Genomic DNA, 461,373 nt, shown 5'->3' on the forward strand with positions numbered 1-461,373 from the left:
ATGGGTGGTTTTATGATCGCGCTCGCCATGGAAAGATGGAATTTGCATAGACGTATCGCATTGACCATTATCTCTATTATTGGTACAAGCATCAGTCGAATTATTCTTGGCTTTATGGTTGCGACGGGATTTTTATCGATGTGGATTTCCAATTCCGCAACAGCAATGATGATGGTTCCAATAGGCCTTGCAATTATCTATCAAGTATCAGATGCACTAAAAGATGATCCATCTGTTGATACATCCAAAGAGAATTTCGCATTTGGCAAAGCAATGATGTTAAGTATTGCTTATTCTGCTTCGATTGGGGGAATTGCAACGATTATCGGAACACCTCCGAACACGTTATTAGCCGGAGCAATAAATGAAATCTATGGCATCGAATTATCTTTCGCAACCTGGATGCTCTTTGGTATCCCGCTAGCCTGGGTATTTATTTTCATTGTATGGTTTTATTTAGTGAAGGTTGCTTTCCCACTAAAAATAAAAGAATTACCAGGTGGAAAAGCCGTTATTCAATCCGAGAAAAAGAAACTCGGTGCAGCGACGTATGAAGAAAAGGCAGTATTTATCGTTTTTATCTTAGCAGCTTTAGCCTGGGTTACACGTACATTTGTGTTAAATGAATATGTTAATGGAAATATCAATGATGCCATTATAGCGATAACTGCTGCGTTAATTCTATTTATCATTCCTGCTAAAAAGGAAAAAGGCGGGCATCTACTTAACTGGGATACTGCTATTAAATTACCATGGGGGATCCTATTACTCTTCGGTGGTGGACTTGCCATTGCAGCAGGATTTACAGAATCGGGACTTTCGGAATGGATTGGCGGACAATTGCAGGGACTGCAGGGGATCCACATTTTCCTTGTCATTCTCCTCGTAACAGCACTTGTGATTTTCTTAACCGAAATAACATCCAATACCGCAACTGCATCGATGATGTTCCCTATCATGGCTTCGTTAGCTGCAGCATTACATATTCATCCATACAGTGTAATGATAGCAGCTGCAGTAGCTGCATCGAGTGCATTCATGCTTCCTGTTGCTACACCGCCAAACGCTGTCGTATTTGGATCAGGTTACTTACGAATACCAGATATGGCAAAAGCAGGATTTTCCTTGAATTTAACTGGTATCATTCTCGTTACTGTTGGAATATATTTCTTCGTACCAATTGTATGGGGAATTGATTTAACCGTACTACCGGATGTTTTTAAATAACGATAGAAGAAGACTACTACACCATTAATGGCTGTTTTCTATGGGATTGTTGTTTTGAGACAACAATCATTAGAAAGAGAGACTCGTTGTGGAAGGAAATTTTCACTACGTCGCAGTTGATATCAACCGCACAGACTCACGGAAAGAATCTAATGAGGAGTCTCCTTTCTTTTATTCCCACTTCGAATGAAAATCACATAAGTAACAGGCAATATTCCTGTAAATAGCACTATACCTATCCATCCTGCAACATCCCATAACGGCCCAAGTGCAGAGCCACCGAGTGCTACTCCAATATAATATGCTACTAGATATAGGCTTGCAGCACTTCCTTTATGATGTGTTGCTTGCTCCCCTACATTTGTTGTAGTTAAAGAATGAGCAGTAAAAAACCCTAGACACGAAACACATAACCCGATAATAATGACAACAAGAGAGGTGCTTAACGTTAATAATATACCAATCGTTAAAATGATAACCCCAATAACGCGAATGTTTCGCAAGCCAAATTTTCCTGCAAACCATCCAGCTAGCGGCGAACCAATAACACCGAGACCATAAGCAAAAAAGGTATAGGAAATAGTCTGTAAAGATAACGAAAAAGGGTCTCCCTGTAAATGAAACGGCAAATACGTCCACATACCTGTAAAAGCGAATTGCAACACAATCCCAAGTCCAAAGACAAGTAATAGAGCGGAATTTTTAAAATGAAACAGAAAACCTTCGATATCCTTGCGAAAAGTTAAATCACTGGAATGAAAAAAACGTGATTTCGGAAGCATTAGATACACAGATGCAAGTACCAGCAGACCTACTACTGCCAGAACCAAAAATGCCACTTGCCATGAAAAATGGTCTGTAATATACCCAGTCAACACTCTTCCAACCATACCACCAAGCGCATTACTGGAAATATAAAGCCCTGTTGCAACACCAACACTTCTGGAATCAATTTCCTCATTTAGGTATGCAATCGACGCTGCCGGCAGCCCTGCCAACGCAAAGCCTTGAATAAAGCGTAGAACAACAATAACATAAAAGGAATCAACCATTGGAATAACCAGAAAAGGGATGATGGAGCCAATTAAAGAAAGTTTAATAAATATCGTACGACCAATACGATCCGAATAAAATCCGAGCACAATTAAACCAATAATTAAACCAATAATGGTTAATGAAAATGCCAAACTGGATGCAGAAACAGAAACACCGAATTCTTCCACAAATACTGGAAGAAGTGGCTGAACAGCATACATGCAAGCAAAAATAAAAAATGATGCCAATGCTAAGCCCCATGAAATTTTCCAGAAGTGCGCATCGCGAATAGTATATTTTCTTTGTTCCATCATCTCACTCCTATTTCACCTATTCCTTCTGTCCCCGTTCCCAACGTCATGACCAAAATTGCAACATTGATCAATGTGAATAATGGAACTGTCCAAACCTGCGTTGCACCGTAAATAACCAATAAACATCGTATCGACGGCGGCTAAAACATATTCCATCGACTGCGTCATTCCGGACAATTCTGCAACCTGACTGGCATTTCTTACATACATACTAAAAGAATGCCGATGTACACTCAATCGTTACAACTCCTCCGTAACCACTATAGCATACTGCATTTTAATAGAGAAAAAGATGACTCCTGGTGAAATATTTAGTAACGATACAGCCCCTTTTTTGTTTTCAAAACCTGGTTTTATGGTATACTATAGGTAGAATGATGCATATACTGAAAAAGACCACAGCTGTAACTGTGGCCCAGTGATAAGCGGTTCCCTTTAGGGGGGTTCGGCTATCCTTTACGAATAGACCTCTCCGAACAATGACTGTTAAGGGTTAATAGAGAGGTCTATTTTTTATTGATCATTCGATACACAAGTGTCAGCAATGCTATCAAAAAGGTGCCAAATCCAAACAGCACCATAAACACTTCATAAGTGCTCAAGTGACATCACCCCCTTCTAACTGTAGAAGGGTTAGCCGGCCTATCCCTAAAAGAACATTATCTGGTTATTAGTATATCATAAATTTGGTGAAAATAACCATGAAAAGGGAACATTTGTTTTACTTATTTTTAAATACTCCTCGAGCTGATACATCTATCATCGTTATACTATTTTGTGAATACCCTTCCCCTTTTTCCGGTTTTCTTTGATTTACAATATACTACAAGCCTCTAGTGCTTGTATAATTTAGTATATGCTACCGTTTTTTTGATTCGTAATGCAAATGACGGGAGAAAAGTAGAATCTTGGCAAATGGCAGGGTTTTAGTCAGTGTAGTATTCTTGTTTTGCTTGGTTTTCCCTATATCGAGCCCATGAAATGAATGTTTATACCAACTTTCTATCAATGTATACATAGAAGCTTGTAGATTTATGTGTTTTAAACTGCCTGTGCTTACGTAGGGAGGTCGTCTATCTGTCATACTTCTTGCTGTTTCTAAAATGAGGAAGTAACGAAGAAATGACAGATTGGGAACACAGAAACTTGATACATAACCAACTCCTTATTCGCTTGACCATTGGAACACATTCCTGCTATTCTAAGTCCATCATGAACGGAATACTGCTTGTAAAGCTTTTACCATTAATGACGCTGCGCTTCCTTGGAGGTTTGTGTTTTGAACGCTATCCTAAATAAATTAAAAAACATGACACCGATACAAATTGGGTTTTATATTGTCCTTGTCATTTGCTTTGTGGTATCGATTATTTTTGTAACACATAATCATGCACACTATGACTCTCCAATTGCTAAAGTCACCGAAGCTAATCTAGTCAATACGGAAGAAGTGACAGATATAAATGACAATCAGGATAAACGGTTTATGCAAGATATTATGGCGGAATTACAAAATGGACAGGCTAAAGGACAGCAAATCCATTTAGAAAACGAGTATTCATCATCTGGAGCATATGACCAGGAATATGAAGTTGGAGACGAACTGTTTGTTTCGATCGATGAAAACAAAGAAGATAACAATCTAACCGGCAGCATAACGGATGTAAAACGAGATAAATACATTGTGTTTGTTGCTTGGATTTTTATTTTTGTCTTGCTCATCGTTGGGAAAAAGCAGGGGTTATTTTCAATCATCAGTTTAGCCGTTAATGCTACGCTGTTAACCTATGCTTTGGATGTTTATGTGAATACGGAGAGCATGCGTTTATTGTGGGTATGTGGGATAAGCGCTGTTTTATTCACCGTGATTTCGTTGTTAATCGTGAACGGTTTTAATGAAAAAACCTATACAGCCATTATTTCAACGCTACTTGGTACGTTTCTATGTCTTGCCATCACTTACTTTGTTCTATGGATTACTTCCGAAAACGGACTCCGATATGAAGAAATGGAATTTCTGACCAGGCCTTATAAAGCTGTTTTCTTGGCCGGATTATTACTCGGATCGTTGGGGGGCGTTATGGATATCGCCATCACCATTGCCTCCTCCATTTTTGGGTTGTATGAATCAAATCATCAGATATCTATTCGCGAACTGAAAACATCAGGAATGAATATTGGCAAAGATATTATGGGAACAATCACCAATATTTTATTTTTCGTCTATATCAGTGGCTCCATCCCAATGCTTATTTTATATTTTAATAACGGTTCTCCCGTGGTATTTTCTCTTTCTATGAACCTTTCATTGGAATTAGCCAGAGCTTTGGCGGGTGGAATTGGTATCGTGTTAACCATTCCAATCGGTGTATACACAGCAATATTTTTCGTAAAACGAAAGAAGGCGAAATCATGAATGTACTAGTTGTTCTCGCAATTATATTATTCGTATTAATGGCTCTGATCGGCGGGGGGAAAGGAATAAGATCCTTCGTGGCACTTTTCCTAAATTTTGGTGTGCTCCTGCTTACCATCATTATCATGAGCATTCCAACCATTAATCCGCTTATTCCGACACTCATGGCATGTACGGTGATCAGCTGTATCAATCTGTTTTACATTAATGAAGTAAACCGTAAAACAAAAACAGCCTTTCTTTCTACTATGATCACGATAGTCCTGTTGCTCTTTTTTATTATTATGGTGACAGAAAAAGCAAAAATCCAAGGATTCGGAGAAGAAGAAACGGAAGAAATCAGCGCATTTTCCCTTTATGTCGGAGTCGATTTTGTAAAAGTTGCTGCTTGTATGATCATTATGAGTGCAATCGGCTCGATTATAGATGTTGCTATTTCGATAGCCTCGCCGATCAACGAAATATATCGCCATAATCCATCCATTAGTAGGAAAGCATTATTCACTTCCGGATTGAAGATTGGTCGTGACATTTTGGGAACCGATACGAATACATTGTTTTTCGCCTTTTTTGGGAGTTATCTCGGGCTATTGATATGGTTTAAAGATTTATCTTATACATTTGGTGAAATTATCAATTCCAACGTATTTAGTGCGGAAATAATCAATATTCTTTGTGCTGGTATTGGTGTAGCATTAATTATACCAATTACAGCCTGGATTACGTCGTACTCATTGGTAAAACAAGAGAGAAAAAGTAAGGGGATACGTAAATAGGATGCATGATCTCGGTATAACATAAGAACCGCTATTCATGATTATAAAATGTAAACGGATCACCTGCTAAATGAGATGGTCCGCTTACATAAGATATTTTAAGTTTGTTACTTTTGACACGAAAAATATAAACTGCGACGTAATGTGCAATTCTCATCGCCATTTGGTGTTAATTGCGAATATAATTTAACGCCAGAAACCGAAATACTAGCAGAGGAAATACATGGATACGCCTGTGGGAAACGATTAGCCTAGGCGAGACCCCTCAGCGCGAGGAGGCTCATCAGCCGCCTTTTGGTGCGCAAAAAATGCCTCAATGAATATTTCAGGTTATTATTTTACTTAGGATGGCATTCCGAGTACAGACTTAACTTCTAAATACTCGTCGATACCGTAATCTCCCCATTCGCGGCCAACGCCTGATTCTTTATAGCCTCCAAATGGAGCAGAGAAATCTGCTTTGGCATTATTGATGGTAATTCTTCCAGCTCGCAGACGTGAAGCTACTTTTTTGAGTTTCTCCTCATCCTCGCCGAATACATACCCAGCTAGTCCGTATACCGTATCATTGGCTATTTCAATGGCTTCATCGAGGTCCTCATATGTGATAATTGACATGACAGGTCCAAAAATCTCTTCCTGGGCAATTACCATATCATTTCTCACATCGGTGAAGACAGTCGGTTTCACATAATAACCTTCCTCCAGGCCTTCAGGTTTTCCGGTACCGCCTGCAACGAGAGTAGCTCCCTCATCCATACCTTTTTCAATATAGCTCTGGACACGATCCCATTGTTTCTTGGATACAAGTGGACCAACAACACTATTTTCATCATTTGGATCCCCAACTAAGAATGTAGGTAATGTTTCTTTGACTGCTTCTATAAAATTATCATGCATCGAACGTGGAATCAGGGTACGCGTCGCGGCTGTACAAACCTGACCAGTATTCATCAGAACATTAGAGACAGCTGTTTTTGCAGCCTTCTTCACATCGGCATCTTCAAGGATAACAAGTGGTGATTTCCCGCCAAGCTCAAGCGCAACTTTCTTAATCGTCTTGGCAGCATTTTCCGATACCTTTTGTCCAACTGCCCCAGAGCCGGTAAATGATACAAGATCAATCCCGGGATGAGAGCTGATGCCATTGCCAATTGTTTCTCCTGTACCATTCACAAGATTAAAAACCCCTTTTGGTACACCAGCCGTTTCAAAGATTTCTGCTAGAAGAATAGCAGCATATGGGGTAAGCTCTGCGGGCTTCAGAACAACCGTGTTTCCAGCTGCCAATGCACCGGCCAATTTCGTAGAGGTTTGGTTTGTTGGGAAATTCCATGGTGTAATCAAACCACTGACCCCAACTGGTTCTTTTGCAACCAGTGAATCTCCACGCTTTTCTGTGAATTCAAAATCTCTTAGCAGTTTTGCTGTTTCCCTAAAATGCTGCAACCCCATGTTATAGTGAACTTTTTCAGTCATAGAGACTGGAGAACCTAGCTCCTCCTTGATGACCTCAATCAACTCATCTTTGCGATTCTCATATTCCCTTGCAATACGTTCAAGCAATTCTGCTCGGTATTCCTTCGTTGTTGTTGAAAATGAAGGAAAAGCATCCCTTGCTGCTTTTACCGCACGATCCAGATCTTCTTTCGTTCCGAGGCTAATACGTCCAGTTACTTCCTCCGTGGCTGGGTTAATTACCTCTTCCGTCTCAGAACCTGTGGACTCCATCCATTTACCATTAATATAGTGTCTTGTATAATCACGCATGTGATCTCCCCCTTTTTAAGGATGTAAAGTTCGTTTATAGAGGACATTTCCCTGATTGGTCTAGTCCTAAACAAAATGACTCCAGCAACGATGCCAGAGTCATTTTGTTTATTAAAGATGTCTATTTTCAAGAATACCGTTCAAATTTATCAGCACCCTTGAATTACGATTCATCTTCTTCCTCTTCTTCATTTCCCCCGTAGAAATAATCATTATGATCTACAGGTTCCCAATCCTCATTCGGCGTGTAGAAACGTAATAGATCTCCATACATTACTTCATCTGACAATTCCAACTCTCGAACTGCAGTTTCACGCTGTTCCTTCATCTCTTCTGTTGGTTCCTCGATCTCTTCTTTCGTTTCATTATCATAATACACACCGTTAACGTAACTGTATTCTTCTGTCATAAAGTCACCATTTCGAAATGGAACAAAATCCTTGTGGTCCTCCGAGAACAAGTCTGTACCAAACTGAATATAATCTTCGGAATCAATACCCAAAAGATGTAATAACGTCGGCACAACATCCACCATACCAGCATATTCATGATTTGTGCCTTGTCCTTCAACACCCGGCACACGAATCATATATGGGACGCGTTGTAATTCTGCATTCTTAAGTGGCGTGATCTCTTCATCCATGATTTCACCCATTGCTCGATTATGGTTATCTGAAATACCATAATGATCCCCGTAAAGCATAATGATGGAATCCTCATACAATCCCGCTTCTTTCAAGTCATCAAAGAATTGTTCCAAAGCTTCATCCATATAGCGTGCGGTTTGGAAATAACGGTCAACCGAACCATCACCCGTTTCTGCTGGATCAATTGTAGCTTCCTCTTCATCAATTAAATAGGGGTGATGATGAGTTAATGTCATCATATGCGCATAAAACGGCTCATCCATATCTTCAAGTAAAGGAATTGATTCCTCCAAGAATGGCTTATCTTTTAGCCCATAGTTAATGACGTTATCTTCACTCATATCATAGTAACTAGAATCATAGAACTCATCAATTCCTAGATATTTGTAAACTTCATCCCGATTCCAAAATGATTTATCATCTCCGTGGAAAACAGCACTTGTATAATCCTGTTGCTGATTCATAATAGCAGGCAAGGATTGATACGTATTGCTTCCTTTGGTTACAAACGCAGCACCTTGAGGTAACCCATACTGCGACGTATCCATAATTAATTCCGCATCCGCAGTTTTTCCTTGTTCCGTCTGATGGAAGAAATTATCAAAATACGTAAAGTCCTGGCTCTCATCATTGACCAATGAATTTAAGAATGGCGTTACTTCCTCTCCATGTAGCTCATAATTGATTAAAAAGGACTGAAATGACTCCAGGTGTATTTTAATGACATTTTTGCCTTCCCCTTCTCCAAAATAATCCGGATTTGGTTCTGCATATTTACTATCCGTATAATTTTCAACTTCTGTTAGATCACTGCTATCAGCTAAAACACGTCTTGTGGAGGTTTCAGCACTTTGAATAGCGTCATGAATTAAGAAATTATAGACACCAAGATATTTCACTACATAATTACGGTCAAACGTACGTTCCAATAATTGTGGACGGTCTGCTTCTGCCAAACCAAGGTTCACCGTAAAAACCACAACACCCGCCATTAATACCATAACCGGTTTACGGATCTGCATACGTGTTGGTGACCAATTTGTACGCATCTTTACAAATAATACGATCAAAATAATTAAATCTACGGTATACAACAGGTCATGTATCATTGCTAAATCTGCAATACTACTACCCAAACTACCGAAATTACTTGTTTGAAATAGCGTCGGTATGGTAATAAAATCACTATTAGCACGATTGAAAACCACATTTGCATACAGTATAAACGTTAATATCGTGTCAATAATAATAACCCATATTCCCGCTCTTCTGCCTTTAACAAACAATGCCAATCCCAGAAAAATCAATCCGGAACTGAGTGGATTAAAGAATAATAGAAATTCCTGTATCCCATTGCTTACACCTAAACTAAATTCTACTGAATATATAATATACGTTTTTATCCAAAAAAGCACTACAGCGATCGCAAAGAACCCCATCTTCGTAGATAAAAATTTCTTCACTTTCTCCACCTCATAATTAATTATATTTTAATTTAATGCTTCATATTCGAATAAATTTTTATTATACGCCCAACGACGTAAAAAGGCAACATGAAATTTTTGGTGGTTTGTCTCCTCATTAGCGCCACCATGCGAAAATGGTGAGGTACCCTATAAAAATTCATCTATGATCCTTTTAAATGAAAAAACGTATTCTCCATTAGCTTGCACAAATTCCCCTTCGCTACTAGATCGATAAACGATTCCAACAATAATTAGCGCAGCATACCCCGTAAATAAAACATAATAAATACTATGTGCGTTTAACGCAACAAGTTCACACCATATTCCATAAATAGTACTGCAATAATAATGGCTAATCACATCGGAAAGCATCTGAAAGAAAAAGCAAATGTTCCAATACATTGAGTCTGCTTTCATGCAAAACCACATATAGCCTCGTTAAGAGAGGATTTATAATGACATTTTTCAGAAAGAATAACTTTTCATTTTTTCATAAGTTTTCATTTCGTATAAAGCTTATCTCATTTTATGTTAGCAGTTCTAGAGGTATGAAACAAGTAAAAAGGATTTTTAGGAACAAAGGCGCATGGCGCCCGGTTAGCAACGTACAAACTGGAACACTTCGCAGTGAGATTAGATGAACTTGACTTATCACTAGTAGTGGTGAAAGCCAAAGTGAATCTTATGCTTGGAAAGCGAAAAGGAAACACGGCGAGGTACGAGCCGATGTTGACTTATCGTAATGGAGAATTGTGAAGTTTGCTAGTTGCTGGGCGCTGGAGCCGGATGTGGCTACTTTTGGAAATCAAATTATCCACAAGCAAATAATTTTATAATTTCCTAGGTAGTAAAAAAAATAAGCCTGCTATATGCACGCTTTCTTAACTAACACTACGTATTATTTGTCTTTTTACCTTTGTTCTCATTAATGATTCTACTAAAATAAATTTCTGATCCAATTTCCGAAGGTTTTGCTGTAATCCAGATAAATCCGTTTCTATTTCGTTTACCCGATTTTCTGTTTTTAAAATAAGTTGATTCACATGATTGCCATTTTCCCTTATATCTTGCATTTCCTCCATCATCCCCGTAAAGCGTTCCAGCAATTCCTCCAACATTTCTCTGGTCAATACATACATCCTCCTTTGCAATACATAAAGATTAGCATTGGCTAAGGAAACACTACAAGAGTATTTCGAATTATCTTCGTGTCTGAAATAGGTCAAATTATCCTTAATTCATATGAAAATGAGTTCATAGTGAAACAACTGAAACCTATAAATAGGAATTCAGCGAGTTTTATTGATCATCCATTATAACATTTCATTTCTTTACTGATTCAGGGATACGGCTTGTTTAACATCATGTATAACAGGCCCAAAGGATTCTAAATCACTTTGGATATTTTCATTACTTCATTTTGTTTTTCTATGTTTGTGTCAATGGAGGAAAATGTGAAATAGTAATGGAAAAAATCAGCCCGCAAGAATGCACGTTTCAATTGGCTTCTTCCTGAAGAATTGTAATTTCTGCTCTTGCTTGTAGTAGATCATCCGAAAGCACGGTAACTTTTTTATCCAGGATATGGATATCATGTCTCATTTCTTTCATTTCCGTTTCCATATTTTCTACTCTTGTTTCTATATTTTCTACTCTTGTTTCTATATTACCAACCCTTGTCTCTATGGTCCCTACTGTCTCTTTAACCTCATTTAAACTTTCTCCTAATTCTTTCATCATTAAAAATAAATCCCTATTTGAAATATCAGCCATACATTCTCACTCCTCTCATTTGTTTATTAAGTGTAGCACCACTTCTATATCCAAACAACCGAACAAAAGGTGAAATTTCGACAGAAAGGGACAGGCAAAATGCCATTTCCTCCTAGGAGAAAATGGCATTTTAGCGTAGTTTTACGCCTATAAAACGCAATATTAACCATATTACAATTTTCTTCATTATTCCATAAGAAAACCGCTCCCGATCAAGGAAACGGCTCTGTCATTTTATTCGTTCTGTTTCCGTAACATGTTTCCGGCCAATGCATAAAGCACAGCATAGGTAACAAAATGCGAGGAGTTATCATTTATGTCTTGTTGTGGATAAACTTCCACATAATCCATTCCACGGATACCGAGTTTGGCAAATTCATGAACAAGTTCAAGCAGTTCAAAGGAGGTTATCCCGTTTCCATCAACCGGTCCCCCTGGATTAAAAGCAAAATCAAGCACATCACTGCAAATACTTAAATAGACAGCTTCTGTTCCTTCACTTGCAATATCATATGCTTGTCGTGCTAACGCTGGCAAATCATTTTCATTGCCGGATTTACGGACATCCCTTACGGAAATCGTTGCTGCACCAACCTCTTTTGCATATTTTCCCGTTTCAGGTTTATTACGTGGTCCATGAATGCCCATATGGACAATACTTTCATTGCGCACACTTTCGCTTTCATAAATGCGGTGAAAAGGCGTGCTGCGCGCATATAAATCACCTTCATAATCGGGATGGTTATCATAGTGCGCATCCAAATGAATGATCCCCACCTGTCCATCAATCTCTTCACTTAAGGCCTTTACAATCGGGTATGTTATCCCATGATCCCCACCAAATGCAACAGGGAATGTATTCGTTTTCCAAACATCACTTGCAACATTTTCAATACGGCGCATTGTTTCAATCGTATCTGCAGGAACCACATCGACATCACCTAAGTCACCTACAGCATAATGTGCTAATACATTGATATCATTTAATTCGGGCAGGTATCCTGAATAACGAGCCGAATTCAATCGAATCACTTTTGGGCCCAATTCAGCGCCTGTATAGTCCCCCCATGTGACAGAGCCTTCCCAAGGGACTCCGTATATCAACACATCTCTATCATTCGTACTATCATCCTTCAAATTAACTTTTCTACCACCTAAAAAACAAGGTGTATTGCCATAAATTCTTTCTTGACTCAATGTGGTATCACTCCTTATTTATATCGAATGTGTGAAAAATGACTTTTACTTGGATATGTCGACGTAAAACATTTTCATCTGCTTCGTTTTTACAGTTCCGGTTCAATCACATATCTTAACGTTTATACCCTTTTTTTCACTTTTAAAACATTTTCTGAAGGATAACTGCTGGCTCCACTGAAAACGATAACGACCCTTTGAAGGGGACTTCTGATATGACGACCGACATCAAAAGCGACACCTAAAATGATGTCGCCTTTAACCTTATCCCTTAATCGCTCCTTCCGTCATTCCCTTCGCAATCCGCCGCTGGAAAATTGCATAAAGAACAATCACAGGAACAATCGCTATAATAAGACTTGCGAATAATGTCCCCCAAGCATTGGTATACTGCGCCTCACTGCTAATAAAATCAATCGCTAGTGCCAGTGTATAATTCTCACTGCTCTGCAGAAAAATCAATGCCATGAAGTATTCGTTCCAGAACTGAATCGTATTCATAATCGTTACCGTAATAATTCCTGACATACTCAAAGGAGTAATGATTTTTACCAATATACCATACGGTGACATTCCATCAATGGCTGCAGCTTCTTCCAGCGATTTCGGAATCGTGCTCAAAAAGCTGGTTAGAACGAATATCGTGAATGGCAACTGACTAACAGCATATACAATTGCCAGCCCAAATATATTATCAAGCAAATTAAATTCCATTAATAAGAAGAATAACGGAATCCATCCAAGCACCATCGGAATCATCATGGCGGAAACATATAAAATAAATAAAAAATTACTCCCGCGAAACTTCAATCGTTCAATGGCATATGCCGTTGGTATCGCGAGCGCTAATGTTAAAATTGCACCAACTGCCGTCACAATGAAACTATTAAAAACGCTTGTGTCAATATTATAATTTGTCCATGCATCAGCAAAATTTTGCCAGTTCAATGATTCAGGGATCCCCCAAGGATTTCTGTAGATCTCTGCATTTGATTTGAAAGACCCGAGAAACATCCAGAAAATCGGATATAATACTGCTATTGTCCAGAGGATGAGCGGAATCCGTATCCCTGTTTTTCCCAGGATTTCACCTACACTACGCTTCACGATTTTCCCCTCCTTTTTTCCATTTTCATTACATAGAGCATCCTAATACTCTACTTTGTCTCTTCGCATGAGCAATTGTAAAAGGAGTACAGTAATTAATGAAAGGGCTAAAATCATCACACCAATTGTCGCTCCATAACCGAAGTTATATTGTACAAATGCCTGCTGATAAAGGTAAGATCCCATCACATGGGTAGAATTATTTGGTCCACCACCAGTCATCACTTGCACCAGAATAAAAGAGCCATTTAATGTTGTGATAACGATATAAAGCACAGAAATTTTTACCTGGGGCCATACTAAAGGCAACGTCACCTTCCAAAATTGCTGCCATTGCGAGGCACCATCTATTTCAGCTGCTTCATAATAACTTTTGGATATATTGGCAATTCCCCCCATAAGCATCAAAAGGAATAATCCGATACCGGCCCATATGGATGGCAAAACAAGACTCGGTAGTGCCCATGTCTCGCTCCCCAGCCAAGGCCTTGCTACAGATTCAAGTCCCAGAAATTCCAGAGCCGAATTAACCAATCCCAAATCCGGGTTATACACAAACGTCCAAAGGATCCCAATAACGACAACAGACATAATATTCGGGAAGAAGAATACAATTCGATAAAATGGTGCTTCCTTTATTTTTAATTGTGTTAAAGCAACAGCAAAGAACATGGCCATAATCATAATTCCAATAACCTTTGTAACCACAAGGAAATAATCATGAATAATGGTATTCGGAATGATTGCATCATTTATTAATTGTATGTAGTTATCTAATCCAATGAATTCCATGTTCTGTGACGATCCTGAAAAATCAAAGAAGGAATAGTACAAACCACTAAACAAAGGATAAAGTGTAAAAATAACAAACATTATAAAAGTAGGCACCAAACAAAAAGCTAGAAAGGTATATTTTTGTTTTTTAGACTGTACCATCCAAATCACTCTTTTCTATACATAACTAGTATGGAATGTAAGGATGGAGAAAAAATCCTTAACATCCCATACTGTCTCCACTTCCTCCAGTATGATTAACGGTAATTAGCTGCAGCAGCTTCCGCTTCTTCCACAAATTCTTCCGCTGTCATGTTCCCTAACATGAGAGACATTAAAGCATCTCCAATTGGCGTTTCCAAATCCGCACTCATTGGATGTGGCTTTTCGTATATTTGCACTTGTTCCGGATCGTTAATCATCTCATTTGCATCTATTAAATAGGAAGGTACATTTTCATTTTCTGTTAAGTCAACGTCGGAAACATTCATAATTGCCCCCGTATGTTCAGAAAATGACATCGCATATTCTCTTGAAAATACAAATTCTACAAAAGCCTTAGCAGCCTCTGGATTTTCTGCCTCTTCTGCAATGGCTAAAGGACGTAAATCCGGAACAATTGCATAGGCTTCGCCAGCATCCTGCATTGGCGACGGGATAAAACCATATTCATAACCTTCAGGCACATCACTTTCCATTTCATTTGGCAACCAGAATCCAACCGGTATAAAAGCATTATCTCCAAGCAAGAAATTCATTTGCGATTGTGTATGATTTAACGCGCCCAAGCCTGAATCAAACATCCCCTCCTGTTGCATCTGTTCCACCTTTTTCATTGTCTCCAGCACTACGTCACTCGACCAGGCACCTTCTGCACCTGTAATCAGATCTGCCAGCAACTCATCGCCGCCAGCCGCACCAAATGCAGGATAAAGCATACCTCGCAGGAAGTAATAAGGATGTTCTCCACTTGTTACAAATGGGTCAACTCCTTCTACTTCTTTAACTTCTTCCATTGAACGCATGAAACTATCAAAATCTGTTGGAACCTCATATTCATTTTCTTCAAATAATGCTTTATCGTACCATGTACCCCAAGCATCAAACACTAAAGGAAGCGAATATATTTCTCCATCAAATTTCCCAGGTTCTACAATAAAACTATCTAATAGAGCATCGCCATTTTCAAGTTCAATACCTTCAGCCCATTCCGTTAGATTCATCAATTGACCATCTTCTACCATTTGTGTTTCACTTGATCCTGCCCCGTCAATATATACAACATCTGGTGGATCTCCAGAAACCCAGCGCGTACGCATTTCATCATTAATATTTGGACCTGCATATTCCGTAATGCTTACATCCGGATATTCCTCTTGGAAATCAGCAATCACTTCTTTCCACCAGGAATCGCCATAGCCCCCAACGAAATATTGTATTTCGAGTTCACCTGAAATTTCCCCGTCTCCTTCAGAAGCTTCTCCTGCTTCATTGGTTTCCCCTGTAACTGAAGTCTCTTCATCATCCGATGAACAGGCTGCCATTAAAACGAGCAGTAAAACAGCCATCAATAGAAACAGTGCACGTCCTTTGAATCGTTTTTTCACATTATTTGCCCCCTTTGAATAATATATATGAAACGCATTAATAGTTAGGAAACTATGAATGCGATTTCGAATACATCTCGAACGATTAACTGAAATAATCAATCGCTTCTCGCACATAGCCTTTGCTTATCGCAATCGCCTTTTTTGCTTCTTGATAGGTAACTCCCGCTTCCATCATAACAATGGCAGGCTTTACTTCATGATTCGTCTGTGTTAGCACCTTCGAAGTCTCCTCATAGGTTGCATTTGTAATCTCCATTACGATCCGCTTTGCTCGCTCCATTAATTTATAATTACTTGCATGAACATCGACCATTAAGTTTTCATAAACCTTTCCAAGCTTAACCATCACGGTTGTACTAATCATGTTCAATATCATTTTATGCGAGCTAGCTGCTTTCATACGTGTGGATCCAGTTAAAACTTCTGAACCGACGATGACTTCAATCGCACAATCTGCTAATTTGCTAATTAATGAATTTTCATTACATGCTAGGGAAATGGTACATGCTCCCAATTCACGCGCGTATGTCAATGCTCCAATTGGATATGGCGTTCTGCCACTTGCTGTAATTCCTATAACAGCATCATGAACGGTAATGTCTTTCTCTTTTAAATCCGCTTTTCCTTGCTCTTCTTTATCTTCTACTCCTTCAACGGCAGTGAAGAATGCATCATTACCACCTGCTATCACAGTTTGCACCAGTGATGGTGGTGTCATGAAAGTAGGCGGCATTTCCGAAGCATCTATCACACCTAACCTTCCACTTGTGCCCGCACCTACATAGAATAGTCTTCCACCATTCGTAAGTGACTTATAAATCTTTTCTACAGCAATTTCAACTTGCGGTAATACCGACTCGATAGCATAAGCAACTTTTTTATCTTCCTCATTAATCGTTTGTAGCATTTCCGATGTAGGCATCTGATCAAAATTCATACTATTTTGATTTCTTTTCTCAGTAATTAGTTGAGACAACTCCATGTTTATGCCGATCCCTTCGCTTGTATTTTTCAAAGTCTTTTATATTAACAGTATATTAAACCGTTTACAATTAATGCTTAATACCTAGATATAATTTATTATAGTATAAGGTTAGTGAATTATTTTGTCAATAACAATTTTCATAAATGTAATATTATTTTATTTTTTCGGTCATAACACCATTTTTTCACGTACATATTTTCTTTTAGGTATCAAAATACAGGTCTTTCGGTTAACCATGTATAAATCACCCCTTGCAATCTACTTAGGTCGGTACTGTTATCATAACAGTATGATCACCTTTAAAAAGCATAAGCAAGAAGGAAAACATTTCCCTTCTTGCTTATTACTACTGTTCCGGGCGTAATCCATCATAGATTAATTTTATAAGTTGTGTCACTTCCTGCTCAGTTATGTTGCGATTTAATAGCAATGCAGGCAAGGCCGTACTGAAGATATTGGTAAAAATAAAATACATCATTCGTGTTGGAGCGATATCCTTTACCTCTCCCCGTTTGATATATGCGACTAATATCGGCTGAAAAACTTTGCTTATTTGTTCTGGGATAACATCCTTTATCATTGTTTTAAAATCTTCGCGAAACACGATTTCTCTTGCGAATAAAATAACCGCCTCTTTATTTTGCAGGGCAAAGTCCAAGCGGTTCCGAACTACTTTCTCTAATAATTCATAGAAGGGTTGTTCGTCTTCGGTCTGGATCGACTGATAGAGTTCTTTGAGGACAACCGGAAAAATAAATTCCTTATAGAGAGGCAACAATACCCCTAATAATAAATTTTCCTTATTGTGAAAATGCTTATATACCGTACCCTCGGACACCTGCGCATGGCTTGCAATATCTTTTGTAGATGTCTGATGAAAGCCTTTTTCGCTAAACAGCTTTAACGCCGATTGTGCGACCGCCTGCTGTTTATCAGATAGTTCATCAATATGGGGCAATTCTTCTTCCAACATTTTAAAAATAGATTTCAATTTTCTCACCTAGACCTTTCGATACCGTCTCATACCAAAGATATTAAGGATTGCGAATAATACAATCAATAAGAACAAAATAGATAGCGGCAATAACAAATCCTGAAATCCAGCGCCTTTGAGCACAACATCAATCATGGAATTTCCTGCGTGATAGAGGGGCATGATTGGCGCTATCCACTGTAGCCAGGGTTCCATGCTCTCCACCTTCAGCATACCCGAAAAAAAGATTTGAGGAATAATAATTAATGGGATAAACTGCATCATTTGAAATTCACTTTTAACAAAGGTAGATAAAAGCAAGCCAAGTCCTAAGGCTACGAAGCTTAGTAGAATATTGATCATAAACATCGTAACCAACGATCCCGCGATGTCCATATCCAAGATATAGACAGAAAACAAGATGATCACAGCTGTCTGTAGCACCGCGAAAATGCCATAACCGAATAAATAACCACATATAATATCAGATTTTTTAATCGGAGTGGACAATAATTTGTCTAATGTCCCGCTACTTCTTTCCTTTAACATTGCCATTCCTGAAATAAGAAAGACGAAGAAGAAAACAAAGAAACTAACCAACACGGGATTAATAATATCAAAAAAACGATGGTTGTCATCGCCATAAATATAGTTCACGCTCAGAGCCTCATTGTCCATATCGATGGTTGTATCGAATTCCGTATCCAACATCATCTCCGAGTCCATATTTTCTTGGACTTCTGGCGGCATTTGTTCGATAGCTTGAGATATCCCCTGCATGTTATCAATCAATTCTTCTATGTTATCAGCCAAATGAGTGATGTTGCTTTCCATCACTGCTTGCGAGCTGCTTTGAATAGTGGATCCTTCATCGATTGGATTATCATTAAGAATGGTCAGCGTCCATTCTTCTCCTTTTTCTTCGAGAACGCCATTGGCATGGCCTTCTTGCAAATAGGTTTCAGCATCAATATCTTGTTCTTCTTTTACATAAACTTGCTCATCCTCTAAAATATCAATAATATCGGCATCTACATTGACAGCTGCAATTGTTATTTCATCATCTGGATCGGGAAAGATATAATTGAGTAAGGCAATGACCAAGATCGGTGCAATAAACAATAAGGCAAGCGTTCGCTTGTCACGGAGTACCTGTTTACCAATACGTTTCATCAAGAATAAGATTTTCATTCTTCTTCCTCCAATTTTAAGAAGACCTGATCGATATTATCTACTTTAAAGTTATCTAAAATTTGCTGAGGTGTGCCACGGACCGCGATGCCTTGATTTTTCATTAATAGTAGCTGATCACACTTCATTGCCTCGTCCATGATATGGGTGGTAATCAAGATTGTGCTTTCCTCCTTTAATACATGGAGTTGTTCCCAAATATCCAGCTTTAATACCGGGTCAATCCCTACGGTAGGTTCATCAAGTATCAAAAATTGCGGGCGATTAATAAGGGCAATCGCAAGCGAAAGTCGGCGTTTCATCCCCCCTGAATAATGTTCCACCAGCTTGTGTTGTTCTTTTTCAAGTTGCACGAGACTCAATATTTCTCTTATCCGTCTTTTAGCTATTTTTCTTCTGTACATATGTGCGAAGAATTGGATATTCTCTATCCCGGTCAAATCATGATATAAGGAATCGCTTTGTGCCATATATCCGATTTGATTAAGCAACTTACGGTTAGGCACCTGTATATTATTCATCGAGATCGAACCTGTGTCAGAATGTTCCATTCCCATGATGCATTTAATCAATGTGGTTTTCCCAGCTCCGGATGGTCCAATTAAACCAGTAATATGGCGGTCGTATATCGGAACAGTAACATGGTTTAATACGGATTGCTTTCCATAATGCTTGGAAACATGTTGGACTTGTATCACGTAATTTCCTCTTTTCTTTATAATGAGTGAGTGCTTACTCACTATTGTAAGTTATTTATTTGTAAAACGCAACAACGACTAGAAACATGCCGGTTGAAAAACGTAGAGATTCAGATTTAGTCCAAAGTAAAGGAAACACACCACACCTTATACTTTCTATCTTCACGAAAAACCCACGTTCCAAACCAAACGTGGGTTTTTCAAATAATAATTTTAGCTAACTCCTTTGCGCATTCCTATTAATGCATTAAATCAACAACGATTTGTGAGGAATAATCAGGAATTTCATATTCAAGTTCATCTACCTTCAGGTTAAGTTCTGCTACAAACATGTTATTTTCAAGATAATAATCAATGCTTGAAATGACAGGACTATTATCGATGGGAATCGATCCACCTTCCTCATGTAAATCTCCTTCTATTTCCCCGAAAGGAATACGGAGAATCAATTGTTCATCCGTTTCTTCCATTTCATAATTTGTTACTGTTTTATTCAGATCAAATACAATTCTAGAATAATCAGCATGGATACCACTTCGAATATCCTCTACATAAGGTGATGAAATGTCTACTTCACGAGAAGCCGTAAGACCATTATATTCGGCTGTTAACTCTCCCTTCCCTTCATTCTCAGCATAAAAGACACCATCTTCTACATAACCAATATTATTGGACACTTCCCACTGAACTGCTGAAGCGTCAATTTCTATTTTCTCTCCATTCTCATCATATCCTTTGATGGTTAAATCAACACTTTCTCCTGGTGCGGCATTCAAATCCAAAGGTAAGATTCCTATGGATGCTTGTTCTTCATACGGATCAACATCATTTGGGTATGGACCATAACGTAAATAAGGGTTACGAATCTCATCCACCCATGTATTTAATTCACCTTCCCAGGATTCGATTATCTCATCAACGGGAGTATCATTCATAATCATTTCTGGAACGTCCGTATCACCTATCAACTCTGCATAGCTTTCATCCATCGTAAAGTCTTCTGGGTTCTGATCACGCATCCCGTCCACCAATTGTAATCCTAATTCAACTAAATCAATGGTAGTAGGATCCTCCATATGAATCTGGACGCCACCAACTAATTCTCCCTCATATTTTCCAGATGTCGGCCTGTAGTAAGTCGATCCAAAGGTGACCCCTTCTATATTACGACTATTCATCTCTTGTGCTAATGCTTCCCCGTCTATCCCCGGTGCACCAACCAATTCAAATGGTTGTGTGGTTCCAAGTCCAGTAGATAAACTTGTATTCTCAAGTAATTCTGTCCCCGCATACAAGTACGCACTTTCTTCTGTCGGTATATTGGGAGAAGTCATCACCCATGGAAGACCTGTATCCTCGAAATGCATCGTCCTTTCCCAGCCCTCCATTTTGGCCACTTTTACATTCACCCCCATGCTGTATTCATGATTCCACATGGTGGCTAGTTCACCAATGGTTAAACCATGACGAACAGGCAATAAAAACCTGCCCATAAAACTAACCGTTTCCTCGGAACGAAGTGGTCCTTCCACTTTTGTTCCACCAATTGGATTCGGACGGTCTAACACAATAACTTCTTTATCATATTCAGCTGCTGCTTCCATCACAAATCCGAGCGTATAAATATAGGTATATACATTGGAACCAATATCTTGAATATCAAATAGTAATACATCCACGTCTTCCAGCATCTCTTCCGTTGGTTTCCAAGTGGGGCCGTATAAACTATATACAGGTAGCCCTGTTCGCTCATCAGTATAAGACTCTACATATTCTCCAGCTTCCTGGTTACCTCGGATACCATGTTCAGGGCCAAATAATGCTGTTAAATGAACATTCGGATGTTGAAACAATAAATCAATGTCATCTGTTACCACATTACTAGCTACGCCAGTCGGATTTGTTATTAACCCAACTTTTTTCCCTTTAACCCAATCCAAGTGGTCACTCAAAAAAACTTCAATGCCAGGCCTAACTCCATCTGTATCGTCAACAACATTATCCTTTTCTGTTGCACTGGAAGTAATCAATGAGAATAGCAGAACGAATAATAGAAATACAGCAATGATAAAAAATCTATTCATTTTCATATTGCTCTTTCTCCCTCCATCTATCAATCAGATACTCCGTATCCGATTGTAATAGGCTATATGCATCTTCAGAAATCATTTCATTTTTCTTCAAAGCATCTAATAACACACTTAATTTATCAAGATGTTTCAACACTTTAGCCGCATTATGCTCACGTTCATAATAACTTACGGTAGTTATATTAATTTCCAATGCACGGACTGTATGCTCTCCAGCAAATTCTCCCTTTTCATCAAATAATTCAACAAGCATACGCATTCCCTCTGCCAAGAGCGAATGATTACCACGCACCACTGTAACGTCAGCTGTGACTGGAAGATGATCCGACGCTTGGGAATGATGTAGTTGTGCATTATTTACATGCATTCTCGGCGACGACAATATATAATCAATTCTTCTATCTGGTGCGTCTGTTGGAAACGTATATCCAGAGGTCCCCTTTGTCACATCCCAAGCATCATCAAACCAATGAAAAAGTGGGTTCAATTCATCAGCATCTGGCCTTGCGTTCATATCTCCAACTAATATATTGTATTGATGTTCAGCCATAATTTCATGCATATCATTAATTTGCATTTGTCGAACCGTTGGATCTGATTGACTGTCCAAATGAGTAACATAAAACCATACATTTACTCCATCAACACGTATTTGTGCTTCCAAAAAGCCTGGAGCTGGCTTTGGTGTAGGGTTAGGTTCCTGACTAGATAGCCTTGTTATCTCATGATTATTTGCCTCTACAATTGGATATTTGCTTAGAATGCCAACCCCGTATTGTCTTCTTGGATCCCCGTTTTCTACTGGTTCCAGATCATAGATTGGTGCAAAGAAATAATACATATCCAGTTTCTCGGCAAGTATTGCTAACGTATCTTCGTATTGGCTCCTACTTCCCCAATGGACATCAACTTCCTGTAATCCTATAATATCCGCTCCACTTTCGCGAATCGTAGTTGCTATTCGATCCAGATCATATTTTCCATCCATTCCTGATCCTGCTTGTATATTATAAGTTGCAATACGGGTATTCACCTCACTGCTATGCTGTAAATTATGTTGCCAGTTCATTTCTATTTCTTCGCTCGCACTATGCTTAGCTGCTACGGCAGTCAAAGGTGATAATAATAGAAGCAATGTTAAAATTGATACACACCATTTTTGCACATTATTTCCTCCTCGTATCAAACACAGGAATCGTCTATTGCCATTTTCCGATCAAATAATTAGCATTTTGCTTAAGCCTATGATAGATTTCTTCGGACATCAGACCATTCTCTTGTTGATGATTTAACAAGTTTTTAAAACCTTCTAAGTGCTTGGTGACTTTTTCAACTGATTCTTGTTGTTCATACTGGCTAACAGCGGTAAGATGTACGTTTAAAGTGCGAGCGGCTTCATCCGGTATATCTCCCTTTTCTTCCAAATTCGCTACAAGTTCTTTGATCGTATTTGCACTCCATGCGTTTATGGCATCTGCTGTCTTTTCAGCAACTTCCTGACGAATCGGATTCGTCGATGGTGTTTGATCTATCGGATGAACCCGGTTGGTTAATAGGATCGTTATCGATTCGCTTGTTGGGCTAATAACCACTGAGGTTCCAGTGAATCCGGTATGACCAATAGTTGTAGTTTCAGCCAATGTACCCATATACCATTCCTGATTCAACTCCCATCCTAGGCCATGATCGTCGCCGGGAAATTCTGGCGTATGATTTTGTGTTATCAGTTCCACCGTTTCCTCTTTTAGAATACGTGTGTCATTATACGTGCCCTCATTTAACATCATTTGTGAAAACACGGCTAAATCAAAAGCGGTTGAGAATACACCAGCATGCCCTGCAACACCATCAAGTACAAACGCATTGCCATCATGTACATCTCCATGCACCATCCCTCTTCCTGGCACATATGCAGTCGCGGCTATACGATCGATTAACGTCTCTGGTGGGTTGTACATCGTATCTGTCATCCCAAGTGGTTCTGTAATATGTTCACTCACATATTCATCAAGACGCATTCCTGACCATTCTTCAACAAGCGCTCCCAATGTAATCATATTTAAATCACTGTATTCATAATGATCCCCGGGCTCATTTTCCAGTGGGTAACCAAATACGATTTGAAACGCCTCTTCCCGATTCTCTGCCATATTTTCAAGTGGGATCCAGGCAGTAAATCCTGAAGTATGTGTCATTAGCTGACGAATCGTTACATCCGATTTATCATTTTCCGCAAATGCCGGTATATGTTTTGCTACCGGATCATCTAGTTCAAATTCGCCTTCTTCATACAATTGCATCGCAGCTGTGACAGTAAACAATTTACTAATGGAGGCAAGATCAAATATCGTATCATTTTCCATGTCTACAGGGTTTTCTACTTCGGTAAATTCATCATCTACATAGCGCAATGCGTGACCGTAATTGGATTGTTTAACAATTTTCCCTTCTCTTGCAACGAAAGCAACTGCTCCTGGCATTTCTTTATCTTGTATGGATTGTAAAATGGAAGCATCCATTTCATTTAACGGTGCATCCAGCATATGGACACTTTCCGGTTCTCCAGGTAGCAATTCCGATGAAGCAGCAAAGCTCACTCTGTTTTGAATTGTAAATATTGTTACAAAAGCCAGACAAATCAGTATAACGAATAGCCATTTATTTTTCATTTACTCCCCTCATTTCTGAGCTTCAGGAATTTAGAAATTTACCATATATGAAACTATCATTTGAATCAGACATATTGTTTCGTTAGAAGACCCTGTATGATCCTCAACTCTTATCACACAGGATCTTCGTAAATCAAATCTATCTCTTTATTCCCATTGGTCAATCAGAATATCTGAGGCCGATTGAAGTGTTTCATACGCATTTTCCGAAATGAGTTCATTATCTTTCTGTTGATCAAGCAATAGTTTAAAACTATTCATGTGATTAATGACTTTTTCTGCGGCTTCCTGATTTTCAAAGCGTTCCACTGCCGTTAAATGCATATTTAAAGAATGTGCAGCATTATCACTTGTAAATTCTCCCGCTTCCTCAAAATCTTCCACAAGTACTTTTATATCTGCGGCACTTTCAACATCTTTATCAGACTCCGAATAAAGGAGATAGTTATCACGAACCGTATTAAAATCCTCCAAATCAGCCGTCCAGGTATTAACAATCTCTTCTACGGATGTTCCTTGTTCAATTTGTTCACGTACCCATCCATTTCCAATCAAATTATCAAAAAATGATACACCTTCATTATCTTCATCGCGAAATTCAAAATCCTCCGGATAAAGATCATGAATTGTTTTTACAATGGTGAGTCCTGTTTCAACAGACTGATAGGTTTCCCTATCCGTTACATAAATTTCAATACCACCTGAAAGCTCACCCGCATGTTTGGAAAACTGTGGTGTAAAATAGGCCGCCCTGAAACTCACACCAGGTAATTCCAGATCATTCAACTCCTCAGCAAGATCCGCACCATCAATGAACGGTGCTCCGATTAATTGAAATGGTTTTGTGGTACCTCGTCCTTCGGAGACATTTGTTCCTTCAATTAAAGCAGATCCCGGATAAACAAGAGCCGAATCCAGTGTTGGCATGTTCGGAGACGGTCCTACCCAGGATAGCGTCGTGTCATCATAATACATGGAACGATCCCACCCGCTCATCTCGACCACATCAAGATTAGCTCCAATATCGAACTCATCATTGAATAATAATGCCAGCTCACCAACGGTCATACCATGACGCAACGGAATCGGATACATGCCAACAAAAGAGGAATATTCCGAATCGAGTACAGGCCCCTCTACGTTTGAACCTCCAATCGGATTTGGCCGATCCAGGACAATGATTTCAATATCGTTTTCCGCAGCAGCTTCCATTGCATACGCCATCGTATAGATATACGTATAAAATCTCGTTCCAACATCTTGGATATCAAAGACGAGCACATCCACCCCTTCTAACATTTCCGGTGTCGGCTTTCTCGTCTCTCCGTATAAACTATAAACTGGAAGCCCAGTTTTTTCATCAATATAAAATTCAACATAATCCCCGGCCTGTGCATCGCCTCGAACTCCATGTTCAGGTCCATAAAGGGATACAAGATTAAACTCAGAATGGGTATGGAACAAATCAACGATACTGTTTAGGTTCTGATCAACACCAGTTGGATTTGTAATCAGGCCTACATTTTTACCTTGAATCTTTTCTATCTCTTCATCTAATAATACGTCTATACCAAGTTGCAATTCCTCTTGATTTGCATCTTGCTGATCCGCTGTTCCTTTACTTGCTGCTACTAACAGCAAGGTCGAAAACAGAAGAAGTACGATAACACTGCTAAAATAGATTTTCTTCATTTTATCGCCTCCATTATTGATAATGGTGCATATCTTGTCATTTCCTATATAACGAAATGACTAACGCTCCCCTATCATTGTTATATATCCCTGTAACAAGACAGATTTGTCACAGGGATATCTTTGTTAATGATCTGCGTTTTGTTCCATCAACCTATTTGTCCTCAGCTGCAGATGGTTAAAAGCCTTATCCGTGATTTGCTCATCTAGTTTCTGTTGATCAAGTAATAGTTGAAACCCTTCCATATGTTTGACAACTTTTTCCGTAGCTCCCGTTTGTTCGTAATGACTTACGGCAGTCAAATGCATATTCAAAGACTGAGCAGCTTCGCTATTTGCGAATTCCCCATCCGCTTCCAATTGTTCAACAAGTGATTTCATCGTACTCGCGCTAAGTGGCTCCTCTGTATAACTTAATCCATGTCCATATTCATACATGTCCGGAATAGTAACTGGAAGCTCTCCGGTTGGATTGACTTCACCAGTTAATACGTTTGATAATGCTAATGCAGACACATCCTGATAACCGTATGCCCCCGCATAAGCATCTACTTCAGGAAACGCTATGATATCGTATGGATTATGAAGCGCTGTTACGATAATCGGTTTATCTATATCCTCTAGTTGACTGATCAATTGTTGCTGTGCTTGATTGGTATTAGCTATATAGGACGTAACAACAACGGCATCAGCTTCTTCAGCCATATCCACTGCCTCAGCTATTTCTTCATCTGTTGGATTCGTACCTGTTTCAAAACTACTTGCTTCGATTCCTTTTTCGCTTAAGGAACTAGCGAGTAAATCGGCTTTCGCTTCTGAAGGCCCAGTGACAAGAACATTATCGGTCGTATGCAGTGGAAGTAAATCGTTTTCATTTTTAACAAGGGTAATACTCTTGTTTGCGATTTCCTCAGCAGTATTTATGTGTTCCGGAGCACCAATGTTTTCAACACGGTCTGAATCTGTATAAGGATCGTCGAACAAACCATTTTCCATTTTTGCTTGTAAAATCCGGTAAACAGACTCATCTAATCTTGCCTCACTGATTTCTCCATTCTCAACAGCTTCTAACACGCCATTGTACGCCGTTTCTACATCTGGCGGGTTTAAAAGAATATCAACCCCTGCCTTGAAAGCCTCAGCTGAAACACGTTCTGGTTCAACGACATTCGCTCCTGACATTCCAAGACTATCCGTAATAATAAGCCCTTCATAACCCAACTCTTCTCGTAATAAATCGGTAATTATCGGTTTTGATAAAGTCGCAGGCAGCTCTGAATCATCAAGAGCAGGAACCACAATATGTCCGGTCATAATCGATTCAACCCCCGCATCTATAGCTTCCTTAAAGGGTTTTAAGTCTACTTCATGCAGTGTCTCAAGGTCATGATCAATAATCGGCAGGCCGTAATGGGAATCTACATCCGTATCACCGTGGCCTGGAAAATGTTTCACAGAAGACATGACATTTTCATCCTTATATCCCATAACTTGAGCGACACCTAAGTCCGAAACGAGATCGGGGTCTTCACCAAATGAGCGAACACCGATAACAGGATTTTCCGGATTCATGTTAACATCAACGGAAGGGGCAAAATTCATATTAATTCCCAAGCTGCTTAGTTCGTTACCTAGAATTGCTGCTGAATCCCTGGCGTAACCTTCAGATCTAGTTGCTCCAATGGCCATATTACCGGGGAAAACAGTCCCGGGCTCTGTCACTCTCTGAACAATCCCACCTTCTTGGTCAGTCGATACAAAGAGAGGTATCGAATTCGGTTGGTCCATCGCTATTTCCTGCAATTCGTTCGATAATGCATTAACTTGCGGTGCGTCAAGTGGCATGCCAATATTATCGGACCAATTAAAATAGATTACCCCGCCAATATGATATTTTTCAATAATCTCTTTAAAGTTTTTTCCTCCACGATCATTTTCTAAATTCGTATCTTCATAATCCGGGTCTGTCGCTGTCTTACCGTATGCGTGAACAACAAACAGCTGACCGACTTTTTCCTCTAAAGTCATTTGTTCCATTTTAGCTTCAATCTCGTCTATATCATCCTGCTTATCTAAGCCGTCATAGCCATAGAGAGGCAGTAATAAAACAAACACCAAAAATAAGAGAAACATTTTCCTCAAGCTTATTATTTTCAATATAAATCCCTCCTTTACATGATGGAAAACGAATACAAAAATTTAAAATAGTTTCTATATTAAAGTGCTCTACGACACCTCCTCCGCAGAAAAATTGATATTATGAAACAAAATTTGATGGTAGGTGTAGAATCCTAGATGTTAATGTAAGTATAATAGATTTTATCGTGTTTCGGTGTCGAAATTTGTCGATATAAATTCTAATTATCAAAATTGGTATATTAGTAGTATTTTTTCGTTATTTTGTTCATAGGCTATATACCCATTTTTCTATTTCACTTCTTATGAATTAGTGATAGACAGTGCCTTTGAGCGTTATTAGAATTTCGTCTTCCTTTTAAAAGATGAATAAATAGATCTATGTATCATGCAAGTGCACATATATTTTTTCGTTATCAAGGAAAATACAAGTCCTTCTCCCCAGTTTTATCGACAATGTATAATCCATTATTCATAGAAATGATACGCTTTAACCAATAACGCATACGTAAGACCTATAAGTCAAAAAGTCATCATGGACACACCAATATATATCTATAAAAAGAAACGCTCAAATCTGATTTAAATTCAGATATGGGCGTTTCCATTTCCACTATACCTTCTTTTATTTTTTTACGTTTTAAGGCTATACTAAATACCATAAATATAATTGTCTCATATCGTTTCATTTATCCTGCAAAAAAGCAATAGCCTCCCTCGTTTCATCCAAATACTTAATCGTTTCGTCATACTCTATGGATGCTAGACACATGAATAAGATATCAATGACATGTAGCTGTGCAATCCGTGAAGATGTTGCCCCACTTCTAAAGGTTGCTTCTCTAGCTGCAGAAGTATACAACGGGATATCCGAAATCTGGTTGACTTGAGAATTCCCATATTTCGTAATACTGATGGTTGTAGCGTTTTTATGCTTGGCAAGCTGTAATAGTTTTACCGCCTCCTGTGTATTACCTGAAAAGGAAATCCCAACTACAACATCATCAGGTCCCTTATTTGCGATAGAGGTTGCAGCCATATGCACATCCGAAAATGAAAATACATGTTTATTGATCCGCATAAACTTCTGCTCTGCGTCCCTGGCAGCAATATAAGATGCCCCAAATCCAATAAATATAATTGATTTTGCATTTGTTAAAGCAGTAACTGCTTGTTCCAGATTTTTTTCATTCATAATATCTACGGTTTCTTTCAATGTTTGAATCGTATTTGATGTAACCTTGTCGATAATATTGGTATAATCTTCATTCGATTCAATATCACGGAACGTTTCAACCGTTTCACCCCGGAGATCACCAGCAACGCGTATTTTCAATTCCTGAAAACCATTGAAGCCTAGCGATTTACACAAACGAATGACAGCTGCACTGCTTGTTTGACTCTTTTCCCCTAGACTTAATGCCGTTAATAAAATGGATTCCTCAGGATTATTCAAAATATAGGTAGCTATCTTCTTTTCAGAAGGGGCTAGACTATTGATCATTTCTTTCAGAATAACAAGCCCGCCTTTTGTAGGAGACATGTATATCACTTCTTCCTGTTTATTGTTTTACAAATCGTATGAATTGCTGCTTCATTTACAGCGATGCCCTGCATTAAATAGGCTCCTATGATTGATCCACCAACCGGAGGCATCTCTGGTAACACCACATGTATTGCAGGATGCACGCGCAAGTCTTCTTGAATTAATCGGGGCAGGATTTCTTTTTCCTGAAAAATACCACCACATAGAACAACTTCTACACTTTCTTCCACTTGAAAACACTTCTCATATAGTGTCTTTATACTTAGTGTTGTTTCTTTTACGGCCGCAGCTATGATTTCTTCAGCTATGGGATCATCATCTTTGTAGGCCTGAAAGACAATTTCAGCAACTGGTGAAATTTTACTTTTCGGGGTAGGTGATGCGTAAATTTCCCGAATCAAGTCTTGCGCATTAATAACGTTAAAGTGAGCATATATCATTGGAAGGAGCATTGTCTCAGAAGCGCGCCCATCAACAGATTGTAACGCTGCCATGATCCCTTTTCTTCCTATGTCATATCCACTGCCTTCATCACCAAATAAATAACCCCAACCTCCAACCCGGTCATGCTTCAAATTGCTATTCATTCCATATGTAATGGATCCCGTACCCGCAATATGCACCATTCCCGGTGATCCATATGTTCCGGAATATAGCGCATTAATGGCATCTGGCTCAATCTGAACGGATACGTTATCCGGTACCAAGGACTCGATTAACGCTTGTACCGTTTTTTTATTTTTCGTGTTACCTGCACCAGATATCCCGGCAAATATGGATGAAATATCACGACATCGAAATCCTTCTTGCTGTCTGAAGGAATGAAGTAACGTTTCAAATGTGTCTTTAAGGTCTTTTTGGGAAACAACATTTGGATTGGTTGGCCCACCTGTATCCTGAGCTACTACTTTCCCATTCATATCTGCAATAACAGCTTTTGTTTTTGTTCCACCACCGTCAATTCCCATTACATAGTTCATTTTATGAATCACCCTTTGGAATTAGTTGGTCATATTAGCTACTCTCTACAATATATAATTTTATGTTAAGAAACAACTGTTTTCTTAAAATTAAATTTTATTTTCAAATAAAATTGTATGATTAACCAGTATCATCTTCAACACCTCTCCCGATCATTGAAACGCTGATCCCTCCTCTATTCACTCAGCACCAATGATCCCTTTTTCACTCCCCTTTTTTCATGTAATTATAAATATGTATCAACAATTATACCAGCTTATAAAATAAGACCATCTCCATAAAATGAAGACAGCCTTATATGTTAATCTATCTATTTGCGAAAAATTCTTCGGCCTTTTCTAGGAAAACTTCCTGATCAGGTGTTAAATCGTATTCTTCCTCAATCGCATCAACCGGGCATACCGCCTTACATGCCGCACAATCAATGCAAACATCAGGATCTATGTAAAACTGATCCTCGCCTTCTTCGATACAGTCAACCGGACACACACTGACACATTCAGCAGACTTCTCCGGTCCACATGGATCTAAAATTACAAAAGCCATCTATATTAACCTCCCTTATATCCTTTACCAAAAATGAACAAAAGATCCTACTTCTATTTAATGATACATGACTGAAGTATTGCAAGTAAACAGCTTGCTCACCTTTTTTGAAAATATAAATGATAGTGCATAGCACAACCGGGATTAAATGAAGCTTGACAGGAAGGACAACTATTATCACTCGCTAAATATTCATTGATCGTTAAATCTGATCCGCATGCTCCGCATAAAATAGCTTTCTGATCAAAACACTCTCGTGGCCAAACTTGAATGGTTCCACAGCCATATTCCCTATGACATTGATAGCATGAGAAATAGTCCTGGCAACAATAAAACTTAATTGCGATCCGATCATTGGCCTGATGATAGTGCCTACAGCGTGTTTCCCTATCAACTGCACCTTTTACCCATTTCCTATTCATCTCCATTTTTGCCAATCCCCCTCATATTATAAGCTTTTAATTTTCAACCTCAGGAGAGACCTTCAAGCCAGAACTCCCTTATAAATAGGAATGGAAAAAATAAAAACTCGTTGAAAAGAGCTGTTGTCATTTGAAATTGGTTATCGATTTATTGCCTTCCAAGTTTTGCAAATACTATTCTACTCTTAGTTTACACTTGCGAAATGAAAACTACCATTATTTCTTATCCAAAGTCTTTTTGATTTGCCGGGAAAGTCAAAAGGACATGGTTTTAATGAACCATGTCCTACGATATTATAAATACCTTTTATAACGTAATTACCGTTATTTCCCTCATATGATCATTTTTCTAAACACAGAAAACTTCCCTATTTTTAAAAAACCCGGTACAGAAAAATATTATCAAGTTTCCGTATGTTTCTAGAGTTCACTAGTCTTCTTCAGGATCTTGAGCGATTCCGTTCAGAATCGTTTGCAGATTGTGCTTCAGATAATCAACATAGGTTTCAGCTGTACCCAAATCACCAGAGTACAACGTACCGGCAACAGGGACCCCGGTTTCATTTGATACAGTCTCCATTGGTCGCTTATCACCATTGTATTCGTCAAACAGCGCTTTCGGTTCATTTTCATTCACAAATTCGATAGCCGCTTTAACTTGATCCGGTGTTCCTTCGTCGTTGCCGTCAATTTCCCATATAAATCCTTCTTCCAACCCGTAGTCTTCAGCTACATATTGAAAAGCTCTTTCGCTTGTGACAATGATACGATCTTCTTCCGGAATGTCGCCGATTTTTTCTTCATATTGCTGGTCAATATCTTCTAATTCCTCCAAGTAATCGTTCGTGTTTTCTTCATAAACATCCTGATTGTCCGGATCCATTTCGACAAAAGCATCGCGAGCATTTTCTGCCATCTCTATACCCGCTTTCGGGCTAATAAAAGCATGGGGATTGACTGTCCCTTCATTTTCTTGCAAGCCTCCAAGTTCTTTCTGTTCCAATCCATCCGATAGTGCAAAAACGTTGTCATCATCTTGATCTTTGTCTGCCGCATTCAGCAGCTTATAAACCCAGTTTTCTTGCTCACCTTCAATACCTTCCAAGTTCCATCCAAAGTAAAAGAAAGCATCCGCATCTGCTGTATTTTTCGTGTCATCCGGGGAAGGATCCCACTCATGAGGCTCCTCGCCGGCTGGTATAATGTTATAAACGTCTACCTGATCTCCACCTACTTGTTTAACAATATCCGATAAGATGCTGAAGTCACCAACTACCTGAAGTTTCTCATCATCTCCGGAGGAATCACCTTGATTATCACTAGCATCTTCCTCCCCACAAGCTATTAGTAAAAAAACTGCCATACCACTAATGATAAGTGAAATTAGTACTTTTTTCATTCTCTCCATCTCCTTTTCTTTTTTTATCTATTTATAGCTATTTGCTTCCGTTTTGATCTGATCATACGCCATAGTAATCCTTGCTTGGGTGAAAAGAAAAAAACGAGGGCAAACATAATAAATGATGTAATCACAATCACCGCACCAGATTCCAGGTCATGTGCAAAGCTGAAGTACAACCCAACAAGTGAGGCAAGCACCCCAAATAACGAAGATAAGACAAGCATAACCCACATTCGATTGGTTAACAGATAGGCCGTGGATGCAGGCGTTACCAGCATCGCCACAACCAGAATAACACCGACAGTCTGCATCGATGCGACAGTTACCAATGTTAAAAGAATCATCAGCACATAATGAATCAAGCGCGTTGGCAAGCCATAAGCGGCCGCCATAATCGGATCAAATGTAGACACTAGCAATTCCTTATAAAAAAGAATGACAACTAGCAACACAATTGCACCGACAATCAACGTCAACCACATATCCGAGGTCTGAACAGCTGTCAAACTGCCGAATAAAATACTATCCAGACTAACACCACTTTGGGCGTGCCGAATCAAAAGGACCCCTAAAGCCAAAAAGGCCGTAAAAACAATCCCAATCGATGAATCACTCTTGATACGGCTGTTTTGATTGACATAACCGATGCCCAGAGCAGCTAAAATACCAGCAGCCACCGAGCCGTAAAAGAAATTAATATCAAGCATAAAAGATACAGCAACTCCCGGAAGCACCGCATGGGAAATCGCATCACCCATTAGTGCTAACCCTCGCAGAACAATAAAACAACCAACTATACCACATATGATGCCAACCATGACCGATGTGAATAATGCTTTTTGCATAAAACCATACTGCATAATATCCGATATAAATTCCATTAACGATCAGCTCCCATCGTTTGTAAAAATGGAAACTGCGTTTGATAAGCCTTTGTAATCGTCTCTGGATTTAGAACCGTTTTTGTCGGTCCAGATTCAATTAGTTCCACATTAATCAATACCAGATCATCAAAGTAGTCCTCCGCCTTTGAAAGGTCATGATGGATAACAATGACTGTGTTTCCATTATCACGTAATTCCTTGAGAACACGAATAATCGTCTCCTCACTGGAAGCATCAATTCCCACAAAAGGTTCATCAAGGAAAAACAACTGAGCCTCTTGGGCTAAAGCACGTGCCAGAAAGACACGCTGTTGTTGTCCGCCTGATAATTCCCCGATTTGACGCTTTTTATAGTCACCAAGTCCAACTTGCTCCAAACTCTCAGATGCCCTTTTTCGATCCGCTTTTTTGGGACGGTGAAAAACCCCAAGCTTTGGATAAGTTCCCAGTAACACAGTATCCAGTACGTTAATTGGGAAATCCCAATCGATATTATTACGCTGCGGTACATATGCGACCTTTTTACGCATGTGATTGGCGGGCTTGCCATAAATTTCTACGCTCCCGCTATCTTTTGATATTAGACCAAGCGCTGCTTTCATTAACGTAGATTTACCTGCGCCATTCGGACCAATCACACCAGTCAACCTTCCTTGCTGAATGTGAAAGTTGATGTTGTTAAGTGCGGTGTGATCCCCATAAGAAACCGTTAAATGTTGAACTGATAATGCCGCTTCCGTATTACCCATCTTCATCCCTTCTTTTCTATATCATTATCATTTCTAATTGTGTAAAATTCTAACAATTTGTGTACATGCAGTTAATTTGAACTAACTATATTGTGTAGTATAAAAGACATTTAATTAGATGTCAACAATTAAATTGCCTAAAGGCAACTTTGTACACACGTTATAGTTTACTCTTCTGAATGTGATGTTTGTCGATTTGAAAAAGAGGATATTCTATTATCGTAATACCCTTTTTCGCGTTCTAACACGCTTATGCTGCTCGTTATTATATGTTGTTTTTATTGAAACATACGGCTGTTAAACTTATTCCAAGTCAACCGTGCATTCATCAAGATGTCCGATATGTTTAACCAACTTGGCCTATGGGAAAAAAGTAATATATCGCTGAAAAGGAGTTTTTGAAGTTGAAAAAATATAGTGTAACACCAAATGCGGATGTGTCTGGGTGGTTTATAAAATTGGAGGATGTTGCAGCAGAAGAAGAATATTTCTCCAAGGATGATGCCATCCAAGCTGCTGAAAAAATGGCACAGGAAAATAGTCCAAGTAAACTGGAAATATTGGACAAGTATCATACTGTTATCGAAGAAAAAACGTATTAAGCAAAAATCCCAAAAGCGGCTTTTGGGATTTTTTTTGAACTATTTATTTTTTAATTTTGCCAACTGTTCTGCCATTGCATTATTCTTAAAACCATCATCCTGGTTGTTCAAATATTTATTGACATCTTTTTTCGATACTTTGTGCTTTTTCTCTTGCTGTTTGCGCGCCTCAAAGGTAGAAAGTTTCTCACGATGTCCACATTTACACATGAACATTTGCCCTTGTCCTTCGCCACGTAATTCCATGCGTTTATGACAGTTCGGACAGCGTGCATTCGTTTGTTTGGCAATATTTTTCTTGTATCCACAGGAGCGATCCTGGCAAACAAGCATGCGCCCTTTTTTATTGTTGATTTCCAGCATAAGCTTTCCACAATCCGGACATTTGGTTCCAGTCATGTTATCATGCTTGAAGTTCTCATCACTATTTTTGATTTCCTGCACAACATCTCGTGCATAGGTCTTCATTTCGGAAATAAAACGGTTCTTATCTAGCTTTCCTTCTGCAATAGAGCTGAGCTTATCTTCCCATTCTGCTGTTAATGCAGGGGATCTTAGGTCTTCCGGTACAAGATGAAGCAATTGACGACCTTTGGATGTTAGGAAAATATGCTTCCCCTTCATTTCCATGTACATCCCATTGAACAGTTTTTCAATAATATCAGCACGCGTTGCAACGGTTCCAAGCCCGCCGGTTTTATTGATAGTACCGGCCAGATGCTTTTCATCCGAGCTCATATAGCGTACGGGATTTTCCATTGCTTGAAGTAATGCCCCTTCTGTAAAACGCTCCGGTGGTTTTGTTTCCCCACTCGTTATAGTCATGCGTAAATGAGAAAATGTGTCGCCTTTCTTGACAGTTGGCAGAGCCTGATCTTCCTCCCCATCCTCATCTTCATCGCGATTATTGTAGATTTCTTTCCATCCTTGCTTTTTAACGGTTTTTCCTTTCGCAACAAAGTGTTCCTTTTCTATTTGGGCTGTAATTTGGGTCTGTTCATATTCATATGGATCAGACAATACAGCCAGGAAACGCTTCACAACAAGGTCATATATTTTTCTTTCTTGATCATTCAATTTACTTAAAATAACATGCTGCTCTGTGGGGATAATCGCATGGTGATCAGAAACTTTCGTATCATCTACCACGGATTTTGGCAACTTGAGATCCTTTTTCATTATTTTCCCTGATGTCTTTGCGTATTGATCCACTCCACATGCTTTCACACGATCCTTCAATGTCGGTACCACATCTGTAGAAATCACCCGTGAATCCGTTCGTGGATAGGTTAGCACCTTATGCTGTTCATATAATTTTTGCATAAGAGATAAGGTTTGCTTTCCTGAATAACCGAAAATTCGGTTTGCATCCCGCTGTAGTTCTGTCAAATCATAGAGTTGCGGGGCATGTTTCTTCTTAAAGGATTTTTGCACATCAACAACTTCCGCATGCTTATTCTTCAGTTGTCCCAGAAGACACTCTGCCCTCTCCTTGGAAAATAGACGGCTATTCTTTTTTCCGTCTTGCCAAGTAAACGTAAACCCTTGATCCGTCTTCGCTTGGATTCCATAAAATTGTTGTGGTTTAAACTCCTTAATTTCCTTTTCCCGCTTAGCAATCATGGCAAGTGTTGGTGTTTGCACTCTCCCTGTTGATAGCTGTGCGTTAAATTTCGTTGTCAATGCACGGGTTGCGTTCAAACCAACATACCAATCCGCTTCGGAGCGAGCAACTGCAGAAGCATATAAATCTTCATATTTTTTACCTGGCTTTAGCTGCTTAAATCCATCACGGATCGCTTTATCGGTAACGGATGAAATCCATAAACGCTTCACTGGTTTATGATTGCGAGCCTTTTCTAAAATCCAACGCGCAACCAGCTCCCCTTCACGCCCGGCATCTGTTGCAATCACAACTTCGCCCACATCCTTACGATTAAGCTGTGCTTTTACAGCATTAAACTGTTTGCTGGTTTTCTTTATAACAACCAGATTCAACGGATCCGGTAACATCGGCAAGTCATCCAATTTCCATGTTTTATATTTTTCATCATAGACTTCAGGATCAGCTAATGTAACTAAATGTCCGAGCGCCCATGTCACAATATAGTTTGTCCCTTCCATATAACCATTGCCTTTTTGATTGCATTTTAAAACGCGGGCAATATCACGGCCAACAGAAGGCTTTTCTGCTAATACGACTGTTTTACTCATCTTCGAAAATCCTTTCTCTTCTTAGAAAACATCTATTCCTACTTTACCATAAATAACGTCACATTGCAGATTAGGTGCGGCTATGTCCACGCACAACCAATTAGGCCTATTGCATACAATGTATCTAGAAATATAGCAAAGGAATTGGTAGTATGATTTTTTATATGGGATTAGTTTTCCTCGTTATTGCTGTTAGCCTGGATGGGTTCGGGGTAGGTGTCACATATGGCATGCGAAAAATTCGCGTACCGCTTCTTGGCTTATTTATTATAATGCTATGTTCCGGTGTCATCGTCCTATTAGCAATGACGACCGGAAATATACTTCGTTCGTTTATCTCGCCGGGGGGTGCACAAGTGCTTGGAGGCGCCATCTTAATATTGTTAGGATGCTTTTCTTTATATAATAGTATTCGTCCAAAACAAGCGGAATCGACCACAACATCACGCTTAAATATTAAAAAACCAAATATTTTTACGACTATTCTTAAGCTACCGGATCAAGCGGACCTTGATCAATCCGGTATAATTTCCCCAAATGAAGCACTCTTGCTTGGTGTTGCACTTGCACTGGATGCATTCGGAGCCGGAATTGGTGCATCAATGCTTGGTTATTCGCCAATTCTCACTGCTTTTCTTATTGCATTGATGAGCGGATTATTTGTTTTCTTTGGTATTCAAACAGGTATGCTTTTAGCTAAAAATAAATATATGCAGCGTCTGACCTATGTGCCGCCGCTCTTGCTAATCGCGCTTGGGATTTTTAATATTTTATAATGTTTTAACGTACTTCCGAAAGAAGTCTCCCCCTTCTGAAGGTCGTAGCTTAGGCGGTAAGGGGGGAGATGAATTTCGGGTGGGCGACGGCCCAAAGGCTTTTTCTTTTGTCTTTTTTCTCAATGTGTTATAATCAGTATTATAGAGATTAGGGACTGATATAGAAATGAAATTGGACAGTAATAATCATTCGGTATTCTTGATGTATTACCATCTTGTGTTAGTTGTGAAATATCGAAGGAAAGTGATAGATGATACCATTTCAGGCTATGCCCATGATAAATTTGTGTCGTTGAGTGAAAAATATAATATTACATTGGTGGAATGGAATCACGATATGGACCATATTCATATTTTGTTCAAAGCACAACCTAACAGTGAGTTATCGAAATTCATCAATGCCTATAAAAGTGCTAGTTCAAGAATTATTAAGAAGGATTTTCCTCATGTTCGTAAAAAGTTATGGAAAGAAATGTTTTGGTCAAGAAGCTTCTGTTTGTTGACGACTGGCGGCTCACCTATTGAAGTGATAAAAGAGTATATTGAAAATCAAGGGGTAAAGTGAGGTGAGTTGATATGGTTAAACAACACAAAGCGTATAAGTTTCGATTATACCCAACAAAAGAACAGGCATTAGTAATACGCAAAACCTTTGGTTGTGTTCGCTTTGTCTATAACAAAATGTTATCTGAACGAAAAGAAACATATGAAAGCCTAAAAGATGATAAAGAAGCACGAAAAAAGGTGAAACATCCAACTCCCGCAACATACAAAAAAGAATACGAATGGCTAAAAGAAGTAGATTCTTTAGCATTGGCGAACGCACAACTAAATGTAGATAAGGCTTATAAAGCCTTCTTCAAGGGGGATGCCAAATTCCCAAAATTCAAAAGTAAACGACATAAGCAGAGCTACACAACCAATGTTGTCAATGAAAATACTCAGTTGTTGGATGGTCACATCAAATTACCTAAATTGAAAATGATCAAAATCAAGCAACATCGAGCAATCCCTTCGGAGCACAAAATCAAATCCTGTACCTTGTCTATGACTGCATCAGGAAAATACTTTATTTCGATTCTTACAGCGTGCGAGAAGGAGATTGAAAGTAAAGAAATTAAAAACGTAGTTGGTTTAGATTTTGCGATGGACGGGTTATTTGTAGATAGCGAGGGTAAGAAAGCCAATTATCCGAAGTTTTATCGACAAATGCTTGAAAAATTAGCACAAGAACAACGTAACCTTTCTCGTAAAAAGAAAGGCTCTTCAAATTGGAATAAACAACGCATTCGAGTGGCAAAAGTTAACGAAAAAGTTGCAAATCAACGCAAGAACTTTCTTCACCATAAATCAAAAGAATTCGTAACAAACTATGATGCTGTTGTGGTTGAAGATTTAGATATGAAAGGGATGTCACAAGCGCTAAAGTTTGGTAAAAGTGTCGCTGGTAATGGATGGGGAATGTTTACTTCTTTCTTACAGTACAAACTAAAAGAACAAGGAAAACAACTAAAAAAAAAGATAAATGGTTTCCATCTACAAAAACCTGTTCGAAATGTGGTTCCGTTAAAGAAGTAGCATTATCAGAACGTACCTACCACTGTACTTGTGGACTAACACTAGATCGAGACTACAATGCAGCACTCAATATAAAAAGAGAAGGTATTCGCTTATTAGCAACTGCCTAAAGGTCATACAAACTCTTGGAACAAGAGGGTTAGCTTGGTCCATTTCGTCAGCTACTAAAAGTGACGATTACCCAAGAAGCCCCCCACTTCAAGCAACCCGTAGGGGTAGTAAGTGGTGGGAGTAGTTCACCCAGTTCATATCAACAATCCATAACTGTCCTGTTATATAATGTTCAATAAAATTGTGATAGATACAATGCTCACGAGTGTTGCGACAAATGTAATACTTGATACCAGCTCCGGTTCTGTATCAAATTCAATGGCATACATGGTGGTCGTTGCCGCAGTTGGCATGGCTGAAATAATAACAATAACCGCTCCAATAACCGGATCCATATCAACGAAATAGATAAAGCCAAACGCTATCAGTGGGGAAATTACCATTTTCAAAACCACAGAAGAAGTAATAACCTGCCAATTGAGATTTATCGCTGTAATGGATGCCAGTTGCATACCAAGCATGATCATCATAACTGGGATTGCTGCATCCCCAACCATTGCTATCGTAGAATGAATAGACGCAGGCAACGGCCCCCATGAAAAAAACTGAAAAATAAACGCCAATAGCGCTGCATAGGTCGTTGGCATTTTCATCACATTTGTAAACGCACGTTTCATGCCACTTGTACTTCGGGATGCATAATAGATTCCAAAAAAATTATTCATTAATGATTGCATAATCATAATAAATACAGCATAAGGCAACGCAGCATTCCCTACACTAAACAACACAACTGGAAGCCCGTAATTTCCTGAGTTCATAAAACCTGTCGACAAAATCGCTGCACTTTCGATGGAAGGTTGCCAGTTTAATAATTTAGCAAGTATCTTATTAAGTAAAACCATGAGAAAAAATAAAACAAACATAAAAATAACAATAATCATGTAGCCTCTGTCAAAATCAGCATCATACAGCGAAGAAAAAACAAGTGCAGGACTTAATATGTATAACGTTACAGTCGAAACAGACTTTATATCCATAATTCGGATCCGTTGTAATATAAACCCGGCAGCAAATACTGCGATAATCGGTAAAATAACATTTAAAAATAAACTCATGAGGTCATCTCCATTAATTCATGCTAAAATAATCTTCTTGGAACATACACATAATCACTGCATGATGATATGTTCCGTTCACAAAGTACTCATCCTTTAGCTGGGCTTCAATCTGAAATCCAGCCTTTTTATAAATATGGATGGCTTTTTCGTTTATTTGATCAACAATCAAATAAAGTTTATGCAAATTTAATGTGGAGAAGGCATAATCCATTGCCAAACATGTAGCTTTGCTTGCGTAACCGTTCCCTTGATACGTCGGATCAATCATAATCGTAAACTCTGCTTTTCGATGAATCGGATCAATGGCAACTAATTCTACCAAGCCAAGTTTTTTATTTCCTTTCTTCAAAATGAAGTGTCTTACATGTGGATTGGACATGTTTTTATCATATTGATCCTTAAGTGTTGCCATGGATTTATAGGCTTCCTCAAACCAATAAGACATGATGTCTGCATTATTATGTAATGTATGAATAAATTCCAAGTCTTCCTTTTCCAATGTGCGTAACCCTATCTCTTCATCCATTGATAGAACCTCCTAACGTTTCTGTATTATCATAGCACAATCTGACAATATTCCTCAAAACAACAATTCGTGTAAAGACAGCTTTTCTCATGGAAAAGGTAAAGAAACTTGACAAAGCCTTGTTTGTATGAGAAGATATTCACGTTAACAAGTGAAGTAGCAAATAAGTATAGCTGGCATTCTACGTAATGTTTTCAATATGCTTATTCACACTGGCGCGACTAAAGGGTCGCAAGGACGTAAGAGCAGGTTAGGGCTTACGTTGCTTAAGTTAGAAGTCATAGCTCCTTTCGTTGCTGACTATGACTTGTGGAATATGTACCGCGGTAAAGTGAAATTCGATAATGAAATTTCCCACCCGAAAGAATTCGGGATTAAAATTAAAATAAACTTATGTGTTACTTTCAATCAAAGGGGTACTCTTATCACTAGGGTACCCCTTTTCCAATACATACGCTGCGTTAGAAAGAAGGTTAAATAATGACTCAATTACCACTTGGAACGATCCAGACTATGCGTGTTTTGCGCAAGATGGACACAGGCTATGTTTTGACAAAAAATACAAATGAAGCGCTCTTACACTATAATGAAACGGAACATGAACTTGCAGTTGAACAGGACGTTGACGTTTTTTTGTATCATGATAAAAAAGGTCGCGTCATTGCAACAACGAGATTACCGAACATTGTAATGGACACGTACGGATGGGCAGAAGTGACAGAGGTTATCCCAAAGTTAGGCGCGTTCGTTGCGATTGGAATTGCAAAGGATATGCTCGTATCTGTGGATGATCTTCCATTATTTGAAACTGTATGGCCAAAGCCTGGCGATCAGCTTTTCATCACACTGGGGGAAGATCGAAAAGGACGCCTACTTGCGATTCCTGCAACGGAAGGAATTATACAAAGAGAAATCGATCTAGCGCCGCAAGAATTGCTGAATCAACCGATTCGTGGAACCATTTATCATACAAGCAGGGAAGGCGCAGCGATAATAACTGAAGATGGGTATCGCGGGTTTATTCATCATACCGAGCGAAAAGAAGAACCCCGCCTGGGGGAATTCGTACATGGACGCGTAATCGAAGTTAAAGAAAACGGAACATTGAATGTTTCTCTGCGGCCGCTTAAGCGGTACAGTAGGAGCGAAGATGCAGATGCCATATTGGCTCATCTCGAGGCAAGTCAGGGGCAGATTCCTTTTGATGATAAAAGCGACCCTGAAGATATTCGTGGAACATTTCATATCAGTAAAGCAGCATTCAAACGTGCACTTGGTAAACTAATGAAAGAAGGTAAAGTAGAGCAACGTGATGGGAGCACTTTTTTAAAATAGCATTTGAAAAGCCACAGCACTAGTGCTGTGGCTTTTTCCGTTCTTTTTAGGCTTTTGAATCCTGTGCATAAGCATCCATCATAGATGTGATAACAAATCCGATAGCTGCCGCAAATAGGGAAGCAATTCCCCATCCACCAAGACCTGCTCCCATCATTTCTACTTTTCCAATGATCGAAGCCATTAAAATAAGCAAGATACCCACTACAGCTAAATAAGTGCTTGGGTAGTAGCGCACTTGCGATTCCTTTTTAGAGGCATTTGCTATAAATATGCTAACGAGAATCACTACCGCTGTTAAAATGCCACCAATTGCAAAAACTGATTGTATCATCATTTTCACCTCGTCATTTATATGTATTCTTTCCTATATTCTACAATTGTATGTGTTTAAAGTCAATTTATACTGCGATCATCTGCACGTATCTTTTTATTTGATAAAATGTTGGAATCTTCAAACTCCTGTATGAATAGGCTAATGATACAACCATCGAAAGGAGGTAAAATGACCATGAAAAAGAATTTTATTTGGCAAATAGTGGGCGCCTTTATTCTCGCTATTATCGTTGGTTTGATTTTGGGAGAACGAGCAGACTATGTTCAACCACTTGGAGATTTATTTTTACGTCTTATTCAGTTCATCATTGTGCCCTTAATCCTGTCAACCATTATTGTTGGAATTACAAGTGCCGGCGATATTAAAAAGCTGAGTCGTTTGGGTGGAAAAACCATTTCCTATTATTTAGTAACAAGTTTCATCGCCATTTCTATCGGTTTGGCAGCAGGTTTTGTCTTCCAACCAGGTACCGGAGTTGATGTCACGATGCAGGAAGGAGCAGCCGCACCCAATGAAACAGAAGGCGTTGTTCAAACATTACTAAATATAATCCCGACCAATCCAATCGAAGCTTTATCAACTGCGAATGTATTACAAATCATTTTCTTTGCCATCTTCTTAGGTATCGGTATCACCTTGGTTGGAGAAAAAGCTGCACCTCTACAGCGTTTTTTTGATGGATTGGCCGAAGTTATGTATAAAATCACCGGTATCATTATGTTACTTGTTCCAATTGGAATCTTCGGGCTACTCGCGCCAATCGTCGGAGAGTATGGACTGTCCGTTTTATTGCCGCTTATAAAGGTGATTATCGCAGTGCTCGTCGCGTGTATCATTCATGCCGTAATCGTTTATTCATCAGCAGTTAAAACGTTTGATAAAATGAGTCCACTTACATTTTTCAAAGGGATTTTCCCTGCAACGGTCGTGGCATTCAGTACGAGTAGCAGCTCCGGAACCCTACCAGTTACGATGAAAAATACGCAGGAAAATTTAGGTGTATCCAAAGCAACAAGTAGCTTTGGCCTTCCCTTAGGATCCACAATAAACATGGATGGTACTGCCATTTATTTGGGTGTTGCTGTTTTATTTATCGCCCAATATTTCAACACTGAGCTCTCATTTGCGCAAATTTTAACAGTCGCATTGCTCGCAACCCTTGCTTCCATCGGAACAGCAGGTGTACCTGGTGCAGGATTAATTATGCTAACAATGGTTCTAGGTGCAGTGAATTTACCACTAGAAGGTATTGCGCTCATCGCCGGGATCGATCGAATCCTTGACATGATGCGAACCGCTGTGAATGTTACAGGTGATGCTTCTGCAGCTGTAGTTGTTGATGCATCCGAAAGAAAGCGGGAAGAACTGGTTTCATAGAACTGTTTGTTCATACGAAGTATCCTCAGATGGAGGCTATTTCGTATGAACCCTCCCTGACTATTCCATGGGTTGTCTTACCTGTTCGTTGATCCCGTTTTAAAACAACGTCTACTTCTAATCCGTGATAAATATTGGCGCGATATCTTCCATCAACAGCCATGATACATCTCCTTCATTCCATATTTTAGCAAGTAAAAAGTTTCTTATCTTTATATTGCGTACTTTGACTTTACTATAAATACTCGGCAAAGCTCTAGTCTTTTAATATTTCATATAAATCATCAAGCTTTTCCGTCATATATGAACGACTATCTTCAACTCCCTTATTATAAAACAATGGCGCTATTTCTTCGATGAAAAAATCAAGCATCAACATGGCAGCCAACTCGCCGATTTGCTCCCCACGCTCCCTTTCAAAGTATCCTTGAATAATCCCAACGAGTGTCTCCTTTTCAGGCTTCGTTAACTCAATTTTTGGTTTCATGAAATCCTCCTATTCGATTCATTATTTTATTATAGCATTTTCAATATGATCAAAAATGGTATTATCGATAATTTCTACTGTTATTCATCCAGAATAATTCCCATCTCCATAAAATATAGTACAAGTACACGCTTGTATTTAAGGGGGCTATTTATTTGATGATGTACAAATTATTTCCGGGATTAAAACACCTTGTCCACTACAATACATCTGATTTAACAGATGACCTCACCGCCGGGATGACGGTGGCCGTTTTGCTAATTCCCCAAAGTATGGCTTATGCCATCATAGCGGGAGTACCAGTAACGCTTGGTTTATTTGCCGCCACCTTCCCATTACTTATTTATGCATTCGTTGGCGGATCAAAATATTTATCTGTGGGTCCTGTATCCATTGTCTCGCTTTTAGCGTTTTCCGGTATAACCAGTATTGTACAAGCTGATTCCACCCAATTTATAGAGCTAATCATGATACTTGCTTTACTTACTGGAGTGATTCAATTACTATTAGGATTTATAAAAATAGGCTCTTTTTTCAACTTTATACCTTATGCTGTGATTCATGGTTTTATATCTGCGGCCGCAATCATTATCGCTTTAAATCAAGTGAAGTCCATCATGGGGGTATCCTTACCCAAATATGACAACCTTATTTCGTATGGACAAGAAATAATAATTCACCTCCCCGAAGCAAATCTCTATACAGTTGGAATTGCTTCAGGCAGCATTTTTCTTTTATTACTACTAAAGAAAACATCTCCCGCAATTCCGGGAGCATTTATTGTTATTTTTGCATCCGTTCTTATTGTAGATTATTTTGATTTAAACGAAAAGGGGGTGGCTATCGTAGGAAGTATTCCCCAGGCTTTACCAAATCTTTCTTTTCATACCCCTACGTTTGATCTCATTATCTCATTATTACCGATCGCATTAATGATTGCGTTTATATCCTTTGTTGAATCCTATGCTGTTGCCAAACAGTTAGCGAATAAAGATAACGAGCCGCTTGACCCGAATCAGGAATTACGCGGATTAGGACTAGCAAATATCACTAGTTCGTTTGTTGGATCAATTCCGGTTGCCGGAGCTATTTCAAGAACAGCCGTCAACCAACAATCAGGGGCAAAAACAAACTTATCCTTGCTTGTAACAGCAATATTCATGCTGCTAGCTATCCTGTATTTAACCCCATTATTCTATTATTTACCGAAAGTAACACTTGCAGCTATTATCATTATCGCTGTATCAGGGCTGACTAATTTTAAACAACTGAGCTATTATTTTAAAAACAACATTTCCGATGCCATCATTTTTCTTGCTACCTTTACAGCTACATTACTGATTGATATCTTTCTAGGACTAATGATCGGTATCTCACTTTCTATTATTATTGGGCTAATGCAAAAACAGTGACAGGCTCGCCCTGCATTTTATCGAACTCTAGTACAAGCAGGATTTTTTCTTTTGATGGCGAATAATATGTGTATGAGGGAGGATTGGATATGAAAACATTCGAGGAGTTTATATACGAGCGACCGGATATGGAAGAAGAGAAGCATAAATTCGACCTATTATTGGACAATTTTACCGGTGCTAAGTCACCTGAGGAAGCAAAAAATGCGGTCAACGCCATTAACGTATTTCGCCAGCGACTATCAACACTGTTTGAACTGGTTTTTATTCGTGCATCCATTGACACCAATGATACATTTTACCAAGAGGAACGTGATTTCACCGATGAAATGGAACCTGAGTTAACTGCAATGGATACCGCGTTTTATGAGGAATTAATAACATCTCCTTATCGTAAGCAGCTAGAAAAACAATATGGAACACAACTTTTTCAAATTGCTGATTTCCAGATAAAAGAATTTTCTCCAAAGATCATTCAGCTTCTACAAAAAGAAAACAGGCTGATGACCGAATACTCAAAACTAGTGGCATCAGCAGAAGTGGAATTCGAGGGGGAAACCTATACACTTGCTCAAATTGAGCCCTTCATGCAAGATACAGATCGTGACCGGCGGAAGCAAGCTGTTCAAGCAAGCACTGGGTTTTTTGAGAAAAATGCAACTACATTTGATGATATCTATGATCAATTAGTAAAGGTGCGCCATGATATGGCAACAACACTGGGGTATAAAAATTTTGTAGAACTCGGGTATATACGAATGCAGCGTTTTGACTATAATCCCGACATGGTTGCCGTTTTTCGCAAACAGGTGCGCGACATCATTGTGCCTGTTGCCTCGAAATTATATCAAAAGCAGGCAGAACGCATTGGTGTAAATGCTTTAAAATTTCACGACGAAAATGTTGTGTTTAAAAACGGGAATGCAAAACCAAAAGGATCCTCTACATGGATTATCGAAAACGGTATAAAAATGTACGAAGCATTATCAGAAGAAACAAAGGAATTTTTCCATTATATGCTTGACCATAATTTAATGGATCTAAAAGCAAAAAAGGGAAAAGAAGCAGGTGGCTATTGCACCTATTTGGAAGACTATCAATCTCCATTCATTTTCGCAAATTTTAATGGAACATCTGGAGATGTCGATGTATTAACGCATGAAGCAGGACACGCGTTCCAGAATTATGCTAGCCGAGATATTGGAGTTCCGGAATACCTGCATCCAACACATGAAGCGGCTGAAATTCACTCGATGAGCATGGAATTTTTCACATGGCCCTGGATGAAGTTATTCTTCAACGAAGATACGGATAAATATAAGTATGCACACCTGGCTGGCGGCCTCACATTTATCCCTTATGGTGTTGCTGTGGATGAATTTCAACATCTTGTCTATGAAAATCCGGAATGGACACCGGATGAGCGCAAGCAAGCCTGGAAAAAGTTAGAACAAATCTACCTACCACATCGTGATTATGACGGGAATGCTTACCTGGAGGCAGGTGCTTTCTGGCAGCGTCAAGGACATATTTACGAAGATCCTTTTTATTATATTGATTACACATTAGCACAAATTTGTGCCTTCCAATTCTGGAAACGATCACGTAAAAATCAAGCTGCTGCTTGGAATGACTACGTAAACCTAAGTAAATTAGGTGGATCGAAATCTTTCTTGGAACTTGTAGAAACAGCAAATCTTCACTCCCCATTTGAACCAGGCACGTTGGAATCCGTTGTCAACACGATTGAAGAGTGGCTTCATTCGGTCAATGATAAAGCATTATGAACTTGTAGTTTCTCAAATTTAAATTTCCATAAAAAGGAACCGCACTCGCAGATAACTAAAGGGCGGTTCCTTTTCTATCTTCAACCATCACTCAGCCACGTTCTCCACTATCTTCTTCCCCCACACCCGATTTAATATATACGCAAAAGCAAATAACGACACCATACCAATCACTAATGACGCTACGCCGGACTCTGTGATTCCTGCAACAAGGAAGGAAATAATGCCACTAATCCCGGCAGTGATCGCATAAGGCAGTTGTGTATTTACATGATCAATCAAATCGCTGGACGATCCTGCTGACGAAAGAATCGTTGTATCTGATATCGGTGAACAATGATCCCCAAACACGCCTCCACTAAGTACTGCAGCAATTGCCAAATATATTGATAGATCCATCGAGGCTGCAAGTGGCATCGCTATTGGAATCAAGATCGCAAATGTTCCATACGACGTTCCTGTTGTGAATGCTACAATAGCCCCCACAACAAAAAGCAAGAACGGGATAAACGCTGGTGACGCATTTTGCTCAGCGAAATCAACAATATAGGCAGCTGTTCCAAGTTCCGATGTTACACTTCCAATCGACCATGCCAAAGCCAAAATAATATACACTAACATCATGCTTTTGAACCCATTCACATAGATGACCATTGCCTCTTTAAAATGAAACTGTTTTTGCTTCATCCCCATACCTAGACCGACAACTCCTGCAACAAAAGCTGCAATCAAAATGGATAGTCCTCCATCCGATTCTCCAATTGCTGTAACAAAGCCATTTTCCGGAAATCCCCCCGTCCATAAAAACAATGGTGGAATCAACCCGATAAGCACAACAATCGGAACAATCATATTCCGCATTTTCGGTACTGTATTTTCGTCCATTTTCACATCAGTCATTGAATCATCTGCAGGCGGTTCTGCACCATCACGCAATAATTTCCCAGTCGTTCGCGCACGATATTCTGCTTGTGCCATTGGTCCGAAATCCCATTTCATGAAAATAATAATCGCTACAAGCACTATAGCCAGAATCGAGTAGAAATTAAATGGTATCGTGAAAATATACGCCATATACGCTGAACCGGAAATACCAAGCTCCGCAGACTGTGCGCCAATCAGCCCCATTACAAAAACCACCCATGTGGAAACAGGTACCAATAAACACATCGGCGCAGAAGTGGAGTCAACAATATACGCCAGTTTTTCCCTGGAAACTCGCATTTTATCCGTAACCGAACGCATCACACTTCCTACTGTTAATGCATTAAAATAATCATCAAAAAAATTAATAATACCAAAAAGCATCGTTGAGCTCTGCGCACCTCTAGGTGATTTCACCTTACCTGCAATTGCAGTTGCAATCGCATGAGCTCCACCTGTTTTTTGTAAAACAGTAATAAGTACACCAAATAATCCACAATAAATTAAAACCGTCGCACTCCACTCATCACCAACGTTCGGGAGGATGAAATCATTAAATACAGCATATAATCCCATCAGCGGATTCCATCCATGAAGCATAGTAGCGCCCAACCAAACACCTGCAAACAGTGCCGGGATAACATTTCGGGTCAAAAGGGCCAACACAATCGCTATTACTGGCGGTAATAATGAAAGAATTCCAAATTCCATGCGATTCTACCTCCTTTTTTCAAGCTATTTTCAAATGTCGGTTCCCCCTCTCATTGTTATTTTATAGAACTTTTCCACTATAACAAATATACGAATAAGGCTATTAAATTATGTTCCTATACAGAAAATTTCCTACTGATGATTCACTTCTGATTTTCATCGCCCTTTATGATAAAATATATACACAACACATATATAAAGGAGCACAACATGACCTACAAAGTACTATTTCTCGATATTGATGGAACCATTCTAAAACCTGACCATACGTATACGGATTCAACTAAGAATGCTATTTTACAGGCCCAACGCCAGAACATGGAAGTTTTTATATGTACAGGAAGACCGCTTCATGAAGTAGAAAACCTTGCTAAAGAGCTAAACGTAGAATCACTCATTGGCTATAACGGGGCATATGCCGTTTATCAAAATGAGGCCATTATTCATGAACCGTTAGACATAAACCTAGTTCATCAATTTATACAAATCGCAAATGAACACGGGTCTGAAATCGTGCTGTATACCAGTAACAAAAATTACTTTACATCCTTAGACAGCTCGGCGGTCCAACAGTTCAATAAGGTATTTCAGTTAACAAAAAATGATGTATACACAAGTAACGTAGCAGATCCAATTATCGGTGCTACCGTGATAAATGTTGATACTGAAGAAGCCACGCTGTATAAATTGGAGCCATATCTCAGGCTTTCAGAAGTGAATATTGAGGGAGCACCTCAGTCTTATGATATCATCCGGGAAAATGTGAACAAGGGGGAAGCGGTGAAAACGATCCTTAAACGGCTGAACATCTCGAAAGAACAAGCTATTGCCTTCGGAGACGGTATGAATGACAAAGAAATGCTGCAGGCTGTCGGTGAAGGTTTTGCAATGGAAAATGCACATCCAGACCTTTTTACCTATGCCAACCACACAACAACTTCTGTAGCTGATTCTGGGATCTATAATGGGTTAAAGAAGTTAGGGGTGGTTGACTAATGGATTAAAAAAAAGCTAAGCCACTTTAAGCAGTGCTTAGCTTTTTTACATAGACCCTTTTCGTAAGTTTTTTAGATAGTGCTACTTTTATCCTTCGCTAGAATAACAAACGTATACCAGTCCGTCTATCTGTATTGCTCTTATAAATGGGGGCGGTGGGACGAACTTTAATACAGCTTATACGTTACTAATCGGACGCCCTGAGCCTTTGTGCTTACCCAATTTTTTTAGAAAATATCCTTCATTTTAGATACCTTAAGTCCGCTATAGAAGAAGGCCACCATAGATAAATGCCCCAATAATCACAAATGCCGGATGCAATTTCACGCGTTCCAACAATAAATAACTTGCAACAATGATAATTCCCGTTTGCCAGAATCCAATATCAACGTAGGATTCCTTAAAAAAATTCCATGCCATCACACCGAGTAATATAGCTATCACCGGGCGGACATATAACGTCAGTCGCTTTACTTTTGGGGACTCCTTATATTTCAATAGAAAACCAAATAATAAAATCATAATAATGAGCGAAGGAGCAACTGCCGCAAAAACACCAACAAACGCACCGAACACGCCGCCTACGTCATAGCCAATATAGCCGGCCATTTTCGTTGCAATGGGACCTGGTAATGAATTCCCAAGAGCCAAAACCTCACTGAATTCTTGTACTGTCATCCAACCATACCGATCGACAACTTCATTCTCTACCAGTGGAATCGATGCTGGACCGCCGCCATAACCAAGTATTCCGGGAACAAAAAACGCGACAAAAATCTCCCAATATATCATCATGGTGAATCACCTTCTCTGCTTCCATCATCATGCTTGGATTTATCTTTTTGAACCAGGGCAAAGACAAGCAGCACCCCAATTACGATCCCAGGGTGAACATTCAGAAACTGAAGGAGTGCAAAAATAATCACACTCATTATTCCTGTCTTGATCCAGCCCATCCCGCCAATAGCTTTTTCAATAAATTGCCATGTCAGTACTGCCAACATAACACCAACAACTGGGATAACAGCAGCAGTCATCCCTTGCACCCAATCGAAATCTTTAACGGACGATAAAGACGTTAGTAGCACAATCATTAAAATTACTGTCGGTACAATTGTTGCCAGAACAGCATTTATCATTCCCCATATGCCTCTCACACGGTAACCGACATAGCCGGGTAATTTCGTAGCGATAGGACCTGGTAACGTATTTCCCAGGGCTAATAAATCACCAAATTCATCCGCCGTCATCCATTTATATTTGTCTACAACTTCCTTATGAATTAATGGAATCGAACCTGGCCCTCCGCCATAACCAAGCATTCCTACCCGAAAGAAAGCTATAAAAATATTCCAGTGTGTTCGCATATCCTCACAAATCCTTTACGTAAATAATTACCATGACGCAATTGCACCATCTGTGCGAGATTCCGTACCACCTACTAATACACCAGTATCAGGGTCACGCCAAATGATTTGCCCACGACCAAAACCAGTCGAGTCCAGTTGTATTTTAATATCATGCCCTTTATCTGCTAGTTCTTGTGCAATATGATGAGGGAATCGATGTTCTAATTCGACAGTTTTATCCTTATCCCATCGCCAGCGCGGTGCATCCAATGTAGCTTGAGGGTTTAAACCAAAATCGATTGTATTCATCACAATTTGCAGATGTCCTTGTGGATGCATTAATCCTCCCATAACACTGAACGGACCGATAGGTTCCTCTCCTTTTGTCAAAAACCCAGGGATAATCGTATGAAATGTTCGCTTTCCACCGTCTAATGCATTAACATGATTCGGATCCAACGAAAAATCATGCCCCCGATTTTGCATGGCTATTCCGGTTCCCGGAATCACGATACCAGAACCGAATCCCATGTAATTACTCTGTTTAAATGAAACCATATTTCCTTCATTATCCGCGGTAGCTAAATAAACTGTACCACTATCTGATGGATCACCCGCCTCAGGGGTTAGAGCTTCCTCAGTAATAAGCGCTCTTCGCTTTTCTGCATAGGCGTCGCTTAACATTTGCTTTGATGTATATTTCATGTGTTGCTCTTCTGTCACATACTTGAATCCATCAACAAATGCCAATTTCATAGCTTCGATTTGTTTATGATATGTATCTGTTGATTCTTTTTCTTTAAAATCGAATCCTCGCAGAATATTTAGTGCTTGTAATGCAACAATCCCTTGTCCATTTGGAGGAATTTCCCATACATCATAGCCACGGTAATTAACCTTAATCGGCTTAACCCATTCTGCCTTATGCTCCGCTAAATCTTCCTTTGTTAAAAATCCGCCATTTTCCTGGGAATAAGCAGCGATTTTCTCCGCCAGATCCCCACGATAAAAAGACTCTGCTCCCGTATCAGCAATGGATTGCAATGTTTTTGCATGATCGGGTGATGTCCAAATCTCTCCAACTCTTGGAGCTCGGCCATTCGGCGTAAACGTTTGGAACCAACTTTCGAAAACCTTATCAGTTAGATTCACTTTAAATTTTTGATATGCCTTCTTCCAAAGTTTCCCTAAAGTAGGGGATACCGGAAACCCTTCAGATGCGTAATCAATTGCTGGCTGCAACACTTCCTGTAATGATAGTTTACCAAATTCATTTGATAACGCTGCCCACGCACTGGGTGCGCCAGGAACAGTTACTGGAAACCAGCCGTATGTCGGCATTTTATCGTGTCCAGCTTCTTTTATGGCATCAATGGAAATGTTTTTAGGTGATCTACCGCTAGCATTCAGTCCATGCAACTTGCCCTTTGTCCATACCAGAGCAAATGCATCACTACCGATACCATTTCCAGTCGGCTCCACTACTGTCAGACAAGCAGCAGTAGCAATCGCCGCGTCAATGGCATTTCCACCTTTTTTCAAAATATCCAGCCCTGCCTGTGCAGCAAGTGGCTGCGATGTTGCAACCATCCCATTCTTCGCATATGTAGCATTTCTTGTAGCTGGATAAGGATGAGTTTGATTAGTAAAACTGTTCATACATTGACACTCCTATGCTATAAAATAGTTCAGAAATATATAATATATTACGGAATAATAATGGGTTTGTCAATACAAAAATAAAGAATAGATATTATTACACTTTCACTTTATAAAGGAATTTCTATAAATACCGTTATATTGTATTACTCTATATAAAAACGCATTCTGATAAGAATTAAAAATGCTGCTGATCACGAAGCATTCTACATACCCGTCATTCAGCAGCACTCCTTATGGGGAAATGCTTCATCTATAACTCTATTTACTTACACCATACCGATCCCAATGAAATAAATTTTCCAATAGAAGCGCCAGCGTAACTCCCACGATTAATCCATTACTAAATAGTGGACGAATAATACTAGGGATCGTTTCAAAATAACTTGCAGGCATTGTCATAATAATTAATCCTGTAAAAAGTGGCACTGCGGAACGATAGACATTTATTGTATTAAAGTTAACTTGGTTAAAGAAGTTCAAGGAGGAATTCAGTAACATTACGTATGAAACAAACAACACGGCGCTACCAACGCTCAATGGTAATTGAGAGAAAAAATTCCCTAAAGGTGGGATAAGTCCGATTACCAAAAACATAAAACCACCTAAAATAAAGGGCATTCTTTTGATAATGCCAGTTTGATTAAGAAATCCAATCGATGACACATAAGGTGAATATGGAACGAGTCCAAGAAACCCTGAAATGCCGGTTATAATACCTGTAATCGTAAAGGACGCACGATACTGCTTATTAGTTGTTACCATGTTATATATACTGTCCGTTCCTCTTAAAGCTCCAAACGTATTAGCAGTATTTAATAACCCAGTAAGAACAATGGTTATAATTATTCCGATATTCCAGAAAGGCTCCCCTAAAGGAAATAATTGTATGCTTAAAGTAGCACGGCCTCCAGTTGAAGGACTGGCTCCAAATATCAATACATAAGCAATCCAACCAATGATAATACCGATAAGCAAACTATATTGCCGAATGCTCGGTTTCGCTTTAACACTAATGATAATGACACCAATGACAATAATAATGGACAACATGGATTCGGCAATATCAATGCTCCCATCCTGGGCAGCATTTCCAAAAGGAATCCCGAGCATCCCTTTCATAAAAATTCCAACCAATTGAGCACCGAATAAAAACATAAATACGCCCATAACAGCTGGATTAAATAATTTTGCAAGATGTGGCCCAAGTCCAGTTAACCCAATGAGGACGGTAATAATTCCTGAAATGATGATACCTACAGTTATACTGCCTCCTAGTTCTGATAACGGCATACCTTGTGCAATAGCTGTATTTACAAGAGTTAAAATAACCCCCCACCACAGACCGGATTGGCCTTCCAAGAGCGCACGTTGATGTCCTATTAACGCCTGGATCATGCATGCAATCCCAGTTAAAATAAATGAAAGTTGAAGCAATGCCACAATTCTTTCCTGCGGCAGTTCAAATGCAGCTCCAACTGTAATAGGAATAACAACAATGTTTGTAAAAATAAAAAAGAGCCATTGTAAGCCCGATAACCAGTTACTTGATTTTAATAATTCTTTCATTGTTCCACCAGCCTTTTATAGTTCCAATCCATGTCTATTTTACAACATTAATCACATAAAAAGGGTTCGTAAATTACTGCTTTTATTCCCAACAACATACCAAGCAGTGTATCTGTACCAGATGTATGTCCAAACCCGGCTACCTTCTCCAACGCCGTTATAAAATTACTATTTTCTAAATCAAGCAGCTGTTGGCTTAACTGTTTAATATGCGAATGAAAATTGTTCCTAGTTGCATACAGCAAATACTCATATCCAATTTGTGTGGTTCGCTGCTTTCCTTTTCGTAATAAGTAAAACTCCAACTGAGTAAGAAAAGATTTATTTATCCCACCAAGATTTGATAGAATAGCACATACTCCAATTATCATATCATCTCCACTCGGAGTTAGGCCACGCCCTCTTCCAACCCAATAATCAAACACAGAATCAGTGTCCATGGATCCGTTTCCTTGAACTAAAGCTACTACATTTTTCATGTTCGTTAAAATAGGTTGGTTACTGTAGACTATCGATGAAGATGACAAATAGTCCCTCAGTATATCTTTCTCCTCATGAGATTGCGCCAATCCTGTTTGCCACGCTTTTCGTTCTAGAAACGATACAATATATTCAGCATTCGTTTTTAGAATGGAAAGTTTAAATGGAGAACTAATGAGCTTATTGTCTGATACTTGAGCCTGCTCCAATTTAAGCGACATTGCACTGGTAAAGAAAAATAGCCGATTATCACACCTATTCCAATGCACGTACTGCCCTAAACTTATTTGTTGTATCAATTGTCGTACATCGAACCGATCCACCCCTATACCAAAAGGGGCTATCCCATTTTCAAGTGCTCCAATATGCACAATCTTATCACCAAATAGTAAATTAAAACTATTGGTAAAGATACTGTGGGTTATGCCTTTAGGATTTTCACGGAGAATACGATCCACTTCGATACCTAAAAGACTAGCTGTCCCCATATTCCACCTCTTACCACGAAGAATCTTTTAAAGAAGACGCCTATTCATCGAATAGTGCATACAACCTAAAACCAGGTTATTCCATCACCATACCATTATTTTAATAGGCCGACTGTATAAAGTCATTGTTTAAAATGAATAAAATTAGCAATATTTTTTGTTTACTTTTCACTTGAAACATATTATAGTAAAAATAAGCCTTTCCGTATAACTGCTAATACTTATACAAACGAGGGATATGTATGAAGACATTAAACAATTTATTTATCATAGAAGGTATGAAAGATTGTACTGTTCTCGCGGGCCATAGAGGTTTAACCCGCAATGTTGAATCTGTTAACATATCAGACGCCCCTGACATCATCCAGTTCTTAGAGAAAAACCATCTACTGCTTACAACTGGGTACGGTTTTAAAGATGATATACAAAAGTTTTGTGAACTAATTGAACAAATGCATGCCCTTAATTGTACAGGAATTGTCATTAAAATAGACCGATTTTTGCAAACTTTGCCGGAAGATGTAAAGTTACTTGCCGATGAATTAGCTTTTCCAATTATTGATTTACCTATAGAACACGCACTAGGCAATGTCTCTCGTTATATCTTAAATTATTTAAATGATCATGAAGCGGAGCAGTTATATTACGCGCTACATGTTCAAAAAGAGTTTTCAGAGATGATGATTAAAGATTATAGTTTGCCTGCACTTATACAACAATTAGGTTATTTTGTTGATCGGCCAGCCATTTTATTAAATCATAGAGGAGAAAGTATTGCCCGTAGTCATGATTTTCGTAAAGATTCTATGAAAATAGTAGAGCAGGAGATTAGACAAAAGGTGAAAGAAGATCTTAAAAACGCACGTGCCGGAGCCACTTTTACAATTCCGTCGAAAGTATATCAGTCTACTACAACTTTTCCTGTTAAAACGAAACGGCAATATCCCAGCATGCTCGTTATCCTAGATTCTTTAACCTTACCCTACCCCTCTTCACAGATGGCTATTGAGCAAGCAGGCAACGTTATATCATTTACCATGATTAAACAGCAAGCTATTGATGAAAATTCGAGATTATTAAAAAATAACTTTTTTGCTGATTTAATTGAAAATAGAATTCATTCGGAGGAGGAAATTTTAAGCCGCGGAAATTATTATGGGCTAAAAACAGATGTGGATAATACCTGTATTATTTGCTCGCTGGACACAACAGGGGATAATTATGAAACACTGCAATTACGTGAAAAAAAATTCGGAGAACAACATAATACAATCTATGATCAATTAGAAGATGAAATCATAAACGAGGATATGGACGCAATCTTATTTACAAAAGAAAAATACTTTGTCATATTGTTACCCTCTTATAATGATTATGACAACGAAATTAAAAGGATTACCCGATTTCTCGAAAGCACGCAGAAAAAAATTCAAGGAGATTTTTCCGTTTCGTTTGGCATAAGTAACCCTATCCACACATTTTCAGATATTCCAACAGCCTATCAAGAAGCTGTAGAAGCAATAATGACTGGGTATGCAGCAAACAAGTCCGGGTTTATTAATTTTTATAAATCAAAAGAAGTGGAAGAGTTATTGAAAACGCTCCCTGAAAAGGATTTAAAATCATTATACGAAGATACGCTTAAATCCCTTGCCTACCCTAAAACAAAAGAAGATGTGGAATTAATAAAAACAATAGAGGTATACTTAGAATGCCAATGTGAAATAACAGAAACATCTAGAAGATTATACGTTCATAGAAATACGGTCAAATACCGAATTAAAAAATTAGAAGAAATGCTAAGCTGCTCATTTCGTGATCCTACAGATTCCCTAAGAATTCGTGTTGCTTTAGTAATTGGGTCTATTCTTGAAGAAAATAAGTAAAAAACGATTACACTGTCTGCTTCAGATAGTATAATCGTTTTATTTATTCGTTCCAACTCGACCTGTGGATTGTCTAACTACATAATTATTTCGCTGCACTCCCCTCTTTAAGCATATAAATATGATCAAAAGGTGGTAAGGTACTATGAAAAATATAAAAAATCAATTACATCGTGCATTTGAATTCGTGAATAATGGCTATTTAAAGCAAGCTGAGATTCTATATTTGGAATGTTTGGATGAGATAGATGACCAACAGTCTCATTTTTATAAACAGGCAATACATGGTCTTGGCCTGGTAAAGAGCGAATTAAATCAGTTTAAAGAAGCATATCAACTGTACACAGAAGTTTTACACATAACTAGGAATGATAAAGATGTACAAGGTGAGGCGGTTGCTTATCATCAGCTTGGTATGGTTGAGCGTTCGAGTGAAAATTTCAAGAAGGCACTCTACTTTTTTGCAAAGGAATATGAAATCTACGATACCATGTTTCCAAAGTTTCACTTGGGGTTTGCAGCTAATTTGTATGAGAGAGGGAAAACTTACCTGCTGCAGAACAAGCTCAAAGAGGCTAAGAATATGATGGAAGTTTCCCTAAATCATGGGGATCAAACAGAAGATGTTATTGTCGTTGGTTATGCCCGTCGAGATCTAGGGTATATTTTTCAACAGCTTGGTGAGAAGCAAAAGGCAATGACCCATTATACGTATGCACTTGATGCGTTTCAAAAAGCGGATGACAGTCAGACCATTAACGATATAGAAAAGAAAATAGCAAATCTATAATTTTATACATGTGGGTAAAAATTTACGATTTGCCATTTTATATTAGACTTAATACTAAAGAAAAGTTTTTACCGACTAGAAACCTCCGGATATTATAAAGAGTCCATTATGCTAAGGAACCAAATATTTTTTCTTTCAACAACTGCCCTGTTGGCGTAGCAGCTAAACCACCTTCACCAGTCTCTCTTAAAGTAGATGGCATCGTTTTACCGATACGATACATCGCACCAATAACTTCATCACATGGAATACGACTCGTAACCCCTGCTAACGCCATATCAGCTGATACAATAGCGAGAGAAGCACCTCCTGCATTACGTTTAACACATGGAACTTCCACTAGCCCTGCCACAGGATCACAAACAAGTCCAAGCATATTTTTTAATGTCATTGCAAAGGCATCTGCTGAGGCTTGAGATGTTCCCCCGGCCATTTCCACAATGGCAGCTGCAGCCATACCAGCTGCAGAACCAACTTCTGCTTGACAACCTCCTGCAGCACCCGAGATAAAGGCGTTGTTGGCAACTACAAATCCAAAAGCACCAGCTGTAAACAAATAACGTACCATCTGTTTACGTGTCGGGTTTAGCTGATTTTTCACTGCAAATAATGTTCCTGGAACAACGCCTGCGCTACCCGCTGTTGGAGTTGCACAAATCGTCCCCATGGCTGCATTTACTTCATTTGTGCCCATTGCTTTACTTACTGCATCCAAAAGTACGTTGCCGGCTAATGGGGTATTGTTTTTCATATATTCCTGAATTAAAACAGCATCTCCACCAGTTAAACCAGTTACAGAGTTTACCCCTTTTAGGCTATCTTCAACTGCATTTTCCATCACGTCAAGATTTCTTTCCATTTCAGACAATATGGCTTCTCTTGTTTTTTCTTTAGCATCCATCTCTTGACGGATCATCACCTCAGAAATCAATATGTTTTCTTTTTCTGCTAACTCTACTAATTCTGCTACTGTTCGAAACATATGATACCTCCTTTAACTAACAATCATCGACACATGAAGAATATTTTGCATTTTCATTAATTCTTGCAGAACAAGTTCTTCAACATTTTGATCTGTTTCAATCACCATTAATGCTTCCTCACCAAGGTCTTTCCGATTTACTTCCATATGCCCGATATTTATTTTGTGTTTAGCCAAGATGGCCGTAACAGAGGCTATAGCACCAAAATGGTCATTATGTGTGACAAGAATCGCTGGATGATTTCCGGACAAACGCAGTTCAAAGCCATTTAGTTCGCTGATTTCAACTTTTCCACCACCAATAGATACTCCTACTAACTCTACTTGATCTCGAGCATTGCCAATAATTAAACGGGCTGTGTTTGGGTGGCTTACTGCGCTTGTGTCTTCAATAAATTCAATCCTTAATCCACGCGCTTTTGCAAGTTCAAGTGCTTTATTCATTCTTGGATCATCCGTTTCAAAGCCTAATAATCCTCCAGCAAGGGCAAAGTCCGTCCCATGACCTTTGTATGTTTTAGCAAAGGACTCATATAAATGGATCTTTGCCCAATGCGGTTCACTCCCTAATAAATTTCGTGCAGCTTTCCCAATTCTCGCCGCTCCTGCTGTATGGGAACTTGATGGTCCAATCATTAATGGACCGATAATGTCAAACACTGAATTATATTTCATATATACCACCGCCTTTATAATAAAGTGAAGCTTCATTCCGTAAGCGGTCTCTTCCTTCTCCCCGCTATTGAATGATGATCCAATATAAACAAAAGAACAAATTTTTAAAAATATTGATATATAAAATGTTACGCAAATTCAATTGTTTTATTGCCACAAATAATAATCTAAATTAGAGGAAAATATTTGCATGTATCCTGCAAGTACAACAAAGTCTACCTTTCCTTTCAACTATTCTACTGCTTTTTCGTTCAGCATCTTGTTTCGATATTGCCAGATCTAAGCATGAATCTCCATACCATCTACTGCTAATGCTGCTTCACCAATTGCTTCAGATAGTGTTGGATGAGGGTGAATGGTGTGAGCAATGTCCATAGCTGTAGCATTTAATACTTGGGCTAGACCCGCTTCTGTGATCATATCCGTGGCATGTGGCCCTACCATATGTGCTCCTAACAGCTTATTCGACGCTTCTTCAACAACAAATTTGACAAAACCGTCCGATTTACCGAATACAAGAGACTTCCCAATTGCGCGAAATGGGAATTTACCTATTTTCACCTGATAACCTTTCTCCTTTGCCTCAGCCTCTGTAAAACCAACACTTGCTGCTTCCGGATTGCTGTAGATACACCTTGAAACAAGTGGATAATCAAGTGATGCAGGTTTTTTACCAGCTATATGTTCGACTGCGATCAACCCTTCATGTGATGCAACATGAGCAAGTTGTAAGCTGTCTATCACATCACCAATAGCATAGATACTTCGTTCGTTTGTTTGGTAGTATTGATTTGTAGTAATAAAGCCACGTTCCATTTCAATCGTCGTATTTTCGAGACCAAGTCCTTCTGTATTCGGTAAACGACCGACAGAAACAAATAATTTATCTGCAGAAAATAGCGTTTCTTTTCCTTTATGTTCTACTTTAATGGAAACACCGTCGCTCTTTTCTAATGTTTCAGAAAGCACCTTTGCGCCTGTTATAACTTTAACACCTTTTTTCTTCATTAACCTTTGTACTTCTTTTGAAATATCTTTATCTTCCATCGGTAAAATCCTATTCGCATATTCTATCACTGTTACTTTTAGTCCGAAGTCAACAAACATCGATGCCCATTCAATTCCAATTACACCCCCGCCCACAATGATAATGGAATCCGGTAACTCTTCTAATTTCAAGGCTTCTTCAGACGTCATCACATACTGTCCATCTACTTCCAGTCCGGGGAGCGTTTTTGGGCGGGAACCTGTAGCAATGATACTATTTTTGGATTTTAATATTTGCTCTTCATTATTCTTTTTTACTAGTACATCTTTTGATTCTAAAATACTTCCAGTCCCCTCATAAACATCAATTTTCCCTTTTGTCATTAAATGTTGAATCCCCTTAAATAAGTGCGTCACGATTTCCTCTTTTCGGGATTGCACCTTTGAAAAATCAAGCCCAACCTCGGAAGCTATAACACCATATGTTTCTCCATTTTTTGTATCAGCATATACTTCCGCACATCTTAAGAATGCTTTGCTTGGGATACAACCAGCATGGAGGCATGTTCCACCTAGCTTCTCCTTTTCCACTATCGCTGTTTTTAAGCCTAACTGGGTTGCACGAATAGCTGTAACATATCCTCCTGGTCCACCGCCAATAATAGTAACATCATATTCTTCTTCCATTAGAAACCCTCTCCCTCTATTTTCCCTTTGAACAATTGCTCTTTCTGATCCTGTTAATCCAGTTCAATTGCACATGCACTTGATATAAAACTCGTTCCAATTAGGAACCCTTGCTCAATGTTATAATCAATTTGCGTTTCTTCATCTAAATAACGCTTCGAAAAACGGTCTATACGTATTTGAATTCCCTCATATTCTATAACTGAATCCTTTCGGCGCACCCCATCGAAAACAAGCTTGAGTTTCACAGATATTCCACAGCCACCAGCCATCTCAGCATCAATCCGAGGATACCGCTCTTCTTTTATTTCTGTAGTCTTAAGCTGATCGAGCGCTGAATCTGTTAAAGTAATAGTCAATTAGCTGCCCCCTTTCGCTGTCAAATTCTGAAACACTTTCCGTTTTATTGCTTGGACTTACACTTGGATAGGTAATAGTCATACATGCCAGCTCCGTGTCCAGCAAATACCAATAGGTGCTAGCCAATTTATTCCCCACCTTCATTAATAAACGCCTGGTAACTTTCTTCATTTAATAGTGTTTCCAATTCCTCAGGATTAGATAATTCTACTTCTACTAACCAACCTGACTCATATGGTTCTTCATTTATCAATTCCGGGCTATCATCTAACACCTCATTTGCTTGAACAACCACTCCTGATACTGGAGAATAAAGATCTGAAACCGCCTTAACTGACTCAATGGTGCCCATTAATTCGTTTGCCGTGACTTCATCATCTTCTACCGGATTTTCTACAAAGACGATATCCCCTAATTCTTCTTGTGCATAATTTGAGATCCCGATTCGTACATTATTCTCGTCTAAACGTAAAACCCATTCATGTTCCTTGCTATACAGCAACTCATTCATCATTTACTGTTTTCCTCCCGAACGTATTTTTTAACATCCTGAGTCCATCTTATTCTTTTATAAAATGATGTTGGGGCTACAACCACATCATTTTTTACGAATTTGCATTTTAAGTGGTGCCCCAACTTCCTTATTGTCAACACAGCGCCGTAAGCTAAGTGTAGGCCAAACCCACCTTCCCCGATGTAACCTGTGCAAGAAATTAGAACATCTTCTACTCCACCGAAGTTCACATATTACGCAAAATGGAAAAGGTTAGTTTTACATCAATCTGTATCTATTCATTTTTGCAAATTTGTTTCGGGCTTCTTTAAAGACTTTACCTTAGTTTGCTGCATGAATCACTTGATTATTTTTGACCTTCGTTACATCGTTTGTTTCTTATACTTCCACTGGATTTTGATATAGCTGAAATGCATCACAAATTTCTTTCGTTGTTTGTTTTGCTTTCTCCAGTACTTCCTTATCTTCTTTATTATTCAAAACGGAAGCAATGACTTTTCCGATTTTCTCCATCTCTTCTTGCTTCATACCTCGTGTTGTTAAGGCAGCTGTACCCATACGAATTCCACTTGTAACAAATGGACTTTCTGGATCATATGGGATCGTATTTTTATTTGCAGTAATTCCTACATCTTCTAATATCTTTTCTGCATCTTTACCTGTTAATTTCCACGGACGTACATCTAAAAGAACAATATGATTATCTGTTCCCCCCGATACAAGTGTTGCACCTTCATTTTTTAATGTTTTACTAAGAACTTTTGCATTTTGAACAATTTGTTTGGCGTACTCTGTAAAACTTGGCTGTAATGCTTCATTGAAAGCAACGGCCTTAGCAGCAATAATATGCATTAATGGTCCACCCTGAATTCCCGGGAAAACAGCCTTATTAACCTTCTTCATAACCTCCTCGTCATTCGTTAAAATAATTCCTCCACGCGGTCCTCTTAATGTTTTATGTGTCGTACTAGTCACAACATCTGCATACGGGATCGGTGATGGATGAACTCCAGTTGCTACAAGTCCTGCGATATGAGCCATATCTACCATCAGTTTTGCTCCAACTTGATCCGCAATTTCCTTAAAGCGTGCAAAATCAATCGTCCTTGCGTAAGCACTTCCTCCTGCAATAATCACGTTAGGTTTTTCTTTTTCGGCTATCGCTTCTAATTCATCGTAATCGATCAATTGCGTGTCTTTATTCACTTCATAAGATACGACATCAAACCATTTTCCAGAAATATTGACAGGGCTTCCATGAGTCAAGTGCCCCCCATGTGAAAGATTCATTCCCATTATTTTATCACCAGGCTGTAGTAATGCATAAAAAACGGCAAAGTTTGCTTGTGCACCTGAATGTGACTGTACATTCGCATATTTGGCATTAAATAATTTAGTTAGGCGTTCAATAGCAGTTGTTTCAGCTATATCGACATATTCACATCCGCCATAATAACGTTTCCCAGGATAACCTTCTGCATATTTATTTGTCATCACACTCCCCATTGCCTCTAATACATCTTCACTAACAAAGTTCTCGGATGCAATTAACTCCAGTGTGTCATGTTGACGCTCATGTTCCTTTTTAATCGCTTCAAAAATAATGGAATCATTTTGTTGTAAACTCATTGTTTACTCCTCCTTTTTAATTTGTACGCCTGACCCATAACCCTAAGTCTTTCATTATATCGGGTTACCTACCTTGAAAGTAATGGGATGATTCTTTAACCCTTTTATATACGTCAAAAAAGGACAGAGAAGGGTATCATGCATTTGCTACCCTTCTCTGTCCTTTTTACCTGAGAGATTAACTCCTTCTTAGAGCTTTCCCCTTTGGTGGCGTTTATATACGCTCTCTCCAGAGGTGCGTCCTGTTGTGGTTTCATCTACCTGAGAGATTTATTCCAAGGGTATTTTTGGAACTTGCTCCTTCGGTGAACATACACTTTCCCACGACAATCATCCGCCGATATTAAATTTCTATTCCTTTCATAATAACTATACTAACGAATATAACTTTCCATTTTTTCCATAATTAAGGGATGAAGTTTATCTGAACAACACATTAGTATTCAACACTTTTTAGGAACCGCTTTCAAAGCCTCAAAATTAAAAAACGATTTGTCAATAAAAAGGACAGAGGAAAATAGGTGTTTTCTATTTTCCTCTGTCCTTTTACCTGAGAGTTTAACTCCGTTGGTGGCCTGTGGCTCTCTCCAGAGACGCGTCTTATTGTGATCCTTTAACCTGAGAGATTAACACCCAATTTTGGGTACTTGCTCCTTCGGTGCTAAGTTAAAACTTTACTTAGTCTCTCCCACAATTTTCAACCGCAACTATTTATTTATATTTTATAATAATGTGAAATCGGACTTTTGTCAACCATATTTTTAGTTTTGTACTTTCACCAAATTATAAATCAATATGGAGCAATTTAAAGGGCCTGCCTTTCTTCTCATGAATACTATTCTACAAACGCTTCTTTTTTACATGTTTGAAGAATAGTATTAAGGTAGAAAAAATAGAAACAAAGGTTGGACACTTAAGTAGTTCTATTATCGATATAAACTCTATTAACAATAATAAGGATATGGAATCTGGTACAAAATCGTAAATAAACCAAAGCTATCATTCCTGTCTATTCATGGTAGCAATTAACTTTTCTAGGCTTTTAAAACGGCCCCCAATTTATCACAACAGCAATGGATAAGAATATGATAGCAAGCACAGTCCATATTGCAACAAGTGGTAAGATAAATTTTATCCACTTTATCCAAGAAACGCCGGCAACTGCTAAACAAGCCATTAACGTTCCTGAAGCAGGTGTTATTACATTTGTAAATCCATCACCAAGCTTATAGGCTAGTACAGCCACTTGTCTGGGAATTTCCATTATATCAGCCAATGGAGTCATTAGTGGCATAACAATAGCAGCCTGGGCACTTCCAGAAGAGACAAATAAATTGAAAAGGGCATTCATTACAAACATAGCGATTGCTCCTGTATAAGACGATAATGGAGAGATTGCTGCGGATAAGCCATGAACTATTGTATCTAAAACCTGCTGGTTTTCTAATAAAATTATAATAGATCGAGCCAACCCTATAATCAAAGCTCCATAAGCCAATTGCTGTGTTCCTTTTGTAAATACTTTCACCAATTTATTAGGTGTTAATCTAGCAATGACAGCGGTACCAATTGCTACAACAATAAATATGGCTGCCATATGACTTGTTGTCCAATCATAATTAAAAACACCGAAAATATAAAAACCCATGCATAACGCTAACAATGTGAGAACTAGTTTATGCGTACCTGTAAATTGAACTTCTTCATTTTCACTGACCGAACTATCATACGTCGGAAAACGTTCTTTCCCCATATAACTTTTTTCTGGATTGTCCTTCACCTTTTTTGTATAATAACAGATGTACAAAATAGTTGCTGCTAATATAAATAAAGTTAATACAAGCCGTAAAGTAACACCTGAAAACAAGGGTAATTCAGCTATGTTTTGGGCTAAGCCTGTACTTATTGGGTCTAATGAAGCTACTGAATGGCCGGCATCAGCCCCTAATTTAATGAGAGCTACTCCAATAATTGCATCAAGTCCTAATGACCGTGCTAAAATAATGCCGATTGGAATAAATGCAATTTGTGCATTTGTTAAAATACCAAGAGCACCAAAAACGGAGAAAACGATACATACTACTGCAATTAATAAATATTCTTTATTTTTGGTTTTGGCAATGGAACTTTTAATTAAAGCGTTAATAGTTCCGGTAGATTCAATTACTGCAAATGCCCCTCCAATAATAAGAACAAGGAAGATCAATTCAGCTGTTTCCACCATGCCATTTTGAATGGACAAAGGTATGTCCATAAACCCTAATGGTTCAGATTCTGTGGTTTGATAACTATCTGGAACAACTCTTGTAACACCATCGACTGTTTCCCTACTATACTCGCCCGATGGAAGGATTAATGTGGCAATAGCTGCTATTAATAAAATAGAGAATATAATCACATATGCATCCGGCATAGTAAAGCGGAACTTTTTTTTGTTTTCATTCTCATATACTTCTTTTTGTTTAATAGCCATTAGTAAACTAAACCTCCTGTATTGTAAGAAAAAAAGGGAGTTTATTTTCTGTTGTTCTTAACTCCCTCGTTTAACTATATTATTTATTGTTATATTTTTTATAAAAGGTAATCTTTTTATATGCCAATTAGTTAATCAATTTCTTCAAAAGTTATTTTTTGAGCACCTTCGTGACGAACTTTTTTACCGAACTCTGGTAATTGCTCTTCTCCTTCTATAATATGCAAGAATGGGTTGCCAGCAAGCTGTCCTCTAGGACACGCAAAACAATTGCCACCGTAAGGAATATAGATTTCACCACTATTCCCCTTTTCATCACCAGGATAAAATACAACTTGACTTGGTAATGGATAACTTGTAGCCTTTTCAAAAGGTACATCATAACCGATCCAATTCAAATCCGAAAATACTGCTGGTCCGCTCCAAGCTGCTTGTATTACAGAAATTTCCATTGGAAGCTGTTTAAGAAACCACTTACTAGTTTCAGGAGTCCCTTCTTCATCCAATTCTGCAACAAAAATATAATCGCCACTAGTAATCTTCATTTTTTTCATATTTATTCCTCCATGTATGATATATTTCAAGAACAAAAAATTGCTCTTTGATAATGAAATCATCGTGTTACTTTAAGTTTCTATTTTGAAATCTCCATGCTTCCGTTTACACCCTTATCATAGAATGATCACCTGTTTTACAAAGAATAGTTCTTCCTCATTCCTTTCTTCAAAGAGTTAGGAAACCATGTGAAGATTGCAACTAAGATAAAGACAGTGTATTTGTCCCCGTTTCAATTACTCCAATACCATCTCTCGATTGTATATTTGTACCAAATGGTGAGGAGAGTTCCCGAAGTTCATTTAAAATTCTTTCCCCAGCCTCTTTGGAAGCTAATTCGGGAGTGCCACGCCCAGGACGGCGCTTCTCAAACCCAAGCGTTATAGGGTGGATGGTAATATTTTGTACACATCCTTCAATGAGATTAAAATTACCAATGAATGATTCATACGTCTTCGGGTTGGTCTCATTATTCATTTTCCCTTCATTTTTTATCCGAAAGTCATACCCATCCGATGTAACATATCCAGGACCAAATTCACCATATTTGTCATAAAATTCTGCCGGCTGCTTTTCAATAAGTTCAGCCTGGTAAAAGAAATCACCAAGTCCATGAAAAATCGGACGCTCTTTATAAATTTCAATCCCTCTTATGACATGAGGACCATGCCCGATATATGCGTTAGCTCCAGCATCAATACACATATGGGCAAACTCCTGTTGGAAATCTGCCAATTGACTCTTGTCTGTTCCTTTCATTTCATGAGAATGATTGCTGACAAGGACGATATCAGCCATACGAATAGCTTCTTGTATTGACTTCTTGATTTGGTTTGCATCCTTTTTATCCATTGTTGTATACGTACCAGGTTCACCAACTTCAAACAGATAGTCTCCAAATTGAAAAATCTCTTCTTTATCATTGTTTACTCGTTTATTGATTTCTGTTTGTCGTGCGACAGTCTTAAGACTTTCTAAATCATCTTTTCTGACTCTATGGATAGTAGCAAAGTGAAGGGGATTGATTCCCGGTCTTCCTATAAAGTCGGATCGTTGTTCCCCTGCTGGATGCCAATCCCGAAATGTCGTGTTAACTGCTATGATAGCCACTCTTCCTTTAGGGGTCTCCAAATATTTTGGGCGACTGGCTTCAGCCAAATTCATGCCAACACCTGCATATACGATACCTTCCCGTTCTAGGTTTTCAATGGTCTTCACAAGTCCGTTATGAGACCAATCCATACTATGATTATTCGGTGCAGACATAATGTTAAATCCCAACCACCTCAAGTCAGACAAAATACCAGGTGAAGCCGCTATCCAATCTCCGCCACTATGTCGTGATGGGTATACATCATTTTCATAATTGTGTATGGAGGTTTCCAAATTGGTGAATCGGACATCCGATTTCATTAAAAGTCCATGTATATCCAAAAGTCTTTGATCATTTTTAGGCATTCTTTGTGTGACCAGTGCATCTCCTGTAATCGAAAAGGATATTTTGTTCAATCCATTCACACCACCCTGTCCCTATTATTTGATTCACTTGCAAAGAGGCGATCTAACTCTTTTTATATAGTAAGAAATATTCAAGTAATACCTTATTCAATTCTATTTAAAGTAGGCATATATTGTTTTATATCGTTTTTTCTTATCACAGGTCCTGCTTTCATAGAGTTATGATTTCGCCTCCCGTCCGCTTACATTGCCCATTTACTTTATTCTACTTTTTCGAATGCTATTTCCTGAGCGCCTTCCCATCGAACTTTACGACCAAATACTTCCAACTGCTCCACACCTTCAGTAATAATTAGGAAGGGGTTTCCCGCCAATTGGCCTCTAGGACAGGCAAAACAGTTACCACCATAAGGGATATAAATTTCCCCGCTGTTCCCTCTTTCATCGCCAGGGTACATGATAACTTGACCGGGGAGAGGGTAACTGGTTGCCTTTTCAAAAGGAACATCAAATCCAATCCAGTTCAAATCTGTAAAAAATGCCGGCCCACTCCAAGCTGCTTGAATTACCGAGATCTTAAACGGGAGCTGTTTAAGAAACCATTTACTGGTTTCAGGTGTCCCTTCTTCATCCAGTCTAGCTGTAAACGTGAAATCGCCACTCTTCATCTTAATATGTGTCATTTCTATTCCTCCCACTATCTTTCATTCTTACATCATTTCTTTTCGTCATTTAAACTTAAAAAATAAACGTCTGTTTTGAGCAATATCGATACTAAGAGTTGATTCCCATAATTACAGGATTTCACCTTTTTAAGTAACTAAAAGGGTTACTTGATACAGAAAAGTATTGCGTTTTATGCGCAAATAGTTAACCATTTAATTACTACAAACCGCCAGTTTTCTTTTCTGCAATTTGCTCTCTTATTTGATGCCTGTTTTCATTTGACAAAGTCCAACGGGCTTGGTCAATATCAAACATTTTTTCCCATCGAGCAACAATAATTGTTGCCACAATATTACCAACCAAATTGGTCGTTGTACGCATTGCTCCCATAAATCTATCAGGAGCAAGCATAAGGGCCACGGCAGCAACAGGAATGAATCCAGTGGCAGCAGCAGTTGCAGAAAGGGCCACAAAGGCTGATCCTGGTACTCCTGCCATTCCATTAGAGGTGAGTAAGAGAATCCCCAAAATAATCAATTGATCTACAAAGCTCATATTTGCACCTGTCACCTGTGCAAGGAACACTATTGAAACAGCAAGGTAGATTGAAGCACCATCTAGATTAAATGAATATCCGGTTGGCACTACAAGACCAACCACTGCTCGTTCGCACCCAATATCCTCCAACTTTTTTATTGTTCTCGGCATTACTGCTTCCGATGATCCAGTAGCAAATGCCAATACAATCTCTTCTCGAAAGTACAGTATGAGTTTTACAAGATTGACACCCCCAAAAATACGCAAGATTATACTAATGATAACCAGAAAAACAATAGTAGCCACTGCCGCTGCACCGATGAGCTTTGCGAAAGATACTAGTGTTTCCAGTCCGTATTCCCCAACGCTAAAGGCAATAGCTCCAAACGTAGCAGGTACAGCCAATTTCATAATGAAGCCAACAATTTTAAAAATAACTTCGTTAAATTGTTCTAGTGCATCCAAAAGCATCGTTTCCTGCTTTTCATTAACTAACAAAAGAGCAAATCCAAACATTAATGAAAATAAAAGAACCTGCAAGAGAGAATTATCAGCAAATGCACTAAAGACACTTTCAGGAATTATATTCATGATAAATTCCACACCACCCGGCATTTCAGCACCACCGGTTTCACTATTGAGTTCGTCTTGGCTCAACGTTGAAACATCAATGGCCATTCCTGAGCCAGGGGATATAAGGTTTGCCGCGACCATGCCCACTATCAAAGCCAAGGTTGTAATAATTTCAAAATATACAATTGTTTTAAGTCCAATTCTACCAACAGACTTTACATCACCGACTTTTGCTATCCCTACAACAATGACACCGAAGATAAGTGGTGAGATAATCATTTTAATTAACTTAATAAATCCCGTAGCAAGAGGCTGAAGTGCTGCGCCAAAGTTAGGCCATAAGTATCCTATTAAAATACCTGCAACAATAGCCATGATAATCTGAAAAAATAACCCCTTATAAAAAGGTTGTTTCTTTTTGATATCTTCATCATTGTTTAAAGGAGTAGACATGTCTTTTACCTCCATATTCAATATGCTCTTGGTACTATTTGATTCTTGAATCTGAAAATAGTTAATAAACAGTTAATTTAGTGAATTACTGCCTATTCGATTTGTACAGGCACAGCCAAGTCTAATATTGTATGATACAAAACTTCTGTTCCATCAGCACAGTCTTCCATAGAGCTCCATTCCGCTGGGTTATGACTGATACCATCCTTGGAACGGATGAAGATCATTCCCATTCCCTGCTCACAAAAGTCTACAAAATTTCCAGAATCATGACCTGCTCCACTAGACAGGCTGAGAGCGTCTATATCTAATTTTTCACAAGAATTATTAATAACCTTTTGCACATAATTAGAACATGGCTTTGGTATATTTTTACGCCAAACATCTATTTTCATTTCAATTCCATTTTTATGGCAAATTTCCTTCGCTTGTTTTAAAACCTTTTTTTCCACCTCATCGCGAATTTCCCTACTTAAGTCACGCAGGTCGATCGAAAATTCCACCATCCCAGGAATAACGTTGGCCCCTCCTGGGTGCACTTTCAATCTTCCTACCGTACCCACTGTGGTTCCCGTAGAATTAGCTTCTTTTTGAATTACCTGTATGATTTCAGCTGCAGATACAAGTGGATCATGCCTGATATCCATGGGCGTCGTGCCGGCATGGCCTGCTTCCCCAACCAACTTAACTCTAAGCCTTGAAGAACAACATATTCCAGTGACAACTCCAACTGAGCAATTCTTACCTTCCAGTACTTTGCCCTGTTCGATGTGAAGCTCAATATGAGCTTTCGCAGAACCTTCCTTACGGGCAGCTTCGTTAATCCGCTGCGGATCCAGCCCCTCGATCTCTAAAGCCTCAGCAACAGTTACTCCTTGATCATCCACATAATTGAGGACTTCGGGCCTAAAGTTTCCAACAGTTGCAGCTGCTCCCGAAAATCCGCCGGAAAAACGCACTCCTTCTTCATCCCTGTAGGCAACGACCTCAATCGGATGTTCAGTCACAATCCCCTGTTCTGCTATTGACTGGGTAGCCTCAATAGCGCCTATAACTCCCAAAGCTCCATCATAGACTCCCCCTTCATAGACAGTGTCGCTGTGCGAGCCTGTGATGACAACCGAAGCATTCGGATTCTGCCCCTCTTTCCGTCCAATAAGGTTTCCTGCAGCATCTTGACGAACTTCCAATCCGGCTTCTTTCATATAGGAAGAGATAAGCTCCAGTCCCTCTCTGTCTTCTTTTGAAAAAGCCAAACGGGTAACGCCGCCCGATGTCTGCTTACCAATTTCTCCAAGTTGTAATAAACGTTTTTTTAGCCTTTCTTTGTTGATGATATGGTTTTCCGTATTAATCATCAAATTCCTCCATTTGAAAAGTTATTTTCTTCAATCTATCTTCCCCGTATCCGGATGTATAGGTAGCACCTGCATACGCCTTTTTTACCACTTTCTTTTTACTATTAGTTAATATTAAACAAGAACCAGGCCAACACACCTATGAAACGTCGAATTTTATTTTTAATTATTCCGAATTTTATTTTTCATGTATGCTTTATAATTTTTTTTGTAAATCTTTTGCGTATTTACCCTTGGCTAGAAACCTTTCCTCATCGTTTAGTTTGTTTTTATAATGTAGTATTTTTCATTCCATTCACGATAATTGATTTATCTTCCGGGTTTATTATTCATTCACTTGGTTTCATTTATCTAGCTTATGGCAACACTATCATTCCATTATTACTCTAACTGATTAATAGGTAAATTTTTATAGATCAACCCCTTCTGATATCAATCAACATACCATTCAGATTTCAGCAAATTATAATTCAAATTATAATTCAAAAATGTAAACCCTTACTTGTAAGAGTAAAGCAATAAAAAGGTGATGTCACTGTCTCCTATAAATAAAAACAATGATTCAAATTGTCTCATTTCAACAATCGACTTTTAAATTTAACTGTTTTGAACAATAATATATACACATTGACTATACTTCATCAGCATGTTTGTACATTTCTCTATTTCCGTATCGCCTATATATATACGCCTATCATCGCCTGTGATTTGACTGTTTCTGTCAAATAATAATCTAGATATATAAATAAAAAAATCTCCCCTCTTGAATCCAGAAGGAAGAATCTTTACTAATACATCTATTATTTTATTTCATCTACTAGCTTATCACCTTCATGGATCCCAAATCCGATGAATGAACAACTCCAATATCATTACTACAGCTGTCTATAAATCATTAATCCTTTTCTTCGTCTCGAAGTGGAGGAGCTCACGTTGCAATCGTTAGATCTTATTTATTTGCCTGCAGAAATTAACTTCCCTTTAGGCCTTCCAATGATACCTTCATCTACATCGAAAACGATATTTCCTCGAACAATCGTCTTCGTCACACGACAATCAATTTTTCTGCCTTCGTATGCACTATGTTTATTTTTATAGTATAGATCTTCTCTTTTCAACGTATAAGAGTTATTAGGATCCACCAGTATAATATCCGCATCTTTAGAAACTGCAATTTCTCCTTTATTTGGCAGGTTAAACCGCTCGGCTGGAGTTGTTGCAATTAAATCAACAAATTTACTTACAGGCACCCCCCGTTGTTTTACTGCTAAATCAAACATAAGGTCAACATTATTTTGTGCCCCGCTTATACCGCCCCATGCTTCAAAAATATTACCTTCTTTCAGGTCTTCTGTACAAGGCGAGTGGTCCGATGCTAACCAATCAATATTGCCTGCTAATAATTCACCCCATAGTCTTTCTTGATCTTCTTTCTTTCTTAGAGGCGGTTGACATTTCGCTCTAGGACCTATTTCCTCTAAGTCTTCCACACTCAACGCTAAATAGTGAGGACATGATTCAAGTGTCACATTCACACCTTCTGCACGAGCTCTCAAAATGACTTGAATAGCTTCAGATGTACTAATATGCACCAAGTGTAATTTACAACCTGTCTCTTTGGCAAACAACAACGCACGTTGCACAGCTTCCACTTCTGTAAATATAGGACGTGAATTGACATAATCCACTGCAGTCGTTTTACCTTCGCTTTCCATTTCCTCCGCAAGCTTATCTGGAATGGTCGAATTCTCGGCATGGATACACAGTAATTGATCAAGTTCTGCTAACGTTTGCATCCCTTTATATAGGGTATAATCATCAACATTGGTAAAATCGCCTTGAATATCACTGCCACAATTAGAAATAAAACATTTAAAGGCAAGCACTCCTGCATCAGCCATTTCTTTCAAATTATCAAGATTATCCGGAACAAGCCCACCGTAGAAAGCATAATCCACATAGTTTTTATCTTTTCCTGCTTCCAATTTAAGATCAAGTGCTTCCTTATTGGTCGTTGCCGGCAAAGCATTAAGCGGCATTTCGACATAACTAGTCGTTCCTCCTGCTGCCAACGCCCTTGATCCTGTTTCAAAGCCTTCCCATTCGGTGCGGCCTGGTTCTGAGATGTGAACATGGGTATCAACCATTCCAGGCATAACGTACTGACCACTTGCATCAATGATCTCTCCTACATCTCCGGAAAGATCCTGGGCAATAGCAGCAATTTTTTCATCTTTAATTCCAATATCCACGCTACGTATACCGTCATGAAAAACAACATTTCCACCCGTAATTATTAAATCATATGTCATGTGAAATCCCTCCTTCAGCTGGAATAATACTACCTGTGACGTTCCCCGTTATTGTATCGTTAAACAGAATCATATTACTGTTCACTTTCATCTATTATTTTCCATAAGCTGTAGTTTTTAGCTTGGTTATTTATCGTAACGTTACAGCTTATTTAGGAAACCGCTAGCTAATTTTTTCTCTAAATTGAATTGCTTTTTTCGTAAGTTCCCGCAATGCTGTTTTATCTATTGTCTTTTTTGCATCGACGAGTGAACCACCGACACCTGCTGCTACCGCTCCATTTTGGAAGTATTCTCGAATATTATCAAGATCTACCCCACCTGTTGGCATCAGTGGAATATGGGGTAGAGGACCATGTAAATCTTTTACATATTTCGGTCCCAACACTCCTGCTGGAAAAATCTTAATAATATCCGCACCATATTCATAAGCCGTCAAAATTTCCGTCGGAGTCATAGCACCGGGAATGCTGACTACCCCGTATCGTTTTGCCATTTGAATTGTCTCTACGTTTACCGTAGGCGCGAAAATAAATTTTGCACCAGCCATGATCACATTTCGCGCCGTTTCCGAGTCTAACACACTACCCGCGCCAACGGTTACTTCATTACCAAATTCATAGGATACACGCTTGAGTAATGATAATACACTCGGTGTTTCTGCTGTGATTTCCAATATATTCACTCCGCCCTCATGGAGAGCTTTAGCAATAGGGATAATTTCTTCTTCTGTAGCACCACGAATCACTGCGACTAACTTGTTTTTATAAATAGACTGTAATGTGTGCATACCCATCCTTATCGATTGACACCCTCTCTATGTTTTCCTTCAATAAAAGCATTCAACCGGGATCGATCTGGTAACCCCTCAACATCTCCCTTAACCATTGTCACTAAAGCCCCCACAGCAGCAGCTCGTTCAACTGCTTTTTCAAGAGAAAGACTATCCAACAGGCCTGACAACAATCCTGCAGCAAATCCATCACCGGCACCAACCGGATCGACTACCCGATGTACAGGAAATCCTGCAACACGCCCTTGTTCTTTATCTGAATAATAATACGCTCCTTCAGCTCCCAATTTTAATACAACAAGCGATGGCCCATGTTCAAAAAAATGTCTTGCCGTTGTTTCAGCATCAAGATCCCCAAAAAGGAATTGCCCTTCATCTAAACCGGGCAATACAATATCCGCCTTTGCCGCAATTTCAAGCAACACTTCTTGTGCATGGTCTTCTGGCCACAATTTCCGTCGTAAATTTGGATCAAATACAACGGTCACTCCAGAGCTTGTCGCTATCTCAATGGCTTTCATCACTGTTTCATAACAACTTTCACTTAGGGCTGGTGTGATACCGGTAAGATGTAAATATTTTGCGTTCTTAATATGCGTTTCATGCAAGTCGGAAGGTTTCATGCGACTTGCGGCCGAATCCTTTCGATAATACTGAACTCGAACCTCATCATCTGTTATCATTTCCTTAAAGTAAAGCCCTGTTGATGCCGAGGGACTATAGGATACCCTACTAACATCAACACCTTCACCACGGATAAATGATAAAATCTTCTTACCAAACTCATCATCCCCAAGTCGACTAACCCAGGAAGAATTGTGCCCAAGTCGTGCAAGTCCAATGGCAAGATTTGATTCTGCACCTGCCACTTTTGTAGAAAAATTACCAGCATATCTCATATAACCCGAAATCTCTGGTGTAAACAGCACCATCGTTTCACCCAGTGTGACAACATCCATGAATTATTCTCCTTATCAGACACCTTTTAATTAGCTAGGTTTTTTCTCGTTTTATTATGTTTTATAGCCTGAAGTCATTCATAAAATACCAGACTAACTTTTTTGTCCTTTTCATTGTTAATTCAACTTTCTCAGAAAACTCCGAGCTAATCAAATCGTATGATTCGACTATTGAATCATTCTTATGGTCGTACGTAAGTGCCGTCACGTCCTCTGGATAATGTCCATGCAGAGAATTCCGTTGAACAAGGATACTTAGCAGCTTCTTCCTCATTAATATCGATTCCCAATCCCGGCTGATCATTGGGATACACATAACCTTTCTTAATACTTGGACAGCCCGGAAATACCTCTTCTAGTTGTTCTGATAATCCATACCACTCCTGAACTCCAAAGTTTGAACTGCAAATATTTAGATGTAAGTGTGCCATATGCCCGATAGGTGACAGATCGCCAGGGCCATGAAACGCTGTTCTCACACTAAACATTTCACAAAAGGTCGCCAATTTCTTTGCTGGAGTTATCCCGCCTATTTGACTAATGTGAACACGAATAAAATCGATTAGCCCTTCCGTAATAAGCGGTAACCATTCACGTGGATTATTAAAAAGCTCTCCCATTGCAATAGGTGTTGAACTTTGGTTTCGTATCATTCGAAACCACTCCAACTGTTCAGGTGCCAACGGATCCTCGAGAAAATAGAGACCATAAGGCTCTAATTGCTTAGATAAATGTACAGCATCGATAGGTGACAGTCGTTCATGAACGTCAACTAAAAGTTCTATATCAAAACCAACCTTATTACGGATTTCCTCAAACATACGAGGAATGCTTCGCACATACGCTCTCGGGTCAAAATAAGCTCCTGTAAGGGCACCTTCTGGAGGTACGATCTTCCCGTGATCACCGTAATCACCCATTTGACAGCGAATATAATGATAGCCCTCTTCCATATAACGTTGTACGGATTCTTCTAACGACAAAATATCATTACCATAAGCGTGTCGATAAACGGCTGCTCCTTCGCGACACTTTCCTCCTAATAATTCATAAACTGGCATGCCTGCTATTTTTCCTTTTATATCCCATAGTGCCATATCTACCCCGGAAAGAGCATTATTTAAAACTGGCCCGTTTCTCCAATAAGAATTACCCATTGCAGATTGCCAAATATCCTCAATACGAGAGGGATCTTTCCCTATTAAAAATGGTTTTAAATATTCATCTATTGCTGTCTTTACAGCTAAATGACGTTGAGTGAAGGTCGCACAACCTAGACCATAGAGATTTGGTTCTGAAGTTTCCACTTTAACAATAACAAGGTTAAATCCTTGCGGAGCTGTAAGAATTGTTTTGACGTTATTAATGATTAAATTAGACATGTTTTTTCCTCCCAATATATAAATTTATTATTATCACCTGAATCTGCAATGAGAATGCTGAATCAATTAGTCAATGTACGTGTGTGCTATAACTTCAAAATCTGCTAATCGATCTGAATTCTCTTGCAAATTCAGGATATAATTATTTTAATTACTCTATTTCACCGATCCTCCTGTAAGACCACTAATGAAGTATTTTTGTAGAAATAAAAAGACAATCAATAATGGAATCGTCGCAACTAATGAAGCTGCCATCAAATCAGGCCACATGACTTTATACTCACCAATCAATTCTCCAATACCAACTGGTACCGTTTTCAAAGCTTCATCATTTATAAGCACTAATGCAAACATGTATTCATTCCACCCTACGATGAAACAATAAATGGCCGTTGCGACAACGCCAGGAAGACTAAGTGGGAGAACTATCTGTATAAAGGTTCGCAGCTTCCCACATCCATCAATAGCCGCTGCATCATCTATTTCCTTAGGAATAGAATTAAAATATCCCATCAGCATCCATGAGCAAAGCGGAAGCGTAAATGTAATGTATGTTAAAATTAACCCAATATGAGTGTTAACAATACCCAGTGTTCCAAAAATCTTATAAAAGGGAATAAGCAACATTATTGATGGGAACATCTGCGTGAGTAATAAGAAGATTAAGAAAGATCCTTTACCACGAAAAGAAAAGCGGGATGCTCCAAAACCTGCTAATGCTGAAAAAAGTAAAGAAATAACGGTTGCCACAGAAACTACCAAAAAACTATTTATAAAATAATATACAAACGGGTAGTCCGTCCACATACGTACAAAAGCTTCCCAGGTTATTTCATTCGGAATCCATTTCGGTGGAGTCGTAAATACCTCCGTCATTGGTTTGACTGCTGTTGACAACATCCATAACACTGGAATAATGACAAACATGGAAAATACAAATAAGACAATGTAAATCATCAATCTATTAATATTTTTTGTGTTTCTACTGCTCATCAGCCATCACCTTCCTATAAATAAAGCTTATAAAAAGACAAACAAACAATACTAGCACGGAAAAGGCTGCAGCTCGTCCAAATTGAAAGTCTTCAAATGCCCTCTGGTAAATATCTATACTTACGACACTTGTTGTATCAACTGGACCTCCGGCTGTTAATAACCAAATAATGGTAAAGTGCTTAAACCACCACACAGTTTCAAGAATTAATGCCACTAAAAGGACTGGTTTTAATCCTGGTAAAGTGATGTGTCTGAAAGATTGCAATTTGTTACTTCCATCGAGTTCTGCTGCTTCATATAGTTCCTTTGGAATAGACTGGAGACCCGCCGATGCTAAAACCATAATTAGTGGATACCCTTTCCAAATACAAGCTATAGCAACAGCGATTAAAGCAACTTTTGGATCTGCCAACCAAGAAATGGGTTCAGAAATCAAATGAAGCTTCAGAAGTATATGATTGAACAATCCATACATCGGATCATATAACCACTTCCAAAGTAGTGCAACTACAACTTCTGGGAACAACCATGGAAAAATTAAAATAGCTCGAAAAAAACCTCGCCCTTTTATTTTCGTATTTAACACGACAGCTAATAACGTTCCTATAACCATATTTCCTGCAACTACAATAGCGGTAAACTTTAATGTTGTATACACCTTTCCGATAAATTCAGGAGTTGAAAATGCCTCGATGTAATACTTAAACCCAACAAAATCCCACCGATTGGTTAAATTTGTATCAAAAAAGCTAATATAGGCCCCATAAATGAGTGGATATACAATTAATGCAATCAGCATTATTGCAGAAGGTAAGATAAACCAATATCCACTCCATCTAGATCGGGTTAGATTTCCATTCATTTATTATCTACCTCCGAATTGTTACCCTTTATGGGAAAGACATTAAACTATCTTTCCCATAAAGATTCTATTTATTTTGTTGAATTTCTTGGCGCACTTTTTCAGCTGCCGCCTTAGCCGCTTCTTCTACAGTTTCCTGACCACCAATAATAGATTGATAGGCCTCACCCACTATATTCTGTACAGTAGAATTATAGGTAACAGTTGGAACAGGATAAGTATAATTAAGTGATTCAATATATCCACCTAGAACAGGGTCATCAATAATATCAGGATCTTCTCCTACCTCTTGTACTACAGGTAGACGATATGTTTTTTCAGTCCATTTTTTTTGATTTTCCTTACTTACAAGAAATTCTAAATATTTAGCTGCTTCTTCTTTATTTTCACTATTATTAGAAATAGAATATCCAAGCAAACTCTGTGTAGTAGTATGTTCAGCTTTTTTAGGGACAGGAACACCACCAAATTTTCCTTCCAATTCAGGGTTCTGATCTAAAATCATGGATACAGTATGGGGACCTGTAAGCATCATCCCTGCTTTTTCACTCGCCATCATACTTATTGCTTCTGAAAAGCCTGTTTGTATGATACCAGGAGGTACTACTTCGTGTTTTGTCTCTAGCTCTGTGAAAAACTTAAAAGCTTCTACTGCTTCGGGAGAATCAAGCTCGGTAAGCCATTCGCCGTCTTGCTCTATAAGTTCTGCAGCACCAAACGATCGTAAGATTTGAATGAATCGTCCAGCACCAGACTGATTTTTTTCACCTATCATCGCAAACCCATATCTGTCCACTTCCCCGTCATTATCCGTATCCTTCGTAAATGAACGTGCAGCATCGAGAGCTTCCTCCCATGTTTCTGGTGGTTTTAAACCTTCCTCCTCAAACCAGTCTGTCCGATAAAGTAATCCATATGGCATTGTCTCCCAAGGCATAAATACTTGGTGTCCATCTACATTGGACTCCTCTATAGCATTTGAGTAAAATCGATCAAAATAATCTTCACTGAATAACTCTGTTAGATCAGCTGCAATACCCATATCATGATATTGAAGGTAATATTCCGGCGTATTCAAAAAAATATCCGGTAAGTCTCCACCTGTTGCCATAGTTGTAATTTTTGTGTTCATTTCATTCGCTGGTACAGCTATAAACTCTATTTTTATATTTGGATTCTGTTGCATGAATTCCTCTGCAATTTCCCTTTCAACTTCCCCATTAGGTTCCTCAGTCTGTGATGCTGATAAAACCTTTAATGTAACGACATTATCAGATTGATTATTAGAATTAGAACTATTGGAACATCCGACTAAAATCAAACTGATTGATAAAATAATACATACTGATAAAAGGCTCCTTTTTCTCATAAAATTAACCTCCATTATTTTTCAAGGCTTGTATTTAACTGCTTTTCTCCCAATGCATTAACCAATAAACCAGGATTCAAACTATCAGCTGTTTTATATTGATCTCTATAATCGATACTAGCAAACATAATAAGCATAGAGACGCAACATAAAACGCATCTATTTTTCTCAAATTAAGTCCCTTTCTTCCCCGTTATTTGCTGGTTGTATTTACGATTAATAATCAAAAAGTAATTGTAAACATCTATTTACATTCCCTTCTTAAAATTTTACTTCTCTAACATGAGGTGCGGACTATTAATTCGGCTTTAAATCTATGAATTTTTGGATCTGTGTTAATATCTTTATTAATTCTTTGTAATAAAAACTTCGAAGCCTCCTTTCCGATAGAAAACGCGGGCTGTGCAACTGTTGTTAGTGTTGGGTCGTATATATTAGCAAATGAAACATCATCGATACTTATCAGTGCAAAGTCATCAGGAATCTTCATATTATTTTCTTTTGTAAAATTTAACACCTCCATTAAAGTAAGATCATTTCCAGTAAATAACGCTGTCGGTGGATCTTCTAGAGAAAAGATTTCTTCCAGGCCTTTTTTTATTTCATGAACTTCAAGGCCTTTAATATATTCTTTAACAGGTTGGATTCCGTGAGCCTTTAACGCCTTCTTGTAACCTTCTATTCTTTCGACCCTTGGGGTCACGTTGTGAATTAAAGACGATGTTATCATTCCAATACGACTATGCCCGCTTTTAATAAAATAATCCACAGCCATCTTAGAAGCATTTTCGTTGTCTAAAAGAAATGTATCTACTTGAAGATCCTCAACCTTACGGTCAATAAAAACCAAAGGAAATTCCTCATCTACCATTTTCTTATACAAATCAACATTTCCATCGGTGGGAAATACAATAAGGCCATCCACTTGCTTTGCTCTCAACATATCAATGTATTTCTTCTCTTTGATTGGGTCATCATCCGCATTACAGACAATGACATGTATGTCTTGTTCATTGCATTCATCTTCAATAGCCCGTATCACTCGTGTTGAAAATGAATGCAGAATATTGGCAACTATTACGCCGATGGTGAATGTTCTTTTTTGTTTTAGACTTCTCGCCAAATAATTGGATTGGTAGCCTAATTCATTTATTGCTTCTTCAATTCGCTTTTTGGTTTTCTCTCCCATGTAATCATATCTCCTGTTAAGATACTGAGAGACTGTACTCTTTGAAACGTTTGCAAGTTGTGCGACATCATTCATGGTTGCTCTTTTCAATTTTTTTCTTCCTTTCAATAACCTAATTTAACTGAAACGGTTTCAGATAAACCGATTTACTAAACCGTTTTAGTAAATCGGTTTAGTTAAATATATAATACAATGTAAGCGTTTGTCAATATTATTTTGAAGATTTTTTAGAATTTTTTGTTGGATCTAAAAGTTATAAGAAAGGCAAGTTTTTACTTCCCAACATGTCTGTTTCTATTCTATTTCCAAAAATCTAAAGGGGACAACCAAAGTACACTAATGATGATTGATCTCGTTTTTTTAGATGGCCAATGAAATCCCTCTCTTTGTAACCGATTACTTTATAACACTAGTTCATTTTGATAAGGACTATGTCGTAGCAGAAACAGTAATTCCAATTGTTGGGAGTTTTCCTATGAAAATAAAGCGTTTATCATGAAGCGTGGTTATGGTACTCGGTCACATTCCATGTATCCGGGATCAAGTCGAGAAATACGAACACATCAGCCGCAATGGCTGCATGATTTTTGATTAAGCAGACTTTAGCTAATTTCGTTTTTATCAAATTGTTTATAGTCTTGTTTTGTAATCGCACTTCAGAATACCTTGAACTTTTTATCATATGTACTTACGCATTAAAAAAATGGTAAAAGCGCAAAGTACTTTTACCATTCTCATCACTACTTATAAAGAAGCGTCGCGATTGCAGTCTTTCGAATAAACATAGCTTAATTTTTCTCTGCCTACTGCATAAGCAGCTTGTAAGCAATAGGTACCCATAAAGATATAGTCGTCTTTCTTCACTGGAATCCATTCGTTATCCAAATTGTACATCCCTTCTCCAGACAAAAGATAAGCCCCATGTTGCTGATAGTGCGTTTCTACAAACGGGTGACTTGCTGCTGGGTCAAAGGTGAGAATATGGAAATTCATATCAAAAGCAATATCTGTTGGTAGCAGATCCTGAATATGCACATTTTCCATATCATCATAAATAACTTCTTCATTGTCGTTTGAATTTCCTGCATGGATCCATGGGGTATGTCCTTCTAGAGGTTTATGCTTTTGTTTGTATAAGAATAATCTAGAATCCGTGCCTTGCAAGTTTTCTAAGTACATAACTACAGATGGAGGACAGTATAAATATCCTCCTTCTTCAAGAATGAATTCTTCCTCGTTAGCACTGGCTTTTACTCTACCTTCTAAAACATACACAAAAGTTTCAATATCATTCTGGCCTCCAAAACCTTTTTCGTTTTTTCCCCCTTTATGAAGGGTAACAATATAATCAACAAAGCTAGCACCTGTTTTCGGGGATGAAAGAATACTCATCGACGTATTTTCAAAACCAGGAATAACATTATTGACTAGACCTTCCGGTGGTAAAACAGCAAATTTACCAGGCTTTACTACTGCTCTGCTTGTTAAAATATCATTTGGATAACCCATTATTCATTTCCCCTCTCATTACGTATAACTTCATAGTACCATATTATCGGAAATCAACACTCTATTTTGGTAACTTACGTTTTACACTCTGAAAAGCAAATAAAAACCATTCTTTAAAAATGGAAGAAGAACATATAAAAACCGCATGAACACTAAGCCTTTGGTATAATTAAGATATCAATCCAAACCAACAAAAGGGACGTGTTATCATGCGATAAAAAGTTAAAGAAAACGAAAATGTATTTCAATCTCCTGGATTTTCAATTGACTCCACATATACAAAAGGGGATGAAGAATTTAACTTCTGCTCGCTTGTTCATGAGGTTGGATTTAAAAAGAAACTGGGAATTTTCATGTTTATGCTTTTGTTTCCACTTATGCTCATCAATCGTGTTAATCATCTTTATAAAAGCAATTTCAACACCATGAAAAAAGGTATTTTACGAGTTAGAAAACCTGATGATGAGACTTTTGAAACTAACAAAATCACAAGTAACCTAAGCATACTTCATGCAAATTATGTACTGGTAAGCAGCTGGTTCCAAGCAAGGTTTTCATATCGACTGTTAGGGACAAGGGAATCCAATGTATTTTATGCCTACGGACTCCTAAGTTTCGGAGTACGACACTTAAGCTGTAATTATTGTGCCACTTTTGCCTTGGACAGCCATATCAACTTTCTCTAGTGAACAAATAATCGACGTTTCCCTTTTTCTAGCGAAGGCCAATGCAGCTTCGACTTTGGGCCCCATGCTTCCTTTACTAAATTGACCTTCTTCTACATAGTCTTCCATTTCTTTCACCGTGATGTTTTCTAAAGCCTTTTGTTCCGGTTTACCGAAATTAACAAAGACATTTTCAACATCCGTTAAAACCATAAAAATATCGGCATTTACTTCTACTGCCAGCATATGACCGCTGCGGTCCTTATCAATGACAGCCTCGATTCCATCATAACTTCCCTCTTCATTACTGATTACAGGAATTCCTCCACCACCACAGGCAACAACAACATTCCCAGCTTCGGCAAGATCTTTTATGGCTTTTGCTTCTAAAATGGCTTTCGGTTGTGGAGACGGAACAACTCGGCGCCATCCACGATTTGCGTCCGCCTTCATATTCCATTTTCTCTCAGTCATTAATACTTTAGCTTCTTCTTCTGAATAGAAAGCACCGATTGGTTTAGAAGGATCATTGAAATCCTCATCATCCTTGGACACTTCAACACGTGTTAGCAAGTTTACAACATTTGTGCTTAACCCAAGCGCTTTCAGTTCAGCTTGAATAGATTGAACCATCATATAACCAATAAATCCTTGGGACTCTCCGTTTAAAACATCTAATGGCATTGGTGGAACAACACTTGCTGCTTCTTCATTCTGACGGAGAATGTTTCCCACTTGAGGACCGTTTCCATGTGTTATCACAAGTTTGTGTCCATCTTTAATTAACTTTGCCAGAAATTTACTACTTTTTCTTACATTATTTAGTTGTTTTTCGTATGTTGCCTCTTGCTTCGCTTGTAAAATTGCGTTACCACCAAGTGCAACAACAATTATTTTTCCCATTCTCCTACCCCCCAGAATTAGATACTTTAATGATCGAGCACTGGATACGCCAGTACTCGAGTACTTAAGTAGTCACGTTAATTTTATCCAACTTCTACACCATATTTTTCAGCAAGTGCCTCCAGCGCTTTCTCGAAGCATCCTAATGGTACACGAACAGTTCCTGCTCCGATTTGGCCAATTCCTGCTACTTTATGTGCGATGCCGGTATTAATAACTGGAGTAATGCCAGTTTCTACAACTTTGCGGATATCAATACCTAAGCAAGCACCCTGAAAATCCCATGTAGGAATTTGCAGATTTTGGTTATTCGCTACACAAATTTCACGCATTTCATCACTCGTAGTCAGCGCATCATTAAACCCTCCGGTACCAACAAAGCGAACAACACCTGGTGCAGCAATCATAGCCATTCCGCCTACACCATAGGCTTCTGTGATTGCACTGTCACCCATATCCGGTGTTGCGTCTTGTGAACTATATCCACTGAAATATAATCCATCCGGCGTATTTACTGGTGCCGTAAACCACTGATCGCCAAGTCCACTGACTTTAATACCGAATTGATCGCCATTACGTGAAAGAGCTGTAACGACACTTCCTTCTTCAGTTGTAGCAGCTGTATCCATAACTGCTTTTCCTGTAGCCATCATAATATTCAGGAAGAACTGATCATTATCTGCCAGGAATTTCGTTACAGACTGTAAATCTTCATCTGAAAGTCCAGCAGTGATCAAATAAGGAACAATTTCTTTTAAAAATAGGGCGGATGCCGCAATATTTCTTTGATGGAACTCATCTCCCATGGTAATTGCTTTTGCCACAAGGACATTCACGTTCATACCGCCATCGATTTGTTTCAATGCTTTTGATAAAGCAGGACCTAATACATTTTGCATCCAATTTAACCGATTAATTACTTCACTGTTATATGCGCCAAAACGCAGTACAGCACCAATACCTTCATTTAAATTACAATATGCGCGTTTATTTCCTGTCTTGTTCTCAACTACTACTACCGGCATATTAGCGGATGTAATCCCACCCATTGGTCCTACTGCGTTAACAGAGTGACAAGGAAGGAACGTAATTTCTCCACCTTCAAGCATTTTCTTCGCATCATCTTCGTTATCAGCCCAACCTTCAAACAAGGCAGCGCCAATACTTGAACCCTGCATCGGATGAGGCATTTTATCCCATGTTGTTGGTGGGCCTGAATGCAGGAGCACTTTCCCGTTTAACTCTGAGATCACATCTTTTGCTGGAACAACATCAAGTAAAAATGGTTGTGATTCGATTACATGTTGAATGACTGCCTCATTGGCTTCTGCTATTGGTTGATTTGCCATGATAATCCTCCTAGTCGTAAAAATTATTTAAGTTTTTCCAAAATTCCCGCTAAACGTTTATTTCCCCCGGCGATCGGTGCCCATTGATATTGCACAACCTGTCCGCCGTGTTCCAGAATTGCTTCAGCAAAGCTGCTTAATCCGACATTAATGACGCGTGGTTTACTTGAAAGTAATTCCGAAACAGCATCTTTTTCCACTTTTGAGTTTTTAACTGTTTTTGCTTCTGTTTTTTCTGTACCTAAATAATTTATAATTTCTGTTGCAAGTTTTGTAGCTTGTGCGTTACTCTCTGCAACGATGACGCCTGCATCCTCTAATTTATCTACTTGATCCTGAAATACTTGCGGATCATCTGCAGTACCGGTTACAGAAGCAATTACTATTAACGACCGCTCTTCTTTAGCAGCTTCTCTTTTTGCATCTTCTACAACTGGTGCAACTACGCCTGCCATATCTTCATGCGCCCCATAACCAATGACATTATCAAGTAAAATAATGGCTGTTTCCGGATTTTTAGCAGCTTCTTTCACTTTCTCAATGCGGTAGGTTGGGTCAATCATTGGGTGTGCGCGACCTACTGTGTAAGCATCGTCACCGAGGTCGATAACTTCATGACCTTCAGATGCAAGCATCATCCCTTCAGATTGTTTAGTAGACGCATCAATGGTGAATGTCTCTTTCATAATCGTTGCAGATTCCAGTGCTAATGTACCTCCACAGAAATAGCCTTTAATACACCGTTGATTTTTATGTTGTTTCATTTTCTCAACATCTTGATTATCTCGAACGATGTTCTTGATCGATCTTTTACTTATTTTTGCTAATTCCAATGCTTTGTTTGCCGTATCCTCAAGCGTCCAGGCATAATGCACATTATCATGTTGCTCTGCCGGTTTATCACCCATGAAAACAGCTACTACTGGTTTGCTTAATGTTTTGAAAACCTCTACTACCTTCTTGCGAACTTCCGGTGCTGGTGGCTTGGAAATAAACACAATAACGTCCGTTTCCAGGTCGGCATCCAGGACTTGTAATCCTTTGATCGTGGTTAGTGCGCCGATATCTGCTGACAAGTCACGGCCACCTGTGCCGATCGCCTGGGATATGCCTCCACCATGTTTACCGATGAGTGTAGTTACCTCCTGAATGCCTGTACCTGAAGCACCAACAACGCCAATGTTCCCCTTTTCTACAACGTTGGCAAATGCTATTGGAACTTCTTCTAAGATACCAGTGCCACAGTCAGGGCCCATGACGATTAAACCTTCGTTAATTGCTCTTTCTTTTAACTGAAGCTCATCTCGGGCACTTACATTATCACTAAATAAAAACACGTTTAATTTGCGGTCCAGTGCTTTGTTCGCCTCTGCCACCGCATACTCACCGGCAATTGAAATTAAAGCTAAATTAGCATTCGGTAATTTATTTTCCGCCATTTCCCATGTACGGACGATGGAAATGGCGCTCTTTTGTGATTCCGAAGTTTGATTCGTTAAGTAATTATCAACTTCTTCTACAACGTGTTGAACTTTACTTTCATTCGCAGCATCAACGACAATACAAAGATCATTGGGACTTGCTTCTTCTAATTCATCCGTGTATAAACTCGAAACTTTAAAAATATCTTTGTTAGCTGGTGTCCCCATCATGACCTGAATTTGGTTTACACCATCTAGTGAAGAAATATGATTTGTTAATAACATCAGACTAACTGAGTCCTGATATAAGTTTTTCTTAATCACTGTGTGCAGCACTTTTTTCACTCCCAGTATTATGAATTCCCTTATTAAAAATCCTATTATTCTTTATAACCTAATTCATACAGTGTTCCAATTAAGGTATGCAAGCCTTCCCCTAAGTCTTTTGTCTCTGTATATTCACTCGGACTATGACTGATACCATTATGACTTGGTACAAAAATCATGGCTGTAGGTACAACGGGGGCAATAATTTGCGCATCATGTCCAGCACCACTATGCATCATTTTGTAATTCAAATTGCTTTTGTGACACTGCTCTTCAATCGTCTTCACAATAGTTTTATCCATAGTAACAGGCTCTGCATCCATATACATGTCAATGTCGACTTCAACCCCGAGAAGTTTAGCAATTTCATTAATCTCAGCCTTTATTTCATTTGTGAATTTCACTAACGCATCTTTATTGGTATGTCTCACATCAAGGGAGAAAATTGCTTTCCCTGGAATAACATTAGGGGTATTAGGTTCGAGCGCAATGCTTCCAACAGTAGCTATCAATGGATCCCCGTAGGCCAAGGCTAAATCATTTATAGCATAGCTCATACGTGAAACAGCGTTCATCGCATCCTTACGATAACCCATTGGCGTTGTCCCAGCATGATTGGCTTGCCCATTCACAGTGATCGTAAATCTACGTTGACCAACGATATACTGTACAACACCTACAGCCTTTCCTTCCGTTTCCAGAACATTTCCCTGTTCAACATGAACTTCAATAAACGACTTTATGTCTTCCCGAGCTGCTTCCGGATTTTTTTTGTAATCAAAACCTGCTGCACGAATCGCTTCATCAAATGAAACACTATCAGCATCCTTCAACGCGCTTACATCTTCTGTCTTTGCTAGCCCGACAATGTTTTTTGAACCCCAACATGTATAAGAGAAACGGCTCCCCTCTTCTTCAGCCATAGATACTACTTCTATGTTACGAAGTGGTGGACCATAATTTTCCTGTAAATATTTAAGCGCAAAGTAGCCGGTGATTACGCCATATTGGCCGTCATAAATTCCTCCATTTATAACGGAATCAATATGCGAACCTGTGAGGACGGTTTCATCCTTATACTTAGTTCCTTCTAATCTTCCAAACAAGTTTCCAACCTCATCGTAACCTGTTGAAAAACCTTCTTCTTCAAACAGCTGTTTTAGCACCCTTTGCGTCTCAGCCCACTCGGGACTATACAACAATCTTGAAATTCCGCCCTTAGGATCTGCAGCGATTTTTCCCAGCCATTGAAGTTTATCCTCAATAGCTTCACCTGCATTTGAATTTGTACTAGAAACCATCATTTATCTTCCTTTCAGCTAACATAAGTAAAACATGATATAATTTACATAAACATCTAAGGTAGATAGAAATTTCTCCCTTTTATGTAAGCGCTTTTTAAACTATTTGAGGAGTAGGATCATCACTTTCCCTTTTTATTATATCTAATTGCAATTGGAAAGTAATTAGATATTTTAAACAAATTCATCCATGCCTTTTGAATATTTTAGACAATGTATGATGATATATAGTTATTAGATAGCGTTTCTAGTAGCACCAACATGTGATGTAAATAGAATCCAGAAAAAGAGGAGCACACAACCATGCAAACAACATTCGTATATAAAAAAATCCATAATTGTGAAATCAAGGGGGACTTTTACCCCGTTGATGAAAAACATGCACCCCTTATCGTCTATATCCATGGGGGAGGCTTAATCTGGGGAACAAGGACCGACATCCATAATGATCAGATAACACGCTATAGTCAGGCCGGTTTTAATGTCTGCTCTATTGCGTACAGACTGGCTCCAGAGACGAAATTACCGGAAATTAAAGCGGACATCCAGGATGCGCTTGTCTGGTTAAAAGAAACGGGAAAAGAACAATTTCATTTCGACCCGGAAAAAATTGCTGTAATAGGAAGTTCCGCAGGAGGGTATCTTGCATTATTATCGGGAACGTTCAGCGTCAAACCTAAATTGATCGTTTCCCTTTATGGTTATGGAAATATCCTAGGGGATTGGTACTTGAAACCTTCTACTCATTTCAACAAAATGACCAAGGTTCCGGAAGTACTCATGCGCCAATTAATTCAAAAGAAAACAATTGCAGAAGCTCCTATCGAAAAGCGTTATGCCATTTATTTATATAGTAGACAACAGGGAAAATGGCTGGATTTTGTAACAGACTGGGGGCTTGCAACACATGCAGACAAGCTAAGAGAATATTGTCCGATAGAATATATCGATGCCGATTATCCGGCAACCCTTCTACTGCATGGAGATGAAGATGAGGACGTACCGTATACAGAGTCTGTGCATATGAATAAAGCTATTAACAACGCTGGTGGACATTCCCAATTATTTATCGTCCCTAAAGGCAAACATTCCTTTGATCAAAATATGGAGGACCCAGTAGTCATAGAAGCGTTTGATGAGATTATTTCGTTTTTGAAGGTACATTTATCTGAGGAAAATGATAGCTAATTGTAAAGAACAAAAAGTGGATGTCCACGTATGCAGACATCCACTTTTTTCATCATCTAGGATTTATAAAATTGTTTGCTTGAGTATAACTATTGATAGATAAATGCAGGCGCTCCTGCGCTTGATGCTTCAACTATTTACTTAGCGAACGGATCCTTATCATCATAGGCATTATTGTGAATAACATCTGAGGCAAGATAGGCATAAATATCATCTACAATTTCAATTCCATTTTCCTCATGTTTCTTTTCTTTCCACGCACTTCGTTGTCCAGGATACGAAACCTGATCATAGCCTTTAGCCGGTTTAATATGATTTAAGTCATTCATCGTTTGCGTTATGTTTCGCTTAAACGCACGTAAATCTGTAAAGAATTCGGGATTAATTACAATGTGAAGCTGGCCAAGGTTTCTGCTTTCACTTAGATCATGATACATGGATGAGGTTTTGTTTCCAAAAGGAAGTCCCAATAAAACGCCTGACAAAATATCAACCATCATCATTAAACCATAGCCTTTTGGACCTGCAATTGGCAACAGGGCATGAACATTGAATGGATCCGTCGTCGTTTCTCCATTCTCATCTACTGCCCAGCCTTCAGGAATAGACGCATTTTTAGAACGGGCATGTAGAATTTTCCCCCACGCTTGAACAGTTGTGGCCATATCAAATGTGATATGCTCTCCATCTTCACCGGGCGCAGCAAATGCAATGGGGTTTGTCCCGTAATAGGCTTCTGCCCCTCCGAATGGAACGACCATTGGATCCGATTGGCAGACGGAAATCGCAATCATGTTTTTACGAGCTGCCTGCTGAACAAAATAAGAAAGAGATCCACTGTGACTAATCCGTCTTACTCCTACTGTTGCTACACCACTTTCCTTAGCCATCTTGATCGCTTCATCCATTGCTTCTTTTGCAGCCACATGGCCGGCCCCATTGTCTCCATCAAATACAGCTGTAGACGGTCCGGTCTTTTCAAAGGTGAACGTCGGGTTGACATTTATCCCACCCTTCGCAATTCTCTCAGCATAGTATTCCACACGCATTGCTCCATGGGAATGAATACCTCTTAAATCTGCATGAAGCAGTACATCTGCCACACCCTCAGCATGTTTTTCCTGTAAACCAGCTGCCTGTAATTTTTTCTTCATTAAAATCTTTAAATCCTGTTTCAATACCAGCAAGAACGATACCTCCCTTTTATTAAACTTAATTATATATTGTACGTGAACGTTTGAGTATATGTTATACTAAAAATAAATTAAGTTTAGGAGTTATTCATATGAAATTTGACGAAATCGATCAAAAATTAATAGAAATACTAGCAGATGACGGTAGAATTTCCTACGTGGAATTAGCTGAGAAAATAGGCTTATCCCGAGTTGCTGTAAAAGATAGAATCAAAAATTTGCAGGAAAAAGGTGTCATCGAGAAATTTACCGTTGTTATTAACTCCGAAAAAGTTGGAAAAAAAGTGTCTGCTTTCTTTGAAGTAGATGTTGAGCCAAAGCAACTACAGCAGGTAGCACAAAACCTAGCGGATAATCCAAATGTTGCCAGTATTTATCAAATGACCGGACCTAGTACACTGCATATGCACGTGCTGGTCGAGGATTTCCAAATGCTAGAAATCTTTATTAATAATGAACTATACGCGGTAGAAGGCATTACCCGTGTAGAAAGCTCAATCATTTTGAAACGCTTTAAAAGTCGAACCGGGTATAAGCTATGAATTTTTGCTGTTTGCTGCGTGCACGTCCATTTAGCAAGACTGCCACTACCTTATTACATGCTTATGGACTTATCCAAATCAGCATAATATGCTAAAGCCGCTTGCGTAGCGTCCCCACTATTTACATTAGCACCATGATACGTAAGCGTAGATTCTAATGCTCCAAGAACGCGAAGAATATTATTCTTTCTACTGCTAAAGCCCATGGAACCAATTCTCCATACTTTACCTTTTAAGGGACCAAACGCCCCTGCAATTTCAATGCCGAATTCGTTAAGCATTGTTTGACGGACTGCGGACTCACTAACGCCTTTTGGTACCTTTACAATAGTAACAACCGGCAATTTGTTTTCTTCCTCACCAAACAACTCCACTCCCATTGCTTGCAATCCTGCAACTAATGCTTTCCCGTGTGCTGTATGACGCTCAATGCGGTTTTCAATTCCTTCTTCTTTAATAACACGCAAACCTTCACGTAGTGCATATAGCATAGAAGTAGATTCTGTGTGATGATTCAAACGATCCGGAGACCAGTAATCCTGGATTTGACTTAAATCAAAATAGTTACTTTGAATTTTCCTATCATTTTTATCATCCAATGATAAACCACGCTCTATCTTTTTACGCGCTTGCAGGGTTTCCTCAATACGGGCATTATACGTAAGCGGGGCCATACCGGTTGGAGCAGCAAGGCATTTTTGTGTACCGGTGATGACTGCATCCACATTCCACGCTTCCGGCTTAAATTCAACGCCTCCAAGTGTAGCGACAGCATCAACCACTAGTAAAATATCATTTTCCCTGCAAAATTTGCCCACTTCTTCAATTGGTTGCAAACGACCTGTTGACGTTTCACCATGAACCATAACCACTACTTTCGGATCCACCCTTTTAATTTCCGCAATAATATCCTGTGGATCAAACACATTCCCCCATTCCGTTTCTATCATATGTGTTTCTCCGCCGGAACGATCTACAATTTCTGTGAGTAAATAACCAAACCGTCCGAAAACAGGAACAACTACTTTATCCCCAGGTTCAATAATGCTTGCTAGTACAGCCTCAATGCCAGAGCGGGAAGTCCCATCTACCGGAAACGCACGTTGATTCTCTGTTTGAAAGACATAACGCAATAAATCCGAGGTTTCATCCATCAAATTTAAAAATTGCGGATCAAACTGTCCGATGATCGGGGTGGACATTGCTCTTAATACACGTGGATCTGCTTCTACCGGTCCCGGCGTCATAATTGTACGTGAAGCTACATTTAAATCTTTATATTCCATATAAATTTCCTCCTTTGGATATACAAATACATATCATATATGAGTTTATTACAAACATGTTCAATCCAGCAGATGCTGTTTACCCTTTAATGATAATGACTCTTCCGCAAGTCTGTATGAATCATCATACGAGCTTCCGCGTTAAATTTACTTTGCCTAATTGTATGATGTTTAGGTCTTATCACCAACTTAATCGTAGAATAGTTATTCAAACGGCGTGTAATAGTTTCCAATTTTCTATATCATCTTCATTAGAGTATAAGTGGTAAATAATTACTTGTCATTGTCTCAATTAAACAAAATTTTTCATGGCATTTGTTTAATTGAGACTAGCATGACATGAACCAAAGATTTCCTATGTAAATGAAGAAATTGGAGGCTAACATAACGATAATAAGAATTTGTTCCATCACTGACTTTTCCCCCTTTTAAATGAGGGGAAAAGGTCTACTTCCATTTTTCAAAACTTCGAAGATGCTTGGCAGTCAAAGGGTTAGATAGGTACCAACTTTTTGGCTAATACGTGTTATAATTGGATTAGATATTATATCTTTGAAGGTAAGGTCATGTTCAAACCAGACAAAAAAGATGTTCAAAAAACACGAAAGGGGGTACGAAACTCCTTAAAAAGATGACTGCGGTCAGCGCATAGGTGATAGAATAGTCTCTTTGTATAAAAGTAAGCTATATTGTCCGATGATAAACTTCATTCCAATACCTACAGAGATTAGCCGCAGCAAAGTGATAACCCTAGTTTCGTGTGCTAATTTGGAGATTAATATCTATTGACATTTTCTTAATATTTCTATATCTTTAAAAGTAATTTAAAGGAGGGATATGGTGTTAGACTCGCTGGAAAACATAAGTGGACAAATTAGCGATTTTGTCTGGGGTTTACCGTTAATTATTTTATTAGTTGGAACGGGTTTATACTTAACAATACGATTAATGTTCTTTACGTTTCGCATGCTACCTTATGCGCTGAAAATCACTTTTAAGAAACATGATCAAGATTCCAAAGGAGATATATCTCATTTCCAGGCGCTCATGACTTCCTTGGCTGCCACTGTTGGTACGGGAAATGTCGTTGGTGTAGCAACAGCTGTCGTCGCAGGTGGTCCTGGTGCTGTTTTTTGGATGTGGATTACGGCACTTGTCGGAATGGCAACAAAATATTCAGAAGCCATTCTCGGTGTAAAATACCGACAGGAAAATGCTAAAGGAGAAATGTCCGGGGGACCGATGTATTATCTTGAAAAAGGTATTGGACAAAAATGGCTTGCTGTACTGTTTGCCATATTTGCCGTCTTTGCAGCGATCTTCGGAATTGGCAATATGATCCAGGCGAATGCTGCGTCAGATGTTGCCAATGACGTTTTCAATATTCCACTTTGGGTCACTGGTCTAGTGTTCGCAATCCTCGTTGGATTGGTAATTATCGGTGGCGTTAAAAGCATCGGAAAAGTGACTAGTATTATTGTACCGGTCATGATTATCTTTTATATTCTTGCAGGTTTTGTCATCATTTTTATTAATTTCAGTGAAGTTCCTGCTGCTTTTGGAATGATTTTCTCGGATGCGTTTACAGGGCAAGCTGTTACTGGTGGAGCGATTGGAACGGTCATCCAAATGGGAGTTGCCCGTGGACTGTTTTCCAATGAAGCCGGCCTTGGTACAGGTGGTATTGCCGCTGCTGCTGCTCGTACGGATATTCCTGCACGTCAAGCGCTCATATCCATGACACAAGTATTCATTGATACGATTATCGTCTGTACAATTACAGGTCTTACCCTTACCATGGCAGATTTATATACATCAGGGGCTGAAGGTGCTGCACTCACTGCACAATCTTTTGAAGCATTACTCCCCGCGGGCGGTAACATCGTCGTTGCAGTGACACTATTATTCTTTATATTCTCTACCATTTTAGGTTGGGCCTATTTTGGGGAAAAATGCTTTACGTATCTGGTTGGTGATAATCTCACCATAACTTATCGAGTTATCTTCGTATTAGCAATCATACCTGGGGCTACACTGTCTTTGGACACGGTATGGAACTTTGGCGACCTTTTCAACGGATTAATGGCGATTCCGAACCTAGTCGGTTTATTACTATTATCCGGGGTTGTTGTAAAAGAAACGAAGCGGTTTAATGAGTTACGCATGTATGAGAAACAGAGGGGATAAAAAAATATGAAGCGTCTCCCACCCCACAAAGGGGTGGAACGCTTGCTATTCTTATGACTTCGTTCATGCCGAATGGTGTAATTTCTCAGCAAGCCGCTGGATCTTTGGTAAATTTCCAATATCCATATTCCCACCGCTGACGATAACACCACAATGACGTGACGTTATTTGCTTATGATGTGCAAATAGCGCGCCTAAAGATGCGGCGCCTGCACCTTCCATTAGTGTCTTATTCCGCTCAAGCATATAAACGATGGCAGATGCAATCTCCTCATCCGTAACTGTTATAATATCATCAACGTACTCACGAATCAATGGCAACGTATGTTGACCCGGCTGTTTTACAGCGATACCTTCAGCGATCGTAGAAACGGATTTCGAATGTTTGACATTATGACTATGATAACTATCATGCATAGCAGATGCCCCACTTGCTTGAACACCAATAATTTTTATAGCAGGGTTTACATGTTTGGCAGCAACGGCTGCCCCACTAATCAGCCCTCCTCCACCAATGGGTATCACAATCGTATCAAGACGGTCTTCCTGATGCATCATTTCCATGGCAATTGTACCCTGGCCTGCCATGACATCATAATCGTCAAACGGATGAATATAAACAGCTCCCGTTTGCATTTGTCTTTTCATGGAGGCTTCATAAGCTTCCTGAAACGACTCTCCGGTAAGTACAACACTAGCGCCATAGTTCCGGGTTGCATGAACTTTTGCGAGTGGTGTCTTCTCAGGCATGAATATCGTTGCATGCGCTCCTAATTTTGCTGCAGCAAGGGCAACTCCTTGAGCATGATTCCCTGCTGAGGCCGTGATAACTCCTGTTTTTAATTGCTCCTCTGTTAGCTGCATTAATTTGAAACTAGCGCCTCTAAATTTAAATGCGCCCGTTTTTTGTTGGTTCTCCATTTTAAAATAAACATTTTTTTCGAGTAATTTGTTGGTTGTATTTGATGTTAGTAAAGGTGTGCGATGGACGATAGGTGTTAATTTTTCCATCGCTACACGAACCTTTTCACCTGTTAAGCAATCCCCAATGGTTTCACTCTCCTCATTATCTTCCTAAAGCTTTTTCATATGCTTCGATTTCATCTTCGAGTTTCAAGGTTAAGGCTATTTCATCCAACCCATTGATTAATTTTTCTTTATGAAATGCCGGAATGTCAAAGTGTTCCTCATGTTGGTTCCCATCGATGATCCGCTGCTCCTCCAAATCTACATCTAAAATCAATGTAGTTCTTTGAGCCCGACGCATCCATTGATTTATCGTTGATTCATCCATTTGAATAGGAATAATCCCATTTTTCAAGGCATTATTATAAAAAATATCTGCAAAGCTTGGAGCAATAATAACACGAAAACCGTAATCCAACAACGCCCAGGGTGCATGCTCTCTGGAAGAGCCGCAGCCAAAGTTCTCCCCGGTTAATAAAATCGATGCACCTTGGTATGCCGGCTTATTCAATCCGAAGTCGGGACGCTCATTCCCATCATCATCAAATCGCCAATGGTAAAAAAGAAATTGACCAAACCCGGTTCGTTCGATTCGTTTTAAAAATTGCTTCGGTATAATTTGGTCCGTATCAACATTTGTTCGATTTAAAGGGTAAACCAACCCCTTATGTTCCTGAATTGCTTCCATCATATACACCTCCTAGTTAGGTACACTTGCAAATGTACGAACATCCACAAAATGACCTTCTATTGCTGCTGCTGCCGCCATTTCAGGGCTTACCAAATGAGTACGAGCCCCATTCCCCTGTCTTCCTTCAAAATTCCGGTTTGATGTCGATGCACATCTTCCTTCCGGTGGGACGATGTCATCATTCATCCCTAAGCACATACTACAACCAGACTCACGCCACTCAAATCCTGCTTGTTTAAAAATCGTATCCAGTCCTTGCTTTTCCGCTTCCAGTTTCACACTAAATGAACCTGGTACAACAATGGCTCTCACTTCCGGTTTAACCTGTTTTCCTTCAACAATTGCAGCTGCTTTCTTAAGATCACCAATGCGTGAATTAGTGCATGAACCAATAAATACATGATCAATGGTAATCGATGTTATCGGCTGATTTTCTTCCAAGCCCATATACTCTAAAGCTCGCTCGACATCTTCCCTATGCTCGACATCATCTAAACTTGGCGTTGCCCCACTAACAGGTACACACATGCCCGGATTTGTTCCCCATGAGACTTGTGGTTCTATCTCTGCTGCATTGATTGTTACGGTCTTATCATAAACAGCACCTTCATCAGTTGCCATGTTTAGCCACGACTCGGCCAATTGGGCAAAAGCCTCCCCATCAGGCACATATTCTTTTCCTTCTAAATAATCAATTGTTTTTTGATCAGGGCTGATTAAACCTGCTCTGGCACCTGCCTCAATGGACATATTGCATACCGTCATGCGACCTTCCATCGATAAATTTCGAATCGCATCTCCTGTATATTCCATGACATAGCCAGTTCCAAATCGCACCCCGAATTTCCCAATGATTGCCAGGATTAAATCCTTAGCAGTTACTCCAGGTCCAAGATCGCCTTCTACATGTACGTTCAATGTTTTGGGCTGTTCCTGCTGCAAAGTCTGGGTTGCTAATACATGCTCAACCTCACTTGTGCCGATGCCAAAAGCGAGGGCACCAAATGCTCCATGTGTGGATGTATGGCTATCGCCACAGACAATCGTTTTTCCCGGTTGGGTCAAGCCTAGCTGCGGGCCGATCACATGAACAATGCCTTGATCCGGATGCGCCATATCTGCTAATGGAATTTGATGATCCCTGCAATTTTTCCTTAATGTTTCCATTTGCTTTTTGGAAATTTGATCTTTAATCACGTCCCTATTTTTGGTTGGAACATTATGGTCCATGGTAGCATAGGTTAAATCCGGTCGGCGTACCTTTCGATTGTTCAAACGCAGACCTTCAAAAGCTTGAGGCGAGGTTACCTCATGAATTAAATGCAGATCAATGTACATTAAATCCGGTTTTCCAGCCTCTTCATGCACGACATGTTTATTCCAAATTTTGGAAATAATTGTTTCCGGTTTTGCCATTTCTGAAAACCTCCTCTGCATTATTGGATTATTCCTGATACTCTGCCTATTTATCAGGCATACATATTACTAATACGATTGCAAACACTTTTCGTCGTCAGATTTTCCAGTACCATATCCGTCATCTCTTTTGTACTTACCTGCGTACCATCTTTTATTCGCAAATCAGGCGTATGATAACCTTGTTCCAGACATTCATTAACAGCTTCTTCTATTTCCACTGCTTCCTGTTGGAGCCCAAATGAGTGCCTTAGCATGAGTGCAACGGAGAGAATCATTCCTAATGGATTCACTACTCCCTTACCGGCAATGTCAGGCGCTGAACCATGAACAGGCTCATATAGTCCAACACCATCGGAGCGTATACTCGCAGAAGGCAGCATTCCAAGAGATCCTGTTAAAACAGACGCCTCGTCACTTAAAATATCACCAAATAAATTTTCCGTAACGATAGTATCAAAACGATCCGGCTGTGTAATAAGTTTCATTGCCGCAGCATCAACGAGCAGATGCTCTACGGTTACATCCGGATAATCCTTGCTTTTTTCCTCTACGATCTCACGCCACATACGGCTGGATTCCAAGACATTTGCTTTATCAACAGAAGTTAGGTGGTTCCTTCTTAAGCGTGCACTTTGAAACCCTTTATCAATAATTCGCTCCATTTCATCACGATGATAATGAAGGGTATCGACAACTACCTCTCCATCTGCGCGGCGTTCACTTGGATTTCCAAAATAAAGCCCACCTGTCAGTTCCCGAATGATCAAAATATCACTACCTTTGATCACATCTTCTTTTAATGGAGAAGCTTGCAGTAAAGGAGCGAATCCTTTCACTGGACGGAGGTTAGCGAATAAATCCAGCGTCTTTCGGATCCCCAGTAATCCTTTTTCAGGTCTCAGATGCGCTGGAAGAGTGTCCCATTTTTCTCCTCCAACAGCACCAAGTAAAATCGCATCCGCCTCTTGACACGCCGTTATCGTATTATCCGGCAACGGTACTCCGTGATAATCAATCGCATCCCCACCGATCTTCTGCTGTTGGAATGTGAACGTATGGCCATACTCACTGGCAATTGTATTTAATACCTTTTCCGCAGCTTCCATAATTTCTTTGCCAACGCCATCGCCCGGAAGCAGAATAATTTGTTTATTCATAATAAGGGCCCCTCCTCCTATTTATTTTTTAAAGGAAATCGGCTATTATTTCACCGATTCCCACCAATCTAAACTCTAACCGCTATTTCACAACTTCTTTTTTCAAGGTTGTATTCTGTCCTACAATATAACGATTCACACCGTTTAAAAATGCAGTTGCAGATGCTTCTATCACGTCTTGAGCAGCTCCTCTGCCATTCACCTTTTCTCCATTGACCTCAAGCTGTACATGAGCTTCGGCAAGGGCATCTTTTCCGCCGCCAACAGAGTTCAGCTGATAATCCACTAATTTCAAGTCCTCTTCAATTAAGGCATCAAGCGTTTTATACAATGCTTCTACACTTCCTGTACCTGTACAAGCAGTTTCAACCGCATTTCCAGCTGGTGTTTTCAAACGTACTGTAGCTGTCGGTATATTCGCCGTTCCATATTGAACCTGGAACATTTCCAACTGGTATTTGTCTACTTTCGTCATATCGGTTTGTACTTCCATTAAGATGGTAAACAAGTCTTCATCGGTTACATCTTTTTTACGATCTGTCAGTAATTTAAACTCATTAAACGCTTCTTGAAGCTTTTCCTCTGATAAATCATAACCCAACTTTTTCACATTATCTTGAAAAGCATGACGACCCGAGTGTTTTCCAAGGAAAAGTGTGTTGGAACGAACACCGACCATTTCTGGAGTTATAATTTCATACGTAGATGGATTTTTCAGTACACCATCTTGGTGAATACCAGATTCGTGGGAAAAAGCATTACGACCAACAATCGCCTTATTCGACTGCACATACATTCCCGTCAACTTAGCCACTAAATCACTTGTACGTTTTGTTTCATCTAATTGGATCCCGGTCGTGTGCTTATAAGCATCAGCACGTACTTTCAGGGCAACGGCTACTTCTTCTATTGATACATTCCCGGCTCGTTCCCCGATTCCATTAATAGCGCCTTCTATTTGCGTTGCACCATTTTCAACTGCAGCAATGGAATTTGCAACAGCCATCCCCAAATCATTATGACAGTGACAAGATAGTCGTGCACGGTCTATATTTGGTACGTTTTCTTTCATATAGCGGAACATGTACCCATATTCTTGTGGTGTTGCATAACCGACCGTATCCGGAAGATTAATAACAGTTGCCCCAGCATCGATAACTTTTTCAATGATCCTGGCTAGAAAATCTAAATCAGATCGCGATGCATCTTCTGCCGACCATTCAATTTGGGAAAAGTTTTGACTGGCATAAGAAACCATTTCTACGGACGTATTCAGAACTTCCTCCGGTGTTTGTTTTAATTTATATTTCATATGAATCGGTGATGTTGCTATGACGATATGCACACAGGGTTCCTTTGTATTCTTCAACGCACCCCAACATGCATCAATATCTGATTTCACCGCACGTGCAAGTCCGGTAACAGATGTGCTTTTTAACGTTTCCGCAATCGTCTTCACAGCGTTGAAATCGCCCTCGGAAGTGGCAGGAAATCCTGCCTCTATCCGATCAACGCCATACCTTTCTAGCTGTTTCGCGATTTCCAGTTTTTCTAACTTGTTCAGATTGACACCGGGGGATTGCTCTCCATCCCGCAATGTTGTATCAAAAATTTTAATTTGTGACATGGTTATTCACATCCTTTTGCTTTTGTTGGATTGGCTGTTTCACAAAAGGCATTAACTCCCGTAACTCCCTTCCAACAGATGTAATGAGATGGTTGTTCTCCTGTCGATTAATCGCATTGAACATTGGTCGGTTTGTTTGATTTTCCTGGATCCATCCTTTGGCAAATTCACCTGATTGAATATCATTAAGCACTTCTTTCATTCGTCCTTTTGTTTCCTCATTAATCACTCGTGGTCCGGAAACATAGTCGCCCCATTCCGCCGTATCCGAGCACGAATAGCGCATATTTTCAAATCCGCCTTCATAGATCAGATCAACGATTAGTTTCACTTCATGACAACATTCAAAGTAAGCAACTTCCGGCTGATAACCTGCCTCAACCAATGTTTCGAATCCAGCCTTAATGAGGTGCGTCAAGCCACCCATCAAGACAGATTGTTCACCGAATAGATCGGTCTCGGTTTCTTCTTGAAAAGTGGTTCCCAGAATACCAGCTCTAGCTGCTCCAATTCCGTCTGCATATGCAAGAGCAATTTGTTTGGCATTTCCAGTTACGTCTTGCTCAACCGCGTAAAGTGCCGGTACACCTGCACCATCTTCATATGTCCTACGTACCAAGTGTCCCGGTCCTTTTGGTGCTATCATGAACACATCCACATCCGATGGTGGAACCACTTGACGGAAATGGATATTAAACCCATGGGCGAATGCAATCGCACTACCAGGTTTTAAATTATCTCTAATGCTTTCCTGATAAACATATGGCTGAAGTTCATCTGGTAAAAGTACCATGACAACATCTGCCTCACGCGTTGCTTCCGCTACCGGTAAAACGGTGAACCCATCTTCCTCTGCCTTAACTTGTGACTTACCAGGTCTTAGACCTACAACAACATCATGACCACTCTCACGGAGATTTTGTGCATGTGCATGCCCTTGTGAGCCATAACCTACCACCACAATTTTCTTTCCTTGCAATACCTCTTTTTGAACATCTTTTTCATAAAGTACCTTTGACATTTGTAATCTCCCTTTCTATTTTTAATGTTTTATACGGAAAATGAATTAATCTCTGTTACCTGCTTTGCTGGTTGCTGACCTCTCAAAAATGCAGTGACACCTGTTTTTGTCAGTTCTTTGATTCCATAAGGTCTTAATAATGTAATTAAAGCTTCGACTTTATCCGGTTTACCTGTAACCTGTATGGTTAAGCTATCTTTACTCACATCAATGACAGAAGCTCGAAATGGTGTAATAATGCCTTGAATCTCCGCTCGTAATGAGCCGCTGCCACCAACTTTTATAAGTGCGAGTTCCCTTGCGACCATTGCCTTATCGGTAATATCCGATACTTTTATGACATCAATTTGTTTATTTAATTGCTTTGTCAATTGCTCCAGCTTCTGGGGATCACTAACATCAACGACGAATGTCATTTTGGCTATGCCTTCCGTTTCGGAGCTCCCCACGGATATACTGTCAATATTGAATTGCCTTTTATTCAACATTCCGGTAACTCGGTTGAGAACTCCACTTTGATTTTGAACGGTTGCTATGATAATTCGCTTCATTTCGTCACCCCTATCATTTGGTGAATTCCTTTACCTGGGGCAATCATGGGATAAACGCATTCTTTTGGTTCAACCCGGCAATCAACAACTACCGGACCACTATAGGCGAATACATCTTCAAGCATACGTTCAACATCATCCTCTTTCTCTACTTTCATTCCGCGAATCCCGTAGCTCTCAGCTAGTTTTACGAAGTCCGGACTTGGAATGATGGATTCCGAATAACGTTCTTCATAAAAGCTCTCCTGCCACTGTCTAACCATTCCAAGTACTTCGTTATTGACGATAATGACTTTAACAGGGAGATTTCTTTCTTTCAGAACGGAAAGCTCCTGTAGTGTCATTTGAAATCCGCCATCACCTACCAGTGCAACAACCAAATCATCCGGAGCACCCAGTTGAGCACCAATTGCTGCCGGAAAGCCAAATCCCATCGTGCCAAGTCCCCCTGAAGTAACCCAACGATTCGGTTTATCAAAAGGGTAATATTGGGCTGCCCACATTTGATGCTGCCCTACGTCAGTTGTAACAATTGCCTTTCCCTGTGAAGCCAGATAGACTTGCTCTGTCAACCATTGCGGGGAAATAACCTCATCTGATCGTTCATACCACAACGGATAATTTACTTTGTTATTTTGTAACCTTTCCTTCCAAGCTTGATGATCGGGTTGATCAATTGCACTGTGTAATAAAGCCTTTAGCGCTTCTTTTGCATCTCCGACAACAGGAATAGAAGTCGGAACATTTTTTCCTATTTCCGCCGGATCAATATCAATATGGGCAACCTTAGCGTGTGGTGCAAAATGCTCTAAATTACCAGTTAAACGGTCATCAAATCTTGCTCCAATATTAATTAATAAATCAGCTTCGTACATTCCCATGTTTGCCGCGTATGTCCCATGCATGCCTGCCATCCCTAAAGAAAGTTCGCTGGATCCGGGAAAACCACCTAGTCCGAGTAAAGTATTTGCTACCGGAAGCTGATATTTTTCCGCGAAAACTTTTAATTCTTCGGAAGCTTTTGCAGTTACGACACCGGCACCTGTCAGCAATAATGGCTTTTTAGAACGACTCAAGGCATCTGCGAGCTTCTTGATCTGTAATGGATTCGCCCGTTCGGTCGGTTGATAACCCGGCAAATAAAAGTCATTGTTGAAATTAGCTGACGTGGGTTCTTCGGATATATTTTTGGGAACATCAATGACAACCGGCCCCGGACGTCCTGTTGAAGCAATATGAAAAGCCTCTTTTACGATTCTTGGCAATTCTGACAGCTTACTGACTTGATAGTTATACTTCGTAATCGGAGTTGTAATCCCCATCACATCTGATTCTTGGAACGCATCTGTACCAATAACTCCTTTTGCTACCTGACCGGTAAAAATAACCAATGGCAAGGAATCCATCATTGCATCTGAAATTCCGGTAATCAGGTTTGTGGCACCAGGCCCGGAAGTTGCCAGTACGACTCCAGGTCTTCCGGTAACACGGGCATATCCTTCAGCTGCATGAATGGAGCCTTGCTCATGCCGTGAGAGGATATGCTTGAATGGCGCTTTGCTTCGATACAGCGCATCATAAATCGGCAGTACCGCCCCACCGGGATAACCGAATATTGTATCCACACCGGCATCAACCAATGATTCAATTAATAAATCAGCACCAGTTACCATTTCCTCCGTTCGTTCCACCTCTTGTTTTACCTCAGCCTTCACAACGACATGCCTCCTTATTGATTTAATAAAAAAGACTCTTCTCTCCACATGGAAATCTGCATAATGTCAGAATTTCAGGGGAGAAAAGAGTCATTTTCACGGTACCACCCAGGTTTATAGCACTCTCACGAATACTACCTTACAAGGCTGATGGTCAGCCTACTTTTGATAACAGGTACATGTAAATGCACCTGTCTGGGCCTAATAGGAATCCGTTCAGCTCAGCACTCAGAGAAGATGTCAGAACAAGATGTATTTCTGGGCTTCCAGCAACCCCAGCTCTCTGTGAATACATGTTACTTGTTCCTTTGTTCCCGTCATCGCGTTTGTTTTATTTGCTTGTTATAAGATTGTGACAACTTGATTTGTTCGTTTACTATTTGAATAATAGTTGAATAATTGATATTGCGAACTATCATATAACGGATTTGAAAAAAGGTCAACAGCTTTTGGGAAAGTTTTTTGATACTTTCGATAAGTAAAATAAATTGTATCCGCTTACACTACCTGCATCATAATAACCTAATTTTTTAAAAAATAAATATTACATTTTGATTACAAAAAGAGCCTCCGTTTAGAACGGGGGCTCTTTTTGTCTGTTTTGCCCGCAATTAATATAAACTGCGACGTAGTGACAATTCCTTTGCAAACGTTTATTGAGAGTAGGAATTCGCTCCGGAAACACATTCCGCTTTCCGCGGGCAGCTGGTGAGCCCCCTTGTGCTCGTCGTGTTGCATGCAAGTGATTTCGAGGGGAAAGCACTCCTCGCAAAAAAGATTGCTACGCACTTCGGGGTCTCACCTATGCCTTTCCTCCCGCTGGAGTCTTCATGTGTTTCCTCCGCTAATATTCTGGTTACTACCGCTAAATTGCATTCGTAATCAATATTCAAAATGCGGATGCTTTCCGCCCAGGAGACTGAAGCCGTGCCCTAAGGATGCGCATCCGTCCTTCGCTCACCCGAACGGCGATTATAGCAAATACTTATAGCAGACAGTAATTATGTCGTCTTTTATGTCAAATCTTCATCAATCCCTATTTAGATAATCTGTCACGGCTCCCTTGGCGGAACTGGTAACATTATGTGCATATTTACCAAGTGCCCCTTTTTTATAAAGCGGTGGTGCAATCCAGGCCGAACGACGACGTTCTAATTCTGTTTCTGATACATCCATGGAAATTTCTTTTTTATCCGAGTCAATGGTAACCTGGTCCCCTTCTTTTAGGAATGCAATTGCACCGCCATTTTGTGCCTCAGGCGCGATGTGACCTACAACTAGACCATGTGTACCACCGGAGAACCTTCCATCCGTTAACAAAGCAACTTTCTCTCCGAGTCCTTTTCCAACCAGGATGGAAGAAATGGACAGCATCTCCGGCATTCCGGGTGCGCCTTTTGGCCCTACATAACGAATGACTAGTACATCCCCTTCGTTAATCTGATTATCCATCACTGCAGCCGTTGCCTCTTTTTCCGTATCAAATACACGAGCAGGCCCCGTATGACGGCTGACTTGCACCCCGGATACTTTCGCTACAGCTCCCTCAGGAGATAGATTCCCTTTTAAAACAATTAATGGACCGTCTTCGCGTTTTGGATTAGATAGTGGCATGATGACCTCTTGATCTTCATCAAGATAGGAAACTTCTGCTAGATTTTCAGCCACGGTTTTGCCTGTTACTGTTAAACAGTCTCCATGGAGATAGCCTTCCTCATAAAGAAGCTTCATTACACCTTTTACGCCTCCAACACGATGCAAATCTTGCATGACAAATTTTCCACTAGGTTTTAAATCAGCAAGATGTGGGACATGCTCTTGCATTCTATTAAAATCGTCAATTGTCAAATCTACTTCCAGCGCATGGGCAATCGACAATAAATGCAGAATGGCATTTGTTGACCCTCCAAGCGCCATAACGACCGTAATGGCGTTTTCAAATGCTTCTTTTGTCATAATATCTTTTGGATAAATTCCTTTTTCAAGTAATTGATAGACTGCATTTCCAGCAGCTTCGCAATCAACACCTTTTTCTTCTGACTCTGCTGGATTTGAAGAGCTACCAGGAAGGCTCATTCCCATCGCTTCAACAGCGGATGCCATCGTATTTGCCGTATACATCCCGCCACATGCGCCAGCTCCAGGACATGCACTGCATTCGATATCCTTTAATTCCTCGTCATTTATATCCCCATTATTATGTTTACCTACACCTTCAAATACAGATACGAGATCGACATCTTGTCCCTTATTGGATCCTGGTGCAATAGTTCCGCCATACGCAAATATAGCCGGAACGTCTGCATTCGCAATAGCAATCATACAGCCCGGAATATTTTTATCACAAGCTCCAATCGCTACAAATGCATCCAAATTCTCTGCGCCTACAACGGCCTCAATCGAATCGGCAATAAGATCACGGCTCGGCAGGGAATAACGCATTCCTTGCGTTCCCATGGAAATCCCATCAGAAACTGTTATCGTATTGAACATCAAGGGAAATCCCCCTGCTTGTCTAGCTCCTTCTTTTGCCCGCGCAGCCAAATCATTAATATGTATATTACATGGAGTTACTTCTGCCCATGTACTAGCTACACCGATCATTGGCTTTTTAAAATCTTCATCTGTAACACCTACAGCCCGGAGCATGGCACGGTTCGGTGCCCGCATGGCACCATCAAACACGTTACTTTTAACACGTAAATCTTTTCCCATTTTAGAATTCCACCTTTCTTTCGAATCATTATAAGCCTAATTTTTAAATTGTTCAATGAAATTATTTTTTTGCAATAATGGTTAGCTGACTTTTTGATTACGAACGGAATCCGTATTTTCACTCCTTTTTCCCCACCATGTTGCCAAAATTGGGCCAGAGATATTGTGCCACACACTAAATAGCGCGCTAGGAACAGCTGCTACCGGTGAAAAATGAGCAGATGCAAGTCCTGCAGCAAGCCCTGAGTTTTGCATGCCTACCTCAATAGAAACAGCCTTTTGATCCGAAAAGTCGAGCCGCAACAATTTGGCAAATACAAATCCAAGCAGGAGTCCGAGAACATTATGCAATACAACGATACTGAAAATTAGCAGACCTGTTGTGACAATCGCTTCGGTATTGGTTGATACAACTGCTACAGTTACACCGACAATGCCGACAACCGATACCAACGGTAATGCGGCAACGCTCTTTTCCACTTGCTTAGGAAATAGTAAGCGAATTCCGATTCCTAACACAATTGGGATCAACACAATTTGGACGATAGACATGAACATATTACTTGCAGAAACGGGAAGCCATTGACTTGCAAACAGCAATGTCAACATTGGAGTCAGAATTGGTGCTAATAATGTTGATACTGCAGTAACCGACACCGATAAAGCCGTATTTCCTTTCGCTAAAAAAGTCATCACATTGGATGCCGTACCGCCCGGACAACAGCCTACCAGGATAACGCCAACAGCTACTTCTGGTGGGAGCTGAAAGGCAAGTGCAAGTCCCAATGCAATCAGAGGCATAATTGTAAATTGCGCCACTACTGCAATAAGGACACTTTTTGGTGTTTGAAATACATGTTTGAAGTCATTCACAGAAAGTGTAAGCCCCATTCCAAACATAATAATCCCTAGTAGCAGCGACATGAATGGTTCAAGCCATGTAAATCCAGCCGGGAAAAAGAAGCTAAGCCCCGCAAATAAGATAACCCAGATTGCAAACGTACTTCCTGCAAAATTACTAATTTTTTCCAACGTTTTCACTTCCTATTCTCCTTCCTTTTTGAACTATTTGAATTTCTAATAATTTAGTTAAAAATTCTACCACAATTAAAATAAGAAGGATAGAATAATTTTTTGTTTGTTTTTAAATTTTTCCTGTAAAAAGTGCAATTACCTATTGAATAAAAGATGAAAATGGATTATTATAGTTAGAATACTTTAACAACAAGGGGATGTTGACATGGAGGCACAACATATTCAAGTAAATCATTGTGCTGTTAAGAAAGATAAACCAAATACAGATCAATTGGCATTCGGGAGAGTATTCACAGACCATATGTTTATCATGGATTATTCTGAAGATTCCGGTTGGCATGATCCGCGTATTGTGCCATATGAGCCGCTTACAATCGATCCATCCGCTATGGTATTTCATTACGGGCAATCCGTATTCGAAGGGATGAAGGCATATCTCACCGCTGATGGAGATGCACAATTATTTCGTCCGGAAAAAAACATGAAGCGCTTAAATCATTCCAATGATCGACTTTGTATTCCACCGATTGACGAGGATTTTGTCATTGAGGCAATAAAAAAATTGATCTCTGTAGATGAAGACTGGATTCCGAAGGCAGAAGGAACCTCTCTGTATATTCGACCATTCATCATTTCCACCGAACCCTATATAGGTGTGGCACCATCACTCCATTATCAGCTAATCGTGATCCTCTCACCTGTTGGGGAATATTACAAAGAAGGGATCAACCCAGTGAAAATCGCTGTGGAAAGCGAGTTTGTCCGTACTGTAAAAGGTGGAACCGGAGAGGCAAAAACCGGCGGCAACTATGCTGCAAGTCTTAAAGCCCAAGAGGTTGCTGGAAATAAAGGATTTGCTCAAGTCCTATGGTTGGATGGGGTTGAAAAGAAATATATCGAAGAAGTTGGAAGCATGAATATCTTCTTTAAAATAAACGGAGAAGTGGTTACACCAGCCTTAAACGGCAGTATTCTTGAAGGAGTAACAAGAAACTCGGTTATTCAGCTTCTGAAACATTGGAATATACCAGTGGTAGAGCGAAAAATCTCGATGGAAGAATTACGTCTTGCCTATGAAGATGGGTTACTTGAAGAGGCATTTGGTGCAGGAACGGCAGCAGTCATTTCTCCAATCGGTCAAATAACCTGGAATAATAATGATTTTCTTATTAATGATGAAAAAACAGGAGAAATCGCCAAAAAGTTATATGATACGCTAACCGGCATTCAATATGGAAGAGAAAAGGACCTATTTGGCTGGGTTTCGAAAGTAAATGATCAGGTAAGTAAAATAGCACAGTAGAATACGGACATCCCACGGCATAAGGCAAAACTCCCCCTAAGCATATATATATTCAGGGGGGAGTTCTGTTGATTGTATCTATACGTGATAGATGTGTTTAAAACCACTCATGCTTTTTAACGCATTTTCGATTAAAATGCCTTAACCACAGCATCATGAACTTCCTGCACGGTTTTTCCCATACCTGATTCCACAGCTGCTGTATAGGCACCTTCGACCAATGGCGCCTCCACTAACTGAATGGTGTCTAAATCAGCCATTTCCATTGCCATTTCCGCATTCATTTTCGCACTCCCTATATCATAAAAAAGCAGCACACCTTCGCCATTGTCTGCAATCTTTATGGCGTCCTGAATTTTGTCAATACTCGTCCCAATAGCATTTTCTTCGGTTCCCCCAGCTGTTTCGATGGGAACTTCTGTTACAACCTGTGTGATTAAATCTTTAATACCTTCAGCTATTTTCGAACTATGGGAAATTAAGACAATACCTGCATACGCCATGATTATTTTCCTCCTTCCATAACTTCGGCAAGTGCTTCGAAGATATAATAGGACGAAGCAGAACCAGGATCGATATGGCCAATTGATTTTTCTTTAAAATAAGCTGCCCGGCCTTTTGTAGCAAGCATATCTTTCGTATTTTCCATCGCTGTTTTGGCCGTTTCTACTATTTTATCTGCTTGAAATTCATCTTCCTGTTTGAAATGTTCAACAACCGGTGACCATACATCGACAAGCGTCTTCTCACCCGTTGTTGCTTTTCCACGCTGCATCACGCCATTCAGCGCTTCTTCAAGTCCGTTTGTGAATGCATGATAATCGACGGGATCCATCCCTTTAAACGTTGTCGATAACTTCAGAAATAATGTTCCGAATAATGGCCCGGAAGCACCACCAACCTTGGACATAAGTGTCATTGCAACATCTTTTAAAACATCTGAAGCAGTGTCATATGTCCCTCCTGAAATTTTATTCACCGTTTCTTGAAACCCGCGGGACATATTAATTCCATGATCACTGTCCCCGATTACCTGGTCCAGTGATGTAAGATATTCCTTGTTTCGTTGCATTTTTTCATTAATTTTTTCAATCCATTGAATCGTATCTTGTGCTTGAAATTCCATGATTACTCTCCTTTTCTACGAACGAAATCGAGCTGGATGGGTAGGTGCATCAAGCAGGGTTTTGTGTGCATCATCCAATTTCAGAAGACTCACAGAACATCCGGTCATTTCCAGTGCGGTCATGAATTCGCCGACAAATGTTTTATGAACATGTACACCCTTTTCAGCTAAAATTTCCTGAACTTTACGGTTGACGATATAAAGCTCCATTTCCGGTGTGGAACCTAACCCGTTTATCATGACAGCCACCTCGTCACCACTTGAAAACGCCATGTCCTCAAAAATTTTGTCGGTTAGCTCTGTTGCAATGTCATCTGCACTTGCCATTTGTTTTCGTTCAATCCCGGATTCTCCATGAATTCCGATCCCGATTTCCATCTCATTTTCTTCCAACTCAAAGCTCGGCTTTCCTGCAGCTGGTACTGTGCAAGGAGTAAGGGCCATCCCGATGGAGCGGACATTTGCCACTACTTTTTCTGCGGCAGCTTTAACCTCTTTTAATGTTCCACCTTGTTCAGCCATGGCGCCGGCAATCTTATGAACGAGCACCGTTCCGGCTATTCCTCTTCTACCTGTTGTTGCGTCACTGTCTTCAACAGCTACATCATCATTTACAATAACACTCTCCACTTGGATTCCTTCCGCTTCTGCTAATTCGGCAGCCATCTCAAAATTCAGCACGTCACCAGTATAATTTTTAATAATTAAAAACACGCCAGATCCGCTATCAACTGCCTTAATTGCTTCCAACAGCTGATCAGGCGTTGGTGATGTAAAAACTTCCCCGGCTACAGCAGCGTCAAGCATCCCTTTTCCTACATATCCGGAATGTGCAGGTTCATGTCCGCTCCCGCCGCCGCTGACAAGTCCAACTTTATCTTTCACGGGAGCATCGTTTCTGACAATTGCCATTGTTCCCGGGATCTGCCTCAATTCCTCGGGGTACGCTGCGACTATTCCCTTAATCATATCTTGTACAACTTGGTTCGGATCATTAATAATTTTTTTCAAGTAGATACACTCCTTTACATGTTATTTTAAAAAGCAGCCTCTGCAAAAAAGGAGGCCAACTTTAAGATAATCTCGTTGGCCTCCTCAGCAGTTATTTAAAAGTTCTTGTAGACGCCACTGCTTTTTTCCAACCTTCATACAGCTCATTACGTTTTTCCTCATCAAACGTATTGGTAAACGTCTTTTCATTTTTCCACTGTCTTGCAATTTCATTCCTATCTTTCCAATAATCAACTGCCAGACCGGCTAGATATGCTGCCCCAAGTGCTGTCGTCTCTTGAATAACCGGACGCTCAACAGATACACCGAGGATATCACTTTGAAACTGCATAAGGAAATCGTTTTTAACTGCACCGCCATCTACACGCAATGTTTTTAGATCAATTTCTGAATCACTAATCATCGCATCCACTACATCTTTCGATTGATAAGCAAGTGACTCCAGGGTTGCGCGAATAAAATGCTCCTTCGTTGTCCCGCGTGTTAATCCAAATACCGCGCCTCTGGCATCACTATCCCAATATGGAGAGCCAAGCCCTACAAACGCCGGCACCATGTATACACCGTCCGTTGAATCTACCCTGGAAGCATAGGTCTCTGATTCGGGGGCATTATTTACAAGTTGAAGTCCATCCCGCAGCCATTGAATGGCGGACCCAGTTACAAAAATACTGCCTTCAAGCGCATATTCTACCTTCCCATCTACGCCCCAGCCTAGGGTTGTAAGTAAACCATGTTCTGATTTTATAGGTTTTTCTCCTGTATTCATCAATACAAAGTTTCCCGTACCATACGTGTTTTTCACCATTCCTTCTTCAAAACATGCCTGTCCAAACAATGCTGCTTGTTGGTCACCTGCAATTCCAGCAATTGGAACCTCATGGCCAAAGAAGTGATAATCAACCGTATGGGCATAAATCTCAGAGGATTGACGAACTTCCGGAAGCATATCCTTAGGAACATTTAAAATTTCGAGTAATTCATCATCCCACTTCAGATCATAAATATTGAACATCAATGTTCTGGCCGCATTGGAGTAATCCGTAATATGTGTTTTTCCACCGGATAACTTATAAACAAGCCAGGAATCCATAGTACCGAATAATAAATCTCCATTATCCGCTTTCTCCCTTGCACCTTCCACGTTATCCAGAATCCATTTCACCTTCGTACCGGAAAAGTAAGGGTCGATTAATAGTCCCGTTTTATCCCGGATCACATCACTATATCCCTGCTCATCCAATTCTCTGCAAATATATTCCGTTTGACGAGATTGCCACACAACTGCTTTATATATTGGTTTTCCAGTATGTTTATCCCAAAGGACCGTCGTTTCTCTCTGATTTGTAATACCGATTCCGGCAATTTGACTAGGGTCTGTGTCCGCCTTTCGTAAAACTTCTGAAATACAAGCAAGTATAGATGTCCAAATTTCATTGGCATCATGCTCTACCCAACCCGGCTTTTGAAAAAATTGTTCAAACTCCTTTTGGGCTGTTTCCACAATCTCCCCGTTATGATTAAATAGGACGGCCCGAGAACTTGTTGTACCTTGATCTAATGATAGAATAAATTTTTCACTCATATGAAACTCCTCCTATTGAACATTTTCCTAATTTTTACCTGATTGGATTTTTCCTTTTTTCAACTCCGTACTAGCAGCTCCTATTAAAATAATAGCAACGACAACGCTTATAATCCAGAATAACGGAGAAAATTCGCCTAAAAACATAGCCTGATAAAATACAGCTCCATAAGCACCACCAAGTAATGGTCCTACAATTGGCACCCAGGCATAATTCCAATCGGATGTCCCTTTTCCGGGAATCGGTAGCAAGGCATGCGCAATCCTTGGACCAAGATCACGAGCCGGATTGATTGCATAACCCGTTGTACCTCCGAGTGACATTCCGATACCAATAATTAAAGTTCCAACAATTAGAGGATTTAATCCTTCTGCTAGTTCATTGGCACCAATAAACATAAGACCCATCACAAGGACGAATGTACCGATTACTTCACTGGCCAAGTTTGAAAATGGGCTACGAATAGCCGGCGTTGTTGAAAATGCATCCCTTTTGGCAATTTTATCTTTCGTTTCCTTCCAATGTGGCAAGTAATTGAAAAAAACCAGTACCGCACCAATAAACGCCCCAATCACTTGGGCAGTCATATACATAGGAACCTTTGCCCATGGGAAATCACCTGCAATCGCAAATCCAAACGTTACAGCAGGATTAATATGTGCGTCTGTAAAATTACCAGCTGCATATACGCCCATCGTAACACCTATACCCCAGGCAAGTGTGATCAGTATCCACCCGGTTCCTTCTGCTTTCGACTTTTTTAACAAAACGCCGGCGACAACACCACCCCCAAATATAATGAGGACCATTGTACCGATCAGTTCAGCTAGAAATTCCGACATGTTTAACCCTCCTTCTTATTAAATCGAGTTAACTATTTATAGTACAGAAAAAGACCCATACTAAAATAGACATACCTCTGCCCGGGAAGTACTATTAAAGTATGGGTCTCCATATCTCCACCACATCATTAACTTGTTTTAATAGAATATCATCTGCTGTAATCGCTGTCAATTCGTATGGGGAATATTTTTCGTTTCCTTAATTTCCCACCAACCCATGCGGGTCAATCACGAATTTCTTAGAGGCCCCACCATCAAATTCCCGATACCCAGCAGGTGCTTCCTCAAGGGAAATTAGCGTTGCATTTACTGCTTTTGCAATTTGTGCCTTACCGCTTAAAATAGACTGCATTAAATCACGGTGATATTTCATGACCGGAGTCTGTCCGGTAACAAACGTATGTGCCTTTGCAAATCCCAAGCCAAAGCGGATTTTTAATGTTCCTTCCTGTGCATCTTTATCCTCAGCACCGGGGTCACCAGTTACATACAAGCCAGGAATCCCTAATCGTCCTCCTGCTCGCGTTATACCCATCACTGAATTCAACACAGTAGCAGGTGCTTCTCCGGCCCCTTCTCCATGACCGCTTGCCTCAAAACCAACTGCATCAATCGCACAATCTACTTCCGGCTCTCCTAATATTTGCGCTATTTGATCCTCCAAATTCGCATGCTCTTTTAAATTTACCGTTTCGCAGCCAAAGCTTCTGGCCTGTTGCAGCCTTTCTTCGATTAAATCACCAACAATTACAACAGAAGCTCCCAGTAATTGTGCCGAGTGAGCAGCAGCTAAACCAACAGGACCAGCCCCTGCTACATAAACAGTCGAACCAGGTTTTACGCCCGCACTAATCGCTCCGTGATATCCAGTTGGAAAAATATCCGAAAGCATGGTTAAATCAAGAATTTTTTCCATGGCCTGATCTTTATCCGGAAATTTTAAGAGCTGGAAATCGGCATATGGTACCATCACGTATTCGGATTGACCACCAACCCATCCGCCCATATCGACATAGCCATATGCTGAACCTGGGCGATCCGGATTTACATTTTCACAGATATGTGTATCTTGTTGTTTACAATTCCTGCAACGTCCACAGGCAATATTAAACGGAACGGATACAAGATCCCCCTTCTTCATAAATTCAACATCACTACCCACTTCCACAATCTCACCTGTGATTTCATGACCGAGAACCAATCCACTTGGTGCGGTTGTCCTCCCTCTAACCATGTGCTGGTCACTACCACAAATATTCGTTGTCACAACCTTTACAATAACACCATGATTACATTTTCTGCCGACGTTCAAGGGATTGACGCCCGGCCCGTCCCTCAAAATCAATTCCGGATATGAAATATCTTGTATTTCCACTTCTCCTGGCTTGACATAAACTACTCCGCGATTACTTGCCAAACGAACCACTCCTTTAATGTAATAAGTTAAAAGATGCGTTTCATGGAAGCGCTACCATCTAAACAGAATTATATCATTATATTTAAAAAAGTTCAACAATTAATCAAAATAAGCAGGTAGAAGGAAACCATCCGAGATATTTCCTGGAAAACTCCCGAATGGTACCTGCGCGCCCCGAAATGGTCGAATAAAAAATACGATCTCCTTCATTAAGAAGAACGTACTACTTCCATTTCTTCATGCTTAGACTTTCTAGCGATTATCTATCTTTTCCGGATACATATCATGATTCATCATACGATGTTCCGCCATTTGTTCATACTTCGTTTCAGGCTTCCCGTAATTGCAGTATGGATCAATGGAAATACCGCCCCGTGGTGTGAATTTCCCCCATACTTCTATATAACGTGGGTCCATCGCATCGATTAAATCATTCATAATTATATTCATACTATCTTCATGAAAATCACCATGATTTCGAAAACTAAATAAATAAAGCTTCAACGACTTGCTTTCTACTATTTTCAGATCCGGAATATAACTAATATATACTGTGGCAAAATCAGGCTGGCCCGTGATCGGACATAGTGTCGTAAATTCCGGACAGTTAAATTTCACAAAGAAATCCCTGTTTTGGTGATTGTTATCTACCGTTTCCAATACTTCCGGGGCATAATCAAAATTATATTTCACATCCTGACTTCCCAGTAATGTCAATGCTGAAAAATCTTGCTCCTTCATATACAAAACCTCCTTCATTCATGAAAAAGCCATGCAGCCTAAGACCACATGGCATATTAATTGCATCACATGACTTCGTTTTTTATAGAGGATTGAAAAGCTAAAGCTAAGAACCTCTCCTCCATCACATTATACAGCACCGGAAAGTGCCTGTCACTCCCTGAATTTTGTCATATATGTTCGAAAGATTTACGCGCTTTTTCCTACCCTATAAAAATAAAATAGGATACAACAAAGTAACCAATCACTGTTATCATGGAAGGTATACTATAGGACCACGTCGACATGGAGCGATTCCGCAACAATGCCCAAATGAGGATAACTGATAACACGGAAACCCCAATCGCGGTATATAGATGAGAACTGGATACATCTGCTAAAACAGAACCGTCCTGATAAACCGCATCAGATACGGCTAAGATCACCATATTAAACATATTGCTTCCTAGAATAGATCCAACCGCTAAATTCGGGTTTTTTAAACGAAATGCTGCGAACACAGACACTGCCTCCGGCAACGAAGTCGTTGCTGCAATAAGAATACTTCCAACAAAACTCGAGCCCAGACCCGTTATGACTGCAATTCGATCACCAGTAATGGAAAGCACACTTCCAACAATCATGATAACGACAGCAGCAATGATGAAACCAACGATAGCCCTTTTTACGGAAACCGATTTTTTCTTCACCGGTGCTTCCTGTTGCTTATCCTCTTTAACCGCTTTTTCGTCTGCAGGTGGAGGCGATATTTTACTAATTATAATCATCCCAATGATGTACACAACCAGAATCAATAGCGAGTCTACACCAATTCCTATCACTGTATAATCAATCTTCAGAAACAGTGCCAAGGTAACCATCAGCATTAAAAACAGTCCAAGAATAGCGGAATAAATATGGTTCTTGCCCACTAAAAGATATAATCGCTTTCTTCTAAAAAACAGGTCAAAACCCGCGAGAATTAATAAATTAAATAAATTCGAACCAAGCATATTCCCAATTGCGATATCCACATTACCTATAATAACCGCCGAAAAACTCGTCGTAACCTCAGGAAGTGATGTTGCCCCTGCCAGTAGAATTGTCCCAACAAGCATGCCGCCCATAGCGGTTTTATTACTAATTACATCCGCAAATTGCGATAATTTCATTGCTGTATAAACTGTCACCACAGCTGCTAAAATAAAAATAACAAATACCAAAAGTTACCACTCCTATTCTTGTACCTATACCATAATATACCCATTCAGGCATTTATTAAAAGAAAAAATAGTCATACACCTCAAATATAGCTGTTAGAAAACATCAAATAAACAAATGCAACCGTGTACGTTTTCCCCAAAACGTATCACATGCTTTTCTTCCATTATTTTATCGTGATGGAGAAGCGTGACGTTTGGGACTGCGCTGAAGCTCGTCCCATCAAAAGAGTTACTAGTTACTGGGTGCTGGAACCGGATGTGACTACTTTCGGCAATTAAGTTATTTACAAGCAAATCATTTTATAATTCCTATGCAACAAAAAAGCATCGCGAGACACGATGCAATTTGTAGGTAGTTATTTCTTTATCAGCTAACTATTTACCCCTTCGAAACAATTTCTATTTTATCTCTCTTTCCAACAATAACCTTGTCCGCCATTCCAATAAACAAACCTGTTTCCACAACGCCAACCTGTGATTTCAATTCCTTATGTATTTTTTCAGGATCAGAAATTTTACCAAAGGGACAATCTAAAATATAATTTCCGTTATCTGTGACAAATACTTCCCCGTCTTTTTGCCTTAATTTAGGCGCACACCCTAATGTTGAAATAGTATTTGCAGTCACTTCCCACCCAAAAGGAGTAACCTCAACCGGTAAAGGAAATGCCCCTAAAGTAGATACCCTTTTGGAACTATCTGCAATAATGATAAACTCTTTTGCCGCCGAAGCAACGATCTTCTCTCTCAAGAGAGCTCCTCCGCCCCCTTAATAAGGTGTATGTTTTCATCAACCTCATCTGCCCCATCAATTGTCACGTCAAGCTGATTTATTTGTGAAAAATCTGTTAAAGGGACACCGAATTCCTTCGCCCATTGTGCTGTTGTTTGCGATGTAGGTATACCGGTTACATTCAACCCTTGCACAACATGTTCACCAAGTTTTTTTATCATCCAGTACACCGTGGACCCTGAACCTAGGCCTACTTTCATTCCATCTTCCACATATTTTACCGCTTCTTCACCAACTCGCTTTTTTGCGTTATCCATTTCACTCATTATGTATATCCTCCTTATGTAAATCCTCCATTCATTATACCTGATCCATGGACAGATCTCCATGTTCTAAGAGGTGACATAGACTCATCAACAAAGTTTAACTTACAGCAACTTTATATTGGTACTTGTTGAACGTAAAAAACCCCCAAATTAGTGTGTAATTTGAGGTTTTTACGTTATCACCATTTTTTTACCTTCTATTCGTTTTCGGGTCAAAGGCATCCTTTAAGCCCTCTCCAATAAAATTAATCGATAGGATTGTTAGCGTAATACAAACGGCTGGTGGAACCCATACCCATGGTTGATTTTGCAAAACTTCGGTTTGTCTTGCTTCCATAAGCATATTACCCCAACTTGGAATTTCGGGTGGCACCCCCACTCCTATGAAGCTCAATCCTGCTTCAGCAACAATATAGGACGCTAATAATAAGGTAGCCTGCACAATAACCGTTGTCATCACATTTGGAAATAAGTGTTTCGTAATAACTTTTGATGGTTTACCACCGATGGAAGTGGCCGCTAAAACATATTCATTCTCTTTTTCAGCAAGAATTTTACTCCGCACAATTCTTGCAACACCACCCCAACCTAGTAAGCTAAAAACAATTATTAAACTCCACATCCCTGTTACTCTATCAAAGCCTATTAGAATTGCATTTAATACAATCACAAACACATAAAACGGTAGCGTTAATATAAAATCTGTAAAGCGCATCAATAAGTTATCAACCCAACCACCATAATACCCTGCGATTGATCCAAGGATCGAACCTATTAACGTCACACAGACCATCGAGGTTAAGCCGATCGTTAGTGATACCCTTCCACCATAAAGCGTCCTTTCGAATACATCTCTCCCATTTCTATCCGTTCCTAACCAATATTCACTGGAAGGTTCCTCATTGATTTCAGCCAAATTAATCCGGGTAACATCCGATGTTATAATATACGGTGCTAAAAATGACACAATTATCATGAATAGAAGAAAAAATAAGCTTATCATCGCTAGTTTTCGTTTCACAAACTTCTTACGTGCGATTGTCCAAGTAGAATCAAACTTTTGCTTGTTACTGACATTTGTTGAAGGTGCGTTCATTGATGGTTCCACTTACGACTCCCCCCTTAATAACGAATCCTAGGATCAACGACCCCATATAGTAAATCTGCCACAAGGTTACCCACTAACGTCAATAACGAAAATAATAATGTCAAAGACATGACTACGGGATAATCCCTCGTATTAACCGAATCAATAAATAGCATACCAATGCCCGGGTATGTAAATATTGTTTCAGTTATAATGGCACCTCCAATTAATGTCGCTAAATCGAATCCAAAAAACGTTACAAGCGGTATGATTGAATTTCTTAGAATATGCTTGTTGTAAATAAGCGATTCTTTTGTCCCCCTCGCTCTAGCACTGCGCACATAATCTTGTTCACTATTTTGCACAATATCATTACGTAGAAACTGTGTGTAAGAAGCGGTAGAAAATAAACCTAATGTAATGGCAGGCATAATAACATGATAGATTCGATCACTCCAGAACTCCCATGTACCTTGTTCAAGTCCAGAAGTCATCGAACCACTTGATGGTAACCAACCAAGTTGAAAAGCAAAAAAATAGATCGCAACAATAGCGATAATATACTGTGGAATAGCTATACCTGTGTAATTAAATGTTGCTATTAAATTATCCCCTACCGTGTATGGTTTTCTCCCAGAGTACATCCCCATGGCAAATGCTAGAATATAGGTGATTAGTAGTGCAGAAATCGCTAAGAATATTGTATTTGGTAACCGCTCAACGATAACCTCTATAACCGGCTTTTTATACGTCGTTGATTTCCCTAAATCTCCTTGTACAAGATTTGTAACCCATCGTTGATATTGAACAGGGATCGGATCATTATACCCGAGTTCTTCTCGCTGTTCCTCAATATATTCTACGTTTGTATTATTCGGGTCAATCTCCCCCGTAAAGGGGTCCCCTGGCATTAATTTTGCCAGGGAAAATACAACAATGGAGACAAGGATTAACAATGGTATCATCGATAGTAATCTGCGTAATGTGTAGGATAACATGTTCATTTCCCCTTATCTGCAATTTATCACTTGTATCTGTTATGCTACTTATTCTTCGGTAACATACCACTCATGAAAATCACGCAACCCTACTGCATCAATGGTTACACCTTCTAATTGATTATTAATACCATACAAATCAACATTTTCCCAAAGTGGCAGTCCAGGAAGTTCATCGTTGAATAGTTTTTGCCATTCAGCATAGACATCTGCACGATAATCCTCATCAAAGGATGCTTCGCTTAATCCCTCATCAAGTAGTTCATCGGATTCCTCGTTTACCCAACGTCCATAGTTCCACTCCGCTGTGCTATGCCACAAACCAGATGGGTCAGGATCATCACCTACACTCCAGGATCCAAAGAATACTTCAATATTATCGTCATCATTTTCTTTCATGTCATTGAACGTATTAAATTCAATTAACTGGCCTGTTACTAATTCGGTCTTCAAACCTACATCTTCCCATGCTTGCATGAGGGCTTGAGCGCGTCCCTCAAATGCGGAAGAACCTGCAAAGTGGCTAAAGTTCACAACAAATTCATTACCGTCCGGATCTTCCCTATATCCATCATCATTCGTATCTACATACCCAGCTTCTTCCAGTAATTGTTCTGCTCTTTCCGGGTCATAATCATATTGCGTTAATTCGGATTCATCCGCAACAATCCAGTGAACAGATGGAACTGGTGTATTAACAATATTTGCCGTCCCAGCTAAATAAGAATCAATAATGGATTGTCGATCAATCGCATGAAACATTGCTTGACGCAATTCTTTGCTGTCATATTTGTCATAATCATCTACTGCGCTTCCTTCATCTTCATCATAATGCCCCATGCGGAAGCCAATATACGAATACCCTAAGCCTGCTTGCTCTTCCACGCGAACATGATCTAATCCTTCCAGTTCTGCAATATCATCCGGACGAATTTCCATAATGTCGACTTCCCCATTCTGTAATGCTCCAAGATTTAAAGAAGGATCAATGATGCGAATCTGCATCTCCGCTAACTTTGGCTTTCCTTCCCAATAATCGTCAAAGCGTTCCAATGTAATGGATTCTCCTTCGACAATGTCCGTTACTTGAAATGGTCCAAGACCTACCGGATTCTCACGTACTTCCGGGGCTTCTTCCATATCCCCAACAGGAATGTCTTCCAATTCTGCTTTTGGCATTGGTGTTGTCCAAACATTTTCCAAGTTATTTACCTTTGGTTCATTAAAGGTAATCACGGCGGTGTAATCGTCCACCACTTCAAAACCGGAAACCTCATCGGCTTCACCGTCACGATATTCCTCGGCCCCTTCAATGTCCTGTACGTAGTTGAAACGTGGACCTTCATAATCAGGATCGGCAATGACTTCAATGGCAAATTCCCAATCTTCCATGGTTAATTCTTCCCCATTATGCCAATGCACCCCTTCTTCAAGCGTAAAGGTAAATTCCTGGTTATCATCTGTTTCCCAGTCAGCAAGATTTGGTATATACTCCATCTCTTCATTTGTAGTAACCATATCAACATGGATAATGTCATTTATCTTGCTATCAATGGCACTCCCTGCAAACCCATCGATGAATAATCCTTCAGGTGCCTGATCAATAGCATATGTAATGGAAGCATCTTCACCTGCATCCCCTGTTTCTGCTGAATCAGCATCACCACTGTCAGCATCTTCTGAAGTGCTATCAGAACAAGCAGCTAATATGAAAACCAATGACAAAACGAACATTAATAAAAACAATAATTTCTTATTCACTTAACGACTCCCCCTTTATTATTTTTGCTTATTCCTCTTCATATAAAAGGCATGCGACCTCCCGATTCGGCCTCACCTCCTTCAATTGGGGAACAATTTCCTGACATTTTGGCATTGCCACCGGGCACCTTGTGTGAAAGACGCAACCTGAAGGTGGATTTTGCGGACTAGGAACATCCCCTTCCAAGATAATTCGTTCCTTTTTGTTCAATGGATTTGGATCCGGTATGGCTGATGTTAAAGCTTGTGTATAAGGATGTAATGGTTCCTCATAAATCTCATCTTTCTCACTAACCTCTACTAAATTTCCAAGATACATTACACCGATTCGGTCACTCATGTGTTTTACAACACTCAAATCATGTGCAATAAACAAATAGGTTAAATCAAATTCATCTTGTAGCTCCTGCAACAAATTAAGAACTTGTGATTGAATCGATACATCTAATGCACTTACAGGCTCATCCGCTACAATTAATTTGGGGTTCAAAGCTAATGCCCGAGCAATACCGATTCTTTGCCGCTGCCCACCTGAAAATTCATGAGGATATTTATAGTAATCTTCTTCACGTAAACCGACACGTTTTAAAAGTTGTTTTATTTCCAGTATCAATTCTTTATGAGACTTCTTCGTGAAATTTCGTTTTGGTTCATCGACGATATGTCCTACCATCATTTTTGAATTCAAGGAGGCGTATGGATCTTGGAAAACCATTTGAAAATTTTTACGTGTTTCTCGCAATTTCGCCCCAGATATATGTGTAATATCTTTTCCGTCAAAAATAATCTGTCCTTCTGTTGGATCTGTCAGACGTAAAATTGTTTTTCCCGCTGTTGATTTCCCACAACCTGATTCTCCAACGAGTCCGAATGTTTCACCTCTTTTAAGTGTTAATGATATATCGTCTACCGCTTTAATATCTCCTATTTTTCGCTTAAAGACTCCAGCAGTGACTGGATAATATTTTTTTAAATTTTTTATCTCAAGTAATGTCTCTTTTTCTTTCGTTTCCTTCTCTTGAGTTAGATCGATTGTCACAGTATGTCGACTCATAAACGAACCTCCTCCTTTTCCTTTACATGCTCATCCGGATAACAAGCATCGTAAAGGAGACATCTAGCTGCATGTCCATTATCCACTTCGGCAAGACGTGGTGTAACTCTTGTACAATCACCAAAAGCTTTTGGACACCGATCAGCAAAGCGACAACCTACTTGTGGCATGTTTTTTAATGATGGAACAATACCTCCTATTGTATTTAATGTTTCCGCTTTCTTATCCATTCGTGGTATACTACTTAGTAATGCTTCTGTATATGGATGTTTAGGCTTTGTAAATAATGCCACCACATTTGCTGTTTCTACTACTTGACCGGCATACATCACAATAACCTTATCTGCCATTTCTGCCACTACACCTAAATCATGTGTGATGAGCATAATAGCCATATCTTCTTTTTCTTGTATGTCTTTCAAAAGTTCTAAAATTTGTGCCTGCACCGTAACATCCAGCGCTGTTGTTGGTTCATCAGCTATTAATAACTTAGGATGTAAAGCGATAGAGATTGCGATCATCACACGCTGCCTCATTCCACCAGATAATTGATGTGGATACTCGTCAATTATCTTATCAGCCCTTGGGATGCCCACCTGTCTCAACAATTCAATTCCTTTTTCTCTAGCTTCACTTTTAGAAACGTTTGTATGATTAAAAAACACCTCTCGTAATTGGGAGCCTACTGTAAAAACTGGATTTAATGCCGTCATCGGCTCTTGAAAAATCATAGCTATATCTTTTCCACGAACTTTATTCATCTCTTTTTCTGTTTTTTTGTTAAATCCTCACCTTTAAATACTATTTCGCCGGCAGATATTTTCGAATTAATCTTTGGTAACAACTGCATAATAGAGAGAGACATTACACTTTTTCCGCACCCTGATTCCCCTACCACACAAACCACTTCTTTAGACTTAACTCCAAAACTCACACCTGAAACGGCATGATGTAATTCCCCATCTACCGTAAATCCAGTATGTAAATTGTTTATCTCGAGTAGTTCTTTCTCTTGTTGATTATTCATCAATAATTATTCTCCCCTTCGATCAATATAGCTTTATATAAGCACAATAAAGCAAAAAATATCTGAAACCTATTTCTCTAATAACTCCATGTATTAATAATAGTAGTCATCAAGAGAACCTTCAGATAATTAATCTTAAAAAATCGACGACCAATACTATTATCGCCTTTCAATTTCACATTGATGTTGCGTATAACCTATAGTGAACTAAAGTTATTTCATGTATATTAGACATTGTTTTTTATGAACCAGTATTTTCTACCTTTCAGCGTATGATAAGTTCTGAAATCAAATCGTAACAAAAACTTCATATATTACTGTGATTATATGTGAATATTTTCAAAAAAGCAATACGTTTTTAAAAATTTCTAGGTACTTTTTTCTATTAATTTTCGCTTTATGTCATACTAAAGTCATCCTAAGAAATAACATATATTACTCGCACTATTGTATACGCTTTCATAGATATGGTAACATATTGCAAATTGATTCGCTACATGAAATAATGAAAGATATAATCCCAACTATTTTTATCGGAAAAAAAGGAGGAAATTACCTATGAAATTGACAGACTATAAAACGATAGAAGAGCGAAAAAAGGCGTTGGAAGACAAGGTGCATATCTTTTTCGAACGAGCAAAAGAACACGACGAGGAAGCTACATTTCCATTTGATAATTTTAATGATCTAAAGGAAATCGATTATCCTGCCCTAACAGTTCCGCAAAAATATGGTGGTTTAGGTATTTCGCTTTATGAGTTGCTCACTTATCAGGAAACGATTGCTAAAGCAGACGGATCCACAGCACTTTCGATTGGCTGGCATATGGGGCTTAATAAACATTTAGGAGAGAATGGTAGTTGGGACGAAGAAAAATACGCCGCGTTTGCGCGAAACGTGGTTGAAACGGGAGCATTGCTAAATAACGCTGCCTCCGAACCAGCAACCGGAAGTCCAACACGAGGAGGCAAACCGGAAACCGTAGCGAAAAAAGAGGGTTCCGGTTGGGTCATTAATGGAAGAAAAACATTTACAACGATGGCTCCTATTCTTGATTACTTTGTTGTCAGTGCTTCGATTGACGGAACGGAGAATGTCGGGAATTTCCTAATTAAACGAGAAAGAAATGGTGTTTCTGTTGATGAGACTTGGGATTCAATCGCAATGCGGGGATCTGGAAGCCATGATCTCGTTTTAGAAAATGTCCATGTGGACGATGATGACCTTGTTGAATACGCGGGAAGTAAAGGCGCCGCTGGATGGTTATTACATATTCCAGCATGCTATCTCGGGATTGCTCGTGCGGCACAAAGCGTTGCAGTTCATTTCGCTGCTACTTATTCGCCAAACAGCATTAAGGGAACCATTTCTGAACTACCGAATGTAAAACAAAAACTTGGTGAAATGGAACTACTCCTTATGGAAAGTGAGCATTTTCTGTATGGTACTGCCCAAAAATGGGATGAAGGTGATGAAGAAACTCGTCAGACAATGAAACCGGAGCTAGGGGCAGTAAAATTATCTGTTGTGAATAAAGCGGTGGAAGTCGTTGACCTCGCTATGCGTGTAGCTGGTGCTCGAAGTTTGTCCAAGCAAAATCCATTGCAGCGTTATTATCGCGACGTCCGGGCCGGATTGCATAACCCGCCAATGGATGATATGACAGTGATGCAGCTGGCCGACAAAAGCGTCGCTGAGCGGGACTAAGTTAATTATGTGATTGGAAATGTGAAATCTTGAGTCCCGGGCTAACTTGTTTAGTTCGGGGCTTTATCGTTCGATCGTAGCTATTCTAATGAACAACTTTTTTCTCCATAAAAGTAAAAAAGCCATCTTATTTTTATCCACTTGCACAAAACTTTTAACTATCTCCATATCAATCCCATTTTTATATAAGTTATCTACCTGCACTTTACGCACCATTTTAACTTGATCCATTAGAATCATCACACTTCTCAAAAGTAAAAAAACAAAATTCAATCTCCCGCTGAAGTTTGTTCGTTGAAAATGAATTTCCCTTAGGATGAAAACACAAAATGAACCCTTTCCCCGTTTGACCTATTTCGGGTGGTGCCAGGTCCTGTTCGTTCCCCTCCTTTTTACATTCCTGCCACAAACTTGAAATGGAAATGTAAGATTACATCCTTCATAAAAGTGGTATATAAATATAGGTATGTACTATAATTAAAATACATGAAGACTGTTCGACAAACTTCGGGTGGTGCCAGGCACCATCCCGACCTAAGAGGTGGGTTATATGAAGGGTATTATTTTGGCTGGTGGTAGTGGATCGAGATTGGCTCCGAGTACGGATGGGATGAATAAGCATTTGCTGCCTATTTATGATAAGCCGATGGTTTATTATCCATTATCTGTGCTAATACTAGGCGGTATACGTGAGATTATGATTATTAGCACACCGGAAGATCGCCCACGATTTGAAAAAATATTAGGAGATGGCTCAGATCTGGGTATTTCGCTCAACTATCGTGAGCAAACCGATCCAAATGGAATTCCGGAAGCTTTGACGATCTCCGAAGATTTTATTGGTGGAGATAATGTCACATTAATCCTTGCTGACAACATTTTTTACGGCCAAGGGTTCACCACACTACTCAGAAATGCCATCAAAAATCATCAACATGCAACCGTCTTCGGATATCGTGTTAAAGATCCAAAAAGGTTTGGTGTTGTGGAATTCGACCATCGTCAAAAAGTCATTTCGTTAGAAGAAAAACCGGAGGATCCAAAATCGGATTTCGCCGTAACTGGACTGTATATCTATGACCACCAAGCGGTTAGAATGGCGAAAAAACTTAGATACTCAACCAGAGGTGAGCTGGAAATCACAGACCTGAATAAAGCATACTTGAAAAAAGGGCAATTGGATGTTGAATTGCTGGGAAGAGGATTTGCCTGGATGGATGCCGGAACACATGAAGCCTTATTCGAAGCATCCGAATTTGTGAAGATCACCCAGCAGCGTCAAGGCTTTAAGCTCGCATGTTTGGAAGAAATCGCCTATTATTTAGGATATATAAGTAAAGAAGCATTATTTAAAAAGGGAAAATCAATGGAAAAGAACGATTATGGACAATATCTCATGGACATAGCCGACAGAAAACACACGCAGCAATATTGGGATTCCATCGATCATCATCCAATGTTAGGACTGGTAGAAAATGAATAAGCGACAACCAACCCTTCTCGTCACGGGCGGTGCAGGGTTTATCGGATCAAATTTTATTCACTATTATTTAAAAAAATATCCGAACGCACGTTTACTTAATATTGATAAACTAACCTATGCTGGTTCAACAGACAATTTAACCGAAGTGGAAACTCTAGAAAATTATCATTTTATACAAGGCGATATCACAGATGAAGTGCTTATAGAAACCATTTTTGCAGACTATGATATTACTGGGGTCATCCATTTTGCAGCTGAATCACATGTAGACAGATCCATACAGGATGCAAAAGCATTTGTAGCCTCAAATGTGTTTGGTACACTAACCCTTCTGCAAGCAGCGAGAAAAGACTGGGAAAATAAAGGCGTGCTATCCGAAAGGCGCTTCCATCACATTTCAACAGATGAAGTATACGGATCCTTAGGCGAGAAAGGGAAATTTTCGGAAAGTACACCATATGACCCACGTAATCCATACAGTGCCTCCAAAGCAAGTGCCAATATGTTTGTTAAAAGCTTTGGACATACGTATGGCATGAATATTGTGATTTCCTCAAGCTCAAACAATTATGGACCGAGACAGCACAAGGAAAAACTTATCCCGACTATCATCCGAAAGGCCCTAGCAGGGGAGTCAATTCCTATTTACGGAGACGGGAAAAACATAAGAGACTGGCTCTATGTTACGGATCATTGCCGTGCGCTGGACACGATCTATCATCATGGAAATCCACTTGAAACCTATAATGTCGGTGGGGGTAATGAAAAAGCAAACATTGAAATGGCAAGAGAAATTTGCTCGAGTTTGGATGAGCTAGTTCCACAATACAAAACGACCGAAAGCTTTAAAGATTTAATTACCTTTACTACAGATCGTAAAGGACATGATAGAAGGTATGCTGTTGATGATCGCAAATTACGAAAAGCATTGGGCTGGAAACCAACCGAAGACTTCCATTCAGGACTCCGGAAAACGGTAGAATGGTATGTGAATCAATGGAAAACGCATCCCGTCCATTAATATCCGTTGTCGTCCCTGTTTACGGCTGTGAAACCTGCCTGAAGGAGCTTTGCAGTCGCATAACAGAAACCGTCACAAATATTCCAGCCCACTACGAAATAATTTTAGTGAACGATAGCAGCCCGGATGACGCTTGGACAATAATCAAACAACTAAGCAAGCAGGATGAAAACATTAAGGGAATTAATTTTGCCCGAAATTTTGGCCAGCATCATGCAATTACTGCTGGTCTTGATTATACGAACGGGGACTGGATTGTCGTGATGGATTGCGACCTCCAGGACCAGCCTGAAGAAATCGTGACATTATATCAAAAAGCACGAGAAGGGTATGACGTTGTTTTCGGCAAGCGAACGTTACGCCAGGATAATTGGTTCAAACGTAAATCATCGCAAGCCTTTTACCGTGTATACGATTATTTCAGCGGACAGGCAACCGACCATTCCATAGCCAATTTCAGTATAAACGCTAAGAAAGTGGTCATGGGGTTTAGACGTATGCGCGAGCAAAACCGCTTTTTCCCTTTATTTATCAAGTGGATGGGGTATAAAACGACAAGTGTCACTGTAGAACACAACGCACGAAAGGAAGGAAAATCTTCATATAATATTAAAAAACTAATTACCCTTGCGACAGATGCCATCATATCTCAATCGAATAAACCATTGAGGCTATCGATTCAATTAGGTTTTCTGATCGCATCGGCCTCTTTCATCTATGCCGTATATTTATTCGGCAGGTATTTTTTCCTTGATGAAACGGTACAGGGGTGGACTAGTGTCATGGTATCGATTTTCTTTATCAGTGGTTTGATGTTCTTCAATTTAGGTGTACTAGGTCTATACATTGGGAAGATTTTCAACGAAACAAAAGGCCGACCGCTTTATTTGATTAGGGAAACAACAGATGATTATATTGATGACTACGAGGAATGGAGCTGATAATATGACAGATTTTTTGGAACCAACCCCATGGGATAGACGAAATTTTCATGTGGACACCTATCAGCTAACCTCAACGACGATCGAGGCGCTGAAGCAAACCAGCGAAGTTGAAGGACATTTCACGGTAAAGGTGGCTCCACTTGAAAATAAGGAGAAGCTCATTAAATATGGATTTTATTATGTGGACACATTAATTGAACCTGTGTGCAGACAAGAAAACCTGCAAACTGTTGAGCAGGAAGGCATCTATTTTTCCCGGGATTACAATCAAGAAACAATCCTGGAAATCGCAAGAGAAGCATTCGGTAACGGACGCTTTCACCGTGATTTTAACATTCCGGACTTTATGGCAGATAGACGGTATATGAACTGGGTGAAGGACCTCATAGAAAAAGATCTGATACTTGCACTTAACCTTCAAGATAGAACTGCGGGATTTTTTGCATACGAAGGGGATAAAATACTCTTGCTCGGCATACATAAAGATTTTCGCGGCAAGGGATTTGCCAAAGCATTCGCAAGTCACTGCGTAGAGGAACAATTCAAGCTAACCGGTTATGACACATTAAAAACATCTATTTCACCAGCGAATCTGGCTTCATTGAATGTATTTATTTCACTTGGGTTCCGATTGAAAGACAGTGTTGACGTGTATCATAAATTAAATGGTTCGCTTCCGGTTGGAGGCTGACGTATGGGATATGCTTATATTTTCTCAACAATCTTTTTCACGGTGTACGGTCAATTGATTTTAAAATGGAAAATAAATCAATTTGGAAGCCTGCCTGAAGCATGGATAGATAAATTTGGTTTCTTGTTTCAAATTCTATTTAACCCATGGATTCTATCAGGCTTTCTTGCGGCATTTTTAGCGGCATTAAGCTGGATGGCAGCGATGACGAAATTCGATATCAGCTATGCCTATCCATTTATGAGCTTATCCTTTGTGCTTGTTTTTATTCTTTCCGTCGCCTTATTTGGTGAACCGATCAGTACACAAAAAGTAGTTGGATTTTCTCTAATTATACTTGGCATTATCGTAATGAGGTGATCATGTGATTCCATTTAATAAACCATGTAATACTGGAAAAGAAGCAACGGCCATACAAGAAGCCATGGAGCAAAATAAGCTCGCAGGCAATGGCCCATTTGGAAAAAAATGCGTCTCCTGGCTGGAGGACCACCTTGGATGTGAGAAAGCCATCCTTACCCCTCCTGTACAGCTGCGCTTGAAATGACCGCACTATTAACGGAAGTTGGTGAGGGGGATGAAGTGATCATGCCCGCTTATACTTTTGTTTCGACCGCAAATGCCTATGCATTAAGGAAAGCGCAGATTCGGTTTGTCGATGTTGATCCAGACACGATGAATGTAGACCCGGAGCGAATAGAAGCAGCAGTTACGGATCGAACAAAGGTCATCGTCGTTGTTCATTATGCCGGCGTGAGCTGTGACATGGAACAGATTTCAGACATTGCAAACAAGCACGGTTTATGGATCGTTGAAGATGCTGCACAAGGTATGATGAGCAGCTATAACGAAAAACCACTCGGTGCAATCGGGCATCTGGGCACATTCAGTTTTCATGAAACAAAAAATTATACATCCGGCGGTGAAGGCGGCGCACTGATAGTAAATGATCCTACGCTTACAGAACGAGCGGAAATTCTACAAGAAAAAGGGACGGATCGCTCCTTATTTATGCAAGGTATGGTCGATAAATATACCTGGCGCGATGTCGGCTCTTCCTATTTATTAAGCGAACTGAACGCTGCCTACTTATCCGTTCAACTCGAATATGCGGATCAGATTAATGCAGAACGACTACATACTTGGGCCGGGTATTATGAAGGGTTGCTTCCACTCATGCATGCTGGGAAAATCGCCCTCCCGCATGTTCCTGAAAATTGTAGGCATAATGCGCATATGTTTTATATAAAAACACGCGATAAGCAAGAGCGTTCGGACCTTATCGATTACCTAAAGGAAAATAACGTTACAGCAGTAACGCATTATGTGCCATTGCATTCCGCCTATGCCGGTCAAATATACGGCAAATTCATTGGCAAGGATAAATACACAACAATCGAAAGCGAACGACTTTTACGCTTACCACTTTATTATGGTATAGAAAAAGAGGATGTGGCACATGGAATCAAGATTATTACAGATTTTTATCAAAAATAAATTTATCTGGATAGCATGCATCATCCTCATCGCCTACCTTCTTCCGTATTACATACTCGGTGAGGATATGCACATCCGCGTACATGACAACTTGGATTCAAACATTGTTTGGTACAAATTACTCGCAGAAAGTGGACAAATTTTTACGCTATCGGATGTCACCTTGCCTCAAGTTATTGATGGGCTCCCAAGAAGCGCATTGCCTTCAGCCTTTGATGCTGTCGTGTGGCTATACGTGCTTTTTGAGCCAATGACAGCATATACCATTAGTCAAACAATCATGCGATTTGCCGCACTTTTCGGCATGTATTTGTTGCTGACAAGGCATGTGTTTCATGAAGTGAAATCACCATGGATTACCGTCGGTGCCTCGCTAGCTTTTGCGATGCTTCCGTATTGGCCATCTGGTGCTTTATCCATTGCTGGCCTTCCGCTGGCATTGCATCTGTTCCTGACAATTCGAAAATTTGGCTGGAAAACACCGAAATACAACTGGGTCCTTTTATTTGTGATTCCATTTTTCTCGAATTTTATTTTGACTTTCGTGTTCTTCCTTGCGCTTATGGGGCTATTCTGGCTGATTGACTGGTTCCGTTTCAAAAAATCAAATTGGCCGTTTTTTACAGCCGTTGCCTCGATGACGGGGATTTACTTGGTGAAAGAGTATTTGGTCATCACTTCTATGTTTTTTGACGGTGGATTTGCGTCACACCGGGATGAACTAAATCTGGGGCATAATACATTTGAACGCAGTGTGGAGCTTGCTTGGGAAAATTTCCTATACGGGCATACGCATGATGAAGCCCATCAGGTATTGATTATTATTCCAGTCATATTTACTGCTTTGCTCGTTGCTGCTTACAGTAATGTGAAACCGAAAAAGCTAATAACCCTATTCCTGTTTAACTTTTGTCTTTCTGTATGGTATGCCTTCTGGTATTGGGAAGGCTGGCGTATAGTGAAGGACAATGTCATGATCGCCAATACATTTAATTTTGCCCGGATCCATTTTTTCGATCCAGCTGTCTGGTATATATGTTTTGCATTGGCACTCGCATTGTTATGGAAACATCTGAAATTCGGGAAAGTACTTGCTGTCGTATTGGTTATTTTGCAATGCTGTCTCGTTTTTGAATTAAATGAGGAGAACAAATATAGCTCGTTTGATACACCAACATTTGCAGAGTTCTACTCTGAGGATTTATTCGACGAAATTGAGGCTTATATTGGCGAGGACCAGTCCGATTACCGTGTTGTTAGCATCGGTATGCATCCAACGATCGCACAATACAATGGGTTTTATACGTTGGATACGTATAATAACAGTATTCCACTAACATATAAGCATGATTTTCGGGAAGTCATCGAGGGCGAACTCGATAAAAGTCCATCACTGAAAAACTATTTTGATACATGGGGCGGTCGCCTGTACATGTATATCGCAGAACACGGCGAAAATTATCTATATACGAAAGATCACAATGATCCGATTGAACAACTTGATATTAATACAGAAGCACTACAAGAATTAGGCGGCGACTACATTCTCTCAGCCGTCCCAATCGAAAACTATGAGGAACTAGGGCTCGAACAAGAGGAAGTTTTTGAAAACAGTAAATCCCCGTGGCAAATTTGGCTGTACAGGGTGTAACCTTGAACAGCCAAACAGTGCCTTGATGCCTTTGTTAATCTGGGATTTCATGAACACTTTTGCTGTTATTCATCTCCTGATTTTCCCAATCAATAGATTTCCTTGGACGAACACGCAAAGCTTCTGCATTCCCTCCAGCTTTATCTGCTGCGTCTGCTACACCATTTATAATTCCTTTCGAAGTCATTGTAGCTCCAGAAATAACATCAATCATTAGTGTTTGCCCATCTATGATTTCTTGAGGAAGTCGATGAAATGCAGGATCTGAAACACCCGGAGATTCCCCGCTATTATCAATATCTATAGACAAAACTTCTTTCTCAGAAAAGGTTACATTCATCTCAAACTGATCATTATGTCCTTCAGCAAATACTTGATAAGTGCCTGGATTAAAGGAGATTTCTATATTTTGTAATTTTTTTAGACGTTCATATTTTTCTTTTTCTGCTTGTACATCCACTACTAAAGATTCCATTACATCCCATAAAGGAGATGGAATATGAAGCACATCCTGCTCACTAATATCGGCGAATTCTCTAATTTCTTCATTGTTTTTTACTTTAGCAACCCAGTTTGGCTCAATGAGAAATTTTTTACCAATTGAAATTAAATCATAACCGGCTTCGAAAGCCTCTTTCGCATCATGATATTGATTTATATTTCCTACCCCCATAACCGGGATTTGGGCAAGTTGTTCAGAACGCTGCGCCAAATATTTATCAATCAATGGTTCTGGATCTCCTGCATCAACAATGGACGTACGTTTCCAATTATTCATGGAGAAATGGAAATAATCTGGTTGTAATTGTGCTAAATGATTTAATAAAAACATCGTATCCCCAAAGCGAATACCTGGCTCTTCAATTTCTTCAGGAGAGAAACGGTAACCGATGATAAATTCTCTTGCATCTTGCTCGTTAACTTCAGCTTGAACAGCCTTCAAAACTTCTTCAGGGAATCGAACTCGTTCTTCCATGCCTCGCCCCCATCGATCTTCACGGCGATTCGAGTGAGTGGAGAAAAATTGTTGGACTAAGTACGTATTTGCTCCATGAATCTCTACTCCGTCAAAACCTGCTTTAATGGCACGACGGGTAGCATCTTTAAATTTCTGAATCATTTGATCAATATCAGCCGGCATCATTTGACGAGGCGGAACAGCTCCTATACGAGGAGCAGCTATTGGACTTGCGGAAATTGGGTAAGATCCACCGTTATATTCTGGATTTGCCATACGGCCAGCATGGTAAATTTGTAAAATAGCTTTTGAACCTTTGTCCTGAATAACTTGAGCTAATTGGCTTAAACCTCGAATCTGTGAATCCTTATTCACTCCTAATGCGCCAGGGAAACCACGACCTTTGTCATCGACAAAGGCACTTTCTACAATAATCGCTGCGGCTTCACCCGCACGATAAGCATAGTAATCTATTATTTCTTCCGTCACTGTCCCATCGAAATAAGCAGCTTGTGTCGTCATAGGTGCCATACATATATGATTTTTTAACGTTGCACCAGAATGTAATTGAAATTCTTCAAATAAGTCCTTCGACATATGAACGTTCCTTTCAGTAGAATAATAAAAAAACAGATGTGAATATTTCTACTGATAACGAAAGCGTATCATATTTATTTAAACGTGTCATGGTTATGTGAAATAGTTAACAAATTTTTCATAAATACTAGAAGTATCAACCGTCCCTTCCATCATCCTTCCAGATGAATGAGATAACTTAAAATCAGGACGACGTATTAAATAATGCGACATAAGGTTTGATATCTTTTGTTAGTAAAATATCTTTTTCTTTGGTTATGATAATTGCATCCATATGAGGCAGTGATTCTATATACTGTATCGCTTCTTGAGGTGACATTTTAAATAAAACAGTTGTAAAAAGCTCTCCATGAATAGACTCATTGGAGACAATGGTTACACTTGCCAAATTATTTTCAATCGGATATCCAGTTGCTGAATCAAATATATGATGGTATTTCTTCCCATTCATTTCAAAAAATCTTTCATATATTCCAGATGTTACCACAGATTTATTTTTTACTAAAACAGCTCCAACTAATGCTCCACGATTTATAGAAGGTTGCTGAATACCAACACGCCAAAATCCATCCGCATGTTTTGGACTTTCACCGATCGTTAGGACATTTCCACCTAAATCAATCAATCCATTCTTAACACCTTTTTTCATAAAAAATTGCTTCAGACGATCTGCAAAATAGCCTTTAGCTAAAGCGCCAAGGTCGATCTCCATTCCTTTCTTATTTAAATAGACGGATTGAGATTCTGGATTCAGTTCAATATTATTGGGGTTAATTAATTCCAATCTTTCATCAATATCCACTTGTCGAGGAATCTGGGCACCATCAAAGCCAATTTTCCACAGCTTAACTAATGGTCCAATTGCAATATTTAAACTTCCATTGAACGATAAGCTATATTGTTTTCCCATTTGAATTAGTTCAAATAAATCCGAATCAACATGTACGGAATCTATTCCCGATTGATCATTGATCGTCATTAAGTCACTGTTTGGATGATTGGCACTGAATCGCTTTTCATAATCCTCAAGGATACGATCCGCTTGTTCAAGTAATATTTCGGATTCCACGTGTTCAATATTTAGCACAATTTGCGTTCCCATTCGTTCCATTGTCTTATGTTTCAATAACAAAACTCCCATATATGTTTATTCGTAACATCACTAGATAGAAAAAGAAAAGTGCACTTCCTTTAACCATTATAACTTGAAACATTTATTTTAACATAAAAATAAACAAGCCGTGATACAGCTCACTGCTTTGTTAAACCTTCCGTATTATAATGAGACTGTGAATATTTCTACTGGGAATACGTATATCTTTTAGGAGGATACACATGAGTCAATATAACCCTGGGACTTATAAAGGTAGATCTACAGGATATCATGATTATATTACTGTTGAAGTAAGCGTAGACGAAAATGAAATTTTGGAAATTGACTATCAAGAAAACGAAACACCGAATAAAGGTGGCGTTGCTGTTCAAAAAATGGTTGAGGCCATTAAAAATGAGAAAACATTAGAAGTCGATACCGTTTCTGGAGCAACGTATGCCTCTGAAGGGACTATTCGTGCAGTTCATGAAGCCTTAGAAGTCGCTCAAGGAAAACGAGCACCCATTGATGGAGAATACAGTGAAGAAACGGAAACAATGGAACACAACTTTACTCCTGGAACCTATAGTGGTATAGGGGATGGATATAAAGGTGAAATGGAGTTAAATGTTACCGTAAGTGAAAAGAAAATAGAAAAAATAGATTATAGCGGTAAAGAAACAGCTGACGTCGGTGGAGAAGCCATGAACCATATTATTGCTGATGTATTGCGTACACAATCTTCTCAAATTGATGCTGTTTCTGGAGCAACTTTTACCTCTCGTGGAGCTCAAGAAGCACTCGATTATGCATTAGATGTTGCTCGTGGTGAAATCGATCCAAATGCTGAACCTAAACTAGAAGATGTAGAACCACGCATTCAGTTTAGGGGAGGTAGTTTAACACTTGAACAAGTGGAAGCTATATTGAATGCTATTCCACTAGAAATCACGTTTGTAGGTCCAGATTTAAGATTCCAATATTTTAATGATAATCACCAAGAGTTCCACCGGGCCAAAGCTAGCTTAGGAAGCCATTTTATTGATTGTCATCCACCACACCTGCGTGACTTTGTTGGAAAGCTAGCCGGAGAATTAGCGGATGGTACGCGTAAAAGCGAAACACATTGGTTTACCCGTTCAAGCGGGGACCGCAAAATTTTTGTAACTTACGTTCCTTTATTTAATAAAAAAGGACAGAATGTAGGGTTTATGGAATATGTTCAAAACGGAACACCGTTCATTGATACAATGGATGAACCAAACCGACGCGGAGAATTAAGTGATCCAAACGAACCTAACCCATTTGCAAGGGAAAATTGGGACGAATAAAAAATGGTATAATTGGATGTCAACGATTGGAGTGGACAGCTGATTGTCCGCTCCTTTATGATCTGAATTAACTGTTCATATGTTTCTAGTCCTCATAAAAAGGCAACTTCTATTTCACTTCGCTCGCTGCTCCAGCAGTCATTCATTAGCTAACACCATGGCAAGGCTGTACAAACGATAACCCTTAACAGCTTCATAGTGCTCGGCTCGTACGCTCAAATTCTATCTATGATCTGGGTATCTTTACTTATTCTCCATAATCCCACAACACCCGCCACTCTTCCTCAACCATGGTTACATAGACGTCTTGCACAATCGTGAAATTCCCATACTTACTGTTAAAATGCTGCGATACTTGCACATGATAAACAACATCAATCGGTTCTGCAGTTGCTTCCATTTTCCAATCATTCACTTTTTGTGCATCTGTTATCGAATATGTAAATGTCGCAACATCAAAATGATTCATAAACACATGTGGACGATCTTCCAAATAATGAACTTTATTAAATTTTTCTTGCATCAATGGATGAAACATCTCCCATGCATCGGAAAACGCCCCTTCTTGTTCATATGTATAAAACGTCTCAACTGCCTTTTCTGCTTGACGCTCCGGGGAAGTAATACGAAGAATATAAACCGTGACGATAATAGCTATGATAATCATCAGCAAAAACACAAATAATAAACCCTTTCCCCGACCATTCTTCATGATAGAGTCCCCCTTCCCTATTTTATTCGAGAGTTGGGGATTTATTATTAACGAAACTGTTGCATCTTCGGAAGCAGCGCTGTGCTCTGTGAAACGATAGAAACGTAGCTTAAAGCTACGTGGTTTTTTCATTTATTTTCCATTTAACTGTCAAAATTTGTTCAAAATTGATAGACTTTAATACCAAAATGTAGTATTATGTAGCTATATTTTTAAATCATTAACAAGGATGTGAATAAATGTCAGTATCAAGAATTTTAAAGTGGGTCACTGGTGGTTTTGAAGCACTACTAGGTATCCCCATTTTGGGAGCTTCTATTATAGTAGGACTTTGGTGGACTCCCCTGGTAGTTATGTTGATCATGCATATTATAACTTTAGTAATGACTAAAAAGGATGGCGGTCCAAGCGTAGGCAGTATTTTAGGTATCGTAACTTCTTGTGTAGGCTGGATCCCTGGGGTAGGAATAATTATGCACATACTTTCTGCAATATTCCTTATGGTTAATGCATCTACTCCTGATAATCAAGCAGTTACCAATGATACAACCATCGCATAATGCAATTATTTATTTCATCGAAGTCTCATCCATTAGCGGATGAGGCTTTTTATTGAATTGATCATGAAATCCTAAATATCGGATTCACGCTTTTCAACATTTTCCCGTAAAAAGTATAAACCTTCTTCATTGGAGTAGGCACGCAGCTTTTTTCTTGTCGAATGAATCGGTTGAATATTGTCGTGATCAGAGGAGATTTCTATCACTTCCTGGTTATCACCCTTTACATATAAGTGCACCTTAAATTCTTCCTCGACTATTTGCAGAAGATCCATTAACTCAATATGTCTTTTTCCTTTCAACTTCTTGTAAAGCTTCCCTTTTGTTATAAATTCCACTTTATTCACCTCACATTTTCCTATGTGAAATCAGGAAGATATATGCTTCTATGAATCAAATAATAGCATACGATCAAACTAGGCACAATTACCTAAAAACGACCATCCTACCCCCAAATTCACATTTTACATCCTTCCATGATGCAAAAGCGCTGTTTTTCATCCGTCTATTATAATTTTATCCCTTATAAAATAAGCGAAATTGAATTTTAATAAAGACATCATAAATTTTAACACCACCGAACAGTGACAGACACTATTCGATGGTGTTAAAATAGAACAGTTAATGTAAAAATAATGGCTTTAAGTGAAAGGAATCGTTGGATATGAATAAACAGAACCGTGTTATCATCGAATATTTCCAAGTTATTATTGGAGCTACGCTTGTAGGATTGGCCTATAATCTATTTTTACTGCCATCCAAGCTTGCTGCAGGTGGGATTTCAGGAGTTAGCACTATTTTATTTGAATTATATGAATTAAGCCCTGCTTACTCACAATTTCTCATCAACCTCCCCATTTTTATTATTGGCTGGATCGCAATGGGGAAAAATTTTAGCTGGAAGACATTGGTCGGGACGTTCTGGGTTCCATTTATCATATGGCTATCCGCTAACTTCCCATATACCGTTGATAACCCTGTACTTGGAGCCATTTATGGCGGAATTATTCTTGGTGCCGGACTTGGAATTGTCTACAAAGGAAACGGATCAACAGGAGGCACAGCAGCAATAGCCCAAATCGTGAAGAAATTCACTGGCCTATCAAGTGGTTATTCGCAGTTAATCGTAGACGGTGTTGTTGTTATATCTTCTATTATTGTATTCAATTTGGAATTGACATTATTTGCGCTCATGTGTATTTATATTACAAGTAAAACAATAGATATCGTACAATTACGAACATCGGCGTCCAAACTTATTCTGATCATTACAGAGGATGAAGAAAAAATTCAAGCGCTCATCCGTGATAAGATCGATCGGGGATTGACAAAAGTGCGTTCTGTTGGGGGCTACTCCAACGAGGATAAAACCATGATACTGTGTGTCACAGAACAACAGGAGGCAGTACAACTGAAAAAAATTCTCCAAAAAGAAGAACCCTCCTCTTTTATCATTTATATCGATGCATCAGAAATACAGGGAAGAGGGTTCTCCTTGGATAAATATTATGGTCAAAAATTATAATCGCATCATGAAGCCCGTCTGCAACATACAGCGGGCTTTTCTTCCTTCTATTTTTATTCATCAAAACTATCCGGATTCGAACCAGTTCGTTCATTTTTATTTAAACGATTGATTTTTTCCATTTCTTCCTCCGTTAATGAAAAGTCAAAGACATCCGCATTCTCGATAATACGATGTTCTGTGACAGATTTCGGAATGGTAACCACGTGATTTTGCAGGTCCCATCGTAAAATGACTTGTGCCGGCGACTTAGCATACTTCTCTGCGATTTCTACGATTGTTGGCACATCGAATATTCTTCCTTTTTTAAGTGGAGACCATGCCTCCAGCTGTATGTTTTCTTTCCTGCAAAATTCATGCAGCTCCATCTGAGTTAAATGTGGATGATACTCCACTTGGTTAATAACCGGTTTCACCTCACAATCCGAAAGCAAATCTTGCAAGTGATGCACATGAAAATTACTTACACCAATAGCACGGACTTTCCCATCTTTATACAATTTTTCCATTGCCTTCCAGGTTTCCTTGTAAAGGCCTTTCACCGGCCAATGAATTAAATACAAGTCCAGGTATTCTAAATCCAGTTTCTTCAAGCTCGCTTCAAATGCCTGTAACGTCTGCTCATACCCTTGATCATCATTCCACACTTTCGACGTGATAAATAAATCCTCTCTTGGCACACCGCATTCGTTAATGGCTTTTCCTACTCCTGTTTCATTATCATAAAAGGCTGCCGTATCAATACTTCTATACCCATGTCTAATCGCTGCGCCTACGGCATTTTCTACAGCGTCCCCATTCTCAACCTTATAAACGCCCAATCCAAAACCAGGCATCTTCACGCCATTATTCAGTGTGATCGTGTCTTGTAAATGATCGATCATAATTAGCCTCCTATTTATAGGTCCATTTATATAGCATTGTATCATTGGAAAAACAGCCAACACAGGCTCCAGTTTCTTCGTTTAGTGGTGATGGTGTCCACCTTTTGACGTATTCGTAATTTCAAACCCTCGGTTGTCCACATAAAAATACTTAATCCAAACACCGTCTAAGAAATCTTCTTTTGTATCAAGCAGGATATCAATACCCTTATCTGTTTTTACAATTTCATCATCTTCGGTTGGAGTATCAAGCTTTAGATCAAAATGGGCATGATCCCCATGATTTTCCGTAACGTAAACACGAATCATCTTCCCTTCGGCTTCTTCCATGTCCAACATCTTTTTCAATTCTTTCGCAGCATTGCGGTTAATTTTACATTGCATAGCTATATCTCCCATCTTTCGTAAGTCTTTTTTTTATTATCTCATGTTTATCGTTAAAAATAAAAAATCCAGTCCGTTAGTCCAGAATTTCTTTATGATATGTATCATTGGAAAGTTCTTCATAATCCGCTACAAAATAATAACCATCTGATTGCATCGTCCACAATGCTACTGTTTCATCATCAAGTCTCGCTGCAATCAGATACCAGTTCTCATCGTATTTCTCATCCAAATGTTCAATCAAATCATCCTGTAGTTGCCTGTTACGTAATTCTCTAATGCCCATATTTTTGGTGCCCTGCATATCCTCAACCTCAGTTGCCAACTGTTCCATTATTTCGCTTAAATGTTCATCAACATCTGCATCATTTTCTGCAAAAACGGCACGGACATAATCCTCATCGCCCTTCAACGCTGCATTGTAAATATCCTCAACAACTTTCGCAGACGCCTGGTTCAAGCATCCGCTTAAAAGTGAACTAAAAATGACAATGAATATAGCTACCTTTTTCATCATACTTCCCTCGTTTCATGCACTGCTATGTAGAAATATTATATCATAGACCGCGCCCCACTATTATTCAATTATTTCAAAGCTGCTTTTCCCCATTTTCTAAACAAATCGGTTCTAAAAAAGAAGATCCAACCATAGGCTAAACAGTTGATAATTAACAAAAGGAGGCGATCCAATGCCAAGCGGAATGCATCAAATAGAGCTGGACATTCCCATTGAAAATGTCTGGTCTTTTGTAAGTGATATGGATAAATGGGCTCCCCTAGTACCTGGTTACGTGGATCACAAAATGATAAGCCATAAACAATCCACCTGGACTTTCAAAGGAAATATCGGAGTCATGGAAAAAGTCGTCAGTCTAAAAATAGACATTATCGAGTGGCAGGCACCTACAAGGGTCACCTTTCATTTAACCGGGGTAAATGAAAATGTCACAGGCGATGGCTATTTCGAAGCAAGCACTGTAAAAGGAAGGCGAACTAAAATGACTGGCTATCTTGATATCACTGCCAAAGGCATGATGAGCCCAATGATTAATCCTGTTTTAAAAACATTAGTGCCGAAAAAAGGAAAACAATTAACAGAGGCAATTGGAAGACGGATGTACGCGATGAAAACGGTAGCTACATAAAGCATGGAATATCAGAAAACACGGATCTCTGCGTTTTTTAGAAATCCGTGTTTTTATCAGGTGATACTGTTATTATTTACTCAACTGATCAACAGCAAGAATAGCTGTAGCGACATCATCAGCTGTGATGTCCGGTGAGAGATTTCCCATTGTCTCACCTTCCTGCGTAGCAGCCTTACCAACTTTAAGCAATTCATCGTAAGAAAATTCATCTAAATGCATTTCCTTTAACGTTGTTGGCATGCCCAATTTCTTATAAAAATCAACATATTTAAGAAGCTCATCTTTCGGATGCAGTTCCAACATTAGATGGACAAGTGTACCATAAGCTACTTTCTCACCATGAGAAAGATGATGAATATCGCCTTCCAGCACAGTCAATCCATTATGAATCGCATGCGCACCAGCCAAGCCTCCACTTTCAAATCCTAAACCGGACAGTAACGTATTTGCTTCAACGACTGCTTCTACATGCTTTGTAACAAGCCCTTCCTGTACTGCTTGATATGCTGCTTCGCCATAATCAAAGATGGTTTTCTCGCAAGCCTTGGCAATTGCTTCGGCTGCAATGCTTGTTTTACCACCTGCCATGGCATCTCCATTGCTTTTAATCGTAGCTCTGGCTTCTACCCATGTAGCCATCGCGTCGGCAATACCTGCAGCGAATAATGCTGCCGGAGCTCCAGCTATAACTTTTGTATCAACTAATACCAAATCCGGATTTTTATCATAAAACTTATAGGACTCAAACACGCCCGCTTCACTATAAATCACAGATAGAGCACTGGTTGGAGCATCTGTAGAAGCAGTGCTTGGAACAATAACAACAGGAACCTCAAGTCCGTCAGCGATACCTTTTGCAGTATCAAGTGTTTTACCTCCACCGACACCAACTACGACATCAACCGAATTCTCTTTTCCTTCTTTTGTTACCCGATCCATTTCAGTAAGCGAAGCCTCGCCATTAAATTCAACATAATGATAATCCATATTTGCTGATTTCATGCTTTTTTCAATGATCTCTCCAGTAATTCCCCAGACGATTTCATCCGAAAGAATCAGCGGCTTCTTCCCAATATCCTTAACATATTCGCCAATATTCCTTAAAGCACCTTTACCTTGAATATACTTGCTTGGTGAGGTGAAAATAATCTCTGACATGTCATCCACTCCTTTTCATTGTAAACACTCATATATGTGATAGACTTCACAAACTCACGCTCGTCTACGCACAGCTTTCTTCTAAGTTTCCATTTTATCTATACCCTTTTTTAAAGATATAAAACATCCGTAAATAAATAGCGATATCCTCTCCCTTAGGAATGTCTCCCGCTATGGATTGTTTCTTCTACTTCCGTCTCAGACTTCGTATGGTCATGGATATCACAATAATACACAACTGTTTTTATTCTTTGGTAAATCTTACAGGTACGAGTCTCCCGAATAAAATTTTTCCAATATGTATATTCATGCGAACCGGTCTGAATCGTATTGTAATCCGTGCTGTATTCTTGCCAGTTGTGTTGCTCGTTATCCGCTTCTGTATCCTGCTCCATTACCTCAGCCCCTGCTTCTGGCAAGTCAATTGGAAAGGAAATCATAAACGCGAGACCAATTACTAAAAAAAGTTTTTTCACATCAATCACCACTTTTGATCGGTTTCATCTTTCTTTAGCTAAGTTCCCCTGTTTTTGTAAAAATATACCGATGATCCCATTATCCAAAAAGCGACTCACCGGTCCCTGCAAAAATATCCATTATATTTACGGCATTTTTCGCTTGATGAAACATGAAAAAAGTAGTATTATTTTTATTGGTTGCTGAGAAAGTTTTAAGGTTTTCATCCTAATAAGATGGCATTACAAGGTTTGTAGGAAAGCAACGAACGCTTTTGCAAGTCCCCATTTTTATAATATTTCGCTGGTGTAGCACAATTGGTAGTGCGCATCACTCGTAATGATGAGGTTGGAGGTTCAAGTCCTCTCACCAGCACCATGTTATAATGGAGAAGTACCCAAGTCCGGTTGAAGGGGATGCACTCGAAATGCATTAGGGCGGACAACCGTCGCGTGGGTTCGAATCCCACCTTCTCCTTTTACATATGTTTCGGCTTCGTCCAAAGAAGGGAAAATTCCCTTCTTTTTTTTATCTATTAAAACGACGAATATAGGAATGCGTAAAAGAGCCATGGATCATTAATTTTCAACATCGAATCTATTTTTTATCCGAATAACAATAAAACGTATCAATAAGAATACAATGCCAATAGGAGCAACAAATAAACTAACATGGAATAAAATAAAGTCGAACATAAATAGGAATTGTTCAAGAGGATATGTAAACCCTTTTTGCTTATCTATTCGATGTCTTAACTTAAATCCGAACAACCAATCCATTAACACTTTCGCAAAAGGATATAGAAGGAAGCTTACGATAATGTAAAATAAATAATTGCCATTTTTACTAATAAGTAAATAAAAGAATACAAACGAGAGCGCAAATATGAAAAAGCCATACCCGTAAGATTTCAAAAAGTATGAACGATTGATAGATCGATCGACCCGCGGTTTTGGGTCATATTTTTCCATAAAGTCCGTTTCTTCATTTTGTTTTTGCGCCGTTTCCATGATGGAAGGTCCGTTGTTTTGTTTTTGTTGCATAATGCGATCTAACGCCTCTACTAATGCAGAGCGGTCTTGCTTTCGAACGGCTTTTGTGTTCATGGTAAATAGAGAAAAACCAGTTACGCGATTCATGCATAATCTCACTTTATTATGAAAGGACAAATGATTAAAATAACCCCCTCGTTATATAAAACAATTTCGATGAGGCTTTGAAATGAAACTTCAGATACCTTTATGTATGCAATATCCGCCAAATAAATGGTTGCTTCACTTTTCGTAAACGAATCTAATTGAAGATATTCATCCGTTATCGTGATATAAGGATAACCTCGGACCATTTTCAATATATTCGCAACGGCAAAGAAACTAAATAATACCATAATAAACAATGCCAAAGCGATAAATAGTATAGATTCTGCTATATATGCGAGACGCACCATTAGAGCGCCAAAAGCGACAAATAATAATGAAAAAATGATTCCGGGAAAAAGCTTCCCTTTTGAATGATAAAACTCCATTTTATTTTCGATCAAATGAAAAACTCCTTACAATTAGAAATACAGACAGGAGAATTTTCTGTGAACTAATCCCACCACTTGCCAGCTTTTCGCCTGAGCTTCACCCTTCACATGGTTGAAGAGGGAGACTTCTTTCAGACATACTCTGGTTATGATTTGTGGAACTCCTATTCCATAAGATGGTTCCATTGTATGGTATGTACACAATCGTTTATTACCCTTTTGGGGGATTGAATAAACTAATGACAAACTTCCCCTCATGCAGGTTAACATTCACCCCTAGGTCTGAGCCAATCATGAAACCTATTGACTCTCTATCTCATAATAGCAAGTTCTATCTGCCCCATTTCCGTTCCAAAAGTAGTGTCAAATAGAATACCAATATACCCCGTCCTGTACTTCTCTTTCACACTCCCCTTCATACCTAAAATATTCCAGATGCGCTAACGTCTCCCCAATAGCAAACCGGGTCTCATGAATGGTGAGTTCCTTTTTGAAGAGCTTCTGACAAGCTTCGTAAACCGTATCTCCACCACTAATAGCATCGAGCGCTTGCACAAGTCGTTCGTTATGGTGGGATTTTATCTCATCAATCCGCTCATTCGCCCCGTAAAATGGCTCCCCGTGCGAAGGAATTACAAAATCGGCATCCCTCTTCCTTATCTTTTCCAATGAATCTAAATAATTCTTGAGTGGATTTGGCTCGCCATGAAACCAATACGAAATATTCGGCGTAATCTTCGGCAAAATATGATCCGTTGAGAGCAGCGTATTTGTTTCTTCATTATAAAAATTAACCATGCCATCAGCATGACCTGGCGTGAAAATCACCTCATATTCATATTTGCCAATCGGGATCCTTTCCCCTTCCTCAAAATAGTGTTCCACGTTTGGATATGGTGTGACTAGGGGATGAAATCACTTGTATTATTGATCATTTGTGTGGCAATCTTATTCGGAATTCCGGCTAATGCATAGTGATCCTGGAGCTGATTAATAGAATTCTCCTGCCATTGTACCATCGCGGTCTCCGCATCCACCTTGGTCATGGATACACGTGCACCCGTTAATTCCTGCAGTGCACCTACATAACCAAAATGATCCGGGTGGTAATGCGTCACTAAAATATCAGTCACCTTTTTTCCCGTAAGCTCCTCTGTCCATCTGTTTATCGTATCTTTATTATGTAGTCCTGCATCAATCACTTTCCAACCATATTCTCCTTCCGCAAGAAAACAGTTCACATGGTTAAGGCGAAATGGGAGATCAAGTTTTATGAGCTTTAATCCGTATTGTTCCAACAAATCAATCACATCCTCACTTTCTTTATAACCTAGTATCTTTCTTCTTTATCTGAAAGACGAAAAAACACAATCAATAATAGGGTATTTTAGGAAAACAGCTGCATTTTTCTTCCCCTAAAATCTATTATTCCCTTTTTATTATATCTTCCTTTTCACTACCTGCCAATTGACTTTTCACATCGTTATAGGAATATGCAAGCCCCTCTACAATTTCAGCTACGGATTGCACCTTGTGAATCGTTCCGATCCCTTGACCAGCCCCCCATATATCTTTCCAAGCCTTGGCATTTGGCTTGGCTAATTTCGAAAAATCTATGCCCGCTTTCTCTTCAAGCTTATGAGGATCCAACCCTGCCTTTTCGATACTTGGAATAAGGTAATTAGCGTTCACTCCACTAAAGGCATCCGTATAAATAATATCATCCATCGTTGAGTCGGTAATCATCTCCTTATAGGCATCTTCCGCTGAGCTCTCTGTCGATGGAATAAACCGTGAGCCCATGTAAACCAAATCTGCCCCTAAAATTTCAGCTGCCAAAATATCTTCACCTTTTGACATACCACCAGCCAAAACAAGTGGTCCATCCCAGAATTCCCTTACTTCATGCAAAAATGCAATCGGATTTAACACCCCAGCATGCCCACCTGCACCGCTGGCAACCAGGATTAAGCCATCTGTTCCCTTTTCAATTGCCTTCTTAGCAAATGTCGTATTAATAACATCGGAGAAAACAATCCCGTCATATTCATGTACCATTTTCACAACAGGGCTCGGATCACCCAGCGATGTAATGACTATAGGCGGCTGATATTTTTCGATTAGTTTCAGATCCGCGTCAAATCTTTTATTCGTCCGATGGCTGATAAAATTAATGGCCCATGGAGCTATTTTTTTCTCCGGATTTTCTTGTTTGATGTCCGCTAATTGTGTGGTAATTTGTTCCATCCATCCTTCTAAAATAGCATTTGTACGTGCATTCAAAGCTGGAAAGGATCCAATAATACCGGACGCGCAAGCATTAATTACCATATTGGGATTAGAGACTAAAACATGGGTGCCATCATGATAGGTAGTTGAAGAGATTCCTTTATTCGTTGAAGTGCTGATTTTTGCATGTTATCTAGTTCCTTTCGTTATTGGCATGGAAAAAAAGCTGATCTCTTTAAGAAAACGTGCATTCATCCCTCTCTCCTCCTTGGGAATCTGCTTCAATATTTGATTTCATCCGTTCGGGTATTACTGTCGGTTTCTGTTTGCGCACATCAAAATAAACAACCGTTGCTTCCCCTTTAGCGATCATATCTCCCGATTCCTTCTCAACCATTTCCGTGCTCAATGTGACGCTCGTCCTCCCTATTTTTACCACCTTCGTATCAACCTCCAGGGTCTGTCCGAAATACCCTTGCCTGATAAAATCACATTTCGCAGAAGCTAGAATAAATGTAAATTGGCCACTTCGAAAATCTGCACCCCATGTTTGTAAAAATTCAATCCGTGTTTCCTCCATATATTTGAAATAGCTTGTGTTATTGATATGGCCTAACATATCTGTCTCTCCAAACCGTACTTTTATGTCCATATTTGGCTCCTCCTCACCTAATCAACTGCATGATCCCTGTCAAAATCACAGCTGCACATTTGTTAAACCCTTCAGAAAGCTTTTTACCGAACCCATATTTCTCCTTAAAATGTAATAATGATTCGCGAAGATTCTCCTTTAGCCAATTTATCAAATCCTTCATTAATTTCATCCAGTGTGATCTTTTCCGTCACTAATTGATCTACTTGTAGACGATTCCGTTTAAATAGGCTAATAAACCGCGGGATATCCCTAGCCGGAACACAACTCCCGACATAAGATCCTTTTAAAGATTTTTCTTCCGCTGTTAAACTCACATACGGAAAAGAAAAGTGATGTTTCGGGTCAGGTAATCCTGTTGTTACCGTCGTTCCTCCACGCTTTGTTATCGCGTAGGCAACTTCCATAGCCGGTACGGCACCAGCTGTTTCAAATACATAATCAAGTCCACCACCGGTTGCTTCACGGATTTGATCACTACTATTTTCGTCACTGGAGTTAAATGTATCGGTTGCTCCAAGCTCTTTGGCTTGCTTTCGTTTCTTTTCGTTAAGGTCAACCGCTACAATTCTACTCGCACCAGCTGAAACAGCACCAATCAGTGAACTCAAACCAACGCCTCCAAGGCCAACGATGGCAACTGTATTTCCTAATTTTATATTGGCCGTATTCACAACCGCACCGACACCAGTAATCACAGCGCAGCCAAACAAAGCCGCTTGATCGAAAGCGATATCTTGGTCCACTTTGACTACCGAATTTTGTGCTACCACAGCATACTCCGAAAAAGCAGAAACACCTAAATGATGATTAATAACTTCATTTCCCGCATGCAATCGATTCCCACCACTGATTAATGTTCCTGCATTATTCGTCTCGGCACCTGTTTCACACAAAGCAGGTCGCCCTTCTTTACACGGCAGACAATGGCCGCAGCTTGGAACAAATACACATACAATATGGTCGCCCGGTTCTAGGTTGGTAACACCCTCCCCCGTTTCCACTACGACACCCGATGCTTCATGACCCAACGCCATCGGAAGGGGTCGTGGTCTGCTGCCATTAATGACAGATAAATCAGAATGACAGAGGCTTGCTGCTTTTATTTGAATAAGAACTTCGCCTTGTTGCGGTGCATCTAATTCTAATGTTTCGATTTGAATTGGTTGGCTTTTCGCGTATGGAGTATCAAGTCCTGATTCACGTAAGACAGCTGATTTTACTTGCATGTAATCTCTCCTTGTTCAAATTTTCTTTTCTATCAACCTTGTTCCCTATTTTTGCTTTGAAATACCATATTCTATGAAAATTCTTCCATATATTTTCAGAACTTCATTCGACAATATATGATAAAATCCGGGTGTTGCCTGTCACTGAGAGGTCAATCCAGTCGCTCAATAATCGTTGCGTTCGCCATGCCGTTTCCCTCACACATCGTCTGCAAACCGTAACGTTTTCCAGTTCGCTCCATCTCGTGCAACATCGTTACCATTAATCGCCCACCGCTTGCACCAAGAGGATGACCAAGTGCAATCGCACCACCATTTGGATTTAGTTTTTTCGGATCAGCTCCGGTTTCCTTTAGCCAAGCAAGCGGTACCGAAGCAAATGCTTCATTTACTTCAAAAATATCCATATCTTCCATGGAGAGTCCTGCTTTTCGCAATACGTTTTCAGTTGCAGGAATGGGTCCTGTCAGCATTAATGTCGGATCAGATCCAATGACGGAACGAGCGATAACGCGAAACCGAGGTTTCAACCCAAGTTCCTCAGCCTTTTCCCGTGACATCATCAAAATGCTAACAGCACCGTCACTGATCTGACTGGAGTTTCCTGCCGTAATTTTCCCATTTTCAACAAATGCCGGTTTCAGTGTGCCAAGCTTTTCTACAGAGGAGTTTTCCCTAGGCCCTTCATCATCCTTCATTACGGTCTCCGTCCCGTCCGGAAGCGCTACTTTAAGCGGCATGATTTCTTTTGCAAAACGTCCATCTTTCTGAGCAGCCACTGCCTTCTGATGACTTTCCAGAGAAAATTCATCCATTTGTTCTCGGCTAAGCCCCCACTTATCTGCAATTCGGTCTGCAGATATTCCCTGATTGATGATTTCATACTTTGCTGTCAATCGACGGCTTAGCTCAACATCTTGCATATTCGATCCAATTGGGACGCGTGACATATTCTCAATACCGCCGGCAATGACAACATCCATATCTCCGCTCATAATCGCCTGGGAGGCAAAATGCACAGCCTGTTGACTGGATCCACACTGGCGATCAATCGTCGTTCCAGGAACTTCTACAGGATAATCTGCAATCAACGCTGCCTGTCTCGCAATATCAAACGCTTGCTCACCAACTTGGGAAACACATCCCATAATGACGTCTTCTACCAATTCTGATGAAATACCTGCTCTTTTTATCACTTCCTTAAGCGGTTTCGCCGCAAGTTCCTCAGCTCGAACGCCGCTCAGTAATCCATTACGTTTTCCTACAGGTGTTCTGACTGCCTCTACAATGACTGCTTCACGCAGACGCATGTAATCTTCCTCCCTTATTTATCTCGATTTCTTGCTCAGGTCTAGTTTTCAGAAGCACTTATCCAGCACTCACATGCCTACAGCTATCCTCCCATAATCCTGTTCATCATTTCATTCCCCACAGCATATATCTTCCCTATACGCATTTTTGACAACGGTTACATAACTTTCAACATTTATGAAGGCTATATCTTTTTCTTTAGTAAAATATGCAACAAGTAATACGCAATATCTTCGGCGATCTCCGTTTTATCTTGTCTTCCATCGTCCGAATACCATTGCGTTACCCAGTTCATCGCCCCTAAAATAATATTTCGCACGATTTTCACGTCAACCGATTCAAAAATATCTGCCTCGATCCCTTCCAGGATAAGCTGATCAAAGCATTTCCCGTAATCATCCCGCAGCTTAAAAATCGTCTCTATCTGCGGCTCGGAAAAATAGCGTTCCGGTTTAATCATCATTTCAAAGCCACTTCGCTCCACTATAATATATTCGATATGTACAACCATAGCCTGTCGAAGCCTCTCTTGTACGGCCAAGTTCTGACACCGAACGCTTTCTACGTTTTCCATACTACGCTCCAGTAACATGATATGGCTTTGATACAACAGATTTTGCTTATCTTGAAAATAGTAGTAAACAGACCCTTTTGTCATCAGAAGTTTGGCAGCAATCTCTTCCATGGTTGTACCGTCATATCCTTTTTCTGATAAAACGCTTATAGCCATGCGTAATATATCTTCTTTCTTTTTAGCAATCTTCTGTTCGCGTAAAGACATTGGTGCTCACTTCCTCCAGACTATCTTATTTATTATTCTAATAGGTTGTTTTTTGAATGTCAAGTTAATTTTCTGATAACTCGATAAAAAGGGATGAACTTTTGGTTTGCAAAGCCCTATTTTGTGATGAATGATACACAGAAATACAAATGCTTCATCAAATACGAAAGACCGAAGATGCGCCAATATCGTCGGTCAATAATGAATCGCTCCCCGTTAATGAAGAAAAGGGGCAGTGTAAATTAATTTCATAGCCCCCCCTTCTTTCTACTCAGCCAACCGTCGCTTAATCTGATTCACAATTGATTCCACCCATTCCCTCGGAAAAATCAGGCTAGAAAATATTTTTTGTTTGCAACCCACAATTTTGTGGTATACTGTACATAGAAATAAAAGTTCCTCATAAACTAATAAAGACCGAAGATACGTCAATATCTTCGGTCAGCAATGAATCGCTCCCCTTTAAGAGGGGGCAGCACAAGTTAAATCGAATGGACCTCACTCGGCTGGTAACCTAAGGGAGGTCTATTTTTTCTGGTCTATGATTATCACAACAAGTGTTGCGAATGAAATCATTAAAACCATTGTCTCGAAAACAGACATAGGCAACACCCCCTTCCGTCATAGCGTATCGCATGGCACTACAACCGACAGGAATGCGCCGACCCCCCCCTAGAGAAAAACACGATTATTGCCTATTTTAATTATATCACTATCCCTTTTCTTTTGTAAGTTTCAAATAAATTTTTATTTTTTGATTTAATTAAGTATATGTAGCCGTGTTTGTTAGAGCCCTAATGTAAAAAAACTCATTCACAAAAAAGGTTCTCTGTCAAATGTTGGGGTGAGCGTATGCTCACTCCTTATTATTATGCCACCCGAATATCCAGCTTTTTATATTGATGATGCAGTAATACCTTCGCCCGAAAGCGATCAAATCGTTTAAAGCCAAATGCATTACGCTTAAGAACCTTGGTTTGGTTATTAATCCCCTCAATATAGCCGTTATGCAGTTCAAAACCAAACGTATTCATAATTTCCTTCTGCCAATTCTGCAGGGTCCCGATAGCCTGTTCAAATTCCGTAACACCCGATTCTCGAACTAGGTCATAGAATTCATAAAGATGCGCTTTCGTTGCACCCAAGTGTTTCGAGCCATTCTCTTTAGCTGTCTCAAACCATAATCGATAAGCCTCTTTAAGTTGGTAAGCCCGTTTCAAATAGGCGGATTTTTGTAAGTATCGTTCCAGATACCAGGCTTGTTTGTCTGTTAATGTCTCCGGCTGTTTATAAAATACATGTTTCATCCGTTTACATTTTTTGCGATCATAATCATCAAAAGCATTTTGTTCCTGTCTTCTGACCCTTTCTAAAGCCCAATAGATATACCGACAAAAATGGAAGCGATCCGCGATGATAATAGGATGCCCCAAAGCTTGATCAACAGCGGCCTTAAACGAATGGCTCATATCCATCACGACCATCTTTACGCGTTCACCATGTTTCCGTAAATAATTCTTTACCGTTTCTTTCCTACGGTCTGCCAGTATTTCCAACGGTTTTCTATTTACGGGATCGGCAATAATCGTCTGATATGTTTCTCCACCGGCATCCCCTTTGTATTCATCAATGGCAATCACATCCGGTAATGTTTGTGTTTCATCCAACAGCGGGGCCGTAATATAATCGAACCGTCGAATAACGGTGGTTGGGGATGTATCAAATCGATGAGCAACATCCCTGAAACTTTTTCCGTGAATAAGCTCCATCGCTACGGCCTGTTTCATCTCCATGGACTGTCGCTGATAACGCTCCACTAAGGGTTATCCTCATAAAAACGCTTCCCGCAACCGGATCGGCAAACATAGCGTCGCTTACGATAGAAAACATAAACCTGTCTGCCAAATATACGGGTATGTTGAATCTTTTGTACCCGGTAATCATGGACATTTGATGTATAAGCACCACAAGCCGGACAACGATGGTTTTTTACTTCCCTATCAACATGAAGATAATAGATGCCGTCAACTTCTTCTGACTTTTGGATCGTAAAGGCTTCAAATCCTGGTAAATGAATGTTAGAATTCAATTGCACGCACTCCTTTTGTATCTGTTTTTTCGCTAACTTCAGTTTAACAAATAAGGAGCTCGCGTGCTTTATATTATTCAGAAAATGATTCACACCCCAACATATATTGTAGAACCACAAACAGCTCAAAAAGGGTAGTCCCTCTTGAGCTGTCTTTTCACCTATTTAAAATTCACATACATAACCCTACTCCAACACGGTCTTCGCAATATCCTTATCCAATTCCTCAAAGTCGTCTAACGCTATGGTTTCATACAGTTCTTTCCGCGTTTGCATATCAGAAAGCCCTTCCTCCTGGGTTCCCTGTTCTTTGATTAGCTCAAAAATCCGTTCATAGGCTTTGGCTGCTACTCTTAAGGAGGTGACCGGATAAATCACCATATCAAATCCCATGTCCTGAAAGGATTTCGCTGTAAAATACGGCGTTTTCCCGAACTCCGTCATATTCGCAAGCAATGGAACATCTATTTTCGCTGCAAATAAACGAAACTCTTCCTCGGTTTGAAGCGCTTCTGGGAAAATGGCATCCGCGCCAGCTTCCATATACGCGTGTGCTCTTTCTACAGCAGCATCCACGCCTTCTACCGCTTTCGCATCTGTTCGAGCTACGACGACTAAGGTTGGAGCTACTTCTTTGATCGCTTGAATCTTTTGCGCCATTTCTTCTTTCGTTACAAGTTGTTTGCCATTTAAATGCCCACATTTTTTAGGTAACTGTTGGTCTTCGATTTGCACTGCCGCAACATTCGCCTCTACCATTTCTCGGGCAGTACGAGCCACATTGAGCACGCCTCCAAATCCCGTATCAATATCGACTAGCACCGGTAAATTCGTAGCTCGCACAAGATCCCGTGCGCGATCTGCCATTTCCGAAGACGTGACAATGCCAAGGTCAGGCAACCCTCGACTAGCTGTGTACGCTCCACCGGATAAATAAAGCGCTGAAAAACCCGTATTTTTGGCAACTAGGGCAGCCATTGCATCATGTGCCCCCGGCATCTGTAAAATATCCTCTGCTTGAATATGTTTTTTAAATTGGGTTGCTAATTCTTCTTGTGTGACTTGTTGACCTACTATCCATGCCATAGATGTATCCTCCTTACGTGTTGATAAATAATTCTACAAACGCATTGGCATTCATAGAAATAAGCGTTTGGTAATCACTACTTATTGCTTCAATTTTCTTTCGTTGTTTTTCTGGATACTGTGTAGCAAGATTTGCTGCATATTTATCCAAAATTTTAGGGATTGCTTCTTCTCTTCGAAATCTGTGCCCCAATGGATATTCGCATGCTATGTTTTCAGACGCAGTACCATCTTTAAAATGTACTTGAACGGCATTTGCGATGGACCGCTTCTGTGGATCAAGATAATCCTTGGTATATGCTTTGTTTTCTGTGATAACCATTTTGTCACGTAATTCGTCGATGATCGGATCAGCAGCCACATCATCCTCATAATCTTCTGCTTTTATATCCCCTTTTAACAGTCCTATTGCGGTAATATATTGGATACAGTGGTCTCGGTCGGCCGGATTATATAACGGCCCTTTTTTATCAATAATTCGTATTGCGGATTCATGCGTTGTGATCGTTATCTGATCAATGTCATCCAAGCGATTTTTCACTTCCGGATGAAGTTGAACCGAAGCCTCTGCAGCGGTTTGAGCATGAAATTCGGCAGGATAAGCTACTTTAAATAATACATTTTCCATCACGTAACTATCAAGTGGCTGGCTCAAAACGAGCTCCTGCTTATGAAATAAAACATCTTCAAAGCCCCATCCTGGCGCACTTAATGGAGTTGCGTATCCCATTTCCCCTTTTACAGCCATCATTGCGAGGCGAACGCCTCTACTCGTAGCATCTCCGGCAGCCCAGGACTTCCTGGAACCTGTATTTGGTGCATGACGATACGTACGCAGACTGGAATTATCGATCCAAGCATGCGACAAAGCATTGGATATTTCCGCGTGTCCCCCGCCCAGCATCTTCGTTACCACAGCTGTTGTAGCTATTTTGACATATAATACATGGTCGAGGCCGACACGATTCAAACTATTTTCCAGTGCAAGCACCCCTTGTATCTCATGTGCTTTAATCATTGCTTCCAACACTTCCTGAACCGTCATCGGATCCTCGCCTTTAGCAAGACGCTGCTGACTGACATAATCAGCTACGGCAAGAATCCCACCGAGATTATCAGACGGGTGCCCCCACTCTGCCGCAAGCCATGTATCATTATAATCTAACCAGCGGATCATTGCACCGATATCAAAGGCCCCCTGAACAGGATCGAGCACATGAGGCGTTCCGGGAACCCGTGTCCCATTTGGAACAACCGTACCAGGTACAACCGGCCCAAGCAGTTTTGTACATTCCGGATAATTCAAAGCTAAAATGCCACACCCAAGCGTATCGATTAGCACATAGTGTGCAGTCGAATACGCTTCCTCACTTGTTATTTCCTTATTTAATACATAATCTGTAATTTCCTCTATGATTGCGTCTGTCGTCTTTTTTTCTTCTAATTTTACCATTGCGAACTTCCTTTCATACGTATAATCATCTCACACTCAAATCCATAAGCGCTAATATTTATCATCTATACATCTCGTTCACCAATATACTTAACCCTTGGTCTGAAAAGTCGATTGTTTTCATGTTGCTCCATAATATGTGCACATAACCCTGCAGTTCTAGAACTGAAAAAGATTGGTGTATATAATGGAATCGGAATGCCCAACATCCAATAAACAGGTGCAGCATAATAATCCAGATTTGGATACAATCCCTTCTCTTCCAGCATTATTTTTTCGCCTGCCTCACACATGTCAAGTAGCAAAGAATCACCTTTGATGTCACATAATTGCTTCAAGGACTCCTTCATAATCAGTGCCCTTGGATCCATTTTCTTCATATAGACGCGATGCCCGAATCCCATAATTTTCTCTTTGTTCTGTAATTTATTTTTCATGATTTCTTCAAATTCATGAACAGACGCTGCTTGCTTCAACATATACATCACAGCCTCATTCGCACCACCATGTAAACTCCCTTTTAATGATGCAACTGCACCAGTAAGTGCCCCGTACATGTCCGATTGGGTGGATGCAATAACCCTCGCCGTAAATGTTGAATTCGGCATCTCATGCTCACTATATAGGAGAAGAGATCGGTCAAAGATTTCCGCTTCCAGCTCAGAAGGTTTTTTGCCTGTAATCATGTATAAAAAATTAGCACTATAGGCTAAATCCTGATCTGGCTCAACAGGGTTTTGATTATTCAATATCCGGTAACTATTCACAGTAATGGCAGGAAGCTGCCCCAAAAGTTCATAGGCTCTATTCTTATTTACAGCAACAGACCGGTCATCGATTGATTCATCAAACCCAGCAAGCACGGATATTCCTGTCCGTTGTCCATCCATCGGGTGTGTCTGTTTAGGAAGCAAATGAATGATATCGGTTACAATTTGCGGAATTTCATAATTTGACTTAAGTTTTTCCTCGACGGCTATCTTTTCAGCAGATGAAGGAAGTGCTCCTTCCAATAAAAGATATACCATATCCGCATACGTTTTTCTTGTCGATAATTCAATCAGGTCATGGCCTTTAATAATAATTTTTTCCAATTCTGTATCCAGCAGAGAAATCTCTGTCTCTGCTGCTATAATACCTTCCAATCCAGGGGCATACGTTTCTTTTGTCTTCATTAAAAATCCTCCTCATCGTTTGAGTGATTTTGCTATCTTAGCGAGTCATTTCGCTAATTTCGTATTTTTTCTATAATTCTATTATACCGTTGATTCGATAATTAAAAAAATATATAATATTTATTACTAGTCATAGATTTTTTTAATACCGTAATCGCTTTCAAGCACTAAGCCTAAAAGGGGGATAAAGATGAACTATCACGATTGGGAAATGCTGTCTACATTGCATGCCACAGAGAATATTACACAAGCGGCACAACTATTGTTTGTATCACAACCTACATTGACATCACGTATAAAAAAATTAGAACACCATTACGATGCACCGTTGATCATGCGAAAGCAAAAAGGAATCACGTTCACCCCTGAGGGCGAAAAATTAGCTCAACATGCTGAAGCGATGTTAAATGAACAACGGAAAATTGAAGAAAGCATTAATAATATGAAAAGCCGTGTAGCAGGTACCCTACGAGTAGGAGCTTCCAATTTCTTTGCCTTAAATAAAATGCCCAAATTACTGCGCCTATTCAAACAACAGTATCCGGATGTTGAATTTGAGGTCGTAACAGGATGGAGCAGTGAAATGCATCGATTAATTCTAAATCATGATGTCCATATCAGCTTTATCAAAGGAGATTATACATGGAAAGAGAAAAAGGAACTGCTTTACGAAGAAGAAATCTCCGTAGCATCTCCATGGGAATTTACATGGGGGAGCTACCAACGTTACCACGAATCGACTATTACACCGATGAAAACATGAGAAACATTGTGGACCATTGGTGGTATAGAAACTATAATCAAAGACCCCATATCAACATTCAAGTGAACCAAGTGGAAACATGTAAAGAAATGGTTATTAATGGACTGGGATATGCTATTTTAGCGAATTTGGTTGTTCGTCCTTATCCGGAACTTGTGGTTAAACCCCTCCTCCATCCTTCTGGTGAACCTATTACTCGGAAGACGTGGATGTATTATCATAGCGATTCCATGCAGATGAATATCGTGCGAGCGTTTGTAGATTTCATTCGAGGTGTAGATGTGAAAGGGGTATGAGGGTCTCCAATTTTAAAATGATGCAAATAATATTAGATAGAGACAGAAGCTAAGCTCATAAATTACGCCTACATGGATCTGTGAGAAGGGAATACCATGCATGAAGGAAAATTGCCCTTCTCCATGATCCAACATAAAAGGAATTAAGGTTCTTTGAAAAACGCATCAACGAATTCCTTGGAAACATCAGCTAACCGTTTATATTTATATTGTTGGTTTTTTTCTTTATCAATGAGTACGGATCGAATACCTTCAAAAAAGTCATCATGTCGTATAAAGTTATTTGCTAGTATGGAATCCGTTTGCAGGCATTCTGCTAGTGTTTTCTCTTCACCTCTGATTAATTGCTCTAAGGTAACCTTCAATGAAACAGGCGACTTCGATACCATTGTTTCTCTTGTTTGTACCGCAAAATCACTTGTGTCACTTGCTAGTGATGCTATGATTTTTTCTACTGTATCGTACGAAAAATGCCGATCAATTTTTGCTTGTACATTTGCTAATTCTCCATTTTCTTCCGGATGACTCGTATACTTATCCAGGAGGTGCTGAAGTTTTTCCCCCGTATTTTCCGTATGCCAATTTATTTTTTCAAGTTCCTTCAATAAGTCTTCTAAACGATTACTTGGAATAAAACGATCAGCACCGTTTATATATAGCACATCAGCCGCACGCAGGATAGATGCTGTTAATGCAAGATAACGACCTGTGTAGCCTGGTGCCTTGTTTAAAAAGTATGCAGCACCAACATCCGGGAAGAAACCAATGTTCATTTCCGGCATGGACCACTTTGTGCGTTCGGTTATGATGCGATGACTGGCGCCATAAGACAGCCCTACACCACCTCCCATTACAACTCCATCCAAGCAGGCAATGATCGGTTTTGAAAATTGTGAAATAAGGAGATCTGTTTTATATTCCTCTGCAAAGAACTGTTCTGCCGCCTGTAATGCATCCTGTTGCTGCTTTCTTGCTTGATACAATGTTTTAATATCCCCACCAGCACAAAAACCTTTGGAACCAGCTCCTTGAAGAATAACGATACGAACGGTATCGTCCTGATCCCATGTCATAAGCTTTTGTCTAATGGGTACGAGCATATGGTAGGTTAAGGCATTTATCGCCTTTGGTTGATTCAATGTAATAGTAGCAATGCCATTTTCACTCGTAGAGAATAATACGTCATCCATGTTGGTATACACTCCTTTATTTTCCTACCGTTACGGGAACGATTAAATAAGTAAGACTAAGATTTACCCGACAAGTTCTCCGCTGAGACGTAGTCCACTTTAAGAATGGTTGAACTGAGGCTTTCTCTTTTCGACGAAAGCTTGAACCCCCTCTTTTGCATCGGTCGTCAGAAAAAGGTCGGCAAACTGGTTACGTTCTCTTTCTAAGCCATCTTCAAGGGGTTCTTTAGATCCTTTTACAACACATTCAATGACTCGTTTCACCCCGGTCATACTTTTTCCATCTACAAATGATGTTGCAACCGTTACTGTTGTAGAAATAAGATCTTCTTCCGGTACGGTGACTTGGACGATATCCAGATCCTGAGCTTCTTTACTCGTTAGTTGTTTACCTGTAAGGATAATATCCAATGCTGTTGCTGTATTGGTAATTCTACTCAATCGCTGTGTTCCTCCGAAAGATGGGAGCAGGCCCAGTTTCAATTCAGGGAGACCAAATACAGCACCTTCCGAGGCAATTCGATAATGACATGCCATCGCTAATTCCATACCACCACCTAATGCTGGACCGTTAATGGCTGCAATGACTGGTTTCTGTAAGCCTTCAATTTCATTACAAAGGGACTGACCTGCTTTGGATAGTTCTAACCCTTTCTGCGTATCACCAAGAGCAGGAACAAACTCCTTGATATCCGCGCCAGCTGAAAAGAAGCGTCCTCCCCCCGTAATGATAAGTCCGTGTATATCCTCTCTGGTTGCTACATCCTGGATAGTTGCCCGTAACTCTGAAATACATTTTGTAGATAACGTATTGGCAGGTGGCGCATTTATTTCCACGATTGCTATATTGCTTTCATATGTTAAATTTAAAAACTGGTACTCCATATAATTTCCTCCTTTTTGACCCTTATGGACCGTCATTCAAACATTATGTCTAGAGCCCGTTCCTCTCAGTCCATAACCTCAAAATTTTATAATTTCCTATGCAATGACCAAGGGGAAGAATTGACTTTCCCCTTTCATTAAATAAAATAGCCTTGATTATTGATGACTTCCATTGCTATTTTCCTTTTCTTTGCAAACACGTTGGCATAAGCGGGTACAGGTAATGCGTTGATTTCATCAAGTGATGCTTGCTTAGATTGATCATCTGAAGCCATTGAAGCAATGATCGATACTGCTGCTGCTTCTATTTTGCGGTAACCTTCTTCACATAAGACTTCCGTAATCAGTTGTTGCATGGAATAATTGTTGGTGGCTTTCACTTGACGTAAAAGCGCCGCTTTCATCACATATAATTCTTGAATAACGTTTGCTAATAGACGAAAACATTCCTGTTCTTTCTCAAGTGTTGCTCTATCTTTATGAGATAGCGTTTTCATAACAATCGATAATAGGTCTTCCGACAAACGGACAAAGGATGGACTCTCCTCTTGTTGATCATATTGTACCCTTTTCTCCATCATCGAAGGATCTTTTTCATATTGCTTTAAAAAAGACTTTGTAATCGTTAAACGATTAATTTCATTTGTCCCTTCAAAAATTCGGTTTATTCGCGCATCGCGATACAAACGTTCTACTTCATAATCTTGCATATAACCGTAGCCACCATGAATTTGTAATGCTTCATCTACAACCTGATCCAGCGTTTCTGATGCGTACACTTTGTTAATTGCGCAATCCATTGCATAACGGGAGAATTTCTTTACAACATCTTCTCCATCTTCAAAATTGGAGTCTATTTGGTCTAATAAACTAGCTGTATAGTAAGCAGCGCTTTCTGCACCATAAATTGCGAGAGTCATATTGGCAAGCTTCTCCTGAATCATTGTAAAGTTCGTAATGGATTGTTGAAATTGTTTACGTTCATTTCCATAATTAGCTGCCAACGCTAAGGATTGTTTTGCGGTACCAATATTCGCAAAAGCTAGTTTCAATCTAGCCAAATTCATAATATTAAGCGCAATACGATGTCCTTTTCCATCCTCCCCCATTACATTTTCTTTCGGAACGCGTACATCTTCTAGAATCAATGTCGCAGTAGAAGAGCCCTTAATTCCTAATTTATCCTCTTCTGGTCCAACCGAAACACCTAACATCTCTCGTTCAACGATAAATGCAGTCATACCTGCTTCTGTTTTCGCAAACACAACATAAACATCTGCAACATGCGCATTCGTAATCCATTGTTTTTCACCATTTAAAACCCATTCACCAGATTCTGTATCCAGTACAGCTGTTGTATTGGCGGCTAAAGCATCTGAACCAGAACCGGGCTCTGTTAAAGCATAAGCGGCGATCCATTCCCCTGAAGCAAGCTTACCAACATAAGTTGCTTTCTGTTCTTTTGTACCAAAATATACATATGGTAATGTGCCAGCACCCGTATGAATATTAAAAGCAACACTAAACGATCCACCAAATCCCATTTTTTCGGCAATTAAACCGGCTGTCTTTTTGCCCATTGCCAAACCACCATAGTCTTCCGGAACATCCGCACCAAGCAGCCCTAGTTCACCAGCCTGGGAAAATAAATGTTTCGTAGCCTGATAATCATGAGCTTCTAAATTTTTAATTTGCGGTACCACTTGATTTTCAACAAACTTTTCGATTGTTTTTGCAATAAGTGTTTCCTCTTCACTCCGTTCCATAAAACCAGATGAAGTCTTTAATGAATCATCATTGGGAAAAATAGATATACCATTAGAAAGTGACTGTACGTTATCCATTACCTTCCTCCTCACCTATTCATTTTCTTTAGCTGTCGTTGTTGCTATTCGTTTGTTTCTTTATTTTCTATAATTCCTATTATAAAGCTGAAACGCGAATTTAAAAAATATATAATATCTATAACTAGGTATAGGTTTCATCAATATCATAGATAATTTTAACTAACACCGAAAGTTGCCAGTATAATAACTGGAATTAATGATATTAATGGAATGAGAATCCCAACGATAGCAATATCGCTATAGGATTCCTTATGAGTCATACCAGTTACAATTAATATCGTTAAAATGGCTCCGTTATGAGGTAATGCATCTAATCCGCCGGACGAAATAGAAGCAATACGATGGAAAGCTTCAGGATCTATTCCTCTAGACATAGCAATCTCATAATATTCCTTACCTAATGCTTCCATCGTAATTCCTAACCCTCCAGAGGCAGAACCCGTTGAACCAGCTAAAACATTAGTAGAAACGGTCAATGAAACAAAAGGATTCGTATCAACTCCCATAATGATATCTGTTAATCGTTGAAAACCTGGGACTGCCTGTACAACCGTTCCGAAGCCAACGGCAGCACTAGTATTAATCATTGCCATAACGGAGTCCCCTGCCCCTTTATTTAAAGATGGAATAAGTTCTTTATAATTTTTCATGGAAACAACCATGATTATTAGGATTCCCGTTAAAAGGGCTATAACAATATCCCATTTAAATACATTAAGTGTAACAACAACTGCAGTAAGTGGCAGTATAGACAAAATAAAATTTGGTGGATGATCCACGGTTTTTTGTTCTTTATCCTTCTCGGTATCTATAAAATACTCTCCATTCGCTTGCAATCTCTTCTGTCTCCATTTCAAATAAATAATGGATCCACCTGCCATGAAAATCGTTGCAACAAAACCCAAAATGGGAGCAGCTGCTGCCGTCGTTTGGAAGTATTCGACCGGAATTAAATTTTGAATTTGCGGCGTTCCGGGAAGTGCTGTCATTGCGAATGTCATCATACCTGCTATGATCACCGCCGGCATGAGTCTCCTAGGTATATTAGCTTCCTTAAACATGCTAACACCTATAGGATAGACGGCAAAAACAACTACAAATACACTGACTCCGCCATAAGCCAAAACAGCTGCAGCTAACACTATTCCGATGATAGCCTGGTTCTTTCCTAATAGCTTTGTAAACCATCTGGCAACCGAATGCGCCATACCGGAAAATTCCATTAATTTCCCGAAAATTGCACCTAACATAAATACTGGAAACCACTCTTTTGTAAAGTCCACAAACCCCTGCATATATGTATCTGTGTAAGCATCCAGTAGATCCAGACCACCGAATAATGCAACCACACCTGCACATATGGGTGCAATCCAGATGATTGACCAGCCAAAGTATGCAAGGACCATTAAAAGCACTAGCCCTATAAAAATCCCTACCACCCGAATCCCCCCTCTTATAAAATTTGTACCATAAGCTCTATCATTGCTTTAAATTAATTACCATATTTGTAAACAATTACCATAAAAAAGAAACCTTTTGAAAGGAATCTACTCATTATGGATGTCTGTTTGAGATTGGAGGGAAGACAAAGAGCCACCAGAGCATTTTCCTCAAACCTTGTAAGCAGAACTTATATGCTTATGTAACAGGGTTTAAAGTCTATTTTATAAGTGAGAAAACAGGGCCAAATTCGGCCCTGTTTGTTGAATCAATCACTGCTGGGAAAATTAAAGTTCGTCGTGCTGGTCATATCTCCATCATCAAACCATCTTTCCGATACGGTTTTCACTTTAGTGAAAAACCTTGCTGTATCTGGTCCAAACATCTGACCTTCTCCAAACCTTGATCCTTTCCAACCTCCAAAATTGTGATACGCAACTGGAATCGGGATAGGTACATTAACGCCTACCATTCCTACTTCTATTTCCTGCGTGAACTTTCTCGCTGCCACGCCACTATTCGTGAATATGGAAACACCATTACCATATTCATGTTCGTTAATCGCATCTATAGCCTCCTCGAGACTTTCTACAGCGACTATCTCACGGGAAGGACCAAACACTTCCTTCTTATATACATCCATATCCGGCGTAACGTCTCCCAGTAAAGTTGCACCTAGATAAAATCCATCCTCATTTTCCACGTTAGGCTTTCTGCCATCAACGATTACTTGAGCTCCTTCGTCTACAGCTTCATCTATCGCCTTTAAGACATTTTGTTTTGCCTCATTACTAATGACGGCACCAAAGTCAGCATTATTATCGTCAAATGCTCCTGGCTTCAAATCCTTCACTTTTGCCTTTAACTTTTCTGTAAATGCTTTAGCCGTCTGTTCCCCAACCGGCATAGCAACCGAAATAGCCATACACCTTTGAGATGCGGAGCCATATGCAGCACCTATAAAAGCGTCTACTGCCTTATCCAGATTAACATCCGGCATGATAACCATATGGTTCTTTCCACCGCCAAATGCTTGCACCCTTTTATGATGTTTGGTGCCTGTTTCATAGATTGCCTCAGCCACTTTGGTTGAACCTACGAAACTAATTGCTTGCACATCTTTGTGTGTAATAATGGCATCTACTGTGTCTTTATCCCCATTCACAACATTCCATACTCCATCCGGTAATCCAGCCTCTTTCCACAATTCAGACATTCGTATAGCTGATTGGGGTACTTTCTCAGATGGTTTTAAAATCATAGCATTTCCAACTGCTACAGCCATGGTACTCATTGCGAGGGGCACCATTACTGGAAAATTAAATGGAGATATGCATGTAACTACACCTAAAGGCTGCTTTATCGAATATGCATTAATATCTCCTCCGACATTGGTTGAATGCTCTCCTTTTACTATTTGCGCTACACCCATAGCTAAATCTACCGATTCTATTCCTCTACTTATTTCACCTTTTGCATCTGAAATGGTTTTTCCATTTTCTTTACCGATTAATCGAGCCAATTCTTCGGTATGCTGTGTAAGCAATTCACTAAACCGTTGAACCACTTTAGCCCTTTTTCCTAAAGAAGTGCTTGCCCATTCCTTTTGAGCTTGTTTAGCAGATTTAACTGTTTCATCCACTTCTTCAGCTGAAGCATATGGTACAGTAGCGATTTGCTGCCCGGTCGAAGGGCTGTATACATAACCATATTTGTTGTTTTTTCCTTTTACTTTTTCTCCATTTATAAAATGAGTAACTTCATCCTTTGTTATCGTTTTCATTTTTATTCCAAACCCTCCTGCGTAAATTTACTATCATTTAAATTCACGTAATTAATCCCTTTTTGCTGCTATGAGCAGCTTTTGCCTCTTCCTCTTTTAACATTAAGTATGTGGAAGACATGTCTTTATCTAAATATCCTTCGATACTGGAGTCTAAATAGTTAATAAGGGTTTCACCTATAGGTAATTTCACATTTTCTTCATTTAGTGCATGTTGTGCAAGTTTCAAATCTTTGAGTAAGAGAGCGGTTGTAAAAGCACCTTTGATGTATTCATCTTTGGAAATGAAATCATTGTAATTACGCGTAAATGCTGTACTTTGACCACTACTGACTTTTACAATATCATAAACGAGATCACGATCCACACCTTTGATGTCTGCCATATGCAGTCCCTCTGCTACTGCTTGTGTGTTAATCCCTAAAATTAGATTGTTAATTAATTTTACAACCGTTCCAAGATCATGGTCTTCACCAACATGAAATACATTCTTCCCGATTGCTTTCAAATAGGGAAGTGCTATCGTATATATATCCTTATCGCCGCCTACCATGATAGTTAGTGTGGCATTTTCTGCTCCAGATACACTTCCACTGACAGGAGCTGCCAAATATTGAACATTTTGTTCCACAGCGGATTCTGCGATTTTTCTGTTTAATTCTGGAGAAACCGTGCTCACATCGATTAACGTTAACGGCGCTTTACTATTGGCAATAAGCCCATTTTCGCCCAAATAAACACTTTCTACGATTTGTTCTGTAGGCAAACTAGTGAATACAAAATCCACTTCATCTGATATTGTTGATGGTGTGTACCCTATATGTCCACCTATTTCAGCGAACTGTTTCTCCGCATTATCATTTACGTCTGATCCATATACGCCATAGCCATTTTCCATTAAGTTTCTCGCCATGGGAAACCCCATGTTGCCTAATCCAATAAAGCCTACTTTTCTCGCTTTCATATAACTACCTCCTTCAACGTTAAATTGAAATCGCTATCATAATTTAACTTTAATAATAATATAGTCATTTGTAAAATAAGAATATTTTATAATTAGACATAGCCTAATTCTATGTCTAAGTGAGTAGCATAAGCTTTAAATAGTGTCCATTTCAATGATATGTGCTTTTACGGTCTAGATACGCGATCAAATGATAAAATTGTACACCGGCATGTCTTTTCAGTTGAAATAACCCCATTGAAAAAACTGTTGATTATTAATTGTAAAAGGAATATTAACTTTTAATGAGATAACTTCACGTGATATCATTTATAAATTAATGGCTCAAATGAATTATTCCGATATATTTCTTTCCCTTGGAAAAATGTCATAAGCACTTTGACCTTGTTAATTTCCTTCACTGGAATTTCAAAAAGATTTTTATCGAGAATGATGAGGTCTGCCATTTTCCCTATCTCAATAGAACCAGTAATACTTTCTATAAAGTTCGCATAAGCACCATTAATGGTAAAACTGGAGATCATATCTTCGAGATTTACACGTTCCTCTCGCCACAAGATGTCTGCGGGGTCGTTTGGGTCTAATTTATCCCTTGAAATACCAGCCTGAATACCAATAAGAGGATTGCAGGGGTGTACATCATGTAAAATCGGATAATCACTCGCGGAAGCCATAACTACACCGGCATCAATAAAACTTTTCATTGGAAACTCTCGTTCAGCCCTTTCCTGACCAAGGTTAGCCAGACTAATAGAATAATAGGGAAATTTAATAAACCAATAGGGTTGAGGAATCCCAATCACCCCAAGTTCATAAAATCGTTTGATGTCTTTAGAATCTACTAATTGCAGGTGAGTAATTTGATGTCTAGCATCCCTATTCCCGTTTGTGTTTATCATATGAGCAAAAGAATTTAGAGTATTACTGAGCGCAGCGTCCCCAATTGCATGGACATGAATTTGGAATCCTTCTTTATCAAGAGCTGAACAAATCTTATCCATCTCCTCAGGTGACCAAATCAGTTCCCCATAGAAATCTGGCATATTTTCATACGGCTCCTTTAAATAAGCAGTGTTTGCTTCAACAACACCATCCATAAAAATCTTAGCAGAATTGACCATAAACAATGCGCCGTTATTATTATTCTTTTCCTTTACAAGTTCTGCTACCTGTTCCACTCCCCTATCGGGTTCAGTAAGCAAAGAACCAAGGATACGCATGTTAAGCAGCCCACTTTCCTCCGCTTTCCTGATTGCTTCAAGATCATTCCCCCCTGAATGAAGCATTGGGTCATGAGCAGTCGTAATACCAAATGCATTGGCCATTGATTGATAGTATTGGATTCCAGCAGTGTATTCCTCAATCGTGTATGATGGTAACTGACTTTCTATTAAATCAAAAGCTCCAAACTCCCGAAGAATACCATTAGGCTCTCCTGCAGCGTCCCGTTCAATTACAGCTCCTGTGGGATTAGGAGTGTCCATCGTAATTTCTGCAATTTCAAGAGCCTTGGAATTTACCCACGCTGAATGTTGAGTTTCAGAATATAAGATAACAGGGACATCGGAGATAACGTTATCTAAAATTTTCTTAATTGGAATTGAACTGGAAAAAATCGTGTCATCCCATCCCCGGCCTCGAATTACTTGTGCCTTTGCATTTTCTTTTCTAAACTCTCGAAGGGCCTGCAGACACTCTTCAAGGGACGTAATTCCAGTAAGATTAAGAGAAAATAAATTTGTTACAGAACCAAGCGTGACGTGAGTGTGGCTATCAACAAAGCCAGGCAACACCATTTTTCCCTCAAGGTCGATAATCGTGGTATTGACATCGGCCAATTCTTTGGTCCCCTCATCGTCTCCCACGTATACGAGTTTGCCGCTTTTATCAATTACCAGCGCCTCGGCCCAACTTCCCGTACCATCTACTGTATAGATAGCCCCATTTTTCAAAATAAGATCAGTAGTTTGTTGGCTATGTATTCTTTCTAAATCATAACTCTTACTGAACATGTTTATCTACCTCCATTATACTTTAAATTTGTGAAGGAATTCTTTCCTAGTAATCAATATTGAGGTGTTTTTATAAATACCAATTTTGTCTCTTATATGAGGACTACAACAATTGCGTCATGAATCAGCTTGAAAACATTATTCCGGTGTCATTCTCACAATTGTAAATAGCGATTGGCCGATGATCACGAAAATTTGGGTTACCGATTTCTCCGAGATCACTTTTATATTAGGTGCCGTTTACGGAAATCAAGGGTCAGGTCACGCGATCCAGCTTACGTGATGCGCTCGTATCTTTTGATGCTTTTTACGAAGCCATCACTGACGAAATGGGGGGAAGAATGTCAACATGTGACACCCTAGCCAGGCCCTGGTATACGCATCGAAAAGATAAACTTACATTTTTAAAAGACCCAAATATCCATCCAACTGATGACGAACATAGTAGAACAAGATGTTTTTTTGTTCCATATTCAGTGGGCAATGCCATTTCTGGAACTTTTGCGAGCACCATACCCTTTTTTAACTTGCAATATTAATATTTTATTTTTAAAATAATTTTGTTAATTTCTACCCTTTTCCCTTATGAAGAGGTTTTAATAGTATCATTAGAATTGGCCTTTGTTTCATCATCTCTGTCTTTTTTCAAATATAAGTTAAATGGTTTGAACAAACTTATTAGATAATATACAGTTGAGCTTACAATTAAGGCCAGCCCAGTAGCAGTAGTGTACAGAAAAATTCCACTATTTATTTCAAAAGTAATGGGGTTGTAAACAAAAAAGTAGCTTGCCATACCTGCGGCGAGTGCAATGAATGCAGGAATATTAAAACCACCAGTATATTGATAAGCGTTTGATCCTCCTACTTTGAAAATTGATCTTAACGAAAACTGTTGTTTTCTTATTAAAAAGAAATCAACCAATACAAGAGCTGTCATAGGTCCAGCAGTGGCGCCTATTACTGACAAGAACACATTGTAGTAATCCAAAATCCCTCCCCAAAAGATCAACAAAAGACACCAGAAAGACCAGAAAATTGCAACCTTCTTATAGCTCCACTCGGGTTTCACAATTTTTGTACTAACTGAAAGACTATATACACCTACAGCCTGAGTCGTGATATTCGCAACCCCAATGAGAACCAAAGATAGCGTTCCCATTAGAGGACCTCCTAGCTCAATAAGCCACTCCGTCGGATCACTACTCACTCTTCCAGTCGCTGCGACCATCGCCAATGCAGTTAAAATCCCGATACAAATAAAAATCGCCATAGTGATTGAGAATCCCCCTATATGTCCCCAGTAACTCGTTCTTTCCTTTTTCACCAACCGAGAGAGAACACCAAGTACAGCAAACCATGCAAAAATATAACTTATATTCCATTCCATGACCATCATATAGTTAATGAAATGACTGCCAAATATACCAGCATCTAAAGGTTCAATGGACGCTAACTCTGCAAGTGAATAACTACTTAATACTAAAAATACTATAATTATTCCGATAGCAAACAAACAAGGGACCATTATGCTCGTTGCTCTCTTTACGGCAATTGGTCCTTTTAATGCAATCCATAACCCCAAAAGTATACAAGTTGCATCGATCCATGGTTTCCAAAAACTTGATACACTAACATTAGCAGAATCCAAAAGCAAAACTATAGAATTTCCATACAATGTGGCGTTAATTGCGGAATATCCAAAACTGGCTGCTATAGATATGCTAGCAACAATGATTAAGCCCAAGTAGCCATAAAGAGCTTTCTGGTAAAGCCATAAATCAATCCCATATCTAGTAGGAATTAAAACAACTAGATAAATTATTAACCCAACCAGCAACATCGAAAAAATTGTAGAAGTTATTGCCTCCTTCAAACCTAGAAGAGTAGCAATAGTACCGCCTTGTACATATGTCCATGTAGCAATAGCATAGGCACCAGTAACAATAAAAATGTCCCAAAACCCATATATTCTCTCTTTATGAAGAACTGGTAAAATACCATAATATACTTCGTTATTTACTTGATCCAGCTTCGATTGATTACTCATATTGAAGTATCATTCCTTTCGCTGTGCTTAAGGCACAAATTGATAAAAATACCCTCCAACCTTTATTATTAGTATTGTGCATTCGGAGTCAAACAGAAAAATTAAATCTCCTCCCTATGCTCTGTGGTGTATATATTGAAACAAGTAGTTTTAAAATTAGTCCAGTCCTATAAACATGGATTTTTCTTTGACTTGTCAAAAATCGAGAGCTTGTTAAATAACAAATTATACTTTATCTCAAAGAACTAAACGAAAGTCTTGTTCCCCAATATGGCTTAAATGTATACTGCTTATTAGGAGAATTTTTAATATTCATCTATAGATCTACTATCACCTTTTTAAATTAAAATAATCCCCATACCAATCCTAGACCACTGATCACAGCGACAATAAACATCGCAATGACATCGTTCTTGTTCAATAACGGCCCATAATCATATGATGGATCCTCAAGTATCTTCACCCTATCTTCGATTTCCTTTTGCAATTCGTCTTTCAGAAAATCTTTCTGTGCCACTGTTCCACCTCCCTTCTTTAAACCCTATTACGGGGTTCTGGTAGGAAGTAGCGATAATAAGAATCACTTATTACAATTTCACAAAGACCTGGATAGCTGACCGTCAATTCGTTTAAACTCGTTCAATGTTTGGGTTCAATACATATCGCTTTGTGCGCAAGAGTTAGGGGGGCATTCAAGTTTGCTCAATCAAAATTTACTATTAGCAACTAAGATTGCATCAGATATATTTTATATACTCCTTGCAAGTTCATTCCAGATTATCCTTGCTAATTATTTTTCTCCTGAAATAGCGTTTTGCTTCGTTTCCGATTCTAGGTGTCTATCTTTTCTTAAATAGTGATTGATTGGTTTGATGAGACTTAATAGATAATAACATGCCCCACTAACAAACATTCCGAAGCCTGTGCCGGTTGTAAAGAGGAAAATGTCACTTCTTGGCACACCTTCAAACGGTTCATAAACAAATAAGTAACCAGCTATTCCAACAAAAAATGACACGACTGCTGGGATATTAATTCCTTTTGAATACATGTAACCCTTACTTCCATTAACTTGATATAAATCCTTCATCGAAATTCTACTTTTACGGATAAGGAAGAAGTCCACTAAGATTAGCGCTACTATCGGTCCTGCCGTTGCCCCAATTAAAGCCAGAAAAACATGATAGTAATCCCAAATGCCACCCCAAAAAATTAGTAAAATAATCCATCCAGCCCAGAAGAGTGTAACATATTTAAACTTTAATTCAGGTTTTAACACTTTTGTACTTATCGCTATTCCGTAGAGAGAAACCGCCACGGTTGAAATATTGGCAAATGCTATAAAAACAAGCGACATGATGCCCAAGACCGGCCCCCCTAATTCAAGCAACCAATCAGTTGGATCAACACTTTCCACACCTGTTGCACCAAGCATGGCCAAAGCTGTCAGAACACCGATACATACAAAAGAAGCCATAATGAATGTAAATCCACTGAAATGTCCCCAATAACTTTTGGACTCAGATTTGGTAAGTCGGGAAACAACTCCTATGGAAGCAAACCATCCAAAAATAAAGGCAATATTCCATTCGGTGACAATCATATATTTTTCCCAAGCCCCACCATATTCATCAGCGTACAGTGGTTTGATTTGCATTAGCTCGGAAAATGAAAAATTTGAAAATACGGTTATCAAAATGATGATTCCGATCAAAAACAACATCGGCACCATTATTCTAGTTACATTTCGAACGGCAATCGGGCCTTTGATGGCAATCCAAGTTCCAAGCAAGGCACAAGCCGTTGCAAGCCATGGTGTCCAAGCGTCCGACAGTTCCAAACCATAAGTCCCCATGACTTTTATCATTGAACTTGCAAATACCTCTGTATTAATAACATCGTAACCGAGTTGACTTGCTAACATAATAACTGCAAAGACAATCAGTCCAAGATATCCGAATACAGCTTTTTGATAAATCCATATATCTATTCCGTATCTCGTTGTGATAATAACACACAAGCCGATTACCACACCCGCTAACGCCATGCCAAAAAAGTACTGGTTAATGCCTGTTTTAATCCTATTAAGGTTGCAATCTGACCACCTTGTACATATGCCCATGTAGCAATGGCCCAGGCACCCGTTACCAACAACACATCCCAAAAACCATAAATTCTATCCTTGCGAAGAAGTGGTACTATTCCATAATATGTTTCGTTTTCAATATCATCCAAATTGCTTACTTTCCTTTTGTTTGATGTTTTCTTCATTCCTTGTATAACCATTCCTTTCATTCCACCATATCAAAGAATATAGTCGGATTGAGCTATTTTTTTATAATTACAGTCTTATAGGCACGCACAGGTATATAGACTCTCGAAGAAAACTACTATCTTCAAATACCTGATATTGCCCGATCATATCCCTCCCCATATTAATCCCAAAACACTGATAACTGCGATGACGATAATTAAGCATACCTCCAGTTTATTCATCGATGGACCAAAATCATATGAGTCATCATCTAACATTTTGACCTTTCCTTCGATTTCCTTATAAACCTTCTTTTCTCTATCAGATTTTTGCGACAAATGATACAGCTCCTTTCCATGATTTTATTCACGTTAAACATGTGAATATGGTATCCATGTGTTGAATCGAAAAGACTGGTTGCCCATTCACCATCGATCCGTTATCTAACGAAGCAAGGGGCTGATCATTAGCATCAAACGGCGCTTCTGTTTATGCTTATGAACAATCCCCTCCAGATACACAACTTGCCAATGTACGGAAAAATAACGATATAATCAAAACTACTGTTTACAAGTTTTTTTCGATATCCGTTAACGACTGATCCATCATTTCAATCATTGTTTGAACTTCTTCTTTCGTTGTAATTAGTGGTGGGGCAACAGCAAGAATATTCATGCCTGTTTCATAATCAAACGGGCGAATAATCAAGCCCTTTTCACTGCAAGAAGTCACCATATCGCCTGCTGCATTAACATCTTTTCCAAAAGGGATACCCGCTTCAGGATTTTCCATTAGATCAAATGCCCCCAAAAATCCTACAGTTCGTGCATTGGTAACATGATAGTGGTTGTCCTGGATGTAATCTAATCCTCGTTGCAACTGTCTACCAACCTCTGCTACATGATGTATCAAATTTTCTCTTTCAATAATTTCCAATGTTTTCAATCCGACCGCACAAGCTGTGGGATGGCCCGTATACGTGAAACCATGAGCTAAATTTTCATCAAATTGATTGATGGATTCTTTGATTGTTTCGCTCAGCAATACACCGCCTAGCGGGAAGTAACCACTGGTAATTCCTTTTGCGAAGGTGATCATATCAGGTACAACCTTCCAATGATCAATTCCAAAATTTTTACCCGTTCGACCGAATCCGCATATTACTTCATCAGAGATCATAAGGATATTATATTCATCACATAAGTCTCTTACGGCCTGTAGATATCCTTCCGGTGGAATGTGAACACCACCAGCACCCTGAATAGGCTCCAAAATAACAGCTGCAATATTTTCACTGCCTTTTGTTTCAATAATATGCCGAATGCTTTTTTCAAAGTTGGGGGCTTTTTGATCGCCTTTTTCCGCGGCCAATAAATGAGCCTCGGCATTGACAATATTGGGATCGCCGGAACCGGAGAATTCCCGGTACTCTTTAATGCCGGTTGCTCGCTGCGTTGAGATGGTTACCCCATGATAACCGCGGCGTAATGAAATGATAATATTTTTGGACTCGTACCCTTTTAATTGCCAATAAAATCGTCCAAGTTTAAATGCTGTTTCATTAGCTTCCGAACCACCTGAAGTGTAAAATACCCCATTCAAATCACCAGGAGCATAGTCCACAATTTTTTCCGCAAGAAGAATGGCAGGTTCGTTACTATTTGAATAAAATTGCGATCCATAAGCAAATTCCTTCATTTGTTCATAGGCCGCCGAGGCCAATTCTTCATTCCCATGCCCCAGGTTGACATTCCATAATTGAGAAATGCCATCAATATACGTATTGCCTTGCATATCTGTAAATCGTATGCCTTCCCCTTTGGAAAAAATCATGCTTGGACCTTCATCTGCGTTTTCTTTAGGTACAGACTGTGGATGAATCATGATATTTTGGTTAATTTCCTTTAGTTGCTGCAAACTGTATTTTCCTTTGTTTTTCATTTTTCATCACCTCGTATTAGTTTAAATTCCCCTCAAATCAATTTTTAGTGTCCGCGCTAACATCTAAATAGTTCAAATGATTTCACACTCCATAACAGTCATTAAATAGCTAAACAGGTTATTGGAAACTTTCCACCATCATGAGACATAATGACTGAAAGACATTGCGTTCATAACGCGCAATATTTCATTTTTCGACCTTTGTGTTTTCATTTAACGTCCATGGAAAATTATATAAATGTTTTATAAACAAGTAAATTCTGATTTTTTTAGGTTTAAAACCTGGGAAAACATACATATCAATTCATTGTCTATCCAAACCACTGAATCGGTTTCGGATCCATATTAACATTGATTTGCTTTGTCTCCTGGTATTCGTCCAGTCCGTACGTTCCTAGGCTTCTTCCGATACCACTCTGCTTGTATCCTCCCCATGGAGCTTGAACATTCGTCAAGTGGTAGGTATTCACCCAGGTAATTCCGGCACGTACTTTTTTGATAATACGCATCGCTTTGTCTTGATCGCTTGAGAATACAGCACCTGCCAAACCATAAACTGTATCATTTGCGATCTTGATTGCTTCTGTTTCATCTTTAAACGTTTGAATGGTTACAACAGGGCCAAATATCTCTTCCTTAACAATTCTCATATCACTTGTCACATCAACAAAAACAGTTGGTTCAATAAAAAACCCCTTTTCCATACCATCTCGTTCAATCCGTTTTCCACCGCAAGCAATACGTGCACCCTCTTCTTTTCCTATTCGAATATATTCCACTATACGTTCCATCTGCTTTTCGCTAACAATCGCCCCCATCTCGGAGTCTTTGTTATTTCCTGGACCAACCTTGATTCTCTTTGCTCTTTCTACAAATTTTGCCACGAATTCATCATGGATACCTTCTTGCACCAAAATCCGGCTACCAGATGAACAGACTTGTCCCGATCCCATAAAAATCCCAAACAAGGCATGGTCAACAGCTGTACGCAAATCAGCATCATCAAATATAATATTCGGTGATTTTCCACCCAGTTCCAAAGAAACCTTTTTCAGGTTTCCTGTAGCTGCCTGCATAATACCCCGGCCAACCTCTGTACTTCCCGTAAAGGAAACAATGTCTACATCATCACTTTCGGCAATAGTCTGACCGACGACTGAGCCTGATCCCATCAATAGATGTGCAACGCCTTTTGGCAAATCAGTTTCATCTATCAGTTCAAATACTTTCACCGCTGTCATCGGAGTAATACCCGCTGGTTTTAATATAATGGAATTACCTGCAGCCAAAGCAGGTGCAACTTTCCACATACTCATCAATAAAGGGAAATTCCATGGGACAATTAATCCTGCAACTCCTATTGGCTCTTTGATAATCATCGTCTGCAAATCATCGTCACCCTCATACGTCTGTCCATTTGGATTGTTGAGAAGATCTGCATAATACTGAAAAGTGTTGATGGCATCTGTAACATCCGACGCTGCTTCCCTTTTTGTTTTCCCATTGTTTTCCACTTCAAGTGTAACCAATACTTCCTGATTTGCCCTCATTTTATCAGCGATTTGCAGTAAAATCCTGCTTCTTTCCTGAGGATCAGACTCAGACCAAACGCCACTTTCAAACGTTTTTTTAGCAGTACGAATTGTTTTTTCCGTCTCATCCTTTGTTGCTTTCGGGGCTTTGGCAATGACTTCCTGGTTAGCAGGATTCAGAATCTCTTGCCTTTGCGGGTTTATGGAATCCACCCATTCCCCGTTTATATATAATTTCAAGTGTTGTGTCATCATTCATAGCCTCCCTGTTTCTTCATATCACTTCAGTACAATATACTGGCAAAATCACATAATAAAACGTTCCCCCTTATGTATTCTACATTGTTAAGAACAAGTGTTCGATAAATGTTTTAACTCACATAGATGGTGACGATAAATAAGCTTGTATACTAACTATAGCGTTCTAGAAAGAATACTGCCCCTTTATTGAACCATTTTCATGATATTTTCCGTGGTATGTGCTGAAATCTAATAAACTAAACATGGACCATTCCACTCTCAACCAATCTATCCCCCTTTCGTTGCACCTTGTCGTCCAAAAGAGTAGGCCAAAAGTAAAACGTCTTTGCCGCTTGAGAGAAGCTCATTTTTTGTATTATACCATACAAAAGACCAGCCAAATGGTGTATCAAATTTGTATTATATATCATGAAAAAATTAATTTCTTATTATTTTCAGTCACCAATTTTTACTTTGAGTTCTCTTTGTGCCTCCCGTAGATAGAACGGACGAACAGTTTCCCCTGAAAACTCCCCAGACATGCATATGACAAAAAGTGATAAAATTTTTACAAGTTTGATATACTTAGTATAATATTATAGCAAAGAAAGTAGTATAAAGTAAAGAGATTGTATTATTTTGAATTTTTGTTTCTTGGAATTAATTCTCTTTTTCATCAAAAAACGAGTGGATTTCTCAAATACTATTCGGAGAAACCGGGTGCTCCAAACGTAGTTATTACATATTATTAGAAAAGCATAAATCCACAACATATAGCCATTACACAGGGTTTGACCGAAATGTGCCAGTCCAGGTAAAACTTTATACGTCAACCCTGAAATAATAACTGCTATTTGACAAAGTAAATATGCAGTGATATATTCCTTCTATCGTTAAAAAACCTAAAATTTTTTCTATTCCCTCAAATTTTAAATGGAAAATAAACAGAAGCAATCTCTTATTTTTCTCTTTTTTTCTAAAGACATAAATATAGTATTTCGGAAAACACCTTGGCATGAAAATGAATGATGCATAGAGGGTGAACTTTTTACTTGCTATTTAATCGTGCGGAATACTTCATTTATGCTAGGTAAATGGATAAGGTGGTCATTTTGCGACATAAAACACCCTGTTTTGGTTTACTTTATTCTTAACCTGAGAACAGGGTGTTTTAAATATTTTTTATGCAGCAAGGTTTTATTTTGGTTTTATAAAAATTCTAGAATGGTAAACAACAAATTATCTTATAGCTAATTTTATTTATTAGATCATGTCCTCCGTATATCGTTCCGCAGAGATCATTTTTTAATAACTTATTTGGAAAAAATCCCAATATGAAACAAACTATATACCATTCATAAAGAAAAGAGGAGAAGAAAATGACTGACAAGAAGGATAATAGAACACATAAGATGTCTTCAGACGATAAAAAACAAGCGTATGAGCCAAGTCGTCGTAAGTTTGTCAAGAATACAGGACTTGTTATTGGAGGATTAGCAGGAGGTTCCCTATTGGGCGGATTGGTGGTTGACATGAACAATACAGAACCATCCAATACCACAGCTAATATTGCTGAAGATAGCTATCGAGAGGCGCGAATGTTTTTCACTCGTCAGGAAGACTTTAATGTATTAGAAGCAGCTACAGAGCGTATATATCCGGAAAATAAAAATGGCCCGGGTGCAATAGGACTTAGAGTTCCTTATTTTATTGACGGTCAGCTTGCAGGGGATTTTGGTTCAAATAGAAAGGATTACATGATAGGACCATTTAAAGAAAATAAATATGACCATCTTTATCAGACGAGAATGAACCGAGGCGAGGTTTTCATTGAAGGTTTACGCAAAATGAATGTCATAAGTAAAGATAAATATGACGTTGATTTCCATGACGCCGATGGCAAGCAACAAGATACCATTCTTCAATCTTTCGATAATGATGAAATAGAGTTGGAAGGGGTTTCATCCAAGACCTTCTTTAATTTATTAAGAAAAATGACGATAGAAGGCGCCTATTCTGATCCATTATATGGCGGAAACAAGGACATGCAAGGATGGAAAATGCGTGAATATCCAGGGCCACGTGCAGCATATAGTGACCTTATCGAATCGGAGGAATTTGTAGAACTGGATCCTATTAGTTTAAAAGACTATCAATCGTAAGGTTTCTCAGCTAATAAAAATTGAAAGGATGTACATATATTGTCAAAAAAACTTGATAAGGTAGATGTTGTTGTTGTTGGAACTGGTTTTGCTGGAGGAATTCCTTCTGCCGAACTAGCTAAAGCTGGCTACAAAGTGGTCGGTCTTGAAAGGGGAAAAGAGCAAAATCATTCCGATTTTATCGGATCTAAAGATGAATTACGCTATGCTTCCAGAAAAGGTATGATGCAGGATAATTCCATAGAAACACTTACATCTAGAAGCGAGATTGGAGAAGAGGCCTTTCCGATAAGAACTCAGGATGAAGTGATGGTCGGAACTGACGTAGGGGGAAACAGTGTACACTGGTCAGGTGTTTCCAAGCGGTTCTTTGGTATTGATTTTGAAATACGTTCCAAAATAATAGAACGCTATGGGGAAGATAAGATTCCAGAAGATATGTTTTTGCAGGATTGGGGTATTACTTATGATGAAATGGAAAAGTACTATGACAAGTTTGAGAAAACGGTTGGAACATCTGGAGAACCTGATCCACTTGGGGAGGTTCGGTCATCATCTTATCCCACCGCTCCAACTGTAGAAACACCAGGCATTCGTTTATTTAAAGAAAGTGCAGAAACGTTGGGATATCACCCGTATCAACTCCCTTCCGGTAATATTACAGAACACTATGAAAACCCGGATGGGCAAACCATTAACGCTTGTATGTATTGTTCTTTCTGTGAATTTTATGGTTGTGATTTTGGTGCCAAATCTGACCCTGTGGCCACAGTGATACCAACAGCACTGGAAACCGATAACTATGAACTACGTACAAATGCTCATGCTCGTCGTATCATTTATGATGGAAAAAAAGCTAAAGGTGTATTATATGTTGATTTGAAAACAGGTATAGAGTATGAGCAACCAGCAGAAGTTGTTGTTCTTGCCGGTTATGTGTTTACCAACAACCGCTTATTAATGCTCTCTGAAATTGGTGAACAATATGATCCCGAAACAAAAACAGGTGTCATAGGCAAAAACTCTAACGGAACCAATACCGCCGGGGGTGTACGAGGTTTTTTTGATGAACAAAAATTTAACCTGGCCATGGGCGCGGGTGCATTAGGAGCAGGGTTTAGTGACTTGACCAGTGAATATATTGACAACACAGACCTTGATTTTATCGGAGGTGGAGATGTAGAATTCAGGCAGAAAGGCAGTGGCCCCATTGCAACAAACTACGTACCTAAAGGAACTCCGAGTTGGGGCGAAGAATTTAAAGAACAATCATTATTTTATGCAAACCGTAATTTAAGTATTTCCTTTAGTCACCCCTCCTATGGTTGGTCTTTTAATTATATGGATCTTGATCCTAATTATACCGATGCTTTTCATGACCCACTTTTGCGGGTGACTCATCAAATAACGGAGCAGGATAAAAACGTGGCCAAATACGGGATAGAAAAATGTGCTGAGATTATGGAAGAAATGGGCGCAGACATTATTGATAAAGATGAAGTCCCAGAAAAATTTAACCATAATTATGGACCAGCCACCGCTGGAGGCGTAGTTATGGGGGATGATCCCGAGACTTCTGCAATCAATAACTTTTCGCAAATGTGGGATGCGGAAAACCTGTTTGTTATTGGTGCATCTGCCCTGCCGCACAGACCACCTCAAGCAACTGTAACGGTTGGAGCGATGGCATATCGCGCAGCAGAAGGTATTGAAAAATACTTGAAAGATGATGGTGGTTTGCTCGTTCAAGCCAAAAACAATAAGGAAGTGGCCCATGTCAATGACAAGTAGAAAATAAAAATAATGGTGACTCCAATCATTTAGATAAATAGTTAATCTATAAAATCGATATGCGATACAAACGAATGAAAAGTTAAGTTTAAAGAAAACAAAGCGAGACACATAAACAAAACCGAACATGCCATGATATACTCAATCTATAACCTACCACAGTTAAGGAGAGTATATCAGACATGTTCTACACCCCTTACCAAAACAGAACTTCTATTCATAGCGAAATATCAGTCTCTCTATCAATCTAAACCACACCTTATTGCGCCATCCTTTGTAACTATAAATCTATTCGAAACCATCCACACAGTAACTATATTTAAAGTCAGTCATGCCAAAAATAGAACTGAAGTATTTCACTCCATTGATTTTTTCAAATGGACGCATATCCTAGTTAGATCGCGCATTTGTATGTTAAAACTACGTGGATGCGCTGCCACTCACATTTTCCAGATAGTTAGACTAATCAGCATCTGTTGCTGTTTCCCTGTTTATTAATAATTTCATCTGTGCTGCGACAACAACTTCTTCTGTTTGCTTCTTAACTTCAAGTTGGACTGTGACAATACCTTGGGAGGAATTTGTGACTTGTACATCAATTACATTCAACGCTAAATGTATTGTATCCCCTATATACGTTGGCCTGATAAACCTCACCTTATCCATACCATAAAAAGCCACAACGATTTCCGGTTCAAAATGTAGCAGCCCAGTCGCCACTGATAATACGAGCATTCCATGGGCAATACGCTGATTATATTGGGTTTTTTTAGCATATTCTTCATCTGTGTGAAGCGGAAACCAATCTCCACTAAATGCTGAGAACATAACCAAGTCAGATTCAGTAATGGTTCTTCCTCTCGTGGTCCATTGTTCATTAATCTTATATTCTTCAAGGTATTTATCAAACATTCTAACGACTCCCTTTCAGATTTTTTCTACCCATTCTGCAATTCATTCTACCTTGATATCCCTCAACTGGTAACAGCTCTCCTGAAATCCGACATGCGAATCCTATTTATTAAATTAAGCTAAATACGTGTAAAGAGAGAACATGCACTATTCCATGTAGTAATTTACTTCGAAGAAACACTATTATCACCAAATTGCTTACGCAAAACATACTTCTGGATCTTTCCCGACGCTGTACGTGGTAATTCATCCACAAATATGACTCTCTTTGGTTTTTTATAACTAGCAAGATATTCTTTACAATGATCTATTATCTCTTCCTCTGTTGTATTGACTGTCTCTTTTGTAACAATAACGGCACATACTGCTTCAATGAACTTTGGATCTGGTATACCTATAATGGAAGCCTCTTTTACAGAACTATGCCTATAAAGAACATCTTCTATCTCAGCAGCATAAATATTTTCACCACCGCTTCGAATCATATCTTTCTTCCTTCCAGCTATGGAAATATAACCATCTTCATCAATCATTCCTAGATCCCCTGTTTTGCACCAACCATCGGTAAATGTTTCGTTTGTAGCATCCAGCTTTTTCCAATATCCTGCTGATACACCTGGACTTTTAATAGCAATTTCTCCTACTTTACCAATAGGTAAGTGGTTCTCATCATTGTCAATAATGGTAACTTCCGTTAAGGGCATTGGTTTACCAACTGTATGACCTTTCGATAAAGAATCATTAGAATCCAATGAGGTTGCTATTGGTTGGCCTTCCGTAAGGCCATAAACTTGAACAACGCCAAGATGAGGATGGTGTTTATTTAATTGTTCAAAAGCCCACGGCATTAGGGAATCCCCACCAGTATAAATCGTTCTTAAATTCTTCAATTCGTATTGATTGAAATTGGATAATTGGAGCATTTCATAAATCATGAATGGAAACATAAAACAATCTGTTACCTTTTCTTCCTCGATTACAGATAAAACTCTAGATATTTCAAAACCTTTACTCTGCGTTATTACTAAAGTTCCACCAACCATTAAAATGGGAAGTGCTATATCTTCCAGAGCTCCGACATGGTATAACGGACCCGTAGTCATACCAATTTCATTACCAGTGAATCCCCATTTCATTGCTTGAATTGATGAGAACCATAGAGTAGTGTCATGCGTCCATATCGCGCCTTTGGGTCTTCCGGTTGTTCCGGAAGTATACATTAACATGACCGGGTCTGTCAGATTTATATACTGGTCATGTATTTCCCGAACAGAACCATCATTTAGAACCTGCCACTTCTGTGACCAGTTTGGAATACGTTGCGTATGATAAGAAAGACAGAAATATTCCTGAACAGAAATTTGATCATGGATCGCTTCTATTTTCTCTTTAAAGTCTGAATCAAAACATAATACTTTTGTTTCTGAGTCATTTAACGCATATTCCAATTCATTACTGGAAAGCCTAAAATTCAGCCTTACCGCGATGGCACCGATTTTTGCAACAGCAAAATACAAACCTATATATTCTTTGGAATTATATAATAAAATACCGACTCTATCGCCTTTTCTTACCCCCCATTCATAAAGTTTATTAGCATATGCATTTGATCTTTCGTGAAGTTCCTGGTATGACCATGATCCTCCGCTTTCCACTTTAATTGCTGTTTTTTTAGAATCTCTTGGATCCCTTGTCATATTTCTTGTGATATATCCTATATCCATTTGAGCCCTCCTCTGTTTTGTAAACGGATACAAAAATAGTTTTTAATGTTACGAAACCTATACCTACTTTATGACAATATCACTTGCAGTACCTGTAATAAACACTACTTTATTTTCTATCAATTTCCCACCTCCCATTTTATTAAAACCAATTAATTGAAGGTTCGAACAAAAGGAACCAGAGAATAAACTTCTGATTCCTTTTCTCTTAAAAAATATTTAAACCTTACACCCAACGTGTAGTAATAACTTTTTTCCGTGTGTAGAAATGAAGTCCATCTTTTCCGTTAGCATGAAGATCCCCATAGAAGGAATCCTTCCAACCAGAAAACGGGAAAAATGCCATTGGCGCCGGCACGCCAATATTCACTCCGAGCATCCCCGCATCAATTGTTTCACGGAACTGACGGACACTGCCTCCATCATTCGTAAATATACATGCGCCATTAGCAAAGCGGGATTTATTTGTTAATTTAACAGCGGAATCAAGATCCTTCACCCGGACAATAGATAGAATAGGCGCGAACATTTCATCCTGCCAAATCTTCATCTCTGTCGTCACATGGTCAAAAATAGTAGGTCCAACGAAATAACCTTCACGTTGAGCATCTTTATCGTTACGTCCATCACGAACCAGTTTAGCTCCTTCATTTTCTCCCGTTTCAATATAATTTAATGTACGTTCTTTATGATTATCACGAATAACCGGACCTAGGAAGATGCCTTCATCAAGACCGTTACCAATTTTTATATTATTTGCTTTTTGTGTAAGCTCCTCAATGAACTCGTCCGCAACTGATTCTTCAACAGCAACAACAGAAGCTGCCATGCAGCGTTCTCCAGCTGAGCCAAATGCAGCATTAAGAATTTGAGTTGTTGCATTATCTATATTTGCATCAGGTAATACAATAGAATGGTTCTTCGCTCCTGATAATGCCTGCACGCGTTTCAGGTTATCTGTTCCTCGTTTATATACATACTCAGCAACAGGTTGAGAACCAACAAAAGAAATCGCTGCTACATCCTCATGATCAAGCAGACCATTCACTACATCATGTGCACCATGCACAATATTAAATACACCGTTTGGTAATCCTGCTTCTTCCAGTAATTCAGCTAAACGATTAGCAAGTAATGGCGTACGTTCCGATGGCTTTAGGACAAACGTATTACCAGTTGCGATAGCCATTGGGAACATCCATGCCGGCACCATCATTGGGAAGTTGAAAGGTGTAATTCCGCCGACAACACCAATCGGATAATGATAAACACCGGATTCAAGACCAGAAGCGATCGATGGCAATTGTTCTCCCATCATTAAAGACGGTGCACCTGCAGCGAATTCAACATTCTCAATCCCACGTTGCACTTCGCCTTGTGCTTCTTTAAAACTTTTTCCGTTCTCAATGGTTACAATTTCAGCCAGTTCGTCCCAATGATCGACGAGTAACTGTTGATACGTAAATAATATACGTGCACGTTTAGGAACAGGGACTTCCTTCCAAGTTTGAAAGGCCTCCGATGCAACTTTTATAGCTTGGTCTACATCATCCAGTGAAGAGATCGGTACATGTGCAATAACTTCGCCCGTGGCCGGGTTATATACTTCTTCTGTTTTATTCGATTTTGCTTCAACCCATTCTCCACCTATATAGTTTTGAAGTGCTTTTACTTTTGTGTGACTCATAGATAAAACCTCCTAATTATAATAAAATACTAATTTCCCTTCTTGTCCATTTCCATTCATGAATAGATTAGAAAATATAATATAAGAATACTGCTAATAACAATACCATTGTCGGAACAATAACGCTTACCATAAAGATAGGTGCATACGCTCTTTTATGCGTTTCCCCACATATAGCACGTACGGTTGTCACCACGTATCCATTATGTGGAAGAGAATCGATACCACCAGAAGCTAATGCAGAAACACGATGCATATCACCTGTATCTAAGCCCTGCCCCATATAAATAGGTGCCAAAATTGGTAAAGCGATTCCTAACCCCCCGGATGCTGATCCTGTAATAGCACAAACAACTGTTACACCTATCGCCAATCCAAGTAATGGCGGGCCTGGTATACTAACAACAGCATCCACTACACTATCAAAAGCTGATACTTGTGCAGCAACACTACCAAAACCAACCACTGCACATGTGTTTGCAAGTGCAACCAACGAATTCTGAGTGCCTGTGGCAAGAGCTTCCCAAAATTCTTTAAGATATTTATTCATTGATAGACACGCTAAGAATATCCCGGTTGTCAATGCAATCAACAAGGAAGCAGTTGGATTGATAAACATCGACAAGATATTTAACAAGCCAATAACGACGATAAGTGGTAAAAAAGCTAAGATGACATTCGGTAGATCATTGGCCGTTTCTGTCTGTTGACTTTCCTGCTCTTCAGCAGCCAAAGCAGAAGCCGATTCTCCCTTTCCCTGCGAAATAGAATGGGGAAGGGAAAACGTTTCTCCTCTTTCAGACGCTTTTCTTACCATTCTACCAAGCCACAATCCCCCAGCGACCATAATTAGAAATGCACTAAGGACACCGATAAAACCACCAGCTGTTGGTGTCGTTCCAAAAAATTCAGTCGGAATAATATTTTGAATTTCTGGAGAACCCGGTGCAGTCATTGTAAACGATATTGACCCAAATACTAAAGCAGCAGGTATAAAACGATGTGGCAAATTTGCTGCCCTAAATAATGAAAGGGCTATTGGATATACCGCAAAGCCAACAACGAATAAACTCACCCCTCCATAGGTCATAATTGCCGCTGCGGCTACAACTGCAAACACTGCTCGCTTCGTTCCCAATGTACGTTTAATCCATTGTGCAATACTCTCAGCTGATTTTGTTTCCTGCATGATTTTCCCAAAAATAGCTCCAAGTAAAAAAACGAGAAACCATGAAGCAAAATAGTCCGTAAAACCAGACATATAATCATCCATAAGAGCAGTTCCTAAATTCATACCACCCGTCACAGCAACTACAATTGAACTGATAAGTGCTGCAATAATAATATTTATACCTTTCATGGTGAGATAAACAAGTAGCACCAATGATGCAATTAAACCAATCATCCCCAAGATATCCATGAAACTAATCCCCCATCCCTATCTCACTGTACGCTCTGTGGTGAACGCATACGAATAACAAACATAATAGAGTTCTTCAATTTCCATTTGCGTCGGAACTCGCGGATTATTCCCCGGGCTCCCACTTGCTAAAGCATCTTCAGACATTTTACTGATAGCGCTATCAAATTCTTGTTTATCGATGCCCCATTCACTAAGATTAGGGATGTTTAAATGTAAGCAAAGTTCTTTTACAGAGGAAACAGCTAAATCAGCAGCATCTTCATCTACATCGTTACTGGCTTCCGGTGAAAAAAATCTACCTAGATCAGCCAACCGTTTAATAGAAGCTTCCTTACTAAATTCTAATACTGCCGGTAAAAGCATTGCATTCGAATATCCATGAGGAACATGAAATAACGCGCCAATTGGTCTGGACATCCCATGCACTAAACACACGGAAGCATTCGAAAAAGCAATACCAGCCTGCAGGGAACCTAACGACATCGCCTCTCTTGCATCAATGTTTTCCCCATCATCATAAGCCGTCATGATATTCTCAACAATTAATTTCATTGCAGAAAGTGCAAGCATATCTGTCATCGGATGAGACTGCTTAGAAATGTAACTTTCAATTGCGTGACTTAGTGCATCTACCCCTGTTGCTGCAGTTACATGTTGTGGAGAAGACAGTGTCAGTAATGGATCAACAATAGCGACAACTGGCATAAATGCTGGTTGTTTTATCATCATTTTGACATCATTTGAGGTATTTGTGATCACCGTTGCATCGGTTGCCTCTGAACCAGTTCCCGCAGTCGTCGGAATTGCAATATGTGGAATTGGATCTGAATCAGCTAGCTTTTTCGCACCCATATAGTCCCCAATATAACCTCCATTTGTAGCTAAGACAGCGATTGCTTTTGCAGTATCAATACAACTTCCACCACCGAGAGAAATCACTATATCGCACTGTTCTTTTTTAAATATATCCAAGGCTTCCGCTACATAACTATCAGTTGGCTCTGATTCAACACCTAAATAAACGGTACTATCAACATTTTCTTTAGATAAAAAGCTACGGCAATCGCTTACATTTCCGAGATCATCCATTACTTTATCACTAATGATAAGCGCCTTTTTTCCTTTTGCTGCCGATTCTTCCCCCACTTTCTCAAATGCATGACGACCATAATTAATCGTCTGTGGCATGCGCAAAACAGCATACGTTTCCATTTTTTACACCCCTTTGTTTTTTTCGTCATATCTATATTTGCAAAAAGTATGCCAATTAAAAAAAGCCTTGTAACTAAACTTATTCAACTACATTGTGTATATTAATCACTACAGTTTAATTTTTTGTAGTGATATAACTACACTTTAATGAACTTCATATTTTTTTAGTTTTTGATATAAAGTGGTTCTATGAATACCAAGCTTTTCTGCGGCTTTTGACTTATTGCCCTTCGTCTCTTTTAATATCCTCTGTATTAGTTCTTTTTCTTTCTCATCACCGAGGTCTTTCATTTGTTTGATCAATGTCGCTTGTTCATACTGTGATGTTTCTTTTAAAATCTCGTTATCTATCATAATTTCGGGTAAATGGTGGGAATCAATGATATCCCCATCCACTAACACAACAATCTTTTCAATTGTATTCCTAAGTTCTCTTATATTGCCGTACCAATTATGATGGACAAATTTTGACATTGCCTCTGGAGTTATTGATTTTACCGGAATTTGATATGCCGTACAGATAGCATATAAATAATTTGAGACCAGTGGTGGAATGTCTTCTTTGCGCTTGCGAAGCGGTGATATCGGCAACTCAATAACATTTATTCGGTAAAAAAGGTCCTCACGAAAATCTCCCGCTTCTACCATCTCTTTTAAATGGCGATTGGTAGCTGCAATAATTCTCATATTCATTTCGTATTTCTCAATCCCACCGACACGTTCAAATTCCTTTTCCTGTAAAATTCGTAATAATTTTGTCTGCATCATAAGAGGCATTTCCGCAATTTCGTCTAAGAACAATGTTCCATTTTGGGCCAATTCAAATTTACCTGGCTTGCCACCCTTTTTTGCTCCAGTAAATGCTCCTTCTGCATAGCCAAATAATTCGGATTCAAATAAATGCTCTGGTATGGCACCACAATTTACACTGATAAACGGCCCTGCCGATAGTGCACTTAAATGGTGGATACCCTTTGCATACATTTCCTTACCTGTACCACTCTCCCCTGTTATTAACACGGTTGCTTTGGTTTTTGCAATTTTCCTTGCAAAACGCTTTGTAGTAGAGGTACTCTCACTGACACCAATAATCTGATCCAATGTCACGATGCTACTCTCTCCTCTTTGTTTAGAAAGAGAATGCTGTTCTTGTTTATTTGGAATCGTATTTTCCTGAAATCTTTCGTAGATTCGATACAACTCTGTAACACCCTCAAAAATAACCATACCAATCGCACCAATAACGTGATCGTTTTTCCAAATAGGAATCCGATGTACAATCATTGCCTGTCCCTGAATATATTGTACTGCTCCCCGTTCGGGCAACCCCGTTTTCACTGTATTATTTAAATTCGTATTGTCAATTATGTCCTGAACATGACTTCCAATAGCTACTTTTTTATCAATTCCTGTAAAACGACTATATGCTTTATTAAATTCTCTTACGATACCTTTTTCATCCACAACAGCAACCCCTTCATATGCACTATCTAAAATGACATTCAGGATTTCTGCTGTATGTTCAAGTTCCTTAACATACCAGGAAAGCCCTTTCAAAATTTCATTCTGTGATATAGTACCTACTAATCTATTCTGATCATCGATAACGGCAAAAAATGTATAGGATAAGGAGTAAATATCTAACAAGGAATCACGCGACCGGACAATAAAAAAGTTCTCTTTTGAAATACTGTTTACTACAGATGTTTCTTCATTTCCATGTAAAAAGCTATTTAAAATTATGCTAGCTGAAACCATTCCTACCGGCTTCATCCCTTCACTTACCACTGGAATCCAATCTCTATCTATTTTGTCTACCACTTGTGCTGCTTCTTTTATTGTTTTATCTATTGAAATAGATGTAGGGTTAGAGATCATCCATCTCTCTACCCTTAACATCTCTTCTTTCTCTACCATTTTATCTGAACGTTGGATGAAATCCTGAATCATATAACTTACCTCCTGTTTAGGACTAAAGATATTAATATAACTTTAGTATTTATAATAACATGTATTTGAAATATGATTGAAAGACATAAAAAAGAAGCGTTAAAACATGCTCCCTGAAGAGTTGAATTGATTCCATTCCATATTCCACTAAATGCATCCTTACTGCTTATTCAGTGTATGCTTATCAAATCCGGCAATTTTCTTATAACTCCCCGCTATATCCTCAAGTTCCTTCCGAGAAATTACTTCGTTTAAAGCGTCAAACCCATCAGGAGCACGCTCTTCTACAATTTGCATAACATGTTCTGGTCCATTCTTCCGGTTGCTTCTTACAATGTTGGCAGTATTAGTCAGTCGCATTTTTTCATATGATTTTAAAGCCAGTTCCACACTCGAGTGTTCCTTCATAGCCTGTCCTAATGCATCTGCATCAAGAATCGCTTGTGAAGCACCATTCGATCCTATTGGATACATCGGATGTGCTGCATCACCTAATAACGTCACTCTGCCGAACGACCACGCTGGCAGAGGGTCGCGATCCACCATTGGAAACTCATAGACTGCATCCGTATCTCGAATAAGTTGTGGCACATTTAACCATCCAAAGTCCCACTCTGCAAAGGCAGGAGCGAATTTCGCTTTATCTATTTTCCGGTTCCAATCAGCACGGGAGGGCATTTCCTTATCTACCGCTAGCTCCGCAATCCAGTTGATAAGTGTACGATCTCCTGAAACTTCCGGATCAACCGGATATGCGACAAATTTTTGATTCTGGAACCCAGCCATAATCATTGTTCTACTTGTTAAAAAAGAAGAAGCCTCTGTAAGGCCTCGCCATAAAATCCGTCCACTAAAGATCGGATCCCCTTCATCTGGATAAAAACATTTACGAACAACCGAATGAATGCCATCTGCTGCAATTATCATATCCGCCTCATAGGATCCTACAAATGCTCCTGTTTTTTTATCCTCAAAATGTGCCACCGTACAATCTGAGAAAGTATCAAATGAAATCAGGTGATGATTGGTTAACACTGCCTCTTCACCTAATTTCTCCTTGACAGCTTCCAAAAGTAGCATTTGCAGCCTACCTCGATGAATCGAATATTGCGGATAATGATAACCTGCATGCAATCCCCTTGGTTCTTGCCAAATCTTCTGACCGAACTTGTTAAAATAACAAAGTTCTGCTGTAGGCAAACCGATTGCTTCGAGTTTTTCCGCTAATCCAAGTTCCGTCAAAATACGGACAGCATGTGGCAATAGGTTGATTCCAACACCCAACGCTCGAATATTTTCTACACTTTCAAACACACGGACCTTTACACCGCTATAATGAAGCTTAAGCGCAGACACAAGCCCGCCAATTCCGCCTCCGACAATGATCGCCGTTTTCGTTTCAGACATAATGCTTCCCCCATGATGATATATTCTACTTTTTGTCTAATGCAGCCTTTTTACTTCTTCTCATTATCACATAAAAACTGAATTTTTCAAGAACAAAAAGTGTAATCGAGGAAAAGCTACATGCATTCTCGAAATCATACTTTCCCCACAAAGGTTTCTTACTCGATGATGTGGGAACTGGTACTGAAAATAGACATGGAGGAGACTTAGTTCCAGTGAACCTCTTCATCTAAATCCAAGATTTTGATGGAGCTTCCCCGTTCACAGACGATTGCTTTGTTCGATGGAACCGAGTCTTACATCATCGCCTAGGGCTTTATTTTATACTGTTCGGACAGGACCTTGCCCTACAGTCGAAATAATCTATTTATGCAGTTGAATGCAAACCCTTCTCGGGAAAGTTATTAAATAATCTTTCAAAACAAACACAATTATTTCCCAACACTATAGTAATCCAATAAAACATATCAAAAGTGCAGAGCTCCTACCCAACTCTGCACTTTTCGTCTTTTTCTTTTCAATTACAATCCAATAACGTTCTCGTTTTCCTCTTGATCAGCAAAGGTATTTTTTAATGCAAGGCTTCCAGCAACACAAATGATCAGATTAACCAGCAGCCCCCATAGTCCGCTAAAGATACCAAATGGTTCTATATTTGAGAATGTCATGATGGAAGAAATAATGGTGCCAACAAGCATGCCAACAAATACGGATTGGGTATGAAGCTGTTTCCAGTATAACCCTAAAATGAAAGCTGGGGCTATCTGAATAAGTAATTCAAATTTCAACACAAATATTTCATATAACGTTGCTGGAGGATACCAAGCAATAATTAGTAGAACCCCGACCGCAATAATTCCAGCGATTTTTCCTACCAAAATCTGTTTATGTTCACTGGCTTTCGGATTTACATAATCGCCGTACAAATCCTTAGAAATAACCGATGAAAGTGTTAATAGAACAGAATCAGCAGTAGATATGATAGCTGCAATAATTCCCCCAAACAGCAAAATCATTGCCCAATAGAAAAAAGCGTTTTGTGATGCAATGACATTTGCCATCATACCAACCAACTGTTCAGATTCCATTACATCCAACCCAGGAAATGCATTAATTCCAATAATACCCACTAATAGTATGACACCTGTCGTTATAAATGGCATCCATGCCATCCCAATGAATGCGTTTTTTAGGGTCTTTTCACTTTTGGCAGAAAAAACACGCTGTATGGCATGAGGATAAATTGCTGCACCGATACATGTAAGAATTAACATACTGAACCAGCCGGCTATTCCACCAGAATCTGGCACACCAAGCTTCTCGGGTGATAATGCAGCCATATAATCTGCAGAAGTAGGTAATCCTCCAAAATAGATAATCGAACCAATAACAAGGATAAACACACCCGCCAGAAGCGCAATTCCTTGCATCGTATCTGTATATGCCACAGCTCGCATTCCTCCTAGCCAGCTGTAAATAAGCATAATCACAATGAAGAAAACAACAGCAACTTGATAAGGTATAGTTCCACCAGTTAATCCCGAAACACCCTGTCCGACAGCTACTAGCTGCTCTAGGAGATAATTTCCTAAACCATAAAGCATGAGAAACGAACCTAAAATCGTTATCCCGTTCGATCGAAAGCGTTTCTTTAGCCAGTCCGATGGTGTTACAAAATGATGCTTCCTACTTAACACATATAGTCGTGGAGCGAATAATAAATAACCCACTAAAACGAGAATCATAAATGTGATGGATTGCATCCATTCAAAACCGATCCGATAACCTTGTGGAATATAACCAATGATCGTATTTCCACTATATTGGGTGGCATAAAATGTGAAAAATAGAACCATGACACTTAATCCCTTACCACCCAAATAATATTCTTCATTGCTTTCTCGAATTCTTCGGTTTCTCAAATATGTTATTAAACCTATCCCCAGCATAAGCAGGCCATAAACAACCATGATCAGAATACCAGACCAGCCGCCAAACGCTAAATCTTGCTTCATTATTTATCCTCCTTATGCGCGGATTCTTCCTCTTCTTCGGTTATCCATAAGTATTTAATCGCAAATGTAATGGTAACGGAAAAGGCAATGGAAACAAACAAGATGATCCAAGCCCAATATGGGATTCCCAGAAATAGTGGCTCATAGCTTCCTTCGGGCAAATACCAAGGTACGCTTAATAAAAATAAAATAGTGAATACAACCCACAGTTTCCAACTTTTGATTGGCTCCTTGATAAACCTCAACATATGGAATTCCTCCTGTGATTATGAAAGGGATCCAAATAAATCGGTCTTTGTTCCTCATATGCTAAGATGTCCTGTTCGACAGTCATCGTTAACTCAATATCATCAAGACCCTGCAAGAATTTATTTCGCGTATTGGGTTCAATGGAGAAAGTTATGGGATCTCTAACATCACTAGTTATGATCTGATTTTCTAAATCGACGGTTAATAGAAATGAAGGGGAGGACTTTTCCAATGAAAATAACTCCTCAATGATAGATTCCCCCAGTTCTATTAATAGAAGTCCGTTCTTGCTACTGTTACTTTTAAATATATCCGCAAATGATGGTGCTATAATGACACGAAATCCATAATCATATAGCGCCCAAACTGCATTTTCACGTGAAGAACCGCAACCAAAATTCTCACGTGTCAGTAATATAGAGGAGTCTTTGTATGATTCTTGATTTAATTTGAAATCCGTGATTCGGTTACCTTCATCATCGTACCTCCAGTAATACATCAAATGCTTGCCATACCCTGATCGTTCAATTCGTTTTAAAAACTCTGTAGGAATAATAATGTCTGTATCAATATCTGATTTGTTTATGGGGACAACAGATCCGGTATAATTGCGAATTGGCTTCATTAAATTTTCTCCCCTTTCTTGAAAACCCAATTTCGTGTATCTGTAAAGTGACCTGTTATTGCCGAAGCAGCTGCCATAGCAGGACTGACAAGATGAGTTCTGGCACCCTTTCCTTGTCTGCCTTCAAAATTTCTATTGGAGGTGGAGGCAATTCTTTCTCCAGGTTCGGCCATATCCGGATTCATACCCGGGCACATGCTACATCCCGGTTCCCTCCACTCAAAGCCAGCATTAATAAATACCTGATCGATTCCTTCCTCTTCTGCACGCCGCATGACATGATAAGATCCGGGCACCACTAATGCTGTGATTCCTTCAGCAACCTGGTAGCCCTCTATTATTTGGGCAGCACTTTGTAGATCCTCTAATCTGGCATTTGTACAAGAGCCAATGAATACTTTGTCTATCTTTATTTCTGACATTTTTGTATTCGGTTCCAATTCCATATATTCGAGTGCTGATTCTGCAGCCGTTTGTTTCACTGGATCCATCATCATTACCGGGTCAGGTATTTGCCCGCAAATAGATGTAACCTGACCAGGGTTTGTTCCCCAAGTGACCTGTGGCTCTAAATCCTCCATATTAATTGTAACTTCTTTATCATAGACAGCATCTGCATCACTGTATAACGCTTTCCAGTCGCGAACAGCCTGATGCCAAATTTCTCCCTTAGGGGAAAACGAGCGATTTTTCATATATTCAAATGTTTTTTCATCCGGAGCAATCATTCCGGAACGTGCTCCCGCTTCCAAAATCATATTACAAATCGTCATTCTTTCTTCCATCGACATCATTTCCACGGTACTTCCAGTAAATTCAACGATATGACCGGTAGCACCTTTGGTTCCGATTTCTCCGATTATTTTTAAAATGATATCCTTTCCGCTCACTCTTTCAGGCTTCTTTCCTTCAATTCGAATGTTCATGGTCTTTGGTTTATTCTGAGGAAGTGTTTGCGTTGCTAATACGTGTGTGATTTCACTAGAACCGATACCAAATGCCAATGCGCCAAACGCACCATGTGTTGATGTATGGCTGTCTCCGCACACAATGGTTTTGCCTGGCGTGGTTAATCCCAGCTCAGGACCAATAATATGCACAATCCCATTATCCGGGTGATCTAAATCATAAGCAGTGATACCAAATTCATTGCAATTCTTAATCAGATACTCTACTTGTTTTTTGGCAAGTATGTCTTTGATATTGTCCCGTTCTTTTGTAGGAACGTTATGATCAGCACTGGCAAATGTCAGATCCGGCCTTCGAACGGTTCGACCTTGTTCCCTTAATAATGAAAAAGCCTGCGGTGATGTCACATCATGAATTAGATGCAAGTCGATAAAAATCAATGGTTGTTCCAAATTTGTTTCAATAACATGCCTTTCCCATACTTTTTCAAACAACGTTTTTCCGCTCAATCTCATTTCCCCCTTTTAAAAATTCGATGCATCGTGAAGATCAGTTATCTTCCCAGCCTTGGCAACCTGGCCCGGCAAATCATGAGACAGAAGTTTACCAAGGTAGTGGGATGCATCAAGTAGCTTATCCAAATTTGCATTTAATTCGTAATCCATAAATTGGAGCATGTGCACGAGGTCTTCGGTGCAAATATTCCCTGTAGCTCCAGGCGCAAATGGGCATCCACCGACTCCGCCAAGTGATGCATCAAATCGCGTAACACCTGCCCTTATCCCTTCGATTACATTCGCAAGCCCCATCCCTCGCGTATTATGAAAATGTAGGGTAACATCCAGGTCGTGAAATCTGCTAATGACCTTTTTACACAGTTCATAGACTTGTTTCGGTGTTGCCATGCCGGTCGTGTCTGCAAGCGTGATTCCATTTGCCCCAAGTTCGCGGTATTTTTCAATAAGAGATAAAACCCTCCTTTCGGGGATACTTCCTTCAAATGGGCATCCAAATGAAGTACCTATGGATCCATTTATCAAGACGCGTTTGTCTTCTAAAAATGAAATGGTTTCACGGAACCCTTCAAACGTTTCTTCTGTCGATCGACCGACATTTTTCAGATTGTGCGTGTTACTAGCCGATACAAGCAAATTAACTTCATCCACATTGCAACTGACAGCCCGTTTTGCTCCCTTCAAATTCGGAATCAAAGCCGTATAAGTAACATCGGTGTTCCGTTTGATCATTTTCATTACTTCTTCGGCGTCCCTTAGATTTGGAACTGCCTTTGGAGATACGAACGAGGTAACTTCCATTTTATCCACTCCCGCATTACTAAGCTGGTTGATTAATTCTATCTTTTTAGGAGTTGGGATAAATGCATCTTCATTTTGAAGTCCATCTCTTGGTGCCACTTCCTGAATAAAAATCCGTTCCATACAACCTGCTTCCTTTCTTGAATGACGTTTTAGATAATTCCTTTTTCCTGAAGTTCTTTGATTTTCTCATCGTCCATATTCAGATAATCGGTTAATACAGTATTGGTATGCGCCCCAAGGTCAGGCCCTAACCAATTTGTCTTTCCAGGTGTTTTGCCCATTTTTGGAACGATGCCTGGAATTTTCAGAGAATCATGCTCATTTAGTTTAAAATCTTGAATCATTTCCCTCTGTTGATATTGCGGATCACTTACAATATCTTCAATATTATAAATTGGCCCTGCTGGTACTTTTGCCTCATCTAGCGTTTTCATAGCCGTATCCAAATCAACGCTTTTTGTCCAGGATTCGATAACTTCATCAAGAAAATCTGCTTGCTTTGAACGGCCTCTATTGTCTTGAAATTGGGCATCTTCTGCTAGATCTTCTCGTCCAATGGCATACATAAAGCGTTTGAAAATGGCATCTCCATTTGCACCAATAACAATATACTTTCCTTCTTTACACTGATACGTGTTTGACGGAGTAATGCCAGGTAATTTTGCACCGGTTCTTTCTCTGACTGCACCAAACTTATCGTATTCAGGCAGCATGGATTCCATCATACTGAAAACAGATTCATAGAGTGCCACATCAATCATCTGGCCTTCCCTAGTACCTTTCACATCTCGATGGTATACAGCCATAAGGGCTCCGATAACAGCATATAATGCAGTCAATGAATCCCCAATACTGATCCCGAGTCTTGGTGGCGGTAATTCCGGATATCCGGTTATATAACGAATCCCTCCCATGGACTCCCCGATACTGCCGAAACCTGCTTTATCACGATATGGTCCAGACTGCCCATATCCAGTGACCATGACCATAATCAGTTCGGGATTCACTTTTGAAAGTTCTTCGTAGCCCAGCCCCCATTTCTCAAGCGTGCCAGGTCGGAAGTTTTCGATAACAATATCTGCTTCTTTGGCCAGTGATTTTACAATTTCCTGTCCTTCCCCCGATTTAAGATCAATAGTCACGGACTTTTTGTTTCTTGCCTGCAGCGACCACCAAAGGGACTTTCCTTCATAAATATATCGCCAATCACGAAGCGGATCGCCTTTTCCAGGGGCCTCTACTTTGATAACATCCGCACCGAATTCTGCAAATAGCCTGCCAGCGAATGGACCTGCAATCAGGCTTCCTAGTTCTATAACTTTCAATCCTTCCAGTGGTGTACTCATTTGCTATCATCCTCTTCCCTTGATTTTTTTAAAAGTTTTTCCCATGCAGCTAAATCCTTTTGTATATGCCGCCTCATCGATAATTCCGCTTTTTCCTTCTCACCCTCGATGATGGCATCTGCTATTTCTCTATGCTCCTCAATAAAAACTCCCTTTCGTGCGAAATCCCCTAGAAGCACATTACGCATATAACTGTTTTTGGCACGAATCAGTTCCATGAATCGGATTAGTTGATTATTATCGGAGGCTTGAATAATACGTTCATGAAAGGTTGCATTTAATGTTGCGATCTTACTGTTCGTTTCTCTATTATGTAAAGCAGACGCCGTCTCATCGACAATCCGGATTAAATCATTTTTAGCGGCAGCTGTTATATGCTCAGCAGCCAGCCTCGCTCCCAATGGCTCTAGTCTATCCCTGCATAGATAAATATCGAGAACATCTTTAAACGTAGGGTTATAGGCATACACATGGGCTCCTTTTTGAATAAGCAAACCATCGTGAATCAGCATTCTTATTGCTTCTCTGATTGGCCCACGACTGATTCCAAGTTTTGTCGCCAAAGCGGTTTCTGTTAGTTTTTCTCCCGGTACAAATTCTTTCTCTAGTAAATTGCGCTGAATATGCTTGTACGCTTGGATATGAAAAGGCTCAGCCCTAATAATTTCATCCATTATATTTCTCCTTTGTCGGATTTTGAAAGCGATTTCAATATAGCATAAAATATTAACTGTAAATTGTCAACAGTTTACAAAAATTAAATTAGTTTGTATATTGAAATAACACTTGAATGTAATCGTATTTATCATCCTCTATCCTTCTTTGAAATCCACAACGCCACCTGCAATATCAAAGCTTCTCGAAACTTTCTTGGATCATACCCCGTCTCCTCTATAATTTTATGAAGTCTATAAATAAACGTATTTCGATGTACATACAAATCATCGGCTGCCTTTTGGATATTAAGGTCATTTGCTAAAAAGGCTTCCAATGTATTTGTCTTATTTTCGTCCAAATTTCCCAGGACACGATAAGAAAAGCGCTCTGTGATATCATCATTAACTTGATAAATTAAAGATTTTGCTTCAATTTCGGCAAAGGAAATAATTTCTTTTTCAGGTTCACTTATGTTCAATGTTATAGCACAGTCCAAATATGCCTGGCTGAATTCTTTCAATCTATAGAAAGGTAAACTATAGGCAATCCTAAAAACAACATTTCGTTTCTTCAATAAAGCATAAGTATTTTCGATTTTCCGTTTTATTTCTTCCTCTTCTAAACCGGAAATCGCGACAATTAATCGATTTACGTTAATAAATGCAACTATTCCATTTCCATCCCCAATCGTTTCCTCCAATTTTTGAATCAATTTCTGGTTTGTGATTGATCGTTTTGTTATTTGTATAACCATTGTCGTAAAAGGGGGACCAAAATCAATTTGGAGCAAACTGAGTCCCCTGTCAATCTCGCTAAACGAAGGTTCCTTTTTCATCAACTGTTCCATGATCATTTCTTTTGTTCGTTGCTTCCATTCCATTTGCGAGACGACAAATTCCTGCCTGATCATAAGTTCTGTGGTCATTTTCACCAATTCTCCAACATCCCCCATTTCAGCAGGGTCCCCTGTAATGCCGATGACACCAATTATTTCCCCCTGAAAAACGATGGGAAGATTGACACCAGGCTGTGTTCCAGTCCATGATTCCTGCTCAGCAGAAATAACTTGGGTTTCACCACTTTGCAGAACCTCTAACGCTCCTTCGTGAAAAGAACCTATTCTGGAATTGTCACGTGTAGCGATAATTATTCCTTCCGTATTCATGATATTAACGTTTCGGTGAAGACGAATCGACGTTTCTTCCACAATTGAATTTGCAATTTTTTGATTTAACATCTTCATTCCATTCTACTCCTTGGTTATAGTATATAATTTATAGTTAAAATTCCTTCTTATTTTCGTATGTTATAACCATAGACATGTCTCGTCAAGATTCTTATACTATTATAATAGATGTTGAAAGCGATTACTGTAGGGGGATTATATGAAAATCATTATTGCACCAGACTCATTTAAAGGAAGTCTTACAGCAATAGAAGCAGCACAAGCCATAGATAGAGGAGTGAAAAAAGCCTTTTATGACGCAGAAACAGTGTTACTGCCTGTGGCTGATGGCGGGGAAGGGAGCATGGAAACCCTAGTTTCAGCTACCGATGGGAAAATAAAACATACCCCGGTTATTGGGCCATTAGGCAATAAGGTAGAAGCAGCTTATGGCGTATTGGGGGACGGTAAAACATGCGTGATTGAAATGGCTACAGCATCAGGGTTAAATCTCATTCCTGAAGGAAATCTTTCTCCGTTACAGGCAACTACTTACGGTACTGGACAATTAATAAAACAAGCACTAGATGATGGATTTTCTTCTTTTATTATCGGTGTTGGAGGATCAGCGACAAACGATGGTGGGGCTGGAATGCTGCAAGCTCTAGGTCTACAGCTTTTAAACGAAAACGGGCATGAAATCGGTTACGGTGGCGGTGAACTAAATCGCATGAAGCAAATAGACATGAGATATTTCGATAAACGAATCAAAGACTGCTCCTTTAGGATTGCGTCTGATGTACAAAATCCGCTTACCGGAGTAAATGGAGCTTCCGCTATTTTTGGTCCGCAAAAAGGGGCAACAGCTGCAGAAGTCGCATTGCTGGATGAAAATCTAATGCATTGGGCGAATAAAGTTGAAAAAACAACAGGTATAAAACTACATGACCTTCCAGGTGCCGGCGCTGCCGGTGGTATAGGAGGAGCATTTCAGGCCTTTTTTCCAGGCGATATGAAGCGCGGAATAGACGTAGTTCTAGACTATATAAAACTGGATGAAAAGGTAATAGATGCCGACCTTGTGATTACCGGAGAAGGTCAAATTGACAGCCAAACAGCTTCCGGAAAAACCCCAATGGGAGTCGCACAGGCAGCGAAAAAAAGAAATGTTCCAACTATAATGATTGCTGGGTCTATTGGTAAAGGATTTGAAGTACTCTACGATTTTGGAGTAGTAAGTGCCAACAGTATTATCAATAGACCTATGCCTTTAGAGGAAGCGATTGAACGTGCGGAAGAATTGGTTGAATGGAGTGCTGAACAAGTTGTGCGGTCTTATTTTTTCCAGAAACTAAATAATAATGGGAGGTTAAACACATGAGAATAAAAGAGTCAGTCGAAAAAGTTCCAGGTGGATTAATGGTAGTTCCGCTTCTTCTAGGGACAACACTAAATACAATTGATCAATTACATATCCCATTTGTAATGGATATTCTAAAAGCACTCGGTGCACCAGAAACAGAAGAAGGATATTATGAATTTTTACAAATCGGCGGATTTTCTCAAGAACTTTTTAAAGATAGTTCACTCGTCCTTATCGCCTTGTTCTTATTTTGTGTTGGTAGTCAGATGAATTTAAAAATTGGTGGAAGAGCTTTAAAAAAAGGGGCCCTTATCACCACATCAAAATATCTTGGCGGTCTGGGAGTTGGAATGGCATACGGATTTTTCTTTGACCCATGGAGCGGAATACTGGGCTTATCCACTTTAGCAATTGTAGCCGGTATGACAAACAGTAACAGTGGGATGTATGCCGCTTTAACCGGACAATATGGGAATAGATCCGATGTGGGAGGGTTGTCCATTCTCGCTATTAACGATGGCCCCTTTCTAACCCTGGTATCATTGGGGGTTATAGGAACTGCCTTCCCGGTGATTTCCTTTATTGCTGTATTATTACCAATCGGAATCGGAATGATATTGGGTAATCTAGATCCAAAAATACGTGAATTTCTGGCTCCAGGTGAAACAATAACTATACCATTCTTTGCATTCTCATTAGGAGCTGGTATGAATTTAGCAGACTTCTTTAATGCTTCTGTCCTTGCTGGCGGATTAGTAATCGCTGTTCTTACCTTTGTCATTTCAAGTGGACTAGGGATCTTTACATTTAAACTTTTCAAGGAAAAAAGTTATATTGCTCCAGTTGCTGAGGCTTCTACAGCAGGAAATGCTACCGCAACGCCTCCAGCAGTTGCCTCAGCTGCTTCCGTAGCAGCAGGTTCAGGAGCTATGACGGCAGCAGAATATGAGGTGATACAGGATATTGTTCCGATTGCTACTGCACAAATATCCATAGCAACTATAACAACATCACTACTGTGTCCCCTTGGAGTAATTCTGGTAGATAGATACCAAAGGAAAAGAGGAATTGATGCAACTCGAGAAGACCTAGGAATAAAGAAAGAGAAAAATGAAGAGGAAGCAAAACATGCTGCAAATAAATAATTCTTTTTCATTTCAAAAAGGTAAGCGTTATCCTATAATAATATTAAATACGACCAAGGAGTGGAATACAGAATGAACACAGAAGTCCTCTACGGAAAAGAAGGACTAACCATAGACTTACCGGAAAACACTTATATTATTGAACCCAAAAATATACCTAAACTGGAAAATGACAAGGCCGCAATAAAGGAAAACTTAAGAAACCCCATTGGCTCACGACCACTAAAAGAATCGGTGAAGAAATCAGACACGGTCTCCATCGTAATCAGTGATATCACGAGGCCAACACCGAATCATATTTTAGTTCCCTTATTAATAGAAGAACTCGATCATGTCCCCTTGGAAAACTTCGTCATTATCAATGGAACAGGAACGCACCGCGATCAAACGCGGGAAGAATTTGTACAGATGCTAGGGGAATGGATCGTGGATAACATTCGAATCGTCAATAATCACTGTCATGACAAAGATTCATTAGTGAATGTTGGAAAGAGTAAATTCGGCTGTGATGTATATCTGAATAAAGATTATGTGAAATCAGACTTTCGAATCGTAACAGGGTTTATCGAACCACACTTTTTCGCAGGATTCTCTGGTGGCCCAAAGGGAATGATGCCTGGCATAGCTGGCATTGAGACTATCATGACCTTTCATAATGCAAGAATGATTGGCGATCCGCTAGCAACTTGGGGAAATATGGAGAATAATCCTGTTCAGGATATGACGCGTGAAGTTAACGGAATGTGCAAACCGGATTTTATGTTAAATGTTACATTAAATCGTGAAAAAGAAATTACAGCAGTTTTTGCCGGCGAGCTTTATGAAGCACACAACAGAGGGTGCGAATTCGCTAAAGAGCATGCCATGACCCGTTGCGAGGAACGATTTGACGTCGTGATTACTTCTAATTCTGGTTATCCCCTCGATCAAAATTTATATCAGGCAGTAAAAGGGATGAGTGCTGCACATAAAATTGTAAAAGAAGACGGCGCTATCATTGTCGCATCTGAATGTTCGGATGGTCTGCCCGATCATGGAAATTATTCCAAGATCTTTGATATGGCCGACAGCCCACAAGGGTTACTGGACATGATCAATGATCCTAACTTTAAAATGTTTGATCAATGGCAGGTACAAAAGCAGGCCGTTATTCAAGTTTGGGCTGACGTATATGTGTATTCCAAACTAACTGATGAACAGGTAGAAGGAACGATGCTAAAACCGACATATGATATTGAGAAAACGATAGAAGATTTAAAGAAAACGTATGGTGCGGATATGCGTATTGCTGTTTTGCCGTTGGGACCTTTAACGATACCGTATGTGGAAGAATAATATGCTTGTAAATAGTAGGCAGTGACATTATGTGAATGTGAAGAATGTTTTAGGACATTCGGGAGGTACTGAATCTCTAGAATATTTGCAGATATAACCATTACAAACATCGTTTTTTATTGGGGGCAACTAGCCATCATTGCCCCCTTTTTTATAATCATTGTACTTCACTTAATCATTTCTATCCTAGCCATACCCATGTCTGCATATAAACCTGCACCATGACATAAATCACCACTGCATACTTCCAATTAAACACAACCCCGTTCTTAAACCCGCTTAATCCATTCGACCCACTTAACATAATTAGCGGCATAATCAACGGGGAAAGTAAAATCGAAATAGCACTCCCAGAAGTAATGGCCAGGACAATTAGTTCAGGTGGATATGGAAGATGTATAGACTCCAATATCCCCCAACCAAAACCATGACAGTTAATGGACCCAAGCCAAAGAAACCCAGTAAGATCACCATAAATGGCAAAATATGCAATACATTGATATAAGGTAGTGACTCCTGAAAGGAATAAAGACCATTCACCATTAAATCTACAAAACTCGTCTGCGTCAAACCATAGATCAACATTCCAGCTCCCAACATGACACAGAGCTGATATGCTTGTGGGATCGTATCATTTTGTGCATAACTTTTTGCTTCAGCAGCCAATTTATTTAGTCGTCTTTTTACCACATAGTAAGTTACAATCCATACCATGACCACCAAAGGAATGAGAATAAGAAGTTCCACATCGACCGTTGCATACAATAAGAATATCAAGCCAAACAAACTTGTGAATAAGAAAATAAACTCCTTCACAAGCCGGTTTGTCACTTTTTTGCTTTCCGAATGGCGCAGGACGTCATCAATTTCTTCCTGAAGTCCTGCAGTCAAATCTACGCCATACTTTCGTTCCTCATATTTCGAAAAAATAAGTGCTACGATGATACCAACTATCGAAATCATCAATCCTTGGAAAATGGAAATGCTGAGGGAAGCACCCATGATTTCCACAACAAAAGCAAAACTCGGAATCGTGATCACCCACATGACAGAAAGCGAAAAGCCCCTCAATACTGCTGTTCCTTTGAAGTGTTCCCAAGGTTCTCCCTTCTCATCTTTTAACAACCAATTCTCCAACTGGTGCATCATCGGGATCGCACCAAACATAAGAAAATAGGCGATAATTTGGGTCAAAGAAACAATACTAAAATAAAATTTACGACTTGTGCCAATAAGCTTATGTGCAGCTGCCATAATTGCTTCTAAATACGGTTCACCACGCAGTACCCAGCCAATCATTGGTATGACAACAATCAAACCAATCATATTCCGCATTTGCAGGACACCATTCACAAGGCCGACAAAAAATGGTGCATTCGAAAAAAGTAAAATGATTAAACCAACAAGAAATAAAGAAAGTGGCATTTTGATCTTTTTCGGTGTATAAATAAGAATGGAAAATACAAACAAACCGACCCCACTTATAGCTAGTAAATCAAGTAAAAATGTTTTTTCATAAAAGTATGTAAAAAAGTGCAAAAGAGTAAAACTGAAAATCGATGTTACCAGTCCCCACTTGTAAAACCTCTTCATCGAAATACCCCTAACCATGCAATTGTGCTTAACAAAAAGCACGCGAACTCCTTATTTGTTAAACTGAAGTTAGCAAAAAAACAGATACAATAAGAAGTGCGTGCAATTGAATTCTAACATTCATTTACCAGGGTTTGAAGCCAAACAGCTGGATATTCGGGTGACATAATATATAAGGATGATCGTGCGTTCATCCCAACATTTGACGGTGAACCTTTTATTATTCAGAAAATGATTGACGCCCCAGCAAATATTGTAGAGCCTAAAAAAACTGAATCGTCAAAGCTAGGTAAGAATCAAGCAAACGCTGCCGCAATGCTATTTAATTTTAAAGGTTTACATCTTTATCTTTGTCAATTAAATATTGTATAAGTGGGTTTTTAAATATGAATAACTCCGGATCCAATTTATACAAATCGTCAATTATAATACGGGCTTTATCGATATAACCATTAAATACAAGTAAGTTTACTAAAATCCCATCTAAATATTTTTGGTCAAATAAAGTATTGGTTTTGTTCATATTATTATAAATACCTAAAAAGTTATTCAAAAGATTATTATAGTCATCCTGTATACCGCCTATGTAATAAAAATACTCTAAAAATATAAAATCAGAGTTACTAGGAAATAAGTGTTTCGAAACATTTAACAAGTGCTGAAACTGATCTAATGTAGTATGCATTAAACTTTTATATAATAATAATGTTAATAGATTAGAGGTATATTCTCCAATTCTAATATTTTCTATAGAAAATTTATCGTTGGTATTAACTTTTAGGGATTTTTCTACTATTTCTTCAAAATTTCGATAATCTAGGGTGCTAAAATTATCTCTAAGGTAAAAAAATCTCCACCTCTGATGATCTGGGTATTCTTTAATCGTTTCATTTAAAAGTTTAGTATAATATTTAATTTTTGACTTACTTACTCTATCAAAGGAAGTTATTTCAAAGTCAAGATAAACAAAAGGCAATAAACCATTGTCTATAGCGTAGATTTCATGGACCTTACCAATATACTTTATGTCTGGGTTATTTTTTTTTAGCTTTACTGCTGTATATGTATTGTTTGTCCTGTTTATCTTTAAATTAAATACAATATTTTTTAATTCATTAAAATAATTAAGGAAATCTAATACTTTTTTAAAAATCTCGCTATTTGAATTAAAACTTTCATCAGCATCTAATGTTAAAATCCAGTCACTCGATGCTAAGCTATTTGCATAATTTCTGGCTTCAGAAAAATCATCATTCCATTGTGTGTGAAACACCTTTAATTTAGAATTATTGGCCTTAATACCATTTAATATTTTTAATGTATTATCTGTCGAACCAGTATCTACTATAATGATTTCATCAGCAATTTCTGATATGCTTAAAATACTATGTTCTATGTAATATTCTTCATTTTTAACAATATATACTACTGATAAAGTACTTTTCTTAATAACATCTGGATAACTATTAAATTTCCTAATATAATCCAATTCGTTTATGAACAAAAAGGAATTTTCAGGAACTAAGCTAGAAACGTCAATATATGAAAGCAAATTTTTAATTTGTTTTTTTTTACTACTGTTTAAGTTTATTTTTGTATAAAAATATTTAAAACAATTATCATCTAAAAACATTAAGTAATCCAATTTCTTTAATTTCCTTTCTAAAAATAAAGAGGATGGAACACAAGTATTTTTTCAAACTAAAATACGAACATTAAATAAAGTATCGTTCCAGCCAAAGTTGATTGCATAACTGTTACGACAAGCATTCACACTTTTATCTTTTCTATGCTTCTGTAATGCATCACGGATACGGATATTCTTACCCAGGCTCTTTTTCTATCCCAGGCTCCCCTGTATATCTTTCTTTGCTAGTATTTTTCATTATTCGTCTTTAGAATTGAACCTCTTTGCTTTGTTCCATCCTCTGTATTCGTTATTTACATACTTTATTCATGTATTCAAGCGCACCTTCCGGATTAGTACAACCGAGCTGTCCAATACCTCCAAGAATAGCATCATGCTGAAATGTTATCTGTGCCCATTTACACTGATCTCCCCCTCCTGCTTTTTCTAAGCTTTTCAATTCTTCTTCTGATACTTCTTTAACTAATTTCTCATACATTTGCATACCTCCTAAATATATTTGCATTTCATGATATAATATGTCAGAATTATCGTCAAATATTTACTTAATTTGGTATGTGTCAACTTTTTCTTGATGTAGCTGTAGCATCAACGTTTCTAACTCAGAAATTCTTATGATACTCAAACTTCAATAATGGTTATAAAAGGGGTACTAAAAACTAAAGTTCCTGATACAAGTATAATGCATATCAGTATTATTGGTGTTTACTTATATTAATCCATTTTTTCGTCTCTCACTCACCTCATCAAGAATTTAAAATATTTTGTTATAATTTTCAACCTCTTCAAAATCGGTTGAATATAACTTGTTATAATATGTACTTTCTTCTAACAGTTCTTTATGCGTACCTTTACATAATATATTTCCATTATCTATTACAATTATTTGGTCCGCATCTTTAATAGTTGATAAGCGATGCGCAATTATGATTCTAGTAGTTTGAATATTTGAGAGATAATTGTCAATTTCATATTCGTTAATATTATCTAAGGAATTCGTTGCTTCATCAAATACAATAATTTTGGGCTTATGTGCCAATGCACGTGCAATGGCTATTCTTTGTTTTTGCCCTCCTGATATATTCTCGCCGCCTTCTGAAACAATTGTTTCATAGCCCATAGGCATCTCAGAAATAGTTTGATGTATTTGAGCAATTTTTGCTGCTTCGATTATTTGCTCCAGTGGCAATTCATCATTACTTAAGCGAATATTTTGTAAAATAGTTTGATTGAAAAGAAAAGGGTCCTGAGTTACAATTCCCATCTGTTTACGCGTATAGGGTTTATCTAATCGATTAAAATCAATTCCGTCATACATAATTCTTCCTTTTGTTGGTTTATGGAGACCTATTATAATTTTTGCCAATGTACTTTTTCCGGAACCGGAAAGACCAACAATAGCAATTTTTTGCCCTTTTTTAATATGCAAATTAACATTTTCCAATGTATTCTCAGCGTTTTTCGTATACGAAAAATTAACATTTGATAAAGAAACATCACCTTCTATTTTTTTCTTTTCTTTTATTTCTTTTTCATTGGTTTCAGGAGGGGTGTCAGTGACATCGCTTACCCTTCTTAATAATACTTTTACTTGGTAAAATGATTCCAATGTTAAGATTAAAGAATTAGAAGCAGTTATAAAAAATGATGAGACAGTTTGTAGCGCAATAAGTTCTCCAACTGTAATCTCCCCATCGAATACTTGACCGGATCCAACTAAAATTACAAATAATGGCATAAAAAAAGTGATACTAGTTGTAAAGGCCCCTAAAAAACCGTATAATCTTTCTTTTTTTATAAACGCATCAGCAAATTCTAGGTATAATCTATTCCACTTATTTGAAATTTTATCCTCTGAACCACTAGATTTAATATCACTCATGCCCATTACTACTTCTGTTTGAAAACCATAAAGATTTGTATCTTTTGTGAATTCCTTTCTGTTTGCCTCATACAAAAACTTCCGTAAAAATAAAATAAAACCATATGAGAAACAAACAAAAAGCAATAAAATAATCGTCAAAAAAGGAGATTTATAAAACATATATATTATTACAACTGCTAATAACAATATATCAAGTAATGATCTCATCATTTGATTCGATAAAATTTGTCGTATCGAGCGCAAATTAGCAAACCTATACAATAAATCGCCTGTTTGGCGAAGTTGAAAAAAAATATATGGAAGTTTGAGTAAATGGGCAACAAAATTCCACGAAACCTTATAATCAATATACTTATATAATTTAATAGAAATTTCGTTTCGCACAATAAAAAACAGTATATAGGATATGAATGAAAATATAATACCAATAATAAGTATAGAGGATAAATCAGGATCAACGACATCTGCTAACAAAATATTATCTATAAACTTTTGTGTCAGAATTGGTATAACTAATACAAATAACTGTAAGATAATACTAAAAAATAAAAGTGATAATAACATGAACCTCTTATCACTTAATATATTTAAATAAGGCTTCCATAAACTATTTTCCTTTTGTTTTTTAAAAGTTTCATTAGGTTTTAGTTGTAATACATAATTTGAAAAACATTTATCCAGTTCCTGAAAAGTAATAGTCTTCCTCCCTTCACTAGGATCCAAGATAATAGCTTTTTTTTCCATTAGCTTCTCTAACACGACATAATGATTATGGTTCCAAAATAAAATCGCAGGTAGTTTAATTTGATAAAGCTGAGAAGCCTCCCCTTCAAAAAACTTAGCTGTAAATCCCAATTCCTTTGAAGTGGTTAACAGATCATATAATGTACTTCCATCCCTTCCAACACCTATTAAATTTCTGATTTCGTGGACCTGAACATGTTTACCGTAAAAACCAGAAACCATAGCAATACACGCAATTCCGCATTCAGTTTGACTCATTTGTTCTATAAACGGAACTTTAGAACTCAACATCTTGCACATCCTTTTTTGTCCTTTTTCTGTTAAGTTTAATATAATAATTGTTAGTAAGTTATTTTTAATCATATAGTAATTTTCATTTTATCACGCATGAATATAAGAAAATATGCCTTTTATTACATTCCATCAATAAAGCAACCAATATACTATATCCTATTCAAACGTTATCATTCCTAGAAAGATTTTCTAAGGAAGGATGATTTTATGGACATCGGAAAAGACATCAAGTATATCAGCAATTGATAGCTTGTCATGCTGGAATTTCTTCTTCATTAATATTTGGATCAACTTTTTTCACGCATTAGAATTATGAACTCGACATCTTTTCGCCTTCCGAACGACTATCACAATTATCCGGGAGCCTAGGGCTCAGGAGTGAAGATACAATTGGAATATATGACTGGCTTCAAGGCGTATTCCTAAATAATTCGGTTTATCCGAAACCAACTGTGATAGAGAAGCTTCTTGTCATATGATGGGTTCTCTTGCACCTGGCGACCTGCTTTTACGAGATTTAGGATACTATAGGGCAAGTTTTAAGAAGGTTACCGATAAGCGCGGAACCTTCTTTATCAGCCGGACGCCTACAAATATGAAGCCTGAAGAAGATATTGGAAGAAAGAAGGATACATATCAATATTCCATATAATTGACATTTCAATCGCTCTTGCTTCACTGTTCGAAGCTCATGGATTTCGAATAGAGATTTCCATATTTTAAATAGAATCTTAACCTGCCAGCTGATGGAATAAATCGGATAAAGATCATGGGTATCTAGTAAAAGAGGCTCTTCCACACCTTGTATCTCCCTTACAAACTAATATAGAAGCCGTGTTTGAAATCATAGAGATCATCTACGAAAATGCTTAGACGACACGGTAAAAATGATCACAGGAAGAGTCATAATAGCCCATTTGATGTTTTAGATCTTCCTTATAAATAAGGAGATCCATAAATTGTGTGGAGTAATGAGCCTAGTTACATCAGTTTTAACCAACCATTACCAATCGGTTCATTAGTAAATTAGGTAGTGTTTGAATATTCCGCAATCTAATCGTGCCTTCTTCTCCCCTATTTAGCTTGACGGCTATGGGGCCTGTTCCCATGTCCCTCTCACAAAACCCACTTCCTCAATCCAAACGCGACTCCATCCTGATTATGATGTTTCGTAACATGATCCGCCTGCTTTTTCACGACTTCTTCTGCATTTTCCATCGCTATACTTGTACCTGCTTCGTAGAACATGGAAAGGTCATTTCGATTATCACCTATAGCTACCGTATCTTTCATAGGTACTCCAAAATAATTCGCAATGAATTTCAGGGCATTACCTTTACTCGCTTCCGGATTTCCTATTTCAAGTTTTTGCCTACCTGAAGTGGTGAGGGCTATATCATTTCTTTCCATTAAATGATCTTGCAATTGCGTGAGTCTTTCCACATCAAATGAAAGAACAAAGAGTTTGTACACGTCTAAAGCCGTATAGTCGATTTCCCGATAGTTGGGGACATAGGTGATTCCATGCTGTTGATACTGTTTTTCAACAATACCATTTGCCTTTTCCCATTCAAAATCAGTTATCCTTTCCTTCATACGATTGATTTCCCGGGTTAAAAAATCTCTCCTATCTCCTTCAATAAAAACGCCTTTATTCGTATAAATTTCATAATATAATCCACTCTTTTCAATAACATCGATCATTTCTAATACGACATTTGCCGAAAGATATAGGTTTTGAATAATTTCTCCGGAGTGGGATGCAACTGCTCCATTTCCTGTTATTATTGGACAGTTCAGTCCTGCATTTGTCAAAATTTGTTTCGAATCATGAAGGGAACGACCTGAAGAAATTACAATTATATGTTCCTGTCGCTGTGCTTCATGAATTGCCTTTCTATTTTGATCGTTGATAAAACCTTCATCTGACAATAGGGTTCCATCGAGATCAATTGCGATTAATGTCATTTCCATTCCTCCTTGCGCTAATCGCATAATATCTATTATAAATCATGTCATCCGTCGGTTCCGAATAATTTACATGTACAAGTCTGTTTACATTCGTTAATTGCCAGTATGCCGCCTTTTAGACTCAACACTTTCATTAGAAAGGCTAGAATATCCATGACCAAAAACATAATAAAAACCAGCGCACCCATATACAGTACGCTGGTTTTTATCATGTTTTTGGGTTTATCCCTTCATTCCAACAGCAATCTCTTCCTGCAAATCCTTCACAACCTCACCATTCTTCAGAACCGTTACGATATTATTCGTATCTTCCAAACTAGTAATATCTGCAATCGGATCTTCTTTCGCAATAACAAGATCCGCCACTTTTCCTACTTCAAGGGTTCCGAGTGTGTCTCCCCAGCCCATACATTCTGCAGCTACCTTCGTGGTCGCAACAAGTGATTCCATTGGACTCATGCCGATGTTGCACATTAGATTAAGCTCACGGAGGTTTGTGCCATGTGGCATTACACCAGCATCTGTACCCATCGCAATCTTCACACCTGCTTTGTATGCTTTCGCAACGCTCGCGTTATGAATATCTATAACTTCACGAGATTTTTCAACGGCATATTCCGGCATATCATTGCTAACTTTAGCCGCTTCTAGTACGGACAGCGGAGCAAGTAGTGTTGGCACTAAATACGTACCGTGCTCAAGCATCAGTTCAATCGCTTCATCATCCAGAAATATCCCGTGTTCAATAGAATGTATCCCTGCACGGATGGCGTTTTTTATACCCTCTGCTCCTTGAGCATGTGCCATTACTTTCACGCCACGGCGGAATTTGGCTTCACGTACCATGATTTCCAACTCTTCCTGTGAAAATTGTGTGAATTCCGGGTGATCAGTCGGACTCATTACCCCTCCGGTAGCATGCACTTTAATAATATCAGCACCTGCTCGTAGCATCTCCCTTACTTTTTTATGCACTTCATCGGGTCCATCAGCAATCCCGCTCGGCAACGATGGGTAACTTGGATCCGTAATATCCACTCCAGAGCGCATCCATGAATCACCGTGGCCTCCTGTAATCGTAATTGGATTTACACTTATTTGCATACGTGGTCCAAGTACAAGTCCTTGCGCTATAGCTTCTTTCACACCAACGTCCGTAAATCCGGCGTCTCTAACCGTTGTAATGCCAGCATTCACCGTACGTTTCATATATTCCATCGCCTGATAAAATTTGAACGAAAAAGGAGTTTCAAGTGTTTTTTGCAAGGCAGATTTTTGCATCATCATATGAACATGCGTATCAATGAAAGCCGGAAGAATATAACCTCCTTGCGCATCAATTTCATGTACCTCACTCACTTGTGGTATATCACTCAACTTACCAACAGCTTCAATCTGATCATCCTTCAATAATACCGCAGCGTCTCGTATAGGCTCCCCGCCGTTTCCATCAATAAGTGTTCCATTTTTCACCAATGTATATGTCATCATTCACACACTCCATTCTATTTTTTTAAAAACCTGCAATTCGTTGCTTTAGAGCATAAAACAACGGAAAAATTAAAGTGTTCCAACCAAGATGCTTGCAATGACAATGGATGCAACTGTCACGGTAGTAAAACCTCCAACAAGCATTGGGGTCAACAACTCATCAAAAATTGCCTTTTGCTCTGTTTGATTATCACTGACACTTCTGCTAACTTCATCACAAATAATATAATCACCAGGAAAACCAAACAATGCAGTCAATGCAACAGGCATCCCTTTATTTGGATCCCATTTAAATAATTTGGACATGATAAAGCCTCCAATAAGAATTCCGATAATACCAACCACCATAACTAAAATTACTTGCGGTAAATAATCGGCAAACATCGCTGGCGTGATTGAATTCATGGAGGTCATGACAACAACAATAAGTAAAGCCATTGTTATACCAAACGAATTGGCACGCTCCATTACATTACCAGTATAAAAGCCAAAATATGTGCCGATGAGACCAATAGCAAGTGCCCATAGACTATAATTTACCCCCGTTAACGCATCCAAACTTACCGCAATTGAACCCCCAAGGAGGACTTGGAAAAGTAAGATGACTTGGGTTTGGTATTTTTCAGGAATCAGGCCTTTTCGCCTACCTTTCTTTTCACCGGGCTCTACTTCATTCAATGTTGCAGCTACTTCTTTAAAACTTGTTTGGTTCATTTCCTTCTTAACGGTAGCTCCACGTTTGCGTAAAAAATAAGTGGCAAGTGGCATGCCTATAAAATTTTGCAAAGCCAATATTAGTGCAGGAATGGTAATCAAACTAACAAGCCCCAGCTCCGTAAGTTTTTCAGAAGTAATTACATGTGCAAGGATTCCTCCTGTTAATGGACCTATTCCTGCAATGGAAGACGTATAGCCAATGATAGGAACACATATCGCTATAATAAGTAATGCAGCGACCACTATTCCAGCCAGTGCAATTAATACGGCTTTATACTGTTCTTTCAACTGCTGAAAAGGAATTAAAGTCCCCATGTGCACAATGAGTACTGCAGGAAGCATGGATGCAAATGCCGTAAGATTCGCCTGTTCCGCAATATCTTCCGGGAAAATTCCTGTCCACAGCAACAACAGATAGCCCATCATGACAACAAAGAGCATCGGTATCCTTGCTTTTGAGATGACAGAGAGAAATTCCCCTAATGCGAAGAGTGCAAAAATTAACATCGCAGCGATTAATGGTTCGTTAAACAATGATACCAACCCCTTTAATTTATTTTTAAACTATTTCTTCGGCTCCTACAAAACCTCTTCCTCCAATCATCCAAAAATTTAAATTAAGTTACGTTAATTCGCTAAAGAATTAAATTATTTCTATATTAAGATTAAAAAAACAAAATGTCAATAACAAAATTCGACAAAATTCAGATGATTACAGATGCCTGCATTATGGTATGGTTACTTTCCGGCTATTTCAGTAAATAAAGATTAAATTATTTTTATCCAACATTTCGATACCAATATAGTAGAAAGTATTGACATTATGCATTCAATTAAATATACTTTCAAATTAATAGATACAAATGTTAAAAAATTAGGAAACAAACGTTATTAAACAACAAGAAGGGATGATAATCACGGTGAGAAGGGTATTTTTTCAAGTAATTTTATTAGCAGGACTACTTATTATTTTAGGAGCATGTGCTAGTGAGCCAGATTCAGAGAATGCTTCAGGAGAACCTGATGAAAATAACGAAGGTGGATCACTTGTCGTTGCAGTTGGCTCCGATGCACAGCAATTGGATCCACACCTTGGTACGGATATTCCCTCTGCCAATATCCATAACAATAAAATCTATGAAACGCTTCTTGTCCAAGACGAAACAATGGAATTGCATCCTGGACTAGCTACAGAGTGGGAACAAGTAGATGATAAAACATGGGAATTCACGCTAAGGGAAGATGTGAAGTTTCATGACGGAGAGGATTTCAATGCAGAAGCCGTGAAGGCAAATCTGGAACGGGTAACTGATGAAGAAGTTGCTTCACCGCGGGCTGATCTTTTCAACATGATTAGCGATATAGAAATTGTTGATGATTATACCATTCGACTTATAACAGATTATCCATTTTCTCCCCTGCCAGCGAACCTAGCTCATTATGCTGGAGCTATCATCAGTCCAAAAGCGATAGAAGAAGACAAAAATGGAGAACATTCATTACAGGAAAATCCGGTTGGTACTGGGCCCTTTGAATTTGGATCCTGGGAGCCAGGAGCTGAAATAAACATCGTAAAAAATGAAGATTATTGGGGCGATCCGGCAAAAGTGGATGATGTAACTTTCACAGTGATTCCTGAAGGACAGACTCGAATCGCTATGGTTGAAACCGGTGATGCACATATTGCCGAACCAATTAACACGAGTGATGTTCCTCGAGTTGAGGGTTCAGAAGATATGGATTTACATGAAAATGAAGGATTAGGCGTCGACTATATTGGCGTAAATATGGATAAAGAACCATTCGATGACAAACTTGTGCGACAAGCAATAAACTATGCATTGGATACAGAAGCCATCATCGACCACGTCTATAATGGGGTTGGCGTTTATGCGGAAGGTCCCATCGGCCCCTCCGTTATTGGCCATTCGCCTGAATTAGAAGGATACGAATATGATCCTGAGAAAGCAAAGGAACTTCTAGAGGAAGCAGGCTACCCGGATGGTTTCGAAACGACCATTTGGACGAATGATGATCAAGCTAGAATAGATGTCGCTGAAGTTGCACAAGCACAATTGGCTGAGGTTGGAATTGATGTCTCCGTTGACGTAATGGAGTGGGGTGCTTATTTAGAACAAACATCCAGCGGGAATCATGACATGTTTGTCCTCGGTTGGTCAAATATGACAGGTGATGGCGATTATAACCAATATTATATGTTTCATTCGGATTCTATGGGGCCACAAGGGAATCGTGTTTTCTACGATAACCCGGAAGTAGACGAATTGATCGATCAGGCAAGACAAGAGAATGATCCTGATGTACGTAACGAAATCTATAGCGAGTTACAACAAATCGAGAAAGAAGATGCACCTTACACGTATCTTAGACATTCACAAGACATCGCAGCAGTTCAAAAAGGTGTAGAAGGATTTTGGATACATCCTTCCGGTCTCCTGATGTTAAATGATGTTACGATTGACTAAGATGAAAATGTTCTAGAACAAACTAAATGAAATGGAATGGACGAGGTTGGGACAAAACAAACGTGTTCAATTAAAAAGACGAACATTACCAAACTTAGCGTAGGAAATATGCAGAGAGCGAAGTATATTTTTAGAAGCGATGTATGTTCAGAATTTATTTGTTACAAACACTTTTGTCCCAGCCCCGTTTTTCATATTAATACAATAAATTAACCTATAAACGAACAATCAAATCTATCAACTATATGCAGGTATTTACGATAGCTATTATTATGATATGAATTTTTTATTACTGTTCACCCATTCACCTTCTTCGCTCCTCTCCAATACATCTCCCGCAAGCGGAATTTTTGCAGCTTACCTGTAGCTGTTTTTGGTAAAGCATCCACGAACTCCACTGCTTTTGGCGCTTTAAAGTGCGCCATTTCTTTCCGACAATATGCAATAATCTCCTTTTCTGTAACCATTGCATCAGGATGCAATACGATAATCGCTTTAGGCACCTCTCCCCATTTTTCATCAGGAATAGCAATAACGGCTGTCTCCATCACATCCGGGTGTTTGTATAATACACCTTCCACTTCCGTAGAAGAAACGTTTTCCCCTCCGGAAATGATCAAATCTTTGGCACGATCCCGAATCTCAATATAACCATTCGGATGAGTTACCGCCAAATCACCGGTATGGAACCATCCATCCTTGATAGATTCTGCTGTCTTTTCCGGATCCTTGTAATAACCTTCCATTACAACGTTGCCGCGAGTAATAATTTCTCCCAATTCCTCTCCGTTCCATGCAACCTCTTTTCCATCTTGGTGGACAACCTTCGTTTCCCCATTAAAAGCGAGTTCTATCCCCTGTCTTGCTTTAATCGTTGCCTGTTCATCCACAGTTTTCTCGTCAAATTCCTTTTTCCACTCATTGTAAAGAATGAATGGTGACGTTTCCGTTAGACCGTAAGCGTGAATCATATTTAAGCCAAGTATTTCCTGTGCTTTTTGAATAAGCGCTGCCGCTGGTGGTGCGCCCGCTGTCGCCATTCGTGGGTTTGTCCTAATATTTGACTCCTTTGCTTTTGAATCATTTACAAGCATGTTAATAACCGTTGGAGCTCCGCATAAAAGGCTAATATTTTCATTTTCAAACAAGTCAAGAATATACGGCGGGTCTACTTTACGCAAACAAACATGGGTTCCACCAGTTGCTGTAATCGCCCATACACCTCCCCAACCATTTGCATGAAACATTGGTAAGGTGTGTAAGTAAACATCATCATGACTCACACCGAGATGATACATAAAATTAGCCGCATTAAGATAATTACTACGATGGGTTAGCATGACACCTTTTGGCTTCGATGTTGTCCCACTTGTGTAATTTAGCGTCAGGAGCTGATTTTCATCGATTTCAACCTCAGGGAGTGTCGCATTCTGGGGAGTCGTTTGTAAAAATGCTTCATAATCCAATCCCTTCAAGGCTGCTTTTTGACCTTCAACAGCTACAATAATGATTTCATCTAAATTAAGGTCATTTTCTATTTCCTTAATTGGCCCACTAAATTCTTCGTCAACGATTAACATTTTTGCATCACTGTGATTGATAATATATTCCATATCCGCAGCTGCTATTCGATAATTCAACGGAACCATAACAGCACCAAGTTGACTGATTCCGTAAAAACTTTCCAGCATATAATGTGTGTTTGGCAGCATTACCGCAACATGATCACCCTCACGGATGCCTGATGCGTACAGCGCAATCGAAAGTTTGTCTATACGCTCCCCAAATTCTTTATACGTAAACTTCTTCTCTCCATCGATAACTGCCGTCTTTTGCGGATAATATTTCACGGCTCTACGTTTCCAATCGAGTGGGGTTAAGTTAGCAAAAATAGAAACCAGCTCCTTTATAATTTTTAATATTTTGATATCTTTAAATAAAATGGCAGCGTTTACATTATATAGTAAAGTAAATAACTGATTCCTGCAAGTGGAAACGAAGTAATTATCTATAAAAAAATTAGGAGACATCTCGCTGTTTTTTTGATTATGGAGAAGGGGGATTCAAATCGTACCTTTTCTTCCATTCTTAGACCGTTTTCATTGAGTATCCTTGTCTCACCCACTATAATAAAATAAATAGATTTTCTACGTAAGGAGGCCAATCATGCCAAGTGGAACGCACACGACCGAATTAAACGCCCCAATCGAACGTATCTGGGAATTTGTTCGTGATATGAACAAATGGGCTCCATTAGTTCCTGGGTATATAGAGCATAAAATTTTAAATGATAAACAATCGACATGGAAATTCAGAGCGGATCTTGGTGTCGTGCATAGAAAAGTAAGCTTGAAAATAGATATTACAAAATGGCAAAAACCAACAATAGTTACCTTTGATCTCACCGGATTAAACGAGAAGTTTTCCGGTAACGGGTATTTTGAAGCAGAATCATTAAACGCAACCAAAACAAAAATGACCGGCAATCTTGATATCACCGCAAAAGGCATAAAAGGAACAGTGATAAATCCTGCCTTAACCTCGTACGTCCCAAAAATCACAGAAGAACTAACAGAGGCCGTTGCAGGTAAAATTGTCGAACGTGAAGCGATTGCGGAGTGGGAATAATTTCAGGTACATATGGTTGAATTTATGCTGCTTCGCTAATATGGCGTTATAAAAATAAAGGGGGAATGAAAATGACACAATTTAAGATCCAACGAAAAAAAAAGAATCTTTCACTAACAGCGCAGCAATTAATCATTTATAAACAAAGCAAGGTGCTCGAGGCAAAAGACGAGATGGGGAATTATTTCTATCTGCTTTTTTATAAAAATGATTTCCTAACAGGGATTCAAACAGATCATATTGACCTTAACACACATATCTATCGTGCTTTTACGGAAGGGCTTCATTTCAAAGGAGCGCACCCATTAACTAAACAGCTGATTCGCCAGTATAAGAACTTCTACTTACTCCCTATTGAAAAAGTCTATAAAAAAATCCAAGAAGCCTATTCCCTAACAGAAGCTGCACTAATTAATACGTATTTTGATTTCTTCACATCCACCGACTCCATTCATAAAGTATTTAAAGATACCTTTAATCACTATCAGCGAAAAGGCCAATCACTTGCCGCTTATCAATTGTTAAACATTTATCTAAACTACGATCATAACAATACCTTTGCACATGATATGATCAATGGGGCACAATTTAAACCCCACGAAAAAATGTATAAGAATTTAGAAGAATTGTCAGAAAAAGACCCTATTCAGCTGGAGTCTCTATGTTTTGATAATTTGTACAGCACAAAACACATCATGATGCTTCTTCCATTATATAAAGAGCAAAATCGCTGGACAGATGAACTTGCGGTAAGAATCGCCACAATCCAAGCCCATTTCACATCGGAAAACCTCGCAGCAATCCAAACAATAATCGAGCCGCTACCTACCGAGGAGCAGTTAACGTTATTACAGGAACTAAACCAAACCAACCACCATCCTGTATTGCAGGAAGCATTAATAACCAAACTGCTCGCATTCGGCAAGCCAAATGCCACGCTTGAATTCATGATGACAACGAAGATTCAGCCAAAGGAAGAACAATTAACAGAAATGATAACTCACATCGAACAAGCCGACCACGCAGTTCTAGCTTCATACTTTGCAGGCGGCAATCATCGATTACTGGAGCTTAGTAACCATCCACAAACATTAGAAAGACTGATTATCCCATTCGTCTCCTCCTTTCTGCACGACCACAATCTAAGCGAATTTCCTGGTTGGTTTCAACCATTTCGTGACATGAACTTCCACCTCCCAATAGAACAGAAACTGTTAAAAATGCAAACATTCGTTGACGACCCTGATCGACAATTCGATTTAGGCGAATTATATATGTACTTTCATCAATTGGAAAAAGCACTCGACTGTTTTAAATGGGAAGTAGAGCTGGATCCTCAGGCACACAGCTCCATAAAATATGTTGCAAAAATATATCAAGAACTGGGCTACCCGGATGAGGCTGCAGCTTATCAGCAATTGTTGCAAATGCAAAAATAGAATCTAGCGTTCGTTTTCTATAACCCCATTAGATTTCATGTTGGCTTTGGTGGTTGCGACGTTTTCCAAACCACCAGCCGATTAATGGTGGTACGAAAGCAACAATTACTAGAATTCGAGTCAATTGCAATGCACTAACAACAGCCGGGTCTCCTCCGACGTTATAGGCCGTTAATACCATTTCGAATAAGCCGCCTGGTGCAATACTTAATATTGCTGTGGCATAATTCAGTGTTGTAAAATGAGCTAGTAACATCCCGAGCCCAAAAGCAATAATTATGAGAACCAGCGATAATCCAAAATAGACGAGACAATATTTCCCCCCTTTTTTCAAATCTCGGAACAAAATATTTTTCCCAAGACTGGCACCTATCATTACCTGACCAGCATTCATCAAGGAAGTAGGAACCTGAGCTAATTCGATGGGACTGACATTCATCACCGCCGTAACGCCAAGTGCACCGATAATAATTCCAGCAGGGAGCTTATTTCGTGCAAACAATGCTATTAGCACAGGGAAAATAAACCATAAATAATTCCAATCTCCAAAAGTCACGCTTGCTACCGCTTCACCTGCAGCACTTTGCGCCTCTTCAGAAAAGAGATACGTCATTGATGTTGGAATCGTAAAAAGCACAGTCATTAGCCGGATCGTCTGGAAAATAACAACGAAAGCGGATTTTGCATGCAGTGCTTCGCTAGCAATCGTCATCTCCGTTAATCCACCAGGAATACTTGCGAAGATACTTGTAATTTTGTCCACAGCAATCCATTTCGTCACGACAGCACCCAGCATAATACTTGCCAGAATAAGAATACAGGTCAATAGAATATAAGGGAGAAAATAAGGCCAGATCGTCTTAAACGTGTCTGTCGTAAAATATAAGCCAAAGTAGATTCCGATAATAATTAATCCAGCATTTTTAAGAGAACCTGGTAAAGAGGCTTCTCTTTTGGTAAATCCTTGCCAGAGCATGACAAATGTGAGCGCCCCTAACAACCATGGAAGGGGAAGACTCAAAACATGAAAAAGGAAACCGCCCAGTGAAGCTATGATAATTGTTTCGATGAAACGTTGGATTTGTGAATAGGCCATGAGGATACTCCTTTATCTATACTGTAATCATACAGGAAATGAGCGTTTTTTGAAATAACATCAAAATCGGTTAGAAAACCTGACATACTCTTTTCCCTTCGAAGTACGCCTTAGTTACACTAATGCCAATAGGAAAATTTTCGACTTTTCTATTAGTCACAAAAGGATATTTCATTTAAAATATAATGTAATGAATTAACATCTCCAAACGAATGGGTGTGAACATATGGGTCAAAATATTGGAATAGATGCGGGTGGTTCACTTATAAAACTAGCGTATGAAGAGCGAGGCCAAATACATGTGAAAACATATGCGATGGAAGAAATGGATCAGCTCCTTGATTGGTTACAGTTCCTTTCACCAGATGCAATCCTTTGCCTGACCGGCGGGAAAAGTGGTTACTTGCAAAGCACGGTACAGCATAGGAGTCGTCATATAGATGAATTTGAAGCAACCACGGAAGGGACACGTTTTCTACTAAAGCAAGAAAAAAAGAGATTTGAAGAAGATTTTATTTTAGTCAGTATTGGGACAGGAACATCCATTTACCACGTGACTGCAAATGCTCATAAACGGCTACTCGGAAGCGGAATTGGCGGAGGAACACTGATGGGACTTGGCCATCTCATTACAGGAAAAAATGATTTTCATGAGCTGGTTCGCTTGGCTCAAAAGGGGAGTTATACAAGCAGTGATTTATTGATCAAGGACATCTATGCACCAAATGATCCACCACTTTTAGGTGATTTAACTGCAGCGAATTTTGGAAAAGCGCATCTTAATAAAGATGCCACGAAAGCCGACCACATGGCCGGGCTGATCCAATTGATCGGCGAAACTCTTATTTTGCTTTCTACCCAGGCTGCTACGACAGAACAAGTTAAAAAGATCGTTTTTACAGGTAGTACGTTAAGCGGCAATGAGCCACTCGAAAAGGTATTAAATGGATTTCAGGATATGTTGTCCTATGAGCCTATTTTTCTGGAAAAAGGTGCTTACGCTGGAGCAATTGGGGCATTGATGGTGGAGTAATATCAAGTATGATTTTTGTCACCTAACGTGTATTTTCCCCGGCTCTAGATAATCCCCTTCTAATTCAAGCCGCTGTTTTTCATCATATGAAAACATGGGATGATACAATATAAAAATGAACTGTTGCGAAAGGAATGAATTACAAATGCTGCAATCCAATTAACCTGTGATGAATTATTTCTGTATTCATTTGCAACAGATTGGGTCGATGTCTGTAAAGGTTGGGAAGACGTCCAGTTTAATAAAACCGTTGCATTCGATCAGGATACACATTAACCATTTTCAATCAAAGAAACCTAATCGTTAGTAGTGATTAGGGCTCTTTGATTGTCGATAGTTAATGGGCGTGCACAATGACACCTTATATTATATTTTTAGATTACAATAACAAGATGCACACAAAAAGCCATCCCCATCAAAAGTGGGTGGTGACTTTATGACTACTGGTTGTGCGTTTGATATAATCAGGCATCCTTTTTAGAAAACCTAGACTCCCCGTTTATTTCCCCATAAATAGGTATGAAGTTGCGGAAGAACACGCACATCTTTTAACTCGTTACTTTCCATTACCTGGTCAATTAATTGTTCGTATTTAGTTAGTAAATGATGTAGTAAATTTCCGTTATGCTGGTTGTCAATTTCATCATTTCCAACCTGAAGAAATAGCGTGACATCCGGGTAGCGCTGATGTAGGGACGTTGCATAATGCAAATCAGCTTGATCAAAAATAACAATCTTTAAGCTAAAATCTCCTACTTGCTTCTGTTTTAATGATTCGATAATAAAATCAAGTATGTCAAAATTTGTTTTCATTCCAGAACTTGGCGGTTTCGGTGATAGAGTTAGGTCATCTATTTTCACAAACCAATCCTGCCATTTACTCCCTTGAGTTTCCAAAGCTACTTTTATCTGATGATCATGCAATAGATCCACTAATCCATCCACCTGTTTCAGTAGTCCGGGATTTCCGCCAGATAGTGTTACATGACCAAAATGATCGCCCCCCTTTTCCATTAAAGCATCCATGATTTCTTTCGGTTCCATCATTTGAATTGCATTTTTTTCCGATCCATCCCATGTAAATTTCGAGTCACACCAAGAGCAACCGTAATCACAACCGGCTGTTCGCACAAACATAGTCTTTCTTCCAATGACCATTCCTTCTCCTTGAATGGTCGGACCAAATATTTCCATTACAGGTAGCTTCATGATTCCCCTACCTCCTTAGGCCGATAAATGCAATAACTCGTAGGCGTTTCCCTTAAATAGACTTGCAGACAAACCGGCTGATTTGGCAATGTATGTAAATAATCCTGAATAATCTCGTAAATCGTACGGGCAACAACTTCAGTCGTAGGGAAAAATACTGCCTCATCATCGGAAAAAGCAGCATCGTTATTTAATGTTTCATGGTCAAATCGTTTATGAATGATATCTTTGATAGTTTTAAAATTGACGAGAAAACCAGTATCATCCAAATCATCGCCGGTGATCGTAATATTGGCAAAATAAGTATGCCCATGTGTCACCTTGCATTTTCCAGCATCTTCATGCGGAATGTAGTGAGCTGCTGCAAAATGAAAATCCTTATTCAACTCATAAGCATAGTGATGTGGTGGTACGGGGTAAATTTGCTGCATCATTCGGCTGTCACCTCGGCTTTCCTACTTTCATAGTTTGCTAGTCCGCGATTGCGCAACTTACAAGCTGGACACTCCCCGCATCCGCTGCCTTTCACCCCGTTATAGCAGGTAAGTGTGTGATTTTTCACAAATTCAAAGGCTTCCAATTGATCACTAAGCTCCCATACTTGAGACTTATCTAACCACATCAATGGCGTATGGATCACAAATTTGTCGTCCATTGACAGATTCAAGGTCACATTCAGTGATTTCATAAAATCATCACGACAATCCGGATAACCGCTAAAGTCCGCCTCACTCACGCCTGTAATCAGATGTTTGGCCCCAATTTGCTTGGCCAATACACCAGCAAATGAAAGGAATAATAAATTCCTGCCAGGAACAAATGTTGATGGCACCCCTTCCCCTTCAGTGATTTCAATATTCTCTCTCGTTAACGCATTTGGTGCTAATTGGTTTAGCAAAGACATATCCAGCTCATGCTGTTTTACACCTAACGTTTCACAGATTTCTCTGGCACAATCCAATTCATTGTGATGACGCTGCCCATATTGGAAGGTAACCGCCTCCACATGATCGAATTTTTCCAATGCCCAAAATAAACAAGTAGTACTATCCTGTCCACCACTAAATACCACAACTGCCTTTTTATTATCCATGTAAATTCTCCTCTCTTTAAAAGAAGAGCTCGCTGCATTATCCACTTAAAAAACAACACAAAGAAGCATGTGTTGTTTACCTCCTTAGTATTTTTATAGAGGGATGGAATTACGAACCTCTCCTGCATCATTTGCAGTTTACTTTTTAGATTTGTAATTCAATTTTAACATACTTCCATTTTCTTTTACCATATAAGAAAGAAATCTATCTCAAAAAACGAAAATCTAATTATTTGTAAGCCTCCTGCATCTTGTTCCTATCCTTTTTACCATATGTCGATACAAACAGGTAATAAAGGTTAAAACCTTACACATATACCAAGAACTTCAATGGTCGTTGCACTTAAAGCCATGACAATGCCCATTCAATCAACCGTAGACCCAACTATATTACAATTATATGTCATTATATTGCCCGGGAAATAATTATCAAATCTTGTCATATCTTCCATTCGTTTTGAAATCCTTTTACTACGTCTAAAGGTTTCTTCTGCAAGTATTTTTAGCTCGCGTAACATGTTTTCATAACAAATTCCGAGTTCCTTGTACACTTATCGGACGACGTTATGAAATGTAATAATCCTCCTGTATATACAAAATATGTCCATTCGTTATTTTTTTCGCTATTTTATACGCTTCCTGATTTGTTTTTGCTAGTGTGTTTGTCTTTTTCACTAATCCCTCTTTCAATTGGTAGGCGATAACATACTCCTTTTCCATTTTACAACCTCCCTTGCTTAAGAATAACTGTATCAATAACCATGCCAAGTATATGTGGTAGTCAATATAATGACCAGCTTTTATAACTTTTACATTTCCTATCTTTTTATACTACTTTAATTATGTACTAAAATGAAATCATTGATATTCAGCAAAGCGCATTCTCCACCTCTTTATGCTAACCAAACCTTTTCCTGTATGGTACAATTATCTAACCTACTCACATAAAAAGATTCATCATAAGGGAGGCTGAAATTATGGAGGATGACAGATTATGGTATCGGCTTGATCATGCAGGAAAATTGTATACGTCGATTATTTCTTCAAGAGCAACCACATTATTCAGGGTTTCTGTAACGCTCACCTCCCAAATTGATTCTAAGCTACTGCAAGCAGCCCTTGAGACAACATTGGAGCGATTTCCTTTTTATAAGGTACAATTAAAACAAGGATTTTTTTGGTATTATTTTGAAGGAACGAATCAAACACCAAAGGCGGAGGAAGAAATATATTATCCGTGTATGAGTTTGTCGATTAAAAGACGTGGGTCATTTCCGTTTAGGGTGCTATATTTTAATAAAAGAATCGCCATGGAAATATCACACAGTATTACTGATGGTACCGGTGCAATGAAATTCCTGCGTGAACTCGTCACAAACTACCTTCACCTGAAGGAATCCGTCCCTCTAAAAATTGAAAAAATAAGCCAGAGGCAATTACAATTGGAAACGGAAAATGCATTTCGTAAATATTATGAAAAGAACACCCCTGCCCTAAAATCTCGCAATGGGAAGTCATTTAAACTTCCCATCTATCTTGATAAAAAAGGCCATTATCACATCACAACAGGAATTATAAAGGTGGACAAGCTAAAAGGAAAGGCAAAAGAATACGGTGTTTCTATTACGATATTGTTGACTGCGATTTATATGGAATGTTTGTTAACAATTCAGGAAAGAACCAAACGTCGGAAACTTCCTATCGTCATGAATGTTCCTGTAAATATGCGTTCCTTTTTTACCAGCGAGACCATGCGCAACTTCTTTGTGAGCATCACACCTTCCATTGACGCGAGACTAGGTACGTATGATCTTGAAGAAATCATGGAAGAAATAAAGATTGAGTTTAGCCGGTTACTTACAAAGAAAAAGTTAAAACAGTATATCAAACGAAGCGTCATCAGTGAGAAATCAATAGCATTACGATTAATGCCATCCCCAGTGAAGGATATTGTTGCTCCATCTATTTATTCCTTTTTTGGCGAAGGCCAGTACACCAGCGGTTTATCCAACTTAGGCGTCATCGAAATGCCCAGTGAAATAGAAAACTTTATTGAACGCTTTGAATGCTATCCCCCGCCAAGTATCGGGAATAAAGTGAAGGCAATGATGATTAGTTACAAACAGCATATGTACATTTCTTTTGGAAACCTATCAAAAGATCGAATGCTGGAACGCGAATTTTTTCGTCGGATTCGTGAATTAGGGATTGACGTCAGCATAGAAACAAACGATGAGGAGGATTAATATGGCCTATTGTCCAAAGTGTGGCATCAAAGTTGAAAAAGACAACCGGCCTTGCCCATTATGCGGCTTTCATATCCCCAAAGTAACGGAAACTGAAAAGTGCGCATCACGTAAATTTCCAAAAGCCGCCAATCCATATCCCGATCATCTAAGAAGAGTGCTAAATCGTATTTTTATTTTCGTATCCTTATTAGTGTTCGTTGCTATTAGCCTTATGTTCTATGTAAACTATGAATTAGACGAAGCTTTTACATGGTCGAGATACAGTAATCTAAGTGTACTCTGTGGGTGGGCTCTTTTATATTTTGCTTTCGGCTATGTACAGAGTTATTATAAGGTTATTATCGGGGTAGCCATTATTTCTCTAATACTGCTATTGGGACTGGATAGCTTCCACGGAGGTCTTGAATGGTTTATGCCGTTAGCATTTCCGATCGTTGTTGGTTCCTCTGTGATCGGTTTGGCTTACTGGAGCTTAATCAGAGCTCTATCTGTTAAAGGGTTTAACGTCATTGGCTTTTTCTTTATTGCTGTGGTGATCTTATCCATGTGGATCAATTTCTTCATCAGTAACCATCAAAATGAAACCAACCTAACTAGTTGGTTGATTGCCACCGCACTACAGGTTCTGCCACTCACCCTCATCATGCTATACGTTAAATATGGAATCCCTGAGCATATAAAACAGAAAATCGCCAGGAAATTTCATTTGTAGGGATGTGGGGACAGGCCCCCCATTACCCGGACTGAAAGGAGATCCAATCATGAGCGACCATAAACAGGATAATTACGACCAAATGCATGACTTACTGAAATATATTGATGAAGGTCTACAGAAGGCAAAAATACCCGAACAATCAAAGAGGAAAATAACGGAAGAACTTGAAGAGTTAAAGAAGTTTATCCTGGATGCGCGCCCGGCACGAATTGCTATTGTCGGCAGAAGAGGTGCCGGTAAATCGAGCTTGATTAATGCGATATTTGGTGAAAAGCGTGCGGAAGTCGGCGATGTCAAAGCGCGAACTGGAGCTGGAAAGTGGCATGCCTACAAATCCGATTCCGGCACACTTGAAATCCTGGATACACGTGGATTAGGAGAGACAGATCAACCTGAAGAGGCATTTAACGAAAGGATTGCAATAGATGAAGTACAGGAATCGATTAAAGAAAAATGTCCAGATGCTATCCTTTTCTTGAGCAAAGCAAAAGAGGTAAGTTCACGAATCGACGAAGACATCTCGCAGCTGCAACAATTAAAAGAAACTGTCAAATCTTATCATGACTACGATATTCCCGTTATTGGAGTTGTGACACAAGTAGATGAACTTAGTCCAAAGTCGGTGGACACGCCTCCATTTGATCACGAGGCAAAACAGGAAAATATCGCAGAGGCAGAAGCAATTCTAGCTACAAAACTAAATGAGCTATCAGCCGCATCCGTGAAAATTATACCAGTTTCTGCCTATTTCGAAATCGAGAACCATGTCATTTCCTACGATCTCAGATGGAACATTGACACATTGGTTGATTATCTAATTGAACAATTACCCAATGACGCACAAATGATTTTAGCCAAACTGGCAAAAGTGAAATCCGTTCAAAAAAAGTTAGCACGGAGGATCGGGAAGAATATTTCCGGAATAACCGGTCTGATCGGCGCTAACCCAATACCTCTTGCTGATTTACCCATCATTACCGGTATGCAAATGGCAATGATTAGTTCAATTGCATTGATCGGCGGTAGGAGAGTAAATAAAAAAGACCTACGCGAATTTCTCAGTGCCTTAGGATTAAATGTAGCCGCTGGATTTGCTTTTCGGCAAGTCGCACGTCAACTCGTTCGCATATTCCCCGGTGCAGGTAACGTCATTTCAGGATTTATCGCATCCTCAGGAACATACGCCTTATGCGAGGCATCCATTGCCTACTTTATCGAGGAAAAATCATTAGGTAACGTCAGAGCCATCTATAAAGATAAGTACGAGGAAAAGCGAACGGAAGGTTAAAAGGGGAATATACTGATTTTGCCCCTTTTAATCCTTCCCATTTTCTCCGGGTTATTGCAGGTCTTTCAATTTAAATTCTGGCCTAATCTCACCTATTTTCTCCTGTCTTGCATTCAGCACTGGGGCATGATAGTAGCTGTCTAATTGATCCCATAGCGATGAATCCCCAATCTTCAATTGTTTTAGAACTTCCATGGAAGCGACACTGGCTCCTCTCCCATTTCCATCATCAATTTTTACGGCAACTCCGATTCCGGTTTCTTTATCACCAAAGCAGTGAACCCCTTCTGCACCGCCTTTTGCTACAATTCTTCCACCATATGTTTTCATGAAATCCGTATCAAATCGATTCGTTCCTGCTACCATTTCTGGATGTGCACCCATCGCATCCCGTATTCTCTCAAGCGAATTTCTTCGCTCTGGCGTAGCTGTTTTCCAATTAGAGGAATAAGCCAGACGACTGAAAGCCAAAGCTATATTCTGAAGCGGGACACGGTGTACAGGAACTCCGCAGCCATCGACGGCAGTCACTATTTTTTCTCTATCAAAATTACTAACGGCTGCAATAACATCTATAATTTGTTGCTGATAAGGATGTGCTAATTCACGGTATGTATCCACATCCATCTTTTGGTTAACACAGCCTGCCAGCATCCCAGTATGTTTCCCTGAACAATTACTATAGTACGGGCTTAATGCTCCACCATCTTTGATAAGTTGATTATAGCTATCAATGTCTGTAGGAATATGAGTGCCACATTGAAGATGACCTTCTTCAAGATTAATTTTTTGTAAAACCTGTGCAACTGTATTTCGATGCACTGGTTCTCCACTATGACTCGCACAGAACAATGCTAATTCTTGTTCGGTTAAGTGGTATGTATCCATTGCCCCTGATTCCACTATTGGCAAAGCTTGAAATGGCTTCATGGAGGAACGTGCAAATGTTAATCGGTCCGGTTCCCCGTAATAAGCTAGTAAATCCCCCTTGCCAGAAACTACGGCAATATGAACATCATGGGCGCTCTCTACATAATTCCCTCTATATACTTGGATTGGCTTCATGGTAGTCTCCATCATTATCAGTCCTTTCTAACCGGATACCACACAACACATATCATTACTAGTCTATCATATTTTACAGGATAGAAATATTCCTTGAGATGAAAGAAGTACAATCCTCCATCCATGCAATCTTTTATTTTATCCGTTATAATAGTACATATATTGTACGAAAGATGAAATTATTTTCCAATGAAAAATGCAAATCTTGTAAAGCTCACCTTATTCGCATCACCATGGGTTCGTGGTTGTAAACTAGGACACCCTGATTTAGCAAATGTCTTAGGCGATTTACATCCACCACCCAAATCCAAATGCATGAGGCTGGGACAAAAGTGTTTGTAACAAATAAATTCCGAACATACATCGCTTCGGAAATATACTTCGCTTTCCGCGGGCGGCTGGTGAGCCCCCTTGTGCTATTGCACTTCGGTGTCTCACCTATGCCTTCCCTCCCGCTGGAGTCTCCGCATATTTCCTACGCTAAGTTTGATAATGTTCGTCTTTTTTATTAAACACGTTTGTTTTGTCCCAGCCTCATGCCGTAATTGGTGACATAGCTGTAGCTGATCCAGGCGATACTTGCGTTGTATCAATTTTATGAACATATTCGTACTTAAAAATCGGCTCATCTTGCCGATTTTTTCAGTCCATAACCATAAACTTTTGCAGTAGAAAGAAGGATTAACGTGTTCGAAACTATTTCGATAGATGAACTGCTCCACTTAAAAAATTCAGGTGAACTTACGGTTATTGATGTGCGCTCGCCCTCTGAGTTTGATAATGCTACCATTCCCGGCAGCATCAATATTCCCTTCTTTAACGATGAGGAAAGAGCAGAAGTTGGAACACTTTATAAACAAGTAAGTCAGCAAGCAGCTAAAGAACGAGGGCTTGAAATTATCTCCGCTAAATTGCCTAATTTTGTGAAGGCATTTGCCAATGTAACAGGAAAAAAAGCTGTCTTTTGTTGGCGAGGCGGCATGCGTAGTAGAACATCTGCAACGGTTCTTGATCTAATGGGTATAGAAGTCCTTAGACTGGATGGTGGCTATCGGAGCTATCGTAATTGGGTAGTCGATACGTTGGAAACGTCCGAATTGAAACCGGACGCCTATATTTTAAATGGATATACCGGATCAGGGAAAACAACGATTCTTCATCGTCTTCGTGAAACAGACTATCCGGTGATCGACCTTGAGGGACTGGCAAATCATAGGGGATCAATATTTGGCCAAATCGGCGTGGAACCAAATAACCAGAAAACATTCGATGCCTTATTACTTGAAAACGTTCAGCATTTGCAGGAATCATCGTGCGTATTATTTGAAGGGGAAAGTAAACGAATTGGAAAAGTGACACTTCCAGCCTTTATTTTAGAAAAGAAGGAACAAGGGACTCAATTATTTATTGATATGCCCCTAGAGGAAAGAATGAATAATATTCTGGAAGATTATCAACCATGGAATCACAAACAGGAATGTTTAGAGGCCTTCAAGCGAATTAAGAAGCGCATTCATACGCCAATTGCCAAGAAAATTGAATCCGATTTGGTAGCAGAAAATTATGCTTCAGCAGTCCGGCTTTTACTCGAATATTATTATGATCCCTTATATGACCATTCAGCAGGAAAGATTCCTGAAAACCAAAAAATAATGATAAAGGCAAATAACGTCGATGAAGCAGTCGATTTAGTTAGGACATATTTAAAAGGGATCGGCCTGCCCCCTGCTACGCTAAATCGGTAGCATCCGTGGGACAGCCGCCTTTTAGTTATTTTTTTGATTTAACAATTCCAACCATCAATGTTCCAAATGAGATCATCAGGACAAGCGTTTCAAATACTGTCATCCGGTAACCCTCTTTCCTAATCGTTTCGTCAGGAGAATGGACTGTCACCCTTGTTATCGTTTTGTCGTATTGCTTGCTTGGATTGATCTACTCGATGAAATTGCTCTATAATGTTTTTGATTTGTTCACATGATAATTATTATATTTTATAATATGGGCTTATCCGCTTGTCCTATTCCTTTTATGCTGAAAAAATGTGAAAAAGAACCGGATTTTTATTTTTCTTCCAAATAAATACACTGATGCAAAGGTGGACACCCAAGTACCAGCCAAATTTTAATGAACAACTCTAACCTCGGTTGCGACACATTATTGAATATTTTGCTTATATTCGGTGGCTTCATATGCAGTTGCTTGGCAACGTCTTTAATATAGATATTCTTATGTTTCGCTATTTCTTTGAAACGATTCTTGATCACAAGCTGTTTATTGCTATTTAGAAACGGATTAACGGAATCAAAATGATTGATTTGTTCCATCTTATCCGCTATACAGCCAACAATGAACTCCTCTATTTTATAATTATCACTCCTGTTTTTATCCCGATGCCGATTAATTAAATTCTCCAATTCCGTGATTTCCTTGATTTTATCATAGGTTTCTTCATGAAGCTGAATTGTCACTTCTTTCATGTATAAATCACCTCTTTTATGGTAAATGTATAGTTGAAAGGATGATAAACGTGATAAAACATAATGATAAAGAAGACGTGATCGACGTTATCCATGAAACATTTGATAAAGGAAGAAACGATAAATCCTACAATGGTTGAGGAGTCGATGGTTCTCCACTAACTGGTGAAGTGGTTTTATATTTCGAATATGATTAACGATGCAATTTAATACGTTACAGTTTACATTAACTACCACATTTTTTTATCAAAAACACCGGTAAAAGAATCAATGGAATAGGTTCTCTTATTACATATTCCGTTTTTCTGCTAAACATGCCAAAAAAAAGCTACTGGTCGAAGAACAATCAAGGTTCATCGGGGCAGTAGCTGATCCATATAGTTTCAACGTAAAATGTTAAAGTCCAAACTTTTCCTCATGACGCTTGCCCAAATAACGCAGCAAAAAGAATTGAATGACGATACCAGCAATCAGCAGCACGATACTACTTCCGATAACAGAATATAATAAATATAAGGCTCCCGTTATTCCAGCAGGCACAAGAGCATATGGAAGCTGTGTATTAACATGCGCAATGTGATCCGATTCGGAAAATATCGATGCCATCACTGTCGTATCCGAAATAGGCGAAACATGATCACCAAAAATGGACCCTGCAAAAATGGCTCCAATAACGATGGGGATAAGATCCTCTCCACCCATTGTATAGGCAAGGGGGATTGCAATTGGCGTCAAAATGGACATCGTACCCCAAGACGTACCGGTTGCAAAAGAGATGAACATAGCGATAACAAAAACCAGAAACGGAATAAGTGCTGCCGTCATCCATCCTTCTGTCGCATTTACGACAAATTCCGCAGTACCCAGTTCATCCGTTACCGTCCCAATCGACCAAGCTAGGACAATGATAATGAGTGCCGGTAACATGGTACGAATACCGCCTAGTAAGGTGTCTTCGCATTTTTTCAAATCCATACCTTGAATCAGTGCTAGAATAAGTCCTACTGTTGTCATCGCAAATGCACCCCATGTTAACGCAACGGAAACATCCGTATCCGCAAGCGCATCCATGATAGACTTCCCGGTGGCACCTCCTCCTGAATACCATAATCCCCAAACACTTACAGAAATAAGCGTAACTAGCGGAAGGACAAAATTCCAAACACTACCTTGCTTTTGATGTGGCTCGCCCAAATCTTGGTCAACAGAAGATAGTGGCGTCGAACCATCCGGTATCAATTTTCCAGTTGTATGCGCACGATGTTCAGCTTTTGCCATTGGACCAAAATCCCTCCCGGCAATAATCATCGGGACGGCCAACAGACATAGAATCGCATAAAAATTCCAAGGAATCGATTGTAAAAAAGTAAAATAAGGCTCCATCCCAACAATACCGATACCCGCAAAGGCTGCAGCAATCAACGACACCTGAAAACCGATCCAATCCGAAACAGGACCAATTGTCGCCATCGGTGCAGCGGTTGAATCAATGACATAGGATAGCTTTTCCCGTGATATATGATGCTTTTTGGCTATATCTTTTGTTGCATTCCCAACGATGACAGCGTTTACGTAATCGTTAAAGAAAATGAGAATACCTAAGAAATACGGTAAAAATAGCACACGCCGTTTTGTAGTTAGTCGTTTTTGCAGAATCCTGATCAAACCTTCAGATCCCCCAGTTTTAAACATAAACGCTGCTCCAGTTCCAAGCAATGCAGTCATAACAAGAAAACGAGCATTCCATGGATCGACCATCACATCCTTCATCCATGTAAAGGTCAAACCTACTGCTCCAAATGGGTTCCATCCCGCTGCAATGAATCCCCCAACCCAAATACTGACGAAAAGAGAAATCAAAACGCGTTTTGTCACAATAGCTAAAACAACTGCAACAAGCGGTGGGACAATCGATAATATCTCCATAAATCATTCAACCTCCCTTCCATGTTTTTATTATCATTAAAAACTTGTCTAGTTTACATATCTGCAAAATCGAAGCATCACCTTTTTACAAAACATATAGATGATCGGGTTGTTACTACATATATGTTTCATTTGGAACTTATATTACTTCCCTTTTGAAGAACAAAAGCGAGAGAATGCATGGGAATAATCTTACGTAAGATAGAATAGTTCTATGGTACACCGTTCTGCTAAATTCGTATATCCATGTATCATAGAACGGCTCTATGGTACATCGTTCTGTTAAATTCGTATATCCATGTATCATAGAACGGCTCTATGGTACATCGTTTTGCTAAATTGGCATATCCATGTATCATAGAATGGCTCTATGGTACACCGTTCTGTTAAATTCGTATATCCATGTATCATAGAATGGCTCTATGGTACACCGTTCTGTTAAATTCGTATATCCATGTATCATAGAATGGCTCTATGGTACACCGTTCTGCTAAATTGGTATATCCATGTATCATAGAATGGCTCTATGGTCGTAGAGTCAGTCGGCCTTCCTTTACCAGGCGAAGTGATGCCCGCTTTCACCACAAGGATAACCTTAAGACTAAGCCTCTGGCGGACAATCAGTCAGTCCTCTTTTCACCCACAGAGCATAAGTGCGACTTTACTTCTGCCTGCGCCCGTGATCCCTCAATCAGTCAGTCTTCTTTTTCATAATGGAGTAATGCTCCAGTTTGGGATTGCGTTAAAGTTCGCTCCGCCAAAAAGACCTGTTAGTTACTGGGCGCCGAAAGCCGGACGGTCTTTTAGCTACTAAATTACCCTAAAATTTATTCAATATGAAAAAAGCCCTTTTCTCAAGGCAGAAAGGACTTCCTATAACTATAAAATATTCAAATCACCCATTAAAACACAATCGTCTTATTCTCATGAACAATAATTCGATCATCCAGATGCCATTTGACCGCTCGCGCAAGCACACTGCGCTCAACGGACTGACCTACTTTTTTCATATCTTCCACATCATCACGATGGTCCACACGACTGATATCTTGCTCAATGATTGGCCCTTCATCCAGGTCATTCGTCACATAATGAGAAGTAGCACCAATCATTTTCACGCCACGCTCGTAGGCGCGCTCATACGGCTTCGCACCGACAAATGCCGGCAGAAACGAATGATGGATATTGATAATGCGATTATGATAGGCCTCTACAAAGGTTGGCGTGAGAATCTGCATATAACGGGCAAGGACAATCACATCAATCCCATAATCCTGCAAAAGCTGTTGCTGCTTTTCCTCAACCTGTTCGCGTATGTTCTTATTTGCTGGTATGTGATAAAACGGAATATCGAATGACTCTACCAAATCCCTAGCATTTTCATGATTACTGATAACAACAGCGATATTGGCCATCAGATCCCCACGCTGCCATTCCCATAATAACTCAAGCAGGCAATGCGGTTGACTGGATACAAACACCGCCATGTTCTTCATCTCACGCACGTAGGTAATTTTCCAATCCATATTAAACGTTCCGGCGACAGAAAGGAAGTCTTTCTCCAATTGCCATGCTTTTTCTTTTAACCCTTCACATTCAAATTCAATCCGTATAAAAAATTCCCCACCGATCGGATCCATCGTATATTGATCGGACTCGATTATATTTGCCCCATGCGCGTAGAGAAACTGAGAAACAGCTGCTACAATTCCGGGCTGATCCGGACATTTGATCAAAAGGCGCGCCCGGTTTCTATTTTTGTCTTGAAATGTATGGATGTTTTCTTCGATGTAACGATTCATATTTTCTTCCCTCGCATTTATTTAATATGTTCATACTTTATGGGATTTGTAAAATGGGGTCAAGGAAAAATACTATTTATCGTTCATCATTGACATTCATATACACGGGGAAATTTGTATACTGCCGGTATTTAGTTGAACCCCTCCTATTAAAATGATAAAATTTAGCTAGTACTGGAAATAAACACATCACAGATACTTACCTATGAAAGGGTGTACGATTATCGCTGAAAATGATTTGGAACTAAGCATAAATTTAGAGGATATCAAACTTGTAAATCTATCAACAGAACGAAAGAAAGACGGTAGCAAGATCAACAGGACGAATAATATTGAAATACTGGAATGGAACAAAGAACGCAACCAGATCGTTGTTGAATACACAGAAAATATAACTGGAGCGTTACATTTAAACTTGGCGATAGAAGCCATTTTTTCCGTAGAAACTGAAAAGGATGTATCCGCAACACAAATGGAGGAGATTGTTAACAAAGGGGAAATTGATCATTTAGCTTATCCTCTATTAACAGAAGCTACACAAATCACTTCGTTCATAACAGGGAAAGTACAGGGCATACCAACTATCTTCCCTCCTGTATTGGAAGATGAAACGGACGATAGTAACTAGTTGACGGTATCAATTTAAAAAACGGTTAGAATTAACCGTTTTTTTCATAACTTTAAATGACAACTACACCAAACTAGCTAACCTGTAAAAGGACTAAACCATTATTGTGTGCTAAGAAAAGAGCACTCAGTGCAGGCTAAGGCTGATTTCCAATTATATGTTATAGTATACTATTAGATGAAAGTTTGCAGCGGAGTGAATAGAATAACGCGATAACAAAAGGAGATCTTTCCTATGGATAAACACATCGTTTTTTTCGACGCAGCATGTCCGTTATGCCGGTCTGTCAAAGCCGTATTGCAAAAACTTGATTGGCTCGATAGAATCAACTGGTTTCCAGTTCAAGACGTGAAAGCGGCGACAAGGGAAAGAATAAATCGTTATAAAGATATGTATGATGAAATATATATGTATACCAGAGACAAAAAGGTTCTAACAGGGTACGATACCGTACGAAAAATTTTATCCCTGCTCCCTCTCACAATCCCGCTAGCCGTTCTGATGTATCTACCGTTTGCTAAAACAATCGGCAGTCCCGCTTATCGCTTTATCTCCAAGCGACGCTACCGCTGGTTTGGACGTGTACCCTATTCGTGGTGATTTTTTCAAATCCTTTACCGGACCTTTACAACACCTATTTTCTTGATCTTTATCCAGAAAATAGGTGTTTTCTTCAAGTTATCTCCCTTCATTTGGACAATGAAACTCATCGATTTATTTTACACCATCAGTCAGGATATGCACCTGTTTAGACCTAACAAGAGGTAATAGTACTGTCCCCATTTCTTTTACAGGTCCCCCATCAAAATAATGTAGTCGAGATCATTAGTTTTCTTTACTAACTTTTTAGCTAATTAATGTAATTCTATTTGAAAACTACCTAATTTTATATATAATATAAATAAATACATTAGCTAAAAAGGAGTGTCAAATAGTGAGAGTTCCCTCAACCAAAATACAAAATAATTTTGGGAAATATTTGAAGTATGTGGAAGCAGGCGAGGATATCATTGTGACGAAAAGTGGAAAAGATGCGGCCCAAATCGCGCTCTGTTATGATAAAGATTATGTCAAAGAAGAGCAATCAGCATATCGATCTTCAGATGGCAGGGTGACGTATAAGGAATTTTTGGAACTAATGGAGGAATCGGAACAAAGGTATGAATTAATTGATGGAGTCATTTATAATCTTGCCTCCCCCTCCTACAAACATCAGCGTGTAGTTGGCGAGCTTTATGGCGCATTTCACAACTGGTTTAAAAGAAAAAAATGTGTACCGCTCACATCTCCGTTTGACGTAACTTTCTTTAAAGAGGAGGACAACATCTGTGTCGTCCAACCGGACATTGTGATCATTTGCGACAAAGACAATTTGGATGAAAAAGACAACTATAAGGGGACACCAACCCTAGTGGTCGAAGTGTTATCCCCCTCTACGAGAAGTAAAGATATGTTGAAAAAACTGGAGTTATATAAACAGTGTGGTGTCAACGAGTACTGGATTGTAGATCCCATTAATGAGCATATATTGGTTTACACGCTAGAGAACAATGATATTGTAAACAACAAGACCTATTCAAAAAACGCCCATCAGTCAGTTAGTTCAGAATTATTTGAAGAATTGGAAGCAGACCTGCAAGATGTGTTTACTTGATCTGTTAAGCGTTGTATTCGCGGTGAGTTTGAGATAAGGTCACTTCCCATTATAAATGAAACACCTTTGTAAACATTGTATCGTGAACTGGGAAGTGACTCGCCCTTCCTTATCTAGCATGTCGCTTCAAATAATACGTTTTCTTCTTCTGTTTTTCTAAATACTCAACCAGAACACTAATAGATATCATTACAGTATATCCCAACAGAGAACTGTAAAACATTGCTTCAAATACCTGTTCAATCATACCTGTTCCTGTTAAAAACATAAAACAACTTGGACCCAATACTACAGACGCCAACGCACCTGTACGATTCGCCTTTTTCCAAAAATAGCTTAGTGTAATGGGAGCCGCTATTCCACTTAAAATGGCTGATGTGCCAATTTGAGCTAACAACGCCAGTGAATCCGGTCTATCAATGGACATGTATAACGTGAATCCTCCAATGATGATCAGTGAAATCCTGGATACCTTTACTGCTCGTTGATCTAATTTCTTTCTGGGAAGCTTTTTATTTTTATAAAGAATTGGAGCCACGAACCCCTTATAAAGGTCGTTACCAATACTTGTTGTCATCCCAAGATATAGGCTATCTGTCGTGGACAAAATAGCTGAAATAATGCCTACAACCATCAAGACTACTAGAATAGTAGGGAAAACTTCCATAATATAGGCTGGTACTGCACTATCCGGAGATGACAGATTAGGAACCATGATACGCGCGGCCATACCGGCAAATACAGAAAACGTGGATAGGACAAATAACGTAATTCCAGAAGATAGCGTAAATTTACGTAAATCTTCTTTTTTCTTTACTGTCAGCACTTTATTCATTAGATGAGGAAGCAAAGCAAAACTAAATAACAACCATTGGATGCTCAAAATAGCAAAGGCGCTATGAAATGGTCCATCCTGTGAAGTTAAAGCCAACATACTTCTGTCGATTGTACCCATTTGCGTTTGCAAGTTAGCTAAAACATTCCATCCCCCTCCGATGGACCAAATCAGCGAAATAAACAACAAAACGGAAATGACCGACATGATCGTTCCCTGTATTCCATCTGTGATCAGCTGAGCAAAGGCACCTCCCAAACTAACGTAAACGATAGTTATTGTTACCCCTATAAGTACACCCCAAGTGTATGGAATCCCTATGATTGTTTCAAACATTGTTGCTAAACCAACATTTTGAGCAACAATGTAATAAATGTTGAATAAAATGAGTAAAGCAACAACTACCTGTAATGCTTTACTTTGATATCGAATCCCCAGCCACTGCGGCAAGGTGAGGCTTCCCTCCTTCTTTTGCCCCTGCTCCCAGAAGGTTTTGGTAAAAAGAAGCAACCCTATCCAGGAAACACCAAAGCATCCCAGTGAATACCAAAGTACTGGTGCACCATAAGTATAGGCCCATCCAGGAACACCTATAAATAGGTTTGCACTTGCATAGCTTGCCCCAAAACTGATTCCAACAATCCAAGGACTTACTTTTCCTTTCGCGATGGCAAAACCTTTCATCGACTTACTATGAACGGCACCTCGTTTTCCCAGCCAAGTCGTTAACAGAAAATATCCCAACAACGCTCCCAATATCAGCCATATTAATATATTATTATCACCGCCCAGCATCAACTTCTCCCACCTTTTTGTTTCGGGTAAATTTTATTCCATATTGAAAGTCCCACGATCCAACATATTACGACGGCAATCCAATAAATTGTAAACATCATATCCTCCATTTTCCTTAATTAGTTGAATCTTACTTGGTCCATTATTCTGACTGAACTATGCCAACGCTTTTCGCAGGATGATTATCCGGCAGATGGAAATTACCCTTTCCAAACATATTTTCTCTTAGGGTCTTTCCTTCATATTCCTCCCGATAGATACCACGTTCCTGTAATTCAGGAACTACATAATCAACAAACTCACGATAAGTATCCGGTGAATAAGCTTGAGCAATCGTAAACCCATCCACATCTCCTTCTTTCGACCACTTCTCCATTTGATCCGCAATTTGCTCAGGTGTTCCAATAAATTTAACGGTACCATTTCCGAGCCCATGATTTTTAACAGCTTCTCGTAGAGTCCACTTTTTATTCGGGTCTTTCGTATATAGATCTAAATTTCCCTGAACCGCTTCTGTCTCGATATCTTCAATGTACTGATCCGGATCATATCTGGAAAAATCAATTCCAGTATGACCAGACAGAAGAGAAGCTGTACCCTCAAAGCTGACATGATTGGTCAAATCTTCATATTTTCGATAAGCCTCTTCTTCCGTAGATCCGATAATTGGAAGAATCAACTGAGAAACAAGTACATCCTCATGTCTCCTACCCTGCTCCACTGTCCGCTTTCGTATATCGGCAACATAAGCTTTTAAAGCTTCCAATGAATGATTTTTGGTAAACACCGCTTCGGCATGTTTGGCAGCAAAGTCTCTCCCCTTTGGAGAAGCCCCTGCTTGAAAAAGAACCGGAGTGCGCTGAGGTGACGGTTCTACTAAATGAGGACCCGGCACATTGAAAAATTCACCTTCATGATCGATCAACTGTACTTTATCCGGATCTGCATAGGTATCATTTTCTTTATCATGAACAACTGCATCATTGTCCCAGCTGTGCTCCCATAACTTATAAACAACATTCAAAAATTCGTCCGCACGGTCGTAGCGAAGTTCCTTGGGCAGACGAGTCTTTAGTCCAAGGTTAACTGCTTCGCTTTCCAGATACGATGTCACCACATTCCACGCAATTCTGCCTTCAGTTAAATGATCAAGCGTTGATAACTGTCGCGCTAGTGAATAAGGTTGTGCATAGGTCGCAGAGATCGTAGGCGCAAAACCCAGATTTTTCGTGACAGCAGCCATCGCCGAAATTGGGATTAACGGGTCATGCGCTGGCAGTTGGACTGCATGCCGAGCAGCCGCACCATGGCTGTTTCCATAAACACTGTATGTGCCAAGTACATCGGCAATAAATAACGCATCAAATTTTCCACGTTCCAAAATCTGGGCTGTTTCTGTCCAATAAGCTAACCTGTTATGGCTTGTTCCCTGATCCAACTCATGTTTCCATAATCCCATGGAATGCGGAGAAGGTGAATTTTGGATGAATCCATTCAAATGTATTTGTTTTGTCATAAAGCAAACTACTCCTTTTTTCATAGATTTTAATGACCCCTTACCTGTGTATGGTCTGTTTTAAATATTAAATCTGCTCACCTCCTAAAATGAATACTACTTTTCTCATTGAATTACTTGGCTTAAAAGATACGTGTATCACATTAGAAATACCAGCTAGCACAATTTCAAATAAAAAACCTCTACCGATGAGGAAGAGGTTAAAATTTATTTACACACGTCTCATCTTTCAAGCGAAATGCTTGCTGGAATTAGCACCGTGCTACGATTACGTAACGGTTGCTGCGGGATCACAGGACCAGTTCCTCCCCCGACTCTTGATAAGGAATTATTCAATTTTTAAGATTTCTACACATCATAACGGATACAGAAAAAACTGTCAAGTACGAAATTAATAAAAAATGAGGATGGGACAAAAGTATTTTTAACAAATAAATTCCGAACATACATCACTTCGGAAATATACTTCGCGCACCTTGGGGCGGCTGGTGATCCCCCTTGTGCGCTTCGTATTGCAAGTGGCTTCGAGGGGCAGCACTCCTCGCAAAAAAGATTGCTATCGCACTTCGGCGTCTCACCTATGCCTTTTCTCCCGCTGGAGTCTCCGCATATTTCCTACGCTAAGTTTGATAATGTTCGTCTTTTTAATGAAACACGTTTGTTTTGTCCCAACCTCCTCTCTATTATTCAGCAACCACTGTAACTTCAGTAGATGCAAGAATGCTATAACCATCATTTTCAAACATATAAATACGGTACTCTCCCGGTTCAAGCACATCTGTATTTCCCCAGCTACCATCCAAGAACAGTGAACCTTGACGTTCTCCTCCTAGATACTGCCACTGTAAGGAGTTTGTATCGTCAGGTGACTCGTCGATTGGGTAAATTCCCACCCAATCATATGGAAAACCAGTAGCATCTTCCCATTCTACTTTAATTGGTTCACCGTATTTTTGCTTAGGTTCCACATTTAAGCTTGCTGATTCACTTGATTCCAATACTTTAAAGGAAGTTGTTGCTCTTTCTTCATCTCCAGCAGCCAGAAATACAGCTTCATATTCTCCAGCAGGAAGTGGCCATTCACTGGAGACGACAGATTCCTCGTCAAAAAAGATTGTACCTTCGTTTTTGACCTCCCCGGGTTCTTGACTATTGGAACCGGTATAGGCCCAGAGCATAGGATCTTCCTCTCGATCGCTTCCTTTCGGATAGATAGCGACTTGATCTTTCTCGGAAGGCTGATCGTCTACATAAAAATTCACTTCAATGGTTTCTCCGATCTCATACTCCATTTGTGAGGTAGCTACTTCCTCTTCTGGCGCAGACACTAAAGTGGAAGTAAACGTTGAGACGACAGAGCGATGATCAGAGGGCCAATTATCCAATTCAATATCAGAATATGGTCCGACCTCACCCACCACTTCACTATTCGTTGTAATAGAAGATCCAGTCGCATAAACAAAGTCAATCCGATCATGAACCTCATCCTCGTTTACATTCCCAGGGGGATATCCCGGTGTCCACGTATAACTCGGAAATTCTAAAGGGCTTTCATGAATTTCACGATAAGAATCCCGAAAACCAAGCGTCTCTAATTGTTTCGAAACAGGCCATTCAACTACCGTATTGAAATTTTCTTCCTTTGTCTCCTCGGTCCAATCATGATGGGAAGGGACATTGAAATCGCCTGTTAGAAATACCGGCACACCCTCGTTTTGCAATGCTGTTAATGAGTCAAAACGGGACCGCATTTCCATCATATGGTGTCGTTCATTACCAATCACCTGATCAACTGTGAATCCATCTCTTATGTCATAAGGGCCATATGGATCATGCAATAAATGAACATTGCTTACCGCTACCACTTCATCCGGTTCAACTTCAACATAAACATAATCAGGGTGACCAACATCAATAATCGGATAACGACTAATGATTTCTTGATTGTAGTCCGCGTAATAACCAAGTTCATCCGCTAATTGATCCAAAAGTCCTCCCTCTTCTTGAACGCCAACAATATCGGCATCTGCCTCTTCGATAGCATGGACAGTTTCATCTATACCGCCAGTCCAAATGTTAAATGACATCACACGTAAGTCATGCTGATCTACTTTTTCCCACACATCCCATTCTCCGGAACTTTCTGGATTTTCACCTTGTGTCCACCACTTGGCTTCATAAATAGCACCTTCATGTTGAACCCGATCTCCAACTTCATATGTGTCTTTTTCTGCCCAAACGGACAGGCTTTCTTTCCCATCATTGGAGCATTCGGGGGCCAATGTCCATACATCCCATTCTCCGGAATCACTCGGTTTCTCACCTTGGGTCCACCATTTGGCTTCATATATCTCCCCATCAAATGAAACGTGGTCCCCTTCTGTATAAATGCTTTCTTCCAACCACTTATCAACATCACAATTTGTTTCTTCCGCATTGGCAACTTGATTCAATGGCACAATCATGAAAAGAGCTGCCAAAATTACTTGTATAAATCCTTTCACGTTTAAATTCCTCCTGTATATTTTTTACGTCCTGGGTGCACCTCTCTTTCGTTTAAAAATTTTTAATCATATTAAACATATCATATATTCAATATAATTAATATATAAGGTTGAGAATATTTTCTTTTTCTAAAAAAGAAGGCGGAAAGGGAGCATACCCAATCCGCCAACAAAAAGAATTAGATCAACACTAAAAACCATGGCTGAAATTAAATGAATAAATATGCGATCGAAACTAAATACAAATACTGGAAGAAAACGCGAAAACCCCTTTTCTGCTTGCCAATCAGCAAATCTTCTGTAAAGGAGGGGAGGACAAGCGTAGTGCACTTCCGTAACGGGCGCGATATCAACAGTTAATCTATTTTGTCAACCATAAATGTGATGAAGAGTTCCTTTGGTTCCCTCTTTACCTTTTTCCTGTTCCTGCTATTTTCATTGTCTGCTGGATATAAGCAGCAGATTCATGCAACATTTTTATTTCCGCTTCATCTAATTCAATTTCCAATTGCTGTTCCACTCCGTTCTCACCTATGATGCATGGCATGCTTAGTGCAATATCGCCATCATACCCATATTGTCCGTTCAATGTCGTACACACAGGATAAACGCTGCGTTCATTTAGCAAAACGGCTTTTGCGAGTGTAATGGCTGCTTGAGCAACCCCTGCATTGGTCCACCCTTTGCCATTTAGGACATCATACGCGCCGTTAACAACTTTTTGACTAAATACGTTTCGATCAAGGGGTTCTTTCCCTTGGAAATGGGCGTCCAATTCTTTTTCGCCAAACCCATGGATATTCAGACGGCTAAAAACCGGAAATGCAGTCAACCCGTGCTCTCCCATCATATATCCCGTAACACTATTGGGGGCAATGTTATAATTTGATCCTATTACATAACGCAAACGTGCAGAATCGAGCATCGTTCCTGTACCAAAAACACGACCTTCCGGGTAATTAAATTCATTTTCAGCAATATACACCATTGTAACTAGTGGGTTCGTGATGACAATAATAATGGCTTCCGTTGTATGTTGAGTGATGCCTGCCATGATTTCACGGATGTTCTTTCCGTTTTCTTCTGCAAGCATAGCCCGATCCGGTTTTTTATTTTCTTCGGTTGTGATGATGCTCGGACCTGCGGCAATAATAATCACATTAGCATCCTTGACATCTTCATAATCACCAGCATAAACATCAATGTTTGTCATGGAGGGAAGGGCGGTGGCATGGGATTGGTCCAACGCCTCTCCAAATGCAATATCTTTATTTTGATCAATTACCACGATTTCTGAAAACAACCCGATTTTCATCGCATCGGCAAGTACATAAGAGCCTACATGCCCAATGCCAACTACTGCAAGTTTATGTTTCATTCTTACTTCCTCCTTCTTTTTAACTAAAAAGTCAAGTCACTATTTAAGCCGTTAGCGCAAAGAAGGACAGTCCTCGCCTAAAATTCCCACTCACACCACAAACCGTGTCCGACTTGACCCTTCTTTTGTCTTACTCACCTCTAATACTGCCGGAAAAATGGTTTTTAGCTCTTGCACATGGGAAATAACCCCAATCATCCTACCTGATTGTTGCAGGTCAACCAATGCATCGATTGCCTTATTCAATGATTCCTCATCCAGTGTACCAAAACCTTCATCAATAAACATGGTTTCAATTGAAATATTCCCTTGAAAACTTTGGATCACATCCGACATGCCGAGTGCTAAACATAGAGAAGCATTAAATTTTTCCCCGCCTGATAATGTTTTGACGTCCCTCGTTTGCCCCGTATATGCATCATAGACATCAAGTGTTAACCCACTCTGTCTTCCGTGAGATTCCTGACGGTCACTTCGACTTAAGAAGAATTGGCCATTGGACAGGCGCCTCAGGCGTTGATTAGCAGCATCAATAATCTGCTCTAAATATTCGATTTGCAAATACCTCTCAAATGAAACTTTCCGATCGTTTTGTCCTCTGATAACGTCATATAAATCCGTAATGACACCTAAGCGTTTTTCTGTCTCTCGAGCTTGCGCATTTGCATCCATAATGCTTGCCTTCAAGGCGTCCGCTTCCCGGTGATACTCTTTGGACTGATTCCATTTTTTAAACGCTGCTTCATAGGCTTGTTTTAATGCATTCAATTGTTCCTGCAAGCCTTGTAAATCCACATAATGTTTATCTTTTAGTGCCGCTTTTAATTCCGTTACCTGTTCCTGTAATGTAGATCGATTTTGGTTAAAAAGCTCGATATCATCCTTCAACTGTTGCCAATCTTCCTCCCGCATCTTCGCTTGTTGGTACACTTGTTCGCCGTCAAAAGACGCATCGATTAACATATGGGTGAATTGTTGATCTGCTTTTTGTCGTTTCGCTTTTGTTTCTTCTACTTGTCTGCTTACATGCACTAGATTGCTTGCGACTTTGGTCTGTTCCTCTTTCGCTTGCTGAAGTTTGGTTTGAGCATCTTCCCAAGCTTTTTCCATTTGCGTTTTTCGCTCTTGCGCTTCTTTTATCTTTTGTTCTAATACAGTTAACACCCTTACTTCCTCTGGAATGTTCTGCATTCTTTCCTGATAAACAGCCTGTTCTTTTTCATAAGTTGTTTTCGCTTGTTGGTACACGTTCTCAGCCTGTTTTTCTTTTGCTTCTAGTTGCTCGTAAACTTCACGTGCCTGTTCATAGTCTTCCTTGTATGTAGCAAGCTTTTCTCTTATAGTTTGGAGCTCATCTACTTCTACTTTGAGCCGTTTTCCTTCTTCAACGATCTTGTCTTTCGTTGTTGAGGCCGCATCAAGCGAAACAGAATAGGAAGCGACTTCACGTTCTTTCTCCTTTACTCGTGCTGTAGTGGAATTTAAATCAGCTGCTGCTGTTCGGTAAAGCTCATCTTTTTCATCTAAAACCTGCTTTGCTGCTTCAAGTTGTTCTTTTGTTGTGACTGCTGCCTCACTTGTCGCTTTTCTGGGATGCTCGTGACTTCCGCAAACAGGACAAGCCTCCCCATCGTGCAAGTGGCTTGCTAGAACATGAGCCTGATCTTGAAGCCACGCTTTCTCCAATGTTGTATAGGTATCCTTTTGTTTTTCAAAAGCTTCCTTCCTGCGAGTTGCCTCCTTCTTCTGCTTGGCTTGCTTATCGCTTAATTCCAGAAAATCAATCAGCACTTTTGCTTGCTCGCGCATATCCATTAATTTTTGCTGCTTATCCGGCAATTGGTTAACTTGTCGATCCATTGCTTTGATCCGTTCATTATCGTTTTGCGTTTTAGCCTTTGTATTTTTGATATCTGTTTGTAGCTTTTGCAGTTCATACGCAGCATTTTTCGCTTTGTTCTTCAGCTCTTGTACCTGTTGTTTTTTCACATCTATTTCTTTGACGATTGGTAAAAGTTCCTCCAAGCGATCGATGCGTCTGCGGTTTTCTTCCCTTTCCGTCTGCTTCGCTTCTTCCTGTTGGTAAATAATTTGGACCTTTTCAACTCGTGCGTCAGCTGCCTTCTTTGCATTTTCGGTTTCATGTAACATCTTCTTCTTTTCTTTTTCTTCTGCATGTCGTTCGTTCATTTGTTTTTCATATGGCACTATGTTGCTTGCACGTGTTGCAGCTTCAAGCTGTTTTTCCTTCTGGACGTATAAAGATGTCTGGTTACGTAATTCTTTCAACTGGTTCTCTTTTTGGCTTAGTTCTTCAAATCGTTCGTTTAGTGCTTGCGCCTGGTGGTATTCGGTCTGCTTTTGATCATGAGCTTTATATGCTTCTTCGTACTTTTTCTGATCCGTGTTCATTTGTTCAGCATAAAAACGAAGTTCCCCATCCAATCCATTCATTATCTGATTTTCATTATAGTACGACTCAGCTAACACCTGGAAAAGAAGCGATTCTTCCCGCATTGGAAGGTTCGCGCGAATATGTTCGATATAATTATCCCGCGTTTGTTTCGCTTGATGAAACTCCTCTTCGACATGGTTTTTCTTTGTTCGCAATCGCTCACTGATTTGCTTGTATGGTTCTGTTTTAAAAAGCCTGCGCAAAATTTCTTCCTTGTTTTCCGTTTGGGAAGTTAATAGTTTTCGAAATTCCCCTTGTGGCAACATGACAATTTGCTTAAATTGATCTTGGGTTAGCCCCATTAACGCTTCTATTTTTTTATCAATCTCGGAAACAATTTGGCGATCCACACAAGGTAACTCGCGTCCTTCCACTATTTCAAAAAACGCATATTGTTCTCCGGTTTTTGACTTATTCCCTTTTTTTATATGTCCCAACTGCCGAAACACGCGATAGGTATGTTCCTTTAATTCAAATACAAGTTCCACCGACGTATGTGTATCATCATCTGCAAAATCACTTCGAAGCATCATGCTATTTTCCCGATCTTGCCCACTAGCTGACCCATACAAAGCAAAGCAAATCCCATCAAAAATCGTTGTCTTCCCAGCACCCGTATTCCCGGCAATTACAAATAACCGATTCCCCTCCAGATCATTAAAATCAATGACTTCTGTATGTTTATAAGGTCCAAATGCCGTCAATGTTAATTTAAGTGGTTTCAATGCACTTTTTCTCCTTCCGCTTCTACTGGTGGGTAATTGGTAACTTTTGCTCGATCCGCTTTTTCTGTTTCATGATTTTCTCTGACAAGATCATCCAGCACTTCTTTGAAGATGACGCTAGTTTCTTCCGTTGCTTCTTGCCCTTTCACTTCTTTGTAAAAGGACTGAAAAAGCTCCATATCGCTCATTTTCGTACGTTCGACGGATGTTTCGCTTCCATAAGCTGCCCTAGAGAGAGAAAAATTTTTGCGTTCCACGTGCATCGCATTCGGATAAACCGATCTTATTTTTTCCATCGGTGAAAGAACCGGCACCTCATCTGTTAGACGAACAAACACATAATCCTCACTCACCGGATGTGTGAGAATTTCCTCTAAGGAAGCCTCAACCGTTCGCATATCTCTAATCGGAGTCAGATGACGTTTTTGTGTCGTAACATTTCCGTGTTCATCCATCTCCACAACATGAAATCCTTTTTGATGATGGGCTTCCGATATGGAATATTTTAAAATGGACCCGGCATAGCGAATCGTCTCATTAGACACAAAATGTGCCTGATGTAAATGGCCAAGCGCCGTATAATGAAAGGCAGAAAAATGGCGCGCATCCACATATTCCGACCCACCAATGGCGAGCGGCCGTTCCGATTCACTTGTGTTCGCCTCTTCTTCTCCATATGGCGTAACAAAGGCATGTCCGACAAGCACATGACGCGCTTCCGGATCCATTTTTTCTGTAATATGTTCCACTATTTTTTCCGTTGCATCATTATGGGTGCGGATTTTCTCATCTTCATAAACATTTCTGATAGTGCTAGGATCACAATAAGGAAGGAGGTGAAAATGAACTTCCCCATGTGTATCGTTTAAACGAATGGGCTGTAAACTCTTCGTAAAATTCCCCACAATATGGAAGCCATTGTTTTGCATGATACTACTGCCGAAATTCAACCTGCTCGGACTGTCATGATTGCCCGCAACAGCAAGAATCGGAGTTTTCAATTTCAACACAATCGTCTCTAACACCTCATCCAGAAGTTGCACAGCCTCAGTGGGCGGCACTGCCCTGTCGTATAAATCCCCAGCGACAATAACAGCATCCGGCTTTTCCTCTTTTATCGCCTGTATAAATTGACGAAGTATGTAATCCTGATCTTCCGTCATATATACTCCCTGAACAAGCTTCCCCAAATGCCAATCCGCCGTATGAAACAATTTCACAACACTCTCCCCTTTCAACGTAATCTAGTAGCAAGCGCCATACAATTACACTTTCATCCATTGTACCACGCCGCATCAACTAATTTGCATAAAATGATATGAAACTACCAATCGACAAAATACGGGTGGTACCTGGCACTGTTCGCTTTTTCCGCAACAAAATTACTTATTCCTTCCACATTTATCCCAAATTCCTCCCTATGTATCTTATTAGGATAAAGGTGTAAGCTAAGAAATGAGTGCTAACAATGACAAAAAGAAAGACGGTGAATACATTGGAATTGTTAAGTATCAACGGGCTATGTCAGATTGTTGGCGTTTCAGAACATACGGCAGCAAATTGGATCGAAAATTTTAATACCCATATCCCGCAAACAACAGAGCTGGGCGTTACGTATTATCACCCGGAAGCGATTGAGACATTAAAATTCATTAAAGCATGTAAAAATAAAAACTATCAGACGGAGCAAATAAAGGAAATGTTAGCAAATAAAATTTCTCCTATCACAATGGAACGAACCATAGAAGATGTGCAAGAGTCATTAGATCAAGGAAATTACAAAGAAAATATTTTAACAGTGATGCAAACAATTGGAAAAACAGTTTCCAATGTCGCTGATCAGGAAAAATCAATAAAGTCCTTAGAAGAACAACACAATGAACAAAACAAGCGAATCAAGGACATGGAAAAACAAGCAAAAGAAATAAATAACTTAAAACAAGAAATCAAAGCTTTAAAGCAAGAACAAACACCAGCAAAAGAATACGAAATAAAAAAGGAATCATTCGCGAAGCTTTTTGAACAACAAAAGGAGGATCACGATTGTTTCAACCAGATAAGAAAAAAGCTGCACCAGGAGACTTAGTGGAATTTAAGAAAGATGATTTACTTCTAACGGGAATAACGCTGCCATCTAAATGTAAAAATAGTATTATCATTGAAATCTCTTCAGAAAATGATTTGGAAACCATTAATTACCGTTACCCTAACACGGTAGTTGCTCACAATAAATATAGGGTTATAGATAAAAGAACAAAATAAAAGAACAAATTAACAAAACCTTGAGAGGGGATAGCCTCTCAAGGTTTTTGTCAGCTTGAAGATGTTTGCATCAATTTTGATAGGTCATACCTTCCTTTTTTATTGCCTAGGAAATTATAAAATGATTTGCTTGGGCATAACGTATTATTGATTAATGGCTACGTCCAGCTACAAGCGCCAAAAACGAGGAGATAACACGAGAGCTCCCTACGATAAAGAAGACTTGGCGACTGACAAGCCGACAGGCGCAGGCAGAGCCATAGTCGCACTTATGCCTGTGGCGAAAGTCATCATCGGTTCACTTGACAAAGGAAGGCCGACTAAGAACGGCCTTGCCGGCCAACTCACGGCTCCCCTGATGCAGGGGCATGATTCCTTTTCGCTTTCCAAGCATAAGATTCACGTAGACTTTCGCCATTCATTGGCGACAAGTCACGTTCATCTAATCTCAGTTGCAACGCGGGGGTCTCTACGTTTTTAACCAGGCGCTTTTCGCTTTTGTTCTTAAAAGCGGACATAAAAGTCACTGCCATATCTTCATTCTACGCCATCGCTCAAATATCTTAGTGACCATCCAATAGAAGCAAATTCCGACTGAAGCCCCAGCGCTATCAATCAGCACATCCCTCAACTCCCCACTTCTGCCAGGAACAACGAGTTGATGCACTTCATCTGATACAGCGTAGATGATACAAACCCCAAGCGTTACAATCGAGTTCCGATACCAGCGCATCCCACTTTTACTTAAAGCGTTTATCACAAATACCGCAAGCATTGAATAGGCAAAAAAGTGGGCATTCTTTCTTACAATGTGGTTAAAACTATTTATATCTAGATTCACACTTGAGAAAATAGTATCCACTATAGTTATAATATTTTCCGTAATTTTATTACTCAGCTCATTTGACTCCGTGGCTGGTTGGTCGGATAAGTAGAAGATTACCCCCATCCATACAATCACTGCAGTCCAAGCAATCTTTTTTTTCACAGTCATATGAAGGATTCCTTTTTATTTATTTTTTCGAGAATCATGTGAAGGATTGTTCAAAAAGCCCAGGAAAAAACAGTAGCTAACCACCTCGTACTTTTCCTGCTCCTTACTAATAAGCATTTACGCTATTTCCTGTTTAACAAACACGAAATCAGGTAATCTATATAATAAATCACGAAACATTAGGAGGAAATAGCATGAGTTTTATTTGGAGTTTAATTATGGGAGGTATTTTAGGTTGGTTGGCAAGTTTAATTGCCGGTAAAGATATACCAGGCGGGATCATTGGAAATATTATCGCCGGTTTTATTGGCGCATGGATTGGCTCTTCCTTGTTTGGAAGTTGGGGCCCTGAAATGGGGGGCTTTTTCATTATTCCAGCCTTAATCGGTGCCATTATTCTTATATTCATCGTAAGCTTAATTATGAAGGCGATGAGAAAAAGTACGTAAAAAGCGAACGGAGGAGCTTACAAAGCAACGACATGTTAAACTGCCATTACTCCTCCCTGCCCCTGCGCTCCCTGGTAGCCAAAAACGATCCCCACCATAAACAGGAATGGGATACCTATTGAAAGCGTCAATGTATGAGAAAAGATATAATGCTACAATGACTCTGAGGAGATTAACGATTCATTGCCTTATCAACAATTAAGGCAATAGCTCCATCTCCAGTTACATTTGTAGCTGTACCAAAACTATCTTGAGCCATGTACAGGCCGATCATTAAACCTAAAGCTGTTTCATCAAAGCCAAGTATGGAACTTAATAAACCTAATGCAGCAATGACCGCACCACCAGGTACACCGGGTGCAGCAATCATAACGATTCCCAGCATTAAAATAAATGGTAACATCATGGTGAACGATGGCATTGATAAGCCATTTGATATTACCATGACCGCGACAGAACAAAGCACAAGCGTAATGGTGCTCCCAGATAAATGAATCGTTGCACACAAAGGAACTGCAGAATCTGCTATTCCATCACTGACATCATTTTCCTTTGACTGTCTAACAGTAACTGGAATCGTTGCAGCACTTGACATGGTTCCGAGGCCGGTAAAGTAAACAGGCAACATCGTTTTTAAAGCGGAAAAGGGGTTTCGACCTGTGAAGGCACCTGCAACCGTAAACAAGATAATTAACCATACCCAATGTACAGCTACAGCTGAGACTAATACCAAGCCAAATGCCTTTAATGTATCTACGACTGTTCCATCAGCAGCAAGTTCTGCAAATATACTCCCAATATAAAATGGCAAAACGGGAATAATAATCTTCCATATCATTCTTTCAATTATCTCTTTCCCTTCATCAAAAAAAGACTTTAACGTTGGGCTATTAACTCTTGTAATACCAATACCAAACACAAATGCAGCTACTAATGCTGTCATAACTCCTGTTAACGGATCAATGGTAAATTCAAAAAAGGGCTCAAATCCTGCTGCTTCTTCGGCATTACCACCACTCTGACCAGCTAATAATGGTATAACAAAAATAGCAACAATAAATGCTAGCGTGCCTGCAAGTATGGTTGAGGAATAAGCAATAGCGGAGGTTAACCCAAGCATCTTCCCTGAATGCTTTCCGAAACTGGCAATACCACTAACAATAAAAAAGATAATAATAAGCGGAATCGTGAATTCAAGAAATTGTCCAAAAATCTCTTTAAACGTAACGATAATTCTAATAATAAATTCAGGTACAATCAAACCGATAATAATCCCTGTCACAATCCCAAGCGCCAACTTCACAATTAACTTCATATCTTCATCACCCTCCCTTCTATAATATACAATATGACTTTAACACAGAGCTTATTCAAACTCAATACAATTTTCTGAAACAACAAGTCCCGAGACTGCTCATTTCCCCAGGGTGTATAATGCCTAATAAAATGGGTACATTAAGCAAGAAGCTCGCATAAAGGAGAGTGGAAAAAATGTCGCTAATCGTACGATACAATCAGAATTGATACTCCCTTTAGATCTTGGAGCTTACAAACGATATACCACGTTATCTTTACAGTACATTATCAATTAACAAGGAGGAATGATGATGAGTTTTATTTGGAGTTTAATTGTTGGAGGAATTCTAGGCTGGTTGGCAAGTTTGATTGTCGGTAAGGATGTACCAGGTGGAATAATTGGTAACATTATTGCGGGTTTTATAGGAGCATGGATTGGTTCCTCCCTACTAGGAAGTTGGGGCCCTGAAATGGGTGGTTTTTACATCCTCCCAGCTTTAATTGGCGCCATCGTACTTATATTCATCGTAAGTTTGATTTTGAAAGCGATGAGGAGCACGTAATTGCATACGGAGCTCAGGAAGTTTGTAATCCACTGTAAATGGAAGCAAGAAAGCCAATCAGGCATCCTTGCTTCCATTTATTCTGCTGCCTCAAATTCATGGACCCATACCCTTATCTCCGGTTTCCATTTCATACTGGGATGTATAGACAGTATCGATTGTTTGTATTCTTCCAGGTTTTGAAATCCTTCCTGCAAAGCATGTTCATCTGTAACATCACCAAGTTTTTGCGGATATACATCTGTAATGATAAACTTGCGGTCTTTCAGTACCATGACCTCATCAATATCTGCATAACGACCATTCCTGCGAGTTGCTGTTTTTTCTCCATTGATTACTCTATCTATGTCTGCTGGAATGGTAATAAGTCTTTCAATGGAACACGTTTTTGGCGGAAGCGAATAGTTCTTATCCTTCATTGAAATTCTCCCCTTTTTTACATTATAACAAATACGCATCTAGAAGCACAGAGACAGTTCTTGGTTAAAAAAGAAGTCATGGCACGAAGATTTCTTTCCCATGACTTCCTAACTATTGATTGGAAAGGGTAAGGGGAAACCTAAATTCCCTTTACAAATTTTGTTCTTTGAAAAGCTCCTTGCTTACGCGTGGTGCGGTCCAAAATGTGGTTAACATCAACAAAGATACGGGGACTCCCGTTACTACAATAAAAGATTGCAGTGCATCAATGCTCGATTCCCCGATCATGATAAGAACAGTTGCTACGACTCCCATAAGAAATGCCCAGAACACACGCAATAATCTAGATGGATCCCCATTCCCAGTAATGGCCATGGAAATGGTCAAGGACATAGAATCTGTCGTTGTTAATACGAAAATAATGGTTGCTATCAAGAATAGAAAACCTATGATCGTTCCAAAAGGAAGCTGATTCGCAATGGCAATCATCGCTGCTGGTGCACCATCACTGTTTAACGGTCCTGAAACAGAACCAGGATTACTCATTTCTCCCTCTATTCCTGTTCCTCCGATAATTGTAAACCAGAACGTTGCTATAATAGGAGCAATTACCGCAACAGCTGTTACAATTTCCCGAATGGTACGACCACGGGAGATACGACTTACAAATAATGCCATCATCGGTGCATAACCAAGGAACCAAGCAAAGAAGAAAACGGTCCATCCACCAAGCCAATCGCTATCGCTAGTGAACGTACTCATGGAAATGAAATTCTGCACATATAATCCAAAAGCCTCCAGATAGGAATCGAAAATAAAGAGTGCCGATCCTAGTACAAGAACAGCCGCAATAAGGAACAGAGACAAAATAACATTATAACGACTCAAAATTTGTATCCCTTTATGAATGCCAGTTGCAGCAGAAATGGCAGCTAATACGACAATCACAATAATAATCACGCATTGAATTACGATATTATTTGGAACCCCAAACAAAGCATTTAATCCATAGCCAGCCTGCAAACCGAGGAACCCGATCGGTCCAATGGTACCAGCTGCTACCGAGAGAATAGAAAACACATCTACCAATGTTCCAAGTACACTTTTTTTCATAATCTTATCACCGAAAATCGGATAAAGCAGTGCTCTTGGCTTAAGTGGTGCTCCGCGATGATAATGGGCGTACATCAGTACAAAAGTTCCAAGAGTTCCAAGTATCGCCCATGCAAGAAAGCCCCAATCAACAAAACTGGTAGCAAGTGCAGGTGGAACTGCTTCTGCAGAGCCTGCCTCAATACCGGAAAAATGTGGTGGAACCGTCAAGAAATGGCTCACTGGCTCAGCGGCAGCCCAGAATACGCCTCCTCCCGCCAGCAATGTACACATAATAATAGATATCCATTTAAAATTGCTCATCTCCGGCTTATCCAAATTACCTAATCGAATTTTTCCGAACTTCGAATACCCCAGAAATAAAGCAATCAAAAAAGTTCCCAATAAAAGAAATTGATAAATGGTCCCAAAGTAGGTCACGGACCAATCAAACAAGTAATTCACGGCATTTGTAACCATTTCCTGGTTGATCACTGCGAAAATCACAAAAGCAATCAATGCCCCGCCACTTAGAATAAGAACAGATTTATCAATCGTTTGTTTATTCTTGCTCAAATTATTCAAAAATGATTTCCTCCCAGCTATTTTTACAATAGCATTTAAAATTAACACGCAACAAAAGAGGATACATTTTTTAAAAAGTCATGTCAAGCTAAGAAATGAAGGAAACATGAGGGGCAACGCTTATGCTTTTTCGTGGAATCTCATGAATCATCAGGCATGGTCGCACAACCCAAGTATAAATGGTTAAAATGAATTGGAATTTATTCGCAGTGTGGGAATATTTTTATGAAACCACAATGGGAAGCAAGAGAACCGCCTCGCCCCTGCTTCCTTACCACCCTTATTTATTTCCGAGGAAATTCTCCTACATAAACGGAATCCACAATCGTTCGTTTAAAGGGATTCCCATCTTTGGTTAATCCATCTATATCAATCGTAATATTATATGCTCTGTCCTGTTTATCAAATGTCAGTTCTTGAGAAAGGTTGGTACCACCGGTAACAACCCAGGTTTCACTATTGTTTGGACTGTCGGATTCTGTTACATGATAAGTCGCTTTTACCGTGTCTTCCTGCACGTTGGGATTATTGACTTTTAATTTGTAAGCAAGCTGCTGATTTTTTTGCAAACCAGCCATCTCCTTTTCCGTTCTTATCCCAACATCCGATTTCTTTTCCATGTCATAGTCAGCCACTAAAAGATATGCATTTTCCTCCTCAGCCTCCATCTCTATTTGCCACTCTCCAATTTGGGGATTATCCAGCGTAAGTGAATGACTAATTGCTCCAGAGAAAAAAACTTCATCTTCTTTCCCTATCTCTACATTTGCGCTCATTTCTTTCCCAGAAGGATCTAACACTTTTATTTGCGAAAGGTCATCTGCCGTTAATAGATGAAGGTTCACTTTGGCAACATTTTCTTCCACTGCCACATTCATTTTATTTTCGCCTCCCTCTATGAGAGGTCCACCATGAACCCATTGATTAGCAACTGGCATATTTTTGGGTATGTTCTCGTCAGAAATATTCGCTCCTTCCCGTGCATAATCACCTGTTATATATTCTTCAAACACGGGAAATGTTAATCCGGTTCGAATGGACATATGATCCCAATCTCCAACTGCTAATTCGTGACCACCGGGAATATTGCTACTGACCGAAGTGACCACTCCATCGTTATCACCGTAACTGGATAAATACATGCCCCAAACCAGGTAGATGAAAACATGGATCCCCAGTCTGTTCCGCCCAATGTAAAATAATCGTTAGCATAAGCAAGCGGCTCCTGATCAATCATTGAACGAAAGCTTTCCATGTAGCCGGTTTCCATCGCCGTTGTCCCTTCTCCCTGCATCCCGATCAGATCTGCGAGCCAGCCAGCCCAAGAACTGTTCGCCAAATCTGCTAGTTGTGACCCATGATGCGGACTTGAAAGTGTAATCACATTATCCACATGTTCAGATGCGTCGTAGTAGGTAAGCGCTGTTTGCGCATCAATTCCTCCCTTACTATACCCAATAATTGTTACTTTTTTACCATCAAAATAAGATGAAATCTCCTCAATCTTATCAGCCAATAATTCACCATTATCCCACATATCTGCAGAAGCACCTCCGGCATCATACAATTGCACAAATGCTGTTTGATAACCTGCATCATAAGCCAATTGAGGCATGTCATTGTCTTCCCAGAAAATTTGCGCCGCATTATTTAAACCGGGAACAAATAACAAGACAGGTGCATCATGCTTTAAATCAGAGGGGGTTTCACCGGCATACCATTCCCCGGGTGTCTCTTCATTTCCGTTACTTCCCTTTCCCATAACAGAAATTGGCTCTTCGGGGAAGTGGGAAGATGGTTCTTTTACTTCCTCAGCCACAGCATGAACAGATTGCCCTACAATAACCAGGATTGTCAAAAAGAGAACAATGAGCAAATGTCCAAAACTTTTCGTCATATCTACTCCTCCAAAAATCATTTAGGTTCACTTTAAAGATATGAAGGGGATTGCTTATCTTATTACAGGCTTATCATGACGTATTTTGAGGTTCCAAAAAAGGAAAAACACCTCCACATGAGGGAGATGTTTCATAATCAATCATTTTTCCTTTTAGAACTTCTCATCCATCCTTCATTGCTCGATCAAAACAACAGGGCTATTAATTCGCCCTTCCCTGCTTTCCGCTCATTTCTCTCCCAATAAACGGTTCACTTTCTCATTTAATACATGCTGATTGCGATATATTTCAACCATCTCCTCAACAAGACTTTTCTCCGACATCACTGTCATTAAGTGATCCTGTGCATGAACAAGCAATACCGGTAAATTCCCCAAACTATCTTTCGCATCTTCCTGGATAAAAGTTGTCTGTAATTTATGTGCTTCCAATAGCTCCTCTGAAGCTTGTTTTATTTTTGAATCCACTTGATCGAACGCTGTGTTTCTGGCATCCTGTAATGCTTCATGTAAATAATTCTTGGCACTTCCTGCATGTAATATGATATTCATTGAGAATTGTTCAATGTCCATGATGCAGCCCTCCATAATGGATCAGATGTATCGAATGATCATTTAACCATTCTTGAACCTTGTTGTCTACCAGTATCTCTAACTCTTTCATTCGAGTAAAATCATAACTTGACACCCTTCTTAACCATGCATCTAAGAAAGCAGGATGACACATAACCTCAGTTGTCCCCGGTTTTATATTTGAAAAAATAGCTAATAAATAAGCAACGGATACATTTTCCTCTCCATAAAAATCATAATGAAAATAGTCTGTGGTACGACCTTTTCCTATTACCGCTGTTTCGGAAAAGGTCCTTACAGGTAACTGATAGCGCTCAGCAACTTCTATAACTGCCTCCAGGGCATCCGGGATATGAAGATGCATATGATGATGACTATCGATGTGTGTTACATTACCATACCATTCATGCAGCAACTCAAGCTGTGCCTTTAGTTCATCTTTTATGTCCCATGTTTTGGCAGCATCAATCAATGACCTTCCTTTTAAAAAGTGTCCACGATGATCCGTTAAACTACTATTATGTGAGAAAATAGGCCGACCTGCGTCCAAAACAAAATGCAAGCCAATTCCAAGATCTGGATAACTTTTCGCTTCTGTTAAGCTTTGCTTTGAAAATGCCGTATTGACCATTGCTGTAGTGCTGGTTAAAATACCATGTCGATGTGCATAAAGAATACCTGCAGAAGCACCTGGCGTCAAACCAAAATCATCCGCATTTATAATTAATTGTTTTGATGAAGATTTATTCATATATACCATTCTCCTTACACATCCTTGGAAGCAGCAGCTTGTTCGTTCGTTTCCTCTTCCTCCATCAGTTTTTTATCATATAACCGGAAGAATGGATAATAGATAAACATAGCAACAACCAGATTCACCATCATTAACACTCCTCCACGCCAATCACCGGTTGTCAATATACCTGAAAATGGCGGTGGCGTTGTCCACGGCACAATAACATATGGTTTGCCGACAATACCAAGTGACATCGAAAAATAGGTTATGATCCCAACTGCCAATGGCGCAAGAATGAATGGAACGAATAATAATGGGTTCATGACAATTGGTGCTCCAAAGATCACCGGCTCACTTATATTGAAAAAACTGGCCCAAATAGAACCCCTTCCTAATCCTTTTAAATGTTTCGAACGTGCTCGCCACACAAACAATATCGTTAATGCAAGTGCCATGCCGGAACCACCGACAGCCCACCAAATCGCCATAAAAGGTTGACCGATTACATGCGGCAATGCTTCCCCAGCTTGCTGTGCTGCAACGTTCTGATCTGTCAAACTATACCAAATTGGAGCCATAACACTAGCAACAATTGAAATTCCATGTATACCAAACGACCATAGAAGATGAACAAGAATAATCGCGATCATCGCGCCCCAAAAGCTACCTCCCATAGCTTCTAATGGTTGACGTAAGACAGCACTGACGATACCATGTAAGGATAAATCAAATGAGCTTGTTAAAAGTAGATCTACCCCCCAGACGATAAAAATAATAACAGCTCCCGGAATTAGTGCGCTAAATGCGCGCCAGACAGAAGGCGGGACTCCTTCGGGCATACGAATGACAATATTCCTATTTTCAAAAAAACGGTATACTTCAACGGTGAAAATCGCTAATACAATCGCAATAAACAATCCCTCTGCTCCCATTAAATTTAAAGGAATATCACCTTCTTCAGTTAGAGGCGTAGCAACCATGAAAGCTGCTAAAGCTAACACCCCCGCTGAAAGTCCATCCATTTTATAACTATTAGCGAGACTATAAGAAATTGCAAACACTGCAACAAGTCCTAACATCCCAAAAGTAGCATCTACAGGAATATTTAGTGTAGGAGCATAAGGTTCCATAAATGTTTCCCATGACTCAATTGGTGGGGATGATATAATTAAAAATATACTACCGATAATAAGTAAAGGCATTGCTGCAACAATTCCATCCCGTACTGCCTTTAAGTGACGCTGTTCGGCCAATTTCCCTGCAACCGGCATGAAATAACGCTCCATGAAAGCATTAAACCCATTCATGACTATTCCTCCCTTGTATAATTCATTAAATCCAGCGCCTGATCCAAGACTTTCTCGCCATCTGTTGAGCCGTAAGCTCTCATATCGATGATTTCAATGGGTGTGTTTGCTGCTTTCGCTTTCTTAAAAAGTTCATTTTTCTTATACCGGATTTGCGGCCCGAGTAAAATAACATTTGCTGTTTCTACATGCTTATCGATATCATCAGCCGAATAAGCCTCAATCTCTACATTGATCTCTCTTTCGTTTGCAACCTTTTTCATTCGTTCTACTAGCAAACTTGTACTCATCCCTAATGCGCATAATAATGTAATTTTCATAGATAATGATCCCCCTTTATCATTTATGGACCGAAAACAGCGGCAAGTATTTTTCGTTAACCGGCAGCATTTCAGTCAGAATATTTTTTGCCCGCTCTGCAGATGGAACGAGCGGATGTAATGTCAACGCCTGTAATGCTATCCCTTCATCTCCGCTCACAGCTGCTTCTACCGTCAGCTCTTCATAAGCTTTCACATGCTGCAAAAGGCCTCTAATTTGTGGTGGAACCTCTTCGACCTGAAGCGGCGTTACCTGATGACTTTCAACCACACAATTGACTTCAATGCTGACATCATCTGGTAGGCAGGCTATGGTCCCGTTATTTCGCACATTTAATGTGTGAACACGCTTTGTATTTAAATGAATGGATTTAATCAAATCAATAGCAGCTTCCGAATAATAGGCGCCTCCACGCTTTTCTAAGGCTTTAGGTTTTTCCTGTACCTCAGGATTTTGATAGATTTCAAACAAATCTTTCTCAACCTGTTGTACCTGATCCGCACGTGTTTCATTATTCTGAAGTTGCTCACGCTGTTCTTCCAATATCCGATCCGTCTGATAGTAATATTTATGATAGCCACATGGTATAGCTTTCATGGATTGGAGAAATTCCAGATCCCAACCAAACGAAGGAATATTTTTTGCTTCATAGATATCCGATTTGCCGGTCAAAATATCACGCATTCGTGACTCGCCGCTAATATATAAACTTGTTATCCAGATAAGATGATTAATACCAACAAAGTTGATACTGACGTCTTTCATCGGCACATGATAGGTACTGGCAAATTTTTTATAGAAATTGATAGGATTATTGCATAGACCAATAGCCTTAACATTGCTGTGTTTTAAAATGGCCTCCGTAATAATACCCGCTGGATTGGTAAAGTTTAGCAGCCATGCATCCGGTGCCAATTCCTCCATATCCTTACAAATGTCCAACATTACTGGAATGGTGCGCAACGCCTTCATGAAACCACCCGCACCAGTTGTCTCCTGTCCGATTACACCATGTTTGATGGAGATATACTCATCATTTCGTCGCATCGCCAACTGTCCAACTCTGATTTGGGTAATCACATAAGCCGCATCTTTAATAGCTTCTTTTCTATGAAAGGTAGCAACAATTTTTATAGAACATTTCGCCTTTTCTACCATTCTTTTGGACAAAGCCTCGATAATGGACAATTTTTCTTTTCCTTCTTCGACATCTACCAGCCAAACCTCTGATATAGGTAACACATCCTGGTTGTTAATAATCCCTTCTATTAATTCCGGTGTATAAGAAGACCCCCCTCCTATTACCGTTAGTTTTAGACCATCCATCACTTACACACCCCTTCCTTGTTGTATGCTTATGCTACTTTCATCATAGTATGTAATCCCTTTCATTTTAAGTGGATATTTTTCCGTTGTCACCGGCAAAAAGTTGGTAATGAACATTGTTCCGGCTAATTTCCTGATTCATGTACGATAAGAAGCTTCTCGGGTACATCGTTTTGCTATAATTCCCGATTCATGTACGATAGGACGCTCCTCGGGTACATCGTTTCACTAAATTTCCTGATTCATGTATGATAGAACGCTCCTCGGGTACATCGTTTTGCTATAATTCCCGATTCATGTATGATAGGACGCTCCTCGGGTACATCATTTCACTAAATTTCCTGATTCATGTACGATAGGACACTCCTCGGGTACATCATTTCACTAAATTTCCTGATTCATGTATGATAGGACACTCCTCTCAACCATCAACTTGCAATCGCCGCCCGTTCTTCACCAAGCAAATGGATGCCCACACTTGTTATAGGAGAGAAGCGTTCCAATTTGCGACGTCGCAGCCTTAGCTGCATTTCCCTCATGCCACTAAACTTCAGCATTTTATAATTCTCTATGTATCAAAAAAAGCAAAGGAACACTCCCTTGCTTGTTACATCGTTTTTATGATCTCTTCTAATTGTGCATAGGTCTCGCATTCCAAAAACCGCATAACAGCACGCTTGTTATCAGTCAATTTCCCCAGGGATTGAAACATTGGTTTGAGATCTTCTTTCTTTGTTTTATTAACGTTCAGTAAAAAGATAACTTGTACGAGTTTATCTCCCCATAGGATTGGCTTCTTTAAGGTGACAATCGTCCAAAAAGTAGTGTCCGTTTTCGGCTCGAGAGGATGTGGTATTGCCAGTAAATTACCAAAACTTGTCGGCGCATAATGTTCTCTTTCCAATACAGAATCTATATAGTCGCTCTCCACCACTCCATCTTGCATTAAAACGTCACCCAAAAATCGGATAACAGCCTCAGGGGTTTCAAACTCCTTATTTAAAAACGTATACTTTTGACGCATGTACGATGCAAAGACAGATTTATCCTTAGCTAGCATACGTTCTATGACCATTACATCACTATCTCCAAGTATCGTATTTACATAAATCACAGGCACCGACAAATCCAGCTCAATAGGGATGGTACTTATAATGAAATCAACCCCATTCAACGATTGATGAGTTAAGTTATAATGCTCCGTCGTGCCGATGATCTCCAAGTCTTCTTTAAATTTATCTTGTAATTTAAATTGTAATAACTGTGCACTGCCCAGTCCGGAAGCACATACAATCAAACATCTTTTCACATGGGAAGTAGCTTTCTTCCGTCTTTCCTGTGCCACTTCAATATGGAGTGCCAAATAGCCAATTTCATCTTCATTAACAACGATATCTAACTGTTCATCGAGAATATCCACACCAATTAATGCCGCCTCAAAAGAAAGCGGATATTTCCTTTTTATGTCTTCCAACATTGGATTACGTATATTCATTTGATGCCTATATCTATTAATGGCAGGCTTTAAATGCAAACTTAAATGCCGCAAGAGTTCCTCATCACTGGAAAGGCCAAGTGCATACTTTGCATCAATCCTTTTCACCATATCCCTAGCTAAATTTTGAATATCATTATGCACAACCGCGTTCATGTTTTCTTTCTCCTTAACGGAATTTGTTAATGTTGTCCCTTGTAAATGAATGGAAAGATAGGCCACTTCATTTTCAGGAAAGCGAACGCCCAAACCTGCCTCTATTTCTTGCATCATTTCTTTTGCCACCAGATATTCCTTCTCATTCTTTACCTCAAGAAGTTCTTCATGCACTATTTGTATGGATTGATCTTCTTGGATGCGCTTCCATGCAATAGCAAGATGAGTAATTAAATTTTGCAAACTGATATCCGAAATAATAATGTGATGCTTCCTTAGGTTTTTCAGGATGCTGTTTCGGATAATTTCTAAATCTGCTTCCGGTAACATTTTAAGCCAATGGGTATATTCCTCCATGAAGACAGGTTTTTGATTAAATATATATTCGGAAATGCAGAACCGAATCAACGTTTCTTTACCAATAACCTTGATGCCATAATTAGGTTTATGCTCAATGGACAGATCATATTCCTCAAGTATGGCCCGAACGATTTTCAAATCTGCTTGCAATGTGGATCGGCTAATATACAATTCCTCAGCTAGATCTTCCATCTTTATATAATCCGTCTGCAGTAAAATCTTTTCCATTAAAAAATCAACCCGCTTATCGGGCTCATTGGGGACTGTTCGTATTTCTTCTTTTACATATTGTTGTAAGAAATAACGGAAATCCTCTTCATCTTTGATGTTTAAGACATAACCTTTCCCCTTATAAGCATCAATAGTTATATTATAATTCCGGAGCAGACTGTTTAACCCTTTTATATCATTCCTGACCGTTTTTGAACTGACCTTTAGATCTGTTGCCAGATTCAAACTCGTTACAGGGACATCTGCATGCTTAAGCAGTTTTATAATCTCTCGCCAGCGGGAGTCCATATTGAATACCTCTTTTCCGGGGAAGTATGCCATGTTTCTATTTTAACATAGGATAAGCTAAAAAAGGGAGCATCCTCGATTAGAGAATACTCATAAATACGAGACTATTACATTTTGCCCCCAGATATTTCATTCACCAAACCTACTGTAGCTTCACTATGGCCGTCATACATGAATTCTATTCCCACAAAAAACACAATCGTTAGTATAGCAGCAATAACAAAAACGATAAGTGCTTTATTCATGCTTTCTTCCCTCCTTTCCATTTTTTAATATAAATCAGAATAGATTTATATCTGTCTCGTTATGCTATAACCCATTTTTGCTTAATAAAAACCTAAAACCGTATTGGGCAACCTACAGATAGAAGGAACTTAAACTAGATTAACTGCATCGTTGTGATACAAGTAAAATCATCCTCATACGTACTGATTTCCGATGTCACTTCTTTTCCATCATGTTTGATTTCAACGGCATAGGTTTCATCCCTAGGCAGCCACAAGTCAATAAAGCCGTTCTCTTCGGTCTGCATTGTCTCATCGATGACAACGTTCCCTTCCGCAGTTTCAATATAAACATCAAATGCTTCCTGAACCATTTCTCCCTGACAGCCTGTTAAACTATGAATTTCACAGGGATGCGTCTGTTCTTCAAAGGGAGCAATCGAAACAAAAAATTCATCTTCCGGTAAATCATAAATCGCTTCTTCATTCTCTTCCTTATCTGTAACAATAAGTTGTTCAGAAGTAATGGATGCATCCTCATCAACAATATCTTCGGTACTATAATAATGGACTAATTCTTTAATATCGCCCGTTTCGTCCTGTACATTCTCTTCTGCACTACAAGCAGCTAATAAAGCCAAAAATACAAATAAGACAAGGGTCCTTTTTTTCTTCATGAAATTCACACTCCAAATATAATTTCTTGTCTTATATTATACGGAACGATAATGCTATTATCTATATTCTCCCAATAACTGACACAATATAGTAACTTTATAGGTATTGTTATAAATTTGTTAAAATAAAGTAGTCTCATAGTTGACGTTTCAGAGCTTAAAAATCAATTGAAAAAACTTTGTCCAAACAGAAAATGGACTTTATAGACGATTAACTTGAGGCATGTTTTAATGCTATTTGCTGTTGTTCATTACTTGGTCGAAGAAAGCGGATTAGTGCAATGAAAAAACATAAAATTGCTGCAAAACCAAATAAACCAAACAACCCACTTTGATAGAGTGGCGTAAAATAAAACACATTTACCAACGTGATTAAGATTCCACCAATTAGACCAATATATCCAAAGCGATTTGTTTTTTGGATGAACCAGTCTGCTTTTCGGTCTATGAGCGTCACTAATGTAATACTTAAAATATTGATCGAGCTGCCAACCCAAACGGGATGAATGTTCAGGTAAAATGCATTGGGGTCCCATCCACCAAGATAATACCATAACAGTCCACTTACAAAACCTGTAAACAGAGACGTAACAACAGCACGTTTCGTAGCTACTGGCCAGAATAATGCTGCTACGACCGGGGCGAATGTTGCACTGTTTCGAATGGTCCAAGCAAGTACATTCCACCAAGCGGACTGCTCTGTGCGCATTAATCCAAATACAATCATTAGTACTGTAAGAAGTAGCAAAGAGACCTTTGTATATTTGATCAGCTGATTTTCCGAAGCAGCTGGTTTTAGAGCACTGCCAACATCACGACCAAGACTGGTCGCTCCGGAAAATTGGCAAGGCCCTCCCCATCCCAGTGCACACGCCCACACACCTAAGAAAAACAGACCAACAAGCGGTGCGGGGAGCACTTCCATTAAATACTGGGGAATTGCAATGAGCCCGGTTTGGGCATTTGGAACAATGACACTTGCAGAAATCCCGAATAAAACACCACCGACAATAAATGGAACTGCCATAAATCCGGCCATGATTAAGCCTCTTTGCCCTTCTTCAGGTGTTCGTGAAGAAAGTGCCATCTGGAAAGCGGCTTGAGCAAGAATAACATTTACTAGAAAAGTTCCAAACCACACAACGATTACTTGCAGCCCAGCGCTACCAAGATTAAACATGGCTGGTCTTTCGATAGCAAGTGCACGCAGGCCATCGATTCCAGGATTTAAGAAAAAGGCAATGATACCAATAATAATCATTAGTCCAAATAATACGATGTTCATCGTTTGTGTAAAGGCAATGGACCACATACCGCCAGCCTGCAGATAAACAAAAAGCAGCATTGCGGTAAAAGCTACAGATAGAGGCAGCGAAATCCCAGTAAATACATGAATAGCGGAGGCAAATGCAATCGCAGTAGCAACCGACCACATTGGAAACGCAAAGGCGGTAATAGCCCCGGAAATTCCCTTTGCAGTCCGCCCATATTTATCACCAATCATGCCAGAGACAGTAACAAGCATTTTTTTACGGAATGAACGAATGATTAAAAAGGCAATAATAAAAATTTGAACCATTTCTGCTACTCCATACCAAACTGCTGATATCCCGCTTAAATACGAAAGCTCAAGAATGGAAATATATGTGGATCCGGAAAATAATCCAGTTATACAAAATGCCACAATCCATTTATTGAAATTTCGATTACCGACAAAATAGCTATCTTTTTTAGTTAAACGCCGCTTCGCAAACTGACCGGCAATTATCAATGAAAAAGTATAGCCAATAGCAAGAGCGATAATCCATACTCCATATTCTGTCATATTGTTTCTCTCCTTTTTTGCTTATTATTTAGCCGTTTTTTACCGAAACGGTTTCCTCTATCAAAACGAAAAAACCCTCTTCCACAATAAGAAGAGAGTTTGAATGGTCTGTACTCCTCCCCTTATCTTTCAGACGTCTGTCTGATGGAATTGGCACAGTACTCACAAAGAGCCCGCTGCCGAGGTATCAAAGGGCCATAACCCTCCACCTCTCTTGATAAGAAGTTCGTTTATGTAATTGTATATAATTTACAGTGTTTTGGTGATTAAGTCAACTGTATTTTTAAATTTTTTTGATTTCCATTCATAGAATTCATACACAATGAAAACGCATATAATTTTTAATGAAAATTACTTGATTTTTGTCGTTAATTAATGATATTATGCAAACGATTTCAATATCTATTTCAAACAACAGGAGGTAGCACATGTTAACCTTTTTCATATCTATTATTATATTAATTATTGCGTATTTTACATACGGGAAATGTATAGAAAAAATATTTGGAATAGATCAATCACGTCAAACACCTGCAATCGCTAACCACGATGGCGTTGATTATGTTCCAATGAAAAAGCAAAACAATGCAATGATTCAATTGCTTAATATCGCTGGAACAGGACCGATATTTGGCCCAATAATGGGTGCGTTATTTGGTCCGGTAGCTTTTATTTGGATCGTTCTGGGTTCCATTTTTGCAGGTGGCGTTCATGACTATTTGACAGGAATGATTTCCATTCGAAACAAAGGTGCTCATATTCCGGAACTTGCTGGTAAATTTCTAGGTAATTTTTCAAAGCATTTGGTCAATGCCTTTGCACTGTTACTACTTCTTTTAGTAGGAACGGTTTTTGCGACAACATCCGGCTCTCTCCTTCATGTTCTACTTGATGGCCAGATGGCGTTATGGATTATTTTAGCTCTTATATTTGGGTATTTCCTTTTATCTACTGTCCTGCCAATTGATAAAATTATCGGTAGAATATACCCAATCCTTGGTGCTATTCTCTTAATTGGTACACTTGGAGTTGGAATTACCATGTTTACTTCCGGTTATGGTTCAGCCATCCCTGAGCTTACACTGGAAAATATGCACCCGGATAATCTAGCAATCTTTCCCATGTTATTTTTAACCATAACTTGTGGTGCCTTGTCCGGATTTCATGCAACACAGTCACCGATTATTTCTCGCACTGTTCAAACGGAGTCACAAGGACGGTATATTTTCTACGGGATGATGATCACAGAAGCTGTTATAGCGATGATTTGGGCTGCTGCTTCCATGAGCCTTTTTCATGGAGAAAACCTTAACGCGTTGATTAATGCCGGTACTCCTTCTGCTGTGGTAAATGAGGTAGCGACAACCCTGCTTGGGGCAATTGGTGGCACAATCGCTGTACTTGGTGTTATTATTCTTCCTATTACTTCGGGGGATACAGCCTTTCGTGCAGCGCGTTCTGTTATTGCAGATTATATCAATTTCAATCAAAAGAAAATAATGAACCGTTTAACCATTGCTATACCTTTGTTCATCGTTTCTATTATACTGACGCAAATTGACTTTGATATATTATGGCGATATTTCTCTTGGGCGAACCAGACAACTGCATCACTTGCACTGTGGATCGCAACGATGTACCTGCTTGTTAAAGGAAAAAAATACTGGGTTTCCTTTATTCCGGCATTGTTTATCACCGATATGGTACTTGTCTATATATTACATGCACAAATTGGTTTTAACCTTCCCATGAATGTATCGCATATTGGAGGAGTTATTCTTACCATAGCTTTTAGCATTTGGTTCTTCTGGAAAGCAAAGCAAAATAAGGCGAATCATATTGAAACAGATAGTGAGGTTGTATAAGAAGGTAAGTCCTTTTCGTAAAGGGGTTCTTGTCACAGACAAGGACCTTTTTTTATGAAGCCATGATAAGGTATTTGTCTGCAAATATGCAAGCACAAATCAAAGTCTTCCGCGTTTTTAAAACCACTAAGAGTTCGTACTCCTTTTCAGGGTAGTACATGTTCCACGCTTCAAATATCAAAATCTGAAATTATATACCATCTTTGAGCAAAACATTGATTTTTAATACCGCAAGATATACGATAAGTTTGCAAGCGCTAACGTTAATGGTTGGAGGTGTTTATCCTGGAAGGAATTCTTTATAAAGTTAGGGAATCGCTTAATTATGTGAAACCATCAGAAGGAGCTGTTGCGGAGTATATTTTACATTACCCACAAAAGGCAGTCACAATGACTGTCAGTCAGCTTGCACATGCTAGTTATTCCAGCCCTTCTGCTGTTATGCGCTATTGCCATACACTTGGCTACAACGGATTTAAGGAGTTGAAGCTAAAGTTATCCGGAGATCTGGCAGTGATTAATTTACACGATCTGGAACAAGAAACGTTATCACCCGACGACTCTATTGATAAAATTATGGCTGTCATTACCAATACAAATATTCAATCACTGTATAGTTCGTTGCAGTTAGTGCAAAAAGACCAATTTACAGCAGCATATGAATACCTGATGAAAGCAAAGAAAATTGACTTCTATGGTGTTGGGTCCAGCTTTTTGATCGCGTATGATGCCATTCAAAAATTCATGCGCATTAATAAGACCTGTACAGCTTATAGTGATTTTCATATGCAAAAAGTATCGGCCGTTAACCTGCATAGTGATGACGTAGTAGTTGCCATTTCGTACTCAGGTGAAACTCGTCAAATCATTGATTGTGTCAAAATTGCACAATCAAAAGGTGCAAAAGTGATAGCGATTACGAAATATGCAGATTCACACTTGAGCAGTATGGCAGATGCGGTATTATTTGTTGCCGCCCAGGAAGATGAATTCCGAAGCGCTGCTATGTCATCACGAATCGCCTCATTAAACGTGATCGATATGCTTTATACAGCATGCGCATACGAAGATTACGATCATTCTTTACCCCATTTGAACCAAACATACGAAATTATACAACAATCCCAAGAGGAGGATGCAAAGCGTGCCCGAAACAACAAAGACAACAACCGAAAAACGTAATGCAAAAACCATGAATTTAGATGAAATGCGTACACATGACATTTTACATGTGATGAATGAAGAAGATAAAACCGTTCCTGATGCAGTAAATAAAGAAATAGATCAAATCGAAAAAGCAGTATCAGCCGTTATTGATGCTTTCACCAAAGGCGGCAGACTTATTTACATCGGGGCTGGCACGAGTGGCCGATTAGGAATGTTGGATGCAGTAGAATGTCCACCAACATTTGGCACTGATCCAGAGATCGTTCAAAGCCTTATTGCAGGAGGTAAGGATGCCATCATGAAGGCCGTTGAGGGGGCTGAGGATGACTCGGAATTGGCTGAATCCGACTTACAAAATCTGAATATCAGTGAAAAAGATACGGTGATCGGGCTGGCCGCCAGTGGACGAACCCCTTATGTCATAGGCGGGTTGAATTACAGCAAATCGGTCGGCGCTCATACAGTCGCCGTTAGCTGTAATAAAAATGCCAAAATCAGTCGTTATGCGGATATTCCAATTGAAGTTGAAGTTGGTCCTGAAATTTTAACAGGTTCAACCCGATTGAAAGCAGGAACAGCCCAAAAGCTTGTTGTCAATATGATTTCAACAAGTTCAATGATTGGAATTGGAAAAGTATATGAAAACCTGATGGTTGATGTCCAGTTAACAAACCAAAAACTCATAGAACGTGCGAAAAATATTATTTCTCTCGCAACAGAAGTTGATTATGATACAGCTTCAACCTTTTTGAAAAACGCTCATCATAACCCCAAAATAGCAATTATTATGATCAAATTAGAATGTAGCTTCGAAAAAGCGAAGCGATCTCTCAAGCAGGCAGGTGGATTTGTACGCGAAGCTATTAAAATGGCAAACAACAAGGACGGTGGCTATAATGAATAATCAAGAACTTGCACAAGCGATTGTGACCCATCTTGGTGGGGAAAGAAATATTTCCAATCTCACCAATTGTATAACGCGTCTGCGGATTGATGTGAAGTCACGCAATAATGTGGATCTGGATGCCATTAAACAATTAGAAGGCGTCTTAAGTGTCCTTGACCAGGGAACAATCCAAGTTGTGCTAGGTCCAGGCAAAGTGACGAAGGTAGCAAACGAAATACATGAAAGTACATCCATTCAAGTTGACGTTGAAGACGAAAATGAGGACAGCGAATTTGACGTTGCATCTGACACAAAGGCAGCTTACAAAGCAAAACAAACATCCATTTTTCAGCAATTTTTCAGACATATTGGTAATATATTTGTTCCCATTGTTCCTGGTCTGGTAGCTTCAGGTTTATTGTTGGGAATTGCTAACTTGATTACGAATCTAGCCAATCCAGATGCAGCCATACTTGACCCATCTGTTCTCGAATCAGACTGGTTCATGCTGCTTGAAGCAATCGGAAATCTGCTGTTTGCCTCCCTTGGTATATTTGTCGGTATCAATACAGCACGGGAATTTGGGGGGACCATGGTTCTCGGTGGTATCGCTGGCCTACTGGTTAATGCACCTGTTTTAGATGATATAGGAGCTTTAAACTTATTTGGATTGGATTTAGAAGTCAGCGCTGGTTTAGGTGGTTTATTTGGCGTTATTATAGCCGCTTATTTATTTGCTAAAATTGAAAAATTCACTCGTAAACGTGTGCATGATAGTTTGGATTTAATTGTGACGCCGCTCATCACGGTCATCGTAGGATCCCTTGCAACGATCGTCGTTATTCAGCCAATTGCTGGTTTACTCATGAGTGGTATAACATGGTTCTTGGTTGATGTCATGTTAGAAACCGGCGGCATCATTGGTGGATACGTACTCGCAGCAACATTCCTACCACTGGTAACAGTAGGTATGCATCAGGGATTAATTCCTGTGCACTTAGAACTAATTGATCAGTTCGGTTCTACATCATTGCTGCCTATTCTAGCCATGGCAGGTGGTGGTCAAGTTGGTGCGATGATCGCCATTTATATCAAGGCCAAAAATAAACGACTTAAAAATACCGTAGCAAGCGTACTGCCTGTTGGATTTTTAGGTATAGGCGAGCCGCTTATTTATGGAGTTAGTTTACCACTGGGCAGACCATTTCTAACGGCCTGTCTGGGAGCTGGATTCGGTGGCGCATTCCTGGCCTTGTTCAACGTAGGAGCCATCACTGTCGGACCTTCTGGTGCTGTCTTGATTCCACTCATTGCGGATAATAATTATTTACTGTATATTATCGGACTCCTTATTTCCTACGCCGGCGGATTTATCCTAACATATCTGTTTGGTTACAAAGAAGAAATGGTTCACAAGCTTTATGGAGACAGTTCAAGTCAAGCGAAAACAGAAAAACCAAGTGAACATGAACAGCAAGAAGAAGTTCAACTAAACAGTCCATTATCCGGTGAATTACAACCATTGAATAAATTAAACGATGAAGTTTTTGCAACGGAGGCAATTGGAAAAGGAATAGCCATAATCCCAAGTGAAGGGAAATTATACGCACCTATAAATGGGAAAGTGACAACCGTTTTCCCAACCGGGCATGCTATCGGAATAACTTCCGATAGCGGCGTGGAAGTCTTATTGCATATCGGCTTGGACACAGTTGAAATAAAAGATAACGTTTTTGAACGAAACATTGCAAAAGACGAAGAAGTTGAAACAGGACAGCTTTTATGTACGTTTGACATGGATGCTATCAAAGAAAAAGGATATGACATAACAACCCCAATTGTTATCACCAATTCTAACTCGTATGAAAATATCAGTATCGTAGACCAAAAGCAGATTGAAGCAGGAAACAAGTTGATGTCTGTGAAATAAAGCGACGTGAGGAAGCATGGGAACAGTTCTCTTGCTTCCTCTTTTTATCTATCAAAAACCTTCTATTTTATTTTTGCATACGTTGATTCGTATCGTTATAATGAAAATAAATCTAGTTCATCTTATGACGAAAAGGGGTTAGATCATGTATCGAAAAGTAAACGATTTTATACAAGATTGGTCAATGGCTTCTCAAGGTACCTTAAATGTGCTTGAATCACTTTCAGACGAAAAGTTGGACCAGGCAATCGTAGAGGGGCATAATACACTCGGCTGGTTGGGATGGCACGTCGCAACGGCACCTGCATTTTTTGCAGGATTGGTCGAACTAAATATAAACGATTCCGCTGATCCAAATAAAGTGCCACAGCAAGCAAGTGAGATTGTAGAACAATATAGAAAAATCTCCAATGCAATCAAACAAGAAGTAGAACAATTATCTGATGAAAAATTAGAAGAAAATGTGGATAATTTTGGTAACCCTACGCCTAGAGGTGCGCTGCTACGAACATTAATCGATCATCAAACGCATCATCGAGGACAAATGACCGTATTGCTTCGCCAAGCAGGATTGCCAGTACCAGGTGTGATGGGGCCAACAAAAGAAGATCAGGAGAACAACTAGCGTGAATACGAATTTCTAATATAAAAGACATAGGTTATGGAAGCCAATTGTTCTAGCATCAAGCTAAGACGACAATTGGCTTTTGTAATACATAAAACCCTAGGCATATTTTCCCTCCTATTCTCGTAATAAAAACCTTGCGTAGAAAGACCTTAGCTTTTTTAAAAAAAGTTATAAAATCGTAAAATGTGAAAAGCTGAACATCGTTTATTATCATTTATAATAGAAGTATAAGGTAATAAACTTCATTTTAATGATTTTAGTTACCTGGAAGGAGGAAATCAGGATGAAAAAGAGACAGATAATAGCACTTATCGCAGCTTTTATAGTGCTAATCATCATTTTATTACTTCCAAATCCGGAAACTTTACCAGTAGCAGGTCAACGCGCTTTGGCTGTATTAGCCTTTGCTATTATTTTATGGGTTACAGAAGCGGTAACTTATCCTGTAAGCGCTGTTATGATTGTAAGCCTATTAGCGATATTAATCGGTTTATCACCAACAATTGAGGATCCTTCTGTGACATACGGAACAAGTGAGGCTTTGAGTATGGCAATCGGTGGCTTTAGTTCAACTGCCGTACTATTAGTGGCAGGAGCACTTGTGCTTGCTGCAGCAATGGAAATCACCGGATTGCACCGGCGTATTGCATTATATATCCTATCTAAGGTAGGTATTCAGCCAGGACGGCTGGTTATCGGTACCATTATGGTCAGTTTTGTGCTAGCTTTATTTGTTCCAAGTGCTACAGCCCGTGCTGGTACCCTTGTGCCGATACTACTGGGAATTGTCGCTGCGTTTGGATTGGCTAAAGATAGTAAATTAGCTTCATTATTAATGATAACAGCTGTTCAGTCGATATCCATTTGGAATATAGGTATTAAAACCGCAGCAGCACAAAACATGGTAGCGATCGGATTTATAGAAACAGAATTTGGTGTTAACATTGCATGGGGGGAATGGTTTTTATATGCGGCTCCCTGGTCTATTCTAATGTCTATTCTATTATATATCGTCATGACAAGATTAATTAAACCTGATATTCCCGATATTTCAGAAGAAGACAGCCTTAAGAAACAATTAAACGATTTAGGTAAAATATCAAGCAAAGAAATTCGACTCATTGTTATTGCACTATTTTTACTCGTATTCTGGTCCACAGAAGGGGTTATACACCCATTTGACTCTACCACGATGATGATAATTGCTGTTGCAATAATGTTGACTCCAACCATTGGTATATTTAGCTGGAAAGAAGTTCAGCAAAAGGTACCATGGGGAACATTAATTGTTTTCGCTACAGGTATTTCGTTGGGGATGGTATTGTTAAATACGGAAGGGGCTTCTTGGTTATCCACCAATTCCTTTGAAGCAATGGGAATTAGCGATATGCCACTCATTCTTATGATTGCGCTATTGGCTTTATTTAACATTCTGATTCACCTGGGATTTGCTAGTGCAACTAGTCTGGCATCTGCTTTTATTCCAATTGTTATTGCATTAGTTGGAGCAATGGAACCAACATCGTTCAATGGAATCGGATTAGTTCTTATTATGCAATTTGTCATTAGCTTCGGCTTTTTATTACCCATTAACTCTCCACAAGGCATGCTTGCTTATGGGACAAATACATTTACTGCAAAAGACTTGTTAAAATCAGGTATTCCAATCACCGTTATCGGTTACCTGCTCATTATTTTATTCAGCGCAACATATTGGCAATGGGTTGGGTTATTGTAAAATTCTTTAAATTTTGTTCAGAACACATTCGATTTGGCACTACAACCCTTCCTGACAGGATTCGGTTGTGAAAAGTCATTTATCTTTAACAGCCGATCCATCCTCCATACTTCCTTTTTTCATAAATTTATATTATACTAATCTTTATGCGTCACGTGGTTCGAGACCCTCCCACGCAAAAAAACTAAGGAGATGTCAGAATGAATGCTCGCACTTTAGTCATAAACGGGTTGTTAGCAGCGCTATATATTGCTGTTTCGGTCGTTATTCAACCATTTGGATTTACGAATGTTCAATTTCGTATTCCCGAGATGTTTAACCATCTCATTGTGTTTAATAAAAAATACTTCTTCGGAATTATTGTGGGTGTATTTTTAACCAATTTATTATTTTCACCATTAGGTATTTATGATCTGCTATTTGGGGTTGCGCATTCGGCTATTTCATTGACCATTATCATATTACTGGCACGTTTTATTAAAAACACTTGGATTTTGCTGATTGCCAATACACTAGTATTTTCGTTCAATATGTTTATCATCGCATTTGAACTTAACTTGGCTTTGGAGTTGCCATTTCTATTTACATGGCTGACAACAGCCGCCGGAGAACTGATTGTTTTGGCTGTTGGAATCCCCATTATGTATGCATTAAATAAACGCGTGCGTTTCGATCAATTTATCTGATTCTGGGAAATATGGAGGGAGCAACTCCCTTGCCTCCCTCCCCTTACTTATTTTGCCTTGCAAGTTCTGTAATATAGTCGAAAAATGCATCCCGATTCACGTCATATACGAAATTAACAGCTCGACCTGTTTCGGCTATTTCTGTTTTTCCTTGACTCGCTCCATCTGCATGAACTCTGCTTCTCACTTCTTTTTTCTGTACGATATCTTCTTTTCCAATCGTAGCTGTTGTAAGAACATCCCATAAAAAGTAAGTCGAATTGGTTTGAAAATGAACGAGTGGTGGAACCATAGCATAACATTGACCTAGGAAATCAATTCCAATATCTTTTCGCTGCGACGCCCAGCTATTTCTTACATCTACTGTAAGTGGCACTTGATTCGTACTTTCCAGCGCAACCAAGTCAATGGTAATCGAACTATTCCAGACCCGCTCCACCGCCTTCGGATCCCAGAACGCATTCCATTCCGCTGTACCATCATGTTCCGGCTCTGCTACATTTCCATTTTCTAAAAATGTTCCACCCATCCAAACTAATTTCTCAATATTATTTTCGATGTCAGGCGCCTCTTCCAACGCTCGGGCTAAATCCGTTAACGGGCCTATAAATACTAATGTAACTTTTGTTTCACTTACACGAATAGCTTCGATCATATGTTGGTGGGACGGAAGTTTGGCTACCTTTGTTTGTATTGAACCTGATTCATTTAGAATGGGAAGAGCATCAACAAAAAAGGCATGCATGCGCCAATCCTTTGGAAATGGGTTTTTGCCACGGGATGTAGACGCAGCTACTTTGACTCCTTTTCCTTTTCCAAACCGGTCCACTATTTTACGACTTGCATGTACTGCAGGTTCCAAATAGCTGTCAGCTGGAGTGACCCCGACACCAAGTAAATCAACCTCTTCCATTTGTAATAATAAAAATAGAGAAACTAAATCATCTACACCACCATCATGATTTAAATAAACTTGTCTTTTCAATTGCACTCTCTCCTTCTGTATAAGTTGGAAAAGCATGAGGGCTTATTTTGATGGCCCCTTACTCCTTTCTAAATCCTTCCACTTCTTGTTTAGTAGGCATGCCGCCCTGGGCGCCAACTTTTGTCACGGAAAGAGCCGCTGCTGCATTCGCAAACTGAACCACTTCATCAATAGATAGTCCACTCCCCAGACGCGCAGCCAATGCTCCGTTAAATGTGTCACCCGCGCCGGTTGTATCTTTTACTTCTACATTGAACCCCGGTACATGATTGGTTCCATTGTTATAAAATTCCACCCCCTCATCGCCTTTTGTCACAATCAATTTTTCACGAATCGAATCAAAAAGCGGATCATTTTTCATTGCTTCTACTTCAATTTCATTTGGCGTAAAAAATGTACTTCCCGTTAATAATTCATCCGGCAATGACTGATATGGTGCAGGGTTTACGATAACTGGGATATCATATTCCCTTGCGATCTTCAGCGTACGCACCACCGTTTCTATTGGTATCTCTAATTGCATTAATACCACGTCGCTATGTTTAATCTGTTCCCGGTTCTTTTCTATTAATTCCGGTAGCACAGCATGATTGGCGCCTGGCGCAACAATGATTCGATTATCATTTTCAGACAAAATAATAGTTGCAATCCCGGTTGCTACCTCATGCATCATAGTGATTCCTTCAATACTAATTCCTTCATGTTTAAGATGATCCAATAGTGTGGTACCAAATGCATCATCCCCAACTGCGCCAATCATATTTACATCAGCTCCTACTCTAGCTGCCGCTACGGCTTGATTGGCACCTTTTCCACCCGGATATGTAGCAAAATTATCACCCAGAATCGTTTCCCCTTGATCCGGCATTTTCGTTGTAGATATTGTTAGGTCCATATTAATACTTCCAACGACACAAACCGTTGATGCTTTTTTCATATAATTACCTCTCCAAAATAGTTTGAAATATAGATATAAATTTGGCCCTAAATTCATTTACATCTGCATCTATACAGACGGAAACATTTCCATCATCCATATAGTTCGTTATGGTGCATCCTGCTGCTTCTCCTTCTGTTACCACATTTACATTTGCTCGTTTCACGTCGAAAAGATCTGGGCATGTTAAATAGATGATAGTACATACATCATGGATACTGATACTTCCATCGGAATAAGTATGCTTATAGTAATCAAGCATGTCATAAACCATTTTACCAGCATCACCAAGTCCGTTTAGCTTTTCAACATCCTCGTTGGTAACACTTGTTAAACGCGTCACATCCAAGCCACACATAATAATATGTATATCTGCATCAAAGACAATTTTTGCTGCATGTGGATCAGCAAATATATTAAATTCTGCTACTGGTGTTGCGTTACCACCCTCTACGGCTCCACCCATCAGTACAATTTCTTCCATATTGTTCAGTGTCTCCGGAAATGTCTTTAATAATAGGGCAATGTTGGTAAGCGGTCCAATCGCAACAAGTGTGACAGGCTCTAGGGAATACATAATATGATTTCTCAATGCGACAATAGCGTTCTCATTAGACAACAGAGCTTCATTCGCTTTCGCTTCAAACCGATATTCACCCACGCCGGTGCTTCCATGGACATGGGATGCGGTCCTAGGTTTGCGCACAAGGGGCTCACTAGCACCTTTTGCAACCGGAGTATCCTTTCCTAAAAAGGTCAGCAAATCAACCGCATTCTTTGTTGTATTTTCAATCCCCACATTTCCTCCAACGGTTGTTATTAACCTAACGTCCAGCTCTTCGGAAAATAAAGCAGCAGTAATTGCAACAACATCATCAATCCCAGGGTCTGTATCAATTATTATTGGCTTTTTCATTTGAATCCCTTTCCTATATTAATAAATATAAAAAGATATTGATCACACTTGTTATTTTACCATATACATAACAGCGATTACGAGCTATTCAGATTGCTTAAGAAGCCGCCTTAGATAAGATTGTATACCTTATGTAAACATGCCGTTTATTGTTATTCCCGTAAAAAGTGCAAGAAGTTTTCTATATTAGATGAGAGAAAGCCCTTCCCCTGATTACAAAGATAAATAATTACATCTTAAATTTACTTCAACGCTCCATGATCATTGTTTTCGTCCATAGATTTAATGTCCTCTTCATATGTAAAAAGTCATGTTTTGTCAAAAAAATTCCCGGGAATATAGTAGTAGTGGTTAGAAATACCACTAAATAACAAATCAATTGAGGTGATTAAGATGAGTAAGGTAGCTGTTATTACAGGTGGAGCTCAAGGAATTGGTAAAGCACTAGGAGAACGCCTGGGAAAAGATGGCTTTCATATTGTTATTAGTGATATGAATATAGATTTAGCTAATAAAACGGTGGAAGCATTTAAGAATAACAGTATAGACGCAATCGCTGTTCAAGGGGACATCTCAAAACAAGATGATCAATTTCATGTTGTGGATCAAGCAGTGAAACAGTTTGGCTCCGTCGATGTCTTTATTAACAATGCAGGGATTGATCAAGTCGAGGCTGTAGAAGATATAACACCGAATAATCTGGAGAAGATATTCAATGTTAACGTATTTGGTACTGTCTATGGGATTCAAGCAGCGACCAAACAGATGAAAAAACAAGAAAACGGTGGAAAAATCATTAATGCCTGCAGTATTGCCGGTAAAACGGCTTTTCAATTATTAGGCGCTTATTCCGCTACCAAATTTGCTGTTCGTGGACTTACACAAGTCGCATCACAAGAACTAGCCCAATTCAACATTACGGTTAATGCCTATTGTCCTGGGATTGTTGGAACTGACATGTGGGACCGTATTGATGCTGGAATGGTTGACTATAAAGGCCAAAAACCCGGCGAGGCATGGCAAGAACAAGTGGACAATATCCCGCTTAAGCGTTCACAGACACCAGAAGATGTTGCTAAGCTAGTTTCATATTTAGCTTCTGAAGACGCTAACTATATGACAGGCCAAGCTATTAATATTGATGGTGGTATTGAAGTCCACTAATCCTTGAAAAGTATCCATGAGGTATCTTTGGAAAAAGAGCCCCCTGGATACCATATCAAAAAAAGGCCATTTCTCTAATCGTGAAACAACCTTATCGCGCTTATTGCCAGTGGTTTCTTACTATTGAGTCTCCGTACCCTCCCATCTATTTCGTTTTCACTATCAGTAATGCGGATTTGCCATACGTAACCATTTTTTCATCACTTTTTATCAGCGAAGTCACCATGTCTCCATTTGTGATAACAACTGGTGAAATAATACTATCCGCCTTTACTTTAATTTGTCCCAGATCAAAGGTTATAAGTTTGTCACCAGCCTTTATATGATCCCCTTTTTTCACAAATCCTTCAAAGCCTTCTCCATGAAGAGCTACTGTTTCCAAACCAATATGAATTAAAACCTCCAGACCATTTGTGCTACGAATTCCAATGGCATGCTTGGTATGGAAAAATTGAATCACTTCTCCATCAATCGGAGCAACCACGATACCTTCTGTTGGCTCAATAGCAATCCCATCACCCATTAGTTTCTGACTGAACACGTCGTCTGGTACATCTTCCATTTTGATAACGTTCCCAGTAAACGGAGAGAGTATTGTTTCCGTTGTTTCTTTTTTTCGAAATATATTTTTCAACATTTTGTACCTCCATATACCGTAAAAGGCGAAAATGCATTTCGCCTTTTACCGTTTCGTTCAATTATTTAAATTCCGGCCAATAATCTTGATTCGCTTCGATTAAATCGTCAAGTACATTTTTAGCCACTGCTGCACTTGGTACAGTTTTGGAAAGCGTTAATGCTTGCCAGAACTTTTGATAGCTGCTCTCGATATACGCCTCGACCGCTAATTTTTCTACGGTTACTTGCTGATACATCAGTGCTCGCTCAAATTCCGGAATGTTGCCTTGACTCAATACCTCCGGACCATCCGAACCGATAAGACATGGAACCTCTACCATTGCATTATCATCAAAATTTGCGATTGCCCCATTATTTTCTACAATCATAAGCATTCTTTCATGTGTGTTGTACGCAATAGCTCGGGCCAAATCAACAATAAATGTTGCGTGACTGCCAATAGCAAATCCACTGCCTTCTGCTGTTCCTTTATCCGTGATATTTCTAGCAGTCGAGAATACTTCTTTTTCTCTTCCATCGATTACCTCATTTGCACGTGTATAGTTAGCATTTGAATGTTCAACAACAAAATCAGGGTAAAAATAATATTTTAAATACGTATTAGGTAAAAATCTAGGATCAATTGCTAAAAGATCTTTCGCCTTTTTATGCGTGTCTTGCCAGCTTTGATCCATGTGCTGTGTGTCAACCTCTGTTTGCGTAAGGTAACCATGTTCTGCAACATATTCACGGATTTGTGGTAAATATTCATGCCCTCCTTTATCTTTAACGCTTGTCCACCATCCAAAATGATTTAAACCAAAATAACGGACATCCAAATCTTTAGGATCCTTATCAATAATTTGTGACATTCTCCTCAATGTTCCAACGGGCATATCGCAAATATTCAACACTTGGGAATTGGGACGAAGTATGCGACAAGCTTCGGCTATAATAGCTGCAGGGTTTGAATAATTCAGCATCCAACAATCTGGTGAATACTTTTCCATCAGATCGATCATTTCCATCATTGGCCCTATACTACGCATTCCATAAGCAACTCCACCAGGTCCACAAGTTTCTTGCCCGACGACCCCATGTTTTAATGGGATCTTCTCATCTTTTTCACGCATATCGTATTTTCCAACGCGAATATGCGCGAAACAAAAATCTGCATTTGTAAATGCCTTCTCTGGGTCTGTCGTATAACAAAATTCAATGTCTGGCGCTTGCTCCTTTAATAAAATATCCAATGATTCGCCTAAAACATTTTGTCTGTCTGCATCATTATCATATAACGTTAGCTTTTGAATTGGGAAACGATCCAAATTGTCCAATAACATCATAACAATTCCTGGTGTATACGTACTTCCTCCACCTGCAATAACTACTGTGAACTCTTTCATATTAATCGTCCTTTCTTCACTTAATCTACTTCTTTTATTCCTAAATAATTATCTAGTTCTTTTCGAATGTTATTAACTTCCAACCCATATACGACTTGAACATTTTGATTTTTTACAATGACCCCATTTGCCCCGGTTTCGTTTTTTAATGTTAATTCATCTACTAAGTCAGGTTTATCCAGCGTGAGTCGTAATCGAGTATAACAATTGGTAACTGTTTTTATATTGTTAGCGCCACCCAAAGCATCGACAATCACACTTGCCATGCCTGAATCTGTTTGTGCTTCTGGCTCTTCCTCATTGTTTTTCTTCTTTTTATAATCTTTTTTGGAGTACATTTTCGTTTCTTCTTCTGCATCTTCACGACCAACCGTTTTGAAATTGAATTTCTTAATTAAAAAACGGAATGTGACATAATAGATAACAAAGAACAATAATCCCACTAAAATGTACATTGGCCAACTTGTCTTCTCAATTCCAAGAGGTACATTATACAATAAGAAGTCAATCATCCCATTTGGACCAATGGCACGAACATCCAGTATATTTAACATCACAAAGCTCAATCCGCTCAATGCTGCATGGACGACAAACAATAGTGGTGCTACAAACATAAAGGAGAACTCAATTGGTTCTGTTACACCAGCAATAAACGATGTGAAAGCTACCGGAATTAAAATCGCCTTTGCCTTTGCTTTGTTTTCAGGTTTTGCAGTATGATACATGGCTAAACATGCACCGATTAAACCGAACATTTTAGAAATACCACGTGCATCCCATATAACACTTTCCGATAAACGCGTTACACTTGGATCAGCAATTTCGGCGTAGTAAATATTTCTCGCACCTTCAAACACTTGATTCCCAACTTCTACAACGCCCCCTAAAGATGAGTATAAAAATGGCGTATAAACTAAATGATGCAAACCAGTCGGAATTAATAATCTTTCTAACATTCCATATAAGAACAAGCCAAAGTTTCCACTTCTCTGAATTAAGGAACCCAGACCATTAATGCCACTTTGGAAAAAAGGCCAAATATACGTGAGCGCAACTGCTAACAAAATAACTACTGGAATCAAAACAATAAAAACAAAGCGAGAACCACCATAAATCTGCAAAGCTCCCTTGAATTCCTTTTCAATAAATTTATTATGAATATAAGCAGTTATTAAACCGAGTATGATGCCCAGAAAAACACCCATATCCATAATTTGTACACCCATCACCAAAGTCTGTCCGGCATTTTGCATTGCTTCAGCTTCAGCCAGTAAACCATTCAGTTCCATAAATTGATTCATAGCATTAACGAATATAAGATAGCCTAACACTGCTGTAAATCCAGCTACAGCTTTTTCCTTTTTTGCTAAACCTACTGTTATACCTACACAAAATATCAATCCTAAATTACCGAGGATAGAAACCAAGGAGCCAGATAAAATAGTCCCAAACCCGGTTGTAATAGGATTATCTAAAAATGGAACGGTATCAAGTAATCTTTGGTTCGTAAATACATTTCCAAGAGCAATCAAAATACCTGCAATTGGTAGAATCAGCACAGGAATAAACATTGCCTTAGAAAATCTTTGCATTCCCTCCATTATTTTTTCCCTCATGATTGTCCCCCCATCTCTCGTTGGTGTGATTTATTTTCTCACGGGGATTTTCCCATGTAAATGCTTTCAGACATGATAAAAACGTGTTTCACAAGAAGAAACACGTTTCACAAAAATAAATTACTTTACAAGTTTTTTTTATCTACGCCCGTTCAAGGTACGTTTTCATGATGAATTCAAATACCATAAGCAATCTGGGAAAGAATATATTTGGGAGCATATTTCGATCATCTAATTTGCTATTATCAATGATTTTAAAATTCAAATCAGATAAATCAGCAATCCGATTACTCGTTTCTTTAGTGAAAGAAATAGTTGTAATTTCATGCTCTCTGGCAGCTTTTAACTTATCAATAACTTGTTGGGTTTCGCCAGACTTTGATATAGCAATTAGCACACCAATATCCTCTATATTATTCTCAAACACACCAACGGAATCTGTCCCGCTTGCATGTACAGTTTTTTTTCCTAATACTAGTAACTTTTTATACAAATATTCAGCAGCAATACCAGAAAAACCCGTTGCATAAATAAAAATGTAATTTTGATATAAATGTAAAACGGTTTGAATAAACCACTCTATGTCTTCCATTGTATTGTATTTAAAAAAATCCTGAGGAGCCATTTCCAAAAAATCCTCGGCCAACTCGTTTTGATTCTCTGTTGTTTTAACTAGAGGTAAAAGATTATAATACATATCAACAAAACCTGTATACCCAAGTTTTTTTGATAAGCGAATTACTGTAGCCGCAGATGTATAGTTATTTTCCGCAATTCGCCTAACACCTTGTTGTAAAACATTATCGATATTATCAATGATATAAGTAAAGACTTGAATGTCTATATCTGTCAAATTCTTGCCTTGAATAAATTTACTGATATCGATCAAATTGGGTCACTCCTTCAAAGGGGAAGTTATACATTCCATTCATATTGGTGGTAGTATTGGAGTCTAGTAAATACTAAGCACACCATTTCTCTAACAGTTAACCACCATATTCAGCATCCTATCATTCCCATCTATTCATACATCCCCTTCAAACTAGGATACATCTTCAAATACGTTTCATAGATTTCTTCATAAACCTCATGATTAAGCCTATTTGGTTCATACATTTTAGATTCAGCAGTTCTTAGAAATCGCTCTGAAAAAGCATAATAATGATCAACCCATCCAAGCTGCACAAAGGCAGATGCAGAGATACCCAATGCAGGCATATACTCACTGTCCGCTGGAACCCTTACCTGGAGACCGAGAATGTCCGCTAAGATTTGGCACCAAACAGCGCTTTTGGAGCCCCCTCCTATTAACGTCAGAACATCATTGTCCCCAAGGTCAATGATGAGATCCGTTAGTTGTTTGTAAGAGAAACATATACCTTCCATCACCGCTCTAGCCATATCGCTTTTGGAGGTTTTCGGTCCAATCCCCCAAAAGGCACCTTTTGCATCCGAATTCTGCATCGGACACCGCTCCCCGTGTATATAGGGGAGGAAAAATAACCCATTGCTTCCTACTGGTGCTTCTTTTACTAATTCTTCAAACGCACTATTCTTATCATCTGTGTCCTCACTTGCGAATGTCTCTACAGCCCATCCATGTACATTTCCCGCATTAAGTAGTGGAGCAATGCTGATTGTTAAATGTGGAACGATATGAGCTAAGTGAAACATGCCTTGTATATTTGGGCTAATGATTTCTTGCACCATTGCTGCCCATCCAGTTGTTCCAAGATAAAAATAAGTATCTCCTTGATGAACCGCCGCTACTCCCATCGCTGTTGCTCCCGCATCACCACTTCCGCATAAAACAGGTGTGGTTTGTAAGAACCCTGTTTCCTCCATAGCTGATGCAGATACATACCCGACTATTTCCTCGGAACCACATAAGTTTGGAAGCTTATTTGTATCAAGTCCGAATATTTCCATAATTACCGGTATCCATGCACGCGTATGTAGATTCATCATGCCAGTCGTTGCTGCAGTTGTTGGATCTGTGACGAACTTATTCGTCAATTTATAAATACCATAATCCTTTGAACTAAAAACAAAACATTGTGTGTTTTCCATGAGCTCTTCCCTATTTTCTTTCATCCAAAGTAACTTAGCTAACGGCGTGGATGAACGAATGATGTTCCCTGTTTCCGCTTGAATATTTGGCAACCTTTTCATAATGTACGCTGCTTCTTGCTCAAAACGGTTATCTGAATATAAAATAGCTTTTTGATTCGGATATGTTGGTGAAATCGAAATAATATCTTCCATTTGCCCCGTAAACGTAATTGCAACAACTTGCTTAGCTTCGATGTTTAATACGGACCACCACTTTTGTGTAATCTCTTTCATTCCTTCCCACCAATCAGCAGGGCATTGTTCCACTTCCCCATTTTTTCCATAATAGGTGTTCACACGCACACGATATTCTCCTATAATCGCAGCTTGCCCGTCAATTAAGACACCTTTCACAGCCGTCGTCCCAATATCAAAAACCGCAATATATTCTTTCAAACTCTCACCTCTTTCGTTTTTAAGCAAACATAAGGACGGTCATTTTTCTTTTGCACTGTCCACCGTACGTATATACGAAGCCCCTTATGATTCCTTCACATTTCTCTAAATTTATAAGATCTATTATACCAACTGCACGTTGAGATTGGAATGTCATTATCGCATTCTACCTAACATAGGAAATAGTGACCTCTGGAAAAGGTAATGGGATTTATGGTGGTGGGTCGGGGATGTTTTATTAATCGTAGATGCCATTCGCTTTAAGTATTAAATGTAAAAAGAAGCAAGAGAGTACTACTCTTGCTTCACTAATATACTAAACAAAGAAACTCAATACCGATGTAAATACAAAACCCATAATCCTGATAATAGCCACCTATTTCCTAGGGATCAATTAAAATCCCTAGGTATATCCGTTTTCCATGTTTTCCGGAACACTTCGTTATCATTTTCAAATGCTACTAAATTGTTCGTTAAATAAAACGTTGTTTCATCACTGGTCATTTCACTGAAACTTTTAAGCTTTGTCTGCCAGTCGTCTCGGCCGACTTTCAACTCCCATTCACACGAGACTTTGGCGGACAATGGATCATTCTCCTTGATCATAAACGTATTTTTATTCTTACTACCGTGCTCTACGCCATTCGTCAGCAGTTTTCTCTCCCCTTCATCCGAGTAATCTTCTAATTTCCATGCGCCTTGAACCAAATCATGTTTCAGTTCCCTTGTTCGTTTTTCCTCACGCAAAATTTTCTTATCAATCACTTGAGCTATTTCAGGAATTTGAAAATGGTCTCCAACTGTAACATCCTCTGGTTGTGCCTCTCTTACTGGCAAATCCATATACGTATCTTTTCCAGGATAAACAGTTAACGTAACTGGTTTTGGAGATGGCCATGCTTGCGGCCAATATGTTGGAGAAACTGCCACTTCCAGCTGATGGCTTTTTGGAATTTGTTGGCCCATTGCATCTAAAGAAACCACAATTTTATATTTTTTCCCTTTTTCTAGTTTCCCAGGAACTTCATGGGACTGTAGATGATTCAAATTTAACATTCCCCAGCTAATCAATGTAGAGTCCCCTGTTGGAGCCTTATCATTCAGGCGGACTGCTATCATTGCATTTTCCTGATCCGAAGAAATTTCTGCATGGAATACTGGTAGACCAAGTAATTCAACGGTTTCTTCCAGGGGGGGAGATGTAAACACAACGGATTTTGCATTTTCCAAACGCTGATCGGCAGGCAAATCTCCTGTTTCCCCAAATGGGCAGAACACGCCGGAATAAAATCCGTGTTCCTGTACGCTTGGAATAGAAATTACCGATTCCTGAACTGGTACCTTGTCCGTTAATTGCTGATTTTCCAACCATAATTTCCTTCCACGTACATTTTTAGATGGCCACGTTTCATCTCCTACCCATTTTCCTGGGCGTTTTTCATAGTTCACTTGTGGCAATTCACTATCCTGAATCCAGGAAATTAATTTCGGCTCGTCCATGATACCTGTATCTTTTCCTTTTAACCATTGATCCCACCAGCGCAAGCATTCTTGCAGAAATCCGATGTTTGGCTCTGGTGTGGCCACTTCCGGGTATTCATGCATCCACGGGCCAATTAAGCCCTTGCTTTCTTTTGGAAGATGCTCAAGGAGGCGAAATACCGCATTCGTATAACCATCCTGCCATCCGCTTACGGCGAATACCGGGATTTGGATATCGGAATAATCTTCACAAATGGACCCATGTTTCCAGTAATCATCCCGACGTTGATGTCTCGTCCATTCCTCAACAAAAGGCGGCGTGTTTTCCAGACGATCCAACCAGTTTTTTCGCCAACTTTCACCTACCACTGTAGGGTCTTGTGGTCTCGCGTTATATGCAAACATGGTTGATGACCACCAAAGCATGTCTGAAGCTAAAAGATTACCACCTCGATAATGAACATCATCAGCATACCGATCATCTGATGAGCATAGGGTGATAATCGTTTTCAATGCCGAATGCTGTTTTGCTGCAACTTGCAAACCATTGAATCCTCCCCATGACTTACCAATCATCCCAACTGCCCCTGTAGACCAAGGCTGCTTGGCAATCCAATCCAGCACTTCCAGGGCGTCATCCTGTTCCTGACTCAAGTATTCATCAACCAGAATCCCGTCTGAATCTCCTGAGCCCCGGATATCCACACGAATACTCGCATAGCCATGTCCTGCAAAATATGGATGTCTGATTGAATCACGAATAGCGGTAAAATCATTCTTCCGATATGGAAGATACTCTAATATTGCTGGTACAGGATTATCTTTTGCATCCTCCGGCAACCATATATCAGCCGCTAATTCAGCCCCGTCAGACATCGGAATTCTGATATGTTCAACCTTTTTAATGTCTCGTGGAAAGTTTTCTTTAATTCTGCGATATTCTGAATCTCTTACATTAAAAACCAATACTGTCAACCTTTCTATCAATTGATTTATCTATTAAACAGTCTGATGTGTTGTTTTCTTTTCTAATTTTCCAAGTATAAAATCTGCTAATAATGCTAAAATTGTTGCTGGAATAGCACCTGCATATATTTTTACCTCAGATTGTAAACTAATGCCAGAAATAATCTCTTTTCCAAGTCCGTCTGCACCGATATAAGGACCAATACAAGCAACTGCAACCGCAATAACCGAAGCTACTCGAAGCCCTGCCATCACAAATGGAAGAGATAGAGGGAATTGGATTTTTGATAATAACTGAAAAGCAGTCATACCAGATCCCCTCCCAGCTTCCAGAATACTTGGATCAACCTCTTTAATTCCAACATACGTATTACGCACAATCGGCATTAAGGAATAAAAGAACAACCCTACAACCATTGTTTCGAATCCCAAGCCGAGATACAGCATTAGAATTGCCAACATTGCGATACTCGGAATCAGCTGTAGAATATTGGTCAAGGAAATAATGACAGGTGCCAACCTTTCATATCTCGCTGCTAGAATGCCTAAAAGAATCCCAACGAGTAACGCCAGCGCCAATCCATAGACAACCATAATAATATGATCCATTGTCATACCTAGCAGTTCACCACTGTTTTCCATCATGTACTGACCTAATTCTATGAAAAAATTCAAATTCAATCACACCCTACTCTAGCAAGCCTTTTTCCTGTAAAAATTCTTTCGCTACTTCCTTTGTGCCTCGGTCTTTAATATCCACCTCGTGCATTAATTCCATCATTTCTTCTGTACTGACCATACCTACAGTTGAATCCAATACTTCGGACACTTCCGGATACGCATCAATCACATCATTGCGTGCAACAATTGACGCATCATATGGCGGAAAAAATTGCATATCATCTTCTAATAGTTGCAAATCATACTCCAAAATTTGCGGGTCAACCGTATATGCCGTAACAGCATCCAATTCCCCACTATTAATACCTTCATACATCAGGGCAACATCCATTCCATTTGCTTCAGAGAATGAATAACCGTAAGTTTCCTGATACGCATCATAACCGTCATTTGCCCTTTCGATCCAAGAGTTATCTGTACCTAGAATTAAATTGCCCGCATACGGCTCTAAATCGGACATCATTTCAATATTTTTTTCTTTTGCTAAATTATTCGAAATCGCAATACTATACTGATTTCTGAAGCCAATCGAGTCATACCACTTTATGTCATACGTTTCACCAAATAGTTCTTGTGCCTGTTCTATCGTTTTCTCCCCATCTGTTGAATATTCCACTTGTTCTTCATCAAAGTGATTATTATAAACCTCTCCAGAATATAGCGTTGCAAAGTCAAGCTCTTCCTGGTCAATGGCAGACATTACTTGCGGGCTTGCCGGAAGATCTTCTGTCATTTCCACTTCATGGATCGTCTGATCCTCCATCATCATAGTGACAATTTGTCCCATTATTTTCGCGTCTGTATTTTTTTGCGCACCATAATTAAAAATTTCTCCACCTTCTTCTGAGGTTTGGTTTCCGCATGCTGCTAAAAGCAGTACCAAACATGCAAAAACAATACCAACCACCATCTTTTTCATTGGTAAAACACTCCTTAAAAATTTATACGTTTGAATATCTTTTCTCAAATTTCCCAAATGCTAAATCAATCAACAAAGCAATCACAATGGCTAAGATAGTACCTGTAAAAATCATGTGTTTATCGTTATACCCAATACCAGCTAAAATCAGATCCCCTAATCCTCCTGCGCCGATTAGGGCGGCAAGGGTTGTCCAACTAATAATGTAAACCGTTGTCACACGAATTCCTGACATAATATAAGGTATAGCCGAGGGCAATTCGATTTTAATCAATCTCCCAAATGTACTGAAGCCCATTCCTTTTGCTGCTTCCACCATACTTTGATCAATGGACTCAATTCCTGCATATGTATTACGAAGTAATGGAAGTAACGCATACAGAAAAAGGGCAACAACAGCTGGAACAAACCCTATCCCGAAAAATGGGATCATAATCGCTAAAAGAGCAATAGTGGGAATTGTTTGGAATATATTCGCGATGTTAAAAATCAAGCTTTTCATTTTCTCGTTTTTCATCTTTGTCATCCAAATTGCAAGCGGGATGGTAAATACAATGGAAAGAAAAATGATTGTAAATGATATAAGCAAATGTTCCCACGTATATGTTACGATAGAATCCGCTTTGTCCTGCCAAAATTCAATGTAATCTATGACTAATTCCAACTTTGACCACCACTCTTGTGCTCGTAAAATTGATTTAGTAATTGATACATCTTGCTACGCTGAACGATACCTTCCACGCGCCCATCATCTGACAAAACTGGATAAATGGTAAAACGGCTTTCATTGAAACGGTGAATCAATTGGCCTGTCTCCATTTTCTGTTTTATAGGTTTAATCGAATCATCGATCAGTTCTCCCAATTTCATCTGCATATTGTTCAATGTGTGATACAAACCTAGCATGCCTATAAATTTGCCCTTTTCATCCACTACTGGAATTTCCGTAAATTCACAATCTACCATTAACTCAACTGCTTTTTTCACTGACTGGCTTAGAGTTACTGTAGGTGCATTTTTCTCCACAAAGTCACTAAGCGATGGCAACATACTTCCAAGTCTGTCCTCACCAATAAATTCTTTCACAAAATCATTTACCGGATTCGTCAAAATTTCTTTAGGTGTTCCTTTTTGAACTATATGACCATCCTGCATCAAAATAATCTGATCCGCAATTTTTATCGCCTCATCCATATCATGCGTTACAAAAATAATGGTTTTATTGATTTCTTTTTGTAGTCGAACAAGTTCATCCTGTAATTGCTCCCTGCTAATCGGGTCGAGGGCACTAAATGGCTCGTCCATTAAAATAGTAGATGGTTCTGCCGCAAGAGCCCGAATCACACCAACCCGTTGTTGTTGACCACCACTTAGTTCAGATGGATAACGATGTCGATATTCATTTGGGGGGAGATCCACCATCTCAAGTAATTCATCCACCCGCTTTTTTATCCGTTCGTTATCCCATTTTAATAACTTGGGTACGGTAGCAATGTTTTTCGAGATACTCATATGCGGAAATAATCCAATATTTTGAATGACATATCCCATTTGTCTCCGTAATTCAATGGGATCAGTATCTTTTAAATTTTTTCCATTAATCATTATTTCTCCATCGGTATACGCTGTCAATCGATTCAATAATTTCATTGTTGTTGTTTTTCCACAGCCACTCGGACCGATCAAAACATTAATTTGTCCTTCCTCAAACGTCAAATCAATATTTTTCAACGCTTGAAATCCATCATCGTAAACCTTGCTAACTTTTTTCAAGCTTATCAAATTAGTTCCCCCTTCAGCTGAAGAATGAAAATACCCTCAATTATAGCTTAGTACACAAACAAATAGAAAACATTTTCATAATATGAACGTGTTCATAAATATTTCAAAATAATTACTACTGTACAATGGTAGTAGCTAAAATCCGTCCTTTATCTACATATCAATGTCATTGTAAACCAGCTTAACTTCGCTGCGCTTTGATGGAATGACTACACTCATTACGCTGTTAAAAACATAAAAAAGTGTTTTTTGAATCACCTCTTCTTTTGAATACTTTCTTCGCTGGTTTATAACCGAATTCATCATTCCTTTCCAAATAAGCAATGTCACATCGGAAATAAAATCCACATTTTTTTGTTCGATAAAGTCTTCATCAACTGCACTTTGGATATATAAAGCGCTTCGTTTCGAGAAACTCTGCTCCATGATAATCTCTCTAATTCCATCCGGAAGTCCAATTAAATCATTTTGGTAGACCTGGTAATAATGTTCTAACAATTCTTCTGGAAATCCCAGATTATCCATAAAAATTACAGAATAAATTTTTGGATTTTCAAAGGAATGTTTGCAAAAGCATTCCCAACTATACAGCCAGCTTTCTACCGTATTGTTCCCCTTTTCAAGGTAGTATGGCAATTCGTCCAAATAATCGGCAGTATACCTCATGGCAGTAAAGAACTTCAAGTGCGATAAGTCTTTAAAATAGTTATACACCGTTGAGCTAGTGAAACCTGCTTTATCAGCTATTTTACGAACTGCAAAATGATCAATACCATCCTCCTCAATAACTTCCGTTGCAGCATCAATAAAATAACGCCACATACGTGCCTGTTGGATTTCTTTATTATTTCGTCTCATTCGTTCACATCCTCACGCTTTATACACAAATCAAAAAGGGTATTTTTCACGAACACGTCTTCTTGAACAAGTTCATTTCGTGAACATGTTCATATTAACACAAAGAAAAAATCATGTTAAATCTGATTTGCAGTAGTTTTATAGAGTAAAATAGAGATATAGTAAAAAAATATAGCATTTAACAAAAAAGAAGAGCAATTATCGAAAAATAAACCTATTTATTAAATACAACATGGATTTTATAAAATGGAAGTCTATGTTATGAATATAATTAAAGCCATAAACAAAAAAATCCCCATTAGAAGTTTCTTGCATCTTCTAATGGGGAAGGAGCAAACTTAAAGTCATATGTTAAAAAGGTATTATATCTTTTCCAATATATTTGGTTTTCCCCTTGCATCGGTTTTTGCTTTTTTAATTGCATAGCCGATATTAAGAATACACCTACTAACCGGAATTCCAACCTCTTGTAACTAGTTAATCAAATATAATAACCGCTTTTCTCACTTTATCTGGATTCTTATGCACAAATTCAAATGCTTCCCTAACTTGATCCACATGAAATTTATGTGTTACTAGACCATGATGGGTTAATTTCTTCTTATTCATTAGATCTACTACTACAGCAAATTGATTGGTTTGTAGCCTTGAACCCACAATCGTTAATTCTTTTTTCGTAATTGCCTTTAAAGAAATAGAGGATGGCGTTGCACTAAACCCTAATGTAACAACATACCCAGCTGCAGATGCTACCTCCACACTTAATTCAAAGGTCTGTGGCGTGCCTACTGCATCAATTACGACGTTCGCACCTTCATCATTTGTGATGTCATTCATTTTTGCAATGCTATCTTCTTCAGAGGGATTTATTACATCATCCGCACCATTCACTTTGGCAAATTCCAAGCGCTCATTCGTGATATCCGAAATAATGACCGTTGCGCCGCGTAGCTTAGCCACTTTTAAAACGGCGATTCCAATTGGACCAGCCCCTTGTATAAAAACCACTTGGCCTTTCTGAACATTCCCTCTCCAAGTTGCCTGTGCTCCAATCGTATATGGTTCAGCCATAACTGCTTCATCCCACTCTATTTCGGTATTCACCTTATGGACTTTGCTTTCGGGAAGCACAACAAATTCCCTCATTCCGCCATCCTCATGAACACCAAATACCGTTACTTCCTTACATACATTTGGTCTACCAGATCTACAAGCATAACACACACCACAGTAATGAATAGGTTCGATAACAACGTGATCGCCAACCGATATTCCGCTTACGCTTGAGCCAACATCAACAATTTCCCCGGTTACTTCATGTCCAATTATTCTAGGGTAAGTCGCAAGTGGATTTGTTCCATTATAAATATGCATATCTGAACCACAAATACCAACACGCTTAATTTTCACTTTCACTTGATCCCCTTGATCTATCATGGGCTCATTCATATTTAATAACTCAATAACATGCGCCTTTGGAATCCTAACTGCTTTCATTTGAAACACCTCTAAAGAAATAATTTACAGGGAACACAGGATAACCCTATTTAACCATGTGCTCCCCTACAGGCTTACATTGATTTGATTTTCTTCCATACATCTGATTCAACAGGTATTCCTAACGTTGTATTTTCTTTTCTCGTAATCTTGGTTCTCTCTCCTGGATAATAGACCTCACTGTCATCTGAAACAGGAATCGAATTTTTTATGTCTTGGATCGTTTCGTTCATTCTTTTTTCCCATTCCTGACTATTTCCTAGTTTCGTTGGATCAATCGCGATAAATACTTGAGACAAAGCGAATTCATCTTCTCCTAATTTCCCAACGTCATGCGTCGTATTTCCATCTGATAACATAGAAGCAATTATATCAAGTACGATCGATAATCCCGATCCTTTCCAATAACCAACCGGCAAGACCCTCCATGTATCTTCTATTGCTTTGGGATCCTTCGTAAGATTTCCTTGAATATCAAAGCCTCCCGGAACAGGTAGATCTCTACCTTCCATTTTAAATTTTTCTATTTTACCATAGGAAAATTGAGACATAGCCATATCAACTACAACTGGACCATCTTTTCTTGGGAGGGATAGAATAATTGGGTTATTCCCAATCCTCCTATCTTTCGCATTCCAAGCTGGCATATTGGGCTGTGTATTCGTCCAACAGACTCCGATAAATCCGTTTTCTGCCGCCTGCCAACCATATTCCCCACCTCTCATCCAGTGATTTGTATTCTTCAAAGCAACACAGCCTATGCCATATTCCTGAGCCAGTTCCATTGACCGATTCATACATTGTTTTGCTGTTAAATTTCCTAGTGCTAAATTGCCGTCCCATCTTTCCAATGCGCCAAATGCACTGATTTTTTCTGGAACAGCATTCGGCTTTATATACCCTTTTTCAATATAGTCAATAACTCTAGGAAATCGATTGACACCATGGGAATAAATCCCGTCAAGACTATTATTCGTAAAGGATATGGCTGCTTCCCCTGCATCCTTCTCCGAAAATCCTTTTTCCATGAGCACGCTTTTGAATTCATTTTTCATTTCCTCATATGGTATCCTCACATGAATAACTCCTTTATAGGGCAATATATACTCCAACTGGTTGCATGTAATAGCCGAAGTATTATTTATTTCCCAGAATATCTATAACGAACTTGATGCAATGAGATCATGGTCTTTAATCATAAATTCTTTCTCATTTACACTCATTTGAGCTGAAGCATTCGTAACAATAATCGGACTGATAATATTATATTCTTTTTGAATGGCTTCTAAATTAAACGTGATTAGTTGTTGACCAGATTTCACGCTATCCCCTTGTTGGACAAGCATATTGAAATATTTACCTTCTAGTTCAACCGTATCAATACCAATATGAATGAGAACCTCAATCCCACTTTCAGACCTTAATCCAATTGCATGTGAGGTGCCTGCTGTGACAATGACAGTTCCGTCAAATGGGGCTACAACAGCACCTTCACTTGGAATGATGGCAAATCCATCACCCATAGACCCACTTGAAAATGTCGTATCAGGAACATCTGTTAAATCTACGAGTTTACCATTCATTGGTGCGTGGATGCCTGTTTCGATACTTTTTGAACCAATGTTTCCATCCGTGGCAGCTGCTTCATTTACAGCTTTTTTCTGTTCATGTTTTACACCAACTTTTGGTTGTAATGTCATGACCAGGATAAACGTAGATCCTACTGTAATTATGATTCCAATAATGACATGAATGAATTTTGGCGCTAATGCGTATACAGCAAGACTAATGATGTTAGAAGGGGCAAAACTTAAAAGATGGTATCCCATGAATGAAACATAGCCTGCCCCTAAGGCTCCACCAATAATTACAGATAATAGAACACGTTTGTATCGAATGATCACACCATATAAAGCCGGTTCTGTAATTCCGAGGATTGCTGATATACCTGATGAATAAATGACCGATTTTTCTTTTTTGGACGTTGATTTTAATGCCAACGTTAACACACCTGTTGCCTGTGCAAACGTTGATATTATCATCGTAGGCATTAAAACATCATATCCCAATGATGCAAAGTTTTGGAATACTATCGGTGTCAACGCTTGATGCATACCAGTAATAACCATTAATGGACGAAGCCCACCTAGAATGGCACCTGCAACTGCACCTGAAAACTCAAATAGTTCCATTGAAACAGTTGATAAGGCTACACCAAAGTAATGGCCTAAAGGACCCAAAGCTATTAACTCAATAGGAATCATAACTAATAATACTACCGTTGGAACAAATATGACTTTTAACATATCAGGCATGTGTTTATCGACAAATCGATAAACGTAACTCATTAACCATACGGATAAAATGATCGGAATAACCGAAGTTGTATATGAAATTACTGGAATTGGTAAACCGAGAAAGCTATAACTGTCAATTTCACCCACCATATCAACAATGGATGGATAGAGTAATGCACCGGCTAACACAGCTGACAATATTTCACTCGTTTTAAATAATTTCGCTGCTGAAATCGCTAGCAAAAATGGTAAAAAATAAAACGTTGTATCAGCCATTAGGTTTAATATCGTATATAAATCGCTTTCTTCTGATAGCCAATGAAATGTTGTTAATAATCCGAGCAATGCTTTCATCATACCTGCAGCAGCGATCGCAGGTATGATAGGAACGAATATATTGGATAAAATTTCCAAAATACGACTAAAAAAGCCTTTTTTCTCACCTTCTGATTGGGCATCTGAATCGTCTTTTGATCCACCTATCCCTGTGATTTGAACCATTTCATCATACCAATTGGCAACAGCCGGGCCAATAACTACTTGTAATTGTCCGTTTTGCACTTGCGTATTTAGTACTGCTTCCATATCCGACAGTGCATCGATGTCTATTTTATTATTATCAAATAGGTCGATCCTCAACCTTGTCATACAATGGGAAATTCGTTTGATATTTTCTTTGCCACCAATATTTTTATAATCAATTTTATTTCTTTATGATGACTCATAATTTGCCCCCCTTTTGCCAAGTAAACTTGCAAGATGCATTGTCATATATAATTTTTCGGAAGAAGATATATGAATGTTGTAATCTATCAAAATGGTTGCTGCTATCTTTTCTGCTATCACGTATTCGTTTTCATATTTCTGTTTAAGCAATACACTTATCTCATCATCAAAACGCTCAGAATATGTTGCGCTTTCAAGAGCGCGAATAGCAAGAAACTGTATATGTCTGATGAACCGGGTATATGCAAGAGATTCCTCATCCAATTCCACTTCAGATTCCGCTTTGACAATATTTAAAATGGCCTTCATGATTTCCGTAACCTTAATAACAGTGTAAGGTTCTTTACTGTCACCGATAGCAGCAACGAAATGCATTGCGATAAAACCGGCTTCATCTTCCGGTAGTGATACAAAATGATTTTTCTTCACAATATCTAAAGCATATTTGCCAACTTCATATTCTTCCGGGTAAAACTTTTTGATATCCCAATTTAGCGGATTCGGTGTTGTAAATCCATCACGTGCTTTATTGATAGCATGATTTAAGTGATCCGTTAACGTTATAATTATATTTTGATTGATTTGGTCACCCAAAATTTCTCTTCCGTAGTTAACGATTAAATTACAAGACTCGATTAAATGTGTTGGAACAGTTAATAGTAAGTTCTCAACAGTCGGAAATAGCTGTTTGTTCGTCAAAATAAATACTTTGTCGACATCCGTTTGCTTCACAAAATCACCTTTGTGCTTTCTGAAACCAATTCCATTGCCAATTACAATTACGTGATTCCCTGATTCCTTTTTGACTTCAACTACATTATTGTTAAGTATCCGTACTATTTCCATGCCATTCACCATTCTTTATTTTTTAAAATACATTTTCACCATTATTTTCAATGATTTCTTTATACGTATCGAAACTATCTTTCTTCATTCTGTTAAGCGTACCCTTTCCTTCATTATCCTTATCAACATATATAAACCCATAACGTTTTTTCATTTCGCCGGTTCCCGCTGAAACAATATCGATTGGACCCCAGTACGTATATCCAATGATGTTACAACCATCCTTAATTGCTTCTCCAATGGCTTTGACGTGATCGGTTAAATATTTAGCTCTAGCTTCATCATGAATCTTTCCATCTTCACTAATGGTATCTTTGTCTCCCAGGCCATTTTCAACTATCATTAATGGGCAATCATAACGATCTTGCATGACGTTACACATCCATCTTAAGCCTAGCGGGTCAATTGGCCAGCCCCAGTCAGATACCTCTAAATAAGGGTTTTCCTTACCAACCACACCGCCAGTATCTCCATATATTTTCATGCCATCTTCAAAAACGCTACTTCGATAATAACTAAATGCTATATAAGATGATGGATATGCTGCAATTAGTTTTAGATCCTCATCTGTAATATCTAACCTAACGTCATTTTCTTCCCAGATTCTCTTAACATAGTTAGGGTATTTTCCTTTGATTTGCACATCTGCACTAATAAAGGTTCTCCTTTGAAATTGGAGTGTACCAAATACGTCTTCAGGTTTAGGTGTAGCTGGATAGCCGGCTGCCTGACTAAGAGAAATCATAATTCCCATATGTGCATTCGGCATCATGTCCTTTGCTATTTTGTTTGCAAGTGCATTAGCTACATACATATTATGCGTCGCCTGATAAACTTGTCTTAATTGGTTGCTTCGTTCGCCGGTAAGATCCATGGCAGCGGATGCATATGGAATTGTATGAACATTATTCATCTCATTAAAAGTCATCCAATATTTAACTTTATCCTTATAGCGATCAAAAATAACCCGACAGTATTTCTCAAATAATGGAATTAGTTCTCTACTTTCCCAACCGTTATACTTTGTATACAAGTTTAATGGTGTTTCGTAATGGGAAATTGTTACAATCGGTTCCATTCCGAGTTCTAACATTTTATCAAAAAGCTTATCGTAAAATTCCAACCCCTTTTCATTCGGCGTTTCTTCTTCTCCCGTTGGGAATATTCGTGTCCAAGCAATGGATGTTCTAAAACAATTGAATCCCATCTCAGCCATATACTCTAAATCCTCTGCATACCTATGATAAAAATCTATTGCCTCATGACTCGGATATACTTTACCAGGTTCAACCTTTTTATCATGCTGATTTTTGGCGATACCATGTTCCGTTACATCTGTAATTGCTGTCCCCTTTCCATCCATATTCCAAGCGCCTTCCGCTTGATTAGCGGCAATAGCGCCACCCCATAAAAAATCCTTTGGAAAAACTGTCAAAATAAAAACCTCCCCTTTTTTGAAATAAAAAAAGGCAATACCAATAGACACACTACTGTGCCTATCGGTATTGCCTGATCATATCAGTTACAAGCCGATTTAGCTATATCATAAAACAACACACCTCTAAAGTCAAGTCAAGCTATTTTTGGAATTTAGAAATGACCTACAACTCTATGATCCAACCCTGATTCTCCAATCATCATTACAACATCATAAACTGTCATTGCTATAAGTAAAGTCTTATACCTCTATATTAAATTCCAACCCCCAAAGAAAAAAGAATGAGGGAGGGAATTGTAACGAAACATAAGCATCAAATAGTTCCCTCCAATTAGAATAGATCAGAACGATTTGATGCTTACACTTATGAGCATATGGTTAACTAGGAAGACGTAACCCCGCCTTCATATCACCAACAAACGATTCTCGCGCTTATGTTTTATTTATACTGCAGACGCTGCACTTTTTTCAAAGCTATACTTTCATCTGCTAAATCCCCTGTATCTATTGCTTTTTGTTGCTGGATCATCCGTCTTGTGGGTAAAGCATGTTTCGGTTGGTTGGAAATAAACGCGGCCTTAACGATGTCCTGATCATTCAGATAGAAAATTGTGAATGCATCTGATTCTATCGATCCTCGTAATACGGTTTTGGACCAATTTTTTGCATGACCGAAATATTGAAACCGGATATGGTATTGATCCGACCAGAAATACGGCGTATACGTATAAGGTGTCGATCGCGGATGTATCACATTTTTTGCAACTGTCTTGGCATGATTGACGGCATGATCCCAATGTTCAATGCGAATGGGATACCCTTGATATGGCCATGACGTACAATCCCCTACCGCATAAATATTAGAGACGGATGTCTCGCCATATGCATTAACAACATAGCCCCCTTCTTCCTCCAATTGCGGAGACGACACTTCCGTATTCGGTGTCACTCCCACACCTATCACGACAGCCTGGCAGGGGATCCGCCGGCCTCCTGCTGTTACTGCTTCTTCCACTTTCCCTTCCCCGTTAAACTGCGTGATAGCGTCTTCTGTAATTACTTCAACACCGTTACGTCGATGCAAATCGAGAAAATACGCTGATGCTTGTTGGCCTACAATATTTTCCATTGGATAAGAAGACCTTTCTACAATCGTAACGTCGATCCCGATCTCGCTCAACGTGGATGCAAGTTCGGCACCGATAAAACCAGCGCCAATAATAACGGCTTGCTTCACATGTTGCATATAGTCTTTCATAGCTATGGCATCATCCATCTTTCGTAAATAAAAAATGCCTTTCAAATCATCGCCCGTTATAGACAATGTCCGTAAGCTTGATCCAGTCGCAAGGATGAGTTTGTCCCACTCATAGGAAGATCCATCTTTCGTATCGAGGGTTTTACGCTGGGGATCAATGCCCGTTACCTCCACCCCTAACTTCAAGTCGATGTCCAATTCTTCATAAATGGCAGGATCTCGTAATAAAATACGTGCATGATCGATCTCCCCCTTCATCCACTCCTTGGACAGCGGTGGACGGTCATAAGGCAGTTGACTGTCACGGTCCATCAGCACAATCCGATCCTGATAGCCTTCATTTCGTAAGTTCTCAGCGGCATGCACGCCAGCAATACCAGCTCCGATAATAATCGTTGTATTTACATAAGACACCCCATCACCCCCTTTTATATCTGACCCATACGGATCCGTCGCGCTCGATAGTCTCGTAGACGCGTAGCGGTTTTTCTGCCGGGCCTTCCATCACGGAACCATCACGAATATCAAAACAGGCAAAGTGCAACGGACATGTTAAACAAGTCCCTTCCAATTCACCATCGATCAACTCGGCATAGGCATGTGAACATATCCCGTCAACAGCATAAACCTTTCCTTCTGCACGACCGACCACGATCGTATCTTCCTCTGTTTCACATTCCATTAGCTCATCGTCTTCAATCTCTGCACCTGAGCACACATAAATATAAGAACTGTCTAAAACAGGACTTTCCCCTTTTGAATGTTGCATTGCCATCCCCCTTTTGTTTCATTTTCTATGTCATTTATGTTTTTTGCGTTGGTACCAAGAAACAGCTTCATAGACTTTAAAACCAGTTCACCGGCTCCGGTTTCAAATTTTGAAAAATATGCTTGGTTTCCTGATATTCTTCCAACCCTGTTTTACCAAGCTCACGACCGATTCCGGACTGTTTATAGCCACCCCATGGTGCTTGCGGGAAGTACAGGTTCACGTCGTTAATCCAGACCGTGCCCATTCGCATTTTCTTTACACAGCGTTCGGCTTTGGCGATGTCATTTGTAAAAACACCACCGGAAAGCCCGTAAATAGAATCGTTGGCAAGACGGACGGCCTCTTCTTCGTCCCTGAATTTTTCCACCGTAATAACCGGACCGAAGCCTTCATCCTGCACCACACGCATATCCGTCGTACAATCCGTCAACACCGTCGGTAGGTAGAAGAATCCTTTTTGCAGGTATGGATCTTCGGGACGATCACCTCCAACCGCTACCGTTGCACCTTCCTGCTTGCCGGTTTCCACATAATGATTCACCTTATTGACATGTTCCTGTGAAATCAGCGGCCCCATTTGAGTGGATGGGTCAAATCCGCTACCGAGCTTGATATTATTTACACGCTCTACAAGTGCATGGACAAAATCATCATGAATGCTTTCTTCCACAATTAGCCGCGTCCCTGCTGAACAGATTTGCCCGGCATGGAAAAATACCGCGTTCATCGCCTGATCAACAGCGGTTTCAAAAGCCGCATCAGCAAAAACAACATTCGGATTTTTCCCGCCAAGTTCTAGTGCTAGATTTTTCACATTCGAACTGGCGGCCTGCATAATCTTTTTGCCTGTTTCGATGCCACCCGTAAATGAAATCAAATCAACATTGTCATTCGCTGCAAGTTCCGCGCCAACGCTATCACCAGACCCAAGCACCAAGTTGACAACACCTGGTGGGACCCCAGCTTCTTCCATTAATTCGAAAACTTTCACCGATGTAAGTGGCGTAATTTCACTTGGCTTCATGACAAGTGTATTACCTGCTACCAGGGCTGGTGCCAATTTCCATGATGCTTGCAATAATGGGTAGTTCCATGGTGTTATCTGGCCACAGACACCGACAGGCTCATGAACCACCCTGCTGGTTGAATGTGGAATAGGAGAATCGATGATCTCGCCACCGTCCTTGTCAGCCATTTCGGCAAAATAGCGAAAAACGCCTGCAATATCATCCATATCTCCACGACTTTCCTCCACGGTTTTACCGGTGTCAAGTGATTCAAGCTTTGCCAATTCTTCGTGGTCACGATTGATCAAATCGGCAATCATGTGAACAACCTTGCCGCGCCCCGCAGCCGTGATAAAAGCCCATTCCCTATTGTCAAAGGCCTCCCGAGCAGCCGCAATCGCAAATTGGGCGTCCTGCTCATTGCCTTCTGTGACTGTTTCGATAACTTCTTGATTATACGGATTGATAATTTCTCTTGTTTCTTTAGAACTGGCTTCTATCCATTCGCCGTTGATAAACATCTTTTTCATACGCTCACCTCATGCACCTTTTCATCCTTATTTATATACAACCACTTGATCATCTTCAATGGTGACTTGAAAACTACGTAATTTTTTGTCAGGCTCCGCAAGCATGACACCATCATTTTTAATGTCATATTCAAGCGCATGCCACGGACAACGAAGGATCTCCCCATCTTTTATATATTCATAGTTGCCATGAACATCTGTACGTTTGGTATCCCCACATAAGACACCTTCGGAAAGCGGGGCGCCCTGATGCAGGCATCTATTGACAAATGCGTAAAATTCACCGTCTTTGGTGCGACAAACCACAATCGGAATTTTCCCCAACGTGGCACTTCTCATCTTACCCGGATTAATTTCTTCTTTATGACACACAACTTCTCGCATTATTCCACACCTCCTGTTCGTTTCGGCAATTTAGGAAGAGCAGCTCGCGCATTTTCGGAATAAATCTTCTCCTCCAGCGCCGCGTCAAGCTTCGGTAGCGCCTCTAGGGGGGAATCATAATCCCAATGTGGGTAATCGGTAGCAAAACAAATCATATTCTCTGACCCCATTTGATCGACATACTGCATAAATTCTCTTTGGTCTAATTCTTCCACGGGTTGCGTGGTAAAACGAACATGATCCTGAATGATGCGACTCGGCATCCGCTTTACCCATGGAATTTCATGACGAAGTTCCTTGTACTGCTGATCCATCTTTTTCATCAGATGCGGGACATGTGTGAATCCACCCTCAATCATGATGAGATGTAAGTCTGGGAATTTATCAAATACACCGTTAAACACCATATTGGAAACTTCAATCATATGCGCCGTTGGCAACATGGTATGCCACTCGATAAAATAGCGCGGCCAGCCTCCGAAATGCGTCGGTGGCTCATTATGATGCATACCAATCGATAATTGATGGCGCTGGGCTGCTTCATAAATCGGATGATAGTACGGATCCCCCACGACCGGGTATCAATCGGTAGTAATACTTGCACCATTTTCGGATGAGGACCGACTCGTTCTATCTCACGGACCGCTTGTTGCGGATCCTGTGCTGCAATATGAACAGAACCATATAAACGGCTATCTTTTTCCAGCCAGTTTTCAATCTGCCAATCATTATACGCACTCGCTAAGGCAGTCCCCATTTCATACCAGCCGTGCATGGATGACGGGGACGGATCTAAGGCTCCGCTTAAGATGGCGTATTCATGCCCTTCCGCATCGAGTAGTTGCTCTTGCATAAATGCTAGGTCTGTTCCTGCCGCTCCTCCGTCTGGCGTTACCGCATCTGCGCGATCCACACCCGCTACCGTTGGTTGCGTATACGGCATATGTTTTTCCTGCAACCAGTGGTTATCCTCTATATATCGTCTCCATGGATTGTCCAAGTAAGGGAGAAGATCCGAATACATAACCCGTTCGTGAACATCAGTATCGATAATACGACGCTGCTTTCGCTTTTTCGGCATATAATCACTCCTAATTTTCTTAAAGAATTATTACTTTAAATGGATAACCCATGCGCATGAATTAATAACAGTTTACAAAAGCTTCTGATTACTGGCAAACTCGATTTCATGAACTGAGTGACCTCAGTGAAGCTCAGTGAGCCTCAGTGACGTTCAGTGAGCCAATATCTCCAAAATTGGATGGAAAATTCATCTTTTATGTAATTTGAATGAATGAGTGAACGGATCAGTTCTCCTAATTAATTTTACGATGCCTCTCGCTCGAATTACGTTGCTGCTCGATCGATTCAATGCTGCTCTTGATCGTTTTACCCTGCCACTCGATCGATTCGATGCTGCTCTTGATCGTTTTTCTCCGCTGCTCGATCGGTTCAAAGGTGCTTCCGATCGATTTCCTTTTAAATCAAATCGGTTAGTATTTCTTTCACTGAACGCCCCTGAGCTTCACTGAGCAAGCTTAATGCACGAAATCGACGGAGAAAGCCTATAATCGACGTTGTATTTTCTTTTTTTCTGATTTATCCTACTTGTTAGTCGACAAATTGTGGTACCACATATATTCAACAAATTGTATGAAAAACCATTTTTAGGAAAGGATGATGATGATTTTATTATCAAAGAAATGGGGTATCTTCCTAAGTATAACTATTGTATTACTATTGGTGGGTTGCCAAGAAGAATCCAGTGGTAATGCTACAGAAGAAGAAAACAATGATGCAACTGAACTGGAGGAAATTGTCGGAATCGAGCCGGGATCAGGAACGATGGATATCGCTGAAAAGACCGTTGAGGAATACGACTTGAATGTTGAACTGACTCCAAGTTCAGAAACAGCCATGTTATCAGAATTAGAACGTGCGATTGACAATCAAGAACCGATTGTCGTCACGCTCTGGGAACCACACTGGTCGTTTCGAGAATATGATTTGAAATTTTTAGAAGACCCAAAAGAGACACTAGGTGAATCCGAAAATATACATACGATGGTCAGGGAAGGTCTTGAAGATGAACACGCTTCCGCTTATCAATTATTGGATAATTTTTACTGGGAAGTGGAAGACATGAATGAAGTTATGGCAAATTTTAGAGACGATGACGTTGAACCACGCGAAGCCGCTTCGGAATGGATCGAAAACAATCAGGATGAAGTTAACGCCTGGATGGAGGGTATTGAACCAGTCGAAAATGAAGAAATCGAGCTGGCTTATGTGAATTGGGATACAGAAATATCATCAACAAATGTCGTTGCGATTCTTCTTGAAGAATTGGGCTACGATGTTACGTTGACAACTGTTGATATGGGAATCGCATTTGAAGCCCTTTCCAGTGGCGATGTTGATGGGATGCTAATAGCTTGGCTCCCTGTGGGCGCGGCTTCCTATTATGAAGAGTATAAAAATGAAATCGTCGACTTAGGTCCGAATTTGGAAGGTGCTCAACAAGGCTTTGTTGTACCAGAATATATGGATATTGACAGTATTGATGATTTACCAACAAATTAAGGTGTAGAGAGAGGCTGGGACAAAACAAAAGTGTTTTATTAAAAAGACGAACATTATCAAAATTAGCGTAGGAAATATGCGGAGACTCCAGCGGGAGGGAAGGCATAGGTGAGACACCGAAGTGCGATAGCAATCTTTTTTGCGAGGAGTGCTGCCCCTAGAAGTCGCTTGCAACACGAAGCGCACAAGGGGGCTCACCAGCCGCCCTAAGGTGCGCGAAGTATATTTCCGAAGCGATGTATGTTCGGAATCTATTTGTTAAAAATACTTTTGTCCCAGCCTCTTTTTCAGTCATGTCGCTATTTGTCCCACACGGCGGCCGATAAGTCTTACGTTCAGACCTTTCATTCAACTATTAATCCTTCGGCACTTTACGAATGATAATCTGCCAATCGGCACCAGTTTCGATATTATATGCTTTTGCGAAGGAACCTTGGTTAATTGCTACACCCAGGTTATCTAATGAATTGACATATAATAATGGATCACCAAGGCGACTATCCGCAAAGGAATGTCCATATGTCATCATATTTTTGTACACGTGTTGACGATTATTAGCAATGGTAACTTCTAACGAATCTCCATACGCGATCTCTGCTTCTTGAACCAATGCTTTGCTGATATTTGTCCATAAATTGCCAAAACGAACATCCAATATATCGATATTGCCATAAATAACACCATTTTCCATAAAGGGCTCGGGTTTTGCTAATCCAATAATATCATCCACATCTACGGGAGGTCCGACTTGTTCAAAGGAAATGACACCTGAAGCTAATCTTGCTCCTGTATATGCATAAACATCTCGACCATGAAACGTATATGATTCACCAGAACGCGGCAATCGGTTTATTTTCTCATCAATTACTCTTGCTTCCTCGATTCCAATAGCTTTTTTTATATGAGTAAGTGTACCGTTATCCGGCGTTACAATGTATTGATGATCAACCGTTCTGGCGACAACACTTCGTCTTGAAGTTCCAACCCCTGGATCAACCACTGAAATAAATACCGTTTCCTCCGGCCAATAAGGTAATGTCTGATATAGCCGATAAGATGCCTCCCAGATATTGTATTGCGGGATATCATGTGTGAGATCGAATAGCCGAAGTGCTGGCTCCACAGAAATGGCTACACCATACATTGCACTAACCGCACCATCACTAACCCCAAAATCTGTTTGAATTACTACATTTCCACTCATATAAGCCCTCCTATTTTTGTTCGCTTAGCTTATCTTTCGTCGATGATTGGCTGGTTTTTCTGGAATCCCTAAGAAACGAAAAAAACACGCCCTCACCGATATAATATCGATAAGGACGTGGTTGAATGAACGTGGTACCACCTTATTTCACCATATACTCGCATATATAGTCTCATCAAGTACGAAAGCCTTAAACTTTTTATACTGTGGTATGGATAACGAGTACCAAATCTCGTCGTAACCTACTAATAACCAATATTTTCAGCACGAAGCTCAGAGGCCATTGTTCCGATTCATCACTTTACTCCTTTTCAGCTACCGAAGCTCTCTGTGAAAAATATCTGAATCTTACTTTTCCTCATCAACGCTTTTTAGAAATAACAAATGATAAATTAATGTTATCTGTAAATTAGTATCATTATACGTAATAGTAATAGAAAAGGCAAGGGGTTCTAAGAAGATTTTTAACGATCCTCAGCTCTCACTAATTGAATATTCGTCCAAACTCCACAGAAAGTCCTTCACAAAGAAATGAATTCACTTCCTCCTCTGTTTTGCACATGGAAGTTCGTTTGATCTTGTGTTCCGTTCCTGAAACTGATAAATGATGACTTTCCTTTCAAATAGATCTACAATCCAATATGCCTCTATACCACATATCAAAAATCAGCTTGTATCCAATCTACAAGCTGATCTTGAAACTACCTACCGGAAAAGGTCTAAGAATCGCTCCCAAAAGCCTTTATCCTCTTCTTCATCCGTATCTTCCGTTGTTTCAGCTTCTTCTACTTCAATTGGTTCGGTTTGCAGAGCAAATTGCACAACGTCAACATCTTTATTTTTATCAGATACAAACGATACTGGATCGAAATCCGAAGCATCATATTCGTCCATCATCTCATCCACTTCTGACTGCATTTCATCAGGCATATCGCTGGTTTCGCCTTCCAACTCTTCCGTGCCATCTTTAAGATCTCCAGCACCATCTTCCAGGGAACCCAAGCCATCTGAAATCCCCCCGATACCTTCGTCAATATCTTGATAGTTCGATGCCAAATCGCTAACGCCATCCGTATACGCTACTAAACCTTGATGAAAGGATTGATACTGTGATGCAAATTCTGAAACACTTGATTGCAACTCATTCAGTTCATCCAGTCCATCCATATTAGCCAACCCATTTTCAACTTCAGTGGCAGTAGTATTTGCTTCATCTGCCATTTCTCGCACCGAACCGGCAACGTCATCCAACGTCCCTGTCACCGCATCGAATGCTTCTTCCACTCCTTCGTACGTGCCTTTAACCTTTTGAGCCGATTCATAGGAATCTACCAATTGGTTGATAACTTCCGGATCAACATCACTGTTGAATAATTCATTGATTTGTTCTTCCGTAATTTCATTAGCAGGGATCTCGTTAATCGCATCACTCAAATTGCTATAAGCGGTATCGTAATTATCACGCAATTCATCAAGACCATCAGCGGTGTCATTCAAGCCATTTGCTAATGTACGAATGCCTTCAGGGAATTGATCAATATTACCCATATCAGGGGCTTCATCCGGAGCGTCTTGTACCGCACCCGCCACTTCCTGGAAAGCATCATTAATTTGTGAAGATCCATCAACCAGTTCAGCGGATGATTGATCCAGCTGATTGATACCAGTCAGATAACTACTGGAACCCTCACTCAAATCCGAGGCACCGTCGTTCAGATCCGAAATACCATCTTTCAAATCGCCAACACCGCCATTGATCTCCTTGATTGCATCCGATAATGACTCCATATCACCTTTCATATCACCTAAGTCCGGATCATCCATTGGCATCGAAGCCGGTGTTGCCGAAATATCAATAGGATCCATCTCCAGATCGGTAACATCAGCAGAAACAATGAACGTTTCTTCCTCGTCTGGCATGACAGTAAATGTCAGATTTGTATCCTTCCCTTCTTTGGCCTTGGTCCCGTCCGGCGCTTGAATATTATCAAATGTCGACGGGTCAAGCGTTAAGGTGATTTGCATCATATAATTTTCGAAAAAAGTCTCATCGACATCTTCATTGGCAGACGTTTCCATTTGAATTTCCAGCGAACCATCTTTACCGGCTAACGCCTCCGGATCTACTTTGTCTCCATCCAATACATAAGTAATATCTATATCCCATGGAAGCGGATGGTCTTCCAGATAGCCCTGATAATAAAAATCATCATCCCCTTTTTCTGCCTGAAAATGCACATCACGGCCGTCCTGCTCCATGTCAGCTAAATTCGTTAAGTTTCGAATGGTTGTATAATCGCCGTGATCTACAATTTCACCAGGATGATCAACGTGAAACGTATTCACTACATACATGTCCTTCAATGCTCCATCTGCCCCTAGATTACCGTAAATGGCTTCATCCTTCGTGTCATATTGGCCTTTTTGGGTATCTGCATGTTCATCTTCCTCGGCAAATGCAGACAAAGGGAGGGAGCCAAAGACCAGAATAGTCCCCATCATCACAGTTGCTAGTTGTTTCAAACGCATGCTATCACTCCTCTTTCCCATGGTAAAAATTTGGCTTCCAAGTTGTTTTTTCAATCACACGGTCGAATATAACGAGCATTGCCGGCAATAAGAACACCACTAATAGGAACGCAAACAGTGCGCCACGCCCGATCAAGAGCCCCATGGACGAAACGATCGGATCGGAAGACGTCGCCCACAAAATAAACCCGACACTGGACAAAATAGATGCAGATACACCAATGGAGAAAATCTTTTCATTAATGGTTTTCTTAACAGCAGCAAGTGCACTCATTTCCTTGCGGAGCTGCGTATAGTATTCTGTAAAAAGAATACCATAATCGACCGTTGCTGCCAGCTGAACCGTACTGATAATCAGATAGCCGATATAAACAAGCGGTGAATCCGTCAAGTACGGAACAGCGAGATTCATCCATACCGATGTCTGGATCGTCAAAAGTAAAATAACCGGGAAGGAAATCGACCGGAATGTAACGAAGAGAACAATCGCTATAGAAATCACCGTTAGTACATTAACCAGTGTATTGTCCGCTTCGACAATATCTTTCATATCATACATCGACACACTTTCCCCGATAGTATGATAATCGTCTCCGTAGTAATCAGCAGCAATTCCCCTGACCGTTTCAACAAGCGCAAATGCCTCATCCCCCTCCGTATCCGTTGTTGTATTTAACGTGATCCGGCTGTAATTTTCCGAAAAGAAGTCTTCGGTATCTGACGCATCGAGATACTCAGGCGGTATCCCAGTCCCTATTGTATTCACATAGGAAACCGTACTTTTTACACCGTCCAAATTATCCAGATTTTGAACAAGTTCATCTTCCCGTGCCAAATCTCCCTTTGGCACTAACAGCACCATCGGAGTGTTTTTATCAAATGTAGCTTCAATTGCATTCTCATCCTGACCGGCCCGCGTATTATCGGCATTCCCTCCATTTCCATAGAGAAAATCCGTATTACCTTGTGCTAGATAGGCCGGAACAATGAGAATAGCTATGAGCAATAGAACCGGAATACGAAGCTTTATAATATAATTTCCGATATTAAATTTACTTGGTAAAAACGGCCGATGCTTGGTTTTATCAATGCCTTTATACAGTAATAGCGTGAAAGCCGGCAGAAATATCATCACACTGATGAAACTAAGCAAAATACCTTTTAATAGATTTAGACCCAGGTCTGCGCCAAGCCCAAAATTCATAAACATTAAAGCCGCAAATCCGAAAACGGTCGTTGATGCACTTGCTGCAATAGCCGGGAAAGATCGCTTCATTGCTAGCTTCATCGCTTCCTCCGGCGTCTCCGCTGTCTTTCGATAATCGGTAAAGCTATGAAGCAAGAATATAGCGTAATCAAGGGACACGGCAAGCTGCAAAATCGGCGCTACTGATTCGGTTACAAAGGAAACCTCACCTAAAAAAATGTTCGTTCCCATGTTAATTAAAACGGATACACCGATAGCTGTTAAGAAAAAGACTGGCTCTAGCCATGACGTTGTAGACAACAGCAAGATCAAAATCACAACAGGTACAAGAATCAACGCTGCATTCATCGTCTCTTCTCCTGTCATTTCCTGCGAGATTGCTGTATCCAAGGCATCTCCTTCCATCGCGTTGTCTGAACCAATCAAGTCATAAACGGCGTCTGTCGTTTCCACTTCTTTTCCACTTTCAATCTCAAAAGAAAATAACGCATCGCCATCTTTATAGTACGACTCAACGGTATCTTTATCTTCCATTTCGATTGGTGTTGTTATGTCCATCACGTCATCGAGCCACATGACACCTGAAACACCGTCAATGGCTTCCAATTTTTCCTTATAGCCAAGCGCTTCTTGGATGCTGGCGTCCTTTATCATGACCCGCGTATTGGCCACATCATCGTCAAACGCTTCGTCCATCACATCTGTGGATTCAATGGATGGCGCATCATCCGGCAAATAATCAACCATATCATAATTAGTTGCAACGCCAAATTGCACGAGCGCACTAACAATTGCCAGTGTAATAAACGTAATGACAACCGATTTTCTATATTTTAGTATAAAATTCGTCATTGCTGTCTCTGTTCATCCTTTCTTGCTTCATCCATTCAAACACGATAATATTATATAAGACAGCGTGTTGGATTTACAACAAACAGTTTCCCAACATACGTAAAAAAAACAACAAATAGTAAAATACTGTTGCTTAACACCCAAAAGAAAGTGTGACAATTTCGTGAACAAAAAACTGGATCGTCGAAAGAAATACACCCGTATGGTTTTAAAAGATGGTTTAATGACGTTATTAAAAGCGAAACCATTATCATCCATAACGGTGAAAGAAATTTGTGAACAAGCTGATATTAACCGCTCCACGTTCTATGCTCATTACCGGGACCCATTTGATTTAATGGAGCAAATAGAAGAGGAAATAATCGTGGATTTAAACATGTATTTGAATCAATATAATTTCACCAGGGAAGAAGAATCGCTGCAAATGACCGAGAAACTGCTGGAATATATTGCTTCGAAATACGACACATGCCAAACGCTTCTTAATGAAAATAATGATCCTTCGTTTGAGCGTCGCATCATGGATGTCGCCCAACAATTTCTGATGACAAGCTGGACCGATCATCAAGCCATCGATACCAACATATCCGAGTACGCTGGATCCTTTCTTGTCGGTGGTGGCATCTACGTGATTAAACACTGGCTGGCAAACAACATGGATCAACCTGTTGAACAAATCGCCCGCCTGATTAACAGCATTACGATTCATACAGGTGATAGTAAATGACAAACATCGGAGAAATAGAGGATAAACACTATATGAATAGTACCTTCTCACTTGGCCATTTCCCAGCTAAATTTTATTAAAAGTTTACATAGTTTTTTCATCTATTCTTTCTCCTTATCTCTTATTTTCAAACATTTTACCTATGCCCAATAAATAAGGAATGGCTGAAAAAATGGCTGGTTTAAGGTCGTCATCAAACGTACTCAAACCAGCCAAACAATCACTATATCCTATTGCCACTGTTGTATCAGATTGTCAGCCTCATCATTAAGAACATCATAGGCGTCCTCCGATATCAATTCTTCCTCTCGTTGTTGATCAAGTAATTGTTTAAAGCCTTCCATATGTTTAACTACTTTTTCCGACGCTTCCCTTTTCTCATACTGGCTTACAGCAGTTAAATGAATGGTTAAGGCACGTGCTACACGATCGGTTTCAATTTCTCCATCTTTCTTGAATTGTTCAACAGAATCGCTTATTAGACTGGCACTTGGTATAATGGTCTCTTTAAAACGATTTAACTTATCTGTTAAGGTCTTGATTAGCGTATAAGGCATTCCATTTGTATCTTCACTTTCAAAATAATCTTCCAATTCATCTTTCGCGGAAATGAGTTCAGCTCTTTCCTCTTCTCCACTTGATTCTTCTGGTATTCTGTTCAGTAAGTCATCCGCTTCTTTTACGAGTTTTTTCACTTCAGAGAAGCTATATATTTCCAGTTCATATATACTGTACCCGTAATCTGTTATGCGTTGAGACATATCAATTTTTATGAATTTAGCGTTGACGTCTTCCAGATTAATAACATCGACTAACGTGCCTCTTGTGTCATCATCATAGGCGTATATTTCTTCATAATCAACGCCGTTGTCAGAAGCAAGTATCTTATACGCTGAAGCTCGGGCCGCTTCCCAGTTAATCACGATTCTATCCATATCAACGGCCTGATCGAGTTCAACTTCAACCCACTGATCATTTCTTTCAAAATCTGTCATATCTTTATAATCAGACGCCCATCTCGTACTATTATCTCCATCTACGAGAAAAGATGCTCCTTGTGACTCATTATATTCCGTCGATGCAGTTGCTTTTTGTTGATAGGCTAGGTTATTTGAAAAATCGGTTATAACATCGTCTAACACTTCTTCTGCATTTTGCGTTACGTTTCGTTCCAAATTATTCGTGAATGGCTGCAGTCTTTTCGCAGCGGGGATCGCTTTTTCATCATTTGCCTCTTCCAGCATCGGTCGATCATAATGTAAGCTTTGTTCACGTAATACCTGAGCCGATACGTAGTACTCCTTGGCACTATCAAATTCTTCCTCTTCGATCGCTTGTTGTGTTTTCAGGTATTCGATATCAGCAAGCACCATATCACGCAACGCATTGACAAACGGTTCTAATTCCTTCTTCAATCCTTCGTTCTCTGCATCTTTCAAAAATGTTTCACCTGCATCTGCAATTGCTTGCAACTCATCGATCAATTCAGAAGCATCATCACCCAGCGGTTCCCCATCATCAAGCCGGGATATCGTCTCATCGAGCAAATCCTTGATGTCCTCGCTCTCGTCTGCTTCCATTCCATCATCGGGGTCTGCATGAGCCATATGTTTGGCCAATGTATGAAATGCCTCTGTTGCATTCGGCTCCACATATTTCATGCTATCCTCCCAGCTCTTCTGATCATCAAAGTCCTCTGTATTCCATGCATAATCAGCAATGGCAAAGATGGAAACTTTAGAAGCCTCCGCTTCCTGCATCGGATTTGTAACGACACCAGCGAGATTTTCGATACCCGTTTCAAGCATATCTCCTTTTCCAAGGAATACACGCGTCATATCCACGTCATTAACCGGCCAATTAAGCCAAAAGAGCGGGTCACGACGTACCTCTCCATCCGTATCTCGATTTTTAAAGCGGTCAATTGTCTTCTGCTCAACCGGAGCAACTGTATTTTCGCCTGTCCAAAGAATATGGATATTATCATCAAAATGCTTCTCGAGCTTATTCAACTCTTCGCCGCCATCCCATGCCCAAGCCGAATTATAAGCAGCTGGTGTATAAATCGTATCTTTCACATCACCTTTTTCATCAGCCCATGCGGAAACGGCATCCATCTGTTCGACAACATAATCAAGTGGAAGAGCACCAACATCGTCACCAAGGATGCCAAACTGCCTTACACCTGCATCATATAACTGATCAAATTTATCGAGCAGATTTTCTGTATTTTCATCAAGCATATCCATGGCTGCTTCGTCACCTTCTTCCTGGGCAACTTTAGCTGCTTCTCCCAACGGAGAAATAGTCCAAACGAATTCTGTCTTATTTTCTTGACCAACTTCTACCATATCACGAATCTCTTCCAGTTCTTCTTCCGGATAGAGATCCTCCCATTTTTCTCTGTGATAAGGGTCATCCTTAGGGGCGAAGATATAGGAAGTCGTTTTGAATTGACCACCGAATTCCATCAGTGATTTACGGTCCTCATTGCTCCAGGGAATTCCATAAAAACCTTCGATGAACCCCCGAACCTCCGTATTAGCATAATCTTTGATTTCGAGATTCTGAACTACGCCATCCTGACTCTGATCCAGGATTTTTCCAAGGGAGGCAAGTCCATAAAAAGCAGCATCTGTATCTTTTCCGATAACAGTGATGTTATCGCTATCAATTTCTAATTGATAAGCATCGATCTCGTTAAAATCCACACTATTTCCTCCAAATGCTTCTTCAGCATGTTGTTCTGCTGGACCGCCTGATCCTTCCGTCCCCACAAATATATTTATTTCATCATCTGATGGTTCCTCTGCAGATACCGGTTTCGGCAAATTATTATCTTCAAAGACACTTGCTAGTTTTTTCTTTGTTACGTCGTCAATGGTGTCATCATAAATAACGTTAATTTCATCTTCAAGCGACATTTCCCCTTCATCATACGCCACGCTATGCGGTGTTGGATAAAATTCATATTCTTGTACTGGACTACTTTCTTCAGCTCCAACGGTAGACATGAACATCCCTGATGCAAGACCGACAAGCATAGTTGTGATTATAGATGAATAGAGTAACTTTCGTGGTTTCATCTCACTTATCTCCTTTCTCCTTGTAATACGAGTCGTAAATTAGTTTTTAAAAATTTAGATATATTTATGTGCTATGACCACCTCCTATTATGGCGTTGAAGCAGATGGGCCTGTTCAGCATATTTCACTAAAATCTCTAGGGAGCACCACAGCTATTACAACAATAAAAAAGACATGGAGGTACCAAAAGGATGCGCAGAACCCTTTTATTTACCACCATGCCTGGTCAAATCAGTAACATGTGATGCATATATAATTATATTAAAAGTAGCAGGTTTCTATATCATTGTCAATATATATTTACTTCTTGTGTTTACTTTTTTACCATGGTTCTACTTCGTTTTTACAATAAACCTCCGCTATCTATAAAAAATAAATTTATATACAATTCATAGCTTAATGATTGATTTTTAATACCGGCTTCGATAAAGCATTAAGCAGACTGTTTTGATTGTCATCTTGACCGATGTGCCAAATCATACCACCTCTTAGATTGTGCTTATTAATAAATTGTGCTTTTTTATTTATTGAATCCGGATTATCATACGCCAAAAACATATTAGTGTCCGAATTAAATAACCAAGGTACCTCAGCTGTTGAGTGCCAATACTCTTTCCAATCAGGGTCTTTCAAGTAATCTTTTTTTATTTCATTCCATTGTGGAGAAGGCCCAGTAGATTCGTATTCCTGATATAGCCCTTGGTTTTCTTCACTTGAAACCTCGAAACTCCTTCCATAAAATGCTGTTCCAAGAACAAGTTGGTCAGTTGGAACACCTTGCTTCTGATAATATTCGACAGCACCACTTACATTATTCCATTTTTTTATTTCATCCGGTGTTGGATCTGAGTTAACAGGCTGCATTGGAGTATTAAAATTTGTTACCGGACTGAATCCATTTCCAATATCATACGCCATAACGTAGATCCAATCGAGATACTTGGACAGTCCTTCAAAATCATAACTATCAGCAGGATCATAAGGTCCTTGGCTTTGATAACGTCCCGCTGGTGTTGCTGCTGTTAGCAAATACTCACGATTATTTTCCTTTTCCAATTGATCCAGCTGATCACGAAATTCCTTTGCTAATAAAGTTAAGTTTTCTTTATCGTTTGGATCATAATGTAATTCATCTGTGCCTCCTTCTACAGGGAATTCCCAATCTAAATCAATTCCATCAAAATTATACTTTATGATAAATTTATCAATAGTGGCTTGAGCAAACTCTTCTCTCGATTTTTTGGAGGAAGCCACATCTGAAAAATATTTTGAATTCGGCCCCCAACCCCCAATTGAAATAGATGATTTTATATGGGGATTCTTTTCTTTATACTTATTTAATTCCTTGAAATCATTTTCTGCTTCCTTGTATGAAGAATCGGGATGAACATTTCCTTCCTCATCGATGTATGCAAATGCATAGTTAATATGTGTTAATTTATTAGCAGGGAAATTTTCTATCTTTTTGTCTCCATTCCAATACCCCATTATTATTGGATCTTTTTTGTTCTGCTTTGTTTGAATCAAATGCTCGGTATTTGAATCTAGTACATGATAAGCTTTTTCGGAAATTAAATCATTTTCATATTGATAATTAACTAACCTTTTTAGATTTTTTAAATGCTTGATAGATTTTTCCGTCTCTTCATTCCCTTCAAAATGCGCTAATGCCTCCAAGTGAATTTGAAGATTATGAGTTGCTTCTTTGGATATAATGTCATTATCATCTTGATAGTGAGTCACTAGTGTCTTCATATCTTGGATAGCTTCTTGAACCTGATTTGTACTGTTTTTAGCATAAATTTTTTCAGATTCACCAGAAAAAACAAAAATCATGACTAAGAGAAATACGAACATAAACACACTTCGTAGATTAACAAAAGAATTAAATTTCATTTTAAGTATCATTCCTTTCGCTGTGCTCGAGACACAAAAATGTAATGAAAGATATGAATAACATGACTAAAAGAACAAAAGCAAAAAGAGCCTGGTTAAAAACGTAGAGATTGGAGCGGCGCAACTGAGATAAAGGAATCACGGTGAGGTAACGAACCGATGATGACTTATCGTAGGGAGCTCTCGTGTTATCTCCTAGTTTTTGGCGCTTGTAGCTGGACGTAGCCATTAATCAATAATAAGTTATCCACAAGCAAATAATTTTATAATTTCCTAGGCAATAAAAAAGACATGGAGGTATCAAAAGGATGCGAAGAACCCTTTTATTTACCACCATGCCTGGTCAAATCAGTAACATGTGATGCATATATAATTATATTAAACATAGCAGGTTTCTATATCATTGTCAATATATTTTGCAAAATCATAAAATGACTAGATAGCTTAAAATGTAAGGCGGGTGATAGAATGCTATGGATTCCTTAGTCTTTCAATATGGAGTATAATATATCCTAATTCCTCGTACGGGAGTTCGATATCATATTCTAATAATTTCTTAGAGACATTACGCGCACATCTATAAGAAACAGGGAATTTATTTTGTAACATGTCTAACATTTCCGCATCCATCGCTGCGATCTCATAATGATTCGTTCTGTCTAAAAGGAAGTGTAGATGCATAATAAGTCTCTGGTAAGATACGCTATCTTCTTCCACATTGATTTTTAAATCTCCTATAATGGTTTGAACCATGTCTCGCACAATCGTCGTTTGTCTCAATGTTTGTTGGAAACTTATTTCATTTGCTTTGAATGTATGAATATGAAGAGCAATAAAAGCTGCTTCATCAACCGGCATATCTATTTGGGTTTGTTCTTTAATATGTTTAATCGCCCAAAGACCGATTTCGAATTCCTTTTTATATAAAATTTTAATCTCATTTAACAATTTATTCTTAACTTCCATCCCCTTTTTTTGTCGTTCTATAGCAAATGAGATATGATCCGTGAGGACAACATGTATATGCTCATTTAATTTCTTTTCCATGGATTCTTCAGCATAAGTAATAATTTCTTCTGTAATGGTAAAGTGTTCTTCCGGGATCCGACTTAAAAGTTGCTGCAACCTTTCATTTTCCTCTATAATAAAGGTCTTTTCAACTTTGTGAATATTAACGATATCATTTTTCTTCTTTTCAAAGGCAACTCCTGCTCCTACTGCAATTTTTTCCTTTTCCTGCTCTATAACTACAACAGCATTATTGTTAAGGATTTTTTTTATTTTCATCAGGATCACCTCCTTTGTAAATTCGTTTACTAAGTAAAGCTAAACCACATAATTTAGATGAAACCTCCATCATCAATAAGTTAAAAAAATATTTGTTTAATCATAATGAACGTGATTCACTCTAGCTTAATAGTTGAATCTGTGGAGCACTATCCAGAAAAATACTTCATTCTTTATATAGGCTAAAAGTTATTTTCATCCTTAACTGTTCACCGTCGATAGAACTAGAGATATATGTTGACATAAACGATCCACATGCCTAAACGGCAGTTTCTCCAGTTTCAATATATGTATTTCACCCATAAAATAAATAATGATACCGGTTACAATATCACTATACATGTTCCATGTTTTTCGTTTCATTACCCATAATGGTACCATAAGTAACGGAATTATTAAAGTACAATAGTAATGCGTCTAAATCCCCCTTTCCCAGCTATACGTTCATATAACATCAAACAATGGCTCTACTCATCCACGTTATTTTTATTGCATATCTCACCAAAAAGGGGCAAATCTTCCCAGAATCTGACCCTTTTTTCATTTCTCTCCCTACGGCAGGATAAGTCCTGTCATAGGGAGATATTATCATTCTTTTATTGTAACTTGGCTATCACGCCGTCTGTTTGCATGACGAGATTATCATGTACCTCTTCGGGCATTACATTATTGGCTAGCTGATAATTTAGTAGATCCTTAAAACCCTTCAAATGTTGGATGACTTTATCTATTTCTTCTTTATCTTCGTAATGACTGACGGCAGTTAAATGGGTTTGTAAGTGCCGAACAATCTCTGCACTAGCAAACGCCCCTTCTTCATCGTATTGTTCAATAAGCGTTTTTATATCGTTAACATTGGCTGCTTGGTTTTTCTCCGCAACTTCGATAACAAGTGTTTTCGATGCCCCGTATAATTGATTACTATCTAACGTTATCGTATTTCCTTCGACTGTCATTTCTTCGTCATTAGATATTACTTCACGAATCTCTTCACGTAATTCTAAAGAAACCTGCTCATTATTTTGAAGCGGATTTGCCATCGTAATCTCATACTGATTGTTGTCTAATGATTGGACAAGCACGGACATCGGCTGTTCTACTTTGACGATGCCTGCCTTTTGACCACCATTCCAAAAATTGGCTAGCATTACATCATTCGATTCAATTGCCTGGACATTCCTATTGTTTGCTAAAACACTATAATGAGGGTTGTTTGCTAACGTTTCCATCTCTTCATCATTTTCACCCGGTGCAACCATGTATTCATATGTGTCATCATCTACTGATTTTCCATGATTTTTTGTAATGGTGAGGTAGTTCTCACGATATTCTTTATCACTAACAAAATACTCATTGATATCACTGTACTTTCCAACACGTTGCTCTTGATACATCGAAACATTTCCCATTTCTTCCGGTATAATATATCCAATATTGTTTTCTTTCTCCTCCGCACTAATATTAATCCAACCTGTAACATCTTCTTTTTCACTTGAGAATGAATGACCATTGACCATTACTGATACTTCTTCGGGATTAATAAGTCGATTATCTAGTATAGTTTCAATGGAGGCATCTGTAACACCACTGATATCTGCCCCTAGATTAATGATGCTTCCATCTAATAAGAACCAAGACTTTTTAGCGTTTAAATCCATTCCTTCATTAGATTTGTCAAGATACATCCCCACTGCTGCATTTTCTCCATTCGTTGTACCTCCAACCCAGTTTTGAGGACTTTGTTGACTGGCATTTGCTCCATCTGATAATTTTCTAGTATCAACTGTAGTGCCAGGTAATCGGTAAGGATCAATCGTTGCCCAATATCCTTCATCAAATTGTGCGAGATCGCCATTGTTCAGATATACCATACCATCAGCGGTATGCCAACCATGCTTGTTTTCTGTGTTCCCAAATTCATAGTTCGCAATTCTATCAGAATACATACTAATCCCTATCGAATAAGTTGGTGTCTTTTGTAGAACTCTATCCATGGAGGCATATATATTCAGTGTCGTTTTGTCCTCATTAGCTACAATGCTCTCATCTTCCATGATTGTCTTTAATTCTATTAGCGTTCCTAAATCCCTAGGGTTTTGGTAAAAATTATAATATCCTTCTGATTCGATAACCCATTCTTTAATATGGGCATGTATTTTATTTTTTAAGTGGGCTGGCGCAAAATCTGCAATTAGTAATAAGTTTGCGATTGTCTCCTTACCAGATTCGAATTCCGTCGTAAACGGATTGGTCCCAGGGGCTCTTGATATACTACGTCCAGAAACCATAGAAGGCATTTTACCATAGGTCATCAATTGCAAATAACCTTTATCAACAACATTGAATAAATTGGACATGTTGTTATCATCAATTTCCCATTCTGTATCCTGCAACAAACTTTGGATTCGACCAACTCCTTTTAACAGCTCATTTCCGTAACTACCGTTATAGGGAAAGAATGTATGCTGTACAAGTGAACCATCTGTATAAAGTCCGTCTCCACTTGTAACATTTTCCAATACGCTTGGTACGCTTTCTTCCACTAATTGAACACTGCTGTCATCTTCTAGCAAAATAGCACTACCCAAAGTAGATAAAGCGATATCCGTTAGATTGGCTCCCGTAGCAGGATAATTGGGCCACTGTATATTTGGATCTTTCGCATATTTCTTAATGGGAGATACAAATTTTTCTAATTTTTCATAGTCCTCCTCCAATAAATCATCATGTAATAATATTAACGTGTCTACTAGGGGCTGAGCCGAACCAATCTGCCAATCCCACCAATTACCAGTCCAATATGTCCCATTGTATTGCTTGGTGTCGATCATAAAATCAATGGCATTGATTATTTCTTGCTTTACTTCCGTATCTTGATAAATACTACTTGTTGGCTCATAATAACCTAAAGTTAATTTTTTGATATTCGTAAACTGTGTGGTATAGTCGGCAGATACAGTGTCAGAAGCTTTACGCTCCCAGAGATAGGTTCTATCACTATCTTTATTAAGTGTTTCCCACAGTTCTTCACTTTCCTCGGAGATCTTATGGAGATAATTTTTGATATCAGGATCATTATCATTCACGTTACTTCCTAATAGCCTTTCTTTCCATTTAGCTCTCATTGATTGATAGTCTTCATTTACTTTCGTTACAGTTATTTCCGCGGTTGCTGTTAAATCTGTACCTCTTATCTGTAACGTAACATTTGTGTTTCCTTCAGATATAGCAGTTACTGTACCATCTTGAACCGTAGCGATATGTTCATTTTCTGATTTCCAGATTAGGTCCTCATCCTTGATTTCTATACCTTCAGGTTCCAACGTATAGGACAGCTGTGTATTTCTACCTTCGCTAATGGCTACGCTTTCTTGATCAAAAAAGATAGATTTCGTCTTAGGTTGGCTATAAGCTTCGATGGATATAATGCTTGAACCATAATATTGTCCATTTCCAGGGTGTTCCCACATTTTATTTTGCTGATATTTGATATAACGTGCTGTTTGATTATCTGCATTAATATACGTTCTTTTCTTTTGTCCGTTACTTCCATTTGTTTCCTCAAAAATAGATTCGAAGGTTTCACCATCCTCTGAAATCAACACATCATAACTGGGACTTTCTGCATGAAAGTTCAAATATATTTCGCTGATGGGAACGCTTTCGCCAATATCGACAGTTAGCCATTGATCATCTTGTTTATCAGCGGACCATCTCGTATTATCCTTCCCGTCTACTGCCATTTCTCCTACAAATTCGGGATGTTTCCAACTTCCATCTTTATTTTTTCCATTTTCTACACCAGCGTAACGTACATCTTTATTTAAAAGTAAGTCCTCATTTTCTGTAGCTTCCATTATACTAGCTCCAAATAGAATGGACATTAAGATTGTAAATGCTACTACGTATTGCGATATTTTTTTCATTTATGGAAGTACTCCTCTCCTTAGATTCTATTCTTATTTACGTAGGTGTCTCATTTCACTATCATTGTCATCGCTTCCTGCAAATTCTGCATTTCGCTATGTCATACCGCATTATCTATGCAAAAACAAAAGGCATGGTTGTAATATTGGATTAAGTTCCTTCGCATCCATCTCCATTACAACCACGCCTATCCACATCTGTAATATGAGTTCCAATGCCATTACATAACTATAATTTTCTTAGTCGGGGAATAGACCATCAGAACTCTAACTCGTTTATTTAGCAAGCAGTGAAGAATAGAATAAAAATCGATTAATTGGCGCTTGTCTTAATTCCATTCTTCAAGTAGGTTATCAGCATGTCCCCGCAGTGTGTCTGCAGCTTCTTCTGTTATCTGTTCGTTTTCCTCATTGTGATCAAGCATCTGCTTAAATGTGCTCAAATGTTTAACTGCCTTATCCATTTCATCTTGATCGACAAAATGACCAACAGAAGTTAATTGCAGATGCATGGATCTTGCTGTCTGACTATTTGTAATTTCGCCAGCTTCCTCATACTGATCAACAAGCGATATCATTACCTCGACACTTGACTCGGATTCAATGGAGAAATCCTTAAATTGTGCCAGACCGTTGCTGTCGTCAGATCCATTTGCTGCTGACATGAACACTCCTGTATCTAGATTTTCATCCGCATCAGGAACGGTTGCTGTTCCTACCTCTTTCCAATGTTCTCCATCCGAACTACACGATGCCGTAAAAAGCGACCCGTTTCGGGAAAGCTTTACGTACGTAGGTCCGTTAAACTCAGTTGCATTTTCTTTCGAATCCAATGTTCCATCTCCATTACTGTCCCACGAAAGCATGCAGCCATGATCCGGTGTAACGGAAAGATTGATGTAGCCTGCAGAATTATTTTGGTCTGTTAAATCATTACGAGCCACAATCCCTGCACGGGCGTAAGGTCCGGTCCGATCCTGATGATCAACTTTCACCGTTACTGTATCTGTATTTCCTAATCCATCTTCTTGGTAAATAGCACCATAGTAATCTTTGGATTTCCACATATCTTCTCCACCACCATAGATGGCAAAGTCGTCTTCACCTTGGCTGAACGTTGCATCATTAAATGATACGGTTTGATAAGGTGTTTGCACATCATTTTCAACAAGCAATCGGGTTTCATCCGTTATGTTAGCGGTTTGATCCCCATTTTCAAATGAAGCATCTACGACAAATTTAGCAGTAGCTTGATTGCTTACATCCTCAGGGGCTGTTACAGTCCACTTCACGGTGAATGTTTCACCAGGATCAATTTGTTCATTCGTATCAGGTGTTTGTGCTTGTGCAGAATACCCATCAGGAACATTCAATTTCAAATTCAGATCCTCTACTTCTGTAATCCCATTTTGATTCGTAAACGTTGCGCTAATGATTGTTTCCTTGTCATCCTTGCTAATCACTTCTTTGTTGCTTGATAGGCTGAGTTCTCCATCGGGTTCTTCCGCAAACGTTTCATGAATATCATTAGCAATTTCGGTAATGTCACCGGATGGTTCAGTCGGGTAATTGTTGGTCTGTTGTGCCCATTCTTGACCATATTCATACCAATCAATTAACTCCGGTGGCTGGCCTGTTTTAAGTGTATTATCAAGTGATTCGAAATATTTTTCCCATCTTGAGTGATAATAATCTCCGACAAGACCTGACCATTGACGACGTCCATAATCATCGAGTCCAGGAGTTCCCCATATGGAAATAAGGGACCTGGCATCATATTCCAGTCGTTTACGTTCTTCTTCGTTCGTTGCCCAGCTTTTGGCATTTTCAATCCATGGACCAACCATACTATGTTCATTCGTAGCTGCCACTTTGTCCGTCAGTTTCATATACTCCAGCCATTTGGTGGTGAGTTCATGGAAGGCTTCTTCATCACCTTGGTTATACGCATTTTTGATTTTCGGAAACAAGTTTCGTCCTTTGTTTGCCAAAAATTGTCTGGTCACGTCCATCAAATCAAACTGATAGGCACTGCTATCTTTAAGACTTGAATCCACCTTCAGAAGTTCCGTCAACGCTTGTTCAAACTGTGCTTTATCATAATGTAACTCATCTTGATAGTGAATACCTGTAGTAGGCGCAGTAAGACTTGGTTCAAGACTATACATTTCCGTTGCTTTTTCGCTCGAATTGTTTGCAGGCAAATCGTATACTGTTTGTCCAATCGTTTGCCATGCCGTTTGAGCATGTTCATCATCAGCACCGTAGCGAGCGGTCGCATACGCTGCAAACCAATCATTCATGTCAATCTGCTCATCATGCCAAGCCAATTCGGTAAAAAACTCCACGGCAGCCGGATTATTGTCGATCGCCTCAGGCATTAATGCCGTTCCTTGAAGGGAACTATCACTTTTGTTAAGCCATTGGAAGTACTTTTCATTCCAAACCGTCAAATTGGCTCCCATGTTCGTATGACCACCAAAGTTCCAAATCGTTCCAAATGCATAAGGTGTCTGATCCCAATCCTCTTCTCTATTTTCTGCAGAACTTCTTTCAGAGATGCCATCTAGAACCAGTACCTTATCTTTATCAACTGCTTCAATCGTCTCCGGAAGCGGATTGGAATGCCAGCCAAGAATCGCCCAAGTAGCTTTTGGATGGGCTTGTTCAAGCGCTTCCTGCACAGCTATTGAAGCATCACCAACGTCTACATTCCCAGCTTCTCCTCCCTCATGAAGCAAGTCCATTTTATACATGGAGGAATCTCCCAGCAGTTCACTTTGGTTTTCGTAAAAGGCCTCCGCAACTTTCGGATATGACTCATCTGTCGGATCCAACCAATCCGGTTGCGTAAATCGGTGATATGTCCCTTGAGGAACAATATTGACACCCGGATTTTTCTCCTCGAAATCGAATGGAACAATACCGTGATATCCCGGGAAAACCGGTGTCATTCCAAGTTCACGCAATCGATCAGCAATATCCCTTCCCAGTTCTGCCCGTTCGTCAATCACATTTTGAGGGATAGGACTTGGAAATCCACTTAAATTTTGTAATAACCACCATGGTTGATGGGCAGGCGAGGGAATCCAGTCGCGCATTTCTTCTGCCGAATATCCGAATTCCTCAAATGTTTTTTGATAAACAGCCTCTGACCCCGGATATACAAGGACTTCATTAATCCCATGCATAGCAAGTACATCAATTTTATGTTCCCAGTAATCCCAATCTTCATATGGATCGGTGTACCCTTCATCGGTATCATTTAATGCAAATCTATTTTCTACGTTTGCATCACGTTGAATCGTTTGTTCCGGTAAAGGTAACTTTTCAGGTAAATCTAGCTGCTCCCCATTTAATGAAATGTTTGCATTGGCTTCATACTTCAAATACCATTGTACTCCCATTAATAAAGCGCTTGTACTTGATCCGGAAATCGTAATATATTGCTCGGGACCAGGTTTAATTTCAAATGTTTCCTTATCATATTCAGAAGGATCAAGTTCTCCTAATTGAATCTGCTCGGCCTGCTCGCATGGTAACAGTCTTTCAATCACGTCACTTGCCGCGTTCAGATTCACTTGGGAGTCCCCAACATCATTGCCTTGATTACCCGAATGGTCTGAACATGGCTGGATGGGTTGACTTTGCAGTTCTGAAAACGAATGATCATCGCTGGAATACCCGGAATCATCCTCCGCAGATACAGGTGCAACCGAGTACAATAGAAGGACCACCATCATTGTTACAATCAGCTGCCATACCAAATGTTTGTTTTTACTCACGATTATATTCACCTCTCGTCGTTTTTAGATTAAAACTAAAGCGTACAGCCTTTTATAAACCGTTTATACTTTTATTTCGGTTAGCTTCTTCGATTTCAGTTGTCTTTAATTCTTTTAAGTACCTTACTTTCCACTAATCTTGCCTTCATCTTCCTAGATCACCACCTTTAAATGAAAGACCTAATTAAAAAAGACATGGAGGTATGAAAAGAATTCGCAGGAACCTTTTATGTACCACCATGCCTGGTCGAATCAGTAACATGTGATTCAGTATAATCATTTTATTATTTTAAATTTTAGGATGAATAAATTCAATCTCGTTTCCAGTATATTTTAATTATCCTCATCTGTTGCTTGTTGAGCTGTAAATGTCCACTCCAGATTTAACGTATCACCCTGGAATTCATTTTGATCTTCTCCATTATCAACAAAGGTAAATTCAACAACAAGGTCATCGCTGGTACCAGCTTCAAGCCCATCTTCTCCAAGTGCCGGAATGAATACTTCTTCATTTACAGCTTCTGGTGTCATTTCCTTCAGTTCAGCCAATGTTGTTTCATAAATCACTTCATTTACTTGGTCAGCGTTGTATAAGAACTCCACTTGAATATGGTTTCCAAAATCATCGGTATTGTCCCCTTCTGCATCAATCACGGAATAATCTGTTTCCAGGAGCACCTTGTTCATATCCACGGAGCCATTATTTTGCAGTTCAAAATCGCGCGTCATGGAATCCCCGGGCTGGATATTCTCCACTTCAATTACTTCCGTCGGTTCCACGGCCAAATCAAGCGTTCCCGCTGCAAACGTGTTATTCGTTGTCTCACTATCACTAAAATAGGCAAACGTCCCTCCACCTATCAACGTTAGACCAAGTGCAGCCGTTGCAACTCCCATACCTAATTGTTTTTTTATTCCCATGTTAAAATTCTCCTTTAAATTTTTGTATATAGAACATCAAATATCCAAAACAGGCGCTGGTGTTGATTGTTTAAGAATGTATCTATCAAATGCACTACCTCGTTTTTTATCATCTCACCACCCTTATTTGATAGGATCTTAAGATTTCGGGTTACTGAACGTCTTCATCATCATTCTCCTTCAAACTATGTGCAGAACATCGTACCGTTCGACAGTAATTTTATACTCCAATCACCACCCTAGATTTGAAAAACATGACTAACACAAAAAGACATGGGGTATAGAAAGGATCCGTAGAACCCTTTACTTACCACCATGCCTGGTCGAATCAGTAACATGTGATCCAATATAATTATTTTAATCTTAACAATTCGCAATCATGTAGTCAATACTTATTTTCAATTTTTTTAAAAATTTTTGGTTAATCTCAATCTTTCTGTCATAAATTCAGGAAATAAGTAAATATAGGTACGTTTATTTATCACAGGATAAATAAAATATCCCCTTGCAGAAATAGAAAAATATTTATAATGTTATTGACTCTCGTGTAGGATAATGTTACTCTACATATGACATTTAAATAATAAATCACATGTTACTGATACGATTAGGCATGGTGGTACGATAAAGGACTATTTCCCCTTTGGTACTACCATGCTTTTTTATTGATTAAAACGGATGAATCTCCATTTTGAATATTTAAATGAATGATATAAGATTATTTAAGATATTATAGGCTGAGAACCATTGAAACAAACAAGTTTCGCTCGATTTATTAATACTAAAGAAAATGTAATGTCTCATTTATTTTACTACAGGATTAGAAAGGAAAAATAAAATGTTTAAAAATCTATTTAAAAAATCAAATAGCTACCAAATTTACGCTCCAATGAGCGGGGCAATTGTATCACTTGAAGAGGTTCCAGACCCTGTATTCAACCAAAAAATGATGGGAGAAGGGGTTGCCATGATCCCAACTGAAGGAAAAATAGTTTCCCCCATAGAGGGGAAGATTGTACAAATTCCCGATTCCAAACATGCAATCGGCATTGAGACGGATAATGGTATTGAAATATTAGTTCATATTGGTTTAGAAACCGTTAATTTGAAAGGAAAAGGGTTTACCCCAAAAGTAAATCTTGAAGACCTGGTTGCTACTGGGGACCTATTAATGGAATTTGATTTGGATTATATCCATGACCATGCAAAAGATGTGATTACACCAATTGTTATTACGAATAGCAAAAATAGCGACAAGCAATTTGCCATTACTGAAGAGAAAGAAGGGAAAGCAGGCGTAACAGAAATCATTACAGTTTCTTAGAAAATTAGACGTTGAATAGTTAAAGAAGAAATATCCGGTATTACATATTGATCACACAAATGAAGGAGGTGATTTGTACGAAAACGTCAGAAAAGCCGTAAATAATATGCTTCGAATTACGCATCATTGCTTTAATGTAATCAAGTAAATATCTAGGGAATTCATCATGGATGAAGAAATTCTCTAACTAATAAAACGTACATATCTTTTTCCTGTACGTTAGAGGGTTTTAAAATGTCCCGCATGTATCAACAGACATTATTATTCAAATTAACTCGCTTTTTTAAATAACGTTTTGTGGAAGTATGAATGAATTTTTATTAAACAAAATGGGGGGAAGTCAAATGATGAAATATTTGCAGAATCTCGGCCGGTCGTTGATGCTGCCGGTGGCAGTATTACCTGCAGCAGCATTGTTGATGGGGATCGGAAACTGGATTCTAAATCTTGTGAATGAGAACAGTGTTATCGGGAATTATCTGACAAGTGGCGGCGGCGCTATTCTTGATAATCTCGGTATTCTCTTTGCAGTCGGTGTCGCTATCGGGATGTCAAAGGAACAGGACGGTGCTGCCGGTTTAAGTGGGCTTGTCGCCTGGTTGGTTGCCATTACCGTTCTAAGTGTCAGCGGTGTAGCTGGCTTGCAGGGCATCGAAGAAGGAGCAGTAAACCCCGCATTTGAAAATACGGAAAATGTGTTTATTGGTATTCTTTCCGGTATCGTTGCCTCACTCATGTACAATCGATTTTCTCAGGTGCGATTACCTGATGCGTTAGCTTTCTTTAGTGGAAAACGTTTGGTTCCGATCATGAGTGCAGCGGCGATGATGGTGGTATCAGCTGCGCTATTCTTTATATGGCCCCTTGTCTACTCAGCCTTGGTTTCATTCGGGGAGGCTATCATTAATTTAGAAGCGATTGGAGCAGGATTATATGGCTTTTTCAATAGGCTACTTATTCCAACCGGCCTTCACCATGCGTTAAATTCCGTTTTCTGGTTTGACGTTGCAGGTATCAATGATATTGCTAACTTCTGGGCCAGTGAAGGGGAACAAGGTATTACCGGTCGTTATCAGGCAGGTTTTTACCCGATTATGATGTTTGGATTACCAGCAGCAGCGCTGGCAATGTATCATACGGCCAAAACGAAGCGGAAAAAGCAAGCTGCTTCTCTCTTAATGGCAGCTGCGTTCGCTTCATTCTTTACCGGTGTTACAGAGGCGCTTGAATTCTCATTCATGTTCCTGGCTCCTGTATTGTATGTGGTACACGCAGCATTGACAGGTCTATCTTTATTTATTGCAGCAATGTTTGAGTGGACCGCCGGATTTAGTTTCAGTGCCGGCTTGGTTGACTACACGCTCAGTTTGGGTGTGCCGATTGCCAATCAGCCGTATATGCTGATCGTACAGGGCTTGGTATTTGGCGTTATTTATTACTTTGTATTCCGTTTTCTTATTGTTAAACTGGATCTTAAAACACCTGGAAGAGAAGAAGGAGAATCCGGAAAAGGCGAAGTAGATGAAAGTTATAATATAGAAGAAGGAACGCTAGCTTCCGAAAAAGACGAAACAGCCATCATGGCAGCGAAAATTTATGAAGGGCTTGGTGGAGATGCAAACGTCCTAACGGTTGATAATTGTGTATCTCGCTTGCGTCTTGAAGTGGATGACATGGATAAGGTCGATCAGGATAAAATCAAGGAAACCGGTGTGCCCGGTATCAATGTAGTCGGCAAACATAATATTCAAGTTGTCGTCGGTACACAAGTACAATTTGTCGCTGATGAGATTAGGAAAATCCGGAAGAGAGATTGATGCATAAAAGCGAACAAGTGAGAATCATTGTTCATAAAATAATACGCATAACTAAAATTGGGAAGGGGGGCTACCCCCTTCCTTTATGCCGCCGTACCTACGACCTCATGTACGGCGGTTTAATGTTCATGAATGAGGAAAGTCAAGCTCCTTCTTCCTTTTTACGTTTGGTTATTCTTATAACCAATCATCGTTAAATTAACTCCATTGGCTTAAGTCCGGATATCCACTCACAGCCCAAGCACCATCAACCAAAAGACTCGCGCCATTGATATAACTTGCATCCTCACTGACCAGGAATAATGCTGGACCAGCCATTTCTTTAGGGTCGGCTGCCCGGTTCATAGGTATTCTTTCCAGAAAGGCATCTTTAATTTCTTCATTTGAATTAAAACCTTCTGTTAATGGTGTATCCACTAATCCGGGAAGTATAGTATTTACTCGAATGTTGTGACGAGCTAATTCTAAAGCACCGTTTTTCGTTAACATTTCGACCCCAGCTTTAGCGGAGGCATAAGCAGAGCCTGTATACATCGGTACTTGCGCATTTAATGATGATACGTTGACAATAGCCCCTCCTGAACCCTGTTTTTTCATTTGACCAGCCTGGTGTTTCATACCCAAAAACACACCATTAAGCACAAGATCCACAGTAAATTTCCAATCTGTTTCGGAAAGATCTGTAATAGTACCTGCTTTACTGGCACCTGCTACATTAAAAGCATAATCAAGTTTGCCAAATCGGCTTATCGTTTTTGAAACTAAGGCTTCATGATCAGCCTCTTTGGTAACATCCATTTTCAACCCTACAAAATGTTCGCCAAGCTCCTGTTCCAATTGACTTAGACGATCTTCGTTCAAATCTGCCCCAACTACAGACGCTCCTTCTTTTAAAAGACGTTCTGTAATTGCATATCCAATCCCTGAAGCTGCTCCAGTTACAATTGCTACCTTTGCGTTATGATTTGCCACATTGATTCCTCCTTGAATAGTAGTATGTGTCACCATATCTATTTTATAATAAATATGGTAATAAGGTAAGTTGGACGGTATTGTAGAATCTGAAGGAAAACGCTTGGCTGCTTTGAGGATATTTTCGCACTTTATCTCTGGAAGGGCCTTTTTACCATAATTAAAAGAAGAAAAGGTTTAAACCTTTTCTTCCTTGGAACTTTCTTTTTCATCCAAAACCTCAGGGGAATCGTCATCACTCATTAAATCATTCGTAGATTTTTTAAATTCCCGTAACGTTTGTCCTGACGCCTTTCCAATCTCCGGTAGTTTTTTAGGTCCGAAAATGATCAATGCTAGTATGACAATAAGGATTAAACCTGGTATACCTATATTCGCCAAGCCCATGATATTCACCTCCATCTTTCATTGATAATTCAATCATTTTAATCCGGTATTTAGACAGCGCGAGAGTCTCCCTATACGTTCTCTATAATACCCTTTTTACGTCCTCCATAATCATGTCAAGTTCATCGAAATTCATCCCATCATATTTTTTTACAATCTCTCCATCAGGGGCGATTAAATAAAAACCAAAATCATGAGAACGTTGCTCCATTGCTCCTTCTTTTAAAGTGGTTTTAAATGTACCTTCAGATATCTCCTGAATCGTTGTAAAATCATAACCCGTTAGGAAGTCCCATGTTTCCATGTCAACTCCATATTCTTTCGCATAATCTTTCAATACCTCCGGTGTATCATGCGATGGGTCGACACTGAATGAGACAATTTGTGGTGTAAGGCCGCTGTCTTTTAGCTCCTGCTGTACGTCAATTAAATTAGCTGTTGTCCGAGGACAAATCATGGTACAATTCGTATACATAAAATTGGCTATCCACCAGTTGCCCTCAAGATCGTATGAACTTAATTTTTCTTCATCTTGTGTTATAAATTCGAAATCTACCATAGGTTCGGACATATTGCTATCAATTTTATCACTACAGGCAACAAGGAAAACGATAACCAACATAAATAAGTATTTTCCAAACCTCATCTTATCCATTATCCCTTTATTAAACATGTTTCTTGGATTTTTCTCCTTGTACCAACTGACCTCCACCATTGCTCAAGTAATTTTCAATTCCTTCTGCCGCCCGATATGCAAGTGCTCCAACCGTCCCCGTTGGATTATAACCACTATTGTGAGCAAACGCTGATGCTCCCACAACAAAAACATTGTCATGATCCCACATTTGTAAATAATTGTTAACAGCAGATGTCTCCGGATCATCGCCCATGATCACACCACCCGTATTATGTGTGGATTGATAGGGCTCTACGTCAAATGATCCTAGTTCTTTATCAACAGAAATATCACTTGCACCCATTTGTGTAAGAATTTCTTCCATTCTTTCAGCCAAGAAAGCCCTTAAATTTCTATCTTGCTCATGAAAATCAAACGTCATTCGAAGCAGTGGATTACCAAGTTCATCTGTATACGTTGGATCAAGATCTAAATAATTGTTTACATTCGGAAGAGAGGCTCCTTGTGTTCCAACAGATAACATTCTATAAAAGTTATATATCGATTGCTCCTTAAATTCCCTGCCAAAACTTGGAGTACCCGCTGGTACAGCATTAGAACTAATGGGCGTACGTCCATTTTGCCTGAGGGAAATCCATCCCCCATGAAGAAAATCTAACTCACTATGATCAAAGTTATCACCGTTAAAATCATCAATAGCCATCCCTAAAGCACCTGCACCCATGTGCATGTTATATTTTTCTTCAAAAAATCCTTGACCGTCAAACTCAACTTGATAACAGTAGTTCTTTCCTATGATTCCCGTTTGACTTTCAGGATCATAGGGTTGACCTAATTCTGATTGTAACAACAATCGTACATTATTTAAAACAAAACTCGTTAATACAACTACATCTGCCGGTTGCTCATACTCCATCCCAGTAGTTAAATCAACAAAACGCACTCCTGTCGCAACTCCGTCTTCGTGTATAATTTCTGTTACATTTGCGTAAGTATGTAACTCGAAGTTTCCCGTTTCTTGGGCTGTTGGAATGACAGTATTGATTGGATCTGACTTTGCTCCGAAATCACATCCATATCTAGAACAAAAAGAACAGAATTGACATTGGTAGATTGTTTTCCCGTCCGGATTTGTATATTGCTCAGATAAGTTTGCAGATGGTGCCATAAACGGCTGATATCCCATTTCTTCTGTTGCATTTTTAAAAAGGCGTAGTGCTGGTGTCGTTTTCATTGGTGGTGTCGGGTAATCATCTGATCGAAACCCACCATAAGGGTTTTCCTCCCCTGAAATACCCGCGGTTTTCTCAAAACGATCATAATAGGGCTCGAGTTCTTCATACGTAATACCCCAATCTTGCAATGACATATCAGTATCGATTTTTTCCTCTCCATATTTTTCAATAGTTTGTGATCGAATTTCAAAGTCATAAGGAAGAAACCTCCACGTAACCCCGCTCCAATGAACTCCTGCTCCACCTAGGCCTGTCCCCAAATGAAAAGCACCATATTCACGCATTGGTAAAGCCGTCATGTCCGATGTATTACGAAACGTTATCGTCTCGTTTGATAAATTTTGTAACAAATCATATCTGGAATCAAAACGAAGTTCATCCTTCGTTTGCAGAAAATCCTCTGTTTTTTGCTCCGCTCCTCGTTCCAAACCAACTACTTTATATCCTGCTTTAGTTAACTCAGCAGCTATTATTCCACCCGTCCAACCAACACCTACAGTAACAACATCTGCTTTTTCTAATCGTTGTACCACGAAATCTACTCCTTCTATCATTTTCCGTTTTTTCAACCGTTTTTACCTATGCTACTATAATTCAATAATATTAATGATCCTTAAGTGCTATTGGAGTCATTTCAACAAATTCTTCCTCTTCTATGACATCAAGATAGGACATGACAGCACCAGGATGGCCTTTCATACGCCAACCAGCCATGTCTCTATTTCCACCATAGAGCGGGTCCGCGTAGGCTCCTTCTAATACCGATTCCCTTAGCATGTTGAAAAATCGAGAAGAAGATACTCCACGCATTTCTACTTCACCATCAGCAAACTTGGACAAGATTGAAACACGATCCTCCTCTTCCAAATCAACAAATTCTTGCTTGTAATCCGATGTACTTGTTTGATTTATAAGTCGTATTCCTTGAATGAATATCTCTCCTCGAGTTAGAGAAGATTGATATCCTTGTGTCGCAGCCCCTTCCTGGAATGGACCTTTCATATAATCTCGGTTATTGTTTCCCCAAGAACCAGAGAGCTGACGATCAATAAAGTATGGCACACCTAGACCAATAGCTCCAGGTCCATTATCATCTTCAGGAAAAATGGTTTCTGTCACCATTTCTAATACTCGGAAATCTTCTTCTCGTTTAAAAAACATCCTCGCTTCTTCATAATTATTTTCTTCAACGTTTGTATCTGTTGCAGTTTCGGTTTCTGTACCGGGCCACCACCGATTTCCTATAATCCCTCCAAGTAAACCTCCGCCGACTATACCACCAGTTAAAAGGCCGGTATTTTTTATAAATGTACGTCTATCAATCCTTTCTTCCGGTTTTTTTACGCGACTATCTTTTTTAGAATGATGATCTACCATATGAACACCCTTTTCCTAATAAAAAATCAGATACTTAACCTTATGATCTACCAATACAAGAAATGATTCATAAATTGAACCAGATTATAATGCCTGCTAGTTTACGTCCTATTGCTAAGGAAAACAGTTTATCCTAAGCCATGCCCGATATGCTTAAAATGGCCCCCAATTGAATAACATAGCTACATATATTGCTATGGAAGCTAGAATCATCCATATTAATATAAGACGCCAGATGAATTTAAACCAAGCTCCATAAGGTACGCCTCCCATAGCTAAGGCAGCCATTAGGGTTCCTGATGTAGGCCACAGGAGATTGGTAATTCCGTCACCAAACTGGAAAGCTTGCACGGTAACTTGGCGAGTAATGCCAAGAATATCAGCTAGAGGCGTCCATATAGGCATCGTTACCATCGCTTGTCCAGAACCTGAATTAACAAAGAAATTAAAAATCGCATTGGCCCAAAGCATTCCAATCGCTGCAATATCTGATGGGAAAAGTTCTAAAACTTGAGCAAACCCATTTATAATGGTATCCACTATTTTTCCATCTTCTAATACAAATACGACTGCTCTAGCAGCTCCCACGATTAAAGCGGCATATACAAGCCCCCGCATGCCATTCATGAATTCTGCGACAATTTCATTGGCGTTTAACCCCGTTATGATTCCAGAACCAATAGCAATAACCAAAAATAGCGCGGTCATTTCGTTCATCCCAAAATCTAAGTTCAGCGCTCCATAAACATAAAAAGCCATTCCAGCGATAAATAATAAAAGAACGATGCTATGTTTGACAGTAAATTTGATATCCGTATCGATACTAACTTCCGACGTATCATGGGGAAACTTATTTTCGCCCATGTAGCTTTTGGATGGATCATCTTGTATTCTTTTACAGTACCAAAGAATATATAGAATTGTAATAACTGTAAATACGACGAAGAGAACAATTCTATATCCTATTCCAGAAAAAAGAGGTAGCTCTGCAACTTGTTGTGCAATCCCTAAGACTTTTGGGTTTAGAAATGCAATCGTAAATCCGGTCATACTTGTTAGAAATACGATTGCAACTCCTGCAATTGCATCAAGCTTCAATGCCTTCGCAATAAGAATTCCAATTGGAATAAAAGCAACAGTAGCATTTGCCGAAAAGCCAGTAGTTAGCAATAATGCAAACATACTCCCTAATAAGACAATCAGGAGAGACCTTCTATTTTCAAATTTATTAATTAAAGATAGGACACCAGCATTTATTGCACCTGACGCCTCCATAAGTCTGAATGCACCACCAAGAAATAATATTAAAAATATTATATCCGCTGAGTCTATCATTGCTTCTGCGATTGACATGAAAATATTAGAAATTCCAACAGGACTTTGCTCTACAGAATGGAAACTATCAGGATCAACAACTGTTATATCATTTTGCTCTACTCGGTCATATTCACCAGCAGGTATAACATAAGTTGCGACTGACGCTAAAACGACAAGAAAAAATAATAACACATAAACATCAGGCATTTTAAATTTGGCTTTTCTCTTTTTCGTATTTTTTCTTTCCTCTGTTTCTTTCATTCGATAACTCCCCTTTCTGTAAAGCTATCTATTTTACTTTCTAATACTTTCACCCATTTTCTGCTGACTGGAGTTTCCTACCTTTTTTCTTGCCTCATCAGATTCAATTCCCTGTTATAACAAATTATTTGATATATTCTAACTTTTTATTCTATAAAATTTGACTATACGTTAGCCCTTCATGTCATACGGCTATTATTTTATAGTTGGACTTTACCTACTCCATCTGCAATTTGAATACTTGTCCCAAATGGCAAGGAAAGTTCACGTAGATACATTAACGTAGTATTACGACTGCTAAGTTTAGGCCATCCTCTTTGTGAACGAGGTTGTTTCATCCCTAAATCAATTGGATATAAGGTAAGCTCAAACATATTTCCCTCTTTCATCTTCCATATAGGAATAATAGAGGACCATATTTTATCATCAATAACAAAGCCTATTGAGTCCTTATTCGCCCTTACATCATAAAGATCAGCAACATTATTAGAATGATTTAAACCAAATTTATCATAAAAGTCAGATGGCTGTTTTACCATGGTATCATTCTGAAAAATAAAATTACCCAAGCTATAAAAAATGGGACGATTTTTATATCTCAATTCCTCTTAGTATATGAGGGCCGTGACCAATGATAGAATCTGCCCCACCATTAATACATCTTCTAGAAAAATCTTTTAGAAAATCCGCCGGTTTTTCTAATTCCTCACCTGCCATCTCATGGGAGTGAATACTAACAAGAACAAAATCCGCTTGTCTTTTAGCTTCCGCAATTGCAGCTAGAATCCTCTTCATATCTTCCTCATTTGGAGTTGTTACTTGTTTCTCTTTATCCCCAACCTTGAACTACCCCCACTTATCGACCTTGCGGTAGATTGAAGTGGGAGATTCTTGGGAACAGAGCATACTTGTTAACGTATTTCTTTGTCAACAGCGGTGTCTCTTATGGACCAAGCTACCCCCGTAGATTCCTACGGTTCTATATTTTTATTTAAGTCAAAGCTAATGTTCGTAAGCCTTCGACCAATATGTTTTTACTAGCATTTACATCTCTGTCATGATGTTCATGGCAAACAGGGCAAGTCCAATCCCTTATTTCAAGCGATTTTTTCCCGTCTTGATGTCCACAACCGGAACATACTTGACTAGACGGAAACCATCTACTTATTTTCACAATTGTTTTACCGTACCACTTCGCTTTGTATTCTAATTTCGTTACAAAAGCAGACCATGACACATCAGAGATGGATTTTGCTAACTTATGATTACGTAACATTCCTTTGATATTCAAATCTTCGATACAGATAATATCGTGGTTTTTGATTATTTCTGTACTTAACTTGTGAAGGAAGTCGTCACGTTGGTTCATCAATCTTTCGTGCAATCTAGCAACTTTTATCTTTTGTTTCTGATAGTTTTTTGCATCAAGAAGGTTCATACCATTCTTTTTAGCATGTAACGCACGTCTTGACAGTTTTCGCTGTTCCCGTTTTAGTTTCATTTCCATGTTTGAGGTAAAATTATGATTGTCAAACATGCGGCCATCTGAAAGAATGGCAAAATCAGTAATACCTAAGTCTATGCCAATAGATGATTCCGTTTTCTCCAATGGTTGTACTTCTACTTCTGCAAGAATAGATACGAAATAGTTGCCACTGGGATTCCGTCTAATCGTTGCATTAAAAATACGCCCTTGCACGTCACGACTTTTGGCAAAACGTACAAGACCAAGTTTTGGCAACTTGATTCTATTACCTACAATGGCAATATTCCCATTCGTATGCTTGGTTGTATAGGATTGTACTTTATGCTTTTTAGACTTAAATCGTGGTACCTTATTTTGTTTCTTGAAAAAACGACTATAGGAATCAGCAAGGCTTTTAAGTGATGACTGAATAGCAATGCTGTCCACTTCTTTTAACCAAAACAATTCCTTTTTTAGCTGTGTAAGTTTCGCTGAACACGAATGATAAGTCAATCCTTTACCTGTTTCTTTGTAAACATCGTTCCATTGTGCTAGAAAATGATTGAATACAAAGCGAGAACAACCGATTGTTTTAGAGATTAGGATTTCTTGTTCTTTATTTGGATAGATACGAAACTTATATCCTTTATGGACTCGCATTGCTCCCGCCTCCCTTCATTCCTTGATTTTCAATATATTTCATCACTACATGGATGGGAGAACCACCAGTAGTTCGTCAGCAAAAACTTCTTGACCAAATATCCTTAGCATAGTCAGATGCCTTGTCACCAAGACTTCTCTACGATATTTCTCAACTAGAACAAGATGGTAATACATGAAGAATACGGAATGGTTATTGCTATCTAATTTCATTCTAAGTCAGCTTTTCCCTTATCTAAGACGGATTATATCATTAAGATATTAAGGGAAAGTGGATGTAGCGGAGATTATAGCAACTCGTCCATGAACGGTTTCCATATATGTTGGTTTGCTTGCTTCAGCCAGATTATGCCCTGCGCCTGCATGAACAAAATTATAATGGTTTAAATTTTTTTCAGTTGCTTCCAGTCCTCCAAAAGAAAAATCCAACGTGTGATTTGTCGCCCATGAAACCATATTAAAGCCATAGGATTTTAAATCGCTCAGAACAGTTGGAGAAGCTACTGCCCAGGAGCCCCCGCTAACGGCCGAAGGATAGGCTTCAAAGTTATGGGTCGTAACTTCTAAATTTGTAAACCGAACATCCGCTTGTTCCATAACTTCAGCGATCTGACAGGAATGTGGATCATTTTTTGGCAACCTCCGAGTGATAAAGCTATCTCCTGTAGCGGCAAATGTAATTGTTTCATCCATATGATTTACCTCCTTCACGCTAGTTTTTGCCAAGTTCCCGATGTGCAATTTGCTCTAAAAGATGAATAGTTGGAACGAGGACTTGTTCATCTATATCAAAAGCTTGATTATGATGGGGTGCTGAAATTGTTGTTCCCACTAACATATAGGTTCCCTTCCCTCCATTTTCTTGTACACGATTGATAAGAAAACTTGCATCCTCACTTCCTCCTCCCTTATGATAATCTTGAATGCGATGAAACATTGGAATTTGCGCTGCTTCTTCCGTCACAACATTGATTAGTTCTTCATCACAAGTAAGTGTTAGGGCATTACCAATCACTTCTGTTTCATAGCTAAGATCATGCATTTGGGCACTATGCTCCACTATTTTTTTTACATACTCTTCCAGTTCCGAGTTAACTGTAGAGGATGTTGATCTTGTTTCTATTAACATCTTAGCGTGCTGTGGAACTATGTTTATTGCCGTTCCACCCTCCAGTAGCCCAACATTTACTCGGGTCTGTTCCGAACTATGTCTAGGTAAGCTCTGAATATTTAATAAAGCTGTTGCAGCACCTACTAAAGCATTTTTTCCTTTTTCAGGTGCAGCTCCTGAATGAGATGGGACGCCATGAAAGTGAGAGAGTAACTTCGTAGTTGCAAGCCAATCCTTTGATCCACCACTTATTTCGCCTAAAGGTACATCTAGGCCCAAGTGAAAGCAATATATTTTATCAACATCATCTACCACTCCTTTTTCAACAACAGAAAGAGCTCCTCTTCCACCCTCTTCAGCAGGTTGAAATATCAATTTAAGTGTTCCAGATATATCTTGATTCGCCATTTTTCTAGCAAATTCCAGTCCAATAGCAGTATGCGCATCATGTGCACAGGCATGCATATGACCCTCATAGTGAGAACGGAAATTATTTTCTTGTGGGAAATGACTACTTTCCGAACTCTCTTGAACCGGAAGTGCATCCATATCGAATCGAAAAGCAATAGTTGGACCGGGACTATTTCCTTTCAAGGTACCAATAACAGCTGTAAGTCCACCTTCCATCTTCTTTATAATGTCGGGATTTGCTCCGTTCTTTATAGCGCTTTGATATGCATGATCTAATTCCTCTTGTGAAGGAACCCCTCTACGGGAATCTGCTTCGATAGCATCTTCCCCATATAGAACTTCGAAGTTTAAGGATTGCAATACCTCCACTACTTTCCCCGCAGTTTTAAATTCTGTAAATCCCACTTCTGGAAATTGATGCAATTGGCGTCTAAGCTTGATTACCTCATCCATGTTATACCTCCTAATAGACTATGTTCAGCCATTTATGTTACCACTATCATTTTAACGATAGATATAATGCTGATGTTTCCATCTAAGTGGTCCTTTCGTATCCGCCTTTCATTCACAAGAGCGAATATGAGATAGACCATTTTTTTAACCTTAATTACTTCACTATTTTTTCATCCTTTTGCAAAATTGGTGCCTCAACTTCGATTGTATTTGGATACTTAATTCCTGCGCCTGTATTCAATACCACTACGCGTTCATCGTTTTTAATCCATTGCTGTTCGCGTAACTTTCTCGCAGCAGCAAAAGCAGCGGATCCCTCCGGACAGACGAAGGCGCCTTCCGTAGAAGTCACGTATTTCAATTCTGCTAAAATATCGGCATCACTCACCGATATTGCACAGCCTTCTGTTTGTTTTATGGCATCTAAAATCAGGAAGTCTCCCAGCGCGTTAGCCACATTAACACCAAATGCAACGGTGGAAGCATCTTTCCATGGCTCTGCGGTTGATTTGCCTTCTTTCCAGGCTTTTACAATTGGCGCACATCCTTCTGATTGAACGGCTACTAATCTAGGCATTTTCCTTTCATCTATCCATCCTAATGCTTGTAGTTCGCGAAGGGCTTTATAAATCCCAATTAAGCCAACTCCTCCCCCAGTTGGGTACAGAATGACATCAGGAATCTCCCATCCAAACTGTTCTGCGATTTCGAGTCCCATGGTCTTCTTTCCCTCAATCCGGTAAGGCTCTTTCAATGTAGAAGCATCAAATAAATGATAGGCTTTCACTGCCTGGCCGACGATTTTTCCTGCATCCCCAATCAAGCCATTGACAAGATACAAATTGGCGCCTGCAGCAACACATTCCTTCCTGGTTATTTCTGGTGCATCAATTGGCATGACAATCGTTGGTGCAATACCCGCCTGTGCACAATATAGGGACCACGCTGCTCCGGCGTTCCCATTCGTAGGCATAGCTAGTTCCTTTATACCTAATTCTTTAGCTTTGGATACCCCGACAGCTGCCCCTCTTGATTTAAATGAACCCGATGGTATTAGACCCTCATCCTTCATAAATAGGTTAGGTATTCCCATTTGTTCTCCGACTTTATTCATCTGTACTATGGGTGTCATCCCTTCGCCCAGCGTAGTCACATTTTGCGCGTCTTCTACTGGCAATAACTCATGATAACGCCATAAATCCGTCGTACGTTTTACCAAACTGTCGGGGGTAAAAACTTCGCTCAGCTCATCCATCTTATAAGCAACAAGCAAGGGTGACCCACATGCACACAACTGATTTACGACATCTGAACTATACGTATTATCACACTTTGGACAATATAAATGAGATACATAGCTATATGTCATTGTTCTCCTCCTATTTTTTATTCATGGTGATTCATGCAATCGATCGGAAGGCAATGAATTCTATTTCTACTAATGCATTTTTTGATAATTCCTTAACGCTAACCATTACTCCGGTAGACTTTGAATCTCCAAAGTACTGGACGTATACTTCATTCACCTCTTCTGCCTTTTCTACAGATGTCACAAATATAGTATTTTTTAATTTATGACAAAAGTAACTTTAGCTTTTTACAAAAAATTCATCCCCCCTTTTGATTTTACTAAATGGAATACTATGCATGTAATTCATATTCTTAATGATGATCTACTACGATCACTTTTGCTCCTTCTTCATTAGGATTGAACACAACATGAGGTATATCATCAGGAATAATGAAGGCATCTCCTTTGTTCCATTCTGTAATTTCTTCATCTATCTTAATTTTAATATTACCTGAAACAACATAAAATGCGTGACCTTGATAACAAACATGATCTGCCTCATAACCAGAAGGATAAACAACAACCCGCATTCTAAGTTTTTCATCCTCTAACCACTTGGAAAAAGCGCCTTTTGAAACAGAATCCGGTAAAAAATCATCATTCTTCTTGCTCACTATTAATTTGGACATAATAATGTACCTCCTTCTTTTTTTCGCACTTTCAATTCTTTTCAAATAGACAAAATAATATCATGCAGATTTTAAAAATCAATGGCATATACATGGACCTATTCCATAATGAAACAACCAAATGGCTTCTTGTGTTTTGGGTACACTCTCAGCAAAACTATATACTTTTATATTATAATGATTCTTCAAAGTCACCAATGCGTTGGCTTTCTTTTGTAACATAGCCCATTCGTCTATGTATAAAATGGTTAGATTTACCTTTATCATCTATTTTGGTTATTTTTATTTACATACTAGCTTTCGAGTCTTCCACCCTATAGTATCAGGAATATTTAAACCCTCTTTATTGATTTCAAATTCCAATATGTTGACTGAACCTTCATTGCACGATGGACAGCCTCCTTCTGATGCGGATAAATTGGCCCTTCATGGAATCCCTGATTAAACGGATCTTCCACTTGACTACGCTTTCCACATAAGCCCTCAATTACCCGCAATGTACAAAATGGAACATAAGCTGTACTGTATCCGCCCTCATGACAGGCAATCAAACGCCCATTACTATGTTTTTCAGCCAGGTTCTTGATACGCTTACTCATCTGGAAATAACCTTCAGCAGTTAGCAACATTCTTCCAATAGGGTCAAATCGACTTGCGTCTTGTCCAGCTGAAATAAAGATCAATTCTGGTTCAAACTGTTTAATGATCGGTTCGATTAATCGGTCAAATGCATAAAGATAACCCTCATCCCCAGTTCCAGCGGGTAATTCAATATTGATATTATACCCCTCACCATCTTCCTTTCCTGTAAAAGCTACATCGCCTCGATTTTTGGGGAAAATATTTTCCTGATGAATGGAAATAAAAAGTACATCCGAGTCATGCTCAAAGGCAGTTTCCGTTCCATTCCCATGATGAACATCCCAATCTAGGATCAGAATGCGTTTCAGTCCATACTTCTTACGAGCATATTTAGCCGCAATCGTCACATTGTTAAACAAACAAAAACCCATTCCTTCATTAGGCTCAGCATGGTGGCCAGGAGGGCGGACAAGTGCATATGCATTTTGGACCTTTCCTTCCATCACAGCATCAACAGAAGCCAACACACCTCCAGTAGAATTTAGAGCTATTTCATAGGATTCCGGGCCGACAATTGCATGTTCACCTGCATCGCCACCTCCTGCATCACTTAACTCCTGAACTCGGTTAATATAATCTTTGCTGTGATTCAAAGCTACCTCTTCATGGGTGGCATGCCTTGGCTTAATCTGTTGTAGTTCATCCATAAAATTTGAACGCTCAAGCAAATTTTTGACACGTCGCTTAGATTCCGGATTTTCCGCATGAATATCAGCCTGAACCCAACCACCTGACCTGATATTCAATGCCCCATTTCCGGTCTGATGCCAAAAATAACTTTCGTCACAAACGAAACCTGTTTTTGATGTCATGTTAATACCTCCATTAATTAATTAATAGAATTAAAGCTCTTTTTGATTGAATGACTCCAAATAAAATAATTGCTCCTTGTTCTATATACCTAAAGTGAGTTCTGAAACATCATAGCTTTCCCTGTTTACCATATATTTTTAAATTCTAATGGTAAATTATGATAGTTTAACGTTCTAATAGCTTCTAGCGATGCAAGTATACCCAATATTACGTCAAATAAACTAACGCTAAGTTGTGTATCTAAATGTGCAATAAGAAGCGGTGATTTATTCGTTTTTCTCTCTCTTCTACCGTATATATTCCCAAAATCGCCCACCCTAACTTTCAAATCTGATTCTGCCATCCACTTTTTAAATAATCTCGCATCTTCGTTTGAGAGTGCCAGTCTTTCGATTCATTATTATAATTATCCAAAAATTCTGGCCGTAATCGATCATATTTCTTGTCACCTGAAGTTTTTATATAAAAGTCGCAAGGACAACACTCCTACTAAAATTGAATTTATAAACCTAAATTGACAAAGAAGTATCCCCATACAACAACTGAAACCATCGTAACCACAACTGCAGTTACAACAATTTGCTTATATTGCTTTTTGATTTTTGCCAGGCCATTAGGTTTTTTCAAAAACTCATTAATGGTTTGTTCTGCCATATTAGTTTGTTTCATTTTATTGTAATATTCTAGCTCATATGAATTTGCCTTAGTCATAAAAGCTACAATAATTAAGGATCCAACGGAGAAACAAAGAGCAATCATAAGCTCATCAATTCCTTCAGGAACCGATAATTGCCCATTTCTTATAAGTTCTCCAAATAACACAAAAGTTGAAACACCTATTATCATACTTGTTAATGCTGCCTTTGAGTTCATTCGCTTCCATTCAAAAGAAGATACTATTGTTGGCAACCAACCTACTGCAAATATAGAACCTGCATAAATCGAAATCCAGTAAATAGCCGATGGTTGTAAAATGGAAATAATACAGATAATAACAGCAACAATAACTTGTCCTATACGAGCTGCCATAAGTCTTTGTTTTTCATCTAGGTTTTTTTCAAATATTTTCTCATATAGGTCACGCGAAAGTGCAAATCCAACTAACACAAACAAGGTAGATGCCGTCGACATAATAGATGCCATTAAAGCAGCAATCCCAATTCCAGCTACTACTGGTGGAGTATATTCCATGAACCCAACAACCATCGCATTATCTGTTGGTGTAATATTCGGCTCAAGAACTTGCATACCACCTGCTGCGATAAACACAATTAATTGCATAAAAGGGGCGAAAAACACACCAATTATTGCCGCTTTTAAGATAACAAAATCATTGTTCGCGGGAAATACACGAGAAACAAGCGCTGGTATACAAGTAAAAAATAAAATCCAAACTAAAAATTGTGAAATCGACCAGCCGATAGAGCGATTTTCTGTTCCAGCAATTGTCCAATAACCCGGTAATGTCTCTGATAAGCTTTTCATTTGATCAAACCCAGCTTCGCCTATAATAATCGGAGCAATGACCACAGAAATAGCCAACATTGTAAAAAACATTAAGGTATCAGTAATAACAACCCCATACATCCCACCAAATGCAGTAAATACAATTAACGCGAATGTAAATAATATAATTAGTAACTCAAAATTAATATTTGTCACTTTACTCAAGACCAGCCCTGCTCCTATAAACTGAGTGACTCCATATCCAATCAACCCAATAATCATAATCAGCGTAGCAACAACACTAACCCATTTATTATCAAATCTCTTTTCAAAATAATCCGGCATTGTTTTAACACCTAGAGCCTTCATTTTTCTTCCTACATAAATTACCGCGAGAAGAGTCCCTAGCCAGGCTCCAAATGAACCTAGCGCAGCAATCACTAATGGGCCTTCAGCATAGGATTGCCCTGCAATTCCTAACAATGTAGTCGCACTAAGATAAGTTGCGGCTAATGTGCCAACGATGAGAAGTGTAGACCCCTTTTCTCCCATCACATAAAAGTCATCACTACTTTTTACAAAACGAGTTACGACCCCACCGACAACAACATAAAGTAATAAAATTATAACAAATATTGTTACAGCCATATAACACCCTCGCCTCTACTAATAATTCTTAACTTGAACTTTGATGTTTGTCACTCCTATCCAATTCTTTAACTTTTTCCTCCTCTTGTTCTGCTTTTCGGATTACAGGAAGATACTGTTTTCGAAGAATAACAATAACAACTATTGATGAAATTACGGTTACTAAAGTTGCATTTATAAATAAGATTAGCACTTCAACGTTCATAGCAGTTCACCACCATTATTTACTAATCACTTTTCAAATCTGATTTCAAATTATCACCAATCATTTTACCGTTCTGTCAATGTATATATAAATTTAATTACCTTAAACTAGATTAAATTTTCAAGTAAGCTTATTTAGACATCTATTTAAGGGCATGTAAGTTATATTAAATGTTTGATTATAGTTTTTTGCGAAATGAATAACACCATTTATCGTAACCTAATTCTTTTTCATAAAGGCGGTGTGCTTCCGTTCTTATGATACCAGATTCTAAGGCTACATACTTGGCTTCATGTAACTTAGCCCAATCATCAATAAAATTCAATAATTTAGTTCCATACCCTTGTGAACGGTATTGCATATCAGTAACCAGATCAAACACAAATACATGCTTTCTATTATAAAAATTCACCTTAAGTACAAATCCAGCAATAGAGATAAATTCACTTTCCTTAACAATTGAAAATAATTTGTAGCCGTCACTGCGCATATCTTCGAGTAGTTCTAAAAAACTATTTTCTGTTAAATCGGTTCGCAATTGATTGATTAAGGGAAATACTTTTAAAAATTGTTGTTGTTCTGTCAACTCAACTATCTGTTCAGTTGGTTCACTCATTAACTTTCTCCTCCCTAAAGGGGTTCTTTATAATAATAAACTTTACAACCCAACCGACAAATACTTCGTCTCTAAATAAGGTTCTATTCCCTCAACACCACCTTCACGTCCAAGCCCGCTTTCCTTCATTCCCCCAAAAGGAGCATGGGCAGCAGATGGTGCTCCGTCATTCCAACCAATAACACCAAAATCTAAATAGTCGTGTAAGTAAGCTCCTACCTTATAATTATTTGTAAAGAAATATGCTGCTAGACCAAAGGGCGTACTATTTGCAATCTCTACCGCTTTATCAATTTCCTTAAATAGGGTAATTGGAATTACTGGACCAAACGTCTCCTCATGCATGATTTTCATACCCACATCCACATTTTGTAATACGGTTGGATATACGAAGAAATAACCTTGTTCCTTATCCGCATGATATTGGTTTCCACAAAGAACCTCCGCACCTTGATCGATGGCGTCATTGATTTGAGAAACAATTTTATCATACCCTTTTTCGTTGATGACTGGCCCTACCTGTGTATCTTTTTCTAACCCATTACCTACTTTTAATCTTTTGACTTTTTCTGTTAATTTTTTAGCAAATTCTTCTGCAATACTGTCATGGACAATTACACGATTGGCGCAAATACAGGTCTGCCCGGCGTTTCTAAATTTCGAAGCGATTGTCTGATCTACGGCAACGTCAATGTCTGCATCTGCTGCTACAATTAGTGGAGCATGGCCTCCCAATTCCATCGAGACATGCTTAACGGTATCGGCACTATTTTTGATTAATGATTTTCCGACAGGAGTCGAACCGGTAAACGTAATCTTACGGACAAAATCACTAGCTGTAAATAGAGGACCAACATCGCTCCCCCTTCCATTTACTACCTGTACTGCAGATTCGGGAATTCCAACTTCATAAGCAAGCTCAATGAATTTCATTGTTGTTAATGGCGTTTCTTCTGCTGGTTTAACGATAAATGTACAGCCTGCGGCCAAAGCTGGCGCAGCCTTTCTCGTCATCATCGCCGCGGGAAAGTTCCATGGTGTAATCGCCGCAACGAGTCCCACCGGTTGCTTGCTAACAATGATTCGTTTGGTTTCCGAAGCAGCTGGAATGGTACGTCCATATAAGCGTTTGGCCTCTTCCGCATACCAATCTATATAACTGGTGGCGTAATTAACTTCACCCAGTGATTCTTGGATGGGTTTGCCACTTTCCAGCGTCATCACTTCTGCAATTGTCTCTTTATTGTTTTGTATCTTTTCGGACCAGGCTTTTAGTAATCGAGAGCGCTCATGCGCATTCACTTTTCGCCATTCTTGGAAATATTCATGTCCTCGCTTTAATGCTTGATGAATCTCTTCTTCGGTATCAGCTGGAATTTCCCGTATGAGCTCACCTGTTGCAGGGTTTGTTACTTGAATTGATTTCGTCATTGGTTTGCCTCTCCTTTACAAATAAACTATTTTATGCAATTTTATAATTCAAATGCCTCTTCCAATATAGATAATCCTTTCTCCAACTCCACATCTGTAATGACTAACGGTGCCAGAAAACGAATCACATTTCCGTTTACGCCTGCAGATAGAAGCAGGAGCCCGTTTTCATTTGCATAACTTGTTATGGCACCCGTTCTCGCTTTGTCTGGAGACTTATTCACCCGGTTTTCGACAATTTCAACCGCAACCATAGACCCTAGCCGACGAATATCACCAACATAATCATGTTTATTAGCCAACTCTGTTAATTTAGCTTCTATTTTTTGCCCTAGTACTTCTGATTTCGCTACTAAATCTTCTTCTTCGATCACATCAATAACAGCTAGAGCAGCAGCACATGCTACCGGGTTTCCAGCAAAGGTTCCTCCTAATTCCCCGGGAGCAGCTGCATCTAATATTTCCGTTCTGCCCACCACACCACTTAGAGGCAATCCGGCTGCTAGCGATTTCGAAACGGTCATGAGATCTGGAACAACGTCAAAATGTTCGATTCCAAATAATTTTCCTGTTCGGCCAAAGCCTGTTTGTATCTCATCAGCAACAAAAACAATACCATGTTGCACGCAGAAATCACGTACAAATTGTACGAACTTTTTAGGCGGAATAATAAATCCTCCTTCCCCTTGAATAGGCTCCATGACAACGCATGCAACATTTTCCGGCGCTACGGTCGCTGTGAAAAATGCTTTGAATTGCTCAATCGTCTCATCCACGTAAGCTTCCTCAGATAACGCTTCAGGCTTATGATAGAGATAGGGAAATGGTGCCTGATACACTTCCGGGGCAAATGGTCCAAATCCGAATTTATATGGTTTCACTTTACTTGTCATACTCATGGTCATATTCGTTCTACCATGAAAACCACGAACAAAGGAAACCACTGCTTGCCTACCCGTATATTTGCGGGAAGCTTTGATTGCATTCTCCACTGCTTCTGCACCTGAATTAAGTAAGAGGGTTTGTTTGTCAAAAAGACCTGGGGTGATTTGGCATAATTTCTCAGCTAAATGAATATAACCCTCATACATCATCACATTAAAACCAGGGTGCAAAAACTTCTCCACTTGTTGCTGGACTGCTTTTGTCACTTTTGGATGACTGTGCCCAACATTCAAGACACCAATCGCCCCGGCGAAGTCAATCCATTCATACTGATCCACATCCGTAATCGTAGCCCCTAAGGCATGATCAGCGATGGCTAAATTACCATTGTTTACACCACGCGGCACATATTTTTTTCGTTTATTTTGTAAAATTTCATTTGTTAGCGTTGTCATTATTTAGCTCCTTCTTTAAAAATATATAGACTAGTATGACAATAAATTGGTATAATGAAAAGCACCAGATTACAAATAATGATGGTACCAGAAAGAAGATGATCGAAAATGATCTTTTTTAAAGTAAATAAAAACAATAAATCAACCCATATCTATCAACAGATCTATCATGAATTGAAACAAGGTATATTAGAACAAAGAATACCTGCAAATGAAAAATTGCCAGCAAAAAGAAAATTAGCTCAGACATTGGATGTCAGTATTAATTCTGTGACAAATGCCTATGAACAGTTGATTGAAGAGGGCTATATTTATCCCATGGAAAGAAAAGGGTACTTCGTTGAAAACATTACCCAATTTAACCATCATAATGACACGGGTAATTTGAAGATTTCAAATGACTTGAAGGAAAAGGAGCTGAATAGAGAAGGATGGATCTCCCTATCCCATATGACCGCTGATATTTCGATGTTTCCTTTTAAAGAATGGGTGAAAAGTCAAAACAAGGCAATAAAAAATCATAAAGAGGAGCTATCAGAGATTTCTCATCCCCAAGGCCCATATTTGGTAAGACAGACGATTGCGCACATGATCGCAGTAACTCGTGGCGTAGTATGTGAAGCCGAACAAATTGTTATTGGTACGGGAACTCAACCCTTAGTTCGACAGTTAATGCAAATGCAAAAAAACAATACAAAAATAGCCGTAGAAAACCCTGGATATTCTCGTATTTATACCTTACTAAAAGATATGCAATTTGATGTGTCTGCCGTACCATTGGATAAAAAAGGGGTAAAAGTAGATTCGATTGAATCCATCAATCCGGATTTTTTATTCATTACACCGTCCCACCAATTTCCAACTGGAATCATTATGCCAATTTCCCGGCGTATTGAACTTTTAAATTGGGCTGCACTTTCGCAGAATAGCTATATTATTGAGGATGATTATGACAGCGAATTTAAATATGGCACGGACAATATTCCATCATTACAAAGTCTAGATCGCAATCAACGCGTCATCTATAGTGGAACCTTTTCCAAAACCCTATTACCTAGTTTACGCATCAGTTATGCCGTTTTACCTCCTGATTTACTAAGAGCATATCGTCGTCATTATGAGGACTGGATACAAGGCAGTAATTCACTTGGTCTATTTACATTACACTATTTTATCGACAGCGGAGAATACGCCAAACACATGAAACGAATGAACCATCATTATGAAATAAAAAGGAAAAATCTAATAAAGGAACTTCGACTACAATTTAAAGAAGCTATTCATATAAAAGACGTACCTGCTGGCCTTCATTTTCTCGCACAATTTAAAACCGAAAAAAGTTACGAAGAAATCGAAGCAAAAGCAAGGCAGGAAAAACTTGAAATCTATACACTACGACGGTTCATGCTAGACGATGAACCTGCAGAAACAAGTACCATTGAGTTGGTGATCGGATTTGCAAGTATAGGAAATGAAGAGATTGCTGAGGCGGTGGATCGATTGTACCGGGTTGTTAACTTTAGCTGAAGTCATATCTAGGAAGGCTTTAAGGGGTAAGGTTAATCACAAATTTTGGAAGGGCACCAAGAATGAACATGACATTCAAGAAGCAAGGGAACGGTTCCTTGTTTCCGTTCCCACCCGTCAATCATATTACCCTTACCGAAAAGCGATTAAGTTTCAAAAATAGTTTATTATATCTATAGTAAATACAAAGGAGTAAAGTAAAAAACAAACGTGATAGCAATTAATAAAACACCACTAATAATAAGTACATTCGGATACCTTTTTGTAATAGTTATTTCATTCGCATCCCCAAACGTATCAGGAATCTGTAATATTTTTTGGCGGAATTCTTTTTCTACTTCTGTAACATTCTCTGTTCGTGAAATGAATATTAAGGATCCTGTAGATAGTAGTACTCCAATTATTACAGGATGCAAATATATAGGTAATTCTGCTACCAATGTTTGGAATAATTCAGCTCCGACAACGCCAAGGAAGCCAAGTATGATACTCCAAAATGCTGCATTTTTGGTAACACTTTTTGAATAAATACTTGAGAATGCGATAGGTCCCCAAGATGCGGCAAATAACGTTGCAGCGAAATATCCTATCCACATAACTGCTGGTGGTTGCCAAAGTGTGATAAAGAAGATAACTGAACTAGAAACTAGCATCGTATTCCTACTAAATTTTAAAACCTTTTTGCTATTTTTTTCTTTATAAATAAATATATCATGAGCGACACTATTTCCAATAAGCTGTAAAAAAGTAGAACAAGACGATAAAATAGCTGCCATAATACCCACTAAAACAATGACCCCTAACCATGTAGGCATAAGGTTTATAGCTGACCATATAAATGCGTTTTCGGTTGGACTTATATTAGGATTCACCACGTTCACTGTAGCCATGCCAATATGGAGAAATAAGTAAATGACAAAAATGGAAATTGTAGCAATAACCCCGGAGCGAATAACAACGTGCTCACTTTTCGCCATTAAATACCTACTAGTTTGCCAAGGGCTTACAGCAACAACTACTCCCCACACTCCCCCTAATATAATAGCCCACGCCAGTGCTTCAGCAGGTGTATTAAAATTAGCACCCGCCCCGACCATCCCATGCCAGCTTAAAATACCTTCATGAGACTGCAAAGAAGCGGTTTCCATTATAGCATTTGGCCACCCCCCTGTTGCATTAATAATAAATGGTACACCGATTACTGTAGCTAGTAAGAAAATAATAAACATGATCGTATCATTGACAAGTACACCTTTAGCGCCAGATAGGAAAGTGAATGAAGTGTAGGCAACCCATATGATAATCAAAGAAACACCATAAGAGAGACCCGAAACAGAGGAGAATAGTAATGCCCCGCCCTGCGTAACTGCTACAATGTATGCAGATACTCCCAAAATAGTTGTAATTGCAGCTGCCTTTCTTATTTTTTGTGAATCAAAACGTTTACCAAAATACTCAGGAACGGTTAAAGCTTGACTTCTACGCAAATATCTTCCAAAGAAAAACGCCCCTATAACATACCCACTTGCATTAAAAACAACTAAGGTAAGCTGAACAATAGGATAACCTTCATATGAAAAACCAGCTTCTCCCATAAAGGTAACTGAGCTTAAAAATGAAGCAACCAAAGATCCTGTTATCAATAAGGTCGGGGCATTTCGTCCTGAAACATAGTAATCATCCACATTCGTTACTTTCCTTGCTAAAATTATTCCAATCAATATAAAAACCAAAAATGCTATAAGAATCCCAATCAAGTAAGCCACGCATATCACTCCATTTTAAAATTTAAATAGAAAATAATGATTCTTCACCGTTGTGATGAAACACAACGGTGAAGAATCTATTACTCAGCAATATCTTTCTCTTCGTAGGCGCTTTCGCTTTTATAATTGAGTTTGTTTATCATATGTTTCGAAAACACCCCAATAAATATTAAAGCGCTTCCATAAAAGAGCGTAAATAATAATTCACCCATTTATTGTTTCCTCCTCATTTTCCTTCGAAAGTTCCAACGCCGTATAGAACCCTTCCCACACTGCTTCATCTAATGTTCTAGGACTCTTGGCATCTCCAATCCTGTAAACCCTACTAAAATGACTTTTTAACCTGCGAAATTCAGCCAATGAATCAGAAGAATCTTGGCCAACCGCAATCACAACCGCCTCCGGCTTACGTTCCTCAGTGCGCCCGCTAAATAAATGCTCTAAAACTATCTTTTCTTCTTTCACCTCAGCTAATTTAAAATTTGGAGTTTGTTTAACACCTAGCTTGTCCATCTGCTCAAGTAACTTATGTCGTTTATATTGTTGAACTGATTCAGCAATTCCGTAACTTTGTGAAACAATTTCAACACGTTTATCGAGAGAAGCTAAAAACTCTGCTGCTTCAACTCCTGGCCAATCTCCCTTCCAATCGATGACTAGTATATTATCTTCTTCTATCCTTTCTTTTCTTAATACATCCCAAGAAGTGTAAGTAGCAATATTTGTCTTCGAAAATGCTTCTGGTATAAGTGGTTTAGATCCACTAGCAACAATAATACCATCAAACCGCTTATCTTCTACTTCCTCAAAGCTAAAACGTTTTCCTATTTCTATATCAACATTTAACCTTTCTAATTCGTTTGTTAGATATGTTTGCCAGTTCTTTACTTGATCTCTGTTTAATCCACCTCGCATTACGTTTAATTGTCCACCAGGATACTCACTTTCTTCAACTATTTTCACGTTATGACCTTGCTCTGCTAATGTAATCGCCGCCATAATGCCAGACGGGCCACCTCCAATAACTAAATAATCTTTCTTTCTGTCTGCCCTTGGTAGATCAGCGAAATATTTCTCCCGACCTGTAATAGGATTAACGGTACAACGAATAGGGAGATGCTCCTGATATCGACCAATACAACCTTGGTTACAAGCAATACAAGGCACTATTTCTTCCTCACTATCTTGCAGGATTTTAGAAGGAAGATGCGGATCGGCTATAAGGGCTCTAGTCATGCCCACAATATCAGCACAATCATCACGAAGTAATTTTTCAGCAATTGCTGCTGTATATATTCTAGAGGTGATTATTAAAGGTACTGTGTCAATAATTTCTCTTACGCTTGCTACTTCAGAAAAAAGCTGTGAAGCCGTTTCGCTAGCAGGTGGTACAATATAAGAGCTGCCTTTATAACTCGCAGAAGAACCAATTACCAAACTCCAATAATCCAGTTTCCCTAATTGATGAATATGGTTAATTATCTTAAGGGATTCCTCCCCAGAAGTGCCAATATTATCCTTCGATTCTAAAGAGATTCTCATTCCCAATACAAAATCTTTTCCTACAGCTTCACGGACTCTCGTAATTACTTCCTTTGTAAATCTCATTCTATTTTCAAAAGAGCCACCCCACTTATCTGTCCGTTTATTTACTACAGGGCTCCAAAATTGCTCAAATAAATAAGTGTGGGAACCTACAAACTCTGCCCCATCCAATCCAGCTTTTTTCAAATTAAGAGCACTTAATACAAAGCCATCAATAATATCTTCAATTTCCTCTTCCTCTAACTCTCTTGGTATAATATGAAACCGCTCCGTCGGTACGGCAGAAGGAGCCACGACATCATTATTTTCTTCACTAACATATGCTTCCCTCCCATGGTGAATTAATTGAGCAAATAACTTTCCACCATATTGATGAACCTTCTCTGCGGTCTTCTTGTGAATCTCTACAATTTTTGGATTACTGGCATCAATAGCAAAAGGCGTGTTAAGTCCAGTTTTATGAACACCATGAGCCTCCATAACAATTAGACCAACCCCGCCTTTTGCCCTTTCAGTATGATATGCAATAAAATCCTCCGTTGGTAAATGATTTTCCACTAATGTCGTCTGATGGCCACTAGTCATAATACGATTCTTGATTTCAATATCACCAATTTTATATTCAGATAGTAAATTAGGATATTTAGCATTGGACATAAGATACACTCCCCCTAAAATTAAGTATTAGTTAATTAACGAATATCGTAACAAATAAATTTTCTAAGTGTCAATGTAAAATTAAGACTTTTACTAAAAATGGAATTATACTTTTATTTTTAAATCGAATCTATTATTATGAAGTAGATATAACTTGTTTAGAAGGGGATATAATTTTGAGCAATTCAAAGGAATTCAATTATACAAAAAAAGTTGGAGAGAATTTACGTGCTATTCGCTTATCAAAAGGGTTGAAATTAAATGATATCGCAAAAGAAACAGGACTCACCTCCAGTTTTATTAGTCAATTTGAACGAGGAATAACGACTTCATCCATTGCATCAATGCAGAAAATAGCTCAAGTGTTAAATATTCCACTAGCTTCTTTATTTGAAAGTGGTAATATTCAAGATTACGAAGACAATAATATAAGTATAGTTCGGAAAAAAAATCGAAATCAATTTTTTTACCCAAAACCAACATTTACAAAAGATTACTTACTTACCAATTTAGATGGAAAATTACAAGTGATTTATTCTACCACAGAGCCTGAAGGTGTAAGTGGAGAGCCTTACAGTCATGATAGTGATGAAGAATGTATTATTATATTATCTGGAGAAATGGAATTAACAATAAGTGATCAGACTTTTATGCTTTTCGAAGGAGATACAATCAAGTTCAGTAGTCGTTTTCCACATAGTTGGAAAAATAATGGAAAGAAAATTCTAGAGGCATTATGGATCATTACCCCTCCCAGTTTCTAAGGTTTATGAAAATTTCTGTTTAAAGTGTTTAGGGTATCGAATTCATAAATGGTGATTTTTATACATTTGGTGGTTGATGATTCTGGCCATTATTCATTGTAAAAAAAGTCGCTAGTTTTATTGAAAAACCAGCGACTCGATAAATCTAGGAAACATAACATAATAGAAATGTAAGAAATTCGTATACGTAGGGGGACAACTAATCACGATGCGTAACATCGCCTTCTTCATTAAATCCTATGGTTTTAGTGACTTCACTATCTCCATATGTCCCTTATCAATACTGAATAACATTAGCTACAACCACGAAAATTCCACCGATTGCGATAAAAATAAGAATTAAAGGCCATATAAATTTCACCCATTTTTCATAAGGAACACCGGAAGCAGCAAGGTAAGCCATCAACGTACTTCCTGTAGGATAAATCAAATTGGTAAATCCATCTCCCAGTTGAAATGTTAATACTCCAGTTTGTCTTGTAATACCAATCAAATCACCCAATGGTGCAATAATTGGCATGGTTGCAGCTGCCTGTCCAGAACCTGAATTAATAAAAAAGTTAATAATGGTCTGTGTAAAGAATAGACCTAAAACTTGAATCGAATCCGGAAGAAGGATCACTAAATTTGCTAAACCATTAATAACAGAATCAATAATAAGTCCTTCTTCTAGTGCTACAGGAATAGCCCGAGCTACACCAACGATTAATGCGCCCAAGGTAAATGCCTTGGCCCCGCGTATGAACTCTTCTGCAATACGGCTGGGATTTAGGCCTGCACAGATTCCTGCGATCACACCTATAGCAAGAAAAAGCGCAGCAATGTCATTAATATACCAACCTTTGTTTCCTACTCCCCACACAAGCACTCCTAGTCCTACTATTATAGTCATAAGAACGAAATAATGTCTCACTTGAAAATGAGATGTTTCCAGTAATTGGTCATCACTTATTTTCTCACTTTGTTCCATTTCAAACACAATACTTTTCGACGGATCTTTCTTTACCTTACTTGCATATCGAATAATATATAGACTCGATACAATTAAAAGTACAACCCAAACAATAGCTCTTAACCACATACCAGAATAGATAGGGATTTCAGCAATTTCTTGTGCGACCCCGACATTGAACGGATTCATCATTCCCGAAATAAAACCGGAGTATACACCGATAAGAACCATGGATAATCCTGTTATAGCATCATATCCAAGTGACCTTGATAAAGCAATTGCAAGGGGAACCAAAGCCATCCCTTCTACCGTCATTCCAATGGTGAAACCACCGATCGAGAAAAGAACTAAAAGTAAAGGTATAATAAGTATTTCCTTGTTTCCCAGCATTTTTGTTACTTTCCTAACAACAGAATCAAACACTTTCGTAGCTGTTATAATTTGGAAGGCTCCACCAACGACAAATATAAACAATATAATATCACTTGCTTCATTTAATCCTGTTATAAACAAACGAGGGATTTCTACGATATGAATGGGCTGTTGTTCAACATTTTGATATGTACCTTCCTCTACTATTGTATTCCCGGTATTCGGATCTTCCACCCGATCAAATTCACCTGCCGGGATTATATAGGTTAACGCGGCTGCCATTAACACAATAATAAACAATAGCACAAACACATGAGGAACTTTGAATAGCTTTGTCTTGAATTTCTTCATTTTGTTTCTTTCTAATGAATTTTCTCTTACCATTTCACTCTTCGATCCTCCAGTTCAATCAAACGTTAATTTGATTCCTATCAATCTTAAAATTATTTTTATAACATAACCTCATTGTAGAATTTTGTCAACTAAATATATTAATTACGTTATATTATTCGTAGATCATTTACCTTAGTAGAATACACAAAAAAGCGGGTACTCTAATGTATTCGTTTTAGTCACATGAATTCAAACAATAAGAAAAACAAAAATCTGCCTGATATAACCTATCAATGGCAGATTTTTAAAGGTGAAACTTGATTAAAGATACGAAGCAAAATATATTACAGGCTTAAACCCAACGTGTCGTGATCACTTTTTTACGCGTATAAAATTCAACTCCATCTTTTCCATTAGCATGTAAGTCACCATAGAAGGAATCTTTCCAACCGGAAAATGGGAAGAATGCCATCGGTGCCGGAACTCCAATATTAACGCCCAGCATACCTGCATCAATCGTTTCGCGAAATTGACGCACACTGCCCCCATCCCTTGTAAAAAGGCATGAACCGTTCGCAAAAGGGGACTTATTCGTTACATCTATTGCTTCATCCAGATTTTTTACCCGAATAATGGATAACACAGGAGCAAAAATTTCATCCTTCCATATCTTCATATCTGTTGTAACACGATCAAAAATGGTTGGCCCGACGAAATATCCTTTCTCCTGTGCATTACCATCCTCACGTCCATCACGTACTAACGTGGCCCCTTCTTTTTCACCTGTTTCGATGTAATGAAGTGTTCGGTCTTTATGCTGTTCACGGATAACAGGACCTAGGAAGACACCTTCATCAAGCCCGTTACCGATCTTGACCTCATTTGCCTTTTGAACGAGTTGGTCGATAAATTCATCCGCTACAGACTCTTCTACAGCTACTACAGATGCTGCCATACAGCGTTCTCCAGCAGAGCCGAACGCCGCATTCAGAATTTGCGTTGATGCATTATCTATATTCGCATCATTCAGTACAATCGAATGGTTCTTGGCACCGGCTAATGCTTGCACACGTTTCAGATTATCTGTGCCGCGTTTATATACATGTTCGGCAACTGGCTGAGAACCAACAAAGGAAATCGCCGAAACCTGTTTGTGATCGAGTAGGCTATTTACCACTTCATGGGCTCCGTGGACAATATTAAATACACCTTCAGGCAACCCTGCATCTGTCAATAATTCGGCAAGTCGATTAGCCAAAAGGGGCGTGCGTTCAGATGGTTTCAATACAAACGTATTTCCAGTCGCAATGGCCATTGGAAACATCCAACAAGGAACCATCATCGGAAAGTTAAATGGTGTAATACCACCAACTACCCCAATCGGGTAACGATACACACCTGACTCCAACCCTGATGCAATAGAGGGAAGCTGATCTCCCATCATTAAATTAGGTGCACTTGCGGCAAATTCTACATTTTCAATCCCTCGCTGTACTTCCCCTTTGGCTTCCTGCAAGTTCTTTCCGTTTTCAATGGTAATGAGTTCAGCCAGCTCATCCCAGTGTTCAACCAGTAATTGTTGGTATTTAAATAATATACGCGCACGTTTTGGAACTGCTAATTCCTTCCATTCTTGAAATGCCCCATGTGCCACTTGTACTGCATGATCGACATCCTCACTGGATGAAATCGGAACATCTGCGATAACCTCGCCTGTAGCCGGGTTATAAACGGATTCTATCTTCTCACTTTTGGCTTCAATCCATTGGCCTCCGACGAAATTTTTTAGCGTTTTTAGTTCTGTTTGTGGTTGTGTCACAATGAGCCCTCCCTAAATTTTATGAATACGTTGGTATTTTCATATCGTTTAATAATTCACTTGCTCCTTTATATGGCATCTCATGCTCTTCTGCCACTGCCTTATACGTTATAAAGCCATTCATTGTATGAATACCTTTTGAAATAGATTCATCTTCTAAACTTGATTCAACATACCCTTTATTTGCGATACGAAGAACATATGGCAATGTAGCGTTTGTTAATCCTAATGATGATGTTCTTGGTACTGCACCTGGTATATTGGCTACTGCATAATGGACCACCCCATGTTTGATATAAGTGGAATTATCATGCGTCGTTACCCTACCACCAGTTTCGAAAATCCCTCCCTGATCAATGGCAACATCAATAATAACAGACCGATCCGTCATTTCTTTAATCATGTCTTCCGACACCAGTTTTGGTGCCTTGGTCCCGGGAATTAGTACTGCTCCCACAACAAGGTCAGCCTCTTTTACAGATTCTGCAATGTTAAGTGGGTTGGACATAACCGTATTTATTTGATCTCCAAAAAGATTATCCAGTTCTCTTAGCCGTTTGGCGCTGAGATCAATGATCGTCACATCAGCCCCTAAACCAATGGCGATCCTCGCAGCATTTTCTCCAACAACACCACCGCCAATAATCGTTACCTTGCCATGTTTTACACCTGGAATGCCGCTTAACAGAATACCTTTTCCACCTTGTGTCTTTTCTAAGAGCTGGGCTCCAATTTGGGATGCGATTCGCCCTGCAACCTCACTCATCGGTGCCAGCAATGGTAAAGAGCCATCTTTCTCCTGAATTGTTTCATAAGCAATACTGACAACTTTGGAATCTTTTAAGGCTTTTGTTAATGCAGGCTCTGCAGCTAAGTGCAAATATGCAAATAAAATAAGACCTTCATAGAAATAAGCATATTCCTCTGGAAGCGGCTCTTTAACCTTGATGACCATTTCCTGAGACCAGGCTTCTTTCGGCGTTTGAACTAGTGTTGCTCCAGCTTCCTTATATTCTTCATCAGAAAAACCTGAACCAATTCCAGCCTGACTTTCAATAAACACAAGATGCCCTGCCTTGATAAGCGCATATACACCTGCAGGAGAAACGGCTACCCTGTTTTCATTATTTTTTATTTCCCTTGGTACGCCAATTTTCATAACTCAGCCTCCATTATTCAGTAATACTACAACCAAACTTAAATTTATGATTCATTCTCCTTGAACACTTTTTTTATTACGGACAAGATGAAGTCTAAATCTTCATCTGTACTAGACAACGGCGGACATAGTGCAAGTATATTATTATATCCGGCAACGGTATCCCCGTTTCTTCCAATAATCAACCCATTCGCCTTACAATCGCTTATTATTTTCTTGACCCGCCCATCATGTGCTGGCTCTTTTGTCTTCTTATCTTCTACCATTTCTATACCCATTACAAATCCCTGATGTCGAATATCCCCGACGTAGGGATGCGATTCCAGCTCCTTCAGTTCATTTCCCAATCGATCACCTAAAACAGCTGCTCTATTTGTTAAATTTTCCCGTTCCATTATTTCAATATTTTTTAATGCTAAAGCACAGGCTGCTGGATTTCCCCCAAATGTATTCACATGGCGGAAATGACTATTTTCATCATCTGTATTAAATGTTTCATAGATATCTTTGCGAACAGCTGTAACGGATAAAGGCAAATAAGCGCTTGTTAATCCTTTTGCCATCGTAACGATATCCGGTTTTATATCATAGTGCATATGTCCAAACGTTCTTCCTGTCCTTCCAAATCCACAAATCACTTCATCAATAATCAACAAAACACCATATCGATTGCAGATTTCCTGTACCTTTTCCACATATACCGGATCCGGTATTAATACCCCTCCGCCAGTAATCAGTGGTTCCATAATAACAGCAGCGATGGTTTCTTTCTGCTCCCATATAATTTTCTCCTCAATCTCTTCGGCTTTTTGTAAATTATACGCCTCCACAGATTGTCCTTGAGGTCTTCGATAATTATCAGGAGGCGCAACATGTAAAAAGCCAGAAGTAAGTGGTTCATATTTATATTTACGAAGCGATTGACCTGTTGCAGCCAGTGCACCTAAAGACCCGCCATGATAAGCTCGATAACGCGATATAAATTTATATCGTGACGCATCCCCATTTTGCTGATGGTATTGGCGGGCTATTTTAAAGGAAACCTCGTTGGCATCCGAACCACTATTAGAGTAGAAAATCATATAGTCTTCATCGAGCATGTCATTTAGTTTTTCAGCAAGTTTTATTCCTGGTAAGTGGCTTTGTGTCATGGATGTATATGACATTTCCTTCAATTGATCATATGCCGCTTGAGCCAGTTCTTCACGTCCGTAACCAACATTTACACACCATAGGCCAGACATGCCATCGAGATATTGGTTTCCATTATGGTCCGTAATCCATGAGCCTTTTGCTTCTTTAGCAATCATGGGATGCGTATTTTCATCATACTTGGAGATATGATGCCATATATTTGCTTGATCCTTCGCAAGTAACGATTGCGTTTCTTCTTTTACGCTTTTCATTTACCTTCCCCTCTCTACAAAAAAATGAAATAGGTACATAATCGTATCACGACTTAAATTTAACTGAACGTCTAATCATTGATTTTATATACATTCAAAATTAACCCACTCCTTTGCAGTTAATTCACATTGACAACGGTTACAACATCCATCATACTGTATTATATGAATTATTATAATTATTTTCATTTTACAATGTGTTAAGCCGTACAGTTTCTTTTTTTACAAGTTAGAATAAAGCATCTACAACGATATTATTAAAATCTTTACTGTTAGTATTCTAAACACCTTACAAATTGATTATCACTATTGTTGCTTCACGCGATATACATAATGCACCGTTTTCTTTAACATTGTGGAGGTATGGCTCTTGATCGCTAAATTCGAATTAACCATTAACGACATTCTGCAAAGAGATATTTTTAAAAAAGCCAGAGTGATTGCTGGAAAACAAGGATTACATAAGCATGTTAAATGGACACATATATTGGAAACAAACAAATTTGATGCTTTAATCAACGGGGATGAGCTGATCTTAACAACCGGTGCAGGGCTTAAACTTGATTCTTCTACCGAATTAACTCCTATGATGAATTTAATCAATAGAAATGTAGCAGGTATCTGCGTAGAAATAGGCACACACGTCAATCATATTTCTAATGAAGTCATCCAGTTGGCCAACGCGCATCAATTTCCGATTATTATATTTGATCAATTTGTTAAGTTTGTTGATATTACTCAAGACCTTCATACCCTAATTATTAACAAGCACCATCAAATGCTTTATCAGTTAAACGAATTGTCAACCAAATTTAATGAACTTTCATTATTACCAAATGGAATTTTGAAAATACTACAAGAAATGTATACCTATTTAAAAAAAGATGCTCTTTATATTACCGATGAAGCACGATCGTATTATTATCCGCCAGAGACAAAATACATCGAAAAGAAAATTCGCCCACATTTTTCTAATTTAGACGATGATAATAAAAAGCAACGATTAATTTCAGTGGATGAAGGAAATTTTGCTTTCGTGCCTGTAAAGGGCTTAGGACAAATTTGGGGATATCTATGCTTGAAGATACAAGATAATCGTTTGGATCATTTTCTTTTCTCTGTGATGGATCGTGCAGCGCTGGCGATTGCTCAAATCATGTTACGAAATAGAACCATAGAGGAAAGAAAACAGAATATCGAAAGTAATATTGTTCGAAATTTATTACACGGAAAGGATTATGATTCTGATGAACTACAAACGTTTTTACCTTTCTCCGCATCAAATTTTCGGTACAGACTGGTTCTAATTCAAATTGAACAAGCGAACAATGAAGAGGAAGATTGGAACGAAATAAAACTGCAACGTTCCGCAATGTTCCGCTCCTTATTTAAACAACATGGTTTCTACCCTGCTGTATCTGTTGGAAAAAATGATATTGCTATCGTTGCATCTTTTAAAATGAAAGATGATGCGGATCAAGATGTAGACAGATTTTCTCCGATCTTGCATATGATGAAGGATACATATGCCAAAAATATTTTTGATAGCAGTAAATGTATTTTTGGAATTAGTAAGATCAATAAAGATATATCCGCTTTAGCCACTAGTTATCAAGAGGCCAAAAAAATGCTTTTTTTACAGCGAACGAACATTTCATCAGCCGTCTTTTATGAAAACATTGGCGTATATAGAATGTTGCTGGATCAGCGGAATGAACATTTAAAATCATATATTTACGATTGTTTGGAACCAATAATCAAATATGATCAGAACACCAACAGTGAACTTTTTCGAACCTTGGAAGTATATTTAAATTGCCGCGGGTCCAAAAAAGAAGCTGCAGAACAATTATTTATTGTTCGACAGACATTGTATCATCGTCTTAGAAAAATAGAGGAATTACTTGGAAATGACTTCATGGAGCCAAGCAACCGCTTAGCTTTAGAGCTTGCTATCAAAGCATATTATATTTCACATGCGAATAGCAATGGTTGAAAGAAAACAATCTTTTGGATTTCTTTCAACCATTCGCTACCTAAGCCTAGTTAAGCTTCATTTGTTACTAGATCCAAAACGGTTTGTAACATGACATTAACCCCATTTTCACAATCCTCCCAAGCTGTCAGTTCATCTTCCGAATGACTTTTTCCATTTACACTTGGTACAAAAATCATAGCTGTAGGAATATAAGTAGCAATAAACTGTGCGTCATGCCCAGCGCCACTTACCATGCGCTTATAAGAATAACCGATATTTTTCGTGGATTGTTCCACTCTCTTAACCAGTTCTTCATTAAACCATACGGTATTCCGGTCCCATTGTTTGGTTATTTTCACTTCGCATTTTTCTTTACCATGGGAATCCGGAATTCCCTGAATAATTTCCTCCACTTGTCTAATGGTTGTAGAATCCTGGTGTCTAGCCTCAAGAGTGAACACAACCTTATTTGGAATGACCGTATGAATGTTTGGACTGGCATTTATTCTACCAATCGTATAGACTAATTCATCATCCAGTTTGTTCATTTTCTCCCGTATTTCTGCAATTAAATTATTTGTAGCAAACAACGCATCTTTTCGCATTGACATTGGTGTTGTACCGGCATGATTGGAGTCTCCAGTAACTTCGATTTCATAATTGACCATACCCACCACGCCTTCTACGACACCAATCTGCAAGGATTCACTTTCTAAAACTGGTCCTTGTTCAATGTGTAACTCTAAAAAGGCCGCTGCATCTTTCAACCGATTTTCTGCTTCTCCTTCAAAACCACTATTTTTTAGTGCTTCTATAAACGTAATTCCTTCTGCATCCGTTTTCTGTAACATGGTTGTTTTATCAAATTTTCCTGAGATCACACCGGAACTCATCATCGCGGGCTCAAATCTTGCCCCTTCTTCATTGGTAATATTGGCAACAACAATAGGTACCTGAGGTTTAATGTCGCTATGAACGATGGTCCGAACTATTTCCAGTCCAGTAAGTACACCCAGCACACCGTCAAACCTCCCCCCTTTTTTCACGGAGTCCAAATGAGACCCGACAACCACTGGTAGCTGATTATTATCGACTCCAGGTAATGTTGCATACATATTTCCCATATCATCAGAGACGACCGTCATTCCGAGCTTTTCACATTCAGATTGAAAATGTCTTCTTACTTTAATGTCTGTATCTGATAATGCTAAACGGGTAACTCCATTGTTTTCAGTCCTACCGAAATCGGCAAACGCCTCGATCGTTTTCTTAAGCCTTTCTCCATTGATTAACATTTTTTGTTTCTCCATCATTCATTACCTCCTATTCTATCTACCTTCTACGTCGTCGATCGTTGTTGCTGTTTGATGTACATTGTTGCAAAATACTTTCGACTATCTGGGCTTGTTAAACGTATTGATTTTTTATCGGATGTCTTTTTATGTTCAAAATCTACCACATCTCCATCGAGTGTTCCTTTTGAACCAGTTATGATATATCCTTCCTTTACCAGATTATCCACTTGACGTTTTTCCGATTGATAAGCATCATAGCTAATCAATGCTACATCCCTCCTTTACCCCTAACTTATTTCTGTCTGCCGATCCCCCTTATCTTCATCAATTACCCAATCTCGCCCTACCGTAATCCCTAAATACTTTTCGTCATTCGGATTTTCTATCTCATCCTGTGGAAATTTTTTGAAGTACCAATACTTAGCCAACACATAGTAAATCGCTCCCGCTACAACAAACCCTACAATAAACGAATAATCCATAAGAAGAATAGCTGCGAAACCACCAAGCACCCAAGCAATGAATCCCACAATGTTTACACCGCCGTGATACGTAAACTGCCCTACATGCTGGTAAAGTTCTTGTACATTTACCCTTCGTTTACGCAGCAAATAATAATCGACAACAAGGATCCCGCTGATCGCTGATAAAACAGCCCCGAAAAACAGCAATGCTTGTGTCAATATTTCATAGACACTCCATGGTTGAATAATCGTTCCTACAATTCCAACAACAAATACCGCTATTGCATTGGTTACCTTAGGCCCAAGTACATTTGAAAAAATAGCAGCAGCGGGGACAATGTTTGCAGCCGTATTCGTCGACCATTGTGTCAGTACAATCATGAGAAGTAGTATGGCCAACATCCAACCAGATGCGGTCTCTTGCAGGGCAATAACTGGATTAGAGCTACCTGCAACCATAAATGCTGCCGCTCCAATCATAATCATAAACGTTTCTGTAAGCGGCATGGCAATCAAACTACCTATCAAATTCGTTTTGTTTCGTTTAAACCAATTTCTTTCATATTTTGGAGCTTTAAAAAAACGGGATATCGTTGGGATGTCACACCCTAACGTTGCCCAAAAACCCATATTTGCAAAAATGACGACCATAAATGCTGTAATTGCCGCCCCTCCCGTGACCGGACTTTCTGCCCAAGCCCAGACGTCACCTCCACTTGCTGCTATATCTGATGTCAGCGTGTGGTAAATAACTAAAGAAAGAATAATAATAATTGGAGCAGCAAAATCAGCAAAGCGTTCCACCCATTTAATACCGGAAGCAGTATTAATCAGTTGTACAAGTGCAAATAGGATATAACATAACAACCAGTTATCAAACCCCGAATTGATCGTATGGATAATGGAATTTATAGCAGTTGATCCAAAATACGTATTTAGCCCAAACCAAAATGATGCTGTAACTGCTCGGGCTAACGATGGAATATGGGTACCCAAAATACCAAAAGGAGCCCGCATATAAACTGGAAAAGACAAGCCATGTTCAACCCCGATGTCTCCAACAATTGAAATAAAAATACCAACTGCAATACAACCGATCAACGTTGCAAGTACTACCCAGGGCAAGGAAATACTTTGAACTCCGGAAGCTCCTATATCAAAGGTGGCTAAAAGTATGGCCATCCCAACCCACATTGCAAAAAATCCCATAACTCCAATTTTCCGTTCGCGATGATTAATTGGAAGTAAATCCGGTGACTTTAGGTACGAGTTGTTTCCATTGTTCTTTCCCATCATTTGTCCCCTTTTTATTTATTGAGTAGACTGCTTAACTTATTAGCAGCCTACTCCTTGATTACTCATTTACATTCCCTAACCCTCCACCTTTTTACTCGATTATTTTGTAAGTAGCCGTTTCACATGATAAAGCTAAAAGTTAGCTGTTACTATTCATTACTTGCAAGGCTGCCTCTCGATCGTTCCATGACATTGGCGGTTCGGTTGGCTCAAGATCTATCATGTCAATCGCCCCTTCAACCGGGCAAACGATGGAACAAAGGTTGCAACCTACGCAATCGTCCTCTCTCACCTTTAAATATTCATTGCCATGTTCGTCTACCAGCATATCGATACACTGATGAGAAGTGTCTTCGCAAGCAATATGACATTTATTACAATTAATACAAACATCATTATTAATACGGGCAACCATCCGATGATTTAGATCCAGATCGCTCCAGTCTGTATATTTTTCGACTGATTTGCCAATAAGTTCACTGACGGAAGCAATCCCTTTATCATCCAAATAATTACTTAATCCTTCCGTTAAATCATCAATAATACTGAATCCATGATGCATGGCCGCTGTACATACCTGTACCCCACCGGAGCCCATTAGCATAAACTCTACCGTATCTTGCCATGTCGAGATACCACCAATCCCTGAAATTGGAATATTGAAATCGGATTGCCGTGCGCATTCCCCAATCATATTCAGCGCAATCGGTTTCACGGCAGGCCCACAGTATCCGCCATGAGCAGCTTTTCCATTTACATTTGGAGTTGGATTCCAGGTATCCAGGTCTACGCCTATTAAACTGTTGATCGTATTGATCATACTAACAGCATCAGCTCCGCCACGTTGTGCAGCTCTTGCTGTCGCAGTTATGTCCGTAATATTCGGCGTTAATTTCGTAATAACCGGTACTTCTGCAACTTCCTTGGCATATAGCGTTGATTTTTCTACTAAATCCGGATGTTGACCTACTGCTGCTCCCATCCCCCGTTCAGACATCCCATGTGGACAACCAAGATTTAATTCAAATCCATCTACACCTACATCCTGAACCCGCTTTACAATTTCATGCCATTTATCCCGCTCAGGTTCCACCATTAACGATGCAATAATAACGCGATCCGGGAAAAGTTTCTTTGTTTCATAGATTTCTTTTAAATTTTCCTCAATAGGTCTGTCGGAAACTAATTCAATATTATTAAAACCTACTACTCGTTGACCATTAAAGTGATGCGCCCCAAAACGAGAGGTCACATTCAATACCGGTTCGCAAAGTGTCTTCCATACGGCCCCTCCCCATCCTGCTTCGAATGCACGCTGCACCTGATACCCTGTATTCGTTGGCGGTGCAGATGCAAGCCAGTATGGATTAGGCGATTTAATTCCTGCAAAGTTGATACTGATATCAGCCATATTCATCCTCCCATCATTTTTTACGTTAAACCTTCTTTTATCCCTTTTAATTGCTGATGCACTGCATATGCTGTTTCTTTTCCCTGTTGTGATGCAGATACAGCCATCGCCTCACCAACACCCTTCGCAAAAACGACATCACCTGCTGCATAAACGTTTGGTTGAGAAGTTTTAAACGTTTCAGGATTTACGCTGACAACACCATCCTGATGTTCCAAGTCAAATGCTTCAATTAATGGAAGATGTCTTTCTTGGCCAATCGCCTTGATAACGCCATCAACATCTATTAGAAATTCAGATCCCTCGATTTCTACTGGCCGTTTACGTCCATCCGATTCTGCTTCTTTTAATTCCATACGAACACATTCCATCTGCTTAACATGCCCATTATCATCTCCGATTAGGCGTTTTGGAGCAGTTAACCATCTAAACTCGACTCCATCCTGTTTTGCAAAGTCATATTCAAATTCATAGGCAGACATTTCCGCCTCCGTCCGTCGATAAAGGATTTTAACATTATCCGCTCCCAGTCTTACCGACGTGGTTGCACCATCAATCGCCGTATTTCCAGCCCCAATCACTGCAACGCGCCTCCCAGCGAATTCAGTTGAATAATTTCCATTCTTTGTTTCTTCAACCAAGTCAATGGCATCATAAATACCAGCTAAATCCTCTCCCTCAATTCCAAGTTTTGGAACCTTCGCCATCCCTGTCGCAACAATAACCGCATCATAATCATCCACAAGTTCCGCAGCCTCAATATCTTTACCAACAACAGTGTTTGTTCGAATTTCTACACCCAAACGTTCAACCTGTTCTACTTCCCATAAAGCAATATCCTTTGGAAGTCGAAATGGAACAATACCATGCGTATCTAAACCACCAGCTTCATGTTTAGCTTCAAAAATAGTTACCGTATAACCTAATCTTCCCAGTTCTCGAGCTGCCGATAAACCAGCCGGACCACTGCCAACAATAGCGATATGCTTTCCATTTTTCTCTCCGGATTTAAATAATACTTGTTCATTTTTAATTGCCCAGTCTGTTGCATAACGCTGCAGGTCACCAATCATAATTGGTTTTGTAGAATGATTAAGTACACAAGCCCCTTCACACAATTCCTCCGTTGGACAAACACGCGCACAACTTGCTCCAATAGGATTTGCTTCCATAATTGTTTTTGCTGAACCTTTTATATTCCCGGATGCAATCTTTTTAATAAAACCTGGAATATTAATATCAGTTGGACAAGCTGTAATGCAAGGTGCATCGTAACAATATAGACAACGATTCGCCTCATCTAATGCCTCCTGTGCATTATAACTGGGCTTAGACTCATTAAAATTATTTGCTAAGTCTTTCGTTGACAGTAAATGTTGCAATAAATGTTCCAATGAAAAACCTCCTTTTTGGGGTTACCTTACTATAACTTTGGCAGCACTTCTTCATTCACAGCACACATACTTATAATCCAAAATCCCCCTTGTATACCAATTACGAAATGAAAGTATCACCCCTTTAAAGTAAGCGGTTACAAATATATCTAGTATTATATTAGTTTAATTCTATAATATATTTTACAATGTGTAACAATTACAAAGCGACTAATAGTCGCTTTGTAATAAAGCAGGTACATGGACAGTTCCACTTCAAGTAAAAATAAATTAGAAAAACTGTTCTTCCACAATCAAGTATAGTTGTGTAGTATTTGTTTAGTTAGTTTAATATGAATAGCAAATATTTTGGGAAAGAGATAGACGACATTCTATTTTAGTTTCACTTATATCTAGTTTTGATGGCGTGATTGTGTGATAACTCACGTTTCCTGTTGAGGAACGCCGGATAATTCGAAATCATACAGAATGAACCGACATTTTCATTTTTTCTACAAACTAGAGGGCTTATTAAAATAAATCATTTATACACGTTTTAGCTCTTTCTTTTCTTTTCTATCATCAAAGCAAAGCGCAAATGGTTTGCCAGGAATAAACTTTCCATCGCCTTTCTCGCCAATAAACGCTCCATCGTCAACAACGAGTTTACCTCTGAGGAATACTTTAGCCACTTTTCCGTCTTGTTTGTACCCTTCAAACGTACTATAGTCAACGCCATGTAAACTATTTTCATTTGAAATAATAGAAGAATCATTAGGGTCATATAAAACAATATCTGCATCCATACCAACACCAATATGTCCTTTGCAATGATCTAATCCCATGTTCTTAGCCGGTGTAGTTGCAAATAAGTCAACAAACCGCTGTTTGGAAATTTTTCCAGTGTTCACACCATATGTCCAAAGGATACCCAAGCGATTTTCGACACCTGGTGCACCATTCGGGATATTCGTAAAGTCATCGACTCCCATATGTTTTTGTGATTCCCAGTCAAATCCGCAATGATCTGTGCTTATCGCATTCAGCCAACCATTATCAACCGCTTGCCACAAGGCTTCCTGGTCGGATTTCGTACGTAATGCTGGTGACATCACATATTTAGCTCCTTCGAAATTTGGTTTGGCTAAATCACCTTCATCAAGCATAAGATATTGAACACACGTTTCTGCATAAACCGGCAGTCCTTCATTTTTTGCAGATCGGATGGATTCCATAACACTTTCAGCTGTAACATGAACAATATAGACAGGTGCTCCTACCATAGCTGCCAGATTAATCACGCGCTGCGTAGCTTCTAATTCTACTCGTTCAGGCCTTGATACTGCATGGTAATATGGATCCGTCTTTCCTTCCGAGATCATTTTCTTTTGAAGAAGGTCGATAACGTCAGCATTTTCACAATGAACCATAACTGTCACGCCAGCTTCCTTTGCTGCTTTTAGCGCTTTGTAAAGGGCTTCATCATCACTATGAAACGGCATCCCTTTATAAGCCATAAACAATTTAACCGTGGAAATACCCCTACTAGGTAAATCGTTAATTTCCTCAAACGTTGCATCTACCGGATCACATACGACAGCATGATAAGAATAATCTGCCATAGCCTGGTTAGATACTTCTTTTTTATCCATATCAAAAATCGTATCAGCCATTCCCTTACCCTGCTCTTGATTGACAAATTCAACAACCGTAGTGGTTCCGCCTGCAACGGCAGCATTCGAGGTTTCAACCCCCCTTACCCGTTCTCCTTTAAATTCAAAGGAATAATGAACATGTTGATCAACACCGCCTGGGAGGACGTATTTCCCCTTAGCGTCAACGATCTCATCAGCGGTCGCCTCTAATTGTATGCCTACAGCAACTATTTTTTCTCCTTCAATTAATACATCCCCAACAAATTCATCAATAGCAGTTATAATCGTTCCATTTTTAATTAATGTGCGCATGCATATCCTCCTCTTCAAAATTTGTAAGCGATTACAATAATGGTTAATATGCTTCCTGGGTTTTGGCAGCTAAATTGTTTACTACATGAAGTAATAAATCACCTCCCCATTTAATATCTTCCTCTTTCGTATATTCGTCAGGGGAGTGGCTTTTTCCTCCCATACTCGGAATAAAAATCATTCCCACATCAGCAACACTCGTCATCATTGCCGCATCGTGAACGGCGCCACTATTCATTTTTATATAGTTATAGCCTTGCGTGCTTGCTGTTTCTTCAATCTTATGAACAATGCTTGACGATAGTTTGATAGGGTCAGACGCACCGATCAATTCAACCTCACTTTGAAGTTTATCTTCTGTAGCAACAGCGTTCACTTTTTCCATTAGCTCCTTGGTAATAAGATCAACACCTTTTGACTCAACATCTCTGACATCTACAAAGAATTCAACCTTTTGCGGGATGACATTCGACATATTTGGCTGGCAGGAAATCTTTCCAACGGTAGCGACTGTTGTTGGTAGTGCAGTGGTTTTCGCTACCTGTTTAATATGTGCGATGATGGTTGCAGCAGCCGCCAGTGGATCCTGTCTTAAATCCATTGGCGTCGTTCCCGCATGATTCGAATCACCCTCCAAGGTGATTTTAAATGTTTTCATACCTGCGATTGCTTGAACGATGCCAATTGACTTATTTTGATTCTCAAGCACTGCACCTTGTTCAATATGCAGCTCAATCATCGCATCTACTTCATCTTCCCTGATGATGTCCTGTTCAATAAGATCTACTGTCAAACCAAAATCTTTTGCAACATCATAAACGGAATTTCCGGAACCGTTTTTGATGGATTTTAGATCCTCTCCGTTATACTTTCCAGTCAGTACTTTGCTCCCAAGCATCGTAACACCGAAATTGGATCCTTCCTCCTCGGCAAAAATAATCAGTTCGATCGGACGGCGCAGTGTTATCTTTTTCTCTTTTAATACTCGAATAATCTCTAAAGCAGTTAAAACACCAATCAACCCGTCATATTTCCCACCATTTTCCACGGTATCGATGTGGGAACCAATCATGATGGATGGTTGATCAATTTCCTTGCCACATTTTGCCCTTATATTTCCTATACCATCTACTTTTATGGAAAGACCGAGTTTCTTCATTTGTCTTAACAGATAATCTCTTGCTTGCCTATCTTCAACACTATAGGAAAACCGTGTACAACCATTATGGGGTGTTCTAGTATAACGCACAATTGTTGTTAAGTCGTTGAGCATTCGTTGTAAGTTGATTTCCATTTTGTCCCCCCCTCCCTTTTGAAAACGTTTTCATTTAAGTGTGTTTATACTATATTTTGATAATAATCTAACTATAATAAAAGTTAAAATCGATCTCACTTACCATTTTGTCAAAAAATAAAATTTATTTTTTGACATATTGTATATTTTTATATCCCATAAAATTTCAGACGTTTTTTAACTCATTAGATAACAGTTGTGTAATGAGCTAATTAACTAATTTCTAAATACTAATAGTAATCAAACGCTAGATAATTTAATTTCTAGCGTTTGATTCAATTAAATTTTGTAGAATCGCTTTTCCTTTTAAAAAGTTTATGTCCTACAATGGATGATATTGACCTGTAACCCCATCAACAATAAAATTATGCTCATTTTGTTTTTCATTGTTATGGAAAACAATCCAATACGGTCTATAAAAAAGCGCTTGTTTTTCTAACGTAATATTGGAAAAGGAAATCATCCTCATTTTTAACGATAAAGATCGGTGGATAAAAGCCTCTGATGTTGATAAACAGTTATCAAGTGACTGAGACTTTTCCAAAATTTGCCCGCTGGGTATATCGATCACTTCTAATTTTGGATTCGAATCTATTAATGAACCCTTACAGCTAATAGCATCTACCACACATCCCATTTTTTCTTCCATTGGCATGAAAATTCGTTTCGCATTTACACTATAGATAAAATAGTAATAAGGATAATAAATAATACGATCAGCAAAAAATGTGGAACCAGAATACAATTTCTTGAAACTTGATTCGATCTTTTCCTTTTCATAATTAATAGCTTGGGTTAATACTTTTTCCTTCATTGATTATCCCTCAAAGTTTAAATCTGGTCTTGGTTGAAGTTGACTCACCTTCGTCTCTTCTTTCGGCAATGTTTTGTTTTGGGTTTCTTTTGATTCCATAAATGCAGAAATATTTCTCGCCTCTACTGCAAGATCTTCATATATGCCTTTCTCCAAATTTTTTGGAACCCTTTTATTGGATTTAGCTAGATCAAAAGCTTCCAAAACTTTAGATGAAGGAGGAGCTCCAAACGGATTGCCGATTAGTATGGCAATAATAGATAAAATCAAACCGGCTAAGAAGGGATGTAACCCGGTTACAGCTTGCAAAGCAAATGCTTCCCAGATAATATTCGTAATGGAACCGGCAATCATCGCACATAAAACGCCGATTTTGTTCGCTTTTCTAGAGTATACAGAAGCAATAAACGGAACAAGAAATGTATTTCCTAATACACCGAAGGCAAAAACAACAAGTGCAAATACCGTTGGAGGCTCATACACAGCAACAATAATACCAATGATGCCTCCAATTAAAATACATAATCGGGAGACTAATAATTGCTTTTTATGACTAGCTTTCTTATTAATAAACCGGCTATAAATATCACGTGAAAGTGTTGTCCCTGCTTGCATGAGCAGCGAATCGCATGTGGACATAATGGCAGCCATAATAGCTGATAATAAGATAGCAGCTATTATACCTGGAAACACATAATAAATCATTTCCGGGATAACCATTTCAGGATCTGATATGTAAGGCATGATAACAATCGCTGATAAACCTAATAGATAAGGCGTAAATGTAAATAACTGGTTGAACCCCGCTGACCAGAGAACCGCATTTTTTGTTGTGTTCGCATCTTCCATAGACATATGTCTAACAGTAACATGGGGTAATCCCATATAACCAATAGCGTAAATGAGTACAGCACCTAAGATAACTCCCCACTGTCCATAATAAATTAAATCCTTACCCCAAATACTAAGATACGTAGGATCTATTGCTGCAAGCTGCTCATTTAATCCTGATAAACCTCCTACTTGTGGAAGAACCATAATAGCGATAACACTGACACCGATTAACATAATAATCCCTTGGATGAATCCACTAACCGCAACAGCAAGATATCCTCCAGCCACTGTATAAAGAACAATTACTCCAACCCCAATAATAAGGGCCCACTCATAAGAAAAGCTTGACATAGACTCTAACGCTTTACCTGCAGCAATAAACTGCGCGAAAGCATAGGCAAATAGAAATATGACTCCAATAGCTGCTCCATATATACGAATACCAACACCTTCGAATCTCTTTTCTAAGTACTCTATTGGTGAGAGAGCAGCTAAGAGCTGTGACATTTTTCTCATTCTTTTTCCTAAGACAGACAAATTCACAATCGATCCACCGGCATCACCAATGGCATACCATAATGCAGTCCAGCCTTCCTGGAATGCTTGAGCTGGTCCTCCCATAAACATAAACCCACTCATGGATGTGCTCTGCATACTTATTGCAGTAATCGGAGCTCCAATTTTTCGGTTTCCAAGTAAATAATGATCTGCAGATGTTGACGCCCTTCTAGCTAACTTCATCAATAGGTGTGGCACTTTGTGCAATCCCCGCGATATTAACCAATCCGTCAATGCTTCCAAATTGATTGGCTGTTACGTTAAAAATATCCTTTACAACATTTTCATCCAATAGATCCCCTTTGAATGCTAAAAATTTATCCGTATCTTCATATTTCGAAAGGTTATCTGTATGAAGATCACAACCAACTACATTTGCTCCGTTATCCAGCAAAAGCTTAACTGTTTCCTCCCCCATACCTCCACCTGCACCGGTAACAATGAAGGTTTTGTTTTCAAATGTCATGCCAAGCCCATCCTTTTTTGAAGTTTGTTTACAATCGTATCCCCAACTTGTTCTGTCGTTGCACTTCCTCCAATATCTGGCGTCAATAGTTTCTTTTCTACTAATACATCTTCAATGGAAGAAAGAACGTGATCGTGCAGATCAGAGCGGCCAAAATGCTGTAGCATTAAAGCTAAAGACCAAATTTGTGCTATTGGGTTGGCAACACCTTGTCCTGCTATATCAGGAGCAGATCCATGTACCGGCTCAAACATGGAAGGAAAATCCCCGTTAGGATTGATATTTGCAGATGGGGCAACACCTAAGCCTCCAGCAATGGCTGAGCCCAAATCGGACAATATATCTCCAAACAGATTAGAAGCAAGGACCAGTTGTAAATCTTCAGGACGTTCCACAAACAAGGCAGCAATCGCATCTACATAGTATTTTTCATAGGAAATTTCATCAAAATCATTTGCTATCTCCTCTACCACCTCATCCCATAATGACATCGTATGTATGATGGCATTTGATTTCGTAGCGTTCGTTACTTTGTGCAGCTGATATTCCCTTGCATATTGAAATGCATAGGTTGCAACCCTGGAAATACCTTCCCTGGTCATGATCGTATTCTGTACAGCAAGCTCCCGTGATTCCCCCTGGTACATCTTTCCACCAGCAGTAGAATATTCTCCTTCGGCATTTTCCCGAATGATCACAAAATCGATATCTTTTTCCTGTTTCAATGGGGTTTCTAATCCCCTCAGCAATTTTATCGGCCTGAAATTGATATACTGTTGAAATTTTTTACGGATAGGCATGATCAGCTCCCATATCGGGATATGCTCCGATACCCTTGAATCACCAACAGCCCCGAATAGAATACTGTCAAATGGTTCTAGTTGCTTTAGACCATTTTCAGGCATCATTAGCCCGTGTTTCACATAATGATCCGTATTCCAATGAAATGCTGTTATTTCATAAGCAAATGTAGAATCTATATTGGATAACGCTTTCAATACTTTTAATGCTTCCTTCATCACTTCAGGTCCAATCCCATCCCCCGGTAATACTGCAATCTTATATACGTTCATTTTAAAAATCATCCTTTTTCTTACTGACATTTGATGCAACACCTTTGTGATGCTGTGATAAATATATTTTTGTCTATATCTCTTTTTCCTTACACAGAAGCAGATCTCAGCACGATTAAATCGTAGATACATGATTTGCTGGTTTCCGTCCGTGATTCCAGTTTCCATTTAATTCACGCTCGATCTGAGCCCCCAACTGCAGCAACAAACCATCTTCTCCCTGTGGGGCAAGCATGTGCATTCCTAATGGTAAACCGTTCTCTAATTCAGCCATCGGTAATGAAATCCCAGGCAATCCGCAAATATTGGCAATCGGCGTATAAGAAAAAATACGCCACAGATTTTCAAACCAATCATAAACAGAAGGATTATCACTAATAGTCAGATACTCCTTCGTTCCAATCAATGGTGTGGGTTTGGCCATGGTTGGCGTAAGGATTACATCCCAATCCTCAAAGAATGCCGCCATCTTCCGGGAAATGTCGTTAAACATTGTTTCCATTTTGACACGATCCGCATAAGAGGCAAAACGACCTTCTTCCCATACCCTGATACACATGGGTTCAATGAGACCTGCTGGCGGATGTTCCAAGTTCGATTGTTCAAGAATATCTGAAATGGTTTGTGCAAATTTCATAATATAAGCTGCAGTCTGTGCCTCATAAGTAGCATGAAGATCAAGATCCGGAACTATCCATTCAACGTGATGGCCAAGACCCTCAAGGTAATTAGCCGTCTTCTTCAACTCTGACACAATATGCGATGTCGCCTTATAATGTCCCCACTCATGAGAAACGGCAATACGAAGCTTTTTCGGATCCCGCTTTATTAACTCGGAATATGACTCCTGTTGATTCCAATAAGGCATAAACTCACCTGGTGCTCCTCCCCTGCAATGATCAACAAAGACAGCAGTGTCACGTATCGTACGGGTATGGCACCCTTGCGCAGAAACAACATTCATCAGGTCTGAACTATTAGGCGCCCCTGAAAAAACACCTCGCGACGGCTTTAAACCTATATTGCCATTGACGCCTGCAGGAATTCGAATCGAGCCTCCCCCGTCTGTGGCATGAGCAATTGGTATGATCCCTGCTGCAACTGAAGCTGCCGTCCCGGCTGAGGAACCACAGGTGGTATAATCCAGATCCCAGGGATTCCGCGTAATATAGATGTCCGGGTTCTCTGCTGAACTACAGAGCCCAAACTCCGGTGTTGTCGTCCGTCCCATAATGTTGAGACCGGCGCGTCGGATTTGTTTTGTCAGAAAGCTATCAGCCTTAGAGCGATTCCCTTCCATGAATAGCGACCCCCTCTCCTGTAATCTTCCTTTAAGCGTAGGTCCCAAATCCTTCATAAAAAAAGGTACTCCCGCAAAAACGCCGTCAGGGTTCATTCCATCACTCACGGGGGCATCGATTACATCATCGAAAATCTCAATAACAGCGCTAATTTGAGGATTTAATTCCTTCACCCCTTTGGCAACCTGGTTTGCCAATTCTTGAGGAGTAATTTCCCCTTTTCGTACTAATTCACCAAGTCCTATAGCATCAAGTTTAGACCATTCATTCCAGTTCATGGCTAAGTCCACAAAGCGTCACTCCTTCATCGTTGATGCGATGTTATATTTATTAGACCTTATCATTCTCTGTTTCTCTTGCAGTATCATTTATCGTTCTTATTTCTTTGTTTCTACAATTCTATGGAATGTATGACGAAACACTATGCTGAATTTGTCCTATGCCTCTTTCTTTATGTTTCGAGTTGGAAATTCATATGCTTCGCGCTTAAATAGCAAACTAAATACGACAAATACAAGGAAGGAAAGGAATACAGGAACCGTAACGGCATGTACACCGAATAAATCTCCATAAGCTTCATTATATAAGTGAATCGCAATATAAGAACCAATGCCTGTAATCATGGATGCGATCGCGCCGGTTTTATTGGCATGCTTCCAGTATAAGCCCATGATAAATGGCCACATAAACGCTGCTTGTAGACCCCCAAACGCAAATAAGTTTAAAAATATCAATAAATCCGGTGGACTAATAGCTAGAAGGAAAGCAACAATCCCGATAACTGCAGTTACACCCATACTGACATTTTTTACTTGCTTTCCGTTTGCTTTCGGTTTGACATAATTTATGTAAACGTCCTTAACCACCGACGAACTAACGAGCAACAACAGCGAATCAACCGTGGACATAATTGCTGCTAGCGGTGCAGCAATTATAATGCCGGCAACCCATGGCGGCAAAACCTCTAGGGCAACAAGCGGAATAACCTGATCCGCCACTTCAATCCCTGGCAATATTGGTCTAGCAAATACCCCAATCAAATGCATGCCAAGTATAATCGTTCCTACTACTACCGTCCCAATCATAATTGCTCTGTGCATGGATTTAGAATCTTTGTAGGACATCGCTCTTACGGCAATTTGGGGCAGAGCAACACCCCCCACACCTACGAGAATCCAGTAAGAGGATACATAAGCAGCGGTTAATGAACCATCATTTCCAAAAGGCGTAATCAAATTTGGATTAATGGATACCAAATCGGAAAATACACTGGATAGTCCTCCTCCTGCAACAACGACAGCAATAAGTAATACCAATGTACCAAAAAACATAACAATTCCTTGAATCGTATCTGTAATTACGACCGCACGAAATCCACCGATAATGACATATATCAAAACAGATAATGTAAAAATAAACAAAGCACCTATATAACTAATACCTGTTAAGGATTGGATAAGGTAAGCTCCTCCTACCCATTGCGCTGCCATGGCAGAAAACATAAATATGATAATACTAAACGCCGACAGCAATACAACCGTTTTACTTTTATACCTTTCCTTCAAAAAGTCGATAAACGTAACTGCATTATATCTTCTTGATACGATAGCAAACTTCTTCCCCAGCACGAGTAATACGAAGTATCCTGTCGCTACCTGGGACATGGCAAGCAGTACCCAGCCAAATCCAATGGAGTATGCTGCTCCGGGCCCGCCCAAAAAACTGGACGCACTTCCATAAGTCGCAACCATGGTCATGGCCAGAACCAATCCTCCAAATTCCCTGCTCCCAAGAAAGTAATCACTGAGAAAGCCATCTGCTTTGTTTAATTTCCGATTGGACCACATGCCAACCATAAAAATGATCAGTAAAAACAGTAATAATGGTATCACCACACTCCAATTCATCTATTATTCACCTCGTCTTCCCCTTCTTCACTCTCCTCTTCATCCTCCAACGGTATTTCAGTCAGCATAAATTTCACAACAAAAAATACTAATGCAAACATAAAAACCGTTCCCAGAATCAAACTAAAAAAAATCCATGCCGGGAATCCCAATATATAGGTATATTCTTCAGGAGGTTTCGAGCCTAATCCATATGCAAATCCATACCACCATATAAAATTAATGATAGCTAACACACATCCGATCCGAGCTTCTCGGTTAGCTATGACAAAACGCCATTCCTGCTTCCTTTTATTTTTCATATTCATACTCCTTTCGCAAACACAGATGATCAAAACTTGATTTTATATATAAACGTCCAGCTTATCGTTTTATGTTTCCAAATCTTGAATCAAAATACGATATTTAAACATTATACTCACTTAAAATCCAATCACTAGATTGATACAGACTTATCAGCCCCCTATTCCAGTAGTCCCTTTTCCATATTATCTGTGTTTAACATGTTATTAAATATGTAATAAGAAAAATATCCTCTGCACTTTTCTTTTTCGAATATCAACGAACTTGTAAATCCATTTCTTTATAAACACAATCCCTTTAGAAAGCCAACTTGTTGACAGCGTTTTCATTTAGGGGAATTTATACTCCGTTCTTTTTATATGCAACCCATTTACATAGTACGTATGATGTAGTATGTTGTACATAGACTAGCAAAATAATAGATAATTGTAAATAGAAAATAACAGAAAAGTTGCATTTACCAAAAATTTTAAATGTAATATTATAACCATGCTCATTGTAGATGAGCCACTTATAGGAGATGAAAGAAAATGACATTATCCTTTGGAAAAATCAATCTAAATCGTACCATATCTTCAGAAATTGTATTAATTATAAAAGATAATCTGCTTAATGGCTCATTAAAGCCAGGTGACAAATTACCCACCGAGAAAGAATTAATGGAACAATTAGGAGTCAGCAGAACCCCCGTCAGAGAGTCCATAAAGATTCTAGAAGCAATAGGTGTCATACAAATCAAACGTGGTGAAGGCATGTTTATAACCAATAATCTCTCTCAGTTTACATTAAATCCATTAATATTCAGTTTAATTATGCACAGCAACAATATAGAAAAACTTATAGCGTTTCGCCAGCACTTTGAAGTGCTACTAATGAACATGATCATCGCAGAAGAAAATAACATCAAAAACATTGAAGAGGTTTATCACTCTCAAGTAGAGAGAATGAGTGCAAACTTAAGTCCGGAGGAACTCGCTACTATTGATTTGGAATTCCATTATGCCGTTCTAGAAGCAACGAAAAATCCGTTTGTCATCGAAATCGGAAAAACCATTTATGAAATTATCAAGCCAAACATGGTTCATTTTAAACATTCACGTAATATTGAGCGAACATTAAAAACCCATCAGCATTATTTAGAATTACTACGCGGCAACATTGATTTTAACTCCACCCTACTAGTTCAACAGATGATCCAAAACAATGAGGAAATGATCGAATAGAATGGTCAATATCATGTTGATAGTGAGATAGTCGTTACATAACGTTTTATTTTTGATATACTCTCATAAAATTAGCCCTATTTTAATGCAATGGGCTAATTTTATACTTACATTATCGTTTCATTTATGAAAATAGGAATTAGAAAAAAAGATGTCGGTAATTCTTGGTCACTTTTTAGCGTGAATTTATATTTACTTCCCTTCATTATCTGAAACTTAAGATGATAAAGATGCCAATACACTCATTCCCCCACATACATATAATACCTGACCAGTTGTAAACCAATTTTCCTCGTCGGCAAAGTATTCTACAATATTTGTAACCTGTCTCGGGGTTCCCACTTTCCCCATTGGTTGACTATCCATGCGGAAGCTAACTTCCTCTTCCGTACTTTGTCTGTGGAGCGGTGTATCGATCATACCCGGCGCAACACAATTCACGGTAATCCCCATTCTTGCCGTCTCTAAGGCAAGTGATCTCGTAAGACTTACAATTCCACCTTTTGAAGCTGCATAATTACTCTGGGCCGTTCCACCTAACCATCCTCTGGAAGAGATATTTATAATCCTGCCATATCCTTTTTCTTTCATAATTTTAATTGCTTCACGACAGCATAAAAAGTAAGATTTAAGGTTTATATCCAAAACTTTATCCCAGTCCGTTTCCTTCATATCTACAATAGGCAAATTACGCATAATACCAGCATTATTTACGAGTATATCAACTGTTCCGTACGTTTCCAGCACTGTTTTAAATAAATTTTCACATTCATCGCTTTGTGAAACATCGGCCTTAAGAAATATTGCCTCTTCACCTTTTTCTTTTATCGTATCAACTATACGATTTCCCTTTTCTTTATTTCTCCCTACTACAACTACCTTGTATCCGATACTTGCAAATTTTATAGCAATATCTTCTCCTATACCGGATGTACTTCCAGTAATAACTGCAATTTTATTTTCCATTCAATATTCCCCCATAATTATATATTATATCAAGTAAAACCTAAGACTTCAGGTATTTTCACATCCAGAAATCTTAGGTCTGATTTCATATTTAGCGCTTAGCATATGGATTATTCATTAACCGCGGTACATGTATGAATAGAGCCTTTTCTCTTACTAGGATCTTTCAGTTTTTCACCAAAAAACATCTCTATAATCTCTTTATCAGGCTTTTTGGTAGTTAATGCAACGATGATAAAAACAGAAACCGAAAGTATTAAACCAGGTAATATAGGATGCACGGCCCAATCTGGCATTAATACCGGAAATAAATACATCGATGCTGTTGAAGTAAACCCTACTACCATACTGGAAAGACAAGCCTTTGAGTTTGCTCTCTTCCAGTAGAAGACTCCTACAAGTGAAGGAAGTACCCCCGCCCCCATCATCGCAAATGCAGATGACCATAAGAAAAATATGCCTTCTATAGACTGAGCAAGATATGCAATGACGATCGCAACGAATGTACAAATTACCATGGTGACCCTTGAAATCTTGACTACTGTTTTATCCGGCACGTTAGGATTAATCAGTTTTTTATAGATATCATAACCAGTAGCCTGAGATGAAATAATAAGCATTGTTGAAGCTGTTGATAAGACCGCTGCTATAATACCTACAAGAACAATGGCAGCAACGAAGGATGGAAGGGCTCCTAAGACAACCGATGGGAAAGCGTAATCAATTATTTCTAGACTAGGATAGTTTACCCGTGCGTATGCTCCAATTATCAAGCCACCGATAAGAATGATAGCATTTGGTATCAATATAATACCGACACCACTTATAGCAGCTTTTTCATTCTTAGCAAGATAGACTCTTGTCATCTGATGTGGTTGAGAAAGATTTCCTAATGCCCATACTAGAAAGAAAGATATTACCATGTTTAAGGTGAAATTACTGTTAGTTGCAGATACAAGTTCCGAACCTTCCACCCATGTAGTTCCTTCAGGAGCGGAAGCCTGGCTATAGTCAGATATAATAGTAGTGAAACCTCCGCCATTTATTAATGCAACTGTAACAGAAGCAATTATAGCGAACAACATTACACCTAGGCTGGCTGTATCCGTCCATGCAACAGCTCGCGCTCCACCCATTAAGGAATAAAGCAATACGGCTACAGCACCTATTATAATACATGTCATATACGAAAGATCTGTAACAAGGCTCAATATCGTATAGATCCCCAAATACATCGAAGCCATTCCAACGACGTAAATCATTAATATAAGAAGGGAGTAAAAGCCTCTAGTTATCTTAGATGGATACCTTAGGGAAATAAGGTCTGGCATCGACTGGGCATTATAATAGTAGCCAATTCTCCAGAATTTTTTTGCGAAAAAGACCGCTAGTACAAACATCGGAAGTAGTGTCGCATTCATATTCCAAATCTGCACCCAACCAATAGAGTAATTTGCACCAATTTGACCAATAAAAGTACCTGCACTCATAAAACTGGCTCCATATGTACCAGCAACTACCCATTTGTTCATACTTCTTCCTGCTACATAATAATCTTCAGGCGTATCCTTTCCGCTTTTAGCAGCTAAAATACCAAGTACAATTAGGAAGATCAAATACAAAACTAAAACGATAACATAAATATTCATTTCCATACTCCCTTGTATATTTGAAATAGCAATGATCCATAACTATTGTTACTTTTCTAATGGGTATCACTACTTCAAAAAACATTTACAAATCTGCATTCATTACCATCAATCTAATTATTCAAATTTTTATGCTTAGAGAAAAATGATTGTTGCTTTTAATCCTCTGCTTCGTCAACAACGCTTTCTGTTTTATGAGCCAACACTGCACATATGACTGAAGAAACAATTGCTTGAATTACCAGAATTGCAGTCATCCAATATACGTCTCCCATAAGAATCCCCTTTATTAATAGTTATTTTAAATTGGATATACAATTACCATTTCCACCTTTGCTATACTGGTAAGTATGTATGGTGCATGTCCTTAACCTCTCAATACTTCAAGTACCATTCTCGCCACAAAAGCACCTCTTACAGCAATATCACTTGTGTTAATATATTCCTTCCCCGGCTGATGTACGAAGTCTCCACTCATTCCCATACCATCAAGCGTTGGACAACCAACGGAAGCCGTGAAATTACCGTCACTTCCACCCCTGGTAATAATACCTCTCATTTCCATACCAAATTCTTTCCCGATCTCTTTTGCTTTTTTATAAATAGCCTTGTTCTTAGAATCATTTTCATCAAATGGTGGTTTTTCTATGCCTCCATTGGTTGTAATTTTAACTTTAGAGTTAAAAGGGGTTAGGTTTTTAAATCGTTTATCGTACTCTTTTGCCATCTCGGCTGTTGAAAACCGTGCATCTATTGTCAGCATTCCGTCCCCCGGAACAGTAGGCCAACCTGCATGACCACTTTGTAAGCTTGTACAAGCAACGGCTAATCCTTTTTCAAGATCTGTAAGACTCTCCAGGTAAACGGCTTGCTGCGCGAGCTCCTTCAAGCCACTTTCTGCATTTTCAGGTTCCTGACCAGAATGTGCTGGTTTCCCTTCTGCCACAAAAGTGTAATTTCCTCTCCCATAGCGTCCTATTTTCAAGCCGCCTGAATAGTCTCCTCTCGTACTTTCCATTACAAAAGCTGCACTACTCTTTTTTGCCTGCTCTGCATAATGCATGTAAGATGAGTAACTTCCAGCTTCTTCATCAGCGCTTAAGAAAAATACAATCTTCTTATTTTCCGGTAATAGGTTAAGCTCCTTCAGTGCTTTTGCAACCATGTAAACCTGCACATCTCCGCCCTTCATATCAAGAACGCCTGGCCCCCACACTTTTGTCCCTTCTTCCTTCCATATGTCACCAAATGTGCCTTTTTCGTAAACAGTGTCATAGTGCCCTACAAAAAGCACCTGTTCATCGCCTTCTCCCAGTTCCATAAGTAAATGATCCCCATAACGACTGTCTTCACTTGGCACAACTTTGCACTTAAAACCTATATCCGAAAAAATAGTTGCAAAGTAATCTCTGCATTTTTCCAAATCTTTTTTGTCGCCCTCTGTCGGTGTTTCCAAGTAAACCGCTTCTCTTAACACGTCCAAAAATTCATTATTGTGCTCTTTCATATAATCTAAAAGCATGCTTGCCTCAGACATGATAGATTCCTCTCTTCCAACTTATTTAAGTAAAAGTCTATTTTCGTATTCCGTCTGTGTAAGCAGTTCGAATCCATCTTCCGTAATAGCTACCATATCTTCAATTCTGACACCACCAACACCCGGAAGATGCACAGAAGGCTCCATACAAAATACCATTCCCGGCTCTATAACCCATGGTTTCTCACCTTGTGCAGAAGCCTCCCCTATAATAGGAGCTTCCTGCAGGGACGTACCGGTAGCATGACCTGTAACTCCGAAATACCAATATTTTTCATATCCTGCTCGACGGAGAACGTCTCGTGAAGCTTTGTCTATATCAGATGTGTAAGCTCCCGGTTTACATGCTTCAAGCGCTGCCATAGTTGCATCATAAACGGCGGTGTATACTTTTTTCTGTTCATTACTTACAGGCTTCCCCGCCATCACAGTACGACAATAATCACTGTGATAACCATTGTAGCAACAGCCTACGTCCATCAAAACAAAGTCTCCATTCCTAATAATTCTTTCAGTCGGGAAACGTACTAGGGTTTCAGCATTTTCACCGGAGTTCACCTGGGTGGGATGGGTATGTCCTCCTTCCGACCCCCGCAAAATCATTTCATCATGAATCATAGCGGAAACTTCAATTTCTGTTAGTCCCGGTCGAAGATTTTCAATAGCAACTTGAGTCCCTGCTTCAGCAATTGCACAAGCTTTTTTAATAAGGTATATCTCTGCAGCAGATTTTATAGCCTTAGCTTTTGAAAATGTGGCCCGGGCATCTACAAACTCATAATCCGAAAAAGTATCTTTAAACACCTCAAATAGTTGAAATCCCATTTCATCAATACCTATTTTAGCTCCTTTTCTTAGTCCCAGTTCTTTAAAAATCTCTTTAAATCTTTCTACACTGAGCATAGGATCCATAGGGAGCGGCTTTACTTTTCCCTGAAGCCATGGCATATAAGTTTTCGCTCTATCATAGTCACCACTTGCAACCAATGCCCAAGGTGTATCACCAACTGCTTTAACTGCTGCGTATCTAAAATAATAAAATAAATTGGGGCTGTTGGGACGGAAACTAGTTAAATATCGAACATTATCCACTCTCATGGTTATGATGCAATCAAGGTCATCATTGTTCATTTGCTCATCCATTCTTTCCAGCCTATATTTTCTCATTTCTTCCATATTAATAGGCTGTTCAAAATCAAATGTTGCCATAAATGATTTTCTCCTTTCACTTAGTTGCACTGTACATTTTTAGTATAAGTAATTGAAACAAGGTTCAGTTGGTTCCTTCCTTAATTAAATCTCTAATAGAAGCAAACGCTAGTTATAATGACAAATAAAATCGTTTCTACTCCATGCAGTTTAAGCCATAATCGCCCCACCGTTTACATCCAGAACTTCACCTGTAATATATCCAGCTTCATCACTGGCAAGATATACTATAGCGTTGGCAACTTCCATGGCTCTTCCTGGCCTTTTTAATGACAAACGCTCAAAAACCGATTGCATATTTTGTGTTTTATTCCATAGATCCGTGATCCTCTGGCTGGCTTCGACATACCCCGGTGATACAGAGTTCACATGGATATTATCTTTTCCGACTTCCCTTGCCAAATATCTGGTAAACTGGTCGATTCCTGCTTTCATACTGGAATAGGCTATATTTGTATTATCACCTGCTGCCCTTCCTATAAGTGAAGAAACATTTACAATTTTCCATATTGTTTATTTTTCATTGCTGGAATTGTTTCACTACAGCAGAGAAATACATTTTTCAAATTCAGTTTATACACTTCATCAAATTCGTCTCCGGTCATGTCCGATGTTAATTTTCTACCTAAACTTCCACCGGCAACATTGCAAAGTATATCTATTCGCTCAAATGTTTTAATGCATTTGGCAAAAGATGTTTTTATTGCAATAGGATCAGTTACATCCGTTGAATGATAAAGACAACGGACACCATAGTTTTTACACATTTTTTGTGTTTCTTTTAACTTTTCTTCATTGCGGCTCATAAGAAAAAGATCTGCTCCATTTTTTGCAAAAAGTATAGCTACTGCTCTGCCTATGCCACTCCCGGCTCCAGTTACAACCGCTATTTTTCCCTTAATACTGGGGAAAATTGCCATATTTTCTTTTTCCATGCACCTTCTCCTTTCATCCGCATTTTCATTCTGTTAATTCAAAATATTTAATATATATTATTTAAATGGCACATTATCTTTCTAAATAATTGACCCAAAAACACGTTAATTAAAAACGCTTTCAACCGATTATATAACGCTAAGCATGAGTGAACCTACTAATCACTAATAACGAATACATAATATAGTTCACACATACTACGTATGATGTATTACATTGTATGTATTCTATCAGATTAAATTTTATTTGTAAATGTTGATTAACTGAAAAATTTCATTTCTCAAATACTTCAATGTATGATTGTTAACGAAGTCAATTGAATATAAAACCATACAGGGGATAACGTTTTATGTCTATCAAAGCAAGAGACTTCTGGAGTGACCTATGATCGATCGCTTACAAATAGTTGAGAAATATATTTAAAAATGATAAAGAGGTTGTTTGTTTCTGATAAGCATTTATTATAACAGTATGATACTATTTATTAAAAAGAGATAGGAGATGAATTTATGAATTGGCCGAAAGCGATTACATTCGATTGTTTTGGAACATTAATTGACTGGGAAGGTGAAATCCAGTTGATATTTAAAGAAATACTTGAAAAGCACGGCATGGAAAATGCTGAAGTAGTTGCTTTACAGCGTTATTGGGAGGAAATTCAATTTGATTATATACAAAATCAATATTTGCCATATAAAGAAGTGTTAAAAAATACACTGCCAATGGCTTTTAATCAGTTCGGCTACCCGTTCACGGAAGAAGATACAGAATACTTTGCAGGGTCTATGGGGAAATGGAGAGCCTTTTCAGATACGAAAGAAGCCTTATTAGAAATAAAAAAGCATACTAAAATTGCTTTACTAACAAATACCGATAATCATATTATTGAAGAAACAGTATCAAGACTTGGAGTCGAATTTGACGAAATCGTTACTGCGGAACAAGCAGGTGCGTATAAGGCAAATCATGATGGATTTCACCTTTTGTTGGAAAGGTTAAATCTGGATAAATCAGAGATATTACACACTGGATTTGGATTCAAATATGATGTTGTTCCTGCTTCTGAACTTGGTATTACATCTTGTTGGGTAAATCGCTATGGGGAAACACGGCCTGTTGATGTAAAAGAAGACTATTTAGTCGGAGATATGAAGACATTAGCTTTGGTTGTAAAGGGATTAGCTGCGAGCTGACCCGCTATGTCGGGGTTAATAACGTTTTTAAATGTACACCAAGCCCCAAACTATCTTTGCTCGTTTAAGATAAGCTTAATAGATACACATGAAAATAGGTTTGAAATGACCAATTTAAGGTAAGCGCTTTCTATATTGTTTGGAAGATTTTACATCGAAGTGATTTACGTATTGATGTTCTTTAACCAATATATTCAAAATATTGTAAAGGGAGTGTTTAGATGCAAGATTTGCGAAATGTAGTATGTGAGAAAAGAACTTACTCAGGCGTCCCGAACACCCATGAACATCCATTTGTACAATTACTATTTCCATTAGAAGGCTCGATGGAGATACAAACCAAAAAATTTTCTAAAGAAATTGATGAAGATGTCATTGTTTTAATTCCAAGTTCCTGTATGCATACTTACTATGCGCATAAGAGAAATGAAATTCTCGTAGTCGACATTCCTGGATATTTTATCGATTTACCCGATATCGGTTCAGGCATTTATTTAGAAATGAATGAATCCTGGAAAGCCATTCGTTTTCTACTTCTAGAAGAAATTTTAACCAATGATTCTCACTCAAAAATGATCTATCATATTGTACGTCTCATAGCTGAAAAGATCAGATCGAGTTCCATATTACCTTCTATTGAATATGTGCATAATCACTTTTCAGAATCACTGGAAATTGAAAAGCTAGCATCCATTGAAAATTTACACCCGGTGTATTATACACAATGGTTTAAAAAAAGAACAGGAAAATCTCCTGTCGCGTATATTCAAGAAGTTCGTCTGAAAGAGGCTAAGAAACTTTTGACTGAAACAGACTTATCGATTACAAACATTTCCTTGCAGATCGGATATAACCAACTTTCTTCATTTAGCAGGCTGTTTTACAAATATGAAGGGCAGTCACCAAGAATTTACCGATATCGCACTTCCCAAAAAAATTAGAAAAAGGAGTAGCGCTAATGACTGCAACATTAATGATTGTATTAAGTACTTCAGTATTGCTGTTGCTATCTGTCGGCTTCTCTTTTTGGATTTCGTATATTGATAAGAAAGCGGAGAACTGGACAGTTGGTGGAAGAAAGTTACCAGTATATGTCGTGGCAGGTACACAGTATGCTACAGGAGGAATGGGAGGAGGCGTACTGGTTGCCTCTGTTGGCATTGGATATAGTAGTGGATGGTCGGCGTTAACATACAATGCGCTTTATGCACTTGGGGTATTACTTCTCGTTTTTCTGGTTGGCTGGCTTCATAAGCACAATTTTTCTACGATGCCAGATATATTAAAAAAATTGTATGGAGAAAATAAATTTATGATTATTTTAGTCACCGTGTTGGCAATTATATTGCCTTTTGGTTGGCTATGTGCACAATTAGTTGCTTTTGGCAGTTTATTCACAAGTATTACAGGAATTTCTGTCGATTATCTTATTCCTATTTTTGCAGTTATCTGTTTACTGTTTGTGCTTCCAGGAGGGATGAACTCTGTAGCTTGGACAGATTTTTTATTCGGGATTGTTATCCTCATCATGACCTTTGTAAGTGGAATATATGTAGTCAATGCAGCAGGAGGCTGGGGGGAAATTGTACAGTCAGTTCCATCGAGGAATGTTAACTTCCCCGATGGATTAGGGGGTGCAGGTATGTATACCATATTCTTATGGATTTTTGCTATACTCCCTGGTGCATTAACCAATCAGATGTCCTTTCAAAGAATTTATGCTTCAAAGAGCCCGAAAGTTGCAAAACAAGGCTTTATTATAGCAGCTATTTTAGGAGTTCTGAGCGGAACTTGGGCGTCTGTAATGGGAATATCCATTTATACAATGAATCCTGATTTAGGTAATCCTGAACTGGCAGCTGGCTGGCTTCTTGCCCAAATTCCTGTAGGGTTCATGGCGCTTTATGCAGCATTTATCGTCAGTACAATTATGTCTACCTTAAGTAGTGCGTTACAATCGGTTGTCGTCAATTTGACTAAGGATATTTATGAACCCTTCATAAATCCAGGAGTTTCCAATAAGAAAATTGTCAGGATATCGCGCTTATTAACGGTTGTCATAATGCTGTTATCCATTATATTGGCGCTATATTTTCCATGGACATTAGGTTGGATGGAGTCCTCTTATGCATATTCTGCTTCAGGATTACTCGTTCCAATATTTGGAGGATTTATATTAAAAAATTCCCGACTGCTCACGAAACAAGGGGCCATTGGAAGCATGGTAGTAGGTATTATCTCTACTGCGATCGCGCATCTTGTAGATACCTCTTTACCATATGTCATTTTTGGATTAATTGGCTCATTAATCACTTTTATTATACTTAACTTTATTTACAAGAATAAAGAAATAAGTCTAGAAACAAAGCCTAAAGAAGCCTAAGAAAATAAAATTAATTGGAAGGATGGTAGTATGAACCCATTTCCAAATTTATTTCATTCTATTAATATTGGAAATAAAAAAGTCAAAAACCGCATCGTATCCAGCGCTCATGGAGACGGATTGAGCGATGGTCTCATTCATGAATCTTTAATACGGTACTATGAAAGAAAAGCAATGGGTGGTGCTGGTCTCATTATTGCATTTGGATCTGCAACCGTATATTCAAAAGCAAGTAATCCATTATACGTCAGTTTATGGGATGATAGAAACAATGAATATTTAAAGGAGTTTTCTCAAAGAATCCATACACATGGAGCAGTTCTACTAGCACAAGCAACTCATCAAGGCAGTAGGCTTATCAGTTCCAAACTTACTGGTGACCCTCTACAGGCTCCTTCAGCTATCCCGGATTGGCTAAATCGCGAAACCCCTGTGGCTTTAACAAAAGAGGAAATCTCCCATATCATACAAGCTTATGTTGATGCTGCCGTCAAATTGGAAGAGAGCGGATTTGATGGCATGGAGGTGACAGCCTATGGCAGTCATCTTATTGAACAATTTTGGAGTCCTGTTTTAAATCAGCGCATGGATGAATATGGTGGAGATATCGACGGACGTATGAGATTTTCAATAGAAGTAGTAAAGAATATTCACAAGGCGGTTTCCGAAGATTTTATAATCAGTTTTAGAATGTCAGGTGATCCTATGACAGACGTCTTAGGATTGAATCAAGATGACATGCTTGAAATTGCCAAACGTTTGGATGCCATCGATTGTATCGACCTATTTAATATTAGCGGCGGAACCGGTGCAATATTGGGCGCTCAGGACAAGACGATTCCACCTGACTCCTATTCAGTAAGGTGCTTCAATCATTTAGCAAGACGAATGAAGCCTCATCTTTCTGTACCTGTTCTCGCAGCCGGTAGGATGGTTAAACCTATACACGCAGAACAATCACTGCAAGAAGGCGATTGTGATCTTGTCGCAATGACAAGGGCTATGATTGCCGATCCAAATATGCCTAGTCTCGCTTATGAAGGAAAGGAAAAACAAATTCGACCATGTATTGGTACGAATCAAGGATGTATTGGAAGAACGGCTGCAGGATTACCGCTAGGATGTACAGTAAATGCCGGCGTTGCTAACGATGCTCTTCATGATTATGCAGACTCAACTAATTTTCAGCGAATTGTCGTGATTGGAGGAGGCCCAGCAGGTATGGAAGCTTCTCGGGTTTTGGCAGAAAGGGGCCATGAGGTTATTCTTTTTGAGGCAGAGTCAAAACTAGGAGGACAAGTAGCTTATAGTGTATTACAGCCTGATCGTGGTCATATAGGTTTGCATACCGATTGGTTAATTAACGAACTAGAACGCTTAAATGTAAAGGTTCATTGTAATGTAGAAGCAACGATTGATACTATTGTGGAAAAGGAACCAGATTGTGTCGTGATGGCTACCGGGGCCCAAGCAGTCATTCCTCCCCAAGCATCTGATATAGCTTCTATGTCCATTACGGATGTGGAAGCCTTGACGAGGGACTCATCTTTCTTTGCTGAGAAAAAAGTATTTGTATACGACCCTAGAGGCATGCGTGGAAGTTATGCTTCTTATTTTATCAAGAAAAAAGGAGCAAGTGGTGTTGAACTTGCAACACTTGGGGAAACTGTTTTAGATGACGTTGACAAGACAAATAAACCAAACTTATACAAGAGATTAATGCAATATGATATTCGATGCACACCAAATCAATCTTTAGTAAACTTGAAAAATGGGTCTGTAAGCCTCCAAGATATTTGGTCAAATGCTTCTCGTAATTTATCAGAATTTGATCTCTATGTTTTCGCAGGATTCACAAGATCAAGAATTGAACTGACAGATTCCTTTTCATCACAAATTCCAGTTTATCAGATTGGCGATTGTGTAGCTCCACGCTCCATGTATGAAGCTATTGAAGAAGGAACAAGGATAGGTAATGAAATCGGTGTAAGGGAATTTTCACAAGAGACAATTAAAAGATAAGAGTAGACTTATGAACGAGCCATGTTAGAATTCAATTATGTCCAAAAAGCTCGTACAATATTTTGCGATTCTAAGAGAAAGCCCTGTCTTATTATTCCCAAGGAGAAGGGGAAGAAAATCCGTCACGGTCAAATAATCCCCACCTATAAACAAACCGGGCATAGCACTTTCACGCTACGCCCGGTCTGTTCTTATAGAATTGGTGAAAGTAAACGCGAAGTATTTTCTTTAAGTTTAATCCATAAGGACCGTTTATGATAACGTTCTAGTGTTAATTCAGCGCTTAACTTACAATCTTCCTCAAATATATTGTATAATTCTGTGGAAACAGCTTCATCATAAGTAATCGCATTTACTTCAAAATTTAAACGGAAGCTCCGGGAATCAATATTCATCGTTCCAACAGAAGCAATTTTCTGATCGACTACAATGGTCTTTGCGTGCAGAAAGCCATTCTCATAAAGCAATATTTTTGCCCCATATTCTAACAGGTCTCCGACATATGCCCATGTTGCCCAGTAAACAAACGGATGATCCGGCTTGCAAGGGATAATGATCCGAATATCTACTCCTGATAATAGTGCCATTTTACAAGCATCCATAAAGCTAGTATCTGGTATAAAGTATGGCGTTTGAATACAGACGCTCTCCTTAGCAGAGAGAATCATCTTAATATACATATTTTTTAAATGTTCTGTCTCCGAGTTTGGACCACTGGATACCACTTGCACAGGGCTTTTTCCATGATGCTTTTCTAAATGGAAACAAAAATCTTTATAATCATCATGCTTTTTGTCTTTTCCAGCCTGATGCCAGTCCATGATAAATCTTACTTGAATGTCATTAACTGCATTTCCATATATTTTTAAATGCGTATCGCGCCAGTAACCGAATTTTTTATCTTCGCCAAGATATTCATCACCGACATTGAAGCCGCCAATATAGGAGAAACCCCCATCAATAATGACCATCTTTCTGTGATTTCGGTTATTGATTCGGAAATTAATCAGTTTTAAGAAAGATGGGAAGAAAACACGAACTTCCCCGCCGGCTTGCTTTAAATCATCAAAGAATCGGAAAGGCAACTTTTTCGATCCAACTTCATCATATAGAATACGGACCTTTACGCCTTCTTTCGCTTTTGTTATTAATGCATCTCTTAATCTTTTTCCTAGATGGTCAGGTTGAATAATATAATATTGCACATTAATCTCTTGTTTCGCAGCTTTGATGTCACTCAGCAGTGCATCAAACTTTTTATGGCCATCGTTAAATATGGAAATCTCATTATCCTCTGATAATCTGCCGTGAGAGGAACGTAAATTCATGGTGATGATGTCATTGTATTGCTTTAACCAAGGTACATCTTCTCGTTTTTCTTCTTCTATCAGCTTTAATTGTGTGTCTACTTCCTCTTTAAGCAGTTTTTGTTCTTCTGCTGTTAAGCCATAAAAATTATTTTGTTTTAAACTGCGGCCTAAGAAGATATAAATTAAAAACCCAACGATAGGTAGGAAAAATAAGACCAGTAGCCATGCCCAAGTATAACCGACATCTCTTTTTTCGAAAAATAGCACACCTAGTGCCAGTAATAGATTAATAAAAATGACGATAGAAGCAACCATAGTAATAATATTACCTATTTCCATTTCCAATATAATCACCTTCTTTAAATTTGAACGATTTCTTTATCCAAATTTATTAGATTCATCTATATTAGACTATATGGCATATAAAGTTAAGTCAATGGTTGCTGTGAAAATGAAGGCATCCACCAAGTCTTTATGTGGCACTTATGCAATGGAAATTCACTATTATCTTTTTCATTTACGTAAGAAAACAAGCGAGTTTCCCTGTATAAGTCAATCAAAACTATATCCGAGGAGACTCACTTTTCCCATTCTTTAGCTTCCATAAAATTTAATTAGAATACGATTCCAATGCATTGGTAAGTAAGTTCCAAAATTTATCTTTATGCAGCTTGTGAGCAAATTTTACATTCGGTGCTTTGCCTGTGACCCCCAAATGATCTATCGCAGTCATCCCATATGTGTATTCACCTTTTGTTTCAATATCCACATGGACCTGATTAAAATCGAAAAGGCTGGGGTCCATTAAATATGCAACAGTACAGGCGTCATGTATAGGTCCTCCTTCAAAACCGAATACACCCTTATACGCCTTAGAAAAGAACGTTAATAGTTCAACAACAAAATTAGCTACAGTATTATCAATTTTGGATAAGTCTTTAATAATATCTTCTGTTGCTAAAGCTTGATGGGTGACATCCAAACCGAACATGGTTATAGGCACGTCACTTTCAAATACAACTTTTGCTGCTTCTGCATCTACGTAAATATTAAACTCAGCTGCTGGAGTCCAGTTACCAAATGATCCTCCTCCCATTAACACAATTTCTTTTATCTTGGGAATAATTTTGGGTTCCTTCATCATGGCTAAAGCAATATTGGTAAGAGGACCCGTGGGTACCAATGTAATAGGCTTATCCGATTTTAAAACTTTGTCTATAATCAAATCTACAGCATGCCCCTCGCTAGCTTTCGTTGAAGGATTTTTAGGCAGTAATGGGCCTTCCAAACCTGTTTCTCCATGAATTTCTTCTGCGATCTCTCTTTTCTTAAATAATGGTCGATCCGCTCCCTGCACGATAGGGACTTCTTCTAAACCAACAATATCAGAGACCTTCAACGCATTTAACGTATTTTTTTCAACTTCTACATTACCAGCTACAGTTGTTATAGCCTCTATGTTTAGTTTACTTATTTTTGAAGCGGCTAATATTATTGCAATTGCATCATCATGACCTGGATCACAATCCATGATTACATTCACATTTTCCTCCATCCATACCCCTCCCATATATATTCATTTAAGCTATTAGTAGAGGCCTTCCCGCCCCTGGTTCAGGATGCTTTCCACATGCAAGCCCTCGGAACTTGTGGTGAGACCTACATGCTAATGTTTATCAATTATTGGATTTGCTGCAACATTCATTTAGTACTTCATGGCCATCGTCGCATAATACTCAATGGCTTTGAAGTACTGCTTTATTTCAACATACTCATTTGGTTGATGTGCTAACCTTTCATCACTAGGGCCATATATAACAATTGGTACATTTAATGCAGGTCCATATACAGAAGCATCTGTATAATAATTTGCTCCTTTTTCTTCCTTAGGCATGCCATATAAGTCATGATTTACATCCAGTGCTAACTGGACAAAATGGTTATTTTCTTCATTTGCTAAGGCTGGGAGATCATTCATGACATTTAACTCTACTTTACATTCTTTTATTTCCTTTTCCATTTCCTCCAACAAACGATGAAAGTCATTGATAATAGCTTCATGAATTACTTCAGGTGTAGTGCGTATATCAACCGTTACTGTACATTGATCCGGAACAACGTTTGTCCCAGTACCACCTGAGATTGTACCTATATTGAGTGTCGGTTTTCCCAATAAATGATGTTCTTTGACAGAAGTGAAATCATATCTTTTCAGTCGATGAAGTAGTTCATTCATGTGAACAATCGCATTGCTGCCTTGCTCCGGCATAGATCCGTGTGCTGTTTTTCCGAAGACCTTTAGTTCAATCCAAAGCGCACCTTTATGTGCGTTAAACACTTTTCTATTACTTGGTTCTGCAATCATGATAGCACCAGCATTATTGATATCTCCATCCTTTATAAGTGCTTTAGCTCCTATGCAGTCCACTTCTTCTCCTGCTGTACCGGCAAAAATAATATCCCTTCTCGGTTGATTGCCTGAGCTTTTTATCATGATCATAGCTTCGATAAGGGCTGCTACTCCACTTTTCATGTCACAAGCTCCTCGCCCATACAACTTTCCATCCACAACTTCCCCCGAAAAAGGGTCATAATCCCAAGGGTTTGCTCCAATGGGGACCGTATCTAAATGTCCACTAAAAACGAAAGGTTTCTGACTAGCGTCTTTCCCTTTTACACGCACTAGAATATTCGCTCTACCGTTGGCAAACTTTTTAACTTTAGTTTGTAAGCCTGCCTCTTTGGTATGGGCAGCTATTGCCTCCGCCACTTCCAGTTCATTACCAGGAGGATTGACGCTATTAATTCGAATTAAGCGTTGCAGAAAATCTACAGCCTTTTCTTTTTGTATCTTCATCATTAACCACCTTTGAACGGAATACATCGTAAAGGGTTTCCGTCTACCTTCAAGATTTACAATACCATTCTGCTACCCGCTCTTTTCCATTTATACAAAGAAAATCTCTCACCTCATCTATCGTTGGCATTCCTCCTTGGGCTCCCATTTTCTTAACAGATAAAGCTGCCGCGGCATTTGCAAACTTACAAGCTGCGTGTACATCCTTTTTTTTGCTAATCGCATACCCAAATGCCCCATTAAACGTATCCCCGGCACCAGTTGTATCTAAAACCGTAACTGGCAAGCTCGGGATTCTTTTTATACTACTTCCGTCAAAATAAGCAATACCATCTTTTCCTCCTGTTACAATTAGTTTATTAGGATATTGCTCTAACGTCATCTCTCCTATTGCTGATAGATGTGTAAGCTCCGACTGATTTGGTGTCATGTAGTCCGCATAGTCCAATAGTAGTGGAGAAAGTTCTTGAGCCGGCGCAGGATCTAAGATAAACGTTGTATTATGCTTATGACATAGCCTGGCCGTTTCTTCTACAGATTCAATAGGGATTTCCAGTTGTGCAAGTACGACATCACTCTTAGCAATCTGCTCCTCGAACTTTTGTACATAGCCAGGAGTTACGTATTCATTTGCCCCTTGTACAACAATAATACTATTATCTTGCTCCGCTAACGTAATAACAGCAACACCAGAAGAAACATCTGTAACCGATTCCACACTGTTTAAAACAATATTCTCTTTTTCTAAAAAACGCATTAAATTGGAACCAAGTTCATCTTCACCAACCCTTCCAATCATGTTAACTTCAGCTCCCAGACGTGACAAAGCGACAGCCTGATTGGCACCTTTTCCACCTGGAACCGTTTGAAAGTCCTTCCCTAAAATTGTTTCACCAGCGGAAGGTCGTTTATAAGCACTCACAACCAAATCCATATTTATACTTCCAACTACAGAAATTACTGGTTTCATATCCAAAATCTCCCCCATTACTTCCTTGTTGTGCTTCTTTCTATAATCGTTGTTGGCATCTCGTAGAATATTTTTTCCGGCTTATTCCCCTCAATTATTTTTATCAATAATCGAGTAGCCATTGCCCCCATATCATATATAGGCTGTGATACAGTTGTTAATTCTGGATAAATCATTTTCCCAAAAAATGACCCATCGAACCCAATAATCTGTAATTCCTCTGGAACCTTGATTCCTTTTTTTAAGGCTTCTTTTAAAACACCCACTGCAATAACATCGTTACTACAAAAAATGCCATCTACATCTGTGTGGGCTCTCAAAAATTCCCTCGCTTTTTTTTCTGCTCCTTCTAATTGAAAGCTTGATTCTTCTATAATATAATCCGCATTTTTTTTATTTACCTCATCGATAAAACCCCGATAACGATCTTCAGCAGGAGCAACACCTCTTGGACCTCGAATATGGGCAATATTTTCTACCCCTTTTTGCAACAATAAATCTGTAGCTTTTCTAGCTCCAGTATAATTATTTGAAACCACAGCGGGCAAAGTTGTATTACCGATTCTGTCTAAAGCGACGACTGGAATATTCAAATCGGTATAAATTTCTGACTCATAGGAATGCGCTGTCATAATAATGCCATCTACATATTGTTGTTTAAATAAATCGATGTATTTCTTTTCTTTTTCAGGTTCTTGATCCGAATTACACAGTACAACCTTGAATCCATATATCATCGCCACATCTTCCACTGCTCTTGCTAATTCTGGAAAAAAGGGATTCGTAATGTCTGGAACAATAAGGCCTATCATATTGGATGTTTTATTGTAAAGCGATCTTGCTACTGAATTTGGTTTATAATTTAGTTTTTCTATGACACTCTTCACATTGGTTAAAGCCTCTTGACTAACATAACCGTTATTGTTAAGAACCCTGGAGACAGTTGCTACCGATACTCCGGCTTCTTTTGCTACTTGTTTTATCGTAACCACCCAAACACCCACCTAGAAATATAATAAAATGAAACCTTGTGTAATAACTTGAATGTTAAAAGATAAGGCAAGTCATTCATTTGTATATGCTTACTTTTGAATCTTCTTCATCATATCATATTACTATGTACATGTAACGGGATGTATCGATATCTCGTTCGCATAGATACGTAGTTTTTTCTTTCATGTTAACTTAAATAAATATACCTGCAATAGCACCATTTAATAATGTTGCCAAGCTTCCTGCCATCATCGCCCGTAAACCAATCCGGGAGACATCTTTCCTGCGATCAGGGGCAAGTCCACCCAATGTTCCAATCTGTATAGCAATGGATCCAAAGTTACCATACCCTGCTATAGCGAAACTAAGAATCATTCCAGTTTTAGCGGATAGCTCATTGTACATTTCTCCTAATCCAGCAAATGCAACAAATTCATTCACAACTATTTTTTGCCCGATAAATTGTGCTGCTGTAACTGCTTCATCCCATGGCACCCCAATAAGAAAGGCAATGGGAGAAAGAACAACTCCTAATATCGATTCCATTGTTAAATTTTCCATTCCAAATAGATCACCTATTAAACCAAATCCTCCATTAATCATAGCTATTAACGAAACAAAAGCTAATAACATACCCGTAATTTCTAAAACCAATTTTACGCCAGTCGAAGCACCACTAGCAGCCGCATCAATGATATTCGATGGTTTCTCGTCTTCATCATCACCTAGAATACTCATTTCTTCCACGTTTCCATTGCGAATATCTTCCATCTGTTTTTTGGTATGTGGAATCATTATTTTAGCCATAATCAACCCGGCAGGCGCTCCCATAAAACTTGCAGCTAACAAGTATTCAAGCGGGATGCCTAACAATGAATACCCAACAAGCACAGCCCCGGAAGTAGACGCCATTCCACCAACCATAACGGCAAACAATTCCGATTCATTCATTTTTTTAATAAACGGTTTTACTAACAAAGGGGCTTCGGTGTGGCCGACAAAAATATTACCCGCAGCTGAAATTGACTCTGGCTTCGTTGTGTGTAACAGCTTGGATAAAGCACCCCCCAGAATATTAACCACCCATTGCATAATTCCTAAATAATATAAGATGGAAATCAATGAAGAGAAGAAAATGATGACTGTTAATACTTCCAGAACAAAAATCGTATCGCCACTCTCCGCAACTAAGGGATCAAATAGAAAAGCAATTCCTTCATTTGTAAACCCAATAATACTTTGGACAGCCATTGATAGCTTCTCTAACAAATATCGACCAACCGTTGATTTCAGTACTAGAAAAGCAAATATGAATTGAATGACTAGCCCCAGTAAAATCGTTCGTTTGTTGATATTCTTCCTATCTTTACTTAATATAACACCAATGCCAAGAATCGTTATGACACCAAGGATCCCCCACAATATATTCATTCTATCTTCTCCTCTTTGTGTTTTTAAAAACAAGCTCCGCCATGATTCAATATTCGAGCAGCTGATATAATACCAATGAAGTACTGCCATATGAACTTATACACTCATCTCGCGCCTTTTGGTTATGCTTCATCGCATCATGGTATATCCATAACACGATGAAGCAAGATATGAACCTTGGGGCGGCACTACGTTTTACTAGTCCGCAGAAGGCATACAACATGCACCCTTTCCCTCATCCAGATGTTCTTCCACCGAAGAGGAAAAGACTTATTTGCTAAATAATTCTTTGGGATTGTCGATTAATAAACGATAGACTTCATCTGCGTGAATACCTTTTTGGTTTAATCGAGGAATGAAGTTCTCTAAAATATGAGAATAGCCATAACCCCCATATTTTTTTAGAAACATCTTTAAAAATATATCTTGCGACAATAGTAACTGTTTTTCTAGGCCTTTATCTAAAAGTCTCGCTATAGCATTGGCGTTATCTTCATCAGAAGGGGACTGGCCCTCCGGAAACATAACCTCAATGCCAATCATGTCATATTCTAAATAACAACCACGCTTTGCAAGGGACAGTTGATAATCCATATCGTCCATACTTGGGTTCATATGATCTAAGATTGTTTGCTCCAGATTTCCCCCTTCATTTTCTACAATGTCTAAAATCCGATGGCAGTACCTCTCCCAACCCGGCGTATGAATCGTTAACACTTTTCCGGATTCCTTTTGAGCACGAGCCGCTCCCTGTAATACCTTCACCTCTAGATCGGTCATACTTGGACTGATACCTATTTCACCAATAATTCCAGCTTTGATTCCCGTGTTATCGACGCCTTCTGTTAAATCACGGATAATACTTTCCTTAATCTCATCAATAGACATCGATGCAACATATGCTGGAATGGTGTCATGTAAATAGAATCCAGATCCCATAATAATATTCAGGTTGGATCTTCTGGACACTTCAAACAAAGCCTTCGGATCTCTTCCTATTCCAATAGGTGATACATCTACAATGGTGTTTCCGCCTTGGTTATAAAAATGAGCTACCTCTTCACTCGCAACATCTTTATCTGTCATTAACGTATTATCATAATTACCATAGGGATTTAAACGCAGTTTTCCAAGAATATCTAATTGTACTTTTGTTTGAGCAAAGTCCTTTTCAGGACCTACCGGATCTTTCCATAACCTGGATCTATCTGTAAATAAATGTTCATGCATTAACGTAACGCCTAATTGTTCAACAGAGATTGGTCCCTGTACCGTCTCTACAGCCATTTATAAAACGCCCCTCTCATCAATCATCATTTTTTAAGTTTTTATGAAATAGTGTGTACGAAGCCATTAGATAGATCTCCGATAAATCTATTGAATGTCAGCCTATTTTCAAAATCGGTGGTGTTAACGATCATTTCCAATATATTTCATGATATTTACCCACAATTCTTGGTAATGTTCCCAATCCAAAAATCCTTGTGGTCCCCAGTGCGGAGAACAATCGCTTGCAAAACAAGCCGTTTTTCCCTTTTTATATTGACCTACAACTAAAAATGGATCATCGTCTACGTTTACTAACACTTCCGCATCAGGCTTTTCCTGAAATTGATTGTATCCTAGGAAAGATGGCCATTCATCGATATTTTCAATAATTTGGTGCTTCACACCTGTATTATGAGGTCGTACTCCCTGTGGTTTTTCTACTCGATCATCTTGATCTTTTATAACTACAGGAAGAACTTCTGCTAACTCCGTATTGTTGTAATTTGCTTTTCCTTCTATTCCACTAAACGATAAATAGCCTCCAATCATAAGCAATCCGCCGCCATTTGCAACAAATTCCCTTATTAAGGAAAGCGCATTCGGAAACGATTCCAAATCATAAAATGTTGCATTTTGAAGTAAAAATGTATTACTTCCGATATCACTTATCACAATAGCATCGTACTTTTCTAATTGGCTGAGATCTCTCGGGAAACGCACCTGCACCTCATGCGCAGGCATATAGTCTACGTCTACACCGCCTTTACGTAAACAGTCCAATAGATAGGTAGCACCTTCCTCATACTTCGTACTTGTAAAACTATCAAACCCCTTTGCATGTATCATGTGAATTGTCCATGATTCTCCAATAAAAAGAATTTTCAAGAATTCCAGCTCCCTTCTCGTATTTAAATCAAACATAAACAAAAGGTAAAACGATGATTCCGTTATCATACTAGCTTTCCTTGTAGCGGATAGGAGACATTGCTTTGCATCGCCACCTTCTGTGTAACCGATTACATATAGTACATAATTCTCGATTCATTATTTATATTAGTCTATGAACCACCCTATTTCTTATCATTTTTACCATACAAATGAACTTCACTTCATCGTTCCTTTTCCTTATATGTAAAGGGTTACACATATACAATAATATATACCAAGAAATATGTCAACACAAAATTGGGACATGGGGACAGGTCCTTTGTCCCAGTTTTTAGATTTTACGAATCTTGTCAATTGAAGCTAGGTCGAGCTGTAACACTCCTTCTAATTTGAAAATATGAATCGTCATGCTGGTAGAACAATTAGAAGATGTTTCCTACGTGAAATATCTATTGACTTTAAAATTTCTATCGTTTATATTTTTAAATAATATACTTGCTTTTATTAACAGAATTTGGCAAATATAAGACTTTAAGAAAGTAGGGTTGATCATGGAATGGCACAGCTATTATATCATTCCCATTATTTATTTAATCCTAATGGTTATTGTTGGTATTGTTGTATCCAAAAAACAGGATACACGATCTGATTTTTATGTAGCTGGTAATAAAATGAATTCGGGATTATTATTTAGTACGATTTTTTCAACAGTAGTCGGTGCTAATACATATATGGGATTTAGCGGGATGGTCTATGACGATGGGTTTTCCATGACATGGATGCTTGTTGCGGCTGGTTCTTCCTATTTTGTATTATTCTATATCTCGGGTAAAATTAGGCGGATAGCACAGGATTATGAAGTTTTTACGTTACCGGATATCATGACGCTAAGGTATTCTAATTTTGCTGCGGTTCTAACCACAATATTTTCCCTCGTTGCATTAGTGGGGGTGCGGGTGGCAGTATTCTTGGTATTGGTGTTATTTTAAATTCGATATTGGGTGTTGATACCACCGTTGCTATTCTAATCACTTCCGTTGTTACAATCGTTTATACAACCTTTGGCGGATTAATGGGAGTTGCACTTACGGACTGGATACAATCTATTATTATGGTATTGGGACTGGTATTGGTCATTATCTTTGGCCTGCAGGCACTATCACCGGATGCCTCTTGGTTATCTGCTACTGTAAATGGCGCGGATTCCATGAATAGGGTACTTGGTGATGGATTTATGAGCGTAACAGAAAGTGCTACATTTTTAATGGTACTTGCTTGGGTAATTACATTTTTACCTCTAAATACAATCAGCCAAACTCAGATTCAACGTGTTTATTCGGCTAAGAGCGTTTCCGCTATTCAACGAACAAGTTTATTAATGATTTGGTTTGTCGCATTATTTATGGCATTTGGTTTAGCACTGGTAGGTGGCATTGGGAAAGCGTTAATACCGGATATGGCAAATGCTGAAACCGTATTTCCAATGTTAGCTATGGAAGTGATTCATCCATGGGTTGGAATGGTTATCGTTACAGGAATACTAGGCGCCTGCATGTCTACGGTAGACTCGAATCTACTGGGAGCAGGCATTCACGTAACACGAGACATTTATGAAAAAAATATCACTCGTAAAGGCAACGAAATCAATGAGAAACAAACATTAAGAGTTACACGGTGGACGCTCGTTATTATTGGTGCACTGTCAACGGTTGCAGCCATTTTCACACCATCCATCATGGATTTACTATTGATGACCCAAAAGATATTTGCAGGAGCCACTTTTATACCAATTATGCTCGGGTTGCTTTGGCGTAAAGCAAATACGAATGGCGCTATTTCCGGGATGTTGCTTGGAGGCGGAGCAACTATTATTTGTCAAATAATAGGTACCACCGTGGACCCTGTTATTGTGGGTATTATTTTCTCACTTTTTGGTACTGTTTTTGGAAGTCTGATCAAGCAGGAAAACAATGAAAAAGGGGAACTCTTCCAAGTCCAAACAATTACGAATAAGGACATTACTTTTTTAAGTGTTATTCTTGTGGGCTATGTAACTTTCTTGACTGGCATGAATTTTATAAATGTCTGGCCTATATTAATTATGCTTACATTACTAGGGTTAATTATCGGAGTTGTTTTACTCATTGCATATATGTTACCAAAACGAAAGCGTACAAAAGGATAGGAGATGTTAAATAATGTATGCCACTCTAAATGATACAAAGTTGTATTTTGATGTGGATGGTGCCGAAGAAGATGTTCAAAATGGTGAGATTCATCATAAACCGGTTGTATTTGTCATTCACGGGGGGCCAGGTGGATCGCATTTTAGTTTTAAGCCGCACTTGGATCGACTGACAGAACATGCTCAGTTAGTTTACATTGACCAAAGAGGATGTGGCTATTCGGAAGAAAATAATCCGGAAACATATACATTAGAAAATAATGTAGCGGATATAGAAGCGTTACGCCAATATCTAGGACTGTCGAAAATATGGATTTTAGGGCATTCTTATGGTGGAATGGTTGCGATGAGTTATGCGGTAAAATATCAACAACACTTACATGGACTTTTGCTAGCTGCAACGTCTCCATCATATCGCTTTTTAGACAAAGCTAAGAAATATATTGAAGCAAATGGGAACGAGGAACAGAAGTATTATGCCACTAAATTGTGGCAAGGAAATTTTCAGTCGGAAGAGGAATTGCAGGCTTATTATGATGTGATGGAGCCCCTTTATTCTGTAGCTTCTCAGAGCGCTTCAGCTACTGGATCAAAGGTGAAAACCAAACGCTCTTACCAAGCACTGAACCAAGGTTTTGGTGGATTTTTACGAAGTTTTGATGTTATAGAAAAGCTTCCAAATGTTCATGTACCAACATTAATAATTGCAGCTGAATCGGATTGGATAACACCAACAAGTGAAAACAGGGTTATTCACGAGAACATGCCACAAAGTGCATTTCACTTGTTAAAGAACAGTAGTCATAGCGTATTTGTTGACCAACGGGATGAATGCCTGACTTTAATAGGTGATTTTCTGGATGACCATAGATGAGGATGGAGATACAGCATATTACACTAGCACCAGGGGAGTTCTTATTAATAAGAACTCCCCTGTGGTATTTAAAGAATGATAGATGAAGTTAGACATACATACTTTTGTTCTTCTATTCAAGGAAAATCTTGTTTTTAATCCTCATTAACGTATAACTCTATTTCCTTGGCCACTCTCTTACAGGCTTGTACCCAGAATTTTGAAGAAAATCTTGTTCTGTTTCCTTACTCAGTCCTTGCATATTAATTTGATTTTGAAGTGCAGTTACATGCATCTTTGCAGTGTATTCTAGTGTTTGTAACGCCATTATTGCCTCTTTTAAACTATTATCATAAACGATGACACCATGATTTTCCAGCAATAAAATATTGGCATCTTTTGCTTTTTCCGTCACAGCTTGTGCAAGATCAGTACTGCCTGGGTGATAATAAGGAACTCGTTCAACTCTTTCCAGATAATACATTGCTTCAACAAAATAATTGGATGGAATTTCAAGGTTAGAATTTGCTATTAATGTACTATAAAAAGGTGATGCGTGAAGAACAGCATTCATTTCTGGACGTTCTTCATAAATACCCAGGTGCATTTTGTACTCCTTTGATGGCTTTGACCCTTCCAAAACGTTTGCGCCTTCGCATAAAGAAAAATCATCGATCTCCATATCTCCAAGATAGGTTCCACTTGCTGAAACATAAAATTGATTGGATTTCAAACGTGCACTTATGTTTCCTGCCGTTCCCCATGCCAATTTGTTCTCCATCATAAATATGCCTGTTTGTTGCAATTCTTTAATAAGCCCTAAACGATTCATTACTACTCTCTCCTTATTGAAGTAAATTTACTAAACCAGTGGATATAGATGGTACAAAAACGATTAATGCTAATGTTATCAGGATAGCAATGTAAAAGGGAATTAAACTTATTGCGAGTTTGTCAAGTCTTGTGTTAGCAATATTACCTACTACAAATAAATTTAATCCTAACGGTGGAGTCACCATTCCAATCGCTAAGGTTACGATCATGACAATACCAAAATGTACAGGGTCTACTCCAACTTCCAGTGCAACTGGCGCCAAAATCGGTGCAAGAATAATGATTGCCGCATTGGTTTCCATGAACATTCCTATAATTAGTAATAGCACCACGACAAATACTAAAAATACCAACGAGTTATCTGATATGGAAGTTATTGCTTCTGCAACTTGCTGTGGTATATTTTCAATAGTCAATATCCAGCTGAATAATCCCGCAGTTGCTAGAATAAACATAATTGTTGACGTAGTTACTGTAGCCTGAGTTAATACTTTAGAAATATTTGTCAGGTTGATAGCTTTATAGAATACAATAGCTACTATGAATGCATATACAACAGCAACACTAGCTGCTTCCGTCGCTGTGAATATTCCGCTGTAAATACCGCCTAGGATTATTATTGGCATAATAAGAGCTGGAATGGCTTCTATAAAAGCCTGCCATACTTCTTTTCTTGTTTTCTTCGGTTCCTTTAAGTAGTCTCTCTTTTTCGCAAGAATGATAACAGTGATGATTAATCCCAAACCTATAATAATTCCTGGAACCATTCCTGCAATAAATAAATCTCCAATTGACGTGCCTGCAGCTACTCCATATAAGATCAATGGAATACTTGGAGGTATAATAATTCCCAATGTACCGGAGACTGCTTGTACTCCCCCTGCAAATTCTTTATGGTACCCACGAGATAACATAGCAGGAATTAAAATTGAACCCAGTGCAGCAGTCGCTGCAACACTCGAACCTGATATCGCTGCAAAAAACATAGTAGTGACAACGGTAACAATTGCTAGCCCGCCAGAAACATGGCCAGTTATCGCATTAGCTAAGTTTATCAAACGTTGTGATATTCCACCATATTCCATAATAACGCCGGCTAGCATAAATAATGGTATAGCCATTAATGGAACAGAATCTAATGATACAAATGCCCGTTGAGCCAATACTTGCAGAGGGACATCTCCAGCTACTAATAGAGCTAAACTGGATGAAAGGCCAAGCGCAACTGCTACTGGCACTCCAATTAGAAATAACACTAATAAAGATATAACAAGTGCAGCGATCATTGAACTTCACCCTCCGTTTCAGACATACCTCTCTTTTTCATTTGAATTAACACTGCAAACACATTTAAAATCATCAATAATGAGCCTGCAGGAATTGCTGCATATGCCCATGCCATTGAGAATTGCAGTGTTGGGGTTGCTTGATCAAAAACAATCAATGTTAATTGGAAACCAAAATAAGTCAGCATGGCAAAGAACAGTACACTAATAAATAGTGTAATAATATTCAATCGTTTTTTATTCTTAGGACTTATTATTTCCAACAGGAAGTCAATCGCTATATGCTCATTTGTTCGGACTGCTAATGCAGAGCCGATAAACACAATATATATCATTAAATAACGTGAGATTTCCTCCGTCCAACTTAATGGGTAGTTAATAATAAATCGAGTAACTACTTGCATAAACACAAGTACTACAAGTGCTATGAATAAAATAGATACAAGATATTTCACAACATTGTTTACTCTATCTATAAAATTTAAATATGCGTCCATTCAAATCCCTCCAATTATCTCAAGTTAACAATGGTTTCATACAGATCACGCCCATATTTATCAGCCAAACGTTCATGTACGGGTTGAACAAGCTCTTCGAAAGGTTCTGTGTCTACCTCTATAACTTCTACCCCTGCTTCTTTCATATCCTGCAACGCTTTTTCTTCTTCTTGGAAAACGATCTCATTTTGGTAATTGCGAGCTTCCTGCGCTGCTTCTTCCACAGCTTGTTGCTCAGAACCGTCTAATTTCTCATATGTCAAGTCGCTCATGAGCAACTGTACGTATCCATACACATGGTTTGTCATTATTAAATAATCCTGTACATCTTGAATTTGAGCGTTTGCAGTAAAAGAAATCGGGTTTTCCTGTGCATCAATCACACCTGTCTGAAGGGAGGAATACACTTCGCTAAAGTTCATAGGTGTAGGATTCGACCCCATAGCTGTCCAACTTTCAACAGACGCTTCAATATTCGGAACCCGGATTTTAACTCCTTGCAGATCTGACGGACGTTCTACTAATTTATTTGTTGTTAACTGTCTAGGTCCACGAATCCAGAATTCTAATCCTCGTACTCCTGTTTCATCCAGCATTTCCTGCTGCAAATTTTTTCCGGACTCTCCATAAAGGAAGTCCTCTAAATGCTCTAAGTCCTGGAACATATAAGGTGCCTCCAGGATGGCGTATGGCTGATGGAAATTTGACATTACACCTGCTGCGAGCGCAAAATCAACTGATCCAATTTGCATACCCTCAATAAGGTCACGGTCCGATCCTAAAGTAGAACTTGGATAGATATCTACTTGTACAGATCCATTTGTTTTTTCTTCTACCAACTCAGCAAACCTGATTGCACCTTGATGCCAAGCATGAGACTCGTTTTGAATATGGCCAAGCCTTAAGGTTGTTACATCCTCAGAATTTGCACTTTGTGTGCATCCCGCAAGTACAACAACTGTAATTGCCATTAAAAGGATAGATAGATTTTTAAATGTCTTCACGTATATAACCTCCTAGGCGTTGAATTCAACGAGCACTTTAACAGATTGGTCTTCCTTTTTATCGACAATATGAAACCCTTTTGCGGCTTCTTCACTGGAAAGCCGGTGAGATATGACTTTTTCTACAGGAATATCATTTTTTTCTATAATGGATAATGCTTCTTCAGTATCCGGTCGATTGTATGTCATACAGCCAATGAGTTCTTTTTCATTCTGCTGCAGTTGTTCGATATCTATTTCTTGCTGACCATGGAACATAGCGACAGTAACCGCGCGGCCGCCTTTCTTTAATAAAGATAGTGCTTGATTAACAATGCCTGGAACACCTGCAGTAATAAATACTTTATCAAAACTGCCTCCCATTTCTTTTTTTGCTGTTTCTATCCACTCAGGTTGATCTTTTGTATTTAACGTTTTTGATGCACCTAACTCATAAGCGTATTCCAAAGAATAATTCAGCACATCAGTAATAAGTGTATGATCTACACCTCGAGCTTTTACAGCAGCAAGCGTTAATAAACCAATTGGACCAGCACCAATAACCGCAACTTTGTCCGTTGGTTTTACTTCTCCTTTAAAAGCTGCATGCACCCCAACTGCCAGTGGTTCCACCAGCACTCCACGATCATAACTAACGGAATCAGGCAATTTAATTACCAGTGATTCCGGAGAAACAAAGTATTCGGCCATTGTTCCAAGCCACTCTCCCATACCAGGTGCTAAGCGTTCATCTGAATAATTGATGTTTCCTGTCATTTCTCCATCACTTTCGCCTGTTCCCATTTGTGGTTCGACAGTTACACGGTCTCCAACTTTAATTGAATTTACTTTTTTTCCAATCTCAACCACTTCCCCTGCAACTTCATGTCCGATTACAACTGGTGGTTGCCGGAATGGATGCAGCCCTTTATACGTATGAATATCAGAACCGCAGATTCCAGCAACATCAACTTTGATCAATACTTCCTCCTCTTTGATTTTTGGATTATCTATTTCCTTCACCTTAATTTTTTCCGCTTCTTCTACAAATACTGCCTTCATACTGTTAATCACTCCTAATTATTGAAATAATATTGATTTAGACTCCTGTAAGTGTTTTTTCATCAAAACAACACTTTCTGAGCTGTGGTTTTCCAAAGCATCTAAAATCTCTATATGTTCCTTGTAAAATTTTCTTACTCGCATTGGATCTTTATTAAGATGACGCAACGTTATTCTGCGCAAATGATCCTGATAATTTAGCAAGGTACGAGTTATCTCGTTATTTCCAGCTATTTCACTTATAGAAAGATGAAATTGATGATCCAATGTAGCAAATGCTTTCACATCCAATTTTTCTGACGCAACTTTGGTCTCATCTATATTGTCCTTAAGTTCTGAGAGCTGTTCATCGGTGATCTGTTTGTAAACAGAGTCACAGTTAAACGTTTCCAGCGCAATACGCAAATTATAAATATCGTTGATTCTTTCTACGGATAAATCATTAATAATTATCCCTTGTTTAGAGGAAACTGTAACAAAGTTTTCTGTTTCTAGCCGTACTAGAGCATTTTTTATAGGTGTTTTGCTCATATTCAAGTCGTTAATTAAAGTGCGCTCTGATAAGAAATTCCCTGGCTGGTACTCTTCTTCTAAAATCTTTTCTTTAATTTTTTGATAAGCAATATCTTTTAAAAGCATATCTATTCCTACATCCCTTCTAAACTGCTTTCATTTACCGTTGATCTGCTTTGTAAACATTTTCTAAGAAGTCTGTCCCACCTAATTGACCACTTTTTAAAGCAATTTCAAGATTGTTGAACCGTTTATTATCGGAATATGCCCGACATAGTGGAGCACCAGGAGCAATAGATTGCAATACTTCCAGTCCAAAAATACCCAGTTGTGAGGTGATGAATCCTGAAGTATCTCCCCCTGCGATAACAAGACGCTTTAAGTCTGCTTTTTCCATGATATATTTCGTCCACTTGCCCAGTTGTTCACCAATATGAATTCCAATCTCTTTGCTGATTCCATGTTCAAGAAAAAGGTCCTTTGTAGAATCAATAACAGGATCATCGGCACCTTTTGCTGTATATAGCACTACTTTTTGTTCAGTTTCAAGCAAGTCTAATATATAATTCATATACTTTTCGGGAATTTCTTTATCTGTTAACAGTTCAAATGGTATCTGTTCCATGTGAAAACCAGACTGCTCTGCATGCTCTAATTGACTCTTGGTTACATCTGATACACTGCCGGAAACGACTAGCATTTGTTCTAGGTTTTCAGGTTTTCTTTCTTTTTCTTTATTTTTGCTTATCCCTTCTTGGTTCCATTTGTTTCCTAATGCATATTCAATTCCTGATGAACCGACAATAAAACGGGATGTATTATCTCTACTTTCCCAAACTGTATCACCAAATATTTCCATATGTTTTTCTTCCAGTGCGTCAAATAAAGTGATGTCCGCTTCAGAATCTCTCAACATATTTACTTCATTAGATTCAGAATCCATATCAAGAATTGTATTGGTTTCAATGGTTTGCTGTGTCTGTTTCTGTAAATGAGATGCTAAATTTGCCTCATCCATTGGTGTAACCGGGTGCTTCGACATTACCGGGTGTTCATCAAGCCGGTAAACTGTTCCACGAAAGTTAGCAAAGTGATTACCAAATATGGTATATCGTCCCAATGCAGGAGCTGCGACTAGCAGTGGATAAGTTCCCTTTGTAAAATAATTCCTGGCAATGTCCATCGCATATCCAATACTTCCTACCTCAGGAGAAGAATCAAACGTAGAACATACCTTATAATGCACAAAATAAGGGTTTATTTCTTTAAATTTCTCATAAACAGGATCTATTTCTATTTTCATTTCCGATTTTCCTTTTGCTCGAGCCGTACCAGCCACTCCAATGCATTGAACATCTTCAAAGCGTGCGAGTGTTTTTTCATCGGGGGGCTCCAAAAATAGAATGGTTCGTAAGCCATATTGATCTAAAGCTTCCATGGCATCCGTGGAACCAGTGAAGTCATCCCCATAAAACGCTAACAAAATGCGATCTTTCATCAAAGATATACCTCCTACCCTTTTTATAGATCCAACTTAGATCTAAGTTGGATCTATAAAAATGATTCTAACAATAGCGTTTTCAAAAATCAATAGTAATTTTAGGTAATGCTAGGTGTAATATTGACAAATTACTATATAAAGATCAAAGATGAATATACAGTATGCTTTGCCATTTAACTGAGATGTGTTTTATTTATTTAAAATGGAGGGAAGAGCAAGAAATGGAAACAGGTAGATAGTGTAGGACTACTGTCAAGCTGTTATGGGAGAAATCTGTTTTAGACGCGGAGCGAATAAGAGAGGGTTCTGGCAGCAGTACTTTATCAAATTTAATAGAAAAAGAATGGCATTAAATGTGTAGACGTCATTGGGAATAATAAATCAACTGCTGCCTTCTATTACAAACATTTATTTCAAAATCATTAGAAATAAGCATAAAACGAACAAGGAAGAGATTTTCCGATACTTCATTTGGAATTAGTGGAGAAGTGTTAATAACTGATTTTTCAAAAAATATTTGTTTACCAATTGATAAGCCGCCCCTTTCCAATATTCACCCAAAGCAGCACAATTGACATCATTATCAACCGTAACAGGTAAACCAAACGTTGTTTCCAGCTCTTTTTTGATGTGTAACCCAGTATACCCGGGAAGAGACTCCGTAGCATGGATGACTACGCCCTCTCGATTATCGACCTGACCAGCTGTGCTAACAGCGATTCCGGTCAAATCATAATTATTCTGCAGTTGCTTGGCAATGACTCTTATTTTTCCTATAATGGCCACTCCACCTTCTTTCGATTTTGTGGAAATTTTTGCTTTATAGCAGATGTTACCCTGTCTATTTAATACACCATATTTAATATTAGTTCCACCGATATCAAAAGCTGCAATAGCCACTCGTTTCCCCCATTTCAGATTAAAGTTCGCTAAATAAGAATGTATAGAGTTACCGGATGAAAATGAATAAGAGAATGAACAATAATACAGAACCAAGATGTCCCAATATATAGAACACTTCCAATCTATTCCCGGCAAATAATGCACTAAATTGATCTGAATCATAAACTATTAGCATGGAACAATTAACCAAACACACTTTGAAGTACTTGTTCTTTTTATACTGCATACGCTTCAAAAAATATCACAAAAAATCCCTCTTTAAAACGTTAATAATATAGCTGTTTTATCATCTGATGAACTCCTATTATCTCGTTCACTATGATTCATCTTTTTTACATAGTCTTCCAACCCAAGTTCGTTTATTTTCCAAAAAACGCTGATCAGGTCCCCTTTAGGATCAAACAAGCCGTCTGACATAATTAAAATCTGTTTTAAATCCCTAACATGTAGCATGCCATATTGAATATAATGCTTTGCTTCTTCCATTCCGTTGGCTACTGAATAACCGTTTGGTATATTCGCCATTTTACGCTGATCAGCAATCTTGTTATAATTATTTTGAAAAAATCTTTCATGTTGGATATCGTTACATTTATGTCTACTCATCTCTCTTCTCATTTTGGTACGAAAACTAATGTTTTTCACAGTATTAACAGTTAAAACATTAACATTATCTTTATTATCACGTGCCAAAATCATTGTATCTCCAAGGCTGGCGTAAATTAATTTATCCTCTTTAATTTGCACAGCCGACACACAGGTGCACCATAACTGAGATTTATCATATAAGTCGATATTGTTTAATATCATTTCTTGTTTTAATAATTGATTAGCTTGTAGAATTTCGTAATGAATATATTGTATTTGATTTAGTGATTCAAAATAATTTTTAAATATATTAGCTGCCAAGTAAGCTCCATTATGACCGTATTCATCTTTAAATTTATCAATGGGAGTAGAGCCATCCATAACTCCATATATACCTAAGCTATCATTTATAAAATAGGCATCTTCGCTTTCCTCTTTGTTAAAGCTTTTCTCCATGATAAATTGTATATCTTCAAATGAAGTGTTATTTGAATATGTCATTTTTTCAACCCCCTATCAACTTTAAACTAAATCTACAAGCTAAAGGAACGTTTAACAAGAGAATCTATTATTTTTTTACTAGCCACAAATCTATCTCAATTTCAAACATACGGCTCCATGGACAAAACAAATTAAATTGAGATAAGGTAATGTTCTTAAAGCTATTTTTGATCGTTGTTCGATATTCTAATAAAATATTTTTTTTAATTTCTTTTTGTACAATATGGTCTTGATTATTTAAATCAAAATAATTTCCATCTAAAGTAGGAAGTAATGTATCAGTAATCTCCTTCCTGACTTTAGACTGATAAAATGCATCATCAAAAATATGATATAATAAATTATTTTGTATTTCTAACGGGCATTGATTTTCATAGCCGAATACTCCCGCCGCAATCGATGTTCCTAATGTATTTCCGTTTGTATTCCATCCCTTATAGGAAATAAGTTCATCTAGTACATTATAATCGTCCAAGTATGAAATTAGCTCCAGATCACCACCATTGGCGAAAGCACTATCAGCTAGAACTACTGGTTTATCCAGTTGAGCCCAGTCGCAAATTTGTTGTGCAAAATACCCTAAATGACGGTAACTGCTGTAAGTAACATCTTTATGCTTCTGATTAGATGCTTCTTCCATTACAAATCCTGGAGCATTGATTGCCAATATAAAATCAGCTTCTTCTGGCTTCTCAGTCACTTGACAGCCAGAGGCTAAAACGTGTGCTTTCACACTTTCATGCATAGGTCTATCTTCATATAATGGAACGATATATGGACCGTTTGTTGAACTATAAAAATAATAAATTAGTGGCTTTTGGGATAATAATTTATTTAACATTCGTGCTAATAGTGTATCTCCTACTTCATCTGCACCTGGGTATACCATTACCTTTTGTTGTAGACGATTTTCCTCTATAAAACGGTATACTATACTTTGATCTTTAGCCGTATAACCAAAAATGGACGCATCGTCTTGAGGAATAGATAAAAAATCAATGATTCCTTCATCTACAAGGCCCAACAACTGAAGATTAACTTGTCTATTAAATTCACGTCTGAATTCATAATCTTGAATGTACGCACTTGGAATTGCTGCACTTGCTTGTTTCAATTCATTCTTTTCTTGATCATTTATACCAGTGCGATCTTTTTTATCTTGCAAATACGCACGACGAAATAATTCCCTTCCATATTGTGCATAATAATCAGGCTCCTCATCAGAAGTACTAAATTTTGGTGTACGCATAATAAGGTTAGATACATAAATAGGTATTAACGGATATAATTCACGTAATTTTCGAAACATATCAATTCGACTTTTTCTTTCTTCCGCAGTTAAATGGTGTAATCGTGATGGTAATAAGCCACCATATATAAGCATTTCTGCAGACAGTACAACTCCATCAACTTTATTTATATTCTTCCATACAAACCCCCAAATCTTATCTACATCCGCAGCCTGTTTTTTATTACCTAAAAACTGCTTAGGTGGTATAATTAATTGCACATCATCTCTAGTACCCACTAAATGTTGGGGATAAATAACATTACATGGTCTTTCATCCAACGGTATATATAAAATAATTGCCATTAATAATCACTCCGATTCCCGATTTTCATCCATAAATGCGCTGATCCCGGCTTCTACTGTCGAAAACACCTCATCTGCTTTCCTTTTTATATTTGTATCAGCATTGGCTACAGCATAAGAAACATCTGATACATCAAACATTGATATATCATTTTCTGAATCACCAATAGCACAAATTTTCGTTGGTTGGAATGAAAAATCTTGTAAAATTCGTTTAATAGCTGCCCCTTTAGATATTCCTTTAGATAGAAATTCAAGGCTACTTGGACTAGTCATTATTGCATCAACCTGTTCACCAAATCTTGTATCAACAACCCCAATAACACTGTCAAATATTTTTTTATTACCAAAAGTCAGTAATAGTGTCGGATGGATGTCTTTTCCGATTTTTCTAATGTATTCCGGATCTATAATAGAATGGTCTATAAATTCAATATTTCCTCCTCTTCGAGGGGAAGGGAAATACCGATAATAAGCATCCGATATTTCCACACGGAGATTGTTATCCCTTAAGTATTTCACTATATCTTTTGCTATTCGAGGATCAATAACTTTTTTCCAAACAAATTCATTAGAATGTTTCCTTATGACAGCACCATTTTGACTAATCCGATATGCTCCCTGAATATCTAGCTTTTTCTCGATATATTTAATGTCATGATCCAATCGACCCGTTGCAATGATAAACGTGCCTCCCTTTCTTACAAATTCCCGAACAATTGCTATTGTCTTAGCATTTAGTTTACCTTTTGTCCCTAGTAAAGTCCCATCTAAATCACAAATTATTACTTTATTCATGGTTCTCCTCCAACCTATGCAACCATTTTCACTTTTTCCTAGTGTTCAATATTCGTCATTTTGTTCGCAGCCATTACAAAAGGTAAATATATTATGACAGAAATGCCAATTAATATAATAGAGAGAACGGCTGCCCGCCAATCCCCTGCAGTTGAGAGAAATGCTGACAATACAGGTGGCGTAGTCCAGGGGATGAAAGCGACGGTTTTAGAAATAAGTCCTAAACTTGTAGCTAAATAAGCGATGTTTAAATTCACAATAGGGACAATGATTAATGGTATGGCCAAAATTGGATTCAATATGACTGGTAATCCAAACATTAGCGGCTCATTAATATTAAATAAACCTGGGATGAAAGCAAATTTGGTAACTTCTCGATAGTCTTTTCTTCGGGAAGCAATTAAAATGGCGATCATTAATCCAAGAGTAAATCCGCCGCCGCCCAGCATGGCAAAGCTGTCAACAAATGGCTTCGTTACAATATTTGGAATATCTGCCCCAGCCTGAAGAGCATTAATATTTTCTTGTATGGCGCCATATAATGAGGGATCTTTTATGGGACCAAGAACAAAAGTACCGTGTATTCCAAGCGACCATAATAGATTTTGAACAAACATAATAACACTGATCCCAATTTCACTTTGAATTGCAAAATCCAATGGAGCTTGGATCAGTTTAGAAACCAATTCTTGTAATCCAAATCCGAATAGTGCATTTGATAAAAATACAAGAATCGCAAAGAAAGTTAAGGTCAAAAATGCTGGTATTAGTGCGCTGAACGATTTTCCTACTGCTGGTGGAACCGAATCAGGCATTTTGATTTGTAACTTTTTTTTACTTTTTAATCGTAAAAAAACTTCAGTACCTAAAAGTGCTGCGATTATAGCAAATATTAACCCCGTCGCAGAAGTATCATCCTGACTAAAAACACCTGTGACATTGACAGCTTCCTCGCTGCCTTCTGGAGTAATTTGTATGACATTTGGTAACATGGTTATTAGTACAGCAACGGCCATGGCTCCAGAAATAACACCATCCTCGTTATAACTCACAGCCAATTTATAAGCTACAGTAAATGCGATTAAAATGGAAAGAATACCAAGTGTTCCATTGTTTATTAGATCACCAATTTCCTTATAATAGCTTAAATCAACAACACCACCGAGTATTCCATCTTCTGGGTCTAAAATGACATTGTTAATTAATATAAAGAATGATGCCACAATAACTAAAGGAATGATTGTAATAAATCCTTCTTTAACAGAGCTTAAATGACGTTGATTAGAAAATTTATTTGCAACAGGCATAAGCCATTCTGCAAGTTTATTCGCAATCCTATTCATATTCCTTTCCCCTTTACATTAAACTTCTATTCCTCATTCCCCTCTACTACTTCTAAAATATCTTCTAAAACATTGTCTGCACGCATCATCCCATAGTCTTTCTGCTTAATTACTCTTACAGGAAATCTACCAGCTGCCACTTCCACCATACTTTCTTTCATAAAAGCCACTTGAGGTCCTAGCAACAACAAATCATAATTATTTTTTCTTGCTAAAGTTTTTCCCTCATTCATAGAAACTGCTTGTATAGATAGATCAATTTGTTTTTCCACAGCTTCGTTTTCAATCTTTTGAACCAGCATGCTAGTGGACATTCCAGCACTACAAGCAACTAATACATAATACATGTTTATCCCTCCAAAAAATTTGTTCAATTATTGTTTGTTATCACTCTGACGTAAATCAATTATTTCCTCAGACAAGTCTCTAGCCAACATCGCTGTCATTAAATGATCTTGAGCATGCACAAGTAAAATTGACAGGCTCGATGATCCTCCTTTTGCTTCTTCTTGCATCATATTTGTTTGCACTTTATGCGCTTTTTCCAGCTCCTCATCGGCTTCTTTTAACATTTCATTTGCATTATCAAAAAACTGCAGACGTGCAAGTTTCAACGCTTCCATTACTTTACTTCGAGCATTTCCACTGTATAGAATAAGATTAAAGGCGATTTCGTTAACTTCCATTGCTGACTCCTTTATCAATTTATTATTTGATTCTGAACTTCTGTATTCTTCTTTTCTGAAACCCATTCACATCATGAGTTTTACCCGATATCCAAGCAATTTTATCATTGATAGTCCTTATCGCTTTTGTCGATCCCATCTATCTTTTCAGAAAATTTTTCTGTTATATATTGTGGTCTAGTGATAGCGCTTCCCACAACAACAGCACAAGCCCCAAGTTCGATTGCCTTTTTTGCTTTATCAGGTGTATCAATATTTCCTTCTGCAACAACAGGGATATTAACCTTGCCAACGATCTCTTGTAGTACATTAAGTGAGGTTTCATCTTCAGACCTCGCAGTATAGCCAACCAGGGTCGTCCCCACAATATCCACGCCAAGCGCTTCAGCGTTTATGGCTTCTTCAACCGTTGATACGTCTGCCATCAATGTTTGAGAAGGGATTTGCTCTTTTACCTCGCTTATAAAAGATGCAAACGTTTGGTAACTGGGCCGGAGCCTATCGGTCGCATCAAAAGCGATCACATCAACTCCTTCTTCATACAAAGCATTTACTTCCGTAATAGTGGGAGTGATAACAACATCGCTATCTACATATGACTGTTTGATGATCCCGATCAACGGCAAATTTACTTTTTTCTTAATAGCTTGGATATCCACCACACTATTGGCACGAATTCCTCTTGCCCCGCCACGGGACGCCGCCAGTGCCATTTTTGACATGATATATGAACTATGAAGTGGTTCATCCTTCAAAGCTTGACACGATACAATTAACTTTTTACTCATTATTCAACTCCATTCGGCCTATTAAAATATTCAAATTACTATCATTTACGATTTGCTATATTATAGCTTCACCCCTTTCACCTCTTGTCACTTCATTGAAAAGAAATTTCAAACCCAGCAAACGTTTCTGTGATTTTCCACCCGATGGAATCCGAATGAAACCGCTAACATAAATACTTTAACTACTTCTAATAATTTAATTGAATACTAGCATATTGATAAACTATTGTCAATAATTCATTTATTATGGAGTTGTGCTCCATAATGATAAATATATTTTTGTGCGTTAAAATTTATTATGGAAGATTAAAGTCAGGAGGATCGATTATGGAATATTCATTAAATGACAACTCCATTAACTTAACCATGTTGATGGAGCAAAAGAAAAATCAATTTACCAAATCCGAGCTTAAGCTCTACCGTTACATAACGGAAAACTTCGAAGAAACTTTATACGAGTCGCTGACGGGAATTGCTAATGCCTGTCATGTCGGTGATGCAACTGTTTTGCGATTTTGTCGCAAACTTGGCTACAAAGGCTATCAGGATTTCAAGTTGTCACTAGCGAGAGAACTCTCCACCCACCAAAAGGAAGATCATAACGAAACTTACACCAGGAAAGTGCGGAACAATATGACCCAGGCAATTGAAGACACATATACATTGATCGATAATGATCAACTGCAGCAAGCAATAGACAAAATTCACCATACCCAAACTGTTGTTGTTTATGGTGTCTCGTCATCAGGTATTGCCGGACTAGATATGCAGAACCGACTGATGCGCATCGGGAGAAATATAGAAATCATTACTGATTCGCACAACCAGATGATCCGCTCCAATTCCGCCGATCAGGAAACGGTTATTATTGCTATCAGTCTGACTGGAAGTACTAAAGATATTGTTGATGCCGTCGAAAATGGGAAAAAAAATGGTGCCACAATTATTGCCATCACGAACTATACCGAATCACCCTTAGCCGATTTTGCTAACATTATCCTTTTGACATCCGCGAAAGAAAACCCGTTGGACAGTGGATCACTCGTATCAAAAATATCACAACTGTTTGTGATTGATCTTTTGTGTACCGGCATCACTATGAAGAATCGTGAAAAGGCGGAAAAAACAAAAGGATTGGTCGCAGAAACAATAGCGTCCAAGTTATATTGATGACTCGAAGTATTACTGCCTTAGCGATCAAGTTAGAAGGTGAAAAGACGCATGGATAACATGCAATTTTCATATGGATATGATTTTCTTTAGTGTAAAATATATAGGAATATTTTTACATTTTTTATTAAAATTAAGAGAATGAAAAATAATAGCAAAAAAATGCCGATCATCAAAAAAGATGATCGGCACTTTTTTCATCCATCGCCGTGAATTAGTAAGAAATGGGTCCTATTTTCGATAATATCCTCATACTTTGTGCTTTCCACTGTTATCGTTATTAATTAATACACTAATATACCTATCTATTGTCTGGTAGGTTTTCCAATAAGACGAAGTTGCTCTGGGATAATAGGCATCTCCACATAAGCACATGCATAATTTGCTGGCGTTACTGAAAGCAAGTTTTTATGATAAGACACATTCCATTCTTTTATGCCACTCATTTCTCTCTAATCCTTACCTCCCGCTAATTTCACCTTCCCTACTTAAAAGCACCTTTCCCTAAATAAAAGACCATAGCTAAAGAAATTAAAACCATTTTCTATCCAGTAAATCTATCAAATAAACCCGAATAATGGAATCGACGTCGACCCCCGCTGAAATCGTACCTGCTCTTGCTTGCTTTATCTTCCAAAAATAAAACAGTGCGCAAAAACCCTCCACATAGAATTCATTTTGTGGATCTTTTATATCCAAATCATGAATATGATAATGAATCCGGTGCTTATGCTGCCTGAAAAAAGTTTCAAATGAATCCTCCTCTAGTCGATGCATATCCTATCTCTTTTCTGAAAAACCGGCCTTTCGAATTGTACTATAGTCATTCCTACAATCGGAAAGGAATCCTGTCCGGTGGCAAACAAATACATTTTCGATTCATGGAAAGCAGATCAAAAGCTGACGCACAAATTTTTCTAGAGCAATTCGATCAAACGTAGTCAATGTAGTTAATCGAAGCCTCCCCCATTCCAGCCACGGCAAAAATAAATGACGGAATTTTGCTATATGCAAGCAAATAACATCCAAGTTCAAAACCAATACAAAGTGTAATCGATCCAATACTATAAATGAACACTTTCCGACCTTGCTCACTTCTACTGGTAATGTTCTATTCATCTGAACAATGAATATAATAATACGAGCACAGTAAGTAACTTCAATAATCCAATTAGAAAAACTTCATTTTTATTTAACGCCCATGTCCACATTAGAAAATTTCAATTTTAAGTCAAGGGGGATGAATATAGTGGCTGATAATGATAATAAAGCAAATAATAACAAAGCAAACAATCATCTAACAGAAGAAGAACAAAGATTTGATCCAAGTCGACGTCGATTCATGAAGAATACCGGTATTGCCATTGGAGGAGTGGCAGGTGGTTCATTATTAGGGGGACTTTTAACAAATCAATTTACAACAAAAGAGTCCACTGCTCCCGATAGTGGAGAATCTAAAAATACTCCTGCCGAAGCACGTATGTTTTTTACTAGATATGAAGATTTTGCAGTTTTAGAACAAGCGACAGAACGTATTTTTCCAGAAGATGATAATGGCCCTGGTGCTATTAAATTAGGGGTTCCTTATTTTATTGATAAACAACTTGCTGGTTCATGGGGAATGAATGCAGAAGATTATAGGTTAGGTCCTTTTCTGGAATCTAAACCCGATGCTGATCTTGCCAGACAAACTCGGGGGGAACTCTTTATTAATGGACTTCGCAAAATGAACCAATTAAGCAATAAACGTTTTGGAACCTCATTTGATGAAGCAGAAGAAAATCAACAAATTGAAATATTGAAAGACTTTGAAGACGACGAAATAGATATGAAGGGGGTAAGTTCGAGTGGTTTCTTTGATTTGCTTCGTCAGTCAGTTTTAGAGGGAGCATATTCTGATCCATTGTATGGAGGGAACAGAAATATGGAAGGTTGGAAAATGAAAGAGTTCCCCGGCCCTGTCCCTTCCTATATCGATATAATAGAAGAGGAAGACTTCATTAAAATGGATCCTATAAGCTTAACAGACTATCAACAAAAATCTTAAAAAGGAGAGAAAGCTGTGGCTAAAAAATTGAACAAGGTCGACGTAGTCATCGTTGGAACAGGCTGGGCAGGGGGGTGACAGCTGCCGAACTAGCAAAAAAAGGGTATAAGGTTCTTGGGTTAGAACGTGGTAAAGACCAAGATACAGAAGACTTTATTGGTTCAAAAGATGAATTACGTTATAGCGTACGCGGCGAGATGTATTCAGATCTAACAAAGGAAACTGTCACGGTACGTAATAACTCTGATGAAACAGCTTATCCTAAACGGGCTGACCAAGTTACTGGTGGCACTGATACAGGCGGGACATCTGCCCATTTTAATGGATATATTTATCGTTTTTTTCCTTATGATTTTGAAATAAGAAGTAAAACAATTGAAAAATATGGTGAAGACAAGATACCGGACGACATGACTGTACAGGATTGGGGAATTACGTATGATGAAATCGAACCATATTATGATAAATTTGAAAAAGCAATTGGGGTTTCCGGTTCTAGTGAAGATATGCCTCATGGACCAGAACGTTCAGATGAATATCCAAACCCTCCAATGAAAGATACGCCAATGTTAAATTTATTTAAAAAGGCAGCCAGAGAACTTGATTTACATCCCTATCATATACCATCAGCAAACATGTCACAAAACTACGAAAACCCAGATGGAGAGACTCTAAATGCTTGTGTGTATTGTTCATTTTGTGAGGGTTATGGGTGTGATTTTGACGCCAAGGCGAGTCCAATTAATACAGTCCTAAGAACCGCTAAAAAAACGGATAATTATGAAGTAAGAAATCACGCATATGTGAATCGAGTGGTGCACGATGGTGATAAGGCTACAGGCGTACTTTTTACGGATACTCAAACTGGTGAGGAATTTGAACAACCCGCAGATGTTGTTGTATTGGCTGCATTTGTATGGTCTAACACACGCCTAATGCTCCTATCAGAAATTGGAAAACCGTATGATCCTGAAACCGGACAAGGTGTTATTGGAAAAAATTTCACAGGCCATTATCCGGAGTTAACTTATGATTATGTTGATGGTTTTTTTGAAGATAAGAAGTTTAATAGTTTCGCTGGTGCTGGTACACTGGGGGCCGCAGTTGAGGATTATGGTCCTGAACAATTGGATCATTATGAACTAGATTTTTTGCATGGCTTTAAATTAACGATATTACAATCGGGGAATAGACCTATAGGGAGTAATAATGTCCCAGAAGGTACACCTTCCTGGGGCAAGGAGTTCAAAGAAAAGTCCTTGCATTATGCAAATAGGCACATAGCAATGACGCATCATGAAGGTGTCCTACCTAGAAAACATAACTATTTGGACTTAGACTCAAATTACAAGGATGCTTTTGGAGATCCACTACTTCGTACAACTGTTAAATATACTGACCAAGAGCGCAATCTCATGAATTATGCCAATCAAAAAGCTAAAGAATTAGTAGAACAAATGGGGGCAGACATTATAGACGTTCCCGAAATTAATGAAGATACAGAATATGACGGTCCAGCTGGAGGTTCTCATTTTGGAGGCGGCGTAATCATGGGGGATGATCCAGAAACATCAGCAGTAAACAATTACTCACAAGTATGGGATATGGAAAATCTATTCGTAGTGGGATCATCTGCCTTTCCGCACTTTGGCAATGCTAATCCATCTGGCACTATCGGAGCTCTTGCCTACCGTGCGGCCGAAGGTATGATTGAATACTTAGAAGGCGATGGTGGTCTATTAGTTGATCCAGTAGAAGAAAAAGAAGAAAGCAAGAGCTAAGATCATAGAACGAAAGAGGATAATTGGGATTGGATCAAATTAGTTTCTATAGCTTAACTCCCTTTTTATAATAATATTGATCATCCCATTCGATCCACGAAAAATAGGACATCTTACGGACAGACGCTGAGAGGTTCCAAGAAATTAATGCATATATAGTAGTAGCTTATAGGGGCGGCCATTCGGTCTCCTCCTTTCTTTTAAGAATCATCATTCTAGAGAAGGTAGGATGGATATGAAGGCAGGAAAGCATTTACTTATTCTCACGTTATTTATTTTTCTTAGTATGTTGCTAAGTGCCTGCGGTGATAAAGTGGAAACAAACATGTCTGAACCAATGGCGGAATTTTCATTTACAACACAGGATGAAGATATACTAAGTTTAGATGACCTCAAAGACGAATGGTGGGTTACGTATTTCTCATATACGAACTGTAGGACAGTGTGCCCCCGAACCACGGCTAATATGGTAGACGTACAAAACGAGCTGAAAGAGGATGGTCTACACCCCAAAATCATTTCGTTTAATGTCGACCCTGCTAATGATACACCAAATGATTTAAAAGCGTACGCCAAGGAGTACGGAGTGGATCTGAGTACATGGGATTTTTTAACCGGTTATGATTTTGAAACAATTCAAGAGATATCAAAAAACAGTTTCCATGCCGGCTTAGAGGCTGGAGCAGCTGATCAGATATCACATAGCTTTATGTTTTACTTAGTTAATCCGGAAGGGGAAGTTGTCAAAAAATATGATGGAATGAGCATGGATGAACTTGATACGCTAATAGAGGATGTGAAAACAGTTATGAAATGAAAACTACATGAAAGGAAAATCCATAGATATTGTGAATCGAAACATTAAGATTGTCAGTGGAATACGTATACAAATACATAACAATAGATATACCATTACCACAAAAAGCCCCATTAACCATAAAGTAAATGGGGCCTTTTCCATTATTCTATGCTTGAAAAAGTCTTCAGCCTACGTTGCTTTTGCATCCGACATCAGTTTCTTTTCACCTGGAAGAAACAATGTGATGATCGAAGCGACGATTGGAATAATGACAAACAGATCAAAGACCAAACTAACTCCAAAGTTATCAGAAATCCATCCCATGATAGTGGAACCAATACCGCCGGCTCCAACTCCGAAACCGATCATGAGTCCTGAAGCCAATCCAATATTGTTAGGGAGCATCATTTGTCCATAAACAACGGTAACTGCAAACGAAGACAACACAAAAAAGCCAAAAAGAAACAAAATAATAATCGCCATCACACCAGTGGCTTGTGGTAATATCCAAGCAAATGGAATTGTTAGAAACATCGAACCGAATAAAAGCCACTTATGACTAATCGTATCAGAGAACTTTCCACCAAAGAATGTACCGACAGCGCCAGCCGCCAGAAATAGAAACGTGTATAAATCTCCAAGTTGCAATGGAATATCATTTTGCAAATAAAAAAATGGTAAAAATGCTGCCATTCCAATTTGCGTCCAGGAACGTAAAATCACGACTGACGTTAAGCCGACTAGGCCGGGAAGATTTCGTTTGCCATGAATCGTTTTTTTCTTGCTATTTTGACTTTCTCTCAATTTCTGTTTATACCATGGCATGATCTTCATGATAATAAGCACGCCCACAAGACCAACTAAAGCAAACCAACCTAACCCTTTAATCCCTGTAGCTAATAGGAATAATGGGATCATTAAGGGACCTGCTGCTTGACCAAAATTACCGCCAACCTGGAAGATGGCCTGTGCGGTCCCTTTGGCTTCGCCTGCAGCTAAATGCGCACCACGGGAAGCCTCCGGATGAAAAATACCGGATCCCAGACCGGAAATAGCAATCATGACGAGTAACAAGGAATAGGTTGGCATAAACCCAGTTGCCGCCAATCCCAATCCAGTAAGAAAAACCCCCAACGGGAGAAACCAGGTTTTTGGATTCTTATCCGTAAATTGTCCAAATAACGGCTGCATAACCGATGAAGTCAGATTCGAAACCAAAAGAATGGCCCCAGCTTGTGTATAGGATAAGTCAAAAGCATATTTATATAATGGTAACAGTGCTGGAACAATCCCTGAAGTCATCAAATCATTGATAAAATGTGACGTGCCCAGACTATACAGTTCTCTCTTCCCACTTACCAATTTTTTCTTTAAAACCGACTCCATAAACATTCGCCTCTCTTTCTTCAGGGACAGAGCAATTCGATCAAAAGTTTAAGATTCATAGCGCTGATGTACCATATAACCATATAACCACGATTACTATAATAACACTCAATGAATATATCATGACCATTAATTTATGGAACACAGAACCGTTTATAATATATTGTTTGATGTATTCCTTAAAGCTTTTTTTATGTTCTTTAGAATCATGAGGAGGTGGAGGATATACAACATTAATCCAATGCACAATCGAAACTCCAATAGCAGTAGCCAATATTGTCATAACTGTTGGCATCTCCTTCTGGAATAAAGAACTGAGAAGATAATATAAAATATAAAAAGCAGGAAAAGACAGGATAGGGATAAAGAGAAAATGAAAGAATTTTTGTTTCCTGGTTAATTTCTCCTGCATCGTCACTCCACCTTTCACTATGGGACACAGGGACAGGTTCCCTGTCCCAACTTTTAACTTTTATTGATAATTGACAATAGCGGGAGCTGGATCAAGTTGTAACACTTCTTCTGGCTCAAGCAGCGGATCGTCATTCTGGTAGAACAATTTAAAACCGCCATACTGGATAGGTTGGTTCCGCACCAGTTCTCTGTAAGCATCCATTTTGATAGCCGGATCTCCAAAACCATCATAGTTTAGCGGGACTTGCACGTTCTCTGTTGGCTTGATTTTATCCTTATTAGTCACGATACCATCGCCAAATTGGTGGACAAGCACCATCTTATCAGGCAAATTGTTTTCCTCTACCATCGCATCCACATATTCAACAGCTTCCTGTATATCCTCTCCATCAACTTCACCTAAATCTTCTCCAGGGATTTCACCTTCTGCTACACTGTACTCGGTATCAATGGCTAAATGAACATGGGGTAGTTTCAGATAAGATTCCACTTGTTTTAATTCATCCATCACGGTACTCTGCCCCAACTGAATATCCAACATTAACAATGCATCATTTTCTTCCGCCAATTCCACGTATTCATCGATCGTATCTGTTGACGGCTCCGCAACATATGTACCATCCGGCCCCGGCGTTCGCTGAGCAACGGTAGCAATGAGTTCAATGGTTGGTACAGCAGGACGATCCGGATCTACGTCGGAATAAGCTGCCGTTTGTTCTTTTAATTTTTCCATCATTTCTTCCGGCTCATATTCTCCAAGAATTCCCATATCCTCTGATCGTGGTGTCCCGTAGAAAGCAACCAGTCGATGATCATTTAACGGCCCATCGGAAAGATCCTCTTTACCATCGGATAATACTTCTCCTACAGGAACAGAACGTTCGATGGATTCATCATGCGCTTCCTCATTAGGCAAGTTTTCTTTTTCATCTTCTTCATAATGATCTTCTAATGATTTCGCATCTTTTGATGGTTCAATGGGCTGAAAAGGTTTTTGATTCACTTGTTTTTCTTGTTCAGATTCCTGATCATTGCTGTCCTTATCCCCAGACTCTTCTTCCTGTTCCTGTTCCGACTGCTCTTCCGATTGTTGATCATCCTGATCTGTCGCCGTTTCACTATCACTGCATGCTGCCAAAATCATGATTGTCATTCCCACAAGCAAAATAAAGATAGGGTTTCGTTTCCCCATGTTTTCACTTCCCCTCTGCTAAACAGTTTACATATATTTTTGATAGCTCTATGATGATAGATTCTCGTCTCATCGTCAACTTTTGTTATTCCTGGAAAAATAAAGTATCCATGTTATTATTTATAGAAAATCCTTTCTGTAAATAATAACATGGATATCTGAGGTGCCGTTTTTGGGGATATTACAGTATTCCTTAAAAATTCTTAGAACATTAGATAGACGTGAAATCAACCAATAAAAAGAAGCAAAAACATCACCTGCTTTTACTCCTCTTAGTTTACATTACTCCATTTCATCTTCACTGAATTCCCATTCAGCCAACGTCGTAATTTGATCCCAATTTGTTCCAAATGCAAAATGATAATTATCTGCTGTTGTCTCCATATCAAACACGTAGTTACCTGTTATCGAATCTCCTGGTGCCAGTTCCCCTTCGATAATATCAATAGCAGCGATTCCTTCAAGAAACTCATTATCCACAGAGCCTTTATATTCATTAGAATCCAATTCTCCCAGTGTAGGGGTGAATGTAGCCTCTGCAGCAAATGACTGATCATCAACGTTTTCTATCGTGACATCTGCCACTATAAATACTTCACCAAACAATTGAAGATCATCTAGACTTTCTTCATAATGAAGACTATTTAACGTAACTTCATATGTATAATCTTCTTTTGAACTCACTACCGTACCTGTCTCTCCGATTTGAAGACCTCTTTGGTGTTCTACATATTCATTACTACTACTTTCTTCCTCATCAGAAGATATCTCCCCTTCATTTGTTTCCGAGGCATCTGTTTCTCCATCATCTGCATCAACCGTCGCTGTTTCTTCTTCCTGCTGAACGGTATCCTCTGGTGAATTTGTTTGTTCCTCAGAATCATCACTGGAACAAGCCATCAAAAACAGCCCCATAACTAATAACAAAATGGATATTATTATTGTTTTTTTCATACAAGTCACCTACCCCAAAATTTTTTGCATCAATAACATGACCTTGACCTGAATTCTCTGTAACGATTCCACCTAAACAAAAGGACCAGAGTAAGCCACTTTCTGTTATTCACCACCATCCCACCAGCTCATTTTCGCCTTTCGACATAAGATCATAATTGGAACGATTCGATATACAACTTGCGTTATTGTATTTCATCGGCTGATTATTCATGATTTCGCATAAAAAAACTGCTTATTTACTTATCTACAACAACCCAATCTACCTTTTTACAAAAGTAGGATTGATATTCTTGAATAAAATCATGATTATCATCAGCGCCCACAAACTGTTCTACTTGCTTTGCCTCCTTCCCCGAATTTCTACAACATATATTATACATGAATAGCGATTCCAGTAAAGTAAAAATTTCCAATATTTTTTATAAAAGAAGCAGCAGGCTTTCGTTTTCTCATAAATTAATTATTTCAAGAAATCCCATTTACGCTAACATGTCCGTTTTGCGTTTGCTGCTTGTATGCGCACATACCACATTTTAACAATAGAAATATTACACCCTTCATATTTTATATTTTCTTATTTGCATTTGACATATTTCTATAATACGTTACCATTAAATTTATAAAGAATTTATTTAACATATTAAACTTATTAAACATAAATTACTTATTGTAGATTACTATTTATTGTTTCTAAACTTACAATCGTGCAGGAGAGTAAAGTAAGATTCGTGGCAGAAACTCTTGCTATCTCTGGCTTCTAATTTGGATTCCAACAACTATAGAATAGGGGGAGCATTTGATGAATCATAAAGAACTAGCGGAAGAGATTTTAAAGGATGTTGGTGGGAATGAGAATGTGGTCAGTTTAGTCCACTGTGCTACTAGACTGCGCTTTAAACTCAAGGACTCAGCCAAAGCAAATAAAGCTAAACTGCAAAATAGAGATGAAGTGCTAAGTGTAGTTGAAAGTGGTGGCCAATTTCAAGTTGTAATAGGAAACATCGTTGCAGAGATTTATCAGGAAATCATTCAACTTGGAAGCTTTACGGAGGAAAATGAGAACGACGATAAAACAAATGAAGCTGATCATTCTTCACAAGATAACAAAGCGTCGATTACCTCCAAAATTTTTGAGGTTATTTCGGGAAGCTTTTCTCCTCTTATTCCTGCACTTGCAGGTTCAGGAATGATCAAGGCACTTTTAACCATTTTAACAGAAGTCGGCTGGTTATCCGGGGAGAGCGGAACTTATCTGCTCTTGTCATCTGTAAGTAATGCTGTTTTTTATTTTCTACCCATCTTTCTCGGTATAACGATTTCGAAACAACTGGGAGCCAATCCGTATGTAGGAGGAGTCATAGCAGCCGCTTTATTTGAACCATCCTACACCGGGTTGTTGGAAGAAAGTGATGTAACCAGCTTTTTAGGGATACCCGTAATATTAGCTGATTATTCAACATCCGTATTTCCTATTTTTATCGCCATAGGGATCTATGCTTTATTGGAAAAACTATTGAAAAAAGTGGTTTACAAAGACATACAGCTGTTTCTGGTTCCCATGCTTGCTTTGATGATTATGCTACCATTAACAGTGATTATATTCGGTCCTTTTGGTACGTATGTCGGCGGAGCCATCTCCTCAGCTGCCTTGTGGTTAATTGGAGAAAGCGGATTGCTCTCAGGCATTCTATTAGGTGGGTTACAACCGTTTCTTGTCATTTTCGGTCTTCATTGGGGCATTACGCCTATTACATTGAATAATCTCGCTACAAATGGCGTGGATCCTATTGAAGCACTGTTCGCATGTGCAGTATTTTCTCAAGCAGGTATTGCATTCGGTATCTATCTACGATCAAAGAATAATAGACAATTAAGAGCGTTGTCTGGTTCCACGTCCATAACGGGGCTTATGGCCGGGATAACCGAGCCCATTTTATATGGCTTGATCCTGAGATATAAACGAACAATCCCGATTTTGATTATTGCAGGCGGAGTAGGTGGCGCCTTAAGTGGAGCGGTAGGAGTCCAAATGACATCTTATGTGTTTCATAATATTTTCTCCGTTGCCGCTTACTCGCCAATGGTTACACACATTATAAGTATTTCTTTATCGTTTGCTCTAGCAGCACTACTTGTCGTGATATTTGGCTTTGAAAGCAAGCAAGGAGAAGCTGATCTTGATCAAGCTCTTACAGGAGGGGAAGCGCAAGCACCAATAAAATCAAATAAACATGAAGATGCAAGTCAAATAAGCATCCATAGTCCACTAACTGGATATGTTAAACCATTACGGGATGTAAATGATGAAGCTTTCTCTACGGAAGCAATGGGCAAAGGTCTCGCTATCATTCCAACAAACGATGAACTGTCTGCTCCTGTCAATGGGATAGTATCTGCTGTCTTCCCAACGAACCATGCTATTGGTATAACTTCAGACAAGGGGGCGGAAATACTAATTCACATCGGTATAGAAACTGTTCAATTAGAAGGGCAATTTTTCCAATCGTATGTACATCAAGGGGATCGCGTAAAACAAGGTGATAAACTTATGAATGTCGATGTAGAAGAGATTCAAAATGAAGGATATGATTTAACGACACCTATCGTTATAACAAATTCTGATAAGTATTCTGATCTCTATGAGACCAATCAAGAGAAAGTACAATTAAATGAACCATTATTTAAATTAATGACATAAGTAATTAGGAAGTTTAACGATATGAAATATACAAATGCTCAAATCCTTCCCTACAGATTTTTGGAGGAGGATCTATTGGTACCTCCCCCGAAAGTTAGAGTAGAAAATCTAATTTTCGGGGGTATTTTTATGGCCAAATATAATAAAATTCAAAAATGCTTGTTGATCTTTACAATTCTCTCCCTTATCATTAAAGTGAATGAAATAAGGATGTTTGGGAGACCACCCTATATCGTGCTTCTTTAATCCGGAGCGATTTTAGATGTGGTTAAGCTTTGTCTTCTTCTTTCGGCTCAATTAACAGTCCACCATCACCTTCCAAATATTCGACCATACCTTCAGTAGCGCGATAAGCCAGAGCTCCTATGGTCCCAGTAGGATTATAAGCTCCGATGTGAGGAAAAGAAGAGCCACCTACTACAAATAAATTTTCTTTCTCCCACATTTGTGAATAATTATTCACTGCTGAAGTTTCAGGACTGTCACCCATGATAACTCCCCCAGTTGTATGACTGTGTATACTATCCTGATTAAATTCAGTTTCATCTGTTATCTCAGGCGCTTCCACTATATCAGCACCCATTTCCTCCATAATTTCTTTCGCCTTCTCTATTTTATATTTGGCTAAATTACGCTCTTGATCGGTAAATTTAACAGTAAGCCTGAGAAGGGGATCTCCAAATATATCATTATATCTTGGATCTAAATCCATAAAATTATGTTCACGGGGCAAACAGGCTTCCATGCTCCCTACTCCTAAATGACGATTGGTATAATATAAAGAGTTTTCTTTGAACTCTTTCCCCCAAGAAGGTGTATCCTTGGGTACAGGATTATTACTGATTGGTTCAGCACCACCTTGAGAAATATTAAGTTGAAATCCATGCAAAAAGTCTGTTTCATTGTTATCTATTTGATGCCCATTATAATCATCCAAAGTAGCCCCTAAGGCCCCCGTACCCGCAAAGGAGTTGAATTTCTTATCTTCAAAAAATCCGTCAACACCAGTAAAAAGTAAATTCCCGTAATGTGCCGTTATATTTTTACCAATAATACCCTCTCCTGTTTCCGGATTATACGGCTCACCAATTTCTGATAATAACATTAAGCGCGTATTCCCATATGTATACGCCGCTACCACAACGATATCTGCCGGTTGTTCGTATTCTTCGCCAGTTTGTGTATCCACATACAAAACACCTGAAGCTTTATCATCATCATGTAAAACACGTGTAACATAGGCATGGTTTCGGATTTCAAAGTTATCTGTCTTTTTGGCAGTTTTCAAGACGGTAACAATCGGATCTGCCTTAGCACCAAAATCACACCCATACATTTCACAAAATGAACAATAAACACAAGCATTTATTGTTTCACCATCAGGATTTTCATACTGCTGTGACATATTAGCTGATGGCGTCCGATAAGGATGGTATCCAAGTGCCTCTGCTGCTTCCTTAAACATACGAATACTTGGTGTTTCTTTCATAGGAGGATTAGGATAATCATCAGATCTTTCCGGCCCAAGTGGATTTTCTTCTCCAGATATCCCCGCAGTTTTTTCAAATTTATCATAGTATGGCTCTAACTCATCATATATTATGCCCCAATCTTGAATGGACATATCTTCGGGAATTCTATCTTCACCGTACTTTTCCTCAATTTTACTACGTATTTCAAAATCAAAAGGAAGAAAACGAAAAGTCCACCCCGCCCAATGTGTTGATGTACCCCCGGTTCCATCTCCATTTGTATCTGTGGGTTGATCTCTTAGTGGCTTGGCATCCTCGTCTGTAGTATTTCTTGTTGTTATTGTTTCTTTGGTTCGATCTTGATATAAATCGTGACGTACTTCATATTTTAATTCATCTTTTGAACCAATAAAGTCTTCACTACTTATATCTTCTCCGCGTTCCAAAGCCACAACTTTGTATCCTTGTTTTGTTAACTCCGCAGCAGCAATACCACCAGCCCATCCAGTGCCAACAATAACCGCGTCTGTTTTGTCTAACTTTATAGCCATTATCTCCCTCCTCCTTGTTAAGATTTTTGTTGATAATCCGTTAAACTAACTGGATCCATCTTAACGAACTCGTCTTGTTCCATAATATCTGCATAAGATGCTACAGACCCAGGGTATTCTTTCATTCTCCAACCATCCATATTGCGATTACCACCATACAAGGGATCAGCGTAAGCTCCTTCTATGGTAGAATCACGAAGCAATGTGAAAAAGTCACTTGAATCAACATCTTTCATATCTATTTCACCAGCTTCAAAATCTTTCAAAATATCCATTTGTTGTTCCTCTTCTGCTTCATTAAAAGGTGTATCAAACCTTTCATTACTCAAGCTATTCATTTTCCTTAATGCGATTATAAATATTTGACCTCGCGTCAACCTCGAATCAACAACTTTTGATCCTACAAACGGCCCTTCTCTATACTCATTTGCATTCGTTCCCCGTGAACCCGCAAGTTGCTTATCAATAAAATAAGGAACACCTAACTCTATGGCCCCCGGACCATTATTATCTTTCGGGAAAATACGCTCAGTCGCCTGTTCTAAAACCACAAAGTCTTCATACCTTGTAAAAAACATGCGTGCTTCGGTAGGATTTTTTTCTTGTTTTTGAGAATCAGTTTGACTTGTTGTTTCCTCGGTTTCAAAAGGATTTCCAAGTAAACCACCTAGTAACGCACCACCCACGACTCCGCCTGCTGCAATTCCCGAATTTTTAATGAAGGAACGTCTGGAAACACCTTGTCCATCGTCTGTTTTGCTATCTACCTTTTCCTTTTGTTCCTGATCATCTTTGAAATTATCATCAACCACGTATTTAAACCTCCTCTAGAAAATTATTATTATAGTTCGATAGATAATTTTATAGTAGACTTTATCCCTCCCCATTAACGGGGCACAGTTTTCCAAAATACAATCAACTTTCCTCCTAATAGAAAGCACCACCTAATTATGGAACTGTTTTGTACATATAAAACACCCGAAAGTAAGGAATATTAAAGCTAATCTTGAAGTTAGTATGAAGTGCACACGATGTACGATACATAATACGTACAGTGTAAAATAAAGTATCTTTTTTACCCTTTCACGCATACCGTATATCGTGCGCACAATCAAATAAAACCATGGCAACATGCACACCAATAGATTGAAAAAAATGGATTCATAAATAGAGTATCTACAAAAATTTATCTCGAACTTTCCAAACACAAACTCCGGTGTATATGAACGAAAGTGCTTACTAGCCGACCAAAATAGTCAAATAATTACAGGAACCGCTCATTTTAAACTTCTATTCTTAAACGACTACCTGCTAAAATAGGTAGATTGAACATAAATACCAGCGACTAAAGTCCTACTCAATCCCAACACTTCCTTGTAAAATCATAAGTACTTTTGCTTTACCAACCAGCTTTATCAAATTCCTTTTCCTTATTGCTATATGTTCTTGTAACGCCTTATATCTATATTTCATTACTCATATCATGATACTTGATACTATACACAGCTTGACCACTTTTTCGATATCCGTCCATACATATCAAGGACACTTAAGGATAAGGCGAAAAGCGGAAACCTTCTAAAGACGGTAGATTTAGACCACACATTTGTAAGTCAAACACATCTACCTGTATCTAAACCTATTAATTCTAATTTTCTTCAAATAAATGTACCGTTTTTCATAATAGATTTTTCATTTTTTAATACATGTATGTCATCAAGTGGATTACCATCAACAATTAATAAATCAGCTTTCTTACCTTCAGCAAGTGTTCCGTAATTATCTAAACCTAAGCATTCAGCAGCTATACGAGTAGATGATTGAATAACTTCCATTGAGGTCATTCCTGCCTCCTGCATTATGGGCAACTCATCAAAGTAATATTTTGGTGGTGTAACTGGTGAGCCACAATCTGTTCCCGTTGCTATTTTAACTCCTTGTTTAACCGCTTTTTTAAGCATCTCCATATGAGGAGTTAAAACATATTGAGCTTTTTCATTTGCCCAATCTACCATTCGATCATCAGAAGCTAAACGTTTCATCACAATCATCGTAGGTACAAGGTACATATTTTTTTCCTTCATCAACGAAAGAGCATGCTCATCCGCATATATACCATGCTCAATTGTACTAACTCCAGCTTCAATACAATTTAATATACCTTCCAAGCCATCCGCGTGAGCAGCTACCTTTATTCCTTTTTTATGAGCCTCTTGAGTGGCTGCTTTCATTTCTTCTAATGTGAGTTGTGAAAACCCAGGTTCTTCTCCAAACGTATAAATTCCTCCAGTAGCCATTAACTTTATAAGGTCTGCCCCTTCCTTTAATACTGTCCTTGTAGCCTTTCGAGCTTCGTCTGGACTATCAACTTCTCTACCTAAGTAATAAACATGGCCGCCAGTCATACATATAGGTGAGCCAGAACTGACAATAGTTGGTCCTTGCAAATGCCCTGCATTAATTGCATTGCGTACATGAAGCGTTGTACGATCAGGGGATCCCACATCTCTGACAGTCGTTATTCCATGCTTCAAATAATCCAGAGAATGCTTGTATGCGTTTAATGTAATCGCGTCATTTTCTAAATCATTAATAGCAGATTGTGGATCTGCGCTTCCATCCCATACTAGATGTACATGAGCATCAATTAAGCCTGGCAAGACATATTTATCTGTACAATCAACGACTTCATCTGCAGCATTTGTACGTACATCACCCAATCCAACCTCTTTTATTTTATCATTGTCAACAATCAAATATGCATGCTTACTTGATTCTTCTGAAATCCCATCAATTAAGTTACAGTTCTTTAATATAGTTCTCATTGTAGTCCTCCTCAGATAATATATACACTTATACGTCTATCCTAAAATAGAATATTCAATCTATTATGCGTTTTATAAAGTACAAATTAAATTGCATTTTTATTTATAGGTGCTGCCTCATCATCCTTTTTCTTTTTAAAGGCATTCGCATTTTCAGTATCAGAGTGTTTTGTGAATAAAGATACAATTACTAGTAAGGCTAATGATAATACTCCACCAATGTAAATTGTTGGAATGGAAGAAGGAATACCGAATTCCCAGGTCAGTGTACTAACTAAACCGCCAGCAATTGCAGCTAACGCCCCTTTATTTGTTGCTCCTTTCCAGAAAAATGCAGCTAATATGGGGAAAAATACCCCTGCGCCATAAATGGTATACCCTACAAGCATAAATTCTAGAAATGTATCAAACCATAAGGCTCCTGATAACGCCACAACTCCTAAAAGAACTACACAAATCCGCGTTAATCTTAAAATTTGCTGATCACTAGTAGATGGATTTATAAAACGAACATAGATATCTTTCACAATGTTTGTTGCCGGAGACAACAAATAAGAATCCGCAGTTGAAAGAATAATCGATAACACTGCAATGAGCAAAATCATTCCCAAAAATGGATTTAATAAATCTGTTGCAATCGCATAAACAGCTAAGTCGGGATTTATATTAGGAAACAATACGGCTGATGAAACAGCAATAACAAATACCAGCAGCATTACAAGAGCGCCACCAAATAATCCCCAAATAGCTCCTTTTTTGGCAGTACGACTATCCTTTGCAGAATACATTCTTTGGTATAGATTTTGGTCTACTGTAGCTAACATTAAGAAGGGTAGCCCAACAGCGAGTGCACCAAAAAATCCCAATCCTCCGGTAGGTTCGAAATGCGTTGTAGGCAAGCTTGTCTCCCAACCAGAGAAACCGCCGGCTGAACTAAAAGCAATTGGCGCAGCAATAATTAATCCAATTATTAATAAACCATATTGTACGAGATCCGTATAAGCAACAGAGTACATACCGCCCATTACAGTATAAATTACTACAATTGATGCTCCTATAAAGATAGCAAGATCCCCGTTAAAGTCCACCACAACATCTAAAACATATGCTACCGCTTTCATTTGAGATCCAACTATCCCTGTAAAAGCTATTATAATTGTGATTGATCCAAGAATTCTTGCAGTTGGTCCATATCTTAACTCTAATAAGTCAGGCACTGTATACATCTCAAGCTGACGCAAACGAGTAGCAATTGTAATTATAATTAATATACCAATTACTCCACCAGCTACCCACCATAAGGCTCCATAACCATTGGAATATGAAATAGAAGCATGACCAACAACAGTTCCGGCTCCAAGCCAGCCTGCTACTATAGTTCCCACCAACACAATAATACCTAAACTTCTATTTGCTACTAGATAATGGTCGGAAGACTTGATATTCTTAGCACTGATATAACCAATGGCCAATAAAACTATTAAATAAATAATTAGCCCTATGGCAAAGACATTCATTATAAACTATCCCTCCCTCATAATTCTATAGACTCTCGACATTCACCGAACTAGACGGTACCACTTATTCACCGCTCCATTCACTTTACTTTTCCCCTTTTGACAGAGTGACTTTTTATTTAATCAATACTTCAAGTTGAAAATAAAACTATTAAATATTGACGTTATATGTCATGCCTGAAGACATCCCTACCTGTCCAAATTGGCAAAGAAATGAAACATAACAAATATGTTCACACCCGGCACCACCAAAAATGGAGTTGCTCACTAGCATGTGGGACAGGTAGTTCTTGTGAAAAAATATGTACCGTTAAATATGGAAATCCCGAGAGCCCATAATAAACGATCGTTCAAATACACAATAGTTAAATTACCCCTCCTTTTCACTATTTTCACTCATTATACACAACAAATTATTGTATGTAAAGTAATTTTACAATAAATAGTTGTAATAAGGAGGTTTGTTCCATTTCTACTTGTATAATTTTATTGAGATGCTTCAGAAGGAGACTTCATATGTGCAAATTTAGCGAGCGTTTAAGAGATCTTCGTATAGATTACGGTTATAATCAGGACGAAATTGCATCGAAGCTTAATGTAACTACCAGCGGTTATGGGTACTACGAGCAAGGTCGAAATGAGCCTTCGTTAGAAACGATTAAAAATATGGCTCATATATTTCAAGTATCTACGGATTATTTACTTGGCTTAATAGATACACCTAACCATCCTGTCTACTATTCGATTACCGAAGATCTGTCGTTAAATGAATCAGAGATAGATACATTGAAGAAAATGAAACAGTTACACCTTCTCCGTGAAGTCAGCCAGCAACCAAATGAAAATGTGAAAAGACTGCATCGGTATTGGGAGTTTATCAAGTCTGAACAAGAACTTAATAATCATTAATCCATGAACAAAAACGAAAAGCGCCTGGTTAAAAACGTAAAGATTGGAGCGGCGCAACTGAGATAAAGGTATCACGGTGAGGTAACGAACCGATGATGACTTTCGCCACAGGCATAAGTGCGACTATGGCTCTGCCTGCGCCTGTCGGCTTGTCAGTCGCCAAGTCTTCTTTATCGTAGGGAGCTCTCGTGTTATCTCCTAGTTTTTGGCGCTTGTAGCTGGATGTAGCCATTAATCAATAATACGTTATGCCCAAGCAAATAATTTTATAATTTCCTAGGCATCAAAAAAAGCTGACCAGGAGCAATAAAACAACCTTGTCAGCCTTTTCTCTTGTAAATTAGACTGTCTATCTATTCATTTATAACCTTATACCACAATTGATCTTATTACATAGACGTCTATCGACGATAGCCTAATACACGAGAAGTTTTTTCAGCTGCTTCAGTAATTTTTTTTGCTAAGTTTTCCTTCAAGCTATCGTCATATGCATCATAATAATTGATAGGAATGACACATGTTATACAACCAATCACCTTTTGAGAAGCATCAAAAATTGGAGCAGCGGTTCCGGATGCGCCCTCCAATCTCTCCCCTAACGTTGTTAAAAAGCCTTGATCCCGTACAAGCTGTAATTCTTTTTCAATTATTCTTTGTTCTTCTAAGCTTACATTTTCTTCGTCAAAAACCGCTTGAATTTCTTCAGTTTCCAAGAAAGCAAGCACCGTCTTGCCGCTGGCTGCAAAATGAATTGGTTGTAAAACACCTATTTCTAGCACATATTTCAAAGGATTATGACTATGGATCCCTTCAACAAAGGATATTTTTTTACTTCGTGCATTATAGAGCCCTAAATAGACGGACTCATTAAACATTGTAGAAACCTCCTGCATAAATGGTCTAGCAACATTTTTTATTTCAATGTCAGATGAAATAATTGATGCAATCCGTACAAACTCCGGACCAATTTTATATTTTCCTGTTTGAGCTGATACTTCTAAAATATTTTCTTCCCTTAATGTTTTAAGATTACGATGCAACGAACTTGCGGGTATATCTAAATAGCGCGCTAATTCATTGACTCCCCAATTTAATTTTTCGTCCGCGAATGCCCTTAAAATTGCAAACGTTTTTGATATAACATTCGAATTGTATGCACGAGCTTTCACCACCAACCCCCCCTTCTCTGTATATTCCTATTATATCACAAACTAAATGGCCCCCTCTTTTTTTAATCGTTGAATTTCCTCTAGGGAGAGCCCTAGTTCCTCTTGCAAATATTGTATGGTATGTTCACCTAACAATGGAGGATGATTTTGAACAGATGTCGCCATTTTAGAAAAACGAAGTGGGTTTCTTACTAATTTTACTTTTCCTAAGGTTGGGTGAGGCACCTCTTCAACCATTTGTCTTGCTTTTACTTGCGGATGTTCAAAAACTTCCTTGATATTATTGACCGGACCAGATGGTACACTCTTTTCTGAAAGTAAATCAAACCATTCTTCAGCGTTTTTAGTAACCATGATCGTTTTTATCTTTTCTGAAAGTTCGTCACGATTTTCTACACGGTTCGCATTGGTTCTAAACTTTTCATCTTTACTCCACTCTGGTCGCCCAAGGACCTCACAAAAGGTAGAAAATTGATTATCATTCCCACAAGCTACCATTAAAGGCTTATCTTTGCAGTGAAATACTTGATAAGGAACAATATTGTTATGATTATTTCCCATTCGTTGTGATAAATGCCCTTTCATTAGATAGCTACTTGCTACATTTGCTAAAGAACTAACTTGAACGTCTAATAACGAAATATCAATTTGTTGCCCTTCACCATAAAGATCTCTAGCTCTTATCGCTGATAAAATACTAATAGCGGTATACAGTGAGCTCATAATATCAACAACCGGTAATCCCACTCGTGTCGCTTCTCCATCAGGATCACCAGTCACATCCATCAGGCCTCCTACTGCTTGTAATACCGGATCAAAGCCAGGCTCTTGTGCAAATGGACCTGTTTGGCCGTAACCAGTTACGGAGCACATAATAATTTTTGGATTTATTTTCTGCAATGCAGCGTACCCCAACCCTAACCGATCCATTGTTCCAGTTTTAAAGTTCTCTAACACAACGTCAGCTGTCTTCACAATTTCATAAAAGATCTTTTTACCTGTCTCGCTTTTCAAATTTATAGTAATCGCTCGTTTATTTCGGTTTGCTGACAGATAATACGTACTTTCATTATTAACATATGGTGACCATTCTCTAATACTATCGGTACCTTGGGGAGCTTCCACCCTAATAACATCCGCGCCTAAATCTCCTAATACCATAGAACCGGCTGGACCTGCAAAAACCCGTGATAAATCGATTATTTTTATATCTTCCAGTGCCTGTCTCAAACGTTGATTCCTCCCTTTTCATTCAAGTCACTATTTAGCGAGAATCTCCTCCGAATTTTATGTCTATTCGCATCCTTCATTCCTAACGCATCCTCTGCAATAAGTACTCGTTGAACATTTGGAGCACCTTCCCCTAGATGCAACATGTTTGCATAATTAATATATTTCATAATCGGATATTCATCTGTCAACGCATACCCACCAAATATCTCATAAGCTGCTCTAGATGCTTTGGTTGCAGTAGTAGAGGCAAAATATTTTGAATGCGCACTTTCTCTTGACGCAGTTTCCCCTTTGTCCTTTAAATAAGCACTCTTATAAACAAGCATACGTGCCGCTTCAATTTCAACAGTCATATCTGCAATAAGGTGTTGAATCATCTGGTAATTACCTATGGAGTTACCTTTGAGAACTCGATTATTAGCATATTCAATGGAATGTTCTAGACACCCTTGAGCGATCCCTATAAGCCTGGATGGTACTGTTAGCCTCCCGTAGTCAAGGGCATTCATAGCTATTTTGAACCCTTCCCCTTCTCTCCCTAATAAATTCTCTTTAGGAATTCGATAATTATCTAAAAACACCTCACAACTTCTCATCATATAACCTAGCCCACTCATTTCAATCGGATTCGCTTCGAAACCTGGAAGGTCCGTCTCTACAATAAAGGCTGAAATCCCACGATGGCCGGCAGATGGATCTGTCTTAGCAAATAAAACGCCATAATCAGCCTCATTTGCAAATGTAATAAATACTTTGGAGCCATTAAGTACATACTCATCTCCCTTTAATTCAGCCACTGTTTTCATAGCTCCAGCTGCATCTGAACCTCCACCAGACTCAGTTAAAGCGAACATTCCAATTTTATTAGCAGCTATTAAATCAGGAACGTACTTTTCTATCTGGCTGTCCGTTCCCCAATTTAGAATGGTGAATGGGCAAGTCATGGATTGCATATTAAAAGCATAACCGAGAGCTGGATGGACCTTGGAAATCTCCTCACATATAATAGCCAGATTAACAAATCCAAGTTCCGTACCACCTACGAACTCCGGAAACGTAGTTCCAAAATAGCCCTGATTCCCCATTTTCCTCAAAATGTCCCTAGGAAACTTGCGCTCTTTCTCATATTCTTGAATGACAGGTATAATTTCTTTATTCGCAAAAGCTCTAACTGATTTTTGAATGGCAATATTCTCTTCTGATAAACTAAAATTCATGAAGTAATCGCTCCTTTAATTTGATATACTTGCTTATACTGTTTTCATACTAATTATTCATCGTATTCGGTAACCATGTAGCTAGCCCCGGAACCATCATTAAAATGATCAATATAATTAAATCTGTAATAACAAACCAAAAAACGCCTTTGAAACTCTCCGTTGTTTTGACACCGGCTGCACCTGAAGCGACGAAAACATTCATTCCAACGGGGGGTGTTACCAATCCCACCTCAGCAGCTTTCGTAATAATAATTCCGAACCATATAGGATTGAAACCAAGTGCCATAACAATTGGAAATGTTATCGGTACCATTAAAATAAGAATAGCCATTTGATCAAGAAAGAAGCCGAGTATTAGGAATACGAAGACAATGATGCTGATAATGAAATACTTCGATACATTCAGGTTTTCTACATAAGATACCAAATTTTGTGTTACTCCTGTGATCGTAAGAAAATAGCCAAATATCATTGCTCCGATAATGATGGTTAATATCATCGTTGTTGATTTTAACGTCTGGAGTAACACCTCATTACATGAATCAAATGAGAACCTACGCATTCCTATCGCAATCAAAAGCACAATAAATGCTCCAACTGCACCTGCCTCGGTAGGCGTTACAATACCAGTATAGATAGCTCCAATAACAATAAAGATAAGAAGTAAGACTGGCCAGGTATATTTAATGGAGTCAAAACGAGCTCTCAAGGACGGCTTTTCGGAAATTTTCGGTGCGACGTCCGGCTTTAATTTAATCCATATTAAAATGGTAGCTAAATAACCTACTACTGTAAGAATTCCGGGTATAATACCAGCTATTAATAAAGAAGCGACTCCAACCTCTGAGAGAATCCCATACATGATTAAAATAATACTTGGAGGAATCATAACAGCTAATGTTCCTGAAATACTTACAACACCCATTGCAAAAGGGGTACTATATTTATATCGCTTCATCTCTGGAAAGGCAGCAGACGCCATAGTTGCAGCAGAGGCAGTAGAAGAACCACTTGTTGCTCCCATCCCTGCACCTGCAAAAATCGTTGCAATTCCTAAACCACCCGGTAAATCCCCAAGCCATTTATGTGCTGAAAAGAATAAATCTTTTGTTAATCCACTTACTGTCATAATAGCAGCCATTAATATAAACATTGGTATGGCACTAAGGACAAAACTTTCTATACTATCATATGGCGCTGTCTGTATTATCCCAAAGAAGGCCTCCCAACCTTCATTAAGCACTAAACCAATTGAACCAGAAATACCTAGTGCTAATGCGATAGGCATACCAAATAAAAGGAAGAATATTAGCAATATAATTGGAATAGCAATGGTCATAGTACCCCTTCTTTCTTAGCAGTCTCTGATTCTTCCTTCTTCGAATAAATATTTAACATAGAATTTATAAACTGAAGTATTAATCGAACCGTAAATAAGTAGGCACCAATAGGAACCCATATATATGAAAGCCATACCGGCCAAGGTATCAACCCTGTACTTACAATATTTCTAACCCATGCATCATAAGTCATTACCATCCCTTGATAGCCAATTCCAAATACAAAAGCTGCTCCCAGCAAAAGAAATATTAAATTAAAACTCCTAGCAATTTTCACAGGTAACTTATCAATAACTAAATCAAGTTTTATATGGCCATCTATTTTCGAAACGTAGCTCATACTCAAGAATATTGCAGCTATCATTAAATATCGTTCCGTAAATTCATACACTCCTATAATAGATTGGCTAAATACATACCGGCTGACGGCGTCTACCGTTATTATGATCATCATAACTACAATCGCAAGTTGAGCCAAAATAACAGTATAACGTTCTAACTTATCGAAACCATAGATGACTTTCTTCATTCATTCACCCCTCTACAAAATACAGCTTACAATGAATTAAAAGAGTTAAAACTAGTTCACAACGTCTTGTTTTATATCATTGAATAAATGTAATGTCTTCTTACCGGGATATCCTCTTTCTTCCAGTTTTTGGGCCCATTCGTCCCATGTTGACTGAATATCTCTATTTAAAGTGCTTAACGTCTCATCATCTAGTTCATACATATCCATGCCTTCTTCTTCAAACTCTTTAATCAATTCTTCTACATGTTCATCCAAGAATTTAGAGAAATGCACCATTGTATCTTCTCCAGCCTGGTTCATCGCTTGTTGTATTTCTTCAGGAAGATTTTGATACACCTCTTCATTAATCGAATAATTTGCCACAAAGCTTCCCATATTAGCATTTGTTGTAGAATAATTAGCTGCCTTTTGAAGCTGGTATGGTTTATAACTTGTTTCCGCGATTACTGCGCCTTCTATAGTTCCACGTTCAATCGCGGTGTACATTTCCGGAGCAGCCATCGCTACAGGAGATGCACCTAACGCATTCATTCCTACTTCTATAGGCCCACTGGGAGTCCTTAATTTTAACCCTTTCAGATCTTCTATCGTTGTGACCTTTGTTTCTGTGGTTAATATTTGATAATTCGGAAGCGTCACTGCAAACATGGGACGAACCCCGTTCTTCAAATACTCTTCCTCTAATAAGAATTCTTCGACCAGTTTCCAATATATTTTAGAACCTTCTTCAGAAGAAGGAACAGCTCCCGGAAGCGTAGCTACTTCAGACAAAGGAAGCTTTTCAGAAGCATAAGAAGTATAGGCTATATCCACAGTATTAGCGTTTACTAATTCTAATAAGCTAGTAGATTTTCCAAGTTGTTCGGACGGGAAATATTGGAACTCAACTTTACCATCGGTAAGCTCTTCTACACGATCCATCCAATAAACAATTCCTTCTTGGGAGATAAAATTTGTTGAAGGAACGGAGTCTGCTACTTTCAGTGATATCACTTCGTTTTGTTCTTCGCCAGTTGTATTCGTTTCTGCATCATTACTACAACTACCCATCAATAGTAGACTGAACACCACAAAACCTATAAATATTTTTCGCATGTTTCCTCCCAATAACTAGACATTTCAAATACCAAACAACAGTGATAAAACAATGTGATATCCTTCTTTCAATCTCCGCTTCTGATAACGCTTACATTTATCATTTATGTGAATGGCATTCCATTATAGAGAATATTAACACAGCAGGATTACTTGGTCAATGCAAAATTTTTAAAAATTCACAGTTAATATTTTTTTATATAACGAGGACTAAGCGAAACTCCATTTGACAATTCAACTAAATTTTTTAGAATATAATAAAGTAGATTTTGATTCAAAATTTAAATTAATTACTTTTCAAGGGGCATTAAAATGGATCATACACCTAATATAGATAATCAATTTTCTGGAATTTCGCTTAAAGAACTTTTAAAAATACCGGAAATGGAAAAGTGTAAACTAATAGCAGGAAAAAAAGGGATTTCAAAGTCTATAACGTGGGTTCACTCCTCCGATTTACCTGATATTGGATATTGGCTAAAAGGCGGTGAATTAATTCTTCACTCAGGAACGTTGAATTATGACGTAGATTTATTTCATATATTACGCCAACTGCACCTTGCTAACGCGGGTGGTCTAGGAATTGTTTTACCTAATTCAAATTTGAGCAATGAGGTAAAAAAACTTGCTGACTTTCTAAATATCCCAATTATATATATACCTGATGAAATAAAATTCGTAGATTTAACAACCACAATAATCAATACGTTAATAAATAGTAGTTATCAAATTTCCAATGTTATCGAACAATTTTGGTTTCAAGTTCAACGGGACAACATCTTTTCTTTTAATATTAAGCAATTAATCAATTTTATATCTAATTTCCTAAAAATTCCATTAGCTATTTACGATCAAGAATTAATTTTTACACACACATTAGATAAAGAAAATCAGGATAAGCAATTGACATATTTCCCACAAAAAATAGACAATCTCACCCATAAAAACTTTTTAACCTACCCAATCATGGAAAAAGAAACGGTTAAAAATACATTGGTCTTTCCTATTGAAGGCAGAACCGATCACGAATTAAAAACGTTAGAAAGGTTAGCTCCTCATATTATCTATTTGTTAACTTTTTCATTAAAAAATTCACAGCAGGAAATGGGGGTGCGGAGAGAGTTAACATTTAATTTATTTAAAAATATTATCTATTTAAGTGATAATGATTTCGAAAAAAATAGAGATCAATTTCATATGCAGGCAAGTGATCTGCACATTAATATGACTAAAAAAATGAGAATTTGTACAATGTATATTCATCCTAAGATTTCCTTACCTGAGGTAACTAGAATATTAACAGAGTTTTTCACGTATGAAATTGGCGTATCTTTATTATATGCTCATAAAAATGAACATGTAAGCTTTCTGATACCCGCTTCGTTTAATAGAGGCGAATTAGACCGCATGTTTAAACGCTTAAAGACATTCTTTAAAAATAGTTACTCGGAGGATATTCCGTTATATTTTGGAATTGGCAATATTGAACTTGGAATTAAAGGAATAAGAAAAAGCTTTAATCAATCGCAAATAGCTTTAGACTGTGCAGAAGAAATTGGAGAAGTAGTGTGGTATGAAGATGTCGACTTATGGAAAATTTTAAAATTATGTAATAAGGAAAAACTTCTTTCTAACCTCGAATTACGCTTAGAAGAAGTAAATGATAACAATCTAAGGAAAATCCAACAAACGATAGATGCTTTAATAGAATCAAACTTTAACTATTCAGAGACATCGCGTCTTTTACAGATTCATAGAAATGCATTACGATATCGGATAGAGCAATTTTCAAAGATGACGGGTTATGATTTATTCAGAGTGGAAGAAGTAGTTAGCTTTTGGATATCTCTCAAGATCCATATAAAGGAATAAATGATTTCACGAAAAATCGTGTAATTATACAACAGTGGTATGGCTAAATGGAAAATAAATCCCATCGACTAATGGAGATGGGATTTATTTTATATTCACCACCACTTAGGGAAATCCTTGATTTTCCAATTATAGGGACAAGACGATTTCAAGTTTTTAAGAAAGCTTGACTGCTTTACACTATCTAGCCTAAAAGCTATACATTTTAAATTTTAGTGACAATTTGCACAAATAATTTGTTGTTCATATGTGCAATTCGCAGATTGTTTCTACGCTACAAACACTCTATCATAAATCTATCATTTTAAATTTATTGGAGGAGATTATAAATGGAATACCTGAAGAAAGGAATAGGACAAAATAATAAACAAGAAGATGATACTGGAAAAACCGTGGCAGAAATAATTTCAAATGTCAAAAATGGAGGAGATAAAGAATTAGAGAAATACGAAAAGCAATTAAGTAACTCTACACGTGATAATTTTAGAGTGAGTGAAGAAGAGATAGAAGCAAGTATTAAAAGCTTACCTAAAGAAGTTAAAGAACTTATTGACCGTAACGTAGAACGCATTTCCTCTTTTGCTGAGGCACAACTGAACTGTATTCTACCTTTAGAAAAAGAATTTGGTTCAGGAATCAAAATGGGACATCGAGTTATCCCTATTGCAAAAGTAGGGGCATATATCCCTGGAGGACGCTTCCCCTTACTATCTTCCGGACCAATGGTAGTAGCTCCCGCAAAGGTTGCAGGTGCTGAAAAAATAGTTGCATGTAGTCCTGCCAATTATAAAAACGGGATTCACCCTGCCGTAGTATATGGGTTAATTCGATCAGGTGCGACAGAAATTCACGCAATTGGCGGGGCACAAGCAGTTGCCTCCATGGCATATGGTACGGAAACCGTATCAAATGTCGATATGATAGCTGGTCCAGGAAACCGTTTTGTAGCAGAAGCTAAACGTCAAGTATTTGGAAAAGTGGGAATTGACCTTATTGCCGGCCCAAGTGAAGTATTAGTATTCGCAGATGATACCGCAAATCCTAGATATTGTGCTGCTGATTTGCTTGCCCAGGCAGAACATGATCCAAATGCTAGAGCTATATTGGTATCTATCTCCACAACTTGTGCTAACAAAACAATGGAAGAAGTAGAAAAATTTCTAAATGATTTTTCTCCTGAGTCCCCTGCACATCAATCATGGGAAAATATGGGGGAAGTAATCTATGTAAAGTCGATAGAAGAAGGAATTGAGGTTTGTAATGACTATGCAATCGAACATCTTCACTTACATGTGAAAAATAGCGATGATCTAATCGATGAGTTTTGTAATTATGGCTCTTTGTTTTTGGGAAGTGATAGTTCCGTTGTGTTTTCTGATAAAGTATCCGGGACCAATCATACACTACCTACACAACAAGCTGCTCGTTACACCGGAGGACTTTGGGTTGGTAATTTTGTAAAGGTATTAACTCATCAAAAGATCACTGGCGAAGGAATTAATTATTTGGCCTCGCATGCAACCAAACAATCTGAGATCGAAGGTTTAGAAGGCCATAGACTTTCCGCTGCTTTGCGCCTTTCCAACTGAATATTATCTCAATGCTATAATGCTAAAATTCCACTTTATTGATTCCACTTCATATGAAAAAGTGAGAACTCACGCATGGTAATATTCATTAATAAATAAAACAATAGAATTTTATATAACGATTTTAAATTAGAAAGGGGTTGTAAGCGATGTCAACTAAAAATAATATTCCAAATAATTCCGATAATAAATTCGAAAGAGTCTTATCACGAACCGAAGTTTTTTTTCTGGCTATTGGTTCAATGGTAGGTTGGACATGGGGTGTCTTATCAGGCGAATGGATCCTCTCTGCTGGATCATTAGGAAGTGTAATTGCCTTTGCTATAGGTAGTATTTTAATCATTTTTGTTGGACTCGCTTATGCTGAGTTAGCTTCTGCAATGCCAAAGGTTGGAGGCGAAATTGTATATGTTCATCGAGCTATGGGCTATAAATTGTCTTTTATCGTAGCTTGGATGCTTGTCTTAGGATATCTGTCCGTAGTTGCGTTTGAAGCTGTCGCTCTCCCCAATGTAGTAAATTATATTGTTCCAAATTTTGATTTAGGATATTTATGGACGATAGCAGGATGGGATGTTTATCTTTCATGGGTCATAGTAGGAGTTTTCGGCGCTATTGTAATTACCTTTATTAACTATATAGGTATTAGGCTTGCTGTAATCGTACAAGTTGTCTTTTCTGCAGCTATTCTAGGGGTAGGAATTTTACTTATTTTTGGTTCTGCTATAAATGGCGACCCAGGAAAGCTTCAGCCTCTTGTAGTTGATGGTTTTTCCGGTATTACTGCTGTAATGGTAATGGTTCCTTTTTTATTTGTAGGATTTGATGTAATTCCTCAAGTGGCAGAAGAAATTAATATGCCTTTTAAAAAAATAGGTAAAATCATGATGACAGCGATAGTGATTGTAGTTTTGTTTTATATGTGTATTGCAGTTGGAGTTTCTCTTGCATTAGATCATAATGCACTAATCAGTAGTGAGCTTGTTTCTGCAGATGCGATGACAGCCTTGTTTGGTTCGGATATTTTTGGATATATATTAATTGTTGGTGGTTTAGCTGGAATTATCACAAGTTGGAACGCTTTAGTAATTGGGGCTACTCGAGTCTTATATACGATGGCGCAATCAGGAATGATCCCATCATGGTTTGGAAAGCTACATCCTAAATATAAAACACCCAGTAATGCTATTCTTTTTACAGGAGTGGTAGGCATCATTAGCCCTTTTTTTGGTGACCCTGTTTTAAATTGGGCAGTCAATTCTGGTGGACTCGCAATCGTAATAGCTTTTCTATTAGTTTCCATATCATTTATTATACTTCGAAAAAAAGAACCACATATGGAAAGACCTTATAAAGCAGGAAATAGTAATTTTGTTGGATGGCTTGCATCAATATTTAGTATATTTTTTATTATACTATATTTACCAGGAATGCCATCAGCACTTTCATGGCCAGCTGAATGGATAATAATACTAGGCTGGTTTCTAATAGGATTATATTTTCTTCTTAGACTTGATTCAAATAAGCAACATATAAATAATTCTTAGTGATTCATGGTTATCTGCTGACTAATTGCTGCTTAATATACGATCTTCATTTTCAAAACGCTAGATAATTTCAAGAGATACCGTACACATTATAGTCTTCATGTTATCGTTCAACAAAAATTAGTTCTTTTTCCTTTGACATATAGAATAATAAGTAATGAGCCCGTTTCCTCAAAGCCTTACGTACCACGTGGGCAACTGAGTAGAGAAAAAAGGGCTCATTACTTTTGGCATATACGTTTTGTTATATACAGATTTCATTGCAATAAATTTGCAATGCCTAATGAGCGCTTCTATCTATTGGATGTGTCTCCGTTCATTGCAGTTGACCTTCCAATGGTTCGCAAAAATCGAACCATTTTTTCTAGAAACTATTTTAGTATAAAGGAAAAATCTAAATAATATCCAATGGCATTTTCCTTATCGGCGCAGGAAATTCCGCGTCTATTAACTGCATTTCTTCCTCCGATAACTGAATGGACGTGGCATCAATATTTTCCTGAATATGCTTCTTATCACTGGACTGCGGGATGGAGAGGACATCACCATGCCGAATTGTCCAAGCCAGCATAATTTGAAACACTGTTGCATGATGCTGATTTGCAATTTCTTGAAGTACGTTGTTGTCTATTATGTTATCCCCTCTTGTGTCTCCTTGAGCAATTGGAGAATAGGCAATGACTGGAAGCGACTTTTTCCTTTGCCATGGCAATAAATCATATTCAATCCCTCTGCTGGCTACGTTATACAGTACTTGATTTGCCGCACAATTCTTTCCACCTACTATTTTCCACATTTCCTTCATATCTTTAATGTCAAAATTGGAGACGCCCCAAGAACGTATGCGACCATCCTTTACATACCTTTCAAGGGATTGAATGGTTTCTTCTAGTGGTGTGCTGCTTTTCCAATGTAGCAAATATAAATCTAAATAATCTGTACCTAACAATTGTAGTGAATGCTCCAAGGCTCGTTCCAGTTCTGGTTCCTGCGCATGGAATGGATAGAACTTGGAGATCAAGTACATACCCTCTCTTTTCACATCTTGGATAGCCTCACCAATAAGAGCTTCTGAATTTCCTTCTCCATACATTTCAGCAGTATCGATTACTTCAATACCATTTTCCAGTCCATATCTTAGTGCCTCTATTTCTTGATTTCGTTTTGACGGACTATCTCCCATATGCCAAGTTCCCATGCCAATAGGAAATAGATCTTCTTTTCCTAATTGAACCATTCGATAACACCCCTTTTACTTTCGTTTACTCCTACTTCTTCATTATTCCCTTGTAAAAATGGATATAAACGATAAGCTTGATCGTTTTACTATCCATCTCGAACTGTCAATCGTTTCAATATAGACGACATTAATTGTTACAGGAAATCTGAAGGAACAGCAGTACATATTGATATCATGAAAAAAGAGCATTGATGGAAAGCTTTTTGTGTAGTTTATTGCGCTTTATGTTTCTATATTATTGGGATAGAACGTTATTTATTTTTTGAAGTGCCCAGTCTATTTCTTCTTTATTGATAACCAATGGCGGGGCAAATCGGATGGTGCTATCATGTGTTTCTTTACATAACACGCCTTCTTCCTTTAACTTTTCGCAATACTCTCGAACAGGATGATTGAACTCTACACCGATGAACATACCGCGCGCACGTACTTCCTTTAATTCAGAGTTATTAATTTTTTGTAACGCGCCTGCGAAGTATTCACCCATTTCGCGTGATTTTTGAACTAAGTTTTCCTCTTCAATCACATCTAGTGCTGCTAATGATATAGCGCATGCCAATGGGTTTCCTCCAAAAGTGGAGCCATGAGAACCTGGTGTAAAAATGTCCATGATATCCTTATTAGCAGCTATCGCGGATACCGGGAATACCCCACCTCCTAAGGCTTTCCCCATAACAAAAATATCCGGAACTACATCTTCCCACTCACAGGCAAACATTTTTCCAGTACGCCCTAGACCTGTTTGCACTTCATCTGCTATGAATAACACATTATTTTCATTACAAATACGGCGGATCTCTTTTAAATAACCATCTGGCGGAATAATAATGCCTGCTTCTCCTTGGATTGGTTCCACGATAATAGCAGCTGTGTTAGGCGTAATAGCTTCCTGGATGGCATCAATGTTGCCGTATTCGACCTTGTTTATGTTTGGTACGAACGGACCGTAGTCCTTTTTTGCATCCGGATCATTGGACAGGGAAATCGCGTTTAACGTTCTTCCGTGAAAGTTTCCTTTAGCAGCAATGATTTCTGCTTTATTATCTTCCACACCCTTTACCTGGTATGCCCAACGACGCGCTGCTTTTATTGCTGTTTCAACAGCTTCCACACCTGTATTCATCGGCAGTACTTTATCTTTGGCTGTCAATTCTGCAACTCTTTTTGTCCATGGTCCAAGTATTTTGTTATGGAAAGCGCGAGATGTAAGGGTTACCTTGCCTGCTTGTTTTTCCAACGCAGCAATAATCTTCGGATGGCGGTGTCCTTGGTTCACCGCAGAATAGGCGCTCAACATGTCCATGTATTTATTGCCTTCCGGATCCTTCACCCAAACTCCTTCAGCTTCCTCTACGACAATCGGTAATGGGTGGTAGTTGTGCACACCATATTGCTCTGTTTGTTCAATAACTTGTTGTGATGATAAGTTAGTCATTTTTGGCCTCCTCATGATTTATTGTTACTAAGACTCCCACTCTGCATAGGTTATTAATCTTTTCCCCATTTTAAAATGTTTCAGGAATGTTTTTATTCCTTGGGGCGTATGCGATTTTCCTGCATCATCCCTATACCAAATACGATTTTTCAAACATACTCTCCAATACTTTCCTAAGAACCAATGGCGTCTGAACAAAGGCACTTTTCTTATGCAATCGCTCTGTCAATTTATGCGCATCCTTTCCAAACGGACCTATATTTAATACTGGAGCCTGCAATTCCTGCATTTTCTTAAACGGGATCGTATACAAATAGTTCCACACTGGACTGTTATTTTGATATGCTTTCCAGCCAACATCATGTTTGTCATAATTCACATAGCTTAAATCAGAGATCCCATTAAAATAATGTATCTGTTTTGCTTTCACACCAAATTCATTCTGTAGCGCTTGCCTTGTCAAGCTAATTTTATCCTGTACAAGCGAGTCTTCTGTCGAATTAATTGCTGGATAGTATGGTGGTGCATAGAATAATATCGTTGCCGGAGCAAGCTCTTGGCAGTGCGCCATCAATTGATCGCAAATTTCAATAGAGATCTCCCGCTCATCCAACTCTACTTGTGACATTATTTTTTGTTTAATCCCTTCTACCTTTTCTGCCCCCAGTTTATCCTGGGCATAAGACAATAACTCATGATACTCGAGTACGTCTAATTTAAAATTCAACTCAATATTCTCTCGTTTGCAAATAGCCTCATATTCCCTTTGGCATTCAGACATAGCATCAAGTGCAACTTGGTGAAAAGTATTCATAATGTCTGTTGCATTTTGCTTCATTAAAAAAACATTGTATAATGCCGCAACATGATTCGAAGTTTGTGTGGAATAATCTGATTTCAGGTCATTATTTTTCAAGGTAATCGGTAAGGGTGTACGCTCGCCATATACTGTTTCTTCAAATTCCGGATTAAATTCCATTTTTCTTGTTAAAAAGCTTGCCATGTAATGAGCGTTTATGCCACTTAGCGGTTCACCTGCATGGGTTTCACGACCATAAAATAATGCAGATGGCATGATTTTTCCAATCGTCCCTGAATAAATATAGTATTGTTCATCCTGAGGGTGCATAGAAAAACTTGGTTCACTGTTTAAGAACAAGGCATACTCCAGGTTAAATCGATCACGTATGTCAACAAGCCCATTTACAGCTGCAAGCATCCCACTGGAGCCAACTTCCTCATCTGGTACGGTGAGTAAAATTAAATTGATCGGCCAATTTTCGATACTGGCAGCTTCAAGTAAATGCAAATGCAGTACTAAGCCCATTTTCATATCCATCGTCCCACGACCAAATAAATATTCATCGGATGCAATATCTGCTTGTGCACTCTCTGGTAAGCTATCGATCATTTCTTTAAATCGTTCTGTCAATTGTTGCGGCATGAATGCTAAATCGCCAATAGCACCGAATTCCTCGGTATGTACCGTGTCAAAATGGCTGATTAACACAACGGTTTTTTTCACATTTTCCTTTTTATACAAGGCGGTAACCGCTTTTCGGCCTTTACCTGCATTATGAAATTGAATATGCTCTTCATGATTTTGAAAATAGTCCAATTCCATTAATTTATCTTTTATCTTAGTAGAAAACGCGATTTCGCCATCTGTCCCGGTACGGCTGTCCTGGCTGACGATTTCACATAATAGATCCTTTAATTGTTGCTCGTATTGCCATTTCATATTGTAACCCTCCCTGTCATGAGAATGAATGCTTTCTATTTTTCTTTATTATCGTAATAACTCAGAAAGCGTTTCTCGACGTTATACATGTGAATTCGCATTTTATCCCTGGCCAGAACGACATCTCGTTTTTCGAGTGCTTTAACAATTTCCAAGTGCTCCTCATATGCTTCCTTTGCACTCTTTGGAACTGTGCTTGACAAAATTAAGAAAGCTCGGTTAACACCCGTATTGATGCGGTGAATTATTTTTTTCAGCTCGCTATTATCGTTGTAGGATGCTAAGATCAAATGGAATTCCCGGTCAAGCTCGATAAACTCATTGTATTTATCCTCGTTGATTGCAGTTAGTTGATTTTCCAACTTAGTGTGTAATTCCTTAAGAAGTTCATCAGAAACTTTTGCAATAATTTTCTCGATATTATATATCTCCAATAAGTTACGAAGTTCCATATACTCCAATGAATTTTCTTTTGTAAAACTTGCTACAAGTGCTGGGGCACTTTTTTGTTGGATAATCAAACCTTCCGAGGTCAATCGACCTAAAGCATCCCGTAAAGGAGTTCGGCTTATGCCTAAATCTTTCGCCAGCCTTTCTTCCGGCAATAGTTCGCCATCTTTTAAATCTCCGTTCGTAATCGCTTGTTTAATGATTCGGTAAGCCTGGTCTGCCAAAGTTTCACTTTGAATAACTTTTTTCATCACATCTCACCTCACCTTATTTGTATACTGTATACAAATAGTATAGTATAATACAGCTTTTGTAAACACTTACACCAATAATGATAGAATATTATTGTTTCGTAAACGAATATATGAAATTTGTATAAAGTTTTCTTCACTCCTCCTCCTAAAACTCCAAAACACAGTGGCTCTTTGTGTATGACAAGCATGCACTAAGTATATGGCTATCTAGAACGTAAAGTGGTAAAATTATATTATTAAAATGCCTTACAAAATGATAGATTTATGGATAGATAATTCCATTAATTCCTTGTTTTTAAATTATAGTTGACTTTTAACTCGAAACAAGTTAGTATACAGTATACCATAATGAAGATAAAGAGATAGGGGGTACATATAATTATTAATTAAATTTCAGAAATGAAAGCGTTAACTCTTATGAAAATACCTTTTAACAATAGGGACTGAAGAAAAATAATCAGTTTATGAACTGTTATTTACGTCAAGGTTCAAAAGGATGGTTTAGTTTCATGAAACCGAAAGAAAAAACATTAAACAGGCAGGAGGAATAGAAAATGTTCAAAAATGCTATTGTAAAAAAACCAGGTGAAAGTTACATTAATGGCTTAACTACAAGTGACTTAGGTTCTCCAGACTATGATCTATTATTACAACAACATGAAGCTTATATAAAGGCATTAGAAAAGTGTGACGTTACCATTACAGATTTACCAGCAAATGAGGAATTTCCTGACTCTACATTTGTCGAAGATACAGCAGTATTAACGAAAGAATTTGCAATTATTTGTAATCCAGGGGCATCATCACGAAATAGAGAAACTGAAGAAATGGTACCTGTATTGAAGAATTTTTATAGTTTGTTTCACTATATTCAAGCACCCGGGTATGTTGATGGTGGAGATGTTTTACAAATTGATAATAAATTCTATATTGGTTTATCTGATCGTACCAATCGTCATGGCGCAGAACAATTTAAAGCAATTGTGGAGCAGTATCAATATGAAGCAGTTATTGTTCAATTAGAAGAGTTCTTTCATTTAAAAACAGGTATTGCTTATATAGGAAATGATACCGTTGTTGTTGGGGGAGAATTTATCGATCACCCATTATTCAACGGCTATAAAAAAATAATCGTGCCAAAAGAGGAAGAGTATGCATCTAACTGTATTCGCGTTAATGACTACGTTATTATGCCAGAAGATTTTACGACTACAATCTCTAAAGTTGAAAATGCAGGCTTTAATGTAATTGAGGTGCCAATGTCTGAGTTTCAAAAGCATGATGGTGGCTTAAGTTGTTTATCGTTACGATTCTAACATAAATAAAAAGGGTGAACCAAGATGAGAAAAAATATCTTTCTATTATGCTTTCTATCTCTTATGGTTCTGTTAGTGTCATGTTCTGCTAGTGATAGTAGTGGGGAGGTATCAACAGACGAAGCAGAATTTGTATTACGTTTACCACATATTGTGTCAACTGATAACCCAGCGCATATTGCAGCATTGGATTTTCAAGAAGAAGTTGAGGAAGAATCTGATGGAAGGATAGAAGTACAGATTTTTCCGAATGGGGAACTATATGATTCCGATCGTGAATTAATTGAAGCGTTACAACTCAATAATATTGAGATAAGTTTAGTTGGAGCTCCTTCTTTAGGTAATTTTGATGAGCGTTTTTATGTGCTTGATTTGCCATTTTTATTTGAGGATCGGGAAGCCCCTAGACAAGCATTAGCAGGAGAATTGGGCGAAGAACTATCCAATGGTCTTGAGGACATAAATTTAAAGGTACTTGGATATGGCTACGATGGTTTTCGCCATGTATTAAATAGTCAACATCCAATAGAAACACTTGAAGACATGAATGGGTTACAACTTCGAGT

General features: G+C 38.9%; 385 protein-coding genes, 2 tRNA genes, 11 pseudogenes, 6 riboswitches and 1 other annotated feature (2 of these 405 running past the window's edge). Of the genes and pseudogenes, 90 read left to right on the forward strand and 308 right to left on the reverse strand.

Annotated features, from left to right (window positions below; genetic code table 11):
- A protein-coding gene (locus KFZ56_RS14020; protein WP_222642529.1) for an SLC13 family permease crosses the window boundary here: on the forward strand, positions 1-1,227 show its 3' portion. It extends 423 nt beyond the left edge of the window; the window shows 1,227 of its 1,650 coding nt (coding positions 424-1,650); its start codon lies off the left edge, out of view; it ends in the stop codon at positions 1,225-1,227.
- A gap of 149 nt (positions 1,228-1,376) precedes the next feature.
- Here KFZ56_RS14020 and KFZ56_RS14025 read toward each other — a convergent pair whose 3' ends face one another.
- The 3 genes from KFZ56_RS14025 to KFZ56_RS14035 all read right to left on the reverse strand — a co-directional run bounded on the left by KFZ56_RS14025 (position 1,377) and on the right by KFZ56_RS14035 (position 3,178).
- Positions 1,377-2,573, reverse strand: a complete 1,197-nt coding sequence (locus KFZ56_RS14025; protein WP_222642530.1) for an MFS transporter — start codon at positions 2,571-2,573, stop codon at positions 1,377-1,379.
- Between the two features lie 15 nt (positions 2,574-2,588).
- Positions 2,589-2,813, reverse strand: coding sequence for a hypothetical protein (locus KFZ56_RS14030; protein WP_222642531.1), 225 nt, complete (start codon positions 2,811-2,813; stop codon positions 2,589-2,591).
- A gap of 269 nt (positions 2,814-3,082) precedes the next feature.
- Entirely contained in the window at positions 3,083-3,178 is a 96-nt protein-coding gene (locus KFZ56_RS14035; RefSeq protein ID WP_222642532.1) for a putative holin-like toxin, read from the reverse strand.
- A 677-nt stretch (positions 3,179-3,855) separates the two neighbouring features.
- On the opposite strand from KFZ56_RS14035, the gene KFZ56_RS14040 reads away from it, so the two are divergent.
- Entirely contained in the window at positions 3,856-4,992 is a 1,137-nt protein-coding gene (locus KFZ56_RS14040) for a YibE/F family protein (protein WP_375540680.1), read from the forward strand.
- Entirely contained in the window at positions 4,989-5,768 is a 780-nt protein-coding gene (locus KFZ56_RS14045; RefSeq protein WP_222642533.1) for a YibE/F family protein, read from the forward strand. The genes KFZ56_RS14040 and KFZ56_RS14045 overlap by 4 nt, the downstream gene beginning before the upstream one ends.
- A 342-nt stretch (positions 5,769-6,110) precedes the next feature.
- Here KFZ56_RS14045 and KFZ56_RS14050 read toward each other — a convergent pair whose 3' ends face one another.
- Both KFZ56_RS14050 and ltaS read right to left on the reverse strand, forming a co-directional pair.
- Positions 6,111-7,538 (reverse strand): aldehyde dehydrogenase family protein, encoded by a 1,428-nt coding sequence (locus KFZ56_RS14050; protein ID WP_222642534.1) that lies wholly within the window; start codon positions 7,536-7,538, stop codon positions 6,111-6,113.
- A gap of 163 nt (positions 7,539-7,701) precedes the next feature.
- Positions 7,702-9,648 (reverse strand): lipoteichoic acid synthase, encoded by a 1,947-nt coding sequence (gene ltaS / locus KFZ56_RS14055; protein ID WP_222642535.1) that lies wholly within the window; start codon positions 9,646-9,648, stop codon positions 7,702-7,704.
- A 630-nt stretch (positions 9,649-10,278) separates the two neighbouring features.
- Between ltaS and KFZ56_RS19605 the strand changes: the two genes are divergently transcribed.
- The gene (locus KFZ56_RS19605; protein WP_255585149.1) at positions 10,279-10,407 is read left to right on the forward strand and encodes a hypothetical protein; all 129 of its coding nucleotides are present in this window, start codon (positions 10,279-10,281) and stop codon (positions 10,405-10,407) included.
- A 125-nt stretch (positions 10,408-10,532) separates the two neighbouring features.
- On the opposite strand, the gene KFZ56_RS14060 is transcribed toward KFZ56_RS19605, so the two are convergent.
- The 23 genes and pseudogenes from KFZ56_RS14060 to KFZ56_RS14165 all read right to left on the reverse strand — a co-directional run bounded on the left by KFZ56_RS14060 (position 10,533) and on the right by KFZ56_RS14165 (position 35,076).
- A complete protein-coding gene (locus KFZ56_RS14060) occupies positions 10,533-10,781 on the reverse strand; it encodes a hypothetical protein (protein WP_222642536.1) in 249 nt (82 codons plus the stop codon).
- Positions 10,782-11,148: 367 nt separating this feature from the next.
- Entirely contained in the window at positions 11,149-11,424 is a 276-nt protein-coding gene (locus KFZ56_RS14065; RefSeq protein ID WP_222642537.1) for a hemolysin XhlA family protein, read from the reverse strand.
- 234 nt (positions 11,425-11,658) lie between these two features.
- On the reverse strand, positions 11,659-12,621 hold the full coding sequence (locus tag KFZ56_RS14070; protein ID WP_222642538.1) for an agmatinase family protein: 963 nt from the start codon (positions 12,619-12,621) through the stop codon (positions 11,659-11,661).
- 264 nt (positions 12,622-12,885) lie between these two features.
- A complete protein-coding gene (locus tag KFZ56_RS14075) occupies positions 12,886-13,728 on the reverse strand; it encodes a carbohydrate ABC transporter permease (protein WP_222642539.1) in 843 nt (280 codons plus the stop codon).
- A gap of 42 nt (positions 13,729-13,770) precedes the next feature.
- Positions 13,771-14,664: a carbohydrate ABC transporter permease gene (locus KFZ56_RS14080; protein ID WP_222642540.1), complete on the reverse strand. Its 894-nt coding sequence runs from the start codon at positions 14,662-14,664 to the stop codon at positions 13,771-13,773.
- Between the two features lie 95 nt (positions 14,665-14,759).
- Entirely contained in the window at positions 14,760-16,070 is a 1,311-nt protein-coding gene (locus KFZ56_RS14085) for an ABC transporter substrate-binding protein (protein WP_222643999.1), read from the reverse strand.
- Between the two features lie 124 nt (positions 16,071-16,194).
- Positions 16,195-17,094: an N-acetylmuramic acid 6-phosphate etherase gene (murQ, locus tag KFZ56_RS14090; RefSeq protein WP_222642541.1), complete on the reverse strand. Its 900-nt coding sequence runs from the start codon at positions 17,092-17,094 to the stop codon at positions 16,195-16,197.
- Between the two features lie 349 nt (positions 17,095-17,443).
- On the reverse strand, positions 17,444-18,088 hold the full coding sequence (locus KFZ56_RS14095) for a TetR/AcrR family transcriptional regulator (RefSeq protein ID WP_222642542.1): 645 nt from the start codon (positions 18,086-18,088) through the stop codon (positions 17,444-17,446).
- A 9-nt stretch (positions 18,089-18,097) separates the two neighbouring features.
- Complete coding sequence (locus KFZ56_RS14100) at positions 18,098-19,261, reverse strand: ABC transporter permease (protein WP_222642543.1); 1,164 nt, start codon at positions 19,259-19,261, stop codon at positions 18,098-18,100.
- Positions 19,258-19,959: an ABC transporter ATP-binding protein gene (locus KFZ56_RS14105; protein WP_222642544.1), complete on the reverse strand. Its 702-nt coding sequence runs from the start codon at positions 19,957-19,959 to the stop codon at positions 19,258-19,260. Before KFZ56_RS14105 ends, KFZ56_RS14100 begins: the two co-directional genes overlap by 4 nt.
- 239 nt (positions 19,960-20,198) lie before the next feature.
- Entirely contained in the window at positions 20,199-22,049 is a 1,851-nt protein-coding gene (locus tag KFZ56_RS14110; RefSeq protein WP_255585150.1) for an exo-beta-N-acetylmuramidase NamZ domain-containing protein, read from the reverse strand.
- Positions 22,036-23,214, reverse strand: coding sequence for an endonuclease/exonuclease/phosphatase family protein (locus KFZ56_RS14115; protein ID WP_309228304.1), 1,179 nt, complete (start codon positions 23,212-23,214; stop codon positions 22,036-22,038). Before KFZ56_RS14115 ends, KFZ56_RS14110 begins: the two co-directional genes overlap by 14 nt.
- A gap of 34 nt (positions 23,215-23,248) precedes the next feature.
- Positions 23,249-24,718 carry a serine hydrolase domain-containing protein gene (locus tag KFZ56_RS14120; RefSeq protein ID WP_222642545.1) on the reverse strand — a complete coding sequence of 490 codons (1,470 nt, stop codon included), beginning with the start codon at positions 24,716-24,718 and terminating at the stop codon, positions 23,249-23,251.
- Positions 24,719-24,865: 147 nt separating this feature from the next.
- A complete protein-coding gene (locus tag KFZ56_RS20085) occupies positions 24,866-25,114 on the reverse strand; it encodes an FIMAH domain-containing protein (protein WP_375540702.1) in 249 nt (82 codons plus the stop codon).
- A 36-nt stretch (positions 25,115-25,150) separates the two neighbouring features.
- Positions 25,151-26,410: pseudogene (locus KFZ56_RS14125) on the reverse strand (exo-beta-N-acetylmuramidase NamZ family protein); the annotation flags it as partial.
- A gap of 126 nt (positions 26,411-26,536) precedes the next feature.
- Entirely contained in the window at positions 26,537-28,567 is a 2,031-nt protein-coding gene (locus KFZ56_RS14130) for a glycoside hydrolase family 3 protein (RefSeq protein WP_309228305.1), read from the reverse strand.
- Between the two features lie 664 nt (positions 28,568-29,231).
- Positions 29,232-30,089 (reverse strand): MurR/RpiR family transcriptional regulator, encoded by an 858-nt coding sequence (locus KFZ56_RS14135; RefSeq protein WP_222642547.1) that lies wholly within the window; start codon positions 30,087-30,089, stop codon positions 29,232-29,234.
- Between the two features lie 5 nt (positions 30,090-30,094).
- Complete coding sequence (locus tag KFZ56_RS14140) at positions 30,095-31,072, reverse strand: N-acetylglucosamine kinase (protein ID WP_222642548.1); 978 nt, start codon at positions 31,070-31,072, stop codon at positions 30,095-30,097.
- A 307-nt stretch (positions 31,073-31,379) separates the two neighbouring features.
- The gene (locus KFZ56_RS14145; protein ID WP_222642550.1) at positions 31,380-31,619 is read right to left on the reverse strand and encodes a ferredoxin family protein; all 240 of its coding nucleotides are present in this window, start codon (positions 31,617-31,619) and stop codon (positions 31,380-31,382) included.
- A gap of 98 nt (positions 31,620-31,717) precedes the next feature.
- Positions 31,718-32,047 (reverse strand): CHY zinc finger protein, encoded by a 330-nt coding sequence (locus KFZ56_RS14150; protein ID WP_222642551.1) that lies wholly within the window; start codon positions 32,045-32,047, stop codon positions 31,718-31,720.
- A gap of 424 nt (positions 32,048-32,471) precedes the next feature.
- Positions 32,472-33,440 (reverse strand): metal ABC transporter solute-binding protein, Zn/Mn family, encoded by a 969-nt coding sequence (locus KFZ56_RS14155; RefSeq protein ID WP_222642552.1) that lies wholly within the window; start codon positions 33,438-33,440, stop codon positions 32,472-32,474.
- Positions 33,441-33,463: 23 nt separating this feature from the next.
- On the reverse strand, positions 33,464-34,324 hold the full coding sequence (locus tag KFZ56_RS14160) for a metal ABC transporter permease (RefSeq protein ID WP_222642553.1): 861 nt from the start codon (positions 34,322-34,324) through the stop codon (positions 33,464-33,466).
- Positions 34,324-35,076, reverse strand: a complete 753-nt coding sequence (locus KFZ56_RS14165; protein WP_222642555.1) for a metal ABC transporter ATP-binding protein — start codon at positions 35,074-35,076, stop codon at positions 34,324-34,326. Before KFZ56_RS14165 ends, KFZ56_RS14160 begins: the two co-directional genes overlap by 1 nt.
- Positions 35,077-35,480: 404 nt before the next feature.
- On the opposite strand from KFZ56_RS14165, the gene KFZ56_RS14170 reads away from it, so the two are divergent.
- Positions 35,481-35,678: a DUF2188 domain-containing protein gene (locus KFZ56_RS14170; RefSeq protein ID WP_222642557.1), complete on the forward strand. Its 198-nt coding sequence runs from the start codon at positions 35,481-35,483 to the stop codon at positions 35,676-35,678.
- A 39-nt stretch (positions 35,679-35,717) separates the two neighbouring features.
- Here the strand turns inward: KFZ56_RS14170 and KFZ56_RS14175 are convergent, their stop codons facing one another.
- Complete coding sequence (locus KFZ56_RS14175; protein WP_222642559.1) at positions 35,718-37,892, reverse strand: DNA topoisomerase III; 2,175 nt, start codon at positions 37,890-37,892, stop codon at positions 35,718-35,720.
- A gap of 152 nt (positions 37,893-38,044) precedes the next feature.
- Here KFZ56_RS14175 and ytaF point away from each other — a divergent pair, with 152 nt between their 5' ends.
- The 3 genes and pseudogenes from ytaF (at position 38,045) to KFZ56_RS14190 (ending at position 40,356) form a co-directional block, all read left to right on the forward strand.
- Complete coding sequence (ytaF, locus tag KFZ56_RS14180; RefSeq protein ID WP_222642561.1) at positions 38,045-38,668, forward strand: sporulation membrane protein YtaF; 624 nt, start codon at positions 38,045-38,047, stop codon at positions 38,666-38,668.
- 166 nt (positions 38,669-38,834) lie between these two features.
- Complete coding sequence (gene tnpA / locus KFZ56_RS14185; protein ID WP_222642563.1) at positions 38,835-39,233, forward strand: IS200/IS605 family transposase; 399 nt, start codon at positions 38,835-38,837, stop codon at positions 39,231-39,233.
- 11 nt (positions 39,234-39,244) lie between these two features.
- Positions 39,245-40,356: pseudogene (locus tag KFZ56_RS14190) on the forward strand (RNA-guided endonuclease TnpB family protein).
- 162 nt (positions 40,357-40,518) lie between these two features.
- On the opposite strand, the gene KFZ56_RS14195 reads toward KFZ56_RS14190, so the two are convergent.
- Positions 40,519-41,415 carry an AEC family transporter gene (locus tag KFZ56_RS14195; RefSeq protein WP_222642565.1) on the reverse strand — a complete coding sequence of 299 codons (897 nt, stop codon included), beginning with the start codon at positions 41,413-41,415 and terminating at the stop codon, positions 40,519-40,521.
- A gap of 13 nt (positions 41,416-41,428) precedes the next feature.
- Positions 41,429-41,944 (reverse strand): spermidine N1-acetyltransferase, encoded by a 516-nt coding sequence (gene speG, locus KFZ56_RS14200; RefSeq protein ID WP_222642567.1) that lies wholly within the window; start codon positions 41,942-41,944, stop codon positions 41,429-41,431.
- A 480-nt stretch (positions 41,945-42,424) separates the two neighbouring features.
- On the opposite strand from speG, the gene KFZ56_RS14205 reads away from it, so the two are divergent.
- Complete coding sequence (locus KFZ56_RS14205) at positions 42,425-43,279, forward strand: CvfB family protein (RefSeq protein WP_222642569.1); 855 nt, start codon at positions 42,425-42,427, stop codon at positions 43,277-43,279.
- A gap of 46 nt (positions 43,280-43,325) precedes the next feature.
- Here the strand turns inward: KFZ56_RS14205 and KFZ56_RS14210 are convergent, their stop codons facing one another.
- Positions 43,326-43,613, reverse strand: coding sequence for a hypothetical protein (locus KFZ56_RS14210; protein ID WP_222642570.1), 288 nt, complete (start codon positions 43,611-43,613; stop codon positions 43,326-43,328).
- A 177-nt stretch (positions 43,614-43,790) separates the two neighbouring features.
- Between KFZ56_RS14210 and KFZ56_RS14215 the strand changes: the two genes are divergently transcribed.
- Positions 43,791-44,993 (forward strand): dicarboxylate/amino acid:cation symporter, encoded by a 1,203-nt coding sequence (locus KFZ56_RS14215; protein ID WP_222642572.1) that lies wholly within the window; start codon positions 43,791-43,793, stop codon positions 44,991-44,993.
- A 52-nt stretch (positions 44,994-45,045) separates the two neighbouring features.
- On the opposite strand, the pseudogene KFZ56_RS14220 reads toward KFZ56_RS14215, so the two are convergent.
- Together KFZ56_RS14220 and KFZ56_RS14225 are read right to left on the reverse strand one after the other, a co-directional pair.
- A pseudogene (locus tag KFZ56_RS14220) lies at positions 45,046-45,156 on the reverse strand (DUF2196 domain-containing protein); the annotation flags it as partial.
- Between the two features lie 93 nt (positions 45,157-45,249).
- Entirely contained in the window at positions 45,250-45,480 is a 231-nt protein-coding gene (locus tag KFZ56_RS14225) for a DUF2164 domain-containing protein (protein WP_222642574.1), read from the reverse strand.
- Between the two features lie 158 nt (positions 45,481-45,638).
- Here KFZ56_RS14225 and KFZ56_RS14230 point away from each other — a divergent pair, with 158 nt between their 5' ends.
- Positions 45,639-46,892, forward strand: coding sequence for a SulP family inorganic anion transporter (locus KFZ56_RS14230; protein WP_255585359.1), 1,254 nt, complete (start codon positions 45,639-45,641; stop codon positions 46,890-46,892).
- An 89-nt stretch (positions 46,893-46,981) separates the two neighbouring features.
- The gene (locus KFZ56_RS14235) at positions 46,982-48,679 is read left to right on the forward strand and encodes a M3 family oligoendopeptidase (protein WP_222642576.1); all 1,698 of its coding nucleotides are present in this window, start codon (positions 46,982-46,984) and stop codon (positions 48,677-48,679) included.
- Positions 48,680-48,766: 87 nt separating this feature from the next.
- Here KFZ56_RS14235 and KFZ56_RS14240 read toward each other — a convergent pair whose 3' ends face one another.
- Positions 48,767-50,314 carry a Na+/H+ antiporter NhaC family protein gene (locus tag KFZ56_RS14240; protein WP_222642577.1) on the reverse strand — a complete coding sequence of 516 codons (1,548 nt, stop codon included), beginning with the start codon at positions 50,312-50,314 and terminating at the stop codon, positions 48,767-48,769.
- A 210-nt stretch (positions 50,315-50,524) separates the two neighbouring features.
- On the opposite strand from KFZ56_RS14240, the gene KFZ56_RS14245 reads away from it, so the two are divergent.
- On the forward strand, positions 50,525-51,310 hold the full coding sequence (locus KFZ56_RS14245; RefSeq protein WP_222642578.1) for an HAD family hydrolase: 786 nt from the start codon (positions 50,525-50,527) through the stop codon (positions 51,308-51,310).
- Between the two features lie 264 nt (positions 51,311-51,574).
- Here KFZ56_RS14245 and KFZ56_RS14250 read toward each other — a convergent pair whose 3' ends face one another.
- The 5 genes from KFZ56_RS14250 to KFZ56_RS14270 all read right to left on the reverse strand — a co-directional run bounded on the left by KFZ56_RS14250 (position 51,575) and on the right by KFZ56_RS14270 (position 56,855).
- Positions 51,575-52,102 carry a chromate transporter gene (locus tag KFZ56_RS14250; protein WP_222644003.1) on the reverse strand — a complete coding sequence of 176 codons (528 nt, stop codon included), beginning with the start codon at positions 52,100-52,102 and terminating at the stop codon, positions 51,575-51,577.
- Positions 52,102-52,677 (reverse strand): chromate transporter, encoded by a 576-nt coding sequence (locus tag KFZ56_RS14255; RefSeq protein WP_222642579.1) that lies wholly within the window; start codon positions 52,675-52,677, stop codon positions 52,102-52,104. The genes KFZ56_RS14250 and KFZ56_RS14255 overlap by 1 nt, the downstream gene beginning before the upstream one ends.
- Before the next feature lie 27 nt (positions 52,678-52,704).
- Positions 52,705-54,318 carry a gamma-glutamyltransferase gene (gene ggt, locus KFZ56_RS14260; RefSeq protein WP_222642581.1) on the reverse strand — a complete coding sequence of 538 codons (1,614 nt, stop codon included), beginning with the start codon at positions 54,316-54,318 and terminating at the stop codon, positions 52,705-52,707.
- Between the two features lie 261 nt (positions 54,319-54,579).
- Positions 54,580-55,887, reverse strand: a complete 1,308-nt coding sequence (locus KFZ56_RS14265) for a uracil/xanthine transporter (protein WP_222642584.1) — start codon at positions 55,885-55,887, stop codon at positions 54,580-54,582.
- A gap of 47 nt (positions 55,888-55,934) precedes the next feature.
- Complete coding sequence (locus tag KFZ56_RS14270) at positions 55,935-56,855, reverse strand: oxamate carbamoyltransferase subunit AllH family protein (protein WP_222642586.1); 921 nt, start codon at positions 56,853-56,855, stop codon at positions 55,935-55,937.
- Between the two features lie 242 nt (positions 56,856-57,097).
- On the opposite strand from KFZ56_RS14270, the gene KFZ56_RS14275 reads away from it, so the two are divergent.
- A complete protein-coding gene (locus KFZ56_RS14275) occupies positions 57,098-58,741 on the forward strand; it encodes a PucR family transcriptional regulator (protein ID WP_222642589.1) in 1,644 nt (547 codons plus the stop codon).
- 145 nt (positions 58,742-58,886) lie between these two features.
- Positions 58,887-59,531 (forward strand): tetratricopeptide repeat protein, encoded by a 645-nt coding sequence (locus tag KFZ56_RS14280; protein WP_222642590.1) that lies wholly within the window; start codon positions 58,887-58,889, stop codon positions 59,529-59,531.
- A gap of 106 nt (positions 59,532-59,637) precedes the next feature.
- Here the strand turns inward: KFZ56_RS14280 and sdaAA are convergent, their stop codons facing one another.
- From sdaAA to allC, 25 genes are all read right to left on the reverse strand, one after another.
- Positions 59,638-60,513, reverse strand: coding sequence for an L-serine ammonia-lyase, iron-sulfur-dependent, subunit alpha (sdaAA, locus tag KFZ56_RS14285; RefSeq protein ID WP_222642592.1), 876 nt, complete (start codon positions 60,511-60,513; stop codon positions 59,638-59,640).
- A gap of 12 nt (positions 60,514-60,525) precedes the next feature.
- On the reverse strand, positions 60,526-61,188 hold the full coding sequence (gene sdaAB, locus KFZ56_RS14290; protein ID WP_222642593.1) for an L-serine ammonia-lyase, iron-sulfur-dependent subunit beta: 663 nt from the start codon (positions 61,186-61,188) through the stop codon (positions 60,526-60,528).
- 279 nt (positions 61,189-61,467) lie between these two features.
- Positions 61,468-62,862, reverse strand: a complete 1,395-nt coding sequence (lpdA, locus tag KFZ56_RS14295; protein ID WP_222642594.1) for a dihydrolipoyl dehydrogenase — start codon at positions 62,860-62,862, stop codon at positions 61,468-61,470.
- A 53-nt stretch (positions 62,863-62,915) separates the two neighbouring features.
- Positions 62,916-63,221 carry an iron-sulfur cluster biosynthesis family protein gene (locus KFZ56_RS14300; protein ID WP_222642595.1) on the reverse strand — a complete coding sequence of 102 codons (306 nt, stop codon included), beginning with the start codon at positions 63,219-63,221 and terminating at the stop codon, positions 62,916-62,918.
- A 128-nt stretch (positions 63,222-63,349) separates the two neighbouring features.
- A complete protein-coding gene (gcvH, locus tag KFZ56_RS14305; protein ID WP_375540681.1) occupies positions 63,350-63,736 on the reverse strand; it encodes a glycine cleavage system protein GcvH in 387 nt (128 codons plus the stop codon).
- A gap of 378 nt (positions 63,737-64,114) precedes the next feature.
- A complete protein-coding gene (gene glyA, locus KFZ56_RS14310) occupies positions 64,115-65,365 on the reverse strand; it encodes a serine hydroxymethyltransferase (protein WP_222642596.1) in 1,251 nt (416 codons plus the stop codon).
- A gap of 147 nt (positions 65,366-65,512) precedes the next feature.
- A riboswitch (glycine riboswitch) is annotated at positions 65,513-65,608 on the reverse strand.
- A gap of 353 nt (positions 65,609-65,961) precedes the next feature.
- A riboswitch (glycine riboswitch) is annotated at positions 65,962-66,066 on the reverse strand.
- 341 nt (positions 66,067-66,407) lie between these two features.
- A complete protein-coding gene (locus tag KFZ56_RS14315; protein WP_222642597.1) occupies positions 66,408-67,838 on the reverse strand; it encodes a YfcC family protein in 1,431 nt (476 codons plus the stop codon).
- Between the two features lie 131 nt (positions 67,839-67,969).
- The gene (locus KFZ56_RS14320) at positions 67,970-68,392 is read right to left on the reverse strand and encodes a DUF3830 family protein (protein ID WP_222642598.1); all 423 of its coding nucleotides are present in this window, start codon (positions 68,390-68,392) and stop codon (positions 67,970-67,972) included.
- Positions 68,393-68,594: 202 nt separating this feature from the next.
- A complete protein-coding gene (locus KFZ56_RS14325; protein ID WP_222642599.1) occupies positions 68,595-69,902 on the reverse strand; it encodes a CapA family protein in 1,308 nt (435 codons plus the stop codon).
- A 209-nt stretch (positions 69,903-70,111) separates the two neighbouring features.
- Positions 70,112-70,534, reverse strand: coding sequence for a DUF3830 family protein (locus KFZ56_RS14330; protein ID WP_222642601.1), 423 nt, complete (start codon positions 70,532-70,534; stop codon positions 70,112-70,114).
- A 202-nt stretch (positions 70,535-70,736) separates the two neighbouring features.
- Positions 70,737-72,080, reverse strand: coding sequence for a cation:dicarboxylate symporter family transporter (locus tag KFZ56_RS14335; RefSeq protein WP_222642603.1), 1,344 nt, complete (start codon positions 72,078-72,080; stop codon positions 70,737-70,739).
- A 92-nt stretch (positions 72,081-72,172) separates the two neighbouring features.
- On the reverse strand, positions 72,173-73,417 hold the full coding sequence (locus KFZ56_RS14340) for a Zn-dependent hydrolase (protein WP_222644005.1): 1,245 nt from the start codon (positions 73,415-73,417) through the stop codon (positions 72,173-72,175).
- Between the two features lie 974 nt (positions 73,418-74,391).
- Complete coding sequence (gene allB / locus KFZ56_RS14345; protein WP_222642604.1) at positions 74,392-75,750, reverse strand: allantoinase AllB; 1,359 nt, start codon at positions 75,748-75,750, stop codon at positions 74,392-74,394.
- Between the two features lie 163 nt (positions 75,751-75,913).
- Positions 75,914-76,540 (reverse strand): bifunctional 4-hydroxy-2-oxoglutarate aldolase/2-dehydro-3-deoxy-phosphogluconate aldolase, encoded by a 627-nt coding sequence (locus KFZ56_RS14350; protein WP_222642606.1) that lies wholly within the window; start codon positions 76,538-76,540, stop codon positions 75,914-75,916.
- 8 nt (positions 76,541-76,548) lie between these two features.
- Positions 76,549-77,502 (reverse strand): sugar kinase, encoded by a 954-nt coding sequence (locus tag KFZ56_RS14355; RefSeq protein WP_222642608.1) that lies wholly within the window; start codon positions 77,500-77,502, stop codon positions 76,549-76,551.
- A 182-nt stretch (positions 77,503-77,684) separates the two neighbouring features.
- Positions 77,685-78,884, reverse strand: coding sequence for an enolase C-terminal domain-like protein (locus KFZ56_RS14360; protein WP_222642609.1), 1,200 nt, complete (start codon positions 78,882-78,884; stop codon positions 77,685-77,687).
- A gap of 156 nt (positions 78,885-79,040) precedes the next feature.
- The gene (locus tag KFZ56_RS14365) at positions 79,041-79,877 is read right to left on the reverse strand and encodes a carbohydrate ABC transporter permease (protein ID WP_222642612.1); all 837 of its coding nucleotides are present in this window, start codon (positions 79,875-79,877) and stop codon (positions 79,041-79,043) included.
- Positions 79,867-80,742, reverse strand: coding sequence for a carbohydrate ABC transporter permease (locus KFZ56_RS14370; protein ID WP_222642613.1), 876 nt, complete (start codon positions 80,740-80,742; stop codon positions 79,867-79,869). Before KFZ56_RS14370 ends, KFZ56_RS14365 begins: the two co-directional genes overlap by 11 nt.
- Positions 80,743-80,809: 67 nt before the next feature.
- Positions 80,810-82,111 (reverse strand): ABC transporter substrate-binding protein, encoded by a 1,302-nt coding sequence (locus tag KFZ56_RS14375; RefSeq protein WP_222642615.1) that lies wholly within the window; start codon positions 82,109-82,111, stop codon positions 80,810-80,812.
- Between the two features lie 277 nt (positions 82,112-82,388).
- Positions 82,389-83,390 carry a LacI family DNA-binding transcriptional regulator gene (locus KFZ56_RS14380; protein ID WP_222642617.1) on the reverse strand — a complete coding sequence of 334 codons (1,002 nt, stop codon included), beginning with the start codon at positions 83,388-83,390 and terminating at the stop codon, positions 82,389-82,391.
- Positions 83,391-84,044: 654 nt separating this feature from the next.
- Positions 84,045-84,809: a (S)-ureidoglycine aminohydrolase gene (allE, locus tag KFZ56_RS14385; protein ID WP_222642619.1), complete on the reverse strand. Its 765-nt coding sequence runs from the start codon at positions 84,807-84,809 to the stop codon at positions 84,045-84,047.
- A gap of 629 nt (positions 84,810-85,438) precedes the next feature.
- Positions 85,439-86,377 carry a carbamate kinase gene (arcC, locus tag KFZ56_RS14390; RefSeq protein ID WP_222642621.1) on the reverse strand — a complete coding sequence of 313 codons (939 nt, stop codon included), beginning with the start codon at positions 86,375-86,377 and terminating at the stop codon, positions 85,439-85,441.
- A gap of 83 nt (positions 86,378-86,460) precedes the next feature.
- The gene (locus KFZ56_RS14395; RefSeq protein ID WP_222642622.1) at positions 86,461-87,726 is read right to left on the reverse strand and encodes a YlbE family protein; all 1,266 of its coding nucleotides are present in this window, start codon (positions 87,724-87,726) and stop codon (positions 86,461-86,463) included.
- Between the two features lie 23 nt (positions 87,727-87,749).
- A complete protein-coding gene (gene fdrA / locus KFZ56_RS14400; protein WP_222642623.1) occupies positions 87,750-89,483 on the reverse strand; it encodes an acyl-CoA synthetase FdrA in 1,734 nt (577 codons plus the stop codon).
- A 44-nt stretch (positions 89,484-89,527) separates the two neighbouring features.
- Positions 89,528-90,775: an allantoate deiminase gene (gene allC / locus KFZ56_RS14405; protein WP_222642624.1), complete on the reverse strand. Its 1,248-nt coding sequence runs from the start codon at positions 90,773-90,775 to the stop codon at positions 89,528-89,530.
- A 303-nt stretch (positions 90,776-91,078) separates the two neighbouring features.
- Here allC and KFZ56_RS14410 point away from each other — a divergent pair, with 303 nt between their 5' ends.
- Positions 91,079-91,963, forward strand: coding sequence for an alpha/beta hydrolase (locus KFZ56_RS14410; protein ID WP_222642625.1), 885 nt, complete (start codon positions 91,079-91,081; stop codon positions 91,961-91,963).
- A gap of 137 nt (positions 91,964-92,100) precedes the next feature.
- Here KFZ56_RS14410 and allD read toward each other — a convergent pair whose 3' ends face one another.
- Positions 92,101-93,150, reverse strand: coding sequence for an ureidoglycolate dehydrogenase (gene allD / locus KFZ56_RS14415; protein ID WP_222642626.1), 1,050 nt, complete (start codon positions 93,148-93,150; stop codon positions 92,101-92,103).
- Between the two features lie 98 nt (positions 93,151-93,248).
- Here allD and KFZ56_RS14420 point away from each other — a divergent pair, with 98 nt between their 5' ends.
- Positions 93,249-93,698 carry an Lrp/AsnC family transcriptional regulator gene (locus tag KFZ56_RS14420; protein WP_222642627.1) on the forward strand — a complete coding sequence of 150 codons (450 nt, stop codon included), beginning with the start codon at positions 93,249-93,251 and terminating at the stop codon, positions 93,696-93,698.
- A 53-nt stretch (positions 93,699-93,751) separates the two neighbouring features.
- Here the strand turns inward: KFZ56_RS14420 and KFZ56_RS14425 are convergent, their stop codons facing one another.
- Positions 93,752-94,984 (reverse strand): (S)-ureidoglycine--glyoxylate transaminase, encoded by a 1,233-nt coding sequence (locus KFZ56_RS14425; protein ID WP_222642628.1) that lies wholly within the window; start codon positions 94,982-94,984, stop codon positions 93,752-93,754.
- Between the two features lie 837 nt (positions 94,985-95,821).
- On the opposite strand from KFZ56_RS14425, the gene KFZ56_RS14430 reads away from it, so the two are divergent.
- Positions 95,822-97,171 carry an alanine/glycine:cation symporter family protein gene (locus KFZ56_RS14430; RefSeq protein WP_222642629.1) on the forward strand — a complete coding sequence of 450 codons (1,350 nt, stop codon included), beginning with the start codon at positions 95,822-95,824 and terminating at the stop codon, positions 97,169-97,171.
- A gap of 63 nt (positions 97,172-97,234) precedes the next feature.
- Here KFZ56_RS14430 and ilvA read toward each other — a convergent pair whose 3' ends face one another.
- From ilvA to KFZ56_RS14480, 10 genes are all read right to left on the reverse strand, one after another.
- Positions 97,235-98,182 (reverse strand): threonine ammonia-lyase, encoded by a 948-nt coding sequence (ilvA, locus tag KFZ56_RS14435; protein ID WP_222642637.1) that lies wholly within the window; start codon positions 98,180-98,182, stop codon positions 97,235-97,237.
- A gap of 55 nt (positions 98,183-98,237) precedes the next feature.
- A complete protein-coding gene (leuD, locus tag KFZ56_RS14440; protein ID WP_222642638.1) occupies positions 98,238-98,825 on the reverse strand; it encodes a 3-isopropylmalate dehydratase small subunit in 588 nt (195 codons plus the stop codon).
- 12 nt (positions 98,826-98,837) lie between these two features.
- Positions 98,838-100,244 (reverse strand): 3-isopropylmalate dehydratase large subunit, encoded by a 1,407-nt coding sequence (gene leuC, locus KFZ56_RS14445; protein ID WP_222642639.1) that lies wholly within the window; start codon positions 100,242-100,244, stop codon positions 98,838-98,840.
- Between the two features lie 53 nt (positions 100,245-100,297).
- A complete protein-coding gene (gene leuB, locus KFZ56_RS14450) occupies positions 100,298-101,404 on the reverse strand; it encodes a 3-isopropylmalate dehydrogenase (protein ID WP_222642640.1) in 1,107 nt (368 codons plus the stop codon).
- A gap of 82 nt (positions 101,405-101,486) precedes the next feature.
- Entirely contained in the window at positions 101,487-103,031 is a 1,545-nt protein-coding gene (locus tag KFZ56_RS14455; RefSeq protein ID WP_222642641.1) for a 2-isopropylmalate synthase, read from the reverse strand.
- Positions 103,018-104,052 (reverse strand): ketol-acid reductoisomerase, encoded by a 1,035-nt coding sequence (ilvC, locus tag KFZ56_RS14460; protein WP_222642642.1) that lies wholly within the window; start codon positions 104,050-104,052, stop codon positions 103,018-103,020. The genes KFZ56_RS14455 and ilvC overlap by 14 nt, the downstream gene beginning before the upstream one ends.
- A gap of 29 nt (positions 104,053-104,081) precedes the next feature.
- Complete coding sequence (gene ilvN, locus KFZ56_RS14465; protein ID WP_222642643.1) at positions 104,082-104,603, reverse strand: acetolactate synthase small subunit; 522 nt, start codon at positions 104,601-104,603, stop codon at positions 104,082-104,084.
- Positions 104,600-106,276 carry a biosynthetic-type acetolactate synthase large subunit gene (gene ilvB, locus KFZ56_RS14470; RefSeq protein ID WP_222644006.1) on the reverse strand — a complete coding sequence of 559 codons (1,677 nt, stop codon included), beginning with the start codon at positions 106,274-106,276 and terminating at the stop codon, positions 104,600-104,602. Before ilvB ends, ilvN begins: the two co-directional genes overlap by 4 nt.
- A gap of 1,071 nt (positions 106,277-107,347) precedes the next feature.
- Positions 107,348-109,033 carry a dihydroxy-acid dehydratase gene (gene ilvD / locus KFZ56_RS14475; RefSeq protein ID WP_222642645.1) on the reverse strand — a complete coding sequence of 562 codons (1,686 nt, stop codon included), beginning with the start codon at positions 109,031-109,033 and terminating at the stop codon, positions 107,348-107,350.
- A gap of 81 nt (positions 109,034-109,114) precedes the next feature.
- Positions 109,115-110,074, reverse strand: coding sequence for a bile acid:sodium symporter family protein (locus KFZ56_RS14480; RefSeq protein ID WP_222642646.1), 960 nt, complete (start codon positions 110,072-110,074; stop codon positions 109,115-109,117).
- A gap of 199 nt (positions 110,075-110,273) precedes the next feature.
- Between KFZ56_RS14480 and KFZ56_RS14485 the strand changes: the two genes are divergently transcribed.
- On the forward strand, positions 110,274-111,371 hold the full coding sequence (locus tag KFZ56_RS14485) for a branched-chain amino acid aminotransferase (RefSeq protein ID WP_222642648.1): 1,098 nt from the start codon (positions 110,274-110,276) through the stop codon (positions 111,369-111,371).
- Positions 111,372-111,502: 131 nt separating this feature from the next.
- Here KFZ56_RS14485 and dhaM read toward each other — a convergent pair whose 3' ends face one another.
- From dhaM to KFZ56_RS14555, 14 genes and pseudogenes are all read right to left on the reverse strand, one after another.
- A complete protein-coding gene (gene dhaM, locus KFZ56_RS14490) occupies positions 111,503-111,874 on the reverse strand; it encodes a dihydroxyacetone kinase phosphoryl donor subunit DhaM (RefSeq protein ID WP_222642650.1) in 372 nt (123 codons plus the stop codon).
- Between the two features lie 2 nt (positions 111,875-111,876).
- Positions 111,877-112,497 (reverse strand): dihydroxyacetone kinase subunit DhaL, encoded by a 621-nt coding sequence (gene dhaL, locus KFZ56_RS14495; protein WP_222642652.1) that lies wholly within the window; start codon positions 112,495-112,497, stop codon positions 111,877-111,879.
- 15 nt (positions 112,498-112,512) lie between these two features.
- The gene (gene dhaK / locus KFZ56_RS14500) at positions 112,513-113,508 is read right to left on the reverse strand and encodes a dihydroxyacetone kinase subunit DhaK (protein WP_222642653.1); all 996 of its coding nucleotides are present in this window, start codon (positions 113,506-113,508) and stop codon (positions 112,513-112,515) included.
- Positions 113,509-113,599: 91 nt separating this feature from the next.
- Positions 113,600-115,093 carry a glycerol kinase GlpK gene (gene glpK, locus KFZ56_RS14505; protein ID WP_222642654.1) on the reverse strand — a complete coding sequence of 498 codons (1,494 nt, stop codon included), beginning with the start codon at positions 115,091-115,093 and terminating at the stop codon, positions 113,600-113,602.
- A 27-nt stretch (positions 115,094-115,120) separates the two neighbouring features.
- Positions 115,121-115,936, reverse strand: a complete 816-nt coding sequence (locus tag KFZ56_RS14510; protein ID WP_222642655.1) for an MIP/aquaporin family protein — start codon at positions 115,934-115,936, stop codon at positions 115,121-115,123.
- A gap of 199 nt (positions 115,937-116,135) precedes the next feature.
- On the reverse strand, positions 116,136-117,353 hold the full coding sequence (fdhA, locus tag KFZ56_RS14515) for a formaldehyde dehydrogenase, glutathione-independent (RefSeq protein ID WP_222642656.1): 1,218 nt from the start codon (positions 117,351-117,353) through the stop codon (positions 116,136-116,138).
- A gap of 252 nt (positions 117,354-117,605) precedes the next feature.
- Positions 117,606-118,094 (reverse strand): preQ(1) synthase, encoded by a 489-nt coding sequence (gene queF, locus KFZ56_RS14520; RefSeq protein WP_375540682.1) that lies wholly within the window; start codon positions 118,092-118,094, stop codon positions 117,606-117,608.
- A gap of 203 nt (positions 118,095-118,297) precedes the next feature.
- The gene (locus tag KFZ56_RS14525; protein ID WP_222642658.1) at positions 118,298-119,296 is read right to left on the reverse strand and encodes a sodium:calcium antiporter; all 999 of its coding nucleotides are present in this window, start codon (positions 119,294-119,296) and stop codon (positions 118,298-118,300) included.
- Positions 119,297-119,675: 379 nt separating this feature from the next.
- Positions 119,676-120,418: pseudogene (gene rpiA / locus KFZ56_RS14530) on the reverse strand (ribose-5-phosphate isomerase RpiA).
- A gap of 127 nt (positions 120,419-120,545) precedes the next feature.
- Positions 120,546-121,451 (reverse strand): oligopeptide ABC transporter permease, encoded by a 906-nt coding sequence (opp4C, locus tag KFZ56_RS14535; protein ID WP_222644007.1) that lies wholly within the window; start codon positions 121,449-121,451, stop codon positions 120,546-120,548.
- A gap of 26 nt (positions 121,452-121,477) precedes the next feature.
- Entirely contained in the window at positions 121,478-122,440 is a 963-nt protein-coding gene (gene opp4B / locus KFZ56_RS14540; protein ID WP_222642660.1) for an oligopeptide ABC transporter permease, read from the reverse strand.
- Between the two features lie 48 nt (positions 122,441-122,488).
- A complete protein-coding gene (opp4A, locus tag KFZ56_RS14545) occupies positions 122,489-124,201 on the reverse strand; it encodes an oligopeptide ABC transporter substrate-binding protein (RefSeq protein WP_222642661.1) in 1,713 nt (570 codons plus the stop codon).
- Positions 124,202-124,229: 28 nt separating this feature from the next.
- On the reverse strand, positions 124,230-125,255 hold the full coding sequence (locus tag KFZ56_RS14550) for an ABC transporter ATP-binding protein (RefSeq protein ID WP_222642662.1): 1,026 nt from the start codon (positions 125,253-125,255) through the stop codon (positions 124,230-124,232).
- Positions 125,252-126,282 (reverse strand): annotated as a pseudogene (locus KFZ56_RS14555) (ABC transporter ATP-binding protein). Before KFZ56_RS14555 ends, KFZ56_RS14550 begins: the two are co-directional and overlap by 4 nt.
- A gap of 558 nt (positions 126,283-126,840) precedes the next feature.
- On the opposite strand from KFZ56_RS14555, the gene KFZ56_RS14560 reads away from it, so the two are divergent.
- The 9 genes from KFZ56_RS14560 to KFZ56_RS14595 all read left to right on the forward strand — a co-directional run bounded on the left by KFZ56_RS14560 (position 126,841) and on the right by KFZ56_RS14595 (position 135,276).
- Complete coding sequence (locus tag KFZ56_RS14560; RefSeq protein WP_222642663.1) at positions 126,841-127,989, forward strand: acyl-CoA dehydrogenase family protein; 1,149 nt, start codon at positions 126,841-126,843, stop codon at positions 127,987-127,989.
- A gap of 550 nt (positions 127,990-128,539) precedes the next feature.
- A complete protein-coding gene (rfbA, locus tag KFZ56_RS14565) occupies positions 128,540-129,472 on the forward strand; it encodes a glucose-1-phosphate thymidylyltransferase RfbA (RefSeq protein ID WP_222642664.1) in 933 nt (310 codons plus the stop codon).
- Positions 129,465-130,493 carry a dTDP-glucose 4,6-dehydratase gene (rfbB, locus tag KFZ56_RS14570; protein ID WP_222642665.1) on the forward strand — a complete coding sequence of 343 codons (1,029 nt, stop codon included), beginning with the start codon at positions 129,465-129,467 and terminating at the stop codon, positions 130,491-130,493. The genes rfbA and rfbB overlap by 8 nt, the downstream gene beginning before the upstream one ends.
- The gene (locus tag KFZ56_RS14575) at positions 130,469-131,434 is read left to right on the forward strand and encodes a glycosyltransferase family 2 protein (RefSeq protein ID WP_255585153.1); all 966 of its coding nucleotides are present in this window, start codon (positions 130,469-130,471) and stop codon (positions 131,432-131,434) included. Before rfbB ends, KFZ56_RS14575 begins: the two co-directional genes overlap by 25 nt.
- A 4-nt stretch (positions 131,435-131,438) precedes the next feature.
- On the forward strand, positions 131,439-132,128 hold the full coding sequence (locus KFZ56_RS14580) for a GNAT family N-acetyltransferase (RefSeq protein WP_222642667.1): 690 nt from the start codon (positions 131,439-131,441) through the stop codon (positions 132,126-132,128).
- Positions 132,129-132,131: 3 nt separating this feature from the next.
- Complete coding sequence (locus tag KFZ56_RS14585; RefSeq protein ID WP_222642668.1) at positions 132,132-132,488, forward strand: EamA family transporter; 357 nt, start codon at positions 132,132-132,134, stop codon at positions 132,486-132,488.
- 4 nt (positions 132,489-132,492) lie between these two features.
- A complete protein-coding gene (locus tag KFZ56_RS19610; protein WP_255585154.1) occupies positions 132,493-132,675 on the forward strand; it encodes a hypothetical protein in 183 nt (60 codons plus the stop codon).
- Complete coding sequence (gene rffA, locus KFZ56_RS14590; protein WP_255585155.1) at positions 132,672-133,625, forward strand: dTDP-4-amino-4,6-dideoxygalactose transaminase; 954 nt, start codon at positions 132,672-132,674, stop codon at positions 133,623-133,625. The genes KFZ56_RS19610 and rffA overlap by 4 nt, the downstream gene beginning before the upstream one ends.
- Positions 133,588-135,276: a DUF6044 family protein gene (locus KFZ56_RS14595; protein ID WP_222642670.1), complete on the forward strand. Its 1,689-nt coding sequence runs from the start codon at positions 133,588-133,590 to the stop codon at positions 135,274-135,276. The genes rffA and KFZ56_RS14595 overlap by 38 nt, the downstream gene beginning before the upstream one ends.
- 52 nt (positions 135,277-135,328) lie before the next feature.
- Here KFZ56_RS14595 and KFZ56_RS14600 read toward each other — a convergent pair.
- A pseudogene (locus KFZ56_RS14600) lies at positions 135,329-136,831 on the reverse strand (oxidoreductase); the annotation flags it as partial.
- Positions 136,832-137,015: 184 nt separating this feature from the next.
- Positions 137,016-137,957: an FAD:protein FMN transferase gene (locus KFZ56_RS14605; protein ID WP_222642673.1), complete on the reverse strand. Its 942-nt coding sequence runs from the start codon at positions 137,955-137,957 to the stop codon at positions 137,016-137,018.
- Between the two features lie 209 nt (positions 137,958-138,166).
- Between KFZ56_RS14605 and KFZ56_RS14610 the strand changes: the two genes are divergently transcribed.
- Complete coding sequence (locus KFZ56_RS14610) at positions 138,167-139,255, forward strand: FMN-binding protein (protein WP_222642674.1); 1,089 nt, start codon at positions 138,167-138,169, stop codon at positions 139,253-139,255.
- Between the two features lie 247 nt (positions 139,256-139,502).
- Here the strand turns inward: KFZ56_RS14610 and KFZ56_RS14615 are convergent, their stop codons facing one another.
- Complete coding sequence (locus KFZ56_RS14615; protein WP_222642675.1) at positions 139,503-139,967, reverse strand: hypothetical protein; 465 nt, start codon at positions 139,965-139,967, stop codon at positions 139,503-139,505.
- A 239-nt stretch (positions 139,968-140,206) separates the two neighbouring features.
- Between KFZ56_RS14615 and KFZ56_RS14620 the strand changes: the two genes are divergently transcribed.
- Positions 140,207-140,527 carry a hypothetical protein gene (locus tag KFZ56_RS14620; RefSeq protein WP_222642676.1) on the forward strand — a complete coding sequence of 107 codons (321 nt, stop codon included), beginning with the start codon at positions 140,207-140,209 and terminating at the stop codon, positions 140,525-140,527.
- Positions 140,528-140,598: 71 nt separating this feature from the next.
- Here the strand turns inward: KFZ56_RS14620 and KFZ56_RS14625 are convergent, their stop codons facing one another.
- Positions 140,599-140,865, reverse strand: coding sequence for a hypothetical protein (locus KFZ56_RS14625; RefSeq protein WP_222642677.1), 267 nt, complete (start codon positions 140,863-140,865; stop codon positions 140,599-140,601).
- Positions 140,866-141,191: 326 nt separating this feature from the next.
- Here KFZ56_RS14625 and KFZ56_RS14630 point away from each other — a divergent pair, with 326 nt between their 5' ends.
- Entirely contained in the window at positions 141,192-142,052 is an 861-nt protein-coding gene (locus KFZ56_RS14630; RefSeq protein ID WP_222642678.1) for a YitT family protein, read from the forward strand.
- 53 nt (positions 142,053-142,105) lie between these two features.
- Here the strand turns inward: KFZ56_RS14630 and KFZ56_RS14635 are convergent, their stop codons facing one another.
- The 3 genes from KFZ56_RS14635 to KFZ56_RS14645 all read right to left on the reverse strand — a co-directional run bounded on the left by KFZ56_RS14635 (position 142,106) and on the right by KFZ56_RS14645 (position 143,834).
- A complete protein-coding gene (locus KFZ56_RS14635) occupies positions 142,106-142,936 on the reverse strand; it encodes an aldo/keto reductase (RefSeq protein ID WP_222642680.1) in 831 nt (276 codons plus the stop codon).
- An 81-nt stretch (positions 142,937-143,017) separates the two neighbouring features.
- On the reverse strand, positions 143,018-143,320 hold the full coding sequence (locus tag KFZ56_RS14640; RefSeq protein WP_222642681.1) for an iron-sulfur cluster assembly accessory protein: 303 nt from the start codon (positions 143,318-143,320) through the stop codon (positions 143,018-143,020).
- 76 nt (positions 143,321-143,396) lie between these two features.
- Complete coding sequence (locus KFZ56_RS14645; protein ID WP_222642682.1) at positions 143,397-143,834, reverse strand: hypothetical protein; 438 nt, start codon at positions 143,832-143,834, stop codon at positions 143,397-143,399.
- Between the two features lie 175 nt (positions 143,835-144,009).
- Here KFZ56_RS14645 and KFZ56_RS14650 point away from each other — a divergent pair, with 175 nt between their 5' ends.
- Positions 144,010-144,465: an SRPBCC family protein gene (locus KFZ56_RS14650; RefSeq protein ID WP_222642683.1), complete on the forward strand. Its 456-nt coding sequence runs from the start codon at positions 144,010-144,012 to the stop codon at positions 144,463-144,465.
- A 72-nt stretch (positions 144,466-144,537) separates the two neighbouring features.
- Here KFZ56_RS14650 and KFZ56_RS14655 read toward each other — a convergent pair whose 3' ends face one another.
- Positions 144,538-145,626 carry a glycerol dehydrogenase gene (locus tag KFZ56_RS14655; RefSeq protein WP_222642684.1) on the reverse strand — a complete coding sequence of 363 codons (1,089 nt, stop codon included), beginning with the start codon at positions 145,624-145,626 and terminating at the stop codon, positions 144,538-144,540.
- Between the two features lie 155 nt (positions 145,627-145,781).
- The gene (locus tag KFZ56_RS14660; RefSeq protein WP_222642685.1) at positions 145,782-146,102 is read right to left on the reverse strand and encodes a hypothetical protein; all 321 of its coding nucleotides are present in this window, start codon (positions 146,100-146,102) and stop codon (positions 145,782-145,784) included.
- 282 nt (positions 146,103-146,384) lie between these two features.
- Here KFZ56_RS14660 and KFZ56_RS14665 point away from each other — a divergent pair.
- Positions 146,385-146,460, forward strand: a tRNA-Thr gene (locus tag KFZ56_RS14665).
- A 9-nt stretch (positions 146,461-146,469) separates the two neighbouring features.
- A tRNA-Ser gene (locus tag KFZ56_RS14670) sits at positions 146,470-146,559 on the forward strand.
- Positions 146,560-146,660: 101 nt separating this feature from the next.
- Here KFZ56_RS14670 and KFZ56_RS14675 read toward each other — a convergent pair.
- The 13 genes and pseudogenes from KFZ56_RS14675 to mmgD all read right to left on the reverse strand — a co-directional run bounded on the left by KFZ56_RS14675 (position 146,661) and on the right by mmgD (position 159,615).
- Positions 146,661-147,221, reverse strand: a complete 561-nt coding sequence (locus KFZ56_RS14675) for a hypothetical protein (RefSeq protein WP_222642686.1) — start codon at positions 147,219-147,221, stop codon at positions 146,661-146,663.
- A gap of 8 nt (positions 147,222-147,229) precedes the next feature.
- Positions 147,230-147,622 carry an STM3941 family protein gene (locus KFZ56_RS14680; protein WP_222642687.1) on the reverse strand — a complete coding sequence of 131 codons (393 nt, stop codon included), beginning with the start codon at positions 147,620-147,622 and terminating at the stop codon, positions 147,230-147,232.
- A 351-nt stretch (positions 147,623-147,973) separates the two neighbouring features.
- Positions 147,974-148,495 (reverse strand): MBL fold metallo-hydrolase, encoded by a 522-nt coding sequence (locus KFZ56_RS19615; protein ID WP_309228306.1) that lies wholly within the window; start codon positions 148,493-148,495, stop codon positions 147,974-147,976.
- A gap of 17 nt (positions 148,496-148,512) precedes the next feature.
- Positions 148,513-148,911 carry an MBL fold metallo-hydrolase gene (locus tag KFZ56_RS19620; protein WP_255585156.1) on the reverse strand — a complete coding sequence of 133 codons (399 nt, stop codon included), beginning with the start codon at positions 148,909-148,911 and terminating at the stop codon, positions 148,513-148,515.
- Between the two features lie 124 nt (positions 148,912-149,035).
- On the reverse strand, positions 149,036-149,893 hold the full coding sequence (locus KFZ56_RS14690) for an NAD(P)H-dependent flavin oxidoreductase (protein WP_309228307.1): 858 nt from the start codon (positions 149,891-149,893) through the stop codon (positions 149,036-149,038).
- Between the two features lie 181 nt (positions 149,894-150,074).
- The gene (locus tag KFZ56_RS14695) at positions 150,075-150,491 is read right to left on the reverse strand and encodes an acyl-CoA thioesterase (protein ID WP_222642689.1); all 417 of its coding nucleotides are present in this window, start codon (positions 150,489-150,491) and stop codon (positions 150,075-150,077) included.
- A gap of 104 nt (positions 150,492-150,595) precedes the next feature.
- Positions 150,596-151,720 carry a zinc-dependent alcohol dehydrogenase family protein gene (locus tag KFZ56_RS14700; protein ID WP_222642691.1) on the reverse strand — a complete coding sequence of 375 codons (1,125 nt, stop codon included), beginning with the start codon at positions 151,718-151,720 and terminating at the stop codon, positions 150,596-150,598.
- A gap of 152 nt (positions 151,721-151,872) precedes the next feature.
- Positions 151,873-153,024 (reverse strand): thiolase family protein, encoded by a 1,152-nt coding sequence (locus KFZ56_RS14705; protein ID WP_222644008.1) that lies wholly within the window; start codon positions 153,022-153,024, stop codon positions 151,873-151,875.
- Between the two features lie 191 nt (positions 153,025-153,215).
- Positions 153,216-153,812: a TetR/AcrR family transcriptional regulator gene (locus tag KFZ56_RS14710; RefSeq protein WP_222642692.1), complete on the reverse strand. Its 597-nt coding sequence runs from the start codon at positions 153,810-153,812 to the stop codon at positions 153,216-153,218.
- An 869-nt stretch (positions 153,813-154,681) separates the two neighbouring features.
- Positions 154,682-155,907: pseudogene (locus tag KFZ56_RS14715) on the reverse strand (ISL3 family transposase).
- Positions 155,908-156,087: 180 nt separating this feature from the next.
- Positions 156,088-156,987 carry a methylisocitrate lyase gene (gene prpB, locus KFZ56_RS14720; protein WP_222642693.1) on the reverse strand — a complete coding sequence of 300 codons (900 nt, stop codon included), beginning with the start codon at positions 156,985-156,987 and terminating at the stop codon, positions 156,088-156,090.
- A gap of 13 nt (positions 156,988-157,000) precedes the next feature.
- Positions 157,001-158,440, reverse strand: a complete 1,440-nt coding sequence (locus tag KFZ56_RS14725) for a bifunctional 2-methylcitrate dehydratase/aconitate hydratase (protein ID WP_222642694.1) — start codon at positions 158,438-158,440, stop codon at positions 157,001-157,003.
- Between the two features lie 65 nt (positions 158,441-158,505).
- Positions 158,506-159,615: a citrate synthase gene (gene mmgD, locus KFZ56_RS14730; RefSeq protein ID WP_222642695.1), complete on the reverse strand. Its 1,110-nt coding sequence runs from the start codon at positions 159,613-159,615 to the stop codon at positions 158,506-158,508.
- Positions 159,616-159,805: 190 nt separating this feature from the next.
- On the opposite strand from mmgD, the gene KFZ56_RS14735 reads away from it, so the two are divergent.
- Both KFZ56_RS14735 and KFZ56_RS19625 read left to right on the forward strand, forming a co-directional pair.
- Positions 159,806-160,378, forward strand: coding sequence for a LysR family transcriptional regulator (locus KFZ56_RS14735; RefSeq protein WP_255585157.1), 573 nt, complete (start codon positions 159,806-159,808; stop codon positions 160,376-160,378).
- Positions 160,379-160,386: 8 nt separating this feature from the next.
- The gene (locus tag KFZ56_RS19625; RefSeq protein ID WP_309228308.1) at positions 160,387-160,674 is read left to right on the forward strand and encodes a substrate-binding domain-containing protein; all 288 of its coding nucleotides are present in this window, start codon (positions 160,387-160,389) and stop codon (positions 160,672-160,674) included.
- Between the two features lie 143 nt (positions 160,675-160,817).
- Here the strand turns inward: KFZ56_RS19625 and KFZ56_RS14740 are convergent, their stop codons facing one another.
- From KFZ56_RS14740 to KFZ56_RS14805, 14 genes are all read right to left on the reverse strand, one after another.
- The gene (locus tag KFZ56_RS14740; RefSeq protein ID WP_222642696.1) at positions 160,818-161,864 is read right to left on the reverse strand and encodes an enoyl-CoA hydratase/isomerase family protein; all 1,047 of its coding nucleotides are present in this window, start codon (positions 161,862-161,864) and stop codon (positions 160,818-160,820) included.
- Between the two features lie 99 nt (positions 161,865-161,963).
- Entirely contained in the window at positions 161,964-162,749 is a 786-nt protein-coding gene (locus KFZ56_RS14745) for an enoyl-CoA hydratase-related protein (protein WP_222642697.1), read from the reverse strand.
- 137 nt (positions 162,750-162,886) lie between these two features.
- The gene (locus tag KFZ56_RS14750) at positions 162,887-164,593 is read right to left on the reverse strand and encodes an acyl-CoA dehydrogenase FadE (RefSeq protein WP_222642698.1); all 1,707 of its coding nucleotides are present in this window, start codon (positions 164,591-164,593) and stop codon (positions 162,887-162,889) included.
- A 158-nt stretch (positions 164,594-164,751) separates the two neighbouring features.
- Positions 164,752-166,035 (reverse strand): GntP family permease, encoded by a 1,284-nt coding sequence (locus KFZ56_RS14755; protein ID WP_222642700.1) that lies wholly within the window; start codon positions 166,033-166,035, stop codon positions 164,752-164,754.
- A 269-nt stretch (positions 166,036-166,304) separates the two neighbouring features.
- Positions 166,305-167,819, reverse strand: a complete 1,515-nt coding sequence (locus KFZ56_RS14760) for a CoA-acylating methylmalonate-semialdehyde dehydrogenase (RefSeq protein WP_222642703.1) — start codon at positions 167,817-167,819, stop codon at positions 166,305-166,307.
- Between the two features lie 43 nt (positions 167,820-167,862).
- Positions 167,863-168,783, reverse strand: a complete 921-nt coding sequence (locus KFZ56_RS14765) for an NAD(P)-dependent oxidoreductase (protein ID WP_222642705.1) — start codon at positions 168,781-168,783, stop codon at positions 167,863-167,865.
- Between the two features lie 305 nt (positions 168,784-169,088).
- The gene (locus KFZ56_RS14770; protein ID WP_222642707.1) at positions 169,089-170,795 is read right to left on the reverse strand and encodes an amidohydrolase; all 1,707 of its coding nucleotides are present in this window, start codon (positions 170,793-170,795) and stop codon (positions 169,089-169,091) included.
- A gap of 583 nt (positions 170,796-171,378) precedes the next feature.
- Positions 171,379-172,845, reverse strand: a complete 1,467-nt coding sequence (locus KFZ56_RS14775; protein WP_222642709.1) for a purine-cytosine permease family protein — start codon at positions 172,843-172,845, stop codon at positions 171,379-171,381.
- Between the two features lie 343 nt (positions 172,846-173,188).
- Complete coding sequence (locus KFZ56_RS14780; RefSeq protein WP_222642711.1) at positions 173,189-173,362, reverse strand: hypothetical protein; 174 nt, start codon at positions 173,360-173,362, stop codon at positions 173,189-173,191.
- A 273-nt stretch (positions 173,363-173,635) separates the two neighbouring features.
- A complete protein-coding gene (locus KFZ56_RS14785; protein ID WP_222642713.1) occupies positions 173,636-174,877 on the reverse strand; it encodes a cytosine permease in 1,242 nt (413 codons plus the stop codon).
- Positions 174,878-174,882: 5 nt separating this feature from the next.
- Entirely contained in the window at positions 174,883-175,131 is a 249-nt protein-coding gene (locus tag KFZ56_RS14790; RefSeq protein WP_222642715.1) for a hypothetical protein, read from the reverse strand.
- Between the two features lie 132 nt (positions 175,132-175,263).
- The gene (locus tag KFZ56_RS14795; RefSeq protein WP_222642717.1) at positions 175,264-175,437 is read right to left on the reverse strand and encodes a hypothetical protein; all 174 of its coding nucleotides are present in this window, start codon (positions 175,435-175,437) and stop codon (positions 175,264-175,266) included.
- A gap of 229 nt (positions 175,438-175,666) precedes the next feature.
- Positions 175,667-177,040, reverse strand: a complete 1,374-nt coding sequence (locus tag KFZ56_RS14800; RefSeq protein WP_222642719.1) for an aminotransferase family protein — start codon at positions 177,038-177,040, stop codon at positions 175,667-175,669.
- Positions 177,041-177,351: 311 nt separating this feature from the next.
- Positions 177,352-178,824, reverse strand: a complete 1,473-nt coding sequence (locus KFZ56_RS14805; protein ID WP_222644009.1) for an aldehyde dehydrogenase family protein — start codon at positions 178,822-178,824, stop codon at positions 177,352-177,354.
- A 1,367-nt stretch (positions 178,825-180,191) separates the two neighbouring features.
- Between KFZ56_RS14805 and KFZ56_RS14810 the strand changes: the two genes are divergently transcribed.
- On the forward strand, positions 180,192-180,974 hold the full coding sequence (locus tag KFZ56_RS14810) for a gluconate 2-dehydrogenase subunit 3 family protein (RefSeq protein WP_255585159.1): 783 nt from the start codon (positions 180,192-180,194) through the stop codon (positions 180,972-180,974).
- 39 nt (positions 180,975-181,013) lie between these two features.
- A complete protein-coding gene (locus tag KFZ56_RS14815; protein WP_222642722.1) occupies positions 181,014-182,765 on the forward strand; it encodes a GMC family oxidoreductase N-terminal domain-containing protein in 1,752 nt (583 codons plus the stop codon).
- Positions 182,766-183,227: 462 nt separating this feature from the next.
- Here KFZ56_RS14815 and KFZ56_RS14820 read toward each other — a convergent pair whose 3' ends face one another.
- From KFZ56_RS14820 to KFZ56_RS14890, 15 genes are all read right to left on the reverse strand, one after another.
- Positions 183,228-183,677, reverse strand: coding sequence for a MaoC/PaaZ C-terminal domain-containing protein (locus KFZ56_RS14820; protein WP_222642724.1), 450 nt, complete (start codon positions 183,675-183,677; stop codon positions 183,228-183,230).
- A 164-nt stretch (positions 183,678-183,841) separates the two neighbouring features.
- Complete coding sequence (locus tag KFZ56_RS14825; protein WP_222642726.1) at positions 183,842-185,401, reverse strand: AMP-binding protein; 1,560 nt, start codon at positions 185,399-185,401, stop codon at positions 183,842-183,844.
- Between the two features lie 226 nt (positions 185,402-185,627).
- On the reverse strand, positions 185,628-187,088 hold the full coding sequence (locus KFZ56_RS14830; protein ID WP_222642728.1) for a CoA-acylating methylmalonate-semialdehyde dehydrogenase: 1,461 nt from the start codon (positions 187,086-187,088) through the stop codon (positions 185,628-185,630).
- Positions 187,089-187,155: 67 nt separating this feature from the next.
- Entirely contained in the window at positions 187,156-188,508 is a 1,353-nt protein-coding gene (locus tag KFZ56_RS14835; RefSeq protein ID WP_222642730.1) for a GntP family permease, read from the reverse strand.
- Between the two features lie 18 nt (positions 188,509-188,526).
- Entirely contained in the window at positions 188,527-189,723 is a 1,197-nt protein-coding gene (locus KFZ56_RS14840; RefSeq protein ID WP_222642732.1) for an iron-containing alcohol dehydrogenase, read from the reverse strand.
- A gap of 144 nt (positions 189,724-189,867) precedes the next feature.
- Positions 189,868-191,673, reverse strand: coding sequence for a sigma-54-dependent Fis family transcriptional regulator (locus KFZ56_RS14845; RefSeq protein WP_255585160.1), 1,806 nt, complete (start codon positions 191,671-191,673; stop codon positions 189,868-189,870).
- A 159-nt stretch (positions 191,674-191,832) separates the two neighbouring features.
- On the reverse strand, positions 191,833-193,080 hold the full coding sequence (locus KFZ56_RS14850) for a flavin-dependent oxidoreductase (RefSeq protein ID WP_222642735.1): 1,248 nt from the start codon (positions 193,078-193,080) through the stop codon (positions 191,833-191,835).
- A 521-nt stretch (positions 193,081-193,601) separates the two neighbouring features.
- Positions 193,602-195,095 carry a sodium:solute symporter family protein gene (locus KFZ56_RS14855; RefSeq protein ID WP_222642736.1) on the reverse strand — a complete coding sequence of 498 codons (1,494 nt, stop codon included), beginning with the start codon at positions 195,093-195,095 and terminating at the stop codon, positions 193,602-193,604.
- A complete protein-coding gene (locus KFZ56_RS14860) occupies positions 195,095-195,343 on the reverse strand; it encodes a hypothetical protein (protein ID WP_222642738.1) in 249 nt (82 codons plus the stop codon). The genes KFZ56_RS14855 and KFZ56_RS14860 overlap by 1 nt, the downstream gene beginning before the upstream one ends.
- Positions 195,337-195,969, reverse strand: a complete 633-nt coding sequence (gene leuD / locus KFZ56_RS14865; protein WP_222642740.1) for a 3-isopropylmalate dehydratase small subunit — start codon at positions 195,967-195,969, stop codon at positions 195,337-195,339. Before leuD (KFZ56_RS14865) ends, KFZ56_RS14860 begins: the two co-directional genes overlap by 7 nt.
- Positions 195,969-197,387 carry a 3-isopropylmalate dehydratase large subunit gene (leuC, locus tag KFZ56_RS14870; RefSeq protein WP_255585161.1) on the reverse strand — a complete coding sequence of 473 codons (1,419 nt, stop codon included), beginning with the start codon at positions 197,385-197,387 and terminating at the stop codon, positions 195,969-195,971. Before leuC (KFZ56_RS14870) ends, leuD (KFZ56_RS14865) begins: the two co-directional genes overlap by 1 nt.
- Before the next feature lie 15 nt (positions 197,388-197,402).
- Positions 197,403-198,317, reverse strand: a complete 915-nt coding sequence (locus tag KFZ56_RS14875; RefSeq protein WP_222642743.1) for a hydroxymethylglutaryl-CoA lyase — start codon at positions 198,315-198,317, stop codon at positions 197,403-197,405.
- Between the two features lie 29 nt (positions 198,318-198,346).
- The gene (locus KFZ56_RS14880; protein ID WP_222642744.1) at positions 198,347-199,543 is read right to left on the reverse strand and encodes a CaiB/BaiF CoA transferase family protein; all 1,197 of its coding nucleotides are present in this window, start codon (positions 199,541-199,543) and stop codon (positions 198,347-198,349) included.
- Positions 199,540-200,217: a GntR family transcriptional regulator gene (locus KFZ56_RS14885; RefSeq protein WP_222642745.1), complete on the reverse strand. Its 678-nt coding sequence runs from the start codon at positions 200,215-200,217 to the stop codon at positions 199,540-199,542. The genes KFZ56_RS14880 and KFZ56_RS14885 overlap by 4 nt, the downstream gene beginning before the upstream one ends.
- A 131-nt stretch (positions 200,218-200,348) precedes the next feature.
- On the reverse strand, positions 200,349-201,443 hold the full coding sequence (locus KFZ56_RS14890) for a CdaR family transcriptional regulator (RefSeq protein ID WP_222642746.1): 1,095 nt from the start codon (positions 201,441-201,443) through the stop codon (positions 200,349-200,351).
- Between the two features lie 142 nt (positions 201,444-201,585).
- Here KFZ56_RS14890 and KFZ56_RS14895 point away from each other — a divergent pair, with 142 nt between their 5' ends.
- The 3 genes from KFZ56_RS14895 (at position 201,586) to larA (ending at position 205,208) form a co-directional block, all read left to right on the forward strand.
- Positions 201,586-202,746, forward strand: a complete 1,161-nt coding sequence (locus KFZ56_RS14895; protein WP_222642747.1) for a glycerate kinase — start codon at positions 201,586-201,588, stop codon at positions 202,744-202,746.
- Entirely contained in the window at positions 202,743-203,873 is a 1,131-nt protein-coding gene (locus KFZ56_RS14900) for a 2-keto-3-deoxygluconate permease (protein ID WP_222642748.1), read from the forward strand. The genes KFZ56_RS14895 and KFZ56_RS14900 overlap by 4 nt, the downstream gene beginning before the upstream one ends.
- A 72-nt stretch (positions 203,874-203,945) precedes the next feature.
- Positions 203,946-205,208: a nickel-dependent lactate racemase gene (larA, locus tag KFZ56_RS14905; RefSeq protein WP_222642749.1), complete on the forward strand. Its 1,263-nt coding sequence runs from the start codon at positions 203,946-203,948 to the stop codon at positions 205,206-205,208.
- A gap of 181 nt (positions 205,209-205,389) precedes the next feature.
- On the opposite strand, the gene KFZ56_RS19630 is transcribed toward larA, so the two are convergent.
- The 9 genes and pseudogenes from KFZ56_RS19630 to KFZ56_RS14945 form a co-directional block, all read right to left on the reverse strand.
- Positions 205,390-205,617: a hypothetical protein gene (locus KFZ56_RS19630; protein WP_255585162.1), complete on the reverse strand. Its 228-nt coding sequence runs from the start codon at positions 205,615-205,617 to the stop codon at positions 205,390-205,392.
- A complete protein-coding gene (locus tag KFZ56_RS14910) occupies positions 205,581-206,801 on the reverse strand; it encodes a hypothetical protein (protein WP_255585163.1) in 1,221 nt (406 codons plus the stop codon). Before KFZ56_RS14910 ends, KFZ56_RS19630 begins: the two co-directional genes overlap by 37 nt.
- Positions 206,802-207,129: 328 nt before the next feature.
- Entirely contained in the window at positions 207,130-208,446 is a 1,317-nt protein-coding gene (locus KFZ56_RS14915; protein WP_222642751.1) for a glycosyltransferase family 2 protein, read from the reverse strand.
- A gap of 292 nt (positions 208,447-208,738) precedes the next feature.
- Positions 208,739-208,927: a hypothetical protein gene (locus KFZ56_RS14920; RefSeq protein ID WP_222642753.1), complete on the reverse strand. Its 189-nt coding sequence runs from the start codon at positions 208,925-208,927 to the stop codon at positions 208,739-208,741.
- Positions 208,928-209,203: 276 nt separating this feature from the next.
- A complete protein-coding gene (locus KFZ56_RS14925; protein ID WP_222642754.1) occupies positions 209,204-211,366 on the reverse strand; it encodes a peptidase domain-containing ABC transporter in 2,163 nt (720 codons plus the stop codon).
- A 607-nt stretch (positions 211,367-211,973) separates the two neighbouring features.
- Positions 211,974-212,153, reverse strand: a pseudogene (locus tag KFZ56_RS19635) (transposase); the annotation flags it as partial.
- A gap of 335 nt (positions 212,154-212,488) precedes the next feature.
- Complete coding sequence (locus KFZ56_RS14935; protein WP_222642757.1) at positions 212,489-213,340, reverse strand: Cof-type HAD-IIB family hydrolase; 852 nt, start codon at positions 213,338-213,340, stop codon at positions 212,489-212,491.
- 225 nt (positions 213,341-213,565) lie between these two features.
- Positions 213,566-214,831 carry a metal-dependent hydrolase family protein gene (locus KFZ56_RS14940; protein WP_222644012.1) on the reverse strand — a complete coding sequence of 422 codons (1,266 nt, stop codon included), beginning with the start codon at positions 214,829-214,831 and terminating at the stop codon, positions 213,566-213,568.
- Positions 214,832-214,903: 72 nt separating this feature from the next.
- Entirely contained in the window at positions 214,904-216,085 is a 1,182-nt protein-coding gene (locus KFZ56_RS14945) for a hypothetical protein (protein WP_222642759.1), read from the reverse strand.
- Positions 216,086-216,471: 386 nt separating this feature from the next.
- Here KFZ56_RS14945 and KFZ56_RS14950 point away from each other — a divergent pair, with 386 nt between their 5' ends.
- Entirely contained in the window at positions 216,472-218,037 is a 1,566-nt protein-coding gene (locus KFZ56_RS14950; protein ID WP_309228309.1) for a glutathione ABC transporter substrate-binding protein, read from the forward strand.
- Positions 218,038-218,333: 296 nt separating this feature from the next.
- Here KFZ56_RS14950 and KFZ56_RS14955 read toward each other — a convergent pair whose 3' ends face one another.
- Positions 218,334-219,929: a long-chain-fatty-acid--CoA ligase gene (locus tag KFZ56_RS14955; RefSeq protein ID WP_222644013.1), complete on the reverse strand. Its 1,596-nt coding sequence runs from the start codon at positions 219,927-219,929 to the stop codon at positions 218,334-218,336.
- Positions 219,930-220,203: 274 nt separating this feature from the next.
- Here KFZ56_RS14955 and KFZ56_RS14960 point away from each other — a divergent pair, with 274 nt between their 5' ends.
- Positions 220,204-220,665, forward strand: coding sequence for an SRPBCC family protein (locus KFZ56_RS14960; protein ID WP_222642761.1), 462 nt, complete (start codon positions 220,204-220,206; stop codon positions 220,663-220,665).
- A 71-nt stretch (positions 220,666-220,736) separates the two neighbouring features.
- Positions 220,737-222,104: a tetratricopeptide repeat protein gene (locus KFZ56_RS14965; RefSeq protein ID WP_222642762.1), complete on the forward strand. Its 1,368-nt coding sequence runs from the start codon at positions 220,737-220,739 to the stop codon at positions 222,102-222,104.
- Between the two features lie 28 nt (positions 222,105-222,132).
- Here the strand turns inward: KFZ56_RS14965 and KFZ56_RS14970 are convergent, their stop codons facing one another.
- Positions 222,133-223,200, reverse strand: coding sequence for an AbrB family protein (locus KFZ56_RS14970; RefSeq protein WP_222642763.1), 1,068 nt, complete (start codon positions 223,198-223,200; stop codon positions 222,133-222,135).
- A 226-nt stretch (positions 223,201-223,426) separates the two neighbouring features.
- Between KFZ56_RS14970 and coaW the strand changes: the two genes are divergently transcribed.
- On the forward strand, positions 223,427-224,233 hold the full coding sequence (gene coaW, locus KFZ56_RS14975) for a type II pantothenate kinase (protein ID WP_222642764.1): 807 nt from the start codon (positions 223,427-223,429) through the stop codon (positions 224,231-224,233).
- 486 nt (positions 224,234-224,719) lie between these two features.
- On the opposite strand, the gene queE is transcribed toward coaW, so the two are convergent.
- From queE to KFZ56_RS14995, 4 genes are all read right to left on the reverse strand, one after another.
- On the reverse strand, positions 224,720-225,442 hold the full coding sequence (queE, locus tag KFZ56_RS14980) for a 7-carboxy-7-deazaguanine synthase QueE (RefSeq protein WP_222642765.1): 723 nt from the start codon (positions 225,440-225,442) through the stop codon (positions 224,720-224,722).
- Positions 225,439-225,876 carry a 6-pyruvoyl trahydropterin synthase family protein gene (locus KFZ56_RS14985; protein ID WP_222642766.1) on the reverse strand — a complete coding sequence of 146 codons (438 nt, stop codon included), beginning with the start codon at positions 225,874-225,876 and terminating at the stop codon, positions 225,439-225,441. Before KFZ56_RS14985 ends, queE begins: the two co-directional genes overlap by 4 nt.
- Positions 225,873-226,535 (reverse strand): 7-cyano-7-deazaguanine synthase QueC, encoded by a 663-nt coding sequence (gene queC, locus KFZ56_RS14990; RefSeq protein ID WP_222642768.1) that lies wholly within the window; start codon positions 226,533-226,535, stop codon positions 225,873-225,875. Before queC ends, KFZ56_RS14985 begins: the two co-directional genes overlap by 4 nt.
- Positions 226,536-226,613: 78 nt before the next feature.
- Positions 226,614-226,661, reverse strand: a riboswitch (PreQ1 riboswitch).
- Between the two features lie 438 nt (positions 226,662-227,099).
- Positions 227,100-227,255 (reverse strand): hypothetical protein, encoded by a 156-nt coding sequence (locus tag KFZ56_RS14995; RefSeq protein WP_222642771.1) that lies wholly within the window; start codon positions 227,253-227,255, stop codon positions 227,100-227,102.
- A gap of 257 nt (positions 227,256-227,512) precedes the next feature.
- Here KFZ56_RS14995 and KFZ56_RS15000 point away from each other — a divergent pair, with 257 nt between their 5' ends.
- From KFZ56_RS15000 to KFZ56_RS15010, 3 genes are read left to right on the forward strand one after another with little or no spacing between them, the layout of a single operon-like run.
- The gene (locus KFZ56_RS15000; protein WP_222642772.1) at positions 227,513-228,781 is read left to right on the forward strand and encodes an alcohol acetyltransferase; all 1,269 of its coding nucleotides are present in this window, start codon (positions 227,513-227,515) and stop codon (positions 228,779-228,781) included.
- A 1-nt stretch (position 228,782) separates the two neighbouring features.
- Positions 228,783-229,496, forward strand: a complete 714-nt coding sequence (locus tag KFZ56_RS15005) for a DUF6320 domain-containing protein (RefSeq protein ID WP_222642773.1) — start codon at positions 228,783-228,785, stop codon at positions 229,494-229,496.
- A 49-nt stretch (positions 229,497-229,545) separates the two neighbouring features.
- Positions 229,546-230,787 (forward strand): GTPase family protein, encoded by a 1,242-nt coding sequence (locus KFZ56_RS15010; protein ID WP_222642774.1) that lies wholly within the window; start codon positions 229,546-229,548, stop codon positions 230,785-230,787.
- A 51-nt stretch (positions 230,788-230,838) separates the two neighbouring features.
- On the opposite strand, the gene KFZ56_RS15015 is transcribed toward KFZ56_RS15010, so the two are convergent.
- Positions 230,839-231,852, reverse strand: a complete 1,014-nt coding sequence (locus KFZ56_RS15015) for an asparaginase (RefSeq protein WP_222642775.1) — start codon at positions 231,850-231,852, stop codon at positions 230,839-230,841.
- 686 nt (positions 231,853-232,538) lie between these two features.
- Here KFZ56_RS15015 and mnmH point away from each other — a divergent pair.
- A complete protein-coding gene (mnmH, locus tag KFZ56_RS15020) occupies positions 232,539-233,597 on the forward strand; it encodes a tRNA 2-selenouridine(34) synthase MnmH (RefSeq protein ID WP_222642776.1) in 1,059 nt (352 codons plus the stop codon).
- Positions 233,598-233,622: 25 nt separating this feature from the next.
- Here the strand turns inward: mnmH and KFZ56_RS20090 are convergent, their stop codons facing one another.
- From KFZ56_RS20090 to purU, 4 genes are all read right to left on the reverse strand, one after another.
- A complete protein-coding gene (locus KFZ56_RS20090; protein WP_375540703.1) occupies positions 233,623-233,700 on the reverse strand; it encodes a putative holin-like toxin in 78 nt (25 codons plus the stop codon).
- Between the two features lie 215 nt (positions 233,701-233,915).
- Entirely contained in the window at positions 233,916-234,332 is a 417-nt protein-coding gene (locus KFZ56_RS15030; protein ID WP_222642778.1) for a helix-turn-helix domain-containing protein, read from the reverse strand.
- A gap of 396 nt (positions 234,333-234,728) precedes the next feature.
- A complete protein-coding gene (locus KFZ56_RS15035; RefSeq protein ID WP_222642779.1) occupies positions 234,729-236,258 on the reverse strand; it encodes a Na+/H+ antiporter NhaC family protein in 1,530 nt (509 codons plus the stop codon).
- 902 nt (positions 236,259-237,160) lie between these two features.
- Positions 237,161-238,060 carry a formyltetrahydrofolate deformylase gene (purU, locus tag KFZ56_RS15040; RefSeq protein ID WP_222642780.1) on the reverse strand — a complete coding sequence of 300 codons (900 nt, stop codon included), beginning with the start codon at positions 238,058-238,060 and terminating at the stop codon, positions 237,161-237,163.
- A 205-nt stretch (positions 238,061-238,265) separates the two neighbouring features.
- Between purU and KFZ56_RS15045 the strand changes: the two genes are divergently transcribed.
- From KFZ56_RS15045 to KFZ56_RS15055, 3 genes are all read left to right on the forward strand, one after another.
- The gene (locus KFZ56_RS15045) at positions 238,266-238,688 is read left to right on the forward strand and encodes a hypothetical protein (RefSeq protein ID WP_222642782.1); all 423 of its coding nucleotides are present in this window, start codon (positions 238,266-238,268) and stop codon (positions 238,686-238,688) included.
- A gap of 234 nt (positions 238,689-238,922) precedes the next feature.
- The gene (locus tag KFZ56_RS15050) at positions 238,923-239,288 is read left to right on the forward strand and encodes a thiol-disulfide oxidoreductase DCC family protein (RefSeq protein WP_222642784.1); all 366 of its coding nucleotides are present in this window, start codon (positions 238,923-238,925) and stop codon (positions 239,286-239,288) included.
- A gap of 334 nt (positions 239,289-239,622) precedes the next feature.
- Positions 239,623-240,342 (forward strand): type II toxin-antitoxin system prevent-host-death family antitoxin, encoded by a 720-nt coding sequence (locus tag KFZ56_RS15055; RefSeq protein ID WP_222642786.1) that lies wholly within the window; start codon positions 239,623-239,625, stop codon positions 240,340-240,342.
- A gap of 109 nt (positions 240,343-240,451) precedes the next feature.
- On the opposite strand, the gene KFZ56_RS15060 is transcribed toward KFZ56_RS15055, so the two are convergent.
- The 6 genes from KFZ56_RS15060 to KFZ56_RS15085 form a co-directional block, all read right to left on the reverse strand.
- Positions 240,452-241,972: a sodium:solute symporter family protein gene (locus KFZ56_RS15060; RefSeq protein ID WP_222642787.1), complete on the reverse strand. Its 1,521-nt coding sequence runs from the start codon at positions 241,970-241,972 to the stop codon at positions 240,452-240,454.
- A 142-nt stretch (positions 241,973-242,114) separates the two neighbouring features.
- On the reverse strand, positions 242,115-243,488 hold the full coding sequence (locus KFZ56_RS15065; RefSeq protein ID WP_222642788.1) for an LLM class flavin-dependent oxidoreductase: 1,374 nt from the start codon (positions 243,486-243,488) through the stop codon (positions 242,115-242,117).
- A gap of 219 nt (positions 243,489-243,707) precedes the next feature.
- Positions 243,708-243,815: riboswitch (SAM riboswitch) on the reverse strand.
- Between the two features lie 356 nt (positions 243,816-244,171).
- Positions 244,172-245,992 (reverse strand): carbohydrate-binding protein, encoded by a 1,821-nt coding sequence (locus KFZ56_RS15070; RefSeq protein WP_222642789.1) that lies wholly within the window; start codon positions 245,990-245,992, stop codon positions 244,172-244,174.
- A gap of 409 nt (positions 245,993-246,401) precedes the next feature.
- Positions 246,402-247,370 (reverse strand): lactate/malate family dehydrogenase, encoded by a 969-nt coding sequence (locus KFZ56_RS15075; protein ID WP_222642790.1) that lies wholly within the window; start codon positions 247,368-247,370, stop codon positions 246,402-246,404.
- Between the two features lie 90 nt (positions 247,371-247,460).
- Positions 247,461-250,550 carry an AAA family ATPase gene (locus KFZ56_RS15080; protein ID WP_222642791.1) on the reverse strand — a complete coding sequence of 1,030 codons (3,090 nt, stop codon included), beginning with the start codon at positions 250,548-250,550 and terminating at the stop codon, positions 247,461-247,463.
- On the reverse strand, positions 250,547-251,770 hold the full coding sequence (locus tag KFZ56_RS15085) for an exonuclease SbcCD subunit D (RefSeq protein ID WP_222642792.1): 1,224 nt from the start codon (positions 251,768-251,770) through the stop codon (positions 250,547-250,549). Before KFZ56_RS15085 ends, KFZ56_RS15080 begins: the two co-directional genes overlap by 4 nt.
- Positions 251,771-252,018: 248 nt before the next feature.
- Between KFZ56_RS15085 and KFZ56_RS15090 the strand changes: the two genes are divergently transcribed.
- Together KFZ56_RS15090 and KFZ56_RS15095 are read left to right on the forward strand one after the other, a co-directional pair.
- Positions 252,019-252,636 (forward strand): helix-turn-helix domain-containing protein, encoded by a 618-nt coding sequence (locus KFZ56_RS15090; RefSeq protein ID WP_222642793.1) that lies wholly within the window; start codon positions 252,019-252,021, stop codon positions 252,634-252,636.
- The gene (locus KFZ56_RS15095; protein ID WP_222642794.1) at positions 252,594-252,812 is read left to right on the forward strand and encodes a DUF2187 family protein; all 219 of its coding nucleotides are present in this window, start codon (positions 252,594-252,596) and stop codon (positions 252,810-252,812) included. Before KFZ56_RS15090 ends, KFZ56_RS15095 begins: the two co-directional genes overlap by 43 nt.
- A gap of 523 nt (positions 252,813-253,335) precedes the next feature.
- Here the strand turns inward: KFZ56_RS15095 and KFZ56_RS15100 are convergent.
- Positions 253,336-253,806 (reverse strand): VanZ family protein, encoded by a 471-nt coding sequence (locus KFZ56_RS15100; protein ID WP_222642796.1) that lies wholly within the window; start codon positions 253,804-253,806, stop codon positions 253,336-253,338.
- Between the two features lie 194 nt (positions 253,807-254,000).
- Here KFZ56_RS15100 and KFZ56_RS15105 point away from each other — a divergent pair, with 194 nt between their 5' ends.
- Complete coding sequence (locus KFZ56_RS15105) at positions 254,001-254,255, forward strand: GlsB/YeaQ/YmgE family stress response membrane protein (RefSeq protein ID WP_222642798.1); 255 nt, start codon at positions 254,001-254,003, stop codon at positions 254,253-254,255.
- 172 nt (positions 254,256-254,427) lie between these two features.
- On the opposite strand, the gene KFZ56_RS15110 is transcribed toward KFZ56_RS15105, so the two are convergent.
- Positions 254,428-255,570, reverse strand: a complete 1,143-nt coding sequence (locus KFZ56_RS15110; RefSeq protein WP_222642800.1) for a dicarboxylate/amino acid:cation symporter — start codon at positions 255,568-255,570, stop codon at positions 254,428-254,430.
- A 292-nt stretch (positions 255,571-255,862) separates the two neighbouring features.
- Here KFZ56_RS15110 and KFZ56_RS15115 point away from each other — a divergent pair, with 292 nt between their 5' ends.
- Entirely contained in the window at positions 255,863-256,114 is a 252-nt protein-coding gene (locus KFZ56_RS15115) for a GlsB/YeaQ/YmgE family stress response membrane protein (protein ID WP_222642802.1), read from the forward strand.
- Between the two features lie 77 nt (positions 256,115-256,191).
- Here KFZ56_RS15115 and KFZ56_RS15120 read toward each other — a convergent pair whose 3' ends face one another.
- From KFZ56_RS15120 to KFZ56_RS15180, 14 genes are all read right to left on the reverse strand, one after another.
- Entirely contained in the window at positions 256,192-256,533 is a 342-nt protein-coding gene (locus KFZ56_RS15120; RefSeq protein WP_255585164.1) for an ASCH domain-containing protein, read from the reverse strand.
- A 151-nt stretch (positions 256,534-256,684) separates the two neighbouring features.
- Positions 256,685-258,211 (reverse strand): BCCT family transporter, encoded by a 1,527-nt coding sequence (locus KFZ56_RS15125; RefSeq protein ID WP_222642804.1) that lies wholly within the window; start codon positions 258,209-258,211, stop codon positions 256,685-256,687.
- 284 nt (positions 258,212-258,495) lie between these two features.
- Positions 258,496-259,353 (reverse strand): hypothetical protein, encoded by an 858-nt coding sequence (locus KFZ56_RS15130; protein WP_222642805.1) that lies wholly within the window; start codon positions 259,351-259,353, stop codon positions 258,496-258,498.
- Positions 259,275-260,108, reverse strand: a complete 834-nt coding sequence (locus tag KFZ56_RS15135) for an esterase/lipase family protein (RefSeq protein WP_222642807.1) — start codon at positions 260,106-260,108, stop codon at positions 259,275-259,277. Before KFZ56_RS15135 ends, KFZ56_RS15130 begins: the two co-directional genes overlap by 79 nt.
- Positions 260,109-260,336: 228 nt before the next feature.
- The gene (locus KFZ56_RS15140) at positions 260,337-260,681 is read right to left on the reverse strand and encodes a PTS lactose/cellobiose transporter subunit IIA (protein WP_222642808.1); all 345 of its coding nucleotides are present in this window, start codon (positions 260,679-260,681) and stop codon (positions 260,337-260,339) included.
- Positions 260,671-261,432: a ChbG/HpnK family deacetylase gene (locus KFZ56_RS15145; RefSeq protein WP_222642809.1), complete on the reverse strand. Its 762-nt coding sequence runs from the start codon at positions 261,430-261,432 to the stop codon at positions 260,671-260,673. Before KFZ56_RS15145 ends, KFZ56_RS15140 begins: the two co-directional genes overlap by 11 nt.
- Before the next feature lie 14 nt (positions 261,433-261,446).
- The gene (gene celB / locus KFZ56_RS15150) at positions 261,447-262,724 is read right to left on the reverse strand and encodes a PTS cellobiose transporter subunit IIC (protein WP_222642810.1); all 1,278 of its coding nucleotides are present in this window, start codon (positions 262,722-262,724) and stop codon (positions 261,447-261,449) included.
- A gap of 2 nt (positions 262,725-262,726) precedes the next feature.
- Positions 262,727-263,044 carry a PTS sugar transporter subunit IIB gene (locus tag KFZ56_RS15155; protein WP_222642811.1) on the reverse strand — a complete coding sequence of 106 codons (318 nt, stop codon included), beginning with the start codon at positions 263,042-263,044 and terminating at the stop codon, positions 262,727-262,729.
- Positions 263,045-263,063: 19 nt separating this feature from the next.
- The gene (locus KFZ56_RS15160; RefSeq protein ID WP_222644015.1) at positions 263,064-264,371 is read right to left on the reverse strand and encodes a 6-phospho-beta-glucosidase; all 1,308 of its coding nucleotides are present in this window, start codon (positions 264,369-264,371) and stop codon (positions 263,064-263,066) included.
- A 428-nt stretch (positions 264,372-264,799) separates the two neighbouring features.
- Entirely contained in the window at positions 264,800-264,928 is a 129-nt protein-coding gene (locus KFZ56_RS19645) for a hypothetical protein (RefSeq protein ID WP_255585165.1), read from the reverse strand.
- A gap of 50 nt (positions 264,929-264,978) precedes the next feature.
- Positions 264,979-266,901: a BglG family transcription antiterminator gene (locus tag KFZ56_RS15165; protein ID WP_222642812.1), complete on the reverse strand. Its 1,923-nt coding sequence runs from the start codon at positions 266,899-266,901 to the stop codon at positions 264,979-264,981.
- Positions 266,902-267,008: 107 nt separating this feature from the next.
- Positions 267,009-267,146 (reverse strand): hypothetical protein, encoded by a 138-nt coding sequence (locus KFZ56_RS15170; protein ID WP_222642814.1) that lies wholly within the window; start codon positions 267,144-267,146, stop codon positions 267,009-267,011.
- Between the two features lie 134 nt (positions 267,147-267,280).
- Positions 267,281-267,802 carry a CueP family metal-binding protein gene (locus KFZ56_RS15175; RefSeq protein WP_222642815.1) on the reverse strand — a complete coding sequence of 174 codons (522 nt, stop codon included), beginning with the start codon at positions 267,800-267,802 and terminating at the stop codon, positions 267,281-267,283.
- A 211-nt stretch (positions 267,803-268,013) separates the two neighbouring features.
- The gene (locus tag KFZ56_RS15180) at positions 268,014-269,627 is read right to left on the reverse strand and encodes a sodium:solute symporter family protein (RefSeq protein WP_222642816.1); all 1,614 of its coding nucleotides are present in this window, start codon (positions 269,625-269,627) and stop codon (positions 268,014-268,016) included.
- A 119-nt stretch (positions 269,628-269,746) separates the two neighbouring features.
- A riboswitch (SAM riboswitch) is annotated at positions 269,747-269,851 on the reverse strand.
- 204 nt (positions 269,852-270,055) lie between these two features.
- On the opposite strand from KFZ56_RS15180, the gene KFZ56_RS15185 reads away from it, so the two are divergent.
- The 7 genes from KFZ56_RS15185 (at position 270,056) to KFZ56_RS15215 (ending at position 278,527) form a co-directional block, all read left to right on the forward strand.
- A complete protein-coding gene (locus tag KFZ56_RS15185) occupies positions 270,056-271,492 on the forward strand; it encodes a carbon starvation CstA family protein (RefSeq protein WP_222642817.1) in 1,437 nt (478 codons plus the stop codon).
- A gap of 276 nt (positions 271,493-271,768) precedes the next feature.
- A complete protein-coding gene (locus KFZ56_RS15190) occupies positions 271,769-272,674 on the forward strand; it encodes a MurR/RpiR family transcriptional regulator (RefSeq protein ID WP_309228310.1) in 906 nt (301 codons plus the stop codon).
- 10 nt (positions 272,675-272,684) lie between these two features.
- Complete coding sequence (murQ, locus tag KFZ56_RS15195; RefSeq protein ID WP_255585369.1) at positions 272,685-273,563, forward strand: N-acetylmuramic acid 6-phosphate etherase; 879 nt, start codon at positions 272,685-272,687, stop codon at positions 273,561-273,563.
- The gene (locus tag KFZ56_RS15200) at positions 273,556-275,475 is read left to right on the forward strand and encodes a glucose PTS transporter subunit IIA (RefSeq protein ID WP_222642819.1); all 1,920 of its coding nucleotides are present in this window, start codon (positions 273,556-273,558) and stop codon (positions 275,473-275,475) included. Before murQ (KFZ56_RS15195) ends, KFZ56_RS15200 begins: the two co-directional genes overlap by 8 nt.
- A 145-nt stretch (positions 275,476-275,620) precedes the next feature.
- Entirely contained in the window at positions 275,621-276,100 is a 480-nt protein-coding gene (locus KFZ56_RS15205; protein ID WP_222642820.1) for a DinB family protein, read from the forward strand.
- 286 nt (positions 276,101-276,386) lie between these two features.
- Complete coding sequence (locus KFZ56_RS15210) at positions 276,387-277,841, forward strand: DASS family sodium-coupled anion symporter (RefSeq protein WP_255585167.1); 1,455 nt, start codon at positions 276,387-276,389, stop codon at positions 277,839-277,841.
- Positions 277,842-277,990: 149 nt separating this feature from the next.
- A riboswitch (PreQ1 riboswitch) is annotated at positions 277,991-278,035 on the forward strand.
- Between the two features lie 6 nt (positions 278,036-278,041).
- The gene (locus KFZ56_RS15215) at positions 278,042-278,527 is read left to right on the forward strand and encodes a QueT transporter family protein (RefSeq protein WP_222642823.1); all 486 of its coding nucleotides are present in this window, start codon (positions 278,042-278,044) and stop codon (positions 278,525-278,527) included.
- A 43-nt stretch (positions 278,528-278,570) separates the two neighbouring features.
- Here KFZ56_RS15215 and KFZ56_RS15220 read toward each other — a convergent pair whose 3' ends face one another.
- Genes KFZ56_RS15220 through KFZ56_RS15230 form a run of 3 tightly spaced genes read right to left on the reverse strand, consistent with a single transcriptional unit; the run spans position 278,571 to position 281,365 of the window.
- Positions 278,571-279,512: a nucleoside hydrolase gene (locus KFZ56_RS15220; RefSeq protein WP_222642825.1), complete on the reverse strand. Its 942-nt coding sequence runs from the start codon at positions 279,510-279,512 to the stop codon at positions 278,571-278,573.
- A gap of 58 nt (positions 279,513-279,570) precedes the next feature.
- Entirely contained in the window at positions 279,571-280,449 is an 879-nt protein-coding gene (gene rbsK / locus KFZ56_RS15225) for a ribokinase (RefSeq protein ID WP_222642827.1), read from the reverse strand.
- Positions 280,450-280,453: 4 nt separating this feature from the next.
- The gene (locus KFZ56_RS15230; protein WP_222642829.1) at positions 280,454-281,365 is read right to left on the reverse strand and encodes a nucleoside hydrolase; all 912 of its coding nucleotides are present in this window, start codon (positions 281,363-281,365) and stop codon (positions 280,454-280,456) included.
- 393 nt (positions 281,366-281,758) lie between these two features.
- Here KFZ56_RS15230 and KFZ56_RS15235 point away from each other — a divergent pair, with 393 nt between their 5' ends.
- Positions 281,759-282,529: an acetoin reductase gene (locus tag KFZ56_RS15235; RefSeq protein ID WP_222642831.1), complete on the forward strand. Its 771-nt coding sequence runs from the start codon at positions 281,759-281,761 to the stop codon at positions 282,527-282,529.
- A gap of 145 nt (positions 282,530-282,674) precedes the next feature.
- Here KFZ56_RS15235 and KFZ56_RS15240 read toward each other — a convergent pair whose 3' ends face one another.
- From KFZ56_RS15240 to KFZ56_RS19655, 22 genes are all read right to left on the reverse strand, one after another.
- Positions 282,675-283,163, reverse strand: a complete 489-nt coding sequence (locus KFZ56_RS15240; protein WP_375540704.1) for a PTS sugar transporter subunit IIA — start codon at positions 283,161-283,163, stop codon at positions 282,675-282,677.
- A gap of 64 nt (positions 283,164-283,227) precedes the next feature.
- Positions 283,228-284,553, reverse strand: a complete 1,326-nt coding sequence (locus KFZ56_RS15245; RefSeq protein ID WP_255585168.1) for a 6-phospho-alpha-glucosidase — start codon at positions 284,551-284,553, stop codon at positions 283,228-283,230.
- Between the two features lie 20 nt (positions 284,554-284,573).
- Positions 284,574-286,169 carry a PTS transporter subunit EIIC gene (locus KFZ56_RS15250; RefSeq protein ID WP_222642834.1) on the reverse strand — a complete coding sequence of 532 codons (1,596 nt, stop codon included), beginning with the start codon at positions 286,167-286,169 and terminating at the stop codon, positions 284,574-284,576.
- 142 nt (positions 286,170-286,311) lie between these two features.
- The gene (locus tag KFZ56_RS15255; RefSeq protein WP_222642835.1) at positions 286,312-287,058 is read right to left on the reverse strand and encodes a MurR/RpiR family transcriptional regulator; all 747 of its coding nucleotides are present in this window, start codon (positions 287,056-287,058) and stop codon (positions 286,312-286,314) included.
- 131 nt (positions 287,059-287,189) lie between these two features.
- Positions 287,190-288,677, reverse strand: a complete 1,488-nt coding sequence (locus KFZ56_RS15260) for a xylulokinase (RefSeq protein ID WP_222642836.1) — start codon at positions 288,675-288,677, stop codon at positions 287,190-287,192.
- Between the two features lie 390 nt (positions 288,678-289,067).
- Positions 289,068-291,125, reverse strand: coding sequence for a CocE/NonD family hydrolase (locus KFZ56_RS15265; protein ID WP_222642837.1), 2,058 nt, complete (start codon positions 291,123-291,125; stop codon positions 289,068-289,070).
- 33 nt (positions 291,126-291,158) lie between these two features.
- Entirely contained in the window at positions 291,159-291,800 is a 642-nt protein-coding gene (locus KFZ56_RS15270) for an ABC transporter permease (RefSeq protein ID WP_222642838.1), read from the reverse strand.
- 13 nt (positions 291,801-291,813) lie between these two features.
- A complete protein-coding gene (locus tag KFZ56_RS15275) occupies positions 291,814-292,725 on the reverse strand; it encodes a glycine betaine ABC transporter substrate-binding protein (protein ID WP_222642839.1) in 912 nt (303 codons plus the stop codon).
- Positions 292,726-292,747: 22 nt separating this feature from the next.
- Positions 292,748-293,389 carry an ABC transporter permease gene (locus KFZ56_RS15280; protein WP_222642840.1) on the reverse strand — a complete coding sequence of 214 codons (642 nt, stop codon included), beginning with the start codon at positions 293,387-293,389 and terminating at the stop codon, positions 292,748-292,750.
- On the reverse strand, positions 293,380-294,507 hold the full coding sequence (locus tag KFZ56_RS15285; RefSeq protein WP_222642842.1) for a betaine/proline/choline family ABC transporter ATP-binding protein: 1,128 nt from the start codon (positions 294,505-294,507) through the stop codon (positions 293,380-293,382). Before KFZ56_RS15285 ends, KFZ56_RS15280 begins: the two co-directional genes overlap by 10 nt.
- Positions 294,508-294,660: 153 nt before the next feature.
- Positions 294,661-295,365, reverse strand: a complete 705-nt coding sequence (locus tag KFZ56_RS15290) for a TetR/AcrR family transcriptional regulator (protein ID WP_222642844.1) — start codon at positions 295,363-295,365, stop codon at positions 294,661-294,663.
- Positions 295,366-295,842: 477 nt separating this feature from the next.
- On the reverse strand, positions 295,843-296,862 hold the full coding sequence (locus KFZ56_RS15295; protein WP_222642845.1) for a zinc-binding alcohol dehydrogenase family protein: 1,020 nt from the start codon (positions 296,860-296,862) through the stop codon (positions 295,843-295,845).
- Between the two features lie 74 nt (positions 296,863-296,936).
- Positions 296,937-297,938: a 3-dehydro-L-gulonate 2-dehydrogenase gene (gene yiaK, locus KFZ56_RS15300; RefSeq protein WP_309228311.1), complete on the reverse strand. Its 1,002-nt coding sequence runs from the start codon at positions 297,936-297,938 to the stop codon at positions 296,937-296,939.
- Between the two features lie 81 nt (positions 297,939-298,019).
- The gene (locus KFZ56_RS15305; RefSeq protein WP_309228354.1) at positions 298,020-299,861 is read right to left on the reverse strand and encodes a beta-glucoside-specific PTS transporter subunit IIABC; all 1,842 of its coding nucleotides are present in this window, start codon (positions 299,859-299,861) and stop codon (positions 298,020-298,022) included.
- Between the two features lie 9 nt (positions 299,862-299,870).
- Positions 299,871-300,731, reverse strand: coding sequence for a PRD domain-containing protein (locus tag KFZ56_RS15310; protein ID WP_222642846.1), 861 nt, complete (start codon positions 300,729-300,731; stop codon positions 299,871-299,873).
- Between the two features lie 22 nt (positions 300,732-300,753).
- Positions 300,754-302,166: a glycoside hydrolase family 1 protein gene (locus KFZ56_RS15315; RefSeq protein ID WP_255585170.1), complete on the reverse strand. Its 1,413-nt coding sequence runs from the start codon at positions 302,164-302,166 to the stop codon at positions 300,754-300,756.
- A gap of 442 nt (positions 302,167-302,608) precedes the next feature.
- Complete coding sequence (locus KFZ56_RS15320; RefSeq protein WP_222642847.1) at positions 302,609-303,841, reverse strand: NAD(P)/FAD-dependent oxidoreductase; 1,233 nt, start codon at positions 303,839-303,841, stop codon at positions 302,609-302,611.
- A 4-nt stretch (positions 303,842-303,845) separates the two neighbouring features.
- A complete protein-coding gene (locus KFZ56_RS15325) occupies positions 303,846-304,196 on the reverse strand; it encodes a Rieske (2Fe-2S) protein (RefSeq protein WP_222642848.1) in 351 nt (116 codons plus the stop codon).
- A 76-nt stretch (positions 304,197-304,272) separates the two neighbouring features.
- Positions 304,273-305,736 (reverse strand): betaine-aldehyde dehydrogenase, encoded by a 1,464-nt coding sequence (gene betB, locus KFZ56_RS15330; protein ID WP_222642849.1) that lies wholly within the window; start codon positions 305,734-305,736, stop codon positions 304,273-304,275.
- Positions 305,737-305,763: 27 nt separating this feature from the next.
- Complete coding sequence (locus tag KFZ56_RS15335) at positions 305,764-306,120, reverse strand: Rieske (2Fe-2S) protein (RefSeq protein WP_222642850.1); 357 nt, start codon at positions 306,118-306,120, stop codon at positions 305,764-305,766.
- Complete coding sequence (locus KFZ56_RS19650; RefSeq protein ID WP_309228355.1) at positions 306,120-306,635, reverse strand: amidohydrolase family protein; 516 nt, start codon at positions 306,633-306,635, stop codon at positions 306,120-306,122. The genes KFZ56_RS15335 and KFZ56_RS19650 overlap by 1 nt, the downstream gene beginning before the upstream one ends.
- Positions 306,542-307,201, reverse strand: coding sequence for an amidohydrolase family protein (locus tag KFZ56_RS19655; protein WP_255585172.1), 660 nt, complete (start codon positions 307,199-307,201; stop codon positions 306,542-306,544). Before KFZ56_RS19655 ends, KFZ56_RS19650 begins: the two co-directional genes overlap by 94 nt.
- Before the next feature lie 602 nt (positions 307,202-307,803).
- Here KFZ56_RS19655 and KFZ56_RS15345 point away from each other — a divergent pair.
- On the forward strand, positions 307,804-308,703 hold the full coding sequence (locus KFZ56_RS15345) for a glycine betaine ABC transporter substrate-binding protein (RefSeq protein ID WP_222642851.1): 900 nt from the start codon (positions 307,804-307,806) through the stop codon (positions 308,701-308,703).
- A 355-nt stretch (positions 308,704-309,058) separates the two neighbouring features.
- On the opposite strand, the gene KFZ56_RS15350 is transcribed toward KFZ56_RS15345, so the two are convergent.
- The 3 genes from KFZ56_RS15350 to KFZ56_RS15360 all read right to left on the reverse strand — a co-directional run bounded on the left by KFZ56_RS15350 (position 309,059) and on the right by KFZ56_RS15360 (position 314,495).
- A complete protein-coding gene (locus KFZ56_RS15350; RefSeq protein ID WP_222642853.1) occupies positions 309,059-309,907 on the reverse strand; it encodes an SAM hydrolase/SAM-dependent halogenase family protein in 849 nt (282 codons plus the stop codon).
- A gap of 108 nt (positions 309,908-310,015) precedes the next feature.
- Positions 310,016-310,281 (reverse strand) — a binding site (T-box leader).
- Between the two features lie 331 nt (positions 310,282-310,612).
- Positions 310,613-312,436, reverse strand: a complete 1,824-nt coding sequence (locus KFZ56_RS15355) for a YhgE/Pip domain-containing protein (RefSeq protein ID WP_222642855.1) — start codon at positions 312,434-312,436, stop codon at positions 310,613-310,615.
- Positions 312,437-312,440: 4 nt separating this feature from the next.
- A complete protein-coding gene (locus tag KFZ56_RS15360) occupies positions 312,441-314,495 on the reverse strand; it encodes an efflux RND transporter permease subunit (protein ID WP_222642857.1) in 2,055 nt (684 codons plus the stop codon).
- A gap of 163 nt (positions 314,496-314,658) precedes the next feature.
- Between KFZ56_RS15360 and KFZ56_RS15365 the strand changes: the two genes are divergently transcribed.
- Complete coding sequence (locus tag KFZ56_RS15365) at positions 314,659-315,222, forward strand: TetR/AcrR family transcriptional regulator (protein ID WP_222642858.1); 564 nt, start codon at positions 314,659-314,661, stop codon at positions 315,220-315,222.
- A gap of 230 nt (positions 315,223-315,452) precedes the next feature.
- Here the strand turns inward: KFZ56_RS15365 and KFZ56_RS15370 are convergent, their stop codons facing one another.
- The 6 genes from KFZ56_RS15370 to KFZ56_RS15395 all read right to left on the reverse strand — a co-directional run bounded on the left by KFZ56_RS15370 (position 315,453) and on the right by KFZ56_RS15395 (position 330,123).
- Complete coding sequence (locus KFZ56_RS15370) at positions 315,453-318,308, reverse strand: glycoside hydrolase family 84 protein (protein ID WP_222642859.1); 2,856 nt, start codon at positions 318,306-318,308, stop codon at positions 315,453-315,455.
- 396 nt (positions 318,309-318,704) lie between these two features.
- A complete protein-coding gene (locus KFZ56_RS15375) occupies positions 318,705-320,204 on the reverse strand; it encodes a glycoside hydrolase family 18 protein (protein WP_222642860.1) in 1,500 nt (499 codons plus the stop codon).
- Positions 320,205-320,675: 471 nt separating this feature from the next.
- On the reverse strand, positions 320,676-321,491 hold the full coding sequence (locus tag KFZ56_RS15380) for a PRD domain-containing protein (protein ID WP_222642861.1): 816 nt from the start codon (positions 321,489-321,491) through the stop codon (positions 320,676-320,678).
- Positions 321,492-322,087: 596 nt separating this feature from the next.
- Positions 322,088-325,417: a polysaccharide lyase family 8 super-sandwich domain-containing protein gene (locus tag KFZ56_RS15385; protein WP_222642862.1), complete on the reverse strand. Its 3,330-nt coding sequence runs from the start codon at positions 325,415-325,417 to the stop codon at positions 322,088-322,090.
- Positions 325,418-325,746: 329 nt separating this feature from the next.
- Positions 325,747-329,202: an alpha-N-acetylglucosaminidase TIM-barrel domain-containing protein gene (locus tag KFZ56_RS15390; protein ID WP_222642863.1), complete on the reverse strand. Its 3,456-nt coding sequence runs from the start codon at positions 329,200-329,202 to the stop codon at positions 325,747-325,749.
- A 333-nt stretch (positions 329,203-329,535) separates the two neighbouring features.
- Positions 329,536-330,123, reverse strand: coding sequence for a CalY family protein (locus KFZ56_RS15395; RefSeq protein ID WP_222642865.1), 588 nt, complete (start codon positions 330,121-330,123; stop codon positions 329,536-329,538).
- Between the two features lie 838 nt (positions 330,124-330,961).
- On the opposite strand from KFZ56_RS15395, the gene KFZ56_RS15400 reads away from it, so the two are divergent.
- Together KFZ56_RS15400 and nagE are read left to right on the forward strand one after the other, a co-directional pair.
- Positions 330,962-331,447 carry a PTS sugar transporter subunit IIA gene (locus KFZ56_RS15400; protein ID WP_222642867.1) on the forward strand — a complete coding sequence of 162 codons (486 nt, stop codon included), beginning with the start codon at positions 330,962-330,964 and terminating at the stop codon, positions 331,445-331,447.
- A gap of 344 nt (positions 331,448-331,791) precedes the next feature.
- A complete protein-coding gene (gene nagE, locus KFZ56_RS15405) occupies positions 331,792-333,264 on the forward strand; it encodes an N-acetylglucosamine-specific PTS transporter subunit IIBC (RefSeq protein ID WP_222642869.1) in 1,473 nt (490 codons plus the stop codon).
- Between the two features lie 198 nt (positions 333,265-333,462).
- On the opposite strand, the gene KFZ56_RS15410 is transcribed toward nagE, so the two are convergent.
- The 21 genes and pseudogenes from KFZ56_RS15410 to gabT all read right to left on the reverse strand — a co-directional run bounded on the left by KFZ56_RS15410 (position 333,463) and on the right by gabT (position 352,674).
- Positions 333,463-334,236, reverse strand: a complete 774-nt coding sequence (locus KFZ56_RS15410; protein ID WP_222642872.1) for an SDR family NAD(P)-dependent oxidoreductase — start codon at positions 334,234-334,236, stop codon at positions 333,463-333,465.
- A 177-nt stretch (positions 334,237-334,413) separates the two neighbouring features.
- Positions 334,414-334,623 carry a twin-arginine translocase TatA/TatE family subunit gene (tatA, locus tag KFZ56_RS15415; protein WP_222642874.1) on the reverse strand — a complete coding sequence of 70 codons (210 nt, stop codon included), beginning with the start codon at positions 334,621-334,623 and terminating at the stop codon, positions 334,414-334,416.
- A gap of 82 nt (positions 334,624-334,705) precedes the next feature.
- Positions 334,706-335,269: an SCO family protein gene (locus KFZ56_RS15420; protein ID WP_222642875.1), complete on the reverse strand. Its 564-nt coding sequence runs from the start codon at positions 335,267-335,269 to the stop codon at positions 334,706-334,708.
- Between the two features lie 19 nt (positions 335,270-335,288).
- Positions 335,289-337,028, reverse strand: a complete 1,740-nt coding sequence (locus KFZ56_RS15425) for a GMC family oxidoreductase (RefSeq protein WP_222642876.1) — start codon at positions 337,026-337,028, stop codon at positions 335,289-335,291.
- A gap of 70 nt (positions 337,029-337,098) precedes the next feature.
- Positions 337,099-337,872, reverse strand: coding sequence for a gluconate 2-dehydrogenase subunit 3 family protein (locus KFZ56_RS15430; RefSeq protein WP_222642877.1), 774 nt, complete (start codon positions 337,870-337,872; stop codon positions 337,099-337,101).
- Positions 337,873-338,025: 153 nt separating this feature from the next.
- Positions 338,026-339,450: a YfcC family protein gene (locus KFZ56_RS15435; protein WP_255585174.1), complete on the reverse strand. Its 1,425-nt coding sequence runs from the start codon at positions 339,448-339,450 to the stop codon at positions 338,026-338,028.
- A 200-nt stretch (positions 339,451-339,650) separates the two neighbouring features.
- On the reverse strand, positions 339,651-339,989 hold the full coding sequence (locus tag KFZ56_RS15440) for a hypothetical protein (RefSeq protein WP_222642878.1): 339 nt from the start codon (positions 339,987-339,989) through the stop codon (positions 339,651-339,653).
- Positions 339,990-340,041: 52 nt separating this feature from the next.
- Positions 340,042-340,251, reverse strand: a pseudogene (locus KFZ56_RS15445) (CapA family protein); the annotation flags it as partial.
- Between the two features lie 190 nt (positions 340,252-340,441).
- A complete protein-coding gene (gene tnpB, locus KFZ56_RS15450; protein ID WP_222642880.1) occupies positions 340,442-341,575 on the reverse strand; it encodes an IS200/IS605 family element RNA-guided endonuclease TnpB in 1,134 nt (377 codons plus the stop codon).
- Positions 341,562-341,788: pseudogene (locus KFZ56_RS20180) on the reverse strand (transposase). The gene tnpB and the pseudogene KFZ56_RS20180 overlap by 14 nt, the downstream one beginning before the upstream one ends.
- A 48-nt stretch (positions 341,789-341,836) precedes the next feature.
- The gene (locus KFZ56_RS15460; protein WP_222642881.1) at positions 341,837-342,268 is read right to left on the reverse strand and encodes a CapA family protein; all 432 of its coding nucleotides are present in this window, start codon (positions 342,266-342,268) and stop codon (positions 341,837-341,839) included.
- 19 nt (positions 342,269-342,287) lie between these two features.
- The gene (locus KFZ56_RS15465) at positions 342,288-343,550 is read right to left on the reverse strand and encodes an amidohydrolase (protein ID WP_222642883.1); all 1,263 of its coding nucleotides are present in this window, start codon (positions 343,548-343,550) and stop codon (positions 342,288-342,290) included.
- A 154-nt stretch (positions 343,551-343,704) separates the two neighbouring features.
- Positions 343,705-344,919, reverse strand: a complete 1,215-nt coding sequence (locus KFZ56_RS15470; RefSeq protein ID WP_222642885.1) for a threonine synthase — start codon at positions 344,917-344,919, stop codon at positions 343,705-343,707.
- A 31-nt stretch (positions 344,920-344,950) separates the two neighbouring features.
- The gene (locus KFZ56_RS15475) at positions 344,951-345,109 is read right to left on the reverse strand and encodes a RidA family protein (protein ID WP_222644022.1); all 159 of its coding nucleotides are present in this window, start codon (positions 345,107-345,109) and stop codon (positions 344,951-344,953) included.
- A gap of 103 nt (positions 345,110-345,212) precedes the next feature.
- Positions 345,213-345,530, reverse strand: a complete 318-nt coding sequence (locus KFZ56_RS15480; protein WP_222642887.1) for a cupin domain-containing protein — start codon at positions 345,528-345,530, stop codon at positions 345,213-345,215.
- Positions 345,531-345,862: 332 nt separating this feature from the next.
- Entirely contained in the window at positions 345,863-346,984 is a 1,122-nt protein-coding gene (locus KFZ56_RS15485) for a histone deacetylase-like amidohydrolase (RefSeq protein WP_222642889.1), read from the reverse strand.
- Positions 346,985-347,486: 502 nt separating this feature from the next.
- Complete coding sequence (locus tag KFZ56_RS15490) at positions 347,487-349,079, reverse strand: sodium:solute symporter family protein (protein ID WP_222642891.1); 1,593 nt, start codon at positions 349,077-349,079, stop codon at positions 347,487-347,489.
- A gap of 28 nt (positions 349,080-349,107) precedes the next feature.
- Positions 349,108-349,284 (reverse strand): hypothetical protein, encoded by a 177-nt coding sequence (locus tag KFZ56_RS15495; protein WP_222642893.1) that lies wholly within the window; start codon positions 349,282-349,284, stop codon positions 349,108-349,110.
- A gap of 178 nt (positions 349,285-349,462) precedes the next feature.
- Complete coding sequence (locus tag KFZ56_RS15500; RefSeq protein ID WP_222642895.1) at positions 349,463-349,900, reverse strand: GNAT family N-acetyltransferase; 438 nt, start codon at positions 349,898-349,900, stop codon at positions 349,463-349,465.
- Between the two features lie 42 nt (positions 349,901-349,942).
- On the reverse strand, positions 349,943-351,331 hold the full coding sequence (locus KFZ56_RS15505; RefSeq protein WP_222642896.1) for an NAD-dependent succinate-semialdehyde dehydrogenase: 1,389 nt from the start codon (positions 351,329-351,331) through the stop codon (positions 349,943-349,945).
- Between the two features lie 41 nt (positions 351,332-351,372).
- The gene (gene gabT, locus KFZ56_RS15510; RefSeq protein WP_375540705.1) at positions 351,373-352,674 is read right to left on the reverse strand and encodes a 4-aminobutyrate--2-oxoglutarate transaminase; all 1,302 of its coding nucleotides are present in this window, start codon (positions 352,672-352,674) and stop codon (positions 351,373-351,375) included.
- A gap of 105 nt (positions 352,675-352,779) precedes the next feature.
- On the opposite strand from gabT, the gene gabR reads away from it, so the two are divergent.
- Positions 352,780-354,198, forward strand: a complete 1,419-nt coding sequence (gabR, locus tag KFZ56_RS15515) for a MocR-like transcriptional regulator GabR (RefSeq protein ID WP_222642898.1) — start codon at positions 352,780-352,782, stop codon at positions 354,196-354,198.
- Positions 354,199-354,371: 173 nt separating this feature from the next.
- On the opposite strand, the gene KFZ56_RS15520 is transcribed toward gabR, so the two are convergent.
- From KFZ56_RS15520 to KFZ56_RS15525, 3 genes are all read right to left on the reverse strand, one after another.
- Positions 354,372-355,964 (reverse strand): sodium:solute symporter family protein, encoded by a 1,593-nt coding sequence (locus KFZ56_RS15520; RefSeq protein ID WP_222642899.1) that lies wholly within the window; start codon positions 355,962-355,964, stop codon positions 354,372-354,374.
- Between the two features lie 80 nt (positions 355,965-356,044).
- A complete protein-coding gene (locus KFZ56_RS19660; RefSeq protein ID WP_255585175.1) occupies positions 356,045-356,176 on the reverse strand; it encodes a hypothetical protein in 132 nt (43 codons plus the stop codon).
- Complete coding sequence (locus KFZ56_RS15525; protein WP_222642900.1) at positions 356,169-358,166, reverse strand: oxidoreductase; 1,998 nt, start codon at positions 358,164-358,166, stop codon at positions 356,169-356,171. Before KFZ56_RS15525 ends, KFZ56_RS19660 begins: the two co-directional genes overlap by 8 nt.
- A gap of 176 nt (positions 358,167-358,342) precedes the next feature.
- Here KFZ56_RS15525 and KFZ56_RS15530 point away from each other — a divergent pair, with 176 nt between their 5' ends.
- A complete protein-coding gene (locus KFZ56_RS15530) occupies positions 358,343-358,930 on the forward strand; it encodes a helix-turn-helix domain-containing protein (protein WP_222642901.1) in 588 nt (195 codons plus the stop codon).
- A 277-nt stretch (positions 358,931-359,207) separates the two neighbouring features.
- Here KFZ56_RS15530 and KFZ56_RS15535 read toward each other — a convergent pair whose 3' ends face one another.
- From KFZ56_RS15535 to KFZ56_RS15550, 4 genes are all read right to left on the reverse strand, one after another.
- On the reverse strand, positions 359,208-360,605 hold the full coding sequence (locus KFZ56_RS15535; RefSeq protein ID WP_222642902.1) for a YfcC family protein: 1,398 nt from the start codon (positions 360,603-360,605) through the stop codon (positions 359,208-359,210).
- Positions 360,606-360,939: 334 nt separating this feature from the next.
- The gene (locus KFZ56_RS15540) at positions 360,940-362,406 is read right to left on the reverse strand and encodes a CoA-acylating methylmalonate-semialdehyde dehydrogenase (RefSeq protein ID WP_222642903.1); all 1,467 of its coding nucleotides are present in this window, start codon (positions 362,404-362,406) and stop codon (positions 360,940-360,942) included.
- A gap of 19 nt (positions 362,407-362,425) precedes the next feature.
- On the reverse strand, positions 362,426-363,565 hold the full coding sequence (gene ald / locus KFZ56_RS15545) for an alanine dehydrogenase (protein WP_222642904.1): 1,140 nt from the start codon (positions 363,563-363,565) through the stop codon (positions 362,426-362,428).
- Between the two features lie 44 nt (positions 363,566-363,609).
- The gene (locus KFZ56_RS15550; protein ID WP_222642905.1) at positions 363,610-364,971 is read right to left on the reverse strand and encodes an aspartate aminotransferase family protein; all 1,362 of its coding nucleotides are present in this window, start codon (positions 364,969-364,971) and stop codon (positions 363,610-363,612) included.
- Between the two features lie 370 nt (positions 364,972-365,341).
- On the opposite strand from KFZ56_RS15550, the gene KFZ56_RS15555 reads away from it, so the two are divergent.
- The gene (locus KFZ56_RS15555) at positions 365,342-366,967 is read left to right on the forward strand and encodes a PucR family transcriptional regulator (RefSeq protein WP_255585176.1); all 1,626 of its coding nucleotides are present in this window, start codon (positions 365,342-365,344) and stop codon (positions 366,965-366,967) included.
- Positions 366,968-367,017: 50 nt separating this feature from the next.
- Here the strand turns inward: KFZ56_RS15555 and KFZ56_RS15560 are convergent, their stop codons facing one another.
- The 14 genes from KFZ56_RS15560 to KFZ56_RS15625 form a co-directional block, all read right to left on the reverse strand.
- On the reverse strand, positions 367,018-368,259 hold the full coding sequence (locus KFZ56_RS15560) for a Zn-dependent hydrolase (protein ID WP_222642906.1): 1,242 nt from the start codon (positions 368,257-368,259) through the stop codon (positions 367,018-367,020).
- Between the two features lie 29 nt (positions 368,260-368,288).
- Positions 368,289-368,510, reverse strand: a complete 222-nt coding sequence (locus KFZ56_RS15565; RefSeq protein ID WP_222642907.1) for a hypothetical protein — start codon at positions 368,508-368,510, stop codon at positions 368,289-368,291.
- Positions 368,511-368,531: 21 nt separating this feature from the next.
- Positions 368,532-370,001, reverse strand: coding sequence for an NCS1 family transporter (locus KFZ56_RS15570; protein ID WP_222642908.1), 1,470 nt, complete (start codon positions 369,999-370,001; stop codon positions 368,532-368,534).
- Between the two features lie 142 nt (positions 370,002-370,143).
- The gene (preA, locus tag KFZ56_RS15575) at positions 370,144-371,415 is read right to left on the reverse strand and encodes an NAD-dependent dihydropyrimidine dehydrogenase subunit PreA (protein WP_222642910.1); all 1,272 of its coding nucleotides are present in this window, start codon (positions 371,413-371,415) and stop codon (positions 370,144-370,146) included.
- Positions 371,416-371,435: 20 nt separating this feature from the next.
- On the reverse strand, positions 371,436-372,809 hold the full coding sequence (locus tag KFZ56_RS15580) for an NAD(P)-dependent oxidoreductase (protein ID WP_255585177.1): 1,374 nt from the start codon (positions 372,807-372,809) through the stop codon (positions 371,436-371,438).
- 524 nt (positions 372,810-373,333) lie between these two features.
- On the reverse strand, positions 373,334-374,755 hold the full coding sequence (gene hydA, locus KFZ56_RS15585) for a dihydropyrimidinase (RefSeq protein WP_222642911.1): 1,422 nt from the start codon (positions 374,753-374,755) through the stop codon (positions 373,334-373,336).
- Positions 374,756-374,798: 43 nt separating this feature from the next.
- Positions 374,799-376,049, reverse strand: a complete 1,251-nt coding sequence (locus KFZ56_RS15590; protein ID WP_222642912.1) for a Zn-dependent hydrolase — start codon at positions 376,047-376,049, stop codon at positions 374,799-374,801.
- A gap of 322 nt (positions 376,050-376,371) precedes the next feature.
- Positions 376,372-376,863 (reverse strand): hypothetical protein, encoded by a 492-nt coding sequence (locus KFZ56_RS15595; protein ID WP_222642913.1) that lies wholly within the window; start codon positions 376,861-376,863, stop codon positions 376,372-376,374.
- A 3-nt stretch (positions 376,864-376,866) separates the two neighbouring features.
- On the reverse strand, positions 376,867-378,453 hold the full coding sequence (locus KFZ56_RS15600) for a sodium/proline symporter (protein WP_309228312.1): 1,587 nt from the start codon (positions 378,451-378,453) through the stop codon (positions 376,867-376,869).
- The gene (locus KFZ56_RS15605; protein ID WP_222642914.1) at positions 378,425-378,721 is read right to left on the reverse strand and encodes an SDR family oxidoreductase; all 297 of its coding nucleotides are present in this window, start codon (positions 378,719-378,721) and stop codon (positions 378,425-378,427) included. Before KFZ56_RS15605 ends, KFZ56_RS15600 begins: the two co-directional genes overlap by 29 nt.
- A complete protein-coding gene (locus KFZ56_RS15610; RefSeq protein WP_222642915.1) occupies positions 378,718-379,794 on the reverse strand; it encodes a tartrate dehydrogenase in 1,077 nt (358 codons plus the stop codon). The genes KFZ56_RS15605 and KFZ56_RS15610 overlap by 4 nt, the downstream gene beginning before the upstream one ends.
- 115 nt (positions 379,795-379,909) lie before the next feature.
- Positions 379,910-381,385: an amidase gene (locus KFZ56_RS15615; RefSeq protein WP_222642917.1), complete on the reverse strand. Its 1,476-nt coding sequence runs from the start codon at positions 381,383-381,385 to the stop codon at positions 379,910-379,912.
- Between the two features lie 147 nt (positions 381,386-381,532).
- Positions 381,533-383,002, reverse strand: coding sequence for a sodium/pantothenate symporter (gene panF, locus KFZ56_RS15620; RefSeq protein ID WP_222642918.1), 1,470 nt, complete (start codon positions 383,000-383,002; stop codon positions 381,533-381,535).
- Positions 382,999-383,304, reverse strand: coding sequence for a YhdT family protein (locus KFZ56_RS15625; RefSeq protein WP_222642919.1), 306 nt, complete (start codon positions 383,302-383,304; stop codon positions 382,999-383,001). Before KFZ56_RS15625 ends, panF begins: the two co-directional genes overlap by 4 nt.
- Before the next feature lie 531 nt (positions 383,305-383,835).
- Between KFZ56_RS15625 and KFZ56_RS15630 the strand changes: the two genes are divergently transcribed.
- Positions 383,836-384,528: a FadR/GntR family transcriptional regulator gene (locus KFZ56_RS15630; protein ID WP_222642920.1), complete on the forward strand. Its 693-nt coding sequence runs from the start codon at positions 383,836-383,838 to the stop codon at positions 384,526-384,528.
- A 216-nt stretch (positions 384,529-384,744) separates the two neighbouring features.
- On the opposite strand, the gene KFZ56_RS15635 is transcribed toward KFZ56_RS15630, so the two are convergent.
- From KFZ56_RS15635 to KFZ56_RS20100, 5 genes and pseudogenes are all read right to left on the reverse strand, one after another.
- Positions 384,745-385,494, reverse strand: coding sequence for an SDR family NAD(P)-dependent oxidoreductase (locus tag KFZ56_RS15635; RefSeq protein ID WP_222642921.1), 750 nt, complete (start codon positions 385,492-385,494; stop codon positions 384,745-384,747).
- 110 nt (positions 385,495-385,604) lie between these two features.
- A complete protein-coding gene (locus tag KFZ56_RS15640; protein WP_222642922.1) occupies positions 385,605-387,143 on the reverse strand; it encodes a sodium:solute symporter family protein in 1,539 nt (512 codons plus the stop codon).
- Positions 387,144-387,510: 367 nt separating this feature from the next.
- Positions 387,511-388,680 carry a M20/M25/M40 family metallo-hydrolase gene (locus tag KFZ56_RS15645; RefSeq protein WP_222642923.1) on the reverse strand — a complete coding sequence of 390 codons (1,170 nt, stop codon included), beginning with the start codon at positions 388,678-388,680 and terminating at the stop codon, positions 387,511-387,513.
- A gap of 21 nt (positions 388,681-388,701) precedes the next feature.
- Positions 388,702-389,889 carry a M24 family metallopeptidase gene (locus KFZ56_RS15650; protein ID WP_222642925.1) on the reverse strand — a complete coding sequence of 396 codons (1,188 nt, stop codon included), beginning with the start codon at positions 389,887-389,889 and terminating at the stop codon, positions 388,702-388,704.
- Positions 389,890-390,065: 176 nt separating this feature from the next.
- Positions 390,066-390,824: pseudogene (locus tag KFZ56_RS20100) on the reverse strand (SDR family NAD(P)-dependent oxidoreductase); the annotation flags it as partial.
- A 510-nt stretch (positions 390,825-391,334) separates the two neighbouring features.
- Between KFZ56_RS20100 and KFZ56_RS15665 the strand changes: the two are divergent.
- From KFZ56_RS15665 to KFZ56_RS15680, 4 genes are all read left to right on the forward strand, one after another.
- Positions 391,335-392,018, forward strand: coding sequence for a haloacid dehalogenase type II (locus tag KFZ56_RS15665; RefSeq protein ID WP_222642928.1), 684 nt, complete (start codon positions 391,335-391,337; stop codon positions 392,016-392,018).
- A 221-nt stretch (positions 392,019-392,239) separates the two neighbouring features.
- Positions 392,240-392,959: a helix-turn-helix domain-containing protein gene (locus tag KFZ56_RS15670; protein WP_222642929.1), complete on the forward strand. Its 720-nt coding sequence runs from the start codon at positions 392,240-392,242 to the stop codon at positions 392,957-392,959.
- A 17-nt stretch (positions 392,960-392,976) separates the two neighbouring features.
- On the forward strand, positions 392,977-394,401 hold the full coding sequence (locus KFZ56_RS15675; protein ID WP_222642930.1) for a sodium:solute symporter family protein: 1,425 nt from the start codon (positions 392,977-392,979) through the stop codon (positions 394,399-394,401).
- Positions 394,402-394,431: 30 nt separating this feature from the next.
- Complete coding sequence (locus KFZ56_RS15680) at positions 394,432-396,423, forward strand: oxidoreductase (protein WP_222642931.1); 1,992 nt, start codon at positions 394,432-394,434, stop codon at positions 396,421-396,423.
- A 191-nt stretch (positions 396,424-396,614) separates the two neighbouring features.
- On the opposite strand, the gene cls is transcribed toward KFZ56_RS15680, so the two are convergent.
- The 8 genes from cls to KFZ56_RS15720 form a co-directional block, all read right to left on the reverse strand.
- Positions 396,615-398,072 carry a cardiolipin synthase gene (gene cls / locus KFZ56_RS15685; protein ID WP_222644027.1) on the reverse strand — a complete coding sequence of 486 codons (1,458 nt, stop codon included), beginning with the start codon at positions 398,070-398,072 and terminating at the stop codon, positions 396,615-396,617.
- Positions 398,073-398,343: 271 nt separating this feature from the next.
- Positions 398,344-399,288: a nucleoside hydrolase gene (locus KFZ56_RS15690; protein WP_222642932.1), complete on the reverse strand. Its 945-nt coding sequence runs from the start codon at positions 399,286-399,288 to the stop codon at positions 398,344-398,346.
- Positions 399,289-399,438: 150 nt separating this feature from the next.
- Positions 399,439-400,590, reverse strand: a complete 1,152-nt coding sequence (locus tag KFZ56_RS15695; RefSeq protein ID WP_222642933.1) for a M20 family metallopeptidase — start codon at positions 400,588-400,590, stop codon at positions 399,439-399,441.
- A 49-nt stretch (positions 400,591-400,639) separates the two neighbouring features.
- Positions 400,640-401,560, reverse strand: a complete 921-nt coding sequence (gene rbsK, locus KFZ56_RS15700) for a ribokinase (protein ID WP_222642935.1) — start codon at positions 401,558-401,560, stop codon at positions 400,640-400,642.
- A 17-nt stretch (positions 401,561-401,577) separates the two neighbouring features.
- Positions 401,578-402,552 (reverse strand): LacI family DNA-binding transcriptional regulator, encoded by a 975-nt coding sequence (locus KFZ56_RS15705; protein ID WP_222642937.1) that lies wholly within the window; start codon positions 402,550-402,552, stop codon positions 401,578-401,580.
- A 193-nt stretch (positions 402,553-402,745) separates the two neighbouring features.
- Entirely contained in the window at positions 402,746-403,984 is a 1,239-nt protein-coding gene (locus KFZ56_RS15710; protein ID WP_222642939.1) for a NupC/NupG family nucleoside CNT transporter, read from the reverse strand.
- Between the two features lie 270 nt (positions 403,985-404,254).
- Complete coding sequence (locus tag KFZ56_RS15715) at positions 404,255-405,271, reverse strand: phosphotriesterase family protein (protein ID WP_222642941.1); 1,017 nt, start codon at positions 405,269-405,271, stop codon at positions 404,255-404,257.
- 123 nt (positions 405,272-405,394) lie between these two features.
- Positions 405,395-406,138 carry a glutamine amidotransferase gene (locus tag KFZ56_RS15720; RefSeq protein WP_255585178.1) on the reverse strand — a complete coding sequence of 248 codons (744 nt, stop codon included), beginning with the start codon at positions 406,136-406,138 and terminating at the stop codon, positions 405,395-405,397.
- Positions 406,139-406,692: 554 nt separating this feature from the next.
- Between KFZ56_RS15720 and KFZ56_RS15725 the strand changes: the two genes are divergently transcribed.
- The 3 genes from KFZ56_RS15725 to KFZ56_RS15735 are packed head-to-tail and all read left to right on the forward strand — an operon-like array spanning position 406,693 to position 409,200.
- Positions 406,693-407,130, forward strand: a complete 438-nt coding sequence (locus tag KFZ56_RS15725; RefSeq protein WP_222642942.1) for a sodium:solute symporter family transporter — start codon at positions 406,693-406,695, stop codon at positions 407,128-407,130.
- An 8-nt stretch (positions 407,131-407,138) separates the two neighbouring features.
- Entirely contained in the window at positions 407,139-408,326 is a 1,188-nt protein-coding gene (locus tag KFZ56_RS15730) for a sodium:solute symporter family protein (RefSeq protein ID WP_222642943.1), read from the forward strand.
- A 13-nt stretch (positions 408,327-408,339) separates the two neighbouring features.
- Positions 408,340-409,200 (forward strand): alpha/beta fold hydrolase, encoded by an 861-nt coding sequence (locus tag KFZ56_RS15735; protein ID WP_222642944.1) that lies wholly within the window; start codon positions 408,340-408,342, stop codon positions 409,198-409,200.
- A 157-nt stretch (positions 409,201-409,357) separates the two neighbouring features.
- Here the strand turns inward: KFZ56_RS15735 and KFZ56_RS15740 are convergent, their stop codons facing one another.
- The 15 genes from KFZ56_RS15740 to KFZ56_RS15810 form a co-directional block, all read right to left on the reverse strand.
- A complete protein-coding gene (locus tag KFZ56_RS15740) occupies positions 409,358-410,011 on the reverse strand; it encodes a class II aldolase/adducin family protein (protein ID WP_222642945.1) in 654 nt (217 codons plus the stop codon).
- 13 nt (positions 410,012-410,024) lie between these two features.
- On the reverse strand, positions 410,025-411,299 hold the full coding sequence (locus KFZ56_RS15745) for a TRAP transporter large permease (protein WP_222642946.1): 1,275 nt from the start codon (positions 411,297-411,299) through the stop codon (positions 410,025-410,027).
- Complete coding sequence (locus KFZ56_RS15750; RefSeq protein WP_222642947.1) at positions 411,296-411,796, reverse strand: TRAP transporter small permease; 501 nt, start codon at positions 411,794-411,796, stop codon at positions 411,296-411,298. Before KFZ56_RS15750 ends, KFZ56_RS15745 begins: the two co-directional genes overlap by 4 nt.
- A gap of 14 nt (positions 411,797-411,810) precedes the next feature.
- On the reverse strand, positions 411,811-412,800 hold the full coding sequence (locus tag KFZ56_RS15755) for a TRAP transporter substrate-binding protein (RefSeq protein WP_309228313.1): 990 nt from the start codon (positions 412,798-412,800) through the stop codon (positions 411,811-411,813).
- 12 nt (positions 412,801-412,812) lie between these two features.
- Positions 412,813-413,841: a zinc-dependent alcohol dehydrogenase gene (locus KFZ56_RS15760; RefSeq protein WP_222642948.1), complete on the reverse strand. Its 1,029-nt coding sequence runs from the start codon at positions 413,839-413,841 to the stop codon at positions 412,813-412,815.
- A gap of 18 nt (positions 413,842-413,859) precedes the next feature.
- Positions 413,860-414,480, reverse strand: a complete 621-nt coding sequence (locus KFZ56_RS15765; RefSeq protein ID WP_222642949.1) for a GntR family transcriptional regulator — start codon at positions 414,478-414,480, stop codon at positions 413,860-413,862.
- A gap of 34 nt (positions 414,481-414,514) precedes the next feature.
- Entirely contained in the window at positions 414,515-415,852 is a 1,338-nt protein-coding gene (locus KFZ56_RS15770; protein ID WP_222642951.1) for a four-carbon acid sugar kinase family protein, read from the reverse strand.
- Positions 415,853-416,332: 480 nt separating this feature from the next.
- Positions 416,333-416,755: an ROK family protein gene (locus KFZ56_RS15775; protein ID WP_222642953.1), complete on the reverse strand. Its 423-nt coding sequence runs from the start codon at positions 416,753-416,755 to the stop codon at positions 416,333-416,335.
- Positions 416,756-417,016: 261 nt separating this feature from the next.
- Positions 417,017-417,847 (reverse strand): PP2C family serine/threonine-protein phosphatase, encoded by an 831-nt coding sequence (locus KFZ56_RS15780; RefSeq protein WP_222642954.1) that lies wholly within the window; start codon positions 417,845-417,847, stop codon positions 417,017-417,019.
- 67 nt (positions 417,848-417,914) lie between these two features.
- Positions 417,915-419,441, reverse strand: a complete 1,527-nt coding sequence (locus tag KFZ56_RS15785) for a DUF4127 family protein (protein WP_222642956.1) — start codon at positions 419,439-419,441, stop codon at positions 417,915-417,917.
- Between the two features lie 6 nt (positions 419,442-419,447).
- A complete protein-coding gene (locus KFZ56_RS15790) occupies positions 419,448-420,239 on the reverse strand; it encodes an HAD family hydrolase (protein ID WP_222642958.1) in 792 nt (263 codons plus the stop codon).
- A gap of 38 nt (positions 420,240-420,277) precedes the next feature.
- Positions 420,278-421,582, reverse strand: a complete 1,305-nt coding sequence (locus tag KFZ56_RS15795; protein ID WP_222642960.1) for a PTS sugar transporter subunit IIC — start codon at positions 421,580-421,582, stop codon at positions 420,278-420,280.
- A 26-nt stretch (positions 421,583-421,608) separates the two neighbouring features.
- Entirely contained in the window at positions 421,609-421,929 is a 321-nt protein-coding gene (locus tag KFZ56_RS15800; protein WP_222642962.1) for a PTS sugar transporter subunit IIB, read from the reverse strand.
- A 27-nt stretch (positions 421,930-421,956) separates the two neighbouring features.
- Entirely contained in the window at positions 421,957-422,268 is a 312-nt protein-coding gene (locus KFZ56_RS15805; protein ID WP_222642963.1) for a PTS sugar transporter subunit IIA, read from the reverse strand.
- Positions 422,269-422,372: 104 nt separating this feature from the next.
- Complete coding sequence (locus KFZ56_RS15810; protein WP_222642965.1) at positions 422,373-423,056, reverse strand: N-acetylmannosamine-6-phosphate 2-epimerase; 684 nt, start codon at positions 423,054-423,056, stop codon at positions 422,373-422,375.
- Between the two features lie 327 nt (positions 423,057-423,383).
- Between KFZ56_RS15810 and KFZ56_RS15815 the strand changes: the two genes are divergently transcribed.
- Positions 423,384-424,226, forward strand: a complete 843-nt coding sequence (locus tag KFZ56_RS15815) for a MurR/RpiR family transcriptional regulator (protein ID WP_222642967.1) — start codon at positions 423,384-423,386, stop codon at positions 424,224-424,226.
- Between the two features lie 305 nt (positions 424,227-424,531).
- Here KFZ56_RS15815 and KFZ56_RS15820 read toward each other — a convergent pair whose 3' ends face one another.
- Positions 424,532-424,672 (reverse strand): hypothetical protein, encoded by a 141-nt coding sequence (locus tag KFZ56_RS15820; protein WP_222642968.1) that lies wholly within the window; start codon positions 424,670-424,672, stop codon positions 424,532-424,534.
- Between the two features lie 85 nt (positions 424,673-424,757).
- The gene (locus tag KFZ56_RS15825) at positions 424,758-425,003 is read right to left on the reverse strand and encodes a hypothetical protein (protein ID WP_222642969.1); all 246 of its coding nucleotides are present in this window, start codon (positions 425,001-425,003) and stop codon (positions 424,758-424,760) included.
- A 472-nt stretch (positions 425,004-425,475) separates the two neighbouring features.
- Here KFZ56_RS15825 and KFZ56_RS15830 point away from each other — a divergent pair, with 472 nt between their 5' ends.
- The 3 genes from KFZ56_RS15830 (at position 425,476) to KFZ56_RS15840 (ending at position 428,871) form a co-directional block, all read left to right on the forward strand.
- Positions 425,476-426,273: a gluconate 2-dehydrogenase subunit 3 family protein gene (locus KFZ56_RS15830; protein WP_309228314.1), complete on the forward strand. Its 798-nt coding sequence runs from the start codon at positions 425,476-425,478 to the stop codon at positions 426,271-426,273.
- 74 nt (positions 426,274-426,347) lie between these two features.
- A complete protein-coding gene (locus KFZ56_RS15835; protein ID WP_446053749.1) occupies positions 426,348-428,054 on the forward strand; it encodes a GMC family oxidoreductase in 1,707 nt (568 codons plus the stop codon).
- Between the two features lie 235 nt (positions 428,055-428,289).
- A complete protein-coding gene (locus KFZ56_RS15840) occupies positions 428,290-428,871 on the forward strand; it encodes an SCO family protein (protein WP_222642971.1) in 582 nt (193 codons plus the stop codon).
- A gap of 171 nt (positions 428,872-429,042) precedes the next feature.
- On the opposite strand, the gene KFZ56_RS15845 is transcribed toward KFZ56_RS15840, so the two are convergent.
- The 4 genes from KFZ56_RS15845 to KFZ56_RS15860 form a co-directional block, all read right to left on the reverse strand.
- Positions 429,043-430,239 (reverse strand): MFS transporter, encoded by a 1,197-nt coding sequence (locus KFZ56_RS15845; protein WP_309228315.1) that lies wholly within the window; start codon positions 430,237-430,239, stop codon positions 429,043-429,045.
- A 55-nt stretch (positions 430,240-430,294) separates the two neighbouring features.
- Entirely contained in the window at positions 430,295-430,651 is a 357-nt protein-coding gene (locus KFZ56_RS15850) for a hypothetical protein (RefSeq protein ID WP_222642973.1), read from the reverse strand.
- A gap of 60 nt (positions 430,652-430,711) precedes the next feature.
- A complete protein-coding gene (locus KFZ56_RS15855; protein ID WP_222642975.1) occupies positions 430,712-431,845 on the reverse strand; it encodes a hypothetical protein in 1,134 nt (377 codons plus the stop codon).
- Between the two features lie 282 nt (positions 431,846-432,127).
- On the reverse strand, positions 432,128-432,799 hold the full coding sequence (locus KFZ56_RS15860) for a DUF4352 domain-containing protein (protein ID WP_222642977.1): 672 nt from the start codon (positions 432,797-432,799) through the stop codon (positions 432,128-432,130).
- Between the two features lie 802 nt (positions 432,800-433,601).
- Here KFZ56_RS15860 and KFZ56_RS15865 point away from each other — a divergent pair.
- The gene (locus KFZ56_RS15865) at positions 433,602-435,500 is read left to right on the forward strand and encodes a beta-glucoside-specific PTS transporter subunit IIABC (RefSeq protein WP_222642979.1); all 1,899 of its coding nucleotides are present in this window, start codon (positions 433,602-433,604) and stop codon (positions 435,498-435,500) included.
- Between the two features lie 268 nt (positions 435,501-435,768).
- Here the strand turns inward: KFZ56_RS15865 and KFZ56_RS15870 are convergent, their stop codons facing one another.
- The 4 genes from KFZ56_RS15870 to KFZ56_RS15885 form a co-directional block, all read right to left on the reverse strand.
- Positions 435,769-437,523 (reverse strand): GMC family oxidoreductase, encoded by a 1,755-nt coding sequence (locus KFZ56_RS15870; protein ID WP_222642981.1) that lies wholly within the window; start codon positions 437,521-437,523, stop codon positions 435,769-435,771.
- A gap of 17 nt (positions 437,524-437,540) precedes the next feature.
- On the reverse strand, positions 437,541-438,335 hold the full coding sequence (locus tag KFZ56_RS15875; protein ID WP_222642983.1) for a gluconate 2-dehydrogenase subunit 3 family protein: 795 nt from the start codon (positions 438,333-438,335) through the stop codon (positions 437,541-437,543).
- A gap of 846 nt (positions 438,336-439,181) precedes the next feature.
- Positions 439,182-440,348: a metal-dependent hydrolase family protein gene (locus tag KFZ56_RS15880; RefSeq protein WP_222642985.1), complete on the reverse strand. Its 1,167-nt coding sequence runs from the start codon at positions 440,346-440,348 to the stop codon at positions 439,182-439,184.
- 86 nt (positions 440,349-440,434) lie between these two features.
- A complete protein-coding gene (locus KFZ56_RS15885) occupies positions 440,435-441,865 on the reverse strand; it encodes a sodium:solute symporter family protein (protein ID WP_222642986.1) in 1,431 nt (476 codons plus the stop codon).
- 516 nt (positions 441,866-442,381) lie between these two features.
- Here KFZ56_RS15885 and KFZ56_RS15890 point away from each other — a divergent pair.
- Positions 442,382-442,774, forward strand: coding sequence for a helix-turn-helix domain-containing protein (locus KFZ56_RS15890; protein ID WP_222642988.1), 393 nt, complete (start codon positions 442,382-442,384; stop codon positions 442,772-442,774).
- A gap of 401 nt (positions 442,775-443,175) precedes the next feature.
- Here KFZ56_RS15890 and KFZ56_RS15895 read toward each other — a convergent pair whose 3' ends face one another.
- The 6 genes from KFZ56_RS15895 to KFZ56_RS15920 are packed head-to-tail and all read right to left on the reverse strand — an operon-like array spanning position 443,176 to position 449,363.
- The gene (locus KFZ56_RS15895) at positions 443,176-443,943 is read right to left on the reverse strand and encodes an IclR family transcriptional regulator (RefSeq protein ID WP_222642990.1); all 768 of its coding nucleotides are present in this window, start codon (positions 443,941-443,943) and stop codon (positions 443,176-443,178) included.
- Between the two features lie 42 nt (positions 443,944-443,985).
- The gene (locus KFZ56_RS15900) at positions 443,986-445,173 is read right to left on the reverse strand and encodes a CaiB/BaiF CoA transferase family protein (RefSeq protein ID WP_222642992.1); all 1,188 of its coding nucleotides are present in this window, start codon (positions 445,171-445,173) and stop codon (positions 443,986-443,988) included.
- Positions 445,170-446,393 carry an acyl-CoA dehydrogenase family protein gene (locus tag KFZ56_RS15905; RefSeq protein WP_222642994.1) on the reverse strand — a complete coding sequence of 408 codons (1,224 nt, stop codon included), beginning with the start codon at positions 446,391-446,393 and terminating at the stop codon, positions 445,170-445,172. Before KFZ56_RS15905 ends, KFZ56_RS15900 begins: the two co-directional genes overlap by 4 nt.
- Before the next feature lie 49 nt (positions 446,394-446,442).
- Complete coding sequence (locus KFZ56_RS15910) at positions 446,443-447,735, reverse strand: TRAP transporter large permease (RefSeq protein WP_222642996.1); 1,293 nt, start codon at positions 447,733-447,735, stop codon at positions 446,443-446,445.
- Positions 447,732-448,265 (reverse strand): TRAP transporter small permease, encoded by a 534-nt coding sequence (locus tag KFZ56_RS15915; protein WP_222642997.1) that lies wholly within the window; start codon positions 448,263-448,265, stop codon positions 447,732-447,734. Before KFZ56_RS15915 ends, KFZ56_RS15910 begins: the two co-directional genes overlap by 4 nt.
- A 51-nt stretch (positions 448,266-448,316) precedes the next feature.
- Positions 448,317-449,363: a TRAP transporter substrate-binding protein gene (locus tag KFZ56_RS15920; protein ID WP_222642998.1), complete on the reverse strand. Its 1,047-nt coding sequence runs from the start codon at positions 449,361-449,363 to the stop codon at positions 448,317-448,319.
- 312 nt (positions 449,364-449,675) lie between these two features.
- Here KFZ56_RS15920 and KFZ56_RS15925 point away from each other — a divergent pair, with 312 nt between their 5' ends.
- The 3 genes from KFZ56_RS15925 to KFZ56_RS15935 all read left to right on the forward strand — a co-directional run bounded on the left by KFZ56_RS15925 (position 449,676) and on the right by KFZ56_RS15935 (position 454,371).
- The gene (locus tag KFZ56_RS15925; RefSeq protein ID WP_222642999.1) at positions 449,676-451,235 is read left to right on the forward strand and encodes a PucR family transcriptional regulator; all 1,560 of its coding nucleotides are present in this window, start codon (positions 449,676-449,678) and stop codon (positions 451,233-451,235) included.
- Positions 451,236-451,564: 329 nt separating this feature from the next.
- Positions 451,565-452,824 (forward strand): histidinol dehydrogenase, encoded by a 1,260-nt coding sequence (gene hisD, locus KFZ56_RS15930; RefSeq protein WP_222643001.1) that lies wholly within the window; start codon positions 451,565-451,567, stop codon positions 452,822-452,824.
- A 149-nt stretch (positions 452,825-452,973) separates the two neighbouring features.
- Positions 452,974-454,371: an APC family permease gene (locus KFZ56_RS15935; RefSeq protein WP_222643003.1), complete on the forward strand. Its 1,398-nt coding sequence runs from the start codon at positions 452,974-452,976 to the stop codon at positions 454,369-454,371.
- A gap of 394 nt (positions 454,372-454,765) precedes the next feature.
- Here KFZ56_RS15935 and KFZ56_RS15940 read toward each other — a convergent pair whose 3' ends face one another.
- The 4 genes from KFZ56_RS15940 to KFZ56_RS15955 all read right to left on the reverse strand — a co-directional run bounded on the left by KFZ56_RS15940 (position 454,766) and on the right by KFZ56_RS15955 (position 459,488).
- Positions 454,766-455,608, reverse strand: coding sequence for an aldo/keto reductase (locus tag KFZ56_RS15940; RefSeq protein ID WP_222643004.1), 843 nt, complete (start codon positions 455,606-455,608; stop codon positions 454,766-454,768).
- Positions 455,609-455,846: 238 nt separating this feature from the next.
- A complete protein-coding gene (locus KFZ56_RS15945) occupies positions 455,847-457,046 on the reverse strand; it encodes an ornithine--oxo-acid transaminase (RefSeq protein WP_222643005.1) in 1,200 nt (399 codons plus the stop codon).
- Between the two features lie 130 nt (positions 457,047-457,176).
- Positions 457,177-458,787 (reverse strand): M20/M25/M40 family metallo-hydrolase, encoded by a 1,611-nt coding sequence (locus KFZ56_RS15950; RefSeq protein ID WP_222643006.1) that lies wholly within the window; start codon positions 458,785-458,787, stop codon positions 457,177-457,179.
- 35 nt (positions 458,788-458,822) lie between these two features.
- A complete protein-coding gene (locus KFZ56_RS15955) occupies positions 458,823-459,488 on the reverse strand; it encodes a GntR family transcriptional regulator (RefSeq protein ID WP_222643007.1) in 666 nt (221 codons plus the stop codon).
- Between the two features lie 557 nt (positions 459,489-460,045).
- On the opposite strand from KFZ56_RS15955, the gene KFZ56_RS15960 reads away from it, so the two are divergent.
- Positions 460,046-460,807: a dimethylarginine dimethylaminohydrolase family protein gene (locus tag KFZ56_RS15960; protein WP_222643008.1), complete on the forward strand. Its 762-nt coding sequence runs from the start codon at positions 460,046-460,048 to the stop codon at positions 460,805-460,807.
- Between the two features lie 24 nt (positions 460,808-460,831).
- Positions 460,832-461,373: the 5' portion of a TRAP transporter substrate-binding protein gene (locus KFZ56_RS15965; protein WP_222643010.1), read on the forward strand. 481 nt of this gene lie beyond the right edge of the window; the window shows 542 of its 1,023 coding nt (coding positions 1-542); its start codon is at positions 460,832-460,834; its stop codon lies off the right edge, out of view.

This window comes from Virgibacillus sp. NKC19-3, from assembly GCF_019837165.1.
Lineage (GTDB): Bacteria > Bacillota > Bacilli > Bacillales > Amphibacillaceae > Virgibacillus_L > Virgibacillus_L saliphilus.

Bases quoted from the DNA above. Each gene is read 5' to 3' on its own strand.
- leuD (WP_222642638.1), bottom strand. From the start codon at position 98,825: ATGGAAGCAATTCAGGAACATAAGGGGTTGGTTTACCCTTTAAATCGA.
- KFZ56_RS15695 (WP_222642933.1), bottom strand. From the start codon at position 400,590: ATGAAGATACAAAAAGAAAAGGCTGTAGATTTTCTGCAACGCTTAATT.
- KFZ56_RS14920 (WP_222642753.1), bottom strand. From the start codon at position 208,927: ATGTATGAGAAATTAGTTAAAGAAGTATCAGAAGAAGAATTGAAAAGC.
- KFZ56_RS14835 (WP_222642730.1), bottom strand. From the start codon at position 188,508: ATGGATATCTTGGGGATGATTGGTTTAATTGCATCATTGGTGCTACTT.
- KFZ56_RS15370 (WP_222642859.1), bottom strand. From the start codon at position 318,308: ATGAAACCACGAAAGTTACTCTATTCATCTATAATCACAACTATGCTT.
- KFZ56_RS14700 (WP_222642691.1), bottom strand. From the start codon at position 151,720: ATGCAAGTAAAATCAGCTGTCTTACGTGAATCAGGACTTGATACTCCA.
- KFZ56_RS19655 (WP_255585172.1), bottom strand. From the start codon at position 307,201: ATGCCGAAAAAGCGAAAGCAGCGTCGTATTATCGATACTGATGTTCAC.
- KFZ56_RS15015 (WP_222642775.1), bottom strand. From the start codon at position 231,852: ATGAAGCCAATCCAAGTATATAGAGGGAATTATGTAGAGAGCGCCCAT.
- KFZ56_RS15810 (WP_222642965.1), bottom strand. From the start codon at position 423,056: ATGAGTAAAAAGTTAATTGTATCGTGTCAAGCTTTGAAGGATGAACCA.
- KFZ56_RS15570 (WP_222642908.1), bottom strand. From the start codon at position 370,001: ATGGGAAAGAACAATGGAAACAACTCGTACCTAAAGTCACCGGATTTA.
- dhaL (WP_222642652.1), bottom strand. From the start codon at position 112,497: ATGGAATTTCAAGCACAAGATACGATTCAATGGATTGAAAAAATTAAT.
- KFZ56_RS14150 (WP_222642551.1), bottom strand. From the start codon at position 32,047: ATGGAGATGAATAGGAAATGGGTAAAAGGTGCAGTTGATAGGGAAACA.
- KFZ56_RS14255 (WP_222642579.1), bottom strand. From the start codon at position 52,677: ATGCGAACACACTGGAATATTTTTATAGCTTTCTTTCGGGTAGGAATG.
- KFZ56_RS15745 (WP_222642946.1), bottom strand. From the start codon at position 411,299: ATGATCGCTGCACTTGTTATATCTTTATTAGTGTTATTTCTAATTGGA.
- coaW (WP_222642764.1), top strand. From the start codon at position 223,427: ATGGGTCAAAATATTGGAATAGATGCGGGTGGTTCACTTATAAAACTA.
- KFZ56_RS15275 (WP_222642839.1), bottom strand. From the start codon at position 292,725: ATGAAAAAGATGGTGGTTGGTATTGTTTTTGCATGTTTGGTACTGCTT.
- KFZ56_RS15750 (WP_222642947.1), bottom strand. From the start codon at position 411,796: ATGGACGCATATTTAAATTTTATAGATAGAGTAAACAATGTTGTGAAA.
- KFZ56_RS14240 (WP_222642577.1), bottom strand. From the start codon at position 50,314: ATGGAATTTGGAATTCTTTCATTATTACCGCCAGTAATAGCGATTGTG.
- KFZ56_RS14420 (WP_222642627.1), top strand. From the start codon at position 93,249: ATGAAATTTGACGAAATCGATCAAAAATTAATAGAAATACTAGCAGAT.
- KFZ56_RS15105 (WP_222642798.1), top strand. From the start codon at position 254,001: ATGAGTTTTATTTGGAGTTTAATTATGGGAGGTATTTTAGGTTGGTTG.
- KFZ56_RS14065 (WP_222642537.1), bottom strand. From the start codon at position 11,424: ATGGCTGATATTTCAAATAGGGATTTATTTTTAATGATGAAAGAATTA.
- KFZ56_RS14860 (WP_222642738.1), bottom strand. From the start codon at position 195,343: ATGTTGAGGTTTATCAAGGAGCCAATCAAAAGTTGGAAACTGTGGGTT.
- KFZ56_RS14655 (WP_222642684.1), bottom strand. From the start codon at position 145,626: ATGTCAGAGATTATTTTCACCTCACCAAGCAAGTATATTCAAGGTAAA.
- panF (WP_222642918.1), bottom strand. From the start codon at position 383,002: ATGAATTGGAGTGTGGTGATACCATTATTACTGTTTTTACTGATCATT.
- KFZ56_RS14355 (WP_222642608.1), bottom strand. From the start codon at position 77,502: ATGGATGTTGTCACACTGGGTGAAACGATGGTGCTGTTTACACCAGAG.
- KFZ56_RS14165 (WP_222642555.1), bottom strand. From the start codon at position 35,076: ATGGGTAATACGGAAGCGGCATTATCAGTTCAACATTTAACGGTTTCT.
- allE (WP_222642619.1), bottom strand. From the start codon at position 84,809: ATGGGTTATCCAAATGATATTTTAACAAGCAGAGCAGTAGTAAAGCCT.
- KFZ56_RS15680 (WP_222642931.1), top strand. From the start codon at position 394,432: ATGAACCCATTTCCAAATTTATTTCATTCTATTAATATTGGAAATAAA.
- KFZ56_RS15765 (WP_222642949.1), bottom strand. From the start codon at position 414,480: ATGCTTTTAAAAGATATTGCTTATCAAAAAATTAAAGAAAAGATTTTA.
- KFZ56_RS15885 (WP_222642986.1), bottom strand. From the start codon at position 441,865: ATGAATGTCTTTGCCATAGGGCTAATTATTTATTTAATAGTTTTATTG.
- KFZ56_RS14275 (WP_222642589.1), top strand. From the start codon at position 57,098: ATGAAGACATTAAACAATTTATTTATCATAGAAGGTATGAAAGATTGT.
- hisD (WP_222643001.1), top strand. From the start codon at position 451,565: ATGGAATACCTGAAGAAAGGAATAGGACAAAATAATAAACAAGAAGAT.
- KFZ56_RS14995 (WP_222642771.1), bottom strand. From the start codon at position 227,255: ATGGAAAAGGAGTATGTTATCGCCTACCAATTGAAAGAGGGATTAGTG.
- KFZ56_RS15350 (WP_222642853.1), bottom strand. From the start codon at position 309,907: ATGAGTGGAAATGTAGTAATTCAAACAGATTTTGGGGTTAGTGATGGT.
- KFZ56_RS14135 (WP_222642547.1), bottom strand. From the start codon at position 30,089: ATGTCTCCTACAAAAGGCGGGCTTGTTATTCTGAAAGAAATGATCAAT.
- KFZ56_RS15880 (WP_222642985.1), bottom strand. From the start codon at position 440,348: ATGAGAACTATATTAAAGAACTGTAACTTAATTGATGGGATTTCAGAA.
- KFZ56_RS15290 (WP_222642844.1), bottom strand. From the start codon at position 295,365: ATGAGACGAAATAATAAAGAAATCCAACAGGCACGTATGTGGCGTTAT.
- sdaAA (WP_222642592.1), bottom strand. From the start codon at position 60,513: ATGTTTCGAACAGTAGCAGAATTAGTAGAGTTAGCAGAAAAAGAAAAC.
- KFZ56_RS14580 (WP_222642667.1), top strand. From the start codon at position 131,439: ATGACAGATTTTTTGGAACCAACCCCATGGGATAGACGAAATTTTCAT.
- ilvA (WP_222642637.1), bottom strand. From the start codon at position 98,182: ATGGAAAAATTAACACCTATCGTCCATCGCACACCTTTACTAACATCA.
- KFZ56_RS14735 (WP_255585157.1), top strand. From the start codon at position 159,806: ATGAACTATCACGATTGGGAAATGCTGTCTACATTGCATGCCACAGAG.
- KFZ56_RS15235 (WP_222642831.1), top strand. From the start codon at position 281,759: ATGAGTAAGGTAGCTGTTATTACAGGTGGAGCTCAAGGAATTGGTAAA.
- KFZ56_RS15065 (WP_222642788.1), bottom strand. From the start codon at position 243,488: ATGACAAAACAAATACATTTGAATGGATTCATCCAAAATTCACCTTCT.
- glyA (WP_222642596.1), bottom strand. From the start codon at position 65,365: ATGAGTTTACAACAAAATGATTCCATTATTTTTGAAGCGATTAAAAAG.
- KFZ56_RS14510 (WP_222642655.1), bottom strand. From the start codon at position 115,936: ATGTCGGAATTTCTAGCTGAACTGATCGGTACAATGGTCCTCATTATA.
- KFZ56_RS15145 (WP_222642809.1), bottom strand. From the start codon at position 261,432: ATGAATAAATCTTCATCAAAACAATTAATTATAAATGCGGATGATTTT.
- KFZ56_RS15230 (WP_222642829.1), bottom strand. From the start codon at position 281,365: ATGAAAAAGCCAATAATAATTGATACAGACCCTGGGATTGATGATGTT.
- KFZ56_RS14610 (WP_222642674.1), top strand. From the start codon at position 138,167: ATGAGTCAATATAACCCTGGGACTTATAAAGGTAGATCTACAGGATAT.
- rfbA (WP_222642664.1), top strand. From the start codon at position 128,540: ATGAAGGGTATTATTTTGGCTGGTGGTAGTGGATCGAGATTGGCTCCG.
- KFZ56_RS15140 (WP_222642808.1), bottom strand. From the start codon at position 260,681: ATGGACATTGAACAATTCTCAATGAATATCATATTACATGCAGGAAGT.
- KFZ56_RS14595 (WP_222642670.1), top strand. From the start codon at position 133,588: ATGGAATCAAGATTATTACAGATTTTTATCAAAAATAAATTTATCTGG.
- KFZ56_RS15435 (WP_255585174.1), bottom strand. From the start codon at position 339,450: ATGAAAGAAACAGAGGAAAGAAAAAATACGAAAAAGAGAAAAGCCAAA.
- ytaF (WP_222642561.1), top strand. From the start codon at position 38,045: ATGATTTTTTATATGGGATTAGTTTTCCTCGTTATTGCTGTTAGCCTG.
- allC (WP_222642624.1), bottom strand. From the start codon at position 90,775: ATGGTTTCTAGTACAAATTCAAATGCAGGTGAAGCTATTGAGGATAAA.
- KFZ56_RS15180 (WP_222642816.1), bottom strand. From the start codon at position 269,627: ATGACAGAATATGGAGTATGGATTATCGCTCTTGCTATTGGCTATACT.
- KFZ56_RS14855 (WP_222642736.1), bottom strand. From the start codon at position 195,095: ATGAAGCAAGATTTAGCGTTTGGCGGCTGGTCTGGTATTCTGATCATG.
- KFZ56_RS15010 (WP_222642774.1), top strand. From the start codon at position 229,546: ATGAGCGACCATAAACAGGATAATTACGACCAAATGCATGACTTACTG.
- KFZ56_RS14265 (WP_222642584.1), bottom strand. From the start codon at position 55,887: ATGAAAGAATTATTAAAATCAAGTAACTGGTTATCGGGCTTACAATGG.
- KFZ56_RS15675 (WP_222642930.1), top strand. From the start codon at position 392,977: ATGACTGCAACATTAATGATTGTATTAAGTACTTCAGTATTGCTGTTG.
- KFZ56_RS15385 (WP_222642862.1), bottom strand. From the start codon at position 325,417: ATGAAAAAAATATCGCAATACGTAGTAGCATTTACAATCTTAATGTCC.
- opp4C (WP_222644007.1), bottom strand. From the start codon at position 121,451: ATGAACGCACCTTCAACAAATGTCAGTAACAAGCAAAAGTTTGATTCT.
- KFZ56_RS15815 (WP_222642967.1), top strand. From the start codon at position 423,384: ATGGAATATTCATTAAATGACAACTCCATTAACTTAACCATGTTGATG.
- KFZ56_RS14160 (WP_222642553.1), bottom strand. From the start codon at position 34,324: ATGGAATTTATATCGGATATTATGCAGTATGGTTTTATGCAAAAAGCA.
- KFZ56_RS14765 (WP_222642705.1), bottom strand. From the start codon at position 168,783: ATGAAAGCGAGAAAAGTAGGCTTTATTGGATTAGGCAACATGGGGTTT.
- KFZ56_RS15890 (WP_222642988.1), top strand. From the start codon at position 442,382: ATGTGCAAATTTAGCGAGCGTTTAAGAGATCTTCGTATAGATTACGGT.
- speG (WP_222642567.1), bottom strand. From the start codon at position 41,944: ATGGATGAAGAGATAGGGTTACGCACATTGGAAAAGGAAGACTTGGAA.
- KFZ56_RS15440 (WP_222642878.1), bottom strand. From the start codon at position 339,989: ATGGTAAAACAGCCATCTGACTTTTATGATAAATTTGGTTTAAATCAT.
- KFZ56_RS15310 (WP_222642846.1), bottom strand. From the start codon at position 300,731: ATGGAAATAGTACGGATACTTAACAATAATGTAGTTGAAGTCAAAAAG.
- nagE (WP_222642869.1), top strand. From the start codon at position 331,792: ATGATGAAATATTTGCAGAATCTCGGCCGGTCGTTGATGCTGCCGGTG.
- ggt (WP_222642581.1), bottom strand. From the start codon at position 54,318: ATGAACAGTTTTACTAATCAAACTCATCCTTATCCAGCTACAAGAAAT.
- KFZ56_RS14630 (WP_222642678.1), top strand. From the start codon at position 141,192: ATGAATAAACAGAACCGTGTTATCATCGAATATTTCCAAGTTATTATT.
- preA (WP_222642910.1), bottom strand. From the start codon at position 371,415: ATGGCTGATATCAGTATCAACTTTGCAGGAATTAAATCGCCTAATCCA.
- KFZ56_RS15005 (WP_222642773.1), top strand. From the start codon at position 228,783: ATGGCCTATTGTCCAAAGTGTGGCATCAAAGTTGAAAAAGACAACCGG.
- KFZ56_RS14635 (WP_222642680.1), bottom strand. From the start codon at position 142,936: ATGATCGATCATTTACAAGACACGATCACACTGAATAATGGCGTGAAG.
- KFZ56_RS14740 (WP_222642696.1), bottom strand. From the start codon at position 161,864: ATGGATGACGTATTATTCTCTACGAGTGAAAATGGCATTGCTACTATT.
- KFZ56_RS15165 (WP_222642812.1), bottom strand. From the start codon at position 266,901: ATGGACTCCCGCTGGCGAGAGATTATAAAACTGCTTAAGCATGCAGAT.
- KFZ56_RS15845 (WP_309228315.1), bottom strand. From the start codon at position 430,239: ATGGAGTCGGTTTTAAAGAAAAAATTGGTAAGTGGGAAGAGAGAACTG.
- queE (WP_222642765.1), bottom strand. From the start codon at position 225,442: ATGAAGCTACCTGTAATGGAAATATTTGGTCCGACCATTCAAGGAGAA.
- KFZ56_RS14320 (WP_222642598.1), bottom strand. From the start codon at position 68,392: ATGAAAAAAATGAAGATTACTAGTGGCGATTATATTTTTGTTGCAGAA.
- KFZ56_RS15670 (WP_222642929.1), top strand. From the start codon at position 392,240: ATGCAAGATTTGCGAAATGTAGTATGTGAGAAAAGAACTTACTCAGGC.
- KFZ56_RS14370 (WP_222642613.1), bottom strand. From the start codon at position 80,742: ATGAATGGAAATCTAACCCGATCTAGATGGAGTGGATATTGGTTTATC.
- KFZ56_RS15335 (WP_222642850.1), bottom strand. From the start codon at position 306,120: ATGCGAGAAGTTGTGTGTCATAAAGAAGAAATTAATCCGGGTAAGATG.
- KFZ56_RS15075 (WP_222642790.1), bottom strand. From the start codon at position 247,370: ATGAAACATAAACTTGCAGTAGTTGGCATTGGGCATGTAGGCTCTTAT.
- KFZ56_RS15535 (WP_222642902.1), bottom strand. From the start codon at position 360,605: ATGAAGAAATTCAAGACAAAGCTATTCAAAGTTCCTCATGTGTTTGTG.
- KFZ56_RS15400 (WP_222642867.1), top strand. From the start codon at position 330,962: ATGTTTAAAAATCTATTTAAAAAATCAAATAGCTACCAAATTTACGCT.
- KFZ56_RS14770 (WP_222642707.1), bottom strand. From the start codon at position 170,795: ATGTTCAGTAAGAGTTATGATTTAGAAAGAATACATAGCCAACAAACT.
- KFZ56_RS15640 (WP_222642922.1), bottom strand. From the start codon at position 387,143: ATGAATATTTATGTTATCGTTTTAGTTTTGTATTTGATCTTCCTAATT.
- rbsK (WP_222642935.1), bottom strand. From the start codon at position 401,560: ATGAAACCAGTAATTTCTGTAGTTGGAAGTATAAATATGGATTTGGTT.
- KFZ56_RS15910 (WP_222642996.1), bottom strand. From the start codon at position 447,735: ATGACCATTGCTATTCCAATTATATTGCTAATATTCTTCCTTTTATTT.
- KFZ56_RS15635 (WP_222642921.1), bottom strand. From the start codon at position 385,494: ATGGAAAATAAAATTGCAGTTATTACTGGAAGTACATCCGGTATAGGA.
- KFZ56_RS14650 (WP_222642683.1), top strand. From the start codon at position 144,010: ATGCCAAGCGGAATGCATCAAATAGAGCTGGACATTCCCATTGAAAAT.
- KFZ56_RS15935 (WP_222643003.1), top strand. From the start codon at position 452,974: ATGTCAACTAAAAATAATATTCCAAATAATTCCGATAATAAATTCGAA.
- KFZ56_RS15925 (WP_222642999.1), top strand. From the start codon at position 449,676: ATGGATCATACACCTAATATAGATAATCAATTTTCTGGAATTTCGCTT.
- KFZ56_RS15610 (WP_222642915.1), bottom strand. From the start codon at position 379,794: ATGAACGTATATAAGATTGCAGTATTACCGGGGGATGGGATTGGACCT.
- KFZ56_RS15210 (WP_255585167.1), top strand. From the start codon at position 276,387: ATGAAAAAGAGACAGATAATAGCACTTATCGCAGCTTTTATAGTGCTA.
- KFZ56_RS20090 (WP_375540703.1), bottom strand. From the start codon at position 233,700: ATGACAGTATTTGAAACGCTTGTCCTGATGATCTCATTTGGAACATTG.
- KFZ56_RS14230 (WP_255585359.1), top strand. From the start codon at position 45,639: ATGATGTACAAATTATTTCCGGGATTAAAACACCTTGTCCACTACAAT.
- KFZ56_RS15485 (WP_222642889.1), bottom strand. From the start codon at position 346,984: ATGACATCAAAAACAGGTTTCGTTTGTGACGAAAGTTATTTTTGGCAT.
- KFZ56_RS14085 (WP_222643999.1), bottom strand. From the start codon at position 16,070: ATGGCTGTTTTACTGCTCGTTTTAATGGCAGCCTGTTCATCGGATGAT.
- KFZ56_RS14935 (WP_222642757.1), bottom strand. From the start codon at position 213,340: ATGACATTAATCGCAATTGATCTCGATGGAACCCTATTGTCAGATGAA.
- KFZ56_RS14360 (WP_222642609.1), bottom strand. From the start codon at position 78,884: ATGTCTAATTTAATCATTAATAACGTCAAAACAATTCTTACAGCTCCG.
- KFZ56_RS14695 (WP_222642689.1), bottom strand. From the start codon at position 150,491: ATGGACATAAAAGTACGGTTTGGAGAGACAGATATGTTAGGCCATATC.
- KFZ56_RS14575 (WP_255585153.1), top strand. From the start codon at position 130,469: ATGGAAAACGCATCCCGTCCATTAATATCCGTTGTCGTCCCTGTTTAC.
- KFZ56_RS14235 (WP_222642576.1), top strand. From the start codon at position 46,982: ATGAAAACATTCGAGGAGTTTATATACGAGCGACCGGATATGGAAGAA.
- KFZ56_RS15870 (WP_222642981.1), bottom strand. From the start codon at position 437,523: ATGGCTATAAAGTTAGACAAAACAGACGCGGTTATTGTTGGCACTGGA.
- KFZ56_RS15590 (WP_222642912.1), bottom strand. From the start codon at position 376,049: ATGGAAATCAACTTACAACGAATGCTCAACGACTTAACAACAATTGTG.
- KFZ56_RS15120 (WP_255585164.1), bottom strand. From the start codon at position 256,533: ATGAAGGATAAGAACTATTCGCTTCCGCCAAAAACGTGTTCCATTGAA.
- KFZ56_RS14830 (WP_222642728.1), bottom strand. From the start codon at position 187,088: ATGAGTCACACAAAAGTAAAAGCACTTCAAAACTATATAGGTGGAGAA.
- KFZ56_RS15785 (WP_222642956.1), bottom strand. From the start codon at position 419,441: ATGGCAATTATTTTATATATACCGTTGGATGAAAGACCATGTAATGTT.
- tnpB (WP_222642880.1), bottom strand. From the start codon at position 341,575: ATGCGAGTCCATAAAGGATATAAGTTTCGTATCTATCCAAATAAAGAA.
- KFZ56_RS15355 (WP_222642855.1), bottom strand. From the start codon at position 312,436: ATGCGTTTGAAACAACTAGCAACTGTGATGATGGGGACTATTCTGGTC.
- KFZ56_RS15855 (WP_222642975.1), bottom strand. From the start codon at position 431,845: ATGGGGAAACGAAACCCTATCTTTATTTTGCTTGTGGGAATGACAATC.
- KFZ56_RS15945 (WP_222643005.1), bottom strand. From the start codon at position 457,046: ATGACTAACTTATCATCACAACAAGTTATTGAACAAACAGAGCAATAT.
- KFZ56_RS15960 (WP_222643008.1), top strand. From the start codon at position 460,046: ATGTTCAAAAATGCTATTGTAAAAAAACCAGGTGAAAGTTACATTAAT.
- KFZ56_RS14205 (WP_222642569.1), top strand. From the start codon at position 42,425: ATGACTCAATTACCACTTGGAACGATCCAGACTATGCGTGTTTTGCGC.
- KFZ56_RS15820 (WP_222642968.1), bottom strand. From the start codon at position 424,672: ATGAGTGGCATAAAAGAATGGAATGTGTCTTATCATAAAAACTTGCTT.
- KFZ56_RS15760 (WP_222642948.1), bottom strand. From the start codon at position 413,841: ATGAAGGCAGTATTTGTAGAAGAAGCGGAAAAAATTAAGGTGAAGGAA.
- KFZ56_RS15250 (WP_222642834.1), bottom strand. From the start codon at position 286,169: ATGAGGGAAAAAATAATGGAGGGAATGCAAAGATTTTCTAAGGCAATG.
- arcC (WP_222642621.1), bottom strand. From the start codon at position 86,377: ATGGGAAAAATAATTGTTGTTGCACTTGGTGGTAACGCAATTTTACAA.
- prpB (WP_222642693.1), bottom strand. From the start codon at position 156,987: ATGGCATGGATAGTAGGTCAACAAGTCACACAAGAAGAATTAGCAACC.
- KFZ56_RS15630 (WP_222642920.1), top strand. From the start codon at position 383,836: ATGACATTATCCTTTGGAAAAATCAATCTAAATCGTACCATATCTTCA.
- KFZ56_RS15110 (WP_222642800.1), bottom strand. From the start codon at position 255,570: ATGAAGTTAATTGTGAAGTTGGCGCTTGGGATTGTGACAGGGATTATT.
- KFZ56_RS19645 (WP_255585165.1), bottom strand. From the start codon at position 264,928: ATGCTGAAGTTTAGTGGCATGAGGGAAATGCAGCTAAGGCTGCGACGT.
- lpdA (WP_222642594.1), bottom strand. From the start codon at position 62,862: ATGGAAGAAGAATATGATGTTACTATTATTGGCGGTGGACCAGGAGGA.
- dhaM (WP_222642650.1), bottom strand. From the start codon at position 111,874: ATGGCGTATGCAGGTATTGTCTTAATTTCCCATAGTTCGAAAATAGCT.
- KFZ56_RS15595 (WP_222642913.1), bottom strand. From the start codon at position 376,863: ATGAAGGAAAAAGTATTAACCCAAGCTATTAATTATGAAAAGGAAAAG.
- hydA (WP_222642911.1), bottom strand. From the start codon at position 374,755: ATGCGCACATTAATTAAAAATGGAACGATTATAACTGCTATTGATGAA.
- KFZ56_RS15175 (WP_222642815.1), bottom strand. From the start codon at position 267,802: ATGAAGAAAAAAAGGACCCTTGTCTTATTTGTATTTTTGGCTTTATTA.
- KFZ56_RS15865 (WP_222642979.1), top strand. From the start codon at position 433,602: ATGAATCATAAAGAACTAGCGGAAGAGATTTTAAAGGATGTTGGTGGG.
- KFZ56_RS15800 (WP_222642962.1), bottom strand. From the start codon at position 421,929: ATGTATTATGTATTAGTTGCTTGTAGTGCTGGAATGTCCACTAGCATG.
- KFZ56_RS14210 (WP_222642570.1), bottom strand. From the start codon at position 43,613: ATGATACAATCAGTTTTTGCAATTGGTGGCATTTTAACAGCGGTAGTG.
- KFZ56_RS15625 (WP_222642919.1), bottom strand. From the start codon at position 383,304: ATGAAAAATAAAAGGAAGCAGGAATGGCGTTTTGTCATAGCTAACCGA.
- murQ (WP_255585369.1), top strand. From the start codon at position 272,685: ATGAATTTAGATGAAATGCGTACACATGACATTTTACATGTGATGAAT.
- KFZ56_RS14215 (WP_222642572.1), top strand. From the start codon at position 43,791: ATGAAAAAGAATTTTATTTGGCAAATAGTGGGCGCCTTTATTCTCGCT.
- KFZ56_RS15160 (WP_222644015.1), bottom strand. From the start codon at position 264,371: ATGGATGGTCTAAAACTAACGGTAATAGGAGGGGGGTCTTCTTATACA.
- KFZ56_RS14760 (WP_222642703.1), bottom strand. From the start codon at position 167,819: ATGAAAACGATAACAAAGGATGAAGTTACTCATTTTATAAATGGAGAA.
- KFZ56_RS15470 (WP_222642885.1), bottom strand. From the start codon at position 344,919: ATGACATATAGCTATGTATCTCATTTATATTGTCCAAAGTGTGATAAT.
- KFZ56_RS14025 (WP_222642530.1), bottom strand. From the start codon at position 2,573: ATGGAACAAAGAAAATATACTATTCGCGATGCGCACTTCTGGAAAATT.
- KFZ56_RS14110 (WP_255585150.1), bottom strand. From the start codon at position 22,049: ATGAAAATGAATAGATTTTTTATCATTGCTGTATTTCTATTATTCGTT.
- KFZ56_RS14620 (WP_222642676.1), top strand. From the start codon at position 140,207: ATGTCAGTATCAAGAATTTTAAAGTGGGTCACTGGTGGTTTTGAAGCA.
- KFZ56_RS14750 (WP_222642698.1), bottom strand. From the start codon at position 164,593: ATGGATAACGTACAGTCACTTTCTAATGGTATATCTATTTTTCCCAAT.
- KFZ56_RS15955 (WP_222643007.1), bottom strand. From the start codon at position 459,488: ATGAAAAAAGTTATTCAAAGTGAAACTTTGGCAGACCAGGCTTACCGA.
- KFZ56_RS14335 (WP_222642603.1), bottom strand. From the start codon at position 72,080: ATGTCTACTCCTTTAAACAATGATGAAGATATCAAAAAGAAACAACCT.
- KFZ56_RS15205 (WP_222642820.1), top strand. From the start codon at position 275,621: ATGTATCGAAAAGTAAACGATTTTATACAAGATTGGTCAATGGCTTCT.
- ilvN (WP_222642643.1), bottom strand. From the start codon at position 104,603: ATGAAGCGAATTATCATAGCAACCGTTCAAAATCAAAGTGGAGTTCTC.
- KFZ56_RS15045 (WP_222642782.1), top strand. From the start codon at position 238,266: ATGAAAGGGTGTACGATTATCGCTGAAAATGATTTGGAACTAAGCATA.
- KFZ56_RS14895 (WP_222642747.1), top strand. From the start codon at position 201,586: ATGAAAATCATTATTGCACCAGACTCATTTAAAGGAAGTCTTACAGCA.
- sdaAB (WP_222642593.1), bottom strand. From the start codon at position 61,188: ATGAAATATAATTCAGTGTTTGACATTATCGGTCCATTAATGATTGGA.
- mmgD (WP_222642695.1), bottom strand. From the start codon at position 159,615: ATGAAGACAAAAGAAACGTATGCCCCTGGATTGGAAGGTATTATAGCA.
- KFZ56_RS15035 (WP_222642779.1), bottom strand. From the start codon at position 236,258: ATGGAGATATTATCGATTGTCCCACCGCTTGTTGCAGTTGTTTTAGCT.
- leuC (WP_222642639.1), bottom strand. From the start codon at position 100,244: ATGGCAAAACCGGAAACAATTATTTCCAAAATTTGGAATAAACATGTC.
- KFZ56_RS14425 (WP_222642628.1), bottom strand. From the start codon at position 94,984: ATGGAATATAAAGATTTAAATGTAGCTTCACGTACAATTATGACGCCG.
- KFZ56_RS14365 (WP_222642612.1), bottom strand. From the start codon at position 79,877: ATGAGCAGTAGAAACACAAAAAATATTAATAGATTGATGATTTACATT.
- KFZ56_RS15170 (WP_222642814.1), bottom strand. From the start codon at position 267,146: ATGAATAAAGCACTTATCGTTTTTGTTATTGCTGCTATACTAACGATT.
- KFZ56_RS15295 (WP_222642845.1), bottom strand. From the start codon at position 296,862: ATGAAAGCAGTTAGGATTCCAAAGGCGCATGTTATTGAGTTATTAAAT.
- tatA (WP_222642874.1), bottom strand. From the start codon at position 334,623: ATGGGCTTGGCGAATATAGGTATACCAGGTTTAATCCTTATTGTCATA.
- ilvC (WP_222642642.1), bottom strand. From the start codon at position 104,052: ATGTCAAAGGTACTTTATGAAAAAGATGTTCAAAAAGAGGTATTGCAA.
- KFZ56_RS14395 (WP_222642622.1), bottom strand. From the start codon at position 87,726: ATGGCAAATCAACCAATAGCAGAAGCCAATGAGGCAGTCATTCAACAT.
- KFZ56_RS15645 (WP_222642923.1), bottom strand. From the start codon at position 388,680: ATGTCTGAGGCAAGCATGCTTTTAGATTATATGAAAGAGCACAATAAT.
- KFZ56_RS14430 (WP_222642629.1), top strand. From the start codon at position 95,822: ATGGTGTTAGACTCGCTGGAAAACATAAGTGGACAAATTAGCGATTTT.
- KFZ56_RS15550 (WP_222642905.1), bottom strand. From the start codon at position 364,971: ATGAAAAGCGTAAAAGAAGAAACGCAATCGTTACTTGCGAAGGATCAA.
- KFZ56_RS14615 (WP_222642675.1), bottom strand. From the start codon at position 139,967: ATGAAGAATGGTCGGGGAAAGGGTTTATTATTTGTGTTTTTGCTGATG.
- KFZ56_RS14985 (WP_222642766.1), bottom strand. From the start codon at position 225,876: ATGATGCAGCAAATTTACCCCGTACCACCACATCACTATGCTTATGAG.
- KFZ56_RS14890 (WP_222642746.1), bottom strand. From the start codon at position 201,443: ATGAAGATGTTAAATCAAAAAATTGCAAATTCAATTGTGGAAGAAACG.
- KFZ56_RS14640 (WP_222642681.1), bottom strand. From the start codon at position 143,320: ATGCAATGTAAAATTAACCGCAATGCTGCGAAAGAATTGAAAAAGATG.
- rfbB (WP_222642665.1), top strand. From the start codon at position 129,465: ATGAATAAGCGACAACCAACCCTTCTCGTCACGGGCGGTGCAGGGTTT.
- tnpA (WP_222642563.1), top strand. From the start codon at position 38,835: ATGAAATTGGACAGTAATAATCATTCGGTATTCTTGATGTATTACCAT.
- KFZ56_RS14080 (WP_222642540.1), bottom strand. From the start codon at position 14,664: ATGGTACAGTCTAAAAAACAAAAATATACCTTTCTAGCTTTTTGTTTG.
- KFZ56_RS15395 (WP_222642865.1), bottom strand. From the start codon at position 330,123: ATGGGAATAAAAAAACAATTAGGTATGGGAGTTGCAACGGCTGCACTT.
- KFZ56_RS14550 (WP_222642662.1), bottom strand. From the start codon at position 125,255: ATGAGTCGACATACTGTGACAATCGATCTAACTCAAGAGAAGGAAACG.
- KFZ56_RS14560 (WP_222642663.1), top strand. From the start codon at position 126,841: ATGAAATTGACAGACTATAAAACGATAGAAGAGCGAAAAAAGGCGTTG.
- KFZ56_RS15200 (WP_222642819.1), top strand. From the start codon at position 273,556: ATGAATAATCAAGAACTTGCACAAGCGATTGTGACCCATCTTGGTGGG.
- KFZ56_RS15805 (WP_222642963.1), bottom strand. From the start codon at position 422,268: ATGGAAGTTAACGAAATCGCCTTTAATCTTATTCTATACAGTGGAAAT.
- KFZ56_RS14910 (WP_255585163.1), bottom strand. From the start codon at position 206,801: ATGAAGAGGTTTTACAAGTGGGGACTGGTAACATCGATTTTCAGTTTT.
- KFZ56_RS15905 (WP_222642994.1), bottom strand. From the start codon at position 446,393: ATGAATTTTAGTTTATCAGAAGAGAATATTGCCATTCAAAAATCAGTT.
- KFZ56_RS15780 (WP_222642954.1), bottom strand. From the start codon at position 417,847: ATGACATATTCAAATAACACTTCATTTGAAGATATACAATTTATCATG.
- KFZ56_RS14195 (WP_222642565.1), bottom strand. From the start codon at position 41,415: ATGAGTTTATTTTTAAATGTTATTTTACCGATTATCGCAGTATTTGCT.
- KFZ56_RS14045 (WP_222642533.1), top strand. From the start codon at position 4,989: ATGAATGTACTAGTTGTTCTCGCAATTATATTATTCGTATTAATGGCT.
- KFZ56_RS15710 (WP_222642939.1), bottom strand. From the start codon at position 403,984: ATGAATATATTGTGGGGGATCCTTGGTGTCATAACGATTCTTGGCATT.
- KFZ56_RS14940 (WP_222644012.1), bottom strand. From the start codon at position 214,831: ATGACATATACATTGGTGAAAAATGGAACACTTATTGATGGAAACGGC.
- KFZ56_RS15420 (WP_222642875.1), bottom strand. From the start codon at position 335,269: ATGAGGTTTGGAAAATACTTATTTATGTTGGTTATCGTTTTCCTTGTT.
- larA (WP_222642749.1), top strand. From the start codon at position 203,946: ATGAACACAGAAGTCCTCTACGGAAAAGAAGGACTAACCATAGACTTA.
- KFZ56_RS14585 (WP_222642668.1), top strand. From the start codon at position 132,132: ATGGGATATGCTTATATTTTCTCAACAATCTTTTTCACGGTGTACGGT.
- KFZ56_RS15715 (WP_222642941.1), bottom strand. From the start codon at position 405,271: ATGGCTGTAGAGACGGTACAGGGACCAATCTCTGTTGAACAATTAGGC.
- gabR (WP_222642898.1), top strand. From the start codon at position 352,780: ATGATCTTTTTTAAAGTAAATAAAAACAATAAATCAACCCATATCTAT.
- cls (WP_222644027.1), bottom strand. From the start codon at position 398,072: ATGGAAATAGGTAATATTATTACTATGGTTGCTTCTATCGTCATTTTT.
- KFZ56_RS15050 (WP_222642784.1), top strand. From the start codon at position 238,923: ATGGATAAACACATCGTTTTTTTCGACGCAGCATGTCCGTTATGCCGG.
- KFZ56_RS15100 (WP_222642796.1), bottom strand. From the start codon at position 253,806: ATGACTGTGAAAAAAAAGATTGCTTGGACTGCAGTGATTGTATGGATG.
- KFZ56_RS15650 (WP_222642925.1), bottom strand. From the start codon at position 389,889: ATGGCAACATTTGATTTTGAACAGCCTATTAATATGGAAGAAATGAGA.
- KFZ56_RS15920 (WP_222642998.1), bottom strand. From the start codon at position 449,363: ATGCGAAAAATATTTATAGGTTTTGTGGTGTTCAGTCTACTATTGATG.
- ilvB (WP_222644006.1), bottom strand. From the start codon at position 106,276: ATGGTAACTGGTGCTGATTTATTAATTGAATCATTGGTTGATGCCGGT.
- KFZ56_RS15690 (WP_222642932.1), bottom strand. From the start codon at position 399,288: ATGGAGGAAAATGTGAATGTAATCATGGATTGTGATCCAGGTCATGAT.
- KFZ56_RS15915 (WP_222642997.1), bottom strand. From the start codon at position 448,265: ATGAAGAAAGTCATCTATGGTTTCGATAAGTTAGAACGTTATACTGTT.
- KFZ56_RS15360 (WP_222642857.1), bottom strand. From the start codon at position 314,495: ATGACGAATTTTATACTAAAATATAGAAAATCGGTTGTCATTACGTTT.
- KFZ56_RS14970 (WP_222642763.1), bottom strand. From the start codon at position 223,200: ATGGCCTATTCACAAATCCAACGTTTCATCGAAACAATTATCATAGCT.
- KFZ56_RS14825 (WP_222642726.1), bottom strand. From the start codon at position 185,401: ATGGATATAGGATATATCACAAGAAATATGACAAGGGATCCAAGAGAT.
- KFZ56_RS15060 (WP_222642787.1), bottom strand. From the start codon at position 241,972: ATGCTGGGCGGTGATAATAATATATTAATATGGCTGATATTGGGAGCG.
- KFZ56_RS15850 (WP_222642973.1), bottom strand. From the start codon at position 430,651: ATGCAGGAGAAATTAACCAGGAAACAAAAATTCTTTCATTTTCTCTTT.
- KFZ56_RS14270 (WP_222642586.1), bottom strand. From the start codon at position 56,855: ATGGGGACAGCTAGTCTTTTAGGTATCGAAGTGGATCGTATTCTCCGT.
- KFZ56_RS14485 (WP_222642648.1), top strand. From the start codon at position 110,274: ATGGAGGCACAACATATTCAAGTAAATCATTGTGCTGTTAAGAAAGAT.
- KFZ56_RS14965 (WP_222642762.1), top strand. From the start codon at position 220,737: ATGACACAATTTAAGATCCAACGAAAAAAAAAGAATCTTTCACTAACA.
- KFZ56_RS15185 (WP_222642817.1), top strand. From the start codon at position 270,056: ATGTTAACCTTTTTCATATCTATTATTATATTAATTATTGCGTATTTT.
- celB (WP_222642810.1), bottom strand. From the start codon at position 262,724: ATGAATGGGTTTAATGCTTTCATGGAGCGTTATTTCATGCCGGTTGCA.
- queC (WP_222642768.1), bottom strand. From the start codon at position 226,535: ATGGATAATAAAAAGGCAGTTGTGGTATTTAGTGGTGGACAGGATAGT.
- KFZ56_RS14140 (WP_222642548.1), bottom strand. From the start codon at position 31,072: ATGAACTATGTAATGGGAATTGACGGTGGTGGAACAAAAACAAAAGCT.
- KFZ56_RS15115 (WP_222642802.1), top strand. From the start codon at position 255,863: ATGAGTTTTATTTGGAGTTTAATTGTTGGAGGAATTCTAGGCTGGTTG.
- betB (WP_222642849.1), bottom strand. From the start codon at position 305,736: ATGAAAAAGATGTTTATCAACGGCGAATGGATAGAAGCCAGTTCTAAA.
- KFZ56_RS15840 (WP_222642971.1), top strand. From the start codon at position 428,290: ATGAAGGCAGGAAAGCATTTACTTATTCTCACGTTATTTATTTTTCTT.
- KFZ56_RS15950 (WP_222643006.1), bottom strand. From the start codon at position 458,787: ATGAAATGGCAATACGAGCAACAATTAAAGGATCTATTATGTGAAATC.
- KFZ56_RS14850 (WP_222642735.1), bottom strand. From the start codon at position 193,080: ATGTCTGAAACGAAAACGGCGATCATTGTCGGAGGCGGAATTGGCGGG.
- KFZ56_RS14800 (WP_222642719.1), bottom strand. From the start codon at position 177,040: ATGAAAAACAAAGGAAAATACAGTTTGCAGCAACTAAAGGAAATTAAC.
- KFZ56_RS15500 (WP_222642895.1), bottom strand. From the start codon at position 349,900: ATGAGTGAACCAACTGAACAGATAGTTGAGTTGACAGAACAACAACAA.
- KFZ56_RS15030 (WP_222642778.1), bottom strand. From the start codon at position 234,332: ATGAAAGAAGTGACAATTCAGCTTCATGAAGAAACCTATGATAAAATC.
- KFZ56_RS15490 (WP_222642891.1), bottom strand. From the start codon at position 349,079: ATGGCTGTAACAATATTTGTTATAATTTTATTACTTTATGTTGTTGTC.
- KFZ56_RS14805 (WP_222644009.1), bottom strand. From the start codon at position 178,824: ATGACACAACACTTGAAATTATATATAAACGGGGAATGGGTGGATTCC.
- KFZ56_RS15245 (WP_255585168.1), bottom strand. From the start codon at position 284,553: ATGAAAGAGTTCACAGTAGTTATTGCAGGTGGAGGAAGTACGTATACA.
- KFZ56_RS15825 (WP_222642969.1), bottom strand. From the start codon at position 425,003: ATGCATCGACTAGAGGAGGATTCATTTGAAACTTTTTTCAGGCAGCAT.
- KFZ56_RS15525 (WP_222642900.1), bottom strand. From the start codon at position 358,166: ATGTCCAATGCTAAATATCCTAATTTACTATCTGAATATAAAATTGGT.
- KFZ56_RS14375 (WP_222642615.1), bottom strand. From the start codon at position 82,111: ATGAGAAAAAGGAGCCTTTTATCAGTATGTATTATTTTATCAATCAGT.
- KFZ56_RS14775 (WP_222642709.1), bottom strand. From the start codon at position 172,845: ATGAGTAATCAATCGAAGCTGGATCAAGTAAATAACGAAGTATATTAT.
- KFZ56_RS14455 (WP_222642641.1), bottom strand. From the start codon at position 103,031: ATGTCACAAATTAAAATTTTTGATACAACATTGCGGGATGGAGAGCAA.
- rbsK (WP_222642827.1), bottom strand. From the start codon at position 280,449: ATGAAAAAAGCATCAACGGTTTGTGTCGTTGGAAGTATTAATATGGAC.
- KFZ56_RS19660 (WP_255585175.1), bottom strand. From the start codon at position 356,176: ATGGGTGAATTATTATTTACGCTCTTTTATGGAAGCGCTTTAATATTT.
- KFZ56_RS14155 (WP_222642552.1), bottom strand. From the start codon at position 33,440: ATGAAAAAAGTACTAATTTCACTTATCATTAGTGGTATGGCAGTTTTT.
- KFZ56_RS15605 (WP_222642914.1), bottom strand. From the start codon at position 378,721: ATGACATTTGAAAACAAAACCTTCATTGTTACCGGTGCAGGTGGAGGT.
- KFZ56_RS14790 (WP_222642715.1), bottom strand. From the start codon at position 175,131: ATGGTTATACAAGGAATGAAGAAAACATCAAACAAAAGGAAAGTAAGC.
- KFZ56_RS14710 (WP_222642692.1), bottom strand. From the start codon at position 153,812: ATGTCTTTACGCGAACAGAAGATTGCTAAAAAGAAAGAAGATATATTA.
- KFZ56_RS15090 (WP_222642793.1), top strand. From the start codon at position 252,019: ATGACAAAAAGAAAGACGGTGAATACATTGGAATTGTTAAGTATCAAC.
- glpK (WP_222642654.1), bottom strand. From the start codon at position 115,093: ATGAGTGAAAAATTTATTCTATCATTAGATCAAGGTACAACAAGTTCT.
- KFZ56_RS14410 (WP_222642625.1), top strand. From the start codon at position 91,079: ATGCAAACAACATTCGTATATAAAAAAATCCATAATTGTGAAATCAAG.
- KFZ56_RS14675 (WP_222642686.1), bottom strand. From the start codon at position 147,221: ATGAATCGCGTAACTGGTTTTTCTCTATTTACCATGAACACAAAAGCC.
- KFZ56_RS15495 (WP_222642893.1), bottom strand. From the start codon at position 349,284: ATGAACGTTGAAGTGCTAATCTTATTTATAAATGCAACTTTAGTAACC.
- KFZ56_RS14050 (WP_222642534.1), bottom strand. From the start codon at position 7,538: ATGCGTGATTATACAAGACACTATATTAATGGTAAATGGATGGAGTCC.
- KFZ56_RS15770 (WP_222642951.1), bottom strand. From the start codon at position 415,852: ATGAAAGATCGCATTTTGTTAGCGTTTTATGGGGATGACTTCACTGGT.
- ilvD (WP_222642645.1), bottom strand. From the start codon at position 109,033: ATGGGAAAAGATTTACGTGTTAAAAGTAACGTGTTTGATGGTGCCATG.
- KFZ56_RS15155 (WP_222642811.1), bottom strand. From the start codon at position 263,044: ATGAAAATTACATTATTATGCGCATTAGGGATGAGTACAAGTTTGCTA.
- opp4B (WP_222642660.1), bottom strand. From the start codon at position 122,440: ATGTTATCCTACACATTACGCAGATTACTATCGATGATACCATTGTTA.
- KFZ56_RS15325 (WP_222642848.1), bottom strand. From the start codon at position 304,196: ATGCAACATTCAAAAGGGGAAAGTCCTGTTTTAGACAGTTCTTATATT.
- KFZ56_RS15560 (WP_222642906.1), bottom strand. From the start codon at position 368,259: ATGGAGAAACAAAAAATGTTAATCAATGGAGAAAGGCTTAAGAAAACG.
- KFZ56_RS14845 (WP_255585160.1), bottom strand. From the start codon at position 191,673: ATGATTCAGGATTTCATCCAACGTTCAGATAAAATGGTAGAGAAAGAA.
- KFZ56_RS15430 (WP_222642877.1), bottom strand. From the start codon at position 337,872: ATGGTAGATCATCATTCTAAAAAAGATAGTCGCGTAAAAAAACCGGAA.
- KFZ56_RS14100 (WP_222642543.1), bottom strand. From the start codon at position 19,261: ATGAAAATCTTATTCTTGATGAAACGTATTGGTAAACAGGTACTCCGT.
- purU (WP_222642780.1), bottom strand. From the start codon at position 238,060: ATGAATCGTTACATCGAAGAAAACATCCATACATTTCAAGACAAAAAT.
- KFZ56_RS15505 (WP_222642896.1), bottom strand. From the start codon at position 351,331: ATGACGAAATCAATTCAAGTAACAAACCCTGCAACAGGTGAGCTCATA.
- KFZ56_RS14960 (WP_222642761.1), top strand. From the start codon at position 220,204: ATGCCAAGTGGAACGCACACGACCGAATTAAACGCCCCAATCGAACGT.
- KFZ56_RS14820 (WP_222642724.1), bottom strand. From the start codon at position 183,677: ATGTTTGATAAATACCTTGAAGAATATAAGATTAATGAACAATGGACC.
- leuB (WP_222642640.1), bottom strand. From the start codon at position 101,404: ATGAATAAACAAATTATTCTGCTTCCGGGCGATGGCGTTGGCAAAGAA.
- KFZ56_RS14885 (WP_222642745.1), bottom strand. From the start codon at position 200,217: ATGGATGAAATTATTAGGGCTGAGCCTTTTCATATCCAAGCGTACAAG.
- KFZ56_RS15465 (WP_222642883.1), bottom strand. From the start codon at position 343,550: ATGGATGAGGTAATCAAGCTTAGACGCCAATTGCATCAATTTCCAGAA.
- gcvH (WP_375540681.1), bottom strand. From the start codon at position 63,736: ATGATGAATGAGTTGCTGTATAGCAAGGAACATGAATGGGTTTTACGT.
- KFZ56_RS14900 (WP_222642748.1), top strand. From the start codon at position 202,743: ATGAGAATAAAAGAGTCAGTCGAAAAAGTTCCAGGTGGATTAATGGTA.
- allB (WP_222642604.1), bottom strand. From the start codon at position 75,750: ATGACATATGATTTAATAATTACGGGTGGAAATGTTGTTTTTCATGAC.
- KFZ56_RS14350 (WP_222642606.1), bottom strand. From the start codon at position 76,540: ATGCACACATTACAGTCTATTTATAAAAACAAGTTAGTCGCAGTGATT.
- KFZ56_RS14745 (WP_222642697.1), bottom strand. From the start codon at position 162,749: ATGGAGTACCAGTTTTTAAATTTAACATATGAAAGCAATATAGCAATC.
- KFZ56_RS14645 (WP_222642682.1), bottom strand. From the start codon at position 143,834: ATGAAAAAGGTAGCTATATTCATTGTCATTTTTAGTTCACTTTTAAGC.
- KFZ56_RS15000 (WP_222642772.1), top strand. From the start codon at position 227,513: ATGGAGGATGACAGATTATGGTATCGGCTTGATCATGCAGGAAAATTG.
- KFZ56_RS14145 (WP_222642550.1), bottom strand. From the start codon at position 31,619: ATGGCTTTTGTAATTTTAGATCCATGTGGACCGGAGAAGTCTGCTGAA.
- KFZ56_RS15795 (WP_222642960.1), bottom strand. From the start codon at position 421,582: ATGAATAGGATTGCGAATAAACTTGCAGAATGGCTTATGCCTGTTGCA.
- KFZ56_RS15345 (WP_222642851.1), top strand. From the start codon at position 307,804: ATGATTTTATTATCAAAGAAATGGGGTATCTTCCTAAGTATAACTATT.
- KFZ56_RS15130 (WP_222642805.1), bottom strand. From the start codon at position 259,353: ATGTATTTATCCAGTTACGGTGATAACGATGGAGTGGTCACTTCGGTC.
- KFZ56_RS15790 (WP_222642958.1), bottom strand. From the start codon at position 420,239: ATGAATAAAGTAATAATTTGTGATTTAGATGGGACTTTACTAGGGACA.
- KFZ56_RS15735 (WP_222642944.1), top strand. From the start codon at position 408,340: ATGTATGCCACTCTAAATGATACAAAGTTGTATTTTGATGTGGATGGT.
- KFZ56_RS14315 (WP_222642597.1), bottom strand. From the start codon at position 67,838: ATGGCTATTAAACAAAAAGAAGTATATGAGAATGAAAACAAAAAAAAG.
- KFZ56_RS14725 (WP_222642694.1), bottom strand. From the start codon at position 158,440: ATGGTAAAATTAGAAGAAAAAAAGACGACAGACGCAATCATAGAGGAA.
- KFZ56_RS14810 (WP_255585159.1), top strand. From the start codon at position 180,192: ATGACTGACAAGAAGGATAATAGAACACATAAGATGTCTTCAGACGAT.
- KFZ56_RS15375 (WP_222642860.1), bottom strand. From the start codon at position 320,204: ATGAAATTTAATTCTTTTGTTAATCTACGAAGTGTGTTTATGTTCGTA.
- KFZ56_RS15480 (WP_222642887.1), bottom strand. From the start codon at position 345,530: ATGTCCAAATTAATAGTGAGCAAGAAGAATGATGATTTTTTACCGGAT.
- KFZ56_RS14840 (WP_222642732.1), bottom strand. From the start codon at position 189,723: ATGGAAACGTATGCTGTTTTGCGCATGCCACAGACGATTAATTATGGT.
- KFZ56_RS15940 (WP_222643004.1), bottom strand. From the start codon at position 455,608: ATGGTTCAATTAGGAAAAGAAGATCTATTTCCTATTGGCATGGGAACT.
- KFZ56_RS14245 (WP_222642578.1), top strand. From the start codon at position 50,525: ATGACCTACAAAGTACTATTTCTCGATATTGATGGAACCATTCTAAAA.
- KFZ56_RS15725 (WP_222642942.1), top strand. From the start codon at position 406,693: ATGGAATGGCACAGCTATTATATCATTCCCATTATTTATTTAATCCTA.
- KFZ56_RS14175 (WP_222642559.1), bottom strand. From the start codon at position 37,892: ATGAGTAAAACAGTCGTATTAGCAGAAAAGCCTTCTGTTGGCCGTGAT.
- leuD (WP_222642740.1), bottom strand. From the start codon at position 195,969: ATGAAGCCAATTCGCAATTATACCGGATCTGTTGTCCCCATAAACAAA.
- KFZ56_RS14880 (WP_222642744.1), bottom strand. From the start codon at position 199,543: ATGAGTACACCACTGGAAGGATTGAAAGTTATAGAACTAGGAAGCCTG.
- KFZ56_RS15380 (WP_222642861.1), bottom strand. From the start codon at position 321,491: ATGAAAATAAAAAAAATCCTTAACAATAATGCTGTTGTAGTTATAGAG.
- ald (WP_222642904.1), bottom strand. From the start codon at position 363,565: ATGAAAATTGGCGTACCAAGGGAAATAAAAAATAATGAAAACAGGGTA.
- KFZ56_RS14120 (WP_222642545.1), bottom strand. From the start codon at position 24,718: ATGAAAAATAAATGGCTATTCGTTATACTGATTTGTCTGGCTTTTGTA.
- queF (WP_375540682.1), bottom strand. From the start codon at position 118,094: ATGAAGGAGCAAGATTTTTCAGCATTGACATTACTGGGAAGTCAGGAT.
- KFZ56_RS15135 (WP_222642807.1), bottom strand. From the start codon at position 260,108: ATGACGAAAAGTTTTGGACATTTGCTCATTGTTCTCTTTTTGACAATC.
- KFZ56_RS14250 (WP_222644003.1), bottom strand. From the start codon at position 52,102: ATGATATATTGGGAGATTTTTGTCGCGTTTTTTGTTCCCGGAATACTT.
- murQ (WP_222642541.1), bottom strand. From the start codon at position 17,094: ATGGAGTTGTCTCAACTAATTACTGAGAAAAGAAATCAAAATAGTATG.
- KFZ56_RS15215 (WP_222642823.1), top strand. From the start codon at position 278,042: ATGAATGCTCGCACTTTAGTCATAAACGGGTTGTTAGCAGCGCTATAT.
- KFZ56_RS15665 (WP_222642928.1), top strand. From the start codon at position 391,335: ATGAATTGGCCGAAAGCGATTACATTCGATTGTTTTGGAACATTAATT.
- KFZ56_RS14330 (WP_222642601.1), bottom strand. From the start codon at position 70,534: ATGACACATATTAAGATGAAGAGTGGCGATTTCACGTTTACAGCTAGA.
- KFZ56_RS14225 (WP_222642574.1), bottom strand. From the start codon at position 45,480: ATGAAACCAAAAATTGAGTTAACGAAGCCTGAAAAGGAGACACTCGTT.
- rffA (WP_255585155.1), top strand. From the start codon at position 132,672: ATGACCGCACTATTAACGGAAGTTGGTGAGGGGGATGAAGTGATCATG.
- KFZ56_RS15860 (WP_222642977.1), bottom strand. From the start codon at position 432,799: ATGAAAAAAACAATAATAATATCCATTTTGTTATTAGTTATGGGGCTG.
- KFZ56_RS15740 (WP_222642945.1), bottom strand. From the start codon at position 410,011: ATGAATCGTTTAGGGCTTATTAAAGAATTGCAACAAACAGGCATATTT.
- KFZ56_RS14875 (WP_222642743.1), bottom strand. From the start codon at position 198,317: ATGGAACGGATTTTTATTCAGGAAGTGGCACCAAGAGATGGACTTCAA.
- KFZ56_RS15460 (WP_222642881.1), bottom strand. From the start codon at position 342,268: ATGGATGAAACAATTACATTTGCCGCTACAGGAGATAGCTTTATCACT.
- KFZ56_RS14280 (WP_222642590.1), top strand. From the start codon at position 58,887: ATGAAAAATATAAAAAATCAATTACATCGTGCATTTGAATTCGTGAAT.